Origin of the sequence: Variovorax paradoxus, assembly GCF_029919115.1 — a bacterium.
GTDB classification, from domain to species: domain Bacteria; phylum Pseudomonadota; class Gammaproteobacteria; order Burkholderiales; family Burkholderiaceae_C; genus Variovorax; species Variovorax paradoxus_O.
Genome location: NZ_CP123990.1, coordinates 1,390,981 through 1,840,279, shown reverse-complemented (window position 1 = coordinate 1,840,279; position 449,299 = coordinate 1,390,981). Strand labels below are relative to the sequence as shown.

The 449,299-nt window shown below is 65.7% G+C and carries 428 protein-coding genes, 2 tRNA genes, 8 pseudogenes and 1 riboswitch (2 of these 439 running past the window's edge); of the genes and pseudogenes, 178 read left to right on the top strand and 260 right to left on the bottom strand.

The window, feature by feature from the left end; genetic code table 11:
* The 4 genes from QHG62_RS09030 to QHG62_RS09015 all read left to right on the top strand — a co-directional run.
* Positions 1–1,460, top strand: the 3' portion of a protein-coding gene (locus QHG62_RS09030; protein ID WP_281150550.1) for an ABC transporter ATP-binding protein. It extends 190 nt beyond the left edge of the window; only the last 1,460 of its 1,650 coding nucleotides appear in the window; its start codon lies beyond the left edge, outside the window; the stop codon is at positions 1,458–1,460.
* On the top strand, positions 1,457–2,545 hold the full coding sequence (locus tag QHG62_RS09025) for a tartrate dehydrogenase (RefSeq protein ID WP_281150549.1): 1,089 nt from the start codon (positions 1,457–1,459) through the stop codon (positions 2,543–2,545). Before QHG62_RS09030 ends, QHG62_RS09025 begins: the two co-directional genes overlap by 4 nt.
* A 36-nt stretch (positions 2,546–2,581) precedes the next feature.
* Positions 2,582–4,060, top strand: coding sequence for an NAD-dependent succinate-semialdehyde dehydrogenase (locus QHG62_RS09020; protein ID WP_281150548.1), 1,479 nt, complete (start codon positions 2,582–2,584; stop codon positions 4,058–4,060).
* A 134-nt stretch (positions 4,061–4,194) separates the two neighbouring features.
* On the top strand, positions 4,195–5,403 hold the full coding sequence (locus tag QHG62_RS09015; RefSeq protein ID WP_281150547.1) for an NAD(P)/FAD-dependent oxidoreductase: 1,209 nt from the start codon (positions 4,195–4,197) through the stop codon (positions 5,401–5,403).
* 10 nt (positions 5,404–5,413) lie between these two features.
* Here QHG62_RS09015 and rlmB read toward each other — a convergent pair whose 3' ends face one another.
* Genes rlmB through QHG62_RS09000 form a run of 3 tightly spaced genes read right to left on the bottom strand, consistent with a single transcriptional unit; the run spans position 5,414 to position 7,915 of the window.
* Positions 5,414–6,160, bottom strand: coding sequence for a 23S rRNA (guanosine(2251)-2'-O)-methyltransferase RlmB (gene rlmB, locus QHG62_RS09010; protein ID WP_281150546.1), 747 nt, complete (start codon positions 6,158–6,160; stop codon positions 5,414–5,416).
* Between the two features lie 55 nt (positions 6,161–6,215).
* Entirely contained in the window at positions 6,216–7,196 is a 981-nt protein-coding gene (locus QHG62_RS09005) for a hypothetical protein (protein WP_281150545.1), read from the bottom strand.
* Positions 7,193–7,915 carry an ABC transporter ATP-binding protein gene (locus QHG62_RS09000; protein ID WP_126747300.1) on the bottom strand — a complete coding sequence of 241 codons (723 nt, stop codon included), beginning with the start codon at positions 7,913–7,915 and terminating at the stop codon, positions 7,193–7,195. The genes QHG62_RS09005 and QHG62_RS09000 overlap by 4 nt, the downstream gene beginning before the upstream one ends.
* Here QHG62_RS09000 and QHG62_RS08995 point away from each other — a divergent pair.
* The gene (locus QHG62_RS08995) at positions 7,914–8,585 is read left to right on the top strand and encodes an arylesterase (protein WP_281150544.1); all 672 of its coding nucleotides are present in this window, start codon (positions 7,914–7,916) and stop codon (positions 8,583–8,585) included. The two genes, QHG62_RS09000 and QHG62_RS08995, sit on opposite strands and share 2 nt — an antisense overlap.
* A gap of 78 nt (positions 8,586–8,663) precedes the next feature.
* On the opposite strand, the gene QHG62_RS08990 is transcribed toward QHG62_RS08995, so the two are convergent.
* From QHG62_RS08990 to QHG62_RS08980, 3 genes are all read right to left on the bottom strand, one after another.
* Positions 8,664–8,867 (bottom strand): hypothetical protein, encoded by a 204-nt coding sequence (locus QHG62_RS08990; protein WP_047785064.1) that lies wholly within the window; start codon positions 8,865–8,867, stop codon positions 8,664–8,666.
* Between the two features lie 69 nt (positions 8,868–8,936).
* Positions 8,937–9,854 carry a hypothetical protein gene (locus QHG62_RS08985; protein WP_281150543.1) on the bottom strand — a complete coding sequence of 306 codons (918 nt, stop codon included), beginning with the start codon at positions 9,852–9,854 and terminating at the stop codon, positions 8,937–8,939.
* A gap of 87 nt (positions 9,855–9,941) precedes the next feature.
* Positions 9,942–11,135, bottom strand: coding sequence for a PLP-dependent transferase (locus QHG62_RS08980; RefSeq protein WP_281150542.1), 1,194 nt, complete (start codon positions 11,133–11,135; stop codon positions 9,942–9,944).
* Positions 11,136–11,220: 85 nt separating this feature from the next.
* Between QHG62_RS08980 and QHG62_RS08975 the strand changes: the two genes are divergently transcribed.
* The gene (locus tag QHG62_RS08975; RefSeq protein WP_281150541.1) at positions 11,221–11,673 is read left to right on the top strand and encodes a VOC family protein; all 453 of its coding nucleotides are present in this window, start codon (positions 11,221–11,223) and stop codon (positions 11,671–11,673) included.
* Between the two features lie 21 nt (positions 11,674–11,694).
* Here the strand turns inward: QHG62_RS08975 and QHG62_RS08970 are convergent, their stop codons facing one another.
* The 21 genes from QHG62_RS08970 to QHG62_RS08870 form a co-directional block, all read right to left on the bottom strand.
* Entirely contained in the window at positions 11,695–12,228 is a 534-nt protein-coding gene (locus tag QHG62_RS08970; protein ID WP_281150540.1) for a hemerythrin domain-containing protein, read from the bottom strand.
* Between the two features lie 178 nt (positions 12,229–12,406).
* The gene (locus QHG62_RS08965; protein ID WP_281150539.1) at positions 12,407–12,931 is read right to left on the bottom strand and encodes a phosphoribosyltransferase; all 525 of its coding nucleotides are present in this window, start codon (positions 12,929–12,931) and stop codon (positions 12,407–12,409) included.
* An 18-nt stretch (positions 12,932–12,949) separates the two neighbouring features.
* Positions 12,950–14,281, bottom strand: coding sequence for an adenylosuccinate synthase (locus tag QHG62_RS08960; protein ID WP_281150538.1), 1,332 nt, complete (start codon positions 14,279–14,281; stop codon positions 12,950–12,952).
* A 23-nt stretch (positions 14,282–14,304) separates the two neighbouring features.
* Positions 14,305–15,465: an ATP phosphoribosyltransferase regulatory subunit gene (locus QHG62_RS08955; protein WP_281150537.1), complete on the bottom strand. Its 1,161-nt coding sequence runs from the start codon at positions 15,463–15,465 to the stop codon at positions 14,305–14,307.
* 44 nt (positions 15,466–15,509) lie between these two features.
* A complete protein-coding gene (locus QHG62_RS08950) occupies positions 15,510–15,698 on the bottom strand; it encodes a DUF2065 domain-containing protein (protein ID WP_126747290.1) in 189 nt (62 codons plus the stop codon).
* A gap of 22 nt (positions 15,699–15,720) precedes the next feature.
* Positions 15,721–16,623, bottom strand: a complete 903-nt coding sequence (hflC, locus tag QHG62_RS08945; RefSeq protein ID WP_281150536.1) for a protease modulator HflC — start codon at positions 16,621–16,623, stop codon at positions 15,721–15,723.
* Positions 16,624–16,639: 16 nt separating this feature from the next.
* Complete coding sequence (hflK, locus tag QHG62_RS08940; RefSeq protein WP_348638691.1) at positions 16,640–18,004, bottom strand: FtsH protease activity modulator HflK; 1,365 nt, start codon at positions 18,002–18,004, stop codon at positions 16,640–16,642.
* A gap of 74 nt (positions 18,005–18,078) precedes the next feature.
* Entirely contained in the window at positions 18,079–19,248 is a 1,170-nt protein-coding gene (hflX, locus tag QHG62_RS08935) for a GTPase HflX (protein ID WP_281150534.1), read from the bottom strand.
* A gap of 54 nt (positions 19,249–19,302) precedes the next feature.
* Positions 19,303–19,548 (bottom strand): RNA chaperone Hfq, encoded by a 246-nt coding sequence (hfq, locus tag QHG62_RS08930; protein WP_012747311.1) that lies wholly within the window; start codon positions 19,546–19,548, stop codon positions 19,303–19,305.
* Positions 19,549–19,712: 164 nt separating this feature from the next.
* Positions 19,713–21,056, bottom strand: coding sequence for a ribosome biogenesis GTPase Der (der, locus tag QHG62_RS08925; RefSeq protein ID WP_281150533.1), 1,344 nt, complete (start codon positions 21,054–21,056; stop codon positions 19,713–19,715).
* 48 nt (positions 21,057–21,104) lie between these two features.
* Positions 21,105–22,247, bottom strand: coding sequence for an outer membrane protein assembly factor BamB (bamB, locus tag QHG62_RS08920; protein ID WP_281150532.1), 1,143 nt, complete (start codon positions 22,245–22,247; stop codon positions 21,105–21,107).
* A gap of 7 nt (positions 22,248–22,254) precedes the next feature.
* Complete coding sequence (locus tag QHG62_RS08915; protein WP_281150531.1) at positions 22,255–22,947, bottom strand: YfgM family protein; 693 nt, start codon at positions 22,945–22,947, stop codon at positions 22,255–22,257.
* 5 nt (positions 22,948–22,952) lie between these two features.
* Positions 22,953–24,263, bottom strand: a complete 1,311-nt coding sequence (hisS, locus tag QHG62_RS08910; protein WP_281150530.1) for a histidine--tRNA ligase — start codon at positions 24,261–24,263, stop codon at positions 22,953–22,955.
* 15 nt (positions 24,264–24,278) lie between these two features.
* On the bottom strand, positions 24,279–25,556 hold the full coding sequence (gene ispG, locus QHG62_RS08905; RefSeq protein WP_281150529.1) for a flavodoxin-dependent (E)-4-hydroxy-3-methylbut-2-enyl-diphosphate synthase: 1,278 nt from the start codon (positions 25,554–25,556) through the stop codon (positions 24,279–24,281).
* Complete coding sequence (locus QHG62_RS08900) at positions 25,553–26,530, bottom strand: helix-turn-helix domain-containing protein (protein WP_281150528.1); 978 nt, start codon at positions 26,528–26,530, stop codon at positions 25,553–25,555. Before QHG62_RS08900 ends, ispG begins: the two co-directional genes overlap by 4 nt.
* Positions 26,523–27,380 carry a type IV pilus biogenesis/stability protein PilW gene (gene pilW / locus QHG62_RS08895; RefSeq protein WP_281150527.1) on the bottom strand — a complete coding sequence of 286 codons (858 nt, stop codon included), beginning with the start codon at positions 27,378–27,380 and terminating at the stop codon, positions 26,523–26,525. The genes QHG62_RS08900 and pilW overlap by 8 nt, the downstream gene beginning before the upstream one ends.
* A gap of 4 nt (positions 27,381–27,384) precedes the next feature.
* Positions 27,385–28,536 (bottom strand): 23S rRNA (adenine(2503)-C(2))-methyltransferase RlmN, encoded by a 1,152-nt coding sequence (gene rlmN / locus QHG62_RS08890; RefSeq protein WP_281150526.1) that lies wholly within the window; start codon positions 28,534–28,536, stop codon positions 27,385–27,387.
* A 21-nt stretch (positions 28,537–28,557) separates the two neighbouring features.
* Entirely contained in the window at positions 28,558–28,983 is a 426-nt protein-coding gene (ndk, locus tag QHG62_RS08885) for a nucleoside-diphosphate kinase (RefSeq protein ID WP_281150525.1), read from the bottom strand.
* Positions 28,984–29,134: 151 nt separating this feature from the next.
* The gene (locus tag QHG62_RS08880; RefSeq protein WP_281150524.1) at positions 29,135–30,904 is read right to left on the bottom strand and encodes a pseudouridine synthase; all 1,770 of its coding nucleotides are present in this window, start codon (positions 30,902–30,904) and stop codon (positions 29,135–29,137) included.
* Complete coding sequence (gene scpB / locus QHG62_RS08875) at positions 30,901–31,830, bottom strand: SMC-Scp complex subunit ScpB (protein WP_281151550.1); 930 nt, start codon at positions 31,828–31,830, stop codon at positions 30,901–30,903. The genes QHG62_RS08880 and scpB overlap by 4 nt, the downstream gene beginning before the upstream one ends.
* A 129-nt stretch (positions 31,831–31,959) precedes the next feature.
* Positions 31,960–32,943, bottom strand: a complete 984-nt coding sequence (locus QHG62_RS08870) for an RluA family pseudouridine synthase (RefSeq protein WP_281151548.1) — start codon at positions 32,941–32,943, stop codon at positions 31,960–31,962.
* Positions 32,944–32,999: 56 nt separating this feature from the next.
* On the opposite strand from QHG62_RS08870, the gene QHG62_RS08865 reads away from it, so the two are divergent.
* Complete coding sequence (locus QHG62_RS08865; RefSeq protein ID WP_281150523.1) at positions 33,000–33,809, top strand: outer membrane protein assembly factor BamD; 810 nt, start codon at positions 33,000–33,002, stop codon at positions 33,807–33,809.
* Positions 33,810–33,890: 81 nt separating this feature from the next.
* Here the strand turns inward: QHG62_RS08865 and QHG62_RS08860 are convergent, their stop codons facing one another.
* Complete coding sequence (locus tag QHG62_RS08860) at positions 33,891–35,957, bottom strand: ATP-dependent DNA helicase (RefSeq protein WP_281150522.1); 2,067 nt, start codon at positions 35,955–35,957, stop codon at positions 33,891–33,893.
* Positions 35,954–36,157: a DUF465 domain-containing protein gene (locus QHG62_RS08855; protein WP_126747274.1), complete on the bottom strand. Its 204-nt coding sequence runs from the start codon at positions 36,155–36,157 to the stop codon at positions 35,954–35,956. Before QHG62_RS08855 ends, QHG62_RS08860 begins: the two co-directional genes overlap by 4 nt.
* Before the next feature lie 110 nt (positions 36,158–36,267).
* Between QHG62_RS08855 and QHG62_RS08850 the strand changes: the two genes are divergently transcribed.
* A complete protein-coding gene (locus tag QHG62_RS08850) occupies positions 36,268–37,038 on the top strand; it encodes a PP2C family protein-serine/threonine phosphatase (RefSeq protein WP_281150521.1) in 771 nt (256 codons plus the stop codon).
* A gap of 52 nt (positions 37,039–37,090) precedes the next feature.
* Here QHG62_RS08850 and QHG62_RS08845 read toward each other — a convergent pair whose 3' ends face one another.
* From QHG62_RS08845 to QHG62_RS08815, 7 genes are all read right to left on the bottom strand, one after another.
* Entirely contained in the window at positions 37,091–37,765 is a 675-nt protein-coding gene (locus QHG62_RS08845; protein WP_281150520.1) for a hypothetical protein, read from the bottom strand.
* The gene (gene zapE, locus QHG62_RS08840) at positions 37,762–38,862 is read right to left on the bottom strand and encodes a cell division protein ZapE (RefSeq protein WP_281150519.1); all 1,101 of its coding nucleotides are present in this window, start codon (positions 38,860–38,862) and stop codon (positions 37,762–37,764) included. The genes QHG62_RS08845 and zapE overlap by 4 nt, the downstream gene beginning before the upstream one ends.
* Before the next feature lie 4 nt (positions 38,863–38,866).
* Positions 38,867–40,297: a dihydrolipoyl dehydrogenase gene (gene lpdA, locus QHG62_RS08835; protein ID WP_281150518.1), complete on the bottom strand. Its 1,431-nt coding sequence runs from the start codon at positions 40,295–40,297 to the stop codon at positions 38,867–38,869.
* A gap of 13 nt (positions 40,298–40,310) precedes the next feature.
* Positions 40,311–41,594, bottom strand: a complete 1,284-nt coding sequence (gene odhB, locus QHG62_RS08830) for a 2-oxoglutarate dehydrogenase complex dihydrolipoyllysine-residue succinyltransferase (protein WP_281150517.1) — start codon at positions 41,592–41,594, stop codon at positions 40,311–40,313.
* Positions 41,595–41,649: 55 nt separating this feature from the next.
* A complete protein-coding gene (locus QHG62_RS08825; RefSeq protein ID WP_281150516.1) occupies positions 41,650–44,526 on the bottom strand; it encodes a 2-oxoglutarate dehydrogenase E1 component in 2,877 nt (958 codons plus the stop codon).
* 178 nt (positions 44,527–44,704) lie between these two features.
* Positions 44,705–46,657, bottom strand: coding sequence for a propionate--CoA ligase (locus QHG62_RS08820; RefSeq protein WP_281151546.1), 1,953 nt, complete (start codon positions 46,655–46,657; stop codon positions 44,705–44,707).
* 125 nt (positions 46,658–46,782) lie between these two features.
* Entirely contained in the window at positions 46,783–47,385 is a 603-nt protein-coding gene (locus QHG62_RS08815) for an isochorismatase family protein (protein WP_281150515.1), read from the bottom strand.
* 75 nt (positions 47,386–47,460) lie between these two features.
* On the opposite strand from QHG62_RS08815, the gene QHG62_RS08810 reads away from it, so the two are divergent.
* Positions 47,461–48,267: an alpha/beta fold hydrolase gene (locus tag QHG62_RS08810; RefSeq protein WP_281150514.1), complete on the top strand. Its 807-nt coding sequence runs from the start codon at positions 47,461–47,463 to the stop codon at positions 48,265–48,267.
* Positions 48,268–48,277: 10 nt separating this feature from the next.
* Here the strand turns inward: QHG62_RS08810 and QHG62_RS08805 are convergent, their stop codons facing one another.
* On the bottom strand, positions 48,278–49,375 hold the full coding sequence (locus QHG62_RS08805) for a PQQ-dependent sugar dehydrogenase (protein ID WP_281150513.1): 1,098 nt from the start codon (positions 49,373–49,375) through the stop codon (positions 48,278–48,280).
* A 274-nt stretch (positions 49,376–49,649) separates the two neighbouring features.
* Between QHG62_RS08805 and QHG62_RS08800 the strand changes: the two genes are divergently transcribed.
* Positions 49,650–50,234: a C40 family peptidase gene (locus QHG62_RS08800; protein ID WP_281150512.1), complete on the top strand. Its 585-nt coding sequence runs from the start codon at positions 49,650–49,652 to the stop codon at positions 50,232–50,234.
* 86 nt (positions 50,235–50,320) lie between these two features.
* Here the strand turns inward: QHG62_RS08800 and lpdA (QHG62_RS08795) are convergent, their stop codons facing one another.
* From lpdA (QHG62_RS08795) to aceE, 4 genes are read right to left on the bottom strand one after another with little or no spacing between them, the layout of a single operon-like run.
* Complete coding sequence (gene lpdA, locus QHG62_RS08795; protein WP_281150511.1) at positions 50,321–52,144, bottom strand: dihydrolipoyl dehydrogenase; 1,824 nt, start codon at positions 52,142–52,144, stop codon at positions 50,321–50,323.
* Entirely contained in the window at positions 52,141–52,734 is a 594-nt protein-coding gene (locus QHG62_RS08790; RefSeq protein WP_281150510.1) for an MFS transporter, read from the bottom strand. Before QHG62_RS08790 ends, lpdA (QHG62_RS08795) begins: the two co-directional genes overlap by 4 nt.
* Positions 52,731–54,416 (bottom strand): dihydrolipoyllysine-residue acetyltransferase, encoded by a 1,686-nt coding sequence (gene aceF / locus QHG62_RS08785; RefSeq protein WP_281150509.1) that lies wholly within the window; start codon positions 54,414–54,416, stop codon positions 52,731–52,733. The genes QHG62_RS08790 and aceF overlap by 4 nt, the downstream gene beginning before the upstream one ends.
* A gap of 49 nt (positions 54,417–54,465) precedes the next feature.
* Complete coding sequence (gene aceE, locus QHG62_RS08780; RefSeq protein ID WP_281150508.1) at positions 54,466–57,180, bottom strand: pyruvate dehydrogenase (acetyl-transferring), homodimeric type; 2,715 nt, start codon at positions 57,178–57,180, stop codon at positions 54,466–54,468.
* A 216-nt stretch (positions 57,181–57,396) separates the two neighbouring features.
* On the opposite strand from aceE, the gene QHG62_RS08775 reads away from it, so the two are divergent.
* The 5 genes from QHG62_RS08775 to QHG62_RS08755 all read left to right on the top strand — a co-directional run bounded on the left by QHG62_RS08775 (position 57,397) and on the right by QHG62_RS08755 (position 64,239).
* Positions 57,397–59,937: a PAS domain-containing sensor histidine kinase gene (locus QHG62_RS08775; RefSeq protein WP_258505829.1), complete on the top strand. Its 2,541-nt coding sequence runs from the start codon at positions 57,397–57,399 to the stop codon at positions 59,935–59,937.
* Positions 59,934–60,566, top strand: a complete 633-nt coding sequence (locus QHG62_RS08770; RefSeq protein ID WP_012747279.1) for a response regulator transcription factor — start codon at positions 59,934–59,936, stop codon at positions 60,564–60,566. Before QHG62_RS08775 ends, QHG62_RS08770 begins: the two co-directional genes overlap by 4 nt.
* An 80-nt stretch (positions 60,567–60,646) precedes the next feature.
* Positions 60,647–61,498 (top strand): bifunctional methylenetetrahydrofolate dehydrogenase/methenyltetrahydrofolate cyclohydrolase FolD, encoded by an 852-nt coding sequence (gene folD, locus QHG62_RS08765; RefSeq protein ID WP_281150507.1) that lies wholly within the window; start codon positions 60,647–60,649, stop codon positions 61,496–61,498.
* Between the two features lie 5 nt (positions 61,499–61,503).
* Positions 61,504–63,564: a M3 family metallopeptidase gene (locus QHG62_RS08760; RefSeq protein ID WP_281150506.1), complete on the top strand. Its 2,061-nt coding sequence runs from the start codon at positions 61,504–61,506 to the stop codon at positions 63,562–63,564.
* Positions 63,565–63,594: 30 nt separating this feature from the next.
* On the top strand, positions 63,595–64,239 hold the full coding sequence (locus QHG62_RS08755) for a glutaredoxin family protein (protein ID WP_281150505.1): 645 nt from the start codon (positions 63,595–63,597) through the stop codon (positions 64,237–64,239).
* A gap of 48 nt (positions 64,240–64,287) precedes the next feature.
* Here the strand turns inward: QHG62_RS08755 and rpiA are convergent, their stop codons facing one another.
* The gene (rpiA, locus tag QHG62_RS08750; protein ID WP_281150504.1) at positions 64,288–65,007 is read right to left on the bottom strand and encodes a ribose-5-phosphate isomerase RpiA; all 720 of its coding nucleotides are present in this window, start codon (positions 65,005–65,007) and stop codon (positions 64,288–64,290) included.
* Between the two features lie 40 nt (positions 65,008–65,047).
* Here rpiA and QHG62_RS08745 point away from each other — a divergent pair, with 40 nt between their 5' ends.
* Positions 65,048–66,127 (top strand): quinone-dependent dihydroorotate dehydrogenase, encoded by a 1,080-nt coding sequence (locus QHG62_RS08745; protein WP_281150503.1) that lies wholly within the window; start codon positions 65,048–65,050, stop codon positions 66,125–66,127.
* Between the two features lie 40 nt (positions 66,128–66,167).
* Here the strand turns inward: QHG62_RS08745 and QHG62_RS08740 are convergent, their stop codons facing one another.
* From QHG62_RS08740 to uvrB, 14 genes are all read right to left on the bottom strand, one after another.
* Entirely contained in the window at positions 66,168–66,887 is a 720-nt protein-coding gene (locus tag QHG62_RS08740; protein ID WP_281150502.1) for a phage holin family protein, read from the bottom strand.
* A 48-nt stretch (positions 66,888–66,935) separates the two neighbouring features.
* The gene (locus tag QHG62_RS08735; RefSeq protein WP_126747251.1) at positions 66,936–67,232 is read right to left on the bottom strand and encodes a glycine zipper domain-containing protein; all 297 of its coding nucleotides are present in this window, start codon (positions 67,230–67,232) and stop codon (positions 66,936–66,938) included.
* 145 nt (positions 67,233–67,377) lie between these two features.
* Positions 67,378–68,481, bottom strand: coding sequence for an NAD(P)/FAD-dependent oxidoreductase (locus tag QHG62_RS08730; RefSeq protein ID WP_281150501.1), 1,104 nt, complete (start codon positions 68,479–68,481; stop codon positions 67,378–67,380).
* 32 nt (positions 68,482–68,513) lie between these two features.
* Positions 68,514–68,624: a stereocilin gene (locus tag QHG62_RS08725; RefSeq protein ID WP_281150500.1), complete on the bottom strand. Its 111-nt coding sequence runs from the start codon at positions 68,622–68,624 to the stop codon at positions 68,514–68,516.
* Between the two features lie 171 nt (positions 68,625–68,795).
* A tRNA-Val gene (locus tag QHG62_RS08720) sits at positions 68,796–68,870 on the bottom strand.
* 78 nt (positions 68,871–68,948) lie between these two features.
* Positions 68,949–69,656 (bottom strand): DNA polymerase III subunit epsilon, encoded by a 708-nt coding sequence (gene dnaQ / locus QHG62_RS08715; RefSeq protein ID WP_281150499.1) that lies wholly within the window; start codon positions 69,654–69,656, stop codon positions 68,949–68,951.
* Positions 69,657–69,668: 12 nt separating this feature from the next.
* On the bottom strand, positions 69,669–70,007 hold the full coding sequence (gene fdx, locus QHG62_RS08710) for an ISC system 2Fe-2S type ferredoxin (protein WP_258505820.1): 339 nt from the start codon (positions 70,005–70,007) through the stop codon (positions 69,669–69,671).
* 7 nt (positions 70,008–70,014) lie between these two features.
* Positions 70,015–71,874, bottom strand: coding sequence for a Fe-S protein assembly chaperone HscA (gene hscA / locus QHG62_RS08705; RefSeq protein ID WP_281150498.1), 1,860 nt, complete (start codon positions 71,872–71,874; stop codon positions 70,015–70,017).
* Positions 71,875–71,883: 9 nt separating this feature from the next.
* Positions 71,884–72,402 (bottom strand): Fe-S protein assembly co-chaperone HscB, encoded by a 519-nt coding sequence (hscB, locus tag QHG62_RS08700; protein WP_281150497.1) that lies wholly within the window; start codon positions 72,400–72,402, stop codon positions 71,884–71,886.
* Between the two features lie 63 nt (positions 72,403–72,465).
* On the bottom strand, positions 72,466–72,789 hold the full coding sequence (gene iscA, locus QHG62_RS08695) for an iron-sulfur cluster assembly protein IscA (RefSeq protein ID WP_007828190.1): 324 nt from the start codon (positions 72,787–72,789) through the stop codon (positions 72,466–72,468).
* Position 72,790: 1 nt separating this feature from the next.
* Positions 72,791–73,207: a Fe-S cluster assembly scaffold IscU gene (iscU, locus tag QHG62_RS08690; protein ID WP_126747244.1), complete on the bottom strand. Its 417-nt coding sequence runs from the start codon at positions 73,205–73,207 to the stop codon at positions 72,791–72,793.
* Positions 73,208–73,257: 50 nt separating this feature from the next.
* Positions 73,258–74,478 (bottom strand): IscS subfamily cysteine desulfurase, encoded by a 1,221-nt coding sequence (locus tag QHG62_RS08685; protein WP_258505813.1) that lies wholly within the window; start codon positions 74,476–74,478, stop codon positions 73,258–73,260.
* Between the two features lie 85 nt (positions 74,479–74,563).
* Positions 74,564–75,100 (bottom strand): Fe-S cluster assembly transcriptional regulator IscR, encoded by a 537-nt coding sequence (iscR, locus tag QHG62_RS08680; protein ID WP_093237517.1) that lies wholly within the window; start codon positions 75,098–75,100, stop codon positions 74,564–74,566.
* A gap of 234 nt (positions 75,101–75,334) precedes the next feature.
* Complete coding sequence (uvrB, locus tag QHG62_RS08675; RefSeq protein ID WP_281150496.1) at positions 75,335–77,452, bottom strand: excinuclease ABC subunit UvrB; 2,118 nt, start codon at positions 77,450–77,452, stop codon at positions 75,335–75,337.
* A 105-nt stretch (positions 77,453–77,557) separates the two neighbouring features.
* Here uvrB and QHG62_RS08670 point away from each other — a divergent pair.
* The 4 genes and pseudogenes from QHG62_RS08670 (at position 77,558) to QHG62_RS08655 (ending at position 81,655) form a co-directional block, all read left to right on the top strand.
* Positions 77,558–78,821: pseudogene (locus QHG62_RS08670) on the top strand (amino acid aminotransferase).
* 157 nt (positions 78,822–78,978) lie between these two features.
* Entirely contained in the window at positions 78,979–80,394 is a 1,416-nt protein-coding gene (locus QHG62_RS08665) for a polyhydroxyalkanoate depolymerase (RefSeq protein ID WP_281150495.1), read from the top strand.
* On the top strand, positions 80,391–81,020 hold the full coding sequence (locus QHG62_RS08660; protein WP_281150494.1) for an RnfABCDGE type electron transport complex subunit B: 630 nt from the start codon (positions 80,391–80,393) through the stop codon (positions 81,018–81,020). Before QHG62_RS08665 ends, QHG62_RS08660 begins: the two co-directional genes overlap by 4 nt.
* A complete protein-coding gene (locus tag QHG62_RS08655) occupies positions 81,017–81,655 on the top strand; it encodes a LysE family translocator (protein WP_281150493.1) in 639 nt (212 codons plus the stop codon). The genes QHG62_RS08660 and QHG62_RS08655 overlap by 4 nt, the downstream gene beginning before the upstream one ends.
* A gap of 13 nt (positions 81,656–81,668) precedes the next feature.
* Here the strand turns inward: QHG62_RS08655 and yedA are convergent, their stop codons facing one another.
* Positions 81,669–82,595 (bottom strand): drug/metabolite exporter YedA, encoded by a 927-nt coding sequence (yedA, locus tag QHG62_RS08650; protein WP_281150492.1) that lies wholly within the window; start codon positions 82,593–82,595, stop codon positions 81,669–81,671.
* 115 nt (positions 82,596–82,710) lie between these two features.
* Here yedA and QHG62_RS08645 point away from each other — a divergent pair, with 115 nt between their 5' ends.
* Positions 82,711–83,208 (top strand): Lrp/AsnC family transcriptional regulator, encoded by a 498-nt coding sequence (locus tag QHG62_RS08645; protein ID WP_281150491.1) that lies wholly within the window; start codon positions 82,711–82,713, stop codon positions 83,206–83,208.
* Here QHG62_RS08645 and QHG62_RS08640 read toward each other — a convergent pair.
* From QHG62_RS08640 to scpA, 8 genes are all read right to left on the bottom strand, one after another.
* Positions 83,198–83,692: a VOC family protein gene (locus QHG62_RS08640; RefSeq protein WP_281150490.1), complete on the bottom strand. Its 495-nt coding sequence runs from the start codon at positions 83,690–83,692 to the stop codon at positions 83,198–83,200. The two genes, QHG62_RS08645 and QHG62_RS08640, sit on opposite strands and share 11 nt — an antisense overlap.
* Positions 83,689–84,738, bottom strand: a complete 1,050-nt coding sequence (gene bioB / locus QHG62_RS08635; protein ID WP_281150489.1) for a biotin synthase BioB — start codon at positions 84,736–84,738, stop codon at positions 83,689–83,691. Before bioB ends, QHG62_RS08640 begins: the two co-directional genes overlap by 4 nt.
* Positions 84,739–84,878: 140 nt before the next feature.
* Positions 84,879–86,927 carry an acetyl-CoA carboxylase biotin carboxylase subunit gene (gene accC / locus QHG62_RS08630; protein ID WP_281150488.1) on the bottom strand — a complete coding sequence of 683 codons (2,049 nt, stop codon included), beginning with the start codon at positions 86,925–86,927 and terminating at the stop codon, positions 84,879–84,881.
* A gap of 27 nt (positions 86,928–86,954) precedes the next feature.
* Positions 86,955–87,518 (bottom strand): hypothetical protein, encoded by a 564-nt coding sequence (locus QHG62_RS08625; protein ID WP_281150487.1) that lies wholly within the window; start codon positions 87,516–87,518, stop codon positions 86,955–86,957.
* Positions 87,519–87,648: 130 nt separating this feature from the next.
* A complete protein-coding gene (locus QHG62_RS08620) occupies positions 87,649–89,193 on the bottom strand; it encodes an acyl-CoA carboxylase subunit beta (protein WP_281150486.1) in 1,545 nt (514 codons plus the stop codon).
* A 40-nt stretch (positions 89,194–89,233) separates the two neighbouring features.
* Complete coding sequence (gene meaB, locus QHG62_RS08615) at positions 89,234–90,283, bottom strand: methylmalonyl Co-A mutase-associated GTPase MeaB (RefSeq protein WP_281150485.1); 1,050 nt, start codon at positions 90,281–90,283, stop codon at positions 89,234–89,236.
* Positions 90,277–90,750 carry a GNAT family N-acetyltransferase gene (locus QHG62_RS08610; protein ID WP_126747232.1) on the bottom strand — a complete coding sequence of 158 codons (474 nt, stop codon included), beginning with the start codon at positions 90,748–90,750 and terminating at the stop codon, positions 90,277–90,279. Before QHG62_RS08610 ends, meaB begins: the two co-directional genes overlap by 7 nt.
* A gap of 14 nt (positions 90,751–90,764) precedes the next feature.
* On the bottom strand, positions 90,765–92,927 hold the full coding sequence (scpA, locus tag QHG62_RS08605) for a methylmalonyl-CoA mutase (protein WP_281150484.1): 2,163 nt from the start codon (positions 92,925–92,927) through the stop codon (positions 90,765–90,767).
* 127 nt (positions 92,928–93,054) lie between these two features.
* Between scpA and QHG62_RS08600 the strand changes: the two genes are divergently transcribed.
* Positions 93,055–93,702: a GntR family transcriptional regulator gene (locus tag QHG62_RS08600; protein WP_281150483.1), complete on the top strand. Its 648-nt coding sequence runs from the start codon at positions 93,055–93,057 to the stop codon at positions 93,700–93,702.
* 30 nt (positions 93,703–93,732) lie between these two features.
* Here the strand turns inward: QHG62_RS08600 and QHG62_RS08595 are convergent, their stop codons facing one another.
* Positions 93,733–94,518, bottom strand: a complete 786-nt coding sequence (locus tag QHG62_RS08595; protein ID WP_281150482.1) for an IclR family transcriptional regulator — start codon at positions 94,516–94,518, stop codon at positions 93,733–93,735.
* Positions 94,519–94,674: 156 nt separating this feature from the next.
* A complete protein-coding gene (gene dusA, locus QHG62_RS08590) occupies positions 94,675–95,670 on the bottom strand; it encodes a tRNA dihydrouridine(20/20a) synthase DusA (protein ID WP_281150481.1) in 996 nt (331 codons plus the stop codon).
* Positions 95,671–95,863: 193 nt separating this feature from the next.
* Here dusA and QHG62_RS08585 point away from each other — a divergent pair, with 193 nt between their 5' ends.
* Positions 95,864–96,064: a hypothetical protein gene (locus QHG62_RS08585; RefSeq protein WP_281150480.1), complete on the top strand. Its 201-nt coding sequence runs from the start codon at positions 95,864–95,866 to the stop codon at positions 96,062–96,064.
* A gap of 7 nt (positions 96,065–96,071) precedes the next feature.
* Here QHG62_RS08585 and QHG62_RS08580 read toward each other — a convergent pair whose 3' ends face one another.
* Complete coding sequence (locus QHG62_RS08580) at positions 96,072–96,290, bottom strand: hypothetical protein (RefSeq protein ID WP_281150479.1); 219 nt, start codon at positions 96,288–96,290, stop codon at positions 96,072–96,074.
* A gap of 202 nt (positions 96,291–96,492) precedes the next feature.
* Between QHG62_RS08580 and QHG62_RS08575 the strand changes: the two genes are divergently transcribed.
* Positions 96,493–96,735 carry a hypothetical protein gene (locus QHG62_RS08575; protein ID WP_281150478.1) on the top strand — a complete coding sequence of 81 codons (243 nt, stop codon included), beginning with the start codon at positions 96,493–96,495 and terminating at the stop codon, positions 96,733–96,735.
* A gap of 30 nt (positions 96,736–96,765) precedes the next feature.
* Here QHG62_RS08575 and QHG62_RS08570 read toward each other — a convergent pair whose 3' ends face one another.
* Positions 96,766–97,773, bottom strand: a complete 1,008-nt coding sequence (locus tag QHG62_RS08570) for a Bug family tripartite tricarboxylate transporter substrate binding protein (protein ID WP_281150477.1) — start codon at positions 97,771–97,773, stop codon at positions 96,766–96,768.
* Positions 97,770–98,690, bottom strand: coding sequence for a LysR family transcriptional regulator (locus tag QHG62_RS08565; protein ID WP_281150476.1), 921 nt, complete (start codon positions 98,688–98,690; stop codon positions 97,770–97,772). Before QHG62_RS08565 ends, QHG62_RS08570 begins: the two co-directional genes overlap by 4 nt.
* Positions 98,691–98,809: 119 nt before the next feature.
* On the opposite strand from QHG62_RS08565, the gene QHG62_RS08560 reads away from it, so the two are divergent.
* The 9 genes from QHG62_RS08560 (at position 98,810) to QHG62_RS08520 (ending at position 109,561) form a co-directional block, all read left to right on the top strand.
* Entirely contained in the window at positions 98,810–101,560 is a 2,751-nt protein-coding gene (locus tag QHG62_RS08560) for a tannase/feruloyl esterase family alpha/beta hydrolase (protein WP_281150475.1), read from the top strand.
* On the top strand, positions 101,557–102,918 hold the full coding sequence (locus QHG62_RS08555) for a hypothetical protein (RefSeq protein WP_281150474.1): 1,362 nt from the start codon (positions 101,557–101,559) through the stop codon (positions 102,916–102,918). The genes QHG62_RS08560 and QHG62_RS08555 overlap by 4 nt, the downstream gene beginning before the upstream one ends.
* Positions 102,919–102,948: 30 nt before the next feature.
* Positions 102,949–103,923 (top strand): tripartite tricarboxylate transporter substrate-binding protein, encoded by a 975-nt coding sequence (locus tag QHG62_RS08550; protein WP_281150473.1) that lies wholly within the window; start codon positions 102,949–102,951, stop codon positions 103,921–103,923.
* Between the two features lie 135 nt (positions 103,924–104,058).
* Positions 104,059–105,018, top strand: a complete 960-nt coding sequence (locus QHG62_RS08545; RefSeq protein ID WP_281150472.1) for a TauD/TfdA dioxygenase family protein — start codon at positions 104,059–104,061, stop codon at positions 105,016–105,018.
* A 20-nt stretch (positions 105,019–105,038) separates the two neighbouring features.
* Positions 105,039–106,400 carry an ABC transporter substrate-binding protein gene (locus QHG62_RS08540; RefSeq protein WP_281150471.1) on the top strand — a complete coding sequence of 454 codons (1,362 nt, stop codon included), beginning with the start codon at positions 105,039–105,041 and terminating at the stop codon, positions 106,398–106,400.
* 11 nt (positions 106,401–106,411) lie between these two features.
* Positions 106,412–107,320, top strand: a complete 909-nt coding sequence (locus QHG62_RS08535; RefSeq protein WP_281150470.1) for a carbohydrate ABC transporter permease — start codon at positions 106,412–106,414, stop codon at positions 107,318–107,320.
* Positions 107,307–108,215 (top strand): carbohydrate ABC transporter permease, encoded by a 909-nt coding sequence (locus tag QHG62_RS08530; protein WP_281150469.1) that lies wholly within the window; start codon positions 107,307–107,309, stop codon positions 108,213–108,215. Before QHG62_RS08535 ends, QHG62_RS08530 begins: the two co-directional genes overlap by 14 nt.
* 36 nt (positions 108,216–108,251) lie before the next feature.
* Positions 108,252–109,319, top strand: a complete 1,068-nt coding sequence (locus tag QHG62_RS08525; protein WP_281150468.1) for an ABC transporter ATP-binding protein — start codon at positions 108,252–108,254, stop codon at positions 109,317–109,319.
* A 35-nt stretch (positions 109,320–109,354) separates the two neighbouring features.
* Positions 109,355–109,561: a dodecin gene (locus QHG62_RS08520; RefSeq protein WP_281150467.1), complete on the top strand. Its 207-nt coding sequence runs from the start codon at positions 109,355–109,357 to the stop codon at positions 109,559–109,561.
* Here the strand turns inward: QHG62_RS08520 and QHG62_RS08515 are convergent, their stop codons facing one another.
* A complete protein-coding gene (locus QHG62_RS08515; RefSeq protein WP_281150466.1) occupies positions 109,562–110,311 on the bottom strand; it encodes a TerC family protein in 750 nt (249 codons plus the stop codon). It lies immediately after the preceding gene.
* 173 nt (positions 110,312–110,484) lie between these two features.
* Here QHG62_RS08515 and QHG62_RS08510 point away from each other — a divergent pair, with 173 nt between their 5' ends.
* The gene (locus tag QHG62_RS08510; protein ID WP_281150465.1) at positions 110,485–112,251 is read left to right on the top strand and encodes a tannase/feruloyl esterase family alpha/beta hydrolase; all 1,767 of its coding nucleotides are present in this window, start codon (positions 110,485–110,487) and stop codon (positions 112,249–112,251) included.
* A 6-nt stretch (positions 112,252–112,257) separates the two neighbouring features.
* On the opposite strand, the gene fba is transcribed toward QHG62_RS08510, so the two are convergent.
* Genes fba through QHG62_RS08460 form a run of 10 tightly spaced genes read right to left on the bottom strand, consistent with a single transcriptional unit; the run spans position 112,258 to position 122,548 of the window.
* Positions 112,258–113,271 (bottom strand): class II fructose-bisphosphate aldolase, encoded by a 1,014-nt coding sequence (gene fba / locus QHG62_RS08505; protein ID WP_281150464.1) that lies wholly within the window; start codon positions 113,269–113,271, stop codon positions 112,258–112,260.
* 39 nt (positions 113,272–113,310) lie between these two features.
* Positions 113,311–115,344, bottom strand: coding sequence for a transketolase (tkt, locus tag QHG62_RS08500; protein ID WP_281150463.1), 2,034 nt, complete (start codon positions 115,342–115,344; stop codon positions 113,311–113,313).
* Between the two features lie 52 nt (positions 115,345–115,396).
* Positions 115,397–116,275, bottom strand: a complete 879-nt coding sequence (locus tag QHG62_RS08495) for a phosphoribulokinase (RefSeq protein ID WP_281150462.1) — start codon at positions 116,273–116,275, stop codon at positions 115,397–115,399.
* A 52-nt stretch (positions 116,276–116,327) separates the two neighbouring features.
* On the bottom strand, positions 116,328–117,401 hold the full coding sequence (locus QHG62_RS08490; protein ID WP_281150461.1) for a class 1 fructose-bisphosphatase: 1,074 nt from the start codon (positions 117,399–117,401) through the stop codon (positions 116,328–116,330).
* A gap of 20 nt (positions 117,402–117,421) precedes the next feature.
* The gene (locus tag QHG62_RS08485; protein ID WP_281150460.1) at positions 117,422–118,150 is read right to left on the bottom strand and encodes an HAD-IA family hydrolase; all 729 of its coding nucleotides are present in this window, start codon (positions 118,148–118,150) and stop codon (positions 117,422–117,424) included.
* Complete coding sequence (gene rpe / locus QHG62_RS08480; RefSeq protein WP_281150459.1) at positions 118,147–118,872, bottom strand: ribulose-phosphate 3-epimerase; 726 nt, start codon at positions 118,870–118,872, stop codon at positions 118,147–118,149. The genes QHG62_RS08485 and rpe overlap by 4 nt, the downstream gene beginning before the upstream one ends.
* 1 nt (position 118,873) lies before the next feature.
* Complete coding sequence (locus QHG62_RS08475) at positions 118,874–119,677, bottom strand: HAD-IA family hydrolase (RefSeq protein WP_281150458.1); 804 nt, start codon at positions 119,675–119,677, stop codon at positions 118,874–118,876.
* The gene (cbbX, locus tag QHG62_RS08470) at positions 119,674–120,603 is read right to left on the bottom strand and encodes a CbbX protein (protein WP_281150457.1); all 930 of its coding nucleotides are present in this window, start codon (positions 120,601–120,603) and stop codon (positions 119,674–119,676) included. The genes QHG62_RS08475 and cbbX overlap by 4 nt, the downstream gene beginning before the upstream one ends.
* A gap of 32 nt (positions 120,604–120,635) precedes the next feature.
* Positions 120,636–121,055, bottom strand: a complete 420-nt coding sequence (locus QHG62_RS08465) for a ribulose bisphosphate carboxylase small subunit (RefSeq protein ID WP_281150456.1) — start codon at positions 121,053–121,055, stop codon at positions 120,636–120,638.
* A gap of 35 nt (positions 121,056–121,090) precedes the next feature.
* On the bottom strand, positions 121,091–122,548 hold the full coding sequence (locus QHG62_RS08460; RefSeq protein ID WP_337316023.1) for a form I ribulose bisphosphate carboxylase large subunit: 1,458 nt from the start codon (positions 122,546–122,548) through the stop codon (positions 121,091–121,093).
* 127 nt (positions 122,549–122,675) lie between these two features.
* Between QHG62_RS08460 and QHG62_RS08455 the strand changes: the two genes are divergently transcribed.
* Positions 122,676–123,653, top strand: coding sequence for a LysR family transcriptional regulator (locus QHG62_RS08455; protein WP_281150454.1), 978 nt, complete (start codon positions 122,676–122,678; stop codon positions 123,651–123,653).
* A 19-nt stretch (positions 123,654–123,672) separates the two neighbouring features.
* Here QHG62_RS08455 and QHG62_RS08450 read toward each other — a convergent pair whose 3' ends face one another.
* From QHG62_RS08450 to QHG62_RS08425, 6 genes are read right to left on the bottom strand one after another with little or no spacing between them, the layout of a single operon-like run.
* Positions 123,673–125,988 (bottom strand): TonB-dependent receptor, encoded by a 2,316-nt coding sequence (locus QHG62_RS08450; protein ID WP_281150453.1) that lies wholly within the window; start codon positions 125,986–125,988, stop codon positions 123,673–123,675.
* Positions 125,989–126,004: 16 nt separating this feature from the next.
* On the bottom strand, positions 126,005–127,003 hold the full coding sequence (locus tag QHG62_RS08445; RefSeq protein WP_281150452.1) for a tripartite tricarboxylate transporter substrate binding protein: 999 nt from the start codon (positions 127,001–127,003) through the stop codon (positions 126,005–126,007).
* Positions 127,000–127,887, bottom strand: a complete 888-nt coding sequence (locus QHG62_RS08440; protein ID WP_281150451.1) for an ABC transporter permease — start codon at positions 127,885–127,887, stop codon at positions 127,000–127,002. The genes QHG62_RS08445 and QHG62_RS08440 overlap by 4 nt, the downstream gene beginning before the upstream one ends.
* Complete coding sequence (locus tag QHG62_RS08435; protein ID WP_281150450.1) at positions 127,869–129,059, bottom strand: branched-chain amino acid ABC transporter substrate-binding protein; 1,191 nt, start codon at positions 129,057–129,059, stop codon at positions 127,869–127,871. Before QHG62_RS08435 ends, QHG62_RS08440 begins: the two co-directional genes overlap by 19 nt.
* Positions 129,056–130,078, bottom strand: a complete 1,023-nt coding sequence (locus QHG62_RS08430; RefSeq protein WP_281150449.1) for a PQQ-dependent catabolism-associated beta-propeller protein — start codon at positions 130,076–130,078, stop codon at positions 129,056–129,058. Before QHG62_RS08430 ends, QHG62_RS08435 begins: the two co-directional genes overlap by 4 nt.
* A gap of 42 nt (positions 130,079–130,120) precedes the next feature.
* A complete protein-coding gene (locus tag QHG62_RS08425; protein WP_281150448.1) occupies positions 130,121–130,834 on the bottom strand; it encodes an ABC transporter ATP-binding protein in 714 nt (237 codons plus the stop codon).
* Between the two features lie 569 nt (positions 130,835–131,403).
* Between QHG62_RS08425 and QHG62_RS08420 the strand changes: the two genes are divergently transcribed.
* The 13 genes from QHG62_RS08420 to QHG62_RS08360 all read left to right on the top strand — a co-directional run bounded on the left by QHG62_RS08420 (position 131,404) and on the right by QHG62_RS08360 (position 142,745).
* Positions 131,404–133,179 (top strand): methanol/ethanol family PQQ-dependent dehydrogenase, encoded by a 1,776-nt coding sequence (locus QHG62_RS08420; protein ID WP_432445608.1) that lies wholly within the window; start codon positions 131,404–131,406, stop codon positions 133,177–133,179.
* Positions 133,180–133,318: 139 nt separating this feature from the next.
* Entirely contained in the window at positions 133,319–133,729 is a 411-nt protein-coding gene (locus QHG62_RS08415; protein WP_281150446.1) for a c-type cytochrome, read from the top strand.
* On the top strand, positions 133,726–134,634 hold the full coding sequence (locus tag QHG62_RS08410) for a substrate-binding domain-containing protein (RefSeq protein ID WP_281150445.1): 909 nt from the start codon (positions 133,726–133,728) through the stop codon (positions 134,632–134,634). Before QHG62_RS08415 ends, QHG62_RS08410 begins: the two co-directional genes overlap by 4 nt.
* Before the next feature lie 15 nt (positions 134,635–134,649).
* Complete coding sequence (locus QHG62_RS08405; RefSeq protein ID WP_281150444.1) at positions 134,650–135,360, top strand: hypothetical protein; 711 nt, start codon at positions 134,650–134,652, stop codon at positions 135,358–135,360.
* Positions 135,361–135,392: 32 nt separating this feature from the next.
* Positions 135,393–135,764, top strand: coding sequence for a hypothetical protein (locus QHG62_RS08400; protein WP_281150443.1), 372 nt, complete (start codon positions 135,393–135,395; stop codon positions 135,762–135,764).
* Between the two features lie 19 nt (positions 135,765–135,783).
* Positions 135,784–136,773: a YncE family protein gene (locus tag QHG62_RS08395; protein ID WP_348638688.1), complete on the top strand. Its 990-nt coding sequence runs from the start codon at positions 135,784–135,786 to the stop codon at positions 136,771–136,773.
* Between the two features lie 47 nt (positions 136,774–136,820).
* On the top strand, positions 136,821–137,366 hold the full coding sequence (locus QHG62_RS08390) for an SRPBCC family protein (protein ID WP_281150442.1): 546 nt from the start codon (positions 136,821–136,823) through the stop codon (positions 137,364–137,366).
* Between the two features lie 28 nt (positions 137,367–137,394).
* Positions 137,395–138,414 (top strand): AAA family ATPase, encoded by a 1,020-nt coding sequence (locus QHG62_RS08385; RefSeq protein ID WP_281150441.1) that lies wholly within the window; start codon positions 137,395–137,397, stop codon positions 138,412–138,414.
* Positions 138,415–138,430: 16 nt separating this feature from the next.
* Positions 138,431–139,306, top strand: a complete 876-nt coding sequence (locus QHG62_RS08380; RefSeq protein WP_281150440.1) for a DUF58 domain-containing protein — start codon at positions 138,431–138,433, stop codon at positions 139,304–139,306.
* The gene (locus QHG62_RS08375) at positions 139,303–140,184 is read left to right on the top strand and encodes a calcium incorporation protein MxaA (RefSeq protein ID WP_281150439.1); all 882 of its coding nucleotides are present in this window, start codon (positions 139,303–139,305) and stop codon (positions 140,182–140,184) included. The genes QHG62_RS08380 and QHG62_RS08375 overlap by 4 nt, the downstream gene beginning before the upstream one ends.
* 16 nt (positions 140,185–140,200) lie before the next feature.
* Positions 140,201–141,202: a vWA domain-containing protein gene (locus tag QHG62_RS08370; protein WP_281150438.1), complete on the top strand. Its 1,002-nt coding sequence runs from the start codon at positions 140,201–140,203 to the stop codon at positions 141,200–141,202.
* Positions 141,199–141,750 carry an MxaK protein gene (locus tag QHG62_RS08365; RefSeq protein ID WP_281150437.1) on the top strand — a complete coding sequence of 184 codons (552 nt, stop codon included), beginning with the start codon at positions 141,199–141,201 and terminating at the stop codon, positions 141,748–141,750. Before QHG62_RS08370 ends, QHG62_RS08365 begins: the two co-directional genes overlap by 4 nt.
* Positions 141,751–141,752: 2 nt before the next feature.
* Positions 141,753–142,745, top strand: a complete 993-nt coding sequence (locus QHG62_RS08360; protein WP_432445607.1) for a vWA domain-containing protein — start codon at positions 141,753–141,755, stop codon at positions 142,743–142,745.
* Here the strand turns inward: QHG62_RS08360 and pqqE are convergent.
* From pqqE to pqqA, 5 genes are all read right to left on the bottom strand, one after another.
* A complete protein-coding gene (gene pqqE / locus QHG62_RS08355) occupies positions 142,729–143,898 on the bottom strand; it encodes a pyrroloquinoline quinone biosynthesis protein PqqE (RefSeq protein WP_281150435.1) in 1,170 nt (389 codons plus the stop codon). The two genes, QHG62_RS08360 and pqqE, sit on opposite strands and share 17 nt — an antisense overlap.
* A gap of 14 nt (positions 143,899–143,912) precedes the next feature.
* Positions 143,913–144,206, bottom strand: coding sequence for a pyrroloquinoline quinone biosynthesis peptide chaperone PqqD (gene pqqD, locus QHG62_RS08350; protein WP_281150434.1), 294 nt, complete (start codon positions 144,204–144,206; stop codon positions 143,913–143,915).
* On the bottom strand, positions 144,203–144,967 hold the full coding sequence (pqqC, locus tag QHG62_RS08345) for a pyrroloquinoline-quinone synthase PqqC (RefSeq protein ID WP_281150433.1): 765 nt from the start codon (positions 144,965–144,967) through the stop codon (positions 144,203–144,205). The genes pqqD and pqqC overlap by 4 nt, the downstream gene beginning before the upstream one ends.
* 24 nt (positions 144,968–144,991) lie before the next feature.
* Entirely contained in the window at positions 144,992–145,912 is a 921-nt protein-coding gene (pqqB, locus tag QHG62_RS08340; RefSeq protein ID WP_281150432.1) for a pyrroloquinoline quinone biosynthesis protein PqqB, read from the bottom strand.
* 70 nt (positions 145,913–145,982) lie between these two features.
* Positions 145,983–146,057 (bottom strand): pyrroloquinoline quinone precursor peptide PqqA, encoded by a 75-nt coding sequence (gene pqqA, locus QHG62_RS08335; protein WP_010100094.1) that lies wholly within the window; start codon positions 146,055–146,057, stop codon positions 145,983–145,985.
* A 161-nt stretch (positions 146,058–146,218) separates the two neighbouring features.
* Between pqqA and QHG62_RS08330 the strand changes: the two genes are divergently transcribed.
* From QHG62_RS08330 to QHG62_RS08320, 3 genes are read left to right on the top strand one after another with little or no spacing between them, the layout of a single operon-like run.
* The gene (locus QHG62_RS08330) at positions 146,219–147,220 is read left to right on the top strand and encodes an alpha/beta fold hydrolase (protein WP_281150431.1); all 1,002 of its coding nucleotides are present in this window, start codon (positions 146,219–146,221) and stop codon (positions 147,218–147,220) included.
* Positions 147,217–148,602, top strand: coding sequence for a histidine kinase (locus QHG62_RS08325; protein WP_281150430.1), 1,386 nt, complete (start codon positions 147,217–147,219; stop codon positions 148,600–148,602). The genes QHG62_RS08330 and QHG62_RS08325 overlap by 4 nt, the downstream gene beginning before the upstream one ends.
* Complete coding sequence (locus QHG62_RS08320) at positions 148,599–149,255, top strand: response regulator (RefSeq protein ID WP_281150429.1); 657 nt, start codon at positions 148,599–148,601, stop codon at positions 149,253–149,255. The genes QHG62_RS08325 and QHG62_RS08320 overlap by 4 nt, the downstream gene beginning before the upstream one ends.
* A gap of 9 nt (positions 149,256–149,264) precedes the next feature.
* Here QHG62_RS08320 and QHG62_RS08315 read toward each other — a convergent pair whose 3' ends face one another.
* From QHG62_RS08315 to QHG62_RS08280, 8 genes are all read right to left on the bottom strand, one after another.
* Positions 149,265–149,921 carry an HAD family hydrolase gene (locus QHG62_RS08315; RefSeq protein ID WP_281150428.1) on the bottom strand — a complete coding sequence of 219 codons (657 nt, stop codon included), beginning with the start codon at positions 149,919–149,921 and terminating at the stop codon, positions 149,265–149,267.
* Positions 149,922–149,953: 32 nt separating this feature from the next.
* Positions 149,954–151,870, bottom strand: coding sequence for an aminodeoxychorismate synthase component I (pabB, locus tag QHG62_RS08310; RefSeq protein ID WP_281150427.1), 1,917 nt, complete (start codon positions 151,868–151,870; stop codon positions 149,954–149,956).
* Positions 151,871–151,872: 2 nt separating this feature from the next.
* Entirely contained in the window at positions 151,873–152,406 is a 534-nt protein-coding gene (fae, locus tag QHG62_RS08305) for a formaldehyde-activating enzyme (protein WP_281150426.1), read from the bottom strand.
* Positions 152,407–152,457: 51 nt separating this feature from the next.
* Positions 152,458–153,288 (bottom strand): formylmethanofuran dehydrogenase subunit C, encoded by an 831-nt coding sequence (locus tag QHG62_RS08300; RefSeq protein WP_281150425.1) that lies wholly within the window; start codon positions 153,286–153,288, stop codon positions 152,458–152,460.
* Positions 153,285–154,244, bottom strand: coding sequence for a formylmethanofuran--tetrahydromethanopterin N-formyltransferase (fhcD, locus tag QHG62_RS08295; protein WP_281150424.1), 960 nt, complete (start codon positions 154,242–154,244; stop codon positions 153,285–153,287). Before fhcD ends, QHG62_RS08300 begins: the two co-directional genes overlap by 4 nt.
* 16 nt (positions 154,245–154,260) lie before the next feature.
* Positions 154,261–155,943: a formylmethanofuran dehydrogenase subunit A gene (locus QHG62_RS08290; RefSeq protein WP_281150423.1), complete on the bottom strand. Its 1,683-nt coding sequence runs from the start codon at positions 155,941–155,943 to the stop codon at positions 154,261–154,263.
* Entirely contained in the window at positions 155,940–157,184 is a 1,245-nt protein-coding gene (locus tag QHG62_RS08285; RefSeq protein ID WP_281150422.1) for a formylmethanofuran dehydrogenase, read from the bottom strand. The genes QHG62_RS08290 and QHG62_RS08285 overlap by 4 nt, the downstream gene beginning before the upstream one ends.
* A gap of 254 nt (positions 157,185–157,438) precedes the next feature.
* A complete protein-coding gene (locus QHG62_RS08280) occupies positions 157,439–158,176 on the bottom strand; it encodes a HisA/HisF-related TIM barrel protein (protein WP_281150421.1) in 738 nt (245 codons plus the stop codon).
* A 41-nt stretch (positions 158,177–158,217) separates the two neighbouring features.
* On the opposite strand from QHG62_RS08280, the gene QHG62_RS08275 reads away from it, so the two are divergent.
* The 3 genes from QHG62_RS08275 to QHG62_RS08265 are packed head-to-tail and all read left to right on the top strand — an operon-like array spanning position 158,218 to position 160,881.
* Positions 158,218–159,204: an ATP-grasp domain-containing protein gene (locus tag QHG62_RS08275; protein WP_281150420.1), complete on the top strand. Its 987-nt coding sequence runs from the start codon at positions 158,218–158,220 to the stop codon at positions 159,202–159,204.
* Complete coding sequence (locus QHG62_RS08270; protein WP_281150419.1) at positions 159,191–160,282, top strand: hydantoinase/oxoprolinase family protein; 1,092 nt, start codon at positions 159,191–159,193, stop codon at positions 160,280–160,282. Before QHG62_RS08275 ends, QHG62_RS08270 begins: the two co-directional genes overlap by 14 nt.
* Positions 160,282–160,881: an aspartate kinase gene (locus QHG62_RS08265; RefSeq protein ID WP_281150418.1), complete on the top strand. Its 600-nt coding sequence runs from the start codon at positions 160,282–160,284 to the stop codon at positions 160,879–160,881. Before QHG62_RS08270 ends, QHG62_RS08265 begins: the two co-directional genes overlap by 1 nt.
* 31 nt (positions 160,882–160,912) lie before the next feature.
* Here the strand turns inward: QHG62_RS08265 and QHG62_RS08260 are convergent, their stop codons facing one another.
* From QHG62_RS08260 to QHG62_RS08240, 5 genes are read right to left on the bottom strand one after another with little or no spacing between them, the layout of a single operon-like run.
* Positions 160,913–161,605: a (5-formylfuran-3-yl)methyl phosphate synthase gene (locus QHG62_RS08260; RefSeq protein ID WP_281151538.1), complete on the bottom strand. Its 693-nt coding sequence runs from the start codon at positions 161,603–161,605 to the stop codon at positions 160,913–160,915.
* 5 nt (positions 161,606–161,610) lie between these two features.
* Positions 161,611–162,192, bottom strand: a complete 582-nt coding sequence (locus QHG62_RS08255) for a DUF447 domain-containing protein (RefSeq protein WP_281150417.1) — start codon at positions 162,190–162,192, stop codon at positions 161,611–161,613.
* Positions 162,189–163,661 (bottom strand): DUF6513 domain-containing protein, encoded by a 1,473-nt coding sequence (locus tag QHG62_RS08250; protein WP_281150416.1) that lies wholly within the window; start codon positions 163,659–163,661, stop codon positions 162,189–162,191. The genes QHG62_RS08255 and QHG62_RS08250 overlap by 4 nt, the downstream gene beginning before the upstream one ends.
* A complete protein-coding gene (locus tag QHG62_RS08245; protein ID WP_281150415.1) occupies positions 163,640–164,290 on the bottom strand; it encodes a flavoprotein in 651 nt (216 codons plus the stop codon). The genes QHG62_RS08250 and QHG62_RS08245 overlap by 22 nt, the downstream gene beginning before the upstream one ends.
* Positions 164,291–164,312: 22 nt before the next feature.
* Complete coding sequence (locus QHG62_RS08240) at positions 164,313–166,355, bottom strand: sigma-54-dependent Fis family transcriptional regulator (protein WP_281150414.1); 2,043 nt, start codon at positions 166,353–166,355, stop codon at positions 164,313–164,315.
* Between the two features lie 215 nt (positions 166,356–166,570).
* On the opposite strand from QHG62_RS08240, the gene QHG62_RS08235 reads away from it, so the two are divergent.
* Positions 166,571–167,086, top strand: a complete 516-nt coding sequence (locus QHG62_RS08235) for a dihydroneopterin aldolase (protein ID WP_348638687.1) — start codon at positions 166,571–166,573, stop codon at positions 167,084–167,086.
* Between the two features lie 54 nt (positions 167,087–167,140).
* Here the strand turns inward: QHG62_RS08235 and fae (QHG62_RS08230) are convergent, their stop codons facing one another.
* The 13 genes and pseudogenes from fae (QHG62_RS08230) to QHG62_RS08180 all read right to left on the bottom strand — a co-directional run bounded on the left by fae (QHG62_RS08230) (position 167,141) and on the right by QHG62_RS08180 (position 177,196).
* Complete coding sequence (gene fae, locus QHG62_RS08230; protein ID WP_012748178.1) at positions 167,141–167,653, bottom strand: formaldehyde-activating enzyme; 513 nt, start codon at positions 167,651–167,653, stop codon at positions 167,141–167,143.
* A gap of 83 nt (positions 167,654–167,736) precedes the next feature.
* Entirely contained in the window at positions 167,737–168,234 is a 498-nt protein-coding gene (locus QHG62_RS27710; RefSeq protein ID WP_348638686.1) for a triphosphoribosyl-dephospho-CoA synthase, read from the bottom strand.
* Between the two features lie 169 nt (positions 168,235–168,403).
* A pseudogene (locus tag QHG62_RS27705) lies at positions 168,404–168,514 on the bottom strand (triphosphoribosyl-dephospho-CoA synthase); the annotation flags it as partial.
* 169 nt (positions 168,515–168,683) lie between these two features.
* Positions 168,684–168,809, bottom strand: a pseudogene (locus tag QHG62_RS27700) (triphosphoribosyl-dephospho-CoA synthase); the annotation flags it as partial.
* Between the two features lie 2 nt (positions 168,810–168,811).
* On the bottom strand, positions 168,812–169,768 hold the full coding sequence (locus QHG62_RS08220) for an ATP-grasp domain-containing protein (RefSeq protein WP_281150413.1): 957 nt from the start codon (positions 169,766–169,768) through the stop codon (positions 168,812–168,814).
* Positions 169,769–169,778: 10 nt separating this feature from the next.
* Positions 169,779–170,786: a methenyltetrahydromethanopterin cyclohydrolase gene (gene mch / locus QHG62_RS08215; protein WP_281150412.1), complete on the bottom strand. Its 1,008-nt coding sequence runs from the start codon at positions 170,784–170,786 to the stop codon at positions 169,779–169,781.
* Positions 170,783–171,955: an ATP-grasp domain-containing protein gene (locus QHG62_RS08210; RefSeq protein WP_281150411.1), complete on the bottom strand. Its 1,173-nt coding sequence runs from the start codon at positions 171,953–171,955 to the stop codon at positions 170,783–170,785. Before QHG62_RS08210 ends, mch begins: the two co-directional genes overlap by 4 nt.
* On the bottom strand, positions 171,952–172,869 hold the full coding sequence (locus QHG62_RS08205; RefSeq protein WP_281150410.1) for an NAD(P)-dependent methylenetetrahydromethanopterin dehydrogenase: 918 nt from the start codon (positions 172,867–172,869) through the stop codon (positions 171,952–171,954). The genes QHG62_RS08210 and QHG62_RS08205 overlap by 4 nt, the downstream gene beginning before the upstream one ends.
* A gap of 48 nt (positions 172,870–172,917) precedes the next feature.
* On the bottom strand, positions 172,918–173,961 hold the full coding sequence (locus QHG62_RS08200) for a beta-ribofuranosylaminobenzene 5'-phosphate synthase family protein (protein WP_281150409.1): 1,044 nt from the start codon (positions 173,959–173,961) through the stop codon (positions 172,918–172,920).
* Between the two features lie 188 nt (positions 173,962–174,149).
* The gene (locus QHG62_RS08195; RefSeq protein WP_281150408.1) at positions 174,150–175,205 is read right to left on the bottom strand and encodes a helix-turn-helix transcriptional regulator; all 1,056 of its coding nucleotides are present in this window, start codon (positions 175,203–175,205) and stop codon (positions 174,150–174,152) included.
* A 334-nt stretch (positions 175,206–175,539) separates the two neighbouring features.
* Complete coding sequence (locus QHG62_RS08190) at positions 175,540–175,749, bottom strand: hypothetical protein (protein ID WP_281150407.1); 210 nt, start codon at positions 175,747–175,749, stop codon at positions 175,540–175,542.
* Positions 175,746–176,267, bottom strand: a complete 522-nt coding sequence (locus QHG62_RS08185) for a hypothetical protein (RefSeq protein WP_281150406.1) — start codon at positions 176,265–176,267, stop codon at positions 175,746–175,748. Before QHG62_RS08185 ends, QHG62_RS08190 begins: the two co-directional genes overlap by 4 nt.
* Before the next feature lie 404 nt (positions 176,268–176,671).
* Positions 176,672–177,196, bottom strand: a complete 525-nt coding sequence (locus QHG62_RS08180; RefSeq protein ID WP_281150405.1) for a DUF4019 domain-containing protein — start codon at positions 177,194–177,196, stop codon at positions 176,672–176,674.
* An 87-nt stretch (positions 177,197–177,283) separates the two neighbouring features.
* On the opposite strand from QHG62_RS08180, the gene QHG62_RS08175 reads away from it, so the two are divergent.
* Entirely contained in the window at positions 177,284–178,291 is a 1,008-nt protein-coding gene (locus QHG62_RS08175; protein WP_281150404.1) for a helix-turn-helix transcriptional regulator, read from the top strand.
* 5 nt (positions 178,292–178,296) lie between these two features.
* Here the strand turns inward: QHG62_RS08175 and QHG62_RS08170 are convergent, their stop codons facing one another.
* Complete coding sequence (locus QHG62_RS08170; RefSeq protein WP_281150403.1) at positions 178,297–178,860, bottom strand: helix-turn-helix domain-containing protein; 564 nt, start codon at positions 178,858–178,860, stop codon at positions 178,297–178,299.
* Positions 178,861–179,391: 531 nt separating this feature from the next.
* Here QHG62_RS08170 and QHG62_RS08165 point away from each other — a divergent pair.
* The 3 genes from QHG62_RS08165 (at position 179,392) to QHG62_RS08155 (ending at position 181,347) form a co-directional block, all read left to right on the top strand.
* Positions 179,392–180,024, top strand: coding sequence for an OmpA family protein (locus QHG62_RS08165; RefSeq protein WP_281150402.1), 633 nt, complete (start codon positions 179,392–179,394; stop codon positions 180,022–180,024).
* A gap of 155 nt (positions 180,025–180,179) precedes the next feature.
* Positions 180,180–180,794, top strand: coding sequence for a cysteine hydrolase family protein (locus QHG62_RS08160; protein WP_281150401.1), 615 nt, complete (start codon positions 180,180–180,182; stop codon positions 180,792–180,794).
* A 70-nt stretch (positions 180,795–180,864) separates the two neighbouring features.
* On the top strand, positions 180,865–181,347 hold the full coding sequence (locus tag QHG62_RS08155; protein ID WP_281150400.1) for a cupin domain-containing protein: 483 nt from the start codon (positions 180,865–180,867) through the stop codon (positions 181,345–181,347).
* Between the two features lie 39 nt (positions 181,348–181,386).
* On the opposite strand, the gene QHG62_RS08150 is transcribed toward QHG62_RS08155, so the two are convergent.
* Positions 181,387–182,286, bottom strand: coding sequence for a LysR family transcriptional regulator (locus QHG62_RS08150; protein ID WP_281150399.1), 900 nt, complete (start codon positions 182,284–182,286; stop codon positions 181,387–181,389).
* 58 nt (positions 182,287–182,344) lie between these two features.
* On the opposite strand from QHG62_RS08150, the gene QHG62_RS08145 reads away from it, so the two are divergent.
* Positions 182,345–184,093, top strand: a complete 1,749-nt coding sequence (locus tag QHG62_RS08145) for a hypothetical protein (RefSeq protein ID WP_281150398.1) — start codon at positions 182,345–182,347, stop codon at positions 184,091–184,093.
* 26 nt (positions 184,094–184,119) lie between these two features.
* Here the strand turns inward: QHG62_RS08145 and ilvB are convergent, their stop codons facing one another.
* Entirely contained in the window at positions 184,120–185,901 is a 1,782-nt protein-coding gene (ilvB, locus tag QHG62_RS08140) for a biosynthetic-type acetolactate synthase large subunit (RefSeq protein WP_281150397.1), read from the bottom strand.
* Between the two features lie 65 nt (positions 185,902–185,966).
* On the opposite strand from ilvB, the gene QHG62_RS08135 reads away from it, so the two are divergent.
* A complete protein-coding gene (locus QHG62_RS08135; RefSeq protein ID WP_281150396.1) occupies positions 185,967–186,461 on the top strand; it encodes an Lrp/AsnC family transcriptional regulator in 495 nt (164 codons plus the stop codon).
* A 10-nt stretch (positions 186,462–186,471) separates the two neighbouring features.
* Here QHG62_RS08135 and QHG62_RS08130 read toward each other — a convergent pair whose 3' ends face one another.
* The 4 genes from QHG62_RS08130 to QHG62_RS08115 form a co-directional block, all read right to left on the bottom strand.
* Entirely contained in the window at positions 186,472–187,845 is a 1,374-nt protein-coding gene (locus QHG62_RS08130; protein WP_281150395.1) for an HlyD family type I secretion periplasmic adaptor subunit, read from the bottom strand.
* A 42-nt stretch (positions 187,846–187,887) separates the two neighbouring features.
* Entirely contained in the window at positions 187,888–189,615 is a 1,728-nt protein-coding gene (locus tag QHG62_RS08125; RefSeq protein WP_281150394.1) for a type I secretion system permease/ATPase, read from the bottom strand.
* Positions 189,612–191,414, bottom strand: a complete 1,803-nt coding sequence (locus QHG62_RS08120; protein WP_281150393.1) for a type I secretion system permease/ATPase — start codon at positions 191,412–191,414, stop codon at positions 189,612–189,614. Before QHG62_RS08120 ends, QHG62_RS08125 begins: the two co-directional genes overlap by 4 nt.
* Before the next feature lie 87 nt (positions 191,415–191,501).
* The gene (locus tag QHG62_RS08115) at positions 191,502–195,188 is read right to left on the bottom strand and encodes a beta strand repeat-containing protein (protein ID WP_281150392.1); all 3,687 of its coding nucleotides are present in this window, start codon (positions 195,186–195,188) and stop codon (positions 191,502–191,504) included.
* 598 nt (positions 195,189–195,786) lie between these two features.
* On the opposite strand from QHG62_RS08115, the gene QHG62_RS08110 reads away from it, so the two are divergent.
* The 3 genes from QHG62_RS08110 to QHG62_RS08100 all read left to right on the top strand — a co-directional run bounded on the left by QHG62_RS08110 (position 195,787) and on the right by QHG62_RS08100 (position 197,352).
* Positions 195,787–196,377 (top strand): helix-turn-helix transcriptional regulator, encoded by a 591-nt coding sequence (locus tag QHG62_RS08110; RefSeq protein WP_281150391.1) that lies wholly within the window; start codon positions 195,787–195,789, stop codon positions 196,375–196,377.
* 167 nt (positions 196,378–196,544) lie between these two features.
* Entirely contained in the window at positions 196,545–196,991 is a 447-nt protein-coding gene (locus QHG62_RS08105; protein ID WP_281150390.1) for an SRPBCC family protein, read from the top strand.
* The gene (locus QHG62_RS08100; protein ID WP_281150389.1) at positions 196,951–197,352 is read left to right on the top strand and encodes a DUF2200 domain-containing protein; all 402 of its coding nucleotides are present in this window, start codon (positions 196,951–196,953) and stop codon (positions 197,350–197,352) included. The genes QHG62_RS08105 and QHG62_RS08100 overlap by 41 nt, the downstream gene beginning before the upstream one ends.
* A 23-nt stretch (positions 197,353–197,375) precedes the next feature.
* Here QHG62_RS08100 and QHG62_RS08095 read toward each other — a convergent pair whose 3' ends face one another.
* The gene (locus tag QHG62_RS08095) at positions 197,376–198,269 is read right to left on the bottom strand and encodes a LysR family transcriptional regulator (RefSeq protein ID WP_281150388.1); all 894 of its coding nucleotides are present in this window, start codon (positions 198,267–198,269) and stop codon (positions 197,376–197,378) included.
* 89 nt (positions 198,270–198,358) lie between these two features.
* Here QHG62_RS08095 and QHG62_RS08090 point away from each other — a divergent pair, with 89 nt between their 5' ends.
* Positions 198,359–199,159: an NAD(P)H-dependent oxidoreductase gene (locus QHG62_RS08090; protein ID WP_281150387.1), complete on the top strand. Its 801-nt coding sequence runs from the start codon at positions 198,359–198,361 to the stop codon at positions 199,157–199,159.
* Positions 199,160–199,198: 39 nt separating this feature from the next.
* Here the strand turns inward: QHG62_RS08090 and QHG62_RS08085 are convergent, their stop codons facing one another.
* From QHG62_RS08085 to QHG62_RS08065, 5 genes are all read right to left on the bottom strand, one after another.
* Positions 199,199–200,167, bottom strand: coding sequence for a Bug family tripartite tricarboxylate transporter substrate binding protein (locus QHG62_RS08085; protein WP_281150386.1), 969 nt, complete (start codon positions 200,165–200,167; stop codon positions 199,199–199,201).
* A 46-nt stretch (positions 200,168–200,213) separates the two neighbouring features.
* On the bottom strand, positions 200,214–200,579 hold the full coding sequence (locus QHG62_RS08080; protein WP_281150385.1) for an AtuA-related protein: 366 nt from the start codon (positions 200,577–200,579) through the stop codon (positions 200,214–200,216).
* Entirely contained in the window at positions 200,576–201,970 is a 1,395-nt protein-coding gene (locus QHG62_RS08075; protein WP_281150384.1) for an acyclic terpene utilization AtuA family protein, read from the bottom strand. The genes QHG62_RS08080 and QHG62_RS08075 overlap by 4 nt, the downstream gene beginning before the upstream one ends.
* A 75-nt stretch (positions 201,971–202,045) precedes the next feature.
* A complete protein-coding gene (locus QHG62_RS08070; protein WP_281150383.1) occupies positions 202,046–203,014 on the bottom strand; it encodes a Bug family tripartite tricarboxylate transporter substrate binding protein in 969 nt (322 codons plus the stop codon).
* 145 nt (positions 203,015–203,159) lie between these two features.
* Positions 203,160–203,540 carry a helicase SNF2 gene (locus QHG62_RS08065; protein ID WP_281150382.1) on the bottom strand — a complete coding sequence of 127 codons (381 nt, stop codon included), beginning with the start codon at positions 203,538–203,540 and terminating at the stop codon, positions 203,160–203,162.
* Positions 203,541–203,837: 297 nt separating this feature from the next.
* On the opposite strand from QHG62_RS08065, the gene QHG62_RS08060 reads away from it, so the two are divergent.
* The gene (locus QHG62_RS08060) at positions 203,838–204,689 is read left to right on the top strand and encodes a PA4780 family RIO1-like protein kinase (protein WP_281150381.1); all 852 of its coding nucleotides are present in this window, start codon (positions 203,838–203,840) and stop codon (positions 204,687–204,689) included.
* Between the two features lie 31 nt (positions 204,690–204,720).
* Here QHG62_RS08060 and QHG62_RS08055 read toward each other — a convergent pair whose 3' ends face one another.
* Positions 204,721–205,056, bottom strand: a complete 336-nt coding sequence (locus QHG62_RS08055) for a DUF1090 family protein (protein WP_281150380.1) — start codon at positions 205,054–205,056, stop codon at positions 204,721–204,723.
* Positions 205,057–205,179: 123 nt separating this feature from the next.
* On the bottom strand, positions 205,180–206,538 hold the full coding sequence (locus QHG62_RS08050; RefSeq protein WP_281150379.1) for a homoserine dehydrogenase: 1,359 nt from the start codon (positions 206,536–206,538) through the stop codon (positions 205,180–205,182).
* Between the two features lie 402 nt (positions 206,539–206,940).
* Between QHG62_RS08050 and QHG62_RS08045 the strand changes: the two genes are divergently transcribed.
* Complete coding sequence (locus tag QHG62_RS08045) at positions 206,941–207,345, top strand: hypothetical protein (RefSeq protein WP_281150378.1); 405 nt, start codon at positions 206,941–206,943, stop codon at positions 207,343–207,345.
* Positions 207,346–207,372: 27 nt separating this feature from the next.
* On the opposite strand, the gene ybaL is transcribed toward QHG62_RS08045, so the two are convergent.
* From ybaL to QHG62_RS08010, 7 genes are all read right to left on the bottom strand, one after another.
* On the bottom strand, positions 207,373–209,079 hold the full coding sequence (ybaL, locus tag QHG62_RS08040) for a YbaL family putative K(+) efflux transporter (RefSeq protein ID WP_281150377.1): 1,707 nt from the start codon (positions 209,077–209,079) through the stop codon (positions 207,373–207,375).
* An 82-nt stretch (positions 209,080–209,161) separates the two neighbouring features.
* Positions 209,162–210,505 (bottom strand): dicarboxylate/amino acid:cation symporter, encoded by a 1,344-nt coding sequence (locus QHG62_RS08035; protein WP_281150376.1) that lies wholly within the window; start codon positions 210,503–210,505, stop codon positions 209,162–209,164.
* A 126-nt stretch (positions 210,506–210,631) separates the two neighbouring features.
* Positions 210,632–211,369, bottom strand: coding sequence for an acetoacetyl-CoA reductase (phbB, locus tag QHG62_RS08030; protein ID WP_281150375.1), 738 nt, complete (start codon positions 211,367–211,369; stop codon positions 210,632–210,634).
* A 177-nt stretch (positions 211,370–211,546) separates the two neighbouring features.
* Entirely contained in the window at positions 211,547–212,098 is a 552-nt protein-coding gene (locus QHG62_RS08025) for a hypothetical protein (protein WP_281150374.1), read from the bottom strand.
* Between the two features lie 31 nt (positions 212,099–212,129).
* Complete coding sequence (locus QHG62_RS08020) at positions 212,130–212,918, bottom strand: DUF899 domain-containing protein (RefSeq protein WP_281150373.1); 789 nt, start codon at positions 212,916–212,918, stop codon at positions 212,130–212,132.
* 47 nt (positions 212,919–212,965) lie between these two features.
* Positions 212,966–213,655 carry a Vgb family protein gene (locus QHG62_RS08015; RefSeq protein WP_281150372.1) on the bottom strand — a complete coding sequence of 230 codons (690 nt, stop codon included), beginning with the start codon at positions 213,653–213,655 and terminating at the stop codon, positions 212,966–212,968.
* A 45-nt stretch (positions 213,656–213,700) separates the two neighbouring features.
* Entirely contained in the window at positions 213,701–214,921 is a 1,221-nt protein-coding gene (locus QHG62_RS08010) for a helix-turn-helix domain-containing protein (RefSeq protein WP_281150371.1), read from the bottom strand.
* A gap of 82 nt (positions 214,922–215,003) precedes the next feature.
* Here QHG62_RS08010 and QHG62_RS08005 point away from each other — a divergent pair, with 82 nt between their 5' ends.
* From QHG62_RS08005 to QHG62_RS07985, 5 genes are all read left to right on the top strand, one after another.
* Entirely contained in the window at positions 215,004–215,744 is a 741-nt protein-coding gene (locus QHG62_RS08005; RefSeq protein ID WP_281150370.1) for an NUDIX hydrolase, read from the top strand.
* Between the two features lie 66 nt (positions 215,745–215,810).
* Positions 215,811–216,674, top strand: a complete 864-nt coding sequence (locus QHG62_RS08000) for a cysteine hydrolase (RefSeq protein ID WP_281150369.1) — start codon at positions 215,811–215,813, stop codon at positions 216,672–216,674.
* An 11-nt stretch (positions 216,675–216,685) separates the two neighbouring features.
* Entirely contained in the window at positions 216,686–217,873 is a 1,188-nt protein-coding gene (gene pncB / locus QHG62_RS07995; RefSeq protein ID WP_281150368.1) for a nicotinate phosphoribosyltransferase, read from the top strand.
* A gap of 5 nt (positions 217,874–217,878) precedes the next feature.
* Positions 217,879–219,579 (top strand): NAD+ synthase, encoded by a 1,701-nt coding sequence (locus tag QHG62_RS07990; protein ID WP_281150367.1) that lies wholly within the window; start codon positions 217,879–217,881, stop codon positions 219,577–219,579.
* A gap of 7 nt (positions 219,580–219,586) precedes the next feature.
* Positions 219,587–220,657, top strand: coding sequence for an NUDIX domain-containing protein (locus QHG62_RS07985; protein ID WP_281150366.1), 1,071 nt, complete (start codon positions 219,587–219,589; stop codon positions 220,655–220,657).
* A gap of 26 nt (positions 220,658–220,683) precedes the next feature.
* On the opposite strand, the gene QHG62_RS07980 is transcribed toward QHG62_RS07985, so the two are convergent.
* Together QHG62_RS07980 and QHG62_RS07975 are read right to left on the bottom strand one after the other, a co-directional pair.
* The gene (locus QHG62_RS07980) at positions 220,684–221,796 is read right to left on the bottom strand and encodes a YihY/virulence factor BrkB family protein (protein ID WP_281150365.1); all 1,113 of its coding nucleotides are present in this window, start codon (positions 221,794–221,796) and stop codon (positions 220,684–220,686) included.
* Between the two features lie 231 nt (positions 221,797–222,027).
* Positions 222,028–223,209 (bottom strand): annotated as a pseudogene (locus tag QHG62_RS07975) (autotransporter outer membrane beta-barrel domain-containing protein); the annotation flags it as partial.
* Between the two features lie 663 nt (positions 223,210–223,872).
* Between QHG62_RS07975 and QHG62_RS07970 the strand changes: the two are divergent.
* The 4 genes from QHG62_RS07970 (at position 223,873) to QHG62_RS07955 (ending at position 229,154) form a co-directional block, all read left to right on the top strand.
* A complete protein-coding gene (locus tag QHG62_RS07970; protein WP_281150364.1) occupies positions 223,873–225,864 on the top strand; it encodes a Kelch repeat-containing protein in 1,992 nt (663 codons plus the stop codon).
* 134 nt (positions 225,865–225,998) lie between these two features.
* Positions 225,999–226,376, top strand: coding sequence for a c-type cytochrome (locus tag QHG62_RS27695; RefSeq protein ID WP_348638685.1), 378 nt, complete (start codon positions 225,999–226,001; stop codon positions 226,374–226,376).
* A gap of 41 nt (positions 226,377–226,417) precedes the next feature.
* A complete protein-coding gene (locus tag QHG62_RS07960) occupies positions 226,418–226,891 on the top strand; it encodes a (2Fe-2S)-binding protein (protein WP_281150363.1) in 474 nt (157 codons plus the stop codon).
* A 13-nt stretch (positions 226,892–226,904) separates the two neighbouring features.
* On the top strand, positions 226,905–229,154 hold the full coding sequence (locus QHG62_RS07955) for a xanthine dehydrogenase family protein molybdopterin-binding subunit (RefSeq protein WP_281150362.1): 2,250 nt from the start codon (positions 226,905–226,907) through the stop codon (positions 229,152–229,154).
* Positions 229,155–229,182: 28 nt separating this feature from the next.
* On the opposite strand, the gene QHG62_RS07950 is transcribed toward QHG62_RS07955, so the two are convergent.
* The 5 genes from QHG62_RS07950 to QHG62_RS07930 all read right to left on the bottom strand — a co-directional run bounded on the left by QHG62_RS07950 (position 229,183) and on the right by QHG62_RS07930 (position 234,212).
* On the bottom strand, positions 229,183–230,124 hold the full coding sequence (locus QHG62_RS07950) for a tripartite tricarboxylate transporter substrate-binding protein (protein WP_432445606.1): 942 nt from the start codon (positions 230,122–230,124) through the stop codon (positions 229,183–229,185).
* Between the two features lie 115 nt (positions 230,125–230,239).
* Entirely contained in the window at positions 230,240–231,103 is an 864-nt protein-coding gene (locus QHG62_RS07945; protein ID WP_281150360.1) for an HpcH/HpaI aldolase/citrate lyase family protein, read from the bottom strand.
* Between the two features lie 5 nt (positions 231,104–231,108).
* Positions 231,109–232,290: a CaiB/BaiF CoA transferase family protein gene (locus QHG62_RS07940; RefSeq protein ID WP_281150359.1), complete on the bottom strand. Its 1,182-nt coding sequence runs from the start codon at positions 232,288–232,290 to the stop codon at positions 231,109–231,111.
* Between the two features lie 19 nt (positions 232,291–232,309).
* Complete coding sequence (locus QHG62_RS07935; RefSeq protein WP_281150358.1) at positions 232,310–233,218, bottom strand: FAS1-like dehydratase domain-containing protein; 909 nt, start codon at positions 233,216–233,218, stop codon at positions 232,310–232,312.
* A gap of 22 nt (positions 233,219–233,240) precedes the next feature.
* Positions 233,241–234,212 carry a tripartite tricarboxylate transporter substrate binding protein gene (locus QHG62_RS07930; RefSeq protein WP_281150357.1) on the bottom strand — a complete coding sequence of 324 codons (972 nt, stop codon included), beginning with the start codon at positions 234,210–234,212 and terminating at the stop codon, positions 233,241–233,243.
* A gap of 105 nt (positions 234,213–234,317) precedes the next feature.
* On the opposite strand from QHG62_RS07930, the gene QHG62_RS07925 reads away from it, so the two are divergent.
* A complete protein-coding gene (locus tag QHG62_RS07925; protein WP_281150356.1) occupies positions 234,318–235,226 on the top strand; it encodes a LysR family transcriptional regulator in 909 nt (302 codons plus the stop codon).
* 527 nt (positions 235,227–235,753) lie between these two features.
* On the opposite strand, the gene QHG62_RS07920 is transcribed toward QHG62_RS07925, so the two are convergent.
* Together QHG62_RS07920 and phaC are read right to left on the bottom strand one after the other, a co-directional pair.
* Positions 235,754–236,932 carry an acetyl-CoA C-acetyltransferase gene (locus tag QHG62_RS07920; RefSeq protein ID WP_157613354.1) on the bottom strand — a complete coding sequence of 393 codons (1,179 nt, stop codon included), beginning with the start codon at positions 236,930–236,932 and terminating at the stop codon, positions 235,754–235,756.
* Positions 236,933–237,013: 81 nt separating this feature from the next.
* Positions 237,014–238,774: a class I poly(R)-hydroxyalkanoic acid synthase gene (gene phaC, locus QHG62_RS07915; protein WP_281150355.1), complete on the bottom strand. Its 1,761-nt coding sequence runs from the start codon at positions 238,772–238,774 to the stop codon at positions 237,014–237,016.
* Positions 238,775–238,888: 114 nt separating this feature from the next.
* Between phaC and QHG62_RS07910 the strand changes: the two genes are divergently transcribed.
* On the top strand, positions 238,889–239,221 hold the full coding sequence (locus QHG62_RS07910) for a hypothetical protein (RefSeq protein ID WP_281150354.1): 333 nt from the start codon (positions 238,889–238,891) through the stop codon (positions 239,219–239,221).
* On the opposite strand, the gene pgeF is transcribed toward QHG62_RS07910, so the two are convergent.
* Together pgeF and maiA are read right to left on the bottom strand one after the other, a co-directional pair.
* Complete coding sequence (gene pgeF, locus QHG62_RS07905; protein ID WP_281150353.1) at positions 239,153–239,920, bottom strand: peptidoglycan editing factor PgeF; 768 nt, start codon at positions 239,918–239,920, stop codon at positions 239,153–239,155. The two genes, QHG62_RS07910 and pgeF, sit on opposite strands and share 69 nt — an antisense overlap.
* 5 nt (positions 239,921–239,925) lie before the next feature.
* Positions 239,926–240,564 (bottom strand): maleylacetoacetate isomerase, encoded by a 639-nt coding sequence (gene maiA / locus QHG62_RS07900; RefSeq protein ID WP_281151532.1) that lies wholly within the window; start codon positions 240,562–240,564, stop codon positions 239,926–239,928.
* An 89-nt stretch (positions 240,565–240,653) separates the two neighbouring features.
* On the opposite strand from maiA, the gene QHG62_RS07895 reads away from it, so the two are divergent.
* The 4 genes from QHG62_RS07895 (at position 240,654) to QHG62_RS07880 (ending at position 243,107) form a co-directional block, all read left to right on the top strand.
* Positions 240,654–241,355, top strand: a complete 702-nt coding sequence (locus QHG62_RS07895) for a fumarylacetoacetate hydrolase family protein (protein WP_281150352.1) — start codon at positions 240,654–240,656, stop codon at positions 241,353–241,355.
* Between the two features lie 19 nt (positions 241,356–241,374).
* The gene (locus QHG62_RS07890; protein ID WP_281150351.1) at positions 241,375–241,926 is read left to right on the top strand and encodes an NUDIX hydrolase; all 552 of its coding nucleotides are present in this window, start codon (positions 241,375–241,377) and stop codon (positions 241,924–241,926) included.
* Positions 241,927–241,931: 5 nt separating this feature from the next.
* The gene (locus tag QHG62_RS07885) at positions 241,932–242,444 is read left to right on the top strand and encodes a CreA family protein (RefSeq protein ID WP_281150350.1); all 513 of its coding nucleotides are present in this window, start codon (positions 241,932–241,934) and stop codon (positions 242,442–242,444) included.
* A gap of 156 nt (positions 242,445–242,600) precedes the next feature.
* Entirely contained in the window at positions 242,601–243,107 is a 507-nt protein-coding gene (locus QHG62_RS07880) for a murein hydrolase activator EnvC family protein (RefSeq protein ID WP_348638684.1), read from the top strand.
* A 28-nt stretch (positions 243,108–243,135) separates the two neighbouring features.
* Here QHG62_RS07880 and QHG62_RS07875 read toward each other — a convergent pair whose 3' ends face one another.
* Positions 243,136–244,767, bottom strand: coding sequence for a phospholipase D family protein (locus QHG62_RS07875; RefSeq protein ID WP_281150349.1), 1,632 nt, complete (start codon positions 244,765–244,767; stop codon positions 243,136–243,138).
* 197 nt (positions 244,768–244,964) lie between these two features.
* Between QHG62_RS07875 and QHG62_RS07870 the strand changes: the two genes are divergently transcribed.
* Positions 244,965–246,389 (top strand): homospermidine synthase, encoded by a 1,425-nt coding sequence (locus tag QHG62_RS07870; RefSeq protein WP_281150348.1) that lies wholly within the window; start codon positions 244,965–244,967, stop codon positions 246,387–246,389.
* Entirely contained in the window at positions 246,390–247,703 is a 1,314-nt protein-coding gene (locus QHG62_RS07865) for an NAD(P)/FAD-dependent oxidoreductase (protein WP_281150347.1), read from the top strand.
* Positions 247,704–247,716: 13 nt separating this feature from the next.
* Here QHG62_RS07865 and QHG62_RS07860 read toward each other — a convergent pair whose 3' ends face one another.
* From QHG62_RS07860 to QHG62_RS07835, 6 genes are all read right to left on the bottom strand, one after another.
* The gene (locus QHG62_RS07860) at positions 247,717–248,307 is read right to left on the bottom strand and encodes a hemerythrin domain-containing protein (RefSeq protein WP_281150346.1); all 591 of its coding nucleotides are present in this window, start codon (positions 248,305–248,307) and stop codon (positions 247,717–247,719) included.
* Between the two features lie 102 nt (positions 248,308–248,409).
* Positions 248,410–248,907, bottom strand: coding sequence for a hemerythrin domain-containing protein (locus QHG62_RS07855; RefSeq protein WP_281150345.1), 498 nt, complete (start codon positions 248,905–248,907; stop codon positions 248,410–248,412).
* A gap of 98 nt (positions 248,908–249,005) precedes the next feature.
* Entirely contained in the window at positions 249,006–249,488 is a 483-nt protein-coding gene (locus QHG62_RS07850) for a hypothetical protein (protein ID WP_281150344.1), read from the bottom strand.
* An 11-nt stretch (positions 249,489–249,499) separates the two neighbouring features.
* A complete protein-coding gene (locus QHG62_RS07845) occupies positions 249,500–250,279 on the bottom strand; it encodes an alpha/beta hydrolase family protein (RefSeq protein ID WP_281150343.1) in 780 nt (259 codons plus the stop codon).
* Positions 250,260–251,432, bottom strand: a complete 1,173-nt coding sequence (locus QHG62_RS07840) for a DUF3182 family protein (RefSeq protein WP_281150342.1) — start codon at positions 251,430–251,432, stop codon at positions 250,260–250,262. Before QHG62_RS07840 ends, QHG62_RS07845 begins: the two co-directional genes overlap by 20 nt.
* A gap of 16 nt (positions 251,433–251,448) precedes the next feature.
* Positions 251,449–252,264 (bottom strand): SDR family NAD(P)-dependent oxidoreductase, encoded by an 816-nt coding sequence (locus tag QHG62_RS07835; RefSeq protein WP_281150341.1) that lies wholly within the window; start codon positions 252,262–252,264, stop codon positions 251,449–251,451.
* A 281-nt stretch (positions 252,265–252,545) separates the two neighbouring features.
* Between QHG62_RS07835 and QHG62_RS07830 the strand changes: the two genes are divergently transcribed.
* A complete protein-coding gene (locus QHG62_RS07830; RefSeq protein ID WP_281150340.1) occupies positions 252,546–253,151 on the top strand; it encodes an isochorismatase family cysteine hydrolase in 606 nt (201 codons plus the stop codon).
* Between the two features lie 8 nt (positions 253,152–253,159).
* Here the strand turns inward: QHG62_RS07830 and QHG62_RS07825 are convergent, their stop codons facing one another.
* Both QHG62_RS07825 and QHG62_RS07820 read right to left on the bottom strand, forming a co-directional pair.
* Positions 253,160–253,633: a CBS domain-containing protein gene (locus QHG62_RS07825; protein WP_281150339.1), complete on the bottom strand. Its 474-nt coding sequence runs from the start codon at positions 253,631–253,633 to the stop codon at positions 253,160–253,162.
* Between the two features lie 38 nt (positions 253,634–253,671).
* Complete coding sequence (locus QHG62_RS07820; protein WP_157613337.1) at positions 253,672–253,986, bottom strand: plasmid stabilization protein; 315 nt, start codon at positions 253,984–253,986, stop codon at positions 253,672–253,674.
* 210 nt (positions 253,987–254,196) lie between these two features.
* Between QHG62_RS07820 and QHG62_RS07815 the strand changes: the two genes are divergently transcribed.
* The 3 genes from QHG62_RS07815 (at position 254,197) to QHG62_RS07805 (ending at position 256,840) form a co-directional block, all read left to right on the top strand.
* Positions 254,197–255,978: a thiamine pyrophosphate-requiring protein gene (locus QHG62_RS07815; RefSeq protein WP_281150338.1), complete on the top strand. Its 1,782-nt coding sequence runs from the start codon at positions 254,197–254,199 to the stop codon at positions 255,976–255,978.
* A gap of 147 nt (positions 255,979–256,125) precedes the next feature.
* Positions 256,126–256,557: a hypothetical protein gene (locus QHG62_RS07810; protein WP_281150337.1), complete on the top strand. Its 432-nt coding sequence runs from the start codon at positions 256,126–256,128 to the stop codon at positions 256,555–256,557.
* A 19-nt stretch (positions 256,558–256,576) separates the two neighbouring features.
* Positions 256,577–256,840 (top strand): hypothetical protein, encoded by a 264-nt coding sequence (locus QHG62_RS07805; protein WP_281150336.1) that lies wholly within the window; start codon positions 256,577–256,579, stop codon positions 256,838–256,840.
* A 14-nt stretch (positions 256,841–256,854) separates the two neighbouring features.
* On the opposite strand, the gene QHG62_RS07800 is transcribed toward QHG62_RS07805, so the two are convergent.
* Positions 256,855–257,727, bottom strand: coding sequence for a c-type cytochrome (locus QHG62_RS07800; protein ID WP_432445591.1), 873 nt, complete (start codon positions 257,725–257,727; stop codon positions 256,855–256,857).
* A 78-nt stretch (positions 257,728–257,805) separates the two neighbouring features.
* On the opposite strand from QHG62_RS07800, the gene QHG62_RS07795 reads away from it, so the two are divergent.
* The 5 genes and pseudogenes from QHG62_RS07795 to QHG62_RS27680 all read left to right on the top strand — a co-directional run bounded on the left by QHG62_RS07795 (position 257,806) and on the right by QHG62_RS27680 (position 261,865).
* On the top strand, positions 257,806–258,201 hold the full coding sequence (locus tag QHG62_RS07795) for a c-type cytochrome (protein WP_281150334.1): 396 nt from the start codon (positions 257,806–257,808) through the stop codon (positions 258,199–258,201).
* A gap of 63 nt (positions 258,202–258,264) precedes the next feature.
* Complete coding sequence (locus QHG62_RS07790) at positions 258,265–259,206, top strand: cytochrome c oxidase subunit II (RefSeq protein WP_281150333.1); 942 nt, start codon at positions 258,265–258,267, stop codon at positions 259,204–259,206.
* Positions 259,203–260,021: pseudogene (locus QHG62_RS27690) on the top strand (cbb3-type cytochrome c oxidase subunit I); the annotation flags it as partial. The gene QHG62_RS07790 and the pseudogene QHG62_RS27690, both read left to right, overlap by 4 nt.
* Positions 260,022–260,106: 85 nt before the next feature.
* Positions 260,107–260,298, top strand: a pseudogene (locus tag QHG62_RS27685) (cbb3-type cytochrome c oxidase subunit I); the annotation flags it as partial.
* A 52-nt stretch (positions 260,299–260,350) separates the two neighbouring features.
* Positions 260,351–261,865: a cbb3-type cytochrome c oxidase subunit I gene (locus QHG62_RS27680; protein WP_348638683.1), complete on the top strand. Its 1,515-nt coding sequence runs from the start codon at positions 260,351–260,353 to the stop codon at positions 261,863–261,865.
* 4 nt (positions 261,866–261,869) lie between these two features.
* On the opposite strand, the gene QHG62_RS07780 is transcribed toward QHG62_RS27680, so the two are convergent.
* On the bottom strand, positions 261,870–262,727 hold the full coding sequence (locus QHG62_RS07780) for a class I SAM-dependent methyltransferase (RefSeq protein ID WP_281151530.1): 858 nt from the start codon (positions 262,725–262,727) through the stop codon (positions 261,870–261,872).
* A gap of 75 nt (positions 262,728–262,802) precedes the next feature.
* Between QHG62_RS07780 and QHG62_RS07775 the strand changes: the two genes are divergently transcribed.
* Both QHG62_RS07775 and QHG62_RS07770 read left to right on the top strand, forming a co-directional pair.
* A complete protein-coding gene (locus tag QHG62_RS07775) occupies positions 262,803–263,249 on the top strand; it encodes a helix-turn-helix domain-containing protein (RefSeq protein ID WP_281150332.1) in 447 nt (148 codons plus the stop codon).
* Positions 263,250–263,335: 86 nt separating this feature from the next.
* Positions 263,336–263,674, top strand: coding sequence for a PRC-barrel domain-containing protein (locus QHG62_RS07770; RefSeq protein WP_157613327.1), 339 nt, complete (start codon positions 263,336–263,338; stop codon positions 263,672–263,674).
* Between the two features lie 65 nt (positions 263,675–263,739).
* On the opposite strand, the gene QHG62_RS07765 is transcribed toward QHG62_RS07770, so the two are convergent.
* Positions 263,740–264,153, bottom strand: a complete 414-nt coding sequence (locus QHG62_RS07765; protein ID WP_281150331.1) for a hypothetical protein — start codon at positions 264,151–264,153, stop codon at positions 263,740–263,742.
* A 351-nt stretch (positions 264,154–264,504) separates the two neighbouring features.
* Here QHG62_RS07765 and QHG62_RS07760 point away from each other — a divergent pair, with 351 nt between their 5' ends.
* From QHG62_RS07760 to QHG62_RS07725, 8 genes are all read left to right on the top strand, one after another.
* On the top strand, positions 264,505–264,873 hold the full coding sequence (locus QHG62_RS07760) for a hypothetical protein (protein WP_281150330.1): 369 nt from the start codon (positions 264,505–264,507) through the stop codon (positions 264,871–264,873).
* Positions 264,874–264,975: 102 nt separating this feature from the next.
* Positions 264,976–265,311, top strand: coding sequence for a hypothetical protein (locus QHG62_RS07755; protein WP_281151528.1), 336 nt, complete (start codon positions 264,976–264,978; stop codon positions 265,309–265,311).
* 460 nt (positions 265,312–265,771) lie between these two features.
* Positions 265,772–266,164, top strand: a complete 393-nt coding sequence (locus QHG62_RS07750) for a hypothetical protein (protein ID WP_281150329.1) — start codon at positions 265,772–265,774, stop codon at positions 266,162–266,164.
* Positions 266,165–266,369: 205 nt separating this feature from the next.
* Positions 266,370–266,840 carry a hypothetical protein gene (locus tag QHG62_RS07745; RefSeq protein ID WP_281150328.1) on the top strand — a complete coding sequence of 157 codons (471 nt, stop codon included), beginning with the start codon at positions 266,370–266,372 and terminating at the stop codon, positions 266,838–266,840.
* Between the two features lie 152 nt (positions 266,841–266,992).
* Positions 266,993–267,373: a RidA family protein gene (locus QHG62_RS07740; protein ID WP_157611834.1), complete on the top strand. Its 381-nt coding sequence runs from the start codon at positions 266,993–266,995 to the stop codon at positions 267,371–267,373.
* A 260-nt stretch (positions 267,374–267,633) separates the two neighbouring features.
* The gene (locus QHG62_RS07735) at positions 267,634–268,005 is read left to right on the top strand and encodes a VOC family protein (RefSeq protein WP_281150327.1); all 372 of its coding nucleotides are present in this window, start codon (positions 267,634–267,636) and stop codon (positions 268,003–268,005) included.
* Between the two features lie 80 nt (positions 268,006–268,085).
* Entirely contained in the window at positions 268,086–268,382 is a 297-nt protein-coding gene (locus QHG62_RS07730) for a hypothetical protein (protein WP_281150326.1), read from the top strand.
* Positions 268,383–269,184: 802 nt separating this feature from the next.
* Positions 269,185–269,481: a glutaredoxin family protein gene (locus tag QHG62_RS07725; RefSeq protein ID WP_281150325.1), complete on the top strand. Its 297-nt coding sequence runs from the start codon at positions 269,185–269,187 to the stop codon at positions 269,479–269,481.
* Positions 269,482–269,504: 23 nt separating this feature from the next.
* Here the strand turns inward: QHG62_RS07725 and QHG62_RS07720 are convergent, their stop codons facing one another.
* The 9 genes from QHG62_RS07720 to QHG62_RS07680 all read right to left on the bottom strand — a co-directional run bounded on the left by QHG62_RS07720 (position 269,505) and on the right by QHG62_RS07680 (position 287,701).
* The gene (locus tag QHG62_RS07720) at positions 269,505–274,559 is read right to left on the bottom strand and encodes a malto-oligosyltrehalose synthase (RefSeq protein WP_432445590.1); all 5,055 of its coding nucleotides are present in this window, start codon (positions 274,557–274,559) and stop codon (positions 269,505–269,507) included.
* Positions 274,543–276,402: a malto-oligosyltrehalose trehalohydrolase gene (gene treZ, locus QHG62_RS07715; protein WP_281150323.1), complete on the bottom strand. Its 1,860-nt coding sequence runs from the start codon at positions 276,400–276,402 to the stop codon at positions 274,543–274,545. The genes QHG62_RS07720 and treZ overlap by 17 nt, the downstream gene beginning before the upstream one ends.
* Positions 276,399–278,561 carry a glycogen debranching protein GlgX gene (glgX, locus tag QHG62_RS07710; protein WP_281150322.1) on the bottom strand — a complete coding sequence of 721 codons (2,163 nt, stop codon included), beginning with the start codon at positions 278,559–278,561 and terminating at the stop codon, positions 276,399–276,401. The genes treZ and glgX overlap by 4 nt, the downstream gene beginning before the upstream one ends.
* A gap of 54 nt (positions 278,562–278,615) precedes the next feature.
* On the bottom strand, positions 278,616–279,368 hold the full coding sequence (locus tag QHG62_RS07705) for a mechanosensitive ion channel family protein (RefSeq protein WP_281150321.1): 753 nt from the start codon (positions 279,366–279,368) through the stop codon (positions 278,616–278,618).
* 59 nt (positions 279,369–279,427) lie between these two features.
* On the bottom strand, positions 279,428–282,754 hold the full coding sequence (gene treS / locus QHG62_RS07700; RefSeq protein WP_281150319.1) for a maltose alpha-D-glucosyltransferase: 3,327 nt from the start codon (positions 282,752–282,754) through the stop codon (positions 279,428–279,430).
* A gap of 12 nt (positions 282,755–282,766) precedes the next feature.
* A complete protein-coding gene (locus QHG62_RS07695; RefSeq protein WP_281150317.1) occupies positions 282,767–284,818 on the bottom strand; it encodes an alpha-1,4-glucan--maltose-1-phosphate maltosyltransferase in 2,052 nt (683 codons plus the stop codon).
* On the bottom strand, positions 284,815–286,713 hold the full coding sequence (glgB, locus tag QHG62_RS07690; protein ID WP_281150316.1) for a 1,4-alpha-glucan branching protein GlgB: 1,899 nt from the start codon (positions 286,711–286,713) through the stop codon (positions 284,815–284,817). Before glgB ends, QHG62_RS07695 begins: the two co-directional genes overlap by 4 nt.
* A 193-nt stretch (positions 286,714–286,906) precedes the next feature.
* Positions 286,907–287,230 (bottom strand): hypothetical protein, encoded by a 324-nt coding sequence (locus QHG62_RS07685; protein ID WP_281150314.1) that lies wholly within the window; start codon positions 287,228–287,230, stop codon positions 286,907–286,909.
* A gap of 117 nt (positions 287,231–287,347) precedes the next feature.
* On the bottom strand, positions 287,348–287,701 hold the full coding sequence (locus tag QHG62_RS07680) for a hypothetical protein (RefSeq protein WP_281150313.1): 354 nt from the start codon (positions 287,699–287,701) through the stop codon (positions 287,348–287,350).
* 262 nt (positions 287,702–287,963) lie between these two features.
* Here QHG62_RS07680 and QHG62_RS07675 point away from each other — a divergent pair, with 262 nt between their 5' ends.
* Genes QHG62_RS07675 through QHG62_RS07655 form a run of 5 tightly spaced genes read left to right on the top strand, consistent with a single transcriptional unit; the run spans position 287,964 to position 291,303 of the window.
* On the top strand, positions 287,964–288,401 hold the full coding sequence (locus QHG62_RS07675; protein ID WP_281150311.1) for an Hsp20/alpha crystallin family protein: 438 nt from the start codon (positions 287,964–287,966) through the stop codon (positions 288,399–288,401).
* 24 nt (positions 288,402–288,425) lie between these two features.
* Positions 288,426–288,830 (top strand): Hsp20/alpha crystallin family protein, encoded by a 405-nt coding sequence (locus tag QHG62_RS07670; protein ID WP_281150309.1) that lies wholly within the window; start codon positions 288,426–288,428, stop codon positions 288,828–288,830.
* 37 nt (positions 288,831–288,867) lie between these two features.
* The gene (locus QHG62_RS07665) at positions 288,868–289,215 is read left to right on the top strand and encodes a hypothetical protein (RefSeq protein ID WP_281150307.1); all 348 of its coding nucleotides are present in this window, start codon (positions 288,868–288,870) and stop codon (positions 289,213–289,215) included.
* A 58-nt stretch (positions 289,216–289,273) separates the two neighbouring features.
* Positions 289,274–289,960: a phosphoribosyltransferase gene (locus tag QHG62_RS07660; protein ID WP_281150305.1), complete on the top strand. Its 687-nt coding sequence runs from the start codon at positions 289,274–289,276 to the stop codon at positions 289,958–289,960.
* Positions 289,957–291,303 (top strand): erythromycin esterase family protein, encoded by a 1,347-nt coding sequence (locus tag QHG62_RS07655; protein WP_281150303.1) that lies wholly within the window; start codon positions 289,957–289,959, stop codon positions 291,301–291,303. The genes QHG62_RS07660 and QHG62_RS07655 overlap by 4 nt, the downstream gene beginning before the upstream one ends.
* Positions 291,304–291,320: 17 nt before the next feature.
* Here QHG62_RS07655 and QHG62_RS07650 read toward each other — a convergent pair whose 3' ends face one another.
* The gene (locus tag QHG62_RS07650; RefSeq protein WP_281150302.1) at positions 291,321–292,931 is read right to left on the bottom strand and encodes an alpha-amylase family glycosyl hydrolase; all 1,611 of its coding nucleotides are present in this window, start codon (positions 292,929–292,931) and stop codon (positions 291,321–291,323) included.
* Positions 292,932–292,990: 59 nt separating this feature from the next.
* On the opposite strand from QHG62_RS07650, the pseudogene QHG62_RS07645 reads away from it, so the two are divergent.
* The 3 genes and pseudogenes from QHG62_RS07645 (at position 292,991) to QHG62_RS07635 (ending at position 299,930) form a co-directional block, all read left to right on the top strand.
* Positions 292,991–294,722, top strand: a pseudogene (locus tag QHG62_RS07645) (alpha-amylase family protein).
* Positions 294,723–294,835: 113 nt separating this feature from the next.
* On the top strand, positions 294,836–297,916 hold the full coding sequence (locus QHG62_RS07640) for a PAS domain-containing protein (RefSeq protein WP_432445589.1): 3,081 nt from the start codon (positions 294,836–294,838) through the stop codon (positions 297,914–297,916).
* Between the two features lie 121 nt (positions 297,917–298,037).
* Positions 298,038–299,930 carry a GspE/PulE family protein gene (locus QHG62_RS07635; protein WP_281150298.1) on the top strand — a complete coding sequence of 631 codons (1,893 nt, stop codon included), beginning with the start codon at positions 298,038–298,040 and terminating at the stop codon, positions 299,928–299,930.
* 45 nt (positions 299,931–299,975) lie between these two features.
* Here QHG62_RS07635 and QHG62_RS07630 read toward each other — a convergent pair whose 3' ends face one another.
* From QHG62_RS07630 to QHG62_RS07610, 5 genes are all read right to left on the bottom strand, one after another.
* Positions 299,976–300,719, bottom strand: a complete 744-nt coding sequence (locus QHG62_RS07630; RefSeq protein WP_281150296.1) for an EAL domain-containing protein — start codon at positions 300,717–300,719, stop codon at positions 299,976–299,978.
* An 83-nt stretch (positions 300,720–300,802) separates the two neighbouring features.
* The gene (locus QHG62_RS07625) at positions 300,803–301,498 is read right to left on the bottom strand and encodes an AP2 domain-containing protein (RefSeq protein WP_281150294.1); all 696 of its coding nucleotides are present in this window, start codon (positions 301,496–301,498) and stop codon (positions 300,803–300,805) included.
* Between the two features lie 41 nt (positions 301,499–301,539).
* Entirely contained in the window at positions 301,540–302,319 is a 780-nt protein-coding gene (locus QHG62_RS07620; RefSeq protein WP_281150292.1) for an exodeoxyribonuclease III, read from the bottom strand.
* Positions 302,320–302,430: 111 nt separating this feature from the next.
* Positions 302,431–303,513, bottom strand: coding sequence for an ACR3 family arsenite efflux transporter (arsB, locus tag QHG62_RS07615; protein WP_281150290.1), 1,083 nt, complete (start codon positions 303,511–303,513; stop codon positions 302,431–302,433).
* 1 nt (position 303,514) lies between these two features.
* On the bottom strand, positions 303,515–303,838 hold the full coding sequence (locus QHG62_RS07610; protein WP_281150288.1) for an ArsR/SmtB family transcription factor: 324 nt from the start codon (positions 303,836–303,838) through the stop codon (positions 303,515–303,517).
* Positions 303,839–303,867: 29 nt separating this feature from the next.
* Between QHG62_RS07610 and arsC (QHG62_RS07605) the strand changes: the two genes are divergently transcribed.
* The 4 genes from arsC (QHG62_RS07605) (at position 303,868) to QHG62_RS07590 (ending at position 306,713) form a co-directional block, all read left to right on the top strand.
* Positions 303,868–304,314: an arsenate reductase (glutaredoxin) gene (gene arsC / locus QHG62_RS07605; RefSeq protein ID WP_281150286.1), complete on the top strand. Its 447-nt coding sequence runs from the start codon at positions 303,868–303,870 to the stop codon at positions 304,312–304,314.
* Complete coding sequence (gene arsH, locus QHG62_RS07600; protein ID WP_281150282.1) at positions 304,295–305,017, top strand: arsenical resistance protein ArsH; 723 nt, start codon at positions 304,295–304,297, stop codon at positions 305,015–305,017. Before arsC (QHG62_RS07605) ends, arsH begins: the two co-directional genes overlap by 20 nt.
* A 96-nt stretch (positions 305,018–305,113) precedes the next feature.
* Positions 305,114–305,305 (top strand): hypothetical protein, encoded by a 192-nt coding sequence (locus QHG62_RS07595; RefSeq protein WP_281150281.1) that lies wholly within the window; start codon positions 305,114–305,116, stop codon positions 305,303–305,305.
* Between the two features lie 46 nt (positions 305,306–305,351).
* A complete protein-coding gene (locus QHG62_RS07590) occupies positions 305,352–306,713 on the top strand; it encodes an NUDIX domain-containing protein (RefSeq protein WP_281150279.1) in 1,362 nt (453 codons plus the stop codon).
* 21 nt (positions 306,714–306,734) lie between these two features.
* Here the strand turns inward: QHG62_RS07590 and QHG62_RS07585 are convergent, their stop codons facing one another.
* Positions 306,735–310,883 carry a CheR family methyltransferase gene (locus tag QHG62_RS07585; protein WP_281150277.1) on the bottom strand — a complete coding sequence of 1,383 codons (4,149 nt, stop codon included), beginning with the start codon at positions 310,881–310,883 and terminating at the stop codon, positions 306,735–306,737.
* 277 nt (positions 310,884–311,160) lie between these two features.
* On the opposite strand from QHG62_RS07585, the gene QHG62_RS07580 reads away from it, so the two are divergent.
* The 3 genes from QHG62_RS07580 to QHG62_RS07570 all read left to right on the top strand — a co-directional run bounded on the left by QHG62_RS07580 (position 311,161) and on the right by QHG62_RS07570 (position 314,631).
* Positions 311,161–311,931, top strand: a complete 771-nt coding sequence (locus QHG62_RS07580; RefSeq protein WP_281150275.1) for an OBAP family protein — start codon at positions 311,161–311,163, stop codon at positions 311,929–311,931.
* Between the two features lie 89 nt (positions 311,932–312,020).
* The gene (locus QHG62_RS07575; protein WP_281150273.1) at positions 312,021–313,208 is read left to right on the top strand and encodes a polysaccharide pyruvyl transferase family protein; all 1,188 of its coding nucleotides are present in this window, start codon (positions 312,021–312,023) and stop codon (positions 313,206–313,208) included.
* Positions 313,201–314,631 carry a Coenzyme F420 hydrogenase/dehydrogenase, beta subunit C-terminal domain gene (locus tag QHG62_RS07570; protein ID WP_281150272.1) on the top strand — a complete coding sequence of 477 codons (1,431 nt, stop codon included), beginning with the start codon at positions 313,201–313,203 and terminating at the stop codon, positions 314,629–314,631. Before QHG62_RS07575 ends, QHG62_RS07570 begins: the two co-directional genes overlap by 8 nt.
* Before the next feature lie 17 nt (positions 314,632–314,648).
* Here QHG62_RS07570 and QHG62_RS07565 read toward each other — a convergent pair whose 3' ends face one another.
* Entirely contained in the window at positions 314,649–314,906 is a 258-nt protein-coding gene (locus tag QHG62_RS07565) for a hypothetical protein (protein WP_281150270.1), read from the bottom strand.
* 162 nt (positions 314,907–315,068) lie between these two features.
* On the opposite strand from QHG62_RS07565, the gene QHG62_RS07560 reads away from it, so the two are divergent.
* Entirely contained in the window at positions 315,069–315,968 is a 900-nt protein-coding gene (locus tag QHG62_RS07560; RefSeq protein WP_281150268.1) for an SIR2 family NAD-dependent protein deacylase, read from the top strand.
* A gap of 21 nt (positions 315,969–315,989) precedes the next feature.
* On the opposite strand, the gene QHG62_RS07555 is transcribed toward QHG62_RS07560, so the two are convergent.
* Positions 315,990–316,226, bottom strand: a complete 237-nt coding sequence (locus QHG62_RS07555; protein WP_281150267.1) for a hypothetical protein — start codon at positions 316,224–316,226, stop codon at positions 315,990–315,992.
* Positions 316,227–316,482: 256 nt separating this feature from the next.
* On the opposite strand from QHG62_RS07555, the gene QHG62_RS07550 reads away from it, so the two are divergent.
* Entirely contained in the window at positions 316,483–317,055 is a 573-nt protein-coding gene (locus QHG62_RS07550) for a hypothetical protein (protein WP_281150266.1), read from the top strand.
* A 26-nt stretch (positions 317,056–317,081) separates the two neighbouring features.
* On the opposite strand, the gene QHG62_RS07545 is transcribed toward QHG62_RS07550, so the two are convergent.
* Together QHG62_RS07545 and QHG62_RS07540 are read right to left on the bottom strand one after the other, a co-directional pair.
* Entirely contained in the window at positions 317,082–317,294 is a 213-nt protein-coding gene (locus QHG62_RS07545; RefSeq protein WP_258505586.1) for a KGG domain-containing protein, read from the bottom strand.
* Positions 317,295–317,425: 131 nt separating this feature from the next.
* A complete protein-coding gene (locus QHG62_RS07540) occupies positions 317,426–317,923 on the bottom strand; it encodes a ferritin-like domain-containing protein (RefSeq protein ID WP_281150265.1) in 498 nt (165 codons plus the stop codon).
* 211 nt (positions 317,924–318,134) lie between these two features.
* Between QHG62_RS07540 and QHG62_RS07535 the strand changes: the two genes are divergently transcribed.
* Entirely contained in the window at positions 318,135–319,064 is a 930-nt protein-coding gene (locus QHG62_RS07535; RefSeq protein WP_281150264.1) for a manganese catalase family protein, read from the top strand.
* Positions 319,065–319,082: 18 nt separating this feature from the next.
* On the opposite strand, the gene QHG62_RS07530 is transcribed toward QHG62_RS07535, so the two are convergent.
* Positions 319,083–320,093, bottom strand: a complete 1,011-nt coding sequence (locus QHG62_RS07530) for a chemotaxis protein CheB (protein WP_258505583.1) — start codon at positions 320,091–320,093, stop codon at positions 319,083–319,085.
* 88 nt (positions 320,094–320,181) lie between these two features.
* Positions 320,182–324,795: a PAS domain S-box protein gene (locus QHG62_RS07525; protein ID WP_281150262.1), complete on the bottom strand. Its 4,614-nt coding sequence runs from the start codon at positions 324,793–324,795 to the stop codon at positions 320,182–320,184.
* A 147-nt stretch (positions 324,796–324,942) separates the two neighbouring features.
* On the opposite strand from QHG62_RS07525, the gene QHG62_RS07520 reads away from it, so the two are divergent.
* Positions 324,943–325,188 carry a hypothetical protein gene (locus QHG62_RS07520; RefSeq protein WP_281150260.1) on the top strand — a complete coding sequence of 82 codons (246 nt, stop codon included), beginning with the start codon at positions 324,943–324,945 and terminating at the stop codon, positions 325,186–325,188.
* Here the strand turns inward: QHG62_RS07520 and QHG62_RS07515 are convergent.
* On the bottom strand, positions 325,158–326,582 hold the full coding sequence (locus QHG62_RS07515) for a sigma-54-dependent transcriptional regulator (protein WP_281150258.1): 1,425 nt from the start codon (positions 326,580–326,582) through the stop codon (positions 325,158–325,160). The two genes, QHG62_RS07520 and QHG62_RS07515, sit on opposite strands and share 31 nt — an antisense overlap.
* A 130-nt stretch (positions 326,583–326,712) precedes the next feature.
* Positions 326,713–327,084: a histidine kinase dimerization/phospho-acceptor domain-containing protein gene (locus QHG62_RS07510; RefSeq protein ID WP_281150257.1), complete on the bottom strand. Its 372-nt coding sequence runs from the start codon at positions 327,082–327,084 to the stop codon at positions 326,713–326,715.
* Positions 327,085–327,297: 213 nt separating this feature from the next.
* On the opposite strand from QHG62_RS07510, the gene rpoN reads away from it, so the two are divergent.
* Genes rpoN through QHG62_RS07490 form a run of 4 tightly spaced genes read left to right on the top strand, consistent with a single transcriptional unit; the run spans position 327,298 to position 329,539 of the window.
* A complete protein-coding gene (gene rpoN, locus QHG62_RS07505) occupies positions 327,298–328,761 on the top strand; it encodes an RNA polymerase factor sigma-54 (protein WP_281150256.1) in 1,464 nt (487 codons plus the stop codon).
* Positions 328,762–328,778: 17 nt separating this feature from the next.
* Complete coding sequence (locus QHG62_RS07500; RefSeq protein ID WP_281150255.1) at positions 328,779–329,039, top strand: hypothetical protein; 261 nt, start codon at positions 328,779–328,781, stop codon at positions 329,037–329,039.
* 15 nt (positions 329,040–329,054) lie between these two features.
* Positions 329,055–329,288, top strand: a complete 234-nt coding sequence (locus QHG62_RS07495; protein WP_281150254.1) for a hypothetical protein — start codon at positions 329,055–329,057, stop codon at positions 329,286–329,288.
* Positions 329,285–329,539, top strand: a complete 255-nt coding sequence (locus QHG62_RS07490; RefSeq protein ID WP_281150253.1) for a hypothetical protein — start codon at positions 329,285–329,287, stop codon at positions 329,537–329,539. Before QHG62_RS07495 ends, QHG62_RS07490 begins: the two co-directional genes overlap by 4 nt.
* A gap of 33 nt (positions 329,540–329,572) precedes the next feature.
* Here QHG62_RS07490 and QHG62_RS07485 read toward each other — a convergent pair whose 3' ends face one another.
* Positions 329,573–329,857, bottom strand: a complete 285-nt coding sequence (locus QHG62_RS07485) for a hypothetical protein (RefSeq protein WP_258505573.1) — start codon at positions 329,855–329,857, stop codon at positions 329,573–329,575.
* Between the two features lie 163 nt (positions 329,858–330,020).
* On the opposite strand from QHG62_RS07485, the gene QHG62_RS07480 reads away from it, so the two are divergent.
* The gene (locus tag QHG62_RS07480; protein WP_281150252.1) at positions 330,021–330,614 is read left to right on the top strand and encodes a DUF4142 domain-containing protein; all 594 of its coding nucleotides are present in this window, start codon (positions 330,021–330,023) and stop codon (positions 330,612–330,614) included.
* Positions 330,615–330,647: 33 nt separating this feature from the next.
* Here QHG62_RS07480 and QHG62_RS07475 read toward each other — a convergent pair whose 3' ends face one another.
* The 10 genes from QHG62_RS07475 to QHG62_RS07430 are packed head-to-tail and all read right to left on the bottom strand — an operon-like array spanning position 330,648 to position 340,762.
* Positions 330,648–331,208 carry a DUF1003 domain-containing protein gene (locus QHG62_RS07475; RefSeq protein WP_281150251.1) on the bottom strand — a complete coding sequence of 187 codons (561 nt, stop codon included), beginning with the start codon at positions 331,206–331,208 and terminating at the stop codon, positions 330,648–330,650.
* Entirely contained in the window at positions 331,195–332,013 is an 819-nt protein-coding gene (locus QHG62_RS07470; RefSeq protein ID WP_281150250.1) for a TIGR04290 family methyltransferase, read from the bottom strand. The genes QHG62_RS07475 and QHG62_RS07470 overlap by 14 nt, the downstream gene beginning before the upstream one ends.
* Before the next feature lie 18 nt (positions 332,014–332,031).
* Positions 332,032–333,129: a CgeB family protein gene (locus QHG62_RS07465; protein WP_281150249.1), complete on the bottom strand. Its 1,098-nt coding sequence runs from the start codon at positions 333,127–333,129 to the stop codon at positions 332,032–332,034.
* A complete protein-coding gene (locus QHG62_RS07460) occupies positions 333,126–334,232 on the bottom strand; it encodes a CgeB family protein (protein WP_281150248.1) in 1,107 nt (368 codons plus the stop codon). Before QHG62_RS07460 ends, QHG62_RS07465 begins: the two co-directional genes overlap by 4 nt.
* Positions 334,229–335,350, bottom strand: a complete 1,122-nt coding sequence (locus tag QHG62_RS07455) for a CgeB family protein (protein WP_281150247.1) — start codon at positions 335,348–335,350, stop codon at positions 334,229–334,231. The genes QHG62_RS07460 and QHG62_RS07455 overlap by 4 nt, the downstream gene beginning before the upstream one ends.
* Positions 335,338–336,507 (bottom strand): glycosyltransferase family 4 protein, encoded by a 1,170-nt coding sequence (locus tag QHG62_RS07450; protein WP_281150246.1) that lies wholly within the window; start codon positions 336,505–336,507, stop codon positions 335,338–335,340. The genes QHG62_RS07455 and QHG62_RS07450 overlap by 13 nt, the downstream gene beginning before the upstream one ends.
* Positions 336,497–337,522, bottom strand: coding sequence for a Gfo/Idh/MocA family protein (locus QHG62_RS07445; protein ID WP_281150245.1), 1,026 nt, complete (start codon positions 337,520–337,522; stop codon positions 336,497–336,499). Before QHG62_RS07445 ends, QHG62_RS07450 begins: the two co-directional genes overlap by 11 nt.
* Before the next feature lie 35 nt (positions 337,523–337,557).
* Entirely contained in the window at positions 337,558–338,511 is a 954-nt protein-coding gene (locus tag QHG62_RS07440; RefSeq protein WP_281150244.1) for an MDR/zinc-dependent alcohol dehydrogenase-like family protein, read from the bottom strand.
* A gap of 2 nt (positions 338,512–338,513) precedes the next feature.
* On the bottom strand, positions 338,514–339,647 hold the full coding sequence (locus QHG62_RS07435; RefSeq protein WP_281150243.1) for an NAD-dependent epimerase/dehydratase family protein: 1,134 nt from the start codon (positions 339,645–339,647) through the stop codon (positions 338,514–338,516).
* Positions 339,644–340,762, bottom strand: coding sequence for an NAD-dependent epimerase/dehydratase family protein (locus tag QHG62_RS07430; RefSeq protein WP_281150242.1), 1,119 nt, complete (start codon positions 340,760–340,762; stop codon positions 339,644–339,646). The genes QHG62_RS07435 and QHG62_RS07430 overlap by 4 nt, the downstream gene beginning before the upstream one ends.
* A 464-nt stretch (positions 340,763–341,226) precedes the next feature.
* Between QHG62_RS07430 and QHG62_RS07425 the strand changes: the two genes are divergently transcribed.
* Positions 341,227–342,378, top strand: a complete 1,152-nt coding sequence (locus QHG62_RS07425) for an inositol-3-phosphate synthase (protein ID WP_281150241.1) — start codon at positions 341,227–341,229, stop codon at positions 342,376–342,378.
* The gene (locus tag QHG62_RS07420; RefSeq protein WP_281150240.1) at positions 342,375–343,334 is read left to right on the top strand and encodes a glycosyl hydrolase; all 960 of its coding nucleotides are present in this window, start codon (positions 342,375–342,377) and stop codon (positions 343,332–343,334) included. The genes QHG62_RS07425 and QHG62_RS07420 overlap by 4 nt, the downstream gene beginning before the upstream one ends.
* Here the strand turns inward: QHG62_RS07420 and QHG62_RS07415 are convergent.
* Positions 343,250–344,305 (bottom strand): UDP-glucuronic acid decarboxylase family protein, encoded by a 1,056-nt coding sequence (locus tag QHG62_RS07415; RefSeq protein ID WP_281150239.1) that lies wholly within the window; start codon positions 344,303–344,305, stop codon positions 343,250–343,252. The two genes, QHG62_RS07420 and QHG62_RS07415, sit on opposite strands and share 85 nt — an antisense overlap.
* A gap of 40 nt (positions 344,306–344,345) precedes the next feature.
* Complete coding sequence (locus tag QHG62_RS07410; protein WP_281150237.1) at positions 344,346–345,731, bottom strand: UDP-glucose dehydrogenase family protein; 1,386 nt, start codon at positions 345,729–345,731, stop codon at positions 344,346–344,348.
* Between the two features lie 204 nt (positions 345,732–345,935).
* Here QHG62_RS07410 and QHG62_RS07405 point away from each other — a divergent pair, with 204 nt between their 5' ends.
* The 4 genes from QHG62_RS07405 to QHG62_RS07390 all read left to right on the top strand — a co-directional run bounded on the left by QHG62_RS07405 (position 345,936) and on the right by QHG62_RS07390 (position 349,694).
* Positions 345,936–346,466 (top strand): protein-tyrosine phosphatase family protein, encoded by a 531-nt coding sequence (locus QHG62_RS07405; RefSeq protein ID WP_281150236.1) that lies wholly within the window; start codon positions 345,936–345,938, stop codon positions 346,464–346,466.
* The gene (locus tag QHG62_RS07400; protein ID WP_281150235.1) at positions 346,466–348,247 is read left to right on the top strand and encodes a hypothetical protein; all 1,782 of its coding nucleotides are present in this window, start codon (positions 346,466–346,468) and stop codon (positions 348,245–348,247) included. The genes QHG62_RS07405 and QHG62_RS07400 overlap by 1 nt, the downstream gene beginning before the upstream one ends.
* Positions 348,248–348,497: 250 nt before the next feature.
* Positions 348,498–349,403, top strand: coding sequence for a ZIP family metal transporter (locus QHG62_RS07395; protein WP_432445588.1), 906 nt, complete (start codon positions 348,498–348,500; stop codon positions 349,401–349,403).
* 27 nt (positions 349,404–349,430) lie between these two features.
* Positions 349,431–349,694 carry a hypothetical protein gene (locus QHG62_RS07390; RefSeq protein WP_281150234.1) on the top strand — a complete coding sequence of 88 codons (264 nt, stop codon included), beginning with the start codon at positions 349,431–349,433 and terminating at the stop codon, positions 349,692–349,694.
* Here the strand turns inward: QHG62_RS07390 and QHG62_RS07385 are convergent, their stop codons facing one another.
* The 3 genes from QHG62_RS07385 to QHG62_RS07375 are packed head-to-tail and all read right to left on the bottom strand — an operon-like array spanning position 349,695 to position 352,079.
* On the bottom strand, positions 349,695–350,171 hold the full coding sequence (locus QHG62_RS07385; RefSeq protein ID WP_281150233.1) for a DUF2269 family protein: 477 nt from the start codon (positions 350,169–350,171) through the stop codon (positions 349,695–349,697).
* Positions 350,172–350,181: 10 nt separating this feature from the next.
* Positions 350,182–351,513: an SDR family oxidoreductase gene (locus QHG62_RS07380; RefSeq protein ID WP_281150232.1), complete on the bottom strand. Its 1,332-nt coding sequence runs from the start codon at positions 351,511–351,513 to the stop codon at positions 350,182–350,184.
* A gap of 44 nt (positions 351,514–351,557) precedes the next feature.
* The gene (locus tag QHG62_RS07375; RefSeq protein ID WP_281150231.1) at positions 351,558–352,079 is read right to left on the bottom strand and encodes a hypothetical protein; all 522 of its coding nucleotides are present in this window, start codon (positions 352,077–352,079) and stop codon (positions 351,558–351,560) included.
* Positions 352,080–352,267: 188 nt separating this feature from the next.
* Between QHG62_RS07375 and QHG62_RS07370 the strand changes: the two genes are divergently transcribed.
* Positions 352,268–352,480 carry a hypothetical protein gene (locus QHG62_RS07370; protein WP_281150230.1) on the top strand — a complete coding sequence of 71 codons (213 nt, stop codon included), beginning with the start codon at positions 352,268–352,270 and terminating at the stop codon, positions 352,478–352,480.
* A 30-nt stretch (positions 352,481–352,510) separates the two neighbouring features.
* Here the strand turns inward: QHG62_RS07370 and QHG62_RS07365 are convergent, their stop codons facing one another.
* The 3 genes from QHG62_RS07365 to QHG62_RS07355 form a co-directional block, all read right to left on the bottom strand.
* Entirely contained in the window at positions 352,511–352,951 is a 441-nt protein-coding gene (locus QHG62_RS07365) for a helix-turn-helix transcriptional regulator (protein WP_281150229.1), read from the bottom strand.
* Positions 352,952–353,171: 220 nt separating this feature from the next.
* Positions 353,172–353,903 (bottom strand): Crp/Fnr family transcriptional regulator, encoded by a 732-nt coding sequence (locus tag QHG62_RS07360; RefSeq protein WP_281150227.1) that lies wholly within the window; start codon positions 353,901–353,903, stop codon positions 353,172–353,174.
* Positions 353,904–353,978: 75 nt separating this feature from the next.
* On the bottom strand, positions 353,979–354,920 hold the full coding sequence (locus QHG62_RS07355; protein WP_281150226.1) for a LysR substrate-binding domain-containing protein: 942 nt from the start codon (positions 354,918–354,920) through the stop codon (positions 353,979–353,981).
* A gap of 136 nt (positions 354,921–355,056) precedes the next feature.
* Between QHG62_RS07355 and QHG62_RS07350 the strand changes: the two genes are divergently transcribed.
* From QHG62_RS07350 to hpaI, 4 genes are read left to right on the top strand one after another with little or no spacing between them, the layout of a single operon-like run.
* A complete protein-coding gene (locus tag QHG62_RS07350; protein WP_281150225.1) occupies positions 355,057–356,052 on the top strand; it encodes a tripartite tricarboxylate transporter substrate binding protein in 996 nt (331 codons plus the stop codon).
* The gene (locus QHG62_RS07345; RefSeq protein ID WP_281150224.1) at positions 356,052–357,575 is read left to right on the top strand and encodes a UxaA family hydrolase; all 1,524 of its coding nucleotides are present in this window, start codon (positions 356,052–356,054) and stop codon (positions 357,573–357,575) included. Before QHG62_RS07350 ends, QHG62_RS07345 begins: the two co-directional genes overlap by 1 nt.
* A 15-nt stretch (positions 357,576–357,590) precedes the next feature.
* The gene (locus tag QHG62_RS07340) at positions 357,591–359,060 is read left to right on the top strand and encodes an NAD-dependent succinate-semialdehyde dehydrogenase (protein WP_281150223.1); all 1,470 of its coding nucleotides are present in this window, start codon (positions 357,591–357,593) and stop codon (positions 359,058–359,060) included.
* Positions 359,061–359,102: 42 nt separating this feature from the next.
* A complete protein-coding gene (hpaI, locus tag QHG62_RS07335; RefSeq protein WP_281150222.1) occupies positions 359,103–359,906 on the top strand; it encodes a 4-hydroxy-2-oxoheptanedioate aldolase in 804 nt (267 codons plus the stop codon).
* Positions 359,907–359,941: 35 nt separating this feature from the next.
* Here the strand turns inward: hpaI and QHG62_RS07330 are convergent, their stop codons facing one another.
* The 5 genes from QHG62_RS07330 to araD all read right to left on the bottom strand — a co-directional run bounded on the left by QHG62_RS07330 (position 359,942) and on the right by araD (position 364,358).
* Entirely contained in the window at positions 359,942–360,481 is a 540-nt protein-coding gene (locus tag QHG62_RS07330; protein WP_281150221.1) for an RNA polymerase sigma factor, read from the bottom strand.
* A complete protein-coding gene (locus QHG62_RS07325) occupies positions 360,478–360,702 on the bottom strand; it encodes a YgaP family membrane protein (protein ID WP_281150220.1) in 225 nt (74 codons plus the stop codon). The genes QHG62_RS07330 and QHG62_RS07325 overlap by 4 nt, the downstream gene beginning before the upstream one ends.
* 118 nt (positions 360,703–360,820) lie before the next feature.
* Positions 360,821–361,810, bottom strand: a complete 990-nt coding sequence (locus QHG62_RS07320; RefSeq protein ID WP_281150218.1) for a Bug family tripartite tricarboxylate transporter substrate binding protein — start codon at positions 361,808–361,810, stop codon at positions 360,821–360,823.
* 55 nt (positions 361,811–361,865) lie between these two features.
* Complete coding sequence (locus QHG62_RS07315; protein ID WP_157613223.1) at positions 361,866–362,576, bottom strand: ribonuclease activity regulator RraA; 711 nt, start codon at positions 362,574–362,576, stop codon at positions 361,866–361,868.
* Positions 362,577–362,630: 54 nt separating this feature from the next.
* On the bottom strand, positions 362,631–364,358 hold the full coding sequence (araD, locus tag QHG62_RS07310; RefSeq protein ID WP_281150217.1) for an L-arabinonate dehydratase: 1,728 nt from the start codon (positions 364,356–364,358) through the stop codon (positions 362,631–362,633).
* Positions 364,359–364,470: 112 nt separating this feature from the next.
* Between araD and QHG62_RS07305 the strand changes: the two genes are divergently transcribed.
* The gene (locus QHG62_RS07305; RefSeq protein WP_281150215.1) at positions 364,471–365,166 is read left to right on the top strand and encodes a GntR family transcriptional regulator; all 696 of its coding nucleotides are present in this window, start codon (positions 364,471–364,473) and stop codon (positions 365,164–365,166) included.
* 48 nt (positions 365,167–365,214) lie between these two features.
* Here QHG62_RS07305 and QHG62_RS07300 read toward each other — a convergent pair whose 3' ends face one another.
* The gene (locus QHG62_RS07300) at positions 365,215–365,763 is read right to left on the bottom strand and encodes a MarR family winged helix-turn-helix transcriptional regulator (protein WP_281150214.1); all 549 of its coding nucleotides are present in this window, start codon (positions 365,761–365,763) and stop codon (positions 365,215–365,217) included.
* 218 nt (positions 365,764–365,981) lie between these two features.
* Between QHG62_RS07300 and QHG62_RS07295 the strand changes: the two genes are divergently transcribed.
* Positions 365,982–366,962: a tripartite tricarboxylate transporter substrate-binding protein gene (locus QHG62_RS07295; RefSeq protein ID WP_281150213.1), complete on the top strand. Its 981-nt coding sequence runs from the start codon at positions 365,982–365,984 to the stop codon at positions 366,960–366,962.
* Between the two features lie 21 nt (positions 366,963–366,983).
* Here QHG62_RS07295 and QHG62_RS07290 read toward each other — a convergent pair whose 3' ends face one another.
* Positions 366,984–367,298 (bottom strand): hypothetical protein, encoded by a 315-nt coding sequence (locus QHG62_RS07290; protein WP_432445587.1) that lies wholly within the window; start codon positions 367,296–367,298, stop codon positions 366,984–366,986.
* 382 nt (positions 367,299–367,680) lie between these two features.
* On the opposite strand from QHG62_RS07290, the gene QHG62_RS07285 reads away from it, so the two are divergent.
* The gene (locus QHG62_RS07285) at positions 367,681–367,818 is read left to right on the top strand and encodes a hypothetical protein (RefSeq protein ID WP_281150212.1); all 138 of its coding nucleotides are present in this window, start codon (positions 367,681–367,683) and stop codon (positions 367,816–367,818) included.
* A gap of 137 nt (positions 367,819–367,955) precedes the next feature.
* Positions 367,956–370,520, top strand: a complete 2,565-nt coding sequence (locus QHG62_RS07280; protein WP_281150211.1) for an ATP-binding protein — start codon at positions 367,956–367,958, stop codon at positions 370,518–370,520.
* 5 nt (positions 370,521–370,525) lie between these two features.
* Here QHG62_RS07280 and QHG62_RS07275 read toward each other — a convergent pair whose 3' ends face one another.
* Complete coding sequence (locus QHG62_RS07275) at positions 370,526–371,014, bottom strand: DUF2231 domain-containing protein (protein ID WP_281150210.1); 489 nt, start codon at positions 371,012–371,014, stop codon at positions 370,526–370,528.
* 239 nt (positions 371,015–371,253) lie between these two features.
* Here QHG62_RS07275 and QHG62_RS07270 point away from each other — a divergent pair, with 239 nt between their 5' ends.
* Positions 371,254–371,697 carry a low affinity iron permease family protein gene (locus QHG62_RS07270; protein WP_281150209.1) on the top strand — a complete coding sequence of 148 codons (444 nt, stop codon included), beginning with the start codon at positions 371,254–371,256 and terminating at the stop codon, positions 371,695–371,697.
* On the top strand, positions 371,694–372,116 hold the full coding sequence (locus QHG62_RS07265) for a DUF6766 family protein (RefSeq protein ID WP_281150208.1): 423 nt from the start codon (positions 371,694–371,696) through the stop codon (positions 372,114–372,116). Before QHG62_RS07270 ends, QHG62_RS07265 begins: the two co-directional genes overlap by 4 nt.
* Before the next feature lie 30 nt (positions 372,117–372,146).
* Here QHG62_RS07265 and QHG62_RS07260 read toward each other — a convergent pair whose 3' ends face one another.
* A complete protein-coding gene (locus tag QHG62_RS07260; RefSeq protein WP_281150207.1) occupies positions 372,147–372,941 on the bottom strand; it encodes a DUF899 domain-containing protein in 795 nt (264 codons plus the stop codon).
* An 87-nt stretch (positions 372,942–373,028) separates the two neighbouring features.
* Positions 373,029–374,108 carry an RNA methyltransferase gene (locus QHG62_RS07255; protein WP_281150206.1) on the bottom strand — a complete coding sequence of 360 codons (1,080 nt, stop codon included), beginning with the start codon at positions 374,106–374,108 and terminating at the stop codon, positions 373,029–373,031.
* A gap of 100 nt (positions 374,109–374,208) precedes the next feature.
* Between QHG62_RS07255 and QHG62_RS07250 the strand changes: the two genes are divergently transcribed.
* The 3 genes from QHG62_RS07250 (at position 374,209) to QHG62_RS07240 (ending at position 376,679) form a co-directional block, all read left to right on the top strand.
* Complete coding sequence (locus QHG62_RS07250) at positions 374,209–374,808, top strand: TetR/AcrR family transcriptional regulator (protein WP_281150205.1); 600 nt, start codon at positions 374,209–374,211, stop codon at positions 374,806–374,808.
* 127 nt (positions 374,809–374,935) lie between these two features.
* Positions 374,936–375,937 carry an NADP-dependent oxidoreductase gene (locus QHG62_RS07245; protein ID WP_281150204.1) on the top strand — a complete coding sequence of 334 codons (1,002 nt, stop codon included), beginning with the start codon at positions 374,936–374,938 and terminating at the stop codon, positions 375,935–375,937.
* Positions 375,938–375,974: 37 nt separating this feature from the next.
* Positions 375,975–376,679 (top strand): SDR family oxidoreductase, encoded by a 705-nt coding sequence (locus tag QHG62_RS07240; protein ID WP_281150203.1) that lies wholly within the window; start codon positions 375,975–375,977, stop codon positions 376,677–376,679.
* Here the strand turns inward: QHG62_RS07240 and QHG62_RS07235 are convergent.
* Positions 376,658–377,830: a hypothetical protein gene (locus QHG62_RS07235; protein ID WP_281150201.1), complete on the bottom strand. Its 1,173-nt coding sequence runs from the start codon at positions 377,828–377,830 to the stop codon at positions 376,658–376,660. The genes QHG62_RS07240 and QHG62_RS07235 overlap by 22 nt on opposite strands.
* A gap of 217 nt (positions 377,831–378,047) precedes the next feature.
* On the opposite strand from QHG62_RS07235, the gene QHG62_RS07230 reads away from it, so the two are divergent.
* Positions 378,048–378,323, top strand: a complete 276-nt coding sequence (locus QHG62_RS07230; RefSeq protein ID WP_281150200.1) for a hypothetical protein — start codon at positions 378,048–378,050, stop codon at positions 378,321–378,323.
* Between the two features lie 12 nt (positions 378,324–378,335).
* Here QHG62_RS07230 and QHG62_RS07225 read toward each other — a convergent pair whose 3' ends face one another.
* The 15 genes from QHG62_RS07225 to QHG62_RS07155 all read right to left on the bottom strand — a co-directional run bounded on the left by QHG62_RS07225 (position 378,336) and on the right by QHG62_RS07155 (position 391,447).
* Positions 378,336–379,124, bottom strand: coding sequence for a Crp/Fnr family transcriptional regulator (locus QHG62_RS07225; protein WP_281150199.1), 789 nt, complete (start codon positions 379,122–379,124; stop codon positions 378,336–378,338).
* Between the two features lie 127 nt (positions 379,125–379,251).
* Positions 379,252–379,674, bottom strand: coding sequence for a universal stress protein (locus QHG62_RS07220; RefSeq protein ID WP_281150198.1), 423 nt, complete (start codon positions 379,672–379,674; stop codon positions 379,252–379,254).
* A 48-nt stretch (positions 379,675–379,722) separates the two neighbouring features.
* Entirely contained in the window at positions 379,723–380,307 is a 585-nt protein-coding gene (locus QHG62_RS07215; RefSeq protein ID WP_281150197.1) for a hemerythrin domain-containing protein, read from the bottom strand.
* A 24-nt stretch (positions 380,308–380,331) separates the two neighbouring features.
* Entirely contained in the window at positions 380,332–381,516 is a 1,185-nt protein-coding gene (locus tag QHG62_RS07210) for a DesA family fatty acid desaturase (RefSeq protein ID WP_281150196.1), read from the bottom strand.
* Positions 381,517–381,607: 91 nt separating this feature from the next.
* Positions 381,608–382,318, bottom strand: a complete 711-nt coding sequence (locus QHG62_RS07205) for a sulfite exporter TauE/SafE family protein (RefSeq protein WP_281150195.1) — start codon at positions 382,316–382,318, stop codon at positions 381,608–381,610.
* Positions 382,319–382,320: 2 nt separating this feature from the next.
* On the bottom strand, positions 382,321–383,733 hold the full coding sequence (gene hemN / locus QHG62_RS07200; protein ID WP_281150194.1) for an oxygen-independent coproporphyrinogen III oxidase: 1,413 nt from the start codon (positions 383,731–383,733) through the stop codon (positions 382,321–382,323).
* Positions 383,730–383,981, bottom strand: a complete 252-nt coding sequence (locus tag QHG62_RS07195; RefSeq protein WP_281150193.1) for a hypothetical protein — start codon at positions 383,979–383,981, stop codon at positions 383,730–383,732. Before QHG62_RS07195 ends, hemN begins: the two co-directional genes overlap by 4 nt.
* Positions 383,978–384,268, bottom strand: a complete 291-nt coding sequence (locus QHG62_RS07190) for a FixH family protein (RefSeq protein ID WP_281150192.1) — start codon at positions 384,266–384,268, stop codon at positions 383,978–383,980. The genes QHG62_RS07195 and QHG62_RS07190 overlap by 4 nt, the downstream gene beginning before the upstream one ends.
* 10 nt (positions 384,269–384,278) lie before the next feature.
* Positions 384,279–385,721, bottom strand: coding sequence for a cytochrome c oxidase accessory protein CcoG (gene ccoG / locus QHG62_RS07185; protein ID WP_281150191.1), 1,443 nt, complete (start codon positions 385,719–385,721; stop codon positions 384,279–384,281).
* Positions 385,722–385,731: 10 nt separating this feature from the next.
* On the bottom strand, positions 385,732–386,646 hold the full coding sequence (ccoP, locus tag QHG62_RS07180; protein WP_281150190.1) for a cytochrome-c oxidase, cbb3-type subunit III: 915 nt from the start codon (positions 386,644–386,646) through the stop codon (positions 385,732–385,734).
* A 19-nt stretch (positions 386,647–386,665) separates the two neighbouring features.
* Positions 386,666–386,806 carry a cbb3-type cytochrome oxidase subunit 3 gene (locus QHG62_RS07175; RefSeq protein WP_281150188.1) on the bottom strand — a complete coding sequence of 47 codons (141 nt, stop codon included), beginning with the start codon at positions 386,804–386,806 and terminating at the stop codon, positions 386,666–386,668.
* 13 nt (positions 386,807–386,819) lie between these two features.
* Positions 386,820–387,449, bottom strand: coding sequence for a cytochrome-c oxidase, cbb3-type subunit II (gene ccoO / locus QHG62_RS07170; RefSeq protein ID WP_281150187.1), 630 nt, complete (start codon positions 387,447–387,449; stop codon positions 386,820–386,822).
* 10 nt (positions 387,450–387,459) lie between these two features.
* Positions 387,460–388,899 carry a cytochrome-c oxidase, cbb3-type subunit I gene (gene ccoN / locus QHG62_RS07165; RefSeq protein ID WP_281150186.1) on the bottom strand — a complete coding sequence of 480 codons (1,440 nt, stop codon included), beginning with the start codon at positions 388,897–388,899 and terminating at the stop codon, positions 387,460–387,462.
* A 65-nt stretch (positions 388,900–388,964) separates the two neighbouring features.
* A complete protein-coding gene (gene ccoS, locus QHG62_RS07160) occupies positions 388,965–389,102 on the bottom strand; it encodes a cbb3-type cytochrome oxidase assembly protein CcoS (protein WP_258505513.1) in 138 nt (45 codons plus the stop codon).
* A complete protein-coding gene (locus tag QHG62_RS07155) occupies positions 389,102–391,447 on the bottom strand; it encodes a heavy metal translocating P-type ATPase (protein ID WP_281150185.1) in 2,346 nt (781 codons plus the stop codon). Before QHG62_RS07155 ends, ccoS begins: the two co-directional genes overlap by 1 nt.
* A 98-nt stretch (positions 391,448–391,545) precedes the next feature.
* On the opposite strand from QHG62_RS07155, the gene QHG62_RS07150 reads away from it, so the two are divergent.
* Positions 391,546–391,989, top strand: coding sequence for a universal stress protein (locus QHG62_RS07150; RefSeq protein WP_281150184.1), 444 nt, complete (start codon positions 391,546–391,548; stop codon positions 391,987–391,989).
* A gap of 26 nt (positions 391,990–392,015) precedes the next feature.
* Here QHG62_RS07150 and hmpA read toward each other — a convergent pair whose 3' ends face one another.
* Positions 392,016–393,200: an NO-inducible flavohemoprotein gene (gene hmpA, locus QHG62_RS07145; protein WP_281150183.1), complete on the bottom strand. Its 1,185-nt coding sequence runs from the start codon at positions 393,198–393,200 to the stop codon at positions 392,016–392,018.
* A gap of 137 nt (positions 393,201–393,337) precedes the next feature.
* On the opposite strand from hmpA, the gene norR reads away from it, so the two are divergent.
* Entirely contained in the window at positions 393,338–394,933 is a 1,596-nt protein-coding gene (gene norR, locus QHG62_RS07140) for a nitric oxide reductase transcriptional regulator NorR (RefSeq protein WP_281150182.1), read from the top strand.
* Positions 394,934–395,048: 115 nt separating this feature from the next.
* The gene (locus QHG62_RS07135; protein ID WP_281150180.1) at positions 395,049–396,290 is read left to right on the top strand and encodes an MFS transporter; all 1,242 of its coding nucleotides are present in this window, start codon (positions 395,049–395,051) and stop codon (positions 396,288–396,290) included.
* Positions 396,291–396,317: 27 nt separating this feature from the next.
* Here QHG62_RS07135 and QHG62_RS07130 read toward each other — a convergent pair whose 3' ends face one another.
* The gene (locus QHG62_RS07130; RefSeq protein WP_281150179.1) at positions 396,318–399,353 is read right to left on the bottom strand and encodes a PAS domain S-box protein; all 3,036 of its coding nucleotides are present in this window, start codon (positions 399,351–399,353) and stop codon (positions 396,318–396,320) included.
* A 225-nt stretch (positions 399,354–399,578) separates the two neighbouring features.
* Between QHG62_RS07130 and QHG62_RS07125 the strand changes: the two genes are divergently transcribed.
* The 3 genes from QHG62_RS07125 to QHG62_RS07115 are packed head-to-tail and all read left to right on the top strand — an operon-like array spanning position 399,579 to position 400,743.
* A complete protein-coding gene (locus QHG62_RS07125; RefSeq protein WP_281150178.1) occupies positions 399,579–400,058 on the top strand; it encodes a VOC family protein in 480 nt (159 codons plus the stop codon).
* Positions 400,058–400,495, top strand: a complete 438-nt coding sequence (locus tag QHG62_RS07120) for a hypothetical protein (RefSeq protein ID WP_281150176.1) — start codon at positions 400,058–400,060, stop codon at positions 400,493–400,495. Before QHG62_RS07125 ends, QHG62_RS07120 begins: the two co-directional genes overlap by 1 nt.
* 59 nt (positions 400,496–400,554) lie before the next feature.
* Complete coding sequence (locus QHG62_RS07115) at positions 400,555–400,743, top strand: hypothetical protein (RefSeq protein WP_281150174.1); 189 nt, start codon at positions 400,555–400,557, stop codon at positions 400,741–400,743.
* 86 nt (positions 400,744–400,829) lie between these two features.
* Here QHG62_RS07115 and QHG62_RS07110 read toward each other — a convergent pair.
* From QHG62_RS07110 to QHG62_RS07060, 11 genes are all read right to left on the bottom strand, one after another.
* Positions 400,830–400,906: transfer RNA gene (locus QHG62_RS07110), tRNA-Pro, on the bottom strand.
* Positions 400,907–400,932: 26 nt separating this feature from the next.
* Positions 400,933–401,397: a MerR family transcriptional regulator gene (locus QHG62_RS07105; RefSeq protein WP_281150173.1), complete on the bottom strand. Its 465-nt coding sequence runs from the start codon at positions 401,395–401,397 to the stop codon at positions 400,933–400,935.
* 73 nt (positions 401,398–401,470) lie between these two features.
* Positions 401,471–401,842 carry an integration host factor subunit alpha gene (locus QHG62_RS07100; protein WP_012747012.1) on the bottom strand — a complete coding sequence of 124 codons (372 nt, stop codon included), beginning with the start codon at positions 401,840–401,842 and terminating at the stop codon, positions 401,471–401,473.
* A 5-nt stretch (positions 401,843–401,847) separates the two neighbouring features.
* Positions 401,848–404,289, bottom strand: coding sequence for a phenylalanine--tRNA ligase subunit beta (gene pheT, locus QHG62_RS07095; protein WP_281150171.1), 2,442 nt, complete (start codon positions 404,287–404,289; stop codon positions 401,848–401,850).
* Between the two features lie 39 nt (positions 404,290–404,328).
* Positions 404,329–405,405, bottom strand: coding sequence for a phenylalanine--tRNA ligase subunit alpha (gene pheS, locus QHG62_RS07090; RefSeq protein WP_281150169.1), 1,077 nt, complete (start codon positions 405,403–405,405; stop codon positions 404,329–404,331).
* Positions 405,406–405,520: 115 nt separating this feature from the next.
* Entirely contained in the window at positions 405,521–405,880 is a 360-nt protein-coding gene (rplT, locus tag QHG62_RS07085) for a 50S ribosomal protein L20 (RefSeq protein WP_012747009.1), read from the bottom strand.
* 24 nt (positions 405,881–405,904) lie between these two features.
* On the bottom strand, positions 405,905–406,108 hold the full coding sequence (rpmI, locus tag QHG62_RS07080; protein ID WP_007832497.1) for a 50S ribosomal protein L35: 204 nt from the start codon (positions 406,106–406,108) through the stop codon (positions 405,905–405,907).
* A 166-nt stretch (positions 406,109–406,274) separates the two neighbouring features.
* Positions 406,275–406,889, bottom strand: a complete 615-nt coding sequence (gene infC, locus QHG62_RS07075) for a translation initiation factor IF-3 (protein WP_157616638.1) — start codon at positions 406,887–406,889, stop codon at positions 406,275–406,277.
* 103 nt (positions 406,890–406,992) lie between these two features.
* On the bottom strand, positions 406,993–408,900 hold the full coding sequence (gene thrS, locus QHG62_RS07070) for a threonine--tRNA ligase (RefSeq protein ID WP_281150166.1): 1,908 nt from the start codon (positions 408,898–408,900) through the stop codon (positions 406,993–406,995).
* Between the two features lie 325 nt (positions 408,901–409,225).
* On the bottom strand, positions 409,226–410,545 hold the full coding sequence (gene aceA, locus QHG62_RS07065) for an isocitrate lyase (RefSeq protein ID WP_281150165.1): 1,320 nt from the start codon (positions 410,543–410,545) through the stop codon (positions 409,226–409,228).
* 250 nt (positions 410,546–410,795) lie between these two features.
* Positions 410,796–411,227 (bottom strand): gamma-glutamylcyclotransferase family protein, encoded by a 432-nt coding sequence (locus tag QHG62_RS07060; protein WP_281151521.1) that lies wholly within the window; start codon positions 411,225–411,227, stop codon positions 410,796–410,798.
* 37 nt (positions 411,228–411,264) lie between these two features.
* On the opposite strand from QHG62_RS07060, the gene QHG62_RS07055 reads away from it, so the two are divergent.
* Positions 411,265–412,191 (top strand): DMT family transporter, encoded by a 927-nt coding sequence (locus tag QHG62_RS07055; protein ID WP_281150164.1) that lies wholly within the window; start codon positions 411,265–411,267, stop codon positions 412,189–412,191.
* A 155-nt stretch (positions 412,192–412,346) separates the two neighbouring features.
* Complete coding sequence (locus QHG62_RS07050) at positions 412,347–412,787, top strand: SWIB/MDM2 domain-containing protein (protein WP_019653319.1); 441 nt, start codon at positions 412,347–412,349, stop codon at positions 412,785–412,787.
* Positions 412,788–412,884: 97 nt separating this feature from the next.
* On the opposite strand, the gene QHG62_RS07045 is transcribed toward QHG62_RS07050, so the two are convergent.
* On the bottom strand, positions 412,885–414,603 hold the full coding sequence (locus QHG62_RS07045; RefSeq protein ID WP_281150163.1) for a thiamine pyrophosphate-binding protein: 1,719 nt from the start codon (positions 414,601–414,603) through the stop codon (positions 412,885–412,887).
* A gap of 93 nt (positions 414,604–414,696) precedes the next feature.
* Between QHG62_RS07045 and QHG62_RS07040 the strand changes: the two genes are divergently transcribed.
* From QHG62_RS07040 to arsC (QHG62_RS07000), 9 genes are all read left to right on the top strand, one after another.
* Positions 414,697–415,353, top strand: coding sequence for a TetR/AcrR family transcriptional regulator (locus tag QHG62_RS07040; RefSeq protein WP_126748897.1), 657 nt, complete (start codon positions 414,697–414,699; stop codon positions 415,351–415,353).
* A 145-nt stretch (positions 415,354–415,498) separates the two neighbouring features.
* A complete protein-coding gene (locus QHG62_RS07035) occupies positions 415,499–416,482 on the top strand; it encodes a tripartite tricarboxylate transporter substrate binding protein (protein WP_281150162.1) in 984 nt (327 codons plus the stop codon).
* 52 nt (positions 416,483–416,534) lie between these two features.
* The gene (locus QHG62_RS07030; protein ID WP_126748895.1) at positions 416,535–417,698 is read left to right on the top strand and encodes a Gfo/Idh/MocA family protein; all 1,164 of its coding nucleotides are present in this window, start codon (positions 416,535–416,537) and stop codon (positions 417,696–417,698) included.
* Positions 417,699–417,708: 10 nt separating this feature from the next.
* Positions 417,709–418,896 (top strand): dihydrodipicolinate synthase family protein, encoded by a 1,188-nt coding sequence (locus QHG62_RS07025; protein ID WP_281150161.1) that lies wholly within the window; start codon positions 417,709–417,711, stop codon positions 418,894–418,896.
* Between the two features lie 89 nt (positions 418,897–418,985).
* Positions 418,986–419,864 (top strand): sugar phosphate isomerase/epimerase family protein, encoded by an 879-nt coding sequence (locus QHG62_RS07020; protein WP_281150160.1) that lies wholly within the window; start codon positions 418,986–418,988, stop codon positions 419,862–419,864.
* A gap of 361 nt (positions 419,865–420,225) precedes the next feature.
* Positions 420,226–421,317, top strand: coding sequence for a DNA glycosylase AlkZ-like family protein (locus QHG62_RS07015; protein WP_281150159.1), 1,092 nt, complete (start codon positions 420,226–420,228; stop codon positions 421,315–421,317).
* A 114-nt stretch (positions 421,318–421,431) separates the two neighbouring features.
* A riboswitch (FMN riboswitch) is annotated at positions 421,432–421,605 on the top strand.
* Between the two features lie 108 nt (positions 421,606–421,713).
* Positions 421,714–422,229: a 6,7-dimethyl-8-ribityllumazine synthase gene (locus QHG62_RS07010; protein WP_281150157.1), complete on the top strand. Its 516-nt coding sequence runs from the start codon at positions 421,714–421,716 to the stop codon at positions 422,227–422,229.
* Between the two features lie 32 nt (positions 422,230–422,261).
* The gene (locus QHG62_RS07005; RefSeq protein WP_281150156.1) at positions 422,262–422,948 is read left to right on the top strand and encodes a glutathione S-transferase family protein; all 687 of its coding nucleotides are present in this window, start codon (positions 422,262–422,264) and stop codon (positions 422,946–422,948) included.
* 9 nt (positions 422,949–422,957) lie between these two features.
* Positions 422,958–423,344: an arsenate reductase (glutaredoxin) gene (gene arsC / locus QHG62_RS07000; RefSeq protein ID WP_281150155.1), complete on the top strand. Its 387-nt coding sequence runs from the start codon at positions 422,958–422,960 to the stop codon at positions 423,342–423,344.
* Positions 423,345–423,360: 16 nt separating this feature from the next.
* Here arsC (QHG62_RS07000) and QHG62_RS06995 read toward each other — a convergent pair.
* Both QHG62_RS06995 and QHG62_RS06990 read right to left on the bottom strand, forming a co-directional pair.
* Positions 423,361–423,922, bottom strand: a pseudogene (locus QHG62_RS06995) (sulfite exporter TauE/SafE family protein).
* A gap of 56 nt (positions 423,923–423,978) precedes the next feature.
* Positions 423,979–425,232 (bottom strand): MFS transporter, encoded by a 1,254-nt coding sequence (locus QHG62_RS06990; RefSeq protein ID WP_281150154.1) that lies wholly within the window; start codon positions 425,230–425,232, stop codon positions 423,979–423,981.
* 88 nt (positions 425,233–425,320) lie between these two features.
* On the opposite strand from QHG62_RS06990, the gene QHG62_RS06985 reads away from it, so the two are divergent.
* The 4 genes from QHG62_RS06985 (at position 425,321) to QHG62_RS06970 (ending at position 428,560) form a co-directional block, all read left to right on the top strand.
* Positions 425,321–426,217: an AraC family transcriptional regulator gene (locus QHG62_RS06985; protein ID WP_281150153.1), complete on the top strand. Its 897-nt coding sequence runs from the start codon at positions 425,321–425,323 to the stop codon at positions 426,215–426,217.
* An 84-nt stretch (positions 426,218–426,301) separates the two neighbouring features.
* Entirely contained in the window at positions 426,302–427,018 is a 717-nt protein-coding gene (locus QHG62_RS06980) for a phosphatase PAP2 family protein (protein ID WP_281150152.1), read from the top strand.
* Positions 427,019–427,112: 94 nt separating this feature from the next.
* Positions 427,113–427,355 carry an acyl carrier protein gene (locus QHG62_RS06975; RefSeq protein WP_281150151.1) on the top strand — a complete coding sequence of 81 codons (243 nt, stop codon included), beginning with the start codon at positions 427,113–427,115 and terminating at the stop codon, positions 427,353–427,355.
* Positions 427,352–428,560, top strand: coding sequence for a beta-ketoacyl-[acyl-carrier-protein] synthase family protein (locus tag QHG62_RS06970; RefSeq protein WP_281150150.1), 1,209 nt, complete (start codon positions 427,352–427,354; stop codon positions 428,558–428,560). Before QHG62_RS06975 ends, QHG62_RS06970 begins: the two co-directional genes overlap by 4 nt.
* Here QHG62_RS06970 and QHG62_RS06965 read toward each other — a convergent pair.
* A complete protein-coding gene (locus QHG62_RS06965) occupies positions 428,557–429,465 on the bottom strand; it encodes a LysR substrate-binding domain-containing protein (RefSeq protein ID WP_281150149.1) in 909 nt (302 codons plus the stop codon). The two genes, QHG62_RS06970 and QHG62_RS06965, sit on opposite strands and share 4 nt — an antisense overlap.
* Positions 429,466–429,618: 153 nt before the next feature.
* On the opposite strand from QHG62_RS06965, the gene QHG62_RS06960 reads away from it, so the two are divergent.
* The 3 genes from QHG62_RS06960 (at position 429,619) to QHG62_RS06950 (ending at position 433,730) form a co-directional block, all read left to right on the top strand.
* Positions 429,619–430,971, top strand: coding sequence for a M20/M25/M40 family metallo-hydrolase (locus QHG62_RS06960; RefSeq protein WP_281150148.1), 1,353 nt, complete (start codon positions 429,619–429,621; stop codon positions 430,969–430,971).
* A gap of 112 nt (positions 430,972–431,083) precedes the next feature.
* Positions 431,084–432,826: a SulP family inorganic anion transporter gene (locus tag QHG62_RS06955; RefSeq protein WP_281150147.1), complete on the top strand. Its 1,743-nt coding sequence runs from the start codon at positions 431,084–431,086 to the stop codon at positions 432,824–432,826.
* A 19-nt stretch (positions 432,827–432,845) separates the two neighbouring features.
* Positions 432,846–433,730 carry a LysR family transcriptional regulator gene (locus QHG62_RS06950; RefSeq protein WP_281150146.1) on the top strand — a complete coding sequence of 295 codons (885 nt, stop codon included), beginning with the start codon at positions 432,846–432,848 and terminating at the stop codon, positions 433,728–433,730.
* Between the two features lie 6 nt (positions 433,731–433,736).
* On the opposite strand, the gene QHG62_RS06945 is transcribed toward QHG62_RS06950, so the two are convergent.
* The 5 genes from QHG62_RS06945 to clpB form a co-directional block, all read right to left on the bottom strand.
* Positions 433,737–434,306, bottom strand: a complete 570-nt coding sequence (locus QHG62_RS06945; RefSeq protein WP_281150145.1) for a DUF3299 domain-containing protein — start codon at positions 434,304–434,306, stop codon at positions 433,737–433,739.
* Between the two features lie 210 nt (positions 434,307–434,516).
* Positions 434,517–434,924: an alternative ribosome rescue aminoacyl-tRNA hydrolase ArfB gene (gene arfB, locus QHG62_RS06940; RefSeq protein WP_281150144.1), complete on the bottom strand. Its 408-nt coding sequence runs from the start codon at positions 434,922–434,924 to the stop codon at positions 434,517–434,519.
* A gap of 16 nt (positions 434,925–434,940) precedes the next feature.
* Complete coding sequence (locus tag QHG62_RS06935) at positions 434,941–436,125, bottom strand: acetyl-CoA C-acyltransferase family protein (protein WP_281150143.1); 1,185 nt, start codon at positions 436,123–436,125, stop codon at positions 434,941–434,943.
* A gap of 86 nt (positions 436,126–436,211) precedes the next feature.
* A complete protein-coding gene (locus tag QHG62_RS06930; RefSeq protein ID WP_281150142.1) occupies positions 436,212–436,556 on the bottom strand; it encodes a hypothetical protein in 345 nt (114 codons plus the stop codon).
* A gap of 6 nt (positions 436,557–436,562) precedes the next feature.
* Positions 436,563–439,184 carry an ATP-dependent chaperone ClpB gene (gene clpB / locus QHG62_RS06925; protein ID WP_281150141.1) on the bottom strand — a complete coding sequence of 874 codons (2,622 nt, stop codon included), beginning with the start codon at positions 439,182–439,184 and terminating at the stop codon, positions 436,563–436,565.
* Between the two features lie 110 nt (positions 439,185–439,294).
* Between clpB and QHG62_RS06920 the strand changes: the two genes are divergently transcribed.
* The 5 genes from QHG62_RS06920 (at position 439,295) to QHG62_RS06900 (ending at position 443,754) form a co-directional block, all read left to right on the top strand.
* A complete protein-coding gene (locus QHG62_RS06920) occupies positions 439,295–440,287 on the top strand; it encodes a Bug family tripartite tricarboxylate transporter substrate binding protein (RefSeq protein ID WP_281150140.1) in 993 nt (330 codons plus the stop codon).
* A gap of 344 nt (positions 440,288–440,631) precedes the next feature.
* Positions 440,632–440,781 (top strand): hypothetical protein, encoded by a 150-nt coding sequence (locus QHG62_RS06915; RefSeq protein WP_281150139.1) that lies wholly within the window; start codon positions 440,632–440,634, stop codon positions 440,779–440,781.
* On the top strand, positions 440,778–441,473 hold the full coding sequence (locus tag QHG62_RS06910; protein ID WP_281150137.1) for a hypothetical protein: 696 nt from the start codon (positions 440,778–440,780) through the stop codon (positions 441,471–441,473). Before QHG62_RS06915 ends, QHG62_RS06910 begins: the two co-directional genes overlap by 4 nt.
* A 3-nt stretch (positions 441,474–441,476) precedes the next feature.
* Positions 441,477–443,156 carry a hypothetical protein gene (locus tag QHG62_RS06905; RefSeq protein WP_281150136.1) on the top strand — a complete coding sequence of 560 codons (1,680 nt, stop codon included), beginning with the start codon at positions 441,477–441,479 and terminating at the stop codon, positions 443,154–443,156.
* A 55-nt stretch (positions 443,157–443,211) separates the two neighbouring features.
* Positions 443,212–443,754, top strand: coding sequence for a hypothetical protein (locus QHG62_RS06900; RefSeq protein ID WP_281150135.1), 543 nt, complete (start codon positions 443,212–443,214; stop codon positions 443,752–443,754).
* A 13-nt stretch (positions 443,755–443,767) separates the two neighbouring features.
* Here the strand turns inward: QHG62_RS06900 and QHG62_RS06895 are convergent, their stop codons facing one another.
* Positions 443,768–444,244, bottom strand: a complete 477-nt coding sequence (locus QHG62_RS06895) for a molybdenum cofactor biosynthesis protein MoaE (RefSeq protein WP_281150134.1) — start codon at positions 444,242–444,244, stop codon at positions 443,768–443,770.
* Positions 444,245–444,397: 153 nt separating this feature from the next.
* Here QHG62_RS06895 and QHG62_RS06890 point away from each other — a divergent pair, with 153 nt between their 5' ends.
* A complete protein-coding gene (locus tag QHG62_RS06890; RefSeq protein WP_281150133.1) occupies positions 444,398–445,396 on the top strand; it encodes a 4-hydroxy-tetrahydrodipicolinate synthase family protein in 999 nt (332 codons plus the stop codon).
* On the opposite strand, the gene QHG62_RS06885 is transcribed toward QHG62_RS06890, so the two are convergent.
* The 5 genes from QHG62_RS06885 to QHG62_RS06865 form a co-directional block, all read right to left on the bottom strand.
* Positions 445,383–445,634 carry a MoaD/ThiS family protein gene (locus QHG62_RS06885; RefSeq protein ID WP_281150132.1) on the bottom strand — a complete coding sequence of 84 codons (252 nt, stop codon included), beginning with the start codon at positions 445,632–445,634 and terminating at the stop codon, positions 445,383–445,385. The genes QHG62_RS06890 and QHG62_RS06885 overlap by 14 nt on opposite strands.
* A 14-nt stretch (positions 445,635–445,648) precedes the next feature.
* Positions 445,649–446,926 carry a molybdopterin molybdotransferase MoeA gene (locus tag QHG62_RS06880; protein ID WP_281150131.1) on the bottom strand — a complete coding sequence of 426 codons (1,278 nt, stop codon included), beginning with the start codon at positions 446,924–446,926 and terminating at the stop codon, positions 445,649–445,651.
* Positions 446,919–447,464, bottom strand: coding sequence for a molybdopterin-guanine dinucleotide biosynthesis protein B (gene mobB / locus QHG62_RS06875; RefSeq protein WP_281150130.1), 546 nt, complete (start codon positions 447,462–447,464; stop codon positions 446,919–446,921). Before mobB ends, QHG62_RS06880 begins: the two co-directional genes overlap by 8 nt.
* An 84-nt stretch (positions 447,465–447,548) precedes the next feature.
* The gene (gene thrC, locus QHG62_RS06870) at positions 447,549–448,964 is read right to left on the bottom strand and encodes a threonine synthase (RefSeq protein WP_281150129.1); all 1,416 of its coding nucleotides are present in this window, start codon (positions 448,962–448,964) and stop codon (positions 447,549–447,551) included.
* Between the two features lie 21 nt (positions 448,965–448,985).
* Positions 448,986–449,299, bottom strand: partial view of a homoserine dehydrogenase gene (locus QHG62_RS06865; RefSeq protein WP_281150128.1) — the 3' portion only. The gene runs 1,009 nt beyond the window's last position; the window shows 314 of its 1,323 coding nt (coding positions 1,010–1,323); its start codon lies beyond the right edge, outside the window — the gene reads right to left on this strand; its stop codon occupies positions 448,986–448,988.

The following is a 449,299-nucleotide window of genomic DNA, read 5'->3' as shown; positions in this document are numbered from 1 at the left end:
GGGTGCAGATTGGCGGCACCGACGTGCTGGCGCTCGATGCGGCGCGGCAGCGGGGCCTTCGCGGCCGCACGGTCTCCTACATTGCGCAGAGCGCGGCGGCGTCGTTCAATCCGTCGCGCACGATCATGGACCAGGTAGTGGAGCCGACGGTCATCCACGGCCTGTGCAAGCGGGCCGAGGCCGAGGCAAAGGCTGTGCAGTTGTTTCGCGAGCTGGCGCTGCCCGATCCCGAAAACATTGGTGCGCGTTATCCGCACCAGGTTTCGGGCGGCCAACTGCAGCGGCTGATGGCGGCCATGGCCCTGATCGGCGACCCCGACCTGGTGATCCTGGACGAGCCGACCACCGCGCTCGATGTGACCACGCAGATCGAGGTGCTGCGCGCCTTTCGGCGCGTGGTGCGCGAGCGCCGTGCCACCGCCGTTTACGTGAGCCACGACCTGGCCGTGGTGGCGCAGATGGCAGACCACATCCTGGTGCTGCGCAACGGCAAGATGAGCGAGCTGAACGCCACGGAGCAGATTCTTTCCGCCCCGGTGGACGACTACACCAAGAGCCTGCTGGCGGCGGCGCGGCCCGCGGTGCGCGCCTCGGGCCAGGCGTCGGGCGATTCGGCGCTGCTGCTTCACGTGAACGAGCTTTCGTGCGGCTATGGCGCGGCCGACGCCAAAGGCCAGCCGGCCAAGATCATTCTGGAGGACATCAACCTGAAGCTCTATCGCGGCCAGGCCATTGGCGTGATCGGCGAATCGGGCTCCGGCAAGACGACGCTCGCACGTGCCGTTGCGGGCCTGCTCAAGCCCTGTCACGGCAGCATCATGTTCGACGGGCACGCGCTCAAGCCAACGCTGCAGCAGCGCACGCCCGATGAGCTGCGCCGCATACAGATCGTCTTCCAGATGGCCGATACGGCGTTGAACCCGTCGCAGACGATCTGGCGCATTCTGGCGCGGCCGCTGCAGTTCTACAAAGGCTTGCGCGGCGAGGCGCTCAAGCAACGCATCTTCGAGCTGCTCGACCTGGTGAAGCTGCCGCGCACGGTCGCCGACCGGCTGCCGGGCGGCCTCTCCGGCGGGCAGAAGCAGCGCGTGAACCTGGCACGTGCGCTGGCGGCCGAGCCCGACCTCATCCTGTGCGACGAAGTGACCTCTGCGCTGGACACCGTGGTGGCCGCGGCGGTGCTCGACCTCATGGCCGAGCTGCGGCGCGAACTGGGCGTGTCCTACCTCTTCATCAGCCACGACCTGCACACCGTGCGCTCGGTGTGCGACGAGATCGTGGTCATGCAGCATGGGCGCAAGCTCTCGCAAGTGGCGCGGGCCGACTACGAGCGCGGGCCGCACCACCCCTACTACCAGCTGCTTGCCCGCTCGGTGCCCGAACTGCGCCGCGGCTGGCTCGACGACATGGACCACGCAGCCGCGGAAGCAGCCCACCCCGCCAGGGAGACACACGCATGATCCCCACATTCCGCATTGCGCTGATTGCCGGTGACGGCATCGGCAAGGAAGTGATGCCCGAGGGCCTGCGCGTGGTGCTGGCGGCCGCCGAACGCTTCGGCTTCGAGCTCGATTGCCGCACCATCGACTGGGCCAGCTGCGACTACTACGCAGAGCACGGCCGGATGATGCCGGACGACTGGAAGGAGCAGTTGCGCGGCGTGGACGCGCTCTACTTCGGCGCCGTGGGTTGGCCCGAAACCGTACCCGACCATGTCTCGCTCTGGGGATCGCTGCTGAAGTTCCGCCGCGAGTTCGATCAGTACATCAACCTGCGCCCCGTGCGCCTGTTCGAGGGCGTGCCCTGCCCGCTGGCCGGCCGCAAGCCCGGCGACATCGATTACCTGGTGGTGCGCGAGAACACCGAAGGCGAATACACCTCGCTCGGCGGCGTGATGTACGAAGGCACCGAGCGCGAGATCGTGATTCAGGAATCGGTGTTTTCGCGGCACGGCACCGACCGGGTGCTGCGCTACGCCTGCGAGCTCGCCAACAGCCGTGCACGCAAGCACCTCACGGTGGCCACCAAGAGCAACGGCATCGCGATCAGCATGCCGTGGTGGGACAGCCGCGCAGATGCCGTCGGGCGCGACTACCCCGATGTGAAGATCGACAAGCAGCACATCGACATTCTCTCGGCGCGCTTCGTGCTGCAGCCCACGCGCTTCGACGTGGTGGTGGCGAGCAACCTGTTCGGCGACATCCTCTCCGATCTCGGCCCGGCCACCACCGGCACCATCGGCCTGGCGCCGTCGGCCAACCTCAATCCCGACCGCAAGTTTCCGTCGCTCTTCGAACCGGTGCACGGCTCGGCACCCGACATCTACGGCCAGAACATCGCCAACCCGATTGCAATGATCTGGTCTGGTGCGCTGATGCTGGACTTTCTTACGCAGGGGCAAGGCGCGGGCCGCGCGGCGCACGACGCCATCGTCGGCGCGATCGAGGCGGTGCTGCGCGAAGGTCCCCGCACCCGCGACCTGGGCGGCACCGCATCGACCACCGAAATCGGAACGGCAATTGCCGAACGGGTTGCCGCCGCCTGAGCCTCCACCCATTCACGACCACCATTTTTCTCGAACATGACACTGACCATTGAACGGCAAGACCTGCTGCCCGGCCATCACCTCATCGGCGGCGAATGGCGGGACGCCAGCGACGGCCGCCGCCTCGACGTGACCGACCCCGCCACCGATGGTGTCTTTGCAAGCGTGCCCGACGGCACCGCCGCCGATGCGCGCGCCGCGGTAGCTGCCGCTCACGCCGCCTTTCCCGCTTGGCGCGCCGTGCCTGCCAAGCAGCGCGCACAGATCCTCAAACGCTGGAACGACCTGATGCTGGCGCACCATGAAGACCTGGCCCGCCTCATCTCGCGCGAACAAGGCAAGCCGCTGGCCGAGGGCCGCGGCGAAGTGGCCTATGCCGCGAGCTACGTCGAGTGGTTTGCAGAAGAAGCCACCCGCGCCAACGGAGAGGTGATTCCCGCACCGGTCACGGGCCGGCGCATGCTCGCGCTGAAGGAGCCCGTGGGCGTGGTTGCCGCGATCACGCCGTGGAATTTTCCGGCCGCCATGATCGCGCGCAAGATTGCGCCGGCCCTGGCCGCTGGCTGCACCGTGGTGTGCAAGCCGGCCGAGGACACGCCGCTCACGTCACTGGCGCTCGTAAAGCTTGCCGAAGAAGCCGGCGTGCCTGCGGGCGTGCTCAACATCGTGACGGCATCGCGCGAGCGCACACCCGAGGTGGTCGACGTGTGGCTGGCCGATGCGCGGGTGCGCAAGATCAGCTTCACCGGTTCCACGCCGGTGGGCAAGCATCTGGCACGTGCCTCGGCCGAGACGCTCAAGAAGCTGTCGCTCGAGCTCGGCGGCAATGCGCCTTTCATCGTGTTCGAAGATGCGGACGTCGATGCTGCGGTCGAAGGCCTCATGGCGGCCAAGTTCCGCAACGGCGGACAGACCTGCGTGAGCCCGAACCGCGTTTTTGTGCAGTCCAGGGTGCACGACGCCTTCGTCGACAAGCTGGCGGCGCGCGTGGGCGCGCTCAAGGTCGGCCCGGCCACCGAGCCCGATTCGCAGATCGGCCCGATGATCAATGCCCGCGCGGTCGACAAGATGGAGCGCCATGTGCGCGATGCCGTGGCACGGGGCGCGCGCGTGGTCGTCGGCGGAGAGCGCCTGCGTTCCGCGCGCTGCAAAGGCCCCAACTACTATGCGCCCACGGTGCTGGTGAATGCCGATCCATCCATGGAGTGCAGCTGCGAAGAAACCTTCGGCCCCGTGGTGCCGGTCACGCGCTTCGACACCGAGGCCGAGGTGATCGCGGCCGCCAACAGCACGCCTTTCGGTCTTGCCGCCTACTTCTATTCGACCGACGTGCGCCGCATCTGGCGCGTGACCGAGGCGCTCGAATCCGGCATCGTCGGCATCAACGAAGGCGCCCTGGCCGCCGAGGCCGCGCCCTTCGGCGGCGTAAAGGAATCGGGCTACGGCCGCGAAGGCTCGGTGCACGGACTGGACGACTACATGCACCTCAAGTATGTGTGCCAAGGCCAGCTCTAGCGTAGCGGCGCCGCGCCTGACAGCGTTGCCTGCCTTTCATTTCACACAGGCTTCACATCGCGCGCACACGGCGTAGCTAACTTCGCGTGCGCACCGCAAGTTGCGGTGCTCAACGCCACAGGTCAGCTCGCCCCATGCTCGTTTCCAGCTCCTTCTCCCGCCTCGATTCCCCGCTTTCTGCTGTTGCCGCTCCCGCGCCGCCGATGGCCGGCGGGCGGATTTCGACTGCACAGGTCGATCTGCTTGTAGTCGGAGCGAGCTTTGCCGGGCTGGCTTGCGCCCGCGCTGCGGCACTGGCCGGGCTCAGCGTCATGGTGCTGGAGAAGAAGTCCAGCGCCGGCGCCAAGCTGCACACCACCGGCATCATCGTGAAGGATGCGGTCGATACGGTGCCATGGCTTGCCGAAGTACCGCCCGCCCTGGTGCGCCGCATTGACGGCGTGCGGCTTTACTCGCCCGACATGCGCCACGTGGACTTGCATGCCCCGGGCTACTGGTTCTGGGCCACCGATGCGCCCACGCTGCTCGACTGGATGGTCGGCTCGGCGCGGGCCAGCAGGGTCGACGTGCAGCTTGGCTCATTGTTCGAACAGGCACTGTGGCTGAACGGCCGCTGGGAGATTCCGCTGGGGCACGGGCCCTCCCACGGCACTTGCATCTCTGCCCGCTACATCGTGGGTGCGGACGGCCCGCACTCGCGTGTTGCCAAAGCCTTGGGGCTGTCGCGCAACACGCGCTTTCTCTACGGGGTGGAACACGAATACCTAGGCGCACGCATGGAACCCGGCTTTCTGCATTGCTTTATCGACCGCCAACTGGCGCCCGGCTATATCGGATGGGCGCTCGACGGCGTCGGCGTGAGCCAGATCGGGCTTGCCCGCCGCATGGGCGCACAGGACGCACCGGCGCTTCGGCTCGATCCGCTGCTGCGAAAGATCGCCTCGGTCGTCTCGCCTGGCGATGCACCGCCCATTGCAATCCGTGCAGGGATGATTCCGTGCGGCGGCGTATTGCCCGTGGTGGCGCGCGAGCGCGCGCTGCTGGTGGGCGACGCAGCCGGCATGGTGTCGCCGGTGACGGCCGGCGGCATTCACACCGCGTTGCAGCACGGAGAGCGCGCCGGCGACGCCATTGCGCGCTTTCTGCGGGGCGAGGTGGAAGACCCGGCCGGGTGGTTCGTGCGCAGCTATCCGCGCTTCAGGCTCAAGCGCGCGCTGCGCTGGGCCTTCGATAATTTCCAGAGCGACTGGATGTTCAACCGCCTGCTGGGTACGCCCCCGATGCGGCGCATGGCGGAGCTCGTGTACTTTCACCGCAAGGCCAGCCCCTTGCGAAGGAGCTAGCCGGGCAGATTCAGGCGCTGCGCTGGCGCATTGCCTCGTACAGGCACACGCCGCTTGCCACCGAGACGTTCAGGCTTTCGACCGCGCCGGCCATCGGAATGCTCACCAGTTCGTCGCAGGTCTTGCGGGTGAGCTGGCGCATGCCCTCGCCCTCGGCGCCGAGCACCAGCGCCAACGGCCGCTTGAGATCGCTCTGGTAGATGGTGCCGGGCGCATCGTCGCTGGTGCCCACGCACCAGATGCTGCGTTCCTTCAGTTCGTTCAGCGTGCGCGCCAGGTTGGTCACCATGAAATACGGCACCGTTTCGGCGGCGCCGCTCGCCACCTTGGCCACGGTGGCGTTGATGCCGGCCGCATGGTCCTTGGGTGCGATGACCGCGTGCGCGCCGGCGCCGTCGGCCACGCGCAGGCAGGCGCCCAGGTTGTGGGGGTCGGTCACGCCGTCGAGCACCAGCAAAAGCGGCACGGTGCCGGCTTCTTCGAGGCCTTCGAGCAGTTCGTCGAGGGAGCGGATCTGCGCAACGGGCTCTACGCGCGCCACGACGCCCTGATGGCCGTGGCTGCCGCTGAGCTTGGCGAGGCGCAGTCCGTCGGCCTCGACCAGCCGGACGCCGGCCTCCTGCGCGCGGGCAATGAACTGTTTCATACGCGCATCACGCCGGCTGGCGTCGAACATCACTTCGAGCACCGATTTCGGCGCGGTCTTGATGCGCACGCCAACGGCATGAAAGCCGAAGATCACTTTGGGAGAAGACATCCCCCGATTATCGAGGGCTGCGCGCCTTCTCTTTCAAGCAATCGTCAGGCGACCTTCAGGCGATCGGCAATCCGCTGTGCGCCCGGGTTTTTTCGTCGTGCAGTTCCTGCACGGCCAGCGCGTTCGGATGCACGCTGGCGCTGTTGCCGGCGCTCTCCAGGTACTGGCAGGCGGCATGGCCTTCGGCGACCTTTTCGTAGCGCGCAACCCAGGCGTCGCGCAGCGGCAGCTTTTCGGGCGAAACGGGCCACACGCCCGGCTGCGGCCGCATGTGCTCGCCGATGCCGATGCGCCAGGGCTTGGCGCTCAGGCGGGCGCGAAAGCAGTTCTGGTTGCGGCACATGCGCGCATAGGTCTTGTCGGCGCCCAGCGCTTCGAAGCATTCGGCCACGGCCTGGTCGGCGGGGCTGAAGACATCGTGCATCGCCAGCACCCGAAAGCCTGCCGGCGTGCGGTACAGGCGCAGGTGCCAATCGGGGTGCTGTTGAACGAAGCGCCCGATACGCTCGGCCGCGCGCTTTTCAGGCGCGGGGTTGCCGCTGGCCTCGCCCCGCTTTCTGGCCAAGCCAATGCGGTAGGCGACGATGAAGACGACGATGGCTGCGATCAGCCCGCCCAGCCAGGTCTTGGCGGTCCAGCCGCCGACGATGCCCGCAATGAGCGCGGGCGCCAGCGCAAAACCCACCACGCTGCCGCGCAGCGGCTCGTCGAAGTCGATGTCGACGAAAAGCACGTTGGGCGTGTTGAGGCAGCGCGCACCGTAGCTGTTGCGGGTGATGACGGTGTCGCCCTGCCGTTCGACAATTTCTTCGCGGATGGGCACGCCCTGGGCGCCGTTGTAGGCCAGCTTGCGCTCGCGGCGATTGAGCTCTTCACCGCCGGCTATGCGGTCGAACGCCTCTCGCGTGCGCCGGTCGGCATGCATTTGAGCGGCAATCGGGCTGTCGTCGGACCAGCCATGGCGCCGCACGGTGATTTGTTTGCCGGCTACGCGCTCCTGAATCCGGCCTTCGGCCCAGAACTGGGGAACGATCATGCCTCGAGCGAGGCCACGAGCACAGGCTTGGACTCATTGAGCGCCATGCGCCCGGCTTCGATGGTGATGCGGCGCTCGCACTGGGCCGCAATGCCGCGGTCGTGGGTGACGAGCACGAGCGTGGTGCCGAGCTCGCGGTTCAGGTCGAACATCAGGCGCATGACCTGTTCGCCGGTTGCAAAGTCGAGGCTGCCGGTCGGCTCGTCGGCCAGCAGCAGGGCCGGCTGGACCACAAAGGCCCGGGCCAGCGCCACGCGTTGTTGTTCGCCGCCCGAGAGCACCTTGGGATAGTGGCCAAGCCGCTGCCCAAGCCCCACCCGCCCGAGCATCTCCGTGGCGGCCTTTCGGGCATCCTTGCGGCCGGCCAGCTCCAGCGGCAGCATCACGTTTTCGAGCGCGCTCAGGTTGCCGAGCAGCTGGAAGCTTTGGAAGACAAAACCCACGCGCTGCGCCCTGAGGGCCGCGCGCGCGTCCTCGTCGATGGCAAAGATGTCGTCGCCCGCGAGCTTGACCGTGCCGCGCGTGGGAGTGTCCAGCCCCGCGATGATCGACAGCAAGGTGCTCTTGCCGGAGCCCGAAGCCCCCACGATGGCGGCGGTTTCCCGCGCGCCCAAGGTGAAATCGATGTCCTGCAGAATGTCCAGCGTACCGGTCGAGTCTGTAACGGACTTGAACACGTGCTCGACGGCGACAATGGCTTCAGACGGGAGTTGGGACATGGAAAGGCTTTTCGTTTTGAATCGACGTGACTTTATCTTGACCGCCGCCGCATCCGGCATTGCAGGGACATCGGCACTGGCGCAGGCCCAGCCTGCGGCGGCTCGCAAGCCGGTCATTCTGGTGCTTGGCGACTCGCTCAGTGCCGAGTACGGCCTGAAGCGCGGCGAAGGCTGGGTGCCCTTGCTCGAGAAGCGGCTTGCAGAACAGAAGATCCCGGCCGCGGTGGTCAACGCCAGCATCAGCGGCGACACCAGCTCGGGTGGGCGCGCCCGCTTTGCCTCGCTGCTGGCGCAGCACAAGCCCAGCCACGTGGTGGTGGAGCTGGGCGCCAACGATGCCCTGCGCGGCCTGCCGCTTCAGAACACCGAGGAAAACCTGCTGCAGATCACCAAGGCGGCCCAGGCGGCCGGCGCCAAGGTGCTGATCGTAGGCATCCAGGTGCCACCCAACTATGGCGGCGACTACACCCGGCGCTTCGAGGCAGTGTTCGGCAAGGTGGCCAGCACGACCAAGGCGGCGCTGGTGCCCTTTCTTCTGAAGGGGGTGGCCGACGCGCCCGATGCGCTTGCGCTGTTTCAGGCAGACCGCATTCATCCCACGGCTGCGGCGCAGCCCCGGTTGCTCGACAACGTGTGGCCGGAACTGCGCAAGCTGCTTGCCGCCAAATAGGCTCGGCACAAATTAAAAAAGCCGCTGCGGGCCCGAAGGCCCGCAGCGGCTTTTTTATCGAAAGCGTCGATTGGTGAATCAACCGTTCTTGGTTGGCAGGTCGGGCACCGTCGGCGGATCGCGTTCGAGCGATGCCACGTCGGTTTCCGGGTCGCCCGGAGCGAGTCCTTCGCTGCTTGGAGAGAGCTTGCGATTGGCCTTCTCGCGGAGCTTCTCTTCCTTTTTCTTCTTCTTGGCCAGCTCCTTCTGGCGCTTCTCGTAGCCGTAATTTGGTGTTGCCACTGCTTCTCCTTGAGGCGAGACAGTCACGGTGACTGTGCGTAGCCTACTGTAAGCGATAACGGTGCAGTCTCAAGGCAGCGGGCCGGGAGGTGTTTCGAACTCGAACACACCTTGCAAACCTGGATAGCGCTGGTGCATGAACCAGCCCATGGAGGCGGCACCTGCGACCATTGCCAGAACCAGTGCTGCCACCATCCAGCCGACGTGTTCGCCGAGCGGCCAGAAGAAGAATACGGCCGCCGCCGGCAGCAGCGCGGCAAGGGAAGAAAGCCACATCCAGCGCCTGGGCGCCAGCATGGGCTCCCAGGTCTGCGGGTCGATGCCGGCATCGATGAATACCTCGGCAGCAAAGCGCAGCCGGGGCCTCGGCTGGGTGGCAAGCCGCAGCAGCAAGGCGCGCAGGAGCGCGGCCCGGTTGCGAAAGCGCAGCACGCGCGTGGCGTCCGTGGTCAGCGCCAAAGGCAACCTGACTTCGGCGGTTTCGCCGCCGCCCACGGCCCGATGGAAGACCAGCCGCTTGACGATTGCATCGCTCGACGTGAATTCCGTTTTCACATCATGCACGCCTGTGCGCACGTGGCACACCTCATGCCAGGCCAGCACTTGCGGCAAGGCGATGTCGCCCCAGCGCATGCCATCGGCGTCGATTCGGATCGAGCCTTGGCCCAAGTGCGAAAACTGCCGCAGCAGATACCAGAGACCGCCGCCCAGGCCCGCGACCAGCGCGAGCGCGGCCAGCGCGACGATCCCTTCGTTGCCATGCAGGTTCGACCAGTCGTCCTGCAGCAGCACAGCGGCACCCAAGGAGAGCGCAATCAGCGCAAAGAACGCCACCAGGCTGCCGAGCAGGAGCCGGGTGGCCCTGACGTCAGGCACACCCTCCACTGCGCCGCCGCCCTGCCCCATGGCCTCCAGCACGTGCACCGGGACTCTCAGTACGCGCGGCACGACGGTGCTGGCTGTTTGCGCAGGCGCGATGCCGCGCACGGCTTGCGCTGCGGCGGACTGGGTTTTGTGATCGCGATCGCGAGTGCGAGTGCGATGCCGCTTGGTTGCCATGCAGGATTGCGCGCCCTACATCTGCAGCAGCGCCTGCTGCAGGTCGGCCCGCAGGTCTTCCACGTCTTCAAGGCCGATCGAGAAGCGCACGAGCGTGCCCTTGTGCGGCCATGGTGCCACGCTGGCGTCGCGCATCAGGCCGATGTCGTAGGGCACCACCAGGCTGACCGGGCCACCCCATGAATAGCCGAGCCGGAAAAGGTTCAGGCTGTCGCAGAAGCGGTCGACCTGCTCGGTGCTGTAGCGCTCGTCGAAGACGATGGAGAAGAGGCCCGCGGCCAGGTCGGTTTTGCCGCACAGCGCACGCCAGTTTGCATGGCCGGGCGATTCTTCGAGTGCCGGGTGGAGCACCTGGGCTATCTCTTCGCGGCCGCTCAGCCATTGCGCCAGTTCGCGCGCCGCTCGGTCGTGCGCGGCGTAGCGCAGCCCGATGCTGGGCAGCGATCGCAGCAGGGTCTCCACGTCGCCCACGCCTACGCCGAACCCCATGCGCATGTGGGTGAGCTTGAGCGCGCGGTGCAGCCGCTCGTCACCGGTGATGACGCTGCCCATCAGCACGTCGCCGCCGCCGCTCGGGTACTTGGTGAGCGCATGTACCGAGATGTCCACGCCCTGCCCGCTGCCGTTGAAATCGAAGGGAGCAAAGGCCAGGCCCGCGCCCCAGGTGTTGTCCAGTGCCGTGACTACCCCGCGAGCGCGGCAGATGTTCACCAGGGCCGGCAGGTCCGGAAACTCCATCGTGACCGAGCCCGCGGCCTCGACCCACACGAGCCGTGTGCGATCCGAGAGCTTGGCTTGCAGATCGGCCGGGTTCATGGCGTCGTACATGCGATGCGTGATGCCGAAGTTGGCCAGTTCGCCCGTCGCCAACGCCTTGTTGGGGCCATAGGCGTTGTCGGGAATCAGCACCTCGTCGCCGCTCTTCAGGAAAGCGAAGGCAACCAGCGAGATGGCGGCGAGCCCGCTCGGCACCAGCAGGCATTCGGCGCCGCCCTCGAGCGTGGCCAGGCGCTCTTCGAGCGTGAAGGTGGTCGGCGTGCCGTGCAGGCCGTAGGTGTAGCCGGCCTTGGTTTTCCAGTCGCGTGCGCGCATGGCGGCCACGTCGGCAAAAAACACGGTCGATGCCTTGTAGATCCCCGGCTGCGGCGCAGCAAAGTTGGCAGGCGGCTTGTAGGGGTGGTGAATCAGGGTCGTGGAAGGCTTGCTCATGGCCCCGATGCTAGCGCGCCGTTCCGCCGCACAATGCGCAGAGGGGCAACAGCCGGTTTTTCACCTCCCACGAAAGGCAGCTTCCATGGCCATTCACGAGCTTTTTCCATACCTCTGCGTCGACAACGCCGGTGCCGCCATCGACTTCTATTGCAAGGTCTTCGAAGTGAAGGAGATCTTCCGGCTTACCGAACCGAGCGGACGGATCGGGCATGCGGAACTCGACTTCCACAACGGCGCCGTCCTGATGATTTCAGACGAGTTCGCCGAATACAACATTCCCAGCGCCAGGACGCTCGGCGGCACCGCGGTAACGCTGCATCTGCACGTGGACGATGCCGACGCCGTGGTGGCGCGCGCCGTTGCAGCCGGCGCCACGCTGGACATGGCGCCGCAGGACCAGTTCTACGGGGAGCGATCGGGCGTGTTCCGCGACCCCTTCGGGCACCGCTGGAACGTGGGCCACAGCATCGAAAAGCTCACGCCAGAAGAGATGCAGCGCCGCTATACCGCTATGTTCGAATCCAACGGGACATAGCGCCCACGGGCTATTTGCGGCTTACCCGCGTACCGGTGAGCGCCGATGTTCGCGCCTCCTGGCTGCGCCGACCTCCTTCGAGATGGACGAAACCACGGTCGCCCATTCTTCAGCGGACAGAAGCAGCGCCGTTTGCGAGTGCAGGAGGGTGTCTTCCTTGTCCAGGTGCGTGGACATGAACTGCCGGTGCTGCCGCAACAGCGCGCCGGCCTGCCCCGCCGCGTCCGGGTCGCCTGATCGGGCGCGCTCGAGCAGCAGCCGCGCCTGCGAGATGAGGCCATTGCAGCACTCGCTCTCCGCATCGAGTTGTTCGAGGAGCTCGTCGGCTTCGTGCGACCTCCCGCGAAGCATGCTCAGCATGACGACGCCTTTGGGGCGGTGCGTGTTTTCTTCGAAAGCCTGCAGCCGCTCGATGATTTCGATGGCCGACGTTGCGCGTTGCCGGACGCCCGCCTCGCCTCCTGCCTTCATTGCCTCGCGCAGGCAATCCAGCAACTCCCGGGTGCGAACGTGCTCGGCGCGCAAGATGGCCCACGCGCATTCGGCTGCCAACATGGCTGACTCCTTTGGAGCCTCTGACTGCCCCAAACTGCCTGTGAACTTCAAGCTTTAACGCTATCGTTCTACATCGTTGCGTCAGCGACTGCAAGCCATGGCGGTGCATACGCGCAATGCGCCTACATGCGCGTGCGCCCCGGGAGCTGATGAGTCGCTGCCCGAGGCCGGAATCAGCTCAGACCGACCACTTCTCGAGCAGCTTTTCGGGTCCGAGGGAGTCGTAGCCTTCGAACGGCTGGTGAATCCACGGATTGGTTGCGAGGTACTCGACCGAGTAATCGGGCGTGAACGTCGACAGCGCCTTGGTCCAGAGCACGGCGCTGCGCAGCTCGGTGATCGGCGCGTAGTTGTTGCGCAGCATGTCCATCACCGCGTGCAGCGTGTGGCCGGAGTCGGCCAGGTCGTCCACCAGCAGAACCTTGCCGGCGATCTCGCCCTTGGGCGTGGTGATGTAGCGGGCGATGTCGAGGTGGCCCTGCACCGTGCCTGCATCGGCACGGTAGGAGCTGGTCGACATGATGGCGAGCGGCTTGTCGAAGATGCGCGAGAGCACGTCGCCCGGGCGCATGCCGCCGCGCGCGAGGCAAAGAATGGTGTCGAACTGCCAGCCCGACTGGTGCACCTTGATCGCGAGCTTCTCGATCAGGTTGTGGTACTCGTCGTAGCTGACGTAGAGATGCTTGCCGTCTTCGGTCAACATGGTCTGGTTCGTTCCTGTTCAGTCGGCGAGGTAGGGGTGGCGCATCATGATCGTGTGATCGCGATCTGGGCTGGTCGACACCATGTGGATAGGCACGCCCGTGATCTGCTCGATGCGCTGCAGGTAGAGCCGCGCGTTGACGGGCAGCTTGTCGTACTGCGTGACGCCGACGGTGCTTTCACTCCAGCCTTCGAGGGTTTCGTAGATGGGCGTGCAGCGTTCGATCTCGTCCGCGCCCATCGGCAGGATGTCGGTGGTTTCGCCGTCGAGCTCGTAGCCGGTGCACAGCTCGAGCTTTTCGAGGCCGTCCAGCACGTCGAGCTTGGTGATGCACAGGCCAGACAGCCCGTTGACCTGCGCCGAGCGCTTGAGCAGCGCGGCGTCGAACCAGCCGCAGCGGCGGCTGCGGCCCGTGGTCACGCCCTTTTCGGCGCCCACGGTGCTCATGTGATAGCCAGGGGTGCCTGGCGTCGCCCAGTCGAGTTCCGTCGGGAACGGACCGCCGCCCACGCGCGTGCAGTAAGCCTTGGTAATGCCCAGGATGTAGTGCAGCATGCCCGGGCCCACGCCCGAACCCGCGGCGGCATTGCCTGCCACGCAGTTGCTCGAAGTGACGTACGGGTAGGTGCCGTGGTCGACGTCGAGCAGCGTGCCTTGCGCGCCTTCGAACAGCAGGTTGGCGCCGGCCTTGTGCGCGTCGTTCAGTTCGCGCGAAACGTCGGCCATCATCGGCTTGAGCAGTGCTGCATGGCGCATGGCCTCGTCGAACACCACGTCGAAGTCGATGGCGGGCGCGCCGAGCACCTGGGTCAGCACGTGGTTGTGCAGATCGAGCAGCACGCGCAGCTTGGTGGCAAAGCGCTCGGGGTGCTTCAGGTCTTGCACGCGCAGCGCACGGCGGGCAATCTTGTCTTCGTAGGCCGGACCGATGCCGCGGCCGGTGGTGCCGATCTTCTCGACGCCGCCCTTTTCGCGGTAGGTTTCGCGCGCGATGTCGAGCGCGGCGTGGAACGGCAGGATCAGCGGGCAAGCCTCGCTGATGCGCAGGCGCGAACGCACTTCGACGCCGGCTTTTTCCAGTCCTTCGATTTCCTCGAAGAGCTTGGCCGCCGACAGCACCACGCCGTTGCCGATGTAGCACTTGACGCCCGGGCGCATGATGCCGCTCGGGATCAGGTGCAACGCGGTTTTCACACCGTTGATGACCAGCGTGTGGCCCGCGTTGTGGCCGCCCTGGAAGCGGACCACGCCCTGGGCGCTTTCCGTCAGCCAATCGACCAGCTTGCCCTTGCCTTCGTCGCCCCACTGGGTACCGACGACGACCACGTTTCTTCCGGTGGTTACGCTCATGCTCGTTCCATTACTTCAAAAATTCAGATGGCTCGGACTTGCCACTGCCCTGCTTGCTCGACGAGCTCGCGGTCGCAATGGAATTCATCGATTTCGCTGCCGTGGCCGGGCAGCACGCAGACCACGGTTTCGCCGGCCTTGCGCAGCCCGGCAATGGCCTGGCGCAGGCCGGCCGCGTCGCTCCAGGGCGCGCGGATGGCGGCACGCAGCGGCCGGGCCGGCAGCACGCCGACCAGTTCGCGCACGTCGAGGCTGAAGCCGACCGCCGGGCGGTTGCGGCCGAATACGGCACCGACTTCGTCGTAGCGGCCACCGCGCACCAGTGCATCGGCGGCGCCGGGCACGTAAATGCCGAACCGCATGCCGCTGTAGTACGCATAGCCGCGCAGGTCGGCCAGGTCGAAGCTGATCTGCCGCGTCGAGTCGCCCTGCAGGCTGGCGGCAAGCTGCTTCAGCCCGGCCAGCGCCGTGCTGACGGCGGGCGTGCCCTTGAGGGCCTTGGCGGCCTCGTCGAGCACCGACTCGTCGCCATACAGCTGAACCAAGGCGCGCAGCCCGTCGCGTGACGAAGCCGGGAAGTCGCGCGTGAGGGCATGCAGCTCGCTCGCGTCCTTGGCGACGAGTGCCGCGTGCACGCGGGCCAGCACAGAAGCATCGACCGGCACGCCGGCAAACAGCGCCCGAATGATGCGCGCGTCCGCCAGGTCGACGATCAGGCCCTGGCCGATGCCCGCGGCCTGGAGGCAGTCGAGCGCCAGCAGCAGGATTTCAGTGTCGGCTTCGAGCCCGGCGTGGCCATAGATTTCAGCGCCGAACTGCAGCGGCTCGCGCGTGGCATGGGGCCGGTCAGGGCGGGTGTGGAGCACCGGCCCGCAGTAGCACAGGCGCGCCACGCCCTCGCGGTTCAGCAGATGGGCGTCGATGCGCGCCACCTGGGGGGTGGTGTCGGCGCGCAGGCCCATGCTGCGGCCCGAGAGCTGGTCGACGAGCTTGAAGGTTTGAAGGTCGAGCGCCTCGCCGGTGCCCGACAGCAACGACTCGAGGTGCTCGAGCAGCGGCGGCATTACCAGCTCGTAGCCATAGCCACGGGCGGTATCGAGCAGCTGGCGTCGAAGTTCTTCGATGTGGCGCGCCTCGGAAGGCAGCACATCGGCAATGTGATCCGGGAGGACCCAGGCGGACATGGGGATCGGGGGCGTGGTTAAACCGGGATTCTACCGGGACCGAGCTACCCCAAAACCCAAAGGAGGAGCAAACCCAGCAAGATGCTGCAAAGTCCGAAGAAACGAAGCTGGCCGTCGCGCAGCTGCATGAGCTGGCCGAAGCCGCGCCGCCAGCCGCCCGGCGATACGAAAGGCAGGATGCCCTCGATCACCAGGACGAGCGCCAGCGCGCTCCAGAATATCTCGGCGCTCACGACGACGAAGCCAGCCGCGGGATCAGCGGCGCGGCGCGTTGCCTGCTGGCGTGCCGGCGCTCTGCATGGCGCGGAAGAAGTCGGACGACGGATCGAGCACCATCACGTCGCTCTTCTTGTTGAAGCTCTGCTTGTAGGCCTCGAGGCTGCGATAGAACTGCGCAAACTGCGCGTCGCGGCCAAAGGCCTCGCTGTAGGCAGCGGCGGCCTGGGCATCGCCCTCGCCCTTGATCTTCTGCGCGTCGCGGTATGCGTTGGCCACGATCACTTCGCGCTGGCGGTCGGCGTCGGCGCGGATCTTTTCGCCTTCGGCATAGCCGGTCGAGCGCAGCTCGTTGGCAACGCGCTTGCGCTCCGCTTCCATGCGGCGGTAGACCGATTCGGTGATCGCTTCCACATAGTCGACACGCGTGATGCGCACGTCGATCACGTCCACGCCCCAAGGCTTGGCGCCCTTCACCACGGCCAGCACTTCGCGCTGCACGTCGGCCATGAGGGCTTCGCGGCGCACGGAGATCAGGTCGCGCACGGTGCGCTTGTTGATGTTTTCCTGGAAGGCGTTGCGAACCACGCGGTTGAGCTGCGTGGCGCCCGCGCTCTCGTCGAGGCCGACGTTGCGGATGTAGGCCTGCGGATCGGTGATGCGCCAGCGCACATACCAGTCGATCACCACGCGCTGCTTCTCGGCCGTGAGCATGGGCTCGGTGTCGAGGCTGGACAGCGTGAGCAGGCGCTTGTCGATGTACGAGACGTTCTGCAGCGGCGGCGGCAGCTTGAAATGCAGGCCCGGCTCCGTAATGACCTGCTTGATCTGCCCCAGGGCATACACCACGCCGAACTGGCGCTGGTCGACCACGAAGAGGGTCGAGCTCAGCAGCACCAGCAGCACGAGGATCGACGAGGCGATGAATCCGATTCTGTTCATGTTCTTCTTAGCCTTTTCAACGCACGTCGCGGTCGCGCGAACGGCCGTCGCGGGCGCGGTTGTCGCCGGCGGCGGGGGCCACGGGAATCACCGAGGACTGGGCGGGCGCCGTGCCGGCCACGCTGGGGCTGGCTGCATCGACGGGCGTTGCCTGGTTGTTGCCGCTCGCCTGCATGAGCTTGTCGAGCGGCAGGTACAGCAGGTTGGAGCCTTGCTTGGTGTCGACCAGCACCTTGGTGGTGCTGGCGTAGATCTGCTGCATGGCGTCGGTGTACATGCGGTCGCGGGTGACCTGCGGCGCCTTCTGGTACTCGGCCAGCACGGCGGCGAAGCGGCCCGCATCGCCCTGCGCCTGCGCAACGATGCGCGCCTTGTAGGCCTCGGACTCTTCCTTCAGGCGCGATGCGGTACCCGTTGCCCGCGGCACCACGTCATTGGCGTAGGCCTGCGCTTCGTTCTTGGCGCGCTCGCGCTCCTGCCCGGCCTTGAGCACGTCGTCGAACGCGGCTTGCACCTGTTCGGGCGGGCGCACGCCGCCCTGCTGCAAGTTGATGTTGACGACTTCGACGCCGACCTTGTAGCGGTCGAGGATGGTCTGCATCAGCGTACGCACGCGAGGCGCAATCTGGTCGCGCTCTTCGGCAAGTGCCGCATCCATCTTCATCTTGCCCACCACCTCGCGCACGGCGGTTTCGGCCACCTGCACCACGGTTTCGGTGGGCGACTTGCTTTCGTACAGGTAGGCGCGCGCATCGCTCAGGCGGTATTGCACGGCAAACTTGATCTCGACGATGTTCTCGTCTTCGGTCAGCATGGCCGATTCGCGCAGGCCGGTTGTGCGCACGATGGCGTCCCGGCCCACGTCGGTGGAACGGATCTGCGTGACCACGACCACTTCATGGCGCTGGATGGGATACGGCAGGCGCCAGTTGAAACCTGCGCCCACGGTTGCCTTGTAGCGGCCGAACTGGGTCACCACGGCCTGCTGGCCTTCGTTCACGATGAAGAAACCGGTACCCAGCCAGATGAGAACAGCCACGATGGCCACGAGCCCAAGCCCGAAGCCGGCGTTTTTCATGTCGGGCCTGTAGCCGTTGCCGCCGCCATCGTTGCCGCTGGGGCGGTTGCCGCCACCCTTGCCGCCGAAGAAGCCGCCGAGCTTGCGATTGAGATCGCGCCAGAGTTCGTCGAGATCCGGCGGCCCCTGGTTGGGACCCTGCCCGCGAGGGCGGTTGCCGTTGTTCTGGTTGTTGTTGCCCGAGGGCGGGGGCGTCGGGGCGCCCGGTGGGTCTGCGTCGGGAGGTCGGTTGCCGGTCGGGCGGTCGCCGTTGGATGCGGGCTCATCGCCACGACCCCACCGGCCATCGTTCAGGTTGAACATGCCCAGAAACCCTCTCCACGCTGGCTTTGCATTCATTCGCTTCGTTCTCTTGTCAGTGGCGGGATTGTGCCCAATCAATTGGCGGTATCGTGCAATTCAGTGTCGGCCTCTGGGGTCATCGTATCGCCCACGGAACCCGACCGGCGGGCCAGTTCGGCTCGCAGCAGGGGCACGCCCTCGCCGCTTCGCGCGCTCAGGAAGATACGCGGAACCTGCACGCCGTCGATTTCCATCTCGTCTTGCAGATGCAGCGGATGCTGTGCAGTTTCAAGGGCATCGAGCTTGTTGAACACCAGAAGCTGCGGAACAGTGTCTGCGCCGATGTCGCGCAGAACCGATTGCACTTCGGCCATCTGCTCGGGGAAATGCGGGTTGGAAGCATCCACCACGTGCAGGAGCAAGTCGGCATCGACGGCCTCTTGCAGGGTGGCCTTGAACGCGTCGACCAGGCCGTGCGGCAGGTCGCGGATGAAGCCGACGGTGTCTGAAATGGAGACCTGCCGGCGGGCGTCGCCAAGGTACAGGTTGCGCGTGGTGGTGTCGAGCGTTGCAAAAAGCTGGTCGGCCGCATAGGCGCGGGCCTTCACCAGCGCGTTGAAGAGCGAAGACTTGCCCGCGTTGGTGTAGCCGACGAGCGAGATGTTGAAGGTTTCCCGGCGCTCGCGCTGGCGGCGCTGTGTTCCGCGCTGCTTCTGCACCTTGGCCAGCCGATCGCGCGTGCGCTTGATCGATTCGCTGATCATCCGGCGGTCGAGTTCGATCTGCTTTTCGCCCGGGCCGCCCCGCACACCTGCGCCGCCGGTCTGGCGCTCTAGGTGGGACCAACGGCGGACCAGGCGCGTGCTGAGGTACTGCAGCCGCGCCAGCTCTACCTGCAGCTTGCCTTCATGGGAGCGGGCGCGCTGCGCGAAGATTTCGAGGATGAGGAAAGTGCGGTCGTACACCGCCACGTCGAGCTGGCGCTCGAGATTGCGCTGCTGCGCAGGGCTCAGCGATTGGTCGAAGATGACCTCGCTGGCCTGGTGCATCGCAGCCAGTTCCTTGATTTCATCGGCTTTGCCGCTTCCGACGAAAAGCGCCGCGTCGGGCGCCTTGCGTTTGCAGATGAGCCGGGCGACAGGCGCGAGGCCTGCGGTCTGCGCAAGCAGGCCGAGTTCCTCGAGTTCGCTGTCGAAATGGGGCAGCCCGAAATCGACGCCGACGAGAACGGCGGCGCCTTCCTGGCGGGAGTTCAGTTCAGACAAGCGGGATCAAATATGGAAAAAGCGCGGCGGTGGTTACCGCCGCGCTCCGCGCGATCAGGCTGCGGCGTCGTCGTTCTCGGCAGCCGAGAAGTTGACGGCACGACCCGGCACGATAGTGGAAATGGCGTGCTTGTAGACCATTTGTGTCACCGTGTTGCGAAGCAACACGACGTACTGGTCGAAAGACTCGATCTGGCCCTGCAGCTTGATACCGTTCACCAGATAAATGGAAACCGGCACATGCTCGCGACGCAGGGTGTTCAGAAACGGGTCTTGTAGAAGTTGCCCTTTATTGCTCACGATATTCTCCGTGTTCAAGAGTAGTTGTTGGAGAGATGACCTTAACACAGGGTTTCTGCGCCGCAGCAGGCGGGGTCAAAAGCCTTTGAAAAATAACGTCTCTCAAAAGGCGGAACTTCCGCCGCAGCCTCGGCTCATTGGCTGCCATCGGTAGCCAAGCCTGCTCAGTCGTCCTTGTCGGCAAAAGGATTCTGCGAGCTCTTGAACTGGATGCGCAAGGGCGTACCCACCAGGTCGAATTCCTTGCGGAAGCGGCCTTCGAGAAAGCGCTTGTACGCCTCGGTGACGTGCTCCAGCGAATTGCCGTGGATGATGATCACCGGCGGATTCATGCCGCCCTGGTGCGCATAGCGAAGCTTGGGGCGGAACATGCCCGCGCGCTTGGGCGACTGGAACTGCACCGCCTCCAGCAGCAATCGGGTCAGCACAGGCGTCGACATCTTGCGGGTGGCCGATTTGTGGGCCTGCGCAATGGCTTGCCACACCGGGCCGAGGCCCTGGCGCTTGATGGCCGAGATGAAATGCAGCGATGCGAACTTGAGGAACGGCAGGCGGGTTTCGATCTGGCGCTGGATCTGCTCGCGCTGATAGCTGTCGACCGCGTCCCACTTGTTGATGGCAATCACCACCGCCCGCCCGCTTTCGAGGATGTAGCCGGCAATGTGCGCGTCCTGGTCGGTCACGCCCTGCGTGGCATCGAGCAGCAGCAGCACGACGTTCGCCGACTCGATGGCCTGCAGCGTCTTCACCACCGAGAACTTCTCGATCGCCTCGAACACCTTGCCCTTGCGGCGCAGGCCGGCCGTGTCGATCAGTTCGAATCGCTGGCCGTTGCGCTCGAACGGCACCGAGATGGCGTCGCGGGTGGTACCCGGCATGTCGAACGCCACCAGCCGCTCTTCGCCGAGCCAGGTATTGATGAGCGTGGATTTGCCCACGTTCGGCCGTCCGGCCACCGCCAGCTTGATCGGCTTGTTGACGTCGTCTTCGTCGGTTTCGTCGTTCGGATCCGGAAGATTCAGCGGCGCGAGTGCCAGTTCGACCAGGTCGCGCATGCCCTGCCCGTGCGCCGCGGAAACGCCGTGCACGTCGCCAAAGCCCAGCTCATAAAAGTCGACGAGCTTGGTGCCGTCATGCATACCTTCGGCCTTGTTGGCGGCCAGCACGCATGGCTTGCCCAGCCTGCGCAGCTCGTTGGCAATGTCGTGGTCTTGCGCTGAAAGGCCTTCGCGCGCGTCGACCACGAAGATCACCACGTCGGCCTCGGCCACGGCCTGCCGCGTCTGCTTGGCCATTTCCTTGTAGATGCCGCTGCCGGCATCGGGCTCGAAGCCGCCGGTGTCGATCACGATGAACTCGTGCTTGCCCAGGCGGCCGTTGCCGTAGTGGCGGTCGCGCGTGAGCCCTGCAAAGTCGGCAACGATGGCGTCGCGCGTCTGCGTGAGGCGGTTGAAAAGGGTCGACTTGCCGACGTTGGGACGCCCGACCAGGGCCACGACCGGCTTCATGGCCGGCCTTTCATTGGCGCGGTTTTCATGGGCGGGCCTTCGAGAAAGTTATTCAGGGCGATAGCCAAACACACCGCCGTTGGCCGTCACGACCACAACCGTATTGCCGGCCATGACCGGGGTAACGCCGATGGCAGAGCCGTCGGGCGTGACGCGATTGAGCAGCGCGCCGTCTTCACGCGATACAAAGTGCAGCGTCCCGGTGTTTTCGCCGATGACCAGCGAACGCCCGACGGCCAACGGGCCGGTGAGAACGCGGTTCTTGAAGCGGGTCGACTGCCACGCGCGCTCGCCGTCGGCGCGGCGCCAGGCTGTGACGCTGCCGTCCGATTCGGTGCCGTACACAAAGCTTTCGTCACCGCTCACGCCTTCGGCGCCGGATGCCGGCTTGGTCCAGAGCAACTGGCCGCGAACGGTGTCGACGCAGCCAACGTTGGCGTAGTAGGCCCGGGCGCAGACGGTGTCGCCGACGCGGCTTACGCTGCCAGTCAGGTCGACCAGGCGCTCCACGTCGTTGGTGCCGCGCGGTGCGGCAATTGGAGCCTCCCAGCGCGAGGTGCCGTTGCCGGGATTCATGCCGACCAGGCGCCCGCCAATGCCAGAAACCAGGGTGTCGCCCACCGCAATCAGCACGCCCGACTTCCTCAGCACGAGGTTTTCGGCGGTGCGCTGCTGCAGCCAAAGGCGACGGCCGCTTTGGCCGTCCCAGGCGCTGATGCTGCGGTCGGCGGTTTGCACGAAAACACGCCGGCCGGCCACCAGCGGTGCGGTAAAGGCCTGGGCGGAAAGGCGCTGCTTCCAGAGCACCTTGCCGCCCTCGATGGCCACCAGCTCGTTGTCGGCGGTGACAACCGCAGCCAGCGAACCGTCGCTGCCGACGCCGGCCGCCAGCTTGGCGCCCACGTTGCCGCGCCAGGTCTCGCGGCCGGCACGGGCATCGATGGCGACCACGGTGCCGTCGGCACCCGCCACGGTCACGATGTCGCCGCTGACATCGGCTGCGAGCGGAAAGCTCACCGCCGGGATGCGCACGCTCCAGGCTTGGCGCACGCCGAACAGGGCGGGGTTGGCGGGCAGTTCGGCCGGCTTGGGCTTGCTGGTGCCAGAGCAGGCGGCCAGCATGGCGACCAGGACAATGGCCGAACCCGCGCGCAGGACAGACGACTCAGGCATGAAACGCTTGGAATTCATATGGCGATCAGGATTTTTGGGGGGCTGCCGGCGTGACCGTGATCACAGGTGCCAGGCTTTTCGGATCGACGCCGGAGGCATTGAGCTTGAATTCGACCAGGCGCCGGTAGTCGGACGTCGGGCCAAGACCGGTCCAGGCCTTGCGGTATTCGGCCTGCGCCTCGTTGCGCTTGCCTTGGGCCATGTAGATGTCGCCCTTGCGATCGGCTACGAGCGGCTCGAACTCCTTGGGCACGTCGCCCGAGAGTTGCTTGAGCGCATCGTCGTACGACTTGCTGTCGAGCAGTTCGGCCGCCAGCCGGAGCTTGGCCACCGCCTTGTAGCCCGGATCGACGGCACTTTCGGCAACCCAGCCGAGGGCCGCGCGCGAACCATCCACATTGCCCTTCTCGTACAGCGCCTTGGCCGCGAGAAGGCCGGCTTGCTGCGCGTAGGCGGTCTTGGCAAAACGCTCTTTCATGTCGCCCAGCACGCGCTGGATGCGTTCGACGTCGCCGGACTGCGCACTGCGTTCGACCTCGTCGTAGAGCGCGGCGGCTTGCGCCGCCTTGCTGCGCTGGAAATACTGCCAGCCGTTCCAGGCCACGAAAGCCCCGGCCACGAGCAATACCACCCAGGTGATCAGGGTGCCGTAGGTGTTCCAGAAATGCTTGAGCTGGTCGAGCTGTTCCTGTTCGTCGAGATCGAGATGGGTTGCCATGCGTATCAGGTGTTGGGAGCCGGCGATTGTAGGGTGGCGGCCCAGGTGGCCACCTCGGCAAGACTGCGGGCGCTCTGCGCACCGCTTCCGTCGCGCAACGACTTGAGAGTCACTTCGCCGCGCGCAAGTTCATCGGCGCCGAAAATCAGCGCGTAGGTGGCGCCGCTGGCGTCGGCTTTCTTGAACTGAGACTTGAAGCTTCCCATGCCGTCGACCGTGGCCGCATGCATCTGCACGCGCACGCCGGCATCTCGCAACTGCTGCAGCGTGCGCAGCACCACCGGCATGGCCGCGGCATCAGGCACCACGGCATAGACATCAGGCACGGGCGCCTCAATGGCCGCGCCCTGCTCTTTCATCAGGTCGAGCACGCGCTCGACGCCCATGGCCCAGCCCACCGCCGGGGCCGGTTTGCCGCCGATCTGCGCGATCAGGTCGTCATAGCGGCCACCGGCGCACACCGTGCCCTGCGAACCGAGGCGATCGGTCACGAACTCGAACACGCTCAGGTTGTAGTAATCAAGGCCGCGCACCAGCCGCGGATTGATCGTGTATGCCACGCCATTCGCATCGAGGATGGCCTTGAGACCGTTGAAGTGGGCTAGCGATTCAGCACCCAGGAAGTCGATCAGCTTCGGCGCCGATTCGACCACTTCCTTCATCGCCGGATTCTTGGTGTCAAGAATGCGAAGCGGATTGCTGTGCAGGCGGCGCTTGCCGTCCTCGTCGAGCTTGTCGGCATGTTTCTCGAAATGGGCAATGAGCTCGGCCCGATGAAGCGCGCGCTCGGCGGGCTGGCCCAGGCTGTTGAGCTCCAGGCGAACGTCGGTCAGGCCGATGGCCTTCCACAGCGCGTTGGCCAGCAGGATCAATTCGGCATCGACGTCCGGACCGGCAAAGCCGAGCGCCTCGGCACCGATCTGGTGAAACTGGCGGAAGCGGCCGCGCTGCGGCTTCTCGCGCCGGAACATCGGCCCCGTGTACCAGAGACGCTTGCCACCGTCGTACAGCATGTTGTGCTCGATGACCGCGCGCACCAGGCCGGCCGTGTTCTCGGGCCGCAATGTCAGGTGGTCGTTGTCCCCGTACTTGTCGGAGCGGTCCTGGAAGGAGTACATCTCCTTTTCGACAATGTCGGTGACCTCTCCGATCCCGCGCACGAACAGCGCCGTGTGCTCCAGGATCGGAGTGCGCACGTTGCGGTATGCAAAGCGCCCCATCAGGTCGCGCACGGTGGCCTCCAGCCACTCCCAGCGCGCCGATTCGGGCGGCAATATGTCGTTCATGCCTTTGACGGCATTCAGTTTTTCAGCCATGAGTCTGCGGAGGTATCAGGCCAGGGCAGCGTGTTTGCCGCCAAAGCGCTTTTCGATGTAGTTTTCGACGAGCTGATGGAACTCGTTGGCGATATTGTCGCCGCGCAGCGTCAGGGCCTTTTCGCCGTCGATGAAGACGGGTGCGGCGGGTGCTTCGCCGGTGCCGGGCAGGCTGATGCCGATGTCGGCATGCTTGCTTTCGCCGGGGCCGTTGACGATGCAGCCCATGACGGCCACCTTCATGGTTTCGACGCCTGGATATTTCTTGCGCCACACCGGCATCTGCATGCGCAGGTAGTCGTCGATCTGCTTGGCGAGTTCCTGGAAGGTGGTGCTCGTGGTGCGGCCGCAGCCCGGGCAGGCCGTCACGCTCGGCACGAACACCCGCAATCCCAGCGCCTGCAGGATTTCGTTGGCGATCAGCACCTCTTGCGTGCGCGACTCGCCTGGCTGCGGCGTGAGCGACACGCGAATCGTGTCGCCGATGCCCTCTTGCAACAGGATCGAAAGCGCCGTCGCCGAAGCCACGGTGCCCTTGGTGCCCATGCCGGCTTCGGTAAGGCCAAGGTGCAGCGGGTATTCGCAGCGTCGGGCAAGTTCGCGGTAGACCGAGATCAGGTCTTGCACGCCGCTCACCTTGCACGAAAGGATGACCTGGTTGCCGGCCATGCCCATCGACTCGGCCAGCTTGGCGGATTCGATGGCCGAGGTGATCAGCGCCTCGTACATCACCTGCTTGGCGTCCCAGGGGTCGGCACGCTGGCTGTTGATGTCCATGAGGCTGGCGAGCAACTCCTGGTCGAGGCTGCCCCAGTTCACGCCGATGCGCACGGGCTTGTTCCACCGCATGGCCGCATCGATCATCTGGCCAAACTGGCGGTCGCGCTTGTCGCCCTTGCCCACGTTGCCGGGATTGATGCGGTACTTGCTCAGCGCCTCGGCGCACGCCGGATAGTCGGTCAACAGGCGATGCCCGTTGTAATGAAAGTCGCCGATCAGCGGCACATCGACGCCCATGCGGTCGAGCTGCTCGCGGATGTAGGGCACCTGGGCCGCCGCCTCCGGCGTGTTGACCGTGATGCGCACCATCTCCGAACCCGCGGTGGCGAGCTCCTTCACCTGGATGGCCGTGCCGATGGCGTCGACCGTGTCGGTGTTGGTCATGGACTGCACCCGCACGGGCGCGTCGCCGCCCACCGTGACGGTGCGCGCGCCCCAGACCACTTGCGCCTGGCGCGAGCGGCGCGCCTTTGGCGCCGCCGATTCAATGGGTTGAGGAGTGCAGTCGTTCAAGATGTCACCTCAAAACGCGCCACGCCGCCACCGCGCGTGACAGGCTTCAGATCGTAGGGCTTTCCGCGCACTTGCACATCGACCGCCGATGCGCGCCCAACCACCACCGACAGCGGTAGCGCGCCGGACAACCCGACAGTTTCGCCTGCTTGCACGATGCGGCGCAGCAACTGCTTGCCGCCGGCTTCGGTGACCGTGACCCAGCAGTCCTCGCGCGCGACCAGGACCAGCGGCTGGCCGCCCGCAGCGGCAGGCGCTGAAACAGTTGCCGCTGCGCTGGTGGCAGGCAAGGCTGCAGCGGGCTGCGCGCCCGATGCCGCAGGTGCGGCAGGCGTTCCGGTTGCTGCGGTTGCCGTAGTCGTCGCCGCAGGCGGCACGGGCGAAACCGGTGTGTTCTCGACGACGGATGCCCCGCCCGGAGCCGATGCGGCCGAGGGCGCCTCGGCCGCAGAGCCTGTCTCGGCCTCGCTTCGCGCGGTCCATCGCGACACGGCAGAGCCGATCTGGTCGAAGGCCGATTGCGGTAGCCAGAACAGCACACCTGCGCCGACCAGCAGCAGCGCGACGACGATCAGCAGCGCGCGCGACGGCAGCGCGTTGGAGCGGTTGCCGTTCCAGCGCGGCGTGCCGGAAACGATGTTGCTGTTGAGCGTGCGATCGGCCGCCGCCAGGGGTGCGCGCTGTGCACCCGGCAGCTTTGCAAGCACTGGGGCCGCATCGATCCGCAATGCGCGGCAGACGCTGCTTGCCAAGGCGCGCGCAAAGACCGGGTCGGGCAGCGAATCGATATCGTCCGCCTCGAGCGCCATGAGCTTCTGCGGCGGCACCTTCAGGGCCGCGGCCACCATTTCGATATGCAGGCCATGAGCCTCGCGCGCCTCGCGAAGCATGTCGCCGGCCGTCTTGTGCGTGATGTCGCCTTCCTCGAGCGGCAGCGCCGCGGAAGTGCCGAACTCCGAAACCCGTTCAGTCATTGAAATTCCCGCGCTCGTACGCTATTGCCTCCCGGGACTGCGGAAAGCGCCGTTGCAGTTGCCCTCCCAACTGCGCAACTGCCTCGCGGTTGTTGAGCCGTCGTTCGATCTTGATGCCGAGCCAAAGCGTCTCGGCACTGGCCGAGGGGCTGTTGTTGACGCGGCGAATGTAGAACTGCGCGCGCGACCATTCTTCGCGCTGCGCCAGCAGCGAGGCCAGGTTGAAGCCGACCACCGGGTTGCCGGCATCGATTTCGTAGGCCTGCAAGAGGCTGCGCTCCGCCTCCGGACGCTGCCCGGCCTTGAGCTGGCAGACGCCTTGCGTCATGAGCGTCTTGGAGCGGTCGGTGTAGCTGGGTACCGCGAGCGCAGCGGCAAACTGCTGGGCCGCATCGCCGTAACGGTTCTGCTGGCAGAGCAGCCAGCCGTAGTTGTGCCGCACGTTGGCGTCGCGCGGGTTGATGGCAATGGCGCGGCGGAAGCTGTCTTCGGCCATGCCGGCATCTTCCAGACGCATGTAGACAAGGCCTCGCAGGCTATAGGCATCCGCGTAGTTGGGATCGGCAACAAGTGCCTGCTTGATTTCGTCCAGCGCCACAGTGTTCTGGCCGTGCTCGAAGTAGCCTGCAGCAAGCTCCATGCGCAGACGGGCGCGGCGCTGGCGGCTGCTTTCGTCGGACTCGGTCACGATCTCGGCGCCCTTGCCCGAGGAGCTCGTGTCGGCCAGGCTGGTGGTGGTGGTCCGCGTGTTGACACAGCCCCCGAGCAATAACGCCACGGCCACACCGGCAAAGCTTGCGGCCAGCAGCCGCTGCGCGCTCGCGGTGGTCATCGGAAAGGCCATGCTCATTGAATCAGTGCTCCAGGGGGGTGGTCTTGCGAATCGGATGCAAAACAACGGGGCGTTCCGACACCACACGGCGCTGAGCCATGCGCTCGGCCGCCCGGGTGCGGTCCTTGACGTCGCCGGCCAGCTGTCCGCACGCCGCGTCGATGTCGTCGCCGCGCGTCTTGCGCACGGTGGTCACGAGGCCGGCCTCGCTCAGCGTCTTGGCAAATGCCAGCACACGCGGCTGCGGCGAGCGCAGGAGGCCCGAGGCCGGAAACGGATTGAACGGAATCAGGTTGAACTTGCACGAGACACCGTGGGTGCGAACAAGCTCCACCAGTTGCCGTGCATGCTCGGGCTGGTCGTTCACGCCATCGAGCATGCAGTATTCGAAAGTGATGAAGTCGCGCGGCGCGTGCACAAGGTAGCGCTTGCAGGCTTCGAGCAATTCGGCAATGGGGTACTTGCGATTGAGCGGCACCAGGTCGTCGCGCAACGCGTCGTTGGGCGCGTGCAGCGACACGGCCATGGCCACCGGACAATCGGCGCCAAGGCGATCGATCATCGGCACTACGCCCGAGGTCGATACGGTCACGCGCCGGCGCGACAGCCCGTAGGCGTTATCGTCGAGCATGGTGCGCAGCGCGGGGACCAATGCCGAGTAGTTCTGCAGCGGCTCGCCCATGCCCATCATCACCACGTTGGAAATGACACGCTCGTCGCGCTTCAGGTGCTTGCGCAGAAAGTGTTCGGCAAACCAGAGCTGGGCGACGATTTCGCCCGTGCTCAGGTTGCGGCTGAAGCCTTGGTGCCCCGTGGAGCAAAAGCGGCAACCCACCGCGCAGCCGGCTTGAGACGACACGCACAATGTGCCGCGGTCGTCTTCGGGAATGAATACGGCTTCGACGGCATTGCCGTCGCCGACGTCGAACAGCCACTTGATCGTGCCGTCCTTGGATTCGTGCTGCGTGAGAACCGGAAGGGCCTCGACGCGAGCGGTGGTGGCGAGCTTCTCGCGCAGCGACTTGGCCAGATCGGTCATTTGGGCGAAGTCGCTGGCGCCACGCTGGTGGATCCAGCGGAACAGCTGCGTGGCGCGGAATCGCTTCTCGCCGAGCTTTTCGCAGAACGCAGCCAGCCCCTCGAGATCGAATTCGAGCAAGTTGGCCGTGGTCATGAAATCAGCCGGGATACGGCTTCAGCGCGCGTAGACGTTGAGGCCGGCGAAGAAGAATGCCACTTCGTTCGCTGCGGTTTCGGGGGCGTCCGAACCGTGCACGGCGTTGGCGTCGATGCTGTCGGCGAAGTCGGCGCGGATGGTGCCGGCGGCGGCCTTCTTCGGGTCCGTGGCGCCCATCAGGTCGCGGTTCTTGGCAATGGCGTTCTCGCCTTCGAGCACTTGCACGAACACGGGGCCGGAGATCATGAACTCGACGAGATCCTTGAAGAAAGGACGCTCTTTGTGGACCGAGTAGAACTGCTCGGCTTCGTTGCGCGAGAGATGCACCAGCTTGGCGGCGACAACCTTGAGGCCGGCAGCTTCGAAGCGGGAAACGATCTTGCCGATGACGTTCTTTGCGACGGCGTCGGGCTTGATGATGGAGAGGGTACGTTCGATAGCCATTGAAGTGCTTCCTGAGCTTTGATTTTGAAGTGTTTTGTCACAACTGCAACGAATATGTTGCGTCGTTCATCGACAAAGCCTCTGATTTTAACCGGCGCAGCCCCCGGGGTTGGTGAAAACCCCGCGAAAGGCTGCGCTGGACAGCAGGCTTTCAGCGCCCGCGACGCCGGTTTCCGCCCGGGCCGCCCTGCCCGCCGAAGCCGCCGCCTGCAGAACCACCCCCTCCGCGGCGTCCCGGGCCTTGGCGCTGCTCTTTCCGCTGGCGCGAAAAGCTGTCGGCGCCGATATAGCCCAGCGAGGTCTTCATGGGATCGGGCTGGTTCGCGCCGCTTGGCGGACGCTCTTCGCCCTGGCGGTTGCCACGGTTGTTGTTGTTGCCACGCCGCCCTTGCGGCGGCATGGCCGCATTGCCTCCGCCGCCCCGGTTGCCGCGCCCTCCACGATCGCCACGCGGCGGACGGCCGTCGCCCAGCGGATTCGGAATGGGCGGCTCGCGGCCGTCGTCGCGTGGTTCGCGCATGTCGCGCGGCGGTTGGCCGCCACCGGCGTTGCGATTGCCGCGGCGCTTCTTGTTGCGTCCGTTCCGGCCGCCACCCGCGCCATCTTGCCCGCCCGGTCCGCGCTGCTGTTGCTGCGGACGCGGCGCACCGCCGCCGGAGGCCTGGAACAACGCGCTGATGTCGCGCTCGTCGAGTTCCATCCAGGCGCCGCGTTTCAGGCCGCGTGGAAGCACCATGGCACCGTAGCGGATACGGATCAGGCGGCTGACCGCGTGCCCGACCGATTCGAACAGGCGCCGCACTTCGCGGTTGCGGCCCTCGGAAATGGTGACGCGATACCAGCAGTTCGAGCCTTCGCCGCCGCCCTCTTCGATGGTGCCGAACTGGGCCATGCCATCGTCGAGACGCACGCCTTCGAGCAGCTTCTTCTTTTCGTCGGCGCTGAGTGCACCGAGCACGCGCACGGCGTACTCGCGCTCCAGGCCGAAGCGGGGGTGCATCAGCTGGTTGGCCAGATCGCCGGAGCTGCTGAACAGCAGCAGGCCTTCGGTGTTCAAGTCGAGCCGGCCGACCGATTGCCACTTGCCCTGCTGCAGCCGAGGCAGCTTGCGGAACACCGTCGGACGGTTCTGCGGGTCGTCGTGCGTGACGACCTCGCCCACGGGCTTGTGATACGCGATGACGCGCGGCGGAGGCGGCGCGATGCGGTAGCGGATCGGCTTGCCGTTGATCTTGACCTGGTCGCCGTACTGGATGCGCTGGCCGATGTGGGCCGGTTCGTTGTTGACCGAAATGCGCCCCTGGAGAATCAGCGCTTCCATTTCGAGCCGCGAGCCGAGGCCGGCCTGGGCCAGCACCTTGTGCAGCTTGGGCGAGTCGGCTTCAGGAAGCAGCACGCGCTTGAGCGGAGGGACTTCGGGGCTTTCCTCGTCGGCGTCGAACTGGCCTGAAATGACGTCTGCGAAACGGATCGGCTCGGGCGGCAGCGCATTGCGCTGCTCGCGCTCGGCGGCACGGCGCGCGCGGTCGAGGTCGTCTTCTTCCTCGTCGGGCTCTTCTTCCTCTTCTTCGTCGTCGTACTGGCTGCGAGCGCCCTCTTCCTCGCGGCGCTCCTGGCGTTCGGCATCTGCGGCAGGAGCGGGGGCCGCCGCAGGGGCGGCTTCAGCCGCGGGCTCGGTCACCGGCTCGGGATTTTCCGCAGGTGTGGCCGCCGCGGCATCGTCCCCAGCAGCTGGTTCTACGGTCTTCTTGCGGCGCGGAGCACGCTTTTTCTTGGGAGCTTCACCCTCGGCGGCAGCTGGAGCGGATGCGCCTGCGTCGGAATCCGAAGAAGGGCCGGACGCTTCCGTGATCGCCTCTTTTTTTTCGGATTCGGGCTGGACCGGCACGATTGCCGCGTCGTCGGTGTCGGAGGGGCTCATGAGGTTTTTCCGGGGGAAACAGCGTGGGGATCGGTCTCGTCGGGCGACGGGACTTCTTCGGATTCGAGCGCAACGGGAGGCTCGGCTTCGTGTGGGGGTGGAACGTCTGCCGGGTCTTCGGCAGAGGCCGCGTCTTCAGCGAACTGCGCTGCGGCGGCTTCAGTCGCCTCGACGGCTGCAGTCGCTTCGGCCGGCTCAACTGCTTCGGTGTTCGCCTCGACGGACTGCGACTCGTCTTGCACCGGGTTTTCCGTGGGCTCGGGGCTCCCGCCATCGGGCAGGGTCAATTCCGCTTCCAGCGCCGCGTCTGCTGAGGCGGAGGCATCGGCGTCGGATTCGCTCGCGATGTCCATCGGCAGCCCCGGCTGGTTGCCGGAGGCCTGGTCGAGCGCATCGACCAATGCCGCCTGCTGGGCCGGCGTCTCGATCAGCGGCAACTGGTCGAGGGATGCCAGGCCGAGATCATCGAGAAACTGCCGTGTGGTGGCGTAAAGCGCTGGCCGTCCGACGGTTTCGCGGTGTCCGATCACCTCGACCCAGCCACGATCCTCGAGCTGCTTCAAGATGAGGGAATTGATGGTGACGCCGCGAATGTCTTCCATGTCGCCGCGCGTGACCGGCTGGCGGTAGGCAATGATGGCCAGCGTCTCGAGAGCGGCCCGCGTGTAGCGCGGCGGCTTTTCAGGGTGCAGGCGATCGAGATGGTCGCGCATCTCCGGCCGGCTTTGAAAGCGCCAGCCGCTGGCGACGTTCACCAGCTCCAGGCCGCGTTGCGCCCAGTCTTCCTGCAGTTCAAGCAACAGCACCTTGATGGTGTCCACGCCCAGCTCGTCGTCGAACAGCACGCGCATGTCGCGCACTGGCAGCGGCTGGCTCGAACAGATCAAGGCGGTTTCTAGAATGCGCTTGGCATCCGCCGTATTCATGGTTCGCGTTATCCGGGAAAAGGCGTCTGTTGGACGCTGGCTCACAGGGATGGAAGGAGTAGGCGTTGCCGGCACGCGGCGAATGCAACGCAAGGCCGGCATCGAGTGGCCGGCGCGGCCCTCGGGCCGTCAGGCGCGATTGTAATCCAGCCCCCAGGTCTGCAGCGCATGGACAAGATCGGCCGGTGGAGGGGAGCGAAATTCCATCGGCGCCTGAGTGACGGGGTGCACGAACGCCAGCCTGAAGGCATGCAGCGCCTGCCGCTCCAGTCCGGCGGCGGGGGCGCCTCCATAAAGCGCATCGCCAACCAACGGATGCCCGATGGACGCCATGTGCACCCGGATCTGGTGGGTCCGCCCGGTTTCGAGCGTGCACCGCACCGCGCAGCCCTGCGCATTGCTGTCTAGGCGCTCGATGAGCGTGCGTGCGGTCTTTCCCGGATGCCGCTCCAGATCGACCACCGCCATGCGCAAACGGTTGCGCGGGTCGCGGCCGATGGGCGCGTCGACCTGGCGGGCGGCTGCGCCGGTCCAGGGCTTGTGGGCCACGGCAAGGTACTGCCGCTTTACTTCGCGCGCGGCAATCAGAGCCACCATCGCGTCCATGGCGGCGCGGGTCCGCGCCACCACCATCAGCCCGCTGGTGTCGCGGTCGAGCCGGTGCACGATGCCGGCGCGCGGCAGCAGCGAAGCCTTTGGGTCGAGCGCCAGGAGCCCGTTCAGGAGCGTGCCGCTCCAATGGCCCGGCGCCGGGTGCACCACCAGGCCCGCCGGCTTGTCGATGATTCGCAGGTGCTCGTCTTCGTGCACCGTCACGAGGTTCATGACCTCGGGCCGGAACGCCTGGCTTTGCGGCGTGGGGCGCAATTCGATGCGGCCGGCCTGCCCCGCGCGCACAGTGGCCGAAGCCTTCAGCACCGTGCGCCCCTCCAGCTCCACCGCCCCGGCTTCGATCAGCTGTTGCAGATAGTTGCGAGAAAATTCCGGCACCAGGACGGCCAATGCACGGTCCAGCCGCTGGCCGTGCTCGGCCGCCCCTATGGCGAAGGGCCGAAGCTCGCAGGATTCGACCGGGTCGGCGCTCTCGTCGGCCTCGGCTGTTTCAGGCACCAGGTCCAGGGGGGCGGTCGATATAATTGAGGGCAACTGTTTCACGAAAGCCGTATGTGATGTTTCGCGCCAAATTATCGGTCCCCTCCTGGATCGCGCTCAGCGCAGCAGCGCTGCTTGCAGCCGGCTGCTCCTCCACCCCCACCGCCGACAAGACGGCGAGCTGGAGCCCCAACCGTATTTACGCCGAAGCCAAGGACGAAGCCGGCTCCGGTGCCTACGACAAGGCCGTGCCCCTGTACGAGAAGCTCGAAGGCCGCGCCGCCGGCACGCCGCTCGCACAGCAGGCCCAGCTCGAGAAGGCCTACGCGCAATACAAGGCCGGCGAAAAGGCCGCCGCCGTTTCCACGCTCGACCGCTTCATGAAGCTGCACCCGGCGAGCCCGGCGCTCGACTACGCGCTGTACCTCAAGGGCGTGATCAACTTCAACGATGACCTCGGCATGTTCGCGTTCCTGACGCGGCAAGACCTTTCCGAACGCGATCAGAAGGCGGCCAAGGAATCCTTCGAATCGTTCAAGGAGCTCGTGACGCGCTTCCCCGCGTCGCGCTATGCCCCTGACGCGCGCCAGCGCATGAACTACATCGTGAACTCGCTCGCGCAGTACGAAGTGCACGTCGCACGCTACTACTACTCGCGCGGCGCGTACCTCGCGGCCATCAACCGGGCGCAGCTTGCGCTGTCCGACTACCGCGAAGTGCCCGCACTCGAAGAAGCGCTGTACATCATCGTTCGCTCCTACGACGCACTCGGCATGAAGGACCTGCGCGACGACGCCCAGCGCGTGCTGACCACCAACTATCCGCAAAGCGAGTACCTCGCCCGCGGCTTCAAGGGCAAGGACGACCCGTGGTGGAAGGTCTGGTAATTCGATAAAGAACAAAGCCCTTCGGGGCTTTTTTTTCGTCTGCCAAGAGCGCGCGGTGCCCTGTCCCAGCCTTGTGCCTATTCAGGCTGAGAGCGAATTCTTCAGGTCGCTGATGGCCGCCTCGAAATCAGCTTCGCTCTCCAGTCTCCGCATCGGGGGCAGCGCGGACAACAACCGCCGTCCGTAGCCCATGGCCACCAGGCGGGTGTCGCAGATCGCAAGCACCCCGCAATCGGTTTCGCGGCGAATCAGCCGCCCGGCGCCCTGCTTCAGCGCCACGGCCGCCTCGGGCAGGGAATAGTCGCTGAACGAACTGCGGCCCTGGGCTTCGAGCCGCTGCGAGCGCGCTTCGACCAATGGATCGTTGGGTGGAGGAAACGGCAGCTTATCGATCACCACCAGTTGCAGTGCGTCGCCCGGCGCGTCGAAGCCCTCCCAGAACGATGCGGATGCAACCAGTACGCAACCGGCGCGGCCGCCTTCCGCACCTTCGCGGAAGCGGTCCATGAGCACGCGCTTGGGCAGTTCGCCCTGCACCAGCACCTCTGGCCGCACGTCGGCTTCCAGCCGTTCGAACTGCTGCTTCATTTCGTCGCCGATGGCGCGCAATGCACGCAGCGTGGTCGTCAACACCAGCGTGCGGCCGCCGAGTTCGCTGGCGCCGCGCGCGGCCAGTTGCGCAACGCGCGCGCTGTGAGAGGCATCGTTGGGTTTTGGAAAGGCTCGCGGCACATAAAGCCCCGCCTGCGCGGCGTAGTCGAACGGGCTCTGCACGCGCAGCACCTCGGCATCGCCCAGGCCGCACGGCTCGGTGAACCAGCGCAGCGTGGGCTCGCCGCCCAGCGTGGCGGAAGTGAAGATCCAGGCGCGCCCGCTGTCTTCCGGCGCCGGGCGGCTGTCCTCCTGTTCTTCGCCGTAGGCATCGAGTTCAGGCTCGCCATGGCTGATCTTGAGCACGCGCGTGCGCATTGCCTCGGCAATGTCGAGCGGCGATTCGACCAGGCGCAATTGCGTGCCTACGTCGACCCAGCGCACCGACTCGACCTCGCAAGGCAGCGCGAAACGCGCAGCGCGCTTGGCGAGTTGCTGCGCCCGCTCGTACAGGCGCACGAAGTCGGGCGATATCTCGCTGACGGTATCGAGCCCTTCGGCCGCCATTTCGAATGCATGCTGGAAGTCGTCGAGCGCGCCCTGCCAGATGCCGGGATCGATGCCTTCAGGCGCGGGCCCCACCCAGCGCAGCTTGGTGCCGGGCCACTGCTTGCCGACCGCAAGACGCAATTCGCGCGCCGCGCGCTCGACGGCCGCCGCCAGCTGCTGCCAGTCGACCAGTCCGCGCGCATGCTGGAGGCCCGCGCCAAGCAGATCGCGCGCGAAATCGAGCGCCTGGCCGCTGCCGAGTTGCGCCCCGAGAAACTGCACACCGGTCTCGTTGAGCTGGTGGGCCTCGTCGAACACGACGACGCTCACGGTGGGCAGCAGCTCCGCCATGCCGGTTTCGCGCACTGCGAGATCCGCAAAGAACAAGTGGTGGTTGATGACCACCACATCGGCTGCCAGCGCCTCGCGCCGTGCGAGGTTGACGTGGCAGGGCTTGAACTGCGGACACTGCGCGCCCAGGCAGTTCTCGCGCGTGGAAGTGATCAGCGGGATAAGCGGCGAGCGCTCGTCCAGACCGGGAAGCTCGGCCAGGTCGCCCGTTCGGGTGGCCTTGGACCATTGCTCGATCTTCGCGAGCGTTCGCAGGCTGCCTCGCTCGGGCAGCGAGGCATCGTGCCGCGCAAGGTCGAGCCGGTGCAGGCACAAATAGCTTGCGCGCCCCTTGAGCAGTGCTGTTCGCACCGGCAGTTCGAGTGCCTCTACCAGGCGCGGCAAATCGCGGCCGAAGAGCTGGTCCTGCAATGTCTTGGTGGCAGTCGACAGCAGCACGCGCTCACCGCTCAGCAACGCCGGCACGAGATACGAGAAGGTCTTGCCCACGCCGGTGCCGGCCTCCACCACCAGCACGCCGCCGTCTTCGATGGTGCGTGCCACGGCCAGCGCCATTTCGGTTTGCCCCGAGCGTTCGCGAAACTGCTCGGCAGCACGGGAAAGCGCACCGCCGTGCGCGAAGGCGTCGCGCACCTTGTTCTCGAGTGTGTCGGTCACGCGGGTTCTCTCGGATCGAGCAGGTTTTCGAGCCGCACGATCTGGTCGCGCAGCCCGAGGCGGCGCTTCTTCAGGCGCCGCAGCAGCAGTTCGTCCTGCGGCAAGGCCTCGGCCAGGCGGTCGATGGTGGCATCAAGGTCGGCATGTTCGATGCGCAACTCGATCAATTGGCGGGAAAGGGAATGGAGATTGGAGTCCAACGTTGGCGATGCGCGTATTCCGCGCGCACTCGTGTTCACTCGATAATACGTCCTGACACGAATTCACGAGAAGACACAAACGGAAAGCGCGCCATTGGCGCATTGCGCTCATGACCCTAGGCTTTCGACTTGCCGCCGCAACCGGCCTCCACAAGGGAGACCGCCCCTACCAGCAGGACCAGGTGCTGATGATGAGCCATCCGCGCGCGCCGGGCTGCATGCTGGGCGTGGTGGCCGACGGCATGGGCGGGCGCAGCGGCGGACGCAAGGCCTCCGACCAGGTGCTGATGACGGCACGCCAGCTTTTCACCCGCTATCACCCTGATCGAGACAGCTCCACGGCGGTGCTGCGGCAGCTGCTCGAAGACGCGCATACGGTGATCAAGCTCACTGCCCTGTCGAGCGAGCAGGAGCCGCACAGCACACTGGCGGCCTTTCTCATGAACCCCAAGGGCGACTGCGCCTGGATCCATGCCGGCGACTCCCGCATCTATCACTTCCAGGACGGCGAGCTCGTCACGCGCACGCGCGATCACTCCTATGTGCAGGTGCTCGTCGACCGCGGCGAGATCAGCGAGGCCGAGGCCAATGTCCATCCCAAGGGCAACATTCTCCTGGGCTGCCTCGGCATGACGACGACCCCGCCGCCGGTCGAGCCCCACTACATTCCGGCCATGCAGCCCGGCGACCTGCTCATGGCATGCAGCGATGGGCTCTGGCACTACTTCAGCCCCGAGGAGCTGGCCAGCGTGTTGTATTCGGAGCAGCCGCGCGACGCGGTTGAAATCCTGGTGGGCGAGGCGCGGCGCCGCGCCCGCGGCACCGGCGACAACATCTCCATTGCGGTATTGAAGCTCGAAGCGCTTCCGGCAGAAGTCTGAGCACCAACGACGCTGTGCGACCCGGCGCTTTGCGGCGCAGGACCTCCAGCGCCTAACGGGCGGGCGATGACGCCGGCGCTGCCGGCGGCGCCGGGGGCAGCGGCGCCCCGCGCGGCTTGCTGCGATCGGCGTTCTGCCGTTCGCGGCTGGCCCGGCGCTCCGCCGCCTTCTGCTGCTTGCTCTCGAAGCGTTGGACTTCAGCCGGCGCTTCGGCGCGGCGCTGCGCGGCCTTGGCCTGCTCTTCGGCGTTTGCCCTTTGCTTGGCCTCGAGCTGGCGCCGGCGCTCGTCGGCTTCGGCAGCGGTGGCGGCACGGCTTGCCGCGTGATCGGCAGCGCGCTGCTCGCGGTCTTTCTGCGCCTGGCGCGACTCGTCCTGCTTCTCGGGCGTGTCTTGCGGGCGCCGCGTGGCGGCCTTTTGATCTAGCTTCTCGAGCTCGGCCGCGCCGCGCCGCTGGCGCTCGATGTCGTTGATGGCCGTTTCCTGGCGCTTGATGTGATCGGTTTCGGTGCGGCGGCGCCTGCGGCTGTCGCGCAGGCAATCTTCGACCGCGAACTTCTGGTAGCAGGCGGCGCGCTCCTTCTCGAATCGCGCCTCGATGGCGGCGCGTTCGGCCGTCAGCCTGCTGCGTTCGGCTTCGAAGTCGGCGGTGCCTGCGGCCGCATTGGACTGAGCCCAGACCGGCAGGCTGCCCAAGGTCATCAGCACGGCGAAAACGATATTTTTCATGTCAGTCGAGTGTCGACGATCCGGCGCTCCAGCGAGAGGAATTCGCTCGATTGCATTTCGGTGAGCCTGGAAACCGTGCGCGGAAATTCATGCGCCAGCGGCCCCTCGGTATACAACGCCTCCGGCGCCACCTCAGCCGACATGATGAGCTTGACACGCCGGTCGTACAAGACGTCGACGAGCCAGGTGAAACGGCGTGCTTCGGAAGCCATGCGCACCGGCATGTGCGGCACGTCGGAGAGCAGCACCGTGTGGAACTGGCTGGCAATTTCGAGGTAGTCGTTCTGCGAGCGCGGCCCGCCGCACAGCGTCTTGAAGTCGAACCAGACCACACCGCCCGCCTTGCGCCGTGCGCGGATCTCGCGCTGCTCGATGTGCAGGACCGGGTTTTCGTCGGCCGTTTCGGCCAGCTTGTCGAAAGCCTTGCGCATTTCCTTCTCGGCCGCCGCATCGTTGGGCGTGAGGTACATGCGCAATTGCTCGAGTGTGCGGCGCCGGTAGTCGGTGCCGTTGTCCACGCTCAATACTTCGAGCTTTTCGTTCAGCAATGCAATCGCTGGCAGGATGCGGTCGCGATGCAGCCCGCCCGGGTACAGGTCGTCGGGCCTGAAATTGGAGGTGGTGACAAAGCCCACGCCGTTCTCGAACAGCGACACCAGCAGCCGATGAAGAATCATCGCATCGGTGATGTCCGCCACGTGGAACTCGTCGAAGCAGATCAGCTTGTAGCGCTTGGAAATGCGCAACCCAAGCTCATCGAGCGGATTGACCGTGCCCTGCAACTCGCGCAACTCGCGGTGCACCTCGCGCATGAACTCGTGAAAGTGCAGGCGCGTCTTGCGCCTGAGCGGCACGGCGTTGAAGAACAAGTCCATCAGGAAGCTCTTGCCCCGCCCGACGCCGCCATACATGTAGACGCCGCGCGGGAGCTCCGGCCGGTTGATGAACTTCTTCAGTGCGTTGGAGCGCTGGGCCTTGTAGCCGGCCCACTCCCGCGCGCAGCGATCCAGCGCCTCCACGGCACGCAGTTGCGCGGGATCGCTCTGGAACCCGCGCACCGCGAGTTCCGCCTCATAGGCCTCTTTGACGCTGGTCAATGGATCAGAAGTTCAGCGTACGCTTGTCCACGGCAAGTGCCGCTTCCTTCGTGGCTTCCGACAGCGACGGATGCGCGTGGCAGATGCGCGCGATGTCTTCGGCGCTGGCCTTGAACTCCATGGCCACCACGGCTTCGGAGATCAGCTCGCTGGCTTGCGGGCCCACGATGTGCACGCCGAGGATCTCGTCGGTTGCGGCATCGGCCAGGAACTTGACCATGCCGGTCGTGTCGCCCAGCGCGCGTGCGCGGCCGTTTGCCAGGAACGGGAAGGTGCCGGCCTTGTAGGCGCGGCCCGCGGCCTTGAGCTGCTGCTCGGTCTGCCCGACCCACGCGATCTCGGGGCTGGTATAGATGACCCACGGAACCGTGTTGAAGTTGACGTGGCCGTGCTGGCCCGCAATGCGCTCCGCCACGGCAACGCCCTCTTCCTCGGCCTTGTGCGCGAGCATCGGACCGCGCACCACGTCGCCGATGGCCCACACGTTGGGCAGGCTCGTCTTGCAATCGTCGTCCACGGCAATGGCGCCGCGCTCGTCCAGCTTCAGGCCCACGGCTTCGGCGTTCAGGCCAATGGTGTTGGGCACGCGGCCGATCGAGACGATCAGCTTGTCGACTTCCAGCGTCTGGGCTTCGCCCTTGGCATTGGTCCAGGCAACGCTCACGCCCTTCTTCGACAACTTGATCTCGCCGACCTTGACGCCAAGCTCGATCTTGAGCTTCTGCTTGTCGAAGGCCTTCTTGGCTTCCTTGGCGATCTGCTCGTCCACCGCGCCGAGGAAGGTCGGCAGCGCTTCGAGCACCGTGACTTCGGCACCGAGGCGGCGCCACACCGACCCCATTTCCAGGCCGATGACGCCCGAGCCGATCAGGCCCAGCTTCTTCGGCACCGCGCCGATGCGCAGCGCGCCGTCGTTCGAAAGAATGTTCTCCTCGTCGAAAGGCGTACCGGGCAATGCGCGGGCGTTGGAGCCCGTGGCCACGATGATGTGCTTGCCGCTGATCGATTCTTCGGCCGCGCCCGCCACCTTGATCTCATAGCCGGTTTCGTCGGTTTTCACGAACGAGCCGCGGCCATGGAAGAAGCTGATCTTGTTCTTCTTGAACAGGTACAGGATGCCGTCGTTGTTCTGCTTCACGACCTGGTCCTTGCGGGCCAGCATCTTGTCGATGTCCAGGCCAAGGCCCTCGACCTTGATGCCGTGGTCGGCAAAGTGGTGGCCGGCCTGCTCGAAGTGCTCCGACGATTGCAGCAGCGCCTTCGACGGAATGCAGCCGACGTTGGTGCAGGTGCCGCCCGGTGCCGGGCCGCCCTTGCCGTTTTTCCACTCGTCGATACACGCGACGTTGAAGCCGAGTTGCGCGGCGCGAATGGCCGCGATGTAGCCGCCGGGGCCGCCGCCGATGACGATGACGTCGAATTGTTTGTTTGCCATCTGATCAGTCTCCTCAGATGTCGAACAGCAGGCGCGACGGATCTTCCAGCGCCTCCTTCATGGCGACCAGGCCCAGCACGGCTTCGCGGCCGTCGATGATGCGGTGGTCATAGCTCATGGCAAGGTAGTTCATCGGGCGGATGACGATCTGGCCGTTCTCGACGACGGCGCGGTCCTTGGTGGCGTGCACGCCGAGGATGGCCGACTGGGGCGGGTTGATGATCGGGGTCGATAGCATCGAGCCGAAGGTGCCGCCGTTCGAGATGGAGAACGTGCCGCCAGTCATCTCTTCGATGCCGAGCTTGCCGTCCTGCGCCTTCTTGCCGTATTCGGCAATCTTCTTCTCGATGTCGGCAAAGCTCATCTGGTCGGCATTGCGCAGGATGGGCACCACCAGGCCGCGCGGCGAACCGACAGCAATACCGATGTCGAAGTAGCCGTGGTACAGGATGTCGTTGCCGTCGACCGAGGCGTTGATCACCGGGTACTTCTTCAGCGCATGCACCGCGGCCTTCACGAAGAAGCTCATGAAGCCGAGCTTCACGCCGTGTTCCTTGGTGAAGCTGTCCTGGAAGCGCTTGCGCAGTTCCATCACCGGTGCCATGTTGACCTCGTTGAAGGTCGTCAGGATGGCGTTGGTGGCTTGCGATTGCAGCAGGCGCTCGGCAATGCGGGCGCGCAGGCGGCTCATCGGCACGCGCTGCTCGGGGCGTTCGCCCAGGTCTGCGGTGCCAGAGGGTGCCGAGACTTGCGGCAGCGCAGGCTTGGCGGCCGGTGCCGCCACGGTGGCGGCAGGCTTGGCGCCCGAAGCCACGGCGCCGAGCACGTCGCCCTTGGTGACGCGGCCGTCCTTGCCGGTACCGGCCACGTCGCTGGTCTTCAGGTTGTTGTCGGCCAGCAGCTTGGCAGCGGCGGGCATGGCAACGTCGGCCTTCGAGCCGCCGGCGGCTGCGGCAGCGGCTGCGGGGGCCGGTGCAGCGGCGGGCGCCGGGGCTGCGGCGGGCGCCGGGGCTGCGGCGGCGGGTGCTGCCGCCGGTGCGGCGGCCGCGCCCTTGCCTTCGGTGTCGATCCTGGCGATGAGCTGGTCGGCCACCACGGTGGCGCCATCGGGCTGGACGATTTCGGCCAGCACGCCGGCCGAGGGTGCGGGCACTTCGAGCACGACCTTGTCGGTCTCGATCTCGATCAGGATTTCATCGACGGCGACGGCTTCGCCGGCCTTCTTCTTCCAGGTGAGCATGGTGGCTTCGGCCACGGATTCGGAAAGCTGGGGGACTTTGACTTCTACGATAGACATTTGGAGTGAGCTCCGTTTTGTTCTTGAGGGTGTTCGTGTGAAAAAAGGCTCTTGATTACTTGGTCAGCACGAAGCCCTTGAGCTTGCCAAATGCGCCATCGACGAGCGCCTTCTGCTGTTCCTGGTGCAGGTGCGAGTAGCCCACCGCCGGCGATGCCGAAGCGGCACGGCCGGAGTAGCCGAGCTTCTGGCCTTCCTGCATGTTTTCGTGGATGTAGTGCTGCACGAAGAACCAGGCGCCCTGGTTCTGCGGCTCGTCCTGGCACCAGACCACGTCGACGAGATTCGGGTACTTCTTGATCTCGGCGGCAAAGGCCTTGTGCGGGAACGGGTAGAGCTGCTCGACGCGGATGATCGCCACGTCCTCGTTGCCCTGCTCTTCGCGCTTCTTGAACAGGTCGTAGTAGACCTTGCCCGAGCAGGCGATCAGGCGCTTGACCTTCTCTGCCTTCAGGCCCTTGCTGTCCGGAATGACCGTCTGGAAGCTGCCCTTGGTGAACTCGGACAGCGGCGACGTTGCATCCTTGTTGCGCAGCAGCGACTTGGGCGTAAGGATGATGAGCGGCTTGCGCAGGTTGCGCACCATCTGGCGGCGCAGCACGTGGAAGATCTGGCTGGCCGTGGTCGGCTGCACCACTTGCATGTTGGTGTCCGCGCTCAGCTGCATGAAGCGCTCCAGGCGTGCCGAGCTGTGCTCGGGGCCCTGGCCTTCGTAGCCGTGCGGCAGCATCATGGTCAGGCCGTTGACGCGGCCCCACTTCACTTCGCCCGAAGCGATGAACTGGTCGATCACCACTTGCGCGCCGTTCACGAAGTCGCCGAACTGGGCTTCCCAGATCACGAGCGTGTTCGGGTCGTTCGATGCGTAGCCGTATTCGAACGCGAGGACGGCTTCTTCCGAGAGGATGGAGTCGATGACGACGAACGGCGCCTGGTTTTCAGCCACGTTCTGCAGCGGAGTGTAGGTGCCGACGTCGAACTTCTCGCGGTTCTGGTCGTGCAGCACGGCGTGGCGGTGCGTGAAGGTGCCACGGCCCGAGTCCTCGCCCGAGAGGCGAACCGGGTAGCCGCTGGCCACCAGAGAGGCGAAAGCCATGTGCTCGCCCATGCCCCAGTCGACGTTCACGTCGCCGCGGCCCATGGCGGCGCGGTCGTCCAGCACCTTCTTCACGAGCGGGTGCACCGTGAAGCCGGCCGGCACCGTGGTGATCTTCTCGGCCAGGCGCTTCCACTCGCTGGACGGAATGGCCGTGTCGCCGGCATCGGTCCACTTCTTGTTGAGGTAGGGGCTCCAGTCGACCGCGTACTTGCTCTTGAAGTTGGTGAGCACCGGGTCGATGGTGTTCTTGCCTTCGTCGAAGGCCGCGCGTTGCGCCTTGACCATGTCGTCGCCGAGCGTGTCGCCCAGGCCTTGAGCGGCCAGCTTGTCGGCGTACAGCTTGCGCGTGCCGGGATGCTGGGCGATCTTCTTGTACATGAGCGGCTGCGTGAGCGAAGGCGTGTCCTGCTCGTTGTGGCCGAGCTTGCGGAAGCAGACGATGTCCACAACCACGTCCTTCTGGAACTCCATGCGGAATTCGAGGGCGAGCTGGGTAGCCAGCACCACGGCTTCGGGATCGTCGCCGTTCACGTGCAGCACCGGCGCCTCGATCATCTTGACGATGTCCGAGCAGTACAGCGTCGAGCGGCTGTCGCGCGGGTCGCTGGTGGTGAAGCCGATCTGGTTGTTGATGACGATATGCACCGTGCCGCCGGTGAAGTAGCCGCGCGTTTCTGCCAGTGCCAGCGTTTCCATCACGACGCCCTGGCCCGCGAAGGCGGCGTCGCCGTGCACCAGCACGGGCAGCACCTGCTTGCCCTGCGGGTCGGCGCGGCGGTCCATGCGCGAACGCACGGAGCCTTCGACCACGGGGTTCACGATTTCGAGGTGCGAGGGGTTGAACGCAAGGCTCAGGTGCACCGGGCCGCCAGGGGTGGTCACGTCCGAGCTGAAGCCCTGGTGGTACTTCACGTCGCCGCTTGGCAGGTCTTCAGGTGCGGTGTGGTCGAACTCGGCGAACAGGTCGGCGGGCAGCTTGCCCAGCGAATTGACCAGCACGTTCAGGCGGCCGCGGTGGGCCATGCCGATCACGATTTCCTGCACGCCCTTGACGCCGGCCTGGTTGATGAGCTCGTCCATCGAGACGATGAAGCTCTCGCCGCCTTCGAGCGAGAAGCGCTTCTGGCCCACGTACTTGGTATGCAGGAAGCGCTCGAGGCCCTCGGCCGCCGTAAGGCGGTTCAGCACGTGCTTCTTCTGCTCGGCCGTCAGCTTGGGGTTGGTCCGGGCGCTTTCGAGCTTCTGCTGCCACCAGCGCTTGTGGTTCTGGTCGGTGGTGTACATGTACTCGGCGCCCATCGTGCCGCAATACGTTTCACGCAAGGCATTGAGCAGGTCGCGCAGCGACATGGTCTCTTTGCCGAAGAAGGTGTTGCTCGTGTTGAACACCGTCTCGAGGTCGGCGTCGGTAAAGCCGTAGAACGAGGGCTCGAGTTCCGGAATGGCCGGGCGCTCGGCGCGCTTGAGGGGGTCGAGGTCGGCCCAGCGGGCTCCGACGTTGCGGTAGGCGGCAATCAGCTGCTGGACGGCGGTGCGCTTGCGGCCCAGTTCGGAGTCTGCGCCGCTGGCCTGGACCACGCGGGTCGTGCCCTGCTTGGCACGTTCTGCAAAGGCGTTGATGACCGGCTGGTGCGGCACATCGCGGGTATTGGAGCCGTCTACGGCGGGAACATTCTGCAGCGCATCGAAATACGAGCGCCAGTTGTCAGGCACGCTGCCAGGGTTGGCAAGGTAGTTTTCGTACATCTCTTCGACGTAGGGCGCATTGCCGCCGAAGAGGTATGTGTTGCCTTGATAGGCGGTGTACGCCGATGGCGTAGAAGAATCGCTCATATTCCGCTGACCTTCGCTTCCCTGAAGGAAGCACTAGCTGGTTAAGAAACCTTCCGCGACACGGCTGAACCGGTTGGCGGATGCGACTGTGGCTGGGGAAGGGCCTGAGTACCTTGGCATTGTGCCACGTCAGACATATGACGGCTCGGCGCAACTTCGCAAGATTACCCTTGCTCATTCAGGCAGAAGAAAGTAGTTGTTTGATCTGTTGCAGCGTGGCGGGGTCGTCCATGGTGGTCAGGTCGCCCGGATCGCGCTGCTCGCACACGGCCTGGATCGCCCGCCGCAGCAGCTTGCCGCTGCGGGTCTTGGGCAGCCCGTTCACAAAGCGCACGCGGGCCGGCCGCGCCAGCGCGCCGAGCTGGTCGGCCACCACTTTCATGATTTCGCCCTCCAGCTTCAGCGCCACGTCGGGGTCGGTAACTGCCTGGCCGTCCCGCGGTACGACGAAAGCCATGGCCACCTGCCCCTTGAGCGCATCGGCCACGCCGACCACCGCCACCTCGGCCACGCCGGCGTGCCCCGAAATGCTCTCCTCGATCTCGCGCGTGCCGAGGCGGTGCCCGGCCACGTTGATCACGTCGTCGGTGCGCCCGAGGATGTAGAAGTAACCGTCTTCGTCGCGAATCCCCCAGTCGAAGGTCGAATAGACCATCTTGCCGGGTACGGTTTTCCAATAGGTGTCGACGAACCGCCGGTCGTCCTTCCACACCGTTTGCATGAAGCCCGGCGGCGTGGGCCCTTCGATCACGACCACGCCCTTTTCGTTGGCGCCCGTCAGTTCCTCACCTGTGGATTCGTGCAGGATCTTCACGCGGTAGCCGTACATCGGCACGCCCGGGCTGCCGAATTTGCTGGGCTTTTTCTCCACGCCATTGGCAATGGTGATGATCGGCCAGCCCGATTCGGTCTGCCAATAGTTGTCGATGATCGGCACGCCCAAGCCGTCGGCAATCCACCGCGCTGTGGGCTCGTCGAGCGGTTCGCCCGCCAGGAAGAGCGCGCGCAGGCTCGACAGGTCGTATTTTCTGAGCAGCGCCGGGTCTTGCTTCCTGAGCACGCGCACCGCGGTGGGCGCGCTGAACTTCACCGTGACCTTGTATTTCTCGACCAGGCGCCACCAGATGCCGCCGTCAGGCTGCTTGTCGATGCCCTGGGTGGGCAGGCCCTCGTACATCAGGGTGGCCATGCCGGCGATCAGCGGCCCATAGACGATGTAGCTGTGGCCCACCACCCAGCCGATGTCGCTGGTCGAAAAATAGGTTTCGCCCGCCCGCCCGTCGAAGATGTGCTTCATGCTGGCGGCCAGCGCCACCGCATAGCCGCCGACATCGCGCTGCACGCCCTTCGGCTTGCCGGTGGTGCCGCTCGTGTAGATGGTGTAACTGATGTCGGTGGCGGCCAGCCAGGTGCATGGCACTTCGGTGGCGCGATGCTTCAGGCTCAACTCGGCAGCCAGGTGGTCGCGCCCGGCGGTCAATGCCATGGGCGCAAGGCCGCGATCGGTCAGGAGCACGGCCGGTGGCTTGTGCTTTGAAATCCTGATGGCCTCGTCGAGCAGCGGCTTGTACGCAATGACCTTGCCGCCGCGAGAACCGGCGTCGGCGCTCACCACCACCTTGGGCTCGGCGTCTTCGATGCGCGCCGCCAGCGAGCCACTGGCGAAGCCGCCGAAAACCACGCAATGGATGGCGCCGATCCGCGCGCAGGCCAGCATGGCGAACGCCGCTTCCGGAATCATCGGCATATAGATGAGCACGCGGTCGCCTTTGCCCACCCCGAGCTCGACCAGGCTGGCCGCGGTGCGCTGCACCTCGGCATGCAGTTCGCGAAAGCTGTAGGTTCTTTCGGTTCCGGTTTCAGTCGATACGAAGATCAACGCAGGTTGATCGCCGCATTCGGCTACATGCCGGTCGACGGCGTTGTGGCACAGATTGGTGCTTCCACCCACGAACCAGCGGGCAAATGGCGGCTGGCTGGCGTCCAGAACCTGGGTCGGCGGCGTCTTCCAGTCGATCAGCCGGGCCTGCTCGGCCCAGAACGCCTCGGGCGCATCCACCGACCGGCGATAGAACTCTTCGTAGCGGCTCATCTGCGATGTCTCCTGGTTATGGAAATCAGCTCCGGCGATCAGCGTCGCCTAAAACTGAATTCATAATTATGGAGATCGATCTTGCAGGAAGCTGACGCGCCCGACAATCAGGTGTCGCCCGCGTCGCTCCGGCCCCGGCCGGGTGGGGGCTGAACGCAAGGCCGTTATCGAATGATCTTCAGCAGCTCGGGGAATGCCGGGTGCTCGGCCGTGCGCAGCCACTCGAAGCCGACCATCTCGGTGGTCACCAACTCGGCGCCCGCGCCGGCCAACCGGTCGAAGGCCGCGTCGCGATTGCGCTCGGTGCGAGAGCTGCAGGCGTCGGTCACCACCCAAACTTCAAACTCGTCTTCAAGAAGATCGAGTGCGGTCTGCAGCAGGCACACATGCGCCTCGCAGCCGGCAATCACGATGGTGTTGCGCTCTTCGGCTGCGGCCGCAGGCTTCTGCAGGTGCTTCGGCAGGCTGCGGGCGTTGCCCTGCGGCGCCTTGGGCGGCACGCGCAGCCATTCGCCAAGGCCCTCCTCCATGCCGCTGAAATGCATCTTGGGCAAGGTTCGCTGGTACAGCGCGCGAATGCTGGGCAGGGTTTCGCCGAGCTTCGAGGGGTTGTGCTCGGTGCCCCAGACCGGCACCTCGAACAGGCGCGCCATCTTGCCCAGGCGCACGGCGTTCTGCGCCACGGCATCGGCCTCGAAGATCGCAGGCATCAGTTGCGCCTGGTAGTCGATCAGCACGAGTTGGGATTGCGAGGCGTCGAGCAGCATGAACTGATTCTTTCAGATGAAAATTGATTGGGCTAGACCGTACCACCGAAAAGCCGTGCACCTAGACTCCGCTGGATGCGGATCTTTTACTGGCGCCTCTCAGCGCGGCGCCCTCTCCTGCTGCTGAGCCTTTGCGCCGTGCTCCTGGTCTCCGGCTGCGGCGGCATGCGAACGGCCAACACGCCGCTGGAGAGCACGCTCGAAAAGAGCAGCTGCACCCCGAACGCGGACACGCTGCTTTTGCTCCTGCCCGGCGCCTATTCGCACCCGGACGATTTCACGCGCGAGGGTTTCGTCAAGGCGCTAGGCGACAACAGGCTCGCGGTGGACGCGATGCTGGTCGATGCGCACCTCGGCTACTACAACAACAAGACCATCCTCGACCGGTTGAGCAAGGACGTGATGGCACCGGCACGCAGCAAGGGCTACAAGTCGATCTGGATCGTCGGCATTTCGGTCGGCGGATTCGGCGGGCTTCTCTACGCGCAAACCCACCCCGGCGAACTGGCCGGCCTCGTGACCATCGCGCCTTATCTGGGGGAACGCGCGCTCAGCCTGGACATCGCCAATGCGGGCGGCGTGGCCCACTGGACCGGGCCGCTGGACGCCCCACCGGGCAGCGACCCGCGAACGCCGAACGAAACGCAGCTTTGGCAATGGCTGCGCGGCCACGTCGGCCATAGCGCCACCTTCGGCGCGCGCCCGCCGCTTTACCTGGGCTACGGCATCGACGACCGCTTTGCCTTCAGCCACCGGCTCCTGGCCGCTGCGCTGCCGGAGGGCCGCGTGTTCACGACCGAGGGCGGCCATGACTGGCCCGAGTGGATGCGCCTCTGGCGCAGCATGCTGCCCACGCTGCCTCTGCCGGGCTGCTCAGGCTGAAGCCCTGGGGTCAGTTCGGCCTTAACCGCAGCAGCTTGCCGTCGGATTCGTCGGTCAGTACATAAAGCAATCCGTCCGGCCCCTGCTTCACGTCGCGGATACGCGCCCTTCCGTCGGCCAGCAGCCTGTGCTCGGCCACCACCTTGCCGTCTTTCAGCTCGATGCGGTCGAGATAGCCGAACTTGAGCGATCCGACGAAGAGATTGCCCCTCCACCCCGTGCCATACCGGTCGCTGGTCAGGAAGGCCATGCCCGATGGCGCAATCGACGGCACCCAGTAGTGCAACGGCTGCTCCATCCCTTCGCTCGCGGTGAGGCCGTCGCCAATCTTGCCGCCGCCGTAGTTTTCACCGTAGGTGATCACCGGCCAGCCGTAGTTGCGGCCAGCTTGCGGAACATTGAGCTCGTCGCCGCCTTGGGGGCCGTGCTCCGTCATCCACAGGCGGCCGTCCGGCGCGAGCGTCGCGCCCTGGCCATTGCGGTGGCCGTAGCTCCAGATTTCAGGCAGCGCCCCACTCCGGCCGACAAACGGGTTGTCCTTTGGCACGGTTCCGTCTTTGGCAATGCGCACGACTTTGCCCAGGTGGCTGTCGAGCTTCTGCGCATCGTCCTTGCGGCTGTACCGGTCGCCCAGCGTAAGAAACAGCGTGCCGTCTCTCGCTTCGACAATGCGGCAGCCGAAATGATTGCGGCTGGCCACCTTGGGTTGCTGGCTGAAGATGATGCGCAGGTTCTCCAGCTTCGCGCCCTCTTCCGAAAGCTGTGCGCGGGCCAGCGCAGTGCCGTTGGCCGAGCCCCCTGCCTGGGGTTCGGAAAAACAGAAGTACAGCGTGCGGTTCTTTTCGAAGCCTGAATCCGCCAGCACGTCGAGCAGGCCACCCTGGCCGCCCGCCGCAATCGCAGGTAACCCGGTCACTGGCGGGCTGATTTTTCCGTCCGCAGCAATCACCCGCAAACGCCCGGCGCGTTCGGTCACCGCGAAACGGCCGTTCGGCAGGAAGGCGACGCCCCATGGATTCTCGAGACCGGACGAAATGGTCTCAGGGCGTAGCTGCGCTACAACGGTGCCCGCGAACGCCAACCCCGCCAGGACAGCTGCGCGACCCATAGGCCGAAAGTTCGATGTAATTTGCAGATTCACGAATTTTGCGGGAAGTTGAAGCGATGTTGCGGGATTTTGTCGATCAAACGCGCTCCCGCGAGTGATTCACCTTACAGGCGGAGGTTCATTTGCGGGCAATCGCTTATGGTTCATAAAGGTCCGCCGTTACATTTTTTCTTCAGCCGAATCGAAAAATTTCAAGCAAATCAATCATTTGGAGATACATTCGCCAATTCAGATGAGGTTGACATAACCGCGCGTCATCAATATCCTACGCGCCATGCGTTTTTTCGTCCTACCCGCTTCCCTCCTGTTTGCCGTCGCCGTCCAGGCCGCTCCTCAACAGGACCGAACCGATGACGAACTTGCCCGCTTGCTTGTCGACAAGGGCTTGATCGGACAACTCCAGCAGGTTCGCCAAACCGTCACCGAACGAACTTCCGATTTGGTCGTTACCGCCATCGGCTTCCTTGGCGTTCCATATCGCCGCGGTGGCAACTCGGCCGAGTCCGGCTTCGATTGCAGCGGCTTCGTTCGCGCCATGTACAACCAGACCGTTGGCCACCTGCTGCCCCGCCGCGCCGAAGAACAAGCCGCAGCCACCGAAAAGATCGACCGCAGCCAACTCAAGCCCGGCGATCTCGTTTTCTTCAACACCATGCGCCGTGCCTTCAGCCATGTCGGCATCTATGTCGGCGAAGGCAAGTTCATTCATTCGCCGCGCACGGGCGCCCAGGTGCGGGTGGAAGACATGAACGGCAGCTACTGGAGCCGCCGCTTCGACGGAGCCCGCCGCGTGCTTGGCGGCGCCCCCAACGACGAGGTCAAGGCCGCGGCAACAGCCGCAACCCGCACCGGCGACTAAACCGCCCTCTTTCAACGCAAAAAATCCCGCCGCGGCGGGATTTTTTTATGGCCGCTCCAGTTGCCTGGAGCGGCGCAACCAGCCGGTCAGGCCTTCTTTACTGGCGGCAAGTCGGTACAGGTACCGTGCGCCACCTCGGCCGCCATGCCGATGCTTTCGCCCAGGGTCGGATGCGGGTGAATGGTCTTGCCGATGTCGATTTCGTCGGCGCCCATTTCAATGGCCAGCGCGATTTCGCCGAGCATGTCGCCGGCGTGCGTGCCCACGATGCCGCCCCCAAGAATGCGATGCGTCTCGGCGTCGAACAGCAGCTTGGTGAAGCCCTCGTCCCGGCCGTTGGCAATGGCCCGGCCCGAGGCGTTCCACGGGAAGTGGCCCTTCTTGATCTTGATGCCTTCTGCCTTGGCCTGGTCTTCCGTGAGGCCGACCCACGCCACCTCGGGGTCGGTATAGGCAACGCTCGGGATCACGCGGGCGTTGAAGGCGGCGCTCGAAAGCTCCTTGTCGCCCTTCTGCTCGCCGGCAATCACCTCGGCCGCCACATGCGCCTCGTGCACCGCCTTGTGCGCCAGCATGGGCTGGCCCACGATGTCGCCGATGGCGAAGATGTGGGGCACGTTGGTGCGCATCTGGATGTCGACCGGAATGAAGCCGCGGTCGCTCACCGTCACGCCGGCCTTCTCGGCGCCGATCTTCTTGCCGTTGGGGCTGCGGCCCACGGCCTGCAGCACCAGGTCGTACACCTGCGGTTCCTTGGGTGCGTTCTCGCCCTCGAAGGTGACCTTGATGCCCTCTTTCGTGGCTTCGGCGCCGACCGTCTTGGTCTTGAGCATGATGTTGTCGAAGCGCGGCGCATTCATCTTCTGCCACACCTTGACCAGGTCGCGGTCGGCGCCCTGCATCAGGCCGTCGAGCATTTCGACCACGTCGAGCCGAGCGCCGAGGGTGGAATACACCGTGCCCATCTCCAGGCCGATGATGCCGCCGCCCAGGATCAGCATGCGCTTGGGATCGGTGCCCATCTCGAGCGCGCCGGTGGAGTCGACCACGCGCGGATCGTTCTTCGGCATGAACGGCAGGCTCACGGCCTGCGAACCGGCCGCGATGATGGCGTTGCGGAACTTGACGGTCTGCTTCTTGCCGGTGGTGTCCCAGCTGGTGCCGGACGTCTCGTCCACTTCCAGGTGGTAGGGGTCGATGAAGTTGCCGACGCCGCGCAGCACCGTCACCTTGCGCATCTTGGCCATGGCCGTGAGGCCGCCGGTGAGCTTGCCCACCACCTTGTTCTTGTGGCCGAGCAGCTTGGCGCGGTCGACCGTGGGCGCCGCAAAGCTCACGCCAAGGTCGGCGAAGTGCTTGACCTCGTCCATGACCGAGGCCACGTGCAGCAGCGCTTTCGATGGGATGCAGCCCACGTTCAGGCACACGCCGCCCAGCGTGGCATAGCGTTCGATGAGCACGACCTTCAGGCCGAGGTCGGCAGCGCGGAATGCGGCCGAATAGCCGCCAGGGCCGGCGCCGAGCACGACGACGTCGCACTCGACATCGACCTTGCCGCCATAGGTGGACGCGACGGGCGCTGCAGCCGGAGCCGGTGCGAGAGCCGCCTTGGGGGCGGGCGCCGCGGCGGCTGGCGCAGGAGCGGCTGCTGCGGGCGCGGGCGCTGCGGCACCGTCCACCTCCAGCGTCAGCACCACGGAGCCTTCCTTGACCTTGTCGCCCACTTTGACGGCGAGCGACTTCACCACGCCGGCGGCCGACGATGGAATTTCCATCGAGGCCTTGTCCGACTCGACCGTGATCAGCGACTGCTCGGCCTTGACCGTGTCGCCGACATTGACGAGCACCTCGATGACCGCGACTTCGTCGAAGTCGCCGATGTCCGGCACCTTGATTTGTTGTTCGCTCATTTGGACACTTTCAGTTTGAGTGTGAGAACGTCGACCGGTGGGGCCGAATTGCGATCGAATTCGCAGGCGGCGGCAATCCCTGCTTCCGCCACGTCGCGCGAGGTGCGCGACTTCATGTCGTAGGCCGCGTGCATGGCGCCAAGTGCAAAGCTGCGCCCCGAGCCAATGGCCCAGAACTGCTTGAACTCGAACACCTCGCGGTAGCTGTAGATGCCGTAGATGCCGCTCTGGTTGGCCATCAGCATCGTGAACTGGCTCGACTCGTAGGGCTCATGCTCGTCTTCCTTGGTCTGCATGAAGAACGAGTCTTTCAGCACCGGGTGCAGCAGCGTGAAGGTGCGGAAGATCTCGTGCTTGCTGCCGAACAGCAGCGCCTCGCGCGGCTGCGCGGCCAGCGCATGCTGCAGCACCAGGAAGTGCGCAGCAGCCCCGGCCACGGCAAACAGGCTCTGCCCCGCCGCATCGTCGATGGTGAAGATCTTCTGGTTTGCCTCGGCGCGGTGCGAAAGCCGCGTGTCGCCGAAGGTCACCAGCGAATCCGCCGCCATCGTGACCTGGCCGCCTTTGCGGACGGCCGCTACGGTGGTCATAGCAGGATTCGGCGATAGTCCGCGAGCACTTGCCCCAGGTAGGCGTTGAAGCGCGCAGCCAGGGCACCATCGATCACGCGGTGGTCGTAGGACAGCGACAGCGGCAGCGTCAGGCGCGGCACAAACTGCTTGCCGTCCCACACCGGCTTCATCTGGCCCTTGGAGAGGCCGAGGATGGCCACTTCGGGGGCATTGATGATGGGCGTGAAATGCGTGCCGCCGATGCCGCCGAGCGAGCTGATCGAGAAGCAGCCGCCCTGCATGTCGGCCGAGCCGAGCTTGCCGTCCCGCGCCTTCTTGGCGAGTTCACCCATCTCCGCGCTGATCTGCAGGATGCCCTTCTTGTCCGCGTCCTTCAGCACCGGCACCACGAGCCCGTTGGGCGTGTCGGCCGCAAAGCCGATGTTGTAGTACTGCTTGTAGACGAGCTGGTCGCCGTCGAGGCTGGCGTTGAAGTCAGGAAACTTCTTGAGCGCGGCAACCACCGCCTTGATCACGAAGGCGAGCATCGTGACCTTGATGCCCGACTTTTCGTTTTCCTTGTTGGTGGAAACGCGGAAGGCTTCGAGCTCGGTGATGTCGGCTTCGTCGTTGTTGGTGACGTGCGGAATCATCACCCAGTTGCGGTGCAGGTTGGCACCGCTGAGCTTCTTGATGCGCGACAGGTCCTTGCGCTCGACAGCGCCGAACTTCGCAAAGTCGACCTTCGGCCACGGAATGAGGCCCAATGCCGCGCCGTCCGCGCTGCCGCCACCGGCTGGCGCCTTGGCTGCGGATGCCTTGGTGCTGGCCTGGCCGCTCATCACGGCCTTGGTGAAGCCCTGGACGTCTTCCTGGGTGATGCGGCCCTTGGGACCGGAGCCCTTGACCTCTTCGAGCGGCACGCCGAGTTCGCGGGCGAACTTGCGCACCGAGGGAGAAGCGTGCGGCAGCTTGCCGGTGGGCGCCACAGTGGGTTCGTGCGGTGCGGCAGCAGCTGGCGGAGTTGCAGCGGCCGCCGATGGAGCGGCAACCGGAGTTGGCACACTGGCGGTCGCCGTTGCCGGCGCAGCGGCTGCAGCAGCCTGCGCGGGCGCAGGCGCAGGGGCCGCACCACCTGCGGCGCCTTCCAGCACGGCAATCAGGTCACCGATATTGACCGTGTCGCCCACCTTGACCTTGAGCTCCTTGAGCACGCCTGCAGCCGACGACGGAATTTCCATCGAGGCCTTGTCCGATTCGACGGTGATGAGCGACTGGTCGGCCGCGATGGTGTCGCCGGGTTTCACCAGCAACTCGATGACCGCGACATCCTTGAAATCGCCGATGTCGGGCACCTTGATTTCGATGGGGCCCGAAGCCGCAGGCGCGGCAGCCGGAGCAGGCGCCGCGGCTGCGGGCGCCGGTGCGGCAGCCGCAGGAGCCGCAGCGGCTGCAGGCGCCGAAGCCGGTGCCGCCGCAGCCCCTTCGGCCTCGAGCACGAGGACCACGGAGCCCTCTTTCACCTTGCCGCCGACCTCGACCTTGATTTCTTTCACCACACCGGCGGTCGACGACGGAATCTCCATCGACGCCTTGTCCGATTCCACGGTGATGAGCGACTGCTCGGCCTTGACCGTGTCGCCCACCTTCACAAGCACCTCGATCACCGCGACTTCATCGAAATCGCCGATGTCCGGCACCTTCACTTCCACTGCTGCCATATCGTTGTCTCCCGCCGTGAGGCGCCGTTCGTTCGTTGGTTGTTGATGTTCAGGCGTAAAGCGGATTGACCTTGTCGACATTGATGCCGTACTTCTTGATCGCTTCAACCACCTTGGCCACGGGCACTGTGCCATCTTCGCTCAGCGCCTTGAGCGCGGCCACCACGATGTAGTGGCGGTTGATTTCGAAGTGCTCGCGCAGCTTGTTGCGGAAGTCGCTGCGGCCGAAGCCATCGGTGCCCAGCACCTTGTAGTTGCGGCCCTTCGGAATGAAGGGGCGGATCTGCTCCGCGTACGCCTTCATGTAGTCGGTCGACGCGATCACCGGGCCGGTGGTCGGCGAGAGCTGCTCGGCCACGAAAGGCACGCGCGGCGTCTGGTCGGGGTGCAGCAGGTTCCAGCGGTCGGCGTCCTGGCCGTCGCGCGTCAGCTCGTTGAAGCTCGGGCAGCTCCACACGGAAGCCGACACGCCCCAGTCCTTCTCGAGCAGTTCCTGCGCGGCAAAGCTTTCGCGCAGGATGGTGCCGCTGCCCAGCAGCTGCACCGTGGGTGCCTTGGCCTTGAGCGCGGGGCCCTGCTTCGACAGGTACATGCCCTTGATGATCTGCTCTTCAGTGCCGGGTTGCAGGCCGGGCATCGGGTAGTTCTCGTTGAGCAGCGTCAGGTAGTAATAGACGTTGTCCTGCTTCTCGACCATGCGCTTCAGGCCATGGTGCAGGATCACGCCCACTTCGTGCGCGAAGGTCGGGTCGTAGCTCACGCAGTTGGGAATGGTGTTGGCCAGGATGTGGCTGTGGCCATCTTCGTGCTGCAGGCCTTCGCCGTTGAGCGTGGTGCGCCCCGACGTACCGCCCAGCAGGAAGCCGCGCGCCTGCATGTCTCCGGCCGCCCAGGCCAGGTCGCCGATACGCTGGAAGCCGAACATCGAGTAGTACACGTAGAACGGCACCATGATGCGGTTGTTGGTGCTGTACGACGTGGCCGCGGCAATCCAGCTGGACATGCCGCCGGCTTCGTTGATGCCTTCCTGCAGGATCTGGCCGGCCTTGTCTTCCTTGTAGTACATGACCTGGTCCTTGTCGACCGGTGTGTACTGCTGGCCTGCGGGGTTGTAGATGCCGATCTGGCGGAACAACCCTTCCATGCCGAAGGTGCGGGCCTCGTCCACCAGGATGGGCACCACGCGCGGGCCCAGCGCCTTGTCGCGCAAGAGCTGCGTCAAGAAGCGCACATAGGCCTGCGTGGTCGAGATCTCGCGGCCTTCGGCCGTGGGTTCCATCACCGACTTGAAGGTGTCGAGCGAAGGCACCGTGAAGCTCTCGTCGGCCTTGGTGCGGCGGTGCGGCAGGTAGCCGCCGAGGGCCTTGCGGCGCTCGTGCAGGTACTTCATTTCCGGCGTGTCGTCGGCCGGCTTGTAGAACGGCAGATCGGCAATCTTGCTGTCCGGAATCGGAATGTTGAAGCGGTCGCGGAAGGCCATGATGTCCTCGTCGCTGAGCTTCTTGGTCTGGTGGACGTTGTTCTTGCCCTCGCCGATCTTGCCCATGCCAAAGCCCTTGACCGTCTTGATCAGGAGCACCGTGGGCTGGCCTTCGTGCTTCACGGCCGCATGGAAAGCGGCGTAGACCTTCTGCGAATCGTGCCCGCCGCGGCGCAGCTGCCAAATGTCGTCGTCGCTCATCTTGGAAACCATCTCGAGCGTGCGCGGGTCGCGGCCGAAGAAATGCTTGCGAACGTAGGCGCCGTCGTTGGCCTTGAAGGCCTGATAGTCGCCGTCGTTGGTTTCCATCATGATCTTGCGCAGCGCACCTTCCTTGTCGCGCGCCAGCAGCGGATCCCAGTTGCTGCCCCAGATCAGCTTGATGACGTTCCAGCCCGAACCGCGGAATTCACCCTCGAGTTCCTGGATGATCTTGCCGTTGCCGCGCACTGGGCCGTCCAGGCGCTGCAGGTTGCAGTTGATCACGAAGATCAGGTTGTCGAGCTTCTCGCGCGCCGCCAGGCCAATGGCGCCCATCGACTCGACTTCGTCCATTTCGCCGTCGCCGCAGAACACCCAGACCTTGCGGTTCTCGGTGTTGGCAATGCCGCGGGCGTGCAGGTATTTGAGGAAACGGGCCTGGTAGATGGCCATCAGCGGCCCAAGGCCCATCGAGACCGTGGGAAATTGCCAGAACTCGGGCATCAGTTTCGGATGCGGGTAGCTCGACAGGCCCTTGCCGTCGACTTCCTGCCGGAAATTGAGCAGCTGCTCTTCGGTCAGGCGGCCTTCCAGGTAGGCGCGGGCATAAATGCCGGGGGACACGTGGCCTTGGATGTAGAGGCAATCCCCGCCGTGGTTTTCGCTCTCGGCGTGCCAGAAGTGGTTGAAGCCCGCGCCGAACATGTTCGCCAACGAGGCAAAGGAGCCGATGTGGCCGCCCAGGTCACCGCCTTCGGGCGGATGGTGGCGATTGGCCTTGACCACCATGGCCATGGCGTTCCAGCGCATGTAGGCGCGCAGCCGCTCTTCGATTTCGAGGTTGCCGGGGCAGCGCTCTTCCTGGTCGGGCTCCAGGGTGTTGACGTAGGCCGTATTGGCCGAGAACGGCTTGTCGATGCTGTGCTGCCGCGCATGTTCCAGCAACTGCTCTAGAAGGAAGTGAGCCCGCTCAGGCCCCTCGCTCTGAATAACGGAGGACAGTGCATCCATCCATTCACGGGTCTCCTGGGCGTCCGCGTCGTTCGCGGCCGAGCCGAACAGGTTCTCGGGATTTGCCGACATGCTTGTCTCTCCTATTAGGGCTGTGGCTGTAATTTAAGTGCGGTCTTCAATAAACGCGGGCGAGTTTCGCATAGAAATGCTTCTATTTCAAATGGCGCACATTGATTTCTTAATGTGATATTTATGATCAGGGTTGTCATGGCTGCAGCCGCACCGGAACCAATGCCCGCGCCTCTTTCCTGCGCTGCGCAAGGGTGCATCCCCTAAACTCGGAAGATGCCTCTTTCCTCTCCGCTGGCGGTGGCCCGCAGCGCCGTGAATGCGTCCCCTCTGTCCTGGTGGCGCCGCTGGTGGCGCCGGCAAACGCCGGTGCTGCAAGACGCAGTTGCCATGCTCGCGCCCATTGCGGCGGTGCTGCTGTTTCTTGCCGCCATCGTTTCGGCGTTCTGGTACCTGCGCACCGAGGAAGTCGAGCGAGAGCAGGAATCGGTTCGGCGCGACGTCGAATACGCGCAGCAACGCATGCGCCTGCGCCTCCTGGAACGACAGGAACAGCTGATGCGCATTGCGCGCGACGCGTCGAACCGCGAAATCGATCCGGTCGAGTTCGCAAGCCGCGCGGAATCGCTGGTGAGCCAGTTCCCCGAGCTTCAGACGGTCACCTGGATCGACGATCGCCGCCGCTTCAAGGCCGGCTATTCCGCGCCGAGCGTGCACCCGGCGCAGCAACACCTGATCGGCGACGTGCTGCGGCCAGGCGACATCGAGAGCAACTACGCATTGGCGCGCGAGCTGCGCCAGCCGGTGTTCTCCCAGCCCATGGCAGGCGGCGACCCGACGGCGATGCTGCAGCTGCACATTCCGCTTTTCGACCAGGGCCTGTTCGCGGGCGTGGTGCTGGGCGAGTTTTCGATCGACGGCCTGCTGCGCTACGGCATGCCATCGGAAGTGCAGGCGCGCTATGCGGTGTCGCTGCTCGATGCCAAGGGCAATCCGATTGCGGGCAACACCGTGAGCCCGAGGGAAGGCGGCACGCGCCTGCTGCCGTGGTCCGAAAGAACCAACGAATACGAAGTGCCGGTGTCGCCCGTCGGCAACGCGCTGGTGCTGCGCGCGCAGGCCTACCGCACCTCGCAGGGGGTGGTCGGCAATGGCTTGTTCTGGCTGGTCTGCGCACTCAGCGTGCTCACGAGCTGGATGCTGATCGGCACCTGGCGGCACACCCGCCGGCGCCAACAGGCGCAGCAACGGCTGGTTGCCGAGACCAATTTCCGCCGCGCCATGGAAAACTCCATGCTCACCGGCATGCGCGTGCTCGACCTGCAGGGGCGCATCACCTACGTGAACGCCGCCTTCTGCGCGATGACGGGCTGGAGCGAAGCCGAACTGGTAGGCCAGACGCCGCCCTTCCCCTACTGGCTGGAATCGGACCGCGAAGTCATGAACGAGCGGCTCGAGGAAGAACTGCACGGCCGCGCCCTGCCCGGCGGCTTCCAGGTGCGCGTGAAGCGCAAGAACGGCAGCGTGTTCAATGCACGGCTGTATGTGTCGCCGCTGATCGATGCGCGCGGCCACCAGACGGGCTGGATGACCTCGATGACCGACATCACCGAGCCCACGCGCATCCGCGAGCAGCTGTCTGCTTCTTACGAGCGCTTCACTACCGTGCTGGAGGCGCTCGACGCCGCGGTGTCGGTGGCGCCCATCGGCAGCGAAGAGCTGCTGTTCGCAAACAAGCTGTACCGGCTCTGGTTCGGTTCCGACACCGTGGGCCACCTGGGCATGGTGGCGCAGGCCGGCGTGCCGGCCTCCAATGCGCACGACGAGGGCCTGGACGACGTCGACCCCTACGCGGGCCTGCCGATTGATACGCTGACCGCCGCCCAGACCGCCAACAACGAGATCTTCGTGCCGCACCTGGGCAAGTGGCTCGAAGTGCGTTCGCGCTACCTCACCTGGGTCGACGGCCGGCTAGCCCAGCTCGTGATTGCCACGGACATCACACCGCGGCGCGACGCCGAGGAACAGGCGGCCGCGCAGGCCGACCGCGCCCAGGCCGCAAGCCGCCTGATCACGATGGGCGAAATGGCCTCCAGCGTGGCGCACGAGCTCAACCAGCCGCTGACGGCCATCACCAACTACTGCAACGGAATGATGTCCCGTATCAAGGGGCAATCGATCGACACCGAGGCGCTGCTCGCGGCGCTGGAAAAAACCTCCAAGCAGGCGCAGCGCGCGGGCCAGATCATCCAGCGCATCCGCTCCTTCGTGAAGCGCAGCGAGCCCAATCGCACGCCCGCCGACGTGGCCACCATGGTGAGCGAGGCAGTCGAACTGGCGGGCATCGAGCTGCGGCGGCGCAATGTGCGGCTCAACCACTATGTGGCGGCGCGGCTACCGGTGGTGCGCGTGGACCCCATCCTGATCGAGCAGGTGATGGTCAACCTGCTGAAGAATGCGGCCGAAGCCATCGACATTGCCGAGCGCCCGCTCGCGCGCCGTAGCGTGGAGCTGCGCGTGCTGCCCAAGGTGATCGAGGGCCACAACGCCATCGAGTTCTCGGTGCAGGACACCGGCAAGGGCCTGGCCCCTGAAGTGATGGACCGCCTCTACGAGGCCTTCTTCTCCACCAAGCCCGAAGGCATGGGCATCGGGCTGAATCTGTGCCGCACCATCGTCGAGTCGCACCGCGGACGGATGCAGGCGGAGAACATCTACAATGGCCCGGATGTGATCGGATGCCGTTTTTCCTTCTGGATTCCGGTGTTGGACGCTCCCAGTTCCGTAGCAAGCGACGAGGCAAAGGTACCTGCATGAGTTTGATTCCGAAGAAGGGCACTGTCTATGTCGTCGACGACGACGAGGCCGTACGAGATTCGCTGCAATGGCTGCTCGAGGGCAAGGACTACAGGGTTCGCTGCTTCGATTCCGCCGAGTCCTTTCTTTCCCGATACGACCCGCGCGAAGTCGCCTGTCTGATCGTCGACATCCGCATGGCCGGCATGACCGGCCTCGAGCTGCAAGACCGGCTGATCGAGCGGCGCTCCCCGCTGCCCATCGTGGTGATCACCGGCCACGGCGACGTGCCGATGGCAGTCGACAGCATGAAGAAGGGCGCCATGGATTTCATCCAGAAGCCCTTCAACGACGAAGAACTCGTCACGCTGGTCGAGCGCATGCTCGAGCACGCGCGCGGCGCCTTCACCCAGCACCAGCAGTCGGCAAGCCGCGACGCGCTCCTGTCCAAGCTCACCGGCCGCGAAGCCCAGGTGCTCGAGCGCATCGTCGCCGGCCGCCTGAACAAGCAGATTGCCGACGACCTGGGCATCAGCATCAAGACGGTCGAGGCGCACCGCGCCAACATCATGGAAAAGCTCAACGCCAACACCGTGGCCGATCTGCTCAAGATCGCGCTTGGGCAGGCGGCGCCCGCAGCCAAGGCCTGAAAACCAGCTATCTCCCCGATAGCAACGAATGTTCCCCACGCCTGCGCAAGCGGGCGTTTTTACTTGGAAAATCGAAACCGATGACCGCTCAATTGATCGATGGCAACGCGCTCGCCCAAAAGATCCGCGCCGATGTTGCAGGACGTATTGCCGCGCTGAAGGCGCGCGGCGTGGAACCCACGCTGACCATCATCCTGGTGGGTGAAGATCCGGCGAGCCAGGTCTACGTGAAGCACAAGGTCAACGACAGTAGCCAGACCGGGCTCACCGCGCATCTCGAGCGCCATTCCGCCAGCATGACCGAGCCAGAACTGCTGGCCCGCATCGAGGCACTCAACGACGACCCGCAGGTACACGGCATTCTTGTGCAGCTGCCGCTGCCCAAGCACATGGACAGTCACCGTGTCATCGAAGCCATCTCTCCGGCCAAGGACGTCGACGGCTTCCACGTGGCCAGCGCCGGCGCGCTGATGGTCGGCCAGCCGGGCTTCTGGCCCTGCACGCCGCACGGCTGCATGAAGATGCTCGAATCCATCGGCTACGACCTGCGCGGCAAGCACGCGGTGGTCATCGGCCGCAGCAACATCGTCGGCAAGCCGATGGCCATGATGCTGCTGGCCAAGAACGCCACCGTCACCATCTGCCACAGCGCCACGCAAGACCTGGCCGCCATCACCCGGCAAGCGGACGTGATCGTTGCCGCCGTGGGCAAGCGCAACCTGCTGACGGCCGACATGGTGAAGCCCGGCGCCGTGGTGATCGACGTGGGCATGAACCGCAAGGAAGACGGCAAGCTGGCGGGCGACGTGGACTTCGACGGCGTCAAGGAAGTGGCCAGCTGGATCACCCCCGTGCCCGGCGGCGTCGGCCCCATGACGCGCGCAATGCTGCTCGCCAACACCCTTGAAGCTGCGGAACGCGCCGCAAAGTGATTTCCATGACCAACCCCCTCCTCGACTTCGCCGATCTCCCGCTGTTCGACCGCATCAAGCCCGAGCACGTCGCGCCCGCGGTCGACATCTTGCTGGCCGATGCCGAGGCGGCGCTGCAAACCGTCACGGCGGCTGACTTTCCGGCCGACTGGAATGCGATTTCGAAGGTGCTCGACGTAGCGTCCGAACGCTTCAGCCGCGCCTGGGGCGCCGTGGGCCATCTCAACGCCGTGGCCGATACGCCGGAGCTGCGCGCCGCCTACAACGACGCCATGCCCCGCGTCACCGCGTTCTGGACCCGCCTGGGTTCCGATGAGCGCCTGTACGCAAAGTACAAGGCCATCGACGTGGCCACCCTCAACCCCGAGCAGCGGCAGGCGCATCGCAATGCCGTGCGCAACTTTGTGCTCGGCGGCGCAGAACTGCAGGGCGATGCGAAGAAGCGCTTTGCCGACATCCAGGAACGCCAGGCCGAGCTGAGCCAGAAATTCAGCGAGAACGCGCTCGATGCCACCGACGCTTTCTCGTACTACGCATCGCTCGGCGAGCTCGAGGGCGTGCCTGAAGACGTGATCGGCGCCGCCCGCGCGGCCGCCGAAGCCGAGGGCAAGCAAGGCTACAAGCTCACGCTCAAGATGCCCTGCTACCTGCCTGTGATGCAGTTTGCCAAGAGCAGCGCGCTGCGCGAAACGCTCTACCGCGCGTATGTCACGCGCGCCAGCGAGTTGGGCGACCCGGCCTTCGACAACACCGCGCTCATCAACGAGATCCTCGCGCTACGCGAAGAAGAAGCCAGGCTCCTCGGCTACAGGAATTTCGGCGAACTCTCGGTCGTGCCCAAGATGGCCGAATCGCCCGAGCAGGTGATCAAGTTCCTGCGCGACCTCGCGGCCAAGGCCAAGCCCTATGGCGAGCGCGACCTGGCCGACCTGCGCGTCTTCGCGTCGGAGCAGTTGGGCATTGCCGATCCGCAGGCCTGGGACTGGAGCTACATCGGCGAAAAGCTGAAGGAAGCGCGCTATGCCTTCAGCGAGCAGGAGGTGAAGCAGTACTTCCCGGCTCCCAAGGTGATGGCCGGCCTGTTCAAGATCGTCGAGACGCTGTTCGAGGTTTCCATTCGGCGCGACAGCGCCCCTACATGGCACCCGAGCGTGGAGTTCTATCGCATCGAGCGGCAGACGGCTGGCGGCGTGCAGAAGGTCGGCCAGTTCTATCTCGATCCTTCGGCCCGTGCCGCCAAGCGCGGCGGCGCCTGGATGGACGACGTGCGCGCACGCTGGCTGCGGCCCGACGACGGCACCCTGCAAACGCCGGTGGCGCAGCTGGTGTGCAACTTTGCGAGCGGTGTGGACGGCAAGCCGCCGCTGCTCACGCACGACGACGTGACCACCCTCTTCCACGAATTCGGCCACGGCTTGCACCACATGCTCACGCAGGTGAACGAACGCGACGTTTCGGGCATCAGCGGTGTCGAATGGGACGCCGTCGAACTGCCGAGCCAGTTCATGGAAAACTTCTGCTGGGAATGGGACGTGCTCAGGCACATGACCGCCCATGTCGATACGGGCGAGCCGCTGCCCCGCGCGCTGTTCGACAAGATGACGGCCGCCAAGAACTTCCAGAGCGGCCTGCAGACCTTGCGCCAGATCGAGTTCTCGCTGTTCGACATGCTGCTGCACACCGAATACCAGGCCGCCAACGCGCAGCCGGGCGGCGTGCTCGCGCTGCTGGGCAAGGTGCGCGCTGAAGTGGCCGTGATGCCTGCGCCACCTTTCAGCCGCACGCCGAACACCTTCAGCCACATCTTCTCGGGCGGCTACGCGGCCGGCTACTACAGCTACAAGTGGGCCGAAGTGCTGAGCGCCGACGCCTACGCCGCCTTCGAGGAGAGCGTGGGCGCCGACGGCCAGCCGAACATCGAGACCGGCCGCAGGTACCGCCAAGCCATCCTCGAAGCGGGCGGCAGCCGCAGCGCCATGGATTCATTCAAGGCTTTCCGCGGCCGCGAGCCGCAGCTTGATGCGCTGCTGCGACACCAGGGCATGGCGCAGGCCCAGCCCGTTTGAAGCGGGCCTGAAGCTTGCGATACTCAGGCAATGCATTCGATCCAAAAGAAAACCTCCTTGCATCGCCTGTCCGGCTTCGCCCTGCTGCTCGTCGCGGCGGGCGCCATGGCCCAGCCGATCTACCGCAACGTCGACAAGAACGGCAAGGTCACTTTCTCGGACCGGGCCCCCACCGCCAGCACCGAGCCCGCCGCAGGCCCGCAAGCCGGCATCACGCCGCCGGCCAATGCCGGCTTGCCGTATGAACTGCGCCAGGTGGCACAGCGCTACCCAGTCACGCTGTACACCGGTGAAGAATGCGCGCCGTGCGGCGCCGCCCGGTCGCTGCTCACCACGCGCGGCATTCCTTTTGAAGAACGCACCATCAAGAGCAACCAGGACGTCGAGGCACTGCAGCGGATGAGCAGCCAGGCCTCGCTGCCGTTGCTGACGATCGGTTCGCAGCAGCTGAAGGGCTTTTCCGACACCGAATGGTCGCAGTACCTCGATGCCGCGGGCTATCCGAAGAGCAACAGCCTGCCGGCGACTTACCGCAACCCGCCGGCCCGACCGCTGGTTGCCGTGCAGGCGGCACCCGTGGCGCGCGAACCCGCGCCGGCCGCGCCTGCTCCACAGCAGCCTGCGCCCGCGCCCAGCGGGCCGACTCCCAGCAACCCGGCGGGCATCAAGTTCTGAGCGGTTCCTGAGCGGGCCGCTGGTGGAAACCGGCAGCCGCTTTTCTCTTCACCCGAACGTCATCGTTTGCACGCCCGAAGGCGTGCCCAGCAGGCACACGTCGGCCTTCTGGTGAGCGAACACACCGACGGTGACCACGCCCGGCCATTGGCTCACCTGGGACTCGAAGGCAAGCGGATCGCTGATTCGCAGCCCGGTGACGTCGACGATGTGCTGGCCGTTGTCGGTCACCAGCGCGACGCCGTCTTTTTCGCGCACCTGCGCAATGCCGCCCATGGCTTCGAACTGCCGCATGACCCGGCGCGCCGCCATTGGAATCACTTCCACCGGCAGCGGAAAGGCGCCGAGCGTGTCGACCAGCTTGGATGCGTCGGCAATGCACACAAAGCGCCGCGACTGCGCCGCCACGATCTTTTCGCGCGTGAGCGCCGCGCCGCCGCCCTTCACCATGAAGCCGCGATGATCGATCTCGTCCGCGCCGTCGATATAAACGCTGAGCTCCTCGACCTCATTGCTGTCGAACACCGGAATGTCCAGGGCACGCAGGCGTTCCGTCGAGGCGACCGAGCTCGACACCGCGCCCTTGATCTGGTCCTTGATGGTGGCCAGGGCGTCGATGAACTTGTTCACGGTCGAACCGGTGCCCACGCCGACGATTTCGCCCTTCACCACGTAGGCCAGCGCAGCGCGGCCGACCTGTGCCTTGAGCTCGTCCTGGGAGATGGCGCCGGCGCCGGGAGCGGAAGAAGGAGAAACGGGTGCAGTCATCGCGGAGAATCCTTGGCTCATTGAAGTCGAGAATTATCCGATGCCCCTGCTCCCCTCTTCGCTCTACGGCCTGGCCCGGCCCTTTCTGTTCGGCTTCGACCCGGAACATGCCCACGAACTCACCCTCGACGGCCTGGCCCGCACCCAGAACACGCCGCTGGCCTGCGCGTACGCCGCTTCACGCGTCGAAGACCCAGTCACCCTCGCGGGGCTGCAATTCCCGAATCGCGTCGGCCTGGCGGCCGGACTCGACAAGAACGCTCGCTGCATCGACGCTTTTGCCGCCATGGGTTTCGGATTTGTCGAGGTCGGCACCGTCACGCCGAAAGCACAGCCGGGCAACCCCAAGCCGCGCATGTTCCGCCTGCCGCAGCGCGATGCGCTGATCAACCGGCTCGGGTTCAACAACGAGGGACTCGATGCCTTTCTGGCCAACGTGCAGAAGGCGCGCTTTCGCAAGAACGGCAGCAGCGCGGGCAAGAAGCCGATGCTGCTCGGCCTCAACATCGGCAAGAACGCCAGCACCCCCATCGAGCGGGCGGTGGACGACTATGTGGCCTGCCTGGACGGCGTGTATGCGCATGCCGACTATGTGACCATCAATATCTCGAGCCCCAACACGGCCAACTTGCGTACGCTGCAGAGCGACGAAGCGCTCGACGCGTTGCTGGGTGCCATTGCCGAGCGGCGCCAGGTGCTTGCCGACCGCGGCGGCAAGCGCGTTCCACTGTTCGTGAAGATCGCGCCCGATCTCGACGAAAGCCAAGTCGCGGTCATCGCCGCCACGCTGCAGCGCCACGGCATGGATGGCGTGATTGCCACCAACACCACCCTGGCGCGCGACGCCGTTGCGGGCCTGCCGCATGCCGATGAAGCCGGCGGGCTTTCCGGTGCTCCCGTGCGCGAGGCGAGCAACCGCGTGATCGCCCAGTTGCGCGCGGCGCTGGGAGCAGGCTTTCCGATCGTCGGGGTGGGCGGCATCCTGAGTGGGGCCGATGCCAAGGCCAAGATAGCCGCGGGTGCCGACGTGGTGCAGATCTACACCGGGCTCATCTATCGCGGCCCGGCCCTCGTGCGCGAAGCGGCTCAGGCGTTGCTGCAAGCTCGCAGCGCTGCCTGAGCGTTCGCGCGTTTTCAGCGCTGGTTTTCAGCGCCGGTTTTCAACGCATGCGCCAGAGCACCGGCGCAACGACCGCTGCCCAGCGCAACAGCCGCTTGGGACGAATCACCACCAGCGCCACCGCAGCGACGACGCCCGTGGCCACCGGATGCTCCCGCGCAATGCGCAGCGCAGCGGCAGAGGCCGTTTCGTCCGCGGGCGGTGCTTCCGGAGCCGCCGCACCGGCGGGCTGCGGCTTGCGCGGATCGCCCTGCATGGTGGCAATGCGTTCGCGCTGGCGGTCCATGCGGGCCAGCAGTTCTTCGCGCGTGGCGGGCCGCCGTGGACGCGGCGCCTCTTCATCTTGGTCAGGGTCCATGCCAAGCCCGAAGCGGTCCTGAACCCAGGTCCAGTCCCGTTCGAATTCATGGCGCGCAGGAGCAAAGCTGTTCGACGCGTTGCGAACCGTCAGAAACAATCCCACTGCGGCGCCAAGCCAGAGCACGATCCACACACCAGCCACCGACCACGCTGCAGCGACGCGATGCGGCGTGTCCCAGAAGTGCACCACCACCGCCATCGACAGCAACGCAACCGCCACCGTGGTCAGCCCGAGCACGGCCACCACGAGCACGAGCATCAGCTTGAGGCGCTGCTTTTCGTCCTCCCACGCCATGCGCAGGAGTTGCACGCGGTCTTCGGCGGCCAGCGCACCTTCGGCCGCAGCAATGCGAAGCCGCCGCAAACGGGCATTGAGCCCGAACAGGGACAGCAACCTCATGCGCCGGCTCCTGCTCGGCGACGGACCACGCGGCGGTGTGCGCTCAGGTCAGCGGCGGCCAAGCAGCAAGCCCACCAGCACACCGACGGCCAGCGCTGCGCCGGCAATCTGCCATGGTTCGTCGTGGGCATAGGCGTTGGCGGTGTTGGCCGCCTCGCGAGCCTTTTGGGCTGCGATCTTGCTCTTCTCCGCCGCAAGCTCGCGTGCAATGGCAAGCTTGGTGTCGATGCGCTGGCGCAGCGCCTTGATGTGGGGAACCGAATCCAGGTCCTTGCTGGCCAGCACGCCGCGCACGTCGCTCGCGATGTCTTCGGCTGCTGCCTCGATGTTGTTGGATGCACTCATTGGAATCTTTCCTCCGTGATGACACCGGCACCGCGCCGGCGGCTTCACGCCAGCAAATGGCGTGGTGTCATGTTACAGGCACAAAAGCCCCTCATGCGCGGCAGTTCTTCAGACTTCTGCACACAAAGGGGCTGCGCGGCCTCCGTCAGGCGCTTTCAAGCAAGCGAGCCACATAGCCTCCGATGGCAAGGCTGCTCGTGAGCCCCGGCGATTCGATGCCGAAGAGATTGACGAGCCCCCTCACTCCGTGCGACTCGGGTCCTTCGATCATGAAGTCGCGGGCGGGCTCGTTCGGTCCGGAAATCTTCGGGCGCATGCCGGCGTAACCCGGTATCAATCCCCCTTCAGGCAGCGCGGGCCAATACTTGCGCACCTCGGCGTAGAAGCCGTCGCCGCGCGCCGGGTCCACCACCAGGTCGTCGGCCGACTCCACCCATTGCACATCGGGGCCGAACTTGGCTTGGCCGCCCAGATCGAGCGTCAGGTGCACCCCCAGGCCGCCGGCCTCGGGCACCGGGTAGATCAACCGGGTGAAAGGCGCACGTCCAGACAGGGTGAAGTAGTTGCCCTTTGCAAAGTACGCCGTCGGTACGGCTGCCGCAGGCAGGCCTTCGAATCGCCTGGCCAGCTCAGGCGCGTTGAGCCCCGCCGCATTGATGACGGTATTGCAGCGCAGCGCCGTGCCGTCTTCCGCTACCAGCACAATAGCGTCCGCGCCACATTCCGCGCGTGCAATGGGCGATTTCAGCGCCAGCATTCCGCCTGCGTTCTCCAGGTCGCCCAGCAGGCTCAGCATCAGCGCATGGCTGTCGACGATGCCGGTACTCGGCGAGTGCAATGCGGCCACGCAATGCAACTGCGGCTCCATCGCGACGGCCTCGTCCGCGGTCAGCAGCACTAGGTCATGGACGCCGTTGGCCGCAGCCTTGGCGCGAATGACTTCGAGCTGCGCCATCTGCTCGGGCGAGGTCGCCACGATCAGCTTGCCGCAGCGCTTGTGCGGCAAGCTGCGCTCCGCGGCATATTCATAAAGCGCCTGCTTGCCCTCCACGCACAGCCGGGCCTTGAGCGAGCCCTGCGGATAGTAGATGCCCGCGTGAATTACCTCGCTGTTGCGGGAACTGGTTCCGGTGCCAATGGCACCTTCCGCCTCGAGCACCACCACTTCCCGGCCCGCGAGCGCCAACGCGCGCGCCACTGCCAGGCCCACCACACCCCCGCCGATGACGGCGCAATCAAGTTCATCCATGGCGCGAGCTTATCGCGGCCCGCGCGCCGGATTCACGAGATGGTGGGCGGAGGCTCGGGATCGGTCGGATCGTCGGGCGGCGTGCTCGGCCCTTCGTCGGGCTCCACGGGCAGGTCTGGCGGAATGTCGGGGTGAGTGGCCATGGTCGGTCTCCTTCCCGGTGGGTGTACGCGTTCGGCCAGCAAACTGGGCCGGTGCGAAGCGGGAACTGGCGTCAGCACGAGTCGACAGTTGCGTGCGGCGGGCCCAAAAGCGGCGCGCAAAACAAAAAGCGACTTGGACAATCCAAGTCGCTGATTTCGTTTGGGGGAATTTGGTGGGCGGTGGAGGCTTCGAACCTCCGACCCCAGCAGTGTGAATGCTGTGCTCTACCCCTGAGCTAACCGCCCTGTCAATTCTCTGGCGCCGTGTTTCGGTGCCGTTGAATTAATCGCGTTGCGCGAAGCCTTCGATTATGCCACAGCATTTCAGCCGTTTTGCCGAAACAGCGTGCGCCCGCCGCTCGATTTGTCGAGCTGCGACAACACCGCCTCATGCGCCGCAAGCTCCTGCTCGCCCGCAATGATCACCGGCAGGTCGAACTGGCTCAGGTCGATGGCAACCACCGTGGTGCCCTGCGCCGGCTCGTTCGACGACACATCGATCAAGAGCGCGTCCTGGCCGCGCGTGAGATTGATGTACACGTCGGCCAGCAGCTGCGCGTCGAGCTTGGCGCCGTGAAAGGTGCGGTTCGAGCGGTCGACGCCAAAGCGGTCGCAAAGCGCATCGAGCGAATTGCGCTTGCCCGGATACACCTGCTTGGCCATGGCCAGCGTGTCGGTCACTTCGCCGACGAAGGTGCGCAGCGGCGGCAGGCCGGCCAGCTCGAGTTCCTTGTTGAGAAAGCCGACGTCGAAGGCCGCGTTGTGAATGATCAGCTCGGCGCCGCGCAGGTACTCGACGATGTCGTTGGCCAGCGTGGCGAACTTTGGCTTGTCGCGCAAGAAGTCGGTCGTGAGGCCGTGCACCTTGAGCGCGTCTTCATGGCTCTCGCGCTCGGGGTTGAAGTAGATGTGCAGGTCGTTGCCCGTAAGCTTGCGCGCAAACAGCTCCACGCAGCCGAGCTCGATGATGCGGTCGCCGTTCTCGGCGGAAAGGCCGGTGGTTTCAGTGTCGAGGACGATCTGGCGCGACATTCGGGGGCTCTCTCAATGGTTCTCTTTGGCGTGGTTGATCGAGTATTTCGGAATCTCGACCGTCACGTCTTCCTGCGCCAGGATGGCCTGGCAGCTGAGGCGCGATTGTGGCTCCAGGCCCCAGGCGCGGTCGAGCAGGTCTTCCTCGCCCTCTTCGGCTTCGTTCAGCGAACTGAACCCCTGGCGCACGATGACGTGGCAGGTGGTGCAGGCGCAGCTCATCTCGCACGCGTGCTCGATATTGATGTGATTGTCGAGCAGCGCCTCGCATATGGAGGTGCCGGCCGGCGCCGTGATTTCTGCACCCTGCGGGCAGTATTCGGGATGCGGAAAAATCTTGATGGTGGGCATGCTGTTCTTAGAGGGATTCGACCTTGCGGCCCGACAAGGCACGCGCAATGCCCGCGTTCATGCGCTGGGCGGCGAAGGCTTCGGTGTCGTTGGCCAGCGCCTTGGTGGCGGCTTCTATCGTGGCGGCGTCTGTGCCCGTGGCGGCTTCGCGCAGCTTTGCCATCGAAGCGTCGATGGCGGCACGTTCATCTTCGGTCAGCAAATCGCCGTCGGCATCGAGTGCGCTCTGCGTGGCGAGCAGCATGCGCTCGGCATCCACGCGGGCCTCGACCAGCGCACGCGCCTGCATGTCCTGCTGCGCCGTGGAAAAACTCTCCTGCAGCATGGTCGCAATCTGGTCGTCCGAAAGCCCGTACGACGGCTTGACCGTGACGCTGGCCTCGACGCCGCTGCCCTGCTCCTTGGCGCTGACGCTCAGAAGGCCATCGGCATCGACCGTGAAGGTCACGCGGATGCGCGCTGCACCCGCGGCCATCGGCGGAATGCCGCGCAGCGTAAAGCGCGCGAGGCTCCGGCAATCGGCGACGAGGTCGCGCTCGCCCTGCACAACGTGCAACGCAAGGGCCGTCTGGCCGTCTTGATAGGTGGTGAAGTCCTGCGCCATCGCGGTGGGGATGGTCTGGTTGCGCGGCACGATGCGCTCGACCAGGCCGCCCATGGTCTCGATGCCGAGCGACAGCGGAATCACGTCGAGCAGCAGCAGATCGCCCGCGCCGTTGTTGCCGGCCAATTGATTGGCCTGGATGGCGGCGCCGAGCGCCACGACTTCGTCGGGGTTCAGGTTGACGAGCGGCTCGCGGCCGAAGAATTCGGCGACGGCGCGGCGGACCTGCGGCATGCGGGTGGAACCGCCCACCAGCACGATGCCTTGCAGTTCGTCCGGCTTGAGCTTCGCGTCGCGCAGCGCCTTGCGCACGGCGGCAATGGTGCGGTCGGTGAGCGGCTTCGTGGCCGCGTCGAATTGCGCACGGGTCACTTCGAATTGAATCGCCTGGCCCGCAACCTCTGCGCGGAAAGTGGTCGATTCGGAATCGGTCAGCGCTTCTTTGGCGGCACGCGCGGCAACCAGCAATGCAGCCTTGTCGCCATCGCTCTCGGCGTGGGCACCGGTCTGCGCGAGCACGAAACCGGCAAGCGCGTGGTCATAGTCGTCGCCGCCAAGTGCCGAGTCTCCACCGGTGGCGATGACTTCGAACACACCCTGCGTCAGCCGGAGAATCGAGATGTCGAAGGTGCCGCCGCCCAGGTCATACACTGCATAGACGCCCTCGCTCGCGTTGTCCAAGCCATACGCAATCGCTGCAGCGGTTGGCTCGCTGATCAGGCGCAGCACATTGAGCCCCGCCAACTGCGCGGCATCCTTGGTGGCTTGGCGCTGGCCTTCGTCGAAATAGGCCGGCACGGTGATGACCGCGCCATAGAGTTCATCGTCGAAGGTGTCTTCAGCGCGGTAGCGCAGCGTCGCGAGAATCTCCGCGCTGATTTCGACTGGCGATTTTTCGCCTGCGAGCGTCTGCACCTTCACCATGCCGCCGTCGCTGCTGCCGATGCGGTACGACATCGATTCGCGGTTCGAGATGTCGGCAAGCCCCCGGCCCATGAGCCGCTTGACCGAGGTGATGGTGTTGGCGGGGTCTTGCCCGCGCGCCGCCACGGCATCGAAGCCGATCTGCCGGCGGTCGCCGTCGAGATAACGCACCACCGAAGGCAGCAACACGCGGCCCTTGTCGTCCGGCAGGCATTCGGCCACGCCGTTGCGCACCGCGGCCACAAGCGAATGCGTGGTGCCCAGGTCGATGCCCACGGCAATGCGGCGCTGATGCGGATCGGGCGCCTGGCCGGGTTCTGAAATCTGTAGAAGAGCCATATATAGGGCTTATTGTCCCAACTGATCGAACTTGGCCTCGACGTCCTGGCCGAAACGCTCAATGAACATGAGGGCTCTCACCTGCTGCGCGGCGGCGGGGTAGTCGCCCTTCTCGTCGATCAGCCAGTCGAGCGACGACAGCGCGCGCGCGCGGCCGGCTTCGACCTCCGCCTGCAGCTTTTCAACCGCTTCGACATCGTCCGCGTCGTCGAGCGCCTCGCGCCATTCCATCTGCTGCATCAGAAAATCGGGCGGCATGGCCGTGTTGTTCTCGGCGTTGAGCGGCGCACCGTTCAGTTCGCAGATGTAGCTCGCGCGGCGGATGGGGTCTTTCAGCCGCTGATAAGCCTCGTTGATGCGCACCGACCACTGCATGGCCACGCGCTGCGCCGCGGCGCCTTGCGCGGCAAAGCGGTCGGGGTGGGCTTCGCGCTGCAGCTCTTTCCAGCGCGCGTCGAGCGCGGCGCGGTCCTGCGCGAACGTGGCCGGGACGGCGAACAATTGAAAGTCGGTGTCGTTGAGATTCATGGCATGAAAAAACCGCCAGCACATGACATGGTGGCGGCTGTTGTCGCAGTCAGCGACGACGCATCAGATGCGAAAACTTTCCCCGCAGCCGCAACGGTCGCGCTCGTTCGGGTTGATGAACTTGAAGCCTTCGTTCAAGCCCTCGCGCACGAAGTCGAGTTGCGTGCCGTCGATGTAGGCCAGGCTCTTTGGGTCGACCAGCACCTTCACGCCATGGTCTTCGAACACCACGTCTTCGGGCGTGAACTCGTCCACGTACTCGAGCTTGTAGGCCAGGCCCGAGCAACCGGTGGTCTTCACGCCCAGCCGCACGCCCACGCCCTTGCCCCGCTTGCCGAGGTAGCGGGTCACGTGGCGCGCAGCGGCTTCGGTCAAGGTAACGGCCATGTCAGTGGACTGCCGGCTCGGCTTGTGCCGTCTTGACGCCGTGCTTGGCCTTGTAGTCGCTCACGGCAGCCTTGATGGCATCTTCAGCCAGGATCGAGCAGTGGATCTTGACGGGCGGCAGGGCCAGTTCTTCGGCAATTTGCGCGTTCTTGAGCGCCGCGGCTTCGTCGAGCGTCTTGCCCTTGACCCATTCGGTCACGAGCGACGACGAGGCAATGGCCGAACCGCAGCCGTAGGTCTTGAAGCGCGCGTCTTCGATCACGCCGGTCTCGGGGTTGACCTTGATCTGCAGCTTCATGACGTCGCCGCAGGCCGGTGCGCCGACCATGCCGGTGCCTACCGAGTCGTCGCCCTTTTCGAAGGAGCCGACGTTGCGGGGATTTTCGTAGTGGTCGATGACTTTGGAAGAATATGCCATGGTGTACCTCTCAAACTTTGTTCAATCGTGGAGCCTGGTGCGGTCCGGCGTCAGTGGGCCGACCACTGGATCGTGCTGATGTCGACGCCGTCCTGGAACATCTCCCACAGGGGGCTCAGCTCGCGCAGCTTTGCAACGTTGTGCTTGATGGTCGAGATGGCGTAGTCGATTTCTTCTTCGGTCGTGAAACGGCCGATGGTCATGCGCAGGCTGCTGTGGGCCAGCTCGTCGCTGCGGCCCAGGGCGCGCAACACATAGCTGGGCTCCAGGCTGGCCGACGTGCAGGCCGAACCCGACGACACCGCCAGGCCCTTGATGCCCATGATCAGCGACTCGCCTTCGACGTAGTTGAAGCTCATGTTCAGGTTGTGCGGCACACGCTGCTCGAGGTCGCCGTTGATGAACACCTGCTCCACGTCTTTCAGGCCGTCGAGCAGACGCTTCTGCAGGCGGCGCGCATGGGCGATGTCGTCCTTCATTTCGAGCTTGGCAATGCGGTAGGCCTCGCCCATGCCCACGATCTGGTGCGTGGGCAGCGTGCCCGAGCGCATGCCGCGCTCGTGGCCGCCGCCGTGCATTTGCGCTTCGAGCCGGATGCGCGGCTTGCGGCGCACGTACAGCGCGCCGATGCCCTTCGGGCCATAGGTCTTGTGCGAAGCCAGGCTCATCAGGTCGATGGGCAGCTTCGTGATGTCGATCTCGACCTTGCCGGTGGCCTGGGCCGAATCGACGTGGAAGATCACGCCTTTTTCGCGGCAGGCGTTGCCCAGCGCGACCACGTCCTGGATCACGCCGATTTCGTTGTTCACGAACAGCACGCTTGCCAGGATGGTGTCGGGGCGGATCGCGGCCTTGAACTTGTCGAGGTCGACCAGGCCGTTTTCCTCGACGTCGAGGTAGGTCACTTCAAAGCCCTGGCGCTCGAGTTCGCGCATGGTGTCGAGCACGGCCTTGTGCTCGGTCTTCAGGGTGATCAGGTGCTTGCCCTTGCCCTTGTAGAAGTGGGCTGCACCCTTGAGCGCAAGGTTGATCGACTCCGTAGCGCCCGACGTCCAGACGATTTCACGCGGGTCGGCGTTGATCAGCTCGGCCACTTGGCCACGCGCCTTTTCCACTGCCTCTTCGGCTTCCCAGCCCCAGGCATGGCTGCGCGATGCCGGGTTGCCGAAATGCTCGCGCAACCAGGGAATCATGGCGTCGACCACGCGCGGGTCGCACGGCGTGGTGGCGCCGTAGTCGAGATAGATCGGGAAATGAGGAGTTACGTCCATGGCTGGCTCGGGCTGGCGTGGGGGTTGTTTTCTTTGATCTGCGCTTCCGGTGGCAACGCCCGCGGGCGCTCCACCACTCAGGACATCAGGACTTCGCGAACACGTTGCCGAGGGCAAAGACCGAATTCGGCGCGTTCACGCGAATCGGCTTGACCACCGGCTGCGCGGAAATGGCGCGCTTGACGACCGGCTTGTTCTCGATCTGAACGCCCTTGGCGATCTGGTCGTCGACCAGCTTTTGCAGCGTGACCGAATCGAGGAACTCGACCATGCGCTGGTTCAGCGATGCCCAGAGCTCGTGCGTCATGCAGCGGCCGGCTTCGCCGAGGCAGTTTTCCTTGCCGCCGCACTGCGTGGCATCGATCGGCTCATCGACGGAAACAATGATGTCTGCGACGGTGATATCCGCAGCCTTGCGGCCGAGGCTGTAGCCGCCGCCGGGGCCGCGGGTCGACTCGACCAGCTCGTGACGGCGCAGTTTGCCGAACAGCTGCTCGAGATACGACAACGAAATCTGCTGCCGCTGGCTGATCGCAGCCAGCGTGACCGGACCGGTGTTCTGACGCAGCGCCAGATCGATCATTGCTGTGACCGCAAAACGGCCTTTGGTAGTGAGACGCATCGCAAGCTCCTTCAAGTGCTTACCGTTGAAATGACACCGTGGCCCGGGGCCGCGGTGACTTCGTCTCCGCCCTGCCCGACCCCTCAAGCTGGTGAACCCAGCCGATGGGATCGGTTCTTCATCGCGAAGTTCTTTTTTTTGTTGTTGAGTATTTCGGTCAAGTATAACAGAAGGCCCTGAGGTTTGCTCGGGTAAACCCCAGCGGCGGCCGCTTGAAGAAACCGGAACCCCGTCCTAGGACGGCAACACGGCGATGTTGTCCCCGCCCGAAGCGCCAAAAGCCTGCTCCCGCAGCAGCGCCAGCTGGTCGCGCACCCGGGCCGCCTTCTCGAATTCCAGGTTGCGGGCGTGCTCGAGCATGAGCTTTTCGAGCCGCTTGATTTCCCGGGCGATGTCCTTTTCGCTCATGTCCTCGACCTTGGCGCGTTCCAGGTCGAGCTTGGCCATTTCCTTGCCGGTTTTCTCGCTGTAGACGCCGTCGATCAGGTCCCGCACCTGCTTGACGATGCTGCGCGGCGTGATGCCGTTGGCCTCGTTGTAGGCAATCTGCCGGGCGCGGCGGCGTTCGGTCTCGTCGATCGCCTTTTTCATCGAGTCGGTCATCCGGTCGGCATACAGGATGGCCTTGCCGTTCAGGTTTCGGGCCGCGCGGCCGATGGTCTGGATGAGCGAACGCTCGGCGCGCAGAAAACCTTCCTTGTCGGCATCCAGGATGGCGACGAGCGACACCTCCGGAATGTCCAGGCCTTCCCGCAGCAGGTTGATGCCCACCAGCACGTCGAAAGTGCCCAGCCGCAGGTCGCGCAATATTTCGACCCGCTCCACAGTATCGACGTCGCTGTGGAGATAGCGCACCTTCACGCCGTTGTCGCCCAGGTAGTCGGTCAGCTGCTCGGCCATGCGCTTGGTCAGCGTGGTGATGAGCACGCGCTCGTTCTTTTCCACCCGGATGCGGATCTCGCTCAGCACGTCGTCCACTTGGTGCGTGGCGGGGCGCACCTCCACTTCGGGGTCGATCAGGCCGGTCGGCCGAACCAACTGCTCGACCACGTTGCCGGCATGGTCCTTTTCGTACTGCGCCGGAGTGGCCGAAACGAAGATGCACTGGCGCATGCGCGTTTCGAACTCCTCCAGCTTGAGCGGCCGGTTGTCCAAGGCGCTTGGCAAGCGGAAGCCGTATTCGACCAGCGTGGTCTTGCGCGCCCGGTCGCCGTTGTACATGGCACTGAGCTGGCCGACCATCTGGTGGCTCTCGTCCAGGAACATCAAGGCGTCTTTCGGCAGGTAGTCGGTCAGCGTGGCCGGCGGCTGGCCCGGCGCCGCGCCCGAAAGGTGGCGCGTGTAGTTCTCGATGCCCTTGCAGTGGCCGATTTCGGCCAGCATTTCCAGGTCGAAGCGGGTGCGCTGCTCCAGCCGCTGCGCCTCCACCAGCTTGCCCTGGCTGACGAACTCCTTGAGCCGCTCGGCCAGTTCGATCTTGATGGTTTCCACCGCGCCCAGCACCTTGTCGCGCGGGGTCACATAGTGGCTCGACGGATACACCGTAAAGCGCGGAATCTTCTGCCGGATGCGCCCGGTAAGCGGATCGAAGAGCTGCAGCGACTCGATCTCGTCGTCGAACAGCTCGATGCGGATCGCCAGCTCGCTGTGCTCGGCCGGAAACACGTCGATCGTGTCGCCGCGCACGCGGAAGGTGCCGCGCGAAAAGTCCTGCTCGTTGCGGGTGTACTGCATGCGGATCAGCCGCCCGATCACGTCGCGCTGGCCGATCTTGTCGCCCACCCGCATGATGAAACGCATCTGCGTGTAGTCCTCGGGCGTGCCGATGCCGTAAATGGCGCTCACCGTGGCCACGATGACCGTGTCGCGCCGCTCCAGCACGCTCTTGGTGGCTGAAAGCCGCATCTGCTCGATGTGCTCGTTGATCGACGAGTCCTTCTCGATGAACAGGTCGCGCTGGGGCACGTAGGCCTCGGGCTGGTAGTAGTCGTAATAGCTCACGAAGTACTCGACTGCGTTCTTGGGAAAGAACTCGCGAAACTCGCTGTAGAGCTGCGCCGCCAGCGTCTTGTTGGGCGCAAAAACGATGGCCGGGCGGCCCAGGCGCGCAATCACGTTGGCCATGGTAAAGGTCTTGCCCGAGCCCGTCACGCCCAGCAGCGTCTGGAACACCTCGCCGTCGAGCACGCCCTCCACCAGCCCGTCGATGGCCTTCGGCTGGTCTCCGGCCGGCGGATAGGGCTGGAAAAGCTCGAATGGCGAACCGGGATACTTGATGAATTCGCCCTGCTTGGCCGGACCGATCGGGTCCAGTTTCTTCAGGTCTGCTATGGCTTCGTTGTTCTCTGGCATGGCTGTTCCCGACAGGTGGCGATGGCGCCGGTAAAATTCAAGGCAACCGGAAAGCGTAGCGCAAGTCCGGTTGCCAGCGAAGCTTTCATCCCAAAGGACCTTTCCATGTCTATGTTCACCGCGGTCGAAATGGCACCGCGCGACCCGATCCTCGGCCTCAACGAGCAATTTGCAGCCGATACCAACCCCAACAAGGTCAACCTCGGCGTCGGCGTCTATTACGACGACAACGGCAAGCTGCCCCTGCTCCAGTGCGTGCAGGCCGCCGAACAGAACATGATGAAAGCCCCCACGGCGCGCGGCTACCTGCCGATCGACGGCATCGTGGCATACGACAACGCCGTCAAGGGCCTGGTCTTCGGCGCCGACAGCGAACCCGTGCAGTCCGGCCGCGTGGCCACGGTGCAGGGCATCGGCGGCACGGGCGGCCTGAAGGTCGGCGCCGACTTTCTCAAGAAGCTCAACCCCAATGCCAAGGTGCTGATCAGCGACCCGAGCTGGGGTCGGCGCCGACTTTCTCAAGAAGCTCAACCCCAATGCCAAGGTGCTGATCAGCGACCCGAGCTGGGAAAACCACCGCGCGCTGTTCACCAACGCGGGCTTCGTGGTCGAAAGCTACCCCTACTACGACGCGGCCAAGCGCGGCGTCAACTTCGACGGCATGTTGGCTGCCCTGAGTGCAGCGCCCGCCGGTACCGTGGTCGTGCTGCACGCCTGCTGCCACAACCCGACCGGCTACGACATCACGCCAGAGCAGTGGGACCAGGTGGTCGCGGCCGTCAAGGCCAAGGGCCTCGTGCCCTTCCTCGACATGGCCTACCAGGGCTTCGGCTACGGCCTGAAGGAAGACGGCGCCGCTGTCGCCAAGTTCGTCGACGCCGGCCTGACCTTCTTCGTCTCGACCTCGTTCTCCAAGAGCTTCAGCCTGTACGGCGAGCGCGTGGGCGCCCTCTCGGTGCTCTGCGAAAACAAGGAAGAAGCCGGCCGCGTGCTCTCGCAGCTCAAGATCGCCATTCGCACCAACTACAGCAACCCGCCGATCCACGGCGGCGCCGTGGTGGCAGCCGTGCTCGGCAACCCCGAACTGCGCGCCCTGTGGGAAAAGGAACTCGGCGAAATGCGCGTGCGCATCAAGGCCATGCGCCAGAAGCTGGTCGATGGCCTCAAGGCTGCCGGCGTGAAGGAAGACATGAGCTTCATCACCAAGCAGATCGGCATGTTCAGCTACTCGGGCCTCAGCAAGGACCAGATGGTGCGCCTGCGCAGCGAGTTCGGCGTGTACGGCACCGACACCGGCCGCATGTGCGTGGCCGCGCTCAACAGCAAGAACATCGACTACGTCTGCGCGTCGATTGCCAAAGTCATCTAGGTGACAGCAAAGTGTGAGGGAATTCGTTTTCGGACGATTCCTTCACGCTCCTACGACGGGAAGACCCTCGCGCTGTGGCCGATGTAGGGTTTGGCCTCCTGCATCGCCGCAATTGCGCTGATATATTGCACTGCAACATTTCACTACAACACCAGCGATGCTTTATCAACTCTACGAAGCCCAGCGTTCCTTGATGGAACCGTTTTCGGACTTCGCGCAAGCGGCCTCCAAGCTCTATGGCCAAGGCGCGGTGTGGGGCCAGTTGCCCATGGCACAGCGCATGGCCGCAGGCTACGACCTGCTCTATCGCCTGGGCAAGGACTACGAAAAGCCTGAGTTCAACATCAAGTCGGTGAAGGTCGACGGCGACGACGTCGTGATCCAGGAAGTCGTCGAGCTCGACAAGCCTTTCTGCGAGTTGCGCCGCTTCAAGCGCTTTACCGACGAGCCGCACACTCTCAAGACACTCAAGAGCCAGCCCGTGGTGCTGATCGTGGCGCCGCTCTCGGGCCACTACGCCACGCTGCTGCGCGACACCGTGCGCACCATGCTGCAAGACCACAAGGTCTACATCACCGACTGGAAGAACGCGCGCCTCGTGCCGCTGTCGCAGGGCGAGTTCCACCTGGACGACTACATCAACTACGTGCAGGAGTTCATCCGCCGGCTGCAGGCCGAATACGGCAACTGCCACGTGGTGAGCGTGTGCCAGCCGACCGTGCCAGTGCTGGCGGCCGTGTCGCTCATGGCAAGCCGCGGCGAGCCGCTGCCGCTCACCATGACCATGATGGGCGGCCCCATCGACGCCCGCAAGTCGCCCACCGCGGTGAACAACCTTGCAATGAACAAGAGCTACGAGTGGTTCGAGAACAACGTGATCTACCGGGTGCCGCAAGGCTTTCCGGGTGAAGGCCGCCGCGTGTATCCGGGCTTCCTGCAGCACACGGGTTTCGTGGCGATGAACCCCGACCGGCATGCCAGCAGCCACTACGACTACTTCAAGGACCTGATCAAGGGCGATGACGCGAGCGCCGAGGCCCACCGCAAGTTCTACGACGAGTACAACGCGGTGCTCGACATGGACGCCGATTACTACCTGGACACCATTCGCACCGTGTTCCAGCAGTTCGAGCTCGTGAACGGCACCTGGGACGTGAAGAACCCCAAGGGCCAGATCGAGCGCGTGCGCCCGCAAGACATTCATTCCACCGCCCTGCTCACCGTCGAGGGTGAGCTCGACGACATTTCGGGCTCGGGCCAGACCGAGGCCGCGCACAGCCTGTGCACCGGCATCGACGACGCGCAGCGCGAGCACTACGAAGTCAAGGGCGCGGGCCACTATGGCATCTTCAGCGGCCGCCGCTGGCGCGAACTGGTCTATCCCAAGGTGCAGAAATTCATCGCCGCCCACGACCAGCCCCAGCGGCGCGCCGGCGCACGCGAGGCCCTGCCGGCCGAAGACCGCATCAAGCCCGGGCGAAAGACGGTTGCCGTGGCCGCCAAGAAGAATGTCGCAGCCAAGAAAGCGGTGGCCGTTGCAGCCGTGAAGAAGCCCGCGGCACGCAGGAAGTGAACGGGCTGGCCGCGCGCATTCACAACGCACTGCCGCAAACGCAGTGCACGCGTTGCGGCTACCCCGATTGCGCGGGCTATGCGCAGGCCGTGGCCGACGGAGAAGCCGGCATCAACCAGTGCCCGCCCGGCGGCGCGGAAGGCATTGCCAGGCTCGCGCAGCTCACGGGCCGCGAACAGGTGCCGCTCGATCCCCGGTTCGGCACCGAAGGCCCACGCGCCATGGCGGTGATCGACGAGGCCTGGTGCATCGGCTGCACGCTCTGCCTCGATGCCTGCCCCACCGATGCCATCGTGGGCATCAACAAGCGCATGCACACGGTCATCGAAGCGCACTGCACGGGCTGCGAGCTCTGCATTCCGGTCTGCCCCGTCGATTGCATCTCGCTCGAGGTTGAAACGCCGGGCCGTACAGGCTGGGCCGCATGGTCGCAAGCGCAGGCAGAGGCGGCATTGAAGCGCTACCAGCTGCATGGCGAGCATCGCCGCATCGCCAAGCGAATCGAAGAACCTGAACCCGCCGCCGCTGAGCCGCAAGCCGCCGACACGCGCAAGCGCTCCATCGTCGAAGCAGCCCTGGCGCGAGCCCGCGCCGCCCAGCAACGCCCACCCACCGCCAAGCCATGACACCCGACACCCTGCTCATCTATGTGGTTGCCTCGCTCGCACTGGCCGTGATTCCCGGCCCCACGATGCTGCTGGCGCTGTCCAACGGCATCGATGGCGGCATGCGCCGCGCGAGCTGGGGCATTGCGGGTGCATCGCTCGGCAGCGTCACGCTCATTACGGTGGTCGCGCTCGGGCTCGGCTCGCTGCTGGCCGCATCGGAACTGCTCTTCAACGCGATTCGCGTGGCGGGCGTCGCCTACCTGGTGTGGCTCGGCATCAAGCTGTGGCGCAGCGACGCCACCGACCTGGGCGAGGCGCTGGCCAAGTCCGCCATCGAGGTTCGTCCGCACGGACGCATTGCGCTTGTGCGCAGCCTGCTGGTTGCGCTTTCGAATCCCAAGACCGTGTTGTTCTTCGCGGCCTTTCTGCCGCAGTTCATCGACATCACCAAGCCGCAAGGCACGCAGTACCTGCTGCTGGGTTCGATCTTCGTCGCGCTCGACACCTGCGTGATGCTGGCCTACGCGGCCGCCGGCACGCAGGCCGTGCGCTGGCTCTCGCGGCGCGGCCTCAAGGTGCTGAACCGCAGCTGCGCGGCCGGCATGTGGCTGCTGGCGGCCACGCTGGCCTTCTGGCGCCGTCCGGGCACCTGAACGACGTGCGCGCTCAGGCCTTCTCCTTCTGGGCGCGCTTGAAGAGCAGCAGCAACACGCCGGCCAGGATGACGGCCACCGCATACCACTCGAAGCGCGTCACGGTCTCGTTGGCAACCCACACGCCCAGCAGCATTGCGATCACGGGGTTGACGAAGGTGTAGCTCGAAGCGAGCGCCGCCGGGGCCCTGGCAAGCAGCACCATGTAGGCGTTGAACGCGATCAGCGAACCGAAGACCACGAGGTAAAGCCAGGCTGCCACGGCCTCTGGCTGCGGCGGCCACACGAACCGCTCGCCGGAGATTGCCGAAAGCACCAGCAGCACCACGCCGCCGCAGATCATCTCGCTGGCAAAACCCATGGCCCCGGGGGCAAGCGGCAGGCTGCGCTGGCTCAGCACGCTGCCCAGCGACCAGCAGATGCATGCGATGGAAATTGCCACCAGCCCTGCGGGCGACGACTGGAAGCCGCTTCCCTGCGTCAGCATCAGCACGCCGACGAGCCCGAGCGCGATGCCCGCTGCTTCGAGCCGCGTCGGCTTCACGCCCCAGATCAGGTTCAGCAATGCAATCAAAAGCGGCACCACCGCAATGAACGCCACCACCAGCCCGGAGCCGATCGACACTTCGGCATGGGCCGTACCACCCATGCCGCCGCCCAGCATCAGCGAGCCCACCACCAGCGCGTTGCGCCATTGCAGGCCCGACGGCCATGCGGCGCCGCGCCAGCGCATCCATGCAGCCAGCAGCACGCCCGCAAACAAGAAGCGAGAGCCCATCTGGAGAAAAGGCGCGAAGCTGACCAGCGCGTACTTGATTGCGAGATAGGTCGAGCCCCACACCACCCACGTGGCGGCGAGGCAAAGCCAGAGGAGCAGCGGCATCGAACTACGTACAGGCGACCTGGAAGCGGCTTGGGCGGGAGATGCGAGGGTAGGCATGCGAGATCTGTATTGTTGGTATTGGAACGCCATCCATGGTATGAAGGCAAACTCATTGCAGCCATGCACAACTCATGGTTCTCACCGTTTTGCACCGTCGATTTAAAGGAGTTGCATGGACTTCGCCTTCAACCCCACGCTGGACGCTCACGACACCCGCATCCTGGCCGAGTTGCAGGGCGACGCGCGGCTCACCATGGCCGAGCTCGGCCGCCGCGTGCACCTGAGCCAGCCGGCCGTGACCGAGCGCGTGAAAAAGCTCGAAGCCGCGGGCGTGATCAGCGGCTATCGCGCCACGGTCAATCTCGGCAAGCTGGGCTATGGCATCCGCGCGGTCATCCGCGTGGGCCGGGCCGACTACGCGCGCGTGGTCGAGCTGGTGCAGCAGACGCCGGAGTGCGTCAACGCCTACAACGTGACCGGAGACGACAGCTGGATCCTGGAAATTGCGGTCATCGACGTGAGCCACCTCGATGCGGTGGTCACCAAGTTCTGCATCCTCACCGAGACGGCCACCTCGATCATCTTGAACCCGGCACGCGAGCACCAGCCGATGCTGCCGCCTCAGCGCTCCGATGTGAAGCCGCCGATCAAGAAGGTGCTCAACGCGTAGCGGCCAGCGCGTTGAACGCAGTCACCACCTCGGGCGGCGCCTGCACCATTTCTATCAGCACGCCCTCGCCCGCAATCGGAAACTCGTCGTTCGCCTTCGGATGCAGAAAGCAGATGTCGAAGCCAGCCGCGCCCTGGCGAATGCCTCCGGGCGCAAAGCGCACACCCTGCGCGGTGAGCCATTCGACAGCCTTGGGAAGGTCGTCGATCCAGAGGCCCACATGGTTGAGCGGCGTGGTGTGAACCGCCGGCTTCTTCTCGGGGTCGAGCGGCTGCATCAGGTCGACCTCGACCTTGAACGGCCCGCTGCCCATCGAGCAGATATCTTCGTCGACGTTCTCGCGCTCGCTCTTGAAGGTGCCGGTGACCTCGAGCCCCAGCATGTCGACCCACAGCTTCTGCAGCCGCATCTTGTCGGGCCCGCCGATGGCGATCTGCTGGATGCCCAGCACCTTGAAGGGACGCGCGGAGGCCGTGGCCGTCATGCGCAGACCTCTACCTTTTCAGTGGTCGTGGTGCGGCGCGACTGCAGGCCCAGCTTGCGCAGCAGCTGCACGTCGGCCTCCACGTCGGGGTTGCCGGTGACCAGCAGCTTGTCGCCATAGAAGATGGAGTTGGCGCCGGCCATGAAGCACAAGGCCTGCACCGCATCGCCCATCTGCTGGCGCCCGGCTGAAAGGCGCACGCGCGCCGTCGGCATCGTGATGCGCGCGACCGCGATCATGCGCACGAAGTCGAAGGGGTCGACCGGCTCCGAATCGGCCAGCGGCGTGCCCGGCACGCGCACCAGGCTGTTGATCGGCACCGACTCAGGGTACGGATTCAGGTTGGCCAACTGCGCGATCAACCCGGCCCGGTGCACCGGCTGCTCGCCCATGCCGACGATGCCGCCGCAGCACACGCTGATGCCGGCGCTGCGCACATGGGCCAGCGTGTCGAGCCGGTCCTGGTAGGTGCGCGTGTCGACGATGTCGGTGTAGTACTCAGGCGCGGTGTCGAGGTTGTGGTTGTAGTAGTCGAGGCCCGCGGCCTTGAGCTGGTGCGCATGATGCGGCTCCAGCATGCCGAGCGTGGCGCAGGTCTGCATGCCCAGGCTCTTCACCGCTTCGACCAGCACCGCCACCTTCTCCACGTCGCGGTCCTTCGGCGCGCGCCATGCGGCGCCCATGCAGAACCGCGTGGCACCGGCGTCCTTGGCCGCCTGTGCGGCGCGCACCACCTCGTCGACTTCCATGAGCTTCTGCGCCTTCACGCCGGTGTCGAACTCGGCCGACTGCGGACAGTAGCCGCAGTTTTCCGGACAGCCGCCGGTCTTGACCGAAAGCAGCGTCGCAAGCTCGATGTCGCCTTCCGGGAAGTGCTGGCGGTGCACGGTCTGTGCTTCGAACAGCAGATCCATCAGCGGCTTGTCGAGCAGCGCCTGGATCGCCTCGACCGACCACGGGCCTTGCGGCGTCACCGGCTTTGGGGGCCGGTGCAGCGTGACAGGCGCCGAGATGGGCGCTTCAAAAAAAATATCGGAGGTCGTCATATCAATGAAATCTTTCATAGGTGCCCGAAGCATTGCCTGTTCGGGAAACACCGCGGAACCGGCTTCGCCGGGCCGCAGGTGTTGCCCCCGGAAGGGGGTTGGAGAAGCGACACGAAGTGCGCGCAGCCTGGGGGTGAGCTTTATTCAAACTCCATAATGATTTGATCGACCGCGAGCGAATCGCCCTTGTTTGCCGAAATCTTGCCAACCACACCGTCTTGCGTGGCAAACAATACGTTTTCCATTTTCATGGCCTCGATCACGGCCAGCTTCTCGCCCGCACGCACCTGCTGGCCCGGCTGCACCGACACCTCGACCAGCAAGCCCGGCATCGGCGACATCAGGAACTTGCTCAGATCGGGCGGCGCCTTGTAGGGCATCAACTCGAGCAACCGCGCGCCCAGTGGCGACAGCACCATGGCCTCGATCTGCGTGCCGTCGTGCGACACCCGCAGCGCGAGCGGGCTCTTGCCTGCCCCGCGCTCGACCTGCGCGGTGAAGGGGCGGTCGTTCACCATGCCTTGCACGCGAATCGCGCCCAGCGCAAAGCCGCTGTCGATCTTGTAGCTCTTGTCGCCCACGGCAACGGCGCTCGCGCCCGTCTTGCCGTGAAAGTCGGTCACGGACACCGGGTGGTGGACATGCTTGCCTTCCGGCCCCAGCTCCACCACCACGAACTGCTCGCCCACCTTCACGCCGTGGCCTTCGAGCTGGCCGCTGATGCCCGAGGCCCGCGCGCGGTAGCGGCGGTGCACATAGGCGGCAAGCGCAACGAGAAACGACGGATCGGCGTGCGGCACGTCTTCTGCGTGAAAGCCCTTGCCGTAGTGCTCGGCAATGAAGCCGGTGTTGAAGTCGCCCGCTACAAACTTCGGATGCGCGAGCAGCGCCGCCTGGAAAGGAATGTTGCTGCTGATGCCACGGATCACGAAGCCATTGAGCGCCTCGCGCATGCGTGCAATTGCATGCTTCCGATCCTTGCCGTGCACGATGAGCTTGGCGATCATCGAGTCGTAGTACATCGGAATCTCGCCGCCGTCGTACACGCCGGTGTCCACCCGCACGCCGTTCAGGTGCTCGGTGTCGCTCGCAAACATCGTCTCCGCGGGCGGCTGGAACTTCACCAGGCGGCCCGTCGAAGGCAGGAAGTTGCGGAAAGGATCCTCGGCGTTGATGCGGCATTCGATCGCCCAGCCGTTGCGCTTCACTTCGGCCTGCGTCAGCGGCAACGCCTCGCCTGCCGCAACGCGGATCATCAGTTCGACCAGGTCGAGCCCCGTGATGCATTCGGTCACCGGATGCTCCACCTGAAGCCGCGTGTTCATTTCAAGAAAATAGAAGCTCTGGTCCTTGCCGACCACGAACTCCACCGTGCCCGCGCTCTGGTACTTCACCGCCTTGGCCAACTGCACCGCCTGCTCGCCCATCGCCTTGCGCGTGGCATCGCTGATGAAGGGCGAAGGCGCCTCTTCGATCACCTTCTGGTGCCGGCGCTGGATCGAGCATTCGCGCTCGTTCAGGTAGATGACGTTGCCATGCGAATCGCCCAGCACCTGGATCTCGATGTGGCGCGGCTCCTCGACGAACTTCTCGATGAACACGCGGTCATCGCCAAAGCTGCTCAGCGCCTCGTTGCGGCACGAGGTAAAGCCCTCGAAGGCCTCCTTGTCGTCGAAGGCCACGCGCAGCCCCTTGCCCCCGCCGCCGGCCGACGCCTTGATCATCACCGGGTAGCCAATGTCCTTGGCAATCTCGACGGCGCGCTCGGCCGTTTCGATGGCGTCGTTCCAGCCCGGAATGGTGTTGACCTTCGCTTCGTTCGCAAGCTTCTTCGATGCGATCTTGTCGCCCATGGCGGCAATCGAATAGTGCTTCGGTCCGATGAAGGCAATGCCCTCTTCCTCGACCTTGCGCGCAAAGGCTTCGTTCTCCGACAGGAAACCGTAGCCCGGATGCACCGCCTCGGCGCCGGTCTGCTTGCAGGCCGCGATGATGCGGTCGGCCTGCAGATAGCTCTCGCGGCTTGGCGCAGCACCAATGTGCACGGCCTCGTCGGCCAATTCGACGTGGCGGGCTTCCTTGTCGGCTTCGGAATAAACGGCGACGGTGAGGATGCCCATCTTCTTGGCCGTCTGGATCACGCGGCAGGCGATTTCACCGCGGTTGGCGATAAGGATTTTTTTAAACATGCTGAATCCGTTTTCTTGCTGACCGCCTCAGCGGTTGATGAACATCGAGTAAACCGGCTGCGCCTGCGACCGATCGACGAACACATAGGCGATGCCATCTGAACAGAAGTTCGCCACTTCGGCCGTGCTGCCATCGGGAAGATCGACCCAGTTGTCGATCTGCAAAAACAAGCGTCCCGCGGGCAGTCTTTGCGCGCCGTTCGCCGTCCAGTGCGGCGCGCCGCCGCTCTTGGTACACCAGGGGCTGGCCCAGCCGCGAGGGTGCGCTGCTTCGTCGGGCAGATCGAAGTGGGCTTGGTAGTCATAGAACGCCTCCTCCAGCTCTGCAGGTACGCCGTCGTCATCCGCGCGCCATGCGGCAATGCCGATCTCGCGCAGAAGTGCCGGCTGTCCGTCGGCAGCATCTGAAGGCAGCGGTGCGGGCGCGTCGCCCAAGTCGGCGCCCTGTACCACGAATGCGCCATTCGTACCCGCGTCATGCTCCCAGAAGCTGCAGATGCTGTCCCACTCGCACTTGAACAGGAACAGCACCTCGCCGCTTGCGAGTGGCAACGCCTCCCCGTCCGCCGGCAACTGCGCAAGGTGGCTCATGGGGCGATTGCACTCGCGGCAGATAGGCCAAAGGCGCGCGGGGAGCCCCCAGGGCAACCCGCCCAGCTTTGGAACTAGCCCGGGTTCCGCTCCCTCGCGGAACTGGGGGTAATAGCTGCGCATATGAAAATCAGAGAGGAATGTTGCCGTGCTTACGCCACGGGTTCTCGAGCTTCTTCTCGCGCAGCATCACCAGCGAACGGCAGATGCGCTTGCGCGTTTCGTGCGGCAGGATCACGTCGTCGATGTAGCCACGCGCACCCGCCACGTACGGATTGGCGAAACGCGCCTTGTATTCGGCCTCGCGTGCGGCGAGCTTCTCGGGGTCGTTCTTGTCTTCGCGGAAGATGATTTCCACTGCGCCCTTGGCGCCCATCACCGCAATCTCGGCGCGCGGCCAGGCCAGGTTGACGTCGCCGCGCAGGTGCTTGGAAGCCATCACGTCGTACGCGCCGCCATAGGCCTTGCGCGTGATGACGGTGATCTTCGGCACCGTGCATTCCGCATACGCGTAGAGCAGCTTGGCACCGTGCTTGATGATGCCGCCGTACTCCTGCCCCGTGCCGGGCATGAAGCCGGGCACGTCGACGAAGGTAACCACGGGAATGTTGAACGCATCGCAAAAGCGCACGAAGCGCGCGGCCTTGATGCTGCTCTTGATGTCGAGGCAGCCTGCGAGCACCAGCGGCTGGTTGGCCACGATGCCGACCGTCTGCCCTTCCATGCGCGCAAAGCCGATCACGATGTTCTTCGCGTAGTCGGGCTGCAGCTCGAAGAAATCGCCGTCGTCCACCACCTTGAGGATCAGCTCCTTGATGTCGTAGGGCTTGTTCGGGTTGTCCGGCACCAGCGTGTCCAGCGAGTAGTCGGGCCGGTCGGCCGGGTCGCCCTGGCCGTTGTTGCCCAGGCGCACCGGCGGCTTCTCGCGGTTGTTGAGCGGCAGGTAGTTGTACAGGCGGCGCAGCATCATGAGCGCTTCGACGTCGTTCTCGAACGCCATGTCGGCCACCCCGCTGCGCGTGGTGTGCGTAACCGCGCCGCCCAGCTCCTCGGCCGTCACGGTTTCATGCGTTACGGTCTTCACCACATCGGGGCCGGTAACGAACATGTAGCTCGAGTCCTTCACCATGAAGATGAAGTCGGTCATGGCGGGTGAATAAACCGCGCCGCCCGCGCATGGGCCCATGATCATGCTGATCTGCGGCACCACGCCCGATGCCATCACGTTGCGCTGGAACACGTCCGCATAGCCGCCGAGCGAGGCCACGCCTTCCTGGATGCGCGCACCGCCGGAGTCGTTCAGGCCGATGACGGGTGCGCCGACCTTCATGGCCTGGTCCATCACCTTGCAGATCTTTTCGGCGTGCGCTTCGCTCAGCGCGCCGCCAAAGACGGTGAAGTCCTGGCTGTACACGAAGACGAGGCGGCCGTTGATCATGCCGTAGCCCGTCACCACGCCGTCGCCCGGAATCTTTTGCTCGGCCATGCCGAAATCGACCGAGCGGTGCTCGACGAACATGTCCCACTCTTCAAAGGTGTTGTCGTCCAGCAAGAGTTCGATGCGCTCCCGCGCGGTGAGCTTGCCCTTGGCGTGCTGCGCGTCGATGCGCTTCTGTCCGCCGCCAAGGCGCGCTTGAGCGCGGCGCTTTTCGAGTTGTTCGATCAGTTCTTGCATGGTGTGCTTCCGAAGCTGTGGTCCTGAATGTCGTGTGTTGTCATGGCCTGGCGGTGATGGCAGCCGCCGCAAGCAACTGGCGCGCCGCCGTCGATGCGGGCAGCGAGCCCTCTGCCACCTGCCGAGTGAGTTGCGGCAGCAGTTCGCGCACCTGCGTGTGCTGCCTGAATGCCTGCTTGAGGCCCGCGTCGATGCGCTCCCACATCCACGACGTGGCCTGCTTTTCACGCCGCTTGGCGAGCTTGCCATTGGCGGTTTGCAGTTGCCTGAACTGCGTGACAGCGTCCCAGAAAGCGTCGATGCCGGTACCCGCCAGCGCGCTCAGCTGCAGCACCTTGGGCAGCCAGAAGCGAACCTCGGCGCCGCTGTGCGCGTCATGCACCGCATGCGCATGGTCAGGGTTGCCCTGGTGGCCGAAGAGGCGCAGGGCAGAAGTGATCTGCGCCTGCGCACGCGTGGCGGCATCCTTGTCTATGTCGGCCTTGTTGATGACGACCAGGTCGGCCAGCTCCATCACGCCCTTCTTGATGGCCTGCAGGTCGTCGCCCGCGTTGGGCAGCTGCATCAGCACGAACATGTCGGTCATGCCGGCCACGGCTGTTTCGCTCTGGCCCACTCCCACCGTTTCGACAATGACGATGTCGTAGCCCGCGGCTTCGCACACCAGCATGGCCTCGCGCGTTTTCTCGGCCACGCCGCCCAGCGTGCCGCTCGACGGGCTCGGCCGGATGTAGGCGCGTTCATGCACCGAGAGGCGCTCCATGCGCGTCTTGTCGCCAAGAATGGAGCCACCGGACACGGTGGAAGACGGATCAATGGTGAGCACCGCCACGCGGTGGCCCTTGCCGATCAGCAGCAGGCCCAGCGTTTCGATGAAGGTCGACTTGCCGACACCCGGCACGCCCGAGATGCCAAGGCGAAATGAATTGCCGGTGCGCGGCAGCAATGCGGTGAGCAATTCATCGGCTTGCGCGCGGTGGTCGGCACGGGTGGATTCGAGCAGCGTGATGGCCTTGGCGATGGCGCGGCGCTGTGCCATGCCCTCCGGCTCGGCAATGGCGCGTTCGAGTGCCTCGGCCTGCTTCAGCACGCATCCTCCGAGGCCACGCGCCAGCGGTAGTGCAGGTCGACGCCCTCTTCGCCCTCGAGCACAAAGCCGTGCCGCACATAGAAGCGGTTGGCATCGCTTTGCACCAGCGCCGTGAGCTTGATGTCCATCCCTTGTTCGCGCGCCTGCGACTTGGCCCATTGCAGCACCCATTCACCGATGCCCAGGCCCTGGAAGCCGGTGCGCAGGTACAGATGGTCGAGCCGCAGCGCATCGGGGTCTTCGGGCTTGAGCGTGACAAAGCCGATGCGCAGGTCGCCGTCGAGCACGATGTGATGCATGTAAGGCACGACGAAACCGGCCTGGAGCCGTTCGCGTGAACGCGCCGGGTCGAAGCGGCCCACGCGCTCCAGGCTGGGGCGCATCGCATCGACGCGCAAGGCCAGCATGGCTTCGAAATCGCTGGAATCAACGGGCTGCAGCGACAGCCGCGACAAAAGATCGCCCACGTCTCGCGTCCCGATCAGGCCGAGACGGCTGCGCGAATCTGCTCCAGCACGTCTTTCGCGCTGGCGGGAATCGGCGTGCCCGGGCCATAGATGCCCTTGACGCCGGCCTCGTAGAGAAAGTCGTAGTCCTGCCGCGGAATCACGCCGCCGACAAACACGATGATGTCGTCCGCGCCTTGCTTCTTCAGCTCGTTGATGATGGCGGGCACAAGCGTCTTGTGGCCGGCCGCGAGAGTGCTCACGCCGACGGCGTGCACGTCGTTTTCAATCGCCTGGCGCGCGCACTCCTCGGGTGTCTGGAACAGCGGCCCCATGTCCACGTCGAACCCCAGGTCGGCAAAGGCCGTGGCCACCACCTTGGCGCCGCGGTCGTGCCCGTCCTGGCCCAGCTTGGAGATCATCACGCGCGGACGGCGCCCCTGCTCTTCGGCAAAGGCGTTGATCTCGGTCTTGAGGGCTTCCCAGCCCTCGGCGGAGTCATAGGCAGCTGCGTACACACCGGTCACCTTTTGCGTGTCGGCCCGATGGCGGCCGAATGATTTTTCGAGTGCATCCGAGATCTCGCCCACCGTGGCGCGCAGGCGCACGGCGTCGATGCTGAGCGCGAGCAGGTTGCCGGTGCCGTTCTCGGCCGCTTCGGTCAGCGCATCCAGCGCAGCCTGCACCTTGGCGGTGTCGCGCGAAGAGCGGATCTTCTGCAGGCGGGCCACCTGCTGCTCGCGCACCTTCACGTTATCGATCGAAAGGCTGTCGATGGCGTCTTCGGTCTTGAGCTTGTACTTGTTGACGCCCACGATCACGTCTTTGCCCGAGTCGATGCGCGCCTGCTTCTCTGCAGCGGCCGCCTCGATCTTGAGCTTGGCCCAGCCGCTGTCAACGGCCTTGGTCATGCCGCCCATCGCCTCGACCTCTTCGATGATGGCCCAGGCGGCATCGGCCATGTCCTGCGTGAGCTTCTCCATCATGTAGCTGCCGGCCCAGGGATCGATCACATTGGTGATGTGCGTTTCTTCCTGGATGATGAGCTGCGTGTTGCGTGCGATGCGCGCGCTGAATTCCGTGGGCAGCGCAATGGCTTCGTCGAGCGCGTTGGTGTGCAGGCTTTGCGTGCCGCCGAACACCGCGGCCATCGCCTCGATGGTGGTGCGCACCACGTTGTTGTACGGGTCTTGCTCGGTGAGCGACCAGCCCGAGGTCTGGCAGTGGGTGCGCAGCATCAGGCTCTTGGGGTTCTTGGGGTTGAACTCCTTCATGATGCGGCACCACAAGAGGCGCGCCGCGCGCATCTTGGCCACTTCGAGGTAGAAGTTCATGCCAATGGCCCAGAAGAAACTCAGGCGCCCGGCAAAGCCGTCGACGTCCAGGCCCTTGGCCAGCGCGGTCTTCACGTATTCCTTGCCGTCGGCCAGCGTAAAGGCCAGCTCCAGCGCCTGGTTGGCCCCGGCCTCCTGCATGTGATAACCGCTGATCGAGATCGAGTTGAACTTGGGCATCTTCTGCGCCGTGTACTCGATGATGTCGCCGATGATCCGCATGCTCGGCGCGGGCGGAAAAATGTAGGTGTTGCGGACCATGAACTCCTTGAGGATGTCGTTCTGGATGGTTCCGCTCAGCTGGTCCTGCGCCACGCCCTGCTCTTCGGCCGCAACCACGTAGCCCGCCAGTACCGGCAGCACGGCGCCGTTCATCGTCATCGACACACTCACCTTGTCCAGCGGGATCTGGTCGAACAGGATCTTCATGTCCTCGACCGAATCGATGGCTACGCCGGCCTTGCCCACATCGCCCGTCACGCGCGGATGGTCGCTGTCGTAGCCGCGGTGGGTCGCCAGGTCGAAAGCCACGCTCACGCCCTGCCCGCCCGCGGCCAAGGCCTTGCGGTAGAAGGCGTTCGATTCCTCCGCGGTCGAAAAGCCCGCGTACTGGCGAATGGTCCAGGGGCGCACCGCGTACATGGTGGCCTGCGGGCCGCGCAGGTAAGGCTCGAAACCGGGGAGTGTGTCGGTGTACTTCAGGCCCTGCAGGTCGGCGGCGGTATAGAGCGGCTTCACGCTGATGCCGTCGGGCGTGAGCCAGTTGAGCGCATTCAGGTCGCCACCCGGCGCCGACTTGGCCGCGGCCTTGGCCCAGTCGTCGAGGTTGGCAGGCTTGAAGGTGGGTTCGGGTGTGCTGCTCATGAGGGGCCGTTTTGCAGTGTCTTGCTGGGTAGTCGCAAATTCGCCTGCAAGGGATTTGCAAGCCGCAGCGAGTCTAACCGATCCATAATTATTAATTCAAACACGTTTTTGCGGTACAGTCCGGCCCATGTCCGCCGTCACCCTTACCCCGCGCGCCCTCTATGAAGAGGTGGCCGAGCTGCTGCGCCAGCGGATCTTCCGCCGCGAGCTCGAGCCCGGCAGCTGGATCGACGAACTCAAGCTGGCCGAGGAATACGGCATCAGCCGCACGCCGCTGCGCGAAGCGCTGAAGGTGCTCGCGGCCGAAGGCCTGGTGACCATGAAGGTGCGGCGCGGCGCCTACGTCACCGAGGTGTCGGAGCAAGACCTGGCAGATGTGTACCACCTGCTGTCGCTGCTGGAAAGCGACGCGGCCGGCGTGGTGGCCGAGCGTGCCACCGATGCACAGCGCGCCGAGCTGAAGGCACTGCACGCCGAGCTGGAGGCCGCAGGCGCGCCGGGCAAGGAAAACCGCGAGCACTTCTTTGCGCTGAACGAGCGCTTTCACATGCGCCTGCTGGCCATTGCCAACAACAAGTGGCGCGACCAGATGGTGGCCGACCTGCGCAAGGTGATGAAGCTCAACCGCCACAACTCGCTGCTCAAGGACGGCCGCATTGCCGAATCGCTGGCGGAGCACCGCTCGATGATGGCGGCCATCGAGGCGCGCGACGCCACCGCCGCCATGGCGCGCATGCGCGAGCACTTCAGGAACGGCCTCGAGGCAGCCGTCTAGGCCCCTTCGAGCGGGGGCGGCGGGCCGGAGCTAGTCCGGGTTCGCGGTTCCGGATTCGGCCGAAATGCGCTGGGCCACTTCGAGCAAGCGCGGCACCACGCGCGACAGCATCATGTCCTTCGGCAGCAGGTAAGCCGGCCCGCCACAGCTCACGCCGTAGCGCTCGCCGTGCGGCCCCTGCAGCGCAAAGCCGATGGCATGGATGTGAGGATGCCATTCACCGAACGAGCTGCAATAGCCCAGGCGCGCATATTCATCGAGGCCGGCCATGAGGCGGGGTTCGATGGAGGCCCAGCTTTCGCCGCTTTCCTGCTGGATCTTCTCGAGCACCGCGGCCTGCTCGGCCGCGGGCAGTGCCGCAAGGGAGGCGCGCCCCGCCGCCGAAGTGACGATGCTCATGCGCGTGCCAACCTCCAGCCGCGAGCTGATGAGCGCCGAACGCGGGCGCAGCGAATCGATGACAAGCATGTCGAGCTCGTCGCGCACCGCCACATGAACGCTGGCGCCGGCAAATTCCGAAAGCTCTGCGAGGTGGGGCCGGGCCACGGTGCGCAGGTCGAAATGGCGAAGGTAGCGGCTGCTCATGTCGAGCAGCGCCGGGCCGAGGCTGAAGCGCTCGCTGTCTTGCGACTGCCGCAGGTACCCCGCGCTCACCAGCGTTGCCGTAAGGCGCGAGACAGTTGCCTTCGGCAGGCCCGTGGTGTCGGCCAGCTGGCGATTGCTCATCGGCGCCGACGCCATTCCGATGACCTTGAGCAAGGCAAGTCCTCGACCAAGCGCGCTGACTTCTTCTTTGCTCCCCGCCGCTTCATTCATGAATCGAAACCCCTTTTTATTAGCGTTTATTGATTCTTCAGCAGAAAAGTTGAAAAGTCGCAGCCCCTAGTCAATCATTATCATTTTGGAACACTCGGTGTTGCTGTACGGCGAAACCCGCGCTGCAAGCGGCTCCGCGGCCTGTTACACCTTGAGCTAGGCTGCCTGGGCAGCGGGTTCGTGTGCCAGCGCCATCACTTCGTGCGGCGGGAGGGTCTTGAGCCGGTGGTCGCTCCACACCTGCCGCCAGCGGCGCGCACCGGGCAGGCCGTTGCGCAGTCCCAGCATGTGCCGCGCAATCGACGACCACTGCGTGCCGTGCTCAGCCGCCTCGCGAACCATGTAGTCGCACATCAGCGACTCCACCTCTTCACGCGTGAGCGGCTGCGGCGCCGCGCCAAAGAACTCGGCGTCCCATTCGGCCAGCCACCAGGGGTTGTGATACGCCTCACGCCCCACCATGACGCCGTCGAGCAGCCGCAAATGCTCGTGCACCTGGGCATTGGCTGAAATGCCTCCGTTGATCGAAAAGCTCAGCGCCGGAAAATCGTGCTTCAGCCGGTGCACCAGCTCGTAGCGCAGCGGCGGAATCTCGCGGTTCTGCTTGGGGCTGAGCCCCTGCAGCCACGCATTGCGCGCATGCACGATGAACGTGCCGCAGCCGGCCTCGCTCACGGTGCCGACAAAGTCGCACACGAACTCGTAGCTCTCGATCTTGTCGATGCCGATGCGGTGCTTGACCGTGACGGGCACGTTCACCACGTCGACCATCGCCTTTACGCAGTCGGCCACCAGCGCCGGCTCTGCCATCAGGCAGGCCCCGAAAGCACCGCGCTGCACGCGCTCGCTGGGGCAGCCGCAGTTGAGGTTGATCTCGTCGTAGCCCCACTCTTCGCCCAGCTTCGCGCAATGCGCCAGGTCGGCCGGTTCGCTGCCGCCCAGCTGCAGGGCCACCGGGTGTTCTTCGGCATTGAAGCGCAGGTGGCGGGGCACGTCGCCGTGCACCAACGCGCCGGTGGTCACCATTTCGGTATAGAGCAGCGCGTGGCGCGACATCAGGCGATGGAAGTACCGGCAGTGGCGGTCGGTCCAGTCCATCATCGGTGCGACGGAGACGATTTTTTCTTTTAAATTCAACAACTTGGCATTCATACACTTGAGTGGGCCGCGCGGCCGGCGCCAGTCCTTTCACCTGCGGGGTGGACATCGGCTGTATCGAGCCGGTAGTTTCTCACGCGCCCTCTTCCGGCGCCTCTGCCAAGGCACGCACGTAGGAGGGCAACCTTCAAGAAGACGCGTCAAAGCGGCATGGCGTCGCGCTTTCGCGCGCGTAAACCTCGGCGTCATGACAACCAGGCAACATCACAAACAGGGCGACATCGGCCGCCGATTGATGTGGACCCTGCTTGCCGTCGTCGCGGTCGTTGTCGTGGGCGTGCTCTTCTTCTATGGTCTCAAAGACCCGTCGGAAGGGCCAGGCAACCTTCCTGCCACCGGCGCGCCGGCACAACAGGACGGGCGGCCGGCTGCTGCTGCGCCCAAGTGACCGGTGCTCAAGGTTGCGCTTCGCGCGACCGGCTAAGCTCCGCCCGCCCTCGCGGCGTTATTCGCAAGATCACTCCCCGGCGGCCGGAAAGGTCGTCAGCTTCCGGGAGGTTGGCCTCTATAAGCTCGGCCGCAGCCAGCACAGCCGCGCACTGGATATCGGCCTTTTCATGAATGGCCAGGGGGAACGAGGCCTCCTCGATGCGGCGAAGGAAATTCATCGGCATAACTTCTCCTCGGGTCGCGACGCGGCCGGATTGTGGCAGGCAAATTGTAGGGCTTAAGACCTACATTGCAGCACGGCATTCCGGTAATGGCGCGTCCAAAAACGGGCAGCTAACTTGTGATTCTTTTGACCGAATCGTATCCACGTTGGTCAGGCAACCGGAGAATCGTATGCCGCTTTTGTTTCTGATGAGGCTTCAGCATGTGGAACTTCCGGTCCGGGTTGCCTGCCCGGAAGAGCTCAGGCATGTTTCGGTGCTGGTAGCCACGGGGTTGATCGAGGCCGACATCGGCCCTGTCAATGCAACCGGGCGCTACGCTTCGTCGCGCCTGGCCACGGTACTTCGCATCACGGAGGCCGGCCTTGCCGAGATTGCAAAGATGAGCGAGGTGCCCGCGTTGCTGAAAACGTCGATGCAATTCACTCGCGGGTTCCGGCTGATGTGACGCCCGACGCAACCACGGCGGCCCAGCCCTCTAATCGAATTGCGAACGGTCCCCGGACACCAGCGCACGGTTGCGCCGACGGTCGGCGGCAACCTCGTGCGCAAGGTCTTCAATGCCTCCGCCCACCGGAAGGTTGTAGGCGCTGCGCAGCCGCGCCTGCACGGTGGCGCTGCGCAGCACCTGGTTGATCAGCGCGTTGAGCCGCTGCAGCACAGGCGCAGGCGTTCGAGCCGGCGCAAAGATGCCGAAGAGCGAATCGCGATTGGCCCGCTCGTAGCCCAGTTCGGCGAGCGTCGGCACCCTGGGCAGGGCTTCGATGCGCGAAGGGGAGCCGACCGCCAGTGCCTGCAGCCGCCCTTCCCCTATGTACTGCAGCTGCTGCGCCGCAACGTTGGTCGACAGCACTTCGAACTGCCCGCTGAGCGCATCGTTGAGCTGCGGGCCGCCGCCCGCGTAGGGAATGTGCGTGATGGCGGTGCGGCTTTGCATGCGTACCTGCGCCAGCACCATGTGGCCGATGGTGGCCACGCCCGAAGTGGCCCACCGCACCGCCCTGGGCTGGCTGCGCGCAAGTGCAATCAGCTCCTCGAAATTGCGGCCCGCAAAAGCCGGCGTGCCAACCACCAGCACGGGCGTGCGCATCACGCTTGCCACAGGCGCGAAGGCGCGCAACGGGTCGTAGGCCACATGCGCAACCAGCGGATGCAGCGTGATCGGGCTGATGGCTGAAAACGCGAGCGTGCAGCCGTCCGGCACGGCACGCCCAAGCGCATCCATGCCAATGCTGCCGCCCGCGCCGGCGCGGTTTTCTATGAGCACCGGAACGCCCAGCAGTTGGGCAAGCGGCTCGGCCAGCATGCGCGCCATACCGTCGCTCACGCCGCCCGGCGGATACACCACGATCAAGCGCACCGGACGGTTCGGCCATGGCATCGATGGCGACGGCGCGGCCGGCAGCAACCGCGGCGCGGCACAGGCAGCGGCCATTGCAGCACCGGTGCCCCGCACCAGTTGGCGGCGGCGCAATGAAAAGATCATGACCCGGGGTTCTCGCTCGCATGCCTGCGCAGCAGCGCGGCAAAGTGCTGCGCAGGCAGGTTGTCTTCTTCCACCCGCGACACCAGCGTGAGCGGTGCGTCGAGCTGACCGCCGTCGGCGAGCCGGGTGTAGGCAATGGCATGCGCATGCACACCCGTCATCGACGCCGGCACCACCGACAGGCCGACACCCGCGGCCACGAGATTCAGGTTGGTCATCATGCGGTCCACCTCGGCCACCACGCGCGGCCGCAGGCCCTTGGCGTGGCAAAGCGCAAGCAGCTCGGCGTAAAGACCCGGCGCGCCCGGACGGCGCACGAGGATGATGCCTTCCTCGCACAGCTTCGCAAGCGGCAGCGGCCGCGAGGCCTTGCTGCGCGCGAGGGCAAAGCGGTGGTCGCTGGGCATTGCCACCAGCACCGGTTCGCGCAGCAGCGTTTCGAAGCGCAGGCCTTCGGGCCGTGCCACCGGCACGCGCAACAGGCCGCAGTGCAGCCGGCCGGCATCGAGCGCCTCGGTGAGTTCGGCTGCGTTGTCCTCGCGCAGCTGCAACTCCACGCCGGGGTGCGCACGGCGAAAAGCACGCAACGCTTCGGGCACGAAGCGGTGCGCCGCGGCCGAGCTGGTGAAGCCGACCGCCAGCGTGCCGGCCTGCCCTTTGGCCACGCGCGCCATGCGCTGCTTCATGGCCGCCATGTCCTGCAGCATGCGCAGCGCCTCCACCTGGAACAGCCGGCCCGCATCGGTAAGCGCCACACCGCGCGGATGCCGCCGGAACAGCAGCACCCCCAATTCGCGTTCGAGCGCCTTGATGGCCTGGCTCAACGGCGGCTGCTGGATGCCCAGTTGCTCGGCGGCCCGCGTCATGTGGCCGGTTTCAGCAACGGCCACAAAGTAGCGAAGCGGTCTTATCTCCATATTTTTTTCATATCGGAAGTGCCTCTTTATTTTATTTGACCCTAGGTCACCGTGCACCTATCGTCCGGCCGCTCATTCAAAAAAGCAGCCCATCGAGGCCGCATTCCGGAGACAAGTCCATGCGCAACTCGCGCCCTTCTGCATTGCCTGACGCGCCCTTTCGCGCCTGCCGTTCGTTCGTTGCCGTGATCGGTATTTCACTGGTTCTTGCCGCCTGCGGCGGCGGCGGCGGTGGTGGCGCCGGTGCCGGGTTCTTTCCCATCGGATCGCCCCCGCCGCCGTCCAGTGGCGGCACGCCCGATACCGATCCGCCCGACAACCCGCCGCCACCACCCGTTCAGCCGGTGGTCGCCTGCGCAGATCTCGCCGGCAAAAGCCTGCCGGCCTCGCTCATCAGCCTGCCGACGCAAGGTGCCACCGTTACCAGCGCCGTGCCGTTGGCCGCGGGCGATGCCGGCAACCGCCTCGGCGACTACTGCCGCATCCGCGGCACCATCCAGCCGATGGACCCCGCTTCGCAGGCCATCAGCTTCGCGGTCAACCTGCCCGAAAAGTGGAACCGCAAGACCATTCACTTCGGCGGCGGCGGCTTCGACGGCGTGCTGATCGACGGCACCGAGGTCATCCGCTTCGGCCCCGCCGGCAAGCCCGCGCCGCTTGCGCTGGGGTATGCAACCTACGGCGACGATTCGGGCCACCAGTCGAGCAGCATCACCGACGGGCGCTTTGCAGCCAAGGACGAGCAGCTTGCCAACTACGGCGGCAACTCGCTGAAGAAAACGCGCGACGTCGCGCAAGCGCTGGTGCTCGCGCGCTATGGTGTGAAGCCCGCCTACGCCTACTTTCTGGGCACATCGACCGGCGGGCGCGATGCGCTCAGCTACATCCAGCGCTGGCCGCAGGACTACGACGGCGTGGTCGCCAACGAACCCGCACTCAACTACACCGGCACGCGGCTGTCGAACGTGGCCGTGGGCCGGGCGCTCTACAACAACGGCGGCGCCGGCTGGATGAACGTGGCCAAGACGCTGCTGGTGCAGAAGGCGGCAATGCAGGCCTGCGACAAGCTCGACGGCGCGGCCGACAACATCGTGAGCAACGTGGAAAGCTGCCGGCTACTCAACACGCAAGTCCTCGCCTCGCTGCGCTGCAGCGGCGGCACCGACAACGGCGACACCTGCCTTTCGGACGCTCAGCTTGCCACCGTGCGCACCATCGAATCGCCGCTCGAGTTCAGCACCTACTCGCTTGCCAACGGAGTAAGGCGCGCGGGCGGCTACAACATCCTCGAAGGCGCACTGGTGGCGGGGCCCTTCACCACGCGCGACCTGGGTACGCGCAAGGTGCCGGGCAACCCCGCCACATCGGCCGACGCCAACATGTACGTCACGGGCGACCAGTGGGTGAAGTACTTCGTCACGCGCATCGACACCTTCGATTCGCTCGGCTTCGATCCGCTGGACCCGGGCAGCTACGCCCCGCGCATGAGCGAGGTGTCGGCGCTGACCGATGCAACCAACCCGAACCTCGCGCCTTTCTTCGCGCGCGGCGGCCGAGTCATCATGCTGCACGGCTTGGCCGACGAAGTGATCAGCCCCAACTCCACCATCGACTACTACAAGCAGCTCATCGCCACCGTGGGCCAGGCCGCCGTGGATGAGCATGTGCGCTTCTACACCGTGCCCGGCATGGGCCATGGCACGGGCAGCTTCATTCCCAACTGGGACTCGCTCGCTGCGCTCGAGGGCTGGGTGGAGGCCGGGCTTGCGCCTGCCACCGGCGTGGCGGTCGACGCCGTGGCCGGCACCTATGGCCGCACGCGCCCGCTGTGCCAGTTTCCGGCATGGCCCAAGTACCGCGGCAGCGGCAGCCTCGATGCGGCGGTCAACTACAGCTGCGTAACCGAAGTCGGCGATCCGCTGGCCTGCCCCAACCTGCCGGCCGCCCCTGCCAGCTACAAGGGCGGCAACAGCTTCGGCGAAGAATTGCGCGTCGACATCGATCCCGCCACCATGGCCTACATCGTGACCATCGACGCCAGCCTGCAGCGCGCACCCGGCACGCAGCGCAGCGGCTCCCTGGTGGCGCAAGGCAGCTGCAGCTATGCGAGCGGCGAAAGCGCGGCGGTCTTCAGCTTTGCGCCCGGCGGCGTGCTGCTGGGCGGAGTGAATGCGCCGAGCGGCGGCGGCTTCGCACCGCTCATCGCGTTCCAGAACACCTTCGAGAACACGGCCGCACCGGCGGTGTTCAACCCGGTGGCCAACATCTTCAACGCGGTGGGCGTGCAGCAGGGCACGGGCAGCGCGACGGCGCATGCCTCATCGGTGCGGCTGCGCAATGCGGGCACTTTCCAGTATTGCCGCGACGCGGTGACCGGCGGGTTCATGACCTACGACGCCACATGCACGCAGACGGAGAAGGGCTACATCACCTACAACACCGCCCGCGGAGCCTTCGACCTGCGCACCACCTCGCCGACCGGCGGCGCCGTGACCACCGGCGGCACGCTCACGGGGTCGATGGTGATCGGCCTGGTGAACGGCGCCGCGGTGCCGCTGCACCTGGTGCGCGAATCGGCGGCCAACGCCGGCCTGCGCCTGTTCGGCCTGCAGCAGACGCTGACGCCCGGCACGGCGGACGGCAGCTACGCCATGGCCGCCGTGACGGGCCAGAACCGCGAAGCCACCGTGGCGGGCAGCAGCTTCAACCTGGGCGGCACCTCTGCATTGCTGAGCTACGACACGCCTGTGCTCGGCGTGGCGCAGGCCGACGCGGGCCGGCCGGGCAATTTCATCTTCAACAGCGGCGTCCTCGGATTCGTTTCCACGGCAGGAACGAACGCGGCGCTGGAACTCGGAGTACGACATTGAAAAGACATCTTTCCACGCTGGCCGCTTTCGCGCTGCTGGGCACCGCGTTGCCGCTCTCCGCGCAAGCAGCCTCGCCCGCATCCAAGCAGGCACCTGCATCAACGCCCTGCCCCGCACCCGTGCCTGAGGCCGCACGCTGCTACACAGGCGAAGACGGCAACGGTTCTTTCTACTGGATCGCGATTCCGAAAGACTGGAACCGCGGCGTGCTCGTGATGCATGCGCACGGCGGCCCGGAGACGGGGCCGCCCAAGCTCGAGCGCAGCCAGGAAGACCTGAAACGCTGGGCCATCACCGTGAAGGCCGGCTACGCGTGGGCCGGCTCCACCTACCGCCGCGGCGGCTACGGCGTGACGATGGCGGCCGAAGACACCGAGCGGCTGCGCCAGATCTTCGTGCGCCATTTCGGCCAGCCGCAGCGCACGCTGCTGCACGGCCAGAGCTACGGCGCGGGCGTGGCGGCAAAGGCGGCCGAGCTCTATGCGCCTGTGGGCGGTGCAAAGTCGCCGTACGACGGACTTCTGCTCACCAGCGGCGTGCTCGGCGGCGGCAACAGCGCCTATGACTTTCGGCTCGACCTGCGCGTGGTCTATCAACACGTGTGCCGCAACCACCCGCGCGCCGACGAGCCGCAGTACCCGCTGTGGATGGGCCTGCCGGCCGATTCGAAACTCACGCGCGCCGAGCTGGCCGCGCGCGTCAAGGACTGCACCGGGGTCGGCATGCCCGCCGCGCAGCGCACGCCGGAGCAGGCCGCGCGGCTCAAGACCATTCTCTCGGTCGTGAAGATCGAGGAGCGCTCGCTGCTGGGCCACCTGAACTGGGCGACCTGGCTGTTCCAGGACCTGGTGCAAAAACGCCTGGACGGCCGCAATCCGTTCGGCAACATCGGCGTCGTCTACCAGGGCTCGGCCGACGATGCGGCGCTCAACGCAGGCGTGCTGCGCTATGCCGCCGACCCGCAGGCCAAGGGCGCCTTGGCCGCCGACAGCCAACCGACGGGGCGCACCGCGCTGCCCACGCTGGCATTGCATGCCATCGAAGACCCGACGGCTTTCGTCGAGCTCGAAAACGCCTATCGCCGCATCCGCGACGCGGCCGGCACCGGCAGCCAGCTGGTACAGAGCTTCAGCGCGGAGCGCGAGCACAGCTACCTGAGCGATTCGGAATACCCCGCGCTCTTCACCGCCCTGCTCGACTGGATCGACAAGGGCGAAAAGCCCACGCCCCAAAGCCTTGCGCAGCGCTGCGCATCGCTGGCGCCGCGCTACGACACCGACGGCAAGAACGGCTGCCACATCAAGCCCGACTGGCAGCCGCCCGCGCTCGAGAGCCGCGTGCCGGCGCGAGCCCCCTGATTTCCATTTCTTTACTTGACGGAGACTTCCATGAAAAAACTGTTCGCCTTTGCGGCGCTGGCCCTGGCCATGGGCGCGCATGCGCAAGACTTTCCCGCCGGAAAGCCGGTCACCATCGTCGTGCCATTTGCAGCCGGCGGCCCCACCGACCGCGTGGCGCGCGACCTGGCCGAAGCGCTGCGCAAGCCCTTGGGCGGTGTGAGCGTGATCATCGACAACGTGCCCGGTGCCGGCAGTTCCATCGGCGCGGCCAAGGTGGCACGCGCCAAGCCCGACGGCTACACCCTGCTGCTGAACCACATCGCAATGGCCACCGTGCCGACGCTGGTGCGCAACCTGCCGTTCAAGGTTGAGAGCGATTTCGAGTACCTGGGCATCGTCAACGACGTGCCGATGACGCTCATCTCCAAGCCCTCCATCGAGGCCGCCAACTACAAGGAACTGACCGCGTGGATTGCGGCCAACAAGGGCAAGATCAACATCGGCAATGCGGGCGTGGGCTCGGCCTCGCACCTGTGCGGCCTGCTCTACCAAAGCGCCACCAAGACCGACATGACGCCCGTGCCCTACAAGGGCACCGCACCGGCCATCACCGACCTGATCGGCGGGCAGATCGATCTGTTGTGCGATCAGACCACCAACACTTCGCCGCAGATCGAGGCGAAGAAGGTCAAGGCCTACGCGGTCACCACGCCCAAGCGGCTGACAACGCCGCTGCTGAAAGACCTGCCCACGCTGGACGAGTCGGGCCTGAAGAACTTCCAGGTCACCATCTGGCACGGCCTGTATGCCCCCAAGGGCACGCCGGCACCGGTGCTGAAAAAGCTCAACGAGGCCATGAAGGCCGCATTGCGCGATGCGGACTTCATCAAGCGCGAAGAAGCGCTGGGCGCGGTGGTGGCCACCGACGGGCGCATCGAGCCCGAGGGCCACAGGAAGTTCGTGGCGGACGAAATCGCCAAGTGGACGCCCATCATCAAGGCGGCCGGCGTGTACGCAGACTGATCGAGGTCCAGCGCGCCAAAGAAGATTCGCGCATGTCGAAACAACGATTCCTTCGTTTGCCCTTGCAGCACGTGACCACAGAATCTGCGGCTTCCGGCAGTGCCGGGCCACGTCACGAACGAACAGGAGTCCCCGATGAGCGACAGCGCGCCCCCTTCTTCCATCGACACGAGCTTTGGCGATCTGCGCATCCGGCGTGTTGCGGGCCACATCGGCGGCGAGGTGCAGAACCTGAAGCTCTCGGCCAGCCTCTCCCAGGAAGAAATCGAGCACGTCAATGCCGCGCTCGTGAAGCACAAGGTGCTGTTCTTCCGCGGCCAAGACCACCTGGACGACGCTGAGCACCAAGCCTTCGGTGCGCGCTTCGGCCGCACCGTGGCGCACCCCACGGTGCCCTCGCCCACGGGCACCAAGCTGTTCGAGCTGGACGCCTCCAAGGGCGGCGGACGCGCCGATTCGTGGCACACCGACGTGACCTTCGTCGATGCCTTTCCCAAGATCTCCATCCTGCGCGGCGTGAAGATCCCGGCCTACGGCGGCGACACCGTGTGGGCCAACACCGCCGTGGCCTACGAGCGCCTTCCGGCTCACCTCAAGCAGCTGGCCGACCAGCTCTGGGCTGTGCACAGCAACGACTACGACTACGGCGCCGACCGCGTGCAGGTGGAAGAAGAGCGCCTGCGCCACCACCGCAATGTGTTCGTCTCGGCGGTGTATGAAGCCGAGCACCCGGTGGTGCATGTGCACCCCGTGTCTGGCGAGCGCGCTCTGCTGCTCGGGCATTTCGTGAAAAAGCTGGTTGGACTTTCGAGCACCGAATCGGCGCGCATCTTCGAGCTGCTGCAGAACCGCGTGGTCCGCCTGGAGAACACGGTGCGCTGGAGCTGGCGGCAAAACGATGTGGCAATCTGGGACAACCGCGCCACGCAGCACTTTGCAATCAACGACTACGGCAACCAGCCGCGCCTGGTGCGGCGCGTGACGGTGCACGGCGAAGCCGCAGTGGCCATCGACGGCCAGCGCAGCCGCACGCGCAGCCGGCCCGAGGCCACGAACGATGCGCGCATCGACGAAGTCATTTCCGCCTCCGCCTGAAGCCGCAGCCCGCACCGACCATGACGCACCCTACCCCCTTCGGCCTGCACCGGCGCAGCCTGCTCAAGACCTCGGCCGCGCTCGGCGCCGCATCGCTTCTTCCCGGCCTCCCGGGCCTTGCCGCCGCGCAGGGCGGCGCTAAAAAGTTTGCCGGCGTCACCCTGAACGTATCGACCTTCAGCGCCACCTACCCCAAGCTGCTGCAGCAGTGGCTGCCCGAGTTCGAGGCGCTCACGGGTGCCAAGGTGAACTTCGACGCACCCTCTTTCCCGGTCTACAACCAGCGTGTCGACCTCGAGCTTTCCACGCGCGGCTCGGCCTACGACGTGGTCAACGTCACCTTCATCTACTCGAGCCGCTGGATCAACTCCGGCTGGCTTACGCCGCTGGACGACTACATCCGCAACCCCAACCTCACCAGCGCCGATTGGGACCTGAACGACTTCCTGCCCGGCGCGCGTGCGCCCGAAACGGGCAAGGACGGCAAGCTCTACGGCATTCCCTGGACTGCCGAGGCGCTGCTCACCGCATCGTCGCGCTTCGACCTGCTGGAGAAAGCGGGCCTCGCCTTTCCCGACACCACCGACGACCTGGTGAAGGTGCTGCGCGCCGTCCACAAGAAAGAGCGCGTGGCCGGCTTCGTGGCCGACAACCACTACGGCTGGACCTTCGTGCCCTACCTGCACGCGTTTGGCGGCGATGTGTTCCGCAAGGCGCCCGACGACCTGTTTCCGACGCTCGACACGCCCGAGGCAATAGCCGCCGGCGAGTACTACGCCAACCTGCTGCGCGAGTTCGGGCCCGACGGCGCCATCACCTACCAGCCCGACCAGGTCACGCAGGCGCTGAAGCTGGGCCGGGTCAACTTCACCGACGCCGGGCAACTGCACCTGGCGCAATTGGGCGACCCGGCGACCAGCAAGACATTGAAGACTGTCAGGTTCGGGCAGGTTCCAAAGGGCCCTGCAGGCCGCTTTCCGGGCACCGCCGTGCACGGGCTCGGCATTCCGGCGGGCTCGAAGAACAAGGAGGCCGCATGGGCCTTCATCCAGTGGGCGCTCAGCAAGCAGACCACGCGCAAGGCGGTGGCCGCGGGCTACGGTTCGCCGGCACGGCGCTCCGACATCGACTCCGCCGAGTTCCGCCAGAAGCAAGTCATCAACGGCAGCGACCTGGCCAAGCTCTCGCTCGACGCCATCGAGCTGGCATCGAAGACCGGGCACATGAAGTACCGCACGGTGTCGGTGTACCCGCAGATTGATCAGCAGCTCAACAAGGCCATCGAGCTGATCGCAAGCGGCCAGCTTTCGGCGAAGCAGGCGTTCCAGCAGGCGCAGGCCAACTCCATCGCCGAACTGAAACGCGCCGGCCAAAAGCTGTGAGGCGCTGAGCAATGGCCTCCGTGCTTCTTGCGCCGGGCTGGCGGGCCGAACAGCGGCGCGCCTTCCTGCTCGGGTTGTCGCCTTCGCTGGCGGTGCTGCTGGTCATCACGCTGGTGCCGGCCGCTGCGCTGCTGGTGGCAAGCTTCACGCCGCTCAGCCTGACCGACCCAGCCGCGACCTTCCGCTTCGACGATCCGCTGGTCAACTACCGGCAGCTGCTTCAAGACAACCGCTTTCTCGGCTCCATCGCGGTGCAGTTCAAGCTGTCGGCCTCCAGCGTGGCGCTGCAACTGCTGGTCGGGCTCGGGCTCGCGCTGCTCTTGAACGGAAAGTCGCGCGTGCTCGAGGGCGCGCGCACGCTCTTTCTTATTCCGATGGTGCTGCCGCCTATCGTCGTCGCGCTGATCTGGAAGATCATGTACACGCCCGACGTGAGCCCGGTTCACCGCGCCCTGGAGCACTTGGGCTCGCCGGTGCGTTCGCTCATTGCCAACCCCGAGACTGCGCTGTGGGCCATCTCGCTGGCCGACACCTGGCAATGGTTTCCGTTCACCATGCTGATGGTGCTCGCCTCGCTGCAGATGATTCCGGACGACCCGCTGGAGGCCGCGCGGCTCGAAGGCGCCAACCGCTGGCAGCTGTTCCGCTACATCGTGTTTCCCTACATCCGGCCGGTGCTGGTGGTGTGCGGCCTCTTCAGGCTCATCGACAGCTTCAAGGCTTTTCCGCTCATCTACGTGCTGACCAACGGAGGGCCGGGCAACGTGACCGAGGTCACCAACTACTACGGCTTCATCCAGGCTTTCAACTTCTCGTACTGGGGCTACGCCAGCGCCATTGCCACCGTCATGCTGGTGGGTGTGTTCGTGCTGAGCTGGCTGGTAGGCAAACTGGGGTGGAGCGACCATGAACAGCGCTAGCCGCACCCTGGGCGCCGCCGACCTGGCCGGCGCGCATGAAGAAGGCGCCGGCCTCGCAGGCCTCGACTCCGCCCCACGGCAGGGCCCGCCTTGGTGGCGGGTGCACGGCCGCTCGCTCACAGTCGTCCTGCTGGTGCTGCTCGTGCTGTCGCCGTTTCTCTGGCTGGTGCAGCTTGCGTTCAAGCCGGCGGCAGACATCTTCGGCGACAGCCTGCTCTTCGTGCCCACGCTGGAGGGCTTCGCAAGCCTGCTGCAGGGCAACTTCCTCAAGTCGTTCGGCAACAGCCTGCTGGTGAGCACGCTCTCCACCGGCTTCTCGCTGCTGATCGGCGTGCCCGCGGCGTATGCGCTCACACGCTGGGAGTTCAAGGGCCGCGACCGCATCGCCCTGTGGATTCTGGTGACGCGCATGGCGCCGCCCATTGCCTTCACCATTCCGTTCTTCCTGGCTTACCAGTACCTCGGCCTGCAGGACACGGTGATCGGCCTTGCCATCGTGTACCTCACCTTCAACCTCGCCATCGTGATCTGGCTCATGCAGACCTTCTTCGAGGCGGTACCCGCATCGCTCGAAGAGGCGGCGTGGATAGACGGCTGCGGCGTGTGGCAGGCGTTCTGGCGGGTGGCGCTGCCGCTCACTGCACCGGGCCTCGCAGCCACCGCGGTGATGTGCTTCATCTTCTCGTGGAACGACTTTTTCTACGCGCTCATCCTCACTCGCACCAACGCCATCACCGCGCCCGTCGCCATCGTCAACTTCCTGCAGTACGAAGGCTGGGAGTGGACCAAGATTGCCGCGAGCGGCACGCTGGTGATGTTTCCGGTGATCGTCTTCACGGTGCTGGTGCGCAAGTACCTGGTGCGCGGCCTTATGGCCGGCGGCGTCAAGGACTGATGCGGGCACAGCCAAACAGCAATACACAGAAAAACCATGGCTTCCATCACCATTCGCAAGCTCTTCAAGCAGTTCGGCGCCACGCAGGTGATCCGCGGCATCGACATCGATATTCGCGACGGCGAGTTCGTGGCGCTGGTGGGGCCTTCAGGCTGCGGCAAGTCGACGCTGCTGCGCGCGATTGCCGGGCTGGAAGCCGCCGATTCCGGCGACATTCTTCTGGGCGACCGGCGCATCAACGACACCGCACCGCGCGACCGCGACGTGGCGATGGTGTTCCAGAACTATGCCCTCTACCCGCACATGACGGTGGCGCAGAACCTGGGCTTCGGCCTGCAGATCAAGGGTGTTGCCAAGGACCAGATCGCGCGGCGCGTGCAGCGGGCGGCCGACACTCTGGGCCTGGGCGAGCTGCTGCAGCGGCACCCGCGCCAGCTCTCGGGCGGCCAGCGGCAGCGCGTGGCCATGGGCCGGGCCATCGTGCGGCAGCCGCAGGCCTTCCTGTTCGACGAGCCGCTGTCGAACCTGGACGCCAAGCTGCGCGTGCAGATGCGCACCGAGATCAAGGCACTGCACCAGCGGCTGGGCACCACCACGGTGTACGTGACGCACGACCAAGTCGAGGCCATGACCATGGCCGACCGCATCGTGGTGCTGAAGGAAGGACGCGTCGAACAGGTCGGCGAGCCGCTCGCCTTGTACGACCGTCCGCGCAACGCATTCGTGGCCGGCTTCATCGGCTCACCCGCAATGAACTTCATTCCCGGCCGGTTGCAGCTCGACGGCGCGCCGCATGTACTGACGGACGACGGACTGCGGCTGCCGCTGGCCAACGCATCGAGCGGCACGCATGGCGACCGCGTGCTCTACGGCACGCGGCCCGAGAACTTCACCATCGACGCCGGCCAGGGCTTGCCGGCCGACGTGGTGGTGGTCGAGCCGACGGGCTCCGAAACGCAGGTGGCATTGCGCCTGGGCGGCCACCCGGTGATGGCCGCGTTCCGCGACCGCATCGATGCCCGCCCCGGCGAACGCCTGCCGCTGTGGCCCGTGGCGGCAAAGGCGCATCTTTTCGATGCGGCGGGCGGACAGCGGCTCAACTGACTACGATGTGCCCACCACTCACAAGGAGCACAGACATGTCGAATCACGTTTACAAGTCGCTGGAGCTCACGGGCTCGTCGCCCGTCAGCATCGAAGACGCGGTGCAAACGGCCATCGCCAAGGCACACCAGACGGTCCGCAATATCCAGTGGTTCACCGTGACCGAAACGCGCGGCCATGTGGTGGACGGCAAGATTGCGCACTGGCAGGTCACTGTGAAGATCGGCTTCACGCTGGAGTAGTCAGTCGCCCGGCATGTGGGGCGGACGCAGCTCCACCGCCTTGGCCGCCTTCTTGCGCAGCCGGATGTTGAGCATTTCCACGGCCAGCGAGAAGGCCATTGCAAAGTACACGTAGCCCTTGGGCACGTGGTGGCCGAAGCCCTCGGCAACAAGCACCACGCCCACCACCACCAGGAAGGCCAGCGCCAGCATCTTGATGGTGGGGTGGTTCGACACGAAGCGCCCGATCGGGCCTGCGAACAGCATCATCAGGAACACGGACACGATCACCGCGGCAATCATTACCCGCACGTCGTCCACCATGCCCACGGCGGTGATGATCGAATCGAGCGAAAACACCAGGTCGATGACCATGATCTGCAGGATGACCGCCGCAAAGGTGGCCTTGACGGCGCTCGACTTCTGCTCGTGCCCGCCCTCCAGCGATTGGTGAACCTCGCTCGTGCTCTTCCATATAAGGAACAGGCCGCCCAGGATCAGGATCAGGTCGCGGCCCGAAATGCCCTTTTCGAGCACCGTGAAGATCGGGTTCACCAGCCCCACGATCCACGCCAGCACCAGCAGCAGCCCAATGCGCATGAACATGGCCATGAACAGCCCCACCCGCCGTGCGAACTCGCGCTTTTCGGGCGGCAACTTGTCGACCAATATCGAGATGAAGATGATGTTGTCGATGCCCAGCACAAGCTCGAGCGCAGTCAGGGTGGCAAAGGCAATCCAGACCTGGGGATCCGTCAGGAGTTCAAGCATCGGCGTTCTTTCGTTGCGGCAGTCCCGCCAGGAAGGTTTGGGATGTGCTCGAAGTCTGCCATGCCGCAAGCCGCAAGGGTTTGCCCTATTTTTTAGTTATCAAACAAAACTATATTGATTACTTGAAATAACCTTATCAACGCGCCGGGCCGCCCCGGCTGAAGGAGACAGCCATGGTTGAAACCGTGTTCTCTTCGTTCCGTCCCTCGTGGGCGGCCCTTGCCGCGGCGTCGCTGATGGCGGCGTGCGGCGGGGGTGGCGGTGGGGGCGGCGGAGGCGCCTTTCCGTTCATTCCATCCACGCCCTCCACCGGCGGCTCCCCACCAACCGAAGCGCGCCCGGGCACGCTGCAGTCGTGTACCGATCTTGCGAGCAAGGCGGCATTCGGCAGCACCGTCTACACCAGCGTGGCTTCCGTGCCCGCGGGCACGCTCACCGTGGCCGGCGTGGCCACGCCCGCGCCGGAGCACTGCCTTGTGCAGGGCCAGATGAACCAGCGCACCAGCAGCGTCGACGGCAAGACCTACGCCATCGGCTTCGAGATGCGCCTGCCCGTCAACTGGAACGGCCGCTTCTTCTACCAGGCCAACGGCGGGCTCGACGGCAATGTGGCGCGGGCCACTGGCGGTGTTGGCGGCGGCGCACCTACCACCACCGCGCTGCACATGGGTTTTGCGGTCATCAGTTCCGATGCGGGGCATTCGGGCGCGCAGATACCGACCTTCGGGCTCGATCCGCAGGCGCGGCTCGACTACGGCTACAACGCGGTCGCGCAGCTCACGCCCATGGCCAAGAACCTCATTGCCAAGGCCTATGGCCGCGCACCCGATCGTTCCTACTTCGGAGGCTGCTCCAACGGCGGGCGCCACGCCATGGTGGCCGCTGCGCGCTTTGCCAACCAGTACGACGGCATCCTGGCAGGCAACCCCGGCTTCAACCTGCCGAAGGCCGCGGTGGCCCAGCTGTACGGCGTTCAGCAATATGCACGGGTTACCACCGCCAACACGCCGGCCGGCAAGCCGGACCTGCAGACCGCCTTTACCCCGGCAGAGATGAGCACGGTGGCCAACGCGGTGCTTGCACGGTGCGATGCCCTCGACGGCGCAACGGACGGAATCGTCGCGGACGTGCAGATGTGCAAGCAGGCCTTCGACCTTGCTGCCGACGTGCCTACATGCGCAGCAACGCGCAATGGCAGTTGCCTCACGACGACGCAGAAAGAGGTGCTCGGCAACATCTTTGCCGGCGCACGCAACACCGCCGGCGCCGCGCTCTACAGCGGCTTTCCGTTCGATGCGGGCATCAAGGGTGCGGACTGGCGGCAATGGGAATTCTCGAACTCGCAAAACCTCGATACGGCCGCGGTCGGCTTCGTCTTCAGCAGCCCGCCGCTCGGGACGAGCCGCCCACCGGGAATCGATTTCGCGCTCGGCTTCAGCATGGACACCGATGCGCCGAGCATCTTTGCCACCACCGCGCTCTACACGGAATCGTCGATCTCCTTCATGACGCCGCCCAACCCAGCCAACCTCTCGGTGCTTCGCGACCGCGGCAGCAAGCTCATGGTCTACCACGGCACCAGCGATGCGGTGTTCTCGTCGGACGACACCACCCGCTGGTACGAGCAGCTGCGTGCGGCCAACGGCGGCGATGCGTCGGGCTTTGCACGCTTCTTTCCCGTGCCCGGCATGAACCATTGCGGCGGCGGCCCGTCCACCGACCAGTTCGACATGCTCACGCCGCTGGTGGCATGGGTCGAACAGGGCAAGGCTCCGGCCGCCGTTGTTGCCACCGGGCGCGGAGCGGGCGCCAACGTGGTCAATGCCGAGCTGCCCGCCAACTGGTCGCCCGCGCGCACCCGGCCGCTGTGCCCCTACCCCAAGATTGCGGCCTACATGGGCGGCAGCCTCGAGTCGGCCGCGAGCTTCGTCTGCCGCTAGGCAACGCTACAGCGCCGCCGGCTTGATCCTGCCCGCCATGCCGGCGGCACCGAAGGCCTGGAACCGGTCGATGCACAGGTCGCGCGCGGCCGCGGTCGCCTCCTTCAGGAACTTGCGCGGATCGAATTCGCTGCGGTCGCTGCCCATGGCACGGCGCATGGCGCCCGTCATGGCCAGGCGGATGTCGGTGTCGATGTTGACCTTGCGCACGCCGTGCCGAATGCCTTCCTGTATTTCTTCCACCGGCACGCCGTAGGTTTCCTTGATCTCGCCGCCGTATTCGCGGATCACGGCCAGCCATTCCTGCGGCACGGAAGAAGAGCCGTGCATCACCAGGTGCGTCTTCGGAATGCGCGCGTGAATGTCCTTGATGCGGTCGATTGCAAGAATGTCGCCCGTCGGCTTGCGGCTGAACTTGTAGGCGCCGTGCGAGGTGCCGATGGCAATGGCCAATGCATCCACCCCGGTGCGCGAGACGAAGTCGGCCGCCTGCTGGGGATCGGTCAGCAACTGGTCGTGCGAAAGCACGCCTTCGGCGCCGCTGCCGTCTTCCTCGCCCGCCATGCCCGACTCCAGCGACCCCAGGCAGCCCAGCTCGCCCTCTACCGAGACGCCGACCGCGTGCGCCATTTCGACCACGCGGCGTGTCACGCCTACGTTGTAGTCGTAGCTTGCCGGGGTCTTGGCGTCCTCCATCAGCGAGCCATCCATCATCACGCTGGTAAAGCCCGAACGGATGGCCTGCATGCACATCGAGGGGCTGGCGCCGTGGTCCTGGTGCATCACGATCGGGATCTCCGGGTACATCTCCACCGCCGCTTCGACCATCTTGCGCAGGAACGGCTCTCCCGCGTATTTGCGCGCACCGGCCGAGGCCTGCAGGATGACCGGGCTGTCGGTCTTTTTTGCGGCCTGCATGATGGCCTGGATCTGCTCCAGGTTGTTGACGTTGAACGCCGGCACGCCGTACTGGTGCTCGGCCGCGTGGTCGAGCAGCTGACGCAGCGAAATCATGGCCATGGAAAGCTCCTGTGGATGTGGGGAATCAAATGGATGAGGTCAGCGGCGGTCGTCCTGCAGGGCCTCGGCGGCCAGCAGGCGGCGCGCACGCTCGGCCACCACCTCCGCGGTCAGGCCGAACAGCTTGAACAGGTCGCCGGCCGGGGCCGATTCGCCGAAGCGGTCGAGCCCGACCACGTCGCCGTATTCGCCGACGAACTTCCACCACAGGCCGGTGCTGCCGGCCTCCACCGCCAGCCGCGGCAGGTGGCGCGGAATGACCGCATGGCGCCACGCGGCGTCCTGGCGCTCGAACACGTCCATGCACGGCACTGAGATCACGCGGGCTTCAACACCCTCCTTTGCCAGCAATGCCGCGGCGGCCAGCGCCACGCCGACCTCGGAGCCGCTTGCCAGCAAGGCCACGCATTCCGATTGCGGGCGCCGCAGCACGTAGGCGCCGCGCGCAATCGATTCGATCCGTGCGCTGTCTTCACCCGCATGCGGCAGCGCCTGGCGGGTGAGAAGCAGGCAGCTCGGCCCGTCCATGCGGCGCAGCGACTCGCGCCAGGCCACCGCGGTTTCGGTGGCATCCGCAGGCCGCCAGACATCGACATCGGGAATCAGCCGCAGGCTCGATGCATGCTCCACCGGCTGGTGCGTCGGCCCGTCTTCGCCAAGGCCGATGGAGTCGTGCGTGAAAACATAGATGACCGGCAGCTTCATCAGCGCCGACATGCGCACGCCATTGCGCGCGTAGTCGGAAAAGGTCAAGAAGGTGCCGCCGAACGGACGAAAGCCGCCGTGCAGCGCGAGCCCGTTCATGATGGCCGCCATGCCGAACTCGCGCACGCCGTAGTGCACATGGTTGCCTGTGCCTGAGCCCTTGAGCGCTCGGTGGCCTTTCCAGTCCGTGAGGTTCGATCCGGTCAGGTCGGCCGAGCCGCCGATGAGCTCCGGCATGGCGGGGCCGACCTCGTCGAGCACCTGCTGCGAGGCCTTGCGCGTGGCGACCGATGCCTTGCGCTGTTCCGCACCGGCCGCGGCCGAAGCCAATGCGTCTTCGACCTGCGCGGTGAGCGGCGCATCGGTGCGGTGGCGCCGCAGCAGCTCGCGCGCGAGCACCGGGTGCTCGTGCGCATAGGCCGCAAAGCGCTCTTGCCACGCTTGGTGCAATGCGGCGCCCTTCTCGCGCGCCGACCAGGCCTGGGCAACCGCATGCGGTACCTCGAAGGGCGCGGCGCTCCAGCCGAGCGCTTCCCGCGTCAGCGCTATTTCTGCATCGCCCAATGCTTCGCCATGCGCCTTGGCCGTGCCGGCGCGGTTCGGCGAGCCGTGGCCGATGCGCGTCTTGCAGCACACCAGCACCGGCCGGTCCGCCGCGGTGGCCGCCGCAATGGCCGCGTCGAGCGCGGCGGCATCGTGGCCGTCGACATTGCGCAGCACCGTCCAGCCGTAGGCCTCGAAGCGGCCCGGCGTGTCGTCGCTGAACCAGCCGCCGACTTCGCCATCGATCGAGATGCCGTTGTCGTCATAGAAAGCCACCAGCTTGTGGAGCCGCCATGTGCCCGCGAGCGAGCATGCCTCGTGGCTGATGCCTTCCATCAGGCATCCGTCACCCAGGAACACATAGGTGCGGTGGTCGATCACCTCATGGCCGGGCCGGTTGAATTCTTCGGCCAGCAGCTTCTCGGCCAGGGCCATGCCCACTGCGTTGCTGATGCCCTGCCCCAGCGGCCCAGTGGTGGTTTCAACGCCGGGCGTAAGCCCAAACTCCGGGTGCCCCGGCGTGCGCGAATGCAACTGCCGAAAGCGCCGAAGCTCCTCCATCGGCAGCGCATAGCCGCTCAGGTGCAGCAGCGCATACAGCAGCATCGAGCCGTGGCCGTTGGAAACCACGAAGCGGTCGCGGTTCATCCAGCGCGGGTTGGCCGGGTCGTGCCGCAGCCGGTGGCGCCACAGCGCCTCCGCGATGTCGGCCATGCCCATCGGCATGCCGGGGTGGCCCGAATTGGCGGCTTGCACGGCGTCCATGGCCAGCGCGCGAATGGCGTTGGCGCACTGCGTGCGCAAGGCAAGGTCTTCAATCGTCATGCCGAATATCCTGGTGAGAGTTTTGTGCGGTGTGCAGGCAGGGCGCGGCGCGTCAGATCGCATAGGCCTTCTTGCGGCGCTCCATCAGGCGCAGGATCATCGGCGTGAAGATCAGCTGCATGGCCAGCTCCATCTTTCCGCCCGGCACCACCAGCGTGTTGGCGCGCGACATGAACGAGTCGTGCAGCATGCTCAGCAAGTATGGAAAGTCGAAGCCGATCGGGTTGGCGAAGCGGATCACCACCAGGCTTTCGTCCGGGCTTGGAATAGTTCGCGCAATGAACGGGTCGGAGGTGTCGACTACCGGCACGCGCTGAAAGTTGATGTGCGTGCGCGTGAACTGCGGGCAGATGTAGTGCACATATTCGTTCATGCGCCTGAGAATCACATCGGTCACGGCCTCGGTCGAATAGCCGCGCGTATTCTTGTCGCGGTGGAGCTTCTGGATCCACTCGAGGTTGATCACCGGCACCACGCCGATCAGCAGGTCCACATGGCGCGCAATGTCGACCTTCTCCGTCGTCACGCCGCCGTGCAGCCCTTCGTAGAACAGCAGCTCGCTGGCGGGCAGCGTTTCCCATTCGGTGAAGGTGCCGGGCTCCTGCTTGTAGGGCGCGGCTTCCTGCGCGTCGTGCAGGTACTTGCGGCTGCGGCCGGCGCCGCATTCGCCGTAGTCGCGAAACAGCGCCTCCAGTTCCGCGAACAGGTTCGCGTCTTCGCCGAAGTGGCTGAAGTTGCGATTGCCCGCGGCCTCGGCTTCGGCCATGGCCACCTTCATTGAATTGCGGTCGTAGCGGTGAAAGCTGTCGCCTTCCACAATGGCCGCCTTGACGCTCTCGCGCCGAAAGATGTTTTCGAAGGTTCGCGTGACGGACGTGGTGCCCGCGCCGGACGAGCCGGTAATGGCAACGATGGGATGTTTGGCTGACATGGTGGCCTTGGGGAGATAAAAAAGCTGTGTGCCGCAACCGCTCTGCAACTGCTCAGGCAGCGGTCGCAAAGAGTCCGCGCTTGCCGAAGAGCGGCGCCTGGTAGGTGTCCTGCGGGTCTTCGCTGTGGTAGGCCTCCACGCGCGCCACCTCTTCCGACGAGCCGAAGACGAAACCGATGCGCTGGTGAATCGACTCCGGCTCCACCGCCATCAGCCGCCGCCGTCCGGTGCTGGCCATGCCGCCGGCCTGCTCGATCAAGAATGAAATCGGGTTGGCCTCGTACAGCAGCCGCAGGCGCCCGTCGCGGCCCGATTCCTTGCTGTCGCGCGGGTACATGAAGACGCCGCCGCGCATCAGGATGCGATGCGTCTCGGCCACCAGCGAGGCAATCCACCGCATGTTGAAGTCGATGCCGCGCGGCCCCTCTCTGCCGGCCAGGCACTCATCCACGTAGCGCTTCACCGCCGGCTCCCAGAAGCGGCTGTTCGACGCGTTGATTGCAAATTCGCTGGTCTGCCGCGGAATGCTCAGGTTCGGATGGCTCAGCACCCATTCGCCCAGCTGCGGGTCGAGCGTGAACGCATGCGTGCCGTTGCCCAGCGTGAGCACCAGCATGGTCGAAGGGCCGTAGATCGCATAACCGGCGCCCACCTGCTCCGTGCCCGGCTGCAAAAAGTCTTCGGGCTTTGCATCGGCATCGAGCGTCGGCGCGCGCAGTATCGAGAAGATGCTGCCCACCGCCACGTTCACATCGATGTTCGACGAGCCATCGAGCGGATCGAACAGCAGCAGGTACTTGCCGCGCGGGTACTGCTGCGGCGGAAGGTAGGGCTCTTCCATCTCTTCCGAGACCATGCCCGCCACGTGGCCGCCCCATTCGTTGGCGCGCAGGAACATGTCGTTGCTCAGCACGTCGAGCGTCTTCTGTTCCTCGCCCTGCACGTTCTGCGTGCGGGCGCTGCCCAGCACATCGCCCAGCGCGCCGAGCGCCACCTTGCGCGAGATTGCCTTGCAAGCCAGCGAGACGTCGGTGATGAGCGCGTTGAGCGCGCCCGTGGCACCGGGGTGGCGGCGGCGCTCCTCGATGATGTACTGGGTCAGCGTGGCCTTGCCTGCAATGGGCATGATCGTCTCCTGTTGGATTTTCAAACTCTGGTCGTTGCCGTCGTCGTCGTTTCTTCATCGCGGCGCACGGGGCGCGACTCGCGCACCGTCAACAGCAGCTGCTGCGGCGTGGCAACGCGCCAGGCTGGCGCTGCGCCGGCCGCCGCCGCGTGGCCGCCATAGCCCCACGCCACCAGCGCCGCCGGACAACCCGCCGCATGCGCCGCCAGCAGGTCGGCCGGACCGTCGCCCACCATCAGCAGCCGCGCGGGTTCCACACCCAACTGGCGCGCCGCGGCCTGCAACAGGAAAGGCGCGGGCTTGCGCTGCGCCGCGGCGTCGGCGCCGTAGACCCCCGCCATCGCCGGCAGCAGACCCGCTGCATCCAGCACGGCGCGTGCCAGCGGCGTCGGCTTGTTGGTCACCACCACCATCGGCAGCGCGCGGCGCAGCCCGGCAACCAGTTCCGCAATGCCTTCGAACACGCCGCCGAACTGCAATGGCGCCGCCAGCGTCACGGCATCGAACGCGGCGCGCAGCCGCAAGCGCAGTGCCTCGTCGCCCGGCACGCCTTGCCGGCGCAGCGCCTGCAGAATGAGCGCATCGGGCCCGTCGCCGATCCACGCGCGCACGGTGTCCAGGTCGAAGCGGGCCAGCCCTTCCTGCTGGAGCGCGGCGTTCAGCGCCTCGCGAATGTCGGGCGCACTGTCGACCAGCGTGCCGTCCAGGTCGAAGGCAATGGCGTCGATGGCGCGCAGGTCTTTCGTCATGCGGGACACCCTTCCATGGCATGCCGTCCCTGCAGCGCCTGGCTGCGGATTGCGTCGATGGCATCGCGGTAGCGGCCGCCGCTGAAGACAGCCGAGCCCGCCACCAGCGTGTCGGCACCCGCTGCGCCAATGCGCGCCGCGTTGCCGGGCTTCACGCCGCCGTCCACCTCAAGCCAGATGTCGCGCCCGCTCGCATCGATGCGTCGGCGCACCGCCTCGATCTTCGGCAGCACGCTCTCGATGAAACTCTGCCCGCCGAAACCGGGGTTGACCGACATCAGCAGCACCAGGTCGAGCTGGTCCAGCACATGGTCGAGCCCCTGCAGCGGCGTGGCGGGGTTGAGCACCAGCCCGGCCTTGCAGCCGCTGGCCGTGATGAGGCGGATCGTGCGGTCGATGTGCTCGGTGGCTTCGGGGTGAAAAGAGATGATCGAGGCGCCCGCCTCCGCGAACATGGGGATCAGCGCATCGACCGGCTTGACCATCAGGTGCACGTCGATCGGCACCGTCGCGTAGGGCTTGATGGCCTCGCACACCAGCGGCCCGATTGTCAGATTCGGTACATAGTGGTTGTCCATGACATCGAAATGGATCAGGTCGGCGCCGGCCTCGATGACCGCCGACACCTCTTCGCCCAGCCGTGCGAATTTGGCGGACAGCAGGCTGGGCGCAATGCGCATCGGCTGGCCGGATCGCGGCGGAGCGGTTTTCGGGTTCTGCATGTCAACAGTCCTCCCGGTAGAGCGCCTGCACCGCATTGAGCTGCGGCGCCGTGGAGGCCATGGCCAGCAGTTCGTCGATTCCGAGCCATGGCGCACGCTGGAGCTGGCCGCCAGGTTCACCGGGCAGCGGATCGGTGGTGTCTCCCAGCCCGGGCAGCACCAGCCCCGCGCCGCGAAAGTCGCTGCCTTCGGTCCAGAAGGTCGGCGTGACAAGAGTCCACAGGCCGGCACCCAGCGCGGAGCGCAAGCCGTTGGGCGAATCTTCGATGGCGATGGCGCGCTCGGGCGGCACGCCCAGCGTTTCGAGCGCCAGCAGGTAGATGTCGGAGGCCGGCTTCTTTGCGCGCACCTGGTCGCCGCACGCAATCACGTCGAACATCGTGAGGCCGCGCGGTCCCAGCGTGGCCTGCAGCAGCGCGTCGATATTGACTGCGGTGGTGGTGCTGGCGATGGCCAGCCGCAAGCCGGCGCTCTGCGCCTCTTCGAGAAAGCGCAGCACCCCGGGGCGCAGTGCAATGCCACCGCGGCGCGCAATGTCGGTGTAGTGCTGCGTCTTGGCGGCGTGGATCTCGGGCACGCGTTCGTGCAGGCGCTTTTTCTCGGCTGTGCCCAGCGGCAGCGAATCGATGTAGGCCTTCATGCGTTCCTTGCCGCCAGTCACGGCCAGCAGCGAGCGGTAGTCAGCCTGCTCCCAGTGCCAGCCGAGCCCCAGCTGGTCGAACGCAAGGTTGAAGGCCATGCGATGCACTTCCTCGGTGTCGGCCAGGGTGCCGTCCACGTCGAATACAAGGGCTTCGATGCTCATTTGCTTGCTCCTTCTGCCGGCGTTGAATCTGCCGGCGGGTTGAAGACGCGGCTGGCGAGGATGTCCTGCGCCTCGAGCGTGCAAAGCTGCTCGCGCGTCAAGGCGTTCTCGCTGCCGAAGAGCCGCGTGGCGTGGCGCAGCCGGATTCGGTCGAGTGCATTGCGGATCGATCGCGCATTGGCAAAGTGCGGCTGCCTGCGCCGGAGGCTCACATACCGCCCAAAGGTGGAGGCCGCGCCATCGTCGAAGCTGTAGTTCAGCCGCCCCAGCATGAGCTGCGCAATCTGCATGAGCTCGGCTTCGCTGTAGTCCGGAAAATCGATGTGGTGCGCAATGCGCGAAGCCATGCCCGGGTTGCTGCTGAAGAAGGTCTCCATGCGGTCCTTGTAGCCCGCAAGAATCACCACCAGGTCGTCGCGCTGGTTCTCCATCACCTGCAGCAGTATCTCGATCGACTCCTGCCCGTAGTCGCGCTCGTTCTCGGGCCGGTACAGGTAGTAGGCCTCGTCGATGAACAGCACCCCGCCCATCGCCTTCTTGATCACTTCCTTGGTCTTGGGCGCCGTGTGGCCGATGAACTGGCCCACCAGGTCGTCGCGCGTCACCGCCACCAGGTGGCCCTTGCGCACGTAGCCCAGCTGCTTGAGCACCTCGGCCATGCGCATGGCCACCGTGGTCTTGCCGGTGCCCGGGTTGCCGGTAAAGGACATATGCAGCGAAGGCGGCTGCGACTGCAGCCCCTGCTCCTGCCGCAGCTTGTCGATCAACAGCAGCGCCGCAATGTCGCGGATGCGGCCCTTCACCGGCGCCAGGCCGATCAGCTCGGCATCGAGATGGTCGAGCAGCGCCTTCACGCCCGAAGACTCGAAGAGCTGTTTCGGCGCCGTAGGAACGGCTGCGGCGACGGTCGTTTCGGTGGCGTCCATGCGTGCCTCTTGCGATGCGTGGCGTGGTCCGCTCAGTACCGGCTGCCTTCAGGCCGCGCCTGCGCCGCGTAGCTTTCCATGCTGTAGCGGATGGTCCGGCCCGGCTCTTCGGTGCGAATAAGGCGAAAGCCCGGTTCGTTCGAAGGCCGGTTGACAATGAACGACATCACGACCGACTCGGTGCCGTGCGTCGAGTCGAACGCCGTCACGCGGATGTACTGCTGCGGAAAAGTCTTGCGGCAGGACGCAAGCTCGAGCATGACGCCGGCCGCATCCTTGATGTCGAACATCGGGTTGCCGAACATTTCCCAAAAGGTGTTGCGCGGATGCGGGTCGTCGGTGTATTCGAGGCCGATGGCCCAGCCTTTGTCCAGGCAGTACTCGACCTGGCGGCTGATCTGCTCGTTGCTCAGGTCGGGCAGGAAGGAGAAGGTGCCTTGTGTGATTCGCATGTCGGTTGCTCCAGGAAAAAGGTGAACGGGCGGCGTCAAGCCATCGACGGCGTGGGCACGTAGTCCGACGTGTCGGTGGAGGCGTAGTTGAAGGAGATCTCGCCCCAGGTGTCGAGCGCGGCCGCCAGCGGCGTGCACCACTTGGCCGCATCGCGCAATATCTGCGGCCCCTCGTTGGCAATGTCTCGCCCTTCGTTGCGGGCCAGCACCATGGCCTCGAGCGCCACCCGATTGGCCGTGGCCCCGGCCTGGATGCCCTGCGGATGCCCGATGGTTCCGCCGCCGAACTGCAGCACCACGTCGTCGCCGAACAGGTCGAGCAGCTGGTGCATCTGGCCCGCGTGAATGCCGCCCGAAGCCACCGGCATCACCTTGCGCAGCGCGCCCCAGTCCTGGTCGAAGTAGATGCCGCGCGGCAAGTCGACCTTGGTGTGCGTGTCGCGGCACACGTTGTAGTAGCCCTGCACCGTCATCGGGTCGCCCTCGAGCTTGCCCACTGCCGTGCCTGCGTGGATGTGGTCCACGCCCGCCAGGCGCATCCACTTGGCAATCACGCGAAAGCTCACGCCGTGGTTCTTCTGGCGCGTGTAGGTGCCGTGGCCCGCGCGGTGCAGGTGCAGGATCATGTCGTTCTGCCTGCACCAGTGGCTCATCGACTGGATGGCGGTGTAGCCGACCACCAGGTCGATCATCACGATCACCGAGCCGAGCTCCTTGGCAAACTGGGCGCGGCGGTACATCTCTTCCATGGTGCCGGCGGTGACGTTCAGGTAGCTGCCCTTCACCTCGCCGGTGGCGGCGCTGGCCTTGTTCACCGCGTCCATCACAAAGAGAAAGCGGTCGCGCCAGTGCATGAACGGCTGCGAGTTGATGTTCTCGTCGTCCTTCATGAAATCGAGCCCACCGCGCAGGCCCTCATACACCACGCGGCCGTAGTTGCGGCCCGAGAGGCCGAGCTTGGGCTTGGTGGTGGCTCCCAGCAGGGGCCGGCCGAACTTGTCGAGCCGCTCGCGCTCCACCACGATGCCGGTCGGCGGGCCGGCAAAGGTCTTGACGTAGGCCACCGGAAACTTCATGTCCTCCAGCCGCGCCGCCTTCAGCGGCTTGAAGCTGAAGACGTTGCCGATGATGGAGGCCGTCACGTTGGTGATGGAGCCCTCTTCGAACAGCGAGAGGTCGTAGGCCACGTAGCAGAAATACTGGCCCGGGTTGTTGGGCACCGGCTCCACCTTGTAGGCCTTGGCGCGGTACATGTCGCAGGCGGTGAGCCGGTCGGTCCACACCACCGTCCAGGTCGCTGTGGACGATTCGCCGGCCACGGCCGCGGCGGCTTCGATGGCGTCCACGCCGTCTTGCGGAGTGATGCGGAAGAGCGCGAGGATGTCGGTGTCCTTGGGCACGTAGTCGCCGTCCCAGTAGCCCATTTGCGCGTACTTCAGCACACCGGCCGAATAGCGCTTCTTGGCGTCGGTGATCTGGATTGCTTCGTTCATGTTGCCCATGGAGTGCCTCTCGAAAAGAAGGGTTGGTGCTGTCTGGTGAAGTGAATGTAGGCCTCGTGAAAGATTAAGAAAAATTAAATCTTTTGACATTCACATTTGACAAACCTAATATCACCGAATGCCCCTTTCCAAGCACGCGAGCTTTCGCCAGCTCGCCACCTTTCACGCCGTGGCGCGGCTCGGCAGCGTTTCGCTTGCTGCAGACGAAATGCACCTGACGCAACCGGCGGTGTCGATCCAGATCGGCACGCTCGAGGAATCGGCCGGCACGCCGCTGTTGCAGCGCACAGGGCGCGGCATCCGGCTGACCGAGGCGGGCGAACTGCTGGCGGGTTATGCGGGCCGCATCCTCGACCTGTGGCGCGAGGCCGGCGACGAAATGGCCATGCTGCAGGGGGTGTTCTCGGGCACGCTGCGCGTGGGCGCCATCACCACGGCCGAATACCTGCTGCCGCCCATCCTGGTGAACTTCGCCAAGGAACACCCGAAGGTGAAGGTCAAGCTACAGGTCGGCAACCGCGACGAGATCGTGCGCATGCTCGCGGGGCAGGAGATCGACATCGCCATCATGGGCCGCCCCCCTGCCGAGCTGAAGACAAATTCCAGCGCCTTCGCCAAGCACCCGATGGCTTTTCTCGCTGCGCCGAGCCATCCGCTCATGTCGGCGGCCAAGCCCACGCTTGCCATGCTGTCAGACACGCGCATGCTGGTGCGCGAGCGCGGCTCGGGCACGCGCACCACGGTCGAACGCTTCTTCAAGGACCAGGGGCTGCCGCTGCGCATCGGCTCCGAGCTGTCGAGCAACGAGGCCATCAAGCAGATGTGCGCCGCGGGCTTCGGCATCGCCTTTCTGTCGATGCACACCTGCGTGCTCGAAATGAACGCAGGGCTGCTGGGCGTGCTGCCCGTGCCCGGCAACCCGGTGGTGCGCGACTGGTACGTGATGCACCTTGCGTCGCGGCAACTGCCGCAAGTGGCACTGGCTTTCGAGGAGTACCTGCGCGTGCATGGACAGGCGCAGATCCAGCATCAGCTGGGTTCATTGCCCGCGGCGCGTGCCCCGGCCAAGAAACGCAGCGCACGCCGCGCCGCCTGAAGCCCCCGGGTGCGCCGGCTCAAACCCCCAACTGCATGCGCAGCCCCACCCACACCGCCCGAGGCGCACCCGGCGCCACGAACTGCGAGTTGCGCCACGCGTCCGGCGACGCCACCACGCCGCTGGCGTCAAAGCCGTTGTGCCCCAACTGTCCCGCGGTGGCATAGCGGCGGTTGAACACGTTGGCCACCTTGGCAAAAAGCTCCACATTGCGCCCGAGCTTCCAACGCGTGGTGAGGTCGAGCAGCGCATAGCCGCCGATGCGGCCGCTGCCGCTGAAGTCCGCCCCGTCGGGCACGTGCAGCCCGTTCTCGTTGCCGCGCACGGTCTGCCGTGAATACACGCGGTATTGCGCGCCCAGGCTCCAGCTTGGCGTAACCCGCCAGTCGACGTTGAACTTGAGCGAGTGCGCCGGCAGGCCCGGCAGGCGGTCTCCGGGCCGCACGGCAATCTCGCCTTCGCCGGTGCAGGCGGGGTTGGTCTCGGCGCTGCTGTTCGATTCGGACACCAGGCATGCCGGCGAGTCGTACCTTGCGCGCAGATAGCTGTACGACAGCGACCAGTCGACGCGGTCGCCCTGCTGCGAAAGGCCGAGCTCGACGCCTTGGCGCAGCGTGCGCCCAAAGTTGCTGAAGTACCCGCGCGAAAGCCCGCTGCTGACGAACAGCAGGTCGTCCTTGTTGACTGTGCGGAACACCGATGCATTCCATCGCAGCCCGTCTTCAAACGTGCCGCGCAACCCTGTTTCGAAGGTCTGCGAAACCACCTGCTTGAGCGGCGGATCGGACTGCAGCGCATTGGGCAGCACACACGCGTTGGCCGGATCGGAGCAGCCCAGCTCGATAGGGCTCGGCGCGCGGCTGCCCTGGCTCCAGCCGGCATAGGCCGTGAGCCGCGGCGTGGCCTGCCATGTGAGGCCGATGGCAGGGTTGAACTTCTTGTAGCGGCCTTCGCCGTCGAGCTGGGTCGAAAGCCCGAGCCAGGCGCGGCCGTCGTCGCGGGTGGAAACGCGGGTGTCGTTGTAGCGGCCGGAAAGGCTGAGCTGCAGGTTCGGCTGCAATGTGATCAGGTCGGAGAAATAGAGGCTGGCGGTGCGGCTCTTGCCCGAGAGCAGCGCGTCGACCTCGGCCTCTTCTTGCGGCACCACGGCGCGCGTGCCGTCGAGAAAGCCTTCCGCTTCGGTCTGCAAAAAGCGCGTGCGTGCACGGTCGAACGAGGCGCCGAAGGTGAGCTGGTGAATGCCGGCCGTATAGGTCGATTGCAGTGCCACGCCCTCGCCCTGCTGCCGCGTGTAGGTGCGGTTCTCCACGCCGGACGCCTCGACGTCGGGCGGCGCAAAGCCGTCGTTCAGGTCGCCGTTGAGCGTGCTGTAGCGCGAGCGCCGCGTGTACGCGGTCATGGAAATCGTCTGCACGTCGCTCAGGCGGTAGCTGGCGTTGAGCGTGAGCATCGACATGAGGTTGTCGGTGCGGTCTGGCCGCGTGTACACCTGCTTGCGGTTCTGCGCCAGCATCGACTCCGGCAGCAGGCCGTTGCCCACCATGCGGTTGTCGCCGTGGGTAAGGCTCAGGTCCCACGAGAGCTTGCCGCTGTCTTGCCCCACCTTGGCAAACAGCTGCCGCACGCGGGAAGGCGAATAGTTGCGCCAACCGTCTTCGTTGAGGCCGCCGAATGCAAGAAAGAGGTGCCCGCCCTCGCCCAGCTTGCGGCCATGCGTGAGCTCGGTGCTCACGCGGCCGAAAGAGCCGGCCTGCAGTTCCAGCTCGGTACCCGGATGCGTGTCGCCCCGCTTGGTCTGCAGCGACAGCGCGCCGCCGAGCGTGTTCAGCCCGAACAGCGGGTTGGAGCCCGGCAGCAGCGTGATGCTCGATATGGCTGCCTTCGGAATCAGGTCCCAGTTCACCACGTCGCCGAAGGGTTCGTTCACGCGCACGCCGTCCTGGTACACCGAGAGGCCCTGCGGCGTGCCCAGCACCGGGCTCGCGGTAAAGCCGCGGTAGTTCACGTCGACCTGGTACGGATTGCCCTGGATCTCGTTCACGTTGACGCTCGGCAGCTGCGTGGCCATGAAGTCGGGCAAGTTCAGGCTTTGCGCGCGGCGCAGCTGCCGGTCGTCCGCCGTCTGCACGTTCGACGGAATCTGGTCCCTGGGCACCTCGATGCCCGGCACGGGCGTGGTGCTGACCACTTCGACGGTCGGCAGGCTGCCCGCCTGCGGCGCGGCGTCCTGCGCGTGGCCCATCATCGGGCAGGCTGCGGCGGCCACCGCGGCCAGGGCCGCCATGTCGAGGCCGACGAGGCGGCGGTTGCCTTTTTTCTTGTTCGGTCGGCTCACGGGTTCCCTCCTGTTTTCAGGTGCCGGTGCGCGTGAGGCCCAGCTTCTCCACCATGGCGCGCTCCTGCGCGAAGATCTCGCGGCACGACTGCGCATAGGCCTCCGGCCCGAGGTAGTCGACCTCCTGGTCGTACTTGGCCAGTTCGTCCTTGAAGCGCTGGTCGAACATGGCCTTCTTGAAAGCGTCGTGCAGCACGCCGATCACCGCCGGCGACATGCCGCGCGGCCCGGACAGGCCGTAGGGCGACTTCGCCACGATGTCGAACCCGAGTTCGCGCAGCACCGGCACTTGCGGCCACCGCCTGGAGCGCTCGCTTGAAAAGATGGCCAGCAGCCGCAGCGTGCCGGCGTCCACCGCCGGCCCGAACCCGGTGGAATTGACGCCCGCCATCACCTGCCCGCCCGCAATGGCGTTCAGCTGCTCGGCCGTGCCCTTGTAGGGCACATGGATGTAGCGCAGCCCCCGCGCCGTGAACAGCGCCTCCAGCACCATGTGCGGCGTGGTGCCGATGCCGTTGGTGGCAATGGTCAGCTCGCCCGGCCGCGCTCGCGCAAAGGCGAACATGTCCTCGAGCGAACGCACGGAGCTGCCCGCCGCAACCAGCATGCCGAAGGTCACGCTGGACACCTGGATGATCGGCGTCACATCGCGGATCGGGTCCCAGAGCACCTTCTGCACGTGCGGCGCCCGGAACACCGGCTGCGGCATTTGCGCGATGGTGTAGCCGTCGGGCTTGGCCTGCTGCAGCACCGGCATGGCCAGCGTGCCGCCGGCGCCGCCGCGGTTTTCGGTCAGCACCGGCTGGCCGAGCGGCACGGAGGCCAGTTCGGCAAGAATCCGCAGCGAGATGTCGGTGGCCCCGCCGGCGGGCCATGGCACCCACAGCGTGATCGGGCGGGACGGAAACGGCTCGTTCGAAGCCACCGCGCGCGGCATGGCCGATGCGCCCAGCCCTAGCGCGGCCGCATGCTGCAGCCAGCGGCGCCGGGTGACATCGCCGCCCTGTTCGCTCATGGCCCACCGCCTCCGCGCTTGGTCAGTCCGCCAAAGCCGCGCTGCGGGTCGTAGCCCCAGCAGGCAAACCCGAAGAAGACGATCAGGCAGCCCAGCACCACATAGGGCGCAAGGCCCGGGTCCTTGCCGTAGAGGGCAAAGCGAATCCACTCCACCGCATAGGTAAAGGGATTGAAGCGCGCCAGCTGGTACACCCATTCGGCACCCGACTCCTGCAGCTTCCACAGCGGATAGAGTGCGGTCGACAGGAAGTACATCGGAAAGATGACGAAGTTCATCGTGCCCGCAAAGTTCTCCAGCTGCTTGATGTGCACCGACAGCAGCAGCCCGAGCGCTCCCAGCATGAGCGCGCCGGCCGCCAGCGCCACGAGCGCATGCAGGCCGGCAAGCGACAGCAGCGGCAGTTCGGTGCCGATGAGCGCCGCCACGACAACGAACACCAGCGCCTGCAGCACCGAAAGCAGCGCCGTGGCGCACAGCTTGGAAAACAGAAGCCAGGGCCGCGGCAGCGGCGCCGTGAGCAAAAGGCGCATCAGCCCCATCTCGCGGTCGTACACCATGGCCAATGACGACTGCATGCCGTTGAACAGCAGCACCATGCCGACCAGCCCGGGCACGATGTACACGTCGTACGGAATGTAGGTGTCGTAGGGCTCGACGATCGCCACGCCGAACACATTGCGGAAACCCGCCGCAAACACGGCCAGCCACAAGAGCGGCCGTACCAGCGCCGACACCAACCGCCCGGTCTGCTGCGAAAACTTGTAGAGCTCGCGCAGCACGATGGCGCGCATGGCCTGCAGCGCGTGGACCAGGCCTCGCCTGGCGGTGGGCTCGGCATGTTCGCCGGCGGGCGTTTGCGTTTTCAGCGTGCGTTCGGACATAGCTTCTCCGGCGCATCGGCACCCAGCGTGTCGAGCACGTTGCGCGCATGCAGCACGCCTTCGGCAGGCGCCTGCGCAATCACGCCCTGCCCGTCGGTCAGCAGCATGGGCTGGCGCAATTGGCCGTCCCAGGCGCGAAAGCTCAGGGTGGTGCCCTTGGAGCCGTCGAGCGTGGTCTTGCCGATGGCCTGGGCCCAGGCCGCAACCGGCCCCTTGGGCGCCGCAATCGCGATGGCCGCCAGGGTCTTGCCGGCCATCCAGGCAGACCAGTCGTGCGCCGTCATCGGCCGCCTGGCGGCCTTGGCAAAGCGCCGCGAGACCTGCGGCGCGCCATAGCGCTCGAACTGCGCATGCCAGGCCACCGCCACCAGCCCGCCATCGCCCACCACCGGGCGCGGCAGCACCGTGCGGTAGGGCAGCGTGCGGGCAAATTCTCCGTCGCTGTCGACCACCCACACGGCGTCATAGCCGTTGCCGGCCGTCAGCAGCAGCGGGTTGGCCAGATCGCGCTCACGCGGATCGGCCGAAAGCTTGAACGGCTTGCTCGCCACCACCTGCAGGCCGTAGCGCTTGATCGATGCCTGAGCGGTGGCTGCGCGCAACGCATCCTGCGGGCTGCCGCCCACCAGCAGGAGCAGCTTGTTCCACTTGCGGGACACCAGCGTTTGCGCGAGCGCGTCGCTGCGCATGCGTTCGCTCGGCATCAGGTGAAAAAGGCGCGCGCGGCAGTCCTGCTGGCGCAGGCGGTCGGCTGCGTCGCCGAGGTTGAGCACCGGCAGCTTCACGGCGTCGGCCACGGCCAGCGTCCAATCGGCGGGCAGGTCGGTCAGCAGCACCGCTGCGCCGGCTTTCTCGGCAGCCACAGCCGCGGCGCGCGCGGCCTCGATGGACGCGGCCGGCGCGGTGGCCAGCGCCACTTCGGCACCCACCGCCTCCAGCTCGAACCGGGTTTCTTCGAGCGCCACCTCGAGCCCGTCGGACAGCGGCCCGCCCGGATGGCCGAGGTAGGCGCGCTCCACCCGCGACCGCTCCAGCCGCGGATCGTCATCGGGCGTGATCAGCGTGGCCTTGAGCACAGCCGCGCCCGCCGCCACCGGCGCCATGAGCGAAACGAGCGCCACGGCCATCAACCACGCGCCCGCAGGGCACTTTGCCTTTGCGCGCGTCCTCATTCGACGATCACGAGCCCATAGGGCACGCGCCCTACCGGAACGCTCTTCACTGCCTTGGCACCGGCCACGTCGACCACGGTGACGTCGTCGCTCAGGCCGTTGACCACATAGAGCCGGGCCTGCGCCTTGTCGAGCGTGACGTTCCAGGCCCGCTTGCCGACCAGCACCAGCGAACCGACCTTGCGGCCGGGCACGTCGACAAAGGCCACGTGGTTGGCGCGGCCAAGGCCCACGAACGCGCGCTTGCCGTCGCTCGTCATCTGGATGCCGACGGGCGTGATGTCTTCGGCGCGTGCGCCCTTCACTTCGAACTTGAGCGTGTCGATCACCTCGTTGGTGGCGGTCGAGACAATGCTGACGCTGGCGCCCAGCTCATTGGTGACCCACAGCTCTTTTCCGTCCGGCGTGATGGCCATGCGCCGCGGGCGCTTGCCCACGCGGATGTTCTTGACGACCTTGCCGCTGGCGGTGTCGATCACGTGCACCAGGCTTGCCACTTCCGAGGTCACGTACAGGGTCTTGCCGTCGGCGCTCACCTTTACGCCCTCTGGCTCCGCGCCCACCTTCACCGAGCGCAGCTTCTTGCCGCTGGCCGTGTCGATGAAGCTGGCCTCGCCCGCGTCTTCATTCGAAACATAAATCACCTTGCCGTCCGGCGAAAGGTCGAAGGCCTCGGGCTCGTCGCCCAGCGGAATGCGGCGCACCGATTTGCCGGTCGCGGGGTCGATCAGGTCGGCCTGGTTGGAGTCGGTGCACGCCACCATGATCTGCCGCTCGGGTGTCAGCTGGATGTGGCGCGCGCGCTTGCAGGTGGCAATGGTGCCCTTCACGGCCAGCGTTGCCAGGTCGATCATCGTCAGCGCGCTGTCTTTTTCGCTCGACACATAGGCGGTGCCCTGCGCCAGCGCGGCGTTGCCCCCGGCGGCCAGCAGGAGCGCAAGTGCGGCAACGACAGCGCTAGAGCGGCAGGCAGTTCGAACAGACGCGCGACGAAGCGAAGGGAAAGAAGGTTGCCGCATGCGATGTCTCCATTTTTCTTGACTCGAATTCTTTCTTTGTGTTCAGGCAGTGCGCGCGATGAAGCCCGCCTCCAGCGTGGCGCCGCCGAGCAGCTGGCCCACCTCTGCGGGCGTGCCGTCCGCCAGCAGGGAACCCTTGTGCAGCACGAGCACCCGGTCGGCCTCTTCGGCTTCTTCGACCCGGTGCGTGGCCCACAGCACGCACACGCCGCGCTCGCGCACGTCGGCGCGCAGTGCGGCCAAAAGGTCTTGCCGCGACTTCGGGTCGAGCCCCACGGTGGCTTCGTCCATCAGCAGCACGGCCGGCCGGTGCAGGCCCGCGCGCGCAAGCTCCACCTTGCGCCGGTTGCCGCCCGACAGTTCGCGCACCTTGCGGTTCAGGTCTGCGTCGATGTTCAGGCGTTCGCAGGCCGAAGCAATGCGCTCTTCGGCCAGCCGCCGCGGCAGGCCGTGCAGGTCGGCCTGGAACAGCAGGTTGCGCCGGATGCTCAGGTCCAGGTCGAGCGACATCTGCTGGAACACCACGCCGATATGCCGCAGTGCAGCAGTGGCCGAGCGGCGCAGCGAATGGCCGGCGACCTCGACCTCGCCTTCGTCGGCAGCGAACATGCCCGTCAACACCTGGAACAGCGTCGACTTGCCCGCGCCGTTGGGGCCGAGCAGTGCCACGAACTGGCCCGCAGCCAGCTGCAGCGACAACGACCGCAGCGCCGTGCGCGTGCCATAGCGCTTGGTTAAGTCGATGGTTCGCAGCATGTAGGGCGGTGTGATTTGTCGAGCTGTTCGGGCTTCAATGTTATTTGCCGTTTGCCATTCGATCCGCAAATTCTGTGCCTCTGGCCGGCAAGGGTTTTCACTGTGATGAGTCCCTACTCATTTGCCTGCGCAGGCCGCCCACGCGGCTCATCAGGGCCTGGCATGCGTACTTCGCACGAGACACTTTGCGTCAAATTTGGATGCGCATTTCGCGCGCAGGCCACCGCATGCGTGTTGTGCTGCGCTGCGCAATGCTTTCGAACGCCCGGGATTTCCCTAGGTAAGCGTCCCATTGCGGCACACCACCGCACGCAGCAAGGGTGCGGTGGCGCAATGCGCTCCTGCGAGTGGTGCCGCGGGCCGTTGCATCGAACGCGCGATGCGCCATGGCGTGACAACGGTTGAAAACGGCAGGCATGGATGTTGCGGACCGCAGCATTCGCCAAAGCGATCGAAAGATCCGCGGGCTGCTGCCAGATCGTGTTCGAAACCCACTGAAATGTGAGGAGACATTTATGAAGTTTTCCAGGCAGATCGCCGGCCGTCTCGTACGGCATATCGGCGTCGCGATGTTGGCTCTTCCGGCTTTGGCGCTTGCCAATGCCGATGTAGAGAAAAACATCGCCAACTCCAAGAACTGGGCCACGCAAGCGGGCGATATGTTCAACCAGCGCTACAGCAAGTTGAATCAGATCACCAAGAGCAACGTGGGCAAGATGCAGGTTGCGTGGACGTTCTCCACCGGCGTGCTGCGCGGTCACGAGGGCTCGCCCCTGGTGGTCGACGGCACGATGTACCTGCACTCGCCGTTCCCGAACAAGGTGTTCGCGGTCGACGTCGAAACCCAGAAGATCCTGTGGAAGTACGAACCCAAGCAGGACCAGTCAGTGATCGCGGTGATGTGCTGCGACACGGTGAACCGCGGGCTTGCCTACGCCGAAGGAAAGGTCTTCCTGCAACAGGCCGACACCACGCTGGTTGCACTGGACAGCAAGACCGGCAAGGTCGTGTGGACGGTGAAGAACGGCGATCCGAAGGTTGGCGCCACCAACACCAACGCCCCCCACGTCTTCAAGGACAAGGTGATCACCGGCATCAGCGGCGGCGAGTTCGGCGTACGCGGCTACCTGGCTGCCTACAACATCAAGGACGGCAAGCTGGCCTGGAAGGGCTTCAGCACGGGGCCGGACGAAGAGATGCTGATGGACCCGGCCAAGACCATGACCTGGACCGACGGCAAGATGGCCCCCGTGGGCAAGGACTCTTCGCTGAAGACCTGGAAGGGCGACCAGTGGAAAATCGGCGGCGGCACCACCTGGGGCTGGTACAGCTACGACAAGGCGACCAATGCCGTTTACTACGGCACCGGAAACCCGTCGACCTGGAACCCGGCGCAGCGGCCCGGCGACAACAAGTGGTCGATGAGCATCTGGTCGCGCGACGTCGACACGGGCAAGGTCAACTGGGTGTACCAGATGACGCCGTACGACGAGTGGGACTTCGACGGCATCAACGAAATGATCCTGGCCGACATCAACGTGAAGGGCAAGCCCACCAAGGCGCTGGTGCACTTCGACCGCAACGGCTTTGCCTACACGCTCGACCGCGTGACCGGCGCGCTGCTGGTGGCCGAAAAGTACGACCCCAAGGTGAACTGGGCCACGCACGTCGACATGAAGACCGGCCGCCCGCAAGTGGTTGCCAAGTATTCGACCGCGCAGAACGGCGCCGATGTCAACACCAAGGGCGTTTGCCCCGCAGCACTGGGCAGCAAGGACCAGCAACCCGCCTCGTACGACCCCAACACCAAGCTCTTCTACGTGCCGACGAACCACGTCTGCATGGACTACGAGCCGTTCAAGGTCGAGTACACCGCGGGCCAGCCGTATGTGGGCGCCACGCTGTCGATGTACCCCACGCCGGGCAGCCATGGCGGCATGGGCAACTTCATTGCCTGGGACGCGGGCACCGGCAAGATCGTGCAGACCAAGGCCGAGAAGTTCTCGGTGTGGAGCGGTTCGCTGAACACCGCCGGCGGAATCTCCTGCTACGGCACGCTCGAGGGCTACCTGAAGTGCGTGGATGCCAAGGACATCAACAAGGAGCTCTTCAAGTTCAAGACGCCGTCCGGAATCATCGGCAACGTGTTCACTTATGAGCACAAGGGCAAGCAATACATCGGCGTGTTCTCGGGCATTGGCGGCTGGGCCGGCATCGGCATGGCTGCGGGCATCGACCCCGAGAAGAGCACCGAAGGCCTGGGCGCCGTGGGTGGCTACAAGGAACTGAGCCAGTACACCGAACTGGGCGGCTCGCTCACCGTCTTTGCGCTGCCGAGCAATTGAAGCAACTGAAGTTCAATTCAAGTGACTGAGGTTATTACCAAGGCGTCGAGAGATAGATAGACGCAACATGCGGACAGGGAGAGCACTCGCTCGAGGGCTCTCCCCCCGTACCTTCAAAGATACCGGAGACCCTGGAGCCATGAAATTTCGTAGTAAGTCAACGTTGCTGCCTTCCCTCGTATTGCTTGCCGGCGTCGCCTGCACATTGGCTGTGGCCGCTGCGCCCGACCCCGCGCCCTACAAGGTAACCGACGGCTACAAGGTGGACCCGGAAACCATGAAGGGTTTCCGCACCTGGCGCTCCGCAGCCTGCGACCGTTGCCACGGCCCCAACCAGGAGGGCATGGTCGGCCCGTCGCTGATCAACAGCCTGAAGACCATGAAGAAGGAAGACTTCATCAAGACCGTTCGCGACGGACGGCTCGACAAGGGCATGCAGAGCTTCGGCAACAACCCCGCGGTGATGGAAAACATCAACCAGCTCTATGCCTACCTGAAGGGCCGGTCCGACGGCGCGATCACCCGCGCCCGAGTGGAAGAAAACAAATGACCGCCCGGCAGCGTGCTGCCAACCCCCTTTCGGTCGATGCTCGCCTGCGAGCCAGCCTCCTGGGCCTGGTGGGCCTTGCCGGCGCGGCGCTCTGCTGCGCACCGCTTCCCGCCCAGGCGCAGGAAACGCCTCCGCGCAAGGAGTTTCGCGTTTGCCAGGACCCCAACAACATGCCCTTCTCCAACACCAAGGGAGAAGGCATCGAGAACCGCATTGCCGAGCTGTTCGGCAAGACGCTAGGCCTGCCGGTTGTGTACTACTCGTTTCCTCAGCGCCTGGCCTTCTTTCGCAACACGCTGCGCTTCAAGCTGCCGGGGCAGGACTACCCTTGCGACATCGTGATGGGTGTGCCCGTCGGGCTCGACGAAGTCTCGGTTACCAAGCCCTACTACCGCTCGACCTATGCACTGGTCTTTCCCAAGGGCAAGGGCATGGACAACGTGGCTTCGGCAGAGGACTTCCTGAAGCTCGATCCGGCCAAGCTCAAGTCGCTGCGCATCGGCATCTACGACCGTTCGCCGGCTTCGCAATGGCTCAACCGCCACGGCCTGCTCGAGCAAGGCATTCCCTACAAGCTCATGAGCGCCGACCCCGCGCAATACCCCGGCGAGATCGTCGAGAAGGACCTGGCCGAAGGCAAGCTCGACGCGGTGGTGGTGTGGGGGCCGATTGCCGGCTACTTCGCCCGGCGCGTCAAGACGCCCGCGCTTGTCGTGGTGCCGCTCAAGTCTGAAAAAGGCCTGCGGCTCGACTACCAGATGGCCATGGGCGTGCGCTACGGCGAACGCGAATGGAAGCAGCAGATCGAGGGGCTGATCGAATCGAAGGCGCCCGAGATCCAGGCCATCCTGAAGGAGTACGGCGTTCCGCTGGTCGATGCATCGTTCGGAGCGCCCAACAACTGACCGGGGTTCCCATCCATGCGCTTCGCCACTGTCTTTTCGCTTCGTTCTTCTTCTGCCTGCGCCCTGCTCTGTGCCCTGCTCGGTGCTCCCCCGGCTTCGTATGCCGAGGCCGACAAGCGCGACTTCTCGGCCGCCGAGCGGCTCCTGTTCATGACGCCGCAGCTGCAGGGCCTGCAAGCGCCCATGCTGCTGCGCTACACCTTTGGCAAGGACGGGAGCTTCGAGGAAGCGTTTGCCGACAACGTGACCGTGGCACTCATTGCCAAGGCCAACGGCAGCTGCTGCGACGCAAAGGGCGCGTTCCTGAGCGGTGCCCGCAAGCTTGCCGTGCCCGACGTGCCTGCGGCCGAGGGCAACCCCGTCATCCTCTATTTCCTGGAGCATGACGTGCGAGAAATGAAGCGCCTCACCCGCGGCTCCGAGAACCATTTTCGCAAGCGCATCCGCATGGCGATCTACCAGGACGCCGAGGTGCGCGACGTGTCTTTGCGCTACCAGGGCCGCACGGTCAAGGGCAAGGAGATTGCGTTCAGCCCGTTCCTGGACGACCCGAACCGGCCCAAGTACGAAAAATTTGCGACAAAGAACTATCGCTTCACCTTGTCCGATGCAGTGCCGGGCGGCGTCTACGGCATTCGCACCTACATACCGGGCGAAAGCGCCACGGCCCAGCCCCTCGTCGTCGAGGAACTGCTCATCGACGGGGCCAAGGCGCCGGCGCGCTAGCACAGCCCTTCTTCGATATTCCAGCGAACGCCATGAAAAAAATCCTACGCGTGCTTTGCCTTCTCGGCCTGCCCATGGCCGTGCATGGCGCCCCGCAGCATGCCAACGACTTTCCCACCATCGACCGCGTGCTCTACGTGCAGGAATGCATTGGCGCGCATCCGGACGCGGGCAAGTTCGAAATGACGAGCAAGTGCTCCTGCGCGGTCGACGCCATGGCCAAGGAAGTCAGGTACTCGGAATACGTGGACCTGAGCACCGCGGCCAAGGCCACAACCATCGGCGGCGAACGTGGCGGCTACATTCGCGACTCCGAAAAGCTGCAGGCCGACATCAAGCGCTACAAGGCGCTGCAGGCCAAGGTGAACAAGGGCTGCTTCATCGGCCCTCCCACCGCGCGCTGAGCCGCAGCAACCCGGGCACATGGCGATGACGGGTTACGCGGCACCTGTGCGCATCGGGCTTGCAGCCATGGTGCTCTGCTGCACCTCGGCCTTGGCCGCGCCGTTTGCGTACATCACCAACCAGGGCAGCCACGACGTGTCGGTCATCGACCTTGCATCGCAGCAAGTGGTGGCCACCGTGCCTGTGGGCCGGTCGCCCGCGGGCGTGGTGGCGTCCAGCCGCGCGGGCCGGGCCTTCGTCTCCAACCCCGACGGCAAGACGATCTCGGTCATCGACATGCGCCGGCAGCAGGTGGTGAACACGCTGGCCGCCGGAGACGGGCCGGTGGGCATCGACATATCCGGCGACGGAAAGCACCTGTACGTGGCCGACTGGTACAGCAGCCGGCTGCTGGTGTTCGATGCACTGGCCGAAGGCGCCTCGAAGCCGCTCGCCTCCATTGCGGTCGGCCGCGCGCCGGCTGGCGTAGCGGCGCATTCGGATGCCGCCACCGTGTTTGTGGCTGAGCGCGACGACGACAGCGTGGCCGTGCTGGATGCCCGGTCTCAGCGCGTGCTGGCACGGGTGCGCGTCGGCAGCCATCCGTTTGCGCTGCTCTACGACGCGCCGCGCGCCCGGCTCTATGCACTCAATGTGCAGAGCAACGATGTTTCGGTGATCGACGTGCGCGACATTCGCCGGCCGGCCGTGGTTGCAACCGTGAAGGTGGGCAAGGCGCCCTACGGCGCGGCGCTTGCACAAGGCGGCGCGCTGCTGTACGTGACCAACCAGCACGAAGACTCCGTGAGCGTGATCGACGCCGCTTCGCTCAAGGTGCTGCGCACCCTGCCCGGCTTCGGCTACCCCGAAGGCATTGCCGCACATGGCAACCGTGTGTATGTCGTCAACTGGATGGACGACAACGTGCAGGTGCTCGACGCCGCAACCGGACAAAAGCTCAAGACCATTGCCACGGGGCAGAACAGCCGAGGCTTCGGCGCTTTCATCGGCGCGCCAGTGGAGCATTGAATCTTTTCGACCGACCCTTCCCAAGTTTTTTCATCACGGACGTTTCCATGCCGACTCATCCCTTCAGCCGACGAACACTCCCCGTTCTTCTTGCATCCGTTCTGCTGGCCGCATCGGCTTCTAGCCTGGCCCACGGGCCGACACGCCAGAAGGTGAGCGAAAAAGTCACCATCGAGGCGCCGGCCGATGCCGTGTGGGCCAAGATAAAGAACTTCAATGCGCTGAAAGATTGGCACCCAGCCGTGGCCGACAGCCCCGCTGACAAGGGCAATGCCGAAGGGTCGGTTCGCACCGTCAAGCTCAAGGACGGCGGCGCGCTGATCGAAACGCTCGAAAGCTACGACGACGCGCAGAAAAAATACAGCTACCGCGCAAAGGACGGCGGCGCCCTGCCGGTCACCAACTACACCTCAACCCTTTCAGTGGTGGCAGACGGCGGCAAATCCGTCGTCGAGTGGCGCGGCGCCTTCTACCGCGGCTATCCCAACAACGATCCGCCGCCGGACAAGAACGACGAAGCCGCCATCAAGGCCGTGACCGGCGTCTACCGCGGCGGGCTCGCCAATCTCAAGAAGATGATGGAGGCGAAGTAGTCCCCCGGGCCTCCTTCAATCACACACCATGGGCTCCCAGGAACAACTCGAAGACTGGCGGCGCCTTGCGCTGCGCGTGGAGAGCGAAGTCGCCAAGGCGGTCATCGGGCAGACCGAGACGATTCGCCTCATCAACGTGGCGCTGTTCGCGCGCGGCCATGTGCTGCTCGAGGGCGACGTGGGCGTGGGCAAGACGACGGTGCTGCGCGCTTTCTCGCGCGCCATCGGCGGCGATTTCGAGCGGGTGGAAGGCACGGTCGACCTGATGCCGGGCGACCTGGTCTATCACACCTATGTCGATGCGCAGGGGCGCCCGCGCATCGACCCCGGGCCCTTGCTGCGGCACGGCGAGCGCCTGGTCACCTTCTTCTTCAACGAGATCAACCGGGCTCGGCCGCAGGTGCAGTCACTGCTGCTGCGCGCCATGGCCGAACGCACGGTGTCGGCCTTCGACCGCGAATACAGCTTTCCGCACATGACGGTGTTTGCCGATCGCAACAAGGTCGAGCGCGAAGAAACCTTCGAACTGGCCTCGGCGGCGCGCGACCGCTTCATGTTCGAGCTGAACATGCCCAAGCCGAGCGACCGCGCCATCCGCCAGTCGCTGGTGTTCGATACGGCTTACCACGACACCGAAAGCCTCATCGACAAGGTGGCGCCCGCCATACTGCCGTGGGACCGGCTCAACGCCATTGCCGCAGAGGTGCAGCGCAGCGTGCGCGCCAGCGAGACCATCGAGCGCTATGTGCTCGATGTGTGGGAAGCCACTGAGGTGCCGCAGAAGTTCGGCATCCGGCTCGACAACGTGGACATGGACCGGCTGATTCTTGCCGGCGCCAGCCCCCGCGGCATGAGTGCGCTGCTGCGCGCGGCGCGCACCGTGGCCTGGCTCGAGGGCCGCTCGCACCTGGAGCCGGCCGATCTTGCCGCGGTGCTGCCTTCGGTGCTTGGGCACCGCGTGTTCTTTACGCCGGTGTACGAATTGCGGCGTGCGGAGCTGTCGGAAGCTCTGGTGTCCCAGATCATGGACAGGATTGCGGCGCCTTGACGCCGCCGAGCCCGCCATGGAGCGCATCGACGAATTCCACTATCAGCTGCCGCGCCGCTTCGGCGGCTGGCGCCCGGGTGCGCAGCGCGGGCTGAGCCAGGGCAGCGGGCAGGAGTTTGCGGCGCACCGGCGCTTGTTCGACCACCCCGATCCGCGCCGCATCGACCTGCGCGCCAGCGTGCGCGACGGCCGCGGCGACTGGCTGGTGCGCATCCATCGCCTTCGGGTCGCCATTCCCGTGCATGTGGTGGTGGACGTGTCGGCGTCCATGCACTTTGGCGCCGAGCGGCGCAAGCTCGACGTGGTGGCCGACCTGGTGGAGGCGCTGGGCTACAGCGCGTTTCGCGCGGGCGACACGGTCGGCCTGTTGGCTTTTGACCAGCGCGAGCGCGAAGACCTTTTTGTGCCCGCACGCCACAGCCGCGGCAACGGCAGCCTGATGGCGCGGATGCTGCGCGAATGCCATGCAACGCCCGGCGCGCCGCCCACCGACGACTGGGCGCTGACGGGCCTGCAGCGCGCCACCGAGCGCCTGGTGGGCCGCGGCGGGCTGGTGTTTCTGGCGTCCGACTTTCACTGGTCGATCGACGCACTCGGCGAGCTGCTTGCGCAGTTCGCGCCGGCCTGCGTCGTTCCGCTGGTGGTGTGGGACCCGGCGGAGATGGAACCGCCCGACGCGCGCGCACTGGTTGCCCTGAGCGATGCCGAAACCGGCGTGCGGCGCAGCCTGTGGATGCGCGAATCGCTGCGCACCCGGTGGCGCGAATCGGTCGCAAGGCGTCGCGCCGAACTCACCGCCTTGTTCAACGCGCACGGCATGCCGCCCTTTCAGCTGAACGGCCGCTTCGACGCCGAAGCACTCACGCGGTACTTCATGGAGACGACGGCATGAACCGGCTCCGTGCGGCCGTGCTGGTGCTGGCCATGGCTGCAGCCGGAGCGTGCACGGCGGCAACCGCCACCGTCGAGCAGCCGCGCGCCTTCGGCCACGTGATCGGCGACGTTCTCACCCAGCGCGTGCTGCTGGAGCAGGCCGGCCGGCCGGTGCAGCCCGGTGCGCTTCCCAGCGCCGCGCGCATCGACCTCTGGCTGGAGCGAAGGCCCTCGCGCATCGAGACCGATGCCGAGAGGCGGCGCTGGCTGGCCATCGACTACCAGGTCATCAATGCGCCGCGCGCGCTCACCGCCATTTCGCTGCCCGCGCTCGACATTGCGACCGCGTCGGGCGACGCACTGGCGGTGCCCGCGTGGCCGGTGAGCATCGGGCCGCTCACGCCGCTCGAAGTGCAGGCGCAAGGCGATCTGCAACCGCTGCGACCCGATCGGCCGGTGGCCGCGCTTTCTACCTACGCCGTCGAGCAGCACCTGAAGTTTTCGCTTCTTGCGCTGCTGGCGGTGGTGGCGGCCTGGCTCGGCTGGTGGGCATGGCGCAACAGGAGCGAAGCGCAGCAGCTTCCGTTTGCAAGCGCCTGCCGCGAGCTCAAGCGAATCGGCGACCCCGGCAGCCCGGAAGCTTGGCGCGTGGTGCACCGTGCGCTCAACCGCAGCGCCGGCCGCGTGGTGCACGGCGCCAGCCTGCCGCAGCTGCTTGTGGCGGTGCCCTACCTGCAGCCGCTGCAGCCGCGCCTCGAGGATTTCTTCCGTGAATCCACGCGGCGCTTCTTCTTTGCCGAGAGCGCCGCGGCCGCGTCGGCGCGACCACAGGGCGCCTACCCGCTCAAGCCGCTCTGCCGTGCGCTGCGCAACGCCGAAAAGCGCCACCGGCACTGACCTCCCCGCCCGAGCCATGCGATTCGACCTTGCCCAACCCTGGATGCTCGTGCTGCTGCCGCTTGCGCTGCTGCCGCTGCTGCGCAGGCGCAGCGACACGCTGGGCTTTTCGTACCTGGCGTGGCTGCCGGCGGATCGCATCGGCCGCCTCGTGGGCTTTCTGTGGCGCGCGTTCGCGGTGGGTGCCATGGCTTTTACCGTGCTCGGCCTTGCGGGGCCCGGCCAATCGGGTGCGGTGGTGGAGCGTGCCGGCCGCGGCGCGGAGGTGCTCATTCTCATGGACCGCAGCAGCAGCATGGATGCGACGGTACACACCAACGGCCTGCAGACGGCAGGCCGCATGTCGCAGGAGCCCAAGGCCAAGGTCGTGCGCGACCTGCTGAGCGAATTCGTTGCCAAGCGGCCCGACAACCGCTTCGCTTTCATGACCTTCAGCACGGTGCCGATCGTCGCGGTGCCGTTCACGCAGAAAACAGACACCGTGCAGGCTGCACTCGCCGCCACCGCCATTGGCCGCGGCCTGCCCGAAACACGCATGGGCGCCGCACTGCTGGCGGCGATCGAAGAGTTCGAAGGCCGCAGCTATTCAGGAAGCCGCGTGATCCTGATCGTTTCGGACGGCGGAGCCCAGCTCGACGAGGCGACGCGCCAGCGCGTGAATGCCGGCCTTGCGCGCGAGAAGATCGGCCTGTACTGGATCTATGTACGCAGCGGCCCGAACTCGCCCAATCTCAACACCGAGTCGGCCTCGGCCTATGGTCTGGGCGAAGAACTGGCGCTGCACCAGTTCTTCAAGACGCTGGGCACACCCTACCGGCTCTACCAGGTGGACGACTCCAATGCCATGGCGGCTGCCATGGCCGAGATCGACCGTCAGCAGAATTTTCCGCTGACGATTCATGAGCGCGTGCCGCGGCGGGACCACGGCGCGGCCTTCTATATTGCGGCCATGCTGTGCTGCGCGGGCCTGCTCGCCTGCCGCGCGGTCCAGCTGCAAAGCTGGCGAAAGAACGCATGAAGCGGCGTACCGTTCACCTGGTGTTCGGCGTGTTGAGCCTGTGCTGCGTTGGCGTGGCAATGGAGCGCGGGTTGCGCCTGCGCCAGGCAACCGGCTTGAACGCCGAAATCGCCCGCATCGCTGCGGCCCCGGTGGGCAAGGATGCAGCGCCCGCACCCGTTTCAGCGCCGCGCCAGTTGCAGTTGGCGCAAGCGCTGGCGCTTTCGAAAGCCGGCGCGCACGATGCGGCGCTCAAGGGCTATGCGGCGCTCATCCAGAGCGGCGAGCGCGACCCCGTTGCGCAGCAGGCCATGTTCAACCTGGGCAACATGTACCTGCGCCAGGGCATGGCGCAAGAAGCGGGTGCCCTGCCCCTCTTCGAACTGGGCAAGCAGCGCCTGCGCGACCTGCTGCGGGCCGCACCGCAAGACTGGGACGCTCGCTACAACCTGGAGCGTGCGCTGCGCCTGGCGCCCGAGGACCAGGAAGCCTTTTCAGCCGAGCAGCAACCGGCGCACGAGCAGCGGCGGGTGCGGGTGCCGGGCTTCGTCGCCGGAGACTTGCCGTGAGGCTGCCGTTGCGGGCCAGTCGATGGCTGTCCGTTTGGCGGCGCTTCGGCGGCAGCTCCGGCAACGGGCCGCTGCTGCTCGCCCTTGTGCTGCTGGCGCTTGCCGTCTGGCCGCCGCGCGTGCAGCTGCAGCGCCCGGTGTTCAACTGGCAAGTGAGCTTCGACATCACCCAAAGCATGAACGTCGAAGACGTCGAGCTCAACCAGGCCGCCGTAAGCCGGCTCGCGCTGGCGCGTGCGGCCATGCGCGACGTGCTGGGAGCGCTCCCCTGCGGCTCCAAGGTGGGCTGGAGCGTTTTTGCAGACTACCGCTCGGTGGTGATCCTCACGCCAGTCGAAGTCTGCAGCCATTACGAAGAACTGCTGGCCTCGCTCGAGCGCATCGACGGGCGCATGCGGTGGGCCAATGCGAGCAACGTCAGCAAGGGCGTGACGTGGGCGGTGCGCGGGGCGCGCAGCATCGGGCCGGACACAAGCTTCGTCTTCATCAGCGACGGGCAGGAATCGCCGCCGCTGCGCATCAACGAAACGCCGCCGATGACCGACATCAAGCCCGGCGATGTGAAAGGCTGGCTCATCGGCGTAGGGGGTGATGTGCCCGTGCCGATCCCGAAGACCGGCAGCAATGGCGAGCCCGCGGGCTACTGGCGAGCCGACGAGGTGGTGCAAGGCTCGGCCATGGGCGGCGCGCTGAACCACGAACATCTTTCCGAACTGCGGCAAGACCACTTGCGCTCGGTGGCGGAGTTGATGGGTGTGAACTACCGGCGCCTGAACAAGCCCGATGCCCTGCTGACCGCCATGCTCGACAGCCGCTACGCGCAACAGGTGCCGACAGAAACCGACCTGCGGTGGATTCCCGCACTGCTTGCTTTGCTGCTGCTCGCGTGGCGCTTTGCACCCGATTTCGGCTGGCTGCGCGAGCGGCAGCCGAAGAGGCAGGAGAAGAAGGCGACCGGCACCGCCCGGCCGCGCGGGCTCACTCGCCCGGCGTGACGAGTGCTGCCGAAAGCCGCCGCGAATTGGCCGGATCGCGAAACACCAGCGGATGCTCCACCGGCGCCGCCGGGTCGCGCGCTGCAGCGCGCTCCACCGCCTCGACCACGCGATGGTGGTCCGGGCTCTTTGCGCACACGGGGTCGGCCGCGGCCGCATCTTGCGCCAGCAGGTAGGCCTGGCAGCGGCAACCGCCCAGGTCTTGCTCGCGCTGGTCGCAGCTTGCGCAGGGCTCCTTCATCCAGCCGGTGCCGCGGTAGCGGTTGAAGCCTTCGGAGTCGAACCAGATCTCGCGGAGGCCCTGCGCCTTCACGTTCGGAAACTCGAGTCCCGGCAGCATCTTGGCAGTGTGGCAAGGCAGCGCGGTGCCATCGGGCGCCACGGTAAGGAACATGCTGCCCCAGCCGTTGACGCACTTCTTGGCCTTGCCCTCGTGGTAGTCGGGTGCCACGAAGAAGATGCGCATGCGCTCACCCAGGCGCTTGCGCCAGGCATCGGTCACTTCCTCCGCATGGCGCAGCTGCTCGTGCGTGGGCAGCAACTGGTCGCGGTTGACGAAGGCCCACGAGTAGTACTGCGTGTTGGCAAGCTCCAGGTACTCGGCCCCCATCTCGTGTGCCATTTCGATGATGCGGTCGATGTGGTCGATGTTCATGCGGTGGATCACCACGTTCAGCACCATCGGCCAGCCCTGCTCCTTGATGATCCTGGCCACCCGGTTCTTAAGCTCGAAGGTCTTGGTGTGCGAGAGAAAGTCGTTCATCTCGCGCGTGGAGTCCTGGAACGACAGCTGCACGTGGTCCAGGCCCGCGGCCTTGAGCGCGGCGGCGCGCTGCGCCGTGAGGCCGACACCCGAGGTCAGCAGGTTGGTGTAGTAGCCCAGGCGCGCGGCCTCGGCGATGATGATTTCGAGGTCGTCGCGCAGCAACGGCTCGCCGCCTGAAAGGCCGCACTGCACGGCGCCGAGTTCGCGGCCTTCGCGCAACACGCGCAGCCAGTCGTCGGTGCCGAGCTCGTCCTCCTGTTTGGCAAAGTCGACCGGGTTGAAGCAGAAAACGCAATGCAGCGGGCAGCGGTAGGTCAACTCGGCCAGCAGCCAGAGCGGTGGTCCGGGGCGGGGTGCGGCGTTCGTCATGGGCGTCATGGGCGTCATGGGCGTCATGGGCGTTATGCAGGGTCCCAGCGCAGCCAGTTCTGCTGCGCCGCCATTTCGACGAAGCCGCGCACCTCGGGTTCGAGGCCGGTGGTGTCGAAGGCTTGCTCGAGGTCGGCCACTATTTGTGCGACGCTGCGTTCGCCGTTGCAGCGCTTCATGATCTCGCCCGCGCTGCCGTTCAGCCGCACCATGCCCTCGGGGTACAGCAGCACGTGGCAGTCTTGCGCCGGCTCCCATTGCAGGCGAAAGCCGGGGCCGACACGGGGTTTGCTTTCGGCGGTGAGCATGGCTCTGGTTGCTGTCATGTGCTGCTGACCCCGTAGCGCGTGGCCATTGCATCGTTCATGGCCCAGAGAATGTCGAGCTTGAACTGCAGCACCTCCAGCGCGCGCTCTTGCAGCGCACGGGTATCGAAGTGGTCGAGCGTGATCGCCAGGCCCTGCTCCACGTCGCGCCGTGCCTGGCTCACCCGGTTGCGAAAGTAGCTCAGGCCGTCTGGCTCGATCCAGCTGTAGTGCTCCGGCCAAGTGGCCAGGCGCTGCTTGTGGATTTCGGGCGCGAAGAGCTCGGTGAGCGACGAACACACCGCCTCTTGCCAGGGCGCGCGGCGCGCAAAGTTCACGTAGGCATCGACCGCAAAGCGCATGGCCGGCACCACGTGGCGGAGGTCGGTCACCTCTTCGCGCGACAAGCCCACGGCTTCGGCCAGGCGCAACCAGGCCTCGATGCCGCCTTCGTCCTTGATGCCGCCGAGTTCGAAGCCGTCGTGGTCGAGAATGCGCTGCACCCAGCCGCGCCGCACCGCGGGATCGGGGCAGTTCGAGATCACCGCGCCGTCCTTGATGGGGATCGCTATCTGGTAATAGAAGCGGTTGGCCACCCAGCCGCGGATCTGCTCCGGCGTGGCTCGGCCGCTGTTCAGCATGACGTTGAACGGATGGTGGATGTGATAGCTGCGGCCGCGCTCGCGCAGCCTGGCTTCGAACTCGTCGCGCGTCCATGCCGGCGCGTTTTCTTCGCTGCCCGCGGCCGGTCGAAACGGATCCTGGATTCTGTCGGCGTGCATGGTCGTGGGCCTGGCGTTCAGGCTTCAGAGTTGAATCGTCATCCCGTCCTCGCAGGGCTCGATGCCCGCGCGCCGCAGTTGGGCGTGCTCGTCGGAGTCTTCGTCGAGGATGGGGTTGGTGTTGTTGATGTGAATCAGCATGCGCCGCGTGCCCGCGGGCAGCCGTGTGAGCCACTCGATCATTCCGCCCTCGCCCGACTGCGGCAGGTGGCCGATCTCGCGCGCGCGCTTGCCGCTGACGCCAAGGCGCACCATTTCGTCATCGGTCCAGAAGGTGCCGTCGACCATGACCGCGTCGGCCGTTGCCATGGCGTCGAACACGGGCGGCGTGATCGCGCCCAGTCCCGGGGCATAGAACAGGCTCTTGCCGCTCTTGCGGTCGAACAGGGTCACGCCGATGTTGTCGCCCGGCACCTGCTGTTCGCGGTGCGGCGAATACGGCGCGGCCTTGCCGGTGAGCGCCATTGCGCGAAAACTCAGGCCGGGCACGCCCGGCACTTCGAAGGCATTGCCGTCGAGCGCAATCGGGTGGCGCGCCACGCCGCAGTAATGCGAGAGCACGCGAAGCACGGGATTACCCTGGCTCAGGTCTTCGGCGACAGGGTCGGTGCACCACAGTGGCAGCGGCGTGCCCCGCTCGCGCAGCATGAAAAGGCCCGTGGCATGGTCGACCTGTCCGTCGATCAGCACCACGCCGGCAATGGCGGTGTCGCGCAGCGCGCGGCCCGGTTGCAGCACCGGGCTGCTGCGGATCTGCTCGAGGATGTCGGGCGACGCATTGAACAGCACGCCGTCGTCGCTGTCGTCGGGCCGCACGAAGATCGACGACTGCGTGCGCGGCTTGGCACGCACAGTGCCGGAACGCACACCCGCGCAGTTGGGACAGTTGCAGTTCCATTGCGGAAAGCCGCCGCCCGCGGCCGAGCCCAGAACGGTAATGCGCATCGAATAAGAAAGAAGGGGTTCGAAACAACCCGCCCTGGCGTGCCGGGACGGGTTGTGAAGAAGCGCGCAATCAGCGTGCGCTGACGTACATCGTGATCTCGAAGCCGAAGCGAAGATCAGTTGCCGTCGGGGTTTCCCATTTCATAGAGTCTCCTGAAAAGGTTACACAGCACCACCTGGCTGCTGCGGGAACTTCGAGTGCTCCAGGACGCATATTGAACCGATGCACCGCCGCAACCTAGCCGTGAAATCATGAATGGGACTTCATGATTTTCATGAATAGCGGCAATGGGGCCACCGCGTACCATGGCCCTCGTGCTTTCTACCGGCCTGTACCCAGAAACCCAGCCCTGGCGCACCCACGCCATCGAGGTGCCGCACGGCCACGTGCTGCATGTAGAAGAAAGTGGTGATCCGGCCGGCCTCTGCGCCGTGGTGCTGCATGGCGGGCCTGGCTCGGGCAGCTCGCCGCTGCTGCGCCGCTTCTTCGACCCTGGGCGGTACCGCGTGATCAGCATCGACCAGCGCGGTGCGGGCCGGAGCCGACCGCGCGGTGCGACGGCGCACAACCGCACGGAGGATCTGCTCGAGGATTTGCGCCTTGTGCGCGAGCGGCTCGAAGTGCCGCGCTGGCTGGTTGTCGGTGGTTCGTGGGGCGCCACGCTGGCGCTTGCGTATGGCGCATTCGAGCCGCAGGCAGTTGCGGCCTTGCTGCTGCGCGCGGTCTTCTTGGCGCGGGCCGAAGACATCGAAGATTTCTTCCAGGACACCGCGGGCCGTGCGCCTGACGCATGGGTGCGGTTTGCATCGGCAGTGCCGCCTGATCAGCGCCACGACATGCTGGGCTATCTGGCTCGCGGCCTGCAGGAGCCCACGACCGGAGCCGATGCAGACTTGCCCCGGCGGCTTGCCCTCGCTTGGTGGCATTGGGAGAGAACACTGTCCAGCAGCCAACCCCTATCGAACGCCGAGCCACAACCCGACCGCGAGACGCTCGACGCGCTGGTCGATCGCTACCGCGTGCAGAGCCATTACCTGCTGCACTGCTGCTGGCTCGATTCGCCTCCCCTTCTCGACCGGCTCGATGCGCTCCCCCAGGTACCCACTCTGCTGCTGCACTCGCGCGACGACCGCATCTGCCGGCCAGAAGGCGCACAGGCGGTGCACGAGCGCATCGCGCACGGCCAGCTGCGCTGGGTCGATGGCGCGGGCCACGACCCTTCGCATCCGGCAATGGCATCGGCCATGGTCGCCGCGCTCGACAGCTATGCGCTGCATGGCCACTTCGGCGATGGGCCCGCGTCATGACGCTGCGCCTGAAAATCAACCTGATCGTCAGCCTGCTCACGCTGCTGTTCGTCGCGGCCATGCTCGCGCTGCAGGTGCGCGCCATGCGCGAATCGGTGCATGAAGAAGTCGTGGCTGCCAATCGCGTGGCCGCGCAGTTGCTCAACCGCACCGCCTGGCTCTACGCGGCGCAGGGCACGCCGGCCATGCTGTCGTTTCTGCAGGGTGTGGGGCGCGTCCGGTCCAACGACATCACGCTGCTCGACAACGACGACCGCGTGCTGTACAGCTCGCCGACCTCGGTCTACAAGGCCGGGCGCGATGCGCCGGACTGGTTCGCCGGCCTGGTCTCGCCGCCGCCCTCGCAACTGTCCATCGCGTTTCCGGGCGGGCGGCTGATGGTGCTGTCGAACGCATCGCGTGCGGTGCTCGATGCGTGGGACGACTTCGTGCTGCTGATGCTCAGCGCGCTCGGCCTGTTGGCGGTCGTCAATGCGGGCGTGTTCTGGCTCGTGGGGCGTGCGACCCGGCCATTCGCCGACATCGTCCATGCCCTCAACCAGCTCGAGAGCGGGCGCTTCGACGTGGCGCTACGCGCCCTGCCCGGCACCGAGGCCGCGGCCATCGGCGCTGCGTTCAACCGCATGGTCGGCATGCTGCAGCAGCACATCGAAACCGAGCGGCGCGCCGTGCGGGCCGAAAGCCGCCTTTCCGAAAGCCGCGAACTCGGCCGCTGGGTCGACCAGAAGATCGAGCAGGAGCGCCGCCTCATCGCGCGCGAGCTGCACGACGAGTTGGGGCAATCGGTGACCGCGATGCGCAGCATGGCGCTTTCGATTGCGCAGCGCGTGCAGGCGCTCGATCCGCAGGCCGAGCAGGCCGCACGCCTGATCGCCGAAGAATCGGGCCGGCTCTACACCGCCATGCACGGCATGATTCCCCGCCTCACGCCCTTGGTGCTCGACAAGTTCGGCCTGGTCGCCGCCCTGGAAGACCTGGTGGAGCGCACGCGCAACAGCCACGGCGACGTGCAGGTCGAATGGAGCCTGGAGCTCGAGCTAGACCGCCTTCGACTCGACACCGACACCGCGCTGGTGCTTTATCGTGCCGCGCAGGAAGGCATTACCAATGCCCTGCGCCATGGCGAGGCGCACCGCATCGTGCTGGCGCTGCGGGGCGACGAACAATCGGTAAAGCTCACCCTCACCGACGACGGCCGCGGCCTGCCCGGCCCTGAGGCTGCAAGGGAAACCAGCACCGGGCACTATGGCCTGCGGTGGCTCGCGGAGCGCATCGACAGCCTGGGCGGCGAATTGCGCCTCGAACCCGCCGTGCCCAGCGGCGCCCGATTGACGGTGCGGCTGCCCATGCGCGCAGGCGAAACGGAGAACACAGACACATGACCCAGGCAGTTCAGGCGGCCAAGCCGATTCGAGTGATGCTGGTAGACGACCATGCGCTGGTGCGCATGGGCTTTCGCATGCTGCTGGCCGACGCGCAGATCGAAGTGGCAGCCGAAGCCGACACCGGTGAACAGGCCTGCCAGGACTACCCGCAGGTGCGGCCCGACCTGGTGGTGATGGACCTTTCGATGCCCGGCATGGGCGGCCTCGAAGCCTTGCGCCGCCTGCTGGCCCACGACCCGAAGGCGCGCGTGCTCGCCCTGTCGGCGCACGAGGACACGATTCATCCGCGCCGCGTGCTGCGCGCCGGTGCCCTGGGCTACCTGGCCAAGCGCAGCGCGCCCGAAGCGCTGATTGCCGCTGTCAAGGCCGTGGCGCGCGGCGAGCGCTACATCGACGCGAACACCGCCCAGGCGCTGGCCACGGCGCAGATAGAGGGCGAAGCCAACCCCGCCGACCTGCTCAGCGAGCGCGAGTTCTCGGTCTTCATCCAGCTTGCGCGCGGCATGACGGTGGCGCAGATTGCGAGCACGCTGAACCTTTCGCTCAGCACGGTGGGTTCGCACCTGTACCGCGTGAAGCAGAAGCTGGGGGCGACCAACCAGGCGGAGCTGACGTGGGTGGCGCTGCGGTGGGGGTTGATTCAGGTGTAGCTCGGCTCGTCAGCTGCGCTCGACAACCGGCCAGCCGCTCAGCACGGCCCTTGCACGCAAGCGCTCATCCGGTGCTACAACCACCGGACTCGACACCGCCTCCAGCAACGGCAGATCGCTCGCCGAATCGGAATAGAACCACGACTGCTCCAGCGCATCGAGCCGCGTGCCGCGCAGCGCCAGCCATTCATTCACATGCGCCAGCTTGTGAACGCCGAAGCACGGATCGCCGTCTATGCCGCCGTCGAGCGTGTCGTCGATCACGAGTGAGCGCGTGGCCAGCACGTCGGCAACGCCGAATACGCGTCCGAAGGGTTCGGCGATGAAGCGGGTCGTGGCGGTGACGATGGCGCAGAGGTGGCCGGCGTCTTGATGCTTTCGCACCAGCGCACGCATCTGGCCTGGAACCCGAGGTTCTATCTCGGCTTCGAATTCGGCCGCCCACTTTCGCAGCCTCGCCATGCCGAAGCTTGCCAGCGGCGCAACGCTCACGCGGTGCAGCTCGCGGATGTCGAGCGTGCCATCGACATACTGCTGGCAATAGCCGAGGTAGACCGTTACGGCATCCGCCGGCAGCACGCCGCGCGCCACCAGGAACTGCGTCCACGCCATGCCGCTGTCGAACGGAATGAGCGTGTGGTCGAGGTCGAAGAGCGCCAGTTTCATTGCATGCAAACCGGCCGCCAACCGCTGATGCGTCAGGCGGCCGAAGCCTCCTGCGGCTGGAGCTGCGCTTGCGTGAGCAGCTGCGCAGGCAGCACGCCGCGCAAAGCGTTGCACACCACGAGCTTTTGCGCTGCCTGCAGGTCTGGCAGATACAGGCTGCGTTCCGCGGCCTCCCAGATGGAGTCTTCGATGAGCACGCCACGCATCACGCCGGGCAGCGCACCGTCCGCAACGGGCGGCGTCCACCAGCGCCCGTCGATGCGCGCGAAGAGCGTGCTGCGCCCGCCTTCGACAAGCCGGCCGTCTTCGGTGAAGAACAGGCTGTCGAAGGCGCCGGCGCGTTCGGCGGCGCGCACGCCGGCATCGTAGTGTTGGCGCACGGTGGTCTTGAACGCGCCCAGCGGGTTGGCATTGGGCAGGCGCTGGTCGGCCACGATGAGCTTTACCGCGCCGGGAGGCAGAGGCGGCAATGGCGAGTGCGTGATGCCGACGCGCCCGTCGTGCGCGAGCGCCAGGCGCAGCCGCGACGGCTGGTTGGGCGAAAGCGCGGGCAGTGCACTTTGCAGTGCTTCCATTGCGGCATCGCGGCTGAACCTGAAGCCCAGCGCACGTGCGCTGCCCGCCAGCCGGCCCAGGTGCCGGTCGAGGTAGCGGATGCCGTCGCCCGGTGCAACCAGCATGGTTTCGAAAAGCTCGAAGCCGGGGTCGAGCGCAGTGAGAAAGCGCGCCTTGAGCAAGCACTCTTCGAACTCGTCGGCCGCGACGCTGTCTTGCACGATGCCCGCCCCGACGCCCAGGCGCAGCGTCCGCAGGCCTTCGGCGTCGTCTCCCAGCGTGAGCGTGCGAATGGCCACCGAGAGGCAGAAGTCGCCGATCGACGCGCCCTGCCCCGGCGCATCGATCCAGCCGATGGCCCCGCAGTAAAGGCCGCGGGGCGTGCTCTCGAGCTCTGCAATCCATTCCATGGTGCGGTGCTTGGGCGCGCCGGTGATGGAGCCACAGGGAAACACCGCGCGCAGCAGCTCGGGCATGCCGACGTTCGCGCGCAGCTTTGCCTGCACGGTCGATGTCATCTGGAACACCGTGGCGTAGGGTTCGACGGCAAAGAGCGTGGGCACCTTGACCGAGCCGACCTCGGCCACACGGCCGATGTCGTTGCGCAGCAGGTCGACGATCATCACGTTCTCGGCGCGGTTCTTGGTGTCGACCGAAAGCAGGCGCGCCATTTCGCTGTCGCCCTCGGGCGCATCGGCACGCGCGGCGGTGCCTTTCATGGGGCGCGCGGTAAGCACGCCCGAGTCATGGCGCAAAAAGAGTTCGGGCGAACAGGAGAGCACGTGGGTCGCATCGCTCTCGCCGGCCTCGCCGGTGCCCTCAGGCAAGGCGATCAGCGCGCCATAGGCCACAGGCTGCCGCTCGCGCAGGCGCCGGTACAAGGCCACGGGCGAGCCGTAGCTCCGGCCATGCAGCCGGTAGGTAAAGTTGACCTGGTAGGTCTCGCCCGCGGCGATGGCCTCGTGAATGCGCGCGATGGCCGCCGTGAACGCCGCTTCGTCGATGCTGGGGTGCAGGTCCATCACGCCGGCGGGCTGCGGCTGGCCGGGTGCTTGCAACCCGCCGGCCTCGCGCTGTTCGAGCCTTGCCAGCCAGGCGCCTGCCTCGTCGGCCGAGAGCCTGGCGCATTCACGGAACATCAGCACACGCAATGCCGAGGCGTCGTCCGGAGCAAGCCGCGCCTGCCCCGCGTGCAGCAGCTTGGCGCCCCATTCGTAGTCGGCCAGCAGCACCGCGTGCAGGCCTTCGCGCAAGTCGGCATCGACCTGCGCCCACACTTCATCGAGCCGGGCTGCCTCTGTGCACCGGTGTTCGCGGACGAACCCGGTGTGCAGCCGGCTGGTGGGCCGCCCGGCGGTGGAGCCGCAGTCGTCGAGAAGCGCGAAGGCAGGCAAGGTCAGCTCCAGTCGTCCATGTCGTGCTTGATGCGGTGGCGGTTGGCAATCAGCTCGTCCACCGACGGCTCGTTGCTCAGCGCGCGCCGAATGGCGAGCTTGGTGGCTTCGTAGTTGGTGCGGTACATGTCTTTCTTGTCGAGGTTCTCATCCTTGGCGCAGCGCGGATCGATCCACACCAGGCTGATGATGCACAGCGTATTGGCACTGTCCCTGGGAATGATGCCATCGATCAGGCAGTCGACCACCGCGTCGGCCGTTGCGCTTTGCACCACCCCGCCAAACAGGTCGATGTTGGCCGAATCCTTCAGCGTGACCTTGGGGACCATGATGGTCGCGGGCCGCACGAGCTGGTTGCAGGCCCGAATCGCGAACATCGCGGTGTGGCCCTTGCTCTGGGCCATCATGCCCGCAAAGGCATGGCCCACCGGTCCGTCGGTGGCGCCGATCAGGATCTCGGGCATGGCATCGGTGAACTGCCCCTCCCTCGCAAGAACGGTGGCTTCGCCGGCGTGAAAAATATAAGGATGCGTCATATGAATGGAGGATTCAGGAGAAGGGTTTTCGAAGAAACTTGAGCAAGCGGGTCACAGGCACACGACGAGTTCACCCTTCCCGTCGGCGGAAAGGTCGCCCAGGTGGCGCTCGATGCGGCGCATCGGCAAGTCGCTGAAGAGCCCGCCGTGCCGCGCAAGATCGCGGGCCAGCAGTGCCCAGAACACCGGCGTCGCGGCACGGTTCGGCACGAAGGTCGGCGCCGGCCGGGTGCCTTCGGGCAAGGCCGCCCGCGCCTCCGCAAAAACGATGCTGCCGCGGCGCATGCCATAGCCCGCATGCGCGCCGACATTGCCGCCCACGGCAATCGTGCCGGCCACCATGCGCGACCCCAGGAAGGCGCCCGCCCCGCCATGAACCAGCGCAGTGCCGCGGCGCATGCGGTCGCCGAAGCGCTCGCCCGCGTTGCCATGAACGACGAAGGTGCCGCCACGCATGCCGTCCATGCTGCCGGGCAAGGTGCTTGCGGCAAAGTCGCCCACGTCGCCCTTCACGTCGATGGTGCCGCCGGCCATTTCGCAGGCGGCCAGCAGGCCGGCGCGGCCTTCGATGCGCAGTTCGCCGCCGCGCATGCAGCCGCCCGCATAGTGGCCGGCATGGCCTTCGATGCGGATGCGGCCGGCGTCCATCTGCCAGCCGATGCGATCGAAGCGCTCGAGGTTGCCTTCGAGGCGAAGCACGCCCTCTTCGTTGCCCGGCGCAATGTCGAACAGTTCGGCCAGCGCGATCAACTCGTTGCCATGGCCCACGGGCAGCTGCTCGACCTGGGCGGCCGAGAGCTCCGCCAGCGCCGACGGCGTGATGCCGCGCAAGTCCACGCGCATTGCGGGCACTTGCCGCAGCCTGAGGTTCCATCCACTCATGGCCCATCTCCCACGCCGAGCAGCTTGTGCAGATGAAAGTGAAACGGGCCCAGCTTGCCGCCGTAGTTGCCCGCCGAAATGCGCAGCAGGCCACCGGCCGGGCCAATGCCGATGGCGGCTTGCATGCCCACGCGCATGGCTGCTGCCACATCGCCTTCGGTCAGGCCGTCGATCACGATCTCCATCACGCAGCCGATCCCTGCATGCGCGCCACCCTTGCTTGCCAGTTCGCTGTGAGGCACCAGTCCGACGAGGCTGGGGCAAAACGCATCGTTGGTCGACGCGTTCAGGTTCGCGTAGCGGCTCCCCACCTTCGAGCCCGAGCGCACCACGCCGCCCGGAAAAGGCATGACCACGTTCGGCAGCCGCTTCATCGCAGCCACTGCCGCCTCGGCAGCCGCCAGTGCGCCGTCGGTGTCGCGCGCGAGCAGCAGCAGGTTGCCGCCACCCACGGCCTTGACCACGGGCGTGTCTTCCTGGGCAACGAATTCGCCGTCCATCACCGGCACGCGCCAATAGCGCACACCGTCGATCACCTTCGAAATCTGCCAGCCGTCGCCGAAGAAGCGCAGGTTCTTGCCCAGCGCCGCCACGTCTCCGCCGGCCGTGCGCGGCAGGCCGGCAAACACCGCCGTGGTCGGGCAGGTCAGCACGCACTGGCCGACACGGCGCTCCAGCTGCTTGCCCAGCTCCTTGCCCGACATCGAGAAGATCAGCACGTTCACGCCCGGCCGCCCGTCGGGTGTTTCGTGCGGGCCCAGCTCGCGCTCGATGCCCGCCTCGCAGCCGCAAGCGATCACCGAGGTTGCAAAGCCTGTGGCCGATACCGCCGCATGGCGCGCCCACTCGGGCGTGTGCGCCGTGATGACGATGCGGGTGGCCTTCATCGGAAAGGCTTCGGCAAAGGTCGCGTCGATGACGACGCCGTTGCGCTGGACAGATGATGAGTCGGTCATGCGGCGCACGCCTTTGTCATGACGACGCCTCCTGGAAACACTCGGCCGGCAGCAGGCGCCCGCCGTTGCAGCAGCGGCAAAGCTCGTCGTGGCCAATGGCAATGTGGTCGAAGTTGACCGAGCCGTGCGCCGCCAGATGCCGGCGCAGCCGCTGCTCGATGCCGCGGTCGTACTCCGGCGCCACAAAGTGCGTGCCGCCAGTGGGCACCGCGGTGACACGCCCGGCGCGCGAAACAAGCACGCCGTCCTTGAACACGTATTCGGGCGTGGCGAACATGGCCTCGCGGTTTTCATTCTCGCGGTACACCGCGATGTCGGCCGCGGCGCCCGCACCCAGGTGTCCGCGGTCCCGAAGGCCGAGCAGGCGGGCGGGCCCTGCGCGGGTCATGATGGCAATCTCGTAGAGCGAAAGCTCGCGCGTGATCGAACGCAGCGCGGCCTGTGCCGCCACCTCGGGGTGCAGCTTGGCCAGCTGCTCCTCGCGAAAGCTGCGGTCCATCAGCAGGCGGATCAGGTGCGGGTAGCTGGTGAACGGGCCACCGTTGGGGTGGTCGGTGGTGAGCACCACGCGCCATGGATCGTCGACCAGCAAGAAAATTTCGAGCCCGATGACCCACTGCAGCGCGTTCACATAGCTCTGCTCGCGGTAGCGGAACGGCACCACGCCGCAGCCGGCTTCGCATTCGATGTCGGCGCCGATCCACTTGCGCGGATCGGCCAGGCCCGATTGGGCATGCTGGCGCATGGTGTCGCCCGAGGCCGTGACGGTCTGCCCGAACATGATCTGGCCGACGTCGATGCTCACGTTCTTGTTGGCGTTCACCACCTCCGAAAGCTGCAGCGCGGCGGAAGAAAATTTCTTCGGCCCCTCGGTGCCGTAGGCGTGGAACTGGATGTGCGTCAGGTGGCCGGGCAAGCCGTCGAGCGCGGCGATGGTGTCGAGCGTGGACTGGATGTTGCCCGCCACCCCCAGGTTGCTGCCGTGGATGTGCAGCGGATGCGGGACGCCAAGCTCGCGCAGCGCGCGAGCCAGCGTGTGCACCACCTGCCTGGGCGTGACCTGCCAGTGCACATGGTTCTCGTCGACATCGAGCTTGCGCTGGTTGAACTTGAAGGCCGAGATGCCGCCCGGGTTCACCACCTTCACGCCCATGGCCTTGCTGGCGTTGATGGTCCAACCGGCGTAGTCGCGAATGCGCTCGAAGTCCCATCCCTCGGCCAGCATGCGCAAGAAGAGCTCGTCGTTGCCGAGCATGACGTATGCGCCATGGTCGAGGATGGGCGTGTCGCCCATTTCCATGTGTGTGTGGCGTGCGTTGCAAGCCATCATGGCCGGCTCGAAGGCCGCCGTGTAGCCCATCTCCACATAGCGGTAGCCGGTGGCCAGCGTGCCGGGCGCGCAGCCGCCGCACGATGCAAGCTCCAGCAGGTTGTCCGGCAGCGCCAGGGGGTTGGCGTTGGCGCGATGGTCTTCGGGCAGCAGCATGCGCGCAAGGTTGACCTTGCCGCCGCCGATGTGGGTGTGCATGTCGATGCCGCCGGCCATGACGATGCAGCCGCCGATGTCGATCTCTTCGGTGGCGGCCTCGTGCGGCGCAAGCTCCACCATGCGGCCGTCGCGCACGTACAGGTCGCGAACTTCGTCGCGGCCGTTGGTGGGGTCGATGATGCGGCCGCCGCGCAGGCACAGCGTCGTCATTGCGCCCGCTCCCGCTTCAGCGCCTTTACCGCCTGCGTCAGGCGTTTGACGACATCGTCCACACCGGGCAATCCGTCTTCGTACAACGGACGCAACGGCAGCAGCACCGAGCCGTCGGTGCGAAACAGATGGCCGCTGCAACCGATGCCGGGTGTCGATACGGGGATGAACACCTGCCTTCGCGCACTCGCCTCCCCACCCTGCGGCCGCATGCCCGGATGCCCGAGCATGATGCGCGGCATGCCGGCCTGGGGCGGAGCGGGCTCGGGGCCGTAGCTCGAGACCCACAGCAGCATGTCGACGGCGTCGTCGGCCAACAGGCGACCGGCATCGAAGCACAGCGGCTCATGTTCCAGGCCCAACGGCCCGGCGCGCGAGCGCAGCGGCAAGCCGGAAAGCCAGGCGAACACCTGGTTGACGGTGGCAGCGCCGTCACCGCCGCCCAACGAGAGCGACGCCGCGCGCGTGCTCCGGTTGAGCGTGGCGACGATGCGCTGGATGGCCTCGACGATCAATGCGCCCTGCCCCGGCAGGCGGCCAGGCTCGTACACCAGCACCGAATAGCGCGCCGCCTGCAACCGCGCCGCCAAGGCCATCAACTCGGCCGGCACGCGCTCGTCGCCTGCCGGAACGCGGCCCGCCACCAAAGCCGCGAGCAGGCCCACGGTATCGAACATGTCGCCCGACATGGGCAGCATTTCGGTTTGAACGTCATCACGCTCGCCTACGCCGCATCGGCGAAAGAATTCGGGATACCGCGCCGTGGGGTCGCCCGTCATGCAGACGATCAGCTCGGCCCGCGTTTTTATTTCAGCCAGCGTGGTGGTAAACCCGCCACGGTCTTGCAGTGCGCGCAGCCCATGCATCATGGCCTGCCCCTGCGCCGGGTCGCAGATGGCGCCGGTTTCGCAGGCCAATGCATACAGCGCGCGGGCGCCTGCCACGTCGGTTCCAAGGCCGCCGAACAGAGGCTGATGGCTGGCCGCGAGCAGCGAGGCCGCCGCGGCAATGGCGGCATCGAGGTCGCAGTCGCGCCCATCGACCTGTGGCTGCAAAGCGACGGGCGCGCCGTCGAACGCAGCCAGCGCGGCGTTCGCCCGTGGGCAATCGCTGCCGACGAGCTTCAGCGACGTGCCGGGCGGGCCGAGGTCGACGCCGAAGGTATCGCACAACAGGGGGCAGAACGGGCAGGTCCACGGAGGGTGGCCGGGCTGCGCGGCGGCGGGGTCGAGTTCGCTCATGGGCTGGCAACTACGCAAGCCATGTGCCATTCAGCCCCCGCGGCGGGCGCGCCCAGCGGTGCCTTGGCTGGCCGCCCGCCAGCGCGCCCTCATGACACACGGGTTTGAGACACAGTGTTGCGCTTTTGGCGGTCAATGCGTGCCGGCAGAGGCCATCGGCAGTACATGCAAGCCCCTGCCCATATGGCACGGTTCGTGTGTGCGGCGGGTTGATGGCATGCCTCACCCACCCCCGTTGCGCCGGATCCGCCGGATCAGCGGTGCACGCGCGGCAACTGCAGGTCGTGCAGCGCGCTGGCGACCAGCCAGGCGTCGGCGCCGGCAGCACTGGCAAGCGCCAGGTCTTCGGGGCTGCGGATTCCGCCGGCGCCTATGACCATGGCGCCGGGGGCCAGCCGCCGCACCTCTTGCAGGGTTTCCAGGTCGGGCCCGGCGCCGGAGCCGACACGCTCGAGCGTCATCACGATGAGCCGACGCGGCCACAGGTCGACCGCGTCCCAACAGCCGGCATGGTCGAGCCGCTGGCCGTCGCGGCGGTCCAGCGACAAGGCTGCGCCAGGCGCGTCCCCTTCAGCATCGCCGTCGGCGTTTTCGAAACAGCGCTCAAGGGCTTCGCGCGAACGCAGCGATTCGCTTCCGAACACCAGCACGATGCGCGAGGCAAAGGCCCCGAGCTGCTTCTGCAGTGCCTCGCCAGCCGCGGCATCCGCCAGACCCGCGTCAAGCCAGAGTTCGATATGGGGCAACGCCTCCAGCATGTCGGCGAGCACCGCGACCTGCACCGCGCCGCCTTGCAGCGCGTCGAGGTCGGCCACGTAGAGCTGCCGCGCCGCGCAGTGGTCGCAAAGGATGCGCGCCACCGTCACCGGATCGCTGCTTGCGCACAGCGCCGAGACGATCGGCCGGTAAGACTTGCGATCGCCTCGCACCGCCCTTACCACCTGGCCCTTCAGCAAGTCGACGACGGGGATCAGGTTCAGTTGGGAAGTCATTGGCAAGTGATGGGGAACGTACCCGGAAAGTGGATGATGAAATGACGACACGCGTATTTGTCTACGAGTATCTCAGCGGTGGCGGCTGGAGCGACTACGGCGACGACGCGGCCGCCGATGAATTGCTGCCGCTCGGCCTCTCGATGCGCGACGCCATGGTGGCCGACTTGATGCGCGTGGCCGATTGTTCGGTCTCGGCGGCAGTCTGCGAACCGGGGAACACCCTGCCCGCCGGAGCCATGCCGCTGCGGCCGCTCGCCAATGAATCGGCCTTCGACTTTGTCGCGCGCCAGAGCGTGCTGCACGACGTGGTGTGGCTGGTCGCGCCCGAGACGGACGGGCTGTTGGCCAGGTTCCAACGCACGGTTGGCAATGCACGCTGGCTGGGCTGCAGCGCCGGCGCCATCGAACTGACAGCGGGCAAGAAGGCCACGCTCGCGCACTTGGCGGCCCACGGCGTGCCAACGCCCCTGGCGTTTGTGAACGCGCCCGAAATAGAACGCTGGGTGGTCAAACCCGATGACGGCGCCGGCGGCGTGGCCACCCATGTGCACACCCGCCATGCGGATGCGCTCGAAGACCGGGCTCGGCGCACGCATGCCGGCGCAACCTTGACGCTGGAGCCCTGGATAGAGGGCGAAGCCCTGAGCCTCTCGCTGCTTTGCACGGAGCAAAATGCCGAAATGCTGAGCATCAACCGCCAGTGCATTTCGATCGATGCACACGGAAGCCTGTCGTTCGACGGTGTGAGCGTCGATGCGCTTGGCCGCGATGACCCGCGCTGGCAGCCGCTGGCCGCACTGGCCATGCAGGTGGCGCGTGCCGTCCCCGGCCTCAGCGGGTTCACGGGTATCGACCTGGTGTGGCACCCGCGGCACGGGGCAGTGGTCATCGAGGTGAACCCGCGCGTCACTTGCGCCTATGTCGGGCTCTCGGCCGCACTGGGCCGCAACCTTGCGGCCGAACTGCTGGCAGACCGCTTCCGCGGCGAAGCCCAGCAACGGGAACCTGCACGTGCCGTCGCCTGAACGAATCACCGTCGGGTGGGACATAGGCGGTGCGCACGTCAAGGCGTGCCTGCTGCAAGGCGGCGAGGTGGTCGACGTGGCGCAATGGGGTTGCCCGCTCTGGCAAGGCCTGGACCACCTGGCGCGTGCGCTGCAGGCCGCCCGCGCGCGCTGGCCGGCTTTCGGCGAGGCACGCCATGCCGTGACCATGACGGGCGAAATGGTCGACCTGTTCCCCGACCGCGAAGCCGGCGTGCGGGGCATTGCGGCTGCGCTGGCGGCAACGCTTCCTTCAGGGCCGGGTGCCTTGCATTTCTTTGCCGGAGACGCCGGCTGGTGCACACCCGCGCAAGTCACGCGGCATTGGGAGCACATTGCCTCGGCCAACTGGCTCGCCACCGCGCGGCATGCCGCGCTGGTGTTTCCGCAAGGCGTGCTGGTCGACATCGGCAGCACCACCACCGACCTGATCGCCTTCGGCAACGAACGCGTGCTGGCCACCAGCCGCACCGATGCCGAGCGCCTGGTGAGCGGAGAGCTTGCCTACCACGGCGTGGTGCGCACGCCCGTGTGTGCGCTCACGCAGCGCATCGAATGGCGCGGCCGGGCAAGCCACGTGATGAACGAATTCTTCGCCACCACGGCCGACGTCTACCGGCTGTGCGGCGAACTCGACCCCGCGCACGACCTGTACCCGAGCGCCGACAACGCCGCCAAGACCCTGCCCGCCACGCGCCAGCGGCTTGCGCGCATGGTGGGCCTGGACGAGCGCGATGCCTCCGCCGACGAATGGCTGGAGCTTGCGCGTGCCTGGCGCGGGGCGCAGGTCGAGGCCATCGGTTCGCAGCTGCGCCGCGTACTGGCCGCGCATGCGCTCAAGCGCGAGGCCGTGATCGTGAGCGCAGGCTGCGGCGCGTTCCTGGTGCCGGACCTTGCAGCGGCGGCGGCAACAGCCGCGTCCGCGCCGCACCGCCTTGCCTCTTATGGCGGCGACGTCGCCAGCGTGGCGCGCCATGCCGCCGCGGGCACCGGCGCATGGGCTCAGGTGTGCGCACCCAGCGTGGCGGTGGCGGCACTGTTCGAAAGGGAGCACGACTGATGTGGGTCGTCAAGATCGGCGGCAGCCTTTGCTCTGACCCGGTGCTGCCGCAGTGGCTCGATCTGCTCACGCAGATCGGCGGCGGACGGGTGACCGTGGTCTGCGGCGGCGGCACCTTTGCCGACGAAGTGCGGCGCGTGCAGGCGCACTGGCAGTTCAACGACCTGGCCGCGCACAACATGGCGGTGCTGGCCATGGCGCAAACGGCGTATCAGCTGCATGCACTGAACCCGGCGCTGCAGCTCGCAACACGCAAGACCGAAATCCCCGAGCTGCTTCGGCGCGGAAAAACAGCGCTGTGGCTGCCGCTGGAACTTCGGCGCGACAAGCCCGATTCGCGCACGGGCTGGGAGGCCACTTCAGACACGATTGCACTCGACCTGGCAAAGCACCTGAATGCCGAGCAACTCGTGCTGGTCAAGTCTTGCGCCATCGATCCGCAGATGACGCTGGACGAGCTGGGCGAGGCGGGAGTGGTCGACCAGCAGTTTGCCGGCCGCTCTGGAGACGCCGCGTTTCCGATCACGCTGCTTCACAAGAACCAGTTGGAGACCATGCGGGCGCTGCTGTTGGGCGAAGCCACCTTCGTCCCGCGCTGAACCTGCGGGCATGGCAGCCCAGGCCAGGCACTCAGGCCGTTGCAGCCTCCGCAGCCTCTGCGTGCAGCGACGCAGCCAGCGCGGCAAGCCGCTCCGGGCACAGCGCCGTCTTGCGGTCGGCAACGCAAACAGCACTTCGAAAGCCGGCGAAATCGGGCGCCAGCGACTGCAGCAAGGGAACATGCGCCATGCGCAGCGCGCCCGCCAGGCCGACCAGCCGGCCCGCGGCGCGCACCTGGGCAACAAAGGCGCGCAGGTCTGCCGTCGGCACCGCATCGAACAGGCTGCCAGCCAGCTTGTCGGCCGTATCGGCCATGAGCGCGGGAAAACCCAAGCTGCAGGCATGCGCGACCAGTGCAGTGTCAAGGCCTTGATCGGCAATGAAGACCGGCACCACCGCCCACTCGCAGGCAGCGAGCGCATCGAGCACCGCAAAGGCCGCGGGGCCGCGCTCGATGCCGACCTTCACGTAGTCGACACCGCAAGCACCGACCGCATCGACTTGCGCGAGGATGCCGTCCAGCGCATGCATGGGCAGGTCGCCGATCGTTGCGCTCACCGGCAGGCCGATGCCGTGCGCCCGCAGCGCATGCACGACGGCGCCGATGGTTGCGACGGGCAAGCCGCCCAGCGCGCCGTCGTTCGGCTCTTTCAGGTCGATGAAGTCCGCCCCGCCCCGCGCGGCAGTCAAGGCTTCATCCACGCTGCGCACGCTCACCAGCATGCGGGTCACGATGCGCGCTCCGGCGTGCCGTTGCGGTGCTGCGCGACAGCGGCGCGCAGCCACTCCCAGGCCTCGTGCTCTTCGGGGCCGGCGGTCTTGTCGATGGCAATCTGCAGGTAGGTCATTTCGGTTTCCACTTTCTCGGGGGGCAGCATGTGCAAGCGGCTGACCAGCACGGCACCTTCGATCACCGCGGCCTGCGCGCGGTTGAAGCCAACGAAAGGCGCATGGGTGGCCTCGTGCACCGGCACCATGCGCAGCACCGGCCGTTGCACGTCGTCACGCTGCTCGGCCAGTTCAAGTTCTACGTGCCGCAGCGCCGCAGCCAGCCGCACGCCGTCGACGCGCTCGGCCGGCAGCGTGGGCCAAACCTTGCGGCCAGTGACACAGCCTGCGAACACGCGCGTGTCGCACACGATGTTGAGCACCGCATGGCCGGTGGCCACGATGTTGTCGTGCGTGGTGGAGGGCTTGAACGGCATCAGCAGGATGCCGTCTTCGCGGTAGCGTATGCCCATTGGCGCCACATGCGGTTTGCCGCCGGGTGCGACGGTGGTGACCACGGCTTCGAAGATCTGGTCGTTCATGTGGGTGACGGCGCGGCGGCGCTCACGGCACCGGCCTCTTGCGCGTTGTTCTTCGATGTCTTCATGGTGGTACCCGGCGCGCACCAGCGCGCAAGGTCTTCGGTGGGCCGCGGCGCGGCGCAGCCCCAGTCGAGCGGCTGGTCTTGCACATAGCGCTTGCCGAGCTGCCAGGCGATCTCGGCGCGGGCAAGCTCCACACCCATGTAGAAGGCATGGTCGGCGTCGTCCTGCAGCTTGAGCTGCGGCCACAGTTCGAAGGCGCCCTGCCCCAGCCGCAAGCCGTCGCGGTTGTACACGTGCAGGCCCAGCGGCGATATCTGCACCCGAAAATTGGGGTCGCGCACCTGCGAGGCGATCTCGCCGATTTCTTCGGGCGTATCGGGGAACGGATGCTTGGCATGCACCGTCATCAATGCATCGCTCATCCCCTTGGGCAGCGTGGCGTTGCGAGCCGCGGCGTGCATGATCCGGCGGGCCCAGTCGGCCTCGCTCACCGCGCGGCGCGCATGCTGGCTCACCTGGGTGGTCAGCACGGCCGCCACGTTCAGCTCGGCGGCAATGCCGAACAGCACCGCGTTGATGCCGCTGGTGTCGGCTTCGGTGAGTTCGGTGACGTTGCCTACGCCGAGCATGATCGGCGCATCCGGAAAGCGCTCGCGCAGCCGGTGGTAGCGAACGATGGAGGCGGTCAGGCCGAAGGGTATGGGGTCGAGAATCGAATCGGCGAGGAATGCGCGGCCACGCTGCTGCATGTGCGCCACCGCTTCGTACAGCGATTCTTCGTCGGCCGGAACGCGCGGTATCAGCACCGGGGTTGCGGCCACTTCGTCGGCAATCCACAGGCTGTCGAGCGTCAGGCTCAGCAGGTAGTCGGCACCCGCCTTGCCGCCGAGCAGCAGCTCTTTCGGGTCGCTCGAATCGACGCTCACCTGAAAGCCCGCGGCCTTCAGCGCCTGCACGCTTTCGGCCAGGTGGTCGAAGCGCGTCTCGGGCAGGCAGCCCAGGTCGATCACGTTGGCACCGTCGGCCGCAAGCAGCCGGGCGCGTTCGATGATCTGTGCCACAGTAAGCCGCGGTGCATCGACGATCTCCGCAAAGATGGCGACCTCGTACTCGTTGAGATCCACGGCGCGCGCGCTGCGGTTGAAGTGGCGCGGCAAATCCTTCAGCTCTTGCGGCCCGCGCTCCACCGGAACGCCGAAGTGCTGGCTCAGAGCCTCGACGTCGCCGCGGCAGCGGCCCGGCACCATGATGCGGTCGGCGCGGCGTGCGACGGTGCCCTCGCCTTCAGCCTCGGTAATCACAGGTGCCGCAACGCGGCGGCGGATCATGTCGGCCGTCATCAGCGCCGCCACCTGCAACCCGATCTCCCGCACTTCCCATGTGAACGGTGCCGCCTCCATGCCGGCCAGCACCCGCGAGAGGCTGGCTTGGGCGAGGCGCCCGGTCAGGAAGACGATGTGTTCCATGCGAGAGAGAGTTCCTTCATGCGTGCATCGAGCACGGCTTCGAGTTCGGCGGGCGACGAGACCACCTGGCAAAAATCGATGCCGCGCAGCCGCTCCACGTTGTCCAGTTCGATACGGCGGGGCCGCAGCGTGACCCAGTCGTGCGGCGATTTGGTCACCACCACCGGTTCCGTGTCACATGCAAACACGATGCCAGGAATGCCGAGCTTGCCGGCCTGGGCAAACATGTTGGTCGGCAGCGAGTCGCTGATGCCGAATGCGCACTTGGCCACGGTGTTGCTGGTGGCAGGCGCTACCACCACGGTGTGATAGATGTCGTCGTAAAGCATGCCCACGGGCACGCCGCTGGCCGTCTTGTCGCGGAACACCCTGAAGCGCGACTTCAGCGCCTCGATGTGCAGCTTGTAGATGGGCAGCACTTCTTCTGCCGCGGCGGAAAGAAACAGGTCTACCGAGGGCAGCCGCCCTGCAAGCGCCAGCGATTCCTCGAGAAAGTGGCCCGAACCGGTAATGCACCAGGCCAGCCGCGAGCGCGGCGGCGAGGCGGGCAACGGCGGCTCTTCGTCAGCCGCTGCCAGGCCTGTGCCGCGTGGATCGATCTTGCCCGTACCCTGTGCCCCTCCGTTCATCGTGTCTGGTGAGCCTGCGGGCTCAATCGGGTGGAGAGATTTCGATGTGAAGCTTGTGGAGTTTCCGGTACAAGGTGTTGCGGCTGACATCGAGCGCCTTGGCGACGTTGCTCACGTTCCAGCGATGCTGCTCGAGCATCTGCAGCAGCACCTGCCGCTCGTTGGCCTGGATCGGATTGAGTTTGACGGCCGGGGGCGCATCGGAAGCCGCTGCTTCGCCTTGCGCTTCAGCCGGCTCGGCGGCCGCAGGCAATGCGTAGGCCGACGCGGGCGAAGGCACCGGCCTTGCAGCCAGCGAAGGCAGGTGCTCGCGCGTGATGGTTTTTCCATCAGCCAGTGCGGCTGCGCTGCGCAGCACGTGCCGCAGCTGGCGCAGGTTGCCGGGCCACGGATAGGCCATCAGCACGCGCTCGGCATCTTCGCCAAGCCTGCAGTCGCTACCGCCCTCGTCCTTCAGCACGTCGTGGATCAGCTCGCGCTTGTCGGTACGGTCGCGCAGCGCAGGCAGGTCGAGCTCGATGCCGGCAAGCCGGTAGTACAGGTCTTCGCGGAAGCGGCCTTCCCGCACCAGGCTTGGCAAGTGCTGGTGGCTTGCGCTCACGAGCTGAAAGTCGACCGGATGCGTGTCTTCGGTGCCCAGCGGCGTGACCTGCCGCTCGTCGAGCACGCGCAGCAGGCGGGCCTGCAGCTCCAGAGGCATATCGGCAATTTCGTCGAGAAACAGCGTGCCGCCATCGGCCTGCAAGATCTTGCCGCGCCGGCCGCTGCGCTGTGCGCCGGTGAAGGCGCCGGCCTTGTAGCCGAAGAGCTCCGATTCGATCAGCGTCTCCGGCAGGCTCGCGCAGTTGACTGCGACGAACGCACCTTCGGCATGCGGACTGGTCTCGTGGATGGCGCGCGCGAAAACCTCTTTGCCCGAGCCCGTTTCGCCGCACAGCAGCACGGGGGTTCGGCGCGCAACCACGCGCCGCGCAGTGTCCAGGTGCGCAACTAGCCGCGCATCCTTGAAGGTGCGAATGCCAGGGGCGCGTGCTGCAGCGGTTCGCAAAGGCGCACGAAAGGCCTCGGCACCCGCTTCGATGGCCATGGGGGCGGCTACCGCACCGCCCGCGCGTGCGCGCGCCGGCGTTGCCGCATCGGATGCAGGCCGACGCGCCACCGCAAAGAAACGCAGCGCCGCGTTGGCCCGGTACGCGACCACCGGATGGAACGAAGAAGAAAGACTGCGCTGCACGATATCTTCGAGCGAGGTCTGGAACAGGTCGTCGATGCGCTGCGTGCGAATCTCGTCCATCGTCTGCACGCCAAGCTGGAACAAGGCGCTGCGGTTGGCCGCAAGAATGCGCCCGTCATCGCCGACGGCGAGCTTGCCTTCATGCAGCGTGTAGACGAACTCCGGCCGGCTGTGGAAGTGCAGCGGATGCGCATTCGAAAAGCGCTTGTCGATCAGCCGGTTCTCGATCATGCGTGCGGTCATGCCAAGCAGCACCAGCACGTGCTGCTGCATGAGGCTGGAGCGGCTGGTCACGTCGAGCACAGCGATGATTTCGCCGGACGGATCGAACACCGGCACTGCCGAACACGTGAGCTGCGTGAAGTGGCTGAAGAAATGTTCTTCGCGCCGCACGGAGATGGGGTGCGCGGCCGCGAGGCAGGTGCCCATGCCGTTGGTACCGGCTTCGGCCTCGCCCCACATGCCGCCCGCACGCAGGCCCATGGGCTCGGCTTCGGCGGCAAACTCGGGCGAGGACACCATGTGCACGATGACGCCGTCGGTATCGGTCAGCACCACGGCGGATTCCGCATCTGCCAACTGCTGGTAGAGCGTGGTCATCTCGTAGCGCGCGCATTCGATGACGTCGGCATGCTGGTTGCGCCGGCTCTGCAGGGCCGAAGACGCAATGACCACCGGTTCGCGCGGCCGGCCCGGATCGAGCTGGTATTGGTTGAGGCAACGGCTCCAGGAGCGGGTGACCAGGTCGTTGCCCTCTTCGTGAAAGCCCCGCCTCACTACGTCGAGCACCCGGTCGGCATGCCTGTCGCCTTGTCGCAGCGTCAATGTCATTGAATGTCTCCAGCGCGTTCCATCGTGTCTCCTTGGCCGGTCCATTGTTGTACTTGCCGACTTGCTGCACACCCGGTGAAACACCAAGCAGTGAAAGGCTCGCCGGAGTGGATCCGCTCTCTGGCCTGCATTTTGCGTTGATGAATCCTGCATGGGGGCATCGGCCTGCCTGCAGTCACACTTTCAAACACATTCGAATCCACTGGAGACATCGCTTGAACACCAGCCAGAGCCCTTCCGTCGGCCACTTTGCTTCGAATGTTCCTCATGCTGCCAGTGCGTCCGCGGGTGCAACGCCCATGGACCTGATCTTCATCGAGGGCTTTCACGGCAACACGGTCATCGGCATCCACGAATCGGAACTGCACCACGCGCAGCCGCTGGTCATCGACGTGCATGCCGGTCTGCCCCGCGCACGCGCCTGCGACACCGACCGCATTGGCGACACCATCGACTATGGCGTGGTGCGCGAGCGGCTGCTGCGCCTGATGGCGGAACACCGCCTGCAGCTGCTGGAGGCCTTTGCAGAGGCCATCGCCGACATCCTGATCGACGAGTTCAACGCCAGCTGGGTACGCGTCAAGGTGGTGAAGCCGCGCAAGTTCGACGATGTGCAGGCAGTGGGTGTGCAGATCGAGCGCCACGCGGCAACGCACCGGGCCTTCAAGCCGACTCATGGCGCAACCGTGCTGAAGTTTCTCGCAAGCGGCATGGTGCCCGCCAAACGCTGAACAACAAGAAAGAAGCCGACCCGGTTCACGCGTCGGCTTCTTCCATTCAGCTATTCAAAGGTGCGCGGCGAACGGGTGTGCCGTGGTGCCCTTCTTGTCGACCACTTCAGCCGCTGTCGGCGAGCCTGCTACAGCCCTTTGGATGGCTTCGCGCGTAGCCTGATAGTTGTAGTCCTGGATCTTCTTGTCGTCGTCGGCAAGCCAGTGGATGAACACGCCCACGCAGATGAAGAGGTTGTCGGCCTCGGCCATGGGAATGGTGCCGTCCTCGACGCTGTCGGCCACCGCCAGTGCCACGGCGCGCTGTGCCGGACCGAACATCTGCACCGCCTGTTTGGCGCCTTTGATGGTCACTTTGTTGAACATCACCGTGGCCGGCTTGGTCAGCAGGTTGGGCGCCACCACTGCGAGCAGCGAGGTGAAGCCGTCCTTGTTGTTCGTCAACGCGTTGGCGAAGGCGGTCTCGGCGGCGCTTCCGCGCGGCCCGATGATCAGGTCGATATGGGCTACTTCGTTGCCGTCGCCGACGAGCGATTCGCCCACCATCAGTCGATCTATTTTTGCCATGGTTTCGGGTCTCCTCTTAGAGGTCCAAGGTGGTTAGGGTCATTACGACACCGGTCAGAACGACCAGCGCAATGCCATGGTTATCACGATCCGTGCCATCCACCCGCGGGTCCGCGGGCAGGCGCCGCGCACGAGCGGATCCAACCCGACAGCAGCAGCGCCGCCACGGTGAAATCGGCGCTGGTTCCCGGGTTGACGCCTGCAGCCTTGAGCGAAACGTCCCACGCGGCGAATTCCGGGTCCGCATCGAGCACCACGCCGTCTCCGGCGCGCTCGCGCCAGGCCTGCGCCGCCGTCATGACAGTCTGTGCCACGCGCCAGCCGTGTTTTCGAACAATGTGTGAATCGGGAAACGCGCCCAGGCAAGCCAGGTAAAGCCGTTGGACGGAAGCCACAGTGGCTGCATCGGGAGGCGCTTCGACGTCGGCCGGCGCGTTGCCCAAGCCCGCCTGGTACACCGGCACCTGGAACGCCAGCGCGAAAAGGTCCGCGAAGCCGTCCCGGTATTGGCGCGCGATGAGGTCGCGGTCGGCCGCAAGCGCCATGGCTGCGCGCAGGTCGACGGAGGGGGCGTCGTGCACGTCTTCTTGCCGCGCGCTTCCAAGGCCGCCCGGCTGCGCGCAGGTCGACGGAGGGGGCGTCGTGCACGTCTTCTTGCCGCGCGCTTCCAAGGCCGCCCGGGTGGGCGCGCGCAATGGCCCGGTAGGCCGCGCGGGCATCGTCGAGGTCAAGGGTGGCCAGCACGGACTCCACGGCCGCCCGCAATGCAGCCGGCGTTGCTGCGGCGGGGTTCTGCTCCACGGCCAGCGCAATGGGTGCGCACAACAACAGAATGCCGAGGTTGGTGTTGCACCCCGCCACCGCCCAAGTGGCCTCTACAGCGGCTTCGATGCGTTCGCCTGCGCGCAGCCGTGTTGCACCCCGCCACCGCCCAAGTGGCCTCTACAGCGGCTTCGATGCGTTCGCCTGCGCGCAGCCCGGGCGCGAACAGCGGGCCTGCCGATGCCTTTGCGCTGTCGATGAACATCGAGGCCTGCATGCGGTGGCCGGGCGAGTCGCGGCTGACGTTGCCGGGTTTGCGCACTGCAACATCGAGCCAGCAGGCGCGCAGGAAGCAGGCACGCGCCCGTTCGATGGCCGCCTGCCGGGCGTTCATCGTCAGGCCCGGCGCTCCGGGGGCAGGCTTTCTTGCACGCGGCTGCGGGTCTGCGCCATCTTGCGATCGAGCAGGTCGTCGACAATGGCGCGGGCGATGTTGAAGCCCGTGACCCGCTGCAGCCCCTGCCACGCTGCCACGCCGTTCACCTCCAGCACCTGGATCTTCGGCCCGCTGGCGGCTGCAATGAGGTCTACCCCCGCGTAGTCCATGTCGAGCGCATGGGCCGCACCTTCTGCCATTTGCGCGAGCGTGGGTTCCAGGTCGGCCGGCTCGCAGCGCGCGCCTTGGGCCACGTTGTGAACCCAGTGCGTGCTGACGCGCCGCATCGCGGTAATGGCACGCCCGCCCACCACCAGAACGCGCCAGTCGAAACCGGGCGAGTCCAACGGTGGCACAAAGCGCTGCAGATACGCAAGGCCTGCATAGCGGGCGTCGGTGTCGGGCATGGGGTGGTGCACGCCGTCTACCTCACCGACAAGTTGCAGGTCTTTGCCTTGCGAGCCGAACAGGGGCTTGATTACCAGCGCGCGCCCTGCGGCCGTTTCGCGCATCGCAATGCGCCTGGCCTGCGCAGCCGACTCGGTGGCCCATGTAGCAGGTGCGGGAATGCGCGCGGCATGCAGCAGCAGACTGGTCATCGACTTGTCGACCGAACGCTCGATGGCGCGCGCATCGTTGTAGACCGGCACACCAAGCTCGCGAAGCGCATGCAGCACGCCCAGGCGCTTGGTCACCTGCTCGAAGCTTCCGCCGGCAATGCCGCGCACCAGCACCGCATCGGGCAGCTCGCGGCCATAGCCAGGAATGACAAGGCCGTGCCAGGCAGCGGACGTATCGATGTTGCAGTCGGCAAGGTCGACGCAGCGGCCCACTGCGCCGCGTGCGCGCAATGCGGCTTGCAGCTGGCGGGTGTGCCAGCCGATCTCGTCAGTCATGATGGCAATGCGCGTGGTCATCGGGCCACCCTCATGCTTCCTGCAGCCACAGACGCTGCAGCAGCGCCATATCGGGTGCGCCGCCGTGCCATGTGTTGCCGCTGTCGATGTTGCTCACCCAGACTTCGGCGGGTGCGAACAACGCGCCGTCAATCTTGTAGAAGTCGTACTCGACCTCCTTGAAGATGTGTGCGAACGAGCGGCCGTGGTCGTGCGAGTTGCGAGAAGGCAATGCGCGGGCCAACTCGCGTGCAGCCTGGTCGTCGCCGCGCACGGTGAGGTGCACGCGGCCGCCGTAGAGAATGGAATCGTTGGTGCGCCCCATCGCCTCGACGCCATCGGCACTGGGCGAAGGCAGCGGTGCGGTGCCTGCCCCATCGACAATGTTGGCAAGCGTAAAACCCAGCTCGTGCGACTTGTGCAGCGCCACCTCGAGCACGCGTGCCACCACCTGCGTGGTGCCTGCAAGGCTGGTGGTGGGCGTGAGGATCAGCGTGAGCGCGTCTGCGGCCAGGTTGCAATCGCGCAGCAGCTTGTCGATGACGATTCTCGGCGGCGGGCGGTCGACCTCGAGCACCAGCACGCCGCAGTCTGCGTGGTCGCGGTAATTCAGTTCGGCAAACAGTTTTTCTTTTACCGCGAGCGCGCGCGCCGGGCCGGAGCCGAGCGAAAAGAACTTCTTGCCGCCGGTTTCTTCCTTGGTTGCCGACAGGCTCCAGCCGGCGTACTGGCTGCCGAGGCAAGCCAGCACGGGCTGCGAGCTGCGCACATCGAGCCATGTGGGCCAGCCCTCGGCGTGGCTGCCGCTGCGCAGGCCGACATGGCCGAGGCCGCCCATGCAGATTTCGCCGATGCGCAAGCCGGCTTCAACCGTGCCCGGCGCCGCAATGCCGGCATCGACGATGTGTACGCCGCTTTCGTCGCGGCGCACTTGCAATCCGAGCGCATCGGCATCGTGCAGCAGGCGTTCGACCAGCGGCCGCGCCATCCGGTTGACGCTCAGGCCCTCGGCGGCGGCCGGCGGTGGTGTGTTGCTCATGCCAATGTCTCCATTAAGTGCAGCAGCCGCTCGCGGCTTTCGCCGAGACGGGAACGCACCTCGTCCGCGGTGGCTCCGCTCGCGGTCAAGGTGCACAGGGGGTCGTCGATATCGAAACGCTGGCCGGCGCCCGGAATGTCGCGGATGCCCGGCCACTCGACGAGCTCCCGCGCCGCGGCCTCGTCGAGTTGCATGGGTCGCGGCGCGAAGACGATTTCGATGCCCTCGATGTCTTGGCGGTGCGGAGGCATCGCGGGCAACTCGCCATGCAGGCAGGCGCGCAGGTGAGCTTGCATGAGGCCCGGCACACCTGGCGGCCGGCGGTAAAGGCTCATGCTCGCTGGCGGCCTGGGATTGACTTCGAGCACGCCAATGGCCTCGCCATCGCGCATGAAGTCGAGGCTGCACAGGCCGCGCAGTTCGAACTCCGCGGTCAATGCGCGTGCGATCTCGATCACACGCGTCGCAATGTTCTCTGGCACGCGCACGGGCCCGATTGCGCCGCAGAATACGAAAGGCCGCGCGCCGAAGGGCCGCACGGTCATTTCATTGAAGCCGAGCACATGAACATCACTTCCGTTGGCAATGAAGGTGGCGGACATCGGCTGGCCCGGCATCTCGCGCTGGAAGTAGTCATGCGAAGACAGCGGCTCTTCCACCGACCACGGCGCATGGCGAACATGCCAGCCGCCGCAGCCATGGGCGTCTTTCATCAGCCATCCGGCGGGGTCCTCTGGAGGTTCCAGCAGCACCTGCGGGTAGGGCATTACGCGCGTTCGAAGAAATCCGAAGAAGCTGGCCGGGTCCCGCAGGCGGCGCACGGCGCTGGGTGCGGTGCCGATCAGGGGCAGCACGGCCGCGCCCTGTTCGAGCAAGCCAGGCTCGCCTTCGAAGCCGCTGCCTGCGATCCAGCCCGCCACCGGTTGGCCGCCCTCGCCTTCTTCGGCCAGCCGGCGCAATGCGGCCAACGTGCTTGCCGTGTCGATGTGCAAGCTGCCGGGCGTGCCGATTGGCTCCCACCGCGATGCGGCACGGCGTGTATCGACGTCGCCGAACAGGTCGAGCGCGACGACGTTGAAGCCGTCGTTCGCCGCTGCCTCGGCCATGGCGCGCGCCGAGATGGCTGCGACGGCAATGGTCTGCATCTCGCGGACGGGCGTGGCTGTCAAGACACCTTCGCGGCCTGCTCGACCAGGAACGCGCGCGCGACCGCAAAGGCCTCGGCAAAGCTCAGCACCTGCGCTTTCTCGGCCTCGCACATCTGCACCAGCAGGCGATGCTGCGTCTGGTACTTGACGTTGCCCACGGCCAGCGCGCCGATGCCCACCGCTTGCGTGCCCGCGAGCGGCTTGGCGTCGTCCATCACGCCGACACCGGCAATGCCTTCAGGAGGCACCGCATTCACGTCGGCAGCAACCTTGAGCCGCGTTGCCGCAGCAAGCGCATCGCTCGACACCACCTGCACGCCGGCGGCGGCGCAGGCCAGCAGCACGTCGGCATCGGCAATGGAGCGGCGCACGGCATCGGGGTCGCCGCCTGAAAGGCCATGCAGCTTCACACCGAAGCGATTGCCGGTTTCGTCCGCCGCTTCTTGCGCGGCATCGATGCCATTGCGGCTGGACAGGTACACGTCGGCACCGGCCTGCGCTGCAATGACGCCGGCCACGCGCCCGACCGGGCCCGTACCGCCGAGGATCACCACGCGCTGGCCTTCGAGCCCTTGGGCATGGTGGCGCTTCAACGCAGCTTCTACACACGCCACCATGGCCGCGGCCGTGGTATAGGCGCCGCTGGGGTCGGCCATGAGCGAGACGATGAAGGGCTTGACCATCGAGGTTCTTGCACGCTCGAGCATGTCGGCGGCCAACTGGGCGTCGCGCCCGCCAATGAAGATGCCTGTGCGGGCAACGCCCTTGGGTCCGCGCGAAAAAATGGTGTCTTGCGTCAGCCCCGTGATGCGGTCGAGCGCCACGTCGCAGTAAGGCACGATGATCTGATAACCCGCGTCCGCCGCCATGTTGATGTCGAAAGGACTCATCTGCGGACCGGGGGTGAACATGTGAAGGATGCGGGGACGTTCCATGTGAGCCTGCGTGGTGTTGGTGTGTGTGAGAGAAGAGATTGGGCGGATTCAACACGCGCGTGGCTGCGCGATGCGGTCTTGCACCACCGCGCCGCTGTTGCGGCCCGAGACAATGTGCAGCTCCAGTTGCGGCCCGGCGCGTTCAGAGGCCCGCGCGGCATCCACGAGCAGTTGAGCCTGTGCTTCCGTCGGCACAATGGCAAAGCCGGTGGGCCCCCATGAGCTTTGGCCAATGGCAGCGCCGCCGGCGCGGCTCGCATCCGCAAACCATTGCATCAGCCGCGCGACCGCTGCACTGGTGAAGATGCCGCCCTGCGCCGGCGCAAAGTGCTCGCCCAGCAACTGCTGCATGCGGTTGATGCCCGCAGCGAACGGCGCAAACTCCGTAGCTGCAGCGCCAGGCAGAACGCGCATCAAGACTTGGTGGCAGATCTCTGCGGCGGCCGCTTGCGGCAACGGTGGCAGGGCTGCAATGGCTTTTTTCTCTTCGCCGCCCGAAAGGCCGCGATGCGCCGGGTCTTGCACGACCACGATGCGCCACGCCGGCGGAAAAGCAATGCGCGACAGGAGCGGTGCGGGCAAACCACCGGGGCCGGGACCGCCATCGAGCAGCAGGCCGCCCACATCGAAACCCGCGATTCCGATGCCCGAGCGCAGTCCGCGGCCGAGCCATTGCGCCAGCGTGGCGGTGTCCAAATCGAGCCCGTGCCACTCGGCAAAGGCGCGCCCGATGGCCGACGCCAACTGTGTGCCCGAGCCAAAACCCGCGTGCGCCGGGAGCACCCGGCGCAGCCGCAATGACAGCGGCGCATGGCATCCGCTGCGCTGCCTGAGCCGTTCGAGGTGGGCTGCGGCCCGTTCAAGCTCTGCCTCGGCGGCCGGCGTGTCGCCCGTGAGGTTGTCCGACTCGGATGCCGTGAGCTCCACTTCAGTGGTAAAGCCGTCGATGACCACGCCGAGGCTCCCGAACGAGCGCCCCAGTGAGCCGGAGGGATCGAGAAAACCGAGGTGCAGCCGCCCGGGAGCACTCACGCTCACCTTGCGAAGACTCAGGTCGTGCCGCGGAGCAACGGCAAAGTCGGCGGAGGTCATGGGCGGGTTTGGGCTGCGGGGCGAAGTCATGGACCTGCTTGTCATAGCAAGGGCCGTTCCGTCCGTGTGCTTACCCGGTGGCACGGCGCATTGGCCGCGCGCCGAGGGCGGGCGATGTCCCAGGAGCGTGACAATGTGTCACGTCCGCCCCTTGGCGAAAGACGCCTGCCGCAATGCGGCCGCGCGTGTTACCGAAGAAGCACCAGGCCCGGCGGTGCGGCGGCTGCTGCCGGCAAATCCAGGCTCGGGCCCAACAAGCCATGCATCTTTGCAAATGCGCCGGGTGAGCAGCCTCTGTGCTTGCGAAACACCAGCCCGAAGTAGGCGGGATCTGTGAAGCCGCAGCTGTAGGCGATTTGCGAAACCTGCGTATTCGAGATGCCGGAGGTACGCAGCATCCGCATGGCGGCCTCCATGCGCTCGTGCTGCACCGCACCCAGGAATGTCATGCCGTGTCCGGCACTGGCGAAGGCCTTGTGCACATAGCGCACCGAGACATTGAAATCGGCCGCGAGCTTTGCCGCGCTGATCTCCGGGTCCGCATAGTGATCGCGGATCCACATCCGCATTCGGGCATGCAGTGCGCGGTCGCGCGCGGACACCTCTTCGGCGTCGTGCGCCAGCTTGTTCTGAGAGAGCGCCATCGACAGCATCGACAGCACATGTTCACCGACCAGTTCGCGCTCGAACGGGCTTGCAGCCGCATTCAGATGTTCCAGGCTCATGGCGCGCAGGTAGCCCGCCAGGACACTCGTCCACCCCTTGTCGCCCTTGAGCGCCACAGCCGCGGCGTTTTTCGCATCGGGCAACCAGCGCGTGACCAGCGATTGCGACAACCCGATGATCCACGCGTCGGTACCGTGGTGCGAGCACAGCCGCATGGCTTCATTGGAGTCGATGATCAACATGTCGTTGACACCGATGGTGGCGCTGCGGCCCCGCTGCTCGCTGGTGGTAAACCCGTTGTTCAGCTTGAGCAGCAGATGGAAAGGGTAGTCGGCGGCTTCCTGTATGCGGCTGGGCATGCCTCGGTAGACGTCCAGCGGGCTTCCCTTGGCCCGCATGAACGTTACGCCGTTTGCATCAACGATCGACAGTTCCTGGCGGAATGTCGCGCGCTCCGGACTGTCATAGCTTGTGAAGCCGCGCTTGGTGCCCATTTCTTCAGCCCAGAACGCAAACTTGTCACGTGCCGACAGCGCATCGGTGTCGATGCGCAAGATGGCGGAGGGCTTTTCGTCCATGGTGGCTTGGGCTTGCGGGATTATTTGGCAACTGCTAACAGTTTGCAATCCGGACATTTTCTGAGCCCAGCCTCTGTTGGACCGGCCGGCGCACCGGCCGTCCCGCCGGACTAGCAGCTGCTTTTTGCCTCTTGCGAAGTCAAGTTGAAGCAGTGCGTTGCGGCTTCGAGCACTTCGCGCTCCCGAACCGGCCTGCCTGGCGACATCGCAAGCCATGCCAAAGCCATGGCTTGACCTGTCAGAAAACCGACGATCACACCCGCCAGGGTTGCTCGCCACCTATACACGAAAAAGCTGGCGCAAATGCGTTCGCGCCACATAGACGGAATGCGGGTCACCACTCACCCGTTTCGCGCACGCGCTGGTCGTAGTCCATCCGGTCCAGCCGCTCCAGCTGTTGCATTCGCTCGAACACGCGCTGCTCATTGGTACGCGGTGTTCCGTGGAGCCTTGCAAAGCTGCGAAAGATCGCGGCCCACAATGAGCGGGATTGGCCGGGCTTATGCCGGCGAACAGTTCTTGAAGTGTGGAACAGACTTTTCATGGCAATTCGTTTCGGTGGATGTTCGACCTGAAGAGCAACGCGGGCGCAAGCCGGCCCGCGTACCTCGCACGAGTTGCGAAATGCCGAAAACCGGTCATTTCGCACGCTCGCCGCGGCGGTTGTGCTTTCATGGGCAAGCCGACCAGCAATGAGTTGACGGCAACATGCGCCTGCATTCGCATTTTTTGCAGCGAATCGATCAGCACGAGATCGCCGGATTGGACCGTGGCTTCGCTGCCTTGCCTGATGGTGGAAGGACCGTCGCCGACCTTGAGCATGAGCTGGAACGGATGCAGCTCCACGTCCTTGATCTGGCCAGGCTCGGCGGAGGACGACACGGCGCTCCCGCGCAATCGGGCCAGGCTCAGTGCGGAGAGGTCCACCACGCTGAGCCACTGATGAAAATCGCTCCGGAAGGGGCTCTCGAGCCCAACATAGCCGATGCTTTTGCCAAACTCGTCGGCCCAGTAAGCGAAGCGGTCTTCGGGAGGCAAATGCTCGGTGTCGAAACGTTGCACGAGCGGTGGGCGATCCGGCATTGAGTACAGGTGGGTTTGGTTGAGAACCGGTGGTTTCTTGGCCGTGGCAACGGGTTGCTGCGCAACGCGACACGCGAAAAGATGGCGGTCCTCCGCGAACGAGAAAACCAGGCTGGAGCAGCTCTTGCCTGGCGCGCTGCGCGCACGTCGGAACCAACGCGGGCAGAGGCAGGACGTTAAGGAAGCGGCCTCGATTCAAGAAGCCAAAAAAGTGAACGAAAAATATGAAGATTGCGCAATCGTGAAGAGAATTTCACGAATGTTCCGATTGCTTCGCGCAGGCAATCGGTTTACCGCAACGCGGCGTTTGAGCCAGCCCCTCAGATCGGCGAAGAGCCCGGCGCCGGAGCGGATGAGGGCGCCGCAAAGTGCGCCCTGAAAAATCAGCGCAGCACGTAGCCGCTCAAGCGCCAGCTGCCGTCGCGGTCGAGGCGGAAGGTCGTCATTTCACGCACGACGCGATTTGCGGCATTTGCGAAGCGGGTTTCGTATTCGACGTTGACATACTGGCCCGCCACGTCGGCGTCCTCGTTGGCGACAGTCTGCCGGTTGACTGCAACCCAGATGCGCTGCTGGGCCGCGCCGAGCGGCGAGCGCGCCTGGCTCACCTGCTGGATGAAATCGGAACGCGTGACGCGCTTCTTGGCGGCGGGTGCCGCGCCGTCCCATAGCTCGCCGACCTTGCCTTGATCCACCATTTGAATCACTTGCAGGCCGCCTCGGACCATGTTCGTCGGGTCTGCTTCCTGGGCCGACGCAAGCCCCATGCAGCCCGCGAACATCGCTGCACCGAGCAGCAGTCTTTTTGTCAGTGTCATTTTTACTCCCAAGGTTTGCTGGTTTCGTTGTGCCATTGCCGCCTGAAATTCGCGGCGGCAACGCAGTCGCAGGCCAAGCTGATTGGCCATGCCGGACGACTGTAGCGCAGCCCGTCCGTCGCAAAAAGCCCGTCGGCAGTTGCAACGCCAATGGGTACGTCACACAATGCGCCATTCATGGCCGTTCCGCCCTACTCTGCCCAAAGCCGTTCCGGCAATGTTGGCGCTCCTGTAGCAGCGGGAAAGAGGTTCTCGTTCTGGATCGACAACACCGCCGCGATACTCGGCGGCCGCAAGCGCGGCAATTCGAGGGACAGGCGTCTCTGGCAGGAGCTCAAGGCTGTCGATGTGGGCAATCTGGCGTTCATGTGGGTACGCGGCAACGCGGTGGACGTGAGCAATGTCGTGCACAGCCGCATGAAAGACGCAGCCTCTCATCCGCTGTATCTCGTTCTGAAGCTCAATACCTTCACGACGAACGAAACCAACGACATCGTTCTCATCGACGCCGCTCGCTTCCTGAAACTGCGCTCGCCCGACTGCACGGACATGTGGTTCATCGGATTGCCGCAGTCGCTGGTCGCGCGCTGGCTGCCTGGCAGAGAGGGCCCTGTGGCAAAGGTTCTCAAGGGCCATGAAGGCTGGTCGGGCATGCTCTCCGCCTATCTGCGCGGGCTGGACTTCGATCATCTGCAAGGCATTGCAAGCTTGTTCGAGCAAGAGCTCCTGGGAGAGCACGTTTTTTCGATGCTTTCTTTTGCGCTGCTCCAGGGCAACGAGCCCCGGAGCAACAGGAATTCGTCTTCGGTGCGAGATCGCGCCCTGCACGAGGACATGTGCCGCTGGATTCGGGACAACCATGCCGACCCGGAGATCAGTGCGGCCAAGCTCGCGAAACACTTTCATTCGTCGGCACGCTATGTTCACAAGGTTTTCGCCAGAGCCGGACAGGGAACGACGTTCCGCGACACAGTGCAGCAGGTTCGGCTGCAGATGGCCGATCGAATGCTGCGCGTGCCCTCGGACCCGGCGATGACTGTGGCGCAAATTGCGTATCGATGCGGTTTTTCCGATCCGTCCTACTTCGGGTTCGTGTTTCGGAAGCATTACGGATGCACGCCGCGGGAGCTTGTTGCCGCTCTTCCCCCACCTGAATGCCGGCCGGTCGCTCGCACCGACAAGTAATGGCCTCAGTTGCGCTGATCTTCGAAGGATTCGGACATGCCGCTGAGCTGATAGCCTTGGCCCCATATCGCCTGGAGCCTGGAACGCAGGCCGAGCTTCCGGCGGATGCCTGAAACGCTGACATCCAACGACCGGGAAATGGGTCCACCTTCTTCTATCTTTCCCCAGACGTTCGCAGTGAGCCATTCCCGGGTCAGAAGCCGGTTGACATTGCGAAAGAACGCCACAGCCAAGTCAAACTCGCGAGGGCGCAATTTGATGGGCACGCCGGCCAACTCCACGTGGTCCTGGTCAAGGACGAAGCGATAGCCCTGCCACTCGAGAACCCGGTCCGCCACCGGCACCCTGCGGCGGCGCAACTCGACCTCCAGCAGACGGTAGGTGTCTTCGAACGAATATGGCGCATGCACCACGGAGGAAGATGTGTCGGCGTGAAGGATCGAAATCACGCGAAACTGGCTTTTGCAAGCGCTGAGAATCAGCGGCATGCGCCCTCTCAGAATCTTGCGCACCTGCGCGATGAGGGGCTGAAATACGGCAGGGTCCCGGGGGCATGCGAGCAGCAGCATGTCGAAGCTCCCGCCTGCAGCGTCATGCTCGTGCAATTCGTCCACGCTCGTGAAGGTCACGGGCACATGGCCCAGCCTGCAGATGGAACGACGCACCAGCTCTCTGGATCGAAGTATTGGATCTAGTACGGCAATTTGCAAAATGGATTCTCGCGTTCAATTGCTTCCTGCACAGGAAACATTGAGGCCGGGGTGCATCGGGAGCAGCCAACTGCTCGCATGCGTTAACGTATTCCGACCTGACCTGAGAATCTAAAGAAGCCGCTAACTCGAGTCCGCAAAAATCGCGCACCGTCTATATGCAAATTTGCGCATGCATCGAGGAACTCGGACGAAGCGCCAAATAGTTCCGCCGCAAGACCGCCGCGGACATATTTCACGGTTCGCGGGCCGATTCTCACAAGAGGTCCTGCAGCCGGCCATTGCTGTCGTCCTCGAGACCTTCCCTTGAGTTGTTATCAGCGGATTGCGATGGCGCCGATGTCCGCCATCGCGATTGCAATCTCAACTGAAACACATTCTGGAAGGCCCATGAAAATCAAGCTGTTCTCCCTCGCGCTGATCGCGGCTCTTGCCGCAGGCTGTGCCACCGAGCAAGGCACCCACACGGCCGTTGGCACCGGCACTGGCGCGGCCGTCGGCGCAGGCGTCGGCAATCTCATTGGTCGCGACAAGAAAAGCACCGCCATCGGTGCCGCGGTTGGCGCGGCGGTAGGTGCAGGCGTCGGCTACAACTGGACGGCCATTCGCAACAAGCTCTCGGGCCAGACAGCCGGCACCGGCACGCAGATCACAGAGCAGGCCGATGGATCGCTGAAGGTCAACATTCCAAGCCAGGTGACTTTCGATACCGACAGCGCCACCATCAAGCCTTCGTTCCGAAGCGTGCTGGACGGCGTCGCACAAACCATCTCGCAGGAGCCGAGCGTCAACGCACAGGTGGTCGGCCACACCGACAGCACCGGCAATCCGGAGCACAACATGGCGTTGTCGCAGCGCCGGGCGCAGAGTGTAGAGGCCTATTTGGCCGACCGCGGCATTGCGAGAGCACGCCTCGCGGCAGACGGCCGTGGACAGACCCAGCCGGTGGCAAGCAATGCAACCGAAGAGGGCCGCACCCAGAACCGCCGAGTCGAGATTTACCTGCGGTCTGTGCAGAGGTAAGGCCAAGCCCGCCGGAGCGGCCCGCGGGAGCGAGCGCCGCTTCGTCGCATGCTTCGACGTGCGCTTTGCGCACAAGTCTTGTCCCGCCAGATGGCTATCGCCCTGGATGAATGGTCCCTACGCTACGGACCTTCACATTCAACAGGGAAGCCTTCATGAATCACCCCAGCATTCGCACCATCACAGGTGCAAGCGCCACGACGCAGATCGATCCTGCGTCGACGGCGCTGATTGCCATCGACTTTCAGAACGAGTACTTTGACGGCAGGATGCCGATTCCCGACGGCATGGCCGCCATGCGCCAGGCCAAGCGACTGATCGAGCTGGCCGACAAGCACGGCATGCCCGTGTTTCACGCACAGCATGGGGCACCGGCGGACAGCCCCATATTCGCCGAGGGCGGAAAGTTCTTCGAGATCCACTCGGACATTCGGCCCGGTGCGCGCCACGTGGTGCTGAAGAAGCCTACGCCCAGCGCCTTCGCGGGCACCGAGCTCCAGGCGCAGTTGCAGGCGCGCGGCATCAAGACGCTGATCATTACCGGCCTGATGACGCACATGTGCGTTTCGGCCACGGCTTTCGACGCCGCACCACGCGGCTATCACAGCATCATCGTGAGCGACGCCTGCGCCACACGAGACCTGGACCAGGAAGACGGCAGCGTAATGAGTCACCGAGACCTGCATCGCGCTGCATTGCGCGGCGTGTCGGATGTGGTGGCTGAAGTGCGCACCACGTCCGAAATTCTGGGTTTGCCCATTCAAGCGTGATCCCCTCCACGACACGCCAATCCATCCATCTGCCGGCAACACTGGCAAGCACTCGAAAGCAAAGCATTTCATGAAGAACACCATCAAGCACCTGCTCGGCAAGCTGAGCCTCCTCGCCATTGCAGCCGCTGCCGCGCCGGCATGGGCCATCTCCCCGGCTGCTGCGGCCGCTCCGGCCGCTGCCCCCGAGACGCTCGTCTCCATGCCGGCCAAGGACATCAAGTGGCGCGAGATCGCCGGCACCGGGGGTGTCCGTGCCGCCGACATGCGCGGCAGCATTACCGGCAACGGCTCTTACGAGGCTTTTGTGGAGTTCCCCGCCGGCAAGAACAACCCGCCGCACTTCCATACGCAAAGCTTGCCCACCGTGGTACTGAGCGGCGTTTTCTATGCGATCTTCGATGACGGCAAGAAGGTGCTGTACCCCGCCGGCTCGTACTACTACATTCCGGGCAAGCTTGCGCACCGCAGCGGCTGTGAACCCGGTGCCAACTGCGTGCTGTTCCAGTATCAGGCCGATCACTTCGACCTGGTGCCGACCAAGGCGCAATAGCCAGATCGTTCGGGCGGGTTTCCGGCTCCGCGAGCCCGCTTACCAGCGCGGGTCCCGATACTGATTCGCGGCAAAGTCGACGAAGGCGCGCACCTTGGGCGACAAATGGCGGTTCTGCGGATACTGCACGTGCAGCGTCAAGGGCTGCTGCTCGAAGCCGGCCAGCACGCGAACCAGATCTCCGCGCCTTACGTCTTCATGCACCAGGAACACCGGCGAGGCCGCAATGCCCGTTCCCGAGATGGCCGCAGCGCGCAACGCAATGCCGCTGTTGGCCTGCAGGCTTCCGGTTACGGCCACGGTATGGGTGCGGCCGTCGGGGCCGGTGAAGCTGGGTTGGCTGGATTTCTGCACAAGCGAATAGACCAGGCAGTTGTGTTGTGCCAGGTCGGCGGGCACCAAGGGCGTTCCGTGCGCCTTCAGATAGGCAGGCGACGCCACCCACCACTCTTCACACCTTGCCAGGCTCTTGGTGATCAGGGTGGAGTCCGGCAGCGCATAGGCCAGGCGCAAGCCGACGTCGAAGCCTTCTTCGATCAGATCGACAAACCGATCGTTGCACACCAGATCGACCGTGACCTTGGGGTAAGCGGCAATGAAGGCCGGCAACCAGCGCGCGAGTTCCTGCAGGCCGAACGACATGGGAGCGTTGACGCGCAGCACGCCAACCGGTTGCACCTGGTGCCGGGTCACCGCCAGCGCGGCCTCCTCGAGCTGCTCGAGAATTCGCGTGCCGTATTCGTGATACGTCTGCCCCGCTTCGGTCAGGGCAAAGCGCCGCGTCGTGCGATTCAGCAGTTGAGTGCCCAGCAGGGTTTCCAGTTGCGCGACCTGCCGTGATACGGCCGTGTGCGAAACCTGCAATATCTTCGCAGCGGCGGAAAAGCCGCCAGCCGTCACTACGGTGTGAAACGCCTTCATCGCGGCGATTTGGTCCATGCAGGTTTACTTTTTGGAAGATAGAGACGAATGGTAGCGGCGCGGCACAATCACTCGCGTGCCGCTCTTCAAACACCGCCTGCCCGCCGGTCTCATTTCCCTCGCATCGCTCGCATCGGGTCTCGCTCTTGCCGCGCCCATGGTGGCGCACCCGGCCGAGCCGCTGCTTCTCGTCACTTCGCCGGCCGCGCTGCAGGCCGCTGAGAAGTCAGGCGCCGGTTTCGCGCGCTGGTTCGGTGAGGTGGCCGGTTCGCCCGACGGCATTGCGAGCAACCAGGTGCTGATGCGTTTGCAGGCCTGGCAATCCATCACACGCCCGCTGAACGAAAGCCTCGTGCGCATCCAGCGCAGCGACGGGCAGGCCGGGGTCGGCATTTCACGCTACCCGCATCGGCTGTTCGATGCGCGCTGGCTCGCAAGCCCCAACGCGTTTTTCGAACTCGTGGGTGTCGCCAATCGCATGGATCGCCGACCGTTCCAGCATGGCGCATGCGGCGAGACACGGCTGGTGTACCGGCTTGCCTACCGCACGCCCACAATGCAGTCGCGCTTGCCGATGACGGTCAACGTCGAGCTCCGCGGCGATGCGCCCGATGCAAACGGCAGCTGCGCCGCCGCCGCGTGGCGCTGGCAACCGCCCGAGCCGTCGATGACGGACGAAGCGCTCGGCCGCTGGCTGGTATCAGCCGATGGTCCGCTGGCGCCGCAACGCCTGGCGCCCGCGCGCATTGCGCAGATCACCACCAACTTGCAGAGCGTGCGCTGGCCCTCCGCAGTACGGCCCGATCTTGGCGGCCACGCGGAATACATGCTGCGCGCCTTCCGCTGGAACGCACGCGCACAGCGCTTCGACCCGGCCCCGCTCGAAAACACGCCCGACGTCGCAAGGCTCAAGGCCAATGCCCCGCTGCGCAACGAACTGCGGCAGTGGCTGCAGCAGCCCGTGAACATGCGCGCGCTGGACGAAGCCACGCTGCAACTCCCCGACAAGTTCCTGGCAACCGAAGCGGTCTCGGTGGCACCTCGCGGCCTGGAGCGACTGGCAAACCGCCCGTTTGCGCAGCTCTTTTCAGCCAGTGAGTGGCAGGCCGTGCCCGGCAGCCGAACGCTGCAGTCGCCGCAGGCAGTGCTGCGACGGCTCGACGACCTCAGCTGCGCGGGCTGTCACCAGAGCCGCGCGGTCGCTGGCTTTCATTTGCTGGGCATCGACCGCCGCGGCGCATCGCGCACCTTCACGGCCGGCAATGCGCTTGCGCTGCCGCATTCGCCGCATCTGCAAGACGAGCTTTCGCGGCGTGGCCGCTATGTGCATGCCGCGCTCTCGACGCCACAGCCGGACCCGTTCCGTCCGCCGGCCGAGCCGCACGACGGCAACGGCGTGGCGGAAAAGGCCACGGTCGGCGCAAGCTGCGAGCCCACCCGCATCACGCAGTCCGCCAACCCCTGGCTGGATCGCGCAGAAAAACTGCCGCGCGTCGCCTGCGAAGGCGCGCTCTCCGTGTGCGAGAAAACCTCGGTCGGTTTTCCGGGCGGCATGTGCTCTGGCCCATGCGACCCGCGCGACAGGAACGGCACCTGCGGCGGCATTGCCATCCTCAGCGACTTCAACCAGTGCCTGGCCGCGAACAAACCCTTCGGCGAATGCCTGAGCAAGCACACGCGGCCCGGCAACCTGCGCAGCTGTTCCGCGCAGCAGCCCTGCCGCGACGACTTCATCTGCGCGCAAGCGGAAGGCCAGCCCGAAGGCCGCGGCGCGTGCATACCGCCCTACTTCCTCTTTCAGATGCGCGTGGACGGGCACTCCTGAGGGTGAAAGCCAACATCAGGGCCGGTTCAGCGCTCCTCGAACCAGCGGTCCTTTGCGAGCATCACGCGGTGATGCCCATGCCCTGCCGGCATCATCGGAAAGCAGTTCTCCTGCGGCGCAACCTGCACGTCGAGAAAGAATGGACCGTCGCTGCCAAGGCATTCGGCCAGCGCAGCCGGGAGCTCCGCAGGGTCCGACACCCGCCGCGCGCCCCAATCAAACGCCTTGGCCAGCGCCACGAAATCGGGCAGCGCCTCGTTCCAGCTGTGGCTCAGGCGGTTGCCGTGGTTGAGCTCCTGCCACTGACGCACCATGCCCATGTAGCCGTTGTTGCACAGCACCAGCTTTACCGGCGTGCGGTGCTGCACGGCGGTCGAAAGCTCCTGGATGTTCATGAGCACCGAGGCATCGCCGCTGACGCAAACCACCAGCGCCTGCGGGTGCGCCACCTGCGCGCCGATGGCCGCCGGCAGTCCGTAGCCCATGGTGCCGGCACCGCCCGAGGTGAGCCAGCGGCGCGGCCGCTTGAAGCGCAGGTATTGCGCAGCCCACATCTGGTGCTGGCCCACATCGGTCGACACGATGGCATCGCGCCCGCCAATGGCCTGCTGCAGCGACGCCATCAGTTGCTGAGGCAAGATTGAATCGCTTCGCGACTCGAAGCCGAGGCAGTCTTCCGCACGCCAGCGCTCGATGCGCTGCCACCAGGGCGCGAGCCGCTCCGGCGTAAAGCTTTCGGCGGGCAGCATTGCAAGCAGGGCATCGACGATGGCACCGCAATCGCCCACCATCGGCACATCGACCTTCACCACCTTGTTGATGCTGCCCGGGTCGATGTCGATATGGATCTTGCGCGCGTGCGGACAGAACTCGTCGAGCTTGCCGGTTACGCGATCGTCGAAGCGCGCACCCACGCACACCACCAGGTCGGCCTCGTGCATTGCAAGATTGGCTTCGAGCATGCCGTGCATTCCCAGCATGCCGATGAACTTGGGATCGGACGCAGGGAAGGCGCCGAGCCCCATCAGCGTGAGCGTGCAAGGTGCGTGCAGCCGGTGCACCAATTGTGCGAAGGCATCGCACGCGGCAGGGCCCGAATTGATCAACCCGCCGCCGCCATAGAGCACCGGCCGGCGCGCCGTTGAAATCAGGTCGGCCGCCCGCTGCAGCATGGCGCGTGGCGGCAGCGCCGCCCTCCCCGTGCGCAATGCACGCGTCGGCGTGGATGCGGCGCCGTGGCCCAGCCGTGCAAGCTGAACGTCCTTGGGTACATCCAGCAGCACCGGCCCCGGCCGCCCCGATGCAGCAATCTCGAGCGCGCGCCGCACCAGCCCCGGCACATCGTCGGCCTTGCGCACCTGCTGGTTCCACTTGGTCACCGGGCGCGACATGCCGAGCGCATCGCTCTCCTGGAAAGCCTGCGTGCCGATGACGCCGGTTGCCACTTGGCCGCTGATGCAAAGCAGCGGGACCGAATCGCTGATGGCGTCGAGCAGCCCGCTGATGGTGTTGCCCACCCCCGGCCCCGAAGTGACGAGCACCACGCCCACGCGCCCCGTGGTGCGCGCATAGCCTTCGGCCGCATGTACCGCCGCCTGCTCGTGCCGCACCAGCACATGGCGCAGGCGCGGCTCGCCATGAAGCGCGTCGTAAAGCGGCAGCGCAGCGCCGCCGGGGTAGCCAAAGAGCGTGTCGACGCCGCATTCGACCAGCGTGTCGAGCAGGGCCTCGGCCCCGTTGCGCAGGGCGGGCACGGGTCCGGGCTGCAAGGGTGGAGAAGAGGCGGAAGGAAGGTCGAGCAGTCGCATTCCGTCGATTCTTCCGGCTTTGATGCAGAATTTGCATCTTTCTTTTGGCTCATTTGGCTCAATTCATGAAAACCAATCGTCAAAACGGCAATAACGAAGAAGGATCTTTCGACAAAACCGACTTGGCGATCCTGCGCGTGCTGCTGCTCGACTCCCGCAAGACCTTGCAGGAAATCGGCAACGAGGTCGGCCTGTCGCCCACCAGCTGCTGGACGCGCATCAAGAAGCTCGAGGCCACCGGCGTGATCAAGCGCTACACCATCGACGTCGACCCGGCCAAGCTCGGCTACCACGACTCGGTCATCGTGCAGGTCACGCTCGAGAGCCACACCGACGAAACGCTGTACGACTTCGGCCGCACGCTCGCCACGATTCCCGAGATCCAGGAGGCCTACCTGGTCTCGGGCGACTACGACTACTACATTCGCATTGCGGTGCGCGACACGCGCGACTACGAACGGCTGCTTCGCGAAAAGCTGTACAAGATTCCGGGCATACGCCACAGCAAGTCGCACTTCGTGCTGCGGGTGCTCAAGGAAACGAGCGTGCCTCTGATCTGACTCTTCGCCATCATTCTTCTGTCATCGAGGCTGCGATGCGCTTGCTGAGCGGATGCAAGAGGTAGACGAGCAGCGAGCGCTCCCCCGTCTTGAAGACCACCTCGACCGGCATGCCCGGCTGCAGCGCCCGCTTGCCCAGCTTTTTCAGGCCTTCTTGCGTGACCGCCACGCGCGCAAGGTAGTAGCTCGTGTTCGACTGCGGGTCGGTCAGCAGGTCGCCGGAAACCGAAACCAGTTTGCCCTGCACGACCAGTTGCGGAGAATGGGCGAAGCTCGAAAAGCGCACGTCCACCGGTATGCCGGCATGGATGCGGTCGATCAGATGGGGCGGCACCCTGGTTTCCAGTAACAGGGGTTCGTTGGCGGGCACCACATCCATCAGCTTTTGCCCAGGTGCGACCACGCCGCCCACTGTTTGCGCCACCAGCGCCACCACCTGGCCCGACGCCGGCGAACGGATCTCGGTTCGGCCCAGTTCGTCGCGCAAGGCGACGAACTTCTCGAAGTCGCCAAGCACTTCTCGGCTGACTTCAGCCTGCTGGGTTTCCACCTCCTTGTGGTACTCCTGCTGCTTGGCAATGGCGCGCTGGCGAAGCTCCGCAACCGAACGCCGGGCGCGGCCCATGTTGCCGATGAGCTCTGCAATATAGGTGTTCGATTCGGCAGCCTGGCGCTCCATCTCCAGCTGCCGATTGCGCGGGACATAGCCTTCGGCAACCATCTTGCGCATCTGCAGCAGTTCTTCGTTGAGTAGCGAAAGCTGGGTTCGCCTGCTGCCCAGCATGCTCAAGTAGGCTTGGGACAGTTCTTGTTGGCCCTGGATGTTTTCTTCGATCGACTGCAGGTCGGCGCGCAAGGCGGCACGGCGCGACTTGAGCAGCTGCTCCTGGTTGTACATCTGTTGCCGGATGAGCGGGTCTGCTGCCGCCGCCTGCAGGTCCGGATGAAACTCGATGGCGCCCTGGCCCGCCTGCTCGGCCAGCAGGCGCCCCTGTATTGCGCGAAAGCCCAGGTAGCGCTGCCGAACGCTTTCGAAGCTCGCCCTGGCCGCTGCATCGTCGAGCTTGAAAAGCAATTGCCCTTCCTGGACCTGGTCGCCCTCTCCTACGCGCACCTCCTTGAGGATGCCGCCTATCTGGTGCTGCACAGCCTTGCGCTTGGTGTCGATGGCAACCTGCCCCTGGCTGGGCACGCCTTCGTCGAGCGGCGCAAACGCGGCCCACAGCACAAACCCACCGAACCCGGCGGCCAGCGCCCACGCGCCGATGCGGCCTGCCCGACCAAGGCCGGTTGCGAGACCGTCTGCGTCGTCCTGCGAGCCATCGGCATCGTCGGTCGGCAAGGGGTTGGATTTGACGTCCCTGAGAAGATTCGTCCTGGCCATTTGAAGCTCCTGGAGAGGGATCGATGACGGAACGCCGCCCGCTCACGCGGACTGCACCAGCGCCGCCGATTGCACGGCCGGTTGCGGGCGACGAAAAGACGCAACAAGCACGGCATCGCGCGGCCCATCGGCAGCGAGTTCGCCATCGCGCAGCACCATGACGCGGTCGGCCAATGCAACTGCGCCTTGGCGGTGCGTGACCACGAACACCGTTTTCCCCCTGGTCTTCAGCTGCCGTATGGCATACAGCAGCGCCGCCTCGCCGGCGTCGTCCAGGTTGGCATTGGGTTCGTCCAGCACAATGAGCGAGGGGTCGCCATAAATTGCGCGGGCCAGTCCGATGCGCTGCCTTTGCCCGCCCGAAAGCAGATGGCCTGCGTCTCCGATGGGGGTGTCGTAGCCCTTGGGAAAGCGCAGGATCATCTCGTGCATGCCGGCGCTGGTTGCGGCCTCGATGACCTTGCGTGAGTCGATGTGGCCGAGGCGCGCGATGTTCTCTGCAATCGAACCGCCAAACAATTCGACGTCCTGCGGCAGGTAGCCAAGATGGGGGCCCAGTTCAAGGCGATTCCAGTTGCGGATCGGCGCGCCGTCGAGCAGCACCGCGCCGGCGGATGCGCTCCAGATTCCGACCATCACCTTCGCCAGCGTGCTCTTGCCCGAACCCGAGGGCCCGAGCACCGCCACCACGGTTCCCGCAGGCACAGTGAAAGAAACATTCTTGAGAATAGGCATCTCGCGCCCCGATGCGCCGGCCAAGACGCCTTGCAAGCTGATGGTGCCGGTGGGTGCGGCGCGGGACGGAACCTGCGCCTGCGCGGGAAAGCCGGCCAGCAGCTTTTCGAGCCGTTGGAATGCGCTGCGGCAGGCGGCAAAGCCGCGCCATGTGCCAACCAGCTGATCGATGGGCGCCAGGGCGCGGCCCATCAGCACGTTGGCTGCAACCATGGCGCCGGGCGACAGCTGGCCATCGATTACCAGCAGCGCACCCGCTCCCAGCGCCAGTGACTGCTGGCTGTAGCGTATGAATTTGCTCCAGCCGGCGAGGCGGCTGACCGCGCCCTGTGCCCGCGCGCTCTTTTCCATGCAGGCGCCATGCTGGCGGTTCCAGCGCTTTTGCAGGTTGGCGACCATGCCCATCGATTCGAGCACCTCGACATTGCGCAGCTTGCCCTGCAGGTCGCTCATCGTCTCGCCCGCGGCTTTCAGCACATCTTCTGCCGGCGCGACGGTTTGCCTTTGCCCGAACCACGCCAGCGCAGCCTGGACCAGCGCGAACCCAAGCGACACTACGCCAAGCCAAGGATGAAGAAAGAAAATCACCGCGATGTAGATCGGCGTCCAAGGCGCGTCGAAAAGCGCAAAGACGGCCGGGCCGGTCAGGAATTGGCGAATGTGGTTGAGGTCCGCAAATGGCCGGAACCTCATGGGCCCCGATTGGCCCAGGCACGCTTGGAAGCTGCCGTGGAACACGCGTGTGCTCAGCTGCCGGTCGAAGCGCAAGCTGGCCCGCACCAGCAGGCGCGAGCGGAGCCACTCCGACAAGGCCAGCGCCACGAAGAGAAGAAGCGTAATCAGCGAAACCGCGAGCAGCGTCAACTCGCTTTGGCTCGCCAGCACGCGATCGAATATCTGCAGCATGTACAGCGTCGGCGCCAGCATGAGCAGGTTGGCCAGGAAGCTCAGCAAGCCGACCCAAAGGAACTCCCTTCGGAACTCCCAAAGTGCGCGCGCCAGTTCGCTGCGCTCGAAGAACGAGGTTTTCTTCATGGCTGCGGGCTCGCTTGTGCCGCAACCACTGCGGGATTGCCGGCACTACGGCTTCTTGAGCCGGGCTGGTTGGCGGCCTTGCGCATCCGGTCCGCCGCCTGCTCACCGGCCTGGCGCAACGCAGCCAGAACCTCGTCGCGCGCACCGAACGCCTGCACCGCGCCGTCGCACAGCACCAGCATCTTGTCAGCCACCGCAAGCACGCTGGTGCGATGCGTCATGACGACGAACGTGGTGCCGCGTGCCTTCAGATTCAGAATGGCTGCCGCCAGTGCGGCGTCGCCGACGTCGTCAAGGCTTGAGTTCGGCTCGTCGAGCACCACCAGCGCGGGCTCGCCGTAAAGCGCACGAGCCAGCGCAACCCGCTGCCGCTGCCCGCCCGAGAGCACCGTGCCTTCGGGTCCGATCGGGCTGTCGTAGCCCAGCGGAAGGCTCGTGATGTAGGCGTGCAGGTCAACCGCCATCGCGGCGGCCTTGACCTTCGAGGGACGCACCTCTCCAAAGCGCGCAATGTTCTCGGCCAGCGTGCCGTCGAGCAGCTCGACGTCCTGGGGCAAATAGCCGATGTGGGGGCCTAGCTCTGTCTTGTCCCACGAGAACACATCCGCGCCGTCGAGCCGCACCTTGCCAGCGGCCGCGGGCCAAAGGCCGACGATCAGCCGTGCCAGAGTGGTCTTGCCGGCGGCCGAGGGGCCCACGACAGCAAGCACCTCGCCGGGCAGCAAGCTGAAAGCCACGTTCTTCAAAATAGCGGTGCCAGCGCCCGATGCGCCCGGCGCACCCGCAACAAGGCTCTCGACCTGGAGCGCTCCCTTGGGGGGCGGGAGCGGCATTGCCTCTTGCCGCGGGGCAACGGCACCCAGCAAGCTGCCAAGGCGCTGCCATGCATCGCCCGCATTCACCACCATGCGCCACTGCACCACGATCTGCACCAACGGGACCAACGCACGGCCCCCCAGGATGGAGCCGACCAGCATCATTCCGGCGCCGCCGTTGAGCTGGTTCTTCAGCAGCAGCCAAGCTCCGAGGCCCAGCAACAGGGAGCCCACGGCGACCTGCAAGAACTTGCTGATTGCCTGGTAGACCCCGGCACGGTCAGAGGCCGAGGCTTCGCGCTGCAGAAATTCGCGCCGCTTGCCCATCCACCGGCGGTGAACATCCTGCAGCATGCCCATGGACTCGACCACCTGCGAGTTTCTGGATGCGGCATCCGCATACTGCTGCGCCTCCATTGCGGATCGGTTGGCCAACACCAGCGGCGGCCGCGTATTGCGGTCGTTGATCCAGCCGACAAGCACCTGCAGCAGTGAACCCACCACGGCCGACCAGCCCAGCACGGGGTTGATGGCAAACATCAGCCCCAGGAAGACCAGTGCGACAGGCGCCTCCATGAGTGCCAGCAACGGCGGCGAGTACATGAACTCACGCAAGGTGCGCAGGTCGTTGAGCGGCTGCACGGTGCCGCTCGGCAAGCGCTTGAGGCCCGCCTCGAAAATGGCGGTGAACACGCGGTTTCGCATTTTCAGGTCCAGCTGCTGCCCGGCCCGGTGCATCACCTCGGTGCGTGCCCAGTCGAGCACTTCCATCAGGCAATAGGCGGCCAGCACCAGCAACGTGAGCATGGCCAGCGTGAACGTGTTGCGGCTGTTCACCACCCGCCCATACACCTCGAGCATGTACCCGCTGGGCGCCAGCAGCAAAAGGCCCGAACACACGCTGAACCATGCGGCCCGCACAAAGCAGGCGCGAAGCGACATCACAGCCTGCCGCAATTCGCCGGACTTTTCCTGAGGCTTCATGGCACCTCGCAGATTGAAAACCGAAACGCCTGGGCACAGGCCGGATGGCAAAGGGGCGGCACTCCTGCCGCCCCTTGCCAAAACCCGCTACGCGATAGCCTCCGTCTGCTGGTTGGTCGTGCCGATCAGGTTGGCCACGCCGTCGATCTCCAGGTGAACATCGAAGTCGAACTCCGCGTAGTCGGCATCCCCGTCGATCAGCCGCCCACCAAAGTTCAGGTCCACGTCCGAGTTGATGGTCGTCGATGTGATCACGTCGATCTTTATGATCTTGAACACATCGTTGTCCGCCGTATCGGCATAGTTCGATCCGTTGGCCGTGAGGTTGACTGTGCCGTGGGTGCTCAGGCTGGTGCCGCTTCCGGTCACGTCTTCAGTGCTGCTCAGAACCTGCAGGCCCGAGATATGGAAGTTGGCGCTGTCGTAGTCGTCCGCACCGATGCTCACGATCTTCATGCCTCCTCCTGCGGATTGATAGTCCGCTGCCGAATTGGCGACAAGAAGAGTGGTCGTCGTGATGCTGCTGTCCAGCCTGTTGACCAGCTTCAGAAGCACCACCACGTCTTCGCCGTCCGTGATCTGGTCGATGGTGATGTTGATGGCGTCGGCGTAGGCCCTGTCCGTGCCCACCACTGTTGCGTCAGGCCGTGGCGGCGGGCTCGTCACGGTGGGGTTGTTCACCGGGTTCGACAGGAAGTAGTCGAAGTTGAGCAACTCGCCGTTCTGCACCGTGTCGGAGTTCACGCCCAGCGTGTTGGTCGCAACGTTGACGAAGCCGGCGCTGATGCTGTTGAAGGTGTCGCCCGCCGCAAACACGTGGTCGCCACCCGAAACCAGGTCGCTTGAATCGCTCGGCGGCGTCGCGGCCCTGGCGGAAAGCACGCCGAAGAAGTTGCTGCTGTACTGCTGGACCACGATCTCCGGCGAGTTGTTGCCTTCGGTGTCGTAGTTGAAGGAGGCCAGCGGCGCGCTTGTCGAAAAGGTGGTTTGCCCTCCAAAGACCTGGTCCAGGTCGAATGAATAGGTGCCGTCCAGCTTGTTGAAGACCACCGAGCCCGTTGCCGCCTGCATGGTGGTCGAGGTTGGACCGGCGTAGTAGTTGAAGCTGAAGTGATAGGTGACCGTGGTGGCGTCTTCGGCAAAGTGCGCAACGGCCGCATCGGTGATTGGCCTGCCGCCTGCGGTTGTGCCCGCCAGGCTGTTCAGCACGATGCCGTCGGTCGAAGCGTTGTCCACGTCGTCGGCGCCCACAAGGAAGTTGTAGGTTCCGGCAATCGGCTGCCCGTCGTTCGCGCCGACGAGGTCGGAGATCGAGGTCACCGTGGGGCCGTGGTCGTCGAACTTGATGTTGGCACCGATGTTGAGCACCTTCGAATCGCTTGCCGTGTCGCCGTCGCCGTCTGTGAGCGTGACGGTGTTGGTGAGCGTGACCAGGGTGTCGACCATCGAGGCTTGCTGGGCCGCGTAGTTGGACGACACGCCAGGCAGCGCATGATCGATTTCTGCAAACTGCCGCAGCGTTACCGATCCGGTTGCGCTCACTGCCAGGTCGAAGATAGTGTTGTCTGCGGTGATGGCACCGGCGCTGGCGGCCGTCGAGCCGACGACGCTCCCGCTCACCAGGTACAGCTTGATGGAGCCGCCGTCGCTCGTGAGCCCCGAGGCCCCGCCCGGCGTGGAAAGGCCGAGCGCGAAAACCGATGCGGTGGAGCCCGCCCCGTCGGCACCGTAGCCGCTCGAAGTCACGCCGAAGGCGCCCGAGAAATCCTGCACCGCGGAGTCGGCGTTCGCGCCAATGGTGTCGGCATCTTGCGTGCCGACGTTGGTGGCGTCCGCGGGCGTGGCCAGCACGACGGACGGGCCGTCGTCGTCGAACCTGATGTTGGCGCCGATATTGAGCACCTTCGAATCGGTGGCCGTGTCGCCGTCCCGGTCGGTCAGCGTTACCGAGCCGGTCAGCGTCACCAGGTCGTCGGCCATTGCGGCTTCCTGGTTGGCGTAGTTCGACGAGACGCCAGGCGGCGCATGGTCGATCTCGGCAAACTGCCGCAGCGTTACCGAGCCGCCAGCGCTCACGGCCAGGTCGAAAATGGTGTTGGCCACTCCTACGCTGGCTTCGACCGCAGAGGTAGAACCCAAGACCTTGCCGCCAATGAGGTACAGGTAGATGGTTGCGCCATCGCTCTTGAGCGCCGAATCCCCGCCCTGCGTCTTCACGCCCAGCGCGAAGGCCGAATTGGTGGAGCCCGCTCCATCGGTGCCATAGCTGCTCGAACCGGTGGTGAATGCGCCTGCAAAATTTTCCGTGGCCGAGTCTGTGTTGGCGCCGATGGTGTCTGCGTCTTGCGTGTTGACGTTGGTGGTGTCCGTGGGCGCGGCCATCGCAATCGACGGGCCGTCGTCTTCAAAAACCATCATCGAGCCGATCTCCGCCGTCGCGGCGGAAACCTGCAGCAGCCTGAAGCCGCCAATGTCGAAATCCGCATGGGTGTTGCCCGATGCGTTGAGGGCTGCTCCGTTCTCGATAAGCACGCGGTTGTGGTCCGCCGAAGTGGTGTATTCGATCGAGTAGCCGGCCTTGACCCCGGTGATCATCGCCACGCCGCCGACGACGCTGATGACGATGGCCGAGCTCAGCGCGCCCTCTGCGCCGTTCGAGTAGCTTTCCAGCGCCGCCCCCGTCACGGAGTCGAGCACGCGCACGCCGGTGATCGAGATCATCTGGTCGCCCGCATAACCGTCGATGAAGCTGTTGCCGGACTCGACCGCCGTGCTGTACGCGGTGACCTTGACCTGGGCCGTCTTTCCGCTTTGCAGCTGCACCACGTCGAAGTCGGCCGTTCTTGCTCCGAACATGCCGGTGAAGTCGATGTTCGACTCCAGGTCGGCCTCGTTCTGGTCCAGGTCCGGAATGGTGACGTCGGCTCGGGCGCCGGTCACGAAGGTGAAGCGAATGCCCTCCTGCTCGGTGATCATCTGGCTGTTGGTGCCGAAGGTGGTCGGACCGCCAGCCTTGCTGGTGTTGATCGTGTCGCCGGTCGAAATGTTGATATCGTCGGCGGTGCTGGCGGAACTGGCCCCCGACTGGTTTGCCGGGTCCTTCCCGGTCGCGATGATCGTCACGCCCTGAATCCGGCCGTCGACGATCGCCGGGTCGGTCTTGGTGAACATCAGGAACAGGTTCTGGCCCGATGGCGCACCTGCAAGGTTGAACTCCGAATCCTGGCTGACGCTGACGAAGACCTTGCCGGTCAGGTTGACCGGATCGTCGGCGTTGGTCCCGTCGAGGTTTGTTATGGCTTCGTACTGGACCATCCAGATCTTGGCACCCGTGACCGGGGTTCCCGTTTCTTCCAGGTAAGCTGCAAACACGACGGCATTGAGCGCGGTCTTCCCATAGACCACGTTGTTGTTGGTCGGGTCGGTGAACAGGAAGATGTCTTCGCCATCGGCGGTATTGAGCCCGCTGTCCAAGCCATTGAGCGCAACGCCGCTCGAGTCCGTGAAAGAAAGATCGGTGACCGCGCCGGATACGCTGAACGTGAATGCGCTGATGCCGGTGTTGGTTCCGTCATAGCCGCTCAGGGCGGCGTTGATGGCGGTCCCAACGCCCTGGGCCGTGAGGCGTCCGCTGAAGGCGGTGGGAAGCGAACTTGCCAGCAGGTCGTTGTCGTTGCTGTCGCCTGCAACGCCGGGCGTGGCGGCAAGGTTCTGCAGATTGACGGACTCGTCCAGGGTGACGGTCGAACCGGCCGTGATGTTTAGCGCGGGCATAAACGCTCCTTGGGTTAGGAAAGAAACGGCCGACGGGAACGGCGCAACTCCGAACGAGGTGCGTTGGCTGGCTTTGATCCAGGTTCACATATCAGCAAAGGGGAGACGATGCTGAACCGCGTGCCCGCGGACTGTCCATAGGATAAAAGTTGTCACCCAAAGGATGACGCGCTGTCTCATTCACCCCGTCATGTGCCGCCGTACATCTCGATACCTTGCAACAGTCGGGGATCGATCTTGAAATCGTGTAACCCTTTATCATTAATTTAACGGTGCACCCAACAAGCACCCCGGGGGAAACATGGACCAAGTCCCACGCTCGTCCGCGGGGGCGGAACCTGCTCGGCCCGCAGATTCGCAGCCACTCGCGCAGGACGCTCGCCCGCTGTCGCTGTTTGCGCTGCCTGCGCCGCGCACGCCGGTACGGTCCGCCTGGCTAAAGATCCCCACTTCTCCACCACTCGACGCTTTGCCGCGCGATGCATTGCCGCACTCTTCGTTCGACAGCGGGGTTTCAGTGCTGATTGCATCGAGCCCCAGCCGTGCATCGGCACTGTTCGGCCCAGGCCTCCTGGCCTCAAGGCACCGCGGCGGCCGCATGTACCGGGTCGAGCACGCGGGACTGGACAGCCTTGCGGGCCTGGAAGCCAGTTGCCGGGATCGCGTGCCTCGCCTGCTGCTGGTCGACATCGCGCTGATTCCGGCAGAGGGAATCACTCAACTGGACGATCTGCGCCGTCGCTTTCCAGGAACCGACTGGCTTCTTGGATGGGATCAGCCCTCGGCGGAAGGGCTGGATGCGGCAATCCGCATCCGGGCTCGCGGCTGTGTCGAATGGGGAGCGGGCGCGGAGCAGTTCGCTGAATCGCTCGATGCCGTTCTGTCGGGCACGCTCGGCTTTCCGAACCAGGTGTTGCAGGCGCTCTACCTGTCGGTGCTGCGGCTCGCGGCGGCTGGCGGGCGACCGGCGTTGGCTGCGCCTCCGCCCACAATCCCCCTGACCGCCCGGGAGGACGAGGTGCTGTCGCTGATGCACCGGGACATGTCCAACAAGCAGATCGCCGAGCAACTCGGCATCAGCGTGAACACGGTCAAGAAACACCTGGCCCATGTGTTTGCGAAGCAGGGGCAGCACAGCCGGCGCTGGCATCTTGCCCGGCCCGGGCACGCGGAACTCCGCGCTTGCTGAAGAAAGCCGGTCCGACTGTCATCTGAGCGGGCAATACTCTCGCCGGTGGATACCATCGGCCGGGCCACTGGGTTTCGAAAATAATCCACAAATGTCGTGTCGATCTTCCTCGGGCTCGTTCGTCGTGCCTGTGGAGGGTCTTCCTCTGCACCTCAGGAGAACACACCATGGCTACCAACACAATCCGCCTGCACCGCGTGCTGCGCACCCCGCCAGAGCGGCTCTACCGCGCTTTTACCGACCCCGCCGCGTTCGAGCGCTGGCTGCCGCCCTTCGGGTTTACCGGCAAGGTCCACAGCATGGAGCCAGTGGTCGGCGGTGCTTGGCGCATGTCGTTCACCAACTTTGGCACCGGCCACAGCCACTCGTTCGGCGGCAAATACCTCGAGCTGGTGCCGGGGGAGCGCATTGCCTACGATGCCGCGTTCGACGACCCCAACCTGCCGGGCACCATGAAGACCACCGTCACGCTGACGCGTGTGTCTTGCGGCACTGAAATCTCCGTCGTGCAGGAAGGCATTCCCGAAGTGATTCCCGCCGAGATGTGCTACCTGGGCTGGCAGGAGTCACTGGTTGCGCTGGCCCAACTGGTCGAGCCCGATATTCCGGGTTGAGAAAGCGATGGCGCCCCGGCAGTCGTTCTTCACGATGGCCTTTGCCAAGGTCTATCCCTTGTACGTTCAAAAGGCCGAGCGCAAGGGCCGGACGAAAGACGAAGTCGATCGGATCATTTGCTGGCTGACGGGCTATGACATGCCCGGGCTGCAGCGGCAGATCGAACAGGCGAACAACTTTGAAACCTTCTTCGCGCAAGCCCCCGCCGTTCATCCGAACAGGTCGCTCATCAAGGGCATGGTGTGCGGTGTTCGCGTTGAAGAGATCGACGACCCGCTGATGCAGAAGATCCGGCAGCTGGACAAGCTGATCGACGAGCTTGCCAAAGGCAAGGCGATGGAGAAGATTCTGCGGGCGTAGTTCTTTCTGCGAGCGGTTGCCGTTCACAGGCTTTCGGCAATCCGCTCGCGCAGCCAGCGGTGCCCCGCGTCGCGATGCCGGCGCTCATGCCAGAGCATGGCCATCTCGTAGCCCGGCACCTCCAGCGGCGCCTCCACCACCCGGAGCCCCGGCGCACCGCGCGCCAACCGCTCGGGCAGCATCGCAACCATGTCGGTGGCGGCCAGCGCCGACATCATGAAAAGAAAGTGCGGCACCGACAGCACCACGCGCCGCTCCAGGCCCTTCTCGGCCAGCGCCTCGTCCGTGGGCCCGATGAAGCCACCGCCGCCCAGCGACACCACCACGTGCTCCAGCGCACAGAACTGCGCGAGCGTGGGCCGCCGCTTCAGGCGCGGATGGCCGGCGCGGCCGGCAAGCACATAGCGTTCGTTGAACAGCACCCGCCGGTGCAGGCCCGGCGGCGCACCCACGCTGGTGTGAAAGAACAAATCGATCTCTCCCTGCTCCAGCTGCCGGGCCATGCGAGAGGGCACTGCCTCCACCACAGCCAGGCGGGTATTTGGCGCCGCGGCGCGCAGCCCCGCGAGCACCGGCAGAAGAATGGCCGACTCGGCATAGTCGGCGGCGGCCACGCGCCAGGTGGTGGTGGCCTCCGCCGGATCGAAAGGCTTGGTAGGCGCGACCGCGCGGCCCAGCGACTCCAGCGCTTCGCGCAGCGGCCCGCGCAGCTCGTCCGCGCGCGCGGTGGGCCGCATGCCGCGCTGCGCGGGCACCAGCAACGGATCTTTGAACACCTCGCGCAGCTTGGCGAGCTGCACGCTGACCGAAGGTTGCGAGAGGTTGAGGCGCTGGGCGGCACGCGTGACGCTGCGCTCCGCCAGCAGCACGTCGAGCGTGAGCAGAAGGTTGAGGTCGAGCCGGTTGAAATTGTTCAACACTATTCCTGGAATTTTGAATATTCATTTCCAATATAGCTCGACCGTCCCTAACCTGCATGCATCGTCATTCAACACAACATGCAGCCGTGAAAATTCTTCTAGTTCATGCCCATCCCGAGCCTCGCTCACTCAACGGATCGCTCAAGCAGTTCATGGTGGAGCGCCTCGCGCAATCCGGGCACGAAGTGCGCGTGTCCGACCTGTACGCCATGCGATGGAAAGCGACGCTCGACGCGGACGATTTCTCGCACATCGAACCCGGTGCGCATTTCGATCCGGTGACCGACTCTTTGCGGGCATTCGAGGCCGGCACCCAGCCCGATGACGTGGCTACCGAGCAGGCCAAGCTGCTGTGGGCGGACGCCGTGATCTTTCAGTTTCCGATGTGGTGGTACACGATGCCGGCCATTCTCAAGGGATGGATCGACCGGGTCTACGCCTATGGCTTTGCCTATGGCGTGGGCGAGCACTCCGACACGCATTGGGGCGACCGCTTCGGCCAGGGGGTGATGAGCGGCAAGCGCGCGATGCTGGTGGTTACCACCGGTGGCTGGGCTTCGCACTACAGTGCCCGCGGCATCAACGGGCCGATGGAAGACCTGCTGTTTCCCATTCACCACGGGGTGCTGTACTACCCGGGATTCGACGTGCTGCCGCCCTATGTGGTCTACCGCACCGGCAAGGTCGATGCTGCCGCCTACGCAAGAATCACGGAAGAACTCGGCCGCCGCCTCGACACGCTGTGGACGACGGAGCCGATTCCGTTTCGCCCGCAGAACTTCGGCGACTACGACATCCCCGCACTCACGCTGCGCGATGAAATTGCGCCGGGCGAATCGGGCTTTGCGGTGCACACCGTACCGAAGAAGTGCGAGAACCTGCGCTAGCAGCGACACCACCAAGGCGGCGCCGCTGCCCTACCCCAGTTACTCCGCCTCGATGCCGGCAGCCTTGACGATTCGGCCCCACTTCTGCGACTCCGCAGTCTGGAACTTGGCGAGCTCTGCCGGCGAAGTGGTGAACACCTCGGTGCCGGTGGGCTCATAGAACGCCGTCTTGGCCGACTCGCTCTTTGCCGCTTTCACCAGCAGTTCGTTAAGCCGCTTGACCACCGCCGGCGGTGTCTTTGCGGGCGCATAGGCTGCAAACCAGTAGCCCATTTCATAGCCTTTCACGCCAGCCTCTGAAATGGTGGGCACGTCAGGCGCCAGCGGCGAACGCGCGGCGCTCGAAACACCCAGCGCGCGCAGCTTGCCGCCCTTGACCTGCGGCAGGCCGGTGGCCGCGTCGGTGATCATCATGTGGATCTGCCCGCCCAGCAGGTCGGTAACGGCCAGCGTGTTGCTCTTGTAGGGCACGTGCAGCAGCTTGATGTCTGCCATCTGCTGCAGCAGTTCGCCCGCCATGCGGCTGGACGAACTGCCGCTGCCGAAGCTGTACTTGCCGGGCTCCTTCTTTGCGAGCGCCACGAACTCGGCCACGCTCTTGGCCGGGAACGAAGGGTTCACCACCATGATCTGCCCGCCCTTGCCCAGCGCGGCGATGGGCGCAAAGTCTTTCACCGGGTCGTACGGCAACTTCTTGAAGAGGTGCTCGTTGGCGGCGTGCGTGGTGTTGGTGGTGATCAGCACCGTGTAGCCGTCGGCGGCAGCCTTGGCCACCTGCTGCGAGGCGATGAAGCCGCTGGCGCCGGCCTTGTTGTCGATGACGACCGGCTGCTTCGTTTCGGCCGTGATGCTGTTGCCCAGCGCACGGGCAATCTGGTCGGTGGCCGTGCCGGCCGCAAAGGGCACCACGAAGGTGATGGGCTTTTCTGGAAAGGCCTGCTGCGCGTGGCCAAGCAGCGGCGCCAGGGCCAGTGCGGCGGCCGAAAGAGTCAGGGAACGTCGTTTCATTGTTTTGTCTCCGGATGGATGGGTGAAGAAAAGAATCGGATTGCCGCTATTGCCCCGCCAGCAGCGGCACAAGCGGGCGTGGCACTCGGATGGGCATGTCCAGCAGCAGGAACGAGAGCGCCTTCCCGTGCGCATCGAGGTTGAGGGCATCGTTGACGCCGCCGTCGAGCACCGCATCGAGCACGAAGTTCATCGCATGCAGCCTGGGCAGCAAGAAGCGCTGCACCCGCGCAGGCGCGCGGTGGCGGAACTGCGCGGCTACGCTTTCCGGCGTGAGCTGTTCGGCCAGCATGGGGTAAAGATCGGGATGCCAAGCGATGACGCTGATGTTGGAGCGGTCGCCCTTGTCGCCGGTGCGGCCATGGGCGGCGCGATAGAGCGGTACTTCCATGAAGTCTGTCGGCGTGTTCATGCCAAGGCCTCCGCGCCGAGCAGTTCGAAACGCACCGGCACCGCTTCACGCGGCAGCAGGCACGACAAGGTATTGAGCCGCGGCGTGAGCGCAGTGCGCACGCCGCCTCCGCCCGCGGGCCCGCAGGTGTACAGCGCCATCACTTCGCGTGCAAGCCGCTCTGCCTGTGCGCGCTCCGCATGCGCGGCCGCAACGCGCAGCCGCACGTCACGCAGGCCGGTGTCGGATGTGTCCGCGAGCATGCGGCCGCCGTCGTCGCCAAGAATGCTCAACGCGCCGATCAGGTCCACGCGCAGCGCAAGGCCGTCGAGCCGGCTGCGCAGCACGTCTGCCGCAAGGCGCGCACGCGCCTCGGCGCGCGGACCCGCATAAGAAATCTCGCCCTCGGCCAACCAGCCGCCTTCGTGGCACACATTCACCTTGTAGTGGCTGGGCCGTGCATGGCCGCGAACGCCCGAGAGCGCCACGCGATTCGCGGCCCCTGGCAGCTGGATGACCTCTGCTTCGGCAATGTCGGCCACCACGTCGGGCGTGAGGTAGGCGCTCGGATCGTGCACCTCGTACAGCAGCTGCTCCTTCACGGTCGCCTCGCTCACGAGCCCGCCGGTGCCATCGGCCTTGCCGATGGTGCAGCGTCCGTCGGCATCGATCTCCGCAACAGGAAAGCCCACTTTTTCAAGGCCCGGTACATCCTTGAAGCCGGGGTCGGCAAAGTAGCCGCCGCAGACCTGCGCGCCGCATTCGAGCAAGTGGCCGGCCATGGTGGCACGGCCCAACCGGTGCCAGTCGTCCGCACGCCAGCCGAAGTGCGACATGGCCGGGCCAACCGCAAGGGACGGGTCGGCCACACGGCCGCACACCACGATCTGTGCGCCCGCGTCGAGCGCCGCGGCGATGGGCTCCGCGCCAATGTAGGCGTTGGCACTGACGATGCGGAGGCCCTCCATCTGCGCGCCAAGCGCTTCGTGCAGCAGCGCGCGATGTGCGGGGCCGGAAAGGTCGTCGCCCTCCACCACCGCAATGCGCGGCGCAACGGCACCCAGTTCGCGCGCCATGCGCGCAATGTGGCGGGCCGCCGCGCGCGGGTTGGCCGCGCCAAAGTTGCTCACGATGCGAATGCCGTGCGCCAGGCACCGTGCCAGCACGGGCCGCAGCATGGCGTCGAGCAAGGGCTCGTAGCCCGCGTCGGGGTTGCCCTGGCGGCGCAGTTGGGCGAGCGCGAGCGTGCGCTCGGCCAGCGTTTCGAAGATCAGGAAAGCGCGTTGTTCCGCGGGGCCGCCTTGCAGCCGGGCGATCAGCGTGTCGACCACCGGCCCGGCCGCGTCGGTGCGGTCGCCGGAAAAGCCGGCAGCGCAGCCGATCAGCAGTGGGGGCGATGCAGTGGCGTTCATCGAGGCGGACTGTAGGCAGCCCGCCGTCATCCGTAAAATCGAAAATTCAGATCAATTGATCCAAATTTCGGATCATTACTCCAGCCGGATGCCGACCTTGCCGATGATGGCCCCCCACTTGCGGCCCTCGCTGTCGATGAAGGACCTGAACTCTTCCGTCGAGCCGCCGCCCGCCACGAGCCCCTGATTGGCCAGCAGCTCGCGCACGGCCGGCTCTTGCAGCACGTTGTTCACGTCGGCGTTGATGCGGCGAACCACATCGGGCGGCGTGCCGCTTGCGGTGAACAGGCCGTTCCAGGCCAGCGATTCGAAACCGGGGTAGCCGGACTCGGCGACCGTGGGCAGCTCTTTCATGAGCTCGGAGCGCTTTGCGCTGGTGATCGCCAGCAGCTTGATGCGCTTGCCCTGGATGAGCGGCAGCAGTGCCGGCGCCACGGTGAACAGCGCCTGCGTATCGCCCGCCGCCACCGAAAGCCCTGCCGGCGGCGAGCCCGCGTAAGGCACATGCACAGCCTCTATGCCCGCGGTGCTGCGAAACAGCTCCATCGTGAGATGGGATGAACTCCCCGCTCCCACCGACGCATAGCTGAACCCGTTGCCCTGCTTCTTTGCCCAAGCCACGAATTCCGGCAATGTGGTGGCGGGATTGCTCGCCTGCACCGCCAGCACGTTGGGCTGCGATGTCGTGAGCACGATGGGTACCAGGTCGCGCGCGGGTGCATACGGCATGCGGCTGTACATGTAGGGGCCGAAGGCAATCGGCCCGTTGAAGCCGATGCCCAGCGTGTACCCGTCATGCGGCGCCTTCGCCACCGCGTCCATGCCGATCAGGCCGCCTGCGCCCGGCTTGGTCTCGATGACGACGGGCTGCTTCCACATCGTTCGCAGCCGGTCTGCCAGCGTGCGGGCGATCAGGTCGAGCGAGCTGCCGGGCGGCGCGGGAACGATGACGCGAACGGGTTTGGCGGGCCACTCCTGCGCCTGGGCGCCGAGGCCCATTGCGCATGCGAGAAGGAATACAGCGAGCTTGCCTGTGTTGTTCATTTTCAAGATCCTGGCCTGAGCCGACCGGCTACCTTAGCTCAGCATTGCGCCGCTGGTGTGCCCAAAGAAAAAGCCGGGCCTGCTTTCGCAGGACCGGCCTCTGGCGCACGTCGTCATTGCAGACGAGGTGTGGCTGCTACGGCAACTACAGGGGCAGAGCGTCGCCGCGCGCGGCAGCATAGGCTTGGGCACGCACCGTTGCACGGTCTACCGCGCCCGCCACCATCGGGGCAACACCCGACGAGGCGCCTTCGGCGTACGGATCGGCGCTGCGAACCGTGGCCACCGCTTCGGCGCGTACGGCTTCGCGACTGTTCATGGCGACCGGCGCAGAGGTTGGTCCCGAATCGGCACCGGTGGCGTAGGGATTGCCCACACGCGCGGCAACCACAGCGCCGGCGGCCACGTCGGCGCGGCTTTCGGCGGAGGTCAGGGGATGGACGCCTTCATAGGTTTCGGCATGGGCGACGCCAGCGGCGGTTACCAGGGCCAATGCAGCGGCGGAAAAGAGCTTGGAGGCGGTCATTCAGTTTCCTTTGTTCAATGACTTGAAGTTGGTTGGAGATGCTTCGAACCGTTTTCGCTTGATGGGCAGGTCCGTAAAACAATTCTGCGACCACATCTAAGTACAAACCCTTGGCGAGTGGAATCCCGGCAATCGCGACGTGGAAACGGTGCGCCCGCCTTTGAAACAACGCGCGAAAGCTGATATGGCTCAGCAGCAGGCCTTCGCGCACAGGCATGATGCGGCCTACCAGATCGGCCCGGAAAGCCTGAGGGCCTTCCTCACGACCCGCCCGCTGGCCCAGAGGGAGCAACATCAATGAAAGCACCGCCACGACTGCAGTCGCTGGTCGACGAAGGCCTGATCGACACGGTGGTACGCCAGCTGATGAGCGGCAAGGAAGCCATGGTGTACGTGGTGCGCTGCGGCGACGAGACACGTTGCGCCAAGGTCTACAAGGAAGCCGACAAGCGCAGCTTTCGCCAGGCCGTCGACTACACCGAGAACCGCCGCGTGCGCAATTCGCGCGAAACGCGCGCCATGGCAAAGGGCACCCGCTTCGGCCGACAAGTGACCGAGGCCATCTGGCAAAGCGCCGAGGTCGATGCGCTCTACCGCCTTGCGGCAGCCGGCGTGCGCGTGCCGGTGCCCTACAACTTTCTTGAAGGCGTACTGCTGATGGAGTTGGTGACCGACGCCAATGGCGATGCGGCGCCGCGCCTCAACGACGTGGCCTTTACGCCCGAAGAAGCGGTGCGCCACCACGGCAGCCTGCTCAAAGAGGTGGTACGCATGCTGTGCGCAGGCGTCGTGCATGGCGACTTGTCGGAGTTCAATGTGCTGCTGTCGGCCGACGGACCGGTGGTCATCGACCTGCCGCAGGCGGTGGACGCGGCGGGCAACAACCACGCCAGGCGCATGCTGCTGCGCGACGTGGAGAACCTGCGCAACTTCTTCGGCCAGTTTGCGCCGGAGCTGCTGGGCACGCACTATGGCGACGAGATCTGGCACCTGTATGAGCGCGGCCTGCTGCGCGTCGAATCGGTGCTGACCGGCACCCACGTGCGCGAAACCGGGCCCGTCGACCTGGGCAATGTGCTGCGCGAAGTGGACGATGCGCGCCAGGAAGAAGCAGCGCGGCGCGTGCGCATGCAGCTGCCGCGGCTTTAGTCTTTAGCCTGGTGCGAGACGAGGCAGCCCGTCACGGGCGTTCGTTTCGCAGTTCGCGCAGTTGCTCTTCGGCGCGCTCCAGCTCCGAGCGGAGCGTGCGGATTTCCTGCTCGAGCTTGTCGATGCGGGCCGTACGGCTCTGCTGAGACTCCGTCCCGTGGCAACGCGTGCGCAGCGCTGCGAGGGTTTCGGCAAGCTGCCGCCGGCGCAGCATCTGGCCCCGGGAACGGGCCAGGTCCATCTCCCGCTCGAGTGCGGTTTCTTCCGCCTCGCAAGACGCGCCTTCCCCCGGCTTCGCGTGCTCCGCCGGTTGGGCGAAGGCGTGGGCCGTCCAAGCCAGAACAAGGGCCAACAGCCAGCGCTTCATGCGCGGCTCCCTCCGCGCTCTCGAGAGTTGACTGACCAATCGACATCCATTGCGGCTCCAGTTGCATGTGCGGTGCAGACGCCCGCGTCCGGGCGCATTCTGTCCCAGTTGGAAGAAAAGGCCTCAGGCCAGTTCCTCTACCCGCAGCACCGTTACCGCGCCCGCCACATCCGGGTGCGCCTGGAGCGCGTGCACCGCCAAGTCCATCGCCCCCTGCCGCACCGGTTGCGTCAGCACCAGCACCTGAGGGCCGGTGCCGGGCTGCGGCGCCGCAAGGGCTACTTGGCGCACCGGCAACTGCTGGCCAGCCGCCCAGCTTGCCACCGACTCGATGGCGCTTGCGGCATGCACGGGCACCCGCAGGTAGTGCGGCGAACACACATCGGCACGGGCAACCACCGGCAGCGTCGTCATTGCGTGCGCATGGAAACCCAGGTGCGGCACGCGCTGCGCGGCGCTGGTGCCGGGCAGCCGGGCCACATCGACCAGGTCGGCAATCACCGCCGACGCGGTCTGCTCGGAGCCGGCACCCGCACCGTAGTACATCGTCACGCCGGCGGCATCGCCCTTGACCATGACGCCGTTCATCGACCCGTTCACGTGGGCCATGAGGTGAGAGGCCGGCACCAGTGCGGGCTGGACGCGCAGCTCCACGCCCTCTTTCCGCCGCCGCGCCACGCCCAGCAGCTTGATGCGGTAGCCCAGCTGCTCGGCGCAGGCCACGTCCACCCGCTGTAGGGCCGTGATGCCTTCCACCTGCACGTCATCGAAGCGCACCTGGGTGCCGAATGCGTTGGAGGCCAGCAGCGAGAGCTTGTGCGCGGCGTCGATGCCCTCGACGTCGAAGGCCGGGTCGGCCTCGGCGTAGCCCAGCGCCTGGGCCTGTGCGAGCGCGGCGCCGAAATCCAGGCCCTCGTCGCGCATCTTGCTCAGGATGAAATTGGTGGTGCCGTTGATGATGCCCGCCACCCACTCGATGCTGTTGGCCGCAAGGCCTTCGCGCAGCGCCTTGACGATGGGAATGCTCACCGCCACGGCACCTTCATAGGCCACGGCCACGCCATGCTCCCGCGCGGCCGCAAAAATCTCGGCGCCGTGCACCGCGAGCAAGGCCTTGTTGGCGGTGACCACATGCTTGCCGTGGGCAATGGCAGCCAGCACCCAGTCGCGTGCCGGGCCGGTGCCGCCCGCCACCTCGACCACCACATCGACGTCAGGATGCGCGGCAACGCGCATCGGATCGTCCGTGAGCGGGACGTTCCCGCCCACGACATCGGCGGCCCGTGCCAGGTTGCGCGCCGCGACCATCACCACCTCGATCGGCCGTCCGGCGCGGCCTGCAATTTCTGCCTGGTTGCGTGCCAGCACGCGAAAGGTGCCAGAGCCGACGGTGCCAATGCCGATCATGCCCACGCGCAGGGCGCGGACGGCCGCGCTGCGGCTGGGCAAGGGTTCGAGTGACTGGACTGGATCGCGGTACATGGAAATCTCCGGATGAAAAAACAAAAACCCAGCTGCCAGAGCTGGGTTTCAATCATTCGGGGAGAAGAGCGATACACCAGGTGGCTGCCGAAACGGCCACCTGCGCGTGCTCAGGTGGCCGCGGTGGTAATGGTGGTAATCATTCGTGCAACCAATGCCCCATTCGCCCGCGCAAAAGCAGGCGGCATCATGCGAGCCATGGAGGCGACGCAATCGGCAGTGGGGAAGAAGCGGCAAGACATGAGGCAGCCAGTGTACAGGAGCTTGCCGGGGCATTGCGCACGCTTTGCCGTGCCAACCTGCGGAAATATAGGGAGCAGGCCTACAGAACCGGGCCGGCCGAAGGCCTAGCGTCGTGAGCAAGCAAAGAACTGCAGAACGGCATAACCAGGAGGCAGCACCATGAAGAATTTCGTCCTAGAACCCAATATGCGAGCGACCATCGGCGGCGCTTTCTATCCGACCGGCTACTCGATCGTGATGTTTCCGAGCGCGGAAGATGCGAACCGCATCGGCCATCAGCTGCTTCAAAAGGGTGTGAGCGGCGACGAGATCTACCTGATTCCCCCTGAAACGGTGCTCGAGGAAATCACGCCCACGGTGAAGGAGTCGGACGACCCGCTGCCTTCGGCGGGCACCGACGCCGCCACCGTTCGCGCGTACACCAAGCTAGCCCGCGAAGGCCACACGGCCTTGCTGGTCAGGACGAAGAACGAAGAAGCGGCAAACCGCGTGATGGACGTGGTGCGTGCCGTGCCCTATTCAATCGCCCAGCGCTACCGCACGCTCGTTATCGAAGACCTCTGAAGCCCCTGAAGCGCTTGCACCAGGCGGCTAAGCAGCTGCCGCGGCCCGCCGCACCACGTCGCGGGCCATGGCCTGTGCGAGTTCGTGCTCTCCAAGAAAAACCGTTGCGGCCGTCTGCTGCGTGAGCAGCCGGGCTTCGTCTTCGTTGTGGCTGCGGATCACGGTCTCGATTGCGGGGTTGAGCGTGCGCGCGGTTTCCATCATCTGGCGCACGTTGAGGGCGTCGGGCGTAGCAACCACCAGCACGCGGGCCCGCGCAATGTGCGCCTGAATCAGCACGGCCGGGTCGGCCGCATCGCCCCACACCGCGGCAACGCCGGCTTCGCGCAGCTTCTCGACCAGCTCGCGGTTCTGCTCGGCCACCACATAGGGGATGTCGTTGGCCTCCAGCTCGGCCGCAATGCGACGCCCGACCCGCCCGTAGCCCACCAGCACAACCTGCCGTGAGAGGTACCTGGCCTCTGTGGTGGTCGGCAATTCGGCCAATGGATGGTCGCGCGACTCGACCCCGCGCGCCAGCGGCATGCGGGCATGCAGCCATTTTTGCAACGGAGCGACAAGGCTGAACCACAGCGGATTGGTGGCAATGGAAATCAACGCCCCGGCCAAAATGAGGCTCTGGCCCTCGGCCGGCAGCACGCCGAGCGTGACGCCAAGCCCCGCCAGGATGAACGAGAACTCCCCAATCTGCGCGAGGCTCGCGCTCACGGTGAGCGCGGTACCCAAGGGGTAGCGAAACGCCAGCACAAGCGCACAGGCGGCAACCGACTTGCCCAGCACGATCACCCCCACCACGGCCAGCACCTGCAGCGGACGGTCGATGAGCACCGAGGGGTCGAACAGCATGCCCACCGATACGAAGAACAGCACCGCGAAGGCATCGCGCAGCGGCAGCGACTCCTGTGCCGCGCGGTGGCTGAATTCCGACTCGCGCATGACCATGCCCGCGAAGAACGCGCCCAGCGCAAACGACACGCCGAACAGCGCCGCCGACGCAAACGCAATGCTGACGGCCGCTGCAATCACGCACAGCGTGAACAGTTCGCGCGAGCCGGTTCGCGTCACCTGCCAGAGAATCCACGGAAAGGCCCGCCTTCCGACCACGAGCATGAGCGCCACGAAGCCGCCCACCTGCAGCAGCGTGAGCCCGAGCGTCTGCCAGAGCGGGTCGGCGGCACCTGCTGCATCGGCGGCGGCGGCATGGCCGCCCAGGGCGCCCGCGAGCGGCGGCATCAGCACCAGAACCAGCACCATGGCCAGGTCTTCGACCACCAGCCAACCGACGGCAATACGGCCGGTGAACGAATCGAGAATGCCCAGGCTTTCGAGCGCCCGCAGCAGCACGACCGTGCTTGCCACCGAGAGCGCCAGCCCGAAGACCAGCGCCTCGCCCCAGGACCAGTCCCACCAGAGTGCCAGTGCACCGCCAAGCAGCGTGGCCACCGCAATCTGCGCCAGTGCGCCGGGCAAGGCGATCTTGCGCACCGCCAGCAGGTCGTCGAGCGAAAAATGCAGGCCCACGCCGAACATCAGCAGCATCACGCCTATTTCGGCCAGCTGCGCCGCAATGCCGGCATCGGCCACGAAGCCCGGCGTGAAGGGCCCGATGATCACACCCGCCAGCAGGTAGCCGACCAACGCGGGCAGCCGCAGGCGCACCGCAAAAAAGCCGAACACAAGTGCCAGCCCCAGGCCGGCGGCGATGGTGTTGATGAGTGAAACACTGTGGGGCATCGCTCCATTTTGCAGGAGCGATGCGCGGCCTTTTACTTCCGCAGGCCTTTCGCCGGGGGCCTTCATCGGCCCCTGCGCGTGATCAGTCGGCCATCTTGCTGACGCGCGCACCTTCGAGCACTTCAGGCTCTTGCGACTCGACCCAGCTCTCGTTGTTGAGGCCGGCGCGCAAGCGTTCGGTGTCGAGCTCATTGGTCCACTTGGCCACCACGATGGTGGCCACGCCGTTGCCGATCAGGTTGGTCAGCGCGCGCGCCTCGGACATGAAGCGATCGATGCCCAGGATGAGCGCCAGGCCGGCCACCGGCACATGGCCCACGGCCGACAGCGTGGCCGCCAGCACGATGAAGCCGCTTCCGGTAACGCCCGCCGCGCCCTTGGACGTCAGCAGCAGCACGGCCAGCAACGTGATCTCCTGCGTCAGCGTCATCGGCGTGTTGGTGGCCTGCGCAATGAACACCGCCGCCATCGTCAGGTAGATCGAAGTGCCGTCCAGGTTGAACGAATAGCCGGTCGGAATGACCAGCCCCACGCAAGCCTTGTTGGCGCCCAGGTTTTCCATCTTCTCCATCATGCGCGGCAGCACCGATTCGGACGACGAAGTGCCCAGCACGATCAGCAGTTCTTCCTTGATGTACTTGATGAACTTCCAGATGCTGAAGCCGTGGAAGCGCGCAATGAGCCCCAGCACCACAAAGATGAACAGCAGGCAGGTCAGGTAGAACGTGCCCATCAGCTTGCCGAGCGAGAACAGGCTGCCCAGGCCGTACTTGCCGATGGTGAAGGCCATGGCACCAAAGGCGCCGATGGGTGCGAGCTTCATGATGTAGCCGACGATCACGAAGAGCACGTGCGAGCCCTTCTCGATCACGTCGAACACCAGCGTGCCGCGCCCGCCGAAGCGGTGCAGCGCAAAGCCGAACAGCACCGCGATGAGCAGCACCTGCAGGATTTCGCCCTTGGCAAAGGCGTCGACCACCGTGGTGGGAATCACGTTGAGCAGAAAGTCGACCGTGCCGGTCATCTTGCCCGGGCCGGTGTAGGAGGCAATCGCCTTGGTGTCGAGCGTGGCGGGGTCGATGTTCATGCCCGCGCCGGGCTGCAGCACGTTGACCAGCAGCAGCCCGACCACGAGCGCAACGGTGCTCACGATCTCGAAGTACAGCAGTGCCAGGCCGCCGGTCTTGCCGACCTTCTTCATGTCTTCCATGCCGGCAATGCCCACCACCACCGTGCAGAAGATGATCGGCGCAATGATCATCTTGATGAGCTTGATGAAGCCGTCGCCGAGCGGCTTCATCGATTCGCCGATGGCGGGATAGAAATGCCCGAGCAGCACGCCGATGATCACTGCCGTGATCACCTGAACGTAAAGGGAACGGTAAAGGGGGAGTTTCTTGGTTGGTGTGATTGTTGTGTCTGCCATGTCATGCCTCCAGGGGGTGCAAAACTTTATGACCCTTTTCGCCGCTTTCCATTCGTAGAAGCCACATCGCCGAAAACGAAAAAACCCGCCGAAGCGGGTTTTTCGATCAGGTTGCGGTCAGCATGATCAGTGCATGTGGAGCCCGCCGTTGACCGAGAAGTCGGCCCCGGTGGAGTAGCCGCCCTCGTCCGTGGCAAGCCACGAGATGATGGAGGCAATTTCGCTCGGCTCGCCCAGGCGCTTGACCGGGATGGTGGCCACGATCTTGTCGAGCACTTCCTGGCGAATGGCTTTCACCATGTCGGTGCCGATGTAGCCCGGGCTCACGGTATTGACCGTGACGCCCTTGCTCGCCAGCTCTTGCGCCAGCGCCATCGTGAAGCCGTGCATGCCGGCCTTGGCCGCCGAGTAGTTGGTCTGCCCCGCCTGGCCCTTGGCGCCGTTCACCGAGCTGATGTTGATGATGCGGCCCCAGCCCTTCTCGACCATGTCGCCCACCACCTGCTTGGTGACGTTGAACATGCTGTTGAGGTTGGTCTCGATGACCGCGCTCCAGTCTTCGGGCGTCATCTTCAGGAACATGCGGTCCCGCGTGATGCCGGCGTTGTTGACGAGCACGTCGATGGCGCCGTGCGCCGCCTTTGCGGCGGAAAATGCTTCGACTGTGGATTGCCAGTCGCCGACATTGCCGACCGACGCGTGGAACTCGAAGCCCAGGGCCTTCTGCTCGGCCAGCCATTTGGCATGGTCGCGCGTGGGGCCGCAGCCTGCGACGACAGTAAAGCCGTCTTTGAAAAGGCGCTGGCAGATGGCAGTTCCGATGCCACCCATGCCTCCGGTGACATATGCAACTTTCTTGCTCATGAAATTTTCCTTGATGTGTGCGAAGCAAAAGCCTGAACGGCCGCCTTCACTCTAGCGAGTTTCGAGCCATCGTTCTCTGAGGAAAACACTGAGCCAAGCTTGCAACCAGCTGTCACGGCACGGCCAATATGCAACCAGATGCGCGAGTCTGTACCTTCTTGCTCGTTTTGCCGCGCGTCAGGAGTTCGAAAGTATGAGTTTCACCCCGCGGCACACGCCGCTGGCGACCAACGCAGTGACAACAAGCATTGCAGCCGTGTGAACGCCGACCGCCGCAAGCGCCAGCATCAGCGAACCCGATGCGCCTGCCTCCCGTGCGGCTGTCTCGCCCATGCACAGCGGAATGAGCGCAGGCACCAGCATCAACCCGGCGCCTTGCGCGGTTGCCATCATGAAAGACCAGAGCGCCAGCCCTGCGTGCCCCGCCGGCGCACGCACCGCCTTGGGTGTGCGGCCCGAGAAGTGCAGCACTGCAAAGACGACGACCAGGCAGCCCGCCACCAGTTGCAGCACCACGCGGTCCACCGACATGCCGAACGCGACCGCCGCAGCCACCAACGCAACCGACGCGGCGTGCCCGGCCGCGATGGGCACCAAGGCCCGCAGCGCCTGGCCCCGTTTTTTCGACCGCACGCCCCAGGCGGCGGCCCACATCCAGCCGGTGGCAGGGTTCAGGCCATGGAGGGCGCCGACACCCGCCACCACCAACCAGGGCCAGAGGCTTTCCATGGCATGCCTTCGCGGTCGGCCCGGTTGCCGGTCAGTTCGACGGATGGCAGCACGCGTGGGCTGCCGGCTTTGCGGCCGGCGCCGGCTCGTAGCGATCGTGGTGGCGCACCCAGTCCATGGTGTAGACCGCGTTGTGCTCGTCGCGGCCCTTGGGGGTGAGATCGAGCAGGTTGTAGGTGCCCATCATCACTTCGACGCCGCGCTCGTAGGTCGAGTAGGTGTGGAAGACCTCGCCCGCATCGTCCTTGTAGAACACGCTGATGCCGGGTGCCTCCTCGGCCGGAAAAGGCCGCACGCTGTAGTTGTAGTAGACCTCGCCCTTGCCCTCGGCCCATTGTTCCGACGTGAAGCTCACGCCGAAGTCGTAGTTGAAATCGCTGCCGTACGCCGACACCCACCTGAACTGCCAGCCCATGCGCCGGCGAAAGCGCTCGATCTGCCCGAGCGGCGCGCGGGACACAGTCAGCAGCGTGACGTCGCGGTTTTCCAGGTGCACCTTCATTCCGTCGACGTGGTCGGCCATGTAGGAGCAGCTCGGGCAGCCCTGCTCCCAATCGGGGCCGAGCATGAAATGCTGCACCAGCAACTGGCGGCGGCCCTCGAACAGGTCGGCCAGCGCGCGCGGGCCATCGGGCGTGTCGAAGATGTAGTTCTTCTCGACGCGGGTCCACGGCAAGGCGCGACGCTCGCGGGCAATCTGGTCGCGCAGCTGCGTCAGTTCCTTTTCGCGTGCCAGCAGCGCCTTGCGCTGGGCGAGCCAACGGTCCTTCGCAACGACGGGGTGGTTGGCAACGCTTGCTTCGGCAACGGTGGTGTTCATGGCGATGTGCTCCTTGGCTCGATGAATCGTTTTGCGGGCGAATGCGTTCACGCCCTGGCAGCCGCTTTGGGGCGCCGCACGGCACGGACTTTTCCGCTGCCTCCGCCGCCGCAATAGAAAAGGTCTCCCCCGTCGGATTCGAGCCCGCTCACACCGGTGCCGCGCGGCATTTCGAGCCGCTCGAGCACGGCGCCGCTTTCGGGGTTGATGCGGCGGAGCTCGCTCTCGTCGCCCTCCCAGGTGCCATGCCACAGCTCGCCGTCGACCCAGGTCACCCCGGTAACGAAGCGGTTGGACTCGATGGTGCGGAGCACCGCGCCGGTGGCCGGGTCGATCTGGCGGATCTTGCGGTCGCGGTACTGCCCCACCCACAGGCTGCCCTCGGCCCAGGTGAGCCCCGAGTCGCTGCCGTTGCCGGGCGCGGGAATCGATGCCACCACCGTGCCGGTCACGGGGTCGATCTTGTCGATGCGCGCCTCGGTGATCTGATACAGGTAAGTGCCGTCGAAGGCGGTGCCGGCGTCTCCGGCGCAAGCCAGCGTGCGCGTGGTCTTGCCGCTCACCGGGTCGAAGGCAATCAGGCCGTCGCGCGTGGCGGCCCAGACGCGCTGCCCGTCGTGGGTCACGCCGCCCACGCTCGCCTCACCGGCCAAGGGCCCGTACTCGCGAACGATTTCGGCTGCACTCGCCGTAATGGCGGCCTGGTCCTTGCCTGCCTTGCTGCTGCTACTGCTCATCGCTGCTCCTTGTTTGGGCCCCACGCCGGGGCCTTGGAGGCAACTCTATTCAATCGGCAGGGCGGCGGGGAGTAACAAGATCGTCGTGAATCCGGTCAGCGGCGGCGACAGCCAGCGCTGCGCCCTCGCCCGCCCGATGGCGCGCACACGGCCGGTAGCTTCCAGTTCGGCGAGCGCGCGCTGCACGGTGCGCTGGCTGGCCCCCAAGGCCAGCGCCAGCGCCGAGGTCGACCATGCCGCTCCGTCGGAGAGCAGCGCCAGCAGCGAGGCCTGCTCGCCGTCGATGGGCGGTGCCAGCACGGCAACCTCGCGCCCGCCGCGCGGCTTGAGCACGAATCCCCGCGCCGTCGCCTCGATGCCCGCGAGCGGCGCGATGAGAGCGCGCAGCCTGCCGACCTCGACCCGCAGGCGCGCCCGGAGCGTCTCGTCGGGGTGGCGGGTATTGAACGCATAGGCAATCAGCGCTTCGCGATCGACGTCCCCTGGCCACGCCTCGGCCAGCGCGCGCGCCAATGCAAACAGCACCGGGCGCCGGGCCAGCGGCCGCCATGCATCCCCGGCGCCAACGCCGCGGCGGCATGCATCGACCACCAGCGCATCCGATGCCAAAAGAGCCTCCACCTCTTGCAGGCGCAGCGTCTCTTCGCCACCGGCCGAGCGGCGCCGCGCGGCGGGACGATCTAGCGCGGCCCGCGCTTCCGCCACCTCGGCCAGGAGCGCCGGCACGCGCGCGCGTTCGGCCGCCTCATGTGCGCGGTCGAGTGCCGCCTGCGCCATGGCGGTGCGCAGCGATCGCAGCGCCAGCTCGGCCGCGGTCAGCTCGGCCACGGCCGCCAGCGACGGCGGTAAACCGCGCGCATCGAGCGGGGCCAGCGTTGCCGCCGCGTCGCCGAGCCGGCCGAGCAGCAGGAACTTGCGCGCCGCGATCAGCCGCGCCTGCAGCGCATTGCCGTGGTCGGCATGCGCCTCGAGCGTGGAGGCCGCTGCGGCAAGCAATCGCGGCGATCCCCCAAGGTCCCGCATGGCCAGCGCCACCTCGGCCTCGGCAACAAGGCAGCGGGCGCGCGCCAGTTCCTCGTGGGCGCCAAAGCCGCGGGCGGCCCGCCGAAGGAGCTCGCGCGCACGTGGATGCTCGCCAAGCTGCGCCATGGCAATGCCGCGCAGGGCCAGCGCAGGCGGGTCGTCGCGCAAGGCAACCCGCTTGAGTGCGCCGAGCGCATCGCCGGCGGCAAGGGCGCGCGCGGAGGCGGCGATCAGGGAATCCATAGGTTGCGGAGGTTACCCCGCCCTGCCGGTCAGCCCACTGGAGTTGTACAGTACAACCTCTTTTCAGAAAGGAGGCCCGGTCTTGAAATCTTCCAACACGCAGGCCGATTTGAAGTTTCCCAGGCCGCTGGTCACCGTCGACGTCGTCATCTTTACCGTGCTGGATGATGAGTTGAAGGTCGTTCTGATGCGCCGCCCCAGTGAGGCCCACGAGCCGTTTCCGGGACGCTGGGCCCTGCCGGGCGGGTTCATCGACGTCGACAAGGACGCCAGCCTGCTCGGCTGCGCCTTGCGCAAGCTGCAAGAAAAGACCGGTGTTTCTGCGCCGTACCTGGAGCAACTGGGCAGCTGGGGCGGCGCAAGCCGCGATCCGCGAGGCTGGTCGACCACGCATGCGTTCTTCGCACTCGTGCCCAGCCAGGACCTGGTGCTCGAAAAAGGAGCGAACGCCGCGCAGGTGGAATGGATCGAGGCCACTGCGGCCGCCCGCAAGCGCCTCGCCTTCGATCACGGCGAGATCCTCGAAGCCGCCATTGCCCGCCTGCGCAGCAAGGTCGAATACACCTCGCTCCCAGCCTTCCTGCTGGGCGAACCGTTCACCCTGCCGCAGCTGCAGCACACCTACGAAGTGGTGCTTGGCCGCCCGGTCGACAAGAGCGCGTTCCGCAAGCGGATGCTCGACGCCGGCTTCATGGAAGAAGCCGGCACGGTGGAAGGCACCTTCGGCCGCCCGGCCATGGGCTACCGCCTGCGCGACCGGTCCCAGGCCGCCCTGTTCCCCCGCACCTTCAGCCCGCGCGACTCTGCGGAGCCTGGCGCTTGACATTCTTCGAGTAAGTTGTACTATGCAACCCATATAGTTGCACAGTACAACTCAATAGAGAAAACCATGAAGCAGAGCATCCAATTTCTCCTGATCGATCCGCAGAACGACTTTTGCGACCTTCCCGCCAGTTGGCTTCCGGCAGACGCAGCCACCGGCGCGCAATTGCAGCCGGCGCTGCCGGTGGCCGGCGCGCATGCCGACATGCTGCGCGTGGCCGGGCTCATCCGCGAAGGCGCTCAAGGCATTGGCGGCATCACCGTTACGCTGGATTCGCACCACAGGTTCGACATTGCGCACCCCACGTTCTGGCAAACCCGCGATGGCGCCGATGTGCCTCCTTTCACGTCGATTTCCGCGGCCCAGGTCAATGCCGGCGACTACCGCCCGCGCGACCCTGCCGCCCTGCCCCGGGCAATGGCCTACATCGAAGAGCTCGAGCGCCGTGGCCGCTACACGCTGATGGTGTGGCCGGTGCACTGCGAGATCGGCAGCTGGGGCCACAACGTGCACGCCGCCGTCAAGGCCGCCTACAACGCCTGGGAGGACGAGCGGCTGCGCGTGGTGCAAAAAATCGGCAAGGGCAGCAACCCCTGGACCGAACACTACAGCGCCATCCAGGCCGAAGTGCCGGACAAAGACGATCCTGCCACCCGGCTCAACATGCCGCTGGTCGAGTCGCTCGATCGCGCCGACCTGATCGTGATTGCCGGAGAAGCCAGCAGCCATTGCGTAAAGGCCACCACCGAGCACATTGCCGCCAACCTCCCTTCCGGCAAGACCGCCAAGCTGGTGCTCGTTACCGATTGCATGAGCCCGGTGACCGGCTTCGAGGCGCAGCACCAGGCATTCCTGCAAGACATGGGCAACCGCGGCGCGCAGCTTCTCACCAGCGCCGAAGTGCTTTCCATATTGACCGCCAATACCTGAAGGACCGCACCATGCAACCCGTCATCCGCAGCCTGCTGGACACCGACCTGTACAAGTTCACCATGTGGCAGGCCATGCTGCACAGCAACCCGCAAACGCAGGCCGAGTACACCTTCGTCTGCCGCAACCAGCCGGCTTATCCGCTGGCCGAATTGCTTGCGGACGTGAACGAGCAGCTCGACCACCTCTGCACGCTGCGCTTCGCGCCCGGCGAACTCGCCTACCTTGGCGGCCTGCGCTACATCAAGAGCGACTTTGTCGACTTCCTGCGCATCTTCAGCTTCCAGCGCGAGTTCATCTCGGCCACGGTGGAAGGCGATGCGCTGCACATCCGGGCGGTGGGGCCGCAAGTCCACACCATGGCTTTCGAAATCTTCGTTCTGGCCATGGTCAATGAACTGTACTTCCGCCGCTTCGATGCGAAGGCTGCACTGGCCGAGGGCCGCAAGCGCCTGCAGGCCAAGATCGAGCTGCTGCGCGGGTTTGCACAAGAGCCGCCGGCCCGGCACCCGTTCGAGTTTTTCGACTTCGGCGTGCGCCGCCGCTTTTCGCGCGACTGGCAGCGCGAGGTGGTCACCACGCTCAAGCGCGAGGTGCCCATGTACTTCAAGGGCACTTCCAACGTGCTGCTCGCCAAGGAACTGGAGCTGGTGCCCATCGGCACCATGGCCCATGAATACCTGCAGACCTACCAGGCGTTGGGCGTGCGGCTGCGCGACTTCCAGAATGCGGCCCTCGAAGGCTGGGTGCAGGAGTACCGCGGCGACCTGGGTGTGGCGCTGACCGACGTGGTGGGCATGGACGCCTTTCTGGCCGACTTCGACCTGTACTTCGCCAAGCTGTTCGATGGCCTTCGCCACGACTCCGGCGACCCGGTCGTTTGGGGCGAAAAGGCGCTGGCGCACTACACCAGGCTGCGCATCGATGCGCACACCAAGCGGCTGGTGTTCTCCGACGGCCTGGATCTGCAGACGGCCATCCGGCTGTACCGCACCTTTGCCGACCGCACGCAGACCGGCTTCGGCATAGGCACCAACCTGACCAACGACGTCGGCCTTGTGCCGCTGAATATCGTGATGAAGCTCACCGGCTGCAACGGACAGCCGGTCGCAAAGCTGTCCGACAGCCCCGGCAAGACGCTGTGCGAAGACCAGACCTTCCTGGCGTACCTGCGCCAGGTCTTTCATATCGAAAGCTGAAAGCCATGCTCCGAATCACCGCCGCGCAACTCAACTACACCATCGGCGATCTTGCTGGCAACGCTGCGCTGATGATCGACGCCGCGCGCAAGGCTGCAGCAGACGAGGCCGACCTGGTCGTGTTTTCAGAGATGTCGCTCACCGCCTACTACCCGGCCGACCTGCTGGAGGAAGAAGGCTTCATGGACCGCGTGGAGGCCGCCTTCCAGGCGCTTCTTGCCGCATCGCGCCAGATGCCGGCGCTGCACTGGGCCGTGGGGTTGCCGGCGCGGCGCGAAGGTGCAGGCAAGAAGCTTCGCAATGTGCTGCGCGTGATCCGCGGGGGCGAAGTGCTGCTCGAATATGCCAAGCAGCTGCTGCCAACCTACAACATCTTCGATGAGCGCCGGCATTTCGAACCGGGGCCCGACGTGGCGCGTGTGCTTCGCATCCGCGATGCACAGGTAGGTTTGCTGATCTGCGAAGACGGCTGGAACGACGAGGGCCGGGACTACCTGGTGAATCCGTTCGAGCGCATGCGCGATGCGGCGCCCGACCTCGTGGTGTCGATCAACGCGAGCCCGTCGAACATCGGCAAGCGCGAACAGCGGCACCAGATTTTCAGCGCGGCAAGCCGCCGCAACGGCTTGCCGATTCTCTACGTCAACCAGGTGGGCGGCCACGACCAACTGGTGTACGACGGGGCGTCGTTCGCCGTCGAGCCCCAGGCCGGGGTGGTGTACGAAGCGCGGCGCTTTGCCGAGGACGTGAGCACGCTGTGCTTCGACAACGGACGTTTTCTCACGCCGGCCGGCAAGGCCCCGCCGCCGGTCGCGCCACAAGGCTTGCCCGCCCTGGAGTTCTATCGCCAGCAGATTGTGCTGGGCCTGCGCGACTATGCGCGCCGCTGCGGCTTCAGCCAGGCGGTCGTGGGCTCGTCGGGTGGCATCGATTCGGCGCTGACCCTGGCGCTGGCGGTCGAAGCGCTGGGGGCAGAGAACGTGGTCGGCATCACGATGCCCTCGAGCTTTTCATCGGAGGGTTCGGTCAGCGACTCCGAAGCCCTTTGCCGCAACCTGGGTGTGCCGCTGAAGCACCATGCCATTGCAGGCATCGTGTCGCAGTTCACGCAAGGTTTCGAATCGGCCCTGTCCAGCGAACTGCGCGGCGTGGCCCTGGAGAACCTTCAGGCGCGCGTGCGCGGCACCATTCTCATGGAGTACTCCAACAGCTTCGGCCACCTGCTGCTGACCACGGGCAACAAGTCCGAGATCTCGGTCGGCTACTGCACGCTTTATGGCGACACCAACGGCGGGCTGGGGCTCATCGGCGATCTCTACAAGACCGAGGTGTTCGCCCTCTCGCGTCACATGAACCAAACGGCAGGCCGCGAGATCATTCCCCAGGGCATCATCGACAAGGAGCCCTCGGCCGAACTGGCACCCGGGCAAAGGGATGTCGACAGCCTGCCGCCTTATCCCGTGCTCGACCAGATCCTCAAGCTGCTGATCGAAGGCCCGCGGCTCGCGCAGGACGAGTACCAGGAGGCACGAAAATTCGTCGATACGCTGCGGGCGCAACCTTCCGGCGAAGCGCTCGTAGAGCGCATCCGCGGCATGGTTGCTCGCAACGAATACAAGCGGCGGCAGTCGCCGCCCATCGTAAGGGTCAGGGCGCGGGCCTTCGGCTCCGGACGCCAGATGCCGATTGCAGCCAAACTGTCTTGAGAACCCAATGACAAACCAACTTCCAGCCACACCCCAGGCCCACGACATCGCCGTCTACATCGGGCGGTTCCAGATCTTCCACAACGCGCAGCTGGCGCTGCTGCGGCGCGCGCTGGCCGCGGCGCCCGAGTGCGTCGTGGTGTTGGGCTCGTCTTTTCAGGCCCGCACGCCGCGCAATCCTTTCACGTGGGAAGAGCGCGCGGAAATGATTCGCCTCGCCCTGCCGCAAGCAGACCGGGAGCGGGTGAAGTTCTTGCCCGTGCGCGACTACTACGACCAGGCACGCTGGGTGGCCGCCGTGAAGCAGGGCGTGGCGCAGATGTATCCCGGCCAACCATCGGTGGTGCTGGTGGGCCACCTGAAGGACGCGACCAGCGTGTACCTGCGCGACTTTCCGCAATGGACGCTCGACGACACCGGTCTGCAGGGCGACATTCATGCCAGCGCCTTGCGCGACGCGTACTTTGGAGCGGCGGCCGATGCATCGCTGGAGCCGGCCCTGGCTGCATTGGTGAACCAGGCGCCCGCAAGCACGCTGCAGTTCCTGAGCGCCTGGGCGAAGCTGCCGCACTATGCCGCGCTGGTGCAGGAATGGGAGAGCCTGCGCCAGGACAAGGCCATGTGGGCGGGCACGCCCTACCCTGTCATCTTCGTCACGGTCGACACCGTGGTTCAGTGCGGCGACCAGGTGCTGCTGATCCGGCGCGGCCGCTCGCCAGGCAAGGGCATGCTGGCGGTGCCGGGCGGCTATCTCGAGCCGCGAGAAACGGTTTGGCAGTCGGCCCTGCGCGAGCTCGACGAGGAAACCGGCTTGCGCCTGCTCGACAGCGACATTCAAAGCGCATTCAAGGCGGTGCAGGTGTTCGACAACCCGGACCGCAGCCAGAAGGGCCGCGTCATTACCCACGCGCACTGGTTCGACCTGGGCCCGCGCCGCCCGCCCGAACTGACGGCCGGCGACGACGCGTCATCCGCCGAATGGGTGCCCATTGCAAAGCTGGCCGGCATGGAAGACCAGTTCCATGACGATCACTTCCACATACTCGATTCGTTCTTCGGCCTGACGCGCGCCAACTGAGGAGGGCTGCGGGCGCCAGGGCCGCCTCACCGGCCTTGGCCGTGCCCGGTGCGGCGGATTTCCCTCTGCAGTTGCGCCGCGCGGCGGCGGCGCTGCTTGCGCCTGCGCGCGAGCAGCGTGGTCGTCACGCTGATTGCAAACAGGCCGACCGCCTGTTGGATCAGCTTGGCAGTGGCCTTGCGCGTGCGCGCCTCCAGCTTTCGCCGGGCATCTTCGATCTGTTCGACGGCCTCGATTTCTTCGCTGCCATTGCCATGCGGTTTCGCCGCAGCACTGTCGGTGCCCGACTTTGCCTGCGCTGCCGCGGCTTCGGTCGCAGCCTGCGCCTTGCTTGCAGCCACCGAGCCATGGGCGTTGGCGTAGACCTTGGTGAACTCCGCGCCCAAGAGAAAGATCTGCGCGGCGTAGTACACCCAAGCCAGCAAGACGACCAGCGAGCCGGCCGCTGCAAAAGATTCGCTGACGCTGCTTTTTCCGAGGTACAGGCCGATCAGCACCTTGCCTATCTCGAAGAGAACGGCGGTGACCGCCGCACCAATCCACACGTCGGGCCATGCAATAGGGGTGCTTGGCATGAACTTGAAGATCATTGCAAACAGCAGCGTGAGAATGCCCAGCGTGACCAACGCATTGAGAAGCTGCAGCAAAACCTCCCATCCCGGAAAGAGCCCGCTGCTCCAGCCGCCCATCGCAGCCAGCACCGCGCTGACGACCAGCGACACCATCAGCAAAAAGGCGAGTCCGAGAATGAGGCCGAACGACAGCACCCGGGCACGCAGAATGCCCCACACGCCGCTGGGCTTCGCGCGCTCGGGCACATGCCAGATGCGGTCGAGCGCACTTTGCAGTTCTGCAAACACGGTGGTGGCGCCAACGATCAGCACCACCACGCTGATGGTTCCGGCAATCAATCCGCGAGACGGTTCGTTGGCGCTCTTCACCAGGGCCTGCACCGCCACCGCACCCTCCTGCCCGATCAATCCCGACAGTTGTGCGGCAATCTGGCCCTGCACGGCCTCGGTGCCGAAGAGTGCGCCCGCCACTGCAATGACGATCACGAGCAACGGCGCCAGCGAGAACATGGTGTAGTACGAAATCGCCGCGCCCATGCTGGGTGCGAAGTCGTCGACCCAGGCCATGGCCGCCTCCTTGCAAAGGCGGAGTAGTTGCGTGAGCTTGTTCGTAGCGGGCATTTGCCGGGCCCCAATCAATGTCGATGTTGGATGCCAGGCGTGCTGTCGCCCGCCTGCAGGTCGAACGTCGCTCCTTCATGCAGGCTTTGTTGTAGGTAGACACCGCGTCGCGTTGCTGGCGCAATCGGATTCAGGAATCCGCTCGAGCGCGCGCAGCGGTGCCTCCCCTCCCGCGCGTTACCACTTCATGCGCACGCCCACCGATGCGTTGATTGCGCTCTTCACCCGCGCATCGCCACCCGAGGCCCACAGCTTGCCCACTTCGCCGTACACGCTCGTCCTGCTGCCCAGTGCCAGGGTGAAGCCGCCCGCGAGCTCGGTGCTTGTGCCGCCGGTGGGCGTCGCAATGTCGGTGCGGGTTGCGCCGTTGACGAAGCGCGCGATGTCCGCGCCGCCCGAACTCCTGTAGACATTGAAGCGCCCGTACGGCTGCAGCGTGCCCAGGCCGGTGGCAACCGTGCCCTTCACCCGCACGCCGGCGCGCACGATCCAGCCGCTGTCTGCGTCCGGCTGAACGATTGCGCCGGGGATGGCCGAGTTGTCCAGGTCGAGCTGCTGATGCACCAGCTGCAGTTGCGGCTCGACGCTCCATCCGCTGGTGCCCAGCGGGAAGGCCTGCCCCACTTCAAGGGACCCCAGCAAGCTGCGACCCTTGCCTTCGACGCTTGGGCCCAACGCCGGCTCCACCGTATAGCGGTGACGGCCCGACTGCACCACCGCATCGGCATAGAAGCCGCCGTCACCGGTGTACGTGCCATAGATGCCGAAGTACTGGCTGCGCAAGTCGTTGCGGCCGACTTGCTGGTTCTGCAGGCCGCTCGCAAAGCCGCTGACGCGTGCGTCGCCGTCGAGCTGGCCCACGTAGAGGCCGGCACGCCAGTTGGCCGTGGCCATCAAGTCGGTGCCGGCCTGGAAACCGCTCAGGCGGCCCTTGCTCGACGGCGAGACGGTGCCGCTGCCCTGGCGGATGTCGATGTCGGTAGAGAGCACTCGAGCCCAGGCGCGGCGCTCCGGGGCGGCCGGGCTTGCCTGAGTTGCGTCGGACACCTTTGCATCGTCGTCGCCGATGCGCTTGTGCAGGTCGCCGATCATTGCGAGGTTTCCCTGGCGCAGTTGGCTCGGCAGCGCCGCGTACAGCGAGGCCTCGGCGCGGTAGGTGGGCACGACCAGGCCGGGCACGGGGCCAGGGGCGGCAAGGCCCTCGCCACCCGGTGCCGCAGCACCGCCGCCGTCCGCGGGTGTGGAACCGCCGTCGCCCGGAGGAACAACGGTAGTGGTGGACCTCAAATACCAGTTCTCCCCCGCCCCCGAGGCATCGGCCGCATGCAGCCGGTACTCATAGGCCCCCGCAGGGAGGTGTCGCTCGTGGGCTGGCCGCCGCTGCCGCCGGCGGCGCCTGCGGGCAGGGCCAGGGCCGCACCGAGCAGCAGCACGGACAGGGCGATGGCGTGCAGGGGGAGATCGGCCCGATCAGGTGTGCCGATCGACGGGTTCCAGAATGTGCGAATAGTCTTGTCCACAACCTCTTCCTTAATGCTTAAGTTCTTTGCGACCGCATCCAGGCAGGTGTTGGAAAAGTTATCCCTGATGACCCGGACCCGGTCCGCACGGCCAATGTAAACAGACGTACTAAGTCGTGACATACCCCATCGGGTACCTCGTTTGAGGCGGCTTGCTCCGCGCCGGATCGGCGGTGCAAGCCCCAATCAGCAAGGCCACTCGCACGCAGTTCGGGCCACTACCGGCAAGGAATTTCGATCGGATACACCCCAGTGCGACGAGATGTAATTAATGTTTCTACGGGCGGCGCAAGACAAACAGGCCGCGCTGCAAATCGCGTGACTCAGTGCGCTGCCAAATGTTAAATTCGTAAAAAAAGGCCACCCCGCTGCGATCCTTCATGCATTCGCACCCGGGAACTGGGAGATGGCCTCTGTGCGGAGCGGTCCTGCGGCATTGCCGGGTTCAAGCGGCGGCCCGAAGCGCTCCAGGTAACCACCTTGCTCTCGGATTCACGGCCACATGACATCTTCATTTGTCCTTCCAGCCGCGCGCGTGCCGTCTGCCCGCCCGCGATCCCTTGCCTCCTGCTTCCTTGCCCTGCTCCTGGGCGTAGTTGCGCTGCTGTCCGGATGCGGCGGCGGCTCGGGGGGCGGCATAGGCTTTGTCGGCGGTGTTCCTGCCGGCCCGCAGCCGCCCGCCGGATTGAGCTACGCGATGACTTCGGCCGTCTACGAAGTGGGCCAGCCGATCGTGCCGAACCGCCCCAGCGCAAGCGGCGGCACCGTCGAGCGCTATTCGGTCGCACCGCCGCTGCCTGCCGGCTTGGCCCTTGACCCCGCCACGGGCGTCATCAGCGGAACACCCACCGCGGTCGCACCGGCCGCCGTGTATGTGGTTACCGCAGAGAACGCCGGCGGCAACACAACGGCCCGCGTGGAGATCGAAGTGCGCAGCACGCCAGCCGCGCCCGCCGGGCTGACCTACCGCGTCGTGTCTGCGGTCTACACCGTGGGTGAGACCATTGCGCCCAATGCACCCAGCAGCAGCGGCGGTCCGATCACCGGCTACGCCGTCGCACCGGCGCTCCCCGCCGGACTGCTGTTCGATGCGCAATCGGGCGTCATCAGCGGAACACCCACCGCGCCGGCCGCCGAGGCCGACTACATCGTTACCGGCAGCAACGCGGCCGGGTCGGCCGTGGTCACGCTGCGGCTCGCCGTCAACCCGGCACTGGTGGCGCCCGCCAGCGTGAGCTATGCCACGCCCGACGCGCTGTACGTGACGAGCGAACCCATCGTTCCCAACACGCCGCAAGTTACCGGCGGCGCGGCCTCCGCGTTCTCTGTTGCGCCGGCGCTGCCCGCGGGCCTGAGCCTGAACACGCTGACCGGCGCAATCACCGGCACGCCGACCGCGCTCCAGCGGCAAGCGACGTACACCATTACCGCAAGCAACAGCGTGGGCTCGGCGCAAACGCAAATCCGGATCACCGTCACGGGGCGCGGGAGCTGGACAACGCTGAGCGCGGTTCCGCTCGCGCGGCACTATTTTGCGATGGTGCGGCTGTTCAACGGCAAGGTGCTGGTCATCGGCGGGTTCGCAAGTGGCAGCGTCACCAATTCAGTGGTGATCTACGACCCTGCAACCGAAAGCTGGTCGCCCGCAGCACCGATGTTGTCCGCGCGCTCCGATCCGTCGGCAACGGTGCTGCCGAATGGCCGCGTGCTGGTTGCCGGAGGCGATACGAATGGCTTTGCAACCCTGGCCAGCGCCGAGATCTACGATCCGGCCGCCAACACCTGGACCGCGACCGCCAGCATGGCCGAGGCCCGCACCCGGCAAACGGCCACGCTGCTCCCGAACGGCAAGGTCCTGGTCATCGGCGGCTACGACAGAGGCGGCAGTTTTACGTTCTCCCAGACGGCCGAAATGTACGACCCCGCGCTCGGCACCTGGACTGCAATGGCCACGCAACTGGCGAGTGCGCGTGGCCAGCACGCTGCGCAGCTGCTGCCGGGCGGCAACGCCGTGCTGTTGATCGGCGGGGTCAGCAGAACCGGGTTCGTGAACACTGCCGAACTGTTTCCTGTCAACGGCAGCGGCAGTACCACGGTGCTGCCGGGCACAGTTCCGAATGGCAACGTCTATACCTCCGTGTTGCTCGACGACGGCAGCGTGCTGGCCATGTCTGACGGCAGCAATACTGCCTTGCGCTTTCATCCTGACACCTCGAGCTGGACGACGAGCATCTTCAGCAGGACGCGCTCGCTGCCCACCATGACCACCCTCGCAGATGGGCGCGTCTTGCTCGCCGGGGGCACCGGCGGCGGCGGTGTTCGACTGACGACGGCCGAGATCTACAACCCCGATGCGAATGTGTGGACCACGGCCGCGCCCATGTTCACCGGACGCAGCGCAGCCTCGGCCGTCTTGCTGAACGACGGCAGCGTGCTGGAAGTGGGCGGGTTCAACAGCGACAGCCTCGATTCCTCCGAACGCTACACACCATAGCCGGCGAGGCGTGCGCCTTATCTTGAAGCACAGCTTCAAAAGGCATGCTGCATTGGCCACTATTTCTTTCAGACCCCGGTCTCTACAGTCGCGCATCGCACGATGAGCGACCCAAAAAGAAGGGGCTGAAAGAAATGACCGAAAACCAGAGACCGCATCGCGGCGCCGGCCGCACCGCCGCCGTTTCGCGCGGGGTGCTCGCCTCCCTCGTGGCGCTGCCATGCATCGCCGCCGGGATTGCCTGCCCCGCACCAGCTTCAGCCAGCCAGGCGCTGGCCCAGAAGTATTCGTGCGTTGCGTGCCATCAGCCGGCCACCAAGGTCGTGGGCCCCTCCTGGAAAGACATTGGCGCAAGGTACGGCGACGGCAAGGGAACGGCCGCGCAGCTGGCCGCCAGCATCAAGGCCGGCAGTTCCGGAAAGTGGGGTTCGATGCCGATGCCCCCGCAAGCACAGGTTCCCGACGCTGACGCACAGCTGCTCGCGCAATGGCTGCTCGACGGCGCCAAGTAGTCACAAGAAACCATCACACCCCACCCTGCGGAGAACAGAACATGAGCGCGCTCCACGTCAATGGCCGTGAACACACGGTCGACGCCGATCCCGGCACCCCCATCCTCTGGGCCCTGCGCGACACGCTGGGCATGACCGGCACCAAGTTCGGCTGCGGCGCCGCGCTGTGCGGTGCCTGCACCGTGCACCTGGACGGCCAGGCCATCCGCTCGTGCATCACGCCCATCTCGGCGGCCGAAGGCAAGAAGATCGTCACCATCGAAGCCGCCACCGACGGCAGCGACCGGGTCGGCGCGGCCGTGCATGCCGCATGGGTGAAGCACGACGTGGCGCAGTGCGGCTACTGCCAGAGCGGGCAGATCATGAGCGCCACGGCGTTCATCAAATCGCTGCCGCCCGGCAAGCAGCCCAGCGCGGACGAGATCGATTCGGCCATGGCCGGCAACATCTGCCGCTGCGGCACCTATGCCCGCATCCGGGCCGCGGTGGCCGATGCCGCCAAGACCCTGGCCTGAAGGAGCACGCTACATGTTGCCCACCCATATCGATCCGAGCGAACTCCCGCGCGCCCTGCAACGCCTGCTGGCCGCAAGCCAGCCCGACGACGCCGCCGCCCTGCCCCGCCGCAGCTTCCTGAAGCTGGCTGGCGTGGGCGGTTTGGCGATTGGCGCGTTTCCGCACATGGCCATGGCGCAGGCCGACGGTGCGGCCAAAGCGGCCGGCGGACTCAAGCCCACGCAGCAGCCGCTTGCCTTCGTGCAGATTGCCCGCAACGGCGAAGTCACGGTCACCCACAACCGGCTTGAATTTGGCCAAGGCGTGCAGACGGGCCTGCCGATGATCCTGGCCGAAGAGCTCGATGCCGACTGGAGCCTGGTGCGCAGCAAGAGCGGCACCAACGATGCGGCCTACCACGACCCCGTGTTCGGCATGCACCTGACCGGCGGCTCCAACTCCATCAAGAACAGCTTCACGCAATACCGCGAGCTTGGCGCCCGTGCACGGGCCATGCTGCTGTCGGCCGCAGCCGCAAGGTGGAATGTGGACGTGGCCACGCTGCGCACACAGGCCGGCACTGTGCTGGGCCCGGGCGGACGCAAGCTGGGCTACGGCGAACTGGCCGAAGCCGCCATGGCATTGCCGGTGCCCGAGAAGGTCACGCTCAAAGACCCGAAGGACTTCCGCATCATCGGCCGGCCCACCACGCGGCTGGACGCACGCGCCAAGAGCAGTGGCCGGCAAGACTTCGGCATCGACGTCAAGCAGCCCGGGCAACTCACCGCGGTGGTGGCCCATCCGCCGGTGTTCGGCGCGCGGCTGAAGTCGGTGGACGACAGCGCTGCGCGCGCAGTCAAGGGCGTGAAGGTCGTGCTGCGCGTGCCGCTCGATCGCGGCGCCGAAGGCGTGGCGGTGGTGGCCGACGGCTACTGGCCGGCCAAGATGGGCCGCGATGCGCTGAAGCTGCAGTGGGACACCTCCGCCGTCGAAAAGGTCGACAGCGAAAAGCAATTGGCGCAATATCGCGAACTGGCCGCCAAGCCCGGCCCGCGCAAGTTCGATGCCGACATGGCACCGCTGGCCAAGGCGCCCAAACAGCTCGAAGCCGAGTTCGTGTTCCCCTACCTGGCCCATGCGCCCATGGAGCCGCTGAACTGCACCGTGAAGCTGTCGGCCGACCGCGCCGAGCTCTGGGTCGGCACGCAGAGCGCCGGGCTGGACGCCGCCGCGGCGGCACGTGTGCTGGGCCTCAAGCCCGAGCAGGTGAGCGTGCATGTGCAAATGGCGGGCGGCGGCTTCGGCCGTCGCTTCGTGGGCTCGAGCGACTACGTGGTCGAGGCCTGCCAGATCGCCAAGGCCGCGCGCACCGCGGGCCTGACCGCGCCGGTGCGCCTGCTGTGGAGCCGCGAGGACGACATCAAGGGCGGCTACTACCGCCCCATGCACCTGCACCGCGCACGCATCGGCTTCAACGAGCGCGGCAAGGTGCTGGCGTGGGACCACGTCATCGTGGGCCAGTCGATCCTCACGGGAACGGTGTTCGAGTCGTTCCAGGTCAAGGACGGCATCGACGCGTCAGCCACAGAGGGCATGCGCGAACCGTACCCGCTGCCGATGCGCCTGACCGTGCACCATCCCAAGGTCAACGTGCCGGTGCTGTGGTGGCGCAGCGTGGGTTCCACGCACACCGCCTTCGTGATGGAAACGCTCATCGACGAGATCGCGCACAGCACAAAGCAGGACCCGGTGGCCTATCGCATGCAGCTCTTCGGAGACAAGCACCCGCGCCATCGCGCCGCGCTGCAAATGGCGGTCGACAAGAGCGGCTACGGCAACAAGCAGCTGGCACAGGGCCGCGCCTGGGGCGTGGCGGTGCACGAGTCCTTCCAGTCGGTGGTGGCCTATGTGGTGGAAGCTTCGGTGAAAGACGGCCAGCCGGTTCTGCACCGCGCCACCGCCGGCGTGCACTGCAACCTCGCCGTCAATCCGCGCAGCGTGGAGGCGCAGGTGCAGGGTGCCGCGGTCATGGGCCTGTCGATGTGCCTGCCGGGCGGCGCCATCACGCTGAAGGACGGTGAAGTGCAGCAAAGCAACTTCGGCGACTTTGCCGTGGCCCGCATCACCCACATGCCGGAGTTCGAGGTGCACGTGGTGCCGAGCGCCGACGCGCCCACCGGCATCGGCGAGCCGGGCCTGCCGCCGCTGGCGCCGGCGTTCGCCAACGCCCTGGCGCGGCTGACGGGCAAGCCGCTGCGCCAGCTGCCTTTCAACCTGGCGTAAGCCGCCGCCCGGCAGGCCGCGGCAAGGCTCAGTCCGCCTGCACGCCCGCTGCGCGAATCACCTTGCCCCACTTCTCGGTCTCGGCCGCGAGGTGGGTGCGCAGGGCTTCGGGCGTGACCTTGTCCATCGGCACGGCCTCGGTGCTCAGTTCGGCGAAGCGATGCTTGACCATGTCGTCCTGCAGCGCCGCCCGCAGCGCCGTGTTGAGCTTTTGCATCACCGCCGGCGGCGTGCCCTTGGGCGCGTAGATGCCGTGCCACACCTTCACGTCGAAGCCCTTGAGCCCCTGCTCGTCGAGCGTCGGGATGTTGGGCATGCTCGACAGCCGCTTGGGCGTGGTCACGCCGAACACCTTCACGCGATTGCCGTCCTTGATGACCGGCGCGGTCTGCGTGGTCTGGTCGCACAGCAGGTCGACCTGCCCGCCCATGAGGTCGTTGAGCGCGGGGCCGGCGCCTTTGTAAGGCACGGTGGTGAGCTGCACGCCGATCTGATGCGCCAGAAGCATGCCGCACAGCTGCGACACCGCACCAACGCCGGCGTTGGCGAGCGTGACCTTGTCCTTGTTTGCCTTCACATAGCCCAGCAGTTCCTGGAAGTTGTTGGCCGGAAAATCCTTGCGTGAAAGCAGCGTCATCGGCACGTCCATCACCTGGCCGACGTATTCGAAGTCTTTCAGCGGGTCGTAGCTGAGCTTCTTGTAGAGCGCCGGCGCGGTGGCCATGCCCATGTGATGGATCAGGATGGTGTAGCCGTTGGGCGCCGCCTTGGCCACGCGCCCGGGCGCGATGGTGCCGCCCGCACCCACCGTGTTCTCGACGATGACGGTCTGCCCGAGCGACTTGCCCATGGGAATGGCCAGCATGCGCGCCACCACGTCGGTGGGGCCGCCGGCCGAATACGGCACGACCATGGTGATGGGCTTGTCGGGCCAGGGGGCCTGCGCGGTGGCTGGTGCTTGAACCGCCATGAGGCAGGCGCCCGTGCACACCGCGAGCACGGCCCGCATCTTCCAGTTCCTTGTTGCTTTCACTTCGTTGTCTCCTTGAGGTTGTTGGTTTGGAATGTCCGAAGCCCCGCCGCCTTCAGGGCGGAGCTTGCGATTCGAGTGCCAGCAGGCGTTCTGCGAGGCGCACCACCGGTGCGTCGACCATGCGTCCGTCGAGGCTGACGACACCGCCGCCCGCGGCTCGGGTCGCATCCATCACTCGGCGCGCCCATGCGAGTTCGCCCGTGCTTGGGCCGAGCGCGGCATGCACGGGCGCGACCTGGTCCGGGTGAATGCAAAGCTTGGCGCCGAAGCCGCCGCGCCGTGCGCGGGCCGCGTCGTTGGCAAGCCGCGCCATGTCGCGCCAATCGGGGGTGACGCCGTCGATGGGCGCCGCAAGCCCGGCGCGGCGCGAGGCGAGCACCAGTGCCAGGCGCACGGGCACCAGCTCGGCTTCGTCCGCATCGCAGGCAAGCCCCAGGTCGGCCTGGAAATCGAGATTGCCGAAGGCGAGCCGCAGCACCTGCGGTGCCGCCGCGAGTTCGCGCGCGGCTTCCAGGCCCGCGGCCGATTCGATCAACGGCACGATCAGGCCGTTCGGTCCGATAACTACACCGAGTTGCTGCAGGTCGGCAGCACGCTCGGCCTTCGGCAGCATCACGCCGGCAATCAGGCCTTGAGCGACGAGCTCGCCCACCTCGGCCCGGTCGTTGTCGTGCCATGGCGTACCACTGGCGTTGATGCGCACCAGCAGGCGCTGGCGCTGCGCCACGCTCAAGGCAGAGAAAGAAGCCTTCAGCAGCGCGCGCGCCTCCGCCTTTCGATCGGGCGCCACGGCGTCTTCCAGGTCGACGATCACGCCGCCCGCGCCGCTGGCCAGCGCACGCGCATGGCGCTCGGGGCGGTCAGCAGGCACGAACAGGAACGTACGTGCCAAGGCCAGCGGCGAAGCTGCATCCATCGGGCTCACACCGCCCCTGCCTCTCGCAAAGCCGCAATGTCGGCATTGCCCCGCCCTAGGCTGCGCAGAATGGCCTCGGTGTGCTCGCCCACGGCGGGCACCGGGTCCATGCGGTAGTCGAACGCGCTCTGGCGGCCTGCGGGCAACAGCGCCGGAATGTCCCCGGCCGGCGAACCCACCTGCCGCCAGCGGTCGCGCGCCTGCAATTGCGGATGCGCCCAGAGCCCCGCCATGTCGTTCATGCGTGCGTTGGCAATCTGCGCGGCATCGAGGCGCTCGAGCACCTGCGCGGTGCCGAGCGCGGCGAAGGTCTCCACGATGATGGTGCGCAGCGCTTCGCGGTTCTCGTTGCGCCGGGCGTTGCTGTCGAAGCGCGCATCGGTGGCAAGCTCCGCCTGCAGCAGCACCTTCTCGCAGAACGCGCGCCATTCGCGCTCGTTCTGCAGGCCCAGCATCACCGTGCCGCCGTCGCCCGCGGGAAACGGACCGTAGGGGTAGATGGTGGCGTGCGATGCGGCGCTGCGCGGCGGGGGTGGCGCGCCCTCGTAGGCGTAGTACATCGGGTAGCCCATCCACTCGGCGAGCGACTCGAGCATGGACACGTCGATGTGCGAGCCCTTGCCGGTCTTGCCACGCTGCAGCAGCGCCGCGAGGATGCCGGTGTACGCATACATGCCCGCTGCAATATCGGCGATGGAGTTGCCGGACTTGCACGGATCGTCCGGGGTGCCCGTGACTGACAGGAAGCCCGCTTCGCTCTGTATCAAGAGGTCGTAGGCCTTCTTGTCGCGGTAGGGGCCGTCTTCGCCGTAACCCGAGATGTCGCACACGATGAGCCGCGGATGCTTCGCCTGCAGCGCTTCGGCGCCCAGTCCCATGCGGGCGGCGGCACCGGGCGCGAGGTTCTGCACCAGCACGTCGGCCCCGGCCACCAGTTCTTGCAGAACGGCCAGAGCGGCGGGCTGCTTGAGGTCGAGCGTGAGGCTTTCCTTCGAGCGGTTCACCCACACGAAGTGCGACGCCTCGCCCCCCACGCGGGCGTCGTAGGCGCGCGCAAAGTCACCGACGCCGGGCCGCTCCACCTTGATGACGCGGGCGCCGAGGTCGGCCAGTTGCCGTGTGCAGAACGGTGCGGCAATCGCGTGCTCGAGCGAAACCACGGTAATGCCGTCGAGGGGTCTTGTCATGCGCTTGTTCTCCCTGTGTTCATGCGAGCACGGCCGTGGCCTGCATAGTGAGCCAGCCGTCGGCGTCTTCGCCCCACAGGCTGAAAGTCTTGCTGTCGGTGCTGCCTTCGGCCGGCTTGCCGTGCACGCGGAACGGCGCGATGTCGAAGGTCGGCCGCACGGCGCGGAATTCGAAGCGTGCGAGTTGCGCGCCCGGCACGTTGCGGCGCAGCAGGTCGACCAGCAGCGTGGCAATGAGCGGGCCATGCACGATCAGGCCCGGATAGCCCTCGACCTGCGTCACGTAGCGGCGGTCGTAGTGAATGCGGTGGCCGTTGAAGGTGAGTGCCGAGTAGCGGAACAGCAGCACGTCGTCGGGAACGATCTCGCGGCTGAAGGCGGCGTCTTTCGGCGCCGGCGTGGGCGGCGGGGTTTTCTCGTCGGCCGCGGCCGCGGCGCGATAGACGATGTCGTGCTCTTCGGTGAGCGCCAGGCCATGCGCGTTGCGCACTTCATGGCGCACGAGCACGAACACCAGTTCGCCGGTGCGGCCTGCCTTGTGGGTGACCGAAGCGATGGTCGAAGTGCGCTCGACCGTGTCGCCGACTTGCAGCGGATTGCCCTTCTCCCACACCAGCCGTCCGCCGGCCCACATGCGGCGCGGTAGCGGCACGGGCGGCAGGAAACCGCCGCGCTTCGCATGGCCGTCTTCGCCGATTTCGGATTGGCGATGGTGAGGCAAGAAGTAGAGCCAGTGCCAGAGCTCGGGCAGGCGCGTGCCGGCGGCGGGCAGCGGGTCGTCGCGGTCCAGCGTGGCCGAGAGAGCGCGCACGGGTGCGGCGGTGATGTCGTCGGCGAGCATTTCGCTGCGGCCCTGCCATGACTGGAGCTTTGCGAGTGTGTCGCCGCCGATCAGTGGAGAGGAATTTTCCGGCGCGTGATTGTTCATGGTTCTTTTTCTTGTCAGTCCATCAATCCACGGCGGCGCCCGATGCCTTGACGATGCGCGCCCACTTGGCGAGGTCGTCCTGCAGCAGCTTCGAGAATTGCTCCGGCGTGGTGGGTGCCGCAATCTCGACGCCCTGCTGGTCGAGCTTGTCGCGCAGGTCCTTTGCGGCCAGCGCCTTGCGCGTGGCATCTTGCAGCGTGGCGAGCACGTCAGGCGGAACGCCCGCGGGCGCGAACAGGCCGATCCACAGCGTGCCGTTGTAGCCCGGCACCGCCTCGCCGATGGTGGGCACGTCGGGCAGTACCGGCGAGCGCTTGTCGCCGCTCACCGCCAGCGCGCGCAGCTTGCCGGCCTTGATGTGCGAAAGCGCTGAAGGCAGGCTGGCAAAAACAATGGGCAGTTGCCCGCCGAGCACGTCGTTCAGCGCGGGAGCCACGCCCTTGTACGGCACGTGCTGCAGGGAGATGCCGGCCATGCTGTTGAGCATTTCGCCAAGCAGGTGGTTGAGCGTGCCGTTGCCGGCCGAGGCGTACTGGTAATTTGCGCCCTTCTCCCGCGCAAGCTTCAGGAACTCGTTGAAATCCTTGGGGGGAAAAGAAGGGTTGACCAGCAGCACATTGGGCACCGCGCCAATCAGGCCCACGGGCTTGAAGTCTTTCACCGGGTCGAAGCCCGCGTTCTTGTAGAGCGCGGGGTTGATGGCCTGGCTGCTGCTGATGGTCATGAGCAGCGTGTAGCCGTCCTTCGGGCCCTTGGCGACGAGCTGCGTGCCGATGTTGCCGCCCGCGCCCGGACGGTTGTCGACCACCACGCTGGCGTTCATCACCTCGCCGATCTTCTGGCCCACAAGGCGACCCACGATGTCGTTGGTGCCGCCCGCGGCCTGGGGCACTATGAGGGTAACCGGGCGCGAAGGATACGGCTGCGCGGTTGCGGGGCCTGCAGCAATCAATGCGGCGGCGAACGAAAGAAGGGCCAGTGCGCGAAATCTCATGTCTTTGTCTCCATGGCCGCATGGTGTTCCGCCCTACCCCTGCGCGCAATCTGCGATTTCGGAACCCAGCCTTCCGAAATTCCGAAGGCTTGGTTACGATGGCCCATGCTCTTCGACCTGACCGACCTGCGCCTTTTCGTTGCCACGGCCGAACTCGGCAACCTCACGCGGGCCGCCGAGCGGCAGCACCTGTCGCTTGCGGCGGCCAGTGCGCGCATCAAGGCGCTCGAAACGCAGGCGGGCCTGCAATTGCTGCAGCGCGAGGCACGCGGCGTGCGACTGCTACCTCCGGGCGAAGCCTTCTTGCATCACGCCCGCCTGGTACTCCACCAGACCGAGCAACTGCGCGCCGACCTGCTCGAATACGGCGGCGGCCTGCGCGGCCATTTGCGCGTATTCGCCAACACCACGGCGGTGACGGATTTCCTGCCCGAAATACTGCCCGGCTTTCTTGCGCGCAACCCCCGCATTAACGTCGACCTTCAGGAAAAACCGAATGCTCAGATCCCGCGCGGTGTGCTCGACGGCCGCGCCGACATCGGCATCGTGGCCGGCCGCGTCGACACACTGGGGCTCGAAGCCATCCACTTCAGCACCGACCGGCTGGTGCTCGTTACCTCGCGCAAGCACCGCTTCGCAAAGCGCCGAAAGATTTCATTTGCCGAGACGCTGGACGAAGACGCGATCGGCATGCAGCAAGGCAGCACGTTGCAGACTTTTTTGGCGCAGATTACCGACAACCTCGGCAAGCGGCAGAAACTGCGCATCCAGCTAGGCAGCTTCGACGCGATGTGCCGGATGATCGGCAGCGGCGTGGGCATTGGCGTGGTGCCCGAGTCGGCTGCACGGCGCAATCAGGAGAGCATGCAGCTCGCACTGATCGACCTGAGCGATGCGTGGTGTGTGCGGGAGCGGTACCTGCTGGTGCGAGACCGGTCGGCGTTGCCGATCTATGCACAGGCGCTGGTCGAAACGCTGTGCCGGCACTATGCGGGGGAGCAGGCTGCTGTTTGACTGAATTCCGGCTCCGCGGGCCGATAAAACAAGGACTTGCGAGCGGATTGTGAAGAACCCGATGCCGTCCCCATTTTCCGTGGACAACTTTGGGGATAACTGATGTGCTTCCTTGTAAACGCGATTTAAGTTGTTGTTTTAAAAGGGGAATACACAGTTTGCTGAAAATTTGAGCGGTGAACAAGGTGGCGTCTGCTGTCCAGGGCTGCTGTTCAGGGCGTGTGCAAAGGCCACCGGGTACTCCCCTCCGCGAATGTCCCCCGGGGCTTCAGGGCGGGTGCAAAGGCCACCGGGTACTCCCCTCCGCGAATGTCCCCCGGGGCTGCGCCCCTCCTCCTTTATTTGATCAACCACGGCTCCGCCCAACGCACCCGCTGGCGGGGTGCCTTGCGCAGCGAAATAAAGGAGGAGGCCGAAGGCCGGGGGACATTCGCGGAGAAAGGTACCCCGTCGGCGGGTGCGCCGCCCTGAACGACAGGCAGCGCAAAAAAAAAGGCGCCTCTCGATCGAGGCGCCCCAAGGAAAACTCAGCGCTCGATAGTCAGCGCCACACCCATGCCGCCGCCGATGCACAGCGACGCAATGCCCTTCTTGGCGTTCTGCCGCTGCATTTCGTGCAGCAACGTCACAAGAATGCGGCAGCCCGACGCACCGATGGGGTGACCGATGGCAATGGCGCCGCCGTTCACGTTCACCTTGTTCACGTCCCAGCCCATTTCCTTGTTCACCGCGCAGGCCTGAGCGGCAAAGGCCTCGTTGATCTCGAGCAGGTCGAGATCGGCCGCCTTCCAGCCGGCACGCTGCAGCGCCTTGGTCGACGCGGGCACCGGGCCCATGCCCATGATGGCCGGGTCGAGGCCGGCGGTAGCATAGCTTGCGATGCGGCCCAGCGGCTTCAGGCCCAGGGCGGCGGCCTTCTTGGCCGTCATCACCATCACCGCGGCAGCGCCGTCGTTCAGGCCCGAGGCATTGCCCGCGGTCACGCCGCCGGCCTTGTCGAACGCGGGGCGCAGGCCCGCCAGGCCTTCGGCGCTGGTCTTGCGGTTGATGAACTCGTCCTTGTCGAAGACGAGCGGGTCGCCCTTCTTCTGCGGAATGCTCACCGGCACGATCTCGTCCTTGAACTTGCCGGCATCTTGCGCAGCCGCAGCCTTGGTCTGGCTGCCGAGGGCGAGTTCATCTTGCGCCGAGCGGTCGATGCCGAACTTCTTGGCCACGTTCTCGGCCGTGATGCCCATGTGGTACTGGTTGTATACGTCCCACAGGCCGTCGACGATCATCGTGTCGACCATTTTCCAGTCGCCCATGCGCTGGCCGTTGCGCGAGTTGGGCAGCACGTGCGGCGCCATGCTCATGTTCTCTTGCCCGCCGGCAATCACGATTTCGCTGTCGCCGGTGGCCACGGCCTGCGCTGCGAGCATCACGGCCTTCAGGCCCGAGCCGCACACCGCGTTGATGGTGAGCGCCGGGGTTTCCTTGGCGCCGCCGCTCTTGAGCCATGCCTGCCGCGCGGGGTTCTGGCCCGCGCCGGCTGCCAGTACCTGGCCCATGATGGCCTCGCCGACCTGCTCGGCCGTGAGGTTCGCGCGTGCAATCACTTCCTTGATCACGAGGGCGCCCAGTTCCGTGGCCGCAATGCCGGCGAGCGAGCCGCCGAACTTGCCGACCGCCGTGCGTGCAGCCGAAACGATGACGATGTCTTCCATGAGGTTCTCCGTTGAAGTGATTTGAATGAAGCGGGTGCGTGGGATTGTGCGTGCGGCTGTCGGCTGTTGCTTTGGGCTGCGTCAGGCGCGGGCCTTGACGTAGCGCCCCGGCGCCGGCTCGATGGCCTTGTACGTCTTGCCGTTGCCGTACGTCTTCGGCGCGGGAACCTGCTTGCCCGCATGGCCCTTGAGCCACTGGGCCCAGTCGGTCCACCAGCTGCCGGGGTGCTCGGTGGCGCCGGCCAGCCATTCGGCCTGCGTCTTCGGGAATTTGCCGTCCTCGCGAATCCAGTGGCTGCGCTTTTTCTTGGCGGGCGGGTTGATCACGCCTGCAATGTGGCCCGATGCGCCCATGACGAAGCGCTTCTTGCCCGGCAGCAGCTGCGTCGATGCATAGGCCCCGCCAATCGGCACGATGTGGTCTTCGCGCGAGCCGTAGATGTACACCGGCACATCGATCTTGCCCAGATCGACCTTCTGGCCGCACACCGTGAGCGCATTGGGCTTGGCGAGCTTGTTCTCGTGGTAGGTGTTGCGCAGGTACCAGGTGTAGAACGGGCCCGGCAGGTTGGTGGCGTCGCTGTTCCAGTAAAGCAGGTCGAACGGGGGCGGCGTTTCGCCCTTCAGGTAGTTGCCGACCACGTAGTTCCACACCAGGTCGTTGGGGCGCAAAAAGCTGAAGGTCGAGGCCAGGTCGCCGCCCGGCAGCAGCCCGCCCTTGCCGAGCTGCATTTCGCGGTACTGCACCATCGGCTCGTCGACGAAGATGTCGAGAATGCCGGTGTCGCTGAAGTCGAGGAACGTGGTGAGCAGCGTGACCGAGGCCGCCGGCTTTTCGCCGCGTGCCGCAAGCACGGCCAGCGCGGTGCTCAGGATGGTGCCGCCCACGCAGAAGCCGAGCGCATTGATCTGCCCCGACTTGTTGGTGGGGCCGCTGATCTCCTGCACCGTGTGAATCGCCTTGATTGCGGCGTTCTCGATGTAGTCGTCCCAGGTGGCGTTGGCCAACGATTCGTCGGGGTTGCGCCAGCTGACCACGAACACGCGGTGGCCCTGCTCGTTCGCATAGCGGATCAGCGAGTTCTCGGGCTGCAGGTCGAGTATGTAGAACTTGTTGATGCAGGGCGGCACCAGCAAGAAGGGCCGCTCGTACACCTTGGCCGTGAGCGGCTTGTATTCGAGCAGCTGGAACAGCTCGTTCTCGAACACCACCGCGCCTTCGGTGGTGGCCACGTTGCGCCCCACTTCGAAGGCGCTTTCGTCGGTCATGCTGAGGTGGCCCTGCTTGATGTCGTGCAGCAGGTTCTGAATGCCCTTGGCAATGCTCTCGCCCTGGGTTTCGATGGCTTTTTTCTGCGCCTCGGCGTTCAGCGCCAGCGAATTGCTCGGCGACGAGGCCGCCATCCACTGCTCCACGGCAAAGCGCAGGCGGGCCTTGGTTTTCTCGTCGGCGTCGATGGCGTCGGCCATGTTCAGCATGGTGCGGCCATTGAGCAGGTACACGGCCGCCGAGAAGGCAGCGAGCGGATTGCCGCCCCAGGCGTCGGACGCAAAGCGCTTGTCGCCCTCGGGCTTGGCGGCAAAGCCCTGGCGCCAGAGCTCGGTCGCCTCGGCAACATATTGCTGCTGGATCGATTGAAGCTTTTCGGGGTCGATGGAGATCTTGGGCAGCTCGGGCATCTTGGCCGTCTGCGGCATTTGCCACAGCGGCGTGCCGCCGACGAAGGCAGAGGCCCCCTGCGCGGCGGATTGCTGGAACGATTCCAGCGCCTTGTTCCATCCCTCTGACAGTGCCTGCTGGAAGGGCGCGAACGCATCGGCCCCCGTGGCTTGTTGCTTCATGGTGTCTCCTGGTCCTCGCCTGAGTCGGTACGGATGGCTGCTCGTGTTTTGAGTATGCTGCATTTCACAAGGCCTTCATAACGCCGCCCACCTACTTACCGACTGAAACTTGTTGTGTTCATCCACCTGATCGTGATCGGCTGGCTCTACGTTGCCGTGATGATGGCCGTGGCCGAAGCCACCAGCACCACGGGCACCGTGCTGGGTGCCATCTTCACATTTCTTTTGTACGGATTGGCGCCCGTGGCCTTGGTGGTTTACCTGATGGGAACCCCGGGCCGCCGCCGCGCGATCAGGCAGCGCGAGGCCGAGGCGCAGGAAGAGGCACGCCGGGCGGCTGCCGCCAAAGCCGCAACCGGCGCGGAAGCAAACAAGGAATCAGGCCTTCCAGACCAGCGCGGCGAAGCGCCCGCTGATGCCGTCCCGCCGGTGCGAAAAGAACCGTGACGGGTTGCCGACGGTGCACCAGCCGTCGCTGCTATCGTTGCCGTAGACAGCCTCTACGCCGGCCGCGCGAAGGCGCTGGCGTGCAAGCGCCGGCAGGTCGGCCAGCCATTTGCCGTCAGTTGCAGCGGGCTTGAAACAGCCGGCTGCATCCGGTGCGTGCGCCTCGAACGCCGACTTGACCTCGGCCCCCACCTCGAAGGCTTTCGGCCCGATGCAGGGGCCGAGCCATGCCAGCACCTTGCCCTGCTCCGGGGCAAAACGCCCCGCTGCCGCTTCGAGCACCCCGCCCGCAAGCCCGCGCCAACCCGCATGCGCGGCGGCCACGCGGCGGCCTGCGGCATCGGTGAAAAGCACGGGCAGGCAATCGGCCACCATGATCGTGCAGGCGAGGCCGCTCTCGGCTGTGGTGCAGGCATCGGCGGCGGCGCCATCCGGCAAGGCACTGCCGGCGCCCTCGAGTGCCACAAGCTCACTCCCATGCACCTGCTGCAAGAAGACGGGCCGCACGCCGATGGCCTGCCGCAGGCGGGTGCGGTTGGCAGCGACATGCGCGGGCTCGTCGCCCACGTGGTCGCCGAGATTCAGGCTTTCATAGCGCCCGGCCGATACGCCGCCTGAGCGCGTGGTGCACAGCGCCCGCACGTTCTGCGGCGCCGGCCAGTCGGGCACAAGCCAGCGCGGGTCCATGCCGGCGTCCATGCCGCTCAGGCTTCCGCGTCGGGCGCCTGCGAAGGCTGGGCGCGCTGGAACGCGTCCAGCGCCATGCACGCCTCGAAGGCGCCCATGGTGCGCGGCAGCCCGCTGAAGTCGCAGTCGAAGCGCCTGCCGTTGAAGATCTGCGGCACCAGGCAGCAGTCGGCCAGCGTGGGCGTGTTGCCGTAGCAGAAGGTGCTGCCGGGGTGCTGCGCAAGCTGCCGCTCGAAGGCCAGCATGCCGTCGCGAACCCAGTGGCGGTACCAGGTGTTCTTGGCCTCGTCGTCGAGCTTGAGCTCCTTCACCAGGTACTTGAGCACGCGCAGGTTGTTCAGCGGGTGGATCTCGCAGGCAATCGACTGGGCCAGCGCCCGCACGTGCGCCCGGCCGACCGGGTCGTGCGGCAGCAGCGGCGGCTCGGGGTAGGTCTCGTCCAGGTATTCGATGATGGCCATCGACTGCGAGAAGCGCTCGCCCTCGTCTTCGAGCAGCGGCACCAGCATGTCGGCCGAAATGGCCGAATAGGGGCCCGTGCGATGGTCGCCGCGGGCAATGTGCACCGGCACGTAGTCGTAGTCCAGGCCTTTCAGGTTGAGCGCAATGCGCACCCGGAAGGACGACGAGGAGCGGAAGTAGTTATGCAGCTTCATCATTGCGCAAGCATAGCGCCCGCGAACAACCCTGGCCTGCCTCTGGCACACTGCCGTTTTTCTCCGTTCCGCTGAAAAGGACAGACGCAATGGCTTCCGAGTTTGTTTTCGCCCCGCCCGCAACCGTTTCGGTTCCGGTGGTCGGGCAGCCCGCCCGTTTTCCGGTGCACCGCATCTATTGCGTGGGCCGCAACTATGAAGATCACGCCAAGGAAATGGGCTTTACCGGCCGCGAACCGCCGTTCTTCTTCATGAAGCCGGCCGACGCGCTGGTAGTGGTCGATGCGGGCCAGACCGGCACCATGGCCTACCCCACACTCACCAAGAACCTGCACCACGAGATCGAACTCGTGGTGGCCATTGGCACCGGCGGCAAGAACATCAAGGCCGCCGACGCGCACAAGCACATCTACGGCTACGCAGTGGGCCTTGACATGACTCGCCGCGACCTGCAGGGCGAAATGAAGAAGCAGGGCCGCCCCTGGGACATCGGCAAGGGCTTCGAGCAGAGCGCACCCATCGGCCCCATCGTGCCGGTGGCGCAGGCCGGCGACGCCGAGAACGCCGAAATCTCGCTGCAGGTGAACGGCACCGACCGCCAGCGCAGCACCGTGAGCAAGCTGATCTGGAACGTGGCCGAAACCATCGAGCATCTTTCCGCCGCCTGGGAGCTGCAGCCCGGCGACCTGATCTACAGCGGCACGCCCGAAGGCGTGGCGGCGGTGGTGGCGGGCGACACGCTGGTCGGCGAAGTGGCCGGCCTGCCCAAGCTGACGGTCAAGATCGTCTGAAGCCCCACGCTCACGCTCCATGATCCTGCGCGTACCCATCAAGCACTGCAAGAACTGCGGCACCGCGGTGGTCTACCGCGTTCCGGACGATGGCGACACCAAGGAACGCGCCGTCTGCCCCGCCTGCAGCACCATCCACTACGAGAACCCGCTGAACGTGGTGGGCACCATTCCCGTTCTTGGCGACAAGGTGCTGCTGTGCAAGCGCAACATCGAGCCGCGCTGGGGCAAGTGGACGCTGCCCGCGGGCTTCATGGAGCTTGGCGAAACCGCCGCCCAGGGCGCGGCGCGCGAAACCGATGAAGAGGCCGGCGCCAACTACGAAATGCAGGGCCTCTTCGCGGTGATCAGCGTGGTGCGCGTGGGGCAGGTGCACCTGTTCTACCGCGCCCGCCTGCTGGACGACCGCTTCGACCCGGGCCACGAAACCATCGAGGCCCGGCTTTTCACCGAAGAAGAAATTCCCTGGGAAGAAATTGCGTTTCGCACCGTGCGCGAGGCCCTGGAACACTTCTTCGAAGACCGGCGGCGCGGCAGCTTCGACCGCGTGCACGAACTCAGCATCGTTTGAAACACATGACCATCCAGGCACCGCGCGCTGCCGCCCTCTTCCGTGCGGCGCTCGCATCCACCGTTGCCGCCGGCCTGGGCCTCGCGCTGGCCTCGGCGGCGCACGCAGAAATAGTGGGCGACGTCGACACCGCTTTCAAGCTCATCGGGCCGGACCACAAGATCGTGGTCGAGGCCTACGACGACCCCAAGGTCAATGGCGTGACCTGCTACGTCTCGCGCGCCAAGACGGGCGGCCTGGCGGGTGCCTTTGGCGTTGCCGAAGACAAGTCGGAGGCCTCCATTGCCTGCCGCCAGGTCGGCCCCGTCAGCATCACGCAGCCGCTGCCCAAGCGCGAAGAGGTCTACACCGAGCGGCTGTCGATTCTTTTCAAGCGGCTGCGGGTGGTGCGCATGGTCGACGCGCGGCGCAACACGCTCATCTACCTCACCTACTCCGACCTGCTGATCGACGGCTCGCCGAAGAACAGCGTAACCGCGGTGCCGATCGATCGCGGCACGCCCATTCCGCTCAAGTAACTGCCAAGCCGTTACTTTCCTGTTACCTCCGATTCTTTCGGCTCCCCGTCGCCCGCGCCAGCCGGCTCACGCGAGTTTGCTAGCATGCCGGCGGTAACTGGCCGGCGCGCCGAGCCGAAGGAACCCTCAGCAACGAATTCGTTCCAACAGAGAACCATGCAGCACCTTCAGACTTTTGTTTTACGTACCGGCGCCGCGCTACTCGTAGCCGCCGGCCTTGCAGCCTGCACCACGCCCGCCCCGCCGCCGCGCACCGGCGTGAACGTGCCGCCGCCGGTGCAGCAGCCGCAGGCCCTGTTCATCCGGCCCGCGAGCGGCACCACCATTGCGCGCTTCGACGGCGTGCGCAACAAGGGCCTCGACATTGCCGGCAACCTTGGCGACCCGGTCGTCGCATCGGCTGACGGACGCGTGGTGTACGTGGGGGGCGAGTTGCGCGGCTACGGGAACATGGTCATCGTCAAGCACAACGACACCTTTCTTACCGCATACGCCCACGCTGAAAACATCGTCGTCAAGGAAAACGCGGTGGTGCGCCAGGGCCAGAAAATTGCCGAAATGGGCAAGAGCGGCACCGACCGCGTGAAGGTGCATTTCGAAATCCGCAAGAACGGCACCGCCGTCGATCCCGAGCCCTACCTGAGCGGGCGCCTGCAGCACTAGGCACCCCGGTAGCGGCGCAGGCGCGCCGCTAAAGCAGGCTCTCGGGCACCAGCGGGGCAAACAGCTCCAGCTTCCATCGCGACCAGAAATCCGTTTCCGGCTCCACGTGCAGGATGGTGTCGGCGCCGTCGCCAGACGCCGGGCTCACCCATTCGATGCCACCGCGCGGCCCCAGCTGCAGCTGGTATGCGCCGTCGAGCCGGATGAAGCCGATCAGGCTGGTGAGCTGCTGCGCAATTTGCGGGCTGAAAATGAAAATGCCGATCTCGGTGTTGTGCAGCATCGAGCGCGGATCGAAGTTCATCGAGCCGATGAACACAATGTTGCCGTCGACCACGGCCGACTTTCCGTGCAGCCTTCCGCTTGCCGAACCGTACATGCCGAATCGCTTGGTTTCTTCCACGCGCTTGGGGCTCAGCTCGTACAGCGACACGCCCAGCCGCAGCATCGCCGGCCGGTAGCGGCGGTAGCCTATGTGCACCAGCGACTCATCCGTGGCGGCCAGCGAATTGGTGACGATGGTGTAGCTCACACCCTTTTGCCGCACCAGGCGAATCGACTCCATGCCGCCGCGGCCCGGGATCAGGTAAGGCGTGGTCTGCAGCACCTCGTGCTCGGCGCTTCTTATATAGCGCCGCACGTTGTAAAGCACGCTGTCGGGCGCCTCGTCGGCCGGCAACCCGCGGGCTTCTTCGGTCGGGCCCAGCGCCTTGGCGGGGGCATCGGCATAGGCTTCGGCGCGCGCCCAGACGAGCGAAAGCGCGCCCTCGTCCAGGTCCTTGGCCAGCGCGTTGTTGCCCAGCAGGTCGGTAGAAACCAGCGGCGCGGGGTGCAGCGTGTCCGGCCCGCCGGTCAGTTGCTCGAATCGATCGCGCAATTGCTGCGGCGTGGCCCCGCCGGTCGAAACCAGCGATTCCACGGGGTACACATACGGGCTGTTCCAGTACATGTCGAACAGAGACGAAAGCCGCGGCACCACGGTGCCGGCCACCAGCGTGTCGATGTCGATGAAGTTGGAGCCGCCGTCGCGCAGGAAGTATTCGTTGGCAATGTTGCGCCCGCCCATCACGGCCATGACGTTGTCGACCACGAAGAGCTTGTTGTGCATGCGGCGGTGCACGCGGTCGAAGTCGAGCAGCGACGAAGCCCAGCGCGTTCCCAGGCGCTCGCGCCCACTGGGGAACGGATTGAACATCCGCACCTCGGCGTTGGGGTGCGCCGCCAGGCCCGCGAACAGCGGGTCGGCGCCGGCGGTGTAGAGGTCGTCCACCAGCAGGCGCACGCGCACGCCGCGCTCGGCAGCGTCGCGCAATGCGCGCAGCAGGTAGCGGCCGGTTTCGTCGTTCTGCACCAGGTAGTACTGCACGTCGATGGAGCGCTGTGCGCGCTTGGCCAGCTCGATGCGGGCATGCAGCGAGAACTGCGGCATGGGCAGCAGGCGAAACCCGCTCAAGCCCCGCCCCGCCGGCGAGGCCGCCGTAACCAGGCGGCCGAGCGGCGTGTCGGCGCCGTCCGAAATGGCAACGGACGGCTTGCGCTCCACGCCCGAAGGCAGGCCTGCGCAGCCACCCAGAAGTAACAGGGCGATGCCGAACGCAAGCCAAAGCGGCCATGCGAAGCGCGCGCCATTACCAGTTGGTTTGTTGAAGATTCCGGACATTCTGGAATTGGAGTTTTCTGCCATCGGATCGATGCAATGCGCGACGCGCGCAAGGTCGCCGGTTTCTACCATGAGCAGGCCAAAAAAATCCGCTCACGGACTCCTCCTACGCCATCGGCAAAGGCAAGCTGACGTGCGGATGCAACCATCAGCGCCACATTTTTCTGAAAACGCAGAACCACTCAGCGAGGTTGCGCATGACGAAGAAGAACGAACTGCTGGCACGGTTTGACGGCAGGCTCACGATGATCGGCTTCGGCTCCATCGGCCAGGCACTGCTGCCGCTGCTGCTGCGCCTGTTCGGCCTGAAGGCCTCGGACGTCAAGATCGTGAAGTCTGGCGAAGACCGCAGCGGCCTTGCGAAGGAGCTGGGCGTCGAAGTGATTCCCGCACGGCTCGAAGAAGGCAACTTTGCCGCCGTGCTCGAGCCCTTGGTTGGCAAGGGCGACTTCCTGGTCAACCTGTCGGTCGATGTCTCGAGTCTGGCGCTCATCAAGCTCTGCCGAGAGCGCGGCGCCTTCTACCTGGACACCTGCAACGAGCCCTGGCCCGGTCGCTACGACGACCCCGGCCTGCCCCCTTCCCGCCGCTCCAACTACAGCCTGCGCGAAGAAGTGCTGGCCTGGCGCCTGGACAAGCGCAGCGGACCCACGGCCGTGATCACCCAAGGCGCCAACCCCGGCCTTGTGTCCGCGCTGGTCAAGCAGGCGTTGCTCAACATAGCAGCCGACACGCATGCGCAAGTCGAATCGATGCCAACGAGCTACGAGGACTGGGCCGCGCTTGCGAAGCAGCTCGAGATCAAGGTCATTCACATTGCCGAGCGCGACACGCAGTTGGCACGGCAGCGCAAGCAGCGCAATGAATTCGTCAACACCTGGTCGGTGCAGGGCTTCGTCGACGAGGGCCTGCAGCCGGCCGAACTGGGCTGGGGAACGCACGAGCGGCATTGGCCCGCCGACGCCGCGCGCCATGGCTTTGGCAGCGATGCGGCCATCTATCTGAAGCGGCCCGGCATTGGCACGCGGGTGCGCAGCTGGACGCCGCTCGAAGGGCCCTACCACGGCTTTCTGGTAACGCACGCGGAATCGATTTCGATTGCCGACCACCTCACCCTGCGCAAGAACGGCGAAGTGGTGTACCGCCCCACGGTGCACTACGCCTATCACCCCTGCGATGACGCCGTGCTCTCGCTGCACGAAGTGGCCGGCAAGAACTGGCAGCTGCAGCATCGCCAGAAGATCATCCGCGACGAAATAGTCGAAGGCATGGACGAGCTTGGCGTGCTGTTGATGGGCAATCCCAAGGGCGTCTACTGGTTCGGCTCGCGCCTGACCATCGAGCAAGCACGCGAACTGGCGCCCGCCAACAGCGCCACCAGCCTGCAGGTGGTGGCCGGCATCCTGGGCGGCATGCTGTGGGCGCTGCGCAACCCCGATGCCGGGCTGGTGGAGCCCGACGACCTCGATCACCGTGTTGTTCTCGAAGCTGCAACGCCCTACCTCGGCGAGGTGGTGGGCGTGTATGGCGACTGGAACCCGCTGAAAGACCGCAGCCCGCTCTTCAACGAAGAAAAGGATGATGAAGACCCCTGGCAGTTTCTCAACTTCCGGGTGGCCTGATTGCTGCTGCGAAAAGAACTCGGCGTCGTCGAGAACTCCTATTACGAAGCAAGCGTGCAGCGCGCCGAGCGGTTCGAAGCTGCGCGCCCGCTCGAGGGCATTGCCACGGCCGATGTCTGCGTGGTGGGCGGCGGCCTTGCGGGGCTCTCGGCGGCGCTGGAACTGGCTTCGCGCGGCTATGCGGTGGTGCTGCTCGAGGCACAGCGCGTCGGCTGGGGTGCCTCGGGCCGCAACGGCGGACAGGCGATCGTCGGCTTCGGCTCCGACGGCGAAGAGGCCATCGAAAAGCAGTTCACACCCGAAGACGCGCGCCGCGCGTGGGATGTCTCGGTCGAAGGGCTCAACCTGCTGCGCGACCGCATGGCGCGCCATGCCATCGACTGCGACTGGCAGCCCGGCTACCTCAACCTTTCAGTCAAGCCTTCGAAGTCGCGCGCGCTTCGCCAATGGATGGACCACGTGGGCCGCGTCTACGGCTACCCGCTTCAATGGCTCGGGCCCGCAGACATTGCGCAGTGGGTAGACAGCAAGCGATTCGATGCCGGCACCTTCGACGCCTTTTCGGGGCACCTGCATCCGCTCAAGTATTCGCTGGGCCTGGCCTCCGCGGCGCGTGCGGCCGGTGCGCAGCTGCATGAAAACTCCGCTGCGCAGGTCATCGAACGCGGCGCGCGGCCGGTGGTCAAGACCGCGCAGGGCGAGGTGCGGTGCAGCTTCGTGGTTCTCGCGGGCAACGTGTACCTGGCTGAATACGGCGGCGACGTGGCGCCGGAAGTATCGGCGCGCATCATGCCCGTGGGCACCTACATGATTGCGACCGAACCCATGGACAAGGCTCGCGCGGATGCGCTCATGCGCGGCAGGCCGGCTGCGTCGGACACCAACTTCGTGCTCGACTATTTCCGCCTCAGCGCCGATCACCGGCTGCTGTTCGGCTCGGGGGACAGCTACAGCGCCCGCACACCGCGCAACCTGATCGAGAAAATCCGCAAGAGCATGCTCGCGGTGTTTCCGCAGCTGTCAGACCTGGGCATCGACCACGCATGGGGCGGCTTCGTCGACATCACCATGAACAAGGCACCCGATTTCGGGCGCATCGGCGCCAACATCTATTACCTGCAGGGCTTCTCCGGCCACGGCCTGGCGCTGACAGGCATGGCAGGCAAGCTGGCGGCCGAGGCCATTGCCGGGCAGGCCGAACGCTTCGACCTGTTCGCCCGCATCGGGCACCTGGCCTTTCCGGGCGGCACACTGCTGCGCACCCCGGCACTCGTGCTGGGAATGATGTACTACCGCATGCGGGACATGCTGTAGCCGCTGGCCCCGATCAAGCGCGCGCGTGCCAGCGCAAGTGGCCTGAACGCCGTGCCAGCAGAAGCCCCGCAGCAGCGAGCCCGACCATGGCAATGGCCGTGGTGTTGCCAGAAGCGGCCCGCCCCATGTCGAGCGCAATTTCGCCGGTGCGCGGGCCCGCAAGTTGCAGCCGGCGCTTGGTCATTTGCGCACCCAGGTCGCCCAGCTTGTCTGCCAGGTGCTTTTCGGCCGCCGGCAGCAAGATGGTTTCTTCGTCGGCCACGTGATGCATCACGTCGCGCATCAGCGCCGACAGCGTCTCGTCATAGTCGCGCGCCTCGGGTTCCATGGTGCGAAGCAGGCCGATGAGCCTGCGCATTTCGGAATGCTCGTGGATGGCTTCGGTAATGCGTTCATCGTCGATCTTGCGCATCTCGGGGTAGAAGATTTCTTCTTCGAGCTGCGCGTGAATTTCGAGCGCCGTGCAAATGGTGTTGACCAGCCCCTTTTTCACCCGGCTCGGCGCGCTGGCCTTGTACTGGTGAAAAGTGGAAAGCACGTGCGTGTGATCCAGGCGAATCATGTTGGTCGCCGTGGGAAAAAGCCGGGAGACAAGATTTGTCATGGTGACCTCCAAGGCCAATGAAAAGCAAAAGCGTGGCACCCGGCCGGCGCGCGGCCAGGTGCCGTTGGGGTAGCAAGGCAGGCCTGCGACCCAGGCGGGTCGTCAGGCGGTTGCGCCGGTGAGCTCTTCCATCAGCTCTTCCTTGCGAGCTGCGAGCTGGTCACGCATGGCGACCAGGTCGAGCCCCTTGGCAGCGCGCGCCTTGACGAAGATCTCGTTGCGCTCTTCCTTCACGTGGTGGTCGATGTATTCACCCAGCACGATCACCTTGGCGTCAAACTTGTCGTCCACGTCGGAGGCGGATTCGATTTGCGCAATCAGTTCCTTGGCGCTGGCGTGCTCGACTTCGGCTTCGTCCAGCAGATCGGTTTCGCTGAGTGCTTCGCGCAGGGCGGGGTAGAAAATTTCTTCCTCGATTTGCGCATGCACCGTCAGTTCGGTGCAGATCTGGGTTGCCAGTTCGCGCTTCTTTTGCTGCGCGCTGGCGGCTCGCGAATGGGTCAGTTCCTCGTACTCCTTGAACAACTTCTTGACGTTGCGGTGGTCGGTATCGAGAAGGCTGCATGCATCAGGTGCTGCTCGCTTGGTAGAGGTGGGCATCGTGGGCTCCGAATAATGGGTTAGTGGAAGCTGAACGATGGGGGGACCGGAAACTTCGCGACGTAGGAAAGCTGCCTGTGTGTGCGTAGCAGCGCCCACTACTCGCGCCCGCGCTGCGCGAGCAGGCAGCCGGCTGCCAGGCCCACTGCAAAGAGGCCGTAGACCGCCGCCATCGAACCTTTGGAAAGATGGTGTTCGAAACCGGGCGTGAGCCGGCGCGGCGTGATCGTGTAGTCGATCGTGCAGGCCACCGCCGTTGCCGCGCCGGCACTGGCAAGTGCGGCCGGTACCGATTGGGGCGGGCGCCGCTCGGCATGCAGCCACGCATAGAGCAGCGCCCAGAAGATCGCACTCGCGTGGTGGGTGGCGTAGCCAAGGCCCGTGTGCCGCAGCGTGGGCCGGTACACCTGCAAGGCCTGGTCGCCCCAGAGCCAGTGGCTGGTGGCATTGGTGGGTGCCACGGCACTGCCGGCCTCGCGGCGGCCGCGCAGCATGAGCGCGGCCGTGGAGGCAAGGCTTGCAAAGGTTCCGGCAATCAGGCCGGTTCGCAGCACCGGCGCAAGTCGTTTGCTTGTGTTCATGTTCAAAACCTCTAGGCGGGGCTTTCGGAAACCGCCCGCGTCATTGCGCCGGTGGCCCTGGCGCCCAGCGTCATTTCGGTCATCCACGAGACGAGCAACTGCCCGTAGGCCTGGCGGGAAGACTGCTTGGACAACGCGTGGTCGGCTCCCGAAATGACGCGATAGGTGGCGGAGCGCACGCGCTTGAACGCACCCAGGTAGTTCTCGATGACCGGGTGCGGCACGATCTGGTCGTGCTCCGATTCGACGATCAGCACGTCGCCCGTGAACGCCTCGCAGGCGGCAAGCGCCCGGTTGTCGCGGGGGCCCACCAGCGTGCGTCGATAGGCCACCAGGTCCGACCTGCTCAGTTGCCCCTTGGGCGCCAGCCACTCGCGGTCGCGGTAGAGCGCCGGCGCGCGCAGTGCGAGCCACCGCACCGGCCGCATGGCGCTGACCAGCGCCGCCAGGTAGCCGCCGTAGCTGCTGCCGATGATGGCAATCGCGTTGGGGTCGACCGTGGGGTGGCTCACCAGCGTGTCGTAGGCCGCGAGCACGTCGCGCAGGTTGTCCTCGCGCGTCACCTCCTTGCGCAGCGCCGCGTGGCGTGCGTGGCCCCGCAGGTCGAACGTGAGGCACACGCAGCCGAGCGCGGCAATGTCGTGCGCGCGGGCAATGTATTGCTCCTGGCTGCCATCCCAGCCGTGCACGAGCAGGACACCGGGCACCATCGTGGAAGCCGCGACCAGCGTTCCGGCAATGTGCTGGCCGTCTACGGGAATATCGATGACGTTATGTCGTGTCGCTGGCATACGGTTGGATCAATGCGTACTTGGTCAGTGGACCATTCTGTTTGTCGATCCCGCGGTAGTGCACCGCCGCATCCGCCGGAATCTGCGCCGCTGCGCCATAGGCCTCGAAGCAGGAAACGCGCATTCGCTCGAGGGCCGCATCGCGCCAGAAGCTTTCGAGCGCCACCATCTCCGCGCCGGTTGCGCCCCCCACGCGCCATGACTGTTCGAGCACGCCCGATCGCCACGCACCCGCGGCGCCCACGCCTTGCGCCACGTCGTAGTTGACGCGCGACGCAAGAAAGCCGGGAAAGCAGTCGATCACCGCCTGGTGGTAGCGCCGCGCCTGCTCGATGGCAAGGCACAGCGCCGGATTGGGGCTGGTCTTGGCAAGCAGCACGTCGAAGTTGCCGCGCACCAGCGTCAGGTCGGAACCGCCATACACGCTCTGGCCGGCGTTGTCGGTGGTCATGCGCTGGCGGCCGAAGTAGCTCACGATCATGTGGTCGACCATCACCTGCCCCACGCTGAAGGTGTCCGGCCGCTGCAGGTTCTCTTCGATCACCACGCCGTGCAGCGCAATCTGGCTCTCGTCCATGGCCGCAAGGCAGCGGTCCAGCGCATCGGCATCGGTCACCACGGTCTGGCCACGTCCGCCGGTGGCGCACACCGGTTTCACGCGCACAGGGCCCTTCTCCAGCATATGGCGCCCGGCCCATCGCGCATCCTCTGCAGCAAAGGCGGAGAAGCCGTCGAGCGCCGCATGCGATATGTCGGAAGCGAAGGTTGGCGCCCACCCTTCGGGGCAGGCAGCGGCCCTGCCCACCAGCGGATGCGTGATGGCCTTGGTGGCCACGAAGGGGTATGGAACCACGCCCCCGAACAGGTCGTGCAGCGTCGATATGCCGAGCGAGCGCGCCATCTGCGTGCTGGGCAGGGTATCGCTCGGCACAAAGTACAGCGGCGTGTTTTCATGCGCACGCGATGCATCGTATTCGCCCGCAAAGCGAAAGCCCTTCAACGCCGCAAGGCGCTCTGCGAAGTTGCTGCGCGTGGCGCGTTCGTGGTCGCTGCTGTAGGCCTGCGGATCGGCGCTCCACACCACCACGCTGCCGCCGGTGCTCTTGAGGACGGTGTCCACGAGGGCGACTCCCGAGCTGAATGAAGTGTCCATGGCATGCGCTCCCGGACTAGCGTTGGTCCGCCGTTCCGGGTTCGGCCATCCTGCGGTGCTGCTTGGCCAGCAACGCCGACGGCGTGACGTTGGCAACAGCCACCTGCAGCTTGTTCTTCCAGCCGGCAACCACGTCGCCTTCCCCGTCCATCATGGCTTCGAAGCCGATCTTCGCCACCTTGGCCGGGTCTGCCTTCTTGTCGTCCTGCCCCACCTTCGTGTCGAGCATGTCGGCACGGTCGAAAAACTCGGTGTCGGTCGGCCCGGGCATCAGGCAGCTTACGGTAACGCCGCTGTCCTTCAGCTCTTCGCGCAGCGCGAAGGAGAACGAGTCCAGAAAAGCCTTGGTGCCGTTGTACACCGCCTGGAAGCTGCCGGGCATGAAGCCCGCAATCGAGCCGGTGATCAGGATGCGCCCCTGCCCGCGTGCGCGCATTGCGCCGCCCACGGCATGAATCAGGTAAAGCGTGCCGGTGATGTTGGTGTCCAGCACATGCCGCGCCTCAGCAAAATTCTGGTCGAGAAAGGCATGGCCGAGCCCCCGGCCGGCATTGGCGAGCAGCGCATTCACCGGGCGCTGGCCGGCCGCCGCCAGAAGCCGGTCGACCCCTTCGGTGGTGGAAAGATCGGCAAGCACGGGTTGCACCTCCACGCCCAGGCGGCGCAGTTGAACGGCGGCATCCTCGATCTCCGGTTCATCGGCCGCAATCAAAAGATCGAAGCCCTCGTTGGCGCAGCAGCGCGCCAGTTCCAATCCTATGCCCGACGATGCGCCGGTCACGATGGCAAAGGGCCGGGTGAAAGCGGAAGTTTCCATCGGGGAAGTGTTCATCGGAATAGCTCCTTGTGAACGATTGGCGGGGCGCACGGCGGCGATCCGTGCGTTCAGACGGGCGAAGCGCCTACGCGCCTTGGCCGTCCTGATGCCGATGGTCGAACAGCTTGCGATTCCGCACGGCGGGATAACGCGCGTCGTTGTGAAAGAGGCCTCCTACGCGCCGCACCTTGCGATGACTCGGCAGCGACTTTCGCGGCCACGCGCAGCTTTCCTACGGGGGCGGCCGCGCGCTTTTGAAATGGTGAAGCCTTCGCTGACTGGAGACCCGCCGGTACATGGCCTCTAACTCTGCTTCGCCGCCCCCTGCCCTTGCCCCCACACCCGCCGCTGGCCACACGGCATTGTTGATCATCGACATGATCAGCTGCTGGGATTTTCCGGACGCCGAAAAGCTCTTGCCCGGCGCCCTCTCCATTGCCGGCCGCATTGCGGCGCTGAAAGCCCGTTGCACCCGCGTCGGAGTGCCCACCATCTACGTGAACGACAACCGCGGACGCTGGCGCTCCGACTTTCCGAAGCTGGTGGAAATGTCCCTCGCCTCGGGCGGTGCGGGCGCCGAAATCACGTCGGCCCTGCTACCCGGCGAAAAGGACTACTTTGTGCTGAAGCCAAAGCAATCGGCCTTCTTTGCCACGCCGCTCGAGCTTCTGCTCGCCTACCTGAATGCAAGGCGGCTGATCGTGACGGGCGTGGCCAGCGACCAATGCATCTGGGCGACGCTGGCCGATGCGGGCATGCGCGACCTGGAAGCGCTGGCGCCGCGCGACTGCGTTGCTTCGCAGACACCGGAACGCAACCAACGGTTTCTGCGCCAGGCAGAAGAGGCGCTGCTGGTGCGCACCACACCCGGCCCCCGCATCCGCCTGCCTGCACAGCGCTGAGCCAACTTTCAAGACGCGCCCCCGCCGCTCGGCCCGCTTGCGGCCGACTGCTTCGAGCGGTCTGGCTCGGCAGGCTGCGAAATGATGTTGAGCGTGTCGCCCGCCTTGCCTATGTCGCCCTTGGCGGCCGTGTCGCCGAGCGACAGCATGCCCACCAGCCTGTGGTCGCGGTCCACCACCGGCATGCGCCGGACCTGGTAGCCGGCCATCTCGTCCATTACCGTCTCGACGTTGTCGGCTTCGGTGCACCACTTGACGTCCTTCGTCATCACTTCGGACAGCGAAATGTCGAACGGGCGTTTCTGGGCCACCACGCGCAGCACGATGTCGCGGTCGGTCACCATGCCCAGGAGGCGCTGGCCGTCGCACACCGGAATGGCGCCGATGTCCAGTTCGTCCATGGCCTGGGCGGCCAGTGCCACCGGGTCCGCTGGCGAAAGGGTTCGTACGCCGCGGGTCATCAGTTCGGAAACTCGGGTCATTGCGGTTCTCCTTTTCGGCTTGGGTTTCGGCCTGCGGATCAGCCGCTTCGGTGCTCTGCGTTACGCTTGCGCGTGGCCGCGGCCTTCTTGGCGGATGCGGAGCGCTCGGCTGCCGTGCGCGATGCCGCTGCTGCGCCGCCCTTGTGGCCGCCCTTGCGAGAAGGCGCATGGTTCTCGGCCTTGCCGCGGCCGCTGCCGCTCTTCTTGCCGCCGCCGGTCTCTGCGTTTACCGTTGCCCAGGCGCGTTTCTCGGCTTCGGCCTTGCCGACACCGCGGTGCTCGTAGCTTTCCTCGATGTGCTCGGCCTTGCGTTTCTGCTTGTCCGTATAGGACGACTTGTCACCTCTTGGCATTGCTTTCTCCTTAAGGGTGAAGAAGCCTCTCATGCTGCGCCGCTCCTCCGCGGCACAGGTCGGAAGACGCAGGGCATGCGCGTGGGAGCAGTCTGGCGACATCGCGAGCCGGCGCTGTGGGATTGCACCGACGGGCCTGCCGCCCATTGCACGACATCCCGCAGCACGGCAAGTGCACAACATCGCGCTTTTGGACATGGAGCCTCTTCAATGAAGCAGACAGTCAGCGACTTCGTGGTGCAACGCTTGTACGACTGGGGCGTGCGCCGCATCTACGGCTATCCCGGCGATGGCATCAACGGCCTGATGGGCGCACTCGACCGCGCCGAAGGCTCCATCGAATTCATTCAAAGCCGCCACGAGGAGCTTGCCGCCTTCATGGCCTGCGCCCATGCCAAGTTCACCGGCGAGGTGGGTGTGTGCCTGGCCACCTCGGGCCCGGGCGCAATCCACCTGCTGAACGGCCTCTACGACGCAAAGCTCGACCATCAGCCCGTGGTTGCCATCGTCGGCCAGCAGAAGCGCAGCGCCCTCGGCGGCGACTATCAGCAAGAGGTGGACCTGGTCTCGCTCTTCAAGGATGTGGCCCATGAGTTCGTGCAAATGGCCTCCAGCCCGGAACAGGCCCGCCACCTGATCGACCGCGCCATGCGCATTGCACGCGACCGGCGCGCCGTTACCTGCGTGATCTTTCCCAACGACGTGCAAGACCTGCCCGCCGTGCCGGTGCCTCCGCGCGAGCACGGCACCGTGCACAGCGGCATCGGCACCACGGCCACCGCGGTGGTGCCCGAAGCGCCGGCGCTCGAGCACGCGGCGCAAATCATCAATGCCGGCAGCAAGGTGGCCATCCTCGCGGGCGCGGGCGCCCTGCACGCCACCGACGAACTGGTTCTTGTGGCCGAGCGGCTGGGCGCCGGCATTGCCAAGGCCCTTCTGGGCAAGGCCGCGGTGCCCGACGATCTTCCCTTTGTGACCGGCTCCATCGGCGTTCTGGGCACCCGGCCGAGTTCACGGATGATGGAAGACTGCGACACCCTGCTGATGGTGGGCTCGTCGTTTCCGTATGCCGAGTTCTTGCCACCCGAAGGCCGGGCGCGCTGCGTACAGATCGACACCGACCCTCGCGCCATCGGCCTGCGCTACCCGGCCGAACTGGGCCTGGTCGGCGACAGCCGCGCCACGCTGGCCGCCCTGCTGCCGCTGTTGGAGCAAAAGGAACACGGCGCCTGGCGCCGCGGCATCGAAGCCGAGGTGGCCAAATGGTGGCGGGTGCTCGAAGCGCGCGCACATGTGGAGGCCTCGCCTCTCAACCCGCAACGCGTGTTCTGGGAGCTCTCGCCGCGCCTGCCGGAGCAGGCCGTGCTCACCTGCGACAGCGGCACCGCCGCCAACTGGTACGCCCGCGACGTCAAGCTGCGCCGCGGCATGAAAGCCAGCCTCTCCGGCGGGCTGGCCACCATGGGGCCCGCCGTTCCATATGCCATTGCGGCCAAGCTCGCCCACCCAGACCGGCCAGTTATTGCGATGCTGGGCGACGGCGCCATGCAGATGAACGGGCTGAACGCGCTCATCACCCTTGCACGCATGTGGCGCGACTGGGCCGATCCGCGCCTGGTGGTGATGGTGCTCAACAACCGCGACCTCAACCTGGTGACGTGGGAGCAGCGCGTGCTCGGCGGCGACCCCAAGTTCGAAGCCTCGCAGGTACTGCCTGATTTTCCGTATGCGCGCTTTGCGGAAATGCTCGGCCTCGGCGCGTTGCGCGTCGACACGCCCGAAGCCATCGGGCCGGCATGGGAGGCCGCCTTTTCGGCCGACCGCCCCATGCTGCTTGAAATGGTGACCGATGCCGCGGTGCCGCCCCTGCCGCCCGATGTGTCGCTTGCGCAGGCCAAGGCATACCTCTCGGCCCTTTGGCATGGCGATCCCGAGGCCATGCGTACCGTGAAGGCCGCGGCGCGGGAATACTGGGCCAGCGCAACGGCTTGAGCCGATAAACCGATAGAGAAGCAGCGTCAGCATGTGCTTACGGCTGCTTTGAAAAGCGTCCTACCAACGGGGCACGGGCGACTTCTATATTGAATTCAGACGCCGATCCTTCCTTGCAGAACAACCACCGGCGTCAAGGAGATCATCATGAAGAAACTGCTTATGGTTTGCGCAGCGGCATCGTGCCTTGGAATGGTCCAGGTGCATGCGCAAGTGAACACTACTCCGTCCGCGGCCACCGATCCGGCCATGGCCGAGTTCAAGGCGGCGCGCGACAAGATCTCGGCCGACTACAAGGCCGACAAGGCTGCCTGCGACGCCATGAAGGACAACGCCAAGGATGTCTGCATGGAACAGGCCAAGGGCAAGGAAAAAATCGCCAAGGCCGAACTCGACCAGAAGCAAAGGCCCAGCGACGGCAATGCCCGCAAGGTGGCCGAAGCCAAGATAGATGTGGCCTACGACGTTGCCAAGGAAAAGTGCGACGACCAGAAGGGCGACGCCAAGGATGCTTGCGTGAAGCAAGCCAAGGCCGATCATGAAAAGGGCAAGGCCGAAATCAAGGCCATGAAGAAGTGACCGGAGGGACGACGAAGCGGTGAAGCCTGTGCAATCGCTCACCATTTCAGAGGCCCTGCGCAACCAGTTGTCCGCTGAAAACCTCCTGGCCATCAATTCGCATGGCCAGGAGGTTCTTCATGGGCTGGACTTCGACGAGTCGCAGCTCCTGGTGGATTGCAGGGAGCAGCCGCCGGCCGATGCGTCCACCCAGGAGCGCTGCGCCGAACTCGTCATCAGGCACGAGCGCGCGCGCCTGCGCATTGCCACCGTAGACGACGAACGTACCGCGGCGAAGTTCTAGGCCCGAGGCCGCCCTCAGCGCAGCGTTGCAAGGTAGGCGGCAATGTCGCGCGCGTCCTGCTCGGTCACGCCGAGTTCCGGCATGGCTGTCAACGGATCGACCTTCCTTGTATGCCGCAGCCAGCGCACCATGTTGTCGGGCGTGTTGGCGAGCTTCCCGGCGATGAGAGTGCGCCCTCCTATACCCGCCAGCGGCGGACCGACGTGCGGCGAAGAGCTCGTGACGCCTGGAATGGTGTGGCAGGCGCTGCAGGCGTACTGGTGAAGCGCCCGCTTGCCGCGGTCGGCCTCACCCATGCGGACCGGTGCGCCATCTGGAACAGCGCCGCATGCCGATCCCGTTGATGCGCCCTGCACGCCGGTCGGTTCGACGCGCGTGGCTTCCGCATATTGCTGCGGCGTCAAATCCGGCAGCCGGGCAAGGAAAGCCACCACCGACCACAGCTCTTCCTCGGACAGCCTGTACTCCCAGGCCGGCATGCCGCTCATCTTGATGCCGTGCTTGGTCAGCCAATACAGCTCGCGCGGCTTCCAGTGGTGCCGTGCATCGACCAGCGGCCCGGGCAAGGGCTGCATGCTCTTTCCGATGTCGCCTTGCGCAACGCCCGGCGCGCCGTGGCACTGCACGCACTTGTCGCGAAAACATGCGGCGCCGCGCATCACCATGCGTTCGTCGTCCAGCGGCGGCGTCTCGATGTTGCGGGCGCGCATCTTCACCGACTGGTGCATGGCGGTTTCGAGCAGCGAGTACACCGGCTGCGTGTGCTGCACGGTGGCGGCCACGTTGTAGAGGCCGCCATACACCACCAGCGCACCCGCCGCCGCGCCTGCAAGGCCCAGCACGGCAACGGTGAGAAGAACGGTCTTGGGTGCACCCATCGGCAACATTCAATTGGCGGCATTGTCCGACGCGCTCCGGCGCCGCCGTGTCGGCGCAAGCCGCGTTCCTGTCCGCAAAATTGCGGCATGCTGGCCGTCCTGCCGTATCGTGCCGTATTGCCGCTCGCGCCGCTGGTGCTGGCGCTGCTCTCTGCCGGGTGCATGCCGCAAGACATCCCTCCTCCGTTCGATCGTGCGCCGCAAGCGCAGGTAGAAAGAGGAAGGCTGCTGCTCGCGCAATACCAGTGCGGCAGCTGCCACGCCATTCCAGACGTGCAGGCGGCCCGTGGACGCATGGGCCCCACGCTGGCCGCATTCGGCCGCCGCAGCTACATCGCGGGGCACGTGCCTAACGGGCCCGAGCACCTTGTGCGCTGGATCGTGGCGCCCGGCTCGCTGGTACCCGGCACCCTCATGCCGGCAATGGGCGTTTCACCGGACGATGCGCGCGACATGGCGGCCTACCTGCTCGCACTCGAATGAGCGAAGGCCCGCCGCAATCCGCACTCCGGCGCGCGACATGGCGGCCTACCTGCTCGCACTCGAATGAGCGAAGGCCCGCCGCAATCCGCACTCCGGGCCGCAGGGCCTGTCGCCGGCGCGCTGCTCGACGTGAGCACCGTGCTGGCGATTGGCGGCACGCTGATCTTTGCCGGGGTCATGCTGCTGCTGGTGCTGGCCGTTCGCCGCCGCAGTGGCACCGTGAACACGCGCTGGTGGCTCATTGGCGGCGGCCTGGTGTTTCCGACCGTGGTGCTTGTGGCACTTTTCTTCTACAGCGAATGGCACCGGCCGCCGTGGCGCCCCGTTCCGCCAGCCAACGCGCTGATCATCGGCGTTACAGGCCACATGTGGTGGTGGGAGGTGCGCTACCGCGACCCCGCCACCGGCGCCGAAGTGGTCACCGCGAATGAAATACGCATACCCGTCGGGCGGCCCGTTTACTTCGGCCTTGGCAGCGCCGATGTGATCCACAGCTTCTGGGTGCCCTCGCTCGGCGGCAAGATGGACATGCTGCCTGGCCGCGTGCAGCACCTGCAGCTGCAGGCCGACCGGCCCGGCACATGGCGCGGCCAATGCGCCGAATATTGCGGCGAGCAGCATGCGCGCATGGCGCTGCATGTGGTGGCAGAAGAGCCCGCCGCATTCGATGCCTGGCTCGCGGCGCAGGCAAGGCCCGCGGTTGCGCCGGCAGCGTCGTCACCCGAACTCGAACGCGGCCGCGAGGCCTTTCTTGCCCACCGCTGCAATGCCTGCCACACCGTGCGCGGCGTGAGCGAAGAAAGCCGCCTCGGCCCCGACCTGACCCACGTGGGCAGCCGGCTGCACCTGGGGGCCGGCACCGTGCCCAACGAGCCTGCCCAACTGGCCGCCTGGGTTGCCCACACGCAGCAGCTGAAACCGGGTGCGCGCATGCCCTCGTCCGGCGAGCGCATCGGCCATGCAGACCTTCAACTGATCGCGGCCTGGCTCGCGCAACTGAAATGATCCAAGCCGCGACCGAGCCAGCAAACCTGCCCCCGCGCCCCGAAGCGGAACGCGAGGCGCTGGAGCGCGCGTGGAAGCCGCCCACCGGCTGGCGCCAGCTGTCGGCGGTCAACAACACGCGCATCGGCGTGTTCTACATTGCCACGGCCATGCTGTTCTTTGTGCTGGCCGGCATCCTGGCGCTCTTGATGCGCACGCAGCTGGCAGTGCCCGGCAACGGCCTGATCGACGCCAACACCTATAACCAGCTCTTCACGATGCACGGCACCGTGATGATGTTTCTGTTTGCGGTGCCCATCGTCGAGGCCGTGGCCATCTATTTGCTGCCGGGCATGCTCGGCGCGCGCGACCTGCCGTTTCCGCTGCTCTCGGCCTATGCGTTCTGGGCCTATGCCATTGGCGGCCTGGCGTTCTTCTGCACCATTTTCTTCGGCGAATCTCCGGACGGCGGGTGGTTCATGTACCCGCCGCTCACGGGCAAGGAGTTTTCGCCCGGGCGCGGCGCCGACTGGTGGCTGCTGGGCATCGGGTTCATCGAAATCTCGGCCATTGCGGGCGCCATCGAGCTGATCGTGGGCATTCTCTTCACGCGCGCGCCGGGCATGAAGCTGATGCACATGCCCATCTTTGCCTGGGCCATGCTGGTGAGCGCGCTGATGATCGTCATCGCGTTTCCGGCCGTGATTGCCGCCACCATGCTGCTCGAGCTGGAGCGCGCATTCGACTGGCCGTTTTTCATACCCGCGCGCGGCGGCGATCCGCTGCTGTGGCAGCACCTGTTCTGGTTCTTCGGCCATCCCGAGGTCTACATCATCTTCTTGCCCGCGGCCGGCATGGTCTCGATGATGGTGGCAACGCTTGCCGGCACGCCGCTGGATCATCTTCTTGCCCGCGGCCGGCATGGTCTCGATGATGGTGGCAACGCTTGCCGGCACGCCGCTGGTGGGCCACCGTGCGGTGGTGCTGGCGCTCATCGGCGTGGGCGTGGTGAGCTTTGCGCTGTGGGCGCACCACATGTTTACCGCGGGCCTTGGCAACCTCTCGCTGCTGATCGTTTCCGCTGCGAGCTTCATCGTCGCCATACCCAGCGGCGTGCAGGTGTTCGCGTGGATTGCCACCTTCTGGCGCGGCCGCGTCGTGCTGAATGCGCCCCAGCGGCGTGCAGGTGTTCGCGTGGATTGCCACCTTCTGGCGCGGCCGCGTCGTGCTGAATGCGCCTACGCTGTTCTTGCTCGGCTTTCACTTCATCTTTGTGCTGGGCGGCCTTACCGGTGTGATGGTGGCGGTGCTGCCGTTCGACTGGCAGGCCCACGACAGCTACTTCATCGTGGCGCACCTGCACTATGTGCTCATCGGCGGCATGGTGTTTCCGGTGTTTGCAGGGTTCTACTACTGGGCACCGCTCTTCAACGGCCATTGCCTTTCGGAGCGATGGGGCCGCTGGGTCTTCGGGCTCATGTTCGGCGGATTCAACCTGGCGTTCTTCCCGATGCACATTGCGGGCATGCTCGGCATGCCGCGTCGCGTGTACACCTATGACGGCAGCCTGGGCTGGAACGCACTCAACATGCTGTCGACCGTCGGCGCCTATGTATTGGCGGCGGGCGTGCTGCTCTTTTTCATCGATGCGTTTCGCACGCTGCGGCGGCCGCCCCGCGACCACGGCGACCCGTGGCGCGCAGGCACTCTCGAATGGCTGCCGCCGCGCGAATACGGCGCGCGCAGCATTCCGCAGGTTGGTTCGCGCTATCCACTCTGGAAGAACCCCGCACTGCCGCAAGAGGTCGAGGCCGGCCACCACTGGCTGCCCCGCACCGTGTTCGGCGGCCGCGAAACGCTGATGACCAGCCTGCGCGACGCGCGGCCGTTGCACCTGCTGCGCCTGCCCACCGACAGCTGGTGGCCGCTGGGCGCGGCGGCGGGCACCGCAGGCTTCTTTCTGCTTCTCACGGTTTCGCAGACGGTGCCGGCGTTTGCGTGCGGCGTGCTCGCCATTGCATTCATCCTGCGCTGGCTATGGGACTCGGATCAACCTCCGCCTGTTGCAACGGTGGACGTGGGCCACGGCGTGCACCTGCCGGTGGGCGCGCATGGCAGCACATCGCATTCATGGTGGGCCATGATCGTGCTGATTGCTGTGGACATGACCATCTTCGTCTCGCTGCTCTACACCCACGTGCACCTTGCAATGGCAAGCGACGTGTGCCCGCCACCCGGTGCCGCCCTGCCCGCCACGCGCTGGCCGCTGGCCACGGCCCTGCTGCTCGCGGCAAGCTCGGCCGCCATGCTGGCCGCCACGCGCATGGCGCGCACTGCGCATGCACGCGGCCAGCGCCTGCTGCGCACGCTGGTGGCGCTGGCCATGGTGGCCGCCGCAGCAGCAGCCGCGCTCGACATCGGCGGCCATGTGCTGGCGCAACTCGATCCGCGCGCGCAAGGCTGGAGTGCATCGGTCGGCATGCTGCTCGGCTACCAGGCCTTTCACATTGCCGTGATCATGCTGATGGGCGGCTATGTGCTGGTGCGCTCCTGGGCGGGCCGGCTGCTGCCCACGGCGCGCGCGACCATCGACAACACCGGGCTCATGTGGCACTGCGTCACAGCGCAGGGAATCATCGGCGCACTCACGGTGCAACTCGTGCCGCGGCTGCTGGGTTGAAGCGCTACGCAGCAGCCGCGTGCGCGCCGATCATCCAGCAGGCGGCGGTGAAGCGAACCTCGGCGCCATGCACAAAGGGCTGGAACGCGGCACGAACGGTTTCGACAACTTGTGCGCGCCTGCGCTCGTCTGTTTCATCCTGAAGAGCCAGGCCGACGGGGCCGAGACGGGTGAGATAAGTACGCAGATCGCTTTCAGAAAACGTGCATTCCACGTCGATCGCGCGAATATCGATGCCGGCCCAGCCGCTCTCTTCCAGGATGGACGCGACCCGGCCCCGGTCCGCAAAGGCGAACTGTCCCGGCGCGCCCGGCTTGCGGGCCGGCAGGTTCGGCAGCAGAGGTGACGCGGCGCGCTCGGCCGTGGTCATGAACGGGTTCTCCGCGGCGCTGCGCCATGCAATCGCCCGAAGTTTCGCGCCGCCCTTGGCCGCATTCAGCAGGTTCGAAAAAGCCTGCACCGGGCTGTCGAAGAACATCACGCCGAAGCGCGAGACGATCATGTCGAAGCTCGCCGGCTCGAAGGGCTGCTTTTGCGCATCGCCGCACACAAACCTTGCCGGTGCGCCTTCGCGCCCGGCGCGTGCCCGCGCGACGGCAATCATCGGCTCTGAAATGTCGGCGCCGGTGCAGCGGCCTTCCGTGCCGAGCGCTCGTGCAATGGCCAGCGTGGTTGCACCCGTGCCACAGCCCACGTCGAGCACCCGGCGTCCGTGCGCGGCGCGCACCTCATTCACGAGCAGGTTCTCGAACGGAGTGAACAACCGGTCGAGCGACTCCTGCGCATCGACCCAGGCGCGCCCCGCGCGGCCGTTCCAAAGTGCGGCCTGCTCGTTGCCTTCCGTGTGCTGCTTGATGTTCATGATCGTTTTCCTTGCATGCCCGAATGGGCGGAAGCTAGACTTTGCAACTTCAAGTCGACTTGAGGTCAAGAGGTAATGGCAGCAACTCACATGGACATTGCCGAAGTGGCGCAGCAATCCGGCGTTCCCGCTTCGACGCTGCGCTTCTACGAAGAGAAAGGGCTCATCGCCTCCACCGGCCGGCGCGGCCTGCGCCGTTTGTTCGATTCGGGCGTGCTGGAGAAGCTCGCGCTGATCTCGGTGGGGCGCTCCGCGGGCTTCTCGCTCGAAGAGATCGGCCATATGTTCGCGCCCGAGGGAGTGCCGCGCATCGACAGGCGAATGCTTGCGGCAAAGGCCGACGAGCTCGACAAGACCATTCGCAAGCTCACTGCCATGCGCGACGGCCTGCGCCATGCCGCCGCCTGCCCCGCGCCCAGCCACATGGAATGCCCGACCTTCCAGCGCATCTTGCGGGCTGCAACACGCGCAGGCGGCCGAAAGGCGCCTACAACACGACGGTCTCTCGACCGATGTGGATGAATTTTGCAGAGCGGAGAGTTGCAGCTCTGGGCTTTGCAACATTCAACGCCGACATCCCCAGAAATGCCGGCCGGAGACAACCTTCCATGACAAGTTCCAATCCGGTTATTTCTTCAGAGCGTGTCGAGGGGACCACCGTGTACAACGCGGCGGGCGACAAACTCGGCACCATCGACGACCTCATGATCGACAAGGTATCGGGCCAGGTCCGCTACGCCGTGATGGAGTTCGGCGGATTCCTGGGCATGGGCACCGACCGTTATCCGATTCCTTGGCCCATGCTGAAGTACGACCTTTCGCAAGACGGCTATGTGGTGCCGCTGGACAAGGCGCAGCTCGAGGGCGCGCCCAAGTATGCGAGCGACCGCGTGCCCGACTACGACGACACGTACAGCGGCACGGTCGACAAGTATTACGGGCTGTAAGAGAGCCAGAGGGAACGTTCAGCGCCTCCCCGCTGAGCCATGTGGGGCGGCGGGGAGCCTGCTCCTCAATCGACCTTCGACGCCTGGAAGTAAGGCTGCGAGGACTCCATGAACGCATGGTGCAGACGGGCAAGTTCGCGCGCAAGCTGCTGCGCCTGCAAGCGGCCTTGCTCCGAGCCCGCCTTCATCTCGCGAACGGCGGCCTCGAAACGAACCGTCGCTTCTTTCCACTCGCCGTAGCGCGCCAGAAACTCGTCCCAGTCGAGGGCGCTCTCTGCCCGAGGCCCTTGCAGCGGCGTTTCTCCGCGCGCGGCCTGAAGCTCCCAAGGGCTTGCCTCGACGTTTGGCCCTTCAGTGAATTCGTCGGCAGCCTTTTTAAGGTCTGCGGGCGATGGTGCGGGATGACCGCGGTCATGAGATCCGCTCTTGTCGACAGGTTGGTTGAGTTGAGCCATGAATTCTCCTGGGAGTTTCTTCATGGCACGGTCTGCGATTTCGAGCAGCGGAGATGTCGGACAGATGCCGGGCAGGCGGTCGGCTCATTGGGAATTTGAGGAAAGCCTGCTCGCTATACTGCGCCGGTCACGTCAGGAAAAAGGCGTGATTAGGTTTGACAGCCTGAAGCACCTCTGCGACGAAAGCCGCAGTCCCTCCGCAGGATCTGCGGCTTTCTCGTTCGTGCCTCCAGTTTTTGGCGGCTCGGATGGGAGGGCGCGAGCCCTGCCGGTTCTCGCAAGAGGTGCCCGGTCTGTCAACCCGTCCGAGTCGCCGCCAATCGTTTGACAGCGAGAGCGGCGGTTTCAGCAAACCGCACCTCTTGGAGGCCATCAATGGCTACACCCGCTCGCGAGCCTGAGCACGCCCCCACGCTCCCCGCTCCTCCCGAAAACCTCACAGCTGCGCCGGACGCGATACCAAATCCTGACGCTGCAGCTGAATCAAGCTCGTGCCCGCTGCAAGACAGCGCCGAGTCGCTCGCGCTTCAGGCGTGCGACGACATCAACAGTATTCACGACGTGCACCGCGCATACGCGTGCCTCGAAGGGCTCATCGAGCCAAAGCGCTTGAACGACCCGGCAGAGGTCTATGTGAACCGCAGCGAACTCGGCGCGCTTTTGAGATTGCTTAACGCCGAACTGCAACGCCGCATCTGCACCGCCGATACGACGATTGAATCGTTGCGCCTGGCCCTCGCCTGAAGCGACGTTGCTGGCACGTTTTCATTGCCTCGTCATCGCTAAATACTGTATATTTGTACAGTATAAAGTTCTAAGGCAATTGAGTTCGTCGTGCGCGTGAAGATGAAACCCCGATACCGCGGCGGCACCCGGCTGAGCAAGCGGGAGTTCGTCGACCAGCCGTGGCTGTGCGGAATGCTGGCACTGCGAGACATAGAAGGAAGGATGCAACTCGGCCTGTGGGAGGCGCGCCCGGACAATGTGCCACCACCGCTGGGCATCCTCTGGCGCCCCGAGGTGGTCGCGTGCGCGTTCGACACCATCAGCTTTGCCGGAACTGAGCAGATCGAGGGGCGATGGTGCTACCAAGTCTGGTACTGCGAAGTGCACAGCTTGCCGGGGGCCCTATCGTTGGAACTGTTGCAAGCTGCTGCGAGAGCGAACCATGAGCCAAGTTGAGCTCAGTCGCTAAAAGACGTCGTCTAGGCGTTCAAGCATCCGCAATGGCGAGCTCCTCGGCTGCGGCAAGACGGCTGCCTGTCTAGAGGAGAGGTGCCTGCGCGCGACTTTGAGCATGACGCCAAGTGGCGCGTCGGCGCGGAAAACCTAAGGGCAGAATACGGCCAACACCGGACGTTCCTGACTGCCTGCCAATTCGCCCGTCAATCCAAAAAGCATGACCATCGGACGCTGAGCTCAACATCGCCGAGCTTCCCTACGAGTCGGGAGCCATCAGGTTCCGCGATGCCAGGGTGAGGCACCAGACACGACGCGATAGGTCCGGCACGGGCTCTTCGTTGAGTACCAGAGAACGACACAGTGAAGTGCGTCTGAGTCGCCTGTTCTGGGCAGGCCGGCCTTCGCGCTGCGGCAGAATGCGCTAGAGGCGACTTTCTACGTCCCGTCAACAAGGCACAGCATGCTTGCATTTCGAGTCCAACTCAACGATCAGCAGCCAGTAGTTGGAGGGGCAGATGATTTGGGCGTTCTGACGACAACCATTACCGCTGTTGGTAAGCTTGGGTCGGCAAGCCGCCCCCACAGAGCCGTCGAAGACTTTGACATTCATCTCCGTCTTGGTGGGCTTACTTCGCGGGGCCCCGGCATCCAGGACGATCATCTAGTCTGGTTTGAGGACTACGACCTAAAGCCGGGAGACAACGTGTCTTTGGAGGTCATCGAAGCCGCTGCGGCAGATCCTGTTCAAAGTGGAGAACCAGCTCAGCAAAGAGCGGATGACGAGCGCGAGTATTACGAGCATTGCAAGAAGGTGTACTTCGAGTTGAAGGAGAAGTACGACGGTAACGTCTAACCCTGCCTTGAAGAGCATGTCACCCAATTGCTTGGCTCAGCCTTCAACGCAACACGTCGCTTCTGAGCGCCCGCTATTTGGCAATAACGAGGACCGCTTTGGGACCACTTTTTGCCGGCGGCGCGGGAGGCTACAGTCGGCCAACAGCAGTCCTCGCCCTCGGTAGTGCGGCGCTACGGCGATCAGATGTTATGGAGATTGTGAAGTGCTTGAACGCTTGATGAAACGCCTTCTTTTGTCGCTGATCGCAACGATCCCCCTTGCTGCACTGGCGAGCCTTCCGCTGCAGATGTCCCTCACCGCAATGGCTACGGAGGCGGACCATGTACTGGTCGGCCACGTCGTCAGCGTTGACATGGTTGACGGGAAGGGCAATCCGGTCACGGATGACCAGGCGCGCACTGGCCCTGGTTCGGCGAATGTCATTCGTCTTCGCGTGGCAGTCGATGAGGCTCTGATTACAAATGCAGACCGAGTACCAGGGGAATTGCTCATACCGCTTGACCCGCTTATGCACTACAGCCTCGGTGAGATCAGGGCCGCTCATCAGAACGATGCAACAACTCGACTTCTGCTCTTAAAGGGAGCGGTATTTTCCAGCCTCAAACCAGGAATCTTCTTTCTGCCATTGAAGGAAAAAGACGAAGTGCTGCGCGTTCATAGTGCTACGCATTAATAACGCTGCAGGGTGCGGCCGGCTGTCTCGGCCGAGAGCAGTGTCCCGAACGGTAGTTGTGCTAACGATCTGACCGGCTACAGTCGGCCAGAAGCCGTCTCTCGTTGTCGACGGCTGGTTGGGAAGACACCCCTTTTTTGCTGGAGAAACAAATGGCTCGTCATATTGTTTTTACACCGAAGGCTGCCAAGCCACCGCAGACATACAGTCAGGCCGTCAAAGCCGCTGGCCTCGTTTTCGTCTCCGGCACCTCGCCAGCGGACGTCGTCACAGGTGCAATAGTGGGCAGCACAATCCAGGAACAAACCCGACAGTGCCTGACCAACGTGCAAGCGATTCTTGAGGAAGCGGGTAGCTCCATGGACAAGGCGGTGAGCTTCACCGTCGTCCTCGCGGACGAGGATGACTTTGTGGGCATGAACGAGGAGTGGCTCAGGTGGTTTCCATCCAATCCGCCTGCGCGGCAGGGAGCGAAGCTGCCTGCACGAATTCCGGGCCTGAAGATTTCGATCGCGGCTGTCGCCGAGGCCTAGTATTGAACTTCGGCCTTTAATCTCCGCTGCGGCGGCCGCTGTCGCGACAGGCTACCTTGTCTGGTATCCCTGGGACGGTCTCGCGTTCGTTCTGAAGCTGTAGGTTTGGGATTTCCGGCGGCTCGATGCGGACGTGTATGAACAGCCGCTTCGGGCCGTTTCGCGACGGCAACGCGACTAGCTACAGTCGGCCAGAAGCCGACCTTCATCTCTGAAGCAGAATCCTGCGGGTAGTCATTCGATCCTTCGTCATATTCGTCATGCTCAAACAACCTCGACTTGTGATCGCAGTGCGCGACCTGGCCCGGTCCGCCGATTTCTACAGCGACGTCCTGGGGTTCTCGATCGAATGGAAGGAAGTGCCCGGCTGGCGTCTGTTCAGACGCGACGCCTGCACCATCATGGCAGGAGAGTGCCCGGACACACCTGCCGCACGGGAGCTGGGCGAGCACTCATATATGGCCTACATTGAGGTCGACGATGTCACTGGCTTGCACAAGGATCTGGCTGCGCGGGGTGTGCAGATGGTCAAGGCTCTTTGCACAGAGCCCTGGGGCATGCGAGAGTTTGGAATCGAGACCATTGACGGTCACCGCATGATGTTTGGAGAGGATGTTTCTCGCCCTGACTGAGCCGAGGAAGCATCGACGGTTGCCGGCCAGCAGCAGTCATCTAGCGCGACCACACCTACCAGGAGATACCAAGCGACATCATGAAATGGCCATTCGATCAGCCTCGAAACTGCGCAACGGTCTTCTCGAAAACTGTCTTGAACCGTAGTAGGCCGATCCTACTGGTTTCACATGACGAAGATGATCACGGATGGCAGTTCCTAGACGGGGTGAGCGAGGAGCTGGAAGATGTTGCGCTTGCTGGTCTAGGCCATGTCCTAGAACTCGACCCTGCAATAGCCCAACTCGCCGACCTTGCGCCCGGATTTCAGGCCACTCGCTCGGGTCCTGAAGAACAATGGACGATCGAACGGGCGCCGCCTGGCGAAGACGACTGAAACTCTTCGCAGCGCGCGCTCTCGTTATGACGCCCACCGGCCAATTGCAGACGTTGCTCGCATCCCTGCGCGGCAACTTTGCTTAGCCTCGATACGAATCAAAAGCGGCCCCGGCCACACCACAACTTAGGGCGCACGGATGCTTCGATTTCTTGGGTTGCTCTGCTTTTCCGCTTGTGCCGGCGTTGCCTTGGCGACTGCTGGTACCTGTGGAGTTGGCTTGCTCGCGGGAACATTCGCTTGGTGCGGACTACCTTTCTATTGGATTGCAGGATTTCCGCTAGCAATTCTGTGCGCCCTGGTTTTCGGTCTGCCTGCATACGCGGCGATGAAACGTTGGAACCTCAAACGTTGGTGGCAATTTGCGCTTGGCGGCCTTTTGCTTGCCGTTCCATTTTGGAATGAGCTTGCCATGCCGTTCGACTCCGTGCGTTGGGCTCAGTCGGGACTGTTCGACTCGCTTAACTATCTTGGTTCAGGTGCAGTCGGAGGTCTGGTCTTTTGGCTACTTGTTATTCGAAACGCACGGAATGGAAAGCCTTGATCCTGCACTTAGAGGGACGCACGACGTCCAGCAACTCCGAGCAATGCGGGCTCAACGCCAAATAGTTTTTCGCGAGCGGCGAGAGTCCGCTTTGGAGAGAATCGAACTTCTACTTTGGGCCCATTTGAGACATTGGCCCTCGCCCAAAGCAGCCTGTCGTGAGCCCACAGTTCGATGCAAAAGTGCGGCACACACGCGGTTCTAATGGCGCGAAATCGAAATTTGCGAAGGTTCGGCGGCGCGGTGCGCGGAGGTCGGATGGCCAGCGGCGCAATTTACAAGCCCACCGACCCTGCCCGAACATCTGCCGCGCCGCCTCGCGACACGGTGCTTTTTTCTGCCAAGTGGTGCGGCTACTGCAAACAGGCAAAGGCCTACTTGGCAGCCAAGGGCATCGGTTATCGGGAGGTGGACATCGACACCGCGGAAGGCAGATCAGCCTACGCGCAACTCGGCGGCAACAGCGGGGTGCCTCAACTCTATGCGAACGGCCGAGGTGTCACTGGCTTTACCGCTGCCGCGTACGACGCATTTTTCAAGGCTTCGCGCAATTAGGGCTTGAGTCCGACAGGCCGCTGTCACAAGGAAAACACAGCCCAAGGCATCCGGCGAAACGCCTCCTCAAGCGGCACGACATTGCCGTCCGCTGCAAGCGCGTCCCCGGTCAGCGCATTCGCGAGCCTTGCACTCCCAAGCCCATCAGTCAGCACCACCCTCGTCCCACGCCAGGCATCCGCCTCAGGAAGCACCGGCGCTCCCCCATCCGCCCCGCCCCGCGCGATACCAGCAAACAGCCTCCCCGCAATCACCACCAGCGTCCGCCCTTCATGCCTCCGCGCAAACGCCACCACATGCCGGGCCAACGGCCCTTCGACCGCGAGCCCTTCATAGCTGCCGTCACGGAAAAGCTCCGCATGCTCTCGCCGCAGCGACAGCATCCGCCAGATAAACCAGAGTTTCGCGCTCCCGTCGTGCGGTGCCTCGGCGAGTGACTGCACCCGCGCCGGCAGATCGGCTTCGCTGGCCATCGCCTGAAGCTGATCGAGCCGCTTGCTGCGCAGTTCATAGTCCACCGGCCGCCGGTTGTCGGGGTCGACCAGGCTCAGGTCGACAAGCTCGCTGCCTTGATAGAGATCGGGCACGCCGGGCGAGGCGTACTTCAGCAGCGTCAGCGTCAGGCCGTTCCACGCGCCGAACCATGAGAGGCGATCGGCCATGTGCTGGATGTCGGCAAGGCAGCCGCCTTGCGAACGATCGGAAAGAATCTTTCGCACCAAGGCTTCCAGCGCCTCTTCATACTGCGCGTCGGGCTGGGTCCAGCGCGTGTGCGACTTGGATTCGCGCGCGGCCTTTTGCATGTACTGCAGCACGCGCTGCTCATACGCCGGCATGGCTTCGGCGCTGAGCCCACCGAAGGGCAATGTACCGAGCAGGGTCTGGTAGAGCAGGTACTCATCCGCCCGCGAAGGCGCAGCAGCCTCGTGCCCGCCACGGCAGAGCGCATGCCAGCGCGCCAGCGCTTTGCGCCACTCGTCCGGCATTTCAGACAGCACGTCGATGCGGTTGCGCACGTCTTCCGAGCGCTTGTTGTCGTGCGTCGAAGTGGCGAGCATGGTGTGCGGCCAGTGGCGCGCGCGGTCGGCGCTGAGCGCATGAAACTCGTCCACATCGAACCCGAATTGATCCGGCTCGCCGCCCACTTCGTTGAGCGCGCTCAGCGGAAAGTAGCGGTAGAAGGCGGTGTCTTCCACGCCCTTGGCCGCGACGGGTGCGCTGAACTGCTGAAAGCGCACCGCGAAGCGGCGCACGCGCTCGGCCAGTGCGGGCGTCGCACGCTCGGCAGCCTCGCCGCGCAGCGAGCGGCGCACGAAGGCGAAGATGGAGCGGTCGGCGTCCAGGCTCTGGCGTTCGGCTGCATCTGTAGCCGCATCGATGAAATGCGCGTCTTGTGCGGACGGCGCATCGACGATGTAGGTGCGGTACACCGGCATGCAGGCCGCCACGCCGGCCAGCGCGCGACGCAGCGCATTGAGCGTGTAGTCGCGCGTGGTGCGGTCGGCGCGCGCAATGCGCAGCAGTTCGGTAGAGAGCACGTTCAGTTCTGAAGCGAGCGCGCTGCGCATCACTTCATGCTTGCCTGCGCGGGCGACGGCATCGAAGTCTTGCGCGTCGCCGGTGAAGTGCTGCCAGGTCTGCCGCAATGCATCTGCTGCCTCGGTGTCCACCAGCACGCCGTTGGCAACATTGGCAAAACGGTAGCCGGTAGTGCCGTGCACGTGCCATTCAACGGGCACTTCTTCTTCAGACGCGGCGATTTTTTCGGCGACCACGTACAGCGGGCGCTGAGGCCTGCCGTCGGGCCCCGGGGCCGGCAGCACGATGCCCGCGCGGCGCGCATAGCCGTCCTGCAGTTGCCTGAAGTAGCGCGCAGGGTCATACAGGCCATCGGGGTGGTCGATGCGCAGGCCATCCACCACGCCGGCCGCGGCAAGGTCCAGCGCAAAGGCCTGCGTGGCCTCGAACACGTCGTCGCGCTCCATGCGCACCGCCGCCAGGTCGTTGATGTCGAAGAAGCGCCGGTAGTTGATCTCGTCCGACGCCACCCGCCAGTACGCCAGCCGGTAGGCCTGCACTTCGATGAGCCGGTGCAGCTCGTCGCGCGCGCTGTCCGATGCAAGGTTGAGCTCGGCCACCGCAGCAAGCACGGCGCGCGCCAGCGCGGGATGCGCCTGCACCAGCTGCGCGAGGCGGGTCTTGAACAGCTCTTTGTCGCGCACGCGCTCCGAGCGTTGCGAAGGTGCCTGCGCATGGCGGCCGGGCAAGTGGCCGAAGGCCGTCGAAAGACTGGCAAGCTCCGCCGCAAGCACCGGGTCTTTCAGGTGCGGCAGCGCGCGCGCCAGCACTGTGGGGTAGCTTTCAGGTGCAAGGGGAAACCGGTGGTCGAAATAGCGCAGCGCAAAGCTGCCTTGCGCGGCTTCGAAATGCAGCACGAGCTCACCACTGGAGAGCACCTCGCCATAGTGGCCGCCGAGCACCGGAAGCAGCACCTTGCCGGTCAGCTCCTCGTTGAGCGGCTGCCAGTCGATGTCGAAATACTGCGCGAAGAGCGAAGCCGGGCCGTTCTCCAGCACGTCCATCCACCACGCGTTGTCGGCGCCGAGCACGCCCATGTGGTTGGGCACCATGTCGAGCAGCTGCCCCAGGCCGTTGGCCTGCAGCGCCTCGACAAAGCGCGCGAAGCCTTCGGCGCCGCCAAGCTCGGGGTTGACCTCTGCATGCGCCACCACGTCGTAGCCGTGGGTGCTGCCCGCGCGGGCCCGCTGAATGGGCGAGCAATACACATGGCTCACGCCGAGCTGCGCCAGGTAAGGCAGCACGCGAATCGCATCGTCGAAGCTGAAGCCCTTGTGAAACTGCAGGCGGTATGTGGCGCGCGGCACGCGTGCTTGCAGAAGCGGCGCCGGCTCCGCGCTTGCGCTGCGGCGCGGCCGCGCAGCGCGCAGGTGCCCGGCCAAGCCTTGCATGGCATCGCTTGCCGCCAGTGCCTCCACAGATGATGCGAGCTTGCGCTGCCAGTTGGGGTGCGTGTCGACTGTGCCGGGCATGTTGGCCTGCTCGACTTCGCCGGCCACGTCCTCCAGCTGAAACACCATCAGCGCCGACGGCGCCGCGGCCAGGAACGCATGAATCGCCTGCATGGCGCTCGGCGAAGGCGTTGCCAGCGCCAGGGCCTGCGCGGCCTCGTCGTCCGACAGCAGCCCCGCCTCGCGCACCGCCAGCATCAACCGGATGCGTTCTTGCGCGCGGTCGAGCAGTTGCTTGTCGAACAGCCGCGGGTCCGGAAAAAGTCCGAGCGCCAGCCGCAGCCGAAGGTCATGCCCCGACCACCAGCCCGCAAGCGTGGCAAGGTCGTGCGTGCTGATGGCGACCAGCGCTGCGGGCGGGTATGCCGCAGGGGGCGTGAATCCGCTGCCCTGCTTTTCGAAATAGAGCAGCCGGTAAGACAGCACATCGGCACGCGCGAGCGCATCGCGCATCGCGTCCTCGACCGTGCCCAGGTCTTCGCCCACCACCATGCAGCGGTGCCGATGGCTCTCCAGGGCCACGATGGCAAGCATCTCGTCGACCGCGTAGCGTACGTAGGCGCCGTCGTGCGCGGTGCGTCCCGGCGGAATCCAGAACAGGCGCATCAGCCCCATGACATGGTCGATGCGCAGCGCGCCCGCATGGCGCATGTTCTCGCGCAGCATCTGCACGAAGGGCTGGTAGTGGTTCGCGCGCAGACGGTCCGGCCGCAGCGGCGGCAGGCCCCAGTTCTGCCCGGCGGGGTTGAACTCGTCCGGCGGCGCGCCGATGCTGGCGCCGACTGCAAAGCAATGCTGTGCGCCCCACGCGTCGGAGCCGCCGCGGTCCACCGAAACTGCCAGGTCCAGGTAAAGGCCGATGCCCATGCCAAGCGCCTCGCAGCGCGCACCCGCGCGCGCAAGCTGGCGCTCGGCCAGCCATTGCAGGTATTGGTGGTACTGCAGGCGGTCCGCATGCTGCGCCGCAAACTCCTGCACCGCTGTCGCGTCGATGTCGCGGTAGGCCTCCGGCCAAGCGAGCCAACCCCAGCATTGCGGATCTGCCGCCGCAAAGTGCGCCTGCAGCGCCTCGAAGAGCGCGTGGCGACGGAGTGGCTCGCCTTGCTCGGCAACGAAGTCGAGAAAGGCTTTGCCGGCTGCGTCCGGACCACCGGGGCGCAAAAGATGGTGCGTTCTGAAGTGATCGAAAAGCAGCTCGAGCACTTCGAACTTGGCAGCGGCCACGCCCGCATGGTCCACCAGCGGCGCCTCGCGCAGCGCAGCCAGCCTGGCCTGGAACTCGGGCGCCTCCACGCGGCGGCGCGCGGGCTCGCAGACGGCAAAGTCGTCCACCGCCTCCACGTCGATGTACAGCACGTTGAGCCGCTGCCGTGAAGATGGGCTGTAGGGGCTGGCGCGCTGCGGGTCTGTGGGGAACAGCGCATGCAGTGGGTTCAGCCCGATCACGTCGGCGCCCTGCCCGGCCATGCTGTCGATCAGCGCGTCCAGGTCGCTGAAGTCGCCTATGCCCCAGTTGCGCGGCGAGCGCAGCGCATACAGCTGCACTGCCGGCCCCCACACGCGGCCGCCGTCACGCGCGGCGGGCGGCCGGTAGCAGCGCCCGGGCGAAGCGACCACCATGGTCTCGCCATCGAGCCCGTCGATCTGCAGCCGGTGGTAGCCGGGCGCGAGTGGTTCGGCCAGGTGCAGCACGCAACCGCCGTCGTGCAGCGCGTGCGCATCGGCCTCGCCCTCGCGAAGGCGCCCTTCTTCATCGCGCAAGCGCCAGCGAAGCTTGCCCGCGGAATGGCCGTGCCGCGAAAGATGCACGGACCAGTGCGGCGCGTGTGCCGCCACCACCAGCCCCGGCGGTAGCGCCGGTTCGGCCGCATCGGCCGCTGCTGTGCCCGGTCGCACGCCAAACTCCGCAAGCAATGCGGCAAGGTTCTCGGGCGTGGCGTGGCGCTGCGTCCCAAAAGCGTCGAAATAGGTGGCGGAGATGCCGTAGTGCCTGCAAAGGCGTTCCAGCGCATCGGCCGGCCATTGGCTCGAATCATCCACCGGCCACATCCTCCAGCGTTGCGTGCACCGCGCCTCGCTCCAGGCGCAGGCCTGCCGCATCGGCAGCAGTGCCTGAGCTGTAGACCACCGCACCGGGCGTTGCCGCTGCTTGCGTGGCGGCTTCCGCACCAAAGTTGGCCAGCAGATGAAGGCGCTTGGCTTCGTCGCCGGCCGCGGTGCCCGACAACTCCCATTGCACCTGCACCACGCCGTTGTCGCAGCGGTAGCTTCCGCCGCGTCGGGCGCCGGCCAGGTGCGGCACCAACAGGCGATGGCGCGCATCGAGCAGTTGCTGCATTTCGCACAGCCGCGCAAAGTGCGGCTGCGTGCCACGCTCGCGCCACCGGAGCTTCGAGGTGGCAAAGGTCTCTTCGGCGTTCGGGTCTGGAATGCGGGCACGCGCCGCTTCGTCGGCAAACGCGGCAAAGCCGCCGAACTCCGAGCGCCGTCCTTCGGCAACGGCCGAGGCCAGCTCGGGCCCGAAGTCGCAGAAGTACAAGAACGGCGACGACGCCGCGAATTCGTCGCCCATGAAAAGCATGGGCACATGCGGCGAGAGCAGCACGCAGGCAAATGCGGCACGCACCAAGGCCGGATCGCCCATCGCATGGATGCGCTCACCAAAGGCCCGGTTGCCGACCTGGTCGTGGGTCTGCAGGTAAGACACGAAGGCGGTCGACGGCAATTGCGTGCTCGGTTCACCGCGCAGCTCTCCACTGCGGAATGCCGACGGCTGGCCCTGGTAGATGAAGCCTTCGGCCAGCGCGCGCGCAAGACGGCAGGCGGGGTCGTCCGCGTAGTCGGCGTAGTAGCCGTCGCGCTCGCCGGTGGCCAGCACATGGGCGGCGTGGTGCAGGTCGTCGTTCCATTGCGCGGTGCCGGCAATGGGCAGGCCACCGCCGTCGCGTGCGAGCAGAGAAGCCTGGTTGGCGTCGTTCTCCAGCACCAGGTGCACATGCCTTTCGCGTGCGGGGCCGGCGTTCAGCGCCTCGCGGATCTCCTTCACGATGTGCTTTTCGGACGAATCGCGAATGGCGTGGATCGCATCCATGCGCAGGCCGTCGATGTGGAACTCTTCGATCCAGTACAAGGCGTTGTGAATGAAGAAGTCGCGCACGGTACGCGATTGGTCGCCGTCGAAGTTGATGGCGGCCCCCCAGGGCGTGCGCTCCGCCGCGTTGAAGAACTCGGGGCAGCACGCGTGCAGGTAGTTGCCCTCGGGTCCGAAGTGGTTGTAGACCACATCGACCAGCACCATCAGGCCGAGCCCGTGCGCGGCATTGACCAGCGCCTTGAGATCGTCCGGCGTTCCATAGCTTGCATCCGGCGCAAACTGCAGCACGCCGTCGTAGCCCCAGTTGCGCGCACCCGGAAAGTCCGCCAGCGGCATGAGCTCGATGGCGGTGATGCCCAGCTCGGCCAGTTCGCCGATCCGCTCGCGCGCGGCCTCGAAAGTGCCCTCTTCGGTGAAGGTGCCCACGTGCACTTCGTAGACCACGGCTTCGTGCCACGGGCGGCCGCGCCAGTTCGCATCGGTCCATTCGAAGCGATGCGGGTCGACGATGCGGCTCGGGCCATGAACGTCGTCCGGGTTGTAGCGTGAGGCCGGATCGGGAATGGTGAGGCCGTCGGCGAGCCGGTAGGCATAGCTGTCGCCGTGGCGCGCATCGGCCAGCGTGAGGCGGTGCCAGCCGTCCGCATCGCGCTGCATGGCGTGCGAAGCGGCCGCGCCTTCGGCCGGCGTGTGCACCAGCACGATGCTGTCGGCCGAGGGCGCCCAAAGCGCAAAGTCGACACCGCCGTTGTGGCTGTTGACAGTGGCCCCGAAGGGCATGCGATGAGCGCGCTTCATGGCCGTACATCCGGCCGGCTCAGCACCACCAGCGAGCGGCACTGCAGCGGGTAAGCGGGCTCCGACCATGCAGGCGCGAGCGCGGCCACGTCTTCGGTGGCGGGCGGCGGCGAGCCGCTGGCGGTGTCCAGCAGCAACCGCCATGCGCCATAGGGCGCCGGCGGCAGCGTGAACTTGATCTCGTCGTGATGCGCGTTGAACAGCACCAGAAAGTCGTCGTCGTGCTGCACCTCGCCGCGCGGCCCGCGATCGACGATGCCGCCGCCGGACATGTACATGGCAAAGCACCTGGCGTTGGCGTCGCCCCAATCTTCGGGCCGCATCTCGGCGCCATCGGGCTTGAGCCAGATCACGTCGGTCACGCTTTCGGCCTCGCGCGGCTTGCCCGCAAAAAAGCTGCGCCTCCTGAACGAGGGATGCGCGCGCCTGAGCGCAATGGCGCGCTCTACAAAGGTGACCAGCGCCTGGCGCTCGGGCGTGGGCGTCCAGTCGATCCAGCCGAGTTCGTTGTCCTGGCAGTAGACGTTGTTGTTGCCGTTCTGCGTGTGGCCGCGCTCGTCGCCGGCCAGCAGCATGGGCACGCCCTGCGAGAGCAGCAGCGTGGCCAGCATGTTGCGCTTTTGCCGCTCGCGCAGCGCCACGATATCGGGGTCTTCGGTCGGGCCTTCCGCGCCGCAGTTCCACGATATGTTGTGGCTGTTGCCGTCGCGGTTGTCTTCGCCGTTCGCCTCGTTGTGCTTGTCGTTGTAAGAGACCAGGTCGTTGAGCGTGAAGCCGTCGTGCGCGGTAATGAAGTTGATGCTGGCCGTGGGCTGCTTGCCCGACCAGCCGTAGAGGTCTTCGGAGCCGGTGAGCCGCTTGCCCATTTCGCCGATCACGCCGGCATCGCCCTTCCAGAACCCGCGCATGCCGTCGCGGTAGCGGTCGTTCCATTCGGCCCAGCCCAGCGGAAAATTGCCCACCTGGTAGCCGCCGTGGCCAAGATCCCACGGCTCGGCAATGAGCTTGACGCGATTGAGCGTCGGGTCTTGCCGGATCGCATCGAAGAAGCCGCCCAGGTTTTCGACCTTGCCCGACTCGCGTGCCAGCGCAGAAGCCAGGTCGAAGCGAAACCCGTCGACGTGCATTTCCTCGGCCCAGTAGCGCAGCGAGTCCATCACCAGCTGCAGCGCATGCGGATGCTCCAGGTTCACTGTGTTGCCGCAGCCGGTGAAGTCGTCGTAGTAGCGCCGGTTCTCGGCGTTGACGATGTAGTAGGACGAGTTGTCCACGCCCCGCATCGATAGCGTGGGCCCCAATTGGTTGCCCTCGCAGGTGTGGTTGTAGACCACGTCGAGAATCACCTCGATGCCCGCGGAGTGCAGGGTCTTGACCATGGTCTTGAACTCCTTCACCTTGCCCGAGGCGCTGTAGCGCATTTCGGGTGCGAAGTAGGCCAGCGAGTTGTAGCCCCAGTAGTTCTGCAGGCCCTTTTCGGCCAGGTGCCTGTCGTTCAGGAAGCTGTGCACCGGCAACAGCTCGATGGTGGTCACGCCCAGGCGCTTCAGGTAGTCGACCACCGGCGCGCAGCACAGGCCGGCGTAGGTGCCGCGCAGTTCGGTCGGCACGTCGGGGTGGCGCATGGTAAAGCCGCGCACGTGCAGCTCGTAGATGACCATGTCCTGCCAGGGGACGGAAGGGCGGCGGTCGTCGCCCCAGGTAAAGGCAGTTTCGAGCACACGGCCCTTGGGCACCAGCGGTGCGCTGTCGCGCCGGTCGAACGACAGGTCTTCGCGCTTGCTGCCCACGGTGTAGCCATAAAGCGCATCGCCCCAGCGCAGGTCGCCGACCAGGTCTTTTGCGTAGGGGTCTACCAGCAGCTTGTGCGGGTTGAAGCGGTGGCCCTCTTCGGGCTTGTAGGGTCCGTGCACGCGATAGCCGTAGGCAAGGCCCGGGCGGGCTTCGGGCAGGTAGCAGTGCCAGATGCCGTCGGTGCGCTCGCGAATCGGAATGCGCTGGATCTCGTGGCGGCCCTTCTCGTCGAAAAGGCACAGGTCGACGCCCTGTGCGTGTTGGGAGAAGAGCGCAAAGTTGACGCCCTCCCCGTCCCAGTTGGCGCCGCGCGGATACGGGCGGCCCGGCCACACGGCCGTAATGAAAGGTCGTTTGCTGCGTGTCATCGAAAATCGAATGTGGGAGAAAGACGCGAAAGGAGAACCAAGGAGAACGCGCGTTCAGCGCGGCGGCCGCTCCCCGGGCGAGCTGCCCTTGCTGGGCTCTACCACGATGGTCGGCGTGGTGGTAGTAACGCTCTTGTCCTTCGGCGCGCGCGGCCACCAGCGCTCGATCTGCGCCGCAGCCCAGTCCTTGCCCGCAAGCCCGAAAGCCAGGGCCAGCGCAAACACCACGCCCGCAAGCACCACCAGGAAGCTCTCGCGCACGATGTCGCCGCCCACCTTGATCTGGTCCAGCGCAATCAGGATGACGAAGGCCATCACCGCATAGCGCGCAATCTGCCCCAGCAGCACGGCGTCGCGCATCTGCGCACCGCGAAAGTAGCTCGACACCGCCTCTCCCACGAAGCGGGCGAAATACGATCCGAAGGCCAGCACCAGCAAGGCGACGAACAGGTTGGGCACAAACCACACCACGCGCCCGAGCAGGTCTGCGATGTAGCTCAGCCCCAGGCCGTTGAAGGCCACCAGCAGTGCCGCAAGAATGACGAGCCAGTAGGCCAGCACGCCGAAGAGGCTGCTGGTGTCGCCGCCCCACCCGCCCTGGCGCAAGAAGTTGTCCAACCCGGCGCGCTCCGTCAGCACGTTGAAATTGATGGCGCGCAATGCCTTGGTAACGGCAAAGCGCACCGTCTTGGCGATAAGCCAGCCGGCGAGCACCACGACGAGTGCAATGGCCAGGCGAGGCACGAAGGCCCCAACCTGGTAGAGCATTGCGTTCAGCGGCTCCAGGTGAATGCCAAATCGGTCCATGAGTCTCTCCGGTGCGTGAAATGCGGTTGCGGACAAAAGCGGCGAATGCGGTGCAAGCATCAACCGGGCCGCTCTGCCTGCAAGAGCGCAAGCACGCCGTTCAGCGGCACCTGGGCCCAGTCGGCGCGGTTGTTGAGCTCGTAGCGCAGCTCGTACAGCGCCTTTTCCAGTTCGAACAGCGCGAGCAGCTCGGTGTCGATCTGCGCGTTGCCCTCGCCTGCCGCCTGCGAGTAGCCGTCCATGAAGGCCTGGCGCGTGGCCTGCTCCCATGCGGCAGCGGGCGGTGCCAGGTAGGCGGCCTCTTCCACGCTTTGGGCCACGCGCCGTAAAGCCGACCAGCGCGCATAGTTGAAGGAGCGCAGCATGCCCGCCACGTCGCGCAGCGGCGAGCCCTTGGCGCGGCGCTCGTCGAAGCTGCGGGCCGGCTCGCCTTCGAAGTCGATGATGACGAAATCGTTGTCGCGCACCAGCACCTGGCCCAGGTGAAAGTCCCCGTGGTAGCGGCTCTTGATGCCGCCCTGCGCTTGCGGCTTGCGTGCGGCAATCGATGCCTGCAGTGCATCTTCCATGGTGAGCAGCGCCTGGCCGTCGATCTGTGCCGGCCCGGGCAACTGGCCGATCCGCTCGCGCAGCAGCGAAAGCGTCGTGGCAACGTCGGCCCGGGCCTGCGCCGTGTAGCGGGCAATGTCTTCGGCCAGCAGCGGCTCGGGCTCGAAGGCCGCGGCGCCCGTGCGCATTGCCAGCGCCTTGTGCAGCTCGGCGGTACGCCGCCCCAGCGTGGCCATGAGCGCGAGAAAGCCGCCATGCGCAGCCAGCGGGTCGGGCAGCGCGCCGTTGGTGGTCGCAAAGTCGCGCAGGAACCGCTCCAGGTAGCCGAGCGTGTGGTCCCACCCGTCGCCCTGGTTCGACACATACGACTGCACCATGGCCAGGGTCATGGTGCGGCCGTCGTTGGCGGTGTATTCGAGCGCGCCCAGCACCGGAACGCAATGCGGGTAGTGCGCCACCTCGGTCAGGAAGCGGCCCATTTCCAGTTCGGGGTTCAGCCCTTCGCGCAGATGCCGGTAGCCCTTGAGAAACAGGGTCTCGTTCACCGTGACCACGGTGTTGCTGCTTACGCCGCTCGGCCGCCCGACAGGCAGGCTGTCGATGTCGGCCTTGATGGCGGCAAACGCCTCCGTGGCGCGGAACCGCAGCCGCCCGTGCGCGGTTTCCAGTTCCATGCCGCTTCGGATGGCCTTCAGCAGCGCACGGCAAAAGGCTTCGTCGTAGAAGGCGTCGCCCATCAGGCCTACTTGCGCCTGCTGCCGCACCTTGGCGACCGCAGCCTGCGCCACACCGGCCATGCGCTCTTCATCGCGCTCTTCCCAGGCCAGTGCCAGGGGCATGAAATAGGTGGCGCCGCCGCCCGGGCCGTCGAGTTCGAGCAGGGGCAGCATCCAGCTCTGCGGGCCGGCCTCCCACACGGCGTGGTCCGCCAGGCGCGCGCGCTCGATGGTCGTGCCCTTCGATGCATACCAGCGCTGGATTTCGATGTGCCGCGGCAGCACCTCTTGCTCGAACTGCGCGCGCATGCGCTCGGACATGCCGATGCGCCACGGCATCACGCGGTCGCGGAAGAAGCTGGTCCAGCCGTCGAACAGCACCAGCGTGGGCCACTCCTGCAGCGCCACGCCTTCCTGGTGCCAGCTGGGCATCTCGGCATCGGACGTGAGCCTGAACCAGTAGAACCCGTACGACGACAGCGTGAGCAGGTACGGCAGCTCGCCAATGGGCGGAAACGGCGCTCGGCCCAGCATCTCGATGGGCACCCTGCCCTTGAACGCCGAAAGGTCGAGCTCGACCGGCTGCGCGGCCCGCGAGAGGTTGAACACCGTCAGGATGATGTCGTCGCCGTACTCGCTCAGGTAGGCCAGGATCTTGCGGTTGCCCGGCTTCAGAAAGCGCCGCTTCCCGCGGCCGAAGGCGTGGCTGGTCTTGCGCACGGCCAGCATGCGCTTGGTCCAGTTGAGCAATGAGCTGCTGTCGCGCGCCTGCGCCTCCACGTTGAGCGCCTCATAGCCGAACATCGGGTCCATGATGGGCTGCAAGTACAGGCGCTGCGGGTCGGCGCGCGAGAAGCCCGCGTTGCGGTCCGGGCTCCACTGCATGGGCGTACGCACGCCGTTGCGGTCGCCCACGAACACGTTGTCGCCCATGCCGATCTCGTCGCCGTAGTAGATGATGGGCGAGCCCGGCATCGACAGCAGCATGCCGTTCATGAGCTTCACGCGGTCGATGTCGTTTTCCATCAGCGGCGCAAGGCGGCGCCGAATGCCCAGGTTGATGCGCGCGCGCAGGTCGGCGGCGTACATGGTGTACATGTAGTCGCGCTCCTTGCTGGTCACCATTTCGAGCGTGAGCTCGTCATGGTTGCGCAGGAAGATTGCCCACTGGCAGCCCTCCGGAATGTCCGGCGTCTGCTGCATGATCTCGACGATGGGGTGCCGGTCTTCCTGCGCAATGGCCATGTACATGCGCGGCATCAAGGGAAAGTGGTACGCCATGTGGCATTCGTCGCCGTCGCCGAAATATTCGCGCACGTCTTCGGGCCACATGTTCGCTTCTGCCAGCAGAAAGCGGTTCTTGTACTGCGCGTCGATGGCGGCGCGCAGCTTCTTGATTACCGCATGCGTCTCGGGCAGGTTCTCGTTGCTGGTGCCGTCGCGCTCCACCAGGTAGGGAATGGCGTCGAGGCGGAACCCGTCCACCCCCATGTCGAGCCAGAAGCGCATCACCTTGAAGATGGCCTCCAGCACCGCCGGGTTGTCGAAGTTCAGGTCGGGCTGGTGGCTGAAGAAGCGGTGCCAGTAGTACGCCTTGGCCACTGGGTCCCACGCCCAGTTCGATGTTTCGGTGTCCGTGAAGATGATGCGCGTGCCCTGGTAGATCTGGTCGGTGTCGCTCCACACGTAGAAGTCGCGCTCGGGCGAGCCGGCGGGCGCACGGCGCGCGGCCTGAAACCAGGGGTGGTCGCTCGAGGTGTGGTTGATGACCAGTTCTGTGATCACGCGCAGCCCGCGCTCGTGCGCCGCGTCGAGCATTTCGCGAAAGTCGTCGAGCGTGCCGTACTGCGGGTTCACGTCTTCGTAGGCCGAAATGTCGTAGCCGTCGTCGCGCAGCGGCGACGGATAGAACGGCATCAGCCAGATGGTGTTGACGCCCAGCTCCTTCACGTAGTCGAGCTTGGCCGTCACGCCCTTGAAGTCGCCGATGCCGTCGTTGTTGGAGTCGAAAAACGCCTTGACGTTGAGCTGGTAGATCACCGCGTCCCGGTACCAAAGCGGATCGTCGCTGATGTCGATCTCGACCGTTTCAAGCGCAATGTGGGAGACAGGTGCGTTCATGGTGGCGCGGCCTCACAGAAAGTAGTCGAAGTCGCGCTCGTCGCCATGGCGCCGCCGAACGACGAAGATGTGCGCGGGCACGCTGTGCGGATCGAGCCGTATGTAATGCCATCCGCCCTGCCACGTAAACCGCTGCCCGCTCAGCAGGTCATGCATCTGGAAAGCGCGCGAACTGTCGATGCCCGCGGTTTGCGAATCGAACTGCAGCCAGCCCGACTGCACGTTGTGCGGATCGAGGTTCACCACCGTCACGATCATGTTGTCGCCGCCCTCGGACACCTTGGCATAGGCCAGCAGCTGGTCGTTGTCGATCTGCAGGAACCGCAGGCTGCGGTCCCACTGCAGCGCCGGATTCTCGCGGCGGATGCGGTTCACGCGGGCGATGAAGGGCGCCAGGCTGGTGGGGTCGTCGTGGTTCCAGTGCCGCAGCTGGTACTTTTCCGAATCGAGGTATTCCTCGCTGCCGGGCGAACGCGGCAGGTGCTCGCGCAGTTCGAAAGCCGGCCCGTAGATGCCGTAGTTGGCCGACAGCGTGGCGGCCAGCACCAGCCGCGCCATGTACACCGATGGCTCCCCGCCCTGCAGCTGCTCGTGCAGGATGTCTGGCGTGTTCGGCCACACGTTGGGCCTGAAGTAGTCGACGCCCGGCGCGGTCGAAAGCTCGGTGAAATATTCGGTGAGCTCCTGCTTGGTGTTGCGCCAGGTGAAGTAGGTGTACGACTGCGAAAAGCCCAGCTTTGCCAGCCGGTGCATCACCTTGGGCCGCGTGAAAGCCTCGGCAAGGAAGATCACCTCGGGATGCTCGCGCCGTATCTCCCCGATGGCCCATTCCCAGAACGGAAAGGCCTTGGTGTGCGGGTTGTCCACCCGGAAGATGCGCACGCCCTCGCCGATCCAATGCTCGATCACGCTGCGCAGCTCCAGCCACAGGCCGCGCCAGTCTTCGCTCTCGAAGTTGAAGGGATAGATGTCCTGGTACTTCTTGGGCGGGTTCTCCGCGTATTGCACGCTGCCGTCGGGCCGCCACCGGAACCAGTCGGGGTGCGCCTTCACGTAGGGGTGGTCGGGCGCGCACTGGAACGCAATGTCCAGCGCAATCTCCAGCCCGTGCGCGGTGGCCTGCGCATACAGGTGCCGAAAATCCTCCGCCGTGCCAAGGGCCGGAAGAATCGACTTGTGCCCGCCTTCGGCCGCGCCAATGGCCCAGGGGCTGCCCACATCGTCGGGGCCGCTGGCCAGCGCGTTGTTGGGGCCCTTGCGCTGCACGCGGCCGATGGGGTGTATCGGCGGAAAGTAGAGCACGTCGAATCCCATGGCTGCAATCGCAGGCAGGCGGGCCTCCACATCCTTGAAGGTGCCATGCACGCCGGGCGTGGTGCCGGCGGAGCGAGGGAACAGCTCGTACCAGGTGCTGAAGCGGGCACGCTCGCGCTCGGCCTCCAGCGGCAGCTCGACGGGGTAGCGCACCTCGTGCCGGCGGTCGGGGTGGCGGCGCGCAAGCATGGCCAGCTCTTCGTCCAGCGCCAGCGCCTTCAGGGTCGATACCTCGGTGGCCGGGTGGGCGGCCACGGCATCGAGCTCGGTGGCCCAGCGCGCAAGCGCCTGCCGGTCCGCGCCTTCGGCCCGCTCGGCGGCCGCGGCCACTTCGAGCGCGCCCACCTGCGATGCGATGCGCACGTCGTCGGCGTCCACACGCCGCGCCATTTCGCTGCGCCATGATTCGAACGGATCGACCCACGCAACCACGGTGTAGTAGTAGCGCCCGAGCGCAGGCGGCGAGAAGGTGGCCTCCCACACGTCGTTGACGAGCGGCTTCATCGGCACTTCGCGGAACTCGGTCTTGTCGTGCGGCCGCCAGCACAGCACCACGCGCAGCACGTCGTGGCCGTCGGTAAAGCAATGCGCCTTCACGTGGACCATTTCGCCGACGATGCATTTCACCGGAAAGCGGCCGTTGTCCACCGCGGGCAAGACGGCGTCGACCACCGCGCGCCGGTCCCCGTGGGGCACCTCGGGCATTCTCGAAGCTGCGGGCGTCTGCGGGGTTGCGAACAGTTTTTTCATGATGGGCGGTGTTCGAAAATCAGCGTGGAAAGCGGCGGCAACGTGATGCACACCGACTGCATGCGGCCATGCGAGCGCACGGGCGCAGATTCGACGCCGCCCAGGTTGCCCCAGCCCGAACCGCCAAACTCCACTGCGTCTGTATTGATGAGTTCGCGCCAGTACCCGCCTTGCGGCACGCCCAGCACATAGTTGGTGCGCGGCACCGGCGTCAGGTTGCTGACCACCAGCAGCGGCGGATGGCCGTCGCGCGCCTTTCGCACGAACGCGAAAACACTGCGTTCCGCATCGTCCGCCACCACCCATTCGAAGCCCGCGGGCGTGAAGTCCTGCTGGTAGAGCGCGGGCGCGCCGCGGTACACCCGGTTGAGCTGCGACACCAGCCACTGCAGGCCGGCATGCCCTTCGAGGTCGCACACCCACCATTCGAGCTCGCCGTCGTGCGTCCATTCGCGCCGCTGCCCGAACTCGCCGCCCATGAACAGCAGCTTCTTGCCCGGGTGCGCCCACATGAAGCCGAACAGCGCACGCAGGTTGGCAAACTGCTGCCAAGGGTCGCCGGGCATCTTGTTCAGCAGCGAGCCCTTGCCGTGCACCACCTCGTCGTGCGAAAGCGGCAGCACAAAGTTCTCGTGGAACGCATACACCAGCGAGAACGTCATCTTGTGATGGTGGTACTTGCGGTGGACGGGCTCTTCCTTCATGTAGGCGAGCACGTCGTGCATCCAGCCCATGTTCCACTTCTCGCCGAAGCCCAGGCCGTCCATGTCGGTAGGGCGCGAAACGCGCGGCCATGCGGTCGATTCCTCGGCCACGGTAATGGTGTCCGGGTGCTCGCGGTACACGGCGCGGTTCAGCGTCTGCAAGAAGTCGATCGCCTCGAGGTTCTCGCGGCCGCCGTGGCGGTTGGGAATCCACTCGCCGTGCTTGCGCGCGTAGTCGAGGTAGAGCATCGATGCCACCGCATCCACCCGCAGCCCGTCCAGGTGGTACCGGTCGAGCCAGAAAAGCCCGGACGAAACCAAAAAGCTGCGCACTTCTGCGCGGCCGTAGTTGAAGATGCTCGAGTTCCACTCCGGGTGAAAGCCCTGGCGCGGATCGGCATGCTCGTAGAGGTGCGTGCCGTCGAAGAACGCGAGTCCGTGCTCGTCGGTCGGAAAGTGCGAAGGCACCCAGTCCAGCAGCACACCGATGCCGTTCTGGTGCAGGTGATCGACCAGGTACATGAAGTCCTGCGGCGATCCGAAGCGCGCGGTGGGCGCAAAGTAGCCGGTGGTCTGGTACCCCCAAGAGCCGTAGAACGGGTGCTCCGTCACGGGCATGAGCTCCACGTGGGTGAAGCCCATGTGCTTCACATAGTCGGCAAGCTCATGGGCAATTTCGCGGTACCCCATGAAGTGCCCGTCGCGCCGCCGCCACGAGCCCAGGTGCACCTCGTACACCGACATGGGCGCGTCCAGCGCATTGCGCGCCGCGCGGGTGGCCATCCATTCGCCGTCGTTCCATTCATACGAAAGGTCGCAGATGCGCGAGGCCGTGGCGGGCGGGTGCTCGGCGCAAAAGGCAAAGGGATCGGCCTTGTCGACGACGTAGCCGCTAAAGCGCGAGCGAATGCGGTACTTGTACGTCTGGCCGAGCGCCGCGTGGGGCGCGTGGCCCAGCCAGATGCCCGTGCCGTCAGGCGAAGGGGTGAGCGGATCGGCATCGCCGGACCAATGGTTCCAGTCGCCGACCACGGAAACGGATTCCGCATTGGGCGCCCACACCGCAAAGCGGGCGCCGCCCTCTTTGGAGAGGTGGCAACCCATCAGGTCGTACAAGCGGGAATGCGTTCCTTCGCGGAACAGGTAGGCGTCTTGCGCCTCGGGCTCGGAAAGCTGCTGAGTCACTGGCACCGGTGTTCCTTGCTTGCATGAAGGCCAGCGACCGGGTGTCCAGAAGGAACACGCTCTCGTCAACCCAACGGCCTGAACTCACAATTTGCAAAGAATTCGGGCTTTTCGGGTACGGCTGAAACCTCCTTGCCGTGTCGGAGAGTTCCCCATAACGCGATTGGGGACGAATGGCCGCGCCGTGCGCGCGGCTATTTCAAGCGGCGAGCGAGGCTGGCGACCAGGACGCCTGAGCCCCCGCAGAACGGGGAAGGAAGCGCCGGGAAGAAAAGTCTTCCACCGTCAGGTCGATGGGCCGGTTGGGGTTGGCCCGAAAGCGCTTGAGTGCGGCGGCACCGATGGCGTCGAAGTGCGTTCTGCATGTTTCGAGCAACCGGTCGCCAAGGTTCCGGGTACCGAACACGTCGTGCAGGGTGTCTTCCGAAATCTGCGCGATGATCCGCGCGCCATCGGGACCGTCCGGGTAGATTGCAAAACGGACGCTCGCCGTATCAAAGCAGTAGATGCCTTCGAAGTCCATGTCTGTCTCCTGTTTTCGCTGGGTCACTCGTGTATTGCTGGATTGGCGAATCGGATTCAGCGCGGAAGCGCGCATGCGCCGGGATGGACTTCCGCGCATGTTCAGGAAGGAGGCGGCCTACAAGGTTTGCGACGGCCGCGAGTCGTGATTGCGTGACAGTAAACCTTGCTGCAATCCGTGCCCGCTGCGCGCCCCGGCGAGCCAGTTCCTGAAGCCCATGTGGCGCGGTTTGCCGCCTTTCGGCGCTTCGCCCGGATAGCGGATTCGCGAGAGTTCTTCGCGGCCTTTTTCGGTAATGGCAAGCACCTGTGCGGCAGGCTCGGCGCCTGACAGCTTCAGCGGGTCGGCGGGTGCCGGAACAAAGGCAATCACGAGCCCGGCCTGGCGAAGAATTCTGACCTCGTCGATCTCCTTGGGCGTCCGGAAAGACATGGGAAGGCGGGATGCGGCAATCTGCTTGAGCAGGTCCATCGACATGACAAATCTCCTCTAGGTTTGGAATGACGACTGACGATTTCGACGAGGTTCGAATTAGGTGCGCCGCGCCGCGCTTCAAGAGGTTTGATGAATGGTCTTTTCAATCGCGGGCTGCAGATTCATAGCCTCGCCCCGCCGCTGCCGCACCTCTGAAAAAACCCCTTGAAAAAACTCCGGCTGCGCCTATTTCGCTGATCGGAAGCGCTGGAGAGAGGCCTCCGGCGCCCTGTTCAACTCTTGAATGGAGGTTTTCGCCATGTACCGATCCTTGTTTCCGCGCGACGTGTTCGCCGAGATGGATCGCCTGCAGCGCGAGATGCAGCAGGCCTTCGATCTGTCTCCCACCATCCGCGGCGTCGGCCGCAACGGCTTTCCTGCGCTGAACATCGGCGGCACGCCGCAGACCGTGGAGATCTATGCGTTTGCGCCGGGTGTCGATCCGTCCAGCCTGGAGGTCAACCTCGAGCGCGGCCTGCTCACCATTGCCGGCACGCGCGCCAACGCGCTGCCCCAGGGCGATGCCAAGGCGGCCGTGCACATCAACGAACGCTTCGAGGGCGCCTTCCGCAGGGTGCTGACCTTGCCCGACGATGCCGACCCGGATGCCGTGCAGGCCAAGTACCGCGACGGGGTACTGCACATCACCGTGCAGCGCCGCGCTTCGTCGCAGCCCCGGCGCATCACCGTTCAGTGACAGACAAAGAAAGGAGAGACGATCATGAACACCACCACATCGCCTCGCGTCGCCGAATCGAAGGAGCTCGCCCGCAAGGAGGGCGCCCGCTACAGCGACGCCGCCCTGACGCCGCCGGTCGACGTCATCGAGGACAGCGGCGGCATCACGCTCTTTGCCGACCTGCCCGGCGTCTCGCGCGAGAAGCTCGGCCTGCACGTGGCGTCCGACACGCTGACCATCGAGGCGGAGTCGGACCTGGCCGTTCCCGAAGGGCTGGAATCCAGCCACACGGAGGTAGGCCTGGCTCGCTTCCGCCGCGTGTTCACGCTCAGCAAGGAGCTGGACACGGCCGCCATCTCGGCGGAACTGAAGCAGGGTGTGCTGAAGCTGCGCATTCCAAAGGCGGAACACGCACAGCCGCGGCGCATCGAGATCCAGGCGGCGTGAGAGCAGCCCGCATGCACGCATGCTCCGGAGGTGAGAAATGAGCGGTGCCGAGTGCCTGGCGCGTTTGCGCGCCGACGCCGCAGCCCTGAGCCCGCGCGCGGCGCACATCGCGCTGGCGCTGCTGCCCGCCGTCGATCACCTGCCGGATGCATGGAAAGCGGGCCTGCACAAGACCCTGACCCACCGCGCAAGCGCAAGCACGCCGCTCTCCCCCATCGAATTCGATGCCATCCGCGTGACGGCGGCCGGCCTTCCGCACGCGTATCCGGAATGGGTGGTAACCGACCCCGAGCATCCCAAGGCGCGCGAGCTGATCGTCAACGCCTGGGAGACGGCGAAACGCTACCGCTCGGGGCCGGGGCAGAGCACGCCTACGCCGATGTGAGCATCCCCCTACAGCGTTTCCGCGCAGGCGAACCTAAGGTGGCCGCAAGGACACCGAAATGTCATTCGAGTTTTTCCGCAACCGGGAGCATGCGGGCCAGGCGCTCGCACAAGAGCTGGCCATCTACGCAGTCAGGCCGGACGTGACCGTGCTGGCCCTGCCGCGCGGCGGCGTGCCGGTAGCCCACGAGGTGGCCAAGGCACTCCAGGCGCCGCTCGATGTGCTGGTGGTGCGCAAGCTGGGTGTTCCGGGACACGAGGAATACGCCATGGGCGCCATTGCGGGCGGCGGCGAACAGGTGCTCGACAACGACCTGGTGCGCGAGCTTGGCATTGGCGCGAAGGCAGTCGATGAAGTGGTGCGCAACGAACGGCATGAGCTCGAACGGCGCGAGCGCGCCTACCGCGGCGGCCGCCCCGCGCCCGATCTGCGCGGCCGCATCGCGATCCTTGTCGACGACGGACTTGCCACCGGCGCCACCATGCGCGTGGCCGTGCGCGCGGTGCGCCGCCAGGCGCCGACCCGCGTGGTTGTTGCGGCGCCCGTGGCATCGCCCGAAGCCTGCGCACTCTTGTACGGCGAGGCAGACGACGTGGTGTGCCCTGAAGTACCCGATGCATTCCTCGGTGTCGGCCGCTGGTATCTCGATTTTTCGCAGACCAGCGACGAAGAAGTCTGCCGCCTGCTCGAAGAAGCGGAAGGGCGCCGCCTCCGCGCGCCACAGCCTGAGGACCTTGCACGATGAAGCCATCCAACATTTCGAAGGAAGTGGAAGCGTTGCGCTCGGCGGCGCATCCGCTGGAAGGAAACCCCTGCGACCACGACGCCCTGCTCGACCTGATCGGCGATGCGCACTATGTGCTGCTCGGCGAAGCCTCGCACGGCACACAGGAGTTCTATGCCGAGCGTGCGAACATCACGCGCCGCCTGCTGGCTGAAAAAGGCTTCAACGCCGTGGCCATCGAAGGCGACTGGCCCGATGCGTATCGCGTGAACCGCTATGTAAGAGGCACCGGCGACGACGCCAGTGCAGCCGAAGCGTTGGCCGGCTTCCGGCGCTTTCCCACCTGGATGTGGCGCAACGAAGAAGTTGCACGCTTTGTCGAATGGCAGCGCGCCTTCAATGAATCCGCCCCGCCGCAGGGAAACACCGGGTTCTACGGGCTCGATCTCTACAGTCTCTCGAGCTCGATGGAAGCCGTGCTCGCGTACTTCGAGCGAACCGATCCCGATGCCGCCCGGCTCGCGCGCGAGCGCTACGGATGCTTCGACCGCTTCGGCGACCGCGGGCAAAACTACGGCCTGATGGCGGGCCTCGGCAACACGGCCTCCTGCCAGCAGGCGGTGGTCGACATGCTGCTCGAGATGCGGCGTGCCGCCGGCGAGGCCTGGCGCAGCGGCAACGCGGCCAACGAGGAAGACGCCTTCAACGCCGAGCAGAACGCCCGGCTCGTCAAGAATGCCGAGGCCTATTACCGCTCGATGTACCTGAGCGACGTTTCATCGTGGAACCTGCGCGACCGCCACATGGTCGAGACGATGGGCGAAGTCGAGCGCCACCTCTGGCGCGGCAGCGAGCGCCCGAAGATCGTGGTGTGGGCCCACAACTCGCACCTGGGCGATGCGCGCGCCACCGAAATGGGCGAAGAGCGCGGCGAGCTCAACGTGGGCCAGCTGGTGCGCGAACGCCAGGGCCGCGACGCGGTGCTGGTGGGCTTCACCACCCACACGGGCACCGTGATGGCGGCGTCCGACTGGGGCGCGCCAGCCGAGCGCAAGCAGGTTGTTCCCTCGCGCCCCGACAGCTACGAATGGCTCATGCACGAGACGGGTCTGGAGCGCTTCATGCTGCCCTTGCGCGGCGAAGGAAGCCATTTCTTCGCGCTGAGGGAGCAGCGGCTGGAACGCGCCATCGGCGTCATCTACCGGCCCGAGACGGAGCGGCAAAGCCACTACTTCTTCGCGCGGCTGCCGGTGCAGTTCGATGCGCTACTGCACATCGACCGCACGCATGCAGTGGAGCCACTGGATCGCGGCGCCCCCACCGACAGCGCCGGAGTGCCCGAGACTTATCCGTCGGGCAAGTAGCGCCGGGCCCTGCCCAGCTACTGCGCGACGATCACGCCCTCGAGAGGCTGCAGCGTGAGCCTGCCTTTCACCGTGCCGGTGCGGTCCGCTTGCGTCGAGGCCAGCACGACGACCTCGGCCGGCAGCAGCTCGCCCGAGATCGTGGTCTCGGTGATGCCGAAATTCAGCAGCACCACGAGCCGCCTGGTTCCCGAGGTTCTTGCGTAGGCCAGCACATCGGCGCCTGCGTCCAGCTGCTCGTGGCTGCCTTCATGCAGGGCGGGCTCGTGCCGCCGCAGCGCAATCAGCCGCTTGTAGAGCTGCAGCATGGAGGCAGGGTCACCCATCTGCACCTCCACGTTGCGCATGTGCCAGTCGCCGCCAAGGCGCAGCCAAGGCGTGCCGTCGGTAAAGCCGGCGGCGTGCGCGCGGCTCCACTGCATGGGCGTGCGCTGCGGGTCGCGCCCCAGGCCCCTGCCCGGCTCGTTCTTCTCGAACGGGTCCTGCACTTCTTCGGGCGGAATGGGAACGTCCGTCAGGCCGATCTCGTCGCCGTAGTAGAGAGTGGGCGTACCGCGCAATGTAAGGAGCAGCATGGCCGCGAGGCGCGCCCTCTCCTGCCCCACGCGGCTCGCGATGCGCGGCTTGTCGTGGTTGCCCAGCACCCAGTTGGGCGCCGCGCCTTGCGGCAGCGCCGCTTCGTAGCTGCGCACGATGCGGTCGATTTCGGACGCATGCCAGGGCGCCGTGATGAGCTGGAAGTTGAACGGCAGCTGCACGCCCTGCAACAGGCCTTCGGAGGTTGCGCCGTAGTAGGCCATGAGCCGTTCGAGCGGAAGATAAAGCTCGCCGATCAGCACGCGCGCCGAGCTTGCGTCGCTGAAGGCGTCTGCCACGCTGCGCATCTCGACAATGATGTCCTGCATCTCCGGACGGTCGGTGGTGTAGAGCGGTAGCAGGCGGTGCGACGGGTCGGCCCCGGGCTGGTAGGCCGGGTTGGGCGGGTTGTCGCGGAACAGCTCGTCCTTGATGAGGTGATACAGCACGTCGATGCGAAAGCCGTCCACCCCGCGCCGGAACCAGAAGCGCAGCACCTCGTACATGGCTTGGCGCACTTCGGGGTTGCGCCAGTTGAGATCCGGCTGCTCCTTCAGGAACGAATGGCAGTAGTACTGCCCGCTGGCTTCGTCGAAGGTCCATGCGGGCCCGCCAAAATTGCTGAGCCAGTTGTTGGGCGGACCGCCCCCGGGAGCCGGGTCGCGCCAAAGGTACCAGTCGCGCTTCGGGTTGTGGCGCGAGCCCCGGCTCTGCACAAACCAGGGGTGCTGGGCCGACGTGTGGTTGGGTACGAAGTCCAGCACCAGCTTGAGGCCGCGTGCCCTGCACTCGGTGGCCAGCGCATCGAAGTCCTGCAGCGTGCCAAAACGCAGATCGATGTTGCAGTAGTCGGAAATGTCGTACCCGAAGTCGGCCATTGGTGAGGGGTAGATAGGCGATATCCAGACGGCATCCACGCCCAGCTCGACCAGATAATCAAGCCGCCTCTGGATGCCGCGCAAGTCCCCGATGCCGTCTCCGTCGCTGTCCTGGAACGAACGCGGATAGATCTGATAAACGATTCCGTTCTTCCACCAAGCATCGGCCGACATCGGGTTTCCTTTCGTGTGTTCTGTGTTGCGAGGCTTCCATCTTGGGAGGTTCCCCCGGCATGATCAACGACCTTTGGTACAAGAACGCCCTGGTGTACTGCCTCTCGGTGGGGACCTTCATGGACTCCAACGGGGACGGCTGCGGCGACTTCGAAGGCCTGACACGCAGGCTGGAGTACCTTCACGGCCTGGGCGTGACAACGCTGTGGCTCATGCCGTTCCATCCATCTCCCGGCCGGGACGACGGCTACGATGTTTCGGACTATTACAACGTAGACCCCCGCTTCGGCACGCTCTCCCGGCCGGGACGACGGCTACGATGTTTCGGACTATTACAACGTAGACCCCCGCTTCGGCACGCTCGGCGACTTCGTCGAGTTCACGCATTCGGCCGAGCAGCTGGGCATGCGCGTGCTGATGGACTTGGTGGTCAACCACACGTCCGACCAGCACCCGTGGTTTCAGGATGCGCGCAAGAGCCGGAAATCAAAATACCACGACTGGTATGTGTGGTCGGACAAGAAGCCGCCCCGCTCCACCGACGGTGTGGTCTTTCCGGGTGTGCAGAAATCCACCTGGACTTTCGACAAGCTTGCAAGGCGCTGGTACTTTCACCGCTTCTACGAATTCCAGCCCGACCTGAACACGGCCAACCCCCAGGTGCAGGCCGAGATCCTGAAGATCATGGGCTTCTGGACGCAGCTTGGCGTTTCGGGCTTTCGCATGGACGCCGTGCCGTTCGTGATCGGTGCCAAGGGGCCGAAGGTCGTGTACCCCACCGAGCGGTTCGACATGCTGCGGCAGTTTCGCGAATTGCTTCAGTGGCGCCGTGGGGACGCGATCATCCTGGCCGAAGCCAACGTGCTGCCCAAGACCAACATGGCGTACTTCGGCGACGAGGGCGAGCGGCTGCACATGATGTTCAACTTCCAGGTGAACCAGAACCTGTTCTATGCCATGGCCGTGGGCGACACGCGGCCGCTGGTCAAGGCATTGGAGGCCACCCGGGAGCGCCCCGCCACTTCGCAGTGGGTCATGTTCCTGCGCAACCACGACGAGCTCGACCTGGGGCGCCTGCGCCCCGCGCAGCGCAAGCGCGTGTTCGAGGCCTTCGGCCCCGACAAGAACATGCAGCTCTACGACCGCGGCATACGCCGCCGCCTTGCGCCCATGCTCGGCGGCAACCGGCGGCGGCTGGAACTGGCCTACAGCCTGATGCTCACCCTGCCGGGCACGCCCGTCATGCGCTACGGCGACGAGATCGGCATGGGCGACGACCTGAGCCTGCCGGAGCGCAACTGCGCGCGAACGCCCATGCAGTGGTCCACCGAGAAACAGGGCGGGTTCACCACCTCGTCGAAGCCGGTGCTTCCGGTGGTTACGGGCGGTGCCTACGGCTTCGAGCATGTGAACGTGGCGGCGCAGCGGCGCGACCCGGACTCGCTGCTCAACTGGATGGAGCGCGTGTTTCGCATGCGCAAGGAAGTGCCCGAGATCGGATGGGGCGACTTCGAGGTGATTCCCAACGAGGAACATGCGGTGCTGGTGGTGCGCTACGAATGGCGCGGCAATGCGGTGCTGTTCATCCACAATTTCGATGCGAATCCGCTGGAGATCAAGCTCGATGCAAAGGCGCTGGGCCTGCATGGCGGGCAACTCATCAATCTGCTGTCGAACGCGCACAGCCGCGCCAATGCCAAAGGAAAACATTGCATGGTGATCGAATCGTATGGCTACCGGTGGTTTCGCGTGGGCACGCTCGACTACCTGCTCAAGCGGGACGAGATGTGAGGCCGCACGGGGCAGCGCAGCAACATATGGGGGATTGCGTGAACTTCGGGAAATTCTGCTTCTGACACACTACATGCGCAGCGCGGATTCCATCGCGGTGCCTGTCCACGCCAATGAACTTATCAGGTCTACGGAACATTCGCATCAGCTTGAATACACGCCTCGGCCTTGGCGTTGCCCTGGTGGTCCTGGCGGCCACGTTCACCATTGGCGCGGTGGCCCTGCATCTGGTCAAGGCGAGCATGAAGGCCTCGATCGAAAGCGAGGAGTTCGCGCGGCTGTCGGCCGTTGCAAACACGGTCAACCAGAAGTTCATCAGCCGGCGCACCCTGCTCGAGACTTTTGCCAACAGCGTCGAGTCGCAGCGCTTCACCGACACGGCGGCACTGCAGGCCTTTCTTGAAAAGCACCAGCCGCTGCGCAAGGCATTCAGCAACGTCGCATTCTTTACAGCCGACGGCGACCTGATTGCCAGCCTCAGCGGCGCGCAGCAACAAGGCAGCGTGAACATCAAGGACCGCCCGTACTTCCGGCAGACCGTCGCGTCCAAGGCCAGCGTCATCTCCGAGCCCTATCTCAACCGGCTGAGCGGCCTGGCGCAAATCGCAATCACCCAGCCGGTGCTGGACTCTGCGGGCGCGGTGGAATACGTGATCTCGGGCGCCATCAACCTGAAGGAGCGCAACCTGCTGGGCGAGCTCGGCGATGTGAAGTTCGGCGAAACCGGCTACCTCTTCATCACCAGCACGGACGGCGTGGTGATCGACCACCCCCGCACCGAGCTCATCATCAACCAGACAGGTCTCAAGGGCATGGGCAACCCCGAGATCGACCGCCCCCTGGAGGGCTACGAAGGCGCGGCCGAAGGCGTCAACCATGCGGGGGTGCCGGGCCTGTATGCCTTCAAGCGCATCCAGCAGACCAACTGGATCATCGGGGCGATGTACCCCACCGCGGAAGCGTTTGCCCGCGTGGGCGCCATCGAGCGTGGCGCCTGGGTGGGCGCCCTGGTGCTCGCGGTGGTGGCCGGCGCGGTTGCATTGGGAGTGGTCAGCCGGCAGCTCAGGCCGCTCAAGTACCTGCACCGGCACATGCTGGACGTCGACAACGCGGCCATGGAAAGTACCGTGCCGCGCACCTACCCTCGCAACGAGATAGGCGATCTTGCGCGCACTTTCGACGAGTTGATGCGCCAGCGCAAGACGAGCGAGAAGTTCCTGCGCGACATTACCGACAACCTTCCGGCGATGGTGTCGCACGTGGATGCGCAAGGCCGCTATACCTTCGTGAACGCGCCGCTCTGCAGAAAGCTCGACCGGGGCGCCGCGCAGCTCATCGGGCGCACGGCCAGCGTCCCGGGCGATAACGAGGCGCTGGACGCCGCGGTTCGCCGCGTGATGGCAGGCGAGGCGGTCAGCTTCGAGAGCCGGGGCGACGCGCGCCTCGGCGAACAAGACCGCTACTACCAGACGGAGCTTATTCCCGACCGCGACCAGGCCGGGCAGGTTCGCGGCTACTACGCCATGACCTCCGACGTGACGGAGCGCAAGCAGATCGAAATGAGCCTTGCCCACAGCGAGGCGCAGGTCCGCATCATTGCGGACAACATCCCCGCCTTGGTGTCGCACGTCGATTCGTCGCTCAGGTACACCTTCGTCAACGCAAAGGTCAAGGCGCTGCACAAGGACAGGGCCATGATCGGCCGCTCGATGCCGGAGGTGCGCGGCTCCGAAGATTTCGCGGTGGTTGCCGACTCTTACCGGCGCGCGCTTGCCGGTGAAACCGTGGTCATCGAAAAATCGGGCGACCCGGCCATAGGCATTGGCGACCGCACCTTCAAGGCGCACTACATTCCCGACCGCGACACCAACGGCGTGGTGCAAGGCGTGTTCGCGATGACCTTCGACATCACCGACGAGGTGAACATCCGCAAGGCCCTGACCGAGCAGCAGAAGCGGCTGCGCGACGTAACCGACAACATTCCGGCGCTTGTCGGCTACTTCGACAGCGACGAGAACTGCCTTTTTGCGAACGTGCGGGCGCGGCGCATGGCGGGCCTGGACGACGGCCCGCTCATCGGCGTGAACCTGCGCAGGGCCGTGGGCGACACCGTGTACCGGCAGCAGCAGCCCTACCTTCCCATGGTGCGCGAGGGCAAGGCAGTGAGGTTTCCGGTGCGCACGCCGCTGCATGGCAAGACCGGCTATTTCCAGGTCAACCTGATTCCGGACAAGGACCTGGACGGCAAGGTGATGGGTTTCTATCTCATGACCTTCAACATCACCGCGTTGAAGAAGGCCGAAGTGCGGCAGGCCGAAAGCGAAATGCGCCTGCGCACCATCACCGACAACCTGCCGGCTCTCATTACCTACATCGACCGCGAGGAAAAGATCACCTTCGCGAACGCCACCTACCGGGACTGGCTGGGCGTGGAGCCTTCCACCATCCTCGGCCGCCACATCGGCGAGGTGGCCGGCCCCGAGCTGTATATCTCGCGCAAGCCCATGATCCAGCGGGCTCTGGCGGGCGAGCGGGTCGAATTCGAAGGCTACATGCGCACCAAGGATTCGGACCGCATCACACGCGTGAGCTATGTGCCAGACACGGGGCCCGACGGCATTACGCGCGGCATCTTCTCGCTGAGCTTCGACATCAGCGCGCTGAAGGCGGTGGAGCGCAAGCTGAGCGACCTGGCACGCGCCGACACGCTCACCGGCCTGTCGAACCGGCTCGCGTTCAACGAGTTCCTGCCCGGCGCCATTGCCCGGGCGCAGCGCACGCAAAGCGGGCTGGCGGTGCTGTTCCTGGACGTCGACCGCTTCAAGACCATCAACGACACCCTCGGGCACGCAACGGGCGACGGCGTGCTGGTGGAATACGCGCGCCGCCTGCTGGCCAGCGTGCGGAGCACCGACACCGTGGCGCGCCTTGCCGGCGACGAGTTCGTGGTGGTGCTCGAAAACCTGCACACAAGAGAAGCGGCCGCGGCCATCGCGCAAAAGATCGTCGAGCAGATAGGAGGCACGGCGTTCGAGATCGATGGGCGGAGCCTTCGGGTCACCACCAGCATCGGCGTGGCGTTCCACCCCGCGAACGAGCCGCCCGCCACGCCGTCGGACCTGCTCGCCAATGCCGATGCGGCGCTGTACCGCGCAAAGTCCGCGGGGCGCAATACATACGGCTTTTCGGATTGACGCGCTTCAGTTGAGAACTTTGGTAGTGATGTTGTGCGGCTACGGGTCTTCGCATGCGGTGTGCTCCTGCTGACAAGCCTGCTTGAGCCCCCCAGAATCGCCTCATAGGAGATTCAAATTCATGTCGCCGACCGAAATCGTCACGCCCGAGCAGCTGCTGCACGCTCTCGAAATTCAAAGCCGCATGCCGATCCTGCGCATCGGCCAGGCGCTGATGGCGCTGGGCACGATTACCGAAGAGCAGCTGCGCGCGGGCCTGGCCCAGCAGCAACTCGACCGCAGCGTGCCGCTGGGCGAAACACTGGTTCGCATGGGCGTGGTCACGCGGGAGCAGCTGAAGGCCGCACTGGTGCGCAAGATGGGCTACCCGCTGGTCAACCTGCACGTATTTCCGGTCTCCATCGATGCCTTGCGCACCATCAGCCACGGGGTTGCCCGCCGCCTGCAAGTCATGCCGCTCATGCTGCACGAGGGCCGCCTCATCCTTGCCATGGACGACCCGGCCAGCCGGCATGCCGCCATCGACGAGGTGGAATTCATCTCGCAACTGAAGGTGGTGCCGGTGATCGGCGAATGCCTGGTGCTGGACACGGTGCTCTACAAGGCCTACGGAAAAATCGGCAGCGACACCGTTCTCGATCCGACCGTCGTGCACGACCCGTCCCGGCCGCTCGAGTTCGAGCCCGCCGCCACCAGCGAGCTGCTGGTCACCCTCGAAAAGGAACGTCCCGCCCCCGCGGTCGAAGAAGAAAAGACCATCGAGCAGTCGGACAACTCGCTGGTGCGAATGATCAACAGCATGATCGTCGACGCGCACCGCGAAGGCGTGTCCGACATTCATATCGAAAGCTACCCGGGGCAAGAAAAGACCCGCATCCGGTTTCGCCGCGACGGACGGCTGCGCACCCACCTGGAACTGCCGGCCAGCTACCGCAACGCGGTGGTCGCGCGCGTGAAGATCATGTGCGACCTGGACATCAGCGAAAAGCGCAAGCCGCAGGACGGCAAGATCAACTTTGCCAAATACTCGCCGCAGCACCGCATCGAGCTGCGCGTGGCCACCATCCCCACCACCAACGGCCTGGAAGACGTGGTCATGCGCATCCTGGCTTCGGCCAAGCCCATTGCGCTGGAGCAGCTCGGCCTTTCCGAGCGCAACCTCGCGGAGTTCACCAGGGCGGTGGAGCGTCCCTACGGCATGGTGCTTTGCGTGGGCCCCACGGGCTCGGGCAAGACCACGACGCTGCACTCGGCGCTGATGCACATCAACACGCCCGAGCGAAAGATCTGGACGGCTGAAGACCCCATCGAAATTACCCAGCCGGGCCTGCGCCAGGTGCAGGTCAATCCGCGCATCGAGTGGACCTTTGCCAAGGCGCTGCGGGCCTTTGTGCGCGCCGACCCGGACGTGATCATGGTCGGCGAGATACGCGACGAGGAAACCGCCAAGACCGCCATCGAGGCTTCGTTGACGGGCCACCTGGTGCTTTCGACGCTGCACACCAACAGCGCGCCCGAAACCGTGACCCGGCTGCTGGACATGGGCATGGACCCGTTCAACTTTGCGGACTCGCTGCTGGCGGTGCTGGCGCAGCGCCTGGTGCGCCGCCTTTGCAGCCACTGCGTGACCAGCCGGCCGATGCGCCCTGAAGAAGCAGAGGAACTGCTGGCCGACTACATGCACTCGTTCGGCGTGCACGATACCCCGGCTGAGCGCGAGTCGGTACGCCATGGCTGGCACCGCCACTACGGCCAGAACGGCCAGCTGCTCGCCTATTCAAGCACCGGCTGCAAGCACTGCGACAACACCGGCTTCAGCGGGCGCGTGGGCATCCACGAACTGATGGTGATCTCGAAAACGCTGCGCCGCCTGGTTCAGGGGGGCGCCCGCGCCGAAGAGCTGCAGGAAGCGGCCCTGCGCGAGGGCTTGCGCACCTTGCGCCAGGACGGCATCGAAAAGGTCTTGGCCGGGAAGACCACCATCGAGGAGGTCCGCGCAACCAGCAACGTCTGAGGGCTCAGCGCCGCACGCGTGGTGCCGGCGCTGCTTCAGTGCGGCTCAGGCGGCATCCCATGCCACGGGCGGCAGCATGGCAACGGCCGGCTTGGCAAACAGGAAGCCCTGGAACAGCCCCACGCCCAGCGCCTGCAGCGCGTGCACCTCTTCGGAGCTTTCCACCCCTTCGGCCACCAACCGGATGTCAAGCTCGGCGCAGGTGCCGACAAAGCCTTTCACGATGCTGAGCCGGACCGGATCGGTGTGGATGTTGCGCACCAGGCCCATGTCGATCTTCACGAGGTCGGGCTGGAAGCCGGCCAGCAGCTCGAATCCCGCATAGGCGGCGCCGAAGTCGTCGATGGCGGAAGTGAAGCCGTAGGCCTTGTGGGCGCGAAAGGCTGCAGCAAGCGCCGGCAGATCGGCCACATGTTCGCACTCGGCAATCTCGAACATCAGGCGGTGCACCGGAAAGTTGCACCGCCGGGCCGTGTCCATGGCGGTGTGAAAGCAGTCGATGCGCTCCGTGATGTCGTTGGGCCACACGTTCAGGCTGAGCCTTGTCTGCATGCCCAGTGCGGAAGCGGACTCGATGGCCTTGATGCGGCACGCCTCGTGAAACGCGAACCGGTGCCGCGGACTCACGCGCGACAGCACCTCGATGGCGCCCTCCCCCGACGTGCCGCGCACCAGCGCTTCGTGCGCAAAGATTTCCCTGCGCTCGAAGTCCACGATCGGCTGGAAAGCCATCACGAACCCGGAATCAGGCTCGGGAGACCTGGCGTTCGCCGCTGTTTGGGTAGTCACGGGTGGTCGTTCCGGCAGTGGAATTCAATTAATCAAATTTACTTATACGGGCGGCAGGTTAGCGCATAAATGTAAGCGCCGGATCATCCGATGCCCTTTTGGGCCAACTGACGAGTGCGTTCCGCAGCGGCCAGCCTCTTGGCTTCATCGTAACCATGGGCCTTGACCGAGAACGCCTTGCTCACGCTGCCCTTGCCTGCCGTATAGGTAATGGCCAGCCAATAGCCGGGGTGGTCGGCCCTTGGCCGCTTGAAGTGCACGCCGGTCACGCCGCTCGAATTCGACTTGCGCATGATCTCGGAGCGGGAGCGCTTGGGAGGCCCCGAAACCGTGGACGCCGCGCCGTGCGACTTGCGGATTGCTTCTTCAGCCGGATGCAGGGCCGCAAGGCCGGTCATGTGCTTCAGCTGCTTCGCCCGTTCCTGGATGGCCAGGTTGCGCGCCGCGTCGCCCCAGCTGTGAATCGGAAAATTGGCGCGCAGTATTTCTTCGGCCGCGATGTAGGTCTTGGCAAGCCACGACAGCCCTCTTCCGTCGGGCGACACCAGGCAGAAGACACCGGGCACGCCGGTGGTGTTGCTGGCCCGGAGCTTTTCTGCCCGCTCGCGCCGCGCAACGGGGGGCACGCTTCTCACAATGGAATCGCGCCATTCCTGCGCCCGCCGCAGCGCATGCTCGGTACCGCCGTAGCTGGCCTTGCCGAACTGCTGGAAATACCTGACCCCTCGCCTGACGATGGAAACCTCGAAGCCCCACGGGCGGGCATAGATCCCGTACATGGGCGCTGGATTGGGAACACCTTTTGGCATCGGAAAGAATTCTAGAAGGGCAATTCGAGTTCGATCCACACCGGCGCATGGTCGCTGGCACCGGGACGGCCGCGCACATCGCGGTCCACATTCGCGTCGGCGAGCAGGGGCGCGAGTTCTTCGTTGAGCAGCAAGTGGTCGATACGCAGCCCCGCGTTGCGCGGCCAGCGGTTGCGCCAGTAGTCCCAATAGGTGTAGATCGCCTCGCCGGGGTGGCGGGTACGGATCGCGTCGGTCCAGCCCTGAGCGAGCAGGCGCGCGAAGGCGGCGCGGCTTTCGGGCTGCAGCAGCGCGTCATTGCGCCACGAAGCCGGGTTGTAGATGTCGGCGTCGGTCGGCACCACGTTGAAGTCGCCGGCCAGGACTACCGGCAGGCCAGAGCCGTAGAGCCGGCTGGCATGGGCATTGAGCCGCTCGAACCATTCGAGCTTGTAGTCGAACTTGGGGCCGGGCTGCGGATTGCCGTTGGGCAAATACAGGCAACCGATCACCACGCCGTTCACCACGGCTTCGAGGTAGCGGCTCTGGCTGTCTTCGGAGTTTCCGTCGAGCCCGCGGCCGGTTTCGATCGGCTCCCTTCCGCGCGCGAGGATGGCCACGCCGTTCCATGAGCGCTGGCCATGGAACACCACGCCGTAGCCCGCCTCGCGGATGGCCGCCTCCGGAAAATTCGTGTCCGGCGACTTGAGCTCCTGCAGGCAGGCGACGTCGGGACGGGACTCTTCAAGCCACTCGAGCAGGCGTGGAAGCCGACTGTTGATGCCGTTGACGTTGAAGGTCGCAATCTTCACGGGCGCTGCATGAAACAAGAAGGAAGTCGACGAATCATGGCCCGAAAGCCGCCTTCATCTTGTCGGAGAACACGCCCTGCGATGGAGACGTGCGCTGCCTGCCCTTGCCCGTCAGCGCGCCTTGGCACCTTTTTCGTACCACCCGTGCGACCGGTTGACCACGGCAACCACCAGCAGCATCACCGGCACCTCGATCAACACGCCCACCACGGTGGCCAGCGCAGCGCCCGATTGAAAGCCGAACAGGCTGATGGCCGTGGCCACCGCAAGCTCGAAGAAATTGCTGGCGCCGATCAGCGCCGACGGACCGGCCACGCAGTGCGCCACGCCCAGCTTGCGATTGAGCAGGTAGGCCAAGCCCGAATTCAGGAACACCTGGATGAGGATGGGCACCGCGAGCAGCGCAATCACCAGCGGCTGGCCGATGATGGCTTCGCCCTGGAACGCGAACAGCAGCACCAGCGTGAGCAGCAGCGCCGAGATCGACCACGGCCCGAGCCGCGCCGCCACGGCCTGGAAGTGCGCCGTGCCCTTCTTGAGCAGTTGCTTGCGCAGCACTTGCGCAATGATCACCGGCACCACGATGTACAGGCCGACCGACGCCAGCAGCGTGTCCCAGGGCACGGTGATCGACGAGAGCCCGAGCAGCAGCGCAACCACCGGCGCGAAGGCCACCACCATGATCGCGTCGTTGAGCGCCACCTGCGAGAGGGTGAAGTACGGGTCGCCCTTGCACAGCTGGCTCCACACGAACACCATGGCCGTGCACGGCGCGGCCGCCAGCAGGATGAGGCCCGCGATGTAGCTGTCGAGCTGCGATGGCGGCAGCAACGGCGCGAACACATGGCGAATGAAGATCCAGCCTAGAAGCGCCATCGAAAACGGCTTGACCGCCCAGTTGATGAACAGCGTAACGCCGATGCCGCGCCAATGCGCCTTCACCTGCCCGAGCGCTGCGAAGTCGATCTTCAGCAGCATCGGGATGATCATCACCCAGATCAGCACGCCCACCGGCACGTTGACCTTGGCCACCTCGAGCGAGGCGATGCCGCGGAACACGCCGGGCAGCCATTGGCCCAGCGCAATGCCCACCACGATGCACAGCGCGACCCAGATCGTGAGGTAGCGCTCGAAGAAGCCGATGGCGGGTGGCGGAGCGGAAGATGCAAGGGCCGTAGCGGCATGGGTGCTCATCTCAGCACGCACATGCCTGGGCCACCGCTGGCAGGCAAGCCTCGCCCTGGCAGCAGTTTTCGGTGAGGTAGCCGATGAGCGCGTTCATCTGTTCAACGGCTGCGCGATAGATGAGGTTGCGGCCGCTGCGCTCCTGCGTCACAAGGCCTGAATGCGTCAGCTCCTTGAGGTGGAACGACAGGCTGGTCGCCTGCACTTCGAGCGCCTCGACCAAGGCACCGGGCGTAAGCCCCGCAGGCCCTGCCACCACCAGCGCACGAAAAACCTGCAGGCGCACGGGCTGGGCCAGTGCGGCAAGAGACTTGACGACATCATGTTCTTCCATAATTCAATAATAGTTGCATAATCAGAAAGATGCAATCGCCCAACCCCTCCATCACCATCTTCCACAACCCTGCGTGCGGCACTTCGCGCAACACGCTGGCGCTCATCCGCAACAGCGGCGAAGAGCCCCGCGTCGTCGAATACCTGAAGACGCCGCCCAGCAAGGAGACGCTGCTCGAACTGCTCGCCGCCATGAAGATGGCGCCGCGCGAATTGCTGCGCGAAAAGGGAACGCCCTATGCCGAACTCGGGCTGGCCGATCCAAAGTGGACGGATCAACAACTGGTCGACGTCATGCTTGCGCATCCCATCCTGATCAACCGCCCCATCGTGGCTACGCCGCTGGGTACGCGGCTGTGCCGCCCTTCCGAAGAAGTGCTCGACATTCTTCCCTCGCCGCAAAAGGGCGCGTTCAACAAGGAAGACGGCGAAGCCGTCATCGACGCGGAGGGCCGCCGTGTCAAACCCGCTGCCTGAGTTACCGAACATCGATGCCGGGCTGTTCGACCGGCCCACGCTCGAGCGGCTCTCCAGGAACGCACCGGCGCGCCATGCGCCGCGCTTCCTGCTGCTCTACGGTTCGCTGCGCGACCGCTCGTACAGCCGCCTCTTGACCGAAGAGGCCGCGCGGCTGCTGCAAGCCATGGGCGGCGAGACGCGCATCTTCAACCCGGCCGGGCTGCCCCTGCCCGACAGCGCTCCCGACGACCACCCCAAGGTACAAGAGCTGCGCGACCTGGCGCAATGGGCCGAAGGCATGGTGTGGTGCTCGCCAGAACGCCATGGGTCCATGACCGGCATCATGAAGGCGCAGATCGACTGGATTCCGCTGAGCATCGGCGCCGTTCGCCCCACGCAGGGCAAGACGCTGGCCGTCATGCAGGTGTCGGGCGGCTCGCAGTCGTTCAACGCGGTCAACCAGTTGCGCGTGCTCGGGCGCTGGATGCGCATGCTGGCCATTCCCAACCAGTCCTCCGTCGCCAAGGCTTTTCTCGAATTCGACGAAGCCGGGCGCATGAAGCCCTCTTCGTATTACGAGCGGGTTGTCGACGTGATGGAAGAACTCGTGAAGTTCACGCTGCTCACGCGCGATGCGGCCGGCTACCTGGTCGACCGCTACAGCGAGCGCCGCGAAAGCGCCGAACAGCTCGCCCAGCGGGTGAACCAGCGCGCCATCTAGGGCGCTGCTCGCGCCGCGTCCTACGCCGGCATGCAGGCTGTCCGACACCGGTGCCCACGGCGGCGCCGGTAACGTGGGTTCATTCAGGAGGTACGCATGAGCCCATCCAAGCCAAACCCCATCCGCAGCCCGCGCACCGTTCAGCCCGCAACGAGCCAGCGGGCCCCGGCCACGAAGAAATCCGAAGGCCCGGTGGCCACGCCCAAGGTCAACGAAGGCGCATCGCTCGGCAGGTCCGCCAACTCTTCCGCGGGCGGCGCGGCCGGACAGCTGACGCCCAAGGACTGAACGCAGCAAGGCAGGCCCGGCGCTCGTTGGCCGACAATCGTCGCCCATGAATGCCAAGCCTTCGGAGACGACCCCGGCAAACCCGCCCCGGCCCGCGCCCCGCCCCATCCGCATTGCGGCCACGTTGATTCTCTTGCGCGACGGCGCCCATGGCATGGAAGTGCTGATGCTGCGCCGCGCTGAAAAAGCCGACGACCAGAACAGCGGCGCCAGCGTGTTCCCCGGCGGCGTGGTCGACACGCACGACCGCAGCCTGCACCTGATGTGCAAGGGCCTCGACGACGCAGCCGCGAGCGCGCGGCTTGGTGTGGCCGAAGGCGGCCTCGACTACTACGCCGCCGCGGTGCGCGAGTGCTTCGAGGAAGCGGGCGTGCTGTTCGTAAGCGACGCCGAAGACCGCGTGGTCGAGTTGGACCGCCTGCCCGCTTCCCGCCTGGAGGCCATGCGCCATGCAGCCGAACAAGGCACCGACGCACTACTGGCCATGTGCGATGCGCAAGGCTGGCGCCTCGCGGTCGACCGGCTCGCCTACTTCAGCCACTGGCTCACGCCGCCAGGCATGCCGCGACGCTTCGACACCCGCTTTTTCATCGCGCAGATGCCCGCCGGTCAAAGCGTGAAGCCGGACGGCCGCGAGACCGTCGAGCACATGTGGCTCAAGCCGGCCGATGCGGTGCACCCAGACCGCGGGCTCAAGCTGATGAACGTGACGCGCCGCACGCTCGAGCAGCTCGCCGCATTCGAGAGCACCGCCAGCTGCATGGCGCATGCGCGCGGCCTGGCCGGCATTGTGCTGAACATGCCTCGCCTGGCCGACGGACCCGCGGGGCGCCGCGCGGTGAACATCGACGAGGCGGCCTATCAGGAAATCGGCCGCCTCGACCCGCACGGCAACGGCCAAGCGCGCTATGCGCTCGAGGCCGGCTTGGCCATGCAGTTGTCCGCGCGCGTGCGGCGGATCACGGGCGCCGGCGCGTCGTCGGCGGAGCCGGGATCGAACAGCTATTTCGTCGGCGGCGAAAGGGGCCCGTGGGCATTGATCGACCCGCTGCCCCACGGCACGGCGGCGAACGAGTTGCTGCGCAAAGCGGCGCCGGGAGAGGTGCGATGGCTGCTCTCGACCGCACCGCGCACAGAGGCGGCCGAGGAAGCGCTCGAAAGCCTGCGATCATCGTGGCCTGGCGCCGTGGTGCTGTGGCCTGCTCCTGGCGAATCGCTCGACCTGGGCGGCGCCACGCTGGTGGCCCTTCCCGGCCCCGGCGGCACCTCAGCTCCCGCGCTTCAGTTTCTGCTGCCCGAGGAACGCACGCTGTTCACCGGCGCAGCCGACCCAACCGCCGTGCATGCCGGCAACGAGGTCGAATGGATTGCGCCTGCCAGCGGCTTCCTGCTGCGGCACGGTGCCTGACCCGCGCACACCTGCACACGCTCACTGCAGCTTGCCGATGGCCGCCTTGAGCTCGTCGATGGAGGCGGGCTTGGGCAAGTGCGCATTGAAGCCTGCCTCCAGCGCGCGGCGTGCGTCGGCACGCCGGCCGAAGCCCGACATGGCAATGGAGCGCAGCTCGCGGGTCTCCGGCCGCCGCCGCACTTCGGCAATGAACTGGTAGCCGTCCATCTCGGGCATGCCGAGGTCGGACACCAGCAGGTCGTAGGCATTCGATTCGAGCAGCTCCAGGCCCTTTTTTGCGCTTGGCGCAATATCCACAATCGCACCCTCGAGCCTCAGCACCTCGGCAAACGGGGCCAGCGCGTCGGCATAGTCGTCCACCGCAAGCACGCGCCAGCCGCGCAGGCTCACTTCGGCCGGGGCTTGTTCCACCACCACTTCGACCGCCGCTCCCACGCGCGGCAGCCACACGCTGAACTCGGCCCCCAGGCCCAGCCCCGGTGAATGCACTTCGACGCGGCCACCGTGGGCCCGCGTCAATTCATGAACCAACGCCAGGCCGATGCCCAGCCCGCCATTGGGAGGCGTCGCGTCGCTGCTGGCCTGGTTGAACATGCCGAACACGTGCGGCAGAAACTCCGGCGCAATGCCGCAGCCGGTGTCGGCCACGATCAGCTTGCCGAAGTTCTCGTCGGCCGCAACGCGCACCGTGATGCGGCCGCCGCCGGGCGTGAACTTCACGGCGTTGCTGAGCAGGTTCCACACGATCTGCTCCATGCGTATGCGGTCGCCGTTGCACAGCACGCCGGCTTCGCAGTTCGCGTCCAGCGTCAGCTTCTTGCCGGCCACATCGTTCACCGCGGCCTGCGCCGTGGTCTGCACCAGCTCGCCCAGGTCGACGGGCACGCGATTCAGCCGCAGCTTGCCGGTGCGGATGCGCGAAAGGTCGAGCAGGTCGTTGATGATGCGCGTCTGGCTGGCCACGGCGCGCTTGATGGTTTCGCCCAGCCGCCGCACCGCCGGCACCTCCGCGGTGGCCGGCATGTGCATCAGCAACTCGGCATTCATCTGGATGAGGTTGAGCGGCTGCTTCAGCTCGTGCGACATCACCGCCAAAAACTTGTCCTTCAGCTCGTTGGCCGCCTGCGCGCTGAGGCTGGCCTTCTTCTCCTTAAAGAGCCGGTGCTCCTGGGCGAGCTCATGCTGCTTGGTGCCCGTCATGTCGCGCGCGATCTTGGCAAAGCCACCGCCCGCGGCGGGTTCCATGGGCGTGGTGACACCGCTGCAGAAAAAACGGCTGCCGTCCTTTCGCTGGTGCCATCGCTCGTCTTCGGCCCGGCCCAGTTCCACCGCGCGGCGCATCTCGCGCTCGGGCACGCCGTTGGCCTGGTCTTCGGCGGTGAAGATCACCGCCAGCGGCCGGCCGATCATCTCTTCCTCGCTGTAGCCGAAGATGCGCTGGGCGCCTGCGTTCCAGGTGGTGATCTGGCCCTGCTCGTCGCAGGTGATGATGGCAAAGTCGCGCGTGGTGGCGGCCACCATGCGCAGCCGCTCTTCGCCCGCGCGCACCTTCTCTTCCGCGGCACGCAGTTCGGTAATGTCGAAGAAGTTGAGGATCGCGCCTTCGATCTTGTCTTCTGCCGTGCGGTACGGGAGTATTCGCGCCATGAAGTGGCGCCCGTCCACGCTGGCAACGTGCCGCTCGGTAATGCGCAGGTCCTTGAAGGCCGCGGCCGTGTCTTCCGCAAGCTCCGGGTAGTTGAGCCGGCTCGTGATGTCGAACAGCGAGCGCCCCAGGTCCGACGGAATCAGGTTGAACAGCTTGCTCGCGTGCGGCGTGTAGCGCTTGATGTGCATGCCGCGGCTCACGAACACCGTTGCAATCTCCGACGACGTAATGAGGTTCTGCAGGTCGTCGTTGATGTGCCCGCGCTCTTCCACCTTCATCTTGAGCTCGAAGTTCACCGTCACGAGTTCCTCGTTCATCGACTGCAGCTCTTCTTTGCTGGTCTCGAGCTCTTCGGTGGCGGAGCGCAACTCTTCGTTGATGGCCTGCAGCTCCTCGTTGGAGGCCTTCAGTTCCTCGGTCGAGGTTTCGGCGCCTTCGATGGTTTCCTGCAGGTGCAGCTTGAGCTGCCGGATCTGGTCTTCCATCTGGCCGATGAGCAGCTCGCGCGCCGCATCGGCCGGCTCGCCGCCTTCGGGGCGCATGCTGTCTTCCACCTCGTCGAAAACCACCAGCGTGAGGCGCGGTGCGTTCTTGTCTTCGCTCTCGCCCTCGCCCTGCTGCAGCGGGCGCACCGTGATGTTCAGGAACACCTGCCGCCCGTCGTCCCGGCTTTGTACCAGCCGCGTTTCAACACTGCGGTCAGTTTGCGCGGCCTTGAAAAGCGCGGTGCGCAGCTCCAGCCGCAGATCTGGCCGCACGTTGTTCAGCAGGTTGTTCGATGGCTCGCCGCCGGCGCGCTCCAGAAACCGGCCGACACCGCTAGAGAGGTGCAGCACCTCGTGCTCGCTGTTGATGAGCACGCTGGGCGGCGAGAACTGCTCGAGCGCGCGCTGGTGCAGCTCGGCAAAGCTCAAGCGTTCGGCGCGCTTGGGGGAGCGCAGCGCTTCCATGGGGCTGGGTGCGCCTGGCTTGAACGGCGCATCGCTGATGAGCGGCATGTGGCGCCCGCTCGGCAACTCTGGGTTCGCGCGGTAGATGCGGTTCTTCTTGTCGACCGCGGTGAACAGGCTGCCCACCGCGTCGATCGATTCCGAAGTGCCCAGGAACAGGTAGCCCCCCGGCCGCAGCGCAATGCGGAACATCTCCAGCACATGCGCTTGCGCCGCGCGGTCCAGGTAGATCAGCAGGTTGCGGCAGCAGATGATGTCCAGCCGCGAGAACGGCGGATCGCGCAGCAGGTTGTGCAGCGCAAAGAGCACCGGCTCGCGCACCGTGGTCGCCACGCGGTACTGGTCTTGTTCGGGCACGAAGAACTGCTGCAGCCGCGAGGGCGAAATGTCCTCGGCGATACCCTGCGCATAAAGGCCCCGGCGCGCCGTGGCAATGGCCCGCCCGTCGATGTCGGTGGCAAAGATCTGTATGTCCAGCGGCTTGGCCTGCTTGTCGATCTGCTCGCGCAGCAGGATGCTCAGCGAATACGCCTCCTCGCCGGTGGCGCAGCCCGCCACCCAGGCGCGCACCTGCTCGCCCGGCTGCCTGGCTTCGATCAGCCTGGGAAGCGCATCTTGCTCCAGCCCCTCGAAGGCTTCGGGGTCGCGAAAGAAATTGGTCACGCTGATGAGCATGTCCTGCAGCAACGGAGTCGCCTCTTCGGGATGGTCGTGCAAAAAGTTGCGGTAGGCCGGCAGGTCGGCCAGGCGGTTCACCTGCAGCCGGCGCTCGATGCGCCGCAGCACTGTCGCGCGCTTGTAGTGGCGAAAGTCGTGCCGCGTGTAGGTGCGCAGCAGGCCCATGATCTCCTGCAACGCTTTCTCGGCCCGCCTGGCCGCCTCGCCCGTGTCGGGCTCCTGGACGAGTTCCGCATGCCCGTCGTAGGGCATGCGAATGCGCTGTGCGTTGAGCCAATGCTGGACCAGGTGCTCGCCCATCTCGGCCGCGGGCAGCACGATGTCGACCATGCCGGTGGCAATGGCGGCGCGCGGCATGCCGTCATGCGCCGCGTCTTCGGGCGACTGCGCCATGGCAATGCCGCCGTGCTCCTTCACGCGCGTGAGCCCCACCGCGCCGTCGCTGCCGGTGCCCGACATCACGATGCAGACGGCCCGCTCCTTGTGCACTTCGGCCATGGTGCGAAAGAACACGTCCACGGCCAGGTGCAGGCCCTTGATCCGCTCGCTGGGCGTGGCCTGCAGGTGGCCGTCGTTCATCGTCAGGTCGACGCCGGGCGGAATCACGTACACATGGTCCGCCTCGACCGGCACCGGCTGCGTGACCTGCATCACAGGCATTTGCGTGGAGCGCTGCAGTATGGCGGCCGCATTGCTTTCATGCGTGGGCGACAGGTGCAGGATGACGACGAAGGCCATGCCCGCGTCGGCCGGCATCTGCTCGAAGAAGCGGATCAGCGCCTCCAGCCCGCCCGCGGAGGCGCCAATGCCGACGACCGGAAAACTCAGCGTGCTGGGCGTGAGCTTGCGTTCATCGGCGGAGGAAGGCGAAGGCGGATTCGATTTGGGCATTGGGATGTCATTGCGGGAGCCGCAGCCCCGGAGCCTGCCGCGCGGCGGCATTCGATCTTGAAATTCTGCCCCTTGTGGCCGCCATATTCCGGATTTGCAGTCGGTTTTTTTCCCTGATTTTTGCGGTTTGCACCGTGCGCGCCGGACAAGCCCGCACACGGCAGGGTTTTCGCGCTGTTCCTACACACCGCGTCGGCCGCATCTTGCCGCCGACGGGCGCCCGCGGCGCATGGTCGCGGTTTTCTCTTCTCCTTCTTGAGAACCCACCATGCAAGCCATGCCATTGCGATTTCTCCTTCCGCTTGCCCTGGGCGCACTGCTCACGGCCTGCGGCGGCAGCAACACCGGTTCCGCCGTCGAATCGCCGGGTGCCGGCAAGAGCGCAAAAACTGCCACGCTAGAAGCCGGCGCCGCCGCCCTGCAGGACAAGCCGCCGCTCGATGCGCTGAACGCGTACCTGGACGGCTTTCATTTCTACAGCGGCAACATGCAGGCCCAGATGGAGGCGCACCACTACTGCTCGGTGCTGAACGAAGAGCTGATCCAGTGCGTGATCTACGACGGCAACGTGAAGAACGCCAGGATCATGGGCGTCGAATACATCGTGAGCGAGCGGCTCTTCAAGTCGCTTCCGCCGCAGGAAAAGGCCCTGTGGCACAGCCATGTGCACGAGGTGAAGTCCGGGCAGCTCATCGCGCCCGGCATTCCGCAGGCCGCCGAACACGAGCTCATGAAGAAACTCATCGGCACCTACGGCAAGACCTTTCACACCTGGCACACAGACATGCACAAGGAACTCCCTACCGGCGTGCCGCAGCTCATGATGGGATTCACCGCCGACGGCCAAGCCAACGCCGACATGGTGGCGCAGCGCGACAAGCGCTTCGGCGTCGATTCCGCGGAGAAGAAAAAGAACCGCGAAGACATACCCGCTCCCGCCATTGCCGAAGGCGCGGACAACTGGCAAAACGGCAAGGCGGTGCAGCTTGCGGACCCCACGGGCGCCGAGCCCCACGCTGGGCACGGGGCGCCGCCCCCCGGCAAGTAGGACGACTGCCATCGCCACAGGGTGCTCGCACCGGCCGACGGCACGTCGTCCGACGTGTCGCTCGCGATGCAATGCCTAGCTTCGGAGCGATGCAACCGCCCGCCCTCACCTCCCTTGTCCTTGCCTTCGATTCGTCAGCCCATGCGCCGGCGCCTCCCGCAGCGCAGCCGATGAACATCGGCGTGCTCACCTTTCATCGCTGCATCAACTACGGCTCGTACTGGCAGGCGCGCCTGCTGGCAGAAGCGCTTCGGAACATGGGCCACCGCGCCGTGCTGCTCGACCATCACTCGCACCGCGTGAACATGGCCGAATGGCGCTGCGCCCTTCAGCCGGTGCTGCCCACCCCGGTCTCTGGTGCGGACCGCAAGCTCTATGCGCACAAGACACGCAAGTTCCTGGCGTCGATCGCCTCGCTCCCGCTCTCGCGCCCATTTGTGCTGGAGAACCCGCAGGACATGGAGGCGTTCGACGCGGTGGTGGTCGGCAGCGACGAGGTGTGGAACCTCTCCCATCCCTGGTATGGGCGCTGCCCGCTTTTCTTCGGCGAGCGGATCCGCACCAGGCGGCTCGTTGCCTATGCGGCGAGCTTCGGCAACTACCCGGCCGAGCAAGGTTTGCTGCAACAGTGGGCAAGCATGCTGCACAAATTTCACAGCGTGTCGGTGCGCGACGCCAACTCGCGCGCGCTGCTGGGCAAGGCACTGGGGCACACACCCGAACTGGTGCTCGACCCTTGCCTGCAATTCGCGCCGCCGGCATCCGGCGATCGGCCCCGCAAGAGCGGGCAGGCGCCGCGCCATGTGGCCGTGTACGGCCACAACTTCAGCGACTGGTTCGTGGTGCGCATGCGCGAGTGGGCGCGCAAGCGCAACATGCGCCTGGTGAGCATCGGCTACCGCAACGACTGGGCCGACACCCAGTGGCTCACCGCCGGCCCCGAAGACTTCGCGCGCTTCATGGCCGACGCGGACGCGGTGGCAACCAACTTCTTTCACGGCTGCGTCTTCGCGCTGCGAAACCGCAAGCCGTTTCTCTGCGAGGACTCGGCCTACCGCGCCATCAAGATCCGCGACCTGCTGTTTGCGCTCGGCGCGCAGCATCATTTGGCGGATGCCGGCACGCCGGCTTCGCACTGCGACGCGGTGTTGTCCGAACCGCTCGCGCCTTCGGTCGAGGCTCGCATCGCGGCCCTGCGTGCCTCGTCGGCAGGCTTCCTCCACCAAGCGCTGCGGGAGGAGTCGGATGCGCCCGCACGGGAGCGCGCCCATGCATGAACGGCGGCTGCAGCCGACACCCGCCAGCATCGTGCGCTCGGGCCTTTGCATCGGGTGCGGCAGCTGCGTCGCGCAGTCGCGCAGCGCGGAGCCGGCACCCTCTGCGACCGGCAGCGAGGCGCCCCTCATGCGGCTCGACGGGTATGGCGAGCTCAAGCCCCAGGGCCCCGCGGAGTGGCTGCGCATGGGCCCCACGGCCTTCTCTCGCACCTGCCCTTTCTCTCCATCGGCGCGCAACGAAACCGAACTCGCGGCCGACCTGTTCCCCGGTGCCGTTCATGACGATCCACTGGTGGGCCGCTTCGACGGTGCCTACGTGGGGCATGCCGACGAAGCAGACTTTCGCGCGCAAGGCAGTTCCGGCGGCATGGTCAGCTGGACCGCCGCGGAGCTGCTGCGTGCGGGCTTGGTCGATGCGGTGGCCCATGTGCTGCCGTCCGGTGGCGACCGCTTCTTTCGCTACGGCCTGTCGCGCACGCCCGAGGAGATCGGCACCGGCGCCAAGTCGCGCTACTACCCGGTCGAAATGTCGGAAGTGCTCGAGACGATTCGCGCCGTTCCGGGCCGCTATGCCGTGGTCGGCGTGCCCTGCTTCATCAAGGCCGTGCAGCTGCTGCGGCGCGAAGACCCGCTGATGCGCGAGCGCCTTGCATTCACGCTGGGCCTGGTTTGCGGCCACATGAAGAGCGCGCGCCTGGTCGAGAGCTTCGCCTACCAGATGGGCGTGAACGTCGCGGACATCCGCAGCGTGGAATACCGGCTGAAAAACGAGCGGCGGCCCGCCAACTGGTACACCGCGCAGTTCGTGCTGCGCGACGGCCGCAGCGTGCAGCGCGACTGGTTCCACCTGGCGGAGGGCGACTGGGGATCGGGCTTCTTCCAGAACGAGGCCTGCAATTTCTGCGACGACGTGGTTTCGGAAACGGCGGACATCTCCTTCGGCGATGCATGGGTGGAGCCCTACGCGTCGGACGGCCGCGGAACCAACGTGGTGATCGTTCGCTCGCCGGTGCTGCACGAACTCGTTGCCAGCGCCATGGCCGCTGGGCGCCTGCAACTGACGCCGGTCGATGCGGCGTTTCTTGCGCAAACGCAGGCCGCGGGTTTTCGCCAGCGGCGCGAAGGCCTGGCCTATCGCCTCAGCTGGCAGCGGCGCGGCTGGAGGGGAGGCGTTCTGCAGCCCGTCAAGCGGGTGCGCCCCGGCCGGACGTTGCCCTGGCGCCGAAAGCTCATCTACCGCATGCGCGCCGCCATCACCCGATGGAGTCGGCAGCTGTTCGCGGCCACGCGACGGGCGGGCGGCCGTTCGCTCTACGTGCACTGGGCGCGCGGTGCGCTGTCGCTCTACCACGCACTGGCCTATTCACGGGGGCGCATCGGCTCCTGGGTGGCCCGGCTGGCGCCGGACGACCGGGGCGGCTGAAGCCCGCGGCCTCTCGATCACCCGCCGCCAACGCCCACGTTCACCTTGCCCGTGCCGCCGCACTCGGGGCAGCTTTCGCCGCTGTTACGGCGCCCGCTGCCGCCGCACAGGCGGCACACGGTTTCGCCGGTACCGGGAGCGCCGGGCGGAGCCTCGTCGCCGGGCTGCATCGGCGGGGGCTGCACCAGGTCCACCGATGCGCCCGGGTCTTCTTCGCCCGCGACCGACTCCGAGAACGCTCCGGGCCGGATCTGCTTGACCGAATCCTTGTTCATGCCTGTCTGCCCCGTAAAAAGTGGAACACGGCAGCAAGCATCTGCTGCATGCAAAGGCACCGCGCCAGCAGACGCCCACAGGCCCCGTCGGATAGCGCCCACAGGCGGCGGCGCTCCGCACCGGCATGCTGCATGTGCCTTTCACAACGTATTCGTCTTTCCATGGGTTCTACCGCGCCTTCGCGACGCACCGCCAAGCGCTCAAAGTCCCGCTCGAAGCCGCGGGCCGCGGCGCTGCGCATCGCGGTGCAAAAGCCCGACGACGAAAAGCTCGCCCAGCTGCGCGAAGCCCACCGGCGCGGCAAGGTCGTGCTGTTCGTGGGCGCGGGCATCTCGATGGGGCTGGGCCTGCCGCCGTGGTCGGCGCTCATCGAGCACATGGCACGCGAGCTCGGCATCGATGCGCACTCCTTCGGCGACAAGGGGGGCTATTTGACGCTGGCCGAATACTTCCGCCTTCGGCATGGCAGCATCGGCCCGCTGCGCAGCTGGATGGACCGCGAGTGGCACAGCGGCGACGTTCGGGTGGAAAGCTCGCGCATCCATGAGCTGCTGGCCAAGGGCCGCTTCCCGATCATCTACACCACCAACTACGACCGCTGGCTGGAGACCGCTTTCGAGCACCACAAGGTGAAGTACACCAAGATCGTGAGCGTTGCCGACCTTGCCAAGCTGCACCCCGGCGTCACGCAGATCATCAAGTTCCACGGCGACCTGGAGGACGACGCCTCCATCGTGCTCGACGAAAGCAGCTACTTCGCCCGGCTTGACTTCGAGTCGCCGCTGGACATCAAGCTGCGCGCCGACGTGCTCGGGCGCTCGGTGGTCTTCATCGGCTACAGCCTCGCGGACGTGAACATCCGCTACCTGTTCTACAAGCTCTCGCGGCTGTGGAAGCAGTCGGTGCCCGACGTGGCGCAGCCGGTTTCGTACCTTTTCTCGCCCTCGGCCAACGAGGTGCAGCAGGCCGTGCTCGCGCAGTGGGGCATCGAGATGATCCCGCTGGCGCGGGACGATCCGTCGAAGGCGCTGATCGAATTCCTGGAGGCCGTGGTCGGCTGACCCAGGGGTTGCCAGTGCGCCCTAGCGGCGCGCGTCCGGATTGGTTTCGCCCTTGTGCGGTTTTGGCGCATCTCTCGGCGGAGGCTTCTCGCCCACCTGCATGCTTTGCGAGGCATTGGTGCCGATGTCGCGCGAGCCCGGATAGCCGTGGCGCTTGTTCGCCTCGCGGCCGATCTCGCTTCCCTCTTCAGGGCTGTCTTGCCCCACGGCGCGGTTCTGGTCGATGTTCACGGGCGATTGTTCGGGAGGACGGGTCATTCTTTACTCCTGGATACCTGCTCGGCGGCATTGCACAGCGGGCTTGCGATTCATGATGGCCGACACCGCGGCGCACCTTGTCGTCCTGGCGCCGAGGCCGCTGTAAGCCGCATACCGAGCCTTGCGTGCCGGCAAAACTTGCGGCAAATAGCGGAACGCGCGGCGGCCCTTGCCCTTGCCCTTGCCCTTGCCCTTGCCCTCGCGCCGGGCACGCCGTATGCCATGGAAAGTGTCGCCTTCAATGTTCCAGATTCACATGTCCCAATCTTCCATGGTCGACGACTCGAAGGATCTGAGCCGCTGCGTGCACGACGCGCGCAATGCGCTGGCCGCGATCTCGTCCGCGAGCGAGGTGCTCGCCCGGGTCGAACTTCCGCACGACGTGCTGCACGAAGCGGCGGTCGTGGTGTCGAGGCAGGTCCGCCAGCTCTCGGCCCGGATGAGCGAACTCGTCGTCCACGCGCAGCGGGCCGCAGGCGAACCCGGCCGAGCACTGGTGGTGTCGGACGATGCCAAGCTGCTGGCGGTGCTGAGTGGGCTTCTTTCGGACGCGGGCTACAAGGTCGACCTTGCCGCAAGCAGCGACGGCGGCTACAACGTCCTCATGAAGCGAGCGCCTGAAATCGCGGTGGTCGACGTGCGGACCTCGACCGGCTCGGGGCTGGCGATGGGCCGGCGCGCGCGAGACGCCGGCTTCGAAGGCCGCATGGTGGCCGTGTGGGGTTCACCGCTGGCGCAAGACCAGCAGGACAAGGGTGGAATCGCCGGGTTCGATGCCGTGCTTGCAAGGACCTTCGAGCCCGCCGCCCTGCGCGCTGCAATCGCCTGACCGCGGCGGTCCGCTATCTAATCTACTTACTCCTGCTGCGGCGTGGCCGCGGCGGCTCCCTGCGCCCGCGCGCTCAGGCTCTTGGCCCTCGCATTGCGGGCTTCCTCGGGGGTGAATTCATGGGCGAGCCCCAGTTCGTGGGCGGTGCGCCCGCCCTTCCTGGCGATCTCTCTCTGGCGTTCGGGGTCCATTCCTGCAAAGCCGCGCCGGCTGCGAATGCGCCCTTCTTGATCGTTCATTGACATGCTTTCCTTCGCTCCGCGAACACAGTGCGGGCCTGTGCGCGCAACCGTTGCGCGCCGACCTCACATGGGGCAAACGGCGTGCCCGCCTCTACGGCGGGTTGCGGGCAGGAAAGCGGGCTCCTGGCTCACTCCTCGGCAATGGCCTCTTCCATGGCCTGCGCCTCGGCCAGCGCGCTGAGCTTGCCGTCCGTGGCGGTTTCCTCGGCCAGCGAGGCTTCGAGCAGCGACACGGCTTCTGTGTGCCCGAGTTTCTTGGCCAGCGTGCACAGCGAGTTGTAGCCCGCGATCTCGTAGTGCTCCACCTTGCGCGCCGCGCCGATCAAGGCGGCGTCGAGCACCGGGCCCTTCTCGATCTGATCGATCAGCGAATCGCCTTCCTCGACCAGGCCGGCCATGCCTTCGCACTTGATGCGCTTGATCTTGATCTGCAGCAGCTCGGCAATCTGTTCGATGCGCTCGACCTGGCCGCGCGTCTCTTCCAGGTGCGTTTCGAAGGCCGAGGCCAGGCCCTCGTCGGTGGCGGCGCGGGCCAGCTTGGGCAGCGAGCGCGTCATCTGCTTTTCTGCGCTGTAGGTGTCGGAGAGCTCGTGGATGAAAAGATCGGAGAGGCTTTTGACGGGCATGTTGGTTCCTGAAAAAACGAGTTGGTGGAAGAAACAAGGCCGATGTTTGTGGTGCGTGCAAAGGGGCCAAGCAAGGCTGCTTCGCAACGCCTTGTCAGTCTTTGCCGCACGCGTGGGGGGCACGCCGCTTGCCGCAAGAAAAGCGCGGTGGTGCCGAAGGGCGCGGCCGTTCGTTCAACAGACCCAGACCCAACCAACGCAAGGAGTCCCCATGTTTTCTCACAACAAGCGACTGCAATACACGGTACGCGTGAGCGAGACCAATCCCGGCCTCGCCAACCTCATGCTCGAGCAGTTCGGCGGCCCGCAAGGCGAGCTGGCCGCGGCATGCCGCTACTTCACCCAGGCGCTCGGCGACGACGACCCCGGGCGAAAGGACATGCTGTTCGACATCTCGACCGAAGAGCTGAGCCACCTCGAGATCATCGGCACCATCGTCGGCATGCTCAACAAGGGTGCGAAGGGGCGGCTGGCCGAAGGCGTGGAAGAGCAAGGCGAGATGTACCGCACCATCACCGGCGCGGGCAACGACAGCCACATCACGCAGGTGCTCTACGGCGGCGGCCCGCCGCTGGTCAACTCGGCCGGCGTGCCATGGACGGCCGCCTACATCGACACCATCGGCGAGCCCACGGCGGACCTGCGCTCCAACATCGCGGCCGAGGCGCGCGCCAAGATCGTGTACGAACGCCTCATCAACCTCACCGACGATCCGGGCGTGAAGGACGCGCTGACCTTCCTGATGACGCGCGAGATCGCGCACCAGAAGTCTTTCGAGAAGGCGCTGTATTCCATCGAGCCCAACTTCCCGCCGGGCAAGCTGCCCGGCGACCCGCGCTTCACCAACGTGTACTTCCGCATGTCCAAGAGCGATGCGGACCTGCGCGGCCCCTGGAACCAGGGCGAGCGGTGGGACTTCGTGCCCGTCACGCAAGAGTCGGGGCCGGTGGACGGCGGCGACGGCCTGGCCACGGTGGAGCTCAGCGATGCGGATGCACCGGTGCTGCAGCAGATGGCGGCGCGCACGCAGTCGCGCCCCGACGGCGATCCGCTCACGGGCGCGGAGCTGGGCATGGGCGAAGGCCCGGCGCTGGCCGACGGCGCCAACGGCGCCAACGGGCCGGCAATGCCGAAGAAGTAGCGCGCGTGCCTGAACCGCTCAGCTCGCGTCGAAACTGGCCGGGCTGGGCGCTCTCACGGTGAGCTTGCGCAATGCGGCGCTCACCGCCGCGAGCTCGTCGGCTTCGCGCAGCGAGTTCTCGGCGTTGCCGACGCCGTCCGCCTTCTGGACCTCGGCCAGCCGCCGCAGCATGGCTTCCTTCTCCTGCATGGCGCGCAGGCTGGTCCACAGCGCGGCGTCGGTCACCTCTTCCTGCGTGGCCGCAAGACTGCGTGCGCTGAAGGCGTGGCCCGTGTGACAGCGGTAGCGCACCGGGTGCTTGTCGTGCAGCTCGAACAGCACGCCCCCGCAGTCGGGGCAGCTGAACATGGAGGGCTCGCCGATCACCTTCAGGTTTTCCACGGTGCGGTCTCCAAGACCCACGGCATATTCGCGGCGCAGCGCGGCAGGCGCTTCGAAGGCCGGCAGGTCGGGCCTCGGTTGCGCCAACTGGAACAGGAGCTTGCCCATGCCGCGCAACGCGACGACGTGGTCCACCTGCACCGCCGCCATCGCGCTTTGCGGCATGCTGGGCTCATGCGCTTCGGCCGGGTCCTGCACGACGGCAATGCCGCCGCAGTCCTTGATGGCACGCAGGCCGGCGCTGCCGTCGTCGAGCCTGCCGGTAAGAACCACGCCAACGGCGCGCGGGCCGCAATCCAGCGCGGCGGAACGGAACAACGGGTCGATGGCGGGGCGGGCATGGTGTTCCTTGGGTCCGCGGGTCAGGCGAACCACGCCGCCCTCGAGCAGCATGTGGTGGTCGGGCGGTGCGATGTAGATGGTGCCGGGTGCGGCCACGTCGCCCTGCTTTGCCTCGACGGCGCGGTTCGGACCGCGGTCGTTGAGCAGGGACGCAAGGTGGCTGCGGTGGGCGCCGATGTGCTGCACGAAGAAAATCGGCGCGGGAAAGTCGGCCGGCAATTCAGCGACCAGATCGAGCATTGCATAGACGCCGCCTACGGAAGCGCCAATAAAGATGGCTTGGTTTTGGGGAACAGAGTTCAGCATTCCTGAGCAGCAGAAGTACACGAATAAGTACGTTGTCTTCCTGCAGGGCAAGCGGCGTGCCCGGCTTGCGCGCCCGCTAGTCGCCCCTTTAGCCGCTTGCCGCCGCTGCCCCGTCGCGCGCCCGCAGCAGGCGCTGGACGTCTGCCGCGGCCACCGGCTTCACCAGGTGCTCGTCGAACCCCGCCTCCAGTGCGGCAAGCTTGTCCTCAGGCTGGCTCCACCCCGTGGCCGCCACAAGAAGCATGCCGCGCCCCCAGGGCTGTGCGCGAATCCGGCGCGCCACCTCGTGCCCGTCGAGCCCGGGCATGCCGATGTCGAGCACGGCCGCATCGGGCCGGAAGTGCTCCGCCACCCGAAGTGCATCGACCCCGTTGTCGGCGGTTTTGACGCTGAAGCCGGAAATCGACAGCATGCGCGCCATGCCCCACAGGGCGTCCACGTTGTCGTCCGCGAGCAGCACGCGCTGCGGAGCGGCCTCTGACGCAGCATCCGGCGAGCCAGGCTCGGATTTCACGTGCCCCGCCACGGTGTCGGATGCAAGCGGCTCCGCAAGCGGAATACGCACGGTGAACCGGCTCCCATGGCCGAGCCCCCTGCTCTCGCCGGTGACCGTGCCGCCATGCAGCTCGACGATATTGCGCACCAGCGCCAGGCCAATGCCCAGCCCGCCCGCCGAGCGCTCGTGCGCGTGCACGCTCTGCGTGAACATCTCGAACATCGTGTCGACCGTGTCCGGGTCCATGCCGATGCCGTTGTCCGTGACGGTGAAGATCGCATGGCCGGCATCCGCATCGGCATGCACCGCCAGTTGGATCTCGCCTCTTTCCGGCGTGTACTTGGCCGCGTTGGACAGCAGGTTCGAGATCACCTGCGTCAGGCGCATCGGGTCGGCGTCGAGCGGAATCTCGGCGGCGAAGATGTCCAGTTCGAGCTTGTGGCGCCCCTGCTCCATCAGCGGGCGGGTGGCCTCCAGCGCCGCATCGACGATGCTCTGCGCCGTGACCCTCTCGCGGCGCAGCACCAGCCGGCCCCGGCGCAGGCTGGAGACATCGAGCAGGTCGCCCAGCAGCACCTTCATGGCCGCCGCCTGGCGCCGCACTACGCGCGCGGCGCGCGCCTGCTCCTGCGTGGGAAGCTCCTCGGGTGCCAGCAGTTCGGCGGCGCCGCTGATCGATGCGAGCGGGTTGCGCAGTTCATGCGAAAGCACGGCCAGAAAGCGGTCCTTGGCGGCATCGGCGGCCTCGAGCGCCTGCCGCGCGGCCTCGTTGGCGCGCAGCGCATCGAGCAATTCGCCGCGGCTTTGCTCCACCTCCTGCTGCGCCGCGCGCTGCTCGCTCTGGTCGCGCAGCACCTTCACCATGCCGATGACCGCGCCCTCGCCGTTGTGCATGGGCATGAGCGCGCCGCTGGCCCAGAAACGAGAGCCGTCCTTGCGCTGGTGCAGCCGGTCGTCGGCCGCCCGGCCGGCGGTGAGCGCGGTGCGCGCCTCTTCCTGCGGGGCGCCCGCCGCGCGGTCTTCCTCGGTAAAGATGATGTCGGCCGAACGGCCGAGGATCTCGGCCTCGGTATAGCCGAGGAGCCGCTCGGCGCCGGTGTTCCAGCTTTTGACGCAGCGCTCCATGTCGACCGAGAAGATCGCGTAGTCGACCGCGTTTTCGAGCATCAGCCGGAAGCGCTCCTCGCTTTCGCGCAGCGCTTCTTCAGCGGCCCTGCGCTCGCTGATGTCGTTGCACACGATGAGCGCGGAGTCGGGCTTGCCGCCCGCGTTGGTGAGCACGGTCACGCTCTTGTGCAGCCAGATGAAGGAGCCGTCCTTGCGGACATTGCGGCTCTCGCTCTGGAACGGCTCGCCATGCTGTGCCAGCCGCGCGAACAGCGCCGAGATTGCCGGCTTGTCGGCGGCGTGCACCAGGTCGAGCGCGCTCACGCCGGCGAGTTCGTTCTCGCCGTAGCCCATGAGCTGGTGATAGCAGGTGTTGGCAAAGGTAATTTCGCCGTCGAGGCGGGTTTGCGCCACGCCCACCGAGGCCTGGTTGACGATGGCGCTGAAGCGCTCCTGCGACTGCCGCAGCGACTCCTGCGCTTCCTTGCGCTCGGTGATGTCGACGAAGGTGAGCACCACGCCCGCAATGCGGTCTTCGATGGTGCGGTAGGGCCGCACGCGCGCCAGGTACCAGTTGCCGGCGGCGTCGCCCACCTCCCGCTCCGAAGGCTGCAGCGTCTGGAGCACCTTGCGCGCATCCGCCGCAAGCTGCGGGTAGTCCAGCGGCGTGGTCAGGTCGGAGAGCGGCCGCCCCACGTCGGTGGCAATCAGCTTGAAGATGGCCACCGCGCTGGGCGTGAAGCGGGTCACGCGGAACTCGCGGTCCAGAAACACCGTGGCTATGGCGGTCGCATCCATCAGGTTCAGCATGTCGCTGTTGGCCTGGCCCAGGTCGTCCACCTTGCTCTTGAGCTCGTGGTTGACGGTGGTGAGCTCTTCGTTGATGGATTGCAGTTCTTCGCGGCTGGTCTCGAGCTCTTCGGTCGCCGAATGCAGCTCTTCGTTCATGGCGTGCAGTTCCTCGTTGCTCGCCTTGAGTTCCTCGGTCGATGTCTCGTACTGCTCCACGGTTTCGCGCAACTGCGACTTCAAACGCGTCACCTCGCGCTCCAGGTGCTCGGCAAGGGGCTCTGCATCCACACGCGGAACCACAATGCTGCCGCGCGCGCTCGCGGGGTCGGCCTGGCGCAGCAGCACCAGCAGGCCGCCGCCGATTTCTTCCACCGGCATCACATGGAGCGAAACCTCGGCTTCGCCATGGTTCAGCCGCACGCGCACCGGCGCCACCTCCACCGGCTGTCGCCTTTCGTTCACGTGGTAAAGCGCGGTCTGCAGCTCGGCCTTCAGGTCAGGCACGATGGCGCGCAGCACGTTGCGCGACGGCTCGCCGCCGCTGAAGTGCAGGAACGGCGTTGCCGCGGGCGAGATATGCAGCATCTCGTGGTCCGAGTCCAGCAGGATGGAAGGCGGCGCCAGCCGGTCGAGCAGCCGCAGGTGCAGCTCGCCCCAGGTCATGCTGCGGCCATCGGAGAGCGGCGCCATTGCGCTGCGTTGCAGCTGCGCAAAGGCCGCCCCTGGAATCACGGGCAGCGCGCGCTTGGCGTCCAGCGCCAGCGCGGTGCTGCTGCGGCCGGTGGGCACCGGCAACGCGGCCTTGGGCGCATGGCGGTGCGCGTAGATGCGGTGCTTCTTGTCGAGCACAGCGAAGAGCGGGCTGTCTTCGTCCACCGCCTCCGATGCGCCGATGAACAACCGGCCGCCGGGCACCATCGCAAAGTGCAGCGTCTCGAACACGCGGGCCTGCGCCTCCCGGTTGAGGTAGATGAGCAGGTTGCGGCAGGTGACCAGGTCGATGCGCGAGAACGGCGAATCCTTCAGCACGTCGTGCACCGCGAACAGCACCATCTCTCGCAACTCGCGGCGCACGCGGTAGCCGCGCTGCTCGCGGATGAAGAAGCGCCGCAACCGCTCTTCCGACACATCCGCCTCGCTGACCATGGGGTAGATGCCTTCACGGGCGGCGCGCACCGCGTCCTCGTCCAGGTCGGTGGCAAAGATCTGGATGGTCGGCGGGCTTTCCAGCATGCGGGCGTGCTCGCTGAGCAGCATCGCAATCGAATAGGCCTCTTCGCCCGTGGCGCAGGCCACCACCCACACGCGGATGGTGTCGGCCGAGGTCTTGCTGCGGAACAGCTCGTGCACCATGCCTTCCAGCGCCGAAAAGCATTCGCCGTCGCGGAAGAAATTGGTCACGCTGATCAGCATGTCCTGCAGCAGCGCGCCGGCCTCGCCGGGGCGCGTGCGCAGGCAGTCCAGGTAGGCGGCAAGATCGCTCACGCCGTTTACCTGCATGCGGCGGCCGATGCGCCGCAGCACGGTGGCCCGCTTGTAGTTGACAAAATCGCGCCCGCTGCGGCTTCGCACGAAGGCCAGCACTTCGCGAAAGGCCGCCTCGTCCACATCGGGCGCGGGCGGTGCGTCGTCTTCGCCGTCCGGCAGCTGCTCGGGCGGCAGCTTCAGCTGCCGCTCGATGCGGTAGTAGGCGTGAATGCGCGCGCCCATTTCGCGCACGGGCAGCACCCAGTCGACCATGCCGGTGGCAATGGCCGACTGCGCCATGCCGTTGTGGCGGGTTTCCTGCGGGTCTTGCGCCACCGTCAGGCCGCCGCGCTCCTTGATCCGCTTGACGCCGATGGTGCCGTCGCTGTCCACACCCGAAAGAACCACCGCAATGGCGTGGGGCCCGTGGGTATCGGCCAGCGTTCGAAAGAAGAAGTCGACCGCCATGTGGCGGCCCTGGCCCGGCGGAAGCGCCGCCAGTTCGATGAGCTCGCCGCGGGTGCGCAGCGTCTTGCCGGGCGGAACCACATACACCGTGTCGGGCTCGATGCGCTCCCTGCCGCCGACCGGCACCACCCGCATGCGGGTGGAGCGCGCCAGCACCTGCGCCAGTGCGTTCTCATGCGCCGCGGGCAGGTAGAGCACCACCACGAAGGCCATGCCCGTGTCGGTGGGCATGCCCTCCAGGAACTCGCCCACCGCCTCGATGCTGCCCGCCGAGCCGCCAAGCCCGACAACGGGCAGCATGCGATAGCCGCGCGACGGCACGGCGTCGTCGATCTGATCGCCCAGCGCTTCCTCGGCATGGTCGGGGTTCATTTCATCCAAAGCGCTTTCTCCTACTTGCTCTCCGGCAAACGGCGTACCGGCCCGGCGGCGGCACCTCGGCACGCAGTTTGCCGGGCGGTGAACGCCTTGCGCGAGACCTTTCGCCTAGCGAGAACCTTCACGCACCCGGAGACACGCATGAACGAACTCAGCAGCTATTTCGCCTGCCATCCACTTGAAAACCCGGCGAATTATCTGGGAACCGACTTCGATCCCGCAGGCGCCGCGGCCTACAGGTTGCGGCTGCGCGGCTGGAAGGAACGCTATCGCGCGCGAATGCGCGGCGCGTCCTCCGCCGCGGGTCCGTCCTCATGCTCCCGTCGGAACACGCCGGCGCAGCCGCAGGCGCCTTCTCATTGCTGGTACTCCTTCAGCCGGTTGTAGAGCGTCTTCATGCTGATGCCCAGCAGCGCGGCGGTGCGCTCCTTGTGGCGCCCGCAGCGCTCGTAGGTGGCAAGAATGACGCGCCGTTCTACCTCCGAGAGTTGCGTGCCCACTTCGATCACGATCTGGTCCTCCCCCGCCTCGGGAGGTGCCACAGCGGCATCCCGCTGGCCATTGATCGGAGGGGGCGCGAGCGCTCGGCCGCGCGTTGCTTCGGGCTCGGGCCCGGCGCCCGCACTGTCCCCTGCGGGCAGCCACTCCTCGTCGATCTCGTTGCCGGACGCCATGACCCATGCGCGCTGCACCACGTTGCGCAGCTCGCGCACATTGCCAGGCCAGCGGTGCGCCGCCAGCCGCGCCAGCGCGCCCGGCGTGAAGTGCTTGCTGCCACCTTCCTGGCGCGCCAGGTCTTGCAGGAAGCTGGTGGCAATGAGGGCGATGTCGTCGCCGCGTTCGCGCAGGGGCGGCAGCCCGATTGGAAATACGTTGAGGCGATACAGCAGGTCTTCGCGCATGGTGCCCCGCGCCACCGCCTCGCCGGCGTCGCGGTTGGTGGCCGCGATGATGCGCACGTCGGTCTGCTGCACCTGGGTGGAGCCCACCCGCATGAAGGTGCCGCTCTCCAGCACGCGCAGCAGTTTTACCTGCAGCTCGAGCGGCATTTCCGTCACCTCGTCCAGAAACAGCGTGCCGCCATGCGCGCGCTCGAAGAAGCCCTGGTGCTGGCGCTCCGCCCCGGTAAAGCTGCCGCGCTCGTGGCCGAAGATTTCGCTTTCGACGAGGTGCGGCGACAGCGCACCGCAGTTCACGGCAAGAAACGGCTGCTCGCGCCGCCGGCTCAGGTCGTGCACCGCGCGGGCCACCAGTTCCTTGCCGGTGCCGCTTTCTCCGTGGATGAACACGGTCACCGCGGTGCCGGCCACGCGCGAAATCTGCCGGTACACGCGCTGCATGGCCTGCGAGCGGCCGATCAGGTGGCCGAAGCGCCCGGTCTCGCGCCAGAGCTCCTGCACCTCGTCGAGTTCAGCGCGCAATTGCGAAGGAGCAATGAGGCGTGAGAGCAGCCCCTTCAGGTGCTGCGGATTGATCGGCTTTACCAGGTAGTCGGCAGCGCCGATACGCAGCGCCCTGATGGAAGTCTCCAGGCTCGCCTGCCCCGTCATGAGGACCAGCATGGTGTCGCTCACGATCTCGGGGTCGTCCAGCAGGTCGAAGCCGCTTCCGTCGGGCAGGTGCAGGTCGAGCAGCAGCAGATCGGGCCGCTGCATGGCAACCAGGCGGCGCGCCGCGGCGATCGAGTGCGCGCACATCACGGTGTGCCCCTCGCGCGCGACCAGGGCGGCAATCATCCGCGCCGAATCTTCGTCGTCTTCAACAATAAGTGTGTGGCCCAACTTCGTACCTGGCTTGACGCCTGTGCTGCACTGCGAATGAGTGCTTGCCTCGAATTTCCCGCGCAATTTCTTTCGCGCGTAGATGTCCCACTTCGAATCTTGCGCCGCCCGGCAAGAAACGCCGGACGGTTCAATCGTCCAAGCCCTGTGCGAATTCGTGCACTTGCTCTGTCAGAGACGTCATACGCGCGACCTGCCGCTCCAGCACTTCCAGGGCTTCGCGTTGGGTGTCGGTGTCGTCGGAGGTCCGCAAAAGCTCCAAGGCCACGGCCATGGCGCCCACCGGGCTTCGAAGATCGTGTTCAAGGCGCTGAGCGCACAGTGCCTGGCGAGCCAAGCGCGCTCGATGCAGCGCCAGCTTTTCTTCCGCAGCCCGTGCGGTGCGGGATTTCTGCCGAAACGCGAGTCCCAGCCCCGCGAGCCCCGCAATGGCAAGGCAAGCGCCGGTCAGCAGCGCCGGCCACGCCGCGGGCTGCCCCCTGTCTCCCGATGAATTTTTCATTGCATGAGTTTCCGACAAACGCCCCACCCCTGTCTGCCCCCGGAGAACCGCAAGATTTGCCGCAAGGCTTCCAACACCCCGGCGCCGAAGGCGCGCGCGAACCCTTTTATGCGTACTTTAAAACTAGTTTTCGACCCATGCGAGCGAGAAATACCCTGGCACGACCGTTGCGCAGCCATCCCGCCCCGAGAACCGGAGGCGCTACGGAGAAACATGAACACGTCGATTGTTTTGCAGGCCCGCCAGGTGCAGGCCCCTATCTTTTCCCCCCGCCTGCAGCAGGCCGTTCGGCTGCTGCAGATGTCCTCGCAGGAGTACGCGCAGGCGCTGCGCGACGCAGCCGAGCTGAACCCGTTTCTCGAGATTGAACCGCTCGCGCAAGAAGGCCACGAATCCATCGCCGAAACCGTGCCGGCCGCGGCCGATGCTGCCGCCGACATCGAAGCGGCGGCGGCCTTCGACAGGATTACCGCGGCCCCGGCCTCGGGCGACAGGCACCTGTCGCATGACGAGAGCTTCGACCTGATGCAGCGCGTGCCGCTGCCGGATTCGCTGCGCGCCCACCTGCACGGGCAACTTGGCGTACTGCGCATTTCCGCGCGCGAAATGGCATTTGCGCGCGCCGTGGTCGAGGCGTTGGACGACGACGGCTACCTTCGCATTTCGCTCGAAGAGGTGGGCTCCGCGCTCGGAGAAACCGGCGCGGATGCGGAGCGCGAACTGCGCACGGCCCTGCGCCGCGTGCAGGCGCTCGACCCTGCGGGCGTGGCGGCGCGCAGCGTGGCCGAATGCCTTTGCCTGCAACTCGAGGCTTCTCCAGCGCATGCGAACGAATCGGGAACAGTCATCCGGCAACTCGCGCGCCGTATTCTCGAAGCGCACATCGGCCTGCTTGCCACTCATGACGTCGGCAAACTGGCCAAGGCGCTCGATGCGGCGCCGCAGGAAGTGCAGTGCGCAATCGATTGCATCCGGCGCCTGAGCCCGCACCCGGGCTGGCAATTCGGCGAGACGGCGGCGCGCATCGTGATACCCGACGTGACCGTGAAGAAGGTGCGCGGCACCTGGCGGACCTCGCTCAACGCCAGCGCCCTGCCCCGCGTGAAGGTGAACTCGGCCTACGCGCAACTGCTCGAGCAGCATGGCGAGAAACACGGCACCGGCCAGTGCGCCGCCATGAAGGAATGCCTGGAGCAAGCGCGCTGGATGGTGGGCAGCGTGTCGCAGCGCGCATCCACCATTCTGGAGGTGGCGCGCGCCATCGTCGAGCGGCAGAAGATGTTCTTCGAGCACGGCCCGCTCGCCATGAAGCCGCTCGGGCTGCGCGAAATTGCCGAAGAAGTGGGCGTGCATCCGTCCACCGTTTCGCGCACCGTGCACAACAAGTACATGGCCACGCCCGTCGGCATCTTCGAACTGCAGCACTTCTTCTCGCGCGGGCTCGAGCACGCCGCCGGGGGCGCGAGCGCGCCGGTGGCACTGCAGGGGCTCATCCGCGAGCTCATTGCCGTCGAAAAACCCGTGGCGCCGCTAAGCGATGCGGCGCTGGCACGCCAGTTGGCGCAGCAGGGCTTTCGCATTGCGCGCCGCACCGTCACCAAGTACCGCCAGAGCATGAACATCGACCCCTTCGAGCGCCGCCGCGTCCATGGGGGAGAACTGGGAGCTGCGGCCTAGCCCGCAAAGGAGAAAACATGTCCATTGAATTTCTGCGTGTGCTCGCAAAGCATCCCGCGCCCGCGACGCTGACCGACACCCACGACATCGACAACCTGCTGGTGCTGCGGGCCGCCGGGCTGGTTGCGGCGCTGACCCTCAAGCCCGATGCCGGAGGCCGCGAGGTGGGCCGCTTTCTCGCCCTGACACCCGACGGACGCAGCGCGCTCGGAGCGCCCGTGGACAGCTTCAAACGCGGCGTGCAGGCCATTCCGCAATTGCAGCAGTTGCAGCAGTAAAGAGAGGGGTACCGCATGTCCTACCGCTATCTCGAAAGACTGGCCCGCAAGCGGCTTCCCATCTTCGTGGCACGGCCGTCCAAGGTGCGCGTGCTGCGCCGGCTCGCGGCCACCGGGCACGTGGATGTGCGCTTCTATCCGCCGGACTCTTGCGACGGGCAGTTCGGCGAAGTCCGCGCGCTCACGCCCGCCGGATGGAGCGCGATCCGCGGCGCCGATTCATCCGCCGCGGCGGAGCACCCGCAATGAACGAAGAGCAGCGCCACGAATTCTTCTACCGCGGCTGGCGCTTCGCGTACTGCGCCCGCCGCATGGCCACGGGTGTGTACCGCCCCGAGGTCGTCTGCCTCGGCGAGGGAACGGCCACCCAGGAAACCATGCTGCCCAACGACACCGACGAGATCGCCTACGCCACCGAAGCAGAGGCGCTGCGCCATGCGCAGCAGCAAGCCATGCGCTGGGTGCACGACCGCACGGGCGACGGCCAGGGCCAGCTCTGAAGCATCCGCCGCAACAAGCGGCGGCAAGCGCCCTCAGCGGCGCCCGGGCGTCAGCGCATTGGCGCTGCGCATCATGCAGGCCGCGCGGCCTTCGGCGGTGATCGCGGTCACGATGGCGCGTTCGATCCGCCGCTCGCCGGTGCGCAACACCACCGTCGGCTCCGTCATTGCCTGCAGCAGCGACGCGCTGCGCAGTGCAAGGATCTTGTGAATGTCATCGGGTTCCGAGCACACCACGGGCATCTGGCGGCGCGACAGGAATTCAAGCAGTTCATAGCACTCGCTCGCATGGCCCATGCGCGATTGCGATCTTTTCATGACAGGACGTCCAGGGCGTTGAAAAGAATGAAGGGAAGAACAGGGACAAACGCGGGCGGCAAGCGGCATGCCCGCATCGCGCCGGGCATGCGCGTTGCCCCGCAAGGAGCGGATCCCGCTCCAACGGGCGGGCCCGAAATCATCACCTTCAAGGAGTACATCGATGACCATCCAAAGCACTGCCTTCCGTTTCGGCATGGCCGCAGTGGCCGCTTGCGCATTTGCTGCGACTCTTCCCGCCGCCGCCCAGAGCGCGAGCTCGCGCGGCGACCAGGCCACGGAAACACGCAGCGCCGCCGGCAAGTCGGACCAGGCAGGCAAGCCGTCGAAGGGCGATCAGCGCTTTATGAGAGACATTGCGCAGGCCAATCTCGCCGAGATCGAAACCGGAAAGCTCGCCCAGGAGAAAGCCTCGAAGGACGAGGTGAAGCAGTTCGGCAAGACCATGGTCGACGACCACACCAAGGCGCTGAGCGAACTGCAGGAAATCGCATCGAAGAAAGGCGTGGAGCTGCCGACCGAGCCCGACGCCAAGCACAAGGCCACCGCAACCGCGCTGAAGGCCCTGAGCGGCGAAACCTTCGACAAGCAGTACATGTCGATGGCGGGCCTTTCCGACCACAAGAAGACGCATGAAATGCTGCAGAAGGTGCAGCGCAATGCGGCCGATGCGGACCTGAAGGCCTATGCAGCCAAGACGCTGCCCGTGGTTCACGGCCACCTGACGACGGCGCAGGGAATCACCGGCAAGAAGTAAGTAGAAAGAGCGGGCGGGTCCGGAAGGGCTGCCCTACCCCTCCGGCTGCCCGGGCTCTTTCGAAGGGCGCTCGATGCGGTCGAGCACCCGCTCCGGCGAAACGTTCTCGCGGAGCTCGTCGAGCTCCGGGTCGTGCGCCGCCGGAATGTCCATGCGCTTTGCGATCTCCGTGACCAGGGTGATGACCTTCGTGATCTCGTGCTCGCCCAAGAGGCTGATCTGAAGATCGAGGTCGGCGCGCTGGTCGGCCAGCGCCGCCATGCGGTTCTGGCTGATCATCACGAAGGTGGAGATGAAGATGGCCTCGACCGACGCCACCATGGCCAGCACCACGAAGGTCGGGTCGAATGCGCGCACCATGGGTACCCACCCCAGGTTGATGACGATCCAGCCCCCGTAGATCAGCAGGTGCAGGTACACGAACTTCATGCTGCCGGCAAAGCGGGTAATGGCGTCGGCAATCCGGTCCTGCAGGCCGGTCGATATCTTCTGCTGCTGGCGCCGCCGCACCAGCGCGGCAATGTTGCGGTCGACCACGCCCGCTACCGGCGCCTCCGATGCTTGGCCTTCCGTGGCCGGTTCAGCCGCCGCCACGGATCGCTCCCGTGGCCGACTCGTATTGCGAACCATAGATGGCGCGGGCACCCTGCGCCTGTGCATCGGGCACGCACAGGTAGATCTCATGCCCCGGCCGGGCCTCGACGCGAAGCCCGCTGGAACGCAGCATGGCCTCCACGCCGGCATGGTTGGGCGCCCACCAGTTGGTCGGGTCGTTGGCGAGCCGGTGCTCGATGAAGGCCATGCGCGGCCATCCGCTTTCGAGCAGCGGCGTGCGGTCGTCGATGTTGCAGTCCGCCGTTTCGGTATAGACGGAGTCGCCCGGCATGGTGAGCGTCTGGAACATCATGATGCGGCGCGTGCGCTCGGCCAGCAGGTCGAGTGCGAGCAGCGGATACCGCAGGTGATAGAAAACGCCCATGAACCAGACCAGGTCGAAGGTTTCGTCGGAACGTGCCAGGTCGTACACCTGCATTTCGCGAAACTCCACCTGCGACTCCAGCCCGAGCTGGCCGGCGGCCCACCGAGCCTGCGCAAGGTAGTGCGCGTCGACATCGATGCCCAGCACCGACGCACCGCGCCGGGCCAGCTCGAAGCTGTAGAAGCCCGCGTTGCACCCGACATCGAGCACGCGCCATCCGCTGAGGTCTTCGGGAACGAAAGGCTTGATCTCCTGCCACTTGAAGTTGGGAAAGTCCCCCCCCAGAAAGTGCTTGGGCAGGGTCTGCACGCCGCCCGGCAGGTGCAGGTTGTGAAACCAGGGGCCGAGGGCCTCGATCTGCTGGCGGATGCGGCCGGGGTCTTGCTCGGCGGTTGCGGCGGTCTGTTTGTGGTTGTGCACGTGCATGCCTCCTTTTCTTCAAGCCGTCTCGCGCACTTGCAGCAGCGTGCGTGCGTAGCCTTCGAGCTCGGCGGCCCGGTGAGCGGCGGTGTGCTCCGAGAGAATGCGCCGGCGAGCACGCTCGCCCACGGCGCGGCGCTCTTCCTCCGGCAGCTCGCGCAGGAGCCGCAGCACCTCGCCGGGTGAATCGGCCAGGAAGATCTCCTCGCCCGGCGCCAGCAGCGATTCGATGCCGTCCCAGCGGTCGCTGATGATCGGCGTGCCGCACGCTGCCGCTTCGAAGATTCGCACGCTGGGCGACCAGCCGGCCTGGATCATGTCGGCGCGGGTCACGTTCAGCGTAAAGCGCTGCCGGTTATAGAAGCCGCGGTGCAGGGCCGGCGGCAGATGCGCTGTGTAGCGCACGTTCGCCGGCCATTCGATGCTGCCGGGGTATTGCGCCCCGGCCACTTCGAAGCGCCCTTGCACCCACTGCCGCGCGGGTGAAAGCAGCAGCGCCTCGAGCGTGGGCTGCCGGTCGTCGCTGTAGGTGCCCATGTAGCCGAGATCGCAATCCTGCGCCACGGGCTCGGGGTAGTACAGCTCGGGATCGACCGAGCAATAGAGCATGCGCGCCGCTGGCGAGCCGAACTCGCGCTCCAGCCGGTCGAGCGTCGGGCCGCCTGTGAACGACAGGTACATGTCGTAGCCCGCAATCTGCCGCGCCTCCAGGTAGGTCGTGCCCCCGCGCGCGAGCGCGGCCAGCGTCACCGGCGTGTCGATGTCGTAGAAGGCAGTTCGGCCCGGCGCCTCGGCCTGCACCCAGTCGCCGACAGCCACGCCGTCGGGCACGAAGGAGCCGACGATCACGAGGTCAGCCTCGCCGACGTGTGCTGCATGGTCGCGCTGCAGGCTGGCAAGGTCCGCGTACAGCACGGTGCGGCCGAAAGGCGGATCGGGCAGGTCGCGGTGCCCGGCATACCAGGGCACGTCGCGTTCGAGAAACAGCACGTCGTGGCCGCGCCGCACCAGTTCGCGCACCAGGCCGCGGTAGGTGGTGGCGTGCCCGTTGCCCCACGACGAAGTGATCGAGAGCCCGAGGATGACGATCTTGAGCGGTGAAGCCTGCATGCTCATGCAACCTCCAGGGCCTGTGCCGCATCACGGCCTTCGAGCAGCGCCTCCAGTTGGGCGGCGCGGTGGGCATAGGTGTGCTCGGCCAGCACGCGCCGGTAGGCGGCCTCGCCGATGCGGCGCGCGCCAGCGGCATCGAGCTCGCGCACATGCGCCGCCACTTCTTGGCCGTCGGCGGCCACCAGCACTTCCTTTCCGGGCTCGAGAAAAAGCTCTATGCCCTCCCACGCATCGGTGATCAGGCAGGCGGCGGAGCCGGCCGCCTCGAACACGCGGGTGGCCGGCGAAAAACCGTAGCGCGCCATGCTGTCTCGGCTCACGTTGAGCACGGCCATGGGCGTGCGGTTGAATGCGTTGTGGTCGGCGGTATACACATGGCCGACATAGCGCACATTGCTCGGCATGGCCTTGTCGCTCCAGCCGCTGCCGCCCAGCAGAAAGCGCTGCTCGGGCAGCAGGCTGGCGGCACGCAGAAAGAACTCTTCCACGCGCGCCTCGCGGTCCGGCAGGCGGTTACCAAGGAAGCCAAGGTCTGCGTCGAAGCGTGCATCGGGCCCGACCGGATGATGCGTGGAGGGATCGAGCGCGTTGTAGATCGGAATGCAATCGCGCGCGCCGGCGCGGCGGTAGGCCTGCACCACGGGCTCGCCGCCGCCGTAGGTCAGCACCATGTCGTAGCGCGGCACCAGCGCATGGAAAGGGTCCGCCGCATTGGCCTGCAGCCGGTCGAGCGTGGCGGGCGCATCGACGTCCCAAAACACGACGCGCGTGCCCGGGCCCTGCAAGTCGAGCACGGCCTCTTCGAGCAGCGCATCGAACACGCCCACGCCGCTGGCCTTGACCACCAGGTCGGCGCCGCGTGCATGCTCGACCATGCGGCGTGCATTGGCATCGCCCTCGCCCGGATAGACGATGACCTCCGCCCAGTCGGGGTCGTCCATGTCGCGGTGCTGCTGACGGCCGAAGGCATCGGGCTCGTAGAAGCGCACGCGATGGCCACGCTCGTGCAGCGCGCGAACCATGCCGCGGTAATAGGTGGCGGCGCCGTTCCAGTAGGCCGACACGAGGCTGGAGGCAAAGAAGGCGATGTTCATCTTTTTCTTCATGCGGGAATGCTCCGGAGGTGGGTGGGTTCGCCTTCGAGTTCGGCGTGAATGGCCAGCAGCTCGTCGACGCGGTGGGCGCAGGTGTGGCGGGCAAGCACGGTTTCCAGGCCCTGCTCGCGCAGCGCGCGCGCCAGGTCGGGGTCGTGCAGCACGTCGCGCAGATGGCGACGCATGGCGGCGCCGTCGTCGGCCACCAGAAAATCGCGGCCGGGCGTGAAGAGGCCCTCGGCATCGTTCCACGGCGCGGAAACCAGCGGAATGCCGCAGGCCAGCGCCTCGAACACCCGAATGGTCGGAATGCCCGGCAATGCCTGAACGTAAGGCCTGCGCGGCACGTGCACCGTGACGCGATGGCGGGCAAAGACGCGCGGCGCCCGGTAGTTGGGGAGCCAGCCGCCGAAGTGGATGCGGGCCGCGCGCAGGCGGTCGAGCGCCCTGTCGGGGTAGCGCACGCCGTGCACGCGCGCCTTCAACCGCAGGTCGTGCACCGGCTGGAGCAGGAACTCGTCGAGCTCGGCCTCGCGTTCGTCGTCGCCCCAGTTGCCTATCCAGACCAGGTCGCCCTCTTCCACTTCATCCGGTATCGGATGGAAGTGGCGGATGTCGGCGGCTTCGTGCCAGGTCCACGCACGGCGCGCCCAGCCCTTCTTGCGGTACAGGTCGCGGATCACGTTGCCGAAGGCCAGCACGCCGTCGTAGTGCGAAAGGTCGTAGCCGGCCATGCTCTTTTCTTCGGTCACCGAGCGGTGGTGCGTGTCGTGAAAGAAAAGCCGGTAGCTGCCGCCGCCCCGCCGGTGAAGGCCGATGCGGCGCACCAGCGCATGGTCGTTCCATTCATGCACCAGCACCACGTCCGCGTCTTGCAGCGCCTCGTCGAGATTGAGCGTGGCGGGGTCATAGGTGGTGCTGTGCAGTTCCGGGTACACCCGCGCGAACTCTTCGAGCGGCGCCTGGCCGTGCTCGGCCTGCAGGTTGGTGCGGCTCCAGGCGCCTTTCGGCTCGTACACCGCAAGCTCGTGGCCGCGCGCGAGCAGCTCGCTGCACACGCCGCGCAAGAAATGCGCGTTGCCATGGTTCCAGTCGGATACGAGCGAATGGCAGAACATCACGAAGCGCATGCGGCCTCCTTTGTTTTTCTTCGGGCGCGGCCGGCGCCGCCCGCGCGGGACGCTGCCGGCGCGAGCAAGCGGCCGTAGGCTGACATGTAGGCGTCCGCCATGCGCGCCGGCGTGAAATGCCGCGCACGTTCCGCCGCCCGATGCGCCATCTGCTGGCGCAGCGGCGCATCGTCGATCAGCTGCATCAAGGCCGCGTGCAGCGCATCGTGGTCGTCCGGCTGCACATACAGCGCGGCGTCGCCCCAGACTTCGCGCAGGCTCGGCACGTCGCCCAGCACCAGCGCGCATTGCGAAAGCGCCGCCTCGAGCGCCGAGAGGCCGAAGGGCTCGTAGCGTGCGGGCAAGGCATAGATCGATGCACGCGCGAACTGCGCGGCCATGTCGTCGGGAGCCAGTTCGCCGAGCCACAGCACGCTGGGCGCCTGGATGCTTTTCTCGCCGGCACCCGGTGCCGATGCCGATCCAGCCACGCACACGGGCCAAGGCAAACGGGTGGCCACGGCCTGCAGTGCCGACACGTTCTTGGCGGCGTCCCACAGCCTGCCGGCCGAGAGAATGACCGGCTCCTTGTCGCCGGGAGCGAACATCGCCGCGCTGCGGCCGTTGGGCAGCACGAGGCCGCCGTGGATGTACCCGTAGTCGAGTGCGAGCGACGAGAGCATGGCTTCCGTCGGTGCGCCGACGAGGTCCGCGCCGTCGAGCCCTTGCCGCACCGTGCGCCGGTAAGTGTCCCAGCTCGCCGGCGCAAGCTGGCGATGCACGGCGCGCCACCATGAGGCCACGCACGAATGAGCCACCACGAGCTTCGGTGCTGCGAACGGCAGCGTGCCGAAGGCGAATTGGTTCAGGTGCACCACGTCCGGAGCCAGTTCGCGTTCGAGGCCGAGGAGCCATTGGCCCGCGCGGCGCACGTCGTCCCACGGGTTCTCCATCCACTCCAGGCACCAGCCGCTCTCGTGCAGTTCCAGGCCCGGGAGCGACGCGGCCTGCGCGCGCTGCGCCGGTGTGGGCAGCGCCCCCAAGGTGGCCAGCGACACGCGCACGCCCCGCTCGCCGAGCGCCGCGGCAAGCTCCAATGCGTGGCTCCAGACGCCGCCGACCGTATCGGCCGTCATCAGCACATGGCGCGGCGCTTGTTGCGGTGTTTCAGCGTTCATAGATTGCATCCAGCACAGCCGCCACTTCGGTCAGCCGCTCGATCTCGGGATCGAAGGCACCGCCGTTCGCGAGCGCGCGCGCCCAGTGCACAGCGGCGCGCCCGCCCCAGTCTTCAGGCGGCGAGGCGAGCGGGATTGCACGCGTGCCGTCGAAGCGCTCGGCGACAAAGTCGTAGAACGAGCCGTTCACGTTGCGGAACGAGGCGCCCCCGCGCGTGCCGTGAAAGTTGGCTTCGATGACGGCGCCCCGGCCCGCCGGCAGGTTCCACGAGCACGCGAGCCGCGCCACGCAACCGCCCGCGAGATCGATCTGCGCCACCGCATGGTCTTCGACAACCGCCGAAGGCAGCGCCAGGCGCCGGCCGCCCGCATGAAGGCGGCTCGACACCGCCTCGACACGCGGAAAGCCCAAGGTCCAGAGCGCCAGGTCGACCATGTGGATGCCCAGGTCGATCACGCAGCCGCCGCCCGAAAGCACCGGGTCGCGGAACCAGGGCTTGTCGGGGCCATAGGCGTTGTGGAACACCAGGTCGACCGCGTACACATCGCCGATCTCCCCACCGGACACCAGCTCGCGGATGCGCTGCATGCCGGCCGTGCGCCGGTACGACAGGTCGACGCCCAGCAGCCGGTCGGCGAGCCTGGCCGCGTCGATCACGCCTCTGGTTTCCTCCGCGGTACGTGCCAGCGGCTTCTGGCAGAACACTGCCACGCCGCGCGCAAGCGCCGCCTCGGCCTGCCGGGCATGGAGCGCGCTTGGCGTGGCGATCACGAGCCCGTCGAGATCGCGTTCGAGCAGCGCATCGAGCGAGCGCAAGCTGGCCGCGCCGGGCGCCAGCGCGCAGGCGGCTTCGCATGCATCAGCCGCCGCATCCGCCACTGCAGCGATCTCCGCCAAGCCGTCTTTCGCAATGGCTTCCATGCGGTTCCTGCCGATCCAGCCAACGCCCAGAAAGCCGAGCCGGGGCCGTCGAAGCGGCGCTGCCTGCGTGCCCGCGGACGGCGAAGTCGCCATCCCCGGCTCCTGCGCATTCACCATGTGCGCGGCCCTCACGTGGTCACCACCGCTTTCAGAAAACCGTCGGGCCGCGTGCGCGTGAGCTCCAGCGCCTCGCCCAGCCTGTCGAGCGGCAGGCGGTGGGTAAAGAGCGGCTCGGCATCGAGCACGCCCGCGGCCATCATGTCGACGGCTTCGCGGATGCCCTGCACATACATGCGCGGATCGCGCTCATGCGCATTGATCACATCGATGCCGCGCCAGTTCCACATCTGCATGTTGACCTGGCGCGTTCCGTCCTGGTGGTAGCCCGCTATCACGAGGCGGCCGCGCTCGCCCGTGATTTCGCCGGCCAGGTCGAGCGGCCATTGCAGCCCGACGGCCTCGATGGTGCGCTCGCACATCTTCTCGCCGGTGAGGCGCTTCACCTCGTCGAGGATGCGCCAGTGGTCGTCCATCACGATGGTGTGTGCGGCACCCGCCTGGCGCGCGACCTCCAGCGCAAACGGCCGGCGCGATATGGCAATGACCCGTGCGCCGGCCTGGGCGGCAAGCCGCGTGAGAACGGCGCCGAGAAAGCCGATGCCGACGATTGCAACGGTCTGGCCGGCCTGGATGTCGCTGCGGCGGAAGATGTTGACCGCACAGCCCAGCGGTTCGCCAGGCATCGCCACATCGGCGAGCGAGGCCGGCAGCGGCACCACCGAACCCGCATCGGCCAGGTCGTACTCGGCATGCGCGCGGTAGGTGAGCGCGGCCACGCGGTCGCCTACCGCCAGGCCTTGCACGCCCTCGCCCACCGCTGCCACGCGGCCCCAGCCTTCGTGCCCCGGTGCACCGGCCGGCTGCGGGTATTCGAACCACGAGCGGCCTTCCCACAGCGGGAGGCTGGATGCGCACACGCCCGATCCCTCGAGCTTGAGCAGCACCTGGCCAGCGGCGGGCTCGGGCGTTTCCACCTGCCGAAGCACGGCTTGCCCCGGCGAAGCAATGACACTTGCGAGCATGCTCACCTCCCGGCCGCTGCAAGCACCACAGGGCGCCGCTGGCCCGCCTTGCGGGCAACGGAGGGCCGGGACCGCATCTCGCGCAGCCACTGGTGCAGCCGCTCGATACCTTGCCGCGCATCGACGGCGGGCCGCCAACCCGTGGCCGCCTCGAAGCGGCGCGTGTCCGAGACGTAGTAGCGCTGGTCGCCGGTGCGCCAGTCTTCATGCGCGGTTTCGGGCCGCTTGCCTTCGAGCACTTCGATCTGGTCCAGCAGATCGAGCAGGCTGATCACGTTGCGCGGCCCGCCGCCGATGTTGAAGGCGCCGCCCGCCAGCTTGCCGATGTTGCGTTGCGCCAGCACGAAGGCTTCGACCAGGTCGTCGACGAACAGGATGTCGCGCACCTGCTTGCCGTCGCCGAAGAGCGTGATGGGTTCGCCGTCGAGCGCGCGCAACAGGAAGTGCGCCACCCAGCCCTGGTCTTCGGTGCCGAACTGGCGCTGGCCGTAGATGCAGCTCATGCGGAAGACCACGGTCTTCATGCCGTAGCTGCGCGCGTAGTCGTGCACATACTGGTCGGCCGTTCCCTTGGAGCAACCGTAGGGGCTGTGAAAGTCGAGCGGCCGCGCTTCGGAAATGCCGTGGCTCGCGATGTCGGCCGTCACCGGTCCATAGCGCTGGCCCTCCAGCTTGAGCTCCACATCCTCCAGCCCGCCATAGACCTTGTTGGTCGAGGTCATCAGCACCGACGGCGGCACCGGCTGCGCGCGGGCTGCCTCGAGCACGTTGAGCGTGCCCAATGCGTTGACCGCAAAGTCTTCGCGCGGATCGACCAGGCTCGTGGTTACAGCGACCTGCGCAGCAAAGTGAAACACATGGTCGGCCCGTGCGACTGCGCGCTCCACCGCGGTGGCATCGCGAATGTCGGCCACCGCCACGTCGAGCCCGGTCGGGTGGTTCTGCCGCAGCCAGTCGAGGTTGCGTTCCACGCCGGGGCGCGAGAGGTTGTCGAACACCAGCACGCGGTGGCCTTCGGACAGCAGCCGGTGCGCGAGGTTGGCCCCCACGAAGCCCGCGCCACCCGTGATGAGCGTAGCCCGATCCTTGCCGTTGAGCGCACGCCGGGGAGTGAGTACTGCGTCCCGGCTGTTCATATGGCCAACCCGCGCGCGGAAAGCTCTGCACTCGCTTGCGCCACGCGGTCGACCGCCGCTTGCCCCTCCAGCCAGGCCGCGAGCTCGGCCAGGCCGTCTTCAAGGCTCACGCGGGGCGAATAGCCCAGCACGCGGCGAGCCTTGGATATGTCCGCATAGCAGTGCCGTATGTCGCCAACACGGTACTTGCCGGTGATTTCGGGCAGCAGGTTTTCCTTGCCGACGGCCTCGGCCACGCGCTGTGCGATGTCTCGCACGCTGTAGGCCTCGCCGCTGCCGATGTTGAACACCTCGCCCGCCGCGGCCGGCATTTCGAGCGCGAGCCGCGAGGCGCGCGCAATGTCGTACACGCTCACGAAGTCGCGCTGCTGGTGCCCGTCCTCGAAGATCTTCGGAGGGCTGTCGTTGAGCAGGCGCGACGCAAAGATCGCGAGCACGCCGGTGTAGGGATTCGAAAGCGCCTGGCGCGGGCCATAGGCGTTGAAGAAGCGCAGCGCCGCGGTTGGAATGTTGTAGGCCCGGCCGATCATGAGGCACATGCGCTCCTGGTCGAACTTGGAGAGCGCATACACCGACGCGAGCGCGGGGGCCTTGTCTTCGGGCGTGGGCGCGGGCACCAGGGCCAGGCCGTCCTCGTCGCGCCATTCCCAGTCGCCGCGCCGCAGTTGCTCCAGCGTGCGCTCCTGCACCGTGCGAAGCTCGCCGCCCGCGGTGCGGTAGAGGCCTTCTCCATACAGGCTCATGCTCGATGCGACGATCAACTTCTTCACCGGCTTCTCGATCAGCGCCTCCAGAAGCACCGCGGTGCCGAGGTTGTTCACCCGCGTGTAGTGCGCCACCTCGTACATGCTCTGGCCCACGCCCACGGCCGACGCGAAGTGGTAGACCGCGTCGACGCCCTTGAGCGCATTGCGCACCGCGGCCGGGTCGCACACGTCGCCGACGACGAGTTCGATGTCCGCCTCCAGGTAGTCGGGCCTGCGGCCGCTTTCGCCATGCACCTGCGGCGCAAGGTTGTCCAGAACGCGAACGCGATAACCGTGGGAGAGAAGCTCGTCTGCGAGATGCGAGCCGATGAAACCGGCGCCGCCGGTGATGAGAATTTGCTGCGACATGAAACCCCTTTTTGTTTGAACGCCGGCGGGTTGTCGAGGGAGAAGTCTTCTTTTCCAACGCCTCGGCGAAGCCCTAAATTCGACGGAAAAATGCCGCGTTGATGTGCGAAGGTACTTACCTGTGTGTAGGCGCGTTGCCCTGTTACGCCACTGCTGAGTTGGCTCTGTGCATCGAAGCCGTTTCGCGTGCGCAGGGCGGACGTGATTGAACACAAGCCGAAGCTTTGTTCCTTCGCAATCTACGCTCGTTAACGAGCGTAGATTGCGAAGGAACAAAGCTTCGGCTTGTGTTCAATCACGTCCGCCCTGCGCACGCGCGGCGGCTCTCGCAAAGGTTTCCAACATGAGCAAGATTCGTGTCGCAATCGTCGGATTGAACACAAGCCGAAGCTTTGTTCCTTCGCAATCTACGCTCGTTTGAAGCCCCCTGCGCACGCGCGGCGGCTCTCGCAAAGGTTTCCAACATGAGCAAGATTCGTGTCGCAATCGTCGGTGTGGGCAACTGCGCCTCGTCATTGGTGCAGGGTGTCCACTTCTATGGCAACGCCCAGGGCACCGACTTCATTCCCGGCCTGATGCACCTCGACCTCGCGGGCTACCGCCCGTCCGACATCGAGTTCAGCGCGGCCTTCGACGTGCATGCGCGAAAGGTCGGGCGCGACCTGGGCGAAGCCATCTACGAAGCGCCCAACAACACCATCCGCTTTGCGGACGTGCCCAAGCTGGGCGTGCCGGTGCACCGCGGCCCCACGCATGACGGCATCGGCACCTATCTGAAGGAGGTGGTGCCGCTTGCGCCCGGCAAGGCGCAGAACGTGGCGAAGATCCTGAAAGAGACGCGGACCGACGTGGTGGTTTCCTACCTTCCCGTGGGTTCCGAGAAAGCCACGCAATGGTATGCCGAGCAGGTGCTGGAGGCCGGCTGCGCCTTTGTCAATTGCGTGCCGGTGTTCATTGCGTCGCGGCCCGAATGGGAAAGGCGCTTTGCCGAGCGCGGCCTGCCGATCATCGGCGACGACATCAAGTCGCAGGTGGGCGCGACCATCGTGCACCGCATCTTGACGGACCTGTTCAGAAAGCGCGGCGTTCGGCTGGACCGCACCTACCAGCTCAACTTTGGCGGCAACACCGACTTTCTGAACATGCTCGAACGCGAGCGGCTGCTGTCCAAGAAGATCTCGAAGACGCAGGCCGTGACCAGCCAGCTCGGCCACCCCATGAAGGCGACCGACGTGCACGTGGGCCCGAGCGACCACGTGCCGTGGCTGGACGACCGCAAGTGGTGCTACATCCGCATGGAGGGCACGACGTTCGGCAACGTGCCGCTGCAGTGCGAGGTGAAGCTCGAGGTGTGGGACTCGCCCAATTCCGCCGGCGTGGTAATCGACGCAGTGCGCTGCGCCAAGCTCGCGCTCGACCGCGGCGTTGGCGGCGCTGTGCTCGCACCTTCGAGCTATTTCATGAAGTCTCCGCCCCAGCAGTTCACCGACGACGAGGCGCGCGAACTGGTGGAGGCATTCATCCGCGGCGACGCCGAAGCCGCCGCCCCGCCCGAACGCAACCCCCGCGCGCATGAACGTGCGGCGCGCCATGCCAACAGGAGCAAGCTCGCATGATCGAAGCCGTCAAGTTCTGGAACGAGCCCAACAACAAGTCGCATTGGGACCTTGAGCTCGACCCCGACTGGTCGGCCTATGCGCACATGGTCAAGCTGGCATCGAGTGCCGTGCGCGCGGAGAACGGCACGCTCACGCAGGTGCTCGGCGGCATTTCGCCTATCGATGCGCACTTCATGGCGGGGCTGCGCGACAGGGGCGTGCTCGACGGGCTCGACGCGGTGGCGGTGCACGGCTTTCCGCTGGACTGGAACAACTGGCAGATCCACGAATGGCCGCAACGCATCGCAGAGATAGAGGCCGTGACGCACCTGCCGGTGTGGGTGACCGAAGTGGGCGTGTCGACCTTCGGCGCTGAAGAAGTGCAGGAGTTCGGGTTGCGCCGCACGGCGGAGTTGCTGATCGGCCGGGTGCCGCGCATCTTCTGGTATTCGCTCTACGACCTGCCCCAGGCCTGGCCCGCGACCACGCGGCACCGCGAGGCCGAGGGCTCCAGCTACTACCGCCACTTTCACATGGGCCTGCTGCGCGAAGACGGCACGCCCAAGCTCGCGTGCGAGCAGTTTGCGAGCTATACGCCTTCCATGGGCATTTGCCAGTGGTTCCACTTCGAAGACCACCGCCTCGACGAAGCGGTGCGCTGGCTCGAGCGGCTGGGCGTGCGCCACCTGCGCACCGGGCTGAGCTGGGCCGACAGTTTTCGGCCGAACGCCGAGCAGTGGTTCGACCGCCAGATGCGCGCGCTGGAAGACTTCGACGTGACGCTGACCTTCTGCTTCACGCCCGAACACCGCGGCATTGCGCCGCACCACACCAGCCCGCCGCAGCAACCCGAGGAGTTTGCCGAGTTCTGCGCGAGCATGGTCCGGCGCTATGCGTCGAACCGGGCGTGCACCGTGTTGCCCTTTGCGGCCGCCGGCACCACGGTGCCGTCGCGCATGCCCGCCGCGAGCTGAGCCGGCGACAGCTCTCCGGCCGAGAGCAGGCCATCGAAGTATTCGATGGTCTTGCGCAGGCCCTCTTCGAGCTGCACGCTCGGCTGCCAGCCGAAGATCTGCTTGGCAAGCCGGATGTCGGGCCGCCGCTGCATCGGGTCGTCCGAAGGCAGCGGCGCGAATGCGAGCTTCGATGACGAGCCGGTCAGCTCGATGACCAGCGTTGCGAGCTCGCGCACGGTGAACTCGACCGGATTGCCGATGTTCACCGGGCCGGGCCCGCCGGGCGACGCGTCCATGAAGCGGTTGAGGCCTTCCACCAGGTCGTCCACAAAGCAGAAGCTGCGCGTCTGCAGACCCTCTCCGTAGATGGTGATCGGGTCTCCCCGCAGCGCCTGCACGATGAAGTTGGACACCACGCGCCCGTCGCGCGGGTGCATGCGCGGCCCGTAGGTGTTGAAGATGCGCGCCACGCGAGTGTCCACCTGGTGCTGGCGGTGGTAGTCGAAGAACAGCGTCTCGGCGCAGCGCTTGCCTTCGTCGTAGCAGCTGCGCACGCCGATCGGGTTGACCTTTCCCCAGTAGCTTTCGGGTTGCGGATGCACGTCCGGGTCGCCGTACACCTCGCTCGTCGAAGCCTGCAGGATGCGCGCGCGCACCCGCTTGGCGAGGCCCAGCATGTTGATGGCGCCATGCACGCTGGTCTTGGTGGTCTGCACAGGATCATGCTGGTAGTGCACCGGCGAGGCGGGGCACGCCAGGTTGTAGATCTGGTCCACCTCCACATACAGCGGAAAGGTGATGTCGTGGCGCATCAGCTCGAAGTGCGGGTTGCCGAGCAGGTGCTCCACGTTGCGCCGCGTTCCGGTAAAGAAGTTGTCGGCGCACAGCACGTCGTGCCCCTGCGCCAGCAGCCGCTCGCACAAATGGCTGCCCAGGAAGCCCGCGCCTCCGGTCACGAGAATGCGGCGTTGGGTGTTGTAGACACGCATGATCGAAGCTCCTGTTGTCCGTTTGTCTGTTTGTCTTTGTTCAGCGGCCGATGGCCAGGTAGTCGAAGCCTTGCAGGCGGATATCGGGGTCGTACAGGTTGCGCCCGTCAAAGATCAGCGGCTGCCTGAGCGCTGCCTTCAATGCGCTGAAGCTCGGACTCTTGAAGGCTTTCCAGTCCGTGAGAATGACCAGTGCATCGGCATCTTCGGCCGCCTGCATCGGGTTTTCGACGTAGCGCAGGCGGGCAATCAGCTCGGGCATTCCGTCCAGGTCGCCCGCAAGGACTTTGCGTGCCTCCGCAATGGCGACCGGGTCGTGCGCAACAACCTCGGCGCCGCGAACCAGCAGCGCCTTGATCACCAGGCGGCTCGGCGCTTCGCGCATGTCGTCGGTGTCGGGCTTGAAGGCAAGGCCCCACACGCCGAACCGGCGGCCGCGCAAGTCTTCGCCAAAGCGGCGGACGATCTTTTCTATGAGCACCTGCTTTTGCGCGTCGTTCACCGCGCGCACGGCCTCCAGCACCTGCAGCCGCTGGCCGTGCGTGGCGGCGGTGTGCACCAGGGCCTGCACGTCCTTTGGAAAGCAGCTGCCGCCGTAGCCCAACCCCGCGTAGAGAAAGCTGTAGCCGATGCGCGGATCGGAGCCTATGCCGCGGCGCACCTGCTCGATGTCGACGCCCACTTTTTCTGCAAGATTTGCAAGCTCGTTCATGAAGCTGATGCGCGTGGCGAGCATGGCGTTGGCCGCGTACTTGGTGAACTCGGCCGCCTTCACGTCCATGTGGATCATGCGGTCGCGCTGGCGGTTGAAGGGGGCATACAGGCGGGTCATCACTTCCCTCGCCTGCCGGCCCGCTTCTCCGGGCTCGGTGCCGACCACGATGCGGTCGGGCCGCATGAAGTCGTCGACGGCCGCGCCCTCCTTGAGGAATTCGGGGTTGGACACGATGGCGACCGGGAGCCCCTGCAAGCCGCTGCCCGCCGCATGGTCGCCGTTGCTGCGGCGCTCCGAAAGCTCTTCCTCGATGGCTGCGCGCAGCTTGCCTGCGGTACCCACCGGCACGGTGGACTTTTCGACCACCACCTTGAAGCCCTGCATATGGCGCCCGATGCTGCGGCCGGCCGCGAACACGTATTGCAGGTCGGCACTGCCGTCTTCGCCCGGCGGCGTACCGGCCGCGATGAAGATCAGGTCGCCGTGGTGCACGGCGCGCGCAACGTCGTTCGTGAAGTGCAGGCGGCCGGTGCGCACATTGCGTTCGATGAGCTGCGGCAGCCCTTCCTCGTGAATCGGAACACCGCCCGACTGCAGGATTTCGACCTTGCGTTGATCGACGTCGAAGCAGACGACTTCATTGCCGATTTCCGCCAGGCAGCTGCCCGTGACGAGACCTACATAGCCGGTACCGAGGACTGAAATTTTCATGGAGAGAACGGATGAGTGCCGATGTTCGTGGTGGTGTAAGCGTGTTGAAAAAACCTAGCAGAAATTTTTCGAGGAAGGAACAGGACAGCACCGTGGGGCATGGTTGACTGCATTGATGAGCAGACATAACGTGGTGTGCCGGAACAAAGGCGGCACGCCCCGGGCATGCCGGTTGCCATGAACTTTTTTCGACGACTGCGCACGATGACGACCTGGACACCCAACTTCAGCTGGATCACGCAGGAGCTTGCCGTGGGCGGCAGCTTTCCGTCGGAGCGCGCCGAAGAACTCGCCTCTGCGCACCGCATCCGCGCGGTGGTCGACCTGCGCAATGAAGCGAAGGACGACGAGGCTGTGCTCCGCCGCCACGGCATGACGCTGCTTCACTTGCCGACCGAAGACATGTGCGGCGTCGATGCCGAGAATCTCGACGAAGGCGTGGCCTTTGCCAGCGCCGCGCTCGACCGCGGCGAACGCGTGCTCATTCACTGCGAACACGGGATCGGCCGCTCGGCCACGCTCGCGCTGTGCGTAATGGTGTTTCGCGGCGAGCGCCCGCTCGATGCGCTGGAGCTCATGAAAAACCGCAGGGCTCTGGTGTCGCCCTCCCCCGCGCAGTTCGCATGCTGGAGCGAATGGCTGGCGCGCCATCGCGAGCTGCGGCGCGCGCCGTGGGAGGTACCCGATTTCGATTCGTTCCAGGCCATTGCATACCGCCACATGCGCAGCCGCTGATGCTCGTCTACGGAGACGCCACACGGCAGGAGCCGGCCGCACAAAAGCTGGCCAGGCTGCGCAGCCAGCTTTCGCACGCGCGGGCTTCTCCGGCGGGCATCGGCAGGCATGGGCTGCTGGTGGATGCGCTCATCGAGGCGGGAGAGCTCGTGCAGGGCGTTGCGGATGCGCGCTTTCTTGCGGCGGGAAGGCGCGACGTGCAATCGCCCGAAACCCATGCCGCCATGGCGCTCACCATGGCGGTGGCCGGGCTGTGCGCCCATTCCTGGGAAACAGGTTTTTCCGCCATGCAGCCCGCGGATGAAGAAGGCCGCGCGGAAGAGATGCTTGCCGCGTTCGAAGCAGTGCTTCCATCCATCGAACTGCGGGTGAAGCAGCCCGAGGGATACGCGTTCTATGCGCTGTATCCGGAAGGCCACTTCGTCGCTGCGAAGCGGCTTCGGACGCGGCTCGAGCCGTGGCGCGTGATAGGCCTGCGCAGCATCGGCACCAGCCTGGCCGCCATGGCGGCAGTGGCGCTCGAAGCCCCTTCGCCGGTGACGCTGCGGCCGGTGGGGCATCCGTTCGATCGGCGCGTTTCGCTGGCCGATGCACCGCTTGCAAGCCCGGCGGCGCATCACGCCATCGTCGACGAAGGGCCGGGGCTCTCGGGTTCGTCGATGGCGGGCGTGATACGGCGCCTGCGCGACGAAGGCGTGCCCGCGGACCACATCCATCTCTTTCCGGGGCATGCGAATGGTCCGGGCGCGCAAGCCAGCGACGGGACGCGTGCACTGTGGAGGCAGGCTGCTGCAGTGCACGTGATGGGGTTCGACGAACTCATCCTGAACGCCGCGAAACCCGCGCATCGGCTGCAGGGCTGGGTCGAAGCGCTGGTCGGCCCGCTCCATTCGCCGCTTGCCGACGTCACCGGGGGCGGATGGCGGCGTGGGCACGACCACGCCTCCAACGAGATGCCCCCGGCCCATCCATGGCAGGAGCGACGCAAGTTTCTCGCGCGCGGCAACTCAGGCACGTGGCTCGTGAAGTTCGGCGGCCTCGGCCACGCGGCGCGGCAACGCTTCGCTTGCGCCGTGAAGTTGGCGGAAGCTGGTTTCTCCCCCTCCGTGGCCGGCCTTTGCCACGGCTTCATGGTGGAACGATGGCATGGCGAGATGGCGCCGCTCTCGCCCATTCGCTTGCAATCCGCGGAACTTCGGGGCCGGCTGATCGAACGCCTCGCCGGCTACATCGCCTTTCGGGCGCGCAGCTTTCCCGCTTCGCAGGAAAGCGGCGCATCGCTGCAGGCACTGTATGAAATGGGACACCACAACAGCGGCGAAGCCCTGGGCAGCGAACTTGCGGGCGCATGGATGCGCTACCAGGGCCAAGCGGAGCGGCTGCAAGGCCGAGTGCGCCGCGTAAAAACGGACGACCGCATGCACGCATGGGAATGGCTGGCGGTCGAAGACCGCCTGTTGAAGACCGACGCCGTAGATCACCATGCCGGCCACGACCTGGTCGGCTGCCAGGACCCGGCTTGGGATGTTGCCGGCGCACAGGTCGAGTTTGGGCTTGACGCAGATGAGCTGGCAGCGCTGCTGGACGGTCTCTCAAGGCGCGATTGCCCGATCGATGTTCAGCTGCTGAGGTTCTACACACCGGCATACCTCGCGTTCCAGCTCGGCCACTACTCGATGGCAGCGCAAGACGCTCATGATCCCATCGAGCAGACCCGCCTCGACGCGCAGTGCAAGCGCTACACCCAGGCGCTCCGGCGCGGTCTTGAAGAAATCGCCTGAAGCCGTTCGCGCTCGCGCTCGTGCAGCCCATGCGAACAGAAGTCTTCAGCGCAGTGCGCTCAAAGGCCGCCCATGTAGTCTGCGCTGCCACCCACACGAGAAACGTTCCTACGCCCGGCGCTCTTGGGCACCCTGAATCTGCGGCTGGGTGAACCCACCGGCTCGGCAACCATATTTTTCCCGTGGGTGCGAGTTTGGCGGCGGCCATGGTGGCCGCCGCCTTTTTTGCGAGCGTATCGCCTGTTTGAAGATGACGACCCTTGATCTGCTGTTTGCGCGAGGCCCCAGGATGCGACCGGTGCGGCGAGTGCTTGGCTTTTGCATCGTTGCACTGGGCCTGGGGCTTTTGGCCTTCGAGGCGGCCGAGGCGATCATGCGCGGCGACCCGCGCGTGCGTGGTGCCTTGCTCGGCGGCAGCCTGGCCGCGCTGGCCACGGCACTGGGCACGCTGCCCATCGCGCTTTCGCAGCAGTTCTCCCAGCGCAGCTGCGACACCATGCTGGGCTTCGGCGCCGGCGTGATGCTTGCCGCCACGTCGTTCTCGCTGGTGATTCCGAGCCTGGATGCCGCGCGGGCACAAGGCGCCGGCGCATGGGCTGCCGGAGGAATCGTCGGCGCAGGCGTGCTGCTGGGCGCAGCGCTGCTGCTGGCCATCGACCGCCTGGTTCCGCACGAGCATTTCGTCAAAGGCCTCGAGGGGCCCAGGGCAAGAAAGCTGAAGCGCGTATGGCTCTTTGTGCTGGCCATTGCCTTGCACAACCTGCCCGAGGGGCTCGCCATCGGCGTGGCCTTTGCGGGCTCCGACGCAGTGGCGGCCACCGCGCTGGCAACGGGCATCTCCATCCAGGACGTGCCCGAAGGCATGGTGGTGGCGCTGGCGCTGCGCGGGGTCGGCTACAGCCGGTTCCTTTCCGTGGGCCTGGGTGTGGCTTCGGGGCTGGTGGAGCCGCTGATGGCGGTGCTGGGCGCCACGGTGGTGACGCTCACGGCCAGCCTGCTGCCCTGGGGCCTTGCGCTGGCCGCGGGCGCCATGCTGTTCGTCATCAGCCACGAGATCATTCCGGAATCGCACCGGCAGGGGCACGAAGCCTACGCGACGGGCGGCCTGATGGTCGGATTCGTGCTGATGATGGTGCTGGATACGGCGCTGGGTTGAAGAAGGGACACAGAAAGGACACGCCACATGACCGCACTGGACCTTTTGAACCTGGACGTGCTCCTTGCGCGCAGCGTGCTGCTCCGGGCCGACTACCTGCAGGCGCAAAACCGCATTACCGAGGCGCTTGCGAGGCAAAGCGGCGATACGGGCCAGGGCGGCCCGGCCGACAAGGACTTCGAGAAACTGGCCCTGGCGATGAGCCGATCGCTCTCGGCCGATGCGCGCTACCTGTGCACCCTTTCGTTCATGGTGCGCGGAATCATCGAACGCGCAAAAGCCACGGTCTGATCAGGCGCCGCCGAGCGCGGGCTTGGCGATCATCAGCCAGAAGAGCGCAAGAAAGAGAAAGAACGCCGGCACGCCCAGCGCCACCCACCACTTGAACAAAAGCCAGTAGCGCGGCGGCAGCGGCGTGTTGCGCTCTGCCGCTTCTGCCGCCAGGTCGCGCAGCCGCATCTGCAGCCAGACGACGGGCAGCCAGCATGCAATGGCCAGCACGTAGCAGACCAGCGAGGCCTCGATCCACGGCGTGGAAAAGGGCATGCCCATGCGATGCACCAGCCACAAGCCGGTGGCCGGCTGCAGCACGGCCGTGGTGGCCGTGAAGAGCCAGTCGGCACGCACCACCATGCGCGAGACGACCGCCACCGCCCGCACATCGCACGACAAGGTGGTGGCCAGCAGGTAGAAGGCCGAGCCGATGCCGGTGCCGAACAGCAGGGTCGACGAGATCACGTGCACGTATTTCAGGACGAGGTATTCCATGGTGCGGCTTTCAAGGTGGCTCGGGTGGGGCATGCGTGCCACGGCGCGTGGACGGCTCCATGGCCCAGAGCAAGGCGATGGCTGCGCACATCGGCAGGTTCTTGGAGAGCGGGCCGAAGGGATGCAGCCAGAACTCCGGCATGGCCCATGTGATGGCGGCCGTGTAGAAGGCGATCAACGCAAGCTGCAGCGGCCAAAGCACCCGGCTGCGCCAGGCGGCGGGCAGCGCGATCGTGCCGATGCCGAGGGCCAGGTCGAACAGCGCGGCGCCGTCGAGCAGCAGTTCGGCCCATAGGCCGCTGGCGCCCACGCGGGCCAGCAGCGCAAGACTCTGGCCGCGCGGATAAAGCCCGATGGAGACGACGAAAGTCCAGATCCACACCAGCGCAACGGACCACCGCAGCAGCGGCAGCATCCATTGCAGCCAGGCCGCGCGGCGCAGCGCCTGCACGCCATGGGCCGGAACGAAAGCGCGGTGCGAGCGCGGCGCGCGCCCGAGCCAGGCCTGCAGGTCGGCCGCGGGTGCGGCATTGCCTTGCAGCAGCATGCCCGCGGTCTCGGGGTCGAGAAAGCTGCCTTTCCACCGCCCGGCCAGCGTTGCGCCAAGCCTGAAAAGGCGCTCGGGCAGCGGCAGCACCCAGGCCTGGTGCGCATAGCCGAGTTGGCGCCGCAGGTCGGCCAGGTAGGTGCGCAGGCTCACCGGCTCGGGCCCCACGAAGGCGATGGTGCGGCTGCCCACGGGCCGTGCCTCGGCCAGCGCCAGCACGCCCGCGACCACGTCGTGCAAGTGCACGGGCTGCAGCCATTGGTGGCCGCCGCCCGGCAGCAGCAGCATGGGCATGACGGCCAAGGTGGCAAAGAGGCCCGCGCTCGCGCCTTCGTCGCCCCACACCAGCGAAGGCTGCACGATGGCCGAAGCCACGCGGCACTGCCGCAGGTGGCGATCGGCCGCGCCTTTGCTGCGGTGATAGCCGCCAGGTGCGGCGGGCGTAGCGCCGAGTGCCGAAACCTGGATCACCAGCGCGGCCCCTGCCTGGACACAGGCATCGAAGAGCTGCGCGGGGCCCAGGTGGTGAATGGCCTCGAAATCGCCCGCCCGCCGCTCGCGCAATATGCCGGCCGCGTTGACGACGATGTCGCCGGGGCGCAGGTGCTCCATCCAGAAGGAAGCCGGCGGAACCTCCGCCAGGTCGGCAGAGATCCAGTGCGTGTGGGTCTGCGGCCAGCCGGCCTCCGCACGCGCCTTGCCGGCGTCGCGCGCGGTACACAGCAAGTCCGCCCCGCGGTGTGCGAAGGCTTCGGCGAACGCGCGCCCGAGAAATCCGGATGCGCCGACGATCACGACCCTCACTCTTTGCCCTTCCCCGTGCCGCGGCCAGCGGGGCCTCACTGCCGGTGCTCGCGGTTGGCCACCGCGCAGCCCAGCGCCAGGCCGACCGCAAAGCTCGCGTACACCGCCGCCATGGCGCTTTTGGACAGGTGATGCTCGAAGCCGGGCGTCAGCCGCCGGGGTGTCGCCAGGTAGTCGACCGCGCACGCGGTGGCCGCGGCCACGCCGGCGCCTCCGAGCGCAGCAGGCACCGATCGGGCAGGCCGCCGGTTGGCATGAAGCCACGCATAGAGAACCGCCCAGAAGGTTGCCGAGCCGTGGTGAATGGCATAGCCGAGCACCGTGTGGCGCAATGAGGGCGACTTGCGGAACAGGGCCTCGCGGTCCCATACCCAGTGGCTGATGGCATTGGTTGTTGCGGTGGAGCTGCCGGCCTCGTAGCGTCCGCATACCCCCAGCGCAATGGTCGAAGCCACGCTGGCGAACGCGCCCGCAATCAGGCCGGTCCTGATGGCCGACTTCGCACGGCTCCCGCTCTGCGCATCCATTTCCGGAGACATCGTTTCGCTGGTTTGCATGCCCGGATCTTTAGCGCTTCGGGCTGCGGCGCGAGTGCGGCCGGGAGCACAAATACGTAGGCCGGCGCCGCATTGGTGCAAGCGATGTGTGCTGCGGGAGTTTCGCGACAGGGCTGCGCGCCGCTGTCCGACACCTGGCGCGCATGAGCCGCCGCAGCCTTGGCGCCTTGCACTGAAAGGTGAACCAGATGAAGGCTCAACAAGCAAGAAACGACGAGCGTGACAACAAGCGGGTTTTTCGGTGGGGCGTGGGTGCGGCGATTTTCGTGTTCGTGCTAGCGCTGGCCTACAACCTGCTCACGCAGACGCGCGAAGAAGGCCCGGTGAAGCCCGACACGCCGACACAGAGTGCACCGCAGACGACGTCTCCTGCGGCACCGCCGGCTTCGCCGACGAAATAGGCGCGTTTCAGCCGCGCGCCGCGGCTCGCGTCAGGACGAGGTGTTCCAGTTCAGCAGGCCCTGCTGCGTGGCCTCGCACACTGCCTGCGTGCGCGTCTTGACCGCCAGCTTGTAGAAGATGCTCTTGAGCTGGGCCCCGACGGTGTGGGCGGAGCGCTTGCTCTCCTCGGCGATCTGCCGGTTGGTCTTGCCCTGGGCGAGGAGCCGCAACACGTTCAGCTCGCGCGGCGTCAGCAGCCCCTTGGGCGCCATGTGCTCGGCACGCACCAGGCTGCCTGCGCGTTGCGCAGCGACGGCGGAGAGTTTTGCATCGGGGTTCGCGGCAACACCGTCCAGGATGCGGCGTGCAATCTGCGAGGCGCCCAGCGAGTCGCCGAGTTCGACCGAGCGCATCAGCAAGGCAAGGTCCGTTTCGTTCGCCTCGGCGAAAAGGTGCCGAACAACACCTGCGGCGGCAGTGGCGGCGCTCATAGGCCCGCCGCCGGCAGCACCGCGGCCGCACGACTCATGTGGATGGGACTCGGAAACATGGATCTGAAGACCTTCACGTTGCAACTCCGCGCGCGTTGATGGAACTCGATGCTATGGAGAATGACCGCCCTGCGCAGCCATTTTTCAAGCGCGGATGTGTTTGCGTTCACATGTAGAAGAGAAAACTCGGCCCGCATCGGCTCCGGAATGGCTCCAGGCTTCAATCGGCGCGGGGGTCCGGCTCCGGCAGAGCGCCCGGTTGGCCCGCAGCGCCGGTTGCCCCGGGCTCGGAAGGCAGCGGTTCGAAATCGGTCGCGGCAAAATCGGCCGACACATGCAGGCCGTGCTCGTCGCGGCGCACGAGCCCGCGGTCTTCCATGTTTCGCATGGCCTTGTTGACCACCTCGCGCGAAAGCCCCGCATAAGAAGCGATCACCGCCTGCGTGATGCGCTTGTCGTAGCCGCCGGTGGTGGAAGGCGCCAGCTGGCTCAGCTGATGCAGCACGCGGCCTACCAGGTCTTCGGAGGGGAGCGACGAAATTCGCCTGAGCTGCCCGCGCATCGCGCTCAGGCGCCTCATGGCCATCTCGAGCAGCTTCAACGAAATTTCCGGATGCGCCGCGCACAGCCTGCGCATCTCGGAAACCGGAATGAGGTAAACCGACGAGGGAAGCGCCGCAACCAGCGACTGCGCGACCTGGTAGCGGTCTTCGCTGAAAGAAGAGCCGAAGAAGAAATCGTCCTGGCGGATGAATTCGGTGGTGACGTCGTCGCTGGCGCTCCCATGCGCCACCACGCGCAGCAGCCCGCCTGCCACGCAATAGATGCAGTCGGTCCACTCGTCGGCGGCGAGCACGGTTTCATTGCGCCGGCAGGAGCGCAGTTCGGTGGCCTGGACCAATGCAGCGCGTTCCGCCTGCGGCAGACCGGCAACCAACGTATGCAGATACATGTCCGGATGGTGCCCCAGAGCGCCACGGCAGAGTACCCATGAATTGGGGATGCTGCGGATCGCCGGGGCGGCCCCCTACCGCTCGGGCCTTGCCTTGGCCGCACGCCGCAGGCATTCGATGAGCTGCTGCGTACTGGGCGTGCGCCTTCGGCCACGCATGGTGATGAGGCCGACGGGCGGCAGGTCGATGGGCACCTTGAGAGGAAGCACCTCCAGCATGCCTTGCTGCTGGAAGTGCCGCGCCACGGAGCGCGCCATGAAGGCCACGGCGTCGCGTTTCTGCAGAAAGCTGATCTGCGCCAAGAAGGAAGCCGACTCGATGATGTCCGCTGGCGGGTGCACGCCGTCGCGAAAGAACATCTGGTCGAGCTTGACGCGCAGCGACGCCCAGGGCGGCGGCATCACGCAGCGCTCTTTCGCCAGGTCGGCCCAGTTCAACCTGCGTTTGGCGGCCAACGGATGGCCGGGCCTCGCCACCGCCGTCATGGGCTCGGCAAGAAGCGCCTCCGTTTCCAGGTCAGGTGCCGCGTAACCGGGCTCCAGGCGCCCCACGAACAGGTCGAGCTCGCCCAGGCGCAGCTTGGGCAGCAGCCGGGTGAGATCGCCCTCCTCCACCAGCACTGTGGTTTGCGAAGAACGGGTCTTGAGCATTTCGACCGCGCGGGCCATGAGCACGGGCATGGCCACCACCATGGCGCCCACGCTGGTGCGGCCCGCAGCACCGCTGGCAACCGCGGCAATCTCGTCGCGGGTGCGGTCGTAGTCGGCAAGCACCGAGCGTGCAAAACGTACCACGCTCTCGCCATAGGGGGTGGGTTCGGTGCCGCGTGTGGAGCGCTCGAACAGCGCCAGGCCGAACATGCGCTCTATTTCGACCAACGACTTGGAAACCGCCGGCTGGGTGACCGAAAGAAATTCGGCCGCGCGGCCCAGGTGCCGGAACTGGTCGAGCGCCACCAGCATTTGCAGGTGGCGCAGCTTGAGGTTGGAACGCAGGACGCGGTCGATCTGGCTCATTGTGGGCGGTGGCGGGACTTTTCATCTACATAACCTCCAGGCTATGAAGAGAGTCCGCTATTTCATTGGATTGCAATGATTGTCTACTGAAGAATGCGCTCTGCTTTCATCGAACTACAAATCGTCGGAGACACACATGACCTTGAATCACTCCCCACGGCGACGTCAATTGATGCTGGGCAGCCTTGGTGCCGCCGCACTGGCCGCGGTGCCCGCCCGCGCATTCGCAGCCGACTATCCCGAACGCCCCATCACCTTCATCTGCCCCTGGCCGGCCGGCGGCACGGCCGACCGCTCGATGCGCGCCATCTGCCAGATTGCAGCGCGAGAACTCGGCCAGCCGATTGCGCTTGAAAACCGGGCCGGCGCTTCGGGAATGATCGGCACCAAGGCCCTGGCTTCCGCCAGGCCTGATGGCTACACCATCGGACAGATCCCGATCTCGGTCACGCGCTTTGCGCAGATCGGCACCGTGCAGGTCGATCCGCTGAAAGACCTGAGCTACCTTGCCCGCACCTCGGGCCAGACCTTCGGCATTGCGGTGCCGGCGAGTTCGCCTTTCAAGTCGCTGCGGGACATGCTGGCGCAGGCCAAGGCCAAGCCGGGCGTGATCAGCTATGCCCACGCCGGCGTGGGCGGCGCCACCCACGTGGGCATGGAGCAGTTCGCGCAGGCAGCGGGTGTCAAGTTCAACGCCATTGCCTACAAGGGCGGCTCAGCGGCGCTGCAGGACGTGCTGGGCGAACAGGTCGACATGCTGGCGGACAGCAGCTCCTGGGCCCCGCATGTGGAAAGCGGCAAGCTGCGCCTGCTTGCCACCTGGGGCGAGGCGCGCACGCCGCGCTTCAAGGACACGCCCACGCTCAAGGAACTGGGTTTCGACGTGGTGGTGGAGGCACCGAACGGCATCGGCGCGCCGCGCGGACTGCCGCCCGCAGTGGAAAAAAAGCTGCGCGACGCATTCCGCGTGGCCGTCAACAGCGAAGAATTCAAGAAGGTGGCCGACAGCATCGACGCACCGGTGATGTACCAGGACGGCCCCGACTACAAGAAATACGTCGAAGCCGTGTACCGCCAGGAGACCGACCTGATCCGCAAGCTCAACCTCAAGGAACTGATGGAGAAAGGTTGATGAACGACAGCCCCCTGCTCCGCCTGCACCCGAACGACAACGTACTGGTTGCCAAGACACCCATCGCCCTGGGCGAGACGATTGCCGAGTTCGGCGTGCGGGCGCGCGCGCAGATTCCCGCGGGGCACAAGATCGCGTCGCGCGGCATTGCGGCCGGCGAGCAGGTGAAGAAGTACGACACCGTGATTGGCGTGGCTTCGCGCGACCTGGAGGCTGGCGACTACGTGCACAGCCACAACCTCACGCTGGTCGATTCGTACCGCGACCCGGGCTTTTGCCAGGACGTGCGGCCGGTGGACTACGTGCCTGAGGCGGAGCGCGCCACCTTCATGGGCTTTGTGCGCGCAGACGGCCGCGTGGGCACGCGCAACTTCATCGGCATCTTGTCGTCGGTCAACTGCTCGGCCACGGTCATCAAGCGCATTGCGGCGCATTTCACGCCCGAGCGGCTGGCGGCGTTTCCCAACGTGGACGGCGTGGCCGCTTTTGCGCAGACCAGCGGCTGCGGCATGTCTTCGCCGAGCGAGCATTTCGACGTGCTGCGCCGCACGCTGGCCGGCTACGCGCGCCACCCCAACCTGGCCGGCGTGCTGATCGTGGGCCTGGGCTGCGAACGCAACCAGGTCGATGCGCTGGTCGACTCGCAGGGGCTCCAGCAGGGGCGGCTGATGCGCACGATGGTGATGCAGGAAGTGGGAGGCACCCGGCAGACGATCGAAGCCGGCATTCGCGCCATCGAGGAAATGCTGCCCGAGGCCGATGCGGCGCGGCGCACCCGCGTCGGCGCCAACCACCTGAAGATCGGGCTGGAGTGCGGCGGGTCGGACGGCTTCTCGGGTATCACGGCCAACCCCGCATTGGGCGCGGCCATGGACGTGCTGGTGCGCCACGGCGGCACCGCCATCCTTTCTGAAACGCCCGAGATCCACGGTGTGGAGTTCATGCTCACTCGGCGCGCCGCAACGCCCGCGGTCGGACAGAAGCTGCTCGACCGGCTGGCCTGGTGGGAGCGCTACGCCGCCGGCCAGAACGCGCAGTTCAACGGTGTGGTCGGGCACGGCAACCAGGCCGGCGGGCTGGCCAACATCTTCGAGAAGTCGCTTGGCTCGGCCATGAAGGGCGGGACCACGCCGCTGCAGGCGGTGTACGAATATGCGGAGCCCATCGACAAGGCGGGCTTCGTCTTCATGGATTCGCCGGGCTACGACCCGGTGGCCGTGACCGGGCAGATTGCCAGCGGCGCGCAGATGATCTGCTTCACCACCGGACGCGGCTCGATGTTCGGCAGCAAGCCGGCACCGACCATCAAGCTGGCCAGCAACACGCCGATGTTCAAGCGCCTGGAAGAAGACATGGACATCAACTGCGGCGTGGTGATCGACGGCGAACTCTCGGTGCCCGAGCTGGGGCAGCAGATCTTCGAGCAGATATTGCGCCACGCTTCCGGCGAACGCACGCGCAGCGAAGCGCTGGGCCTTGGCGACCACGAGTTCGTGCCGTGGCACCTGGGCATCGTGAGCTGAACTTCTATTCTTCAAATGCCACTTACCCTCTCCCGCCCCCAACTGCAACGCACGGCCAACTTCATCGCGGGCGAATGGTGCGACGCCGCCGGCCGCACGCTCGAGGTGACCGACCCCGCCACCGGCGAGCTGATTGCGCACGTGCCCGACTCCGGCGCCGACGCCGCGCGCGCCGCCGTCGATGCCGCGCACGCAGCCTTCCCCGCATGGCGCCGCACGCCGGCCAAGCAGCGCGCGCAAATACTCAAGCGCTGGAACGACCTGGTGCTTGCGCATCAGGACGACCTGGGCCGCCTGATCTCGCGCGAGCAAGGCAAGCCGCTGGCCGAAGGCATTGGCGAGGTTGCCTATGCGGCAAGCTACATCGAGTGGTTTGCCGAAGAGGCCACGCGCGCCAACGGCGATGTGATTCCCGCCCCTGTGCCCGGCCGGCGCATGTTCGCCATGAAAGAGCCGGTGGGCGTGGTCGCAGCCATCACTCCTTGGAATTTTCCGGCCGCGATGATCGCGCGCAAGATCGCACCGGCCCTGGCCGCGGGCTGCACCGTGGTGTGCAAGCCGGCGGAGGACACGCCGCTCACCTCGCTGGCGCTGGTGGCCCTGGCCGCGGAGGCCGGCGTGCCCGCGGGGGTGCTCAACATCGTGACGGCCTCACGCGAGCGAACGCCCGAGGTGGTCGACGTGTGGCTGGACGATGCGCGGGTGCGCAAGATCACCTTCACCGGATCGACGCCCGTCGGCAAGCACCTGGCGCGGCGCTCGGCCGATACGCTGAAGAAACTGTCGCTCGAACTGGGCGGCAATGCGCCGTTCATCGTGTTCGAGGATGCCGAGATCGGCGCCGCGGTCGAGGGCCTCATGGCCGCCAAGTTCCGCAACGGCGGCCAGACCTGCGTGTGCCCCAACCGCGTGTTCGTGCATGAAGCCGTGCATGACGAATTCGCCGAACTGCTGTCGGCACGCGTCTCGGCCTTGCGGGTGGGGCCGGCCAGCGACCCGGGCTCGCAGATCGGCCCGATGATCAATGCGCGTGCCGTCGAAAAGATCGAACGTCACGTGCAGGATGCGGTGTCCCGCGGTGCGCGCCTGCTCTCAGGCGGCGCGCGGCTGCCCGCACTGGGACCGAACTACTTCGCCCCCACAGTGCTCGTGAACGCCGATGCCACGATGGCCTGCGCCTGCGAAGAGACCTTCGGCCCGGTCGTTCCCCTGACGCGCTTCACCGACGAAGCCGACGTGGTGGCCCAGGCCAACGACACGCCTTTCGGATTGGCGGCGTACTTCTATTCGCGCGACGTGCGCCGCATCTGGCGCGTGGCCGATGCACTGGAGGCCGGCATCGTCGGCATCAACGAAGGCGCATTGGCCGCGGAGGCGGCACCCTTCGGCGGCGTGAAGGATTCCGGCTACGGGCGCGAAGGCTCAGTGCATGGGCTGGACGACTACATGCACACCAAGTACGTATGCCAAGGCCAGCTGGACTGAGCTTGCTTCACACCAACAACACCTGCCAAAGAGACATCACCCATGCCCGCCTACAACGCCTTCAAGACAGCATTGGCCGCCCACCGGCCGCAAACCGGCCTCTGGCTTTCGATGGCCGACCCGTACATGGCGGAGGTGAGCGCCACCGCCGGCTTCGACTGGCTGCTGATCGACGGCGAGCACGCGCCCAACGACCTGCGCTCGACCCTGGCCGCACTGCAGGCCGTGGCGCCGCACCCCGCCCAGCCGGTGGTGCGTGCGGTCCAGGGCGACACGGCGCTCATCAAGCAGCTGCTCGACATCGGCGCGAAGAACTTGCTGGTGCCGATGGTCGACACGGCGGAACAGGCCCGGGCACTGGTATCGGCCACGCGCTATCCGCCGCTGGGTATCCGCGGCGTCGGCAGCGCCGTGGGGCGCGCATCGCAGTGGAGCGCACGCACCGACTATCTGGACGTGGCCGACAGCGAAGTCTGCCTTCTGGTGCAGGTCGAAACCGTGAAGGCGCTTTCGAACCTCGCCGAGATATGCGCAGTGGACGGCATCGACGGTGTGTTCATCGGCCCGGCCGATCTGGCCGCCTCCATGGGCCATCGCGGCCGGCCCGGGCACCCGGAGGTGCAGGCTGCAATCGAAGCCGCCATGCAGACCATCGTGGCATCCGGCAAGGCCGCGGGCACGCTCACTTCAGACCCGAAGCTGGCGCGCCGCTACCTCGAGCTCGGCTGCACCTTCGTTGCGGTGGGTGTCGACGTGCTGCTGTACGCCGGCGCCGCACGAAAGCTGGCGGCCGACTTCAACGGCGCGCCAACAGCCGCTGAGCCAGCGTCTCGCGCGGCCTACTGAAGCCCACACGTCCTCCAGCGCGGCGGCGCATCGGATCAGCCATCCTGATTCCAGTAGCCGCCGTTCATCAGGCTTTCCCGCACCATGGCGCGGGCACGATGCAGCCGGCTCTTCACCGCCTCGACGCTCACGCCCAGGTTTGCCGCGACTTCGGGGGCAGTCAGTTCCTCGACATCGCGCAAGACCAGCGCCACGCGGTAGGGCTCCGGAAGCGCCGCAATGGCCTTTGTCAGGTCGAGGCGCAGGTCCGTGGGAATTTGCGGCGCTGCCAATTCTGGGTAAGTGGGCTCCAAAAGAGGGCCTGCGGCAGAGCTGCGCCTGAATATCCGGTAGCACTCACGCTCGACGATGCGGAACAGCCAGGTGGCGAAGGCAGCCACCGTGCCGAGCGTGCCGATCTTTCTATGGAGTTGCCACAGCGCCACCTGCACGGCGTCTTCGGCGTCTTCGCTGTTTGCGCAGGTCCGGCGCGCGAATCGCTTCAGATCGGGCTGGCATACGGAGAGCAGTTGGGACAGCGCCCGCTCGTCTCCCGCGCATGCAGCCTCGATGAGCGGTGCGGACGCACGGATCATTTCGCCGCGCCCGGCGCTTTGCGGCCGAGCATCGCACAGGCCGGGCAGAAGCCGACGATGGCGGTGGACGCAAGCACCCCGGCCGTGGCAAACCCGAGGAGGCGAAACGTTCCGGCCGGCAGAAAGTAGAACGCGCCGGCGGCGGCGAAGGCTCCCAGGCACAGGCGAATGATTCGCTCCCAGGCGGGGAGATTGCGTTTGAGATGGAACACGTTGAACACTCCGGTTGATGTTGACCCTTGCATAGAGGGCGCATCACGGCCAGAAGGATTCAGGAACTTTAAAAGAAATTCCGGCCTGGGCCGCAAAGCCCCAGGCCGGTTCCACGGCGCCGCAGTTTCAGTCGGCAGTGGCGCCCGACTTCTTCACCAGCTCGGCCCAGCGCGGAATCTCGCGGGCCATGTGGTCGCGCAGTTCCTCGGGCGTGCTGGCGGCGATGTCCATGGCCAGCTGGCCCGAGAGCTTGGCCTGCACGTCGGGCTGCTTGAGCGCCTTCACGATCTCGGCGTTGAGGCGCTGGATGATGGGCTTGGGCGTGCCCTTGGGCGCGTACACAGCTTGCCACGACGACATCTCGAAACCCGCCACGCCCGATTCGATCATGGTCGGCAACTCGGGCACCAGCGCAATGCGCTTGCCGGTGGTCACCGCCAGCAGCTTGAGCTTGCCGCTCTTCACGAGCGGCAGCGCGGCGGTCACCTGGTCGAACATGAAGGGCACCAGGCCCGATGCCACGTCGGTCATCGCGGGCGGCGTGCCCTTGTACGGCACGTGGGTGAGCTTCACGCCGATCATGTCGGCGAACATCTCGCCGGCCAGGTGGGTCGATGTGCCCGCTCCCGAAGAAGCGAAGGTGCGCTTCGATTCGTCTTTCTTGAGCAGCGCGATCAGCTCGGCCACCGAGTTGACGCCAAGCTGGCTGTTGACAATCAGCACATTGGGCAGCCGGCCGACCAGCGACACGGGCTCGAAGTCCTTCATCGGGTCGTAGGGCAGCTTCTTGTAGAGGCTGGCGTTGATGGCGTGCGTGCTGATGGTGCCGCCGAAGAGCGTATAGCCGTCCGGCGCGGCCTTGGCCACGTAGGCGGCGCCGATGCCGCCGGCCTGCCCCGGCTTGTTGTCGACCACCACCGACTGGTGCAGGCTCTCCTGCAACTTGTTGGCGAGGATGCGGCCCACGATGTCGGTCGAGCCGCCGGCCGTGAACGGCACGACATACGTGATGGTCTTGGCGGCGGGCCATTCAGCCTGCGCGAGCGCCAGTGTGGGGGCCAGTACGAATGCAGATGCGGCGAGCAGCAGCCGCGCGGCGCGGTGAATGAAGGGCATGGTCTTGTCTCTCGTTGATGTAGTTGTCGTGGTCGGATGAATGAAAGCCGGGCGGTCAGCGGCCGCGGGCCTGCCGCCAGGCAGCGAACTCGGTGCGGCTTTGCTCTTCCGTCGGCGGATAAAGGCCGAGGATCGAGCGGCCTTCGAGCACCTTCTCTTGCACGAAGTCTTCGAAGACCGTCATCTCCGTGGCCTCGGCCGCGACTTCGTCGGCAATGTCCGCCGGAATCACGATGACGCCCTCTGCATCGCCCACCACCACGTCGCCAGGCCACACGGCCACGTCGCCGCAGCCGATGGGTACGTTGATGTCGATGGCCTGGTGCAGCGTGAGGTTGGTCGGCGCGCTCGGGCGCTGGTGGTAGGCGGGGAAGCCCAGCTTCGCGATGTCGGGGCTGTCGCGAAAACCGCCGTCGGTGACCACGCCCGCCACGCCGCGCTTCATGAGCCGGCTCACCAGAATGCCGCCGGCCGATGCGGCGCGCGCGTCCTTGCGGCTGTCCATCAGCAGCACCGCGCCCACGGGGCATTGCTCCACGGCCTGGCGCTGCGGATGGCTGCGGTCGTTGAACACGGTGATCGGGTTCAGGTCTTCGCGCGCGGGCATGTAGCGCAGCGTGAAGGCCTCGCCCACCATGTTGGGCAGCGAAGGGTTGAGCGGATGCACGTTCTGGATGAACTGGTTGCGCAGGCCGCGCTTGAACAGGGCCGTGCACAGGGTGGCGGTGCTGACCTGCATCAGCTTCTCGCGGGTTTGGGGATTCACGTCGGGGGTCTCCGTTTGCTTGGGCGTTGATTCGGTATGGAGGAAAAGCGGTCTTCAGAAAATGTCGGGCTCGGGCACCGGCTTGCCGAACGCGGTTTCGAGAAAGTCGAAGTCGCAGCCCTCGTTGGCTTGCAGGATGTGGCGGCCGAACATCCACCCGTAGCCGCGCTCGTAGCGCGGCGGCGGCGGTGTCCATGCGGCCTTGCGGCTGGCCAGCTCCTCGTCGCTCACCTCCAGGTGAATGCGCCGCGCGGGCACGTCGACGGAGATGCGGTCTCCTGTGCGCACCAGTGCCAGCGGGCCGCCGACAGCCGCCTCCGGCGAGCAGTGCAGCAGGCAGCCGCCGTAGCTGGTGCCGCTCATGCGCGCGTCAGACAGGCGCAGCATGTCTTTCACGCCCTGCTTCAGCAGCTTGGTGGGAATCGGCAGCATGCCCCACTCGGGCATGCCGGCACCGCGCGGGCCGGCATTGCGCAGCACCAGGATATCGTCGCCGGTCACGTCCAGCTCGGGATCGTCCACTGCCTTCTTGAGCGCGGGGTAGTCGTCGAACACCAGCGCGCGGCCGGTGTGCTGCAGAAGGTGCGGCGCGCATGCGCTCGGCTTGATCACCACGCCATCGGGGGCGATGTTGCCGCGCAGCACGGCAAGCGCACCTTCGGCATAGATGGGGTTCTCGAGCGGCCGGATCACGTCATCGTTGAACACCTCGGCGCCCTCGATGTTCTGGCCGATGGTGCGGCCGTTGACCGTGCGCGCCTCGGTGTTCAGGTGGCCGCGAATGCGCTCCAGCATCGCGGGCAGGCCGCCGGCGTAGAAGAAATCTTCCATCAGATAGGTATCGCCGCTAGGCCGGATGTTGGCGACCACCGGCACCCGGCGGCTTGCGGCATCGAAGTCGTCCAGCGTGACCGGGTGGCCGGCGCGGCGCGACATGGCAATCAGGTGGACGATGGCGTTGGTGCTGCAGCCCATGGCCATGGCGCAGGCGATGCCGTTTTCGAAGTTGGCGCGCGTGAGCATCTTGGCGGGCGTCAGGTCTTCCCACACCATCTCGACGATGCGGCGGCCGCATTCGGCGCTCATGCGCACATGGTTGGCATCGGCCGCCGGAATGCTCGATGCGCCCGGCAGCGAAAAACCGACGGCTTCGGCAATGCCCATCATGGTGGCCGCGGTGCCCATGGTCATGCAGGTGCCATGGCTGCGCGCAATGCCGGCTTCCATTTCTTGCCAGGCCTGGTCGCTCAGCTGGCCGGCGCGGCGCTGGTCCCAATACTTGAAGGCGTCCGAGCCAGAGCCCAGCACCTGCCCCCGCCAGTTGCCCCGCAGCATGGGGCCGGCCGGCAGGTAGATGAACGGCAGGCCCATGCTGAGCGCGCCCATGGTGAGGCCCGGCGTGGTCTTGTCGCAGCCGCCCATCAGCACGGCGCCGTCGATGGGATGGCTGCGCAGCAGCTCTTCGGTTTCCATCGCCAGGAAGTTGCGGTAGAGCATGGTGGTCGGCTTGACCATGCTCTCGGACAGCGAGATGGCGGGCAGCTCCAGCGGAAAGCCGCCGGCCTGGAAGATGCCGCGCTTGACGTCGTCCACACGCTGCTTGAAGTGCGAGTGACACTGGTTGGCATCGCTCCACGTGTTGACGATGGCGATGATCGGTTTGCCGACCCAGTCGGTGGGCGCGTAGCCCATCTGCATCACGCGCGAGCGATGGCCGAAGGAGCGAAAGTCGTCGGGTGCGAACCAGCGGGCGCTGCGCAGGGTGTCGTAGGAGCGTTGCATCGGGGGGGCTGAAACGGAGGAACTGAACCGGATGGCTGAACCAGTGGCCTTTGTGGAATCAACTACATTAAAACACTAATATATCAGTTCAGCAAAGCGAGAATTCCAGCGAATGACCGCCCTCACCCGGATCCGACTCGACCGCACGCGCCTCGCAGCACCACAGGTGCTCGAGAAGCTGCGCGATGCCATTCTTTCGCTTGAACTCGTGCCCGGCACAGTGCTGGTTCGGCAAGAGCTGGCCGACAGGTTCGGCGTGAGCCAGACACCCGTGCGCGAGGCCTTGCTGCGGCTGGCCGAAGAAGGCTTGGTGGATGTGTTTCCCCAGCATGCGACGCTGGTCAGCCGTATCGACATCGACGCGGCCCGGCAGGCGCACTTTCTGCGCCGCTCGATCGAGCTCGAGATCGTGCACCAGCTGGCCGAGCAGGCCACGCCCGATCTCGTGGCGCAGCTCAAGACACAGATCGCGCTGCAGGCAACGCTGGCGGCGGAACGGCAGTACGGCGACTTCGTCGGCGCCGACCGCAAGTTTCATCACCTGATGTACGAGGCGGCCGGGGTGCCGAGCCTGTGGGACATGGTGAGCCGCGTTTCAGGCCACGTCGACCGGCTGCGGCGCCTGCACCTGCCCACCGCGGGCAAGACCGAGGCAATTCTTCGCGACCACCGCGCCATCGTGCGCGCCATTGCGCAAGGCGACAGTGCCGGCGCGCAGAAGGCGCTGCGCGAGCACCTCTCGGGCACGCTGAGCTCGCTGCCGGAAATCTGCGCGCGGCATCCCAGCTTTATCGTGCCGGGGAGCTGAAGCCGAACTCCGCGATTCGCCTGCCAAGGCACGCCAGGGACAGGGCCGCTAAGCCGTGCCGGACTCCGGCCACCGGTGCCGCGTGCCGCCGGAGCGCCGGTTGGCCTTCTCCACCACCGCGCCTTGTGCACTCAACGTGTTCGCGCGTTCTTCGAGGTGCCGCAGGCACTGCAAGAAGATGTCCAGGTGCGCGGGCTCGATGCCCTCGAGCAGATCGGTGTTGAGCCCGGCGATGCGCGGAAACACCTTTTCGTAGAGCTCGCGGCCCGAGGCGCTCAGCCGCACATGCACTTCGCGCCGGTCGTCCGCATCCTGCCGGCGCACCACCAGCTTCTTTTCGACCAGGCCCCGCAGGCCGCGCGAGGTGCGCACGCGGTCCAGGTGCAGGTGCGCGGCCAGCGCCGAAGACCGCATCTCGCCCTGCTGTGCAAGCGTGGCGATCATTCCCCATTCGCGGCGCGTGATGCCGAAGCCCCCCTCCACAAGTCGGGTCGCCATGCCGCTGCTGGTGCGCACCGCGCGCGAAAGCCGATACAGCAGCAGGTCGTTCAGGGATTGCGGCGTGCGCAAGTCGCCTGCATCGGGAAAAGCTTGCATACCTTGCGTGCCGTGCATGGAAAGGTTCTAACGGGTGTGAGAGGCGACGGCGCAGTGTGACTCGCACGCCTCAATTGGCAATTGATGGATTAGATCAACTGATTGTTGCGTACGTATAAACCAGTAACAAATTACACGGGTTGAAACGAAGCGGGCCGGCGATTGTCGCCGTGAAAACCTGCGCGCACCCGTTCGCAAATAACGCAGCAGGAGGACCCATGTCTGTTTTTCTTTCCCGCCGAAAGCTCACCGCATGGTGCCTGGCGCTCGGCGCGTGTGCCGCGCCCCTCGCCCATGCCCAGGCGCCCGCTCTCGACGGTCCGCTGACGCTGGTGGTGGGCTACACCGCCGGCGGCAGTACCGACCGCATCGCCCGCCTGGTGGCCGAGCGGCTCGGCGCCAAGCTCGGCGTGGCAACCACCGTCGAGAACCGCCCCGGCGAAGGCGGCCGGCTTGCAGCCAAGGAGGTCAAGCGCGCGCCCGCGGGACAGAACGTGCTGATGCTCGGCAACCCCGCCGTGATGGTGGTGGCGCCGCTCGTGTTCAAGGACGCGGGCTACGACCCCGACAGGGACTTTGTGCCGGTCTCGCAGGTCAGCAGCTACGACTTTGCGCTGGCGGTGGGCAACAAGCTGCAGCTCGACCGCGCCATGTTCCTGGTGGGCCGGCTCTGGGCGCATCCGGAAGAAGCCGTCTTCGGCGTGCCGGCAACCGGCAGCCTGCCCCACTTCTTCGGCCTGATGGTGGGCGACGCGCTCAGCGTGCAGCCGCAGATCAAGGGCTACGGCGGATCGGCGCCGCTGTCGGCCGACCTGAGCGGCGGCAGCTTGCCGATTGCGATCGACACGCTCGACTCGCTCTATGGCCAGCATCTGGCCGGCAAGATCCGCATCCTGGCTGTGTCGGGCAAGAAGCGTGTGAGCTTCGCGCCGGCGATTCCCACCTTCCGCGAGGCCGGCATGAAGATCGATGCCGACGGCTGGAACACCTTCTTCGCGCCCGCCACGATGCCGCCCGCCAAGGTGCAGTTGCTGGCCGCCGCCATCCGCGACGTGATGCAAGACCCGGCCTTGCAGAAGGCCGCCAATGCCGCCTACATCACACCCATCGTCAGCACGCAGGCCGAGACCGTGCAAATGCTCAAGGCCTTCCGTCAGCAATGGGAGCCGGTAGTGCGCCGGTCCGGCTTCCAGCCCTGAGCCGCAACGGGCGTCTGAACCTCAGGGCGCCATGGGATCGCCGGGCTGGCCAACGCCATAGGTGGGTGCCTCGGGCAACGCGTAGGCCGGCGGTTGTTGCGGGTCGTGCAGCACCACACTGCGGCCGACCCCGACGCCCACCGGCCCCGCACCCACGCCGATGCCTGCACTGCCGACGAGCTGGCCGCGAGGGTTCACGCTGATGCCCGCGCCGAGCGGCCCCCAGCCGGTGCTCAGGCCCAGGCTCGGCCCACCGGAGCCGACACCCACGCTGAGCGACAGCCCTGGGGCCAGCGGAATGCCGAAGCCGACGCCCACGGCGCAGCCCGCCAGCACCGCAGAAGCGCCGAGTACAGCGAGGCGACTTGCCAGCCGCCCGCTTTTCCGCGCGATGTCGTGTCTTGATTGTTTCGGCATAGGCCATCCCTGTGGGCGGGCCCCGCGCCCGCGTTGTTCGAAGAGCTGCAACACGTTTCCGCGCCGCATGCACGTGCGGCCGGATCATCGGGCAGGTCTTCTTCGGAAAGCACGGCCGGCGGAGCAGGTTCCAGGCGAGATTGCCGAAATGTGCCGGATCCCCGGGGTTTCCTGCCGCGCGGCGCTCCGCATCCGATCGAAGCCACGCGTCGTGAAGTCCTACACGGAGAAACCGCTGACGACCGTTGGAAGGCCGGGCACGACAGCTATGCTCGAATTCCAAAAAATTCGAAAGCTCCCCATGAAGAAACTATTCGCCGCACTCCTCGCAACAGCAATGCTCGGCGGCTGTGCCGTCTACACCGACGGCCCGGGCCACGGCGGTGGTGGCTACGGAAAGCAATGCCCGCCAGGACAGGCCAAGAAGGGCAACTGCTGATCCGCTGATTTGGAAAGCGCCGGACGCACGCGCGTCCGGCATTCGGTGGGGCCGGAGCGCCCTATCGTGTAAAGCGCGTGTCGGACAGTGTCCTGTGATGTATGCCGATGAGTCGAGCAGGCCTGAAAATGTGCGGCATGAGCGCCCATCTTCTCCCTGCCAGCGACACCGGCGCCCCTTGCGCCCACCAGGTGCAGTTCTACGACGACGAAAAGATCCTGATCGCGTCGGCAGCCGACTTTCTGGCCGAAGCCCTGGCTGAAGGCGGTTGCGCCCTGATTCTTGCCACCGAGGCACATCGCCGCAATTTCCGCATGCGCCTGTCCGGGGTTGGCCCCGACGACAACATCGTTTTCGTGGACGCCGCGGAAGCGCTCGGACAAATCGTGTTGAACGGCAAGCCCGACGAACGCCTGTTCAACCAGCTGGTCGGGGGCCTGCTCGATACCCTGCAAGGCCGCGGAAAGCTCCGCATCTACGGCGAGCTGGTCGCTCTTCTTTGCGCGGACGGCAAGCATGAAGATGCGCTCTTGCTGGAGGGTTACTGGAACCGACTTGCCACCCGGCGCGAGTTCGAGCTTTTTTGCGGCTATCCGCTCTCCGTATTCCCGGGCACGGCGCACGCCGCGGTATTCCGCCATGTGTGCCAGGCGCATTCCCGGGTGATTCCCATCGGCGGCACGGCCATCATGGCGCCGGCCGAGATCGCGGTGCTCCAGCAAAAGGTGCTGTCGCTGGACGACGAAGTGCTGCGCCGGCGCCAGGCTGAAGAATCCACGCGTGCGCGCGAGCGCGACTTGGCTGACTTCGCCGAGAACGCCGCGGAAGGCCTGCACCAGGTGGCGGCCGACGGCACGATCCTCTGGGCCAACCGGGCGGAACTCGAGCTGCTGGGCTACAGCGCCGACGAATACATCGGCCAGCACATCACGCGGTTTCATCTCGACCAGCCGGTGATCCAGGACATTCTCAAGCGGCTCAGCGCGGGGGAAACGCTGCGCAACTACCCGGCCCGCCTCGTCTGCAAGGACGGCGCCATCAAGCACGTTCTCATCCAGTCGAACGGCCGTTTCGAAAACGGGGTGCTGCGCTACACGCGCTGCTTTTCGCGCGACGTTACGGAGCGCGTGGCGCGCGAAGAAGCCGAGAGCGAACGAAACGACCTGCTGCGCCAGGCGCCTGTTGCCGCGGCGTTGCTGGTGGGCACCGAGCACCGGTTCGAACTGGCCAACGATGTCTACAAGTCGATGGTGGGCAAGTTCGACCTTGAAGGAAAAACCTACGCGCAGGCACTGCCCGAGCTTTGCGCGCGTGACGACACGCTGCGCATCCTGGACGAGGCCTTCGAATCCGGTCACCCCTATGTGGCCGAAGAGCACCTGACCCTGGTCGAGCGCGCCGGCAGCGGGCGCCTCGATGAACGCTATTTCAAGCTCAGTGTGCAGCCGCTGAAGCGGGTCGACCGCCTGTACGGCCTGATGCTGATTGCCGTGGACGTGACCGACCTCGTCGCCTCACGGCGGGGACAGGAGCGGGCGAGCGCCGAGCGCGAAGCGCTCCTGCGCGATCTCGAACGCGCCAGCCGGGCGAAGGACGAATTTCTTGCGGTGCTCGGGCACGAACTTCGCAATCCGCTGGCGCCGATCGTCACTGCGCTCGAGTTGATGAAGCGGCGCGGAGACCTCAAGACCTCGAAGGAGCAGGACGCCATCCACCGCCAGGTTCAGCACCTGATCCGGCTGGTCGACGACCTGATGGACGTGTCGCGCGTGACCCGGGGCAAGTTGACGCTGCGCGAAGAAACGGTTCAGCTGGCATCGGTGCTTGCAAAGGCCGTCGAAATGGTGAGCGTGCTGATGGAGCAGCGCCAGCACACACTGAATGCCCTCTATCCGGACAGCGCGATGCTCTGGCATGGAGACCCGACGCGCTTGGCCCAGGTGATCAGCAATCTGCTGACCAATGCCGCGCGCTACACCCCGTTGGGCGGCGTCATTCATCTGGAAACACGGCAGGAACAAGGCGACGTGGTCATCTCCGTGACCGACAACGGGCGGGGCATCGAAGAAGACGCGCTGCCCAAGGTCTTCGACCTGTTCTACCAGGGGGCGCAAACGATCGAGCGCGCCGCAGGCGGGCTCGGCGTGGGCCTGGCGCTGGTCAAGAGCCTGGTTGCCGCGCACAACGGCACGGTACAAGCCCGCAGTGCCGGGCCGGGACAAGGCAGCGAGTTCACGGTTCGCCTGCCGCTGCCCTCCAGCGACCAGTTGAAGGCCATCTCGCCCGAGGCGCTTGCGCTTTCGAGCGGCGCCGTGCTTCGCCGCAAGGTGTTGATCGTCGACGACAACCAGGATGCCGCGGACCTGCTCGGCGCAATATTCCGCGAGCACGGGCACGACGCGCGGGTGGCCTACGACCCGGCCGCGGCCTTGACGCTTGCCTCGTCGTTCAAGCCGGAGGTCGCCTTTCTGGACATCGGCTTGCCGGTGATGGACGGCTACGAGCTGGCCGCGCTGCTGCGAAAAGAACTGGGTGAATCAGCGCCTCTCAAGATTTTTTCGCTGACCGGGTTCGGCCAGCCGGCAGACCGCGAAAAGAGCAGGCGCGCCGGCATGGACGGCCACTTCGTGAAACCGGTGGAAGAGGCCCAGGTGCTGCAAGCTGTGCTGTCGGTCGATATGGCCGAGCGAGCCCCGGCTTGATACCTTTACTTGCCGGCCACCACATGCCGCTTGTTCAGCGAACTGGAAGCGTTCAAGCTCGCGTCTTCGTCGACGCCTATGCCCAGCCGGTCCACCAGCTCGCCGCCTAGCCAGGCGGTGACCATTGCGATGGCCGCACCCGCGAAGGACCACACCATTTGCGCCAGGCCCGGCGCGTAGTCCCTGTCGCGCAGGAAAAAGCTCAGCGCGAACAGCAGCAGCACGAGCACGTTGCCACCGCCGTGCATTGCGCCGATGCGCTTGGCCCGCGTTCCGGCCGGAATGCCCAGCCAGTCGATGGTGCCGAAAGGCGCAGCCAGAAGGCCGCCGACCAGGCCCGCCGCGATCATCCAATAGGACACCGCCGCCATGACCTGGCTGTTGCCGATCAGGTAGATGATGTCGAAGACCACCGCCGTGGCGAGCAGCCCGAGCGGAAACACCACGAGCATCTGGTGCACCGGATGGCCGAGAAGACGAACTCTTGCGTGCATGGGTCACCTCCATTGAGTGGGACCTTTATCTCAGTCACTACCGCAGCCTGCCGACGCAAGCAACCGTCGCCAGCGCGGGTCGGTACTTTCCTACCTCCGGTTACCTTCCCGCAGCGGCTCCGAACGCAACCTCGAGCCGGCAGATGGCTCGCCCCTCACACGCGCAAGGGTAATTTTCAGCCTCGTTTTATCGGCGATGGATGACGCCCAGAGGCTGACGAAGCAGCACCCTTTCACCCATGGACAAGTTCTTTGCAACCTTTGCGAATGCCACCGCGCGCGCAGCCGGCAGTCCATTTGCATTTCTGCTGTGCATCGCGCTGGTGGTTGCCTGGGCAGTTGCGGGCCCTTTCTTCGGCTTTTCGGAAAACTGGCAACTGACCATCAACACGGGCACCACCATCGTCACTTTCTTGATGGTGTTCCTGATCCAGAACACGCAAAACCGCGATGGGGTGGCACTTCAGACCAAGCTCGACGAACTGATTCGCTCTTCCAACGCCGGCGACGAATTCATCGGCATCGAGAAGCTCACCGACAAGGAGCTGGCCGTACTGCACGAACAGTGCGAAGCAGCCGCAAAGAAAAGCCATGCGGCGCTGGACAAGACGCGCGGTGAGCGTGCACGCCGCGCCCACAAGGGCGCCACTGAAAAAGCAACCCGAGCGGAAAGCACAACATGAAGAAATCGATCTGGAAACTCTACGGCTATGGGTGGGTCACCCTGGGCTTCTTCCTCGTCTCGTTGGTCGGCCACTGGGTCTTTGGCTGGTTCGCCTATGTCGACGAACAAAAGAATTTCGGCGTGCCGCCGGAAATGTCGGGCTACCTCATCCAGATGTCGCGCGACACGCTGGAAAACTGGCAATCGGAATTTTTGCAGCTGATCTGGCAGATCGGCGGGCTGGCGTTTCTTCTGTATGTCGGCTCGCCGCAATCCAAGGAAGGCGACGACCGCATGGAAGCCAAGATCGACGCCATCCTGGCGGCAGTCGACCCGAAGAACGCCGATAAGCTGATCGACGAGATCGACCAGGAATATGCGGGCAGGCACACCGACCAGCGCTGGACGCGAATGGCGAAGCAGGGCTCCTCCAAGTAGCGCGAGAAGGCATGCCCCTTGAGCCGTGCGTCAAGACTTGGCGCGGGCGCTCTCCTCCCGGAAGGCCGCCTCGCCAGCCGCCGACACCTCGGCCCATTTCTTGTCGGACTCGGCATCGGCGGCATAACTGTCGTGCCAGTTCCACCACTTGTAGGTGGGCGTCTGCGGATAGCCCTTGGGCGAGTCTTCCCATACCTCTTGCCGGCCCAGCGGCGTGATGTCGAGATAGTTCCAGGTATTGCCCATCTGCTCGTCGCCGCGGTTGTTCAGGAAGTACGTTCGGAACACGCGGCCGCCGTCGCGATAAAACACGTTCGTGCCGTGCCATTCGTCCACGCCAAAGTCGGCATCGAAGCTGTCGGTGAGGGTGAACCACGGTATCTCCCACCCCATTCGTGCCTTGAGCCGCGCAATGTCTTGCTGAGGCGCCCGCGAAACGAAGACAAGCGTGGTGTCGCGTGCGTTCAGGTGCGCCACATGGGCCACCTGGTCGGCCACCATCGAGCAGCCGCGGCAGGCGTGTTCAGGCCAGCCGAATACGCCGGGCTCGAAGAAGGCACGATACACGATCAACTGGCGCCGTCCCTCGAACAGGTCTGCCAGGCTGGCCTTGCCCGCGGGGCCTTCGAAGGCATAGGTCTTCTCCACGGCCGTCCACGGCATTCGCCGCCGTTCGGCGGCCAAGGCGTCTCGGGCGCGGGTGTGCGCTTTTTCCTTTACCAGCAGTTGCTCGTAGGCCGCTTGCCACGCCTTGGGCGACACGACGGGAGGCGTGTGCATGGCAGGCTGGCCGCCTTCGGGCGCGCTTTCGATGGATGCAGTCATTGCTGAAATCTCCTGGGTTGGCGAACGCCCGCGCCTTGTGACCGAAGCGAGCTATCGCTGTTGCTTGCCGCTCGGTGGCGGCAGGAGTCAGTTTGGCGCGGGCGGCCGAATGCCGGGAGTAACAAGATTGGCGGGATTGCGCCGCCGCCCTTCAACGAAGCGCACCGGCACCTCGGCCACGCGCGCCCTCAGCTGGCCGCAGCCGCCGTCGATGTCTTGCCCCGCCGAATTGCGCAGCTTCGTCAAAATGCCCCGCTGGTGCAGCGCACGAGCCATCTGCTTGCAGCGCTCCCACGACGGACGGCTGAACGCCACGCCGTCCACCGCATTGAAGGGAATCATGTTCAGCACGCCGTACTTGCCGGACAGCAGCCTGACGATGCCCTCGATCTCGTCCGGCCCGTCGTTGACGCCTTCGAGCAGCGTCCACTGGTATTGGATCGGGTAGCCGGTGGCCCTGGCGTAGCGCTCGCCTGCGTCGACCAGTTCTTCGGGCGTCATGCCGGGCGCGCGCGGAAGGAGCTTCCTGCGCAACTCGGCCTTGGTGGTGTGCAGCGAGAGCGCCAGCGCTGGCCGCACGCTTTCTTGCGGCAGCCGTTCGAAAACGCGCGGATCGCCCACCGTGGAGAACACCAGGTTCTTGTGGCCGATGTTGCCGACAGTGCCGAGCAGTTCGATCGCCTCCAGCACGTTGTCCAGGTTGTGGGCCGGTTCACCCATGCCCATGAACACCACCTTGCGCACCGGCCGGCGCATGCGCGCAAGGGCGACCTGGGCAATGATCTCGGCGCTTCCCACCTGGCGCAGCAATCCGTCCCGGCCCGTCATGCAGAACTGGCACCCTACCGCGCAGCCGACCTGAGACGACACGCACAAGCCAGCGCGGGGCAGCAACACGCTTTCCACCGTTTGGCCGTCCGCAAGGGCAACGAGCAGCCGTTCGGAACCGTCGGCGCCGGGATGCACCGTGTGAATGCGCGCCAACCCCGCAAGCTCGGCTTCAATGGATGGCAAGGCTTCGAGCAGCGAAGACGGAAAGAAGCTCGCCGGCAGGCGCCTGCCGCTGTTGCGGGGCAGCGCGTGCGACCACAGCCGCAAGATCCGCTGCTCGTGGCTGGGGCCCGCGCCGGCTTGCCGCAGCCGTTGCTTGAGTTCGTGGATTCGCATTCACTGAAAGAGGGTCGACATGCGGCAGATTGTGCACGGCGGCCATTCCGGGGGGCGACACGCTTCGAGGCCCAGGTTTACGTGCTCTTCCGAAATATGTATGATGCGCATCATGCGAAATGCAAAACACGGAACCAGGACCTCTGCCAAAGAAGCCTCTCACGAGCGCATCGTGTCCGCGGCCGCGCGCGCCATCCGCCGCAGCGGCTACGGCGGAACCGGCGTCGCGGACATCATGAAGGAAGCGGGCCTGACCCACGGCGCCTTCTATGCCCACTTCGAGTCGCGCGAAGCCATGCTGGCCGAAGCGGCAAGCCGGGCATGCGCCGAATCGGCCGCGGTGGCGGCCAACGTCGCGGCCAGCGTGCCGCCCGAGCAGGCGCTGGCGGTGATGCTCCGCACTTACCTCTCCCCCGAACACGTGGCGCAGGTCGAACTCGGCTGCCCTCTTGCCGCGCTGGGTTCTGAAACGCCGCGCCAGGCACCGGAGGTGCGCCGGGCCACCACGCGCCACGTCAAGGAAATGATCGATCTTGTCGCCCGCCAGTCGCCCGATTGGGGCCAGCCCGGCGCGCACGAACGGGCGCTCGCGACCGTGGCCACCATGGTGGGCACGCTGCTGCTGGCGCGCGCGGTCGACGAGCCCGCGCTGTCGGCAAGCCTGCGCGAAGCCGCGCTGAAGCACCTGGGCGCCGCCTGAAATCGGCCGCCAACCGGCGCCTGTGTTTCTTGCCAAAAAATATGATGAATATCATACGAAATAAAGATGAGCATCCCGGCATCGCTGCCATTCGCAAACCTGGGTCCGCCAGGAAACAAGGAAGACCATGAAAGCTTTTGTTCTTGACCGTTACGGCAAGAAGCGGCCGCTGCGAGCGGCAGAGATGCCGACGCCAGAGCTGCGCGACGACGAGGTGCTGGTCGAGGTTCATGCCGCCGGCGTGAACTTGCTCGATTCCAAGATAAGGGACGGCGAGTTCAAGCTCATCCTGCCCTATCGCCTGCCGATGGTGCTGGGCCACGACGTGGCTGGCGTGGTCGTCGAGGCCGGCTCCCGTGTGCGTCAGTTCAAGCCGGGCGACGAGGTCTATGCGCGCGTCGACGATTTCCGCATTGGCACCTTCGCCGAATTCGTCCCCGTGAAGGAGACGTCGCTCGCGCTCAAGCCCAAGAACCTGACGATGGAGGAAGCGGCCTCCATTCCTTTGGTGTCATTGACGGCTTGGCAGGCATTGGTCGAAAAGGCCGGGCTCAAGAAGGGCCAGAAGGTTTTCATACAGGCGGGCTCCGGCGGGGTCGGCACCTTTGCCATTCAGCTGGCCAAGCAGCTGGGCGCAACCGTTGCCACGACGACGAGCGCGTCCAATGCAGCACTCGTCAAGAGCCTGGGCGCGGACGCGGTGATCGACTACCGCGCACAGGACTTCGAGGATGTCTTGCAGGACTACGACGTGGTGCTGAACAGCCAGGACGGCAAGACACTCGAAAAGTCGCTTCGCGTGCTCAAGCGCGGCGGCAAGCTCATCTCCATCTCCGGACCGCCCGACCCTGAATTCGGCAAGGAGAGCGGCGCGCCCGGTTTCGTGAAACTCGTCATGCGGCTCTTGAGCGCCGGCATCAGGCGCAGAGCCAAGGCCCGCGGGGTCGGTTTCTCGTTTCTCTTCATGAGGGCGGACGGAAGCCAGTTGCGCGAGATCACCAGCCTGATCGAGGCCGGCGCCGTCCGCCCGGTGATTGACCGTGTGTTCCCGTTCGCGTCCACCAATGAAGCCCTGGCCTATGTCGAAGCAGGCCGTGCCAAGGGCAAGGTCGTCATCAAGGTCAAGTGAGCTTCGTTCGTCCCCCCACCCCACCCTGGAGATTCCCATGAAGATCGAAAATTCCGTCGCCCTTGTCACCGGCGCCAATCGCGGCATTGGCCTGGCGTTTGCACGCGAGCTGCTCGCCCGCGGCGCGCGCAAGGTGTATGCCGGCGCACGCGATCCCGTGGCAGTAACCCAATCGGGCGTTCACGCGCTGCGGCTGGATGTCAACAACCCGCAAGAGGTGGCGGCCGCCGCCGCGCTCGCGTCCGATGTGACGCTGGTGGTCAACAACGCAGGGATTGCCCAAGTGGGAGGCTTTCTCGCAGCCGACAGCGAAGAGCTTGCGCGGCGCATCTTCGAGACCAACTTCTTCGCGGTGCTGCGCATGAGCAAGGCCTTCGCGCCGGTTCTCAAGGCCAATGGCGGCGGCGCGCTGCTCAACGTGCTGTCGGTTGCGTCATGGGTCAACGGCGGCGAGCTGGCGGCCTATTCGGCAAGCAAGTCGGCCGCATGGTCGCTCACCAATTCGCTGCGCACCGAACTGTCGGCGCAGCAGACCCAGGTATTGGGCCTGCACATGGCCTATGTGGATACCGACCTGACACGCGGGTTCGACGTTCCCAAGACCAGCCCCGAAGAAATCGTCAGGCGCGCACTCGACGGGCTCGAAGCGGGCGAAGACGAGGTGCTTGCCGACGAGCTCACCCAGCAAGTGAAGCGAGGCTTGACAGCGCCGCGGCCGAGCTACCTTCCCCCGAGCGCCTGAGCCGGCCGGCCCTGAAGATCGAGCCGCAGTCCCGCGAGCTTGCAGTTCTCGATTTCGGCGACGAAGCGCATGTGCGCACCTTCAATCAAGAGCTGCAGCTTGAGCCGCGCGGTAATCCTCTCAGAGCCCAGCTGCGCGCCCCGCCACTTCGCGGCCGCATCGCGGGCTGAAAGCGAAGCCATCTCGATCGTCAGGCCCTGGCCGAGCGCATCGGAGCGCATGCCCACTGCATTGCGCCCTTCGACGCGGCCTTCCATGTGAGCCTGGGCACCCGGGACCGCAAGAAGTCCGTCGCCGAGCTGCACCTCGCCCGAAATCGCCGTGCGGCCCAGCAGCAGGCGCGCCTGCTCGGTCAAGCCCTGGCCTTGGCCGCCCAGGCACTGGCGCAGCATGGCCTCGGCAAAAGCCTGCAAGTGCAGCTTGCCCCGCTCGGAAACCCACGGGCTCAGCAAGGCACCGCGGCGCTCGAACTCCACGCCGGCAAGCGGCGCCGAAGCAAACTGGTACAGGTAGCTGCGCCCGTTCGGCGCATCGACATAGAGGCCGAGCCGGCTCACACCCATGCGCGAATCCGGTCCGACGTGCTCGACGGTCGCGTCGTTGAAGTCGATCTGGCCATGCGCTATGGGCACGGTCACGTCGGCGTCGAACAGCAGGTGCGCGTCGGTGATCCGCCCGCGAATCGCGCCGTCGGCCTGCCCGAGTGGGCCGAGGCGCCAGGCTTCGGCCGCTGCCTGGGGCGCGGTGGCGCCGCCCGCAGTCGGCGCCGCGCTGCTCGCGCCCTGCAAGGCATGCAACGCCGTTTGGATTTGCGGCGGCATGACCAAGGGCCCCTGCAGCCTGACTCCCGAGAACTCGGCTTCGGCTGCCTCGATGGCGCAGAGGCTCAGAGCGCCGGCATCGGAGGTGCGCACCTCGCCTGTGATTGCATGCGCGGCGACTCGGCCGACATCGAGCACGAACGGCCCCGATGCGAACTGAAGCGCGGTCGCTTCCAGTTCCTGGATGGAAACCTGGAGCACGCCCTCCTGGCTGGAGCTTTTCCAGGCGAGGCCTTCGAGCGAGCAGCGGTTGCGAGCTGCCCCGCCGGAGGCCCCGAGTTCCAGTCCGAAGAGGAGATCGACGAGGGAAACCGCGAGTGGAACGGTCATCGGCCTTTTGTACCAGACATCGCAGCGGAACGACTCGCGGCGATATATGCAGTAAGTCTTTCTACTACCACCACGCCGTAGCCATTTGGCGCATAGGTGATAACCCGGGCAGATGCTACAACCAGTGGACCGCGACGGGGGCGCGGTTCGGGCACATGGATTGCCCCCGAGGTGTTCCCCCCGCAAGGGTCAACACCTGCAATCGGAGGATCGTCGAATGCCGCTTTCGTTCCTGAACAGGCTGCAGCATGTGCAGCTACCGGTTCGTGTCGCCAATCCGGAGGAGATCCGGCACGTCTCTGTGCTCCTGGCCACAGGCTTGATCGAAGCCGAGATCACAACGCTCAAGCCGACATCGCCCTATGTATCCTCGCGCATGGCCACCGTGATCCGCATCACCGAAGACGGCCGTTCCGAGATAGCAAAGATGGGCAATGTGCCGGCGCCCATCAAGACCTTCATGCAGTTCAACCGGGGATTGCGGTTGATGTGAAAGACGCGGGCGTCACTGCAGCATGGCGGGTGCCGGCGCAAGACAGCGCTGCACGAAGGCGGACAGAGCGCCCACATCGGGGATCTGCACGTCGCGCCGGCCTTTTTCAACGAACTCGATCACCTTGTCGCGCGCCAGCCGAGAGAGCGCGCGGCTCACGCTTTCGAGCGTCATGCCCAGGTAGTTGCCGATTTCGGCGCGCGTCATGCGCAGCGTGATCTGGTCGGCCCGCATGCCGCGCTCGGCCAGCGACTCCGCCCAGTAGCGCAGGAAGTCCGCCACGCGCGCGTCGGCGGGCAGCGTGCACACCGACATCAGCGAATCGCGGTCATGCGCGATCTCGCGGCTCATCGCGGTGTGGAACACCTGCAGCAAGGCGGGTTCCGCAAGGGCGGCGGCCAGCAGCGATTCGTACGACACCACCCAGAGCTCGCCGGTGTCCATGGCCACGGCGTCGCACGAGTAGCAGCCCCCGGCAATGCCGTCGAAGCCCAGCCAGTCGCCGCGGAACTTCAAGCCTACCACCTGCTCGCGGCCGTCGGCCGACAGGTTCACGACCTTGAAGAAGCCCGAGTTCAGGATGTAGAGGTTGCCGAAGCGCTCGCCCGCCTGGTAGACCACGTCGCCGGCATGCACCACGCGGCGTTGCGGGTCCAGGCGCTCCTTCAGCAGCTTTTGCGTCTCCATCAGCTTGTGGCTGGCCCGCTCGTGGACCGCCACGCCGGCCTTCGGCAGTGCGCCTGCGGCAATAAAGCCGGTCATCGAAGGTGCGGCGGCCTGGGTCTGGGACGGGTTGAACATGTGAACGCTCCTGTTTGTTGTGTGCATCGCGGGTCGATGGATGGATGCTATGAAGCGCCCGGCAACACAGTGACAACAGCAAGAGACGGTGGGTAACGCTCCGTGAATGGTTTGTGTCCGGCGTGTATCAGCGCACCAGCAGCACCGGCACCGTGCAGCGGGCCAGCACCTTCATGGCCACCGAGCCCAGCACCAGGTTCGACAGTGCGCCCTCCCCGCGCGAGCCCATCACCAGCAGGTCGGACTTTCCGTGCTCCGCAAATGCCGCTATTTCGTCCGCCGCGTGTCCGACCTTGTGAGCAAACGCCGCCTCTATGCCACGCGCGGCCAGGGCTGCGCGCACGGGCTCCAGCACAACGCGAGCCTCGTCGTCGTAGTAGGTGTGCACGAGGTCGGGCCCAGCAAAAGCCGCAGCCCTGTGCGGCACGGGCAGCACGGCGGTGAAGACGGTGAACGCATGGCCCGCGTTCGACCATTCCTTGTGCGCGCCGATGTAGTCGAGCATGCGGGCGGTGTATTCGCTGCCATCGACTGCGAGAAGAATTTTCATGATGTTCCTTGGTTGATTGTTTGAAGCCGGGCAGCATGCCCGGCGGCGCTAGGCAGCGGGGCCAAGCCCGATGGGCGCCGGCACGATGTTCACGATGCGGGTGAAAAGCGCCTCGTATTCCCGCTCGGGCCGGTAGCCCGTGAGCGGATCGCGGTTCCTGCCGAAGGCCTCGTCGAGCTCGCGCCAGTCTTCGGCGGTGAGCACGCGCTCTGCGAGCGGAAGAATCTCGCGTTCTTCGAGCGACATGTGGTCCAGGTAGAAGTCGACGTACTGCGCCATGGCGGTTTCGAAGGCGGCCCGGCGCGATTCGCCCAGCATCTCGAACGCGAGCAGCGCATGCTCGACATTGCGCACCTTCCGCTCGCCCCAGGCATGGTCGTTGTCGAGCCGGTCCATCAACTCGCGCGAGATCGGCGTTCTGGCGCGCAGCTTTGGAAAGAGCAGTTCGCTCTCCTTGCGGTGATGGCGCTTTTCGGGAAATTCGTCCACGTAGAACAGCATCGCCCGCAGGGCCGCGAAGTCGGGCCGCGTCGCCTTTCGGCGGTGCTGCTCGAGCAGCATGGTGATGGAGCGCAGCATCGCGGCAAGTGCCGCGTGCTCCTGGCGGATGATGCGAATGGTCGCATGGGTCATGAACGGCTCCTGTGCGTGCCCGGCTCAGGCGTAGGAACGAAGGCGCCTGGAGAACTCGGCCAGCGGCGCAATGCCGCTGGCTTCGGCCCGGTGGCACCAGTCCTGCAGCTGCTTGACGAGTTGTTCGCCCGTTGCAGCGGAACGGCTCCACAGCGCAGTCAGTTCCCTGCGCATCGAGTACATGGTGTCCAGCGCATGCGATCCGCGCAAAGCCATTGCAACCCGCGCGCGGCGCGACTCGTCGAGCATGCGTTCGTCCTTGGGAAGCCAGTGCTTCACTGCTTGCAGCGAGCGTGCCTCGCGCGGCGAAAGACGGCGCAGCCGGCCGAACTCTTCGGCGTAGGCCTGCTTGAGGGAACGGCCATAGCTGGAAAGCACGTCGTAGTGGCACCGGATCACCGCCTGCACAGTTTCCAGGTCGACGTTCGGCTTGGGCGCGGCAAGCCGGGCCGTAGGCGCGACGTGCTTCACCGTGGCAAGGCCGAGCGCCTGCAGCACGCGAATGTAGAACCAGCCCACGTCGAACTCGTACCACTTGCTGGAGAGCTTGGCGGAGCTGGGAAAGGCGTGGTGGTTGTTGTGCAGCTCTTCGCCGCCAATCAAGATGCCGATCGGCGAGATGTTGGTGCTGGAATCTTGCGCTTGCCAGTTGCGGTAGCCCCAGTAGTGGCCAATGCCGTTGACCACGCCCGCCGCCCAGAACGGAATCCACGCAATCTGCGTGAGCAGGATGAGCCCGCCCGGCACCACGCCGAAGAGCGCCATGTCGAGCATGCCCATCAACACGATGCCCAGGATCTTGTGGCGCGAATACAGCGTGTGCTCGATCCAGTCGTCCGGCGTGCCGTGGCCGTAGCGTGCAATGGTCTCGGCTACGTTGCTCTCGCGAATGTAGAGAAACACGCCGCCCCACAGCACGCGGGAGAGGCCGAAAACCTGGGGGCTGTGCGGATCTTCGGGCGTGTCGCACTTTGCATGGTGCTTGCGGTGCACGGCCGCCCATTCCTTGGTCACCATGCCGGTGGTCATCCAAAGCCAGAAGCGAAAGAAATGGCTGGCCACCGGATGCAGCTCCAATGCGCGATGCGCCTGGTGGCGATGCAGGAAGATGGTGACAGAGGCGATGGTGACGTGCGTGAGCGCGAGCGCCACGAGCACGGCACCCCACCATGGAAGATCGAAAACTCCGGAGAACAGGACGGATTGCATTGGCACCTCTAGAACAGTGGGGCAATTTTGCGAAGCAGCCGCCCCGGTGCGTTTGATACAGGTCAACAACGCGAGCGGTGCTCGCGCCCGTTCAGCGGCACCAGATGCCGATCTGGTGGCTGAGGTCGGCCCAGAGCGCCTGCAGCGCGACGGCGGCGAGCAACACACCGGCAAGGCGCGCACCCCAGGCCTGGCCTTGGTCTCCGCCGCTACGGCGCAGCCGCTGCCAGAGCCACGGCGCAAGCACCAGCGAGAGACCGCTGCCGATGGCGAACAGAACCATTGCCAGCGCACCCTGCAATGGCCCATTGCCCAAGCTGGCGAGCAGCAGTGCCGAATAGAGCAGCCCGCAAGGCATTGCAACCCACAGCGCGCCGGTTGCCAGCACGCCCCAGGCCGTGCTTGCCGCGTGCGAGCGAAGCCGCATTTCGAGCGTGCGCCCGATGCGCCGCGCCCATGCGGGCTGGCGGCCCGCAATGGCGAGCATGGCACCCCAGGCAAAGACGAACACGTGCAGCAGCATCCAGAGCGGCTTGAGCGCGGCCACTTGCGTGCCGGCCAGCGCCAGGCTGTTGACGCTGGCCGCCGCCAAGGCACCGGCAACGGCGTAGCTCGCGATACGGCCGATGTGAAAAGCCGCCTGCGCAGCCGGTGCGGTGCCGCCCACGGCGCCGGGCCCGGCCGAAAGAGCAACCGGCACGATACGGATCACCGCGGCCGACGCCGCACCGCACATGGCCACGCAGTGCGCCCCCCCGGCCAGGCCCATCAGCAAAGCGGCACCGGCGAGCGCGGCCTGCATGTTCAGACCACGCGCGAAAAGCGGGTGCGGTTGTCGCGGCAATAGCGGTCGAACACCATGGCGATGGCGCGCACCACGAACCATCCCTCGGCGGTCACTTCGACGTCGTGATCGGTAACCCGGACAAAGCCCTGTGCAGCCAGCGGCCCGAGGGCCGCGAATTCAGCGGCAAAGTGGTGCCGAAAATCGATGCGGTGCGCTTCGCCCATGTCGTCCAAGCCCACGCGGCCCTTGCACATCAGCGCCATGATCACGGCGCGCCTCAGCACATCGTCTCGCGAGAGCGCAATGCCGCGGACGACCGGAAGACGGCCCTGGTCGAGCAGGTCGTAGTAGGTATCCACCGTCTTGGCGTTCTGGCTGTAGGTGGTGCCGATGCGGCCGATGGCGGAAACGCCGAGCGCGACCAGGTCGCCCTCGGGCTGGGTGCTGTAGCCCTGGAAATCGCGCTGCAACCGGCCCTGCCGCTTGGCCACGGCCAGCGGATCGTCGGGCAGTGCGAAGTGGTCCATGCCTATGTAGACGTAGCCCGCGGCCGTGAGCGTTGCAATGGCGCTGGAGAGCATGCGCACCCGCATCTGGGCGTCGGGCAGGTCTTCGGCGGCAATGCGACGTTGCGGCTTGAAGCGCTCCGGCAGGTGCGCATAGGCATAGAGCGCAATGCGGTCGGGCCGAAGCTCGCAGACCTGCTCCATGGTGCGCGCGAAAGACGCGTCGTTCTGGCGCGGCAGGCCGTAGATCAGGTCGACGTTGATCGACTTGAAGCCCAGAGCCCGCGCATCGGCCATGAGCGCGAACACCTGGTGCGCCGGCTGGATGCGGTGCACGGCCTTCTGCACGTCGGGGTCGAAGTCTTGCACGCCGAAGCTCAGCCGGTTGAAGCCCAGCGCCGCGAGGTTGGCGAGCCGTGCCGCATCGACAGTGCGGGGATCGATCTCGATGGACTGCTCGCCGCCGGCAGAAAGGTCGAACGATTCGCGCAGCATGGCAAGAAGCCCGCCCAGCTGCGTGTCGCTCAGGAAAGTGGGCGTGCCGCCGCCCAGGTGCAACTGGCTCACGGTGGCGCGGCGGCCGAGCTGCGCGGCCTGGAGCCGCGTTTCGCGCTCCAGGTAGGCCAGGTATTGCACAGCCCTTTCGGGGTGCCGTGTCACAACCTTGTTGCAGGCGCAGTAGTAGCAGAGCGATTCGCAGAACGGAATGTGCACGTAGAGCGAAAGCGGCGGCGCGGAGGCACCGGCATCGCGCCGTGCGCGAAGCGCCGACGCGTAGTCGTCCGCGCCGAAGGCTTCGACGAAGCGGTCCGCGGTGGGGTAGGAGGTATAGCGCGGCCCTGCAACGTCGAACTGCCGCAGCACGGAGGCCGGCAGCGGTGCGGCGCCCGCAACCTGGGCGCGGGCGGTGGAAGGCGATGTCATTGCACACGTCCCGAAAACTCGCGGGGCGGCGATTCGGCCAGCAGCGCGGTGAACGCGCTGGAAGCCGCCGCCATGCCCCAGAAAAGAAAGAAAGCCACGGTGTAGACGCCCTGGCGCGACATCCGCAGCGCCTCGCCGCCCCAGTGCAGGTCGGCCGGATCGACCAGCGCGAACACCAGGATCTCGATGGCGCAGGCCAGCAGGAATGACGGCCACAGGATGCTGATCAACCGGGGCGAGCTGCTCATGGCGCGGCCTCCCGGCGCGGCAGGGGCACGGCTTCGGCCGGCGTTGCCGCGTGGTTTCTGCCGGCGAGCGCGGGCAGCAGCTTCTTGTCGGCCAACGTCTTGTTGATCTCGACGCCGCGGCGGTAGTAGTCTTCCGACACCAGCGGATCGGGCCTGTCCCAGGCGTACCAGAAGGTCACGAAGCTCGCGACCACCACCAGCGCCGGCCCCGCAATCACCATCCACAGCAGGGGATGCCGCCACCATGCGTCTTGCGGCGCCGACAGTTCGTTTCTCGTTGCGTCCATTTCGATTCCTTCAGCGCGGTACAAGGAACACCGCTTTTTCCGACACCTGCACCGCGCCTGCGCCCTCTTCCCTGATGTCGAAGTACACCGTGTGCGAGCCGGCCGATGCCGCGCCATAGGGCACCTGCAGCCGCACGGCCACCCATCGCGACTGGGCGGGGCCCACAGTGATGCGCTCGTCCGGCGAAACGCTCAGCCCTTCGATGCCGTGCGCGGCAATGCGATAGCCGCGCGGCTCTTCGGTGGCGTTCATGATCTGCAGCCGGTAGACGTTCTCGAGCCGGCCGCCCTCCACGATGCGGGCGAGCGATGCCCGGTCGCGCACCACATCGACCTTCAGCGGCGTGCGCGTCACAAGGCTGGCAAGCAGCCCCGCCACCAGCAGCGCGAGCACGGCGGTGTAGACCAGCACGCGGGGGCGCAGCACGCGGCGCACCAGCTGGGCGCGCGTCCAGCCGGCCTCCATGCCGTTTTGCGTGTCGTAGCGGATCAGGCGCGGCGCATAGGCCATCTTCTTCATCACCGTGTCGCAGGCGTCTACGCAAAGTCCGCAGCCAATGCATTCGTATTGCAACCCCTGGCGAATGTCGATGCCCGTGGGGCACACCTGCACACAGAGCCCGCAGTCGATGCAGTCGCCGGCCGCCATGCTGCGCGGATCGGGACCCTTGCGCCGCGGTGCACGCGGCTCGCCGCGCTTCGGGTCATAGGTGACGATGAGGGTGTCGCGGTCGAACATGGCGCTCTGGAAGCGCGCATACGGGCACATGTACTTGCACACCTGCTCACGCATGAAACCCGCGTTGCCGTAGGTCGCGAATCCGTAGAAGAAAACCCAGAACACCTCCCACGAGCCCATGCGGGTCTGCAGGAAAGCCATGCCCAGCTCGCGGATGGGCGTGAAGTAGCCCACGAAGGTAAAGCCCGTCCACAGCGCAATGCCGATCCACACCAGGTGCTTGAACCACTTCTTCACCAGCTTCTCGGCCGACATCGGCTCGGCGTCGAGCCGCATGCGCGCGGTGCGGTTGCCCTCTATCTTGTGCTCCACCCACATGAAGATCTCGGTGTACACCGTCTGCGGACAGGCATAGCCGCACCACAGCCGTCCGGCCACGGCGGTAAAGAGAAAGAGCGCCAGCGCGCTGACCACCAGCAGGCCGGAAAGATAGATCAGGTCCTGCGGATACAGCACCAGGCCGAAGATGTAGAAGCGCCGCGCCGCAAGGTCGAACAGCACAAGCTGCCGCTCGCCCCACTGCGCCCAGGGCATGCCGTAGAAGACCAGCTGGGTAAGAAAGACCATTGCCCAGCGCCAGCGCGCGAACATGCCGCGAACGCTGCGCGGGTAGATCTTCTTCGTGGCCTCGTACAAGCCCACCGCTTCCGGCTCTGCGGCAGCAATGGGAATGATCTTTCGCGGGGCCGGTCTCGCGGGTACCGATGAGTTCATGGCGTCGCCTTCAGGGCCCCGCAACGGGTGCGTTCGAAAGCCCCCAGACGTATGCGGAAAGCAGCTTGATCTGCGCTTCGGTCAGCCGGCCTTCCTGGGCGGGCATCTGGCTGTGCTTGCCGGCATTGACGATCTGCACGATGGCTGCCTCGCCATAGCCGTGGAGCCAGACCTTGTCGCTCAGGTTGGGCGCACCCACAGCCTGGTTGCCGACGCCGCCAATGCCATGGCAGGCCGCGCACACCGTGAACTTCGACTTTCCGAGGCCCGCGCGCACCGAATCGTGCGGCTCGCCCGAAAGGCTCAGCACGTAGTTGGCCAGGTTCTTCACGTCGTCTTGCGAGCCCACTGCCGCAGCCATGGGAGGCATCACGCCGGTGCGGCCCTTGGTAATGCTCTCGGCAATCTTCTCGGGCGTGCCGCCGTGCAGCCAATCCTTGTCGGTCAGGTTGGGAAAGCCCTTGCTGCCGCGTGCATCGGAGCCGTGGCATTGCGAACAGTTGTTCATGAAAAGCCGCTCGCCGATGGCCATGGCCTTCGGGCTGCGGGCAACCTCTTCCGCGGGCATGTTGTCGAAGGCCGCATACACGGGTGCCAACGCCTGGTTGGCCTTTGCCACTTCGGTGCCGTACTCCGACTCGGTGCTCCAGTTGGCCTGGCCGCTGAAACTGCCCAGGCCCGGAAAGATCACCAGGTAGCCGGCCGAAAAGAAGATGGTCAGCACGAAGAGCCCCACCCACCACATCGGCAGCGGGTTGTTGGCTTCGCGCAGGTCTTCGTCCCACACGTGGCCCGTGGTGTTGTCGGCATCGGACGGCACGCGCTTGCGGGCGGTGAGCCACAACAGCAGCATGCATCCGAGAATGCTCAGCACGGTGCCGGCGGCAATGTAGTTGGACCAGAAGTTGTTGACGAAATCGCTCATCGGGGGCCCCTCTTCTTCTTCAGTCTTGCTCGAACGGCAGGCGGGCGGCTTCCTCGAAGCGGGCCGTGTTGCGGCGGGCGAACGCCCACGCCACGATGCCCACGAAGAGCGCAAAGCACAGAACGGTTGCGGCAACGCGCAGGGTGGTGATGTCGGTCATGGTTCGGTGCTTCCTACTTGAGCGTGAGGCCCAGCGATTGCAGGTACGCCACCGTGGCGTCCAGCTCTGTCTTGCCGCGAACCTCTTCGGCGGCGCTGGCAATTTCTTCGTCGGTGTACGGAACACCGACCCTGCGCAGAGCGCGCATGCGGCGCGGAATGGCTTCGGAGTCGACCAGGCTCTTGCCGAGCCACGGATAGGCCGGCATATTCGACTCGGGCACAAGGTCGCGCGGGTTGTTCAGGTGAATGCGTTGCCATTCGTCGCTGTACTTGCCGCCCACCCGGTGCAGGTCGGGGCCGGTGCGCTTGCTGCCCCACTGAAACGGGTGGTCGTACACGAACTCGCCCGCCACCGAGTAATGGCCGTAGCGCAGCGTTTCCGAGCGAAACGGACGGATCATCTGCGAGTGGCAGTTGTAGCAGCCCTCGCGCAGGTACACGTCGCGGCCCGCAAGCTGCAGCGCCGTGGGCGGCTTCAGGCCCTGGACGGCCTCGGTGGTCGACTTCTGGAAGAACAGCGGCACGATCTCGACCAGCCCGCCAATGGCCACCACCACCAGGATGAGCACGATCATCAGCAGGTTGTTGGTTTCCACCTTCTCGTGCGTGAAGCCGGTCTTGGTTTCGGTTTTCGTATTCATGGCTGCTTTCTCAGGCGTGGGCAATGGCGGCGGCCGGAATCACGGCGCGCACCGAGCGGCCGGAGATGACGGTCATCCACACGTTCCAGGCCATGACCAGCATTCCGCCGAGGTACAGCAGGCCGCCGACCAGCCGCACCAGGTAGAACGGGAACGTGGCCTTCACGCTCTCGACAAAGGTGTAGGTGAGCGTGCCGTCGGGGTTGATGGCGCGCCACATCAGGCCCTGCATCACGCCGGCAATCCACATGGCCGCGATGTACAGCACGATGCCGATGGTGGCCACCCAGAAGTGGGCTTCGATGGCCTTGACGCTGTACATCTCGGTGCGGCCGTACATGCGCGGTATCAGGTAGTAGAGCGAACCCATGGTGATGAAGCCCACCCAGCCCAGCGCGCCGGCATGCACGTGGCCCACGGTCCAGTCGGTGTAGTGGCTCAGGGCGTTGACGGTCTTGATGGACATCATCGGGCCCTCGAAGGTCGCCATGCCGTAGAACGAGAGCGCAACAATCAGGAAGCGCAGGATCGGGTCGGTGCGCAGCTTGTGCCATGCGCCCGAGAGCGTCATCACGCCGTTGATCATTCCGCCCCAGCTGGGTGCCAGCAGGATGAGCGAGAACACCATGCCGAGCGATTGCGTCCAGTCGGGCAGCGCGGTGTAGTGCAGGTGATGCGGGCCGGCCCACATGTAGGTGAAGATCAGCGCCCAGAAGTGGACGATGGAAAGCCGGTACGAATACACCGGGCGCGCAGCCTGCTTGGGGATGTAGTAGTACATCATTCCGAGGAAGCCCGCCGTGAGGAAGAAGCCCACCGCGTTGTGCCCGTACCACCACTGCACCATGGCGTCCTGCACACCGGCATAGGCCGAATAGCTCTTCATCCAGCCGGCAGGAATTTCTGCGCTGTTGACGATGTGCAGCAGCGCCACGGCAATGATGAACGCGCCGAAGAACCAATTGGCAACGTAGATGTGGCGCACCTTGCGAACGCCGATGGTTCCGAAGAACACCACCGCGTAGGCCACCCACACCACTGCGATGAGGATGTCGATGGGCCATTCGAGTTCGGCGTATTCCTTGCCCGTGGTGTAGCCAAGCGGCAGGCTGATGGCCGCGGCCACGATCACCGCCTGCCAGCCCCAGAACACGAATGATGCGAGCCCCGGCGCAAACAGCCGCACCTGGCAGGTACGCTGCACCACGTGAAAGCTGGTGGCCATGAGCGCGCAACCGCCAAACGCGAAGATCACCGCGTTGGTGTGCAGCGGGCGCAAGCGTCCGTAGCCGAGCCATGGAATGCCGAGGTTGAGCTCGGGCCAGGTCAGCTGCGAGGCGATGATCACGCCGACGAGCATGCCGACCACGCCCCAGACCACGGACATGAGGGCGAACTGCCGCACGACGGTGTCGTCGTAGACCGCTGCGGGGGGATTGGGTTCTTGCATCGTGGTGCCTGTTGATGAACTGCAGGCAGTGTCTCTTTGCAACCCGACACAGGGTTTGATGCAGATCAATCGCCGCGCAGGATCCGGTCGGCCTCGACGTCGACGTCTTCGAACTGGCCGCGCTCGATGGCCCACCACAGCCCGCCGAGAATGACGAGAACCAGCATGACCGACAGCGGAATGAGGAGAAAGAGGATGTCCATCAGCGCGCCGCTCCACTCGCTCGCGCGTTGCCCGGGTCGGCGAGCCGCGCCGCGTTGACCACCACCACCAGCGAACTGGCGGCCATGCCAAGGCCCGCCAGCCATGCGGGCAGCCATCCCGCCACGGCCAGCGGCACGCACAGGGCGTTGTACCCGGCGGCCCAGGCAAGGTTCTGGCGCACCACGCGAAGCGTCCGGCGCGCCTGCGCAATGGTGCGTGGAATGGCCTCCAGCGCATCGCCGAGCACCACGAAGTCGGCCCGCGCGCGCGAAAGCGGCACCGCGTTGCCGAAAGCGAAGGATGCATTTGCGCGTGCCAGCGAAGGACCGTCGTTGAGGCCGTCGCCCACCATTGCGACTTGCCGGCCCTCCGCCTGCAGGCGCCACAGGGCCTCCAGCTTGTCTTCGGGCCTGCAATCGCCCTGCGCAAATTCGATGCCGGCGCGGGCGGCAATCTCGCGGGCGGCGCTGTCGCGGTCGCCCGAAAGCAGGCGCACCGTGATGCCCTCCGCCTGCAGCGCCGCCACGGCGGAGGCTGCATCGGCGCGCAGTTCTTCAGCGAGCACGAAGCTCGCGATCCAGCCATGCTCATCGCACAGGTGAACCTGCGGCGCGTCGACCTTGAGCGGCGTCACCCCGCAGTAGCCTGCGGAGCCGAGCCGCACACGTTGTGCGGTGCCCTCGTCGCCGAAGCCGCGGCACAAAAGGCCTTCGAGGCCAAGGCCCGCGCGTTCGGCCGGCTGCGTCACGTTCCACGCAGGCGGCGTGCGGAACTGCGCATTCCATGCGTTCACCAGCGCACGCGCCCCGGGGTGAAGGGAATGCGCGCCGAGCGCCGCGCCTATCTCCAGCGCATCGCCGGGGCGCAGGCCCTGGCGGCAATACACGCGTTCGAGGCGCGGCGTGTCGCCGGTCAAGGTGCCCGTCTTGTCGAAAACCACCGTATCCACGGCTGCCAGCGCTTCGAGCGCCTGCAGGTTCGATGTGAGCACGCCGCCGCGGGCGAGTGCGCCCGCGCTGGTGAGCATGGCTGCTGGGGTGGCAAGCGACAGCGCGCAAGGGCAAGTCACGATGAGCACCGCCACAGCCACCATCAAGGCCTTTCCGGTGTCTGCATGCCACCAGAACGCTGCAGCGCCCGCCGCCGACAACAGCACCAGAACAAGAAACGGCCGCGCGATGCGATCGGCCAGCTGGGCCAGCCGCGGCTTGCTTGATGCGGCGCTTTCCATCAGCCGGACGATCTGCGCGAAGCGGGTGCCCTCGCCCACCGATTCGATGCGCACCTGGACGGTGGCCGAAAGGTTGTGGCTGCCCGCGAGAACGCGTTCACCGCATGTGCGCGGCACCGGGCGCGATTCGCCGGTGAGCAGCGCCTCGCCGGTGCTGGTGTTGCCGTCGATCAGCACGCCATCCGCTGGAAAGGCCTCGCCCGGCAGCACGCGCACCACGTCGCCCACCGCCAGGCGGCCGACGGCCACGCGTTGCCAGCCGCACCCTGCGCCGAGCCGATCGATGCTGTCGGGCAGGCGGTTCATCACCGCGTCGAGCGAGCCGGCGGTGCGGTCCCGCAGCCGCGCCTCGAGCCAACGGCCGGTGAGCAGGAAGAACACGAACATGGTGAGCGAATCGAAAAACACCTCGGCGCCCAGCACGCCCCCACTGTCGAAGGTGGCCGCGGTGCTGACGGCAAAGGTAATGCCGATGCCGAAGGCAACGGGCACGTCCATGCCGATGCGCGCATGGCGAAGGTCATTCCATGCGCTGCGAAAAAATGGCCCGCATGAAAAGAACAGCACCGGCAGCGTGAGCACCCAGGAGGCCCAGCGAAGCAACTGCGCTGCGTCGGCCGTCATTTCCCCGGGCTGCGCGATGTAGGCCGGGTAGGCATACATCATGACCTGCATCATGCAAAAGCCCGACACCAGCCAGCGCCAAAGCGCAAGGCGCAGGTCCCTTGCACGACCCTCGCGGGCAGAGCTGTTCGAAGCCGGCAACAGCGGGTATCCGGCCGCGGCCGCGGCCTCGAACCAGCGCGAAGGGCGCGTGGCCGCAGCCGACCACACCACGCGGGCACGCCGGTTCGCGGCGTTGACCTGCGCTTCGAGCACGCCCGGCACTTGCAGCAAGGCGGCTTCGACGGTGAACGCGCAAGCGGCGCAGTGCATGCCCTCGACCACGGTCTGCGATTCCCATCGGCCCGTGGCCGCATCGCCTTCGGCAAGGCGGCTGAATGCCGGCCATTCGATGGGATCGTCCAATACCCGCAACGCCTCGCCGGAGGCCGGCGTGGCTGAAGAAGCCGGTGAGGAAGGCGGCGAAAACGGGGCGAGCGCTGCTTGCATCGGGCAAGGCTAAGGGCGGCCGCCAAGACGCCCTTTGATCTGCATCAACCCCCGCAGCCGCCGCGTTCCTAAGCTGGGCGCAATCTTCGGAGCCCCTCATGTTCAAACGCATCCTCGTCGCCACGGACGGTTCGACGCTCTCCAAAAAAGCCGTGACGAGCGCCATTGCGCTGGCCGCCAGGCACGACGCCGACCTGGTGGCGATCAACGTGATTCCGCGCTACCCCAAAGGCTACTTCGATGGTGCAGTGGCCTTCTCGCCCGAGGACATCGGCCGCGTCGAAAGGCAATGGGCCGAAAAAGCCCAGGCCATGCTCGACACCGTGAAATCGCGCGCCGAGCAAAGCGGCGTGCGAATCAAGACTGCGACGGTCAACTCCGACCTCGTGGCGGAATCGATCGTCGCCGCCGCAAAAAAGCACAAGAGCGACCTGATCGTGATGGCCTCGCACGGCCGCAAGGGCATCAAGCGCCTGCTGCTGGGCAGCGAGACGCAGCACGTGCTGGCGCACTCGGCGCTGCCCGTGCTTGTGCTCCGATAGGCGCTGCCAGTGCCCCGCTCGCTGCTTTATGCCTCGAGCGCTTCGAGCGGGCCGAAGAATTCGTAGCGCAATTGCTGCTTCGGCACGCCCAGTTCGAGGCTGTTGGCATACACCGCCTTCATGAAAGGCTTGGGGCCGAGAAAATACAGGTCGACATCGCGGTCGGCGGGCAGTTGCTGCCCAAGCAGTTCGCGCGTGACAAAGCCGGTTGCATGCGGCCGGTCGGATTCACGCGGCGTGTCGTACACGTAGAGCGGCTTCACGTTGGCATGCTGCGCCGCCAGTGCGTCGACCCGTTCGCGGAAAGCGTGAGCGCCGCCATGCCGCGCCGCATGAATGAAGTGCACCGGCCGCCCGGTGTGCGCCACGGATTCGAGCATGCTCATGGCCGGCGTAATGCCGACGCCGCCCGTTACCAGAACCAACGGACGCGACTGCTTGCCCGAGGGCTGGAGCACGAAGTCGCCGCAGGGCGCCTGCGCTTTCAGAATCGTTCCGACAGTCGCGCTCTCGTGCAGCCAGTTCGAGGCACGGCCGCCCTCTTCCTGCTTGACGCTGATGCGGTACCAGGGCTTGCCCGGCGCATCGGACAGCGAATAATTGCGCCTGAGCGGCTCGCCGCCGATGTTGAGCACCAGCGTGAGGTATTGGCCGGGCGAAAAGGCGAGCAGCGGGCCGCCGTCGACGGGCTCCAGGTAGAAAGACGTGATGACTTCGCTCTCTTTCTCGCGGCGGGCCACGCGAAACTCGCGCTCGCCGCGCCATCCGCCGGTCTGGGCGGCGTTGTTGCGGTAGACCTCTTCTTCGGCGGCAATCAGGATTGCCGCGAGCGACTCGTAGGCCTCGCCCCATGCGGCAATGATCTCGTCGGTTGCAGCGTCGCCAAGCACGTCCTTGATGGCCTGCAGCAGGCAGCCGCCGACCACCGGATAGTGCTCGGGCAGCACCCCCAGCGCTGCATGCTTCTGAATGATGCGCGGCAGCGCACCGGCAATTTCGTCGAGCCGGTCGATGTGCATGGCATAGGCCAGCACCGCACCGGCGAGCGCGCGTGCCTGGCTGCCGGCGGCCTGGTGCGCCTCGTTGAAGAACGCCTTCACTTCCGGATGGCCCTCGAACATGATCCGGTAGAAGTGGCTGGTGATGGCCTCCCCGTGCGCCTGCAGTGCGGGTACGGTGGCTTTGACGATGGCGATGGTCTGGGGGTTCATCTGTGGCTCGGGATCGGCTGTTGAGATGCTTCTTCTCTCTCACGATCCGTGCCAGGCATGGCCACTGCGCAAGTGCCCGCCGGCATTGGGGATTTTCGCTTCGTGGTCAAATTCGCAACAGCACCAAAGTTGTATTTATGACCACCAGTAGTGTCGATTTGACTACCGCAGAAGCCGATCCAACCTCCGAAGGCCAGCGCTACCGCTCGCTTCTTGCCGCGGCGCGCGGCCTTGTGCGGTGCGACGCCGCCGCGCTGCTGCGGCTCGACGGCGACGTGCTGCGGCCGCTTGCCGTGGACGGCCTGAGCGACGAGACCCTGGGGCGGCAGTTTCCCGTGGCGTCGCATCCGCGCTTCGCGCGCCTGCTCGAGAGCGAACAGGGCCTGCGCTTTGCGCACGATTGCGCCCTGCCCGATCCATACGACGGCCTTGTGGCGGGCCAACCGGGCATCCTGCCGGTGCACGACTGCATGGGCGCGCCGCTTCGCTTGCGTGGTGCCGTCTGGGGCCTGCTGACGCTGGATGCGCTGGAGCCCGGCGCATTCGAATCGGTGAGCCCCGCGCAACTCGAAGCTCTCGTTGCGCTGGTGGAAACGGGCATCGAGTCGGCCCAGACGATCCAGGAGATGGAAGCCCGCGCCATGCGCGAGCAGGCCGTGGTGCAGGCCCTGCGCTCGGGGCGCGGCGCCACGCGCGAACTGCTCGGAAGCAGCGCCGCAATGAAGCAGCTGTGCAGCGAGATCGACACGGTCGCCGCGTCTGACCTCACGGTGCTGGTGCTCGGAGAAACCGGCGTGGGCAAGGACCTGGTGGCACAGCGCCTTCATGCGCTTTCGAGGCGGCGCGACCAGCCGCTCGTGCAGGTGAACTGCGCAGCGCTGCCCGAGACACTGGCCGACAGCGAACTCTTCGGCCACAAGCGCGGCGCGTTCACCGGCGCCGTGCAAGACCGGAACGGCAAGTTCGAGATAGCCGACGGCGGCACGCTCTTTCTGGACGAAGTGGGCGAGCTGCCGCTGACGGTGCAGGCCAAGCTCTTGCGCGTGCTGCAAAGCGGCGAGGTGCAGCGGCCCGGCAGCGACCGGACGCTGAAGGTCGACGTGCGCGTGATTGCGGCCACCAACCGCGACCTGCCCGCCGCCATTGCGCAAGGGCGTTTTCGCGCTGACCTTTACCACCGGCTCTCGGTGTATCCGCTGGTGGTGCCGCCGCTGCGCGAGCGCGGGCGCGACGTGGTGGCCCTGGCAGGCGGTTTTCTCGAGGAGAACCAGCATCGCCTCGGCGCGCGCAACCTGCGGCTCTCACCGGCCTCGAAGGCCGCCTTGCTGGCGCACAACTGGCCGGGCAATGTGCGAGAGCTCGAGCACGTCGTCAGCCGCGCGGCGCTCAGGGCTTTTACCGAGCAAGGCCGCGGCGCGCGGTGGACAGCCGTCGAGCCGCACCACCTGGCGTTGGATGCCGCGGCGGGCGGCGGGCAAGCAGCGGAATCACCGCCGCCGCTTGCGGCGGCACCGACGCCGGCCGGTGACAGCAAGGCAAGCGTCACTGCCACCGCCCCGGGCCGCACGCTGCGCGAAGCGACGGCCGCCTTCCAGCGCGCGTGGCTCGCCGATGTGCTGGCGCGCCACAACGGGCACATGGCCAACGCTGCGCGCGAGGCCGGCATCGACCGCAGCAACTTTCACCGCACGTTGCGAAAGCTGGGGGTGCGCCCCTCGGGCGACGAGCAATAACACCGCAAGAGCCGCCGCTCGATCGGCGAGGCACAAAAAAGGCGCTGCGGAAAAAACAAAAGGACTGTACAGTAAACCAATTGGTTCACCATTACATTCCTTCCGGAGCAAGACGATGAACATCCGTGCCTCCGCGCGCCCGGCCGACGCGCTCGATTCGAACTGGTCCATTGTTGCCGCCGGCGCGCTGATGACTTGCGTTGCCATTGGCGTGCTGTTCTCGCTGGCGGTTTTTCTGGAGCCCATGAGCGCGGCCACGGGCTGGTCCCGGGCCGGCATTTCGAGCGCGATGACGCTGGCCTTCTTGAGCATGGGCGTGGCCGGCTTCGGCTGGGGCGCATTGAGCGACCGCTACGGCCCGCGCGTGGTGGTGCTGGCGGGCACGGTGCTGCTGGGGCTTTCGACGGTGCTTGCCAGCCGCGCATCGACCTTGCTCCAGTTCCAGCTTTTCTACGGCGTGATGATGGGCATTGCCGCCGGCAGCTTCTTCGCCCCGGTGATCGCAACCACCGCGTCATGGTTCGACAAGCATCGCAGCCTGGCCGTCTCGCTGGTGTCGGCGGGCATGGGCGTGGCGCCGATGACCATTTCTCCGCTGGCCGCGTGGCTGGTAACGCACTACGACTGGCGCATGGCGCAGTTGATCATCGGCATTGGCGCATGGGTCGTGCTGCTGCCCGCCGTGTGGCTTGTCCGCGCGGCTCCCGGCGCTTCCCCCGCCGCCGCGGGCGGAGCAGCGCAGGCGCCGGAGATGAAGGTCGGCGAGGCGCTGCGCTCGCGTGCTTTCCTCGTGCTCGGAATCACCTTCTTCGCTTGCTGCGCGGCGCATTCGGGGCCGATCTTCCACACGGTCAGCTACGCCATCGGCTGCGGCCTTCCGACCTTCGCGGCGGTGACCATCTACAGCATGGAAGGCGCGGCCGGCCTGGGTGGGCGATTGCTCTTCGGGGTGCTGGCGGACCGGTTGGGTGCCAAGCGGGTGCTTGTCGCGGGCTTGCTGATCCAGGCGTTTGCCGCTGCCAGCTACCTGCTGGTCAACCAGTTGGGCGGCTTCTATGCCGTGGCCATTGTTTTCGGCCTTGCGTACGGCGGCGTGATGCCGCTCTATGCCGTGCTGGCGCGGGACTATTTTGGCACGCGCATCCTGGGCACGGTGCTGGGCGCGGCGTCGATGTTGTCCAGTGTCGGCATGGCGCTGGGTCCGGTGCTGGGCGGCTGGCTCTTCGACCGCTACGGCAGTTATGCCTGGATGTACATCGGCTCCATGGCCGTAGGGCTTGGCGCGGTGCTCATCGCACTCACGTTCCCCCGAACGGACCACGCCGGCAAGCAACCGCGCCTGCAGCCGGCAGGGTAAGGACCTGGACTGCGGTCCGGGGCTGGGTCATGGGCGGTCGTCTTGCACCGGCAGCGGCGCCACCTGGACATTGTTGCGGCCCGATCGCTTGGCCTGGTAGAGCATTTCGTCCGCGCGCTTGACCAGCGTGGCGGCGTCCGCGTTGCCGCCTTGGTAGAACGCCAAGCCGATGCTCAACGTGATGTTGATCGTCAGCTGAGCTTGGTGCTGCTGCTCGATGGCAAACGGCGCTTGCGTGGCCGCGACGAGCTTCGCGGCAGCGGAGACCGCAACGTCGGTATTGGGCAGGCCTTCCATGATCACCGTGAACTCGTCGCCGCCGAGGCGCGCCCGCACGTCGGTGGAGCGCAGGCCATGCGACAGCCTGTTCGAAAAAGCCTTCAGCAGCTCGTCTCCCGCCTGATGGCCGAACTGGTCGTTGACCTGTTTGAAGCCGTCGATGTCCAGGTACATCAGCGCCATCAGCGCGCCGGCGCCCCGGCTGCGCTCCATGGCCTCGCCCAGGCGCGCCTGGAAGCCCGCGCGGTTGGCAAGTCCGGTGAGCGGATCGATCTGCGCCAGGTTGACCAGGCGCTTCTCCTCGAGCTTCTGGCGCGTGATGTCGGTGATGACGGCGTGGAAGCCGACGATGGTGTCGGCATTTGCGGCGGGCTGCGGAATGTACTGGGCCTCATAGCAGTTGTAGCTGTCGCTTTGAGTGTCTTCGCTCTGGAAGGTGACCACCTCGCCGGCGAGCGCGGCGCGTATGTGCGGCTTCACGCTCTCGTAGGCGGGCTCGCCGAGCAGTTCCTGCACGGTGTGGCCCTGGATCTGGTCGCGCGAGAGGCCGAATTCACGCTCGTAGGCCAGGGCGTTGAAGCGGTAGCGCTCGTCCGCGTCGATGTAGGCCACGCGCATGGGCAGCGCGTCGGCTACCGTGCGCAGGCGGGCCTCGCTCTCTTGAAGGGCTTCTTCCGCCTCGTGGTGCGCGGTGATGTCGCTGTCCAGCGTGTAGAGGCCCATGACCCTGCCCTGCTCATTGCGCTCCGGAACCAGCGTGGCCTGGATGTCGCGGCGCCCGCCGGGGCCCGTCACCCTTCGCTCGTAGGTAACCTGGCGCCCTGCGAGTGCGGCGCGCAGATGCGGCTCCATCTGGGCCCAGGCCTCGTCTCCGTAGAACTCGCGCATGCTGCGGCCGATCAGCTTTTCGGGGTCGACACCGAACCAGTCCTGGTAAGCCTTGTTGACGAAGCGGAAGCGCAAGTCCCAGTCCAGGTAGGAGATCAGCGCAGGCAGGTGGTCCGTCACCATGCGCAGGCGGTGTTCGCTGTTGCGAAGCGCCTGTTGCGCCGCCTTGGCCGCAGAAATGTCGCGCATCAGGCCCGAGAAATACTCCACCTTGCCGTGCTTGTCGCGGTGCGCAATGACCATGTGGCTGACCGGAAACTCGCGGCGCTCGGCGTCCCACACCATCGACTCTCCGACCCATACGCCATTGGCAAGCGCGGTGGGCACAACCTCAGACCGGAACCTTTCGATTGTCCTGGGCGGATTGAAGTCGCTCGCGCTCAGCTGTTCGATCGGCGCATCGAGACGCAGCCCGGTGCGAAGGCGCGCGGCCGGGTTCATATAGATGAGCCGGCCCGCCACATCGAGCTGGACGATGTAGTCCGTCGTCATGTCGAAGATGGCCGTGAGCGTGCGAAGGGCCTCGTCGGCCCGGGTGCGCTCGGTGATGTCGGTCACCGTTCCAACATGGCCGAGAACCCGGCCGCCGACGATCACAGGCCGGCTCTTCAATGCCACCAGCACGCGGGTTCCATCCCTGCGATGCAGCCGGCGAGTCGCGCTGAATGGCTCTGGCGTGTTGACAAGACGAATCCATTCCTTGCGCACCTTTTCACGGATGTCCTCGCGCACCAGCGTGAGCCATCCCTGGGCGGCATCTTTCCGTTCCAGGCCATGGATCGCCAGGTACTCGTCGTTCACGTAGGTCGCGCGTCCTTCGGTGTCTGAACGGAACAGTCCGACGGGCGATGCATCGGTTACCGCCGCCACCTCAAGGCGCTGCTCGCGCAGCTCGGCCATCAAGGCGTCGAACTCGCGTGCCAGTTCGCCGCGTTCGTCGTTGGCGGCAACATCGAGCTTGACCTTGCTGTCGGGCGAATGCCGCAGCGAGCGGATGGCCTTGGTCAGCGCCTCCAGCGGCCGCATCACCCACGACGTACCCAGCCAGACGAGGAGCGCGCAGCCCAGGCCAAGCCACAACAGTTGCAGCAGCAGGGCCCGCCGTGCCTGCTCCAGCGGGGCGTAGGCAATGCTCGCCGGCACGATCAGACGCAACTCCCAGTCGGCGTTGCGTATGGTGGCGCGGGTCGCGAGATCGTTCAGGGTGCCATCGGCTGGCGCCACAGCAGCTGCACTTGCCGGCTTCAGCAGCAGGGTCGAGTCATGGTGCATGACCACCTGCGGGGACGCGTCGCGCGTGACGATCACGTAGTAGCCGCCCCGGCCGACGGTGGCTTGGCTCATGTCGCCGAGCACGTTGGCGCGCTGCAGGTTCAGGGCCGCGCCAAGCACGCCGATGAGGCGGCCCTCCGGTGTTTCGACCGGAACCGCCATGATCACCGCGGGCTGTTTGCCACCTTTGGTAAGCAAGGGTGCCGAGATGGCGGGTTGCCTCAGGTCGCGCACTTGCCGGAAGTAATCGCGATCGGCAACGTTCGGTGGGTCGCTCGCAGGCGGGTTGATGGCAACGATGGCGCCGTCCAGGTTGGCCAGCGCAGCGTCGTCGAACATCGCGCGCAGGTCCATGTCCGAAAGAAAGCGCTGCCGCGCGTCCGCGTCGTCGAAACCGCGCGCACCGAGCTCCCGTGCTGCTCGTGCCAAGGCGGCCAGATGAACGCCCAGCTTGTAGTCGAGATCGGCCGCAGCGCTTTCAGTGAGCGCCTGCTGCTGCTCGCGCATCAGGGTGAGGTATTCGCTGGACAGGTTGCGGTACTGCCACCAGCCCGTTGCGCCGACAAGAGCGAGCACGAGAGAAGTGACCAGCAGCGCCGTCTTCGTTCTCAGCTTGAGCCGCACGTGGTTTCCTTCGCGAGGAGGGTTGTTCGTGGCCGCATTTTTCGATGATAGCAACGGCCTTTTTCCTCGCCCGCGCGGCAGCCATCCAGGGAGCGTCGCCGGCGCCGGCAAACAGCAGAGTTACTGGCAATGGGACGCGGATTTGCGTATGGTCTGGTGCGTTCCACCGATGGGTCGAAAACCGTCACCGGATGCGATCTGTCTTCTCAACCCAGGAGAACCAAGATGGCCAGCAAGAACACGATATGTCTCTGGTACGACCGCGATGCACTGGACGCCGCCAAGTTCTACGCCGAGACCTTTCCAGACAGTTCGGTGGGCGCAGTCCATCGCGCGCCCGGCGACTACCCGTCGGGCAAGCAAGGCGATGTCTTGACGGTCGAATTCACCGTGATGGGCATTCCTTGCCTCGGACTGAACGGAGGGCCGGTGTTCAAGCACAACGAGGCCTTTTCGTTTCAGGTGGCAACCGACGACCAGGCCGAGACCGACCGGCTGTGGAGTGCGATTGTCGGAAACGGCGGCCAGGAAAGCGAGTGCGGCTGGTGCAAGGACAAATGGGGGCTCTCGTGGCAGATCACGCCGCGCGCCTTGATCGCCGCAATTGCCGACCCCGACCCGGCGGCGGCCAAGCGCGCATTCGAAGCCATGATGGAGATGAGAAAGATCGACATTGCGACGATCGAAGCGGCCCGGCGCGGTTGATGCGCCAACCGCTCGTGCAGGATGCCCGCTGGATCAAATGTAGTACGTTAGAATTCATTTCCAGCAAATATTTGATCCGCCGACCGGCGCGCGTCGGGAACCAAGCGAAGCAGTACCGCGCCAGCACCACGCACTTTGAGGCCGCCAAGGGCGGCGACAACATGACGACGATCAACGACCCATGTCCGGTTTCCAGCGCCGCCGAACGCATAGGCGAGGCCGAAGTGTTCGAGGCGCAGATCACCACCATGGCCTCGATGCTGCGCGCCATGTACATGGCACACCCTGCGCCCGAAAGAGTCAGGCACTACTTCGATCAGCTGATCGCCCAGTTGCTGTCGAGCCCGTATGTGAGCGGCGACCCGGATCGCCAAGCGATCCTGCAAGACGCGGCGGAAAGCCTGACTCGTCGCATGCCGGCAGCCGAGGCAGGCTAGCGCACGAAAAAACTGCCCGTCCAAACAATCCATGAGCGCGCGCAACTCGTAATGGCGGGATGCGCAGTGAAAGCAATTTCGAGCTGAAACGACGGATCGCGGAACTCAACGCAGTTGCGAAGCAACTGGTTGATGAATCTGCGCGCCTGCGCAAGAAGGCGGCAATCCTGAGGGCCGAATACGCGAAGGTGCGGCTCGGCTCTCGGCAAGAGGCGCCGGCTTCGTCTGGCCAAGGCGCTTTGACGTAGATGCCCCGCGTGCTTTTCAGCAAAATAAAAAGGGCCTCGTTCGTTGGAACCAGGCCCTTTTAAATCCTTGTTTGACAAGGCAATTTTGGTCGGTGTGAAAGGATTCGAACCTTCGACCCCTTGCACCCCATGCAAGTGCGCTACCAGGCTGCGCCACACACCGAAGCTCTCAATTATAGCCGGCTGAAATCACCGTCCGACGGTCAGCAGCTCACGAATTTCAAAGAGTTCGCGTCGCAGGTGCAGCAATTGCGACGGATCGATCGTGCGAGCGGCACTTCCGGATGCGGGATCGTCGTCCTCGTGAACGGCTGCATCGAACTCTTCCTGGTCGATTTCGACCGCCTCCATGCCCTCGAGCGGCACCATGCCCGCCTTGCGGCGGTCGCGCTCGCCCTGCACCAGCTCCTGCAGCTTGTTGCGCGCACCGCTGATGGTGAAGCCCTGGTCGTAGAGCAGATCGCGGATGCGGCGGATCATGAGCACTTCGTGGTGCTGGTAGTAGCGCCGGTTGCCGCGCCGCTTCATGGGGCGCAGTTGCGTGAACTCCTGCTCCCAGTAACGCAGCACGTGCGGCTTGACGCCGCAAAGTTCGCCGACCTCACCGATGGTGAAGTAGCGTTTGACGGGGATCGGCGGGAGCGCTTTCTCCATTATTTCCATTGAAATCAAGACCGTGCGCGGGAAACCTTAGAGATTACTCTACGCACCCGCGCAGCACCAAGCACTATTCGGCGCCCAGGCTCCACTCGACTTCGGAAGTGCCGCTCTGCTCGATGCTTCCGTGAATCTGTTCCTTCAGCTTGGCGCTCGCGTGAAAGGTGGCCACGCGGCGCTCGCCGATCGGAATGGCTTCGCCGGTGCGCGGGTTGCGGCCAGGCCGGGGCGCCTTCACACGGATCTGGAAGTTGCCGAAGCCGGAGATCTTCACGTCCGTGCCTTCGATCAGGCTGTTGGCGATGAGGTCGAAAAACGCCTCCACCATGTCCTTGGATTCGCGCTTGTTCAGGCCGATCTGCTCGAACAGCAGGTCGGCCAGGTGCGCCTTCGTGAGTGCGGGCGTTTCGAGGGCTTCGAGCGTGAATTCCGCAGCGTTCATTCTCATCAACCCCTCAGGCGTGCGCCGAGCTTGGCGCTCAATTGTTCGACGATGGCGCGCACGGCCGGCTCCACCTGCTCGTCCGTCAGCGTGGCGTTGTCGTCCTGGAAGCTCAGGCGCACCGCCATGCTCTTGTCCCCGTGCGCCAGGCCTCCCGATGCCGGCACGGCACCGTCGCGCGCAGGTTGCGGGCGATAGATGTCGAACAGCGTGGCGTCCCGCAGCAGCCCCTGGGCTGCCGCAGCCGAATGGATGGTCTGCATCAACGCATTGTGCGTGACGGCCTCGGCCACCACCACGGCGATGTCGCGCTCGACGGCCTGGTGCTTGGGCACAGGCTTTGCCACGGGCACGGGGCGCGCGGCAACGGCGTCGAGGTCCAGTTCGAAGATCACCGGGGCCAGCGCAAAGTCCCACTTCTGGCGCCAGCGCGGGTGCAGCTCGCCGACAAAGCCGATGGCCTTGCCGTCGATCAGCACGCGCGCCGAGCGGCCGGGGTGCAGGGCGGGATGCTCGGCCGCCTCGAAGCTCGGCACCAGCGGCGCGAGCAATGCTTCGACGTCGCCCTTGGCGTCGTAGAAGTCGACACGATGCGGCTTGCCGTCCCAGCGCGCTTCTTCGGCATCGCCCCATGCAAGGCCGGCCACCCGCATCGGCTGGTGTACGCCGCGTACGGTGCTGTCGGTGGTGGCCACGCTGTCGTCGCGCATGAACACGCGGCCCAGTTCGAACACGCGCACGCGCGGCGCCTTGCGGTCGAGATTGAACTTGAGCACCTGCAGCAGCGAGCCGATCAGCGACGAGCGCATCACGCTCATCTGGCTGGCGATGGGGTTCAGCAGCTTGACGGGGTTGGCATTGCCGGCGAGGTCTTGCTCCCAATGCGCTTCCACGAAGCTGAAGTTGATGGTTTCCTGGTAGCCGAGCGCCGCGATGCTGCGGCGCACCGCGAAGCGGCTGCGCTGCGCCTCGGGACGCACACGTGCCGTGATGGGCGCCAGCGGCGCCGTGGTCGGCAGGTTGTTGAAGCCGATGAGGCGCGCAACCTCTTCGATCAGGTCTTCCTCGATCAGCAGGTCGAAGCGATGCGGCGGCGGAGTCACGGTCAATGTGCCCTCGCCTTCGCTGAGGGCAAAGCCGAGGCGGCGCAGCGCGTCGGCGCATTGCGCCTGCGTGAGCGGCATGCCGATGACGCGCGCTGCGCGTGCCACGCGCAACGTGACCGGCATGGCTTCGGGCACGTTCAGGATCTTGTCGTCCATGGCGCCGGCCTGGCCGCCGCAGATCTCGATGATGAGCTGCGTGATGCGCTCGATGATCTCCACCGTGCGGCTCGGATCGACACCGCGCTCATAGCGGTGCCCTGCGTCGGTCGAAAAGTTGAAGCGGCGCGAGCGGCCCTGAACGGCTTCGGGCCACCAGAAGGCGGCCTCGACGTAGATGTTGCGAGTGTCGTCGGACACGGAGGTCGCGTCGCCGCCCATGATGCCGGCGAGTGACTCGACGGCCTCGTTGTCGGCAATCACGCCGACCTTGTCGTCGACGCTGATGGTGTTGCCGTTCAGCAGCTTGAGCTGTTCGCCCGCCTTGCCCCAGCGCACCGTGAGGCCGCCATGGATCTTGTCGAGGTCGAAGATGTGGCTGGGCTGGCCGTATTCGAACATGACGTAGTTCGAGATGTCGACCAGCGGCGTCACGCTGCGTTGGCCGCAGCGCGCAAGCCGCTCGACCATCCATGCCGGCGTGGCCACCTTGGTGTTCACACCGCGCACAATGCGGCCCGAAAAACGGCCGCAGAGTTCGGGTGCTTCCACCTTCACCGGCAGCACATCGGCAAACGATGCGGCCACCGGCGGGATGGCCGGCGTCTTGAGCGGCGCGCCGGTGAGCGCTGCGAGTTCGCGCGCAACACCGTAGACGCTCAGGCCGTGGGCAAGGTTGGGCGTGAGCTTGAGGGTGAGCAGCGCGTCGTCGAGCTTGAGCACGTCGCGCACGTCGGCGCCAATGGGCGCACCGGCGTCGAGCTCGAGCAGGCCCCCATGGTCTTCGCTCAATTGCAGTTCGCGTGCGGAGCACAGCATGCCTTGGCTCTCGACACCACGCAGCTTGCCGAGCTTGATGAGAAAGGGCTTGCCGTCTTCGCCCGGCGGCAGTTCGGCGCCGACCAGCGCGCAAGGCACCTTGATGCCGACGCGCGCATTGGGTGCGCCGCACACGATGTTGAGCAAGGCGCCCTGCCCCACGTCGACTTGGCACACGCGCAGCCGATCGGCATTGGGGTGCTGCACGGCTTCCTTGATTTCGCCGACCACGATGCGGCTGAAGGGCGGCGCGACGGGGCGGCGCTCTTCGACCTCGAAACCGCCCATGGTGAGCGTTTCGGCCAGTTCGGCGCTGCCGAGGGGCGGATTGCAGAACTCGCGCAGCCAGGATTCCGGGAATTGCATCTCTTCGATCTCGTATTCGGTTTTTCTATGGATGGGTGCTTACTGGAACTGCGAGAGAAAGCGCAAGTCGCCGTCGAAGAACAGCCGCAAATCGTTCACGCCGTAGCGCAGCATCGTGAGCCGGTCGGGGCCCATGCCAAAGGCAAAGCCGATGTAGCGCTCCGGGTCGAGCCCCATGTTGCGCACCACGTTCGGGTGCACTTGGCCAGAGCCCGCGACTTCGAGCCAGCGGCCGGCGAGCGGGCCGCTCGCAAACTGGATGTCGATCTCGGCGCTGGGCTCGGTAAACGGGAAGAAGCTCGGCCGAAAGCGCAGCACGAGGTCGTCGCTCTCGAAGAAGGTACGGCAGAAGTCCGTGAAGACGACCTTCAGGTCCTTGAAGCTCACGTTCTCGCCAAGCCACAGGCCTTCGCACTGGTGGAACATGGGCGAGTGGGTGGCATCGCTGTCTACACGGTAGGTGCGGCCCGGCGCAATCACGCGGATCTCGGGCGCCTTGACGGCACCGGTGGTGTCTGCGGCTGCGGCCGCGAACTCGGCCGCGTACTTCTTGATGTGCTGATGCGCATAGCGCACCTGCATCGGGCTGGTGTGCGGACGCAGGTTGTACGGAATGCCGTCGTCGCCGTTCAGGTCGACATAGAACGTGTCCTGCATCGAACGCGCCGGATGGTTCGGCGGGTTGTTGAGCGAGGTGAAGCTGTGCCAGTCGCTCTCGATCTCCGGGCCGTCGGCCACGTCGAAGCCCATGCTCGAGAAGATCTCCTCGATGCGCTCCAGGGTGCGGCTCACCGGGTGCAGGCCGCCCGGAATGCGGCGGCGGCCAGGCAGGCTCACGTCAAGCGCTTCTGCGCGCAGCTGTTGCGAAAGCTCCTCGTCCGCCAGCTGCTGGCGGCGTTCGGTCAGTGCGGACTCGATGGCCTGCTTGGCCACATTGATTGCGGCGCCGCGCGACTTCTTCTCGTCGACGCTGAGCGCGGCCATGCCCTTCATCAGCTCGGTGATGCGGCCCGATTTGCCGAGGAACTGCGCCTTGGCGTTCTCGAGCTCGGCGGGCGTTTTCGCTTCGGCGAAGGCAACGCGTGCGGTGTCGACCAGGGAGTCCAACTCGTTCATAGCAACAAAAAATAGGCGGGGGAAATAAAAAAAGAGCTGGAGCCTTTTCAAGCGCCAGCCCTTGTGTCGTGGGCGCAGGAGGCTGCCACGAAGACAGCCGCCCTGCTGTACAGGATCAAGCAGCCAGCTTGGCCTTGACCTGCTCCACGATGCCGGCAAAAGCGGCCTTGTCGTGCACTGCGATGTCCGCAAGCATCTTGCGGTCGATCTCGATTCCGGCCTTGCGGATGCCGTTTGCGAACTGGCTGTAGGTCAGGCCCAGTTCACGCGAGGCGGCGTTGATACGCGCGATCCACAGTTGACGGAAAACGCGCTTCTTGGTGCGGCGGTCACGGTAGGCATATTGCCCAGCCTTCATTACCGCCTGTTTGGCGATGCGGAAGACATTACCGCGGCGACCACGGAAACCCTTGGCGAGTGCGAGAACTTTCTTGTGGCGGGCGCGAGCCGTTACACCACGTTTGACGCGAGGCATGTGTGTACTCCTTGTTCGTCTGAGTTAAATGCCACGGCCTGGCAGCATGGCGGCGACGGAAACCATGTTGGTTTCATGCACTGCGACTGCACCACGGAGGTGACGCTTGTTCTTGGTGGTCTTCTTGGTCAAGATGTGACGTTTGAAGGCTTGACCGCGCTTGACGGTGCCACCGGGACGAACGCGGAAACGTTTTTTCGCGCTGCTCTTGGTCTTCATTTTGGGCATATGAATGCTCCTTTAGTTTGTGCTCGTGAGGCGCCGCGGATACTCCACGGACTTGTTGGCCCCGAGACACTTCTTTATTTCGCCCCTGCCGGCACTTCTTTCGAAGCGCCCTCAAAGGCGAAATTCTTTAAAACCCTGCTATCTCTCTGTCACTCAGCCGGCCTTTTCAGGCTGCTGCAGGCGCCGACGTTTCCGACGACGCCGGCTTGGCGGTACCGCCGCCCGGCTTCTTTCGGCCCGGAGCGATCATCATGATCATCTGCCGGCCTTCGAGCTTCGGGAACTGCTCGACGACGATCAGGTCGCCCAACTCATCGCGAATGCGCTGCAGCAAAGCCAAACCGAGCTCCTGGTGCGTGATCTCGCGGCCGCGAAAGCGCAGCGTGATCTTGCATTTGTCGCCCTCTTCAAGAAAGCGCTTGATGTTGCGCATCTTGATGTTGTAGTCACCATCGTCGGTACCGGGCCGGAACTTGATTTCCTTGACCTCGATGACCTTCTGCTTCGACTTTGCCTCGGCCGCCTTCTTCTGCTCGTGGTACTTGAACTTGCCGTACTCGATCAGACGACAGACAGGCGGGTTGGCCGCGGCAACGACCTCGACCAGATCCACGTCAGCCTCACCGGCGAGGCGCAAGGCCTCGGAGAGACTCATAACACCCAATGGCTCGTTTTCCGGGCCTACAAGGCGGACTTCCGGGGCCATGATTTCCCGGTTCAGGCGGTGTTGGCGTTCCTCGCGGTGGCGGCGGTCGCGAAATGCAGTAGCGATGGTCAGAATCCTTCAAAAGTTGCTACAAAATCTGTAGCGGACGCCGGTCAGTTCTCGCGAACAAGCGGCAAAATGGCTCAAGAAACACATGTGAGGGTGCTTCCGGGACAAATCAACGCTTGTCAGCAATATCCTGAACGAGCCGTAGTACGAACGATCCGAGGGACATTGCACCGAGGTCTTGATTGCCCCGGGCGCGCACTGCGACGGCACCGGCTTCCTTCTCCTTGTCGCCTACGACGAGGATATAGGGAAGCTTTTGCAACGAATGCTTGCGTATTTTATACGTAATCTTCTCGTTGTGCAGGTCCAGCTGAACCCTAAGCCCTTGATTCTGCAGCGTTTTCGCCACTGAAGCGGCGTAATCCGCCTGCCCTTCGCTGATATTGAGCACCGCCACCTGCACCGGAGCGAGCCATGCGGGCAGTGCGCCGGCATGGTGTTCGATCAGCATGCCGATGAAGCGCTCCAGGCTACCTACGATGGCGCGGTGCAGCATGACCGGATGGGCGCGGCCGCTCGATTCCGTGACGTATTCGCCGCCCAGGCGCTCGGCCGTGTTGAAGTCGACCTGCATCGTGCCGCACTGCCACTGGCGGCCCAGCGCGTCCTTCAGCGTGTATTCGATCTTCGGGCCGTAGAAGGCGCCGTCGCCGGGAGAGATGATGAAGTCGACCCCGGAGCGGCGCAGCGCCTCCATCACGGCATGCTCGGCCTTGTCCCACAGCTCGTCGGAGCCCACGCGGTTGTCGGGCCGTGTGGCCACCTTGTAGAGGATGTCCGTGAAGCCGAAGTCGGCATACACCTTCTGCAGCTGTTCGGTGTACGCAATGCACTCGTCGAGGATCTGGTCTTCCGTGCAGAAGATGTGGCCGTCGTCCTGCGTGAAGCCGCGCACGCGCATGATGCCGTGCAGCGCGCCGCTGGGTTCGTTGCGGTGGCACTGGCCGAATTCGCCGTAGCGCAGCGGCAGGTCGCGGTAGCTGCGCAGGTCGCTCTTGAAGATGAGCACATGGCCAGGGCAGTTCATCGGCTTGAGCGCGTATTCGCGCTTTTCCGATTCCGTCGTGAACATGTTGTCGCGGTAGTTCTGCCAGTGGCCCGTTTTCTCCCACAGGCTCTTGTCCAGGATCTGCGGGCCCTTCACTTCCCAGTAGCCCGTGTCGCGGTAGATGCCGCGCATGTACTGCTCCACCGCCTGCCACACGGCCCAACCCTTGGGGTGCCAGAACACCACGCCCGGCGCCACTTCGTCGATGTGGAACAGGTCGAGTTCCTTGCCCAGCTTGCGGTGGTCGCGCTTCTCGGCCTCTTCGATGCGCTGGATGTACTGGTCGAGCTGCTTCTTGTCGGCCCAGGCCGTGCCGTAGATACGCTGCAGCTGCTCGTTCTTGGCGTCGCCGCGCCAGTAGGCGCCGGCCAGCTTCGTGAGCTTGAAGACCTTCAGGAAGCGCGTGTTCGGCACGTGCGGGCCGCGGCACATGTCCACGTATTCCTGGTGGTAGTACAGGCCCATGGCCTGCTCGTCGGGCATGTCCTCGACGAGGCGCAGCTTGTAGTCTTCGCCGCGCGACTTGAACACCTCGATGACTTCGGCGCGCGGCGTCATCTTCTTGACCACGTCGTAATCCTGCGCAATGAGCTCGCGCATGCGCGCCTCGATGGCCGCCATGTCTTCGGGCGTGAAGGGGCGCTCGTACGAAATGTCGTAATAAAAGCCCTCTTCGATCACCGGGCCGATGACCATCTTGGCCGTCGGATACAGCTGCTTCACCGCATGGCCGACCAGATGGGCCGTCGAGTGGCGGATGATCTCCAGGCCCTCGTCGTCCTTGGGCGTGATGATCTGCAGCTTGGCGTCGCGGTCGATGACGTCGCTGGCATCGACCAGTTTGCCGTCGACCTTGCCGGCCACCGTCATCTTGGCGAGCCCCGGTCCGATGGACTGGGCAACTTCGGCCACCGAAACCGGGCCGGGGAACTCGCGGCGCGAGTTGTCGGGAAGCGTGATCTGGATCATGGAAAAAACCTTGGGCGAAAAACAAAAAAGCGCGGTGATTGCCGCGCTTTGCCTGGTGTGAGAGCTGGAAGAAACCAGCGTGCGCGGTCTACCGGCCTTTTCCTTCGAAGAAGAAAAAGCCGCTGAATCCTTGCGGAGTAGTTCGCGGTGTCATAACCAGGGTGCCTTTCTCGCTCTTGTTGGGTGCAGAGACCGCAATTCTATCCGCTGCCGGTTCAGGCCGTCGGCATCGGGTCTTGCACGCCCAGATGAAAAAAACCCGGCGCAGGGCCGGGCTCTTAGGTGGCCGCGAACCGCCTGTGGAGGCGGTTCGAGTAACGGCCGATCAGTGGAACTGTTCTTCTTCGGTCGAGCCCGTCAGCGCCGTGACGCTGGACTTGCCGCCCTGGATGACCGTGGTCACCTCGTCGAAGTAGCCGGTGCCCACTTCCTGCTGGTGCGACACGAAGGTGTAGCCGCGGTCGCGTGCTGCGAACTCGGGCTCTTGCACCTTCTCGACATAGGCCGACATGCCGCGCTGCACGTAGTCTTGCGCCAGGTCGAACATGTTGAACCACATCGAGTGAATGCCGGCCAGCGTGATGAACTGGTACTTGTAGCCCATGGCGCCCAGCTCCTTCTGGAACTTGGCAATGGTCGCATCGTCGAGGTTCTTCTTCCAGTTGAACGACGGCGAGCAGTTGTAGGCCAACATCTTGCCGGGGTGCACCTTGTGCACGGCTTCAGCGAACTTGCGGGCAAATTCGAGGTCGGGCGTGCCGGTTTCGCACCACACCAGGTCGGCGTAATACGCGTAGGCAACGGCGCGGCTGATGGCCTGCTCCATGCCCTTCTTCGTCTTGTAGAAGCCCTCCGCGGTGCGCTCACCGGTCAGGAAGGGCTTGTCGTTCTCGTCGTAGTCGCTCGTGATGAGGTCGGCCGCTTCCGCATCGGTGCGTGCAATCACGAGCGTCGGCGTGCCGCAAACGTCAGCCGCCATGCGCGCTGCGATGAGCTTCTGCACGGCCTCGGTGGTGGGCACGAGCACCTTGCCGCCCATGTGGCCGCACTTCTTGACCGAGGCGAGCTGGTCTTCGAAGTGCACGCCGCCGGCGCCGGCCTTGATCATGGCCTTCATCAGTTCGAAGCCGTTCAGCACGCCGCCAAAGCCTGCTTCGGCATCGGCAACGATGGGGGCGAAATAATCGACATAGCCCTTGTCGCCCGGGTTCACGTTCTTCGACCACTGGATTTCGTCCGCGCGGCGGAAGGTGTTGTTGATGCGCTCGACCACATTGGGCACCGAATCCACCGGATACAGCGACTGGTCGGGATACATCGACGAATAGCTGTTGGCATCTGCCGCAACCTGCCAGCCCGACAGGTAGATGGCCTTCACACCGGCCTTCACCTGCTGCATGGCCTGGCCGCCCGTGAGCGCGCCGAGGCAGTTGACGTAGGGCTCGTTGTTCACCAGCTCCCAGAGCTTCTCGGCGCCGCGGCGGGCCAGCGTGTGCTCGATGGGGAACGAGCCGCGAAGGCGCACAACGTCGGCCGCGCTGTAGCCGCGCTTGATGCCCTTCCAGCGGGGATTGGTGGCCCAGTCTTTCTCGAGGGCGGCAATTTGCTGTTCGCGGCTCAGTTGTTCGGTAAGGGTCTGGGGCATGGTCACTCCGTGAGGTTGATTGAAGGTTGGGCGCTGCGGCCGTGGAGTTACTTTAAGCGCAAGCAACACTCTTATGTCTTATAGAAGACATATTTTTAGCCTATCAAAATCAACAGCTTACGGCAGTATTTCTCCATGCAAAATTATTTTTCTCATATCGAGAAAAAATATTGCAATGCAGCAGCCTCTCATTTCGCAATGTGCAATCACTGCTTCAGTTGTGAAAAGCCATCGCGGCAGCCCACTCATTTCACTCACTGGCAGCGGCATGCGCAATCCAGTCCCCGCTGCCAATCACCGCACGCCCATCGATCCGATCCGGATGAATTTCGTAGACCAGGCATTCGAACTGCCGCGTTCCGGCGTCCACCGTCACACGTCGCTTGATGTATTCGCCGGAGTCGTCGTCCGCAACTTCCTCGAGCACGTCGAGCGCCGCCTCCACCTCGGGCTCGATGCGGTAGATCTCGCCCAGCACGCGTCCTTTTCCGTTCAGCACCAGGCCGGGGTAGGCGCCCAGGTCGTACAAGGTGCCTGCGATTGCAGCGTCGGCCACATGGATCGGTTCGGGCCGAAAGCGCGCGATGTCGTTGCGCCCGCCGCGGCGCAGGGTGCCGTAGACGAAGACATGGCCTGGTGTGCGCACGGCCGGTGCGCCATCGAATCTCAGCGATTGCGGCATCATTGAATCCATCGTTCCCAACAAGCCGTCCAGTCTATTGAACACCGCCGCTCCCGCCTCCAGCCGTCTTGCGGCCTATGGCTGCCTGGCCTTGAGCATGTCGCTCGTCGGCGGCTACGTCGCCCTTTCCAAACCGCTGGTGGCGGCCTTTCCGGTGCTGCTGCTCGCATGGCTGCGGTTCGGCATCGCAGCATTGGCCATGCCGCATTGGCTCCGGCGCGCGCCGGACGAAGCGCCCATGAGCGCGCGCACGCGCGGCCTCGTCTTCCTGGAATCGTTCCTCGGCAATTTCCTGTTCTCGATCTTCATGCTGTTCGGCGTGAGCCTCACCAGCGCGGTGTCCGCGGGCGTGATCATGGCGTCCATTCCTGCGGCCGTGGCGGTGGCGAGCTGGCTATTCCTGCGCGAACGCATCACGGTGCGCATCGGCCTTGCCATCGGTTGCGCCGCACTCGGCATTGGCTTGCTGGCCCTCACGCCCGCGCATGCACCGGCAAGCACAGACGGCGCGGCGCCCTCATCGATGCCATGGCTCGGCAACCTGCTCGTGTTCTGCGCGGTGCTTTGCGAGACAGCCTACGCGGTAATCGGCAAGTCGCTCACCGGCCACCTGGGGCCCAAGCGGATCTCGTCGCTCATCAACCTCTGGGGCTTCGTGCTGTCGATGCCCTTCGGCATCTGGTTCGCACTGCAGTTCGACTTCTCCGCCGTGCGCATGGGCACCTGGGCCTTGCTCGTGGTCTACGCGCTCGCAGCGAGCATCTGGACCGTGTGGCTCTGGATGACGGGCCTGCGCCATGTGCCCGCTGCGCAAGCCGGTGTTTTCGCGGTGATGCTGCCCGTGAGCGCGGCCCTTGTAGGCGTGCTTGTGCTGGGCGAAAGCCTCTCCGCAGCACAGCTCTTTGCATTCGCGCTCGCGCTCATTGGTGTGGTGCTGGCGACCTGGCCTGAACGCCGAAGGTGAAAACCTCGGGTTCTCCCCTCTGAAAAAACAACAACTCCCAATGAAAAAAGCTCTTTTTCCCTTGGAAACGCGTTTTTTCTCCTTTAGCATCCGCAATGCCACTGGAGACGCAAGTTTTTCATTGGTGACTGTTCAACCAAAAAAGGAAATCAACCATGGCAACTGCAAAGAAGGCTCCGGCCAAGAAAGCTCCGGCAAAGAAGGCCGCTCCCGCCAAGAAGGCTGCGGCTCCTGCAAAGAAGGCCGCACCGGCTAAGAAGGCAGCTCCCGCAAAGAAGGCTGCTCCTGCGAAGAAGGCTGCACCGGCGAAGAAGGCTCCTGCAAAGAAGGCCGCTCCCGCCAAGAAGCGCACGCCCAACGCCGCGTTCATGAAGGCCCTGACCCCCAGCCCGGCACTCGCCGCTGTGGTCGGTTCGACGCCTCTGCCGCGCACCGCAGTCGTGAGCAAGCTGTGGGACTACATCAAGAAGAACAACCTTCAAGACAAGGCCAACAAGCGCAACATCAACGCCGACGCCAAGCTGAAGGAAATCTTCGGCAAGCCGCAAGTGTCGATGTTCGAACTGGCCGCGCTGATCGGCAAGCACGTCAAGTAAGCGCTCGGGTACTGCGCGTTCATCGCGCTCCCGAACCAAAAAGCCGGCACATGCCGGCTTTTTTTTGGCCGCGCGGCGCTCGGCGCGCCTTGCTCGCTCAGCCCCGCGCCTGCGCCGCACGCGTGATCGACGCCAGCGTGCCGCGCGTCGTGATCACCTCGGGGTCCAGCGGAATCTCGATCAGCGTGCCCGTATCGGCCGCCAGTGCGCGCAGCAGCGCGGCTTCGAACTGCGCGGTTTCCGTCACGCGTTCGGCGGCATAGCCATAGGCCCGCGCCAGGCCGCAGAAGTCGGGGTTGCGCAGCACGGTGCCGCTCGTGCGTTCCGGATATTCGCGCTCCTGGTGCATGCGGATGGTGCCGAACATGCCGTTGTTCAGCAGCACGATGATGCTCTTGCCGCCATGCTGCGAGGCTGTCGCGAGCTCTTGCCCCGTCATCAGAAAATCACCGTCGCCCGCAATCGTGAAGGCCACCCGGCCGGTTGCAAGGTTGGCCGAGATGCCCGCCGGCACGCCATAGCCCATGGCGCCGCTGGTGGGCGCCAGTTGCGTCTTGCTGCCCTTGGCAAGCCCGTGATATCGGAAATAGCGGTGCATCCAGCTCGCAAAGTTGCCGGCCCCGTTGGTAATGGCTGCCTCCGGCGGCAGGTGCTTCTGCAGCAGCGCGACCACCTCCGCCATGTCGACCGGGCCGCGCGGCGTTTCAGCCGGCATGCCCGCGAGCGCCTGCGGCTCCAGGTTCGCTTCGTAGTCCGCATGCGCCTGTGCGGCCCACTCCTCCCACGGCAAGGTATTGGGCGCACTCAGCACCTCGAGGCTGCGCGCGGCGGCGCTCATGCCGGCGTTGATGGCCAGGTCTGCCTGGTAGACGCGGTTGAGTTCTTCCGCGCTCGCATGGATGTGCACCAGCTTCTGCCTGGCCTTCGGCGCTTCGAGCAGCGTGTAGCCGCCGGTCGTCATCTCACCCAGCCGCGGGCCGATGGCAATGATCAGGTCGCTGTCCTTCACGCGCTGCGCAAGCTTGGGATTGATGGCAATGCCGACGTCACCCGCGTAGAGCGGATGATGGTTGTCGAAGGTGTCCTGAAAGCGGAACGCATTGGCAACGGGCAGCCGCCAGTTCTCGGCAAAGCGCTGCAGCGCCTGCGCGGCCTGCGTCGTCCAGCCGCCGCCGCCCGCAATCACCAGCGGCCGCTGCGACTGAAGCAGCAACTCGCGCAAGGTGCGCAGTGAGCCGGGGTCGCTCCAGGGCTGAACGGCGTCCACGCGCGGCAGCGGGCGCGACGCGGTCTGCGTGCGCAGCATGTCCTCAGGCAACACCAGCACCACCGGCCCGGGGCGCCCGTTCATCGCCGTTGAAAACGCGCGCGCCACGTACTCGGGAATTCGATTCGCGTCGTCGATGCGCTCCACGCGCTTGGCAAAGCCCTTGGTGCTCGGCCCGAAGAAGCTGCCGTAGTCCACTTCCTGGAAGGCTTCGCGGTCGCGGAAGTCGCTGCCCACGTCGCCGACGAAAAGCACCATCGGCGTGGAATCCTGGAAAGCGTTGTGCACGCCGATAGAGGCATTCGTGGCGCCCGGCCCGCGGGTGACGAAGCACACGCCCGGCCGCCCCGTGAGCTTGCCGTGCGCCTCCGCCATGAAGGCGGCGCCGCCCTCCTGGCGATTGACGATGAACCGCGCGCGATCGCGGTAGGCATGAAAGCCGTCGAGCACCGCCAAAAAGCTTTCGCCCGGAACGCCGAACGCGATCTCCATGCCCTGCTCGATCAGGCATTCGACGATCAGGTGGCCGGCGGGTTGTGATGTACTCATGAGAAGTCGAACCTCAGCTGCAAATGTCTTCGGAATTATGTGCGCCCGCTCCCAACGCCTTGCGTTAATTCACCAAATGGTTAAATTCGTGCGATGAAAGCCGCGAAAGATTCCCCGCCCGAAGCCATCGAGCCGCGCTCCCGCGACGCCGATCGCTCGCAGCTGGCCATTCTTGCGTCGGCACGCGACGAGTTTGCGCAGCGGGGCCTGGCCGGCGCGCGCATGGACAGCATCGCCGCGCGCGCAGGGCTGAACAAGCGCCTCATCTACTATTACTTCGGCAGCAAGGACGACCTCTTCCTGGCGGTGCTCGAGCGCACCTATGCCGACATCCGCGAGGCCGAGCAGCAGCTGCACCTGGACGAGATTGATCCGGTCGAGGCCATCCGCCAACTGGTCTCGTTCACCTGGCACTACTACCTCGAGCATCCCGAGTTCATCACGCTGCTCAACAGCGAAAACCTGCACTGCGCCGCGCACCTCAAGCGCTCCGAACGCATCCAGGAGATGAACTCGCCGCTGGTGCAACTGCTCGACACGGTGCTCGAGCGCGGCAAGCGCGACAAGCTGTTCCGCGCCGGCGTCGACCCGGTGCAGCTCTACATCTCGATCGCCTCGCTCTGCTATTTCTACCTGTCGAACAACCACACGCTCTCGGCCGTCTTCGGCCGTGACCTGCGCGCGCCCAAGGCCATGGCGCAGCGCCTCTCGCATATGACCGACCTCGTGCTGGGCTACGTGCTGCACTGAGCGTCCGGGCGCCCTTCCTCCATCTCCGGGTATCTACCGACTAGCGGCGGTTGCGCCGAGGCGCCAGCCTTCCTAGAATTGTCTAATTCACTTATTGGTGAATTAATCGATCAAGACAAGGCGGCCCGACCGCACGGAGACAACCATGAAGCAACTTGCACGCACCACTGCACTCGCCACGCTCACCTGCCTCGCCGCCTTGATGCCCGGTCTGGCATCGGCGCAAAACGGGTATCCCAACAAGCCCATTCGCGTGATCGTGCCGTTCGCGGCCGGCAGCACCACGGACATCATTGCCCGGGCCATCGCCGACAAGATGGGCCAGAGCATGGGCCAGACACTGGTGGTCGACAACCGCGGCGGCGCCAGCGGCACCATCGGCCAGCAGGCCGTGGCCACGGCCGCGCCGGACGGCTACACGATCATGATTCACTCGTCGTCGCACACGGTGAGCCCTTCCACCTTTGCGAAGCTGCCGTTCGACACGGTCAATGACTTCGCCGCCGTCACGCCCATCTCGTCGCTGCCCAACGCACTGGTGATCTCGCCCGCGAAGAACATCAAGACGCTGCAGGAGCTGGTCGCCGCAGCCAAGGCCAAGCCCGGCACCATCAACTTCGCATCGGCAGGCCAGGGAAGCGCCACCCACCTCAACGCCGAGAAGTTCAAGCTGGCGGCAAAGATCGACGCCACCAACATTCCGTTCAAGGGCTCGGCCGAGGCCGTGACCGAAGTGTTGTCGGGCCGGGTCGACTACTACTTCTCGCCCATCGCGCCGGTCATCGGCCAGATCAAGGAAGGCCAGTTGCTTGCGCTGGCGGTTGGCTCACCCAAGCGCGCGGCCGCCCTGCCCGATGTGCCGACCACGGCTGAAGCCGGTGTGCCGGGCTCCGAGTTCAATTTCTGGATCGGCATGATGGCGCCGGCCAAGACACCGCGCGACATCGTCAACCGGCTGCACGACGAAGTGGTGAAGGCGCTCGCCTCGCCCGAGGTCAAGGAGCGCTTCCTGAAGCTCGGCGCCGATGCATGGACGCTCAAGCCCGAGCAGTTCGACGCCTACATCAAGGACGAAATCAAGTCCAACGCCACGCTGGTGAAGGCCGCCGGCCTGACGCCGGCGCAGTAATCCGCACCTCTCCTTTTCTCCCTTTCTCTCCAACTCTTTCTCGGCTGAAGACATGGCTACACAACGACTCGGAATCATCATGCACGGCGTCACCGGACGCATGGGCATGAACCAGCACTTGATCCGCTCGATCTGCGCGATCCGCGCGCAAGGCGGCGTCACGCTGTCGAACGGCGACAAGGTCATGCCCGACCCGATCCTCATCGGCCGCAATGCCGAGAAGATGGAAGCGCTTGCCAAGACGCACAACATCGCGCGCTGGGGCACAGACCTGGACGCGGCGCTGGCCAACAAGGAAGACACCATCTTCTTCGACGCCGGCACCACGCAGATGCGCCCCACGCTGCTGGCCAAGGCCATCCGCGCCGGCAAGCACGTGTACTGCGAGAAGCCGATTGCCACCAACCTGAACGAAGCGGTGGAGATCGCGCGCCTGGCCGAAGGCTCGGGCCTCAAGCACGGCGCCGTGCAGGACAAGCTCTTCCTGCCGGGGCTGCGCAAGCTCGACATGCTGCGCCGCGCGGGCTTTTTTGGCCGCATGCTCAGCGTGCGCCTGGAGTTCGGCTACTGGGTGTTCGAGGGCGACCTGCAACCCATTCAGCGCCCGAGCTGGAACTACCGCAAGGAAGACGGCGGCGGCATGATCCTGGACATGATGTGCCACTGGCGCTATGTGCTGGACAACCTGTTCGGCGAGGTCAAGTCGGTGTCGTGCCTGGGCGCCACCCACATTCCCAAGCGCTGGGACGAAGCCGGCAAGCCCTATGAGGCCACGGCCGACGACGCTGCCTACGCCACCTGCGAGCTCACCGGCCACAACGGCGAGCCGGTCATTGCGCAGATCAACATGAGCTGGGTCACGCGCGTGCGCCGCGACGACCTCGTAACCTTCCACGTCGATGGCACCGACGGCTCGGCCGTGGCGGGCCTCTCGAGCTGCCGGGCTCAATCGCGCGTGGCCACGCCGCGCCCGGTGTGGAACCCCGACGAGAAGCAGATGATGAATTTCTTCGACCAGTGGCAGGAGATTCCCGATTCGCAGGTGTACGACAACGGTTTCAAGATCCAGTGGGAGCACTTCATTCGCCACGTGGTCGAGAACGAGCCCTACAAGTGGACGCTGCCCGAAGGCGCCAAGGGCGTGCAGCTGGTCGAGGCCGCGCTCGAGTCGTGGAAGGAACGCCGCTGGATCGACGTGCCCGCGCTGAAGGTCTGAGGCAGGCAGCATGGCACTTTCGCTGACCCTTCCCACCGCGAGCGGCTCGCTCGCGCCCTACGCCCTGCGCGGCACCGCGCCGGTCAAGCCTGAAGCGGGCGTCAAGTTCAACCGCATCGCCTATTCGGCCGCGCACGTGGTGGCCGATCCGCTGGCCGCGGTGGACCCGTGGCTGCAGGCTGCAGTCGACTGGGACACCACGATCGCCTACCGCCGCCACTTGTTCTCGCTGGGCCTGGGCGTGGCCGAAGCCATGGACACCGCGCAGCGCGGCATGGGCCTGGATTGGCCGACCTCGCTCGAACTGATCCGCCGTTCGCTCGACGCGGCGAAGGACGTGCCCGGCGCGCTGGTAGCCTCGGGCTGCGGCACCGACCACCTGAACATCGACGATGTGAAGAGCGTCGACGATGTGATCCGCGGCTATGAAGAGCAGATGGCCGCCATCGAGGCGCTTGGCGGCAAGCTGATCGTCATGGCCAGCCGCGCCCTCGCCCGCGTGGCCAAGAGCCCGGCCGACTATGAGCGCGTGTACGACCGCATCCTGAGCCAGGCCAAACAGCCGGTGGTGTTGCACTGGCTCGGCGACATGTTCGACCCGGCCCTTGCAGGCTACTGGGGCAACAAGGATGTGGACGCAGCGATGGACACGGCGCTCGCCGTGATTGCCGCGCATCCGCACAAGGTGGACGGCATCAAGATTTCGCTGCTCGACAAGGACAAGGAAATCGCGATGCGCCGCCGCCTGCCGGCAGGTGTTCGCATGTACACCGGCGACGATTTCAACTACGCCGAGCTGATTGCCGGCGACGGCTTCGGTAGAGAGCCTACGCACGGCAAGAGCGACGCACTGCTGGGCATCTTCGACGCCATCGCGCCCGCCGCGAGTGCAGCGCTGGGCGCACTGGCCCAAGGCAACACCGAGAAGTTCCACGCGATCCTCGGCCCGACGGTGCCGCTGTCGCGCCACATCTTTGCGGCGCCCACGCGCTTCTACAAGACCGGCGTGGTGTTCATGGCCTGGCTCAACGGCCACCAGAAGCACTTCACGATGGTGGGCGGCCAGCAGAGCACGCGGTCGCTGCAGCACTTTGCCGAACTGTTCCGGCTGGCCGATGCGGCCAACCTGTTGGAGCAGCCGGAATTGGCGGTGCGTCGCATGAAGACGCTGCTCGCACTGCACGGCGTGGAAGGCTAGTCATGCGCCCCCACGCTCATCACTGCGTGTATCGCTGCCCCCCGAGGGGGCGCTCAGTGCCCTTCGGGCGGCCGGGCGGGCACTGACCCATGCGCAATTTCTCCCAGAACCACGACTGGCTGTCGATCAACACGGCGACCATCCGCAAACAGATGGGCGCCGAGGTGCCGCTGGACCGCATCATCGACCAGTGCGCCGAACGCGGCATCCGTGCGATCAGCCCCTGGCGCGACCAGGTGGCCGCCGTCGGGCTCGAAAAGATCGCGAAGCAATTGAAGACGCACGGCATCGGTCTGTCTGGCTACTGCCGCGGCGGCTTCTTTCCCGCGCCCGATGCGGCAGGCCTGAAGGCGGCGCTAGACGACAACCGACGCGCCATCGACGAGGCCAAGACGCTGAATGCGCCCTGCCTGGTCCTGGTGGTCGGCGCGCTGCCCGGCGCGCTCGAAGGCAAGGCAGCCTACAAGGACATCGGCCGCGCGCGCGGCGAAGTGCGCGACGGCATCGCCGCATCGCTGGAGTACGCCCGCGAAGTCGGCATGCCGCTGGCCATAGAGCCCTTGCACCCCATGCAAGCAGCCGACCGCGCCTGCATCAACACGCTCGAACATGCACTGGACATTTGCGACGAGCTCGATGCAAGCAAGAGCGGCATGCTCGGCGTGGCGTTGGACATCTACCATGTGTGGTGGGACCCGAAGCTGCAGCAGCAGATCGCCCGCGCCGGCCGCGAGCGCCTGCTGGCGTACCACGTCTGCGACTGGCTGACGCCGACACGCGACTTGCTGTCTGACCGCGGAATGATGGGCGACGGCGTCGTGGAACTCAAGAAGATCCGCGGCTGGGTCGAAGAGGCGGGCTTTGCGGGGTTCAGCGAAGTCGAGATCTTTTCGAACCTCGACTGGTGGCAGCGGAGCGGTGACGAGACGCTCGATGTGTGTATCGAGCGGCATAAACAGGCTGTTTGAATTTTTTGCCTGTGGGCGCATTCGGGGTCGTGTTCAGGGCGTGTGCAAAGGCCACCGGGTACTCCCCTCCGCGAATGTCCCCCGGGGCTTCGCCCCTCCTCCTTTATTTCGCTGCGGGAGCACCCGATGCCCTGTGCACTTGGGCACGCTCGTGGTGAACCGCTGATCAACGACTGCTCTGGATCACGCACACGTCGATGGGGTGCCTTGCGCAGCGAAATAAAGGAGGAGGCCGCAGGCCGGGGGAAAAGGAGGAGGCCGCAGGCCGGGGGACATTCGCGGAGAAAGGTACCCCGTCGGCGGGTGCGCCGCCCCGAACAGCAGCGCTACGAAAAACAGCCACTTGTGCTGCAATTCGCCCATGGCTACTCCGACCCTCGACGACCTGCGTCGCTATGCAATAGCCCGCACGCTCTTCAAGCCCACCACTCTCCCCGGCGCGATCCGCCAACTCGGCTTTGTTCAGGCAGACCCGATCCGCGCCCCTGCACGTGCGCAAGACCTGACGCTGCGCCACCGCGTAAAAGACTACCGCGCGGGCGATCTTGAAAGCCGCTACACGCGCCTGGCCATCGAGGAAGACTGCCTCGTCAACTACGGCTTCTTGCCGCGTGAGCATCTGGCGCTGATGCATCCGCGTGAACCCAGGCAGCCGTGGGACGCAGATACCCGCCGCAAGGCAGCCGATGTTATGGCTTTCGTGCGCGAGCGCGGGCCGGTGCATCCGCGTGAAGTCGAACAGCACTTTGCACATGGCAGCGTCAAGAACTACTGGGGCGGGTCCAGCAATGCGACGACGCGGCTGCTGGACGGCCTGCACTATCGCGGCATGCTGCGCGTGGTGCGGCGCGACAGCGGCACGCGTGTTTACGAAGCCGTTACGCATGCGCCCGCGGACGAAAGCCCCGCCGGCCGCGCGCAGAGGGCCGCTGCGCTCATCGATCTGGTGGTGCGCAAATACGCGCCGCTGCCGGCTGCGAGCCTGACCTATCTCGTGCGGCTGCTCGGCTACGGCGCGCCGCATCTGTCGGCGCAGACGCAGGCCGCGCTGCGCCTTGCACGTGAAGAACTCGCTAGCTGCCGCATCGAGGGCACCACCTGGTACTGGCCGGCCGGCGAGAACCCGACCTCGCGCCGTCATGCGCCCGATGATGAAGTGCGCCTGCTCGCACCGTTCGACCCCGTGGTATGGGACCGCCGCCGCTTCGAGCTGCTGTGGGGCTGGACATACAAGTTCGAGGCCTACATGCCGGCGCCCAAGCGGCAGTTCGGCTATTACGCGCTGCCGCTCCTTTGGCACGACCGCGTCATCGGTTGGGCCAACGTCACCGCACCTGAAGGCCGGTTGCATCCTGCGTTCGGCTATGTTGACCGCAAGCCGCGCGATGCGGCCTTCAGTGCGGCGCTGGACGACGAGTTGCAGCGCATGACGCAGTTCCTCATGAAGCGCTGAACCGCGGTCGTCTGCAAAGAAAATCCCCGCGTCGCAGAAGGTCTGGCGCGCGGGCGACAACCCATGTCGGCGCCCGCTCCTAGAATCGCGCCGTCGCCCGGCATGCCGGACGGCAAGCGTTCTCAGGGCGGGGTGAAACTCCCCACCGGCGGTAATGGCGGCTTCTTCGAGAGATGAACCGCACGAGCCCGCGAGCGCCCGCGGCCTGCAACAAACAGGCTGCGGGGTCAGCAGATTTCGGTGCAATTCCGAAGCCGACGGTCACAGTCCGGATGAAAGAGAGCGCGAAAATGCGGGCTGGCCCGCGCGCTTTGCCGTCTCCGGTGCAATGGCGCGTGGTCTGGCGTGCGGTTTCGTGCGCCCTGATTCAGGAAACCTGCTTTCAAGAGGCACACCATGAGTCAGATCAACGACCTTCCCCTTTCCGCCATCAACGCGTCGGGCAATCCGCGCGGCGAGCGCATCGCCTTTGTCGAGGCGCAGTGGCATTCCGACATCGTCCACCAGGCGCGGGACGCCTTCCTTGCCGAAATGGAACGGCTCGGCGTGGCACGCGACCTCATCGACGTGTTCGATGTACCCGGCGCCTTCGAGATTCCGCTGCACGCCAAACGGCTTGCCAACTCGGGCAAGTACGCCGCCATCGTGGGTTGCGCGCTGGTGGTGGACGGCGGCATCTACCGCCACGAGTTCGTGGCCAGTACCGTGGTCAGCACGCTGATGTCGCTGCAGCTCGAAACCGACGTGCCGATTTTCTCGGCCGTGCTCACGCCGCACCATTTCCATGAGCATGTGGAGCATCGCAAGTACTTCCACCGCCACTTTGCCGTCAAGGGCACCGAAGTGGCCGAGGCCTGCGTGAAGACGCTCGAAGGCCTGAAGAAGGTCGGCGCGCTGCTGGCCACCGCGTGACAACCGGCACGCGGCTGCAGTAATCTGGGCGGATGACTTCTTCATCCGCTCCTTCGAACGACCGCTACACCCTCTACGGTGCGCCCGGTTCCGGCGCCACGCCCGTTCATGCGGCGTTGACGCTGATCGGTGCGCAGGTCGACACCGTCGACGTCTCTCCGTGGGAGGGCGAATCCGAGCGCGAGCGCGTGTCGGGCATCAACCCGATGCGCCAGGTGCCCGCACTCGTGCTGCCTTCGGGCGAGGTAATGACCGAGAGCGCGGCCATCCTGATCTGGCTTGGCGATCGCTATCCGGAGGCCGGGCTCTGCCCCGCGCCCGACGATCCGCTGCGTGCGCGATATCTGCGCTGGATGGTCTACCTGCCGGCGGCCATCTACTCGCTGTACTGGGTGCGCGACGATCCGGCGCGGCTCACCCCCGACCCTGCAGCGCAGCCCGCGATGCTCGAACGTTCGGCCGAACGCATTGCACACTGCTGGCACCTGATGGACACGCAGATCGACGAACCCGCGCCCTACCTGCTCGGCGAGAAGATCAGCATGCTCGACCTCTACGTGACCGTGCTGTCGCGCTGGACGCCGCACCGAAGGCGCTTCTACCGCGTGGCGCCGCGCATGGCCCAGGTGGTGCGGCGTGTGGACGCCGATCCCCGGCTGGCCGAATTCTGGGCTGAGCGTTTTCCCTTTTCGTTGGACCCGCAGGTGCAGAAAGACTGACGACGACGTATGACCGCACGCACCCCGACCACTGCGTATCCGATGACCATCTTCCACAAGCCCAACTGCAGCACGTCGCGCAACGTGCTGGGCTTGATCCGCGAGAGCGGCGTGGAACCCGAGATCGTTCTCTACCTGGAAACACCGCCGTCGAAGAAGAAGCTGTGCGAGCTGGCAAAGGCCATGGGCATGGGCGCGCGCGACCTGTTGCGCACGAAGGAAGCGCCTTATGAAGAGCTGAAGCTGGCCGACCCGAAGTGGACAGACGACCAGTTGTTCGACTTCATCGTCGCCCACCCCATCTTGCTGCAGCGGCCCATCGTGGTCTCTCCGCGCGGCACGCTGATGTGCCGGCCGTGGGCGCGCGTGCGCGAGATCCTGCCGCCCGCCGCATAGAGACGCAAGCCGCTGCTCAGCCGCGCTGCAACAGTGCAGGCACGCCCGAGGCCAGCATCGCCGCGCCAGAGGCTGTCAGCAGCCCCAGCACCAGTTTGCGGAACGCCGCCTCGCTGATGCCGATGTAGAGCCGCGCGCCCAGCAGCACCGGCACCGCGACAGCCAGTGCCACGACGCCCAGCAGCGGCACCATCGAACGGCCGATGCTGCCGGTCGCCAGGTGGATTGCAAACGCCACCAGCAGCATCGAGAGATTGAAGTTCTGGATCACCGCGCGCTGCGTGTCGCGCTGGAAGCCGCGCAAGGTGCGGCAGCAGCCACACGCCGAATGGCACGCCGACCAGCCCGCCGAGCACGAAGGGCCACAGCACATGCCTGTCGAAAGCGCGGCGCACCGTGACAGCGGCAATCAACTGGCCGGTGAGCGCGCCGAACAGCGAAAGCACGGCGGCCAGTTGCGGCTCCAGGGTCCAGGCCCAGACCGACATGGCCACCAGGCCGAATGCAAAGCCTGACAAGCCCTGCACAAAGCCCGCCAGCATGGCGCCGGCGATCACATACACATACAAGGCCTGCATGCGGCCGATGATATCGGCGGCCTGGCGGGCCACCGCCCTGCCGGCCGCCCGGAACGTCAGGCCGAGGCCGGCACCAGCGCCGTGCGGCGCACCTTCGTCACGTTGAAGGCACTGGCAATCAGCACGCCCTGCACCAGGGCCAGGCCGACGATCACGCTCGTGTACTGGGCATGGTCCATCAGCCGGCCGAACACCAGCGGTGCCAGCGCCTGGCCGATATCGAGACCCGCATACACCACGCCATACACGCGCCCTGTGGCGTTGGGCGGTGTCGAGCGCTTGACCAGCAGGTCGCGCGAAGGTCCGGCCACGCCGGACACGAAACCCATCACGCCGAACAGCACCGGCACCAGCACCGGCGGAAACTGCGCAAAGGCCAGCACCAGCGCCACGGCGGCCGCAATGCCGAAGCCGGTGCCCACGATGCGCTCGCAGCGCGACGGATCGGAAGCAAGGAAGCCGCCTGCCACCATGCCGGCCGCGCTGGCCACCATGTACACCGTGAGGCAAACCGCCACAAGCGCGACCGGCACCGCATGCAGATGGCCCGCGGCCACCGGCGCGAAGGTCTGCACCACGCTGATCACGACGGCATACAGAAAGAAGAACCCGAAGCACATCCACACGGCCGGAATGCGCAGAAAGTCGAACTCGCCGCCGATGGGCGCGGGCTCGCCGTGGCCGGTGGCTTTTTGCACCGCCTTCACATCGAGCGACAGCACGCTGCGGTAAACCCAGAGCACCAGCAGCACCACAATGGCCAGCGCACCCGCCGATGCCAGCGCCACGCGCCACGAATAGGCCATGGCAATCGGCACCACGAAGGCCGGTGCCAGCGCCCAGCCCAGGCTGCCGGTAATGCCGTGCACGCTATAGGCATGGCCGAGCCGCGTGGGCGCCACCTTGCGGTTGAAGAGCGTGTAGTCGACCGGATGGAACACGCCGTTGCCGATGCCGCCCACGATCGCGCAGGCCAGCAGCATCCAGTAGCTCTGGGCCAGCGCATAGCCGAAAGCCGCCAGCGCCAACGCGCCCAGCCCCACGAAAAGCACGGGCCGCGGACCGAGCTTGTCCACGATGAAGCCCGAAGCCGCCTGCACGATGCACGACACCACGAAGAACACCGTCAGCACCGCGCCAAGCTCGGTGTAGCTCACGTTGAAGGCGTCTTTCAGCCAGGGGAACAGCGGCGCCAGGATCAACTGGCTGAAGTGGCTGATGGCATGGGCCAGGCCGACCAGCCCGATCAGCTGGGCATCGCTGCGCAGATTGGTAGAGGGAGCGGCTGTCGGGGAGGATGAGGAAGACATGGATTGCTACAAAAAACCGGGCAGGCACCGATGCTATGCCCGCAGGTCGCGGCAGAATGGCGATACAGCGACAACATTTGTCGAAACCATGCCAAGCGCCGTTTCTCCCCCTTTTTCGCCCGGCGCCGGAAGCCCCCGCGCCGCCAAGCCGCGCGGCCCGAACGTGGCACCGGTCACCAGCGTCGCCTCGCTCACGCCGCACCTCTACGCGCCCGACGCGGTGCGGCCGTTGCGCGCCAAGGAGCATTTCCTGAGCGCCGACACCTTCGTCGAGCTGCACCAGCACCCGTGGCCGCAGCTCACCTTCTCGACCCGCGGCGTGATCCGGCTCAGCACGCAAGATGGCAGCTACATCGTGCCCCCTTCTCGCGCAGTCTGGGTGCCGGCCAACATGCCGCACAGCATCATGCTGATCGAGGACGCCGAGCTGCGCACCGTGTACCTGCATGCCTGGCTCGGCCCGCCGTGGGAGAAGTGCGAGGTGCTTGAAATCAGCCCCCTGCTGCGCGCGCTGATGCTTGCGCTCGACACCACGCCGGACGGGCTGCCCCCGGCCGATCCGCATGCGCCCCAGCGCGAACGCATGATCGCCCCGCTGCTGGTCGACGAGCTGGAGCGTGCCACCCAGATACGCATCGACGTACCGCTGCCCACCGACAAGCGGCTGCGCCAGCTCTGCGAAGCGCTGCTGCGCAATCCCGCCGACCGGGCCACGCTGGCCGAGCGCGCCGCCGCCATCGGCGCGAGCGAGCGCACCGTGGCGCGGCTCTTTCGCGACCAGCTCGGCATGAGCTGGCAGCAGTGGCGCCAGCAGGCCGTCATGGCGCACGCGCTGCCGCTGCTGGCGCGCGGCATGGCGGTGAGCCAGGTAGCGGCAGCCAGCGGCTACGCCACCGACAGCGCTTTCTGCGCGATGTTCAAGGCGGCCACGGGTCGCTCGCCAACCTCGTTCCAGCACCGCAAGCGATCGGCCGCGCTCGCCTGAACCGCCAGACCCGCGTCAATCCGTCACGGCGCTCTGGCAAGATCGGCGGGCCCAAGAAACCACGGACCCCGACCGACCTGCCCCATGGCACCAATTTCCCGATCGCATCGCCCCCTGACCTGGACCGCAGACATCGGCGAGCGCATCCGCTCCCTTTTCTGGCTCAAGGCGATCGGCACCACGGCGTTCACCTGGCTCTTCTTCATCGGCTACTTCCATCTGCTGCGCAACCCGGCGTATCCGGTCGTGGTGATGCCGCTCACTGCGCTGGACCAGCTGATTCCGTTCCAGCCCTACACGCTGGGCGCCTACCTGTCCCTGTGGTTCTATGTGGGCGTCGCGCCCGGACTGCAGCTGGGCTTTCGCGAACTGGTGGTCTATGGCCTGTGGATCGGCGCGTTGTGCCTCACGGGCCTTGGCCTCTTCTACTTCTGGCCGACGCAGATACCGCCGCTTGCCATCGACGTGTCCGGCTACCCGGGCTTTGCGATGCTGCAGGGCGTGGATGCCGCAGGCAACGCCTGTCCTTCCATGCACGTGGCCGTGGCCATCTTCACGGCCATCCGGCTGGACCACGTGCTGCGCGAGGCCCGCACGCCGGTCTTCTTGCGCGTTGCCAACTGGATCTGGTTTGCAGCCATTGCCTACTCGACGCTGGCAGTCAAGCAGCATGTGGTGCTCGATGCGCTGGCCGGCGCATTGCTGGGAACGGCCTTTGCGCTCCCCTCGCTGCGGTGGCGGCCTGCGTACAGGAACCGGGGCAATACTTTGGTGGGAGCGGATATCATTGGCCATCACTGACCCACAAGCCGAGCGAGGAAGGGGTCGATCCCATGGAGCACCCTGAGGGGTGGCGATCGATCAGCGGCTGGCACACGACAACAGGCATCGCACGATGAGTTCGCTGAAGGAATTGCAGGACCTGATCCACGAGAAGTACGGCATCGAGCCGTCAAAGCTCGACCCCAATGCATCGATGCGCGAAACCGGCGGACTCGATTCGCTGGCATTGGCCGAGTTCCTGTTCGCCATTGAAGACCACTTCGGCATCACCATGCCCGACGACGACGCGAACATCGACACGCTGGGCGAGTTGGCGTCGCTGGTCGACAAGGTCAGGGCCGCGAAAACAGCGTGAACCACGAGGTCTGCGTCACCGGCCTAGGCGTCATGGCGCCGCACGGCGGCGAGCCCGATGCGCTGTTCCAGGCGCTGCTCGATGGCCAGTCGGCCATTCGCCCGATCTTTCCCGAGCTGCCCAAGCCCGCTGCCGCGGCCACGGTGGCCTTTGATGAAACACGCTGGTTCACCAAACTGCAGCTCGCCGGCGTCGACCGGGTCAGCCAGCTTGCCGTGGCCGCCGCCGATCTTGCGCTGCAAGACGCGGCCTTCGACCGTGCCAGCGCCGATCCCGAGCGCATCGGCGTCTATGCCGGTTGCGGCATGGGCGGCGCCGCGGCGCTCGAGGCGGCCTACCGCGGCGGCATGCGCGTGCCGCCGCTCACCATTCCGGCCTTCATGCCCAACGCGCCCGCGGCGCACGTGGCCATGCGCAACGGGGTGCAGGGGCCGGTGCTCACCTATTCGGTCGCTTGTGCGTCCTCGTCGATTGCCATTGCCGAGGCTGCCAAGGCCATTCAACGCGGCGAAGTCGACCTGGCGATTGCCGGCGGCAGCGAGGCGCTCATCGTGCCGGGCGTGGTGCTGGCATGGCAGGCCATGCAGACGCTGGCTACCTTCCAGCCCGGCGAAGCGGCTGGCGCGGTGCGGCCGTTTGCGAGCGACCGCAGCGGCTTTGCACTGGGCGAAGGCGCAGCCTTCCTGGTGCTCGAATCCGTCGAACGCGCACGCGCCCGCGGCGCCCGCAGCTATGCCACGCTGGCCGGCTGGGGCCTGAGCAGCGATGCCACCCACCTCACCAAGCCCGACGCACCGGGCCAGGCGCGCGCGCTGCGCCAGGCGCTGCGGCAGGCCGGACTCGCGCCGCGCGACGTGGGCTACTGCAATGCGCATGGCACGGCCACTCGCATCGGCGACGTGGTCGAGCGCAACGCGCTGGCAGAGGTGTGGGGCGACGACTTCGACCGGCTGCGCGTGAGCTCCACCAAGGCGCTGCATGGCCACATGCTCGGAGCAGCGGGTGCCGTCGAGGCGCTCATCACCGTGCTCGCGCTGCACCGCAGGCAATTGCCGCCCAATGCCAACTGCAACGAGATCGATCCGGCCTGCAGCATGAACCTCGTCTCACAGCACGACACCAGCGCACCAGCCATCGAAGCGGCCATGAGCAACTCCTTCGCTTTTGGCGGCACCAACTCCGTGCTGCTCTTCCGCCGCGCCTAACCGGGCGGCAGCTGCTGCGGAGCCCCGGCCTCGCAGAGCCACGCCACGAACGCCTCCGCCAGCGGGTCGGCCGCCCTGTTCGGCGGCATGAAAACGCTGTAGCCCCGGCTTGACGGCGCCCGATGCGGGGAGGCCAGCACCAGCTCTTGCGAGCGCAGCTCACGCTCGACGAAATAGTGCGGCACCAGCCCCACGCCAAGGTCGGCGCGCACCGCGGCCACCAGGGACGAAAACAGATCGAAGCGATGCCCCGCCACCAGGTTTTCAGGCGGCCGTGCATGCGCCGTCTGCGCGAACCATTCTTCCCATGCGCCCATGCGGGTGCGCAGCTGCAGCAGCGGCGCAGCACGAAAGTCGCCGCGCGCCATCGCGGCCCGGCCCTTCGCGTGGGGCGAGCACACCGCAACGCAGAACTCGTTCATCAGAGGCCGCGCATTGGCTCCCGGCCACACGGCGTCGTCGTACTGCACACCAACGTCGAAAGGCATGTCTTCCATGTAGAGCTCGGTGGGAAAGACCTGCAGGTGCAGGCTGCAACCCGGATGCCGTGCAATGAACTGCGGCAGGCGCGGCAGTAGCCAACCGTCTGCCAGCACCGGCACCGCACCCACGATCAGGCGCAGGCCGTCCGTGTGCTGCGCCATGGCTTCGAGCGTGTGGTTCTGCAGCCGCAGCAGATCGCCGGCAATCTGGCCGTGGTAGCGCCGCCCGGCGTCGGTGAGCTCGGTGCCGCGCGCGGTGCGCTGCACCAGCCGCACGCCAATCTGCGACTCGAGAAGCCGCAATTGCTGGCTCACTGCGCTGTGGGTGAGGCACAGCTCCTCGGCAGCCTTGCCTACCCCATGGTGGCGCGCCACCGCATCGAAGATCAGCAACGCCCGAGTGCTCGGAATGTGACGGCGCATGGCTGAATGGTTAGAAAAACTGACATGGTCAAAGATTAAACCAGAGCAGGCAAGCCCCATGCCCGGAAGAATTGCTGACGGCGACGCGCCGGCGGCGCCCTCGCCTCCTCTTGCGCCGCATGCTCTTCAATTCCCGAAACAGTCCCTCACACCATGCCCTACCCCGCGTCTTTTCGCCTTGCTCCCGTCGTTCTCGCCCTGGCTTGTGCTGCCGGAATCGTCCACGCACAAACGGGCGCAGTGACGGCCACGCCTGCACAGGTCCGGCCCGAAGTCGACAAGGTCTACACGGAGCTCATGGCTTCGCCCGCAATCCAAAAGCTGCTCGACGCGGTCAAGGCCGACCATGAGCGCGCTGTCGAAGACCTGAAGATGCTGACCGAGATCGAGGCGCCTCCCTTCAAGGAACAGAAGCGTGCCGAAGCCTTCCTGGCCCGCATGAAGGCGCTGGGCCTCACCGATGCAAGGATCGATGCCGAAGGCAACGTGGTCGGTCTTCGCAAGGGCACCGGCAACGGCCCCAAGCTGCTGGTTTCTGCGCACCTGGACACCGTGTTCCCCGCCGGCACCGACGTGAAGGTGAAGGAGCGCGACGGCAAGCTGTATGCACCCGGCATTTCAGACGACACGCGCGGCCTGTCGGTGCTGCTGTCATGGCTCAAGGTGCTCAACGACAACAAGGTTCAGACGGTGGGCGACCTGCTGTTCGTGGGCAATGTCGGCGAGGAAGAACTGGGCAACCTGCGCGGCATCAAGGCGATCTTCCGCGACCACCTCGACATCGACGGCATGGTCGGCCTTGAACCGGCGGCGGACGGCACGGTGCTGATGCTGGGCACGGGCAGCCACCGTTACGAAGTGACCTTCAAGGGGCCTGGCGGCCACAGCTTCGGGGCTTTCGGCCAGGTGCCCAGCGCCATCCACGGCATGGGCCGCGCCATTGCCAAGATTGCCGAGGTTCGCACGCCCAGCTTTCCAAAAACGACGTTCACCGTCGGCACCGTGGGCGGCGGCACGTCGGTGAACACCATCGCGCCGGATGCACGCATGGCCATCGACATTCGCTCGGACGACATGGCGCCGCTGCTCGAAACCGAGAAGAAGATTCTCGCTGCCATCGACGAAGCCGTGGCCGAGGAGAACAAGCGCTGGAACGTGACCACGCTGAGCGCCAGCAACAGGCTGATCGGCGACCGGCCCGGCGGCCGCACGCAGGCCGATTCGGTGATCGTGGAGGCTGCCACGCGCTCGAACACCGCCTTCGGCCACAAGACCCTGCTGTCCGGCGCGAGCACAGATGCGAACGTGCCGATGTCGCTCGGCATCCCGGCGATCATCATCGGTGCCGGCGGCAAGACCGGCGGCTTCCATGCGCTGTCCGAGTGGATCGACGTGACAGACGGCTGGAAGGGTGCGCAAAACTCGCTCGTCACCGTGCTGGGCCTCGTCGGGGTGCAAGGCGCGAGCGCGCCGCTGCTGGAAAAGCGCGCGCCTCGCAGCAAGTAGCAGCGGGCGAGGGGCGGCCGGCCCCCGGCTCTCCGGTATGCTGGCGGGCGCCTCTCCATCCTCGCCCCCCGCGCACGTGCCGTCCGCTTCTGCCGTGCGCTCGTAACGCTTCATGAATCCGGCCGCCCGCTCTTCCTCTTCATCGTCTTCCTTGCGCCACCGCATCGCGCGCTGGGTTCCGTGCCTCGCGTGGCCCCGCCCCTCTGCCGCGCTCTTGCGCAACGAGGCGATGGCCGGCATCACCGTGGCGCTGATGGTCATTCCGCAAGGCGTGGCCTACGCGGCGTTGGCGGGCATGCCGCTGGTCACCGGCGTGTACGCGGCGCTTTTTCCGGCGCTTGTTGCGGTGATCTTCAGTTCGTCCCAGCGCCTGTCGGTCGGGCCCACCGCGCTTACGAGCCTGCTGGTGGGCGCCTCGCTCGCGCCGCTGGCGGTGCCCGGCAGTACCGACTGGGTGGCCATGGCGGTGTGGCTCACGCTGATGTCGGGGGCCATCCAGATGGTGTTGGGCGCGGGCCGCTTCGGCTGGCTCCTGCGGCTGGTGAATTCACCGGTACTGATCGGCTTCACGCAGGGCGCGGCAGTGCTGATTGCCATCTCGCAGTTGCCGGCGCTGCTCGGATTCACGGGCCGCACCATTGCGCAGGTGCTGCGGGGGGGCCCGCTGCCCGACATGGTCGCGATTGCCTTCGGACTCGGCAGCATGGCCGTGCTTTGGCTCGGCAAGCGCCTGGCGCCGCGCTTTCCGACCACCATGGCGCTGGTGGCAGGTGCCGCCGCCATCAGCTGGACCATCAACTACGCCTTGCGCGGCGGCGCCGTGGTGGGCAGCCTCCCCTCGGGCCTGCCCTCCTTCTACTGGCCGGGCCTTCTGCCCTTGAACACGTTCAGCGCGCTGGTCTTGCCCGCGCTGATGATCACGCTGGTGAGCTTTCTCGAAACCGCGTCCAGCGCCAAGGTCGACAACGCGCGCGCCGGCACGCTGTGGAACGAAAACCAGGACCTGATCGGCCAGGGCCTGGCCAAGCTGGCTTCGGGCTTCTCGGGCTCCTTTCCCACCAGCTCGTCGTTCTCGCGCTCGGCCATTACGCTGTATGCGGGCGCGCAGACCGGCTGGGCCACGCTGTTCAGCGTGATCGTGGTGGCCGGCGCATTGCTGTGGCTGATGCCGCTGCTCTACCACGTGCCCCAGGCGGTGCTGGCGGCGGTGGTGGTCACGGCCATTCTCGGGCTGGTCAAGCCGGCGAGTTTTGTTGCGCTGTGGCGCGTGTCGCGCATCGAAGCCGGCATCTCGTTCGGCACCTTCGTGCTCACCATTGCCACCGCGCCAAGCATCTACTGGGGCGTGCTGGGCGGGCTGCTCGCAAGCATGGCGCACTACATGTACCGCCACCTGCATCCACGCATCATCGAAGTGGGCCTGCACCCCGACGGCAGCCTGCGCGACCGCCACCTCTGGAAGCTGCCGCCGCTGGCGCCGCATCTCCATGCGCTGCGCATGGATGCCGAACTCGACTTTGCGTCGGCCTCCACGCTCGAGCGCGCGCTCACCGTCGCGCTAACCGAGCGCCCCGACCTGACCGATGTGTGCCTCTTTGCGCAGCCGATCAATCGCATCGACATCACCGGCGCCGAGGTGTTCGGCTCCATCCGCCGGATGATGGAAACCAAGGGCGTGCGCCTGCACCTGAGCGGCCTGAAGCTGCCGGCAATGCAGGTGCTGGAGCGCGCCGGCCTCCTTGCACCGGGGCCGATGCTCTTCAGCTACCGCACCGATGCAGAGGCACTTGCGGCGCTGACCGAGCCCGCCGAACCAATGCCCCCGCCGCCCTTGCAGAGCGAAGCCGCCTCCTGAGCACGCGGCACGTCTTGCCATGAAGACCACCATCGAAGAACTGGTCGCATTCCGCGCCGTGGTGGACACCGGCTCCATCACCGCGGCGGCCGAGCAACTCTCCCAGACGGTGTCGGGCATCAGCCGCGCGCTGAGCCGGCTCGAGCAGAAGCTGGAAACCACGCTGCTGCGGCGGACCACGCGGCGGCTCGAACTCACCGAGGAAGGCGCGGCCTTTCTGCTGCGCACGCGTGCCATCCTCGACGCCATCGACGAGGCCGAAGAGCAGCTTGCCGCGCGCCGGCAGCAGCCCGCCGGACGCTTGCGGGTGAACGCGGCTTCGCCCTTCATGCTGCATGCCATCGTGCCGCTGGTGCCGGAGTTCCGGCGGCTGTTTCCGCAGATCAGCCTCGAGCTGGACACCGACGACCTTCCCATCGACCTGCTGGAGCGGCGCACCGACATTGCAATTCGCATCGGGCCGCTGCGCGACTCCACGCTGCACGCACGCCCGCTCGGCACCCACCGGCTGCGCGTGCTGGCGAGCCCGGGCTATCTGGAGGCGCGAGGAAAACCGCGCAAGGCGGCCGATCTCGCGGACCATGCGCTGCTGGGTTTTACGCAACCCGAATCGCTCAACCGCTGGCCGCTGCGCGGCGTGCACGGGGACGAATGGACGATTGCACCCACGCTCAGCGCATCGAGCGGCGAAACGCTGCGCCAGCTTGCGCTCGCAGGCGTGGGCATCGTCTGCCTGTCCGATTTCATGACCGCCGCCGACCGCGCGAGCGGTGCACTCGTGCAGGTGCTGTCCAAGGAGACGGTCGACGTGCGCCAGCCCGTCAATGCGGTGTATTACCGCAACACGCAGTTGTCGGCGCGGATCACCTCGTTTCTGGACTTTCTCTCGCAGCGCATGGCCTGAAGCGAATCAGCGCGCCGCTACCAGGGCCTCCACCGAAGCCGACCTGATCTCGTAGCCGCTCACGCCCATATCCGCCGAAGAATAGCGCGCCGCCTTCAGCAGCCCGCTGACCCGCACTGTGTCCATTGCATGCAGGCCCTTCACCGCGTCGGCCGCGATCACGTGCACGATCTGGTTGGCGGGCGGCGGCGGCGTGTGGATGCAGGCGCCGAAGTAAGGCACCAGCAGAAACTCGCGAATGCCGCCCTGCGTGTTGTCCAGCGGAACCACAAAGCCCGAAAGCCGAGCGGCAGTGCCGTCGAGCGCCACGTTGACCGGGGCGTTGTCCCAGACAGCGCGCATCTCGTCGAGCATCTGCACCGCGCGCGGATCGTTGTCTCGCAGCGACTCCAGGCTGATGTCGCGGTAGCGCCTGGTAGGGTCCCAGTTCTTGGGAATGAGCTCTTCCCACTTGAGCTCCTGCACTGCGCCGACCGCAGCCGGGAGGCTGTCTGAGGCCGGTCCGCAGCCCGCCAGGGCCAATGCGCCCAGGGCTAGCAGAAAAGCCGGCAAGGCGCGGCAAACGAGGGCTCTCATGGCCTCTATTGTGCTTGCGGCTCGTGTCCGCCAGCTTAGCGGGGCCTTAAAGCCTTGGTGCGGACCACTAGCCCGGCCCGCCTGCCGCTGGGAGCCCCGCTGTTGCCGAACGCCGATGCACCTGAACTCCAGGCGATCACCGCGGTGCTCGTCGCGTTGCGCCTGATCGGGCTGACTCCTCAGGTCAAGCGGCTGCGCGGTGCAAGCCGGTCAGTCCCGCACCGGACCGCGCAAGTTCTTGATCTGCGAGCGCTGGCTCTTGCCCTCGAGCCGGCGCTGTTTCGAGCCGTAGGTGGGCTTGGTGGGGCGCCGCACGCGCGGCGGCGTGGCCACGCTGTCGACCGCGGCCTGCAGGCGCGCCAGTGCGTCGGCACGGTTCATCTCCTGCGTGCGGTGCTGCTGCGCCTTCAGCACGAAGACGCCCTCTTGCGTGATGCGGCTGTCGCGCAGCGCGAGCAGCCGCTCCTTCACGTCGGCGGGCAGCGAGCTCGCGTGGATGTCATAGCGCAGATGAACCGCGCTCGACACCTTGTTGACGTTCTGCCCACCCGCGCCCTGCGCCCGGATGGCGCTGATCTCGACCTCGTCGGGGTCGATCAGGATGGGTGGGCGGAGCATGCCCGCAAGTGTGCCTTCAAACCCGTTCGAAGATGGCCGCGATGCCTTGGCCGCCGCCGATGCACATCGTGACCAGCGCGTAGCGGCCACCCGTGCGGTGCAGTTCGGCAATCGCCTTGGTGGTGATGATCGCGCCGGTCGCGCCCACCGGATGCCCGAGCGAAATGCCCGAGCCGTTCGGGTTGACCTTGGCCGGGTCGAAGCCCAGCTCCTTGATGACCGCGCAGGCCTGCGCCGCAAAGGCCTCGTTCGATTCGATCACGTCGAAGTCGCTCACCTTCAGCCCGGTGCGCTCCAGCACCTTGCGCGTGGCCGGCACCGGGCCGATGCCCATGTAGGCGGGCTCCACGCCGGCGTGCGCATAGCCGACCAGGCGCGCCAGCGGCTTCAGGCCCAGCGCCTTCACTCGGCCGCCTTCGGCCAGCACCACGGCGGCGGCGCCGTCATTGATGCCCGACGCATTGCCGGCGGTCACGAGCCCGTCCTTCTTGAAGGCGGGTTTCATCTTCGAGAGCGTGTCGACGCTGGTGTCGGCGCGCACGTGCTCGTCGGTGTCGAACAGCACCACGCCCTTGCGTGTTTTCACCTCGACCGGAACGATCTGCTCCTTGAAGCGGCCTGCGGCAATGGCGGCGGCGGCGCGCTGCTGGCTGGCCACGGCCAACTCATCCATCTGCTCGCGCGTGATGCCGTAGCGCGCGGCCACGTTCTCGGCGGTGATGCCCATGTGGATCTTCTCCCACGGGTCATGCAGGATGCCGAGCATGTAGTCGACCAGCACCGCGTCGCCCATGCGCGCGCCGTAGCGGGCCGAGGTGTCGAAATACGGGCCGCGGCTCATCGACTCCGAGCCGCCGCCGATGGCGATGTCGCAATCGCCCAGCGTAATGGCCTGCGCCGCCGACACGATGGCCTGCAGGCCGGATCCGCAAAGGCGGTTGACGTTGAAGGCCGGCGTCTCGATGGGGCAGCCCGCGTCGATGGCGGCCACGCGGCTCAGATAGGCGTCCTTCACGTCGGTGGGAATCACGTTGCCCATCACCACGTGCCCGATGGCATCGGCAGCCACGCCGCTGCGCGCGATGGCCGCCTTGACGGCAGTGGTGGCCAGCTGGGTGTTGGGCACGTCCTTCAGCGAACCGCCGAAAGTGCCGATGGCGGTGCGGGCGGTGCCGACCACAAAGACGTCGCGTTGGGTCATGGAATGTCTCTCCTGGATGAAAAGCGGGGTTCGCCTGTTGCAGGCGGTCGCAGGAGGACGATTTTGAGGGCGAACGGCGCAGCAGGTCAGCCGCGCGAAACCGATTTTGGAGAAACGTCGGTCACATCGCGGACGCTGCCGCGAATGCGTTCAGGACGCGCCACGGATTCACCGCGAGCGCGCGCATTGGCCGTGTCGGCCGCGCTCGGTTCCGCCGGTTGTGCCGCATTGCGAAAACGCTCGAAGCCCGATCTAGGGTTGAAGCGCCCGCCCATCGAAGCCATCCAGGGCGTCACGGGCTTGCCCGTGATGCGCCCCCAGGCGTAGCGAACGCCCCACACGACCGCCAGCAGCGTGACCGCGACGGCGAGGCTGGCCGCGAAAACCAACCCCAGGAGCAGAAGAATGACGCGAAAAATGAAGTTCATCATCCGACTTTAGGCCGCAACGGCCTCCGATGGTTCCCCGGCCTTGGTAAACGAAAAATGGCCAGGGTTCCGGATCGGGTCGGTATTGATTTCGATCGTGTCCTTCGGCCCGAAGCTGCCGTCGAGCAGCAGCTTCGAGAGCGGGTTCTCGATGCGCTGCTGGATGGCGCGCTTCAGCGGGCGAGCGCCGAACACCGGGTCGAAACCGACCTTGGCAATCTCGGCCAGCGCCGCGGGCGAAACCTCGAGCGCCAGGTCCATCTTGGCGAGCCGCGCCTGCAGCACCTTGAGCTGGATCGCGGCAATCGATTCGATGTTCTTCGCGTCGAGCGCGTGGAACACGACCGTCTCGTCGATGCGGTTCAGGAACTCGGGGCGGAAGTGGTTCCGCAGCTCGTCCCACACCGCTTCCTTGATATCTTCGGCCGGCTGCCCCACCATCGACTGGATGATGGGCGAGCCGATGTTGCTCGTCATCACGATCACGGTGTTCTTGAAGTCCACTGTGCGGCCCTGTCCATCGGTCAGGCGGCCGTCGTCGAGCACCTGCAGCAGCACGTTGAACACATCGGGGTGCGCCTTCTCGACCTCGTCGAGCAGCACCACGCTGTAGGGCTTGCGGCGCACGGCTTCCGTCAGGTAGCCGCCCTCTTCATAGCCCACATAGCCCGGCGGCGCGCCGATGAGACGGGCGACCGAGTGCTTCTCCATGAACTCGCTCATGTCGATGCGGATCAGGTGGTCTTCGCTGTCGAACAGGAAGCCCGCGAGCGCCTTGCAGAGCTCGGTCTTGCCCACGCCCGTGGGGCCGAGGAACAGGAACGAGCCGGTCGGGCGGTTCGGATCGGACAGGCCCGAGCGCGAGCGGCGGATGGCGTTGGCCACCGCGCCAATGGCTTCGTCCTGCCCCACGACGCGTTCGTGCAGCTTGTCTTCCATCACGAGCAGCTTGTCGCGTTCACCCTGCATCAGCTTGGCAACCGGAATGCCGGTGGCGCGCGCCACGACCTCGGCAATTTCTTCCGACCCGACTTGCGTGCGCAGCAGCGTGGGCGCGCTCGACTTGCCCTTGTTCGCTTCGCTTTCTTCGGCTTCGCGCAGGCGCTTTTCGAGCGCGGGCAGCTGGCCGTATTGCAGCTCGGCGAGCTTGTTGAAGTCGCCCTTGCGCTTCCATTCTTCGATCTCGAACTTGATCTTGTCGATGTCTTCGCGGATCTTCGCGCTGCCTTGCGCCTGCGCCTTCTCGGCCTGCCAGATTTCGTCGTAGTCGGCGATCTCCTTCTGCAGGCGCGCAATCTCGTCCTCGATCAGGCCGAAGCGCTTCTGCGAGGCCTCGTCCTTTTCGCGGCGCACGGCTTCGCGCTCGATCTGCAGCTGGATCAGCCGGCGGTCGAGCCGGTCCATAACCTCGGGCTTGGAGTCCATCTCGATCTTGATCTTGGCCGCGGCCTCGTCGATGAGGTCGATGGCCTTGTCGGGCAGGAAGCGGTCGGTGATGTAGCGGTCGGACAGTTCGGCCGCGGCCACGATGGCCGGGTCGGTGATCTGCACGCCATGGTGCACTTCGTATTTTTCCTGCAGGCCGCGCAGGATGGCAATGGTGGCCTCGACGCTCGGCTCGCCCACGATGATCTTCTGGAACCGGCGCTCCAGTGCGGCGTCCTTCTCGATGTACTTGCGGTATTCATCGAGGGTGGTCGCGCCCACGCAGTGCAGCTCGCCGCGCGCAAGCGCGGGCTTGAGCATGTTGCCGGCATCCATGGCGCCTTCGGCCTTGCCGGCGCCCACCATGGTGTGCAGCTCGTCAATGAAGACGATGGTCTGGCCTTCGTCCTTGGCGAGTTCATTCAGCACGGTCTTCAGGCGTTCTTCGAACTCGCCGCGGAACTTGGCACCTGCCAGCAGCGCGGCCATGTCGAGCGACAGCACGCGCTTGCCCTTGAGCGAATCGGGCACCTCGCCCGCAACGATGCGCTGCGCGAGGCCTTCGACGATGGCGGTCTTGCCCACGCCGGGTTCACCGATGAGCACGGGGTTGTTCTTGGTGCGGCGCTGCAGCACCTGGATGGCACGGCGGATTTCCTCGTCGCGGCCGATCACCGGGTCGAGCTTGCCCAGCCGGGCCCGCTCGGTCAGGTCCAGGCAATATTTCTTGAGGGCTTGGCGCTGGCCTTCGGCATCCGCGCTGTTCACGCCCTGCCCGCCGCGCACTGCGTCGATGGCGGATTCGAGCGACTTGCGGCTCAAGCCGTTTTCCTTGGCGATCCGGCCGATGTCCGACTTGCTGTCGGCCACGGCCAAGAGGAAGAGCTCGCCCGCAATGAACTGGTCGTTGCGCTTGATGGCCTCTTTCTCGGTGGCTTGCAGCAGCTTGCCGAGCTCGGGGCCAACCTGCACGATGTCATGGCCCTGCACCTGCGGCAGCTTCTTGATCGCCGCCTCGGCTGCATTCGCCAGGCCCTGCACGTTGACGCCGGCGCGCTCCAGCAGGGCGCGCGGGCCGTCTTCCTGGCGCAGCATGGCGACCAGCAGGTGGGCCGGTTCGATATAGGCGTTGTCGTTGCCGAGCGCGAGCGTCTGGGCGTCGCTCAGCGCTTCCTGGAACTTGGTGGTGAGTTTGTCTTGTCGCATGGTGGTATTCCTGCACTCAAAATAGGACTGTTCGGGCGCGATTCAAGGTGTCCGGCGCTTCGGGCACGGCTATTGCACTGTGCCTCGTCATTTTTCGAATGGAGTCGATCATGGTTTTTTCAATGCTGCGCCCTCATCCGGTTCGCCGGGCGCTCGGCGTCGGTCTCTTTGTAGCGGCCCTGGGCCTTGCAGGCGTTGCGCAGGCGCAAGGCACGCCCGTCCGCATCCTGGTCGGCTTTCCGGCCGGCGCGGGCACGGACGCCATTGCACGCACGTTGGGCGAAAAACTCAAGGACGTGCTGGGCGTGCCGGTGGTGGTCGAAAACCGCGCCGGTGCAGGCGGGCAAATCGCGGCCCAGGCGCTCAAGGCCGCCCCGGCCGACGGCCATACGCTGTTCCTTTCGCATGACCACTCGATTTCCATCCTGCCGCAGGTGGTCAAGAACCCGGGCTTCAACCCCGCGACCGACTTCGTGCCCGTGGCCGGCTTCGCCACTTTCGCCAACGTGCTCGCAGTGTCCGGCGGCACGCCGGCCAAGAGCATCGATGAGTACGTGAAGTGGATTCGCACCCAGCGCGGCGGCAAGGAAACCATCGGCATCCCCGCGCCCGCCTCGATTCCCGAGTTCCTGGTAAAGATGATCTCGGAAAAATACAAGATCGACGTGCAGCCCGCGCCCTACCGCGGCAGCGCGCCCATGACGGCGGACATGCTGGGCAACCAGATCACCGCGGGCATTGCCTCGGTGCCCGACTTCATCGAGAACCACAAGGCGGGCAAGGTGCGCATCGTCGCCTCCATCGGCGCCAAGCGCCAGGCCGTGCTGCCCAACGTGCCGACCTTCACCGAACTGGGTTTCTCGAACCTGGAAGACCTGCCCTACTACGGCATCTTCGCGCCCGTGGGCACGCCGCAGCCGGTGATCGACAAGTACGGCGAAGCGCTGCAGAAGGTGCTGGCCATGCCCGACGTGAAGCAGAAGCTGACCACGATGGGGCTCACCGTGGCGTATGAACCGCAAGGCCAGTTCGCGGGCCGCGTGCGCAGCTATACGCAGACCTGGGAGCGGATCATTCAGTCGAGCGGGTTCAAGCCCCTCTGATCGCTCTTGTCCCCTCTCCCTCTGAGAGAGGGTTGGGGTGAGGGCATGTGCCGCGGATGATGCGCTGTGCTCAACAACGGCCGCTTGCCCTCACCCTGCCCTCTCCCAAAGGGAGAGGGAAAGACAATCAAGCGTTGCTGGTGGTGATGCCCCAACGCGCCAGTCTCGCTGCTAGCGCCGCGACAGCGGCACGCCATGGGAGTTGTAGTTGGAGCAAGTACCGGAGATAGCACGCGCTTCGGACGGCTCACGCGCGCCCCGGAGAGCTGCATTCTTTCACGGTTCATTTGCCGCAGTCGGGGCAGCACTACGGCTTTGACCAATCCGGCCAACCACAATGGGTCATGGCCAACCTCAGCTCCCAACAGCAAACGGCGCCGGCTCAGCTCGCAGCCCAGCTCCGCGTGACTCCCTCGCAGAAGGCGCAACTGCGCGCCGTCGTCGCCAGCAATGCCCAAATGCTGGAGCAACTGAACCAAGGCGCATCCCGATGATCGCCCGCAAGCTCATATTGCCAGTGCTTACAACGCTGGCCCTGAGCGCCTGTGCTCATGCCCCCGCGCCCGACTCCAAAAAGACCATGCCGATGAATGCATCTGCGAAAGCCTACCGTCCCCACACGCTGGACGAGCACCCCGACCTCACGCCGGAAGAAATGGGCCGGCGAATGCTCAAGCTGATCGACAGCCTCACATCCTTCGACGAGTTGTCGTTGGAGCGGGTGCGGGAGGTGACGCGGCTGCCTCTGTATGACATTCCTGAGACGACTTCACACGGTTTTGGGATGCACTTACCAGCGTCGGGTTGGCGCTATGTCTTTGCTTATTACAACAACCCCAAATCCCCAGATTTGAAAAACATCAGCTACAACTTCATCAATAAGAATGAAGCCGCCGATATGGCACCAGTCTGTACGATGGACTACGACGCTTACGTGACTGCGCTAAAGGGCATGGGATTTCAGGAACGGGAGGACATGGCCCAGTACGAAACGTATCCGACGTTGCCGCCCCGTCTCAATGAACGGACAGGGCTCCTCGAAACGCCTCCACCCAAGTTCCGGCGCCTGCCAGTTTATTTTTTTACGCGCAAAAGCGTCGTGGTGCAGATCACCCGTTGGCGCGAAGCGGATGCCCCAGACGAAAAGCTGCGCCATGCCTGCGTGCAATCCATCGCCGTCAGATAGACCATGGCAAACCCCAACTCCCAGCTGCAAACGGCCCTTGCCCAATTCGCCGCCCAACCTGGCCTCACACCCGCGCACGAAGCGCAGCTGCGTGCTGCCATGGCCAGCGATGCCCGATTGCAGGAGCACTTAAACCAGGCTGCTACCGACGGCGACCTCAAGGGCTTTGCGCTGTCGCAGGCTGGCGCCCAACCGAATCTGACCGGCACGTACGACAAGGCTTCCGGCGTCGTGACCCTGCCGTCCAGCAGTTTTGCGCCCACGGGCACAACCGCCAGTGCAGACTTGAGCGCGACGCTGCGTCTGCAGGACATGTCGCTGCGCTTTGCCCACGGCGACTACGACGACTCCGCCGGTAAGCTCTGCCGTCCGGTCACGCAGGAGATGGTGAACAACCTGCAATCGACCATCAACGGCTCGCCGGTGCTGGCGCAGGAGATGAAGAAGGCGGTTATGCCGCCGGGTCCGGGGCAGGAAGCGCCCTTGCAGCACTTTGCGCCGCTCAGCGGGACGGTGGCCGGCGGCACCTACAGCGGTGACACCAAGACCATGAGCTTGCCGCCGTCCAGTCTTTCAGGCAAGTTCAATTCGGCGGACATGACCTTTGTGCTGGGCCACGAAGTCCAGCATGCTTTCAATCACGCCGCCATGGCTGCGGCCAGTCAGTCTTTCAACACCGAGACCCGGCAGATCGCCCAAAGCAACAGCCTTGCGCACGACTACACGCGTCCCATCGGCAAGCTGACTCAGGCTTCGCGCGAGGATGAGGCCAGCGCGCAAATCGCGGGATGGAATGCATTGCTGAGTCAACGTCAGCAAATCAATCCAATGGCAGGGCTCAGTGAGATGCTGGGGACTGGAAATTTCAGGGTCAAAGATTTCGTCGAACTCGGATTGACACCCAACTCCGCCCAAGCCCGCCCCGGTCTGACTTTCAACCCCGACGCCACCCTGTCTCAAACCCCCGCCAACATTGCCGCAGCGGGGCAGTACTACTTCGACAAGCCGCCCAAGGGGACGCCCGGCGTACCGGAGAACCAAACCACCGGCATTGGCTTTCACGGAGATTCCGACTACCGCAACTACTACGGTGCCCATGCGGTGGGGCGCGCTATCGATATGGAGCGCTCCCACGCCCAGCCCATCAACGGCCATGCGCCGAACATGCAGGTCGACATGTCTCGCCTGGGGCTGCGCGAAGACTTGATGGAGCGCAACGGGATCACCATCGGAAACAACCCCGGCACCCCGCAGCCTTACAACGACACCAGCCAGTTGCCGCCGGCACCGCATCATTTCGATCACACCAACACGCCGGTTGGCATGCCCAATAGCCATCAGCATGTGCCGGTAGTTCCCGGCGCGGCGGGATCGCCTGGGGCAAAAGCCGGCGATCCGCGCGATCCGGAGGCCGTTCAGCCTTCCGGCACACCCCAGGCGCAGCAGGAACTCTCGCCCACAGCAGACTTTTCTGCCTATCTCGACCGCATGCTTGCCGCCGCGCAGTCGGGCGACGACGCTTCCTTCCGCAAGATGACTCAGACCTTGGCCGATCTACCACCCGGACGCGAGGTGCGCGCCGAAGCCGTTGCCACCGTAGACCAACAGGAGCAAATGGCCGCACAGCACCAAGCCCAACTGCAGCAGGCCGCGCAGGTCAGTGGCCCGGTCATGCGCATGTAGCACCCGGTAGATCGCCATCGAACGGATCAGGCCGGGAGCGAAAAAAGGGGGAAAAATGAACGAAGAAAAAAGCATGGTTTTGGTCAGCAAGATTGCCGCACTTGTCGAGCAATTCGACCGTCGCTGCGAGCACGCAAGCGGACAGTTGCGCCACCTCGCGCAACAGATGCCGGGTGTGGTGCGACAGTCGGCCGACGAGCACTTTCGCCGCATTCCCGACGAAGTGATGGGCGGCGTCCGATCAGGAATCGAGCGGCCGGTAGCCGCCTATGAACAGCGCTTGCGCGAGGCGGGCGAAAGATTGCAGCAAGCGTCGAACACACTCACCTCCCAACTGCAGCGCGCTGAAACGCTGCACAGGCAACTGATCTGGAAAGTTGCCGGCATCACACTGGGCAGTCTCGTGCTTCTTCTGGCTGGCGGGGGCTGGTTGTCCTGGCACTACTACGAGGAGATTCGTACCAATCAAGTGTCCGCCGACCTGCTCAAGGCTTACAACCAGGCAGATGTCACTCTGTGCGATGGCCGCCTGTGCGCCAAAGTGGGCAAGAAGGACCGGCAGCGCTTTGGCGACTATGTTCTAGTCGAGCCTCGGTGAGACCCGCCACGATTCACGCATTGCCGACATCAATACCCCACCGCGCCAGCGCCGCATCGTCGCTGACGCGCGCATCCACCCATCGCGCGCCTTCGGGCGTCTGTTCTTTTTTCCAGAACGGCGCCTGGGTCTTCAGGTAGTCCATCAGGAACTCGCAGGCCTCGAAGCTCTGGCCGCGGTGGGCCGAGACCACCGCCACCATCATGATCTGGTCAAGCGGCTGCAGCAGCCCCACGCGATGGATCACGCGTGCGCCCAAAACATCGAAGCGCTTGTGCGCCTCGTCAATCATGGCTTCGATGGCCTTCTCGGTCATGCCCGGGTAATGCTCGAGTTCCATCGACGCGATGGAGCTGCCGTCGTTGCGGTCCCTGACTGTGCCGACAAAGCTGCACACCGCGCCCACGCGTTTGTCGCCGGCACGCAACGCGGCAACCTCCTGGCCCAGGTCGAAATCGGCTGTCTGGATCGAAACGCGTGCATCGCTCATGCCGGGATTGTGGCACCGCGCTAGACTTCGGCAATGCCTTGCCACGCCACGCTCTTCACAGTGCTTTCGCACTTCGAAAGCAGCCGCGCGCGCCAAGGCAGCAAAGCCAAAAAACCAAAGCTCGTCTGACCGGAGCTGCGGTTCCGTCGTCGGATGAGCGACGGAACCTGCAAAGGCCTTGGCCCCGATTGGGTTGCGCGCGCATCGAACGACGGTTCTTTTCCATCGGTCGATTCCTCAAAGGAAGCTCGCGTGCCGCAATCATCAAACCCCTCCGCCAATCCTGATTTCTCGGGTCTCTGGATTCCTCTTGTCACGCCGTTTCGCGGCGGCGCCGTCGACCACACTGCGCTCTCGGCCCTGACACGCCGGCTCGCCGATGACGGCGTGGCGGGCTTCGTGGTCTGCGCCTCGACGGGCGAAGCCGCCGCGCTCGATGAAACGGAACAGCTGGCCGCGCTCGACACGGTGCAAGCCGCCGCAGGCGGGCTGCCGATCATCATGGGCCTGTCGGGATACCACCTGGGCAAGACGACGGCCTGGGTACGGCGGCTCGCCGAACGGCCCCTGGCAGGGCTGCAGGTGCCCGCGCCGCACTACATCCGGCCGTCGCAGGCCGGTCTGCTCGAATGGTTCCGCGCCATTGCCGACGCCAGCGCCGCGCCGGTGCTGGTCTACGACATTCCCTACCGCACCGGCGCGACCATTGCGCGCGAAACACTGCTGACCCTTGCCGAGCACCCGCGCATTCGAGGCATCAAGGATTGCGGCGGCGACATGGCCAAGACACGCGCCGTGATTGCGGACGGCAGGCTTCAGGTGCTGTCCGGCGAAGACCACCAGATCTTCAGTACGGTGGCCGAAGGCGGCGTCGGTGCCATCGCGGCGAGCGGCCATGTGCAGACCCGCCGCTTTGTGCAGGTGCTGCGCCTCTTGGCCGAGAACCGGCTTGCGGAAGCGCGCGCCGAGTGGCAGCTGCTGCAGCCGTTGATAGAGATGCTGTTTGCCGAACCGAACCCGGGGCCGCTGAAGGCGCTGCTGGCGCATAGCGGATCGATGATGAGCGACGAATTGCGTTCGCCGATGACCCGTGCGCCGGATGCCTTGCGCGACCGGCTGGTGGAACTGAACGCCCGGCTCAGCCGCCCGTAACGGGCGGGAAGAAGGCGACTTCGGCGCCCTCGCGGAGCGCGGCCGCCTCGTCGCTCATGACCTGGTCGAGCGCCATGCGAACGGCCTTGCCGCGTGCAAGGGCCGTGGCGTATGCCCCGCCTCGGGCAATGAGTTCGTCGCGCAAGGCGGCCAGCGTACTGGCACCTGTTTCGACGGTTTCGCCGCTGGTGGCAAGCGCCTCGCGCACGGAGGCGAAATAACGGATCTGGACCTTCATGTCGGAAATGCGTTTCAGGCGAGCAGCGAGGCCAAGGGAATGAACTTCACCGTGTCGCCGGCCTTGAAGGGCTGGCTGGGCGGGTTGTCGATGACACCGTCGCCCCACACCATCGACGTGAGCACGCCCGAGCTCTGGTTGGCGAACAGATCGAGTCCGCCGGCCGCGTTGCGCCGCGCGCGCAGGAACTCGCGGCGCTTGTCGGCGCGCGGCCAGTCGAAGTCGGCACGCATCGGCACGGGTTCGGGTGCCACGCGCGTGGCGCCTTGCAGCGTCAGCAGAAAGGGCCGCACGAGCAGCAGAAAGGTCAGGAAACTGGAGACGGGGTTGCCGGGCAGCCCGGTCACGTGGCAGCGGCCCTTCGCATCGCCTCCGCCCCTGGGAATCGAACCGTAGGCGAAAGGCTTGCCGGGCTTCATGGAAAGCGACCACAGCTGCAGCTCGCCAAGCGCTTGCACGGCAGCCTTAATGTGGTCTTCTTCTCCCACGGACACGCCGCCCGTGGTGATGATCAGGTCGCTGCTCTCGGCGGCGCCGCGCAGCGCCTCGATGGTGGCTTCGCGCTTGTCAGGCACGATGCCCAGGTCGTTCACCTCGCAGCCCAGCCGATGCAGCAGGGCGCGCATGAAAAAGCGGTTGGAGTTGTAGATCGCGCCCGGCTTCATGGCCTCGGGTGCGACTTCGCCGGGCATCACCAGTTCGTCGCCGGTGGACAGCAGCGCCACGCGCGGGCGCCGCGCCACCTGGAGCCGGTCGAAGCCGATGCTCGCGGCGAGCCCGAGCGCGGCGGGCGTCAGGCGCTCGCCCTTGCGCAGCACCACGTCGCCTGAGGCCACGTCTTCGCCAGCGCGGCGAATCCATTGGCCGGCGGTGGGAGCGATCTGGATGCGCACCGCGCCAAGCCCGCCCTCCTGCGGCACGGCCTGCGTGTCTTCCTGCATGACGACCGCATCCGCGCCTTCGGGAATCTGCGCGCCGGTGAAGATGCGCGCCGCCGTGCCGGCCGCCAACGGCGTGCCCACGGTTCCGGCGGGAATGCGCTGCGCGACCTGGAGCAAGGCGCCAGGCGCGGCGCAGTCGGCCGTGCGCACGGCATAGCCGTCCATCGAACTGTTGTCCCGCGGCGGCACAGTGAGCGTGGAGACCAGGTCTTGTGCGAGCACCCGACCGTCCGCGTCGAAGGTGGCAACGCTTTCGGCGGTCAGCTTCGGCTGCGCTTTTTCGAGCAGAGTTGCCAGCGCTTCGTCGAGCGCCATCAGCGGCGGGCGCGATGAAGGAGCGGTGTCAGCCATGATGTTCGGGGTTGTATTCGAAGCGGCTTCCGCTGTCGATCAGCCACTGCGCGATGCCCTCGATGTCGTCGAGGTCGAACATGGGCAGGTTGGTAGGCGCCGGCAATCCTTCGGGTGCGTTGGTGGCAATGGCGGTCACGAACGCATCGTCGATGTACTTCGAAGGTCGCGGCGGCTGGCCCGGCTCGGGGGCGCGCCAAACCTCGATCTTGAGCAGGTCGCTGTGCTTGAAGCCCTCGACCAGCACCCAGTCGACACCATCGTGAAGCTCCGCAATGAGGTCGTGCACCGTCAGCTGCGCGGGCTGCTCGAATTCGCGGATCAGCGCAAGCCGCTTGTCCGATGCAACGACCACCTCGAAGGCACCGGCTTCTCGATGGCGATAGGTGTCCTTGCCCGGATGGTCGATGTCGAACTTGTGGTGCGCATGCTTGACCACCGACACACGCTGCCCATGGAGCCTGAGCACCGGAATCAGTCGCTCGACCAGCGTGGTCTTGCCCGAACCCGAGTACCCGGAAAAGCCGATCACCTTCATGACGAGTTCCTGTGGCTGCTAGCCGGTCGACAGCCGAATGCAAATGCGCGGATGCGGGAGAACCACTGCGGCAAGTGGCGAAGATCAGTCGCAGTTCTGGGCGATGTAGGCCTTCACGGCCTCCACATCGGCCGGAAGCTTGACCACGCGCTTGGGCAGCGCCTCGATGCCTTCGAACCTGGCCGGACGCGCCGGCTCATGGCCGAGTGCTTCCACCAGGGTGGCGGCAAACTTGATCGGCAGCGCGGTCTCGAGCACCACCATCGGCACGCCTGGCGTGAGGTGCTCGCGCGCAGCCTTCAGGCCGTCGGCCGTGTGCGGATCGACCAGCGTGGCAAAGCGCTTCTCGGTGTCGCGAATGGTCGCGAGCCGGTCGGCGTGCATGCTGCGGCTGCTCTTGAAGCCGAAGCGTTCTGCCGCCTGCTTGAATGCAGGTTCGCCGCTCAGGTCGAAGCGGGCCTGGCCACCCAGATCGTCGACGAAGAGGGAGCGCAACTTGGCGGCATCGCGGCCTACCAGGTCGAACACAAAGCGCTCGAAGTTGCTGGCCTTGCTGATGTCCATCGAAGGGCTCGAGGTTTCGTGCGTATCGGCCGCCGCGCGCACGCGGTAGATGCCGGTGCGGAAGAACTCGTCGAGCACGTCGTTCTCGTTGGTGGCAACCACCAGCGTGTGGATCGGCAGGCCCATCATGCGCGCCACGTGGCCTGCGCACACATTGCCGAAGTTGCCCGACGGCACGGTGAAGCTCACCGGCTTGTCGTTGCCCCCCGTGGCCTGGAAGTAGCCGGCAAAGTAGTAGACGACCTGCGCGAGCAGGCGCGCCCAGTTGATCGAGTTGACCGTGCCGATGCGGTACTTGCGCTTGAAGCCCAGATCGTTCGACACCGCCTTGACGATGTCCTGGCAGTCGTCGAACACGCCGGTGATGGCAATGTTGTGGATGTTCTCGTCTTGCAGGCTGAACATCTGCGCCTGCTGGAAGGGGCTCATGCGGCCGTCCGGCGAGGTCATGAAGACCCGCACGCCCTTCTTGCCGCGCATGGCGTACTCGGCCGCGCTGCCGGTGTCGCCGCTGGTGGCGCCAAGAATGTTGAGCTCCGCGCCGCGGCGCGCCAGTTCGTACTCGAACAGGTTGCCGAGCAGCTGCATCGCCATGTCCTTGAAGGCCAGCGTCGGGCCGTTGGACAGGGCTTCGAGGTACACGCCGTCTTCGAGCTCGCGCAGCGGCACGATTTCTTCGCTGCCGAACACTTCGGGCGTGTAGGTCTTCGCGCAGATGGCTTTCAGGTCGGCCGGCGGAATGTCGTCGATGTAGAGCGAGAGAATCTCGAATGCCAGCTCCGCATACGGCAGGTCGCGCCATTTCGCGAGCGTGGCGGTATCGACTTGCGGATAGTGCTCGGGCAGGTAAAGCCCACCATCCGGCGCGAGGCCTTCAAGCAGGATTTCGCAGAAACGCTTGCGGTCCGGGTGCCCGCGGGTGCTCAGGTAGTTCACGATGGTTCTCTTGTGCCGTCCTCAGGACAGCTCTTCCTTGCGGATGCGCACGATTGGCTGCAGCACCGTGGGCAAAGCCTGCAGTTCGGCGAGCACGTCGTTCACCGTGCCTTCGCGCGCGTCGTGCGTGAGGATGATCAGGTCGGTTTGCGTGGAGCCCTCGCCGCCCACTTCATCGGCTTCGCGCTGCAGCACGGCGTCGATGCTGATGCCGGCGGTGGCGAGCAGTCCCGTGACCTTGGCAAGCACGCCGGCCTGGTCGGCCACGCGCAGGCGCAGGTAGTAGCTCGTGACCACCTCGGTCATCGGCAGCACCTTCAGGTCGCTCATGGCGT

Coding starts and splice junctions, on each gene's coding strand:
- QHG62_RS09025 (WP_281150549.1), top strand. CDS start 1,457: ATGATCCCCACATTCCGCATTGCGCTGATTGCCGGTGACGGCATCGGC.
- QHG62_RS09020 (WP_281150548.1), top strand. CDS start 2,582: ATGACACTGACCATTGAACGGCAAGACCTGCTGCCCGGCCATCACCTC.
- QHG62_RS09015 (WP_281150547.1), top strand. CDS start 4,195: ATGCTCGTTTCCAGCTCCTTCTCCCGCCTCGATTCCCCGCTTTCTGCT.
- rlmB (WP_281150546.1), bottom strand. CDS start 6,160: ATGTCTTCTCCCAAAGTGATCTTCGGCTTTCATGCCGTTGGCGTGCGC.
- QHG62_RS09005 (WP_281150545.1), bottom strand. CDS start 7,196: ATGATCGTTCCCCAGTTCTGGGCCGAAGGCCGGATTCAGGAGCGCGTA.
- QHG62_RS08995 (WP_281150544.1), top strand. CDS start 7,914: ATGGAAAGGCTTTTCGTTTTGAATCGACGTGACTTTATCTTGACCGCC.
- QHG62_RS09000 (WP_126747300.1), bottom strand. CDS start 7,915: ATGTCCCAACTCCCGTCTGAAGCCATTGTCGCCGTCGAGCACGTGTTC.
- QHG62_RS08980 (WP_281150542.1), bottom strand. CDS start 11,135: ATGAGCAAGCCTTCCACGACCCTGATTCACCACCCCTACAAGCCGCCT.
- QHG62_RS08975 (WP_281150541.1), top strand. CDS start 11,221: ATGGCCATTCACGAGCTTTTTCCATACCTCTGCGTCGACAACGCCGGT.
- QHG62_RS08970 (WP_281150540.1), bottom strand. CDS start 12,228: ATGTTGGCAGCCGAATGCGCGTGGGCCATCTTGCGCGCCGAGCACGTT.
- QHG62_RS08965 (WP_281150539.1), bottom strand. CDS start 12,931: ATGTTGACCGAAGACGGCAAGCATCTCTACGTCAGCTACGACGAGTAC.
- QHG62_RS08960 (WP_281150538.1), bottom strand. CDS start 14,281: ATGAGCGTAACCACCGGAAGAAACGTGGTCGTCGTCGGTACCCAGTGG.
- QHG62_RS08955 (WP_281150537.1), bottom strand. CDS start 15,465: ATGTCCGCCTGGGTCCTCCCGGATCACATTGCCGATGTGCTGCCTTCC.
- hflC (WP_281150536.1), bottom strand. CDS start 16,623: ATGAACAGAATCGGATTCATCGCCTCGTCGATCCTCGTGCTGCTGGTG.
- hflK (WP_348638691.1), bottom strand. CDS start 18,004: ATGTTCAACCTGAACGATGGCCGGTGGGGTCGTGGCGATGAGCCCGCA.
- der (WP_281150533.1), bottom strand. CDS start 21,056: ATGAAGCCGGTCGTGGCCCTGGTCGGGCGTCCCAACGTCGGCAAGTCG.
- bamB (WP_281150532.1), bottom strand. CDS start 22,247: ATGAATTCCAAGCGTTTCATGCCTGAGTCGTCTGTCCTGCGCGCGGGT.
- QHG62_RS08915 (WP_281150531.1), bottom strand. CDS start 22,947: ATGGCAACCCATCTCGATCTCGACGAACAGGAACAGCTCGACCAGCTC.
- hisS (WP_281150530.1), bottom strand. CDS start 24,263: ATGGCTGAAAAACTGAATGCCGTCAAAGGCATGAACGACATATTGCCG.
- QHG62_RS08900 (WP_281150528.1), bottom strand. CDS start 26,530: ATGACTGAACGGGTTTCGGAGTTCGGCACTTCCGCGGCGCTGCCGCTC.
- pilW (WP_281150527.1), bottom strand. CDS start 27,380: ATGAGCATGGCCTTTCCGATGACCACCGCGAGCGCGCAGCGGCTGCTG.
- rlmN (WP_281150526.1), bottom strand. CDS start 28,536: ATGACCACGGCCAACTTGCTCGAATTCGATCTCGAGGGGCTGGCTGCG.
- ndk (WP_281150525.1), bottom strand. CDS start 28,983: ATGGCTATCGAACGTACCCTCTCCATCATCAAGCCCGACGCCGTCGCA.
- QHG62_RS08880 (WP_281150524.1), bottom strand. CDS start 30,904: ATGAGCCCCTCCGACACCGACGACGCGGCAATCGTGCCGGTCCAGCCC.
- scpB (WP_281151550.1), bottom strand. CDS start 31,830: ATGAATACGGCGGATGCCAAGCGCATTCTAGAAACCGCCTTGATCTGT.
- QHG62_RS08865 (WP_281150523.1), top strand. CDS start 33,000: ATGTTTCGCGCCAAATTATCGGTCCCCTCCTGGATCGCGCTCAGCGCA.
- QHG62_RS08850 (WP_281150521.1), top strand. CDS start 36,268: ATGACCCTAGGCTTTCGACTTGCCGCCGCAACCGGCCTCCACAAGGGA.
- QHG62_RS08845 (WP_281150520.1), bottom strand. CDS start 37,765: ATGAAAAATATCGTTTTCGCCGTGCTGATGACCTTGGGCAGCCTGCCG.
- lpdA (WP_281150518.1), bottom strand. CDS start 40,297: ATGGCAAACAAACAATTCGACGTCATCGTCATCGGCGGCGGCCCCGGC.
- odhB (WP_281150517.1), bottom strand. CDS start 41,594: ATGTCTATCGTAGAAGTCAAAGTCCCCCAGCTTTCCGAATCCGTGGCC.
- QHG62_RS08825 (WP_281150516.1), bottom strand. CDS start 44,526: ATGAGCGATTCTTCTACGCCATCGGCGTACACCGCCTATCAAGGCAAC.
- QHG62_RS08815 (WP_281150515.1), bottom strand. CDS start 47,385: ATGCTGCTCGACGCCTCGCAATCCCAACTCGTGCTGATCGACTACCAG.
- QHG62_RS08810 (WP_281150514.1), top strand. CDS start 47,461: ATGCGGATCTTTTACTGGCGCCTCTCAGCGCGGCGCCCTCTCCTGCTG.
- QHG62_RS08805 (WP_281150513.1), bottom strand. CDS start 49,375: ATGGGTCGCGCAGCTGTCCTGGCGGGGTTGGCGTTCGCGGGCACCGTT.
- QHG62_RS08800 (WP_281150512.1), top strand. CDS start 49,650: ATGCGTTTTTTCGTCCTACCCGCTTCCCTCCTGTTTGCCGTCGCCGTC.
- lpdA (WP_281150511.1), bottom strand. CDS start 52,144: ATGAGCGAACAACAAATCAAGGTGCCGGACATCGGCGACTTCGACGAA.
- QHG62_RS08790 (WP_281150510.1), bottom strand. CDS start 52,734: ATGACCACCGTAGCGGCCGTCCGCAAAGGCGGCCAGGTCACGATGGCG.
- aceF (WP_281150509.1), bottom strand. CDS start 54,416: ATGGCAGCAGTGGAAGTGAAGGTGCCGGACATCGGCGATTTCGATGAA.
- aceE (WP_281150508.1), bottom strand. CDS start 57,180: ATGTCGGCAAATCCCGAGAACCTGTTCGGCTCGGCCGCGAACGACGCG.
- QHG62_RS08775 (WP_258505829.1), top strand. CDS start 57,397: ATGCCTCTTTCCTCTCCGCTGGCGGTGGCCCGCAGCGCCGTGAATGCG.
- QHG62_RS08770 (WP_012747279.1), top strand. CDS start 59,934: ATGAGTTTGATTCCGAAGAAGGGCACTGTCTATGTCGTCGACGACGAC.
- folD (WP_281150507.1), top strand. CDS start 60,647: ATGACCGCTCAATTGATCGATGGCAACGCGCTCGCCCAAAAGATCCGC.
- QHG62_RS08760 (WP_281150506.1), top strand. CDS start 61,504: ATGACCAACCCCCTCCTCGACTTCGCCGATCTCCCGCTGTTCGACCGC.
- QHG62_RS08755 (WP_281150505.1), top strand. CDS start 63,595: ATGCATTCGATCCAAAAGAAAACCTCCTTGCATCGCCTGTCCGGCTTC.
- rpiA (WP_281150504.1), bottom strand. CDS start 65,007: ATGACTGCACCCGTTTCTCCTTCTTCCGCTCCCGGCGCCGGCGCCATC.
- QHG62_RS08745 (WP_281150503.1), top strand. CDS start 65,048: ATGCCCCTGCTCCCCTCTTCGCTCTACGGCCTGGCCCGGCCCTTTCTG.
- QHG62_RS08740 (WP_281150502.1), bottom strand. CDS start 66,887: ATGAGGTTGCTGTCCCTGTTCGGGCTCAATGCCCGTTTGCGGCGGCTT.
- QHG62_RS08735 (WP_126747251.1), bottom strand. CDS start 67,232: ATGAGTGCATCCAACAACATCGAGGCAGCAGCCGAAGACATCGCGAGC.
- QHG62_RS08730 (WP_281150501.1), bottom strand. CDS start 68,481: ATGGATGAACTTGATTGCGCCGTCATCGGCGGGGGTGTGGTGGGCCTG.
- QHG62_RS08725 (WP_281150500.1), bottom strand. CDS start 68,624: ATGGCCACTCACCCCGACATTCCGCCAGACCTGCCCGTGGAGCCCGAC.
- dnaQ (WP_281150499.1), bottom strand. CDS start 69,656: ATGTCGCGCCAGATCGTCCTCGACACTGAAACCACCGGCCTTTCCGCC.
- fdx (WP_258505820.1), bottom strand. CDS start 70,007: ATGCCCACCATCAAGATTTTTCCGCATCCCGAATACTGCCCGCAGGGT.
- hscA (WP_281150498.1), bottom strand. CDS start 71,874: ATGGCTCTTCTACAGATTTCAGAACCCGGCCAGGCGCCCGATCCGCAT.
- hscB (WP_281150497.1), bottom strand. CDS start 72,402: ATGAATCTCAACGACACCGACTTTCAATTGTTCGCCGTCCCGGCCACG.
- iscA (WP_007828190.1), bottom strand. CDS start 72,789: ATGGCCGTTACCTTGACCGAAGCCGCTGCGCGCCACGTGACCCGCTAC.
- iscU (WP_126747244.1), bottom strand. CDS start 73,207: ATGGCATATTCTTCCAAAGTCATCGACCACTACGAAAATCCCCGCAAC.
- QHG62_RS08685 (WP_258505813.1), bottom strand. CDS start 74,478: ATGGACGTAACTCCTCATTTCCCGATCTATCTCGACTACGGCGCCACC.
- iscR (WP_093237517.1), bottom strand. CDS start 75,100: ATGCGTCTCACTACCAAAGGCCGTTTTGCGGTCACAGCAATGATCGAT.
- uvrB (WP_281150496.1), bottom strand. CDS start 77,452: ATGCCAGAGAACAACGAAGCCATAGCAGACCTGAAGAAACTGGACCCG.
- QHG62_RS08665 (WP_281150495.1), top strand. CDS start 78,979: ATGCTTTATCAACTCTACGAAGCCCAGCGTTCCTTGATGGAACCGTTT.
- QHG62_RS08655 (WP_281150493.1), top strand. CDS start 81,017: ATGACACCCGACACCCTGCTCATCTATGTGGTTGCCTCGCTCGCACTG.
- yedA (WP_281150492.1), bottom strand. CDS start 82,595: ATGCCTACCCTCGCATCTCCCGCCCAAGCCGCTTCCAGGTCGCCTGTA.
- QHG62_RS08645 (WP_281150491.1), top strand. CDS start 82,711: ATGGACTTCGCCTTCAACCCCACGCTGGACGCTCACGACACCCGCATC.
- QHG62_RS08640 (WP_281150490.1), bottom strand. CDS start 83,692: ATGACGGCCACGGCCTCCGCGCGTCCCTTCAAGGTGCTGGGCATCCAG.
- bioB (WP_281150489.1), bottom strand. CDS start 84,738: ATGACGACCTCCGATATTTTTTTTGAAGCGCCCATCTCGGCGCCTGTC.
- accC (WP_281150488.1), bottom strand. CDS start 86,927: ATGTTTAAAAAAATCCTTATCGCCAACCGCGGTGAAATCGCCTGCCGC.
- QHG62_RS08625 (WP_281150487.1), bottom strand. CDS start 87,518: ATGAGCCACCTTGCGCAGTTGCCGGCGGACGGGGAGGCGTTGCCACTC.
- QHG62_RS08620 (WP_281150486.1), bottom strand. CDS start 89,193: ATGCAAGAACTGATCGAACAACTCGAAAAGCGCCGCGCTCAAGCGCGC.
- scpA (WP_281150484.1), bottom strand. CDS start 92,927: ATGAGCAGCACACCCGAACCCACCTTCAAGCCTGCCAACCTCGACGAC.
- QHG62_RS08600 (WP_281150483.1), top strand. CDS start 93,055: ATGTCCGCCGTCACCCTTACCCCGCGCGCCCTCTATGAAGAGGTGGCC.
- QHG62_RS08595 (WP_281150482.1), bottom strand. CDS start 94,518: ATGAATGAAGCGGCGGGGAGCAAAGAAGAAGTCAGCGCGCTTGGTCGA.
- dusA (WP_281150481.1), bottom strand. CDS start 95,670: ATGAATGCCAAGTTGTTGAATTTAAAAGAAAAAATCGTCTCCGTCGCA.
- QHG62_RS08585 (WP_281150480.1), top strand. CDS start 95,864: ATGACAACCAGGCAACATCACAAACAGGGCGACATCGGCCGCCGATTG.
- QHG62_RS08580 (WP_281150479.1), bottom strand. CDS start 96,290: ATGCCGATGAATTTCCTTCGCCGCATCGAGGAGGCCTCGTTCCCCCTG.
- QHG62_RS08570 (WP_281150477.1), bottom strand. CDS start 97,773: ATGATCTTTTCATTGCGCCGCCGCCAACTGGTGCGGGGCACCGGTGCT.
- QHG62_RS08565 (WP_281150476.1), bottom strand. CDS start 98,690: ATGGAGATAAGACCGCTTCGCTACTTTGTGGCCGTTGCTGAAACCGGC.
- QHG62_RS08560 (WP_281150475.1), top strand. CDS start 98,810: ATGCGCAACTCGCGCCCTTCTGCATTGCCTGACGCGCCCTTTCGCGCC.
- QHG62_RS08550 (WP_281150473.1), top strand. CDS start 102,949: ATGAAAAAACTGTTCGCCTTTGCGGCGCTGGCCCTGGCCATGGGCGCG.
- QHG62_RS08545 (WP_281150472.1), top strand. CDS start 104,059: ATGAGCGACAGCGCGCCCCCTTCTTCCATCGACACGAGCTTTGGCGAT.
- QHG62_RS08540 (WP_281150471.1), top strand. CDS start 105,039: ATGACGCACCCTACCCCCTTCGGCCTGCACCGGCGCAGCCTGCTCAAG.
- QHG62_RS08535 (WP_281150470.1), top strand. CDS start 106,412: ATGGCCTCCGTGCTTCTTGCGCCGGGCTGGCGGGCCGAACAGCGGCGC.
- QHG62_RS08530 (WP_281150469.1), top strand. CDS start 107,307: ATGAACAGCGCTAGCCGCACCCTGGGCGCCGCCGACCTGGCCGGCGCG.
- QHG62_RS08525 (WP_281150468.1), top strand. CDS start 108,252: ATGGCTTCCATCACCATTCGCAAGCTCTTCAAGCAGTTCGGCGCCACG.
- QHG62_RS08520 (WP_281150467.1), top strand. CDS start 109,355: ATGTCGAATCACGTTTACAAGTCGCTGGAGCTCACGGGCTCGTCGCCC.
- QHG62_RS08515 (WP_281150466.1), bottom strand. CDS start 110,311: ATGCTTGAACTCCTGACGGATCCCCAGGTCTGGATTGCCTTTGCCACC.
- QHG62_RS08510 (WP_281150465.1), top strand. CDS start 110,485: ATGGTTGAAACCGTGTTCTCTTCGTTCCGTCCCTCGTGGGCGGCCCTT.
- fba (WP_281150464.1), bottom strand. CDS start 113,271: ATGGCCATGATTTCGCTGCGTCAGCTGCTCGACCACGCGGCCGAGCAC.
- tkt (WP_281150463.1), bottom strand. CDS start 115,344: ATGACGATTGAAGACCTTGCCTTGCGCACGCAGTGCGCCAACGCCATT.
- QHG62_RS08495 (WP_281150462.1), bottom strand. CDS start 116,275: ATGTCAGCCAAACATCCCATCGTTGCCATTACCGGCTCGTCCGGCGCG.
- QHG62_RS08490 (WP_281150461.1), bottom strand. CDS start 117,401: ATGCCCATTGCAGGCAAGGCCACGCTGACCCAGTACATCATCGAGGAG.
- QHG62_RS08485 (WP_281150460.1), bottom strand. CDS start 118,150: ATGACGAAAGACCTGCGCGCCATCGACGCCATTGCCTTCGACCTGGAC.
- rpe (WP_281150459.1), bottom strand. CDS start 118,872: ATGCAGAACCCGAAAACCGCTCCGCCGCGATCCGGCCAGCCGATGCGC.
- QHG62_RS08475 (WP_281150458.1), bottom strand. CDS start 119,677: ATGAGCATCGAAGCCCTTGTATTCGACGTGGACGGCACCCTGGCCGAC.
- cbbX (WP_281150457.1), bottom strand. CDS start 120,603: ATGGACGCCACCGAAACGACCGTCGCCGCAGCCGTTCCTACGGCGCCG.
- QHG62_RS08465 (WP_281150456.1), bottom strand. CDS start 121,055: ATGCGAATCACACAAGGCACCTTCTCCTTCCTGCCCGACCTGAGCAAC.
- QHG62_RS08460 (WP_337316023.1), bottom strand. CDS start 122,548: ATGAACGAAGCAATCCAGATCACCGACGCCAAGAAGCGCTATTCGGCC.
- QHG62_RS08455 (WP_281150454.1), top strand. CDS start 122,676: ATGCCCCTTTCCAAGCACGCGAGCTTTCGCCAGCTCGCCACCTTTCAC.
- QHG62_RS08445 (WP_281150452.1), bottom strand. CDS start 127,003: ATGAGCGAACAGGGCGGCGATGTCACCCGGCGCCGCTGGCTGCAGCAT.
- QHG62_RS08440 (WP_281150451.1), bottom strand. CDS start 127,887: ATGTCCGAACGCACGCTGAAAACGCAAACGCCCGCCGGCGAACATGCC.
- QHG62_RS08435 (WP_281150450.1), bottom strand. CDS start 129,059: ATGAGGACGCGCGCAAAGGCAAAGTGCCCTGCGGGCGCGTGGTTGATG.
- QHG62_RS08430 (WP_281150449.1), bottom strand. CDS start 130,078: ATGCGGCAACCTTCTTTCCCTTCGCTTCGTCGCGCGTCTGTTCGAACT.
- QHG62_RS08425 (WP_281150448.1), bottom strand. CDS start 130,834: ATGCTGCGAACCATCGACTTAACCAAGCGCTATGGCACGCGCACGGCG.
- QHG62_RS08420 (WP_432445608.1), top strand. CDS start 131,404: ATGTTGGCTCTTCCGGCTTTGGCGCTTGCCAATGCCGATGTAGAGAAA.
- QHG62_RS08415 (WP_281150446.1), top strand. CDS start 133,319: ATGAAATTTCGTAGTAAGTCAACGTTGCTGCCTTCCCTCGTATTGCTT.
- QHG62_RS08410 (WP_281150445.1), top strand. CDS start 133,726: ATGACCGCCCGGCAGCGTGCTGCCAACCCCCTTTCGGTCGATGCTCGC.
- QHG62_RS08405 (WP_281150444.1), top strand. CDS start 134,650: ATGCGCTTCGCCACTGTCTTTTCGCTTCGTTCTTCTTCTGCCTGCGCC.
- QHG62_RS08400 (WP_281150443.1), top strand. CDS start 135,393: ATGAAAAAAATCCTACGCGTGCTTTGCCTTCTCGGCCTGCCCATGGCC.
- QHG62_RS08395 (WP_348638688.1), top strand. CDS start 135,784: ATGGCGATGACGGGTTACGCGGCACCTGTGCGCATCGGGCTTGCAGCC.
- QHG62_RS08390 (WP_281150442.1), top strand. CDS start 136,821: ATGCCGACTCATCCCTTCAGCCGACGAACACTCCCCGTTCTTCTTGCA.
- QHG62_RS08385 (WP_281150441.1), top strand. CDS start 137,395: ATGGGCTCCCAGGAACAACTCGAAGACTGGCGGCGCCTTGCGCTGCGC.
- QHG62_RS08380 (WP_281150440.1), top strand. CDS start 138,431: ATGGAGCGCATCGACGAATTCCACTATCAGCTGCCGCGCCGCTTCGGC.
- QHG62_RS08375 (WP_281150439.1), top strand. CDS start 139,303: ATGAACCGGCTCCGTGCGGCCGTGCTGGTGCTGGCCATGGCTGCAGCC.
- QHG62_RS08370 (WP_281150438.1), top strand. CDS start 140,201: ATGCGATTCGACCTTGCCCAACCCTGGATGCTCGTGCTGCTGCCGCTT.
- QHG62_RS08365 (WP_281150437.1), top strand. CDS start 141,199: ATGAAGCGGCGTACCGTTCACCTGGTGTTCGGCGTGTTGAGCCTGTGC.
- pqqE (WP_281150435.1), bottom strand. CDS start 143,898: ATGACGCCCATGACGCCCATGACGAACGCCGCACCCCGCCCCGGACCA.
- pqqD (WP_281150434.1), bottom strand. CDS start 144,206: ATGACAGCAACCAGAGCCATGCTCACCGCCGAAAGCAAACCCCGTGTC.
- pqqC (WP_281150433.1), bottom strand. CDS start 144,967: ATGCACGCCGACAGAATCCAGGATCCGTTTCGACCGGCCGCGGGCAGC.
- pqqB (WP_281150432.1), bottom strand. CDS start 145,912: ATGCGCATTACCGTTCTGGGCTCGGCCGCGGGCGGCGGCTTTCCGCAA.
- QHG62_RS08330 (WP_281150431.1), top strand. CDS start 146,219: ATGGCCCTCGTGCTTTCTACCGGCCTGTACCCAGAAACCCAGCCCTGG.
- QHG62_RS08325 (WP_281150430.1), top strand. CDS start 147,217: ATGACGCTGCGCCTGAAAATCAACCTGATCGTCAGCCTGCTCACGCTG.
- QHG62_RS08320 (WP_281150429.1), top strand. CDS start 148,599: ATGACCCAGGCAGTTCAGGCGGCCAAGCCGATTCGAGTGATGCTGGTA.
- QHG62_RS08315 (WP_281150428.1), bottom strand. CDS start 149,921: ATGAAACTGGCGCTCTTCGACCTCGACCACACGCTCATTCCGTTCGAC.
- fae (WP_281150426.1), bottom strand. CDS start 152,406: ATGACGCATCCTTATATTTTTCACGCCGGCGAAGCCACCGTTCTTGCG.
- QHG62_RS08300 (WP_281150425.1), bottom strand. CDS start 153,288: ATGAGTGGATGGAACCTCAGGCTGCGGCAAGTGCCCGCAATGCGCGTG.
- fhcD (WP_281150424.1), bottom strand. CDS start 154,244: ATGACCGACTCATCATCTGTCCAGCGCAACGGCGTCGTCATCGACGCG.
- QHG62_RS08290 (WP_281150423.1), bottom strand. CDS start 155,943: ATGACGACGCTGTGCCTGCGCGGCGGCCGCATCATCGACCCCACCAAC.
- QHG62_RS08285 (WP_281150422.1), bottom strand. CDS start 157,184: ATGAGCGAACTCGACCCCGCCGCCGCGCAGCCCGGCCACCCTCCGTGG.
- QHG62_RS08280 (WP_281150421.1), bottom strand. CDS start 158,176: ATGACTTCCCAACTGAACCTGATCCCCGTCGTCGACTTGCTGAAGGGC.
- QHG62_RS08275 (WP_281150420.1), top strand. CDS start 158,218: ATGACGACACGCGTATTTGTCTACGAGTATCTCAGCGGTGGCGGCTGG.
- QHG62_RS08265 (WP_281150418.1), top strand. CDS start 160,282: ATGTGGGTCGTCAAGATCGGCGGCAGCCTTTGCTCTGACCCGGTGCTG.
- QHG62_RS08260 (WP_281151538.1), bottom strand. CDS start 161,605: ATGCTGGTGAGCGTGCGCAGCGTGGATGAAGCCTTGACTGCCGCGCGG.
- QHG62_RS08255 (WP_281150417.1), bottom strand. CDS start 162,192: ATGAACGACCAGATCTTCGAAGCCGTGGTCACCACCGTCGCACCCGGC.
- QHG62_RS08250 (WP_281150416.1), bottom strand. CDS start 163,661: ATGGAACACATCGTCTTCCTGACCGGGCGCCTCGCCCAAGCCAGCCTC.
- QHG62_RS08245 (WP_281150415.1), bottom strand. CDS start 164,290: ATGAACGGAGGGGCACAGGGTACGGGCAAGATCGATCCACGCGGCACA.
- QHG62_RS08240 (WP_281150414.1), bottom strand. CDS start 166,355: ATGACATTGACGCTGCGACAAGGCGACAGGCATGCCGACCGGGTGCTC.
- fae (WP_012748178.1), bottom strand. CDS start 167,653: ATGGCAAAAATAGATCGACTGATGGTGGGCGAATCGCTCGTCGGCGAC.
- QHG62_RS08220 (WP_281150413.1), bottom strand. CDS start 169,768: ATGACCACGCGCATTGCCATCATGACTGACGAGATCGGCTGGCACACC.
- mch (WP_281150412.1), bottom strand. CDS start 170,786: ATGAGCAACACACCACCGCCGGCCGCCGCCGAGGGCCTGAGCGTCAAC.
- QHG62_RS08205 (WP_281150410.1), bottom strand. CDS start 172,869: ATGGAACGTCCCCGCATCCTTCACATGTTCACCCCCGGTCCGCAGATG.
- QHG62_RS08200 (WP_281150409.1), bottom strand. CDS start 173,961: ATGACCTCCGCCGACTTTGCCGTTGCTCCGCGGCACGACCTGAGTCTT.
- QHG62_RS08195 (WP_281150408.1), bottom strand. CDS start 175,205: ATGGACGAAAAGCCCTCCGCCATCTTGCGCATCGACACCGATGCGCTG.
- QHG62_RS08190 (WP_281150407.1), bottom strand. CDS start 175,749: ATGAAAAGTCTGTTCCACACTTCAAGAACTGTTCGCCGGCATAAGCCC.
- QHG62_RS08180 (WP_281150405.1), bottom strand. CDS start 177,196: ATGGCCAATCAGCTTGGCCTGCGACTGCGTTGCCGCCGCGAATTTCAG.
- QHG62_RS08175 (WP_281150404.1), top strand. CDS start 177,284: ATGGCCGTTCCGCCCTACTCTGCCCAAAGCCGTTCCGGCAATGTTGGC.
- QHG62_RS08170 (WP_281150403.1), bottom strand. CDS start 178,860: ATGCTGCTGCTCGCATGCCCCCGGGACCCTGCCGTATTTCAGCCCCTC.
- QHG62_RS08165 (WP_281150402.1), top strand. CDS start 179,392: ATGAAAATCAAGCTGTTCTCCCTCGCGCTGATCGCGGCTCTTGCCGCA.
- QHG62_RS08160 (WP_281150401.1), top strand. CDS start 180,180: ATGAATCACCCCAGCATTCGCACCATCACAGGTGCAAGCGCCACGACG.
- QHG62_RS08155 (WP_281150400.1), top strand. CDS start 180,865: ATGAAGAACACCATCAAGCACCTGCTCGGCAAGCTGAGCCTCCTCGCC.
- QHG62_RS08150 (WP_281150399.1), bottom strand. CDS start 182,286: ATGGACCAAATCGCCGCGATGAAGGCGTTTCACACCGTAGTGACGGCT.
- ilvB (WP_281150397.1), bottom strand. CDS start 185,901: ATGCGACTGCTCGACCTTCCTTCCGCCTCTTCTCCACCCTTGCAGCCC.
- QHG62_RS08135 (WP_281150396.1), top strand. CDS start 185,967: ATGAAAACCAATCGTCAAAACGGCAATAACGAAGAAGGATCTTTCGAC.
- QHG62_RS08130 (WP_281150395.1), bottom strand. CDS start 187,845: ATGGCCAGGACGAATCTTCTCAGGGACGTCAAATCCAACCCCTTGCCG.
- QHG62_RS08125 (WP_281150394.1), bottom strand. CDS start 189,615: ATGAAGAAAACCTCGTTCTTCGAGCGCAGCGAACTGGCGCGCGCACTT.
- QHG62_RS08120 (WP_281150393.1), bottom strand. CDS start 191,414: ATGAAGCCTCAGGAAAAGTCCGGCGAATTGCGGCAGGCTGTGATGTCG.
- QHG62_RS08115 (WP_281150392.1), bottom strand. CDS start 195,188: ATGCCCGCGCTAAACATCACGGCCGGTTCGACCGTCACCCTGGACGAG.
- QHG62_RS08110 (WP_281150391.1), top strand. CDS start 195,787: ATGTACCGGGTCGAGCACGCGGGACTGGACAGCCTTGCGGGCCTGGAA.
- QHG62_RS08105 (WP_281150390.1), top strand. CDS start 196,545: ATGGCTACCAACACAATCCGCCTGCACCGCGTGCTGCGCACCCCGCCA.
- QHG62_RS08085 (WP_281150386.1), bottom strand. CDS start 200,167: ATGAAACGACGTTCCCTGACTCTTTCGGCCGCCGCACTGGCCCTGGCG.
- QHG62_RS08080 (WP_281150385.1), bottom strand. CDS start 200,579: ATGAACACGCCGACAGACTTCATGGAAGTACCGCTCTATCGCGCCGCC.
- QHG62_RS08075 (WP_281150384.1), bottom strand. CDS start 201,970: ATGAACGCCACTGCATCGCCCCCACTGCTGATCGGCTGCGCTGCCGGC.
- QHG62_RS08070 (WP_281150383.1), bottom strand. CDS start 203,014: ATGAACAACACAGGCAAGCTCGCTGTATTCCTTCTCGCATGCGCAATG.
- QHG62_RS08065 (WP_281150382.1), bottom strand. CDS start 203,540: ATGACCGCCTCCAAGCTCTTTTCCGCCGCTGCATTGGCCCTGGTAACC.
- QHG62_RS08060 (WP_281150381.1), top strand. CDS start 203,838: ATGAAAGCACCGCCACGACTGCAGTCGCTGGTCGACGAAGGCCTGATC.
- QHG62_RS08055 (WP_281150380.1), bottom strand. CDS start 205,056: ATGAAGCGCTGGCTGTTGGCCCTTGTTCTGGCTTGGACGGCCCACGCC.
- QHG62_RS08050 (WP_281150379.1), bottom strand. CDS start 206,538: ATGTACCGCGATCCAGTCCAGTCACTCGAACCCTTGCCCAGCCGCAGC.
- QHG62_RS08045 (WP_281150378.1), top strand. CDS start 206,941: ATGAAGAATTTCGTCCTAGAACCCAATATGCGAGCGACCATCGGCGGC.
- ybaL (WP_281150377.1), bottom strand. CDS start 209,079: ATGCCCCACAGTGTTTCACTCATCAACACCATCGCCGCCGGCCTGGGG.
- QHG62_RS08035 (WP_281150376.1), bottom strand. CDS start 210,505: ATGGCAGACACAACAATCACACCAACCAAGAAACTCCCCCTTTACCGT.
- phbB (WP_281150375.1), bottom strand. CDS start 211,369: ATGAGCAAGAAAGTTGCATATGTCACCGGAGGCATGGGTGGCATCGGA.
- QHG62_RS08025 (WP_281150374.1), bottom strand. CDS start 212,098: ATGGAAAGCCTCTGGCCCTGGTTGGTGGTGGCGGGTGTCGGCGCCCTC.
- QHG62_RS08020 (WP_281150373.1), bottom strand. CDS start 212,918: ATGAACACCACCGTTGCCGAAGCAAGCGTTGCCAACCACCCCGTCGTT.
- QHG62_RS08015 (WP_281150372.1), bottom strand. CDS start 213,655: ATGAGCAGTAGCAGCAGCAAGGCAGGCAAGGACCAGGCCGCCATTACG.
- QHG62_RS08010 (WP_281150371.1), bottom strand. CDS start 214,921: ATGGATTCCCTGATCGCCGCCTCCGCGCGCGCCCTTGCCGCCGGCGAT.
- QHG62_RS08000 (WP_281150369.1), top strand. CDS start 215,811: ATGAAGCAGAGCATCCAATTTCTCCTGATCGATCCGCAGAACGACTTT.
- pncB (WP_281150368.1), top strand. CDS start 216,686: ATGCAACCCGTCATCCGCAGCCTGCTGGACACCGACCTGTACAAGTTC.
- QHG62_RS07990 (WP_281150367.1), top strand. CDS start 217,879: ATGCTCCGAATCACCGCCGCGCAACTCAACTACACCATCGGCGATCTT.
- QHG62_RS07985 (WP_281150366.1), top strand. CDS start 219,587: ATGACAAACCAACTTCCAGCCACACCCCAGGCCCACGACATCGCCGTC.
- QHG62_RS07980 (WP_281150365.1), bottom strand. CDS start 221,796: ATGGCCTGGGTCGACGACTTCGCACCCAGCATGGGCGCGGCGATTTCG.
- QHG62_RS07970 (WP_281150364.1), top strand. CDS start 223,873: ATGACATCTTCATTTGTCCTTCCAGCCGCGCGCGTGCCGTCTGCCCGC.
- QHG62_RS27695 (WP_348638685.1), top strand. CDS start 225,999: ATGACCGAAAACCAGAGACCGCATCGCGGCGCCGGCCGCACCGCCGCC.
- QHG62_RS07960 (WP_281150363.1), top strand. CDS start 226,418: ATGAGCGCGCTCCACGTCAATGGCCGTGAACACACGGTCGACGCCGAT.
- QHG62_RS07955 (WP_281150362.1), top strand. CDS start 226,905: ATGTTGCCCACCCATATCGATCCGAGCGAACTCCCGCGCGCCCTGCAA.
- QHG62_RS07950 (WP_432445606.1), bottom strand. CDS start 230,124: ATGGCGGTTCAAGCACCAGCCACCGCGCAGGCCCCCTGGCCCGACAAG.
- QHG62_RS07945 (WP_281150360.1), bottom strand. CDS start 231,103: ATGGATGCAGCTTCGCCGCTGGCCTTGGCACGTACGTTCCTGTTCGTG.
- QHG62_RS07940 (WP_281150359.1), bottom strand. CDS start 232,290: ATGACAAGACCCCTCGACGGCATTACCGTGGTTTCGCTCGAGCACGCG.
- QHG62_RS07935 (WP_281150358.1), bottom strand. CDS start 233,218: ATGAACAATCACGCGCCGGAAAATTCCTCTCCACTGATCGGCGGCGAC.
- QHG62_RS07930 (WP_281150357.1), bottom strand. CDS start 234,212: ATGAGATTTCGCGCACTGGCCCTTCTTTCGTTCGCCGCCGCATTGATT.
- QHG62_RS07925 (WP_281150356.1), top strand. CDS start 234,318: ATGCTCTTCGACCTGACCGACCTGCGCCTTTTCGTTGCCACGGCCGAA.
- QHG62_RS07920 (WP_157613354.1), bottom strand. CDS start 236,932: ATGGAAGACATCGTCATCGTTTCGGCTGCACGCACGGCGGTCGGCAAG.
- phaC (WP_281150355.1), bottom strand. CDS start 238,774: ATGAAGCAACAAGCCACGGGGGCCGATGCGTTCGCGCCCTTCCAGCAG.
- pgeF (WP_281150353.1), bottom strand. CDS start 239,920: ATGGACGCCGGCATGGACCCGCGCTGGCTTGTGCCCGACTGGCCGGCG.
- maiA (WP_281151532.1), bottom strand. CDS start 240,564: ATGAAGCTGCATAACTACTTCCGCTCCTCGTCGTCCTTCCGGGTGCGC.
- QHG62_RS07895 (WP_281150352.1), top strand. CDS start 240,654: ATGGCTTCCGAGTTTGTTTTCGCCCCGCCCGCAACCGTTTCGGTTCCG.
- QHG62_RS07890 (WP_281150351.1), top strand. CDS start 241,375: ATGATCCTGCGCGTACCCATCAAGCACTGCAAGAACTGCGGCACCGCG.
- QHG62_RS07885 (WP_281150350.1), top strand. CDS start 241,932: ATGACCATCCAGGCACCGCGCGCTGCCGCCCTCTTCCGTGCGGCGCTC.
- QHG62_RS07880 (WP_348638684.1), top strand. CDS start 242,601: ATGCAGCACCTTCAGACTTTTGTTTTACGTACCGGCGCCGCGCTACTC.
- QHG62_RS07875 (WP_281150349.1), bottom strand. CDS start 244,767: ATGTCCGGAATCTTCAACAAACCAACTGGTAATGGCGCGCGCTTCGCA.
- QHG62_RS07870 (WP_281150348.1), top strand. CDS start 244,965: ATGACGAAGAAGAACGAACTGCTGGCACGGTTTGACGGCAGGCTCACG.
- QHG62_RS07860 (WP_281150346.1), bottom strand. CDS start 248,307: ATGACAAATCTTGTCTCCCGGCTTTTTCCCACGGCGACCAACATGATT.
- QHG62_RS07855 (WP_281150345.1), bottom strand. CDS start 248,907: ATGCCCACCTCTACCAAGCGAGCAGCACCTGATGCATGCAGCCTTCTC.
- QHG62_RS07850 (WP_281150344.1), bottom strand. CDS start 249,488: ATGAACACAAGCAAACGACTTGCGCCGGTGCTGCGAACCGGCCTGATT.
- QHG62_RS07845 (WP_281150343.1), bottom strand. CDS start 250,279: ATGCCAGCGACACGACATAACGTCATCGATATTCCCGTAGACGGCCAG.
- QHG62_RS07840 (WP_281150342.1), bottom strand. CDS start 251,432: ATGGACACTTCATTCAGCTCGGGAGTCGCCCTCGTGGACACCGTCCTC.
- QHG62_RS07835 (WP_281150341.1), bottom strand. CDS start 252,264: ATGAACACTTCCCCGATGGAAACTTCCGCTTTCACCCGGCCCTTTGCC.
- QHG62_RS07830 (WP_281150340.1), top strand. CDS start 252,546: ATGGCCTCTAACTCTGCTTCGCCGCCCCCTGCCCTTGCCCCCACACCC.
- QHG62_RS07825 (WP_281150339.1), bottom strand. CDS start 253,633: ATGACCCGAGTTTCCGAACTGATGACCCGCGGCGTACGAACCCTTTCG.
- QHG62_RS07820 (WP_157613337.1), bottom strand. CDS start 253,986: ATGCCAAGAGGTGACAAGTCGTCCTATACGGACAAGCAGAAACGCAAG.
- QHG62_RS07815 (WP_281150338.1), top strand. CDS start 254,197: ATGAAGCAGACAGTCAGCGACTTCGTGGTGCAACGCTTGTACGACTGG.
- QHG62_RS07810 (WP_281150337.1), top strand. CDS start 256,126: ATGAAGAAACTGCTTATGGTTTGCGCAGCGGCATCGTGCCTTGGAATG.
- QHG62_RS07800 (WP_432445591.1), bottom strand. CDS start 257,727: ATGTTGCCGATGGGTGCACCCAAGACCGTTCTTCTCACCGTTGCCGTG.
- QHG62_RS07795 (WP_281150334.1), top strand. CDS start 257,806: ATGCTGGCCGTCCTGCCGTATCGTGCCGTATTGCCGCTCGCGCCGCTG.
- QHG62_RS07790 (WP_281150333.1), top strand. CDS start 258,265: ATGAGCGAAGGCCCGCCGCAATCCGCACTCCGGGCCGCAGGGCCTGTC.
- QHG62_RS27680 (WP_348638683.1), top strand. CDS start 260,351: ATGCGCCCCAGCGGCGTGCAGGTGTTCGCGTGGATTGCCACCTTCTGG.
- QHG62_RS07780 (WP_281151530.1), bottom strand. CDS start 262,727: ATGAACATCAAGCAGCACACGGAAGGCAACGAGCAGGCCGCACTTTGG.
- QHG62_RS07775 (WP_281150332.1), top strand. CDS start 262,803: ATGGCAGCAACTCACATGGACATTGCCGAAGTGGCGCAGCAATCCGGC.
- QHG62_RS07770 (WP_157613327.1), top strand. CDS start 263,336: ATGACAAGTTCCAATCCGGTTATTTCTTCAGAGCGTGTCGAGGGGACC.
- QHG62_RS07765 (WP_281150331.1), bottom strand. CDS start 264,153: ATGAAGAAACTCCCAGGAGAATTCATGGCTCAACTCAACCAACCTGTC.
- QHG62_RS07760 (WP_281150330.1), top strand. CDS start 264,505: ATGGCTACACCCGCTCGCGAGCCTGAGCACGCCCCCACGCTCCCCGCT.
- QHG62_RS07755 (WP_281151528.1), top strand. CDS start 264,976: ATGAAACCCCGATACCGCGGCGGCACCCGGCTGAGCAAGCGGGAGTTC.
- QHG62_RS07750 (WP_281150329.1), top strand. CDS start 265,772: ATGCTTGCATTTCGAGTCCAACTCAACGATCAGCAGCCAGTAGTTGGA.
- QHG62_RS07740 (WP_157611834.1), top strand. CDS start 266,993: ATGGCTCGTCATATTGTTTTTACACCGAAGGCTGCCAAGCCACCGCAG.
- QHG62_RS07735 (WP_281150327.1), top strand. CDS start 267,634: ATGCTCAAACAACCTCGACTTGTGATCGCAGTGCGCGACCTGGCCCGG.
- QHG62_RS07730 (WP_281150326.1), top strand. CDS start 268,086: ATGAAATGGCCATTCGATCAGCCTCGAAACTGCGCAACGGTCTTCTCG.
- QHG62_RS07725 (WP_281150325.1), top strand. CDS start 269,185: ATGGCCAGCGGCGCAATTTACAAGCCCACCGACCCTGCCCGAACATCT.
- QHG62_RS07720 (WP_432445590.1), bottom strand. CDS start 274,559: ATGTGGCCGGTGGATGATTCGAGCCAATGGCCGGCCGATGCGCTGGAA.
- treZ (WP_281150323.1), bottom strand. CDS start 276,402: ATGAAGCGCGCTCATCGCATGCCCTTCGGGGCCACTGTCAACAGCCAC.
- glgX (WP_281150322.1), bottom strand. CDS start 278,561: ATGACACGCAGCAAACGACCTTTCATTACGGCCGTGTGGCCGGGCCGC.
- QHG62_RS07705 (WP_281150321.1), bottom strand. CDS start 279,368: ATGGACCGATTTGGCATTCACCTGGAGCCGCTGAACGCAATGCTCTAC.
- treS (WP_281150319.1), bottom strand. CDS start 282,754: ATGAACGCACCTGTCTCCCACATTGCGCTTGAAACGGTCGAGATCGAC.
- QHG62_RS07695 (WP_281150317.1), bottom strand. CDS start 284,818: ATGAAAAAACTGTTCGCAACCCCGCAGACGCCCGCAGCTTCGAGAATG.
- QHG62_RS07685 (WP_281150314.1), bottom strand. CDS start 287,230: ATGGACTTCGAAGGCATCTACTGCTTTGATACGGCGAGCGTCCGTTTT.
- QHG62_RS07680 (WP_281150313.1), bottom strand. CDS start 287,701: ATGGACCTGCTCAAGCAGATTGCCGCATCCCGCCTTCCCATGTCTTTC.
- QHG62_RS07675 (WP_281150311.1), top strand. CDS start 287,964: ATGTACCGATCCTTGTTTCCGCGCGACGTGTTCGCCGAGATGGATCGC.
- QHG62_RS07670 (WP_281150309.1), top strand. CDS start 288,426: ATGAACACCACCACATCGCCTCGCGTCGCCGAATCGAAGGAGCTCGCC.
- QHG62_RS07665 (WP_281150307.1), top strand. CDS start 288,868: ATGAGCGGTGCCGAGTGCCTGGCGCGTTTGCGCGCCGACGCCGCAGCC.
- QHG62_RS07660 (WP_281150305.1), top strand. CDS start 289,274: ATGTCATTCGAGTTTTTCCGCAACCGGGAGCATGCGGGCCAGGCGCTC.
- QHG62_RS07655 (WP_281150303.1), top strand. CDS start 289,957: ATGAAGCCATCCAACATTTCGAAGGAAGTGGAAGCGTTGCGCTCGGCG.
- QHG62_RS07650 (WP_281150302.1), bottom strand. CDS start 292,931: ATGTCGGCCGATGCTTGGTGGAAGAACGGAATCGTTTATCAGATCTAT.
- QHG62_RS07640 (WP_432445589.1), top strand. CDS start 294,836: ATGAACTTATCAGGTCTACGGAACATTCGCATCAGCTTGAATACACGC.
- QHG62_RS07635 (WP_281150298.1), top strand. CDS start 298,038: ATGTCGCCGACCGAAATCGTCACGCCCGAGCAGCTGCTGCACGCTCTC.
- QHG62_RS07625 (WP_281150294.1), bottom strand. CDS start 301,498: ATGTACGGGATCTATGCCCGCCCGTGGGGCTTCGAGGTTTCCATCGTC.
- arsB (WP_281150290.1), bottom strand. CDS start 303,513: ATGAGCACCCATGCCGCTACGGCCCTTGCATCTTCCGCTCCGCCACCC.
- QHG62_RS07610 (WP_281150288.1), bottom strand. CDS start 303,838: ATGGAAGAACATGATGTCGTCAAGTCTCTTGCCGCACTGGCCCAGCCC.
- arsC (WP_281150286.1), top strand. CDS start 303,868: ATGCAATCGCCCAACCCCTCCATCACCATCTTCCACAACCCTGCGTGC.
- QHG62_RS07595 (WP_281150281.1), top strand. CDS start 305,114: ATGAGCCCATCCAAGCCAAACCCCATCCGCAGCCCGCGCACCGTTCAG.
- QHG62_RS07590 (WP_281150279.1), top strand. CDS start 305,352: ATGAATGCCAAGCCTTCGGAGACGACCCCGGCAAACCCGCCCCGGCCC.
- QHG62_RS07585 (WP_281150277.1), bottom strand. CDS start 310,883: ATGCCCAAATCGAATCCGCCTTCGCCTTCCTCCGCCGATGAACGCAAG.
- QHG62_RS07580 (WP_281150275.1), top strand. CDS start 311,161: ATGCCATTGCGATTTCTCCTTCCGCTTGCCCTGGGCGCACTGCTCACG.
- QHG62_RS07575 (WP_281150273.1), top strand. CDS start 312,021: ATGCAACCGCCCGCCCTCACCTCCCTTGTCCTTGCCTTCGATTCGTCA.
- QHG62_RS07570 (WP_281150272.1), top strand. CDS start 313,201: ATGCATGAACGGCGGCTGCAGCCGACACCCGCCAGCATCGTGCGCTCG.
- QHG62_RS07565 (WP_281150270.1), bottom strand. CDS start 314,906: ATGAACAAGGATTCGGTCAAGCAGATCCGGCCCGGAGCGTTCTCGGAG.
- QHG62_RS07560 (WP_281150268.1), top strand. CDS start 315,069: ATGGGTTCTACCGCGCCTTCGCGACGCACCGCCAAGCGCTCAAAGTCC.
- QHG62_RS07555 (WP_281150267.1), bottom strand. CDS start 316,226: ATGACCCGTCCTCCCGAACAATCGCCCGTGAACATCGACCAGAACCGC.
- QHG62_RS07550 (WP_281150266.1), top strand. CDS start 316,483: ATGTCCCAATCTTCCATGGTCGACGACTCGAAGGATCTGAGCCGCTGC.
- QHG62_RS07545 (WP_258505586.1), bottom strand. CDS start 317,294: ATGAACGATCAAGAAGGGCGCATTCGCAGCCGGCGCGGCTTTGCAGGA.
- QHG62_RS07540 (WP_281150265.1), bottom strand. CDS start 317,923: ATGCCCGTCAAAAGCCTCTCCGATCTTTTCATCCACGAGCTCTCCGAC.
- QHG62_RS07535 (WP_281150264.1), top strand. CDS start 318,135: ATGTTTTCTCACAACAAGCGACTGCAATACACGGTACGCGTGAGCGAG.
- QHG62_RS07530 (WP_258505583.1), bottom strand. CDS start 320,093: ATGCTGAACTCTGTTCCCCAAAACCAAGCCATCTTTATTGGCGCTTCC.
- QHG62_RS07525 (WP_281150262.1), bottom strand. CDS start 324,795: ATGAACCCCGACCATGCCGAGGAAGCGCTGGGCGATCAGATCGACGAC.
- QHG62_RS07520 (WP_281150260.1), top strand. CDS start 324,943: ATGAACGAACTCAGCAGCTATTTCGCCTGCCATCCACTTGAAAACCCG.
- QHG62_RS07510 (WP_281150257.1), bottom strand. CDS start 327,084: ATGAAAAATTCATCGGGAGACAGGGGGCAGCCCGCGGCGTGGCCGGCG.
- rpoN (WP_281150256.1), top strand. CDS start 327,298: ATGAACACGTCGATTGTTTTGCAGGCCCGCCAGGTGCAGGCCCCTATC.
- QHG62_RS07500 (WP_281150255.1), top strand. CDS start 328,779: ATGTCCATTGAATTTCTGCGTGTGCTCGCAAAGCATCCCGCGCCCGCG.
- QHG62_RS07495 (WP_281150254.1), top strand. CDS start 329,055: ATGTCCTACCGCTATCTCGAAAGACTGGCCCGCAAGCGGCTTCCCATC.
- QHG62_RS07490 (WP_281150253.1), top strand. CDS start 329,285: ATGAACGAAGAGCAGCGCCACGAATTCTTCTACCGCGGCTGGCGCTTC.
- QHG62_RS07485 (WP_258505573.1), bottom strand. CDS start 329,857: ATGAAAAGATCGCAATCGCGCATGGGCCATGCGAGCGAGTGCTATGAA.
- QHG62_RS07480 (WP_281150252.1), top strand. CDS start 330,021: ATGACCATCCAAAGCACTGCCTTCCGTTTCGGCATGGCCGCAGTGGCC.
- QHG62_RS07465 (WP_281150249.1), bottom strand. CDS start 333,129: ATGAGCATGCAGGCTTCACCGCTCAAGATCGTCATCCTCGGGCTCTCG.
- QHG62_RS07460 (WP_281150248.1), bottom strand. CDS start 334,232: ATGAAGAAAAAGATGAACATCGCCTTCTTTGCCTCCAGCCTCGTGTCG.
- QHG62_RS07455 (WP_281150247.1), bottom strand. CDS start 335,350: ATGCGCTTCGTGATGTTCTGCCATTCGCTCGTATCCGACTGGAACCAT.
- QHG62_RS07450 (WP_281150246.1), bottom strand. CDS start 336,507: ATGAACGCTGAAACACCGCAACAAGCGCCGCGCCATGTGCTGATGACG.
- QHG62_RS07445 (WP_281150245.1), bottom strand. CDS start 337,522: ATGGCGACTTCGCCGTCCGCGGGCACGCAGGCAGCGCCGCTTCGACGG.
- QHG62_RS07440 (WP_281150244.1), bottom strand. CDS start 338,511: ATGCTCGCAAGTGTCATTGCTTCGCCGGGGCAAGCCGTGCTTCGGCAG.
- QHG62_RS07435 (WP_281150243.1), bottom strand. CDS start 339,647: ATGAACAGCCGGGACGCAGTACTCACTCCCCGGCGTGCGCTCAACGGC.
- QHG62_RS07430 (WP_281150242.1), bottom strand. CDS start 340,762: ATGTCGCAGCAAATTCTCATCACCGGCGGCGCCGGTTTCATCGGCTCG.
- QHG62_RS07425 (WP_281150241.1), top strand. CDS start 341,227: ATGAGCAAGATTCGTGTCGCAATCGTCGGTGTGGGCAACTGCGCCTCG.
- QHG62_RS07420 (WP_281150240.1), top strand. CDS start 342,375: ATGATCGAAGCCGTCAAGTTCTGGAACGAGCCCAACAACAAGTCGCAT.
- QHG62_RS07415 (WP_281150239.1), bottom strand. CDS start 344,305: ATGCGTGTCTACAACACCCAACGCCGCATTCTCGTGACCGGAGGCGCG.
- QHG62_RS07410 (WP_281150237.1), bottom strand. CDS start 345,731: ATGAAAATTTCAGTCCTCGGTACCGGCTATGTAGGTCTCGTCACGGGC.
- QHG62_RS07405 (WP_281150236.1), top strand. CDS start 345,936: ATGACGACCTGGACACCCAACTTCAGCTGGATCACGCAGGAGCTTGCC.
- QHG62_RS07400 (WP_281150235.1), top strand. CDS start 346,466: ATGCTCGTCTACGGAGACGCCACACGGCAGGAGCCGGCCGCACAAAAG.
- QHG62_RS07395 (WP_432445588.1), top strand. CDS start 348,498: ATGACGACCCTTGATCTGCTGTTTGCGCGAGGCCCCAGGATGCGACCG.
- QHG62_RS07390 (WP_281150234.1), top strand. CDS start 349,431: ATGACCGCACTGGACCTTTTGAACCTGGACGTGCTCCTTGCGCGCAGC.
- QHG62_RS07385 (WP_281150233.1), bottom strand. CDS start 350,171: ATGGAATACCTCGTCCTGAAATACGTGCACGTGATCTCGTCGACCCTG.
- QHG62_RS07375 (WP_281150231.1), bottom strand. CDS start 352,079: ATGCAAACCAGCGAAACGATGTCTCCGGAAATGGATGCGCAGAGCGGG.
- QHG62_RS07370 (WP_281150230.1), top strand. CDS start 352,268: ATGAAGGCTCAACAAGCAAGAAACGACGAGCGTGACAACAAGCGGGTT.
- QHG62_RS07365 (WP_281150229.1), bottom strand. CDS start 352,951: ATGAGCGCCGCCACTGCCGCCGCAGGTGTTGTTCGGCACCTTTTCGCC.
- QHG62_RS07360 (WP_281150227.1), bottom strand. CDS start 353,903: ATGTATCTGCATACGTTGGTTGCCGGTCTGCCGCAGGCGGAACGCGCT.
- QHG62_RS07355 (WP_281150226.1), bottom strand. CDS start 354,920: ATGAGCCAGATCGACCGCGTCCTGCGTTCCAACCTCAAGCTGCGCCAC.
- QHG62_RS07350 (WP_281150225.1), top strand. CDS start 355,057: ATGACCTTGAATCACTCCCCACGGCGACGTCAATTGATGCTGGGCAGC.
- QHG62_RS07345 (WP_281150224.1), top strand. CDS start 356,052: ATGAACGACAGCCCCCTGCTCCGCCTGCACCCGAACGACAACGTACTG.
- QHG62_RS07340 (WP_281150223.1), top strand. CDS start 357,591: ATGCCACTTACCCTCTCCCGCCCCCAACTGCAACGCACGGCCAACTTC.
- hpaI (WP_281150222.1), top strand. CDS start 359,103: ATGCCCGCCTACAACGCCTTCAAGACAGCATTGGCCGCCCACCGGCCG.
- QHG62_RS07330 (WP_281150221.1), bottom strand. CDS start 360,481: ATGATCCGTGCGTCCGCACCGCTCATCGAGGCTGCATGCGCGGGAGAC.
- QHG62_RS07320 (WP_281150218.1), bottom strand. CDS start 361,810: ATGCCCTTCATTCACCGCGCCGCGCGGCTGCTGCTCGCCGCATCTGCA.
- araD (WP_281150217.1), bottom strand. CDS start 364,358: ATGCAACGCTCCTACGACACCCTGCGCAGCGCCCGCTGGTTCGCACCC.
- QHG62_RS07305 (WP_281150215.1), top strand. CDS start 364,471: ATGACCGCCCTCACCCGGATCCGACTCGACCGCACGCGCCTCGCAGCA.
- QHG62_RS07300 (WP_281150214.1), bottom strand. CDS start 365,763: ATGCAAGCTTTTCCCGATGCAGGCGACTTGCGCACGCCGCAATCCCTG.
- QHG62_RS07295 (WP_281150213.1), top strand. CDS start 365,982: ATGTCTGTTTTTCTTTCCCGCCGAAAGCTCACCGCATGGTGCCTGGCG.
- QHG62_RS07285 (WP_281150212.1), top strand. CDS start 367,681: ATGAAGAAACTATTCGCCGCACTCCTCGCAACAGCAATGCTCGGCGGC.
- QHG62_RS07280 (WP_281150211.1), top strand. CDS start 367,956: ATGAGCGCCCATCTTCTCCCTGCCAGCGACACCGGCGCCCCTTGCGCC.
- QHG62_RS07275 (WP_281150210.1), bottom strand. CDS start 371,014: ATGCACGCAAGAGTTCGTCTTCTCGGCCATCCGGTGCACCAGATGCTC.
- QHG62_RS07270 (WP_281150209.1), top strand. CDS start 371,254: ATGGACAAGTTCTTTGCAACCTTTGCGAATGCCACCGCGCGCGCAGCC.
- QHG62_RS07265 (WP_281150208.1), top strand. CDS start 371,694: ATGAAGAAATCGATCTGGAAACTCTACGGCTATGGGTGGGTCACCCTG.
- QHG62_RS07260 (WP_281150207.1), bottom strand. CDS start 372,941: ATGACTGCATCCATCGAAAGCGCGCCCGAAGGCGGCCAGCCTGCCATG.
- QHG62_RS07255 (WP_281150206.1), bottom strand. CDS start 374,108: ATGCGAATCCACGAACTCAAGCAACGGCTGCGGCAAGCCGGCGCGGGC.
- QHG62_RS07250 (WP_281150205.1), top strand. CDS start 374,209: ATGATGCGCATCATGCGAAATGCAAAACACGGAACCAGGACCTCTGCC.
- QHG62_RS07245 (WP_281150204.1), top strand. CDS start 374,936: ATGAAAGCTTTTGTTCTTGACCGTTACGGCAAGAAGCGGCCGCTGCGA.
- QHG62_RS07240 (WP_281150203.1), top strand. CDS start 375,975: ATGAAGATCGAAAATTCCGTCGCCCTTGTCACCGGCGCCAATCGCGGC.
- QHG62_RS07235 (WP_281150201.1), bottom strand. CDS start 377,830: ATGACCGTTCCACTCGCGGTTTCCCTCGTCGATCTCCTCTTCGGACTG.
- QHG62_RS07230 (WP_281150200.1), top strand. CDS start 378,048: ATGCCGCTTTCGTTCCTGAACAGGCTGCAGCATGTGCAGCTACCGGTT.
- QHG62_RS07225 (WP_281150199.1), bottom strand. CDS start 379,124: ATGTTCAACCCGTCCCAGACCCAGGCCGCCGCACCTTCGATGACCGGC.
- QHG62_RS07220 (WP_281150198.1), bottom strand. CDS start 379,674: ATGAAAATTCTTCTCGCAGTCGATGGCAGCGAATACACCGCCCGCATG.
- QHG62_RS07215 (WP_281150197.1), bottom strand. CDS start 380,307: ATGACCCATGCGACCATTCGCATCATCCGCCAGGAGCACGCGGCACTT.
- QHG62_RS07210 (WP_281150196.1), bottom strand. CDS start 381,516: ATGCAATCCGTCCTGTTCTCCGGAGTTTTCGATCTTCCATGGTGGGGT.
- QHG62_RS07205 (WP_281150195.1), bottom strand. CDS start 382,318: ATGCAGGCCGCGCTCGCCGGTGCCGCTTTGCTGATGGGCCTGGCCGGG.
- hemN (WP_281150194.1), bottom strand. CDS start 383,733: ATGACATCGCCTTCCACCGCCCGCGCCCAGGTTGCGGGCGCCGCACCG.
- QHG62_RS07195 (WP_281150193.1), bottom strand. CDS start 383,981: ATGAGCAGCTCGCCCCGGTTGATCAGCATCCTGTGGCCGTCATTCCTG.
- QHG62_RS07190 (WP_281150192.1), bottom strand. CDS start 384,268: ATGGACGCAACGAGAAACGAACTGTCGGCGCCGCAAGACGCATGGTGG.
- ccoG (WP_281150191.1), bottom strand. CDS start 385,721: ATGAACTCATCGGTACCCGCGAGACCGGCCCCGCGAAAGATCATTCCC.
- ccoP (WP_281150190.1), bottom strand. CDS start 386,646: ATGAGCGATTTCGTCAACAACTTCTGGTCCAACTACATTGCCGCCGGC.
- QHG62_RS07175 (WP_281150188.1), bottom strand. CDS start 386,806: ATGACCGACATCACCACCCTGCGCGTTGCCGCAACCGTTCTGTGCTTT.
- ccoO (WP_281150187.1), bottom strand. CDS start 387,449: ATGAATACGAAAACCGAAACCAAGACCGGCTTCACGCACGAGAAGGTG.
- ccoN (WP_281150186.1), bottom strand. CDS start 388,899: ATGCAAGAACCCAATCCCCCCGCAGCGGTCTACGACGACACCGTCGTG.
- ccoS (WP_258505513.1), bottom strand. CDS start 389,102: ATGGACATCCTCTTTCTCCTCATTCCGCTGTCGGTCATGCTGGTTCTC.
- QHG62_RS07155 (WP_281150185.1), bottom strand. CDS start 391,447: ATGCAAGCAGCGCTCGCCCCGTTTTCGCCGCCTTCCTCACCGGCTTCT.
- QHG62_RS07150 (WP_281150184.1), top strand. CDS start 391,546: ATGTTCAAACGCATCCTCGTCGCCACGGACGGTTCGACGCTCTCCAAA.
- hmpA (WP_281150183.1), bottom strand. CDS start 393,200: ATGAACCCCCAGACCATCGCCATCGTCAAAGCCACCGTACCCGCACTG.
- norR (WP_281150182.1), top strand. CDS start 393,338: ATGACCACCAGTAGTGTCGATTTGACTACCGCAGAAGCCGATCCAACC.
- QHG62_RS07135 (WP_281150180.1), top strand. CDS start 395,049: ATGAACATCCGTGCCTCCGCGCGCCCGGCCGACGCGCTCGATTCGAAC.
- QHG62_RS07125 (WP_281150178.1), top strand. CDS start 399,579: ATGGCCAGCAAGAACACGATATGTCTCTGGTACGACCGCGATGCACTG.
- QHG62_RS07120 (WP_281150176.1), top strand. CDS start 400,058: ATGCGCCAACCGCTCGTGCAGGATGCCCGCTGGATCAAATGTAGTACG.
- QHG62_RS07115 (WP_281150174.1), top strand. CDS start 400,555: ATGCGCAGTGAAAGCAATTTCGAGCTGAAACGACGGATCGCGGAACTC.
- QHG62_RS07105 (WP_281150173.1), bottom strand. CDS start 401,397: ATGGAGAAAGCGCTCCCGCCGATCCCCGTCAAACGCTACTTCACCATC.
- QHG62_RS07100 (WP_012747012.1), bottom strand. CDS start 401,842: ATGAACGCTGCGGAATTCACGCTCGAAGCCCTCGAAACGCCCGCACTC.
- pheT (WP_281150171.1), bottom strand. CDS start 404,289: ATGCAATTCCCGGAATCCTGGCTGCGCGAGTTCTGCAATCCGCCCCTC.
- pheS (WP_281150169.1), bottom strand. CDS start 405,405: ATGAACGAGTTGGACTCCCTGGTCGACACCGCACGCGTTGCCTTCGCC.
- rplT (WP_012747009.1), bottom strand. CDS start 405,880: ATGCCTCGCGTCAAACGTGGTGTAACGGCTCGCGCCCGCCACAAGAAA.
- rpmI (WP_007832497.1), bottom strand. CDS start 406,108: ATGCCCAAAATGAAGACCAAGAGCAGCGCGAAAAAACGTTTCCGCGTT.
- thrS (WP_281150166.1), bottom strand. CDS start 408,900: ATGATCCAGATCACGCTTCCCGACAACTCGCGCCGCGAGTTCCCCGGC.
- aceA (WP_281150165.1), bottom strand. CDS start 410,545: ATGCCCCAGACCCTTACCGAACAACTGAGCCGCGAACAGCAAATTGCC.
- QHG62_RS07060 (WP_281151521.1), bottom strand. CDS start 411,227: ATGCCGCAATCGCTGAGATTCGATGGCGCACCGGCCGTGCGCACACCA.
- QHG62_RS07050 (WP_019653319.1), top strand. CDS start 412,347: ATGGCAACTGCAAAGAAGGCTCCGGCCAAGAAAGCTCCGGCAAAGAAG.
- QHG62_RS07045 (WP_281150163.1), bottom strand. CDS start 414,603: ATGAGTACATCACAACCCGCCGGCCACCTGATCGTCGAATGCCTGATC.
- QHG62_RS07040 (WP_126748897.1), top strand. CDS start 414,697: ATGAAAGCCGCGAAAGATTCCCCGCCCGAAGCCATCGAGCCGCGCTCC.
- QHG62_RS07035 (WP_281150162.1), top strand. CDS start 415,499: ATGAAGCAACTTGCACGCACCACTGCACTCGCCACGCTCACCTGCCTC.
- QHG62_RS07030 (WP_126748895.1), top strand. CDS start 416,535: ATGGCTACACAACGACTCGGAATCATCATGCACGGCGTCACCGGACGC.
- QHG62_RS07025 (WP_281150161.1), top strand. CDS start 417,709: ATGGCACTTTCGCTGACCCTTCCCACCGCGAGCGGCTCGCTCGCGCCC.
- QHG62_RS07020 (WP_281150160.1), top strand. CDS start 418,986: ATGCGCAATTTCTCCCAGAACCACGACTGGCTGTCGATCAACACGGCG.
- QHG62_RS07015 (WP_281150159.1), top strand. CDS start 420,226: ATGGCTACTCCGACCCTCGACGACCTGCGTCGCTATGCAATAGCCCGC.
- QHG62_RS07010 (WP_281150157.1), top strand. CDS start 421,714: ATGAGTCAGATCAACGACCTTCCCCTTTCCGCCATCAACGCGTCGGGC.
- QHG62_RS07005 (WP_281150156.1), top strand. CDS start 422,262: ATGACTTCTTCATCCGCTCCTTCGAACGACCGCTACACCCTCTACGGT.
- arsC (WP_281150155.1), top strand. CDS start 422,958: ATGACCGCACGCACCCCGACCACTGCGTATCCGATGACCATCTTCCAC.
- QHG62_RS06990 (WP_281150154.1), bottom strand. CDS start 425,232: ATGTCTTCCTCATCCTCCCCGACAGCCGCTCCCTCTACCAATCTGCGC.
- QHG62_RS06985 (WP_281150153.1), top strand. CDS start 425,321: ATGCCAAGCGCCGTTTCTCCCCCTTTTTCGCCCGGCGCCGGAAGCCCC.
- QHG62_RS06980 (WP_281150152.1), top strand. CDS start 426,302: ATGGCACCAATTTCCCGATCGCATCGCCCCCTGACCTGGACCGCAGAC.
- QHG62_RS06975 (WP_281150151.1), top strand. CDS start 427,113: ATGAGTTCGCTGAAGGAATTGCAGGACCTGATCCACGAGAAGTACGGC.
- QHG62_RS06965 (WP_281150149.1), bottom strand. CDS start 429,465: ATGCGCCGTCACATTCCGAGCACTCGGGCGTTGCTGATCTTCGATGCG.
- QHG62_RS06960 (WP_281150148.1), top strand. CDS start 429,619: ATGCCCTACCCCGCGTCTTTTCGCCTTGCTCCCGTCGTTCTCGCCCTG.
- QHG62_RS06955 (WP_281150147.1), top strand. CDS start 431,084: ATGAATCCGGCCGCCCGCTCTTCCTCTTCATCGTCTTCCTTGCGCCAC.
- QHG62_RS06950 (WP_281150146.1), top strand. CDS start 432,846: ATGAAGACCACCATCGAAGAACTGGTCGCATTCCGCGCCGTGGTGGAC.
- QHG62_RS06945 (WP_281150145.1), bottom strand. CDS start 434,306: ATGAGAGCCCTCGTTTGCCGCGCCTTGCCGGCTTTTCTGCTAGCCCTG.
- arfB (WP_281150144.1), bottom strand. CDS start 434,924: ATGCTCCGCCCACCCATCCTGATCGACCCCGACGAGGTCGAGATCAGC.
- QHG62_RS06935 (WP_281150143.1), bottom strand. CDS start 436,125: ATGACCCAACGCGACGTCTTTGTGGTCGGCACCGCCCGCACCGCCATC.
- QHG62_RS06930 (WP_281150142.1), bottom strand. CDS start 436,556: ATGATGAACTTCATTTTTCGCGTCATTCTTCTGCTCCTGGGGTTGGTT.
- clpB (WP_281150141.1), bottom strand. CDS start 439,184: ATGCGACAAGACAAACTCACCACCAAGTTCCAGGAAGCGCTGAGCGAC.
- QHG62_RS06920 (WP_281150140.1), top strand. CDS start 439,295: ATGGTTTTTTCAATGCTGCGCCCTCATCCGGTTCGCCGGGCGCTCGGC.
- QHG62_RS06915 (WP_281150139.1), top strand. CDS start 440,632: ATGGCCAACCTCAGCTCCCAACAGCAAACGGCGCCGGCTCAGCTCGCA.
- QHG62_RS06910 (WP_281150137.1), top strand. CDS start 440,778: ATGATCGCCCGCAAGCTCATATTGCCAGTGCTTACAACGCTGGCCCTG.
- QHG62_RS06905 (WP_281150136.1), top strand. CDS start 441,477: ATGGCAAACCCCAACTCCCAGCTGCAAACGGCCCTTGCCCAATTCGCC.
- QHG62_RS06900 (WP_281150135.1), top strand. CDS start 443,212: ATGAACGAAGAAAAAAGCATGGTTTTGGTCAGCAAGATTGCCGCACTT.
- QHG62_RS06895 (WP_281150134.1), bottom strand. CDS start 444,244: ATGAGCGATGCACGCGTTTCGATCCAGACAGCCGATTTCGACCTGGGC.
- QHG62_RS06890 (WP_281150133.1), top strand. CDS start 444,398: ATGAGCGACGGAACCTGCAAAGGCCTTGGCCCCGATTGGGTTGCGCGC.
- QHG62_RS06885 (WP_281150132.1), bottom strand. CDS start 445,634: ATGAAGGTCCAGATCCGTTATTTCGCCTCCGTGCGCGAGGCGCTTGCC.
- QHG62_RS06880 (WP_281150131.1), bottom strand. CDS start 446,926: ATGGCTGACACCGCTCCTTCATCGCGCCCGCCGCTGATGGCGCTCGAC.
- mobB (WP_281150130.1), bottom strand. CDS start 447,464: ATGAAGGTGATCGGCTTTTCCGGGTACTCGGGTTCGGGCAAGACCACG.